Source organism: Luteitalea sp. TBR-22 (assembly GCF_016865485.1).
In the GTDB taxonomy this organism is placed as follows: Bacteria; Acidobacteriota; Vicinamibacteria; order Vicinamibacterales; family Vicinamibacteraceae; genus Luteitalea.
Genome location: NZ_AP024452.1, coordinates 2,771,901 through 3,233,273, shown reverse-complemented (window position 1 = coordinate 3,233,273; position 461,373 = coordinate 2,771,901). Strand labels below are relative to the sequence as shown.

General features: G+C 70.3%; 385 protein-coding genes, 2 tRNA genes and 1 other RNA gene (2 of these 388 running past the window's edge). 168 read left to right on the top strand and 220 right to left on the bottom strand.

Features of this window, described 5'->3' with window-relative positions; translation table 11 throughout:
- Positions 1 to 1,369: the 3' portion of a CocE/NonD family hydrolase gene (locus TBR22_RS13265; RefSeq protein WP_370651522.1), read on the top strand. It extends 497 nt beyond the left edge of the window; only the last 1,369 of its 1,866 coding nucleotides appear in the window; its start codon lies beyond the left edge, outside the window; it ends in the stop codon at positions 1,367 to 1,369.
- Positions 1,370 to 1,435: 66 nt separating this feature from the next.
- On the opposite strand, the gene TBR22_RS13260 is transcribed toward TBR22_RS13265, so the two are convergent.
- Positions 1,436 to 2,650 carry a ChaN family lipoprotein gene (locus tag TBR22_RS13260; protein WP_239493471.1) on the bottom strand — a complete coding sequence of 405 codons (1,215 nt, stop codon included), beginning with the start codon at positions 2,648 to 2,650 and terminating at the stop codon, positions 1,436 to 1,438.
- Positions 2,647 to 3,123, bottom strand: a complete 477-nt coding sequence (gene bcp, locus TBR22_RS13255) for a thioredoxin-dependent thiol peroxidase (RefSeq protein WP_239493470.1) — start codon at positions 3,121 to 3,123, stop codon at positions 2,647 to 2,649. Before bcp ends, TBR22_RS13260 begins: the two co-directional genes overlap by 4 nt.
- A 166-nt stretch (positions 3,124 to 3,289) precedes the next feature.
- Between bcp and TBR22_RS13250 the strand changes: the two genes are divergently transcribed.
- A complete protein-coding gene (locus tag TBR22_RS13250) occupies positions 3,290 to 4,111 on the top strand; it encodes an alpha/beta hydrolase (protein ID WP_239493469.1) in 822 nt (273 codons plus the stop codon).
- 3 nt (positions 4,112 to 4,114) lie between these two features.
- Here TBR22_RS13250 and TBR22_RS13245 read toward each other — a convergent pair whose 3' ends face one another.
- From TBR22_RS13245 to TBR22_RS13195, 11 genes are all read right to left on the bottom strand, one after another.
- Positions 4,115 to 4,585: a hypothetical protein gene (locus TBR22_RS13245; RefSeq protein WP_239493468.1), complete on the bottom strand. Its 471-nt coding sequence runs from the start codon at positions 4,583 to 4,585 to the stop codon at positions 4,115 to 4,117.
- A 149-nt stretch (positions 4,586 to 4,734) separates the two neighbouring features.
- Positions 4,735 to 5,994 (bottom strand): 2-oxoglutarate dehydrogenase complex dihydrolipoyllysine-residue succinyltransferase, encoded by a 1,260-nt coding sequence (gene odhB, locus TBR22_RS13240; RefSeq protein ID WP_239493467.1) that lies wholly within the window; start codon positions 5,992 to 5,994, stop codon positions 4,735 to 4,737.
- Positions 5,995 to 6,003: 9 nt separating this feature from the next.
- Positions 6,004 to 8,802, bottom strand: a complete 2,799-nt coding sequence (locus TBR22_RS13235) for a 2-oxoglutarate dehydrogenase E1 component (RefSeq protein ID WP_239493466.1) — start codon at positions 8,800 to 8,802, stop codon at positions 6,004 to 6,006.
- 14 nt (positions 8,803 to 8,816) lie between these two features.
- Entirely contained in the window at positions 8,817 to 9,062 is a 246-nt protein-coding gene (locus tag TBR22_RS13230; RefSeq protein WP_239493465.1) for a hypothetical protein, read from the bottom strand.
- A gap of 68 nt (positions 9,063 to 9,130) precedes the next feature.
- Positions 9,131 to 10,624: an MBOAT family protein gene (locus tag TBR22_RS13225; protein WP_239493464.1), complete on the bottom strand. Its 1,494-nt coding sequence runs from the start codon at positions 10,622 to 10,624 to the stop codon at positions 9,131 to 9,133.
- On the bottom strand, positions 10,621 to 11,679 hold the full coding sequence (locus TBR22_RS13220; protein WP_239493463.1) for a hypothetical protein: 1,059 nt from the start codon (positions 11,677 to 11,679) through the stop codon (positions 10,621 to 10,623). Before TBR22_RS13220 ends, TBR22_RS13225 begins: the two co-directional genes overlap by 4 nt.
- A gap of 160 nt (positions 11,680 to 11,839) precedes the next feature.
- Positions 11,840 to 14,380, bottom strand: a complete 2,541-nt coding sequence (locus tag TBR22_RS13215; protein WP_239493462.1) for a hypothetical protein — start codon at positions 14,378 to 14,380, stop codon at positions 11,840 to 11,842.
- Between the two features lie 372 nt (positions 14,381 to 14,752).
- A complete protein-coding gene (locus tag TBR22_RS13210) occupies positions 14,753 to 17,404 on the bottom strand; it encodes a hypothetical protein (RefSeq protein WP_239493461.1) in 2,652 nt (883 codons plus the stop codon).
- 173 nt (positions 17,405 to 17,577) lie between these two features.
- Complete coding sequence (locus TBR22_RS13205) at positions 17,578 to 19,785, bottom strand: TonB-dependent siderophore receptor (RefSeq protein ID WP_239493460.1); 2,208 nt, start codon at positions 19,783 to 19,785, stop codon at positions 17,578 to 17,580.
- 52 nt (positions 19,786 to 19,837) lie between these two features.
- A complete protein-coding gene (locus TBR22_RS13200; RefSeq protein WP_239493459.1) occupies positions 19,838 to 21,742 on the bottom strand; it encodes a type IIA DNA topoisomerase subunit B in 1,905 nt (634 codons plus the stop codon).
- Positions 21,743 to 21,950: 208 nt separating this feature from the next.
- Positions 21,951 to 24,128, bottom strand: a complete 2,178-nt coding sequence (locus TBR22_RS13195; RefSeq protein WP_239493458.1) for a glutamine synthetase III — start codon at positions 24,126 to 24,128, stop codon at positions 21,951 to 21,953.
- A 261-nt stretch (positions 24,129 to 24,389) separates the two neighbouring features.
- On the opposite strand from TBR22_RS13195, the gene TBR22_RS13190 reads away from it, so the two are divergent.
- Complete coding sequence (locus tag TBR22_RS13190; RefSeq protein ID WP_239493457.1) at positions 24,390 to 24,689, top strand: hypothetical protein; 300 nt, start codon at positions 24,390 to 24,392, stop codon at positions 24,687 to 24,689.
- 105 nt (positions 24,690 to 24,794) lie between these two features.
- Here TBR22_RS13190 and TBR22_RS13185 read toward each other — a convergent pair whose 3' ends face one another.
- The 4 genes from TBR22_RS13185 to TBR22_RS13170 all read right to left on the bottom strand — a co-directional run bounded on the left by TBR22_RS13185 (position 24,795) and on the right by TBR22_RS13170 (position 32,150).
- Positions 24,795 to 26,744 (bottom strand): hypothetical protein, encoded by a 1,950-nt coding sequence (locus TBR22_RS13185; protein ID WP_239493456.1) that lies wholly within the window; start codon positions 26,742 to 26,744, stop codon positions 24,795 to 24,797.
- Between the two features lie 60 nt (positions 26,745 to 26,804).
- Positions 26,805 to 29,183 carry a DNA topoisomerase (ATP-hydrolyzing) subunit A gene (locus TBR22_RS13180; RefSeq protein ID WP_239493455.1) on the bottom strand — a complete coding sequence of 793 codons (2,379 nt, stop codon included), beginning with the start codon at positions 29,181 to 29,183 and terminating at the stop codon, positions 26,805 to 26,807.
- 171 nt (positions 29,184 to 29,354) lie between these two features.
- A complete protein-coding gene (locus tag TBR22_RS13175; RefSeq protein WP_239493454.1) occupies positions 29,355 to 30,713 on the bottom strand; it encodes a hypothetical protein in 1,359 nt (452 codons plus the stop codon).
- 3 nt (positions 30,714 to 30,716) lie between these two features.
- Positions 30,717 to 32,150 carry an MATE family efflux transporter gene (locus TBR22_RS13170; protein ID WP_239493453.1) on the bottom strand — a complete coding sequence of 478 codons (1,434 nt, stop codon included), beginning with the start codon at positions 32,148 to 32,150 and terminating at the stop codon, positions 30,717 to 30,719.
- A 134-nt stretch (positions 32,151 to 32,284) separates the two neighbouring features.
- On the opposite strand from TBR22_RS13170, the gene TBR22_RS13165 reads away from it, so the two are divergent.
- Positions 32,285 to 35,173 carry a DUF349 domain-containing protein gene (locus TBR22_RS13165; protein ID WP_239493452.1) on the top strand — a complete coding sequence of 963 codons (2,889 nt, stop codon included), beginning with the start codon at positions 32,285 to 32,287 and terminating at the stop codon, positions 35,171 to 35,173.
- A 182-nt stretch (positions 35,174 to 35,355) separates the two neighbouring features.
- Here the strand turns inward: TBR22_RS13165 and speA are convergent, their stop codons facing one another.
- The 6 genes from speA to TBR22_RS13135 all read right to left on the bottom strand — a co-directional run bounded on the left by speA (position 35,356) and on the right by TBR22_RS13135 (position 42,667).
- Positions 35,356 to 37,302, bottom strand: coding sequence for a biosynthetic arginine decarboxylase (gene speA / locus TBR22_RS13160; RefSeq protein WP_239493451.1), 1,947 nt, complete (start codon positions 37,300 to 37,302; stop codon positions 35,356 to 35,358).
- A 166-nt stretch (positions 37,303 to 37,468) separates the two neighbouring features.
- Positions 37,469 to 37,861, bottom strand: a complete 393-nt coding sequence (locus tag TBR22_RS13155) for a polymer-forming cytoskeletal protein (protein ID WP_239493450.1) — start codon at positions 37,859 to 37,861, stop codon at positions 37,469 to 37,471.
- Positions 37,862 to 38,018: 157 nt separating this feature from the next.
- Positions 38,019 to 39,383 (bottom strand): amidohydrolase family protein, encoded by a 1,365-nt coding sequence (locus TBR22_RS13150; protein ID WP_239493449.1) that lies wholly within the window; start codon positions 39,381 to 39,383, stop codon positions 38,019 to 38,021.
- A complete protein-coding gene (locus tag TBR22_RS13145) occupies positions 39,380 to 40,789 on the bottom strand; it encodes an amidohydrolase (RefSeq protein WP_239493448.1) in 1,410 nt (469 codons plus the stop codon). Before TBR22_RS13145 ends, TBR22_RS13150 begins: the two co-directional genes overlap by 4 nt.
- Positions 40,786 to 42,168 (bottom strand): amidohydrolase family protein, encoded by a 1,383-nt coding sequence (locus TBR22_RS13140; RefSeq protein ID WP_239493447.1) that lies wholly within the window; start codon positions 42,166 to 42,168, stop codon positions 40,786 to 40,788. The genes TBR22_RS13145 and TBR22_RS13140 overlap by 4 nt, the downstream gene beginning before the upstream one ends.
- Positions 42,169 to 42,259: 91 nt before the next feature.
- The gene (locus TBR22_RS13135; protein ID WP_239493446.1) at positions 42,260 to 42,667 is read right to left on the bottom strand and encodes a hypothetical protein; all 408 of its coding nucleotides are present in this window, start codon (positions 42,665 to 42,667) and stop codon (positions 42,260 to 42,262) included.
- Between TBR22_RS13135 and TBR22_RS13130 the strand changes: the two genes are divergently transcribed.
- Positions 42,666 to 42,983: a hypothetical protein gene (locus TBR22_RS13130; protein WP_239493445.1), complete on the top strand. Its 318-nt coding sequence runs from the start codon at positions 42,666 to 42,668 to the stop codon at positions 42,981 to 42,983. The genes TBR22_RS13135 and TBR22_RS13130 overlap by 2 nt on opposite strands.
- Here the strand turns inward: TBR22_RS13130 and TBR22_RS13125 are convergent.
- The gene (locus TBR22_RS13125; RefSeq protein WP_239493444.1) at positions 42,964 to 45,534 is read right to left on the bottom strand and encodes a hypothetical protein; all 2,571 of its coding nucleotides are present in this window, start codon (positions 45,532 to 45,534) and stop codon (positions 42,964 to 42,966) included. The genes TBR22_RS13130 and TBR22_RS13125 overlap by 20 nt on opposite strands.
- A 62-nt stretch (positions 45,535 to 45,596) precedes the next feature.
- Between TBR22_RS13125 and TBR22_RS13120 the strand changes: the two genes are divergently transcribed.
- From TBR22_RS13120 to TBR22_RS13110, 3 genes are read left to right on the top strand one after another with little or no spacing between them, the layout of a single operon-like run.
- Positions 45,597 to 47,114 (top strand): hypothetical protein, encoded by a 1,518-nt coding sequence (locus TBR22_RS13120; protein ID WP_239493443.1) that lies wholly within the window; start codon positions 45,597 to 45,599, stop codon positions 47,112 to 47,114.
- 26 nt (positions 47,115 to 47,140) lie between these two features.
- Entirely contained in the window at positions 47,141 to 49,360 is a 2,220-nt protein-coding gene (locus TBR22_RS13115) for a UbiA family prenyltransferase (RefSeq protein ID WP_239493442.1), read from the top strand.
- A complete protein-coding gene (locus TBR22_RS13110; RefSeq protein ID WP_239493441.1) occupies positions 49,357 to 49,815 on the top strand; it encodes an FKBP-type peptidyl-prolyl cis-trans isomerase in 459 nt (152 codons plus the stop codon). The genes TBR22_RS13115 and TBR22_RS13110 overlap by 4 nt, the downstream gene beginning before the upstream one ends.
- Here the strand turns inward: TBR22_RS13110 and TBR22_RS13105 are convergent.
- Genes TBR22_RS13105 through TBR22_RS13095 form a run of 3 tightly spaced genes read right to left on the bottom strand, consistent with a single transcriptional unit; the run spans position 49,808 to position 53,165 of the window.
- On the bottom strand, positions 49,808 to 50,767 hold the full coding sequence (locus TBR22_RS13105; protein ID WP_239493440.1) for an amidohydrolase family protein: 960 nt from the start codon (positions 50,765 to 50,767) through the stop codon (positions 49,808 to 49,810). The two genes, TBR22_RS13110 and TBR22_RS13105, sit on opposite strands and share 8 nt — an antisense overlap.
- On the bottom strand, positions 50,764 to 51,798 hold the full coding sequence (locus tag TBR22_RS13100; protein ID WP_239493439.1) for a 1-aminocyclopropane-1-carboxylate deaminase/D-cysteine desulfhydrase: 1,035 nt from the start codon (positions 51,796 to 51,798) through the stop codon (positions 50,764 to 50,766). Before TBR22_RS13100 ends, TBR22_RS13105 begins: the two co-directional genes overlap by 4 nt.
- The gene (locus TBR22_RS13095; RefSeq protein WP_239493438.1) at positions 51,795 to 53,165 is read right to left on the bottom strand and encodes an MATE family efflux transporter; all 1,371 of its coding nucleotides are present in this window, start codon (positions 53,163 to 53,165) and stop codon (positions 51,795 to 51,797) included. Before TBR22_RS13095 ends, TBR22_RS13100 begins: the two co-directional genes overlap by 4 nt.
- A gap of 103 nt (positions 53,166 to 53,268) precedes the next feature.
- Between TBR22_RS13095 and TBR22_RS13090 the strand changes: the two genes are divergently transcribed.
- Entirely contained in the window at positions 53,269 to 54,246 is a 978-nt protein-coding gene (locus TBR22_RS13090; protein WP_370651520.1) for an NAD(P)H-quinone oxidoreductase, read from the top strand.
- Between the two features lie 2 nt (positions 54,247 to 54,248).
- On the opposite strand, the gene TBR22_RS26715 is transcribed toward TBR22_RS13090, so the two are convergent.
- Both TBR22_RS26715 and TBR22_RS13085 read right to left on the bottom strand, forming a co-directional pair.
- Complete coding sequence (locus TBR22_RS26715) at positions 54,249 to 54,374, bottom strand: hypothetical protein (RefSeq protein WP_255665374.1); 126 nt, start codon at positions 54,372 to 54,374, stop codon at positions 54,249 to 54,251.
- A 50-nt stretch (positions 54,375 to 54,424) separates the two neighbouring features.
- Positions 54,425 to 55,426 (bottom strand): DUF72 domain-containing protein, encoded by a 1,002-nt coding sequence (locus TBR22_RS13085; RefSeq protein WP_239493436.1) that lies wholly within the window; start codon positions 55,424 to 55,426, stop codon positions 54,425 to 54,427.
- Between the two features lie 114 nt (positions 55,427 to 55,540).
- On the opposite strand from TBR22_RS13085, the gene TBR22_RS13080 reads away from it, so the two are divergent.
- Complete coding sequence (locus tag TBR22_RS13080; RefSeq protein WP_239493435.1) at positions 55,541 to 56,371, top strand: alpha/beta fold hydrolase; 831 nt, start codon at positions 55,541 to 55,543, stop codon at positions 56,369 to 56,371.
- A gap of 101 nt (positions 56,372 to 56,472) precedes the next feature.
- Here the strand turns inward: TBR22_RS13080 and TBR22_RS13075 are convergent, their stop codons facing one another.
- Together TBR22_RS13075 and mutS are read right to left on the bottom strand one after the other, a co-directional pair.
- On the bottom strand, positions 56,473 to 58,044 hold the full coding sequence (locus TBR22_RS13075; protein WP_239493434.1) for an ABC transporter substrate-binding protein: 1,572 nt from the start codon (positions 58,042 to 58,044) through the stop codon (positions 56,473 to 56,475).
- A complete protein-coding gene (gene mutS, locus TBR22_RS13070; protein ID WP_370651519.1) occupies positions 58,041 to 60,641 on the bottom strand; it encodes a DNA mismatch repair protein MutS in 2,601 nt (866 codons plus the stop codon). Before mutS ends, TBR22_RS13075 begins: the two co-directional genes overlap by 4 nt.
- Positions 60,642 to 60,762: 121 nt before the next feature.
- Between mutS and tsaB the strand changes: the two genes are divergently transcribed.
- From tsaB to pssA, 5 genes are all read left to right on the top strand, one after another.
- Positions 60,763 to 61,482, top strand: coding sequence for a tRNA (adenosine(37)-N6)-threonylcarbamoyltransferase complex dimerization subunit type 1 TsaB (tsaB, locus tag TBR22_RS13065; RefSeq protein WP_239493432.1), 720 nt, complete (start codon positions 60,763 to 60,765; stop codon positions 61,480 to 61,482).
- Positions 61,479 to 62,000 (top strand): ribosomal protein S18-alanine N-acetyltransferase, encoded by a 522-nt coding sequence (rimI, locus tag TBR22_RS13060; RefSeq protein ID WP_239493431.1) that lies wholly within the window; start codon positions 61,479 to 61,481, stop codon positions 61,998 to 62,000. The genes tsaB and rimI overlap by 4 nt, the downstream gene beginning before the upstream one ends.
- A gap of 74 nt (positions 62,001 to 62,074) precedes the next feature.
- Complete coding sequence (locus TBR22_RS13055; protein WP_239493430.1) at positions 62,075 to 62,332, top strand: YdcH family protein; 258 nt, start codon at positions 62,075 to 62,077, stop codon at positions 62,330 to 62,332.
- A gap of 120 nt (positions 62,333 to 62,452) precedes the next feature.
- Positions 62,453 to 63,085 carry a phosphatidylserine decarboxylase gene (locus TBR22_RS13050; RefSeq protein WP_239493429.1) on the top strand — a complete coding sequence of 211 codons (633 nt, stop codon included), beginning with the start codon at positions 62,453 to 62,455 and terminating at the stop codon, positions 63,083 to 63,085.
- Between the two features lie 17 nt (positions 63,086 to 63,102).
- The gene (gene pssA, locus TBR22_RS13045) at positions 63,103 to 63,924 is read left to right on the top strand and encodes a CDP-diacylglycerol--serine O-phosphatidyltransferase (RefSeq protein ID WP_239493428.1); all 822 of its coding nucleotides are present in this window, start codon (positions 63,103 to 63,105) and stop codon (positions 63,922 to 63,924) included.
- On the opposite strand, the gene TBR22_RS13040 is transcribed toward pssA, so the two are convergent.
- The gene (locus TBR22_RS13040; protein WP_239493427.1) at positions 63,921 to 67,949 is read right to left on the bottom strand and encodes a HAMP domain-containing sensor histidine kinase; all 4,029 of its coding nucleotides are present in this window, start codon (positions 67,947 to 67,949) and stop codon (positions 63,921 to 63,923) included. The genes pssA and TBR22_RS13040 overlap by 4 nt on opposite strands.
- 94 nt (positions 67,950 to 68,043) lie before the next feature.
- Here TBR22_RS13040 and TBR22_RS13035 point away from each other — a divergent pair, with 94 nt between their 5' ends.
- Positions 68,044 to 69,048, top strand: a complete 1,005-nt coding sequence (locus TBR22_RS13035) for a hypothetical protein (RefSeq protein ID WP_239493426.1) — start codon at positions 68,044 to 68,046, stop codon at positions 69,046 to 69,048.
- Positions 69,045 to 70,262 (top strand): PLP-dependent aminotransferase family protein, encoded by a 1,218-nt coding sequence (locus TBR22_RS13030; RefSeq protein WP_239493425.1) that lies wholly within the window; start codon positions 69,045 to 69,047, stop codon positions 70,260 to 70,262. Before TBR22_RS13035 ends, TBR22_RS13030 begins: the two co-directional genes overlap by 4 nt.
- On the opposite strand, the gene TBR22_RS13025 is transcribed toward TBR22_RS13030, so the two are convergent.
- Positions 70,246 to 71,469: a PQQ-binding-like beta-propeller repeat protein gene (locus TBR22_RS13025; RefSeq protein WP_239493424.1), complete on the bottom strand. Its 1,224-nt coding sequence runs from the start codon at positions 71,467 to 71,469 to the stop codon at positions 70,246 to 70,248. The two genes, TBR22_RS13030 and TBR22_RS13025, sit on opposite strands and share 17 nt — an antisense overlap.
- 137 nt (positions 71,470 to 71,606) lie before the next feature.
- Between TBR22_RS13025 and guaA the strand changes: the two genes are divergently transcribed.
- The 15 genes from guaA to TBR22_RS12950 all read left to right on the top strand — a co-directional run bounded on the left by guaA (position 71,607) and on the right by TBR22_RS12950 (position 89,374).
- On the top strand, positions 71,607 to 73,193 hold the full coding sequence (gene guaA / locus TBR22_RS13020; protein ID WP_239493423.1) for a glutamine-hydrolyzing GMP synthase: 1,587 nt from the start codon (positions 71,607 to 71,609) through the stop codon (positions 73,191 to 73,193).
- Positions 73,194 to 73,200: 7 nt separating this feature from the next.
- Positions 73,201 to 76,692 carry a DNA polymerase III subunit alpha gene (locus TBR22_RS13015; protein WP_239493422.1) on the top strand — a complete coding sequence of 1,164 codons (3,492 nt, stop codon included), beginning with the start codon at positions 73,201 to 73,203 and terminating at the stop codon, positions 76,690 to 76,692.
- Positions 76,693 to 76,703: 11 nt separating this feature from the next.
- Positions 76,704 to 77,675, top strand: a complete 972-nt coding sequence (locus TBR22_RS13010; RefSeq protein WP_239493421.1) for an acetyl-CoA carboxylase carboxyltransferase subunit alpha — start codon at positions 76,704 to 76,706, stop codon at positions 77,673 to 77,675.
- A gap of 28 nt (positions 77,676 to 77,703) precedes the next feature.
- The gene (gene recJ / locus TBR22_RS13005; RefSeq protein ID WP_239493420.1) at positions 77,704 to 79,437 is read left to right on the top strand and encodes a single-stranded-DNA-specific exonuclease RecJ; all 1,734 of its coding nucleotides are present in this window, start codon (positions 77,704 to 77,706) and stop codon (positions 79,435 to 79,437) included.
- Positions 79,437 to 81,554, top strand: coding sequence for an LPS export ABC transporter periplasmic protein LptC (gene lptC, locus TBR22_RS13000; protein ID WP_239493419.1), 2,118 nt, complete (start codon positions 79,437 to 79,439; stop codon positions 81,552 to 81,554). Before recJ ends, lptC begins: the two co-directional genes overlap by 1 nt.
- Entirely contained in the window at positions 81,554 to 82,279 is a 726-nt protein-coding gene (gene lptB, locus TBR22_RS12995; RefSeq protein WP_239493418.1) for an LPS export ABC transporter ATP-binding protein, read from the top strand. Before lptC ends, lptB begins: the two co-directional genes overlap by 1 nt.
- A 27-nt stretch (positions 82,280 to 82,306) precedes the next feature.
- On the top strand, positions 82,307 to 83,752 hold the full coding sequence (gene rpoN, locus TBR22_RS12990; RefSeq protein WP_239493417.1) for an RNA polymerase factor sigma-54: 1,446 nt from the start codon (positions 82,307 to 82,309) through the stop codon (positions 83,750 to 83,752).
- A gap of 23 nt (positions 83,753 to 83,775) precedes the next feature.
- Positions 83,776 to 84,348, top strand: a complete 573-nt coding sequence (hpf, locus tag TBR22_RS12985) for a ribosome hibernation-promoting factor, HPF/YfiA family (RefSeq protein WP_239493416.1) — start codon at positions 83,776 to 83,778, stop codon at positions 84,346 to 84,348.
- A 16-nt stretch (positions 84,349 to 84,364) separates the two neighbouring features.
- Entirely contained in the window at positions 84,365 to 85,330 is a 966-nt protein-coding gene (gene hprK, locus TBR22_RS12980) for an HPr(Ser) kinase/phosphatase (RefSeq protein WP_239493415.1), read from the top strand.
- On the top strand, positions 85,327 to 86,193 hold the full coding sequence (gene rapZ / locus TBR22_RS12975) for an RNase adapter RapZ (RefSeq protein WP_239493414.1): 867 nt from the start codon (positions 85,327 to 85,329) through the stop codon (positions 86,191 to 86,193). The genes hprK and rapZ overlap by 4 nt, the downstream gene beginning before the upstream one ends.
- A gap of 95 nt (positions 86,194 to 86,288) precedes the next feature.
- On the top strand, positions 86,289 to 86,723 hold the full coding sequence (locus TBR22_RS12970) for a PTS sugar transporter subunit IIA (RefSeq protein WP_239493413.1): 435 nt from the start codon (positions 86,289 to 86,291) through the stop codon (positions 86,721 to 86,723).
- A 4-nt stretch (positions 86,724 to 86,727) separates the two neighbouring features.
- On the top strand, positions 86,728 to 86,994 hold the full coding sequence (locus tag TBR22_RS12965) for an HPr family phosphocarrier protein (RefSeq protein WP_239493412.1): 267 nt from the start codon (positions 86,728 to 86,730) through the stop codon (positions 86,992 to 86,994).
- 7 nt (positions 86,995 to 87,001) lie between these two features.
- Positions 87,002 to 88,693, top strand: coding sequence for a phosphoenolpyruvate--protein phosphotransferase (ptsP, locus tag TBR22_RS12960; RefSeq protein WP_239493491.1), 1,692 nt, complete (start codon positions 87,002 to 87,004; stop codon positions 88,691 to 88,693).
- 37 nt (positions 88,694 to 88,730) lie between these two features.
- Complete coding sequence (locus tag TBR22_RS12955; protein WP_239493411.1) at positions 88,731 to 88,985, top strand: type II toxin-antitoxin system VapB family antitoxin; 255 nt, start codon at positions 88,731 to 88,733, stop codon at positions 88,983 to 88,985.
- Positions 88,985 to 89,374 (top strand): type II toxin-antitoxin system VapC family toxin, encoded by a 390-nt coding sequence (locus TBR22_RS12950; protein ID WP_239493410.1) that lies wholly within the window; start codon positions 88,985 to 88,987, stop codon positions 89,372 to 89,374. The genes TBR22_RS12955 and TBR22_RS12950 overlap by 1 nt, the downstream gene beginning before the upstream one ends.
- 251 nt (positions 89,375 to 89,625) lie before the next feature.
- Here the strand turns inward: TBR22_RS12950 and TBR22_RS12945 are convergent, their stop codons facing one another.
- The 8 genes from TBR22_RS12945 to TBR22_RS12910 all read right to left on the bottom strand — a co-directional run bounded on the left by TBR22_RS12945 (position 89,626) and on the right by TBR22_RS12910 (position 96,509).
- Positions 89,626 to 90,606 (bottom strand): aldo/keto reductase, encoded by a 981-nt coding sequence (locus TBR22_RS12945; RefSeq protein ID WP_239493409.1) that lies wholly within the window; start codon positions 90,604 to 90,606, stop codon positions 89,626 to 89,628.
- Between the two features lie 105 nt (positions 90,607 to 90,711).
- Positions 90,712 to 91,203, bottom strand: a complete 492-nt coding sequence (locus tag TBR22_RS12940; protein ID WP_239493408.1) for a single-stranded DNA-binding protein — start codon at positions 91,201 to 91,203, stop codon at positions 90,712 to 90,714.
- A gap of 255 nt (positions 91,204 to 91,458) precedes the next feature.
- Positions 91,459 to 92,370, bottom strand: coding sequence for a tol-pal system protein YbgF (ybgF, locus tag TBR22_RS12935; protein WP_239493407.1), 912 nt, complete (start codon positions 92,368 to 92,370; stop codon positions 91,459 to 91,461).
- A 21-nt stretch (positions 92,371 to 92,391) separates the two neighbouring features.
- Complete coding sequence (locus tag TBR22_RS12930; RefSeq protein WP_239493406.1) at positions 92,392 to 92,994, bottom strand: OmpA family protein; 603 nt, start codon at positions 92,992 to 92,994, stop codon at positions 92,392 to 92,394.
- A 38-nt stretch (positions 92,995 to 93,032) separates the two neighbouring features.
- Positions 93,033 to 94,463, bottom strand: a complete 1,431-nt coding sequence (locus TBR22_RS12925; protein ID WP_239493405.1) for a hypothetical protein — start codon at positions 94,461 to 94,463, stop codon at positions 93,033 to 93,035.
- Positions 94,460 to 95,263 (bottom strand): TonB family protein, encoded by an 804-nt coding sequence (locus TBR22_RS12920; protein ID WP_239493404.1) that lies wholly within the window; start codon positions 95,261 to 95,263, stop codon positions 94,460 to 94,462. Before TBR22_RS12920 ends, TBR22_RS12925 begins: the two co-directional genes overlap by 4 nt.
- Before the next feature lie 7 nt (positions 95,264 to 95,270).
- Positions 95,271 to 95,735, bottom strand: a complete 465-nt coding sequence (locus TBR22_RS12915; RefSeq protein ID WP_239493403.1) for a biopolymer transporter ExbD — start codon at positions 95,733 to 95,735, stop codon at positions 95,271 to 95,273.
- 21 nt (positions 95,736 to 95,756) lie between these two features.
- Positions 95,757 to 96,509: a MotA/TolQ/ExbB proton channel family protein gene (locus tag TBR22_RS12910; protein ID WP_239493402.1), complete on the bottom strand. Its 753-nt coding sequence runs from the start codon at positions 96,507 to 96,509 to the stop codon at positions 95,757 to 95,759.
- A 158-nt stretch (positions 96,510 to 96,667) separates the two neighbouring features.
- Between TBR22_RS12910 and recN the strand changes: the two genes are divergently transcribed.
- The 7 genes from recN (at position 96,668) to TBR22_RS12875 (ending at position 106,692) form a co-directional block, all read left to right on the top strand.
- On the top strand, positions 96,668 to 98,401 hold the full coding sequence (gene recN / locus TBR22_RS12905) for a DNA repair protein RecN (RefSeq protein ID WP_239493401.1): 1,734 nt from the start codon (positions 96,668 to 96,670) through the stop codon (positions 98,399 to 98,401).
- Entirely contained in the window at positions 98,391 to 99,728 is a 1,338-nt protein-coding gene (miaB, locus tag TBR22_RS12900) for a tRNA (N6-isopentenyl adenosine(37)-C2)-methylthiotransferase MiaB (protein WP_239493400.1), read from the top strand. The genes recN and miaB overlap by 11 nt, the downstream gene beginning before the upstream one ends.
- Positions 99,725 to 100,207, top strand: coding sequence for a bifunctional nuclease family protein (locus TBR22_RS12895; protein WP_239493399.1), 483 nt, complete (start codon positions 99,725 to 99,727; stop codon positions 100,205 to 100,207). Before miaB ends, TBR22_RS12895 begins: the two co-directional genes overlap by 4 nt.
- Positions 100,208 to 100,293: 86 nt before the next feature.
- Positions 100,294 to 101,052 (top strand): ParA family protein, encoded by a 759-nt coding sequence (locus TBR22_RS12890; protein ID WP_239493398.1) that lies wholly within the window; start codon positions 100,294 to 100,296, stop codon positions 101,050 to 101,052.
- A gap of 25 nt (positions 101,053 to 101,077) precedes the next feature.
- Positions 101,078 to 101,941, top strand: coding sequence for a ParB/RepB/Spo0J family partition protein (locus tag TBR22_RS12885; protein WP_239493397.1), 864 nt, complete (start codon positions 101,078 to 101,080; stop codon positions 101,939 to 101,941).
- Positions 101,942 to 102,235: 294 nt separating this feature from the next.
- Complete coding sequence (locus TBR22_RS12880) at positions 102,236 to 104,200, top strand: cation:proton antiporter (RefSeq protein WP_239493396.1); 1,965 nt, start codon at positions 102,236 to 102,238, stop codon at positions 104,198 to 104,200.
- A gap of 83 nt (positions 104,201 to 104,283) precedes the next feature.
- The gene (locus TBR22_RS12875) at positions 104,284 to 106,692 is read left to right on the top strand and encodes an LptF/LptG family permease (RefSeq protein WP_239493395.1); all 2,409 of its coding nucleotides are present in this window, start codon (positions 104,284 to 104,286) and stop codon (positions 106,690 to 106,692) included.
- Between the two features lie 62 nt (positions 106,693 to 106,754).
- On the opposite strand, the gene xerD is transcribed toward TBR22_RS12875, so the two are convergent.
- Positions 106,755 to 107,666, bottom strand: a complete 912-nt coding sequence (gene xerD / locus TBR22_RS12870; protein ID WP_239493394.1) for a site-specific tyrosine recombinase XerD — start codon at positions 107,664 to 107,666, stop codon at positions 106,755 to 106,757.
- Between the two features lie 132 nt (positions 107,667 to 107,798).
- Between xerD and TBR22_RS12865 the strand changes: the two genes are divergently transcribed.
- From TBR22_RS12865 to TBR22_RS12845, 5 genes are all read left to right on the top strand, one after another.
- The gene (locus TBR22_RS12865; RefSeq protein ID WP_239493393.1) at positions 107,799 to 108,131 is read left to right on the top strand and encodes a PadR family transcriptional regulator; all 333 of its coding nucleotides are present in this window, start codon (positions 107,799 to 107,801) and stop codon (positions 108,129 to 108,131) included.
- Between the two features lie 4 nt (positions 108,132 to 108,135).
- Positions 108,136 to 110,736 carry an ABC transporter permease gene (locus TBR22_RS12860; protein WP_239493392.1) on the top strand — a complete coding sequence of 867 codons (2,601 nt, stop codon included), beginning with the start codon at positions 108,136 to 108,138 and terminating at the stop codon, positions 110,734 to 110,736.
- An 8-nt stretch (positions 110,737 to 110,744) separates the two neighbouring features.
- Positions 110,745 to 111,461, top strand: a complete 717-nt coding sequence (locus TBR22_RS12855; RefSeq protein WP_239493391.1) for an ABC transporter ATP-binding protein — start codon at positions 110,745 to 110,747, stop codon at positions 111,459 to 111,461.
- Positions 111,462 to 111,646: 185 nt separating this feature from the next.
- A complete protein-coding gene (locus TBR22_RS12850; RefSeq protein WP_239493390.1) occupies positions 111,647 to 112,003 on the top strand; it encodes a hypothetical protein in 357 nt (118 codons plus the stop codon).
- A 4-nt stretch (positions 112,004 to 112,007) separates the two neighbouring features.
- A complete protein-coding gene (locus tag TBR22_RS12845; RefSeq protein ID WP_239493389.1) occupies positions 112,008 to 113,282 on the top strand; it encodes a sensor domain-containing diguanylate cyclase in 1,275 nt (424 codons plus the stop codon).
- A gap of 23 nt (positions 113,283 to 113,305) precedes the next feature.
- On the opposite strand, the gene TBR22_RS12840 is transcribed toward TBR22_RS12845, so the two are convergent.
- The 8 genes from TBR22_RS12840 to TBR22_RS12805 form a co-directional block, all read right to left on the bottom strand.
- A complete protein-coding gene (locus tag TBR22_RS12840) occupies positions 113,306 to 114,919 on the bottom strand; it encodes a TldD/PmbA family protein (RefSeq protein ID WP_239493388.1) in 1,614 nt (537 codons plus the stop codon).
- A gap of 8 nt (positions 114,920 to 114,927) precedes the next feature.
- Positions 114,928 to 116,283 (bottom strand): TldD/PmbA family protein, encoded by a 1,356-nt coding sequence (locus TBR22_RS12835; protein WP_239493387.1) that lies wholly within the window; start codon positions 116,281 to 116,283, stop codon positions 114,928 to 114,930.
- Between the two features lie 143 nt (positions 116,284 to 116,426).
- On the bottom strand, positions 116,427 to 118,034 hold the full coding sequence (locus TBR22_RS12830) for a metallopeptidase TldD-related protein (protein WP_239493386.1): 1,608 nt from the start codon (positions 118,032 to 118,034) through the stop codon (positions 116,427 to 116,429).
- A 17-nt stretch (positions 118,035 to 118,051) separates the two neighbouring features.
- Positions 118,052 to 119,788, bottom strand: a complete 1,737-nt coding sequence (locus TBR22_RS12825) for a hypothetical protein (RefSeq protein ID WP_239493385.1) — start codon at positions 119,786 to 119,788, stop codon at positions 118,052 to 118,054.
- Complete coding sequence (locus tag TBR22_RS12820; protein WP_239493384.1) at positions 119,785 to 121,776, bottom strand: DUF4175 domain-containing protein; 1,992 nt, start codon at positions 121,774 to 121,776, stop codon at positions 119,785 to 119,787. Before TBR22_RS12820 ends, TBR22_RS12825 begins: the two co-directional genes overlap by 4 nt.
- Positions 121,766 to 122,947, bottom strand: coding sequence for a BatA domain-containing protein (locus TBR22_RS12815; RefSeq protein ID WP_239493383.1), 1,182 nt, complete (start codon positions 122,945 to 122,947; stop codon positions 121,766 to 121,768). Before TBR22_RS12815 ends, TBR22_RS12820 begins: the two co-directional genes overlap by 11 nt.
- Entirely contained in the window at positions 122,944 to 123,858 is a 915-nt protein-coding gene (locus tag TBR22_RS12810; RefSeq protein ID WP_239493382.1) for a DUF58 domain-containing protein, read from the bottom strand. The genes TBR22_RS12815 and TBR22_RS12810 overlap by 4 nt, the downstream gene beginning before the upstream one ends.
- Positions 123,855 to 124,847, bottom strand: a complete 993-nt coding sequence (locus tag TBR22_RS12805; RefSeq protein WP_239493381.1) for a MoxR family ATPase — start codon at positions 124,845 to 124,847, stop codon at positions 123,855 to 123,857. Before TBR22_RS12805 ends, TBR22_RS12810 begins: the two co-directional genes overlap by 4 nt.
- Before the next feature lie 133 nt (positions 124,848 to 124,980).
- Between TBR22_RS12805 and murQ the strand changes: the two genes are divergently transcribed.
- The gene (murQ, locus tag TBR22_RS12800; protein ID WP_239493380.1) at positions 124,981 to 125,931 is read left to right on the top strand and encodes an N-acetylmuramic acid 6-phosphate etherase; all 951 of its coding nucleotides are present in this window, start codon (positions 124,981 to 124,983) and stop codon (positions 125,929 to 125,931) included.
- A 128-nt stretch (positions 125,932 to 126,059) separates the two neighbouring features.
- On the opposite strand, the gene nagB is transcribed toward murQ, so the two are convergent.
- On the bottom strand, positions 126,060 to 126,791 hold the full coding sequence (nagB, locus tag TBR22_RS12795; RefSeq protein WP_239493379.1) for a glucosamine-6-phosphate deaminase: 732 nt from the start codon (positions 126,789 to 126,791) through the stop codon (positions 126,060 to 126,062).
- Positions 126,772 to 127,719 carry an N-acetylglucosamine kinase gene (locus TBR22_RS12790; protein ID WP_239493378.1) on the bottom strand — a complete coding sequence of 316 codons (948 nt, stop codon included), beginning with the start codon at positions 127,717 to 127,719 and terminating at the stop codon, positions 126,772 to 126,774. The genes nagB and TBR22_RS12790 overlap by 20 nt, the downstream gene beginning before the upstream one ends.
- Before the next feature lie 147 nt (positions 127,720 to 127,866).
- On the opposite strand from TBR22_RS12790, the gene TBR22_RS12785 reads away from it, so the two are divergent.
- Genes TBR22_RS12785 through TBR22_RS12775 form a run of 3 tightly spaced genes read left to right on the top strand, consistent with a single transcriptional unit; the run spans position 127,867 to position 131,274 of the window.
- The gene (locus tag TBR22_RS12785) at positions 127,867 to 129,081 is read left to right on the top strand and encodes a glycoside hydrolase family 10 protein (RefSeq protein ID WP_239493377.1); all 1,215 of its coding nucleotides are present in this window, start codon (positions 127,867 to 127,869) and stop codon (positions 129,079 to 129,081) included.
- Between the two features lies 1 nt (position 129,082).
- Complete coding sequence (locus tag TBR22_RS12780; protein ID WP_239493376.1) at positions 129,083 to 130,111, top strand: serine hydrolase; 1,029 nt, start codon at positions 129,083 to 129,085, stop codon at positions 130,109 to 130,111.
- The gene (locus TBR22_RS12775; RefSeq protein WP_239493375.1) at positions 130,108 to 131,274 is read left to right on the top strand and encodes a sugar MFS transporter; all 1,167 of its coding nucleotides are present in this window, start codon (positions 130,108 to 130,110) and stop codon (positions 131,272 to 131,274) included. The genes TBR22_RS12780 and TBR22_RS12775 overlap by 4 nt, the downstream gene beginning before the upstream one ends.
- A 27-nt stretch (positions 131,275 to 131,301) precedes the next feature.
- Here the strand turns inward: TBR22_RS12775 and TBR22_RS12770 are convergent, their stop codons facing one another.
- Positions 131,302 to 132,078, bottom strand: a complete 777-nt coding sequence (locus tag TBR22_RS12770; protein ID WP_239493374.1) for a type II secretion system protein — start codon at positions 132,076 to 132,078, stop codon at positions 131,302 to 131,304.
- A gap of 22 nt (positions 132,079 to 132,100) precedes the next feature.
- Between TBR22_RS12770 and TBR22_RS12765 the strand changes: the two genes are divergently transcribed.
- From TBR22_RS12765 to TBR22_RS12740, 5 genes are all read left to right on the top strand, one after another.
- A complete protein-coding gene (locus tag TBR22_RS12765; protein WP_239493373.1) occupies positions 132,101 to 133,306 on the top strand; it encodes a PKD domain-containing protein in 1,206 nt (401 codons plus the stop codon).
- Positions 133,307 to 133,611: 305 nt separating this feature from the next.
- Complete coding sequence (locus TBR22_RS12760; RefSeq protein ID WP_239493372.1) at positions 133,612 to 134,886, top strand: porin; 1,275 nt, start codon at positions 133,612 to 133,614, stop codon at positions 134,884 to 134,886.
- Between the two features lie 112 nt (positions 134,887 to 134,998).
- A complete protein-coding gene (locus tag TBR22_RS26790) occupies positions 134,999 to 136,555 on the top strand; it encodes a sigma-54-dependent Fis family transcriptional regulator (RefSeq protein ID WP_305068772.1) in 1,557 nt (518 codons plus the stop codon).
- Between the two features lie 231 nt (positions 136,556 to 136,786).
- Entirely contained in the window at positions 136,787 to 138,070 is a 1,284-nt protein-coding gene (locus tag TBR22_RS12745) for an ammonium transporter (protein WP_239493371.1), read from the top strand.
- A complete protein-coding gene (locus TBR22_RS12740; RefSeq protein ID WP_239493370.1) occupies positions 138,067 to 138,429 on the top strand; it encodes a P-II family nitrogen regulator in 363 nt (120 codons plus the stop codon). Before TBR22_RS12745 ends, TBR22_RS12740 begins: the two co-directional genes overlap by 4 nt.
- Positions 138,430 to 138,519: 90 nt before the next feature.
- Here the strand turns inward: TBR22_RS12740 and TBR22_RS12735 are convergent, their stop codons facing one another.
- From TBR22_RS12735 to TBR22_RS12685, 11 genes are all read right to left on the bottom strand, one after another.
- On the bottom strand, positions 138,520 to 138,969 hold the full coding sequence (locus TBR22_RS12735; protein ID WP_239493369.1) for a type IV pilin protein: 450 nt from the start codon (positions 138,967 to 138,969) through the stop codon (positions 138,520 to 138,522).
- Complete coding sequence (locus TBR22_RS12730; RefSeq protein ID WP_239493368.1) at positions 138,944 to 139,456, bottom strand: type II secretion system protein; 513 nt, start codon at positions 139,454 to 139,456, stop codon at positions 138,944 to 138,946. The genes TBR22_RS12735 and TBR22_RS12730 overlap by 26 nt, the downstream gene beginning before the upstream one ends.
- Positions 139,453 to 141,894: a secretin N-terminal domain-containing protein gene (locus TBR22_RS12725; protein ID WP_239493367.1), complete on the bottom strand. Its 2,442-nt coding sequence runs from the start codon at positions 141,892 to 141,894 to the stop codon at positions 139,453 to 139,455. Before TBR22_RS12725 ends, TBR22_RS12730 begins: the two co-directional genes overlap by 4 nt.
- A 44-nt stretch (positions 141,895 to 141,938) precedes the next feature.
- Positions 141,939 to 142,514 (bottom strand): hypothetical protein, encoded by a 576-nt coding sequence (locus tag TBR22_RS12720; protein ID WP_239493366.1) that lies wholly within the window; start codon positions 142,512 to 142,514, stop codon positions 141,939 to 141,941.
- Positions 142,504 to 143,079: a GspMb/PilO family protein gene (locus tag TBR22_RS12715; protein WP_239493365.1), complete on the bottom strand. Its 576-nt coding sequence runs from the start codon at positions 143,077 to 143,079 to the stop codon at positions 142,504 to 142,506. The genes TBR22_RS12720 and TBR22_RS12715 overlap by 11 nt, the downstream gene beginning before the upstream one ends.
- Before the next feature lies 1 nt (position 143,080).
- Positions 143,081 to 143,698 (bottom strand): hypothetical protein, encoded by a 618-nt coding sequence (locus TBR22_RS12710; RefSeq protein WP_239493364.1) that lies wholly within the window; start codon positions 143,696 to 143,698, stop codon positions 143,081 to 143,083.
- On the bottom strand, positions 143,695 to 144,654 hold the full coding sequence (pilM, locus tag TBR22_RS12705; RefSeq protein ID WP_239493363.1) for a type IV pilus biogenesis protein PilM: 960 nt from the start codon (positions 144,652 to 144,654) through the stop codon (positions 143,695 to 143,697). The genes TBR22_RS12710 and pilM overlap by 4 nt, the downstream gene beginning before the upstream one ends.
- 1 nt (position 144,655) lies before the next feature.
- Positions 144,656 to 146,275 (bottom strand): GspE/PulE family protein, encoded by a 1,620-nt coding sequence (locus TBR22_RS12700; protein WP_370651518.1) that lies wholly within the window; start codon positions 146,273 to 146,275, stop codon positions 144,656 to 144,658.
- Positions 146,276 to 146,344: 69 nt separating this feature from the next.
- The gene (locus TBR22_RS12695) at positions 146,345 to 147,553 is read right to left on the bottom strand and encodes a type II secretion system F family protein (RefSeq protein ID WP_239493361.1); all 1,209 of its coding nucleotides are present in this window, start codon (positions 147,551 to 147,553) and stop codon (positions 146,345 to 146,347) included.
- A 3-nt stretch (positions 147,554 to 147,556) separates the two neighbouring features.
- Positions 147,557 to 148,234, bottom strand: a complete 678-nt coding sequence (locus tag TBR22_RS12690) for a lytic transglycosylase domain-containing protein (RefSeq protein ID WP_239493360.1) — start codon at positions 148,232 to 148,234, stop codon at positions 147,557 to 147,559.
- A 129-nt stretch (positions 148,235 to 148,363) separates the two neighbouring features.
- Positions 148,364 to 149,278: a hypothetical protein gene (locus TBR22_RS12685; RefSeq protein WP_239493359.1), complete on the bottom strand. Its 915-nt coding sequence runs from the start codon at positions 149,276 to 149,278 to the stop codon at positions 148,364 to 148,366.
- Between the two features lie 85 nt (positions 149,279 to 149,363).
- Between TBR22_RS12685 and TBR22_RS12680 the strand changes: the two genes are divergently transcribed.
- The 9 genes from TBR22_RS12680 (at position 149,364) to TBR22_RS12640 (ending at position 162,982) form a co-directional block, all read left to right on the top strand.
- Positions 149,364 to 149,654: a BMC domain-containing protein gene (locus tag TBR22_RS12680; RefSeq protein WP_239493358.1), complete on the top strand. Its 291-nt coding sequence runs from the start codon at positions 149,364 to 149,366 to the stop codon at positions 149,652 to 149,654.
- Positions 149,655 to 149,675: 21 nt separating this feature from the next.
- Positions 149,676 to 151,469 (top strand): aldehyde dehydrogenase family protein, encoded by a 1,794-nt coding sequence (locus TBR22_RS12675; protein WP_239493357.1) that lies wholly within the window; start codon positions 149,676 to 149,678, stop codon positions 151,467 to 151,469.
- A gap of 245 nt (positions 151,470 to 151,714) precedes the next feature.
- Complete coding sequence (locus tag TBR22_RS12670; RefSeq protein ID WP_239493356.1) at positions 151,715 to 153,436, top strand: lytic transglycosylase domain-containing protein; 1,722 nt, start codon at positions 151,715 to 151,717, stop codon at positions 153,434 to 153,436.
- Between the two features lie 139 nt (positions 153,437 to 153,575).
- Positions 153,576 to 155,060 (top strand): YifB family Mg chelatase-like AAA ATPase, encoded by a 1,485-nt coding sequence (locus TBR22_RS12665; protein ID WP_239493355.1) that lies wholly within the window; start codon positions 153,576 to 153,578, stop codon positions 155,058 to 155,060.
- A 109-nt stretch (positions 155,061 to 155,169) separates the two neighbouring features.
- Positions 155,170 to 156,075, top strand: a complete 906-nt coding sequence (locus TBR22_RS12660) for a M23 family metallopeptidase (protein WP_239493354.1) — start codon at positions 155,170 to 155,172, stop codon at positions 156,073 to 156,075.
- Between the two features lie 112 nt (positions 156,076 to 156,187).
- Positions 156,188 to 159,307, top strand: coding sequence for a preprotein translocase subunit SecA (gene secA / locus TBR22_RS12655; protein ID WP_239493353.1), 3,120 nt, complete (start codon positions 156,188 to 156,190; stop codon positions 159,305 to 159,307).
- A 93-nt stretch (positions 159,308 to 159,400) separates the two neighbouring features.
- Positions 159,401 to 160,942 carry an IMP dehydrogenase gene (gene guaB, locus TBR22_RS12650; protein ID WP_239493352.1) on the top strand — a complete coding sequence of 514 codons (1,542 nt, stop codon included), beginning with the start codon at positions 159,401 to 159,403 and terminating at the stop codon, positions 160,940 to 160,942.
- 123 nt (positions 160,943 to 161,065) lie between these two features.
- Complete coding sequence (locus TBR22_RS12645; RefSeq protein ID WP_239493351.1) at positions 161,066 to 161,959, top strand: PIG-L deacetylase family protein; 894 nt, start codon at positions 161,066 to 161,068, stop codon at positions 161,957 to 161,959.
- A gap of 129 nt (positions 161,960 to 162,088) precedes the next feature.
- Positions 162,089 to 162,982 carry a PIG-L deacetylase family protein gene (locus TBR22_RS12640; protein WP_239493350.1) on the top strand — a complete coding sequence of 298 codons (894 nt, stop codon included), beginning with the start codon at positions 162,089 to 162,091 and terminating at the stop codon, positions 162,980 to 162,982.
- 69 nt (positions 162,983 to 163,051) lie between these two features.
- Here TBR22_RS12640 and TBR22_RS12635 read toward each other — a convergent pair whose 3' ends face one another.
- Positions 163,052 to 164,158 (bottom strand): substrate-binding domain-containing protein, encoded by a 1,107-nt coding sequence (locus TBR22_RS12635; RefSeq protein ID WP_239493349.1) that lies wholly within the window; start codon positions 164,156 to 164,158, stop codon positions 163,052 to 163,054.
- A 173-nt stretch (positions 164,159 to 164,331) separates the two neighbouring features.
- Between TBR22_RS12635 and TBR22_RS12630 the strand changes: the two genes are divergently transcribed.
- Both TBR22_RS12630 and TBR22_RS12625 read left to right on the top strand, forming a co-directional pair.
- Positions 164,332 to 165,156, top strand: coding sequence for an HAD-IB family phosphatase (locus TBR22_RS12630; protein WP_239493348.1), 825 nt, complete (start codon positions 164,332 to 164,334; stop codon positions 165,154 to 165,156).
- On the top strand, positions 165,153 to 165,461 hold the full coding sequence (locus TBR22_RS12625) for a hypothetical protein (RefSeq protein WP_239493347.1): 309 nt from the start codon (positions 165,153 to 165,155) through the stop codon (positions 165,459 to 165,461). Before TBR22_RS12630 ends, TBR22_RS12625 begins: the two co-directional genes overlap by 4 nt.
- An 18-nt stretch (positions 165,462 to 165,479) precedes the next feature.
- Here TBR22_RS12625 and tsaE read toward each other — a convergent pair whose 3' ends face one another.
- Both tsaE and TBR22_RS12615 read right to left on the bottom strand, forming a co-directional pair.
- Positions 165,480 to 165,899, bottom strand: coding sequence for a tRNA (adenosine(37)-N6)-threonylcarbamoyltransferase complex ATPase subunit type 1 TsaE (tsaE, locus tag TBR22_RS12620; RefSeq protein ID WP_239493346.1), 420 nt, complete (start codon positions 165,897 to 165,899; stop codon positions 165,480 to 165,482).
- Positions 165,896 to 167,479: an NAD(P)H-hydrate dehydratase gene (locus TBR22_RS12615; protein ID WP_239493345.1), complete on the bottom strand. Its 1,584-nt coding sequence runs from the start codon at positions 167,477 to 167,479 to the stop codon at positions 165,896 to 165,898. The genes tsaE and TBR22_RS12615 overlap by 4 nt, the downstream gene beginning before the upstream one ends.
- Positions 167,480 to 167,503: 24 nt before the next feature.
- Here TBR22_RS12615 and TBR22_RS12610 point away from each other — a divergent pair, with 24 nt between their 5' ends.
- Positions 167,504 to 168,373, top strand: a complete 870-nt coding sequence (locus TBR22_RS12610; protein ID WP_239493344.1) for an aminotransferase class IV — start codon at positions 167,504 to 167,506, stop codon at positions 168,371 to 168,373.
- Positions 168,374 to 168,475: 102 nt separating this feature from the next.
- Here the strand turns inward: TBR22_RS12610 and gcvP are convergent, their stop codons facing one another.
- The 19 genes from gcvP to radC all read right to left on the bottom strand — a co-directional run bounded on the left by gcvP (position 168,476) and on the right by radC (position 190,520).
- The gene (gene gcvP, locus TBR22_RS12605; protein WP_370651468.1) at positions 168,476 to 171,349 is read right to left on the bottom strand and encodes an aminomethyl-transferring glycine dehydrogenase; all 2,874 of its coding nucleotides are present in this window, start codon (positions 171,347 to 171,349) and stop codon (positions 168,476 to 168,478) included.
- A 121-nt stretch (positions 171,350 to 171,470) separates the two neighbouring features.
- Positions 171,471 to 171,842: a glycine cleavage system protein GcvH gene (gene gcvH, locus TBR22_RS12600; protein ID WP_239493342.1), complete on the bottom strand. Its 372-nt coding sequence runs from the start codon at positions 171,840 to 171,842 to the stop codon at positions 171,471 to 171,473.
- 8 nt (positions 171,843 to 171,850) lie between these two features.
- Complete coding sequence (gene gcvT, locus TBR22_RS12595; RefSeq protein WP_239493341.1) at positions 171,851 to 172,966, bottom strand: glycine cleavage system aminomethyltransferase GcvT; 1,116 nt, start codon at positions 172,964 to 172,966, stop codon at positions 171,851 to 171,853.
- A gap of 117 nt (positions 172,967 to 173,083) precedes the next feature.
- A complete protein-coding gene (locus tag TBR22_RS12590; RefSeq protein WP_239493340.1) occupies positions 173,084 to 173,902 on the bottom strand; it encodes a DUF1080 domain-containing protein in 819 nt (272 codons plus the stop codon).
- A gap of 69 nt (positions 173,903 to 173,971) precedes the next feature.
- The gene (locus TBR22_RS12585) at positions 173,972 to 175,414 is read right to left on the bottom strand and encodes a sigma 54-interacting transcriptional regulator (RefSeq protein ID WP_239493339.1); all 1,443 of its coding nucleotides are present in this window, start codon (positions 175,412 to 175,414) and stop codon (positions 173,972 to 173,974) included.
- Positions 175,415 to 175,576: 162 nt separating this feature from the next.
- The gene (locus tag TBR22_RS12580; RefSeq protein WP_239493338.1) at positions 175,577 to 175,885 is read right to left on the bottom strand and encodes a hypothetical protein; all 309 of its coding nucleotides are present in this window, start codon (positions 175,883 to 175,885) and stop codon (positions 175,577 to 175,579) included.
- A 1-nt stretch (position 175,886) separates the two neighbouring features.
- Complete coding sequence (locus TBR22_RS12575; RefSeq protein ID WP_239493337.1) at positions 175,887 to 176,492, bottom strand: Tfp pilus assembly protein FimT/FimU; 606 nt, start codon at positions 176,490 to 176,492, stop codon at positions 175,887 to 175,889.
- Positions 176,476 to 176,805 carry a helix-hairpin-helix domain-containing protein gene (locus TBR22_RS12570; RefSeq protein WP_239493336.1) on the bottom strand — a complete coding sequence of 110 codons (330 nt, stop codon included), beginning with the start codon at positions 176,803 to 176,805 and terminating at the stop codon, positions 176,476 to 176,478. Before TBR22_RS12570 ends, TBR22_RS12575 begins: the two co-directional genes overlap by 17 nt.
- A gap of 280 nt (positions 176,806 to 177,085) precedes the next feature.
- Positions 177,086 to 177,901: an ethanolamine ammonia-lyase subunit EutC gene (gene eutC / locus TBR22_RS12565; protein ID WP_239493335.1), complete on the bottom strand. Its 816-nt coding sequence runs from the start codon at positions 177,899 to 177,901 to the stop codon at positions 177,086 to 177,088.
- Positions 177,898 to 179,313 (bottom strand): ethanolamine ammonia-lyase subunit EutB, encoded by a 1,416-nt coding sequence (locus tag TBR22_RS12560; protein WP_239493334.1) that lies wholly within the window; start codon positions 179,311 to 179,313, stop codon positions 177,898 to 177,900. The genes eutC and TBR22_RS12560 overlap by 4 nt, the downstream gene beginning before the upstream one ends.
- A 3-nt stretch (positions 179,314 to 179,316) precedes the next feature.
- Entirely contained in the window at positions 179,317 to 180,675 is a 1,359-nt protein-coding gene (gene eat, locus TBR22_RS12555) for an ethanolamine permease (protein WP_239493333.1), read from the bottom strand.
- 13 nt (positions 180,676 to 180,688) lie between these two features.
- A complete protein-coding gene (locus tag TBR22_RS12550) occupies positions 180,689 to 181,633 on the bottom strand; it encodes an SDR family oxidoreductase (protein ID WP_239493332.1) in 945 nt (314 codons plus the stop codon).
- A 47-nt stretch (positions 181,634 to 181,680) separates the two neighbouring features.
- Positions 181,681 to 182,071, bottom strand: an RNA gene (gene rnpB / locus TBR22_RS12545) — RNase P RNA component class A.
- Between the two features lie 105 nt (positions 182,072 to 182,176).
- The gene (locus tag TBR22_RS12540) at positions 182,177 to 183,688 is read right to left on the bottom strand and encodes a sigma-54 dependent transcriptional regulator (protein ID WP_239493331.1); all 1,512 of its coding nucleotides are present in this window, start codon (positions 183,686 to 183,688) and stop codon (positions 182,177 to 182,179) included.
- A gap of 27 nt (positions 183,689 to 183,715) precedes the next feature.
- A complete protein-coding gene (gene ligA / locus TBR22_RS12535) occupies positions 183,716 to 185,827 on the bottom strand; it encodes an NAD-dependent DNA ligase LigA (RefSeq protein WP_239493330.1) in 2,112 nt (703 codons plus the stop codon).
- A 13-nt stretch (positions 185,828 to 185,840) separates the two neighbouring features.
- Positions 185,841 to 186,842: a polyprenyl synthetase family protein gene (locus TBR22_RS12530; RefSeq protein WP_239493329.1), complete on the bottom strand. Its 1,002-nt coding sequence runs from the start codon at positions 186,840 to 186,842 to the stop codon at positions 185,841 to 185,843.
- 41 nt (positions 186,843 to 186,883) lie between these two features.
- The gene (locus TBR22_RS12525) at positions 186,884 to 187,681 is read right to left on the bottom strand and encodes a TatD family hydrolase (protein ID WP_239493328.1); all 798 of its coding nucleotides are present in this window, start codon (positions 187,679 to 187,681) and stop codon (positions 186,884 to 186,886) included.
- A 135-nt stretch (positions 187,682 to 187,816) separates the two neighbouring features.
- On the bottom strand, positions 187,817 to 189,838 hold the full coding sequence (gene metG, locus TBR22_RS12520) for a methionine--tRNA ligase (RefSeq protein WP_239493327.1): 2,022 nt from the start codon (positions 189,836 to 189,838) through the stop codon (positions 187,817 to 187,819).
- A 10-nt stretch (positions 189,839 to 189,848) separates the two neighbouring features.
- A complete protein-coding gene (gene radC, locus TBR22_RS12515; RefSeq protein WP_239493326.1) occupies positions 189,849 to 190,520 on the bottom strand; it encodes a DNA repair protein RadC in 672 nt (223 codons plus the stop codon).
- An 81-nt stretch (positions 190,521 to 190,601) separates the two neighbouring features.
- On the opposite strand from radC, the gene TBR22_RS12510 reads away from it, so the two are divergent.
- Entirely contained in the window at positions 190,602 to 191,240 is a 639-nt protein-coding gene (locus TBR22_RS12510; protein WP_239493325.1) for a DUF4398 domain-containing protein, read from the top strand.
- A gap of 63 nt (positions 191,241 to 191,303) precedes the next feature.
- Here TBR22_RS12510 and TBR22_RS12505 read toward each other — a convergent pair whose 3' ends face one another.
- From TBR22_RS12505 to TBR22_RS12470, 8 genes are all read right to left on the bottom strand, one after another.
- A complete protein-coding gene (locus TBR22_RS12505) occupies positions 191,304 to 192,830 on the bottom strand; it encodes a DASS family sodium-coupled anion symporter (RefSeq protein WP_239493324.1) in 1,527 nt (508 codons plus the stop codon).
- Positions 192,827 to 193,618, bottom strand: coding sequence for a diaminopimelate epimerase (gene dapF / locus TBR22_RS12500; protein ID WP_239493323.1), 792 nt, complete (start codon positions 193,616 to 193,618; stop codon positions 192,827 to 192,829). The genes TBR22_RS12505 and dapF overlap by 4 nt, the downstream gene beginning before the upstream one ends.
- A gap of 111 nt (positions 193,619 to 193,729) precedes the next feature.
- Positions 193,730 to 194,179: a D-aminoacyl-tRNA deacylase gene (gene dtd, locus TBR22_RS12495; RefSeq protein WP_239493322.1), complete on the bottom strand. Its 450-nt coding sequence runs from the start codon at positions 194,177 to 194,179 to the stop codon at positions 193,730 to 193,732.
- The gene (gene ttcA, locus TBR22_RS12490) at positions 194,176 to 195,051 is read right to left on the bottom strand and encodes a tRNA 2-thiocytidine(32) synthetase TtcA (RefSeq protein WP_239493321.1); all 876 of its coding nucleotides are present in this window, start codon (positions 195,049 to 195,051) and stop codon (positions 194,176 to 194,178) included. Before ttcA ends, dtd begins: the two co-directional genes overlap by 4 nt.
- An 84-nt stretch (positions 195,052 to 195,135) precedes the next feature.
- On the bottom strand, positions 195,136 to 197,133 hold the full coding sequence (locus TBR22_RS12485) for a hypothetical protein (RefSeq protein ID WP_239493320.1): 1,998 nt from the start codon (positions 197,131 to 197,133) through the stop codon (positions 195,136 to 195,138).
- The gene (locus tag TBR22_RS12480) at positions 197,130 to 198,365 is read right to left on the bottom strand and encodes a glycosyltransferase family 4 protein (RefSeq protein ID WP_239493319.1); all 1,236 of its coding nucleotides are present in this window, start codon (positions 198,363 to 198,365) and stop codon (positions 197,130 to 197,132) included. Before TBR22_RS12480 ends, TBR22_RS12485 begins: the two co-directional genes overlap by 4 nt.
- Positions 198,362 to 199,354, bottom strand: coding sequence for an NAD(P)-dependent oxidoreductase (locus tag TBR22_RS12475; RefSeq protein ID WP_239493318.1), 993 nt, complete (start codon positions 199,352 to 199,354; stop codon positions 198,362 to 198,364). Before TBR22_RS12475 ends, TBR22_RS12480 begins: the two co-directional genes overlap by 4 nt.
- Positions 199,351 to 200,607: a glycosyltransferase gene (locus TBR22_RS12470; protein WP_239493317.1), complete on the bottom strand. Its 1,257-nt coding sequence runs from the start codon at positions 200,605 to 200,607 to the stop codon at positions 199,351 to 199,353. The genes TBR22_RS12475 and TBR22_RS12470 overlap by 4 nt, the downstream gene beginning before the upstream one ends.
- Before the next feature lie 235 nt (positions 200,608 to 200,842).
- Between TBR22_RS12470 and TBR22_RS12465 the strand changes: the two genes are divergently transcribed.
- From TBR22_RS12465 to TBR22_RS12450, 4 genes are all read left to right on the top strand, one after another.
- Positions 200,843 to 201,841: a lysylphosphatidylglycerol synthase transmembrane domain-containing protein gene (locus TBR22_RS12465; RefSeq protein ID WP_239493316.1), complete on the top strand. Its 999-nt coding sequence runs from the start codon at positions 200,843 to 200,845 to the stop codon at positions 201,839 to 201,841.
- Positions 201,842 to 201,890: 49 nt separating this feature from the next.
- Positions 201,891 to 203,162: a hypothetical protein gene (locus TBR22_RS12460; RefSeq protein ID WP_239493315.1), complete on the top strand. Its 1,272-nt coding sequence runs from the start codon at positions 201,891 to 201,893 to the stop codon at positions 203,160 to 203,162.
- A gap of 206 nt (positions 203,163 to 203,368) precedes the next feature.
- Complete coding sequence (locus tag TBR22_RS12455; protein ID WP_239493314.1) at positions 203,369 to 204,139, top strand: hypothetical protein; 771 nt, start codon at positions 203,369 to 203,371, stop codon at positions 204,137 to 204,139.
- A gap of 31 nt (positions 204,140 to 204,170) precedes the next feature.
- Positions 204,171 to 205,055, top strand: a complete 885-nt coding sequence (locus tag TBR22_RS12450; protein ID WP_239493313.1) for a hypothetical protein — start codon at positions 204,171 to 204,173, stop codon at positions 205,053 to 205,055.
- A 263-nt stretch (positions 205,056 to 205,318) separates the two neighbouring features.
- On the opposite strand, the gene TBR22_RS12445 is transcribed toward TBR22_RS12450, so the two are convergent.
- On the bottom strand, positions 205,319 to 207,412 hold the full coding sequence (locus tag TBR22_RS12445; RefSeq protein ID WP_239493312.1) for a hypothetical protein: 2,094 nt from the start codon (positions 207,410 to 207,412) through the stop codon (positions 205,319 to 205,321).
- A complete protein-coding gene (locus TBR22_RS12440; protein WP_239493311.1) occupies positions 207,409 to 207,918 on the bottom strand; it encodes a hypothetical protein in 510 nt (169 codons plus the stop codon). The genes TBR22_RS12445 and TBR22_RS12440 overlap by 4 nt, the downstream gene beginning before the upstream one ends.
- A gap of 163 nt (positions 207,919 to 208,081) precedes the next feature.
- On the opposite strand from TBR22_RS12440, the gene TBR22_RS12435 reads away from it, so the two are divergent.
- The 3 genes from TBR22_RS12435 to TBR22_RS12425 all read left to right on the top strand — a co-directional run bounded on the left by TBR22_RS12435 (position 208,082) and on the right by TBR22_RS12425 (position 211,043).
- Positions 208,082 to 208,801 (top strand): bifunctional 2-polyprenyl-6-hydroxyphenol methylase/3-demethylubiquinol 3-O-methyltransferase UbiG, encoded by a 720-nt coding sequence (locus TBR22_RS12435; protein WP_239493310.1) that lies wholly within the window; start codon positions 208,082 to 208,084, stop codon positions 208,799 to 208,801.
- Positions 208,798 to 209,727 (top strand): lysylphosphatidylglycerol synthase transmembrane domain-containing protein, encoded by a 930-nt coding sequence (locus TBR22_RS12430; RefSeq protein WP_239493309.1) that lies wholly within the window; start codon positions 208,798 to 208,800, stop codon positions 209,725 to 209,727. Before TBR22_RS12435 ends, TBR22_RS12430 begins: the two co-directional genes overlap by 4 nt.
- Before the next feature lie 164 nt (positions 209,728 to 209,891).
- Positions 209,892 to 211,043, top strand: a complete 1,152-nt coding sequence (locus TBR22_RS12425) for a radical SAM protein (protein ID WP_239493308.1) — start codon at positions 209,892 to 209,894, stop codon at positions 211,041 to 211,043.
- Positions 211,044 to 211,130: 87 nt separating this feature from the next.
- On the opposite strand, the gene TBR22_RS12420 is transcribed toward TBR22_RS12425, so the two are convergent.
- Genes TBR22_RS12420 through TBR22_RS12405 form a run of 4 tightly spaced genes read right to left on the bottom strand, consistent with a single transcriptional unit; the run spans position 211,131 to position 215,401 of the window.
- On the bottom strand, positions 211,131 to 212,075 hold the full coding sequence (locus tag TBR22_RS12420) for an NAD-dependent epimerase/dehydratase family protein (RefSeq protein ID WP_239493307.1): 945 nt from the start codon (positions 212,073 to 212,075) through the stop codon (positions 211,131 to 211,133).
- Positions 212,072 to 213,040, bottom strand: coding sequence for a sugar phosphate nucleotidyltransferase (locus tag TBR22_RS12415; RefSeq protein ID WP_239493306.1), 969 nt, complete (start codon positions 213,038 to 213,040; stop codon positions 212,072 to 212,074). Before TBR22_RS12415 ends, TBR22_RS12420 begins: the two co-directional genes overlap by 4 nt.
- The gene (locus TBR22_RS12410) at positions 213,033 to 213,749 is read right to left on the bottom strand and encodes a glycosyltransferase family 2 protein (protein ID WP_239493305.1); all 717 of its coding nucleotides are present in this window, start codon (positions 213,747 to 213,749) and stop codon (positions 213,033 to 213,035) included. Before TBR22_RS12410 ends, TBR22_RS12415 begins: the two co-directional genes overlap by 8 nt.
- Positions 213,746 to 215,401 (bottom strand): hypothetical protein, encoded by a 1,656-nt coding sequence (locus TBR22_RS12405; RefSeq protein ID WP_239493304.1) that lies wholly within the window; start codon positions 215,399 to 215,401, stop codon positions 213,746 to 213,748. Before TBR22_RS12405 ends, TBR22_RS12410 begins: the two co-directional genes overlap by 4 nt.
- Before the next feature lie 164 nt (positions 215,402 to 215,565).
- Between TBR22_RS12405 and TBR22_RS12400 the strand changes: the two genes are divergently transcribed.
- Positions 215,566 to 216,204, top strand: coding sequence for a hypothetical protein (locus tag TBR22_RS12400; protein ID WP_239493303.1), 639 nt, complete (start codon positions 215,566 to 215,568; stop codon positions 216,202 to 216,204).
- Positions 216,205 to 216,235: 31 nt separating this feature from the next.
- The gene (locus TBR22_RS12395; protein WP_239493302.1) at positions 216,236 to 218,284 is read left to right on the top strand and encodes a S9 family peptidase; all 2,049 of its coding nucleotides are present in this window, start codon (positions 216,236 to 216,238) and stop codon (positions 218,282 to 218,284) included.
- 42 nt (positions 218,285 to 218,326) lie between these two features.
- Here the strand turns inward: TBR22_RS12395 and TBR22_RS12390 are convergent, their stop codons facing one another.
- The 3 genes from TBR22_RS12390 to TBR22_RS12380 form a co-directional block, all read right to left on the bottom strand.
- Positions 218,327 to 218,830, bottom strand: a complete 504-nt coding sequence (locus TBR22_RS12390; RefSeq protein ID WP_239493301.1) for a DinB family protein — start codon at positions 218,828 to 218,830, stop codon at positions 218,327 to 218,329.
- 74 nt (positions 218,831 to 218,904) lie between these two features.
- A complete protein-coding gene (locus tag TBR22_RS12385) occupies positions 218,905 to 219,852 on the bottom strand; it encodes a hypothetical protein (RefSeq protein ID WP_239493300.1) in 948 nt (315 codons plus the stop codon).
- A gap of 92 nt (positions 219,853 to 219,944) precedes the next feature.
- Positions 219,945 to 220,736 (bottom strand): bifunctional 2-polyprenyl-6-hydroxyphenol methylase/3-demethylubiquinol 3-O-methyltransferase UbiG, encoded by a 792-nt coding sequence (locus TBR22_RS12380; RefSeq protein ID WP_239493299.1) that lies wholly within the window; start codon positions 220,734 to 220,736, stop codon positions 219,945 to 219,947.
- Positions 220,737 to 220,761: 25 nt separating this feature from the next.
- On the opposite strand from TBR22_RS12380, the gene TBR22_RS12375 reads away from it, so the two are divergent.
- On the top strand, positions 220,762 to 222,471 hold the full coding sequence (locus TBR22_RS12375; RefSeq protein WP_239493298.1) for a glycerol-3-phosphate dehydrogenase/oxidase: 1,710 nt from the start codon (positions 220,762 to 220,764) through the stop codon (positions 222,469 to 222,471).
- Here the strand turns inward: TBR22_RS12375 and asnB (TBR22_RS12370) are convergent.
- From asnB (TBR22_RS12370) to TBR22_RS12355, 4 genes are all read right to left on the bottom strand, one after another.
- Entirely contained in the window at positions 222,441 to 224,369 is a 1,929-nt protein-coding gene (asnB, locus tag TBR22_RS12370; RefSeq protein ID WP_239493297.1) for an asparagine synthase (glutamine-hydrolyzing), read from the bottom strand. The genes TBR22_RS12375 and asnB (TBR22_RS12370) overlap by 31 nt on opposite strands.
- A 139-nt stretch (positions 224,370 to 224,508) precedes the next feature.
- Positions 224,509 to 225,294, bottom strand: a complete 786-nt coding sequence (locus TBR22_RS12365; protein ID WP_239493296.1) for an acyltransferase — start codon at positions 225,292 to 225,294, stop codon at positions 224,509 to 224,511.
- Positions 225,291 to 226,310 carry a glycosyltransferase family 2 protein gene (locus tag TBR22_RS12360; RefSeq protein WP_239493295.1) on the bottom strand — a complete coding sequence of 340 codons (1,020 nt, stop codon included), beginning with the start codon at positions 226,308 to 226,310 and terminating at the stop codon, positions 225,291 to 225,293. The genes TBR22_RS12365 and TBR22_RS12360 overlap by 4 nt, the downstream gene beginning before the upstream one ends.
- 15 nt (positions 226,311 to 226,325) lie before the next feature.
- Positions 226,326 to 226,931: a YqaA family protein gene (locus tag TBR22_RS12355; protein ID WP_239493294.1), complete on the bottom strand. Its 606-nt coding sequence runs from the start codon at positions 226,929 to 226,931 to the stop codon at positions 226,326 to 226,328.
- 95 nt (positions 226,932 to 227,026) lie between these two features.
- Between TBR22_RS12355 and TBR22_RS12350 the strand changes: the two genes are divergently transcribed.
- Positions 227,027 to 228,517, top strand: a complete 1,491-nt coding sequence (locus TBR22_RS12350; RefSeq protein ID WP_239493293.1) for a hypothetical protein — start codon at positions 227,027 to 227,029, stop codon at positions 228,515 to 228,517.
- Positions 228,518 to 228,556: 39 nt separating this feature from the next.
- Here TBR22_RS12350 and TBR22_RS12345 read toward each other — a convergent pair whose 3' ends face one another.
- The 3 genes from TBR22_RS12345 to TBR22_RS12335 all read right to left on the bottom strand — a co-directional run bounded on the left by TBR22_RS12345 (position 228,557) and on the right by TBR22_RS12335 (position 230,698).
- Positions 228,557 to 229,252 carry a hypothetical protein gene (locus TBR22_RS12345; RefSeq protein ID WP_239493292.1) on the bottom strand — a complete coding sequence of 232 codons (696 nt, stop codon included), beginning with the start codon at positions 229,250 to 229,252 and terminating at the stop codon, positions 228,557 to 228,559.
- Between the two features lie 154 nt (positions 229,253 to 229,406).
- Positions 229,407 to 230,252 (bottom strand): inositol monophosphatase family protein, encoded by an 846-nt coding sequence (locus TBR22_RS12340; RefSeq protein WP_239493291.1) that lies wholly within the window; start codon positions 230,250 to 230,252, stop codon positions 229,407 to 229,409.
- Positions 230,249 to 230,698 (bottom strand): ATP-binding protein, encoded by a 450-nt coding sequence (locus TBR22_RS12335; protein WP_239493290.1) that lies wholly within the window; start codon positions 230,696 to 230,698, stop codon positions 230,249 to 230,251. The genes TBR22_RS12340 and TBR22_RS12335 overlap by 4 nt, the downstream gene beginning before the upstream one ends.
- A gap of 97 nt (positions 230,699 to 230,795) precedes the next feature.
- Between TBR22_RS12335 and aroA the strand changes: the two genes are divergently transcribed.
- The 3 genes from aroA to TBR22_RS12320 are packed head-to-tail and all read left to right on the top strand — an operon-like array spanning position 230,796 to position 233,404.
- On the top strand, positions 230,796 to 232,115 hold the full coding sequence (gene aroA / locus TBR22_RS12330; RefSeq protein WP_239493289.1) for a 3-phosphoshikimate 1-carboxyvinyltransferase: 1,320 nt from the start codon (positions 230,796 to 230,798) through the stop codon (positions 232,113 to 232,115).
- The gene (locus TBR22_RS12325; protein WP_239493288.1) at positions 232,112 to 232,618 is read left to right on the top strand and encodes a shikimate kinase; all 507 of its coding nucleotides are present in this window, start codon (positions 232,112 to 232,114) and stop codon (positions 232,616 to 232,618) included. The genes aroA and TBR22_RS12325 overlap by 4 nt, the downstream gene beginning before the upstream one ends.
- A gap of 42 nt (positions 232,619 to 232,660) precedes the next feature.
- Entirely contained in the window at positions 232,661 to 233,404 is a 744-nt protein-coding gene (locus TBR22_RS12320) for a metallophosphoesterase (RefSeq protein ID WP_239493287.1), read from the top strand.
- A gap of 8 nt (positions 233,405 to 233,412) precedes the next feature.
- On the opposite strand, the gene TBR22_RS12315 is transcribed toward TBR22_RS12320, so the two are convergent.
- The 10 genes from TBR22_RS12315 to TBR22_RS12270 are packed head-to-tail and all read right to left on the bottom strand — an operon-like array spanning position 233,413 to position 241,688.
- Positions 233,413 to 233,550 (bottom strand): hypothetical protein, encoded by a 138-nt coding sequence (locus TBR22_RS12315; RefSeq protein ID WP_239493286.1) that lies wholly within the window; start codon positions 233,548 to 233,550, stop codon positions 233,413 to 233,415.
- 6 nt (positions 233,551 to 233,556) lie between these two features.
- Positions 233,557 to 233,871, bottom strand: coding sequence for a CcmD family protein (locus TBR22_RS12310; protein WP_239493285.1), 315 nt, complete (start codon positions 233,869 to 233,871; stop codon positions 233,557 to 233,559).
- A gap of 2 nt (positions 233,872 to 233,873) precedes the next feature.
- Positions 233,874 to 234,533 (bottom strand): cytochrome c biogenesis protein, encoded by a 660-nt coding sequence (locus TBR22_RS12305; protein ID WP_239493284.1) that lies wholly within the window; start codon positions 234,531 to 234,533, stop codon positions 233,874 to 233,876.
- 1 nt (position 234,534) lies between these two features.
- A complete protein-coding gene (locus TBR22_RS12300; protein WP_239493283.1) occupies positions 234,535 to 236,058 on the bottom strand; it encodes a heme exporter protein CcmB in 1,524 nt (507 codons plus the stop codon).
- Complete coding sequence (locus TBR22_RS12295) at positions 236,059 to 237,315, bottom strand: hypothetical protein (RefSeq protein WP_239493282.1); 1,257 nt, start codon at positions 237,313 to 237,315, stop codon at positions 236,059 to 236,061. It lies immediately after the preceding gene.
- Entirely contained in the window at positions 237,315 to 237,863 is a 549-nt protein-coding gene (locus TBR22_RS12290) for a zinc ribbon domain-containing protein (RefSeq protein WP_239493281.1), read from the bottom strand. The genes TBR22_RS12295 and TBR22_RS12290 overlap by 1 nt, the downstream gene beginning before the upstream one ends.
- Positions 237,850 to 240,345, bottom strand: coding sequence for a cytochrome c-type biogenesis CcmF C-terminal domain-containing protein (locus TBR22_RS12285; protein ID WP_239493280.1), 2,496 nt, complete (start codon positions 240,343 to 240,345; stop codon positions 237,850 to 237,852). Before TBR22_RS12285 ends, TBR22_RS12290 begins: the two co-directional genes overlap by 14 nt.
- Before the next feature lie 6 nt (positions 240,346 to 240,351).
- On the bottom strand, positions 240,352 to 240,804 hold the full coding sequence (locus TBR22_RS12280) for a cytochrome c maturation protein CcmE (protein ID WP_239493279.1): 453 nt from the start codon (positions 240,802 to 240,804) through the stop codon (positions 240,352 to 240,354).
- 47 nt (positions 240,805 to 240,851) lie between these two features.
- Positions 240,852 to 241,415, bottom strand: coding sequence for a nucleoside triphosphate pyrophosphatase (locus TBR22_RS12275; RefSeq protein ID WP_239493278.1), 564 nt, complete (start codon positions 241,413 to 241,415; stop codon positions 240,852 to 240,854).
- On the bottom strand, positions 241,416 to 241,688 hold the full coding sequence (locus TBR22_RS12270) for a DciA family protein (protein WP_239493277.1): 273 nt from the start codon (positions 241,686 to 241,688) through the stop codon (positions 241,416 to 241,418).
- 139 nt (positions 241,689 to 241,827) lie between these two features.
- Here TBR22_RS12270 and TBR22_RS12265 point away from each other — a divergent pair, with 139 nt between their 5' ends.
- Complete coding sequence (locus TBR22_RS12265; RefSeq protein WP_239493276.1) at positions 241,828 to 243,015, top strand: acetyl-CoA C-acetyltransferase; 1,188 nt, start codon at positions 241,828 to 241,830, stop codon at positions 243,013 to 243,015.
- Between the two features lie 38 nt (positions 243,016 to 243,053).
- The gene (locus TBR22_RS12260; RefSeq protein WP_239493275.1) at positions 243,054 to 243,908 is read left to right on the top strand and encodes a 3-hydroxyacyl-CoA dehydrogenase family protein; all 855 of its coding nucleotides are present in this window, start codon (positions 243,054 to 243,056) and stop codon (positions 243,906 to 243,908) included.
- A gap of 200 nt (positions 243,909 to 244,108) precedes the next feature.
- On the opposite strand, the gene TBR22_RS12255 is transcribed toward TBR22_RS12260, so the two are convergent.
- The gene (locus TBR22_RS12255) at positions 244,109 to 244,651 is read right to left on the bottom strand and encodes a metal-dependent hydrolase (protein WP_239493274.1); all 543 of its coding nucleotides are present in this window, start codon (positions 244,649 to 244,651) and stop codon (positions 244,109 to 244,111) included.
- A 254-nt stretch (positions 244,652 to 244,905) separates the two neighbouring features.
- Between TBR22_RS12255 and recA the strand changes: the two genes are divergently transcribed.
- The 3 genes from recA (at position 244,906) to TBR22_RS12240 (ending at position 247,303) form a co-directional block, all read left to right on the top strand.
- The gene (gene recA / locus TBR22_RS12250) at positions 244,906 to 245,934 is read left to right on the top strand and encodes a recombinase RecA (protein ID WP_239493273.1); all 1,029 of its coding nucleotides are present in this window, start codon (positions 244,906 to 244,908) and stop codon (positions 245,932 to 245,934) included.
- A 218-nt stretch (positions 245,935 to 246,152) separates the two neighbouring features.
- A tRNA-Phe gene (locus TBR22_RS12245) sits at positions 246,153 to 246,228 on the top strand.
- Positions 246,229 to 246,385: 157 nt separating this feature from the next.
- Positions 246,386 to 247,303 (top strand): hypothetical protein, encoded by a 918-nt coding sequence (locus TBR22_RS12240; RefSeq protein ID WP_239493272.1) that lies wholly within the window; start codon positions 246,386 to 246,388, stop codon positions 247,301 to 247,303.
- Positions 247,304 to 247,330: 27 nt separating this feature from the next.
- Here the strand turns inward: TBR22_RS12240 and TBR22_RS12235 are convergent, their stop codons facing one another.
- The gene (locus TBR22_RS12235; RefSeq protein ID WP_239493271.1) at positions 247,331 to 249,307 is read right to left on the bottom strand and encodes a VWA domain-containing protein; all 1,977 of its coding nucleotides are present in this window, start codon (positions 249,305 to 249,307) and stop codon (positions 247,331 to 247,333) included.
- 320 nt (positions 249,308 to 249,627) lie between these two features.
- Here TBR22_RS12235 and TBR22_RS12230 point away from each other — a divergent pair, with 320 nt between their 5' ends.
- A complete protein-coding gene (locus TBR22_RS12230; RefSeq protein WP_239493270.1) occupies positions 249,628 to 250,068 on the top strand; it encodes a hypothetical protein in 441 nt (146 codons plus the stop codon).
- Positions 250,069 to 250,072: 4 nt separating this feature from the next.
- Positions 250,073 to 251,257 (top strand): VWA domain-containing protein, encoded by a 1,185-nt coding sequence (locus TBR22_RS12225; RefSeq protein ID WP_370651463.1) that lies wholly within the window; start codon positions 250,073 to 250,075, stop codon positions 251,255 to 251,257.
- 73 nt (positions 251,258 to 251,330) lie between these two features.
- On the opposite strand, the gene TBR22_RS12220 is transcribed toward TBR22_RS12225, so the two are convergent.
- The gene (locus tag TBR22_RS12220; RefSeq protein WP_239493268.1) at positions 251,331 to 251,549 is read right to left on the bottom strand and encodes a hypothetical protein; all 219 of its coding nucleotides are present in this window, start codon (positions 251,547 to 251,549) and stop codon (positions 251,331 to 251,333) included.
- Between the two features lie 123 nt (positions 251,550 to 251,672).
- On the opposite strand from TBR22_RS12220, the gene TBR22_RS12215 reads away from it, so the two are divergent.
- The 4 genes from TBR22_RS12215 to TBR22_RS12200 all read left to right on the top strand — a co-directional run bounded on the left by TBR22_RS12215 (position 251,673) and on the right by TBR22_RS12200 (position 254,449).
- Positions 251,673 to 251,951: a type II toxin-antitoxin system RelE/ParE family toxin gene (locus TBR22_RS12215; RefSeq protein ID WP_239493267.1), complete on the top strand. Its 279-nt coding sequence runs from the start codon at positions 251,673 to 251,675 to the stop codon at positions 251,949 to 251,951.
- 9 nt (positions 251,952 to 251,960) lie between these two features.
- Positions 251,961 to 252,263, top strand: coding sequence for a HigA family addiction module antitoxin (locus TBR22_RS12210; RefSeq protein WP_239493266.1), 303 nt, complete (start codon positions 251,961 to 251,963; stop codon positions 252,261 to 252,263).
- A gap of 309 nt (positions 252,264 to 252,572) precedes the next feature.
- Positions 252,573 to 254,018 carry a sulfatase gene (locus TBR22_RS12205; protein ID WP_239493265.1) on the top strand — a complete coding sequence of 482 codons (1,446 nt, stop codon included), beginning with the start codon at positions 252,573 to 252,575 and terminating at the stop codon, positions 254,016 to 254,018.
- Positions 254,019 to 254,041: 23 nt separating this feature from the next.
- Positions 254,042 to 254,449, top strand: a complete 408-nt coding sequence (locus TBR22_RS12200; protein WP_239493264.1) for a hypothetical protein — start codon at positions 254,042 to 254,044, stop codon at positions 254,447 to 254,449.
- A 130-nt stretch (positions 254,450 to 254,579) separates the two neighbouring features.
- Here the strand turns inward: TBR22_RS12200 and TBR22_RS12195 are convergent, their stop codons facing one another.
- The 6 genes from TBR22_RS12195 to TBR22_RS12170 form a co-directional block, all read right to left on the bottom strand.
- Positions 254,580 to 255,038: a hypothetical protein gene (locus TBR22_RS12195; RefSeq protein WP_239493263.1), complete on the bottom strand. Its 459-nt coding sequence runs from the start codon at positions 255,036 to 255,038 to the stop codon at positions 254,580 to 254,582.
- Between the two features lie 24 nt (positions 255,039 to 255,062).
- Positions 255,063 to 255,359 (bottom strand): hypothetical protein, encoded by a 297-nt coding sequence (locus tag TBR22_RS12190; protein ID WP_239493262.1) that lies wholly within the window; start codon positions 255,357 to 255,359, stop codon positions 255,063 to 255,065.
- Between the two features lie 100 nt (positions 255,360 to 255,459).
- Complete coding sequence (locus TBR22_RS12185) at positions 255,460 to 255,948, bottom strand: hypothetical protein (RefSeq protein WP_239493261.1); 489 nt, start codon at positions 255,946 to 255,948, stop codon at positions 255,460 to 255,462.
- A gap of 53 nt (positions 255,949 to 256,001) precedes the next feature.
- Complete coding sequence (locus tag TBR22_RS12180) at positions 256,002 to 256,799, bottom strand: DUF2490 domain-containing protein (RefSeq protein WP_239493260.1); 798 nt, start codon at positions 256,797 to 256,799, stop codon at positions 256,002 to 256,004.
- Between the two features lie 69 nt (positions 256,800 to 256,868).
- Positions 256,869 to 257,576 (bottom strand): DUF2490 domain-containing protein, encoded by a 708-nt coding sequence (locus TBR22_RS12175; protein ID WP_239493259.1) that lies wholly within the window; start codon positions 257,574 to 257,576, stop codon positions 256,869 to 256,871.
- The gene (locus tag TBR22_RS12170) at positions 257,540 to 259,318 is read right to left on the bottom strand and encodes a S9 family peptidase (protein WP_239493258.1); all 1,779 of its coding nucleotides are present in this window, start codon (positions 259,316 to 259,318) and stop codon (positions 257,540 to 257,542) included. Before TBR22_RS12170 ends, TBR22_RS12175 begins: the two co-directional genes overlap by 37 nt.
- Positions 259,319 to 259,648: 330 nt before the next feature.
- On the opposite strand from TBR22_RS12170, the gene TBR22_RS12165 reads away from it, so the two are divergent.
- Positions 259,649 to 260,047 carry an RNA-binding protein gene (locus TBR22_RS12165; protein WP_239493257.1) on the top strand — a complete coding sequence of 133 codons (399 nt, stop codon included), beginning with the start codon at positions 259,649 to 259,651 and terminating at the stop codon, positions 260,045 to 260,047.
- A gap of 109 nt (positions 260,048 to 260,156) precedes the next feature.
- Here TBR22_RS12165 and TBR22_RS12160 read toward each other — a convergent pair whose 3' ends face one another.
- Genes TBR22_RS12160 through TBR22_RS12125 form a run of 8 tightly spaced genes read right to left on the bottom strand, consistent with a single transcriptional unit; the run spans position 260,157 to position 273,131 of the window.
- Positions 260,157 to 261,611, bottom strand: coding sequence for an L-serine ammonia-lyase, iron-sulfur-dependent, subunit alpha (locus tag TBR22_RS12160; protein WP_239493490.1), 1,455 nt, complete (start codon positions 261,609 to 261,611; stop codon positions 260,157 to 260,159).
- Positions 261,612 to 261,616: 5 nt separating this feature from the next.
- Positions 261,617 to 262,594, bottom strand: coding sequence for an aldo/keto reductase (locus TBR22_RS12155; protein WP_239493256.1), 978 nt, complete (start codon positions 262,592 to 262,594; stop codon positions 261,617 to 261,619).
- A 46-nt stretch (positions 262,595 to 262,640) separates the two neighbouring features.
- Entirely contained in the window at positions 262,641 to 265,442 is a 2,802-nt protein-coding gene (locus TBR22_RS12150; protein WP_239493255.1) for a protein kinase, read from the bottom strand.
- A gap of 20 nt (positions 265,443 to 265,462) precedes the next feature.
- Positions 265,463 to 268,003 (bottom strand): protein kinase, encoded by a 2,541-nt coding sequence (locus TBR22_RS12145; RefSeq protein ID WP_239493254.1) that lies wholly within the window; start codon positions 268,001 to 268,003, stop codon positions 265,463 to 265,465.
- A 32-nt stretch (positions 268,004 to 268,035) separates the two neighbouring features.
- The gene (gene aat / locus TBR22_RS12140) at positions 268,036 to 268,635 is read right to left on the bottom strand and encodes a leucyl/phenylalanyl-tRNA--protein transferase (RefSeq protein WP_239493253.1); all 600 of its coding nucleotides are present in this window, start codon (positions 268,633 to 268,635) and stop codon (positions 268,036 to 268,038) included.
- Between the two features lie 52 nt (positions 268,636 to 268,687).
- Positions 268,688 to 269,827 carry a lipocalin-like domain-containing protein gene (locus tag TBR22_RS12135; protein ID WP_239493252.1) on the bottom strand — a complete coding sequence of 380 codons (1,140 nt, stop codon included), beginning with the start codon at positions 269,825 to 269,827 and terminating at the stop codon, positions 268,688 to 268,690.
- Positions 269,824 to 272,469: an ABC transporter permease gene (locus tag TBR22_RS12130; RefSeq protein WP_239493251.1), complete on the bottom strand. Its 2,646-nt coding sequence runs from the start codon at positions 272,467 to 272,469 to the stop codon at positions 269,824 to 269,826. The genes TBR22_RS12135 and TBR22_RS12130 overlap by 4 nt, the downstream gene beginning before the upstream one ends.
- Positions 272,469 to 273,131 (bottom strand): ABC transporter ATP-binding protein, encoded by a 663-nt coding sequence (locus TBR22_RS12125; RefSeq protein WP_239493250.1) that lies wholly within the window; start codon positions 273,129 to 273,131, stop codon positions 272,469 to 272,471. The genes TBR22_RS12130 and TBR22_RS12125 overlap by 1 nt, the downstream gene beginning before the upstream one ends.
- 363 nt (positions 273,132 to 273,494) lie before the next feature.
- On the opposite strand from TBR22_RS12125, the gene TBR22_RS12120 reads away from it, so the two are divergent.
- The 13 genes from TBR22_RS12120 to TBR22_RS12060 all read left to right on the top strand — a co-directional run bounded on the left by TBR22_RS12120 (position 273,495) and on the right by TBR22_RS12060 (position 290,617).
- A complete protein-coding gene (locus tag TBR22_RS12120) occupies positions 273,495 to 274,565 on the top strand; it encodes a sigma-54-dependent Fis family transcriptional regulator (protein WP_239493249.1) in 1,071 nt (356 codons plus the stop codon).
- A 5-nt stretch (positions 274,566 to 274,570) separates the two neighbouring features.
- The gene (locus TBR22_RS12115) at positions 274,571 to 275,176 is read left to right on the top strand and encodes a polysaccharide biosynthesis/export family protein (protein WP_239493248.1); all 606 of its coding nucleotides are present in this window, start codon (positions 274,571 to 274,573) and stop codon (positions 275,174 to 275,176) included.
- On the top strand, positions 275,173 to 276,570 hold the full coding sequence (locus TBR22_RS12110; protein WP_239493247.1) for a hypothetical protein: 1,398 nt from the start codon (positions 275,173 to 275,175) through the stop codon (positions 276,568 to 276,570). The genes TBR22_RS12115 and TBR22_RS12110 overlap by 4 nt, the downstream gene beginning before the upstream one ends.
- A 15-nt stretch (positions 276,571 to 276,585) precedes the next feature.
- Positions 276,586 to 278,169 carry a Wzz/FepE/Etk N-terminal domain-containing protein gene (locus tag TBR22_RS12105; protein ID WP_239493246.1) on the top strand — a complete coding sequence of 528 codons (1,584 nt, stop codon included), beginning with the start codon at positions 276,586 to 276,588 and terminating at the stop codon, positions 278,167 to 278,169.
- A gap of 8 nt (positions 278,170 to 278,177) precedes the next feature.
- The gene (locus tag TBR22_RS12100) at positions 278,178 to 279,278 is read left to right on the top strand and encodes an ExeA family protein (RefSeq protein WP_239493245.1); all 1,101 of its coding nucleotides are present in this window, start codon (positions 278,178 to 278,180) and stop codon (positions 279,276 to 279,278) included.
- A 167-nt stretch (positions 279,279 to 279,445) separates the two neighbouring features.
- Positions 279,446 to 280,237: a CpsD/CapB family tyrosine-protein kinase gene (locus TBR22_RS12095; protein ID WP_239493244.1), complete on the top strand. Its 792-nt coding sequence runs from the start codon at positions 279,446 to 279,448 to the stop codon at positions 280,235 to 280,237.
- A gap of 6 nt (positions 280,238 to 280,243) precedes the next feature.
- Entirely contained in the window at positions 280,244 to 281,629 is a 1,386-nt protein-coding gene (locus TBR22_RS12090; RefSeq protein WP_239493243.1) for a TIGR03013 family XrtA/PEP-CTERM system glycosyltransferase, read from the top strand.
- 52 nt (positions 281,630 to 281,681) lie between these two features.
- A complete protein-coding gene (locus TBR22_RS12085) occupies positions 281,682 to 282,503 on the top strand; it encodes a PHP domain-containing protein (RefSeq protein WP_239493242.1) in 822 nt (273 codons plus the stop codon).
- 99 nt (positions 282,504 to 282,602) lie between these two features.
- Complete coding sequence (locus TBR22_RS12080) at positions 282,603 to 285,017, top strand: glycosyltransferase family 2 protein (protein ID WP_239493241.1); 2,415 nt, start codon at positions 282,603 to 282,605, stop codon at positions 285,015 to 285,017.
- Positions 285,014 to 286,063, top strand: a complete 1,050-nt coding sequence (locus tag TBR22_RS12075) for a polysaccharide deacetylase family protein (RefSeq protein ID WP_239493240.1) — start codon at positions 285,014 to 285,016, stop codon at positions 286,061 to 286,063. Before TBR22_RS12080 ends, TBR22_RS12075 begins: the two co-directional genes overlap by 4 nt.
- Entirely contained in the window at positions 286,060 to 288,372 is a 2,313-nt protein-coding gene (locus TBR22_RS12070; protein WP_239493239.1) for an alginate lyase family protein, read from the top strand. Before TBR22_RS12075 ends, TBR22_RS12070 begins: the two co-directional genes overlap by 4 nt.
- The gene (locus TBR22_RS12065) at positions 288,369 to 289,460 is read left to right on the top strand and encodes a glycosyltransferase family 4 protein (RefSeq protein ID WP_239493238.1); all 1,092 of its coding nucleotides are present in this window, start codon (positions 288,369 to 288,371) and stop codon (positions 289,458 to 289,460) included. Before TBR22_RS12070 ends, TBR22_RS12065 begins: the two co-directional genes overlap by 4 nt.
- Positions 289,461 to 289,465: 5 nt before the next feature.
- A complete protein-coding gene (locus TBR22_RS12060) occupies positions 289,466 to 290,617 on the top strand; it encodes a glycosyltransferase family 4 protein (protein WP_239493237.1) in 1,152 nt (383 codons plus the stop codon).
- A gap of 23 nt (positions 290,618 to 290,640) precedes the next feature.
- Here TBR22_RS12060 and asnB (TBR22_RS12055) read toward each other — a convergent pair whose 3' ends face one another.
- From asnB (TBR22_RS12055) to TBR22_RS12035, 5 genes are read right to left on the bottom strand one after another with little or no spacing between them, the layout of a single operon-like run.
- The gene (gene asnB / locus TBR22_RS12055) at positions 290,641 to 292,551 is read right to left on the bottom strand and encodes an asparagine synthase (glutamine-hydrolyzing) (protein WP_239493236.1); all 1,911 of its coding nucleotides are present in this window, start codon (positions 292,549 to 292,551) and stop codon (positions 290,641 to 290,643) included.
- 27 nt (positions 292,552 to 292,578) lie between these two features.
- Positions 292,579 to 294,483, bottom strand: coding sequence for a sulfate adenylyltransferase subunit CysN (gene cysN / locus TBR22_RS12050; protein ID WP_239493235.1), 1,905 nt, complete (start codon positions 294,481 to 294,483; stop codon positions 292,579 to 292,581).
- Positions 294,483 to 295,478, bottom strand: coding sequence for a sulfate adenylyltransferase subunit CysD (gene cysD / locus TBR22_RS12045; protein WP_255665379.1), 996 nt, complete (start codon positions 295,476 to 295,478; stop codon positions 294,483 to 294,485). The genes cysN and cysD overlap by 1 nt, the downstream gene beginning before the upstream one ends.
- Positions 295,415 to 296,395: a glycosyltransferase gene (locus tag TBR22_RS12040; protein WP_239493233.1), complete on the bottom strand. Its 981-nt coding sequence runs from the start codon at positions 296,393 to 296,395 to the stop codon at positions 295,415 to 295,417. Before TBR22_RS12040 ends, cysD begins: the two co-directional genes overlap by 64 nt.
- A 35-nt stretch (positions 296,396 to 296,430) precedes the next feature.
- On the bottom strand, positions 296,431 to 297,765 hold the full coding sequence (locus TBR22_RS12035) for a nucleotide sugar dehydrogenase (RefSeq protein WP_239493232.1): 1,335 nt from the start codon (positions 297,763 to 297,765) through the stop codon (positions 296,431 to 296,433).
- A gap of 287 nt (positions 297,766 to 298,052) precedes the next feature.
- Between TBR22_RS12035 and TBR22_RS12030 the strand changes: the two genes are divergently transcribed.
- Positions 298,053 to 299,108, top strand: a complete 1,056-nt coding sequence (locus TBR22_RS12030; protein ID WP_239493231.1) for a phosphotransferase — start codon at positions 298,053 to 298,055, stop codon at positions 299,106 to 299,108.
- A 129-nt stretch (positions 299,109 to 299,237) separates the two neighbouring features.
- A complete protein-coding gene (locus TBR22_RS12025) occupies positions 299,238 to 300,545 on the top strand; it encodes an O-antigen ligase (RefSeq protein WP_239493230.1) in 1,308 nt (435 codons plus the stop codon).
- 33 nt (positions 300,546 to 300,578) lie between these two features.
- Here TBR22_RS12025 and TBR22_RS12020 read toward each other — a convergent pair whose 3' ends face one another.
- Both TBR22_RS12020 and TBR22_RS12015 read right to left on the bottom strand, forming a co-directional pair.
- Complete coding sequence (locus tag TBR22_RS12020) at positions 300,579 to 301,667, bottom strand: polysaccharide deacetylase family protein (RefSeq protein WP_239493229.1); 1,089 nt, start codon at positions 301,665 to 301,667, stop codon at positions 300,579 to 300,581.
- Between the two features lie 6 nt (positions 301,668 to 301,673).
- Entirely contained in the window at positions 301,674 to 302,543 is an 870-nt protein-coding gene (locus TBR22_RS12015; protein ID WP_239493228.1) for a sulfotransferase, read from the bottom strand.
- A 123-nt stretch (positions 302,544 to 302,666) separates the two neighbouring features.
- On the opposite strand from TBR22_RS12015, the gene TBR22_RS12010 reads away from it, so the two are divergent.
- The 5 genes from TBR22_RS12010 to TBR22_RS11990 all read left to right on the top strand — a co-directional run bounded on the left by TBR22_RS12010 (position 302,667) and on the right by TBR22_RS11990 (position 308,178).
- Positions 302,667 to 303,590, top strand: a complete 924-nt coding sequence (locus TBR22_RS12010) for a sulfotransferase (protein WP_239493227.1) — start codon at positions 302,667 to 302,669, stop codon at positions 303,588 to 303,590.
- A complete protein-coding gene (locus TBR22_RS12005) occupies positions 303,571 to 304,521 on the top strand; it encodes a sulfotransferase (protein ID WP_239493226.1) in 951 nt (316 codons plus the stop codon). The genes TBR22_RS12010 and TBR22_RS12005 overlap by 20 nt, the downstream gene beginning before the upstream one ends.
- 81 nt (positions 304,522 to 304,602) lie before the next feature.
- Positions 304,603 to 305,598: a sulfotransferase gene (locus tag TBR22_RS12000; RefSeq protein WP_239493225.1), complete on the top strand. Its 996-nt coding sequence runs from the start codon at positions 304,603 to 304,605 to the stop codon at positions 305,596 to 305,598.
- A gap of 253 nt (positions 305,599 to 305,851) precedes the next feature.
- Positions 305,852 to 306,820: a hypothetical protein gene (locus TBR22_RS11995; RefSeq protein WP_239493224.1), complete on the top strand. Its 969-nt coding sequence runs from the start codon at positions 305,852 to 305,854 to the stop codon at positions 306,818 to 306,820.
- A gap of 23 nt (positions 306,821 to 306,843) precedes the next feature.
- Complete coding sequence (locus TBR22_RS11990) at positions 306,844 to 308,178, top strand: hypothetical protein (protein WP_239493223.1); 1,335 nt, start codon at positions 306,844 to 306,846, stop codon at positions 308,176 to 308,178.
- A 12-nt stretch (positions 308,179 to 308,190) separates the two neighbouring features.
- Here the strand turns inward: TBR22_RS11990 and TBR22_RS11985 are convergent, their stop codons facing one another.
- The 15 genes from TBR22_RS11985 to TBR22_RS11915 form a co-directional block, all read right to left on the bottom strand.
- On the bottom strand, positions 308,191 to 309,108 hold the full coding sequence (locus tag TBR22_RS11985) for a sulfotransferase (protein ID WP_239493222.1): 918 nt from the start codon (positions 309,106 to 309,108) through the stop codon (positions 308,191 to 308,193).
- A 12-nt stretch (positions 309,109 to 309,120) separates the two neighbouring features.
- Complete coding sequence (locus tag TBR22_RS11980) at positions 309,121 to 310,311, bottom strand: glycosyltransferase (protein ID WP_239493221.1); 1,191 nt, start codon at positions 310,309 to 310,311, stop codon at positions 309,121 to 309,123.
- Complete coding sequence (locus tag TBR22_RS11975) at positions 310,308 to 311,882, bottom strand: lipopolysaccharide biosynthesis protein (RefSeq protein ID WP_239493220.1); 1,575 nt, start codon at positions 311,880 to 311,882, stop codon at positions 310,308 to 310,310. The genes TBR22_RS11980 and TBR22_RS11975 overlap by 4 nt, the downstream gene beginning before the upstream one ends.
- On the bottom strand, positions 311,867 to 312,661 hold the full coding sequence (locus TBR22_RS11970; RefSeq protein ID WP_239493219.1) for a sulfotransferase domain-containing protein: 795 nt from the start codon (positions 312,659 to 312,661) through the stop codon (positions 311,867 to 311,869). Before TBR22_RS11970 ends, TBR22_RS11975 begins: the two co-directional genes overlap by 16 nt.
- A gap of 113 nt (positions 312,662 to 312,774) precedes the next feature.
- Positions 312,775 to 313,983: a dienelactone hydrolase family protein gene (locus tag TBR22_RS11965; protein ID WP_239493218.1), complete on the bottom strand. Its 1,209-nt coding sequence runs from the start codon at positions 313,981 to 313,983 to the stop codon at positions 312,775 to 312,777.
- A gap of 10 nt (positions 313,984 to 313,993) precedes the next feature.
- Complete coding sequence (locus TBR22_RS11960) at positions 313,994 to 315,109, bottom strand: glycosyltransferase (RefSeq protein WP_239493217.1); 1,116 nt, start codon at positions 315,107 to 315,109, stop codon at positions 313,994 to 313,996.
- Complete coding sequence (locus tag TBR22_RS11955; RefSeq protein ID WP_239493216.1) at positions 315,106 to 317,088, bottom strand: sulfatase-like hydrolase/transferase; 1,983 nt, start codon at positions 317,086 to 317,088, stop codon at positions 315,106 to 315,108. The genes TBR22_RS11960 and TBR22_RS11955 overlap by 4 nt, the downstream gene beginning before the upstream one ends.
- The gene (locus TBR22_RS11950) at positions 317,085 to 318,476 is read right to left on the bottom strand and encodes a glycosyltransferase family 4 protein (RefSeq protein WP_239493215.1); all 1,392 of its coding nucleotides are present in this window, start codon (positions 318,474 to 318,476) and stop codon (positions 317,085 to 317,087) included. Before TBR22_RS11950 ends, TBR22_RS11955 begins: the two co-directional genes overlap by 4 nt.
- Positions 318,470 to 319,570: a GNAT family N-acetyltransferase gene (locus TBR22_RS11945; protein ID WP_239493214.1), complete on the bottom strand. Its 1,101-nt coding sequence runs from the start codon at positions 319,568 to 319,570 to the stop codon at positions 318,470 to 318,472. Before TBR22_RS11945 ends, TBR22_RS11950 begins: the two co-directional genes overlap by 7 nt.
- On the bottom strand, positions 319,554 to 320,309 hold the full coding sequence (locus TBR22_RS11940; protein ID WP_239493213.1) for an SDR family NAD(P)-dependent oxidoreductase: 756 nt from the start codon (positions 320,307 to 320,309) through the stop codon (positions 319,554 to 319,556). The genes TBR22_RS11945 and TBR22_RS11940 overlap by 17 nt, the downstream gene beginning before the upstream one ends.
- A complete protein-coding gene (locus TBR22_RS11935; protein ID WP_239493212.1) occupies positions 320,306 to 320,554 on the bottom strand; it encodes an acyl carrier protein in 249 nt (82 codons plus the stop codon). The genes TBR22_RS11940 and TBR22_RS11935 overlap by 4 nt, the downstream gene beginning before the upstream one ends.
- Positions 320,551 to 321,795 carry an acyl-CoA reductase gene (locus tag TBR22_RS11930; protein WP_239493211.1) on the bottom strand — a complete coding sequence of 415 codons (1,245 nt, stop codon included), beginning with the start codon at positions 321,793 to 321,795 and terminating at the stop codon, positions 320,551 to 320,553. Before TBR22_RS11930 ends, TBR22_RS11935 begins: the two co-directional genes overlap by 4 nt.
- Positions 321,792 to 322,877, bottom strand: a complete 1,086-nt coding sequence (locus TBR22_RS11925; RefSeq protein WP_239493210.1) for a hypothetical protein — start codon at positions 322,875 to 322,877, stop codon at positions 321,792 to 321,794. The genes TBR22_RS11930 and TBR22_RS11925 overlap by 4 nt, the downstream gene beginning before the upstream one ends.
- Positions 322,877 to 324,310 (bottom strand): class I adenylate-forming enzyme family protein, encoded by a 1,434-nt coding sequence (locus tag TBR22_RS11920; protein ID WP_239493209.1) that lies wholly within the window; start codon positions 324,308 to 324,310, stop codon positions 322,877 to 322,879. The genes TBR22_RS11925 and TBR22_RS11920 overlap by 1 nt, the downstream gene beginning before the upstream one ends.
- A complete protein-coding gene (locus TBR22_RS11915; protein ID WP_239493208.1) occupies positions 324,307 to 325,425 on the bottom strand; it encodes an iron-containing alcohol dehydrogenase in 1,119 nt (372 codons plus the stop codon). Before TBR22_RS11915 ends, TBR22_RS11920 begins: the two co-directional genes overlap by 4 nt.
- A 111-nt stretch (positions 325,426 to 325,536) precedes the next feature.
- Here TBR22_RS11915 and TBR22_RS11910 point away from each other — a divergent pair, with 111 nt between their 5' ends.
- Positions 325,537 to 326,877: a hypothetical protein gene (locus TBR22_RS11910; protein ID WP_239493207.1), complete on the top strand. Its 1,341-nt coding sequence runs from the start codon at positions 325,537 to 325,539 to the stop codon at positions 326,875 to 326,877.
- A gap of 9 nt (positions 326,878 to 326,886) precedes the next feature.
- On the opposite strand, the gene TBR22_RS11905 is transcribed toward TBR22_RS11910, so the two are convergent.
- The 6 genes from TBR22_RS11905 to TBR22_RS11880 form a co-directional block, all read right to left on the bottom strand.
- Positions 326,887 to 327,507: an exosortase-associated EpsI family protein gene (locus tag TBR22_RS11905; protein WP_370651517.1), complete on the bottom strand. Its 621-nt coding sequence runs from the start codon at positions 327,505 to 327,507 to the stop codon at positions 326,887 to 326,889.
- Positions 327,508 to 327,512: 5 nt separating this feature from the next.
- Positions 327,513 to 328,391 (bottom strand): exosortase/archaeosortase family protein, encoded by an 879-nt coding sequence (locus tag TBR22_RS11900; RefSeq protein ID WP_239493205.1) that lies wholly within the window; start codon positions 328,389 to 328,391, stop codon positions 327,513 to 327,515.
- A 1-nt stretch (position 328,392) separates the two neighbouring features.
- Positions 328,393 to 330,672 carry a tetratricopeptide repeat protein gene (locus tag TBR22_RS11895; RefSeq protein ID WP_239493489.1) on the bottom strand — a complete coding sequence of 760 codons (2,280 nt, stop codon included), beginning with the start codon at positions 330,670 to 330,672 and terminating at the stop codon, positions 328,393 to 328,395.
- Between the two features lie 39 nt (positions 330,673 to 330,711).
- Positions 330,712 to 331,356 carry a YdcF family protein gene (locus TBR22_RS11890; RefSeq protein WP_239493204.1) on the bottom strand — a complete coding sequence of 215 codons (645 nt, stop codon included), beginning with the start codon at positions 331,354 to 331,356 and terminating at the stop codon, positions 330,712 to 330,714.
- Positions 331,353 to 333,173: a TIGR03790 family protein gene (locus tag TBR22_RS11885; protein ID WP_239493203.1), complete on the bottom strand. Its 1,821-nt coding sequence runs from the start codon at positions 333,171 to 333,173 to the stop codon at positions 331,353 to 331,355. The genes TBR22_RS11890 and TBR22_RS11885 overlap by 4 nt, the downstream gene beginning before the upstream one ends.
- 64 nt (positions 333,174 to 333,237) lie before the next feature.
- Positions 333,238 to 333,456 carry a hypothetical protein gene (locus tag TBR22_RS11880; RefSeq protein ID WP_239493202.1) on the bottom strand — a complete coding sequence of 73 codons (219 nt, stop codon included), beginning with the start codon at positions 333,454 to 333,456 and terminating at the stop codon, positions 333,238 to 333,240.
- 210 nt (positions 333,457 to 333,666) lie between these two features.
- On the opposite strand from TBR22_RS11880, the gene rfbA reads away from it, so the two are divergent.
- From rfbA to TBR22_RS11865, 3 genes are all read left to right on the top strand, one after another.
- A complete protein-coding gene (gene rfbA, locus TBR22_RS11875) occupies positions 333,667 to 334,539 on the top strand; it encodes a glucose-1-phosphate thymidylyltransferase RfbA (RefSeq protein ID WP_239493488.1) in 873 nt (290 codons plus the stop codon).
- Between the two features lies 1 nt (position 334,540).
- The gene (rfbC, locus tag TBR22_RS11870) at positions 334,541 to 335,074 is read left to right on the top strand and encodes a dTDP-4-dehydrorhamnose 3,5-epimerase (protein WP_239493201.1); all 534 of its coding nucleotides are present in this window, start codon (positions 334,541 to 334,543) and stop codon (positions 335,072 to 335,074) included.
- A gap of 91 nt (positions 335,075 to 335,165) precedes the next feature.
- A complete protein-coding gene (locus TBR22_RS11865; protein ID WP_239493200.1) occupies positions 335,166 to 336,011 on the top strand; it encodes an XrtA system polysaccharide deacetylase in 846 nt (281 codons plus the stop codon).
- A gap of 22 nt (positions 336,012 to 336,033) precedes the next feature.
- Here the strand turns inward: TBR22_RS11865 and wecB are convergent, their stop codons facing one another.
- Positions 336,034 to 337,125 (bottom strand): non-hydrolyzing UDP-N-acetylglucosamine 2-epimerase, encoded by a 1,092-nt coding sequence (gene wecB / locus TBR22_RS11860; RefSeq protein ID WP_239493199.1) that lies wholly within the window; start codon positions 337,123 to 337,125, stop codon positions 336,034 to 336,036.
- A 217-nt stretch (positions 337,126 to 337,342) separates the two neighbouring features.
- Here wecB and TBR22_RS11855 point away from each other — a divergent pair, with 217 nt between their 5' ends.
- Entirely contained in the window at positions 337,343 to 338,659 is a 1,317-nt protein-coding gene (locus TBR22_RS11855; protein ID WP_239493198.1) for a nucleotide sugar dehydrogenase, read from the top strand.
- A gap of 42 nt (positions 338,660 to 338,701) precedes the next feature.
- On the opposite strand, the gene fahA is transcribed toward TBR22_RS11855, so the two are convergent.
- The 4 genes from fahA to TBR22_RS11835 form a co-directional block, all read right to left on the bottom strand.
- Complete coding sequence (gene fahA, locus TBR22_RS11850) at positions 338,702 to 339,997, bottom strand: fumarylacetoacetase (protein ID WP_239493197.1); 1,296 nt, start codon at positions 339,995 to 339,997, stop codon at positions 338,702 to 338,704.
- 79 nt (positions 339,998 to 340,076) lie between these two features.
- Entirely contained in the window at positions 340,077 to 341,009 is a 933-nt protein-coding gene (locus tag TBR22_RS11845; RefSeq protein WP_239493196.1) for a hypothetical protein, read from the bottom strand.
- Between the two features lie 10 nt (positions 341,010 to 341,019).
- Positions 341,020 to 342,108, bottom strand: a complete 1,089-nt coding sequence (gene hppD, locus TBR22_RS11840) for a 4-hydroxyphenylpyruvate dioxygenase (RefSeq protein ID WP_239493195.1) — start codon at positions 342,106 to 342,108, stop codon at positions 341,020 to 341,022.
- Between the two features lie 75 nt (positions 342,109 to 342,183).
- A complete protein-coding gene (locus TBR22_RS11835; protein ID WP_239493194.1) occupies positions 342,184 to 343,329 on the bottom strand; it encodes a glycosyltransferase in 1,146 nt (381 codons plus the stop codon).
- Between the two features lie 93 nt (positions 343,330 to 343,422).
- On the opposite strand from TBR22_RS11835, the gene TBR22_RS11830 reads away from it, so the two are divergent.
- Both TBR22_RS11830 and TBR22_RS11825 read left to right on the top strand, forming a co-directional pair.
- Positions 343,423 to 344,469, top strand: a complete 1,047-nt coding sequence (locus TBR22_RS11830; protein WP_239493193.1) for an HD domain-containing phosphohydrolase — start codon at positions 343,423 to 343,425, stop codon at positions 344,467 to 344,469.
- Positions 344,470 to 344,510: 41 nt separating this feature from the next.
- Positions 344,511 to 346,616 (top strand): acyltransferase family protein, encoded by a 2,106-nt coding sequence (locus TBR22_RS11825; protein ID WP_239493192.1) that lies wholly within the window; start codon positions 344,511 to 344,513, stop codon positions 346,614 to 346,616.
- Here TBR22_RS11825 and TBR22_RS11820 read toward each other — a convergent pair.
- The 4 genes from TBR22_RS11820 to TBR22_RS11805 are packed head-to-tail and all read right to left on the bottom strand — an operon-like array spanning position 346,613 to position 351,521.
- Complete coding sequence (locus TBR22_RS11820) at positions 346,613 to 348,001, bottom strand: sodium:solute symporter family protein (RefSeq protein WP_239493191.1); 1,389 nt, start codon at positions 347,999 to 348,001, stop codon at positions 346,613 to 346,615. The genes TBR22_RS11825 and TBR22_RS11820 overlap by 4 nt on opposite strands.
- A gap of 6 nt (positions 348,002 to 348,007) precedes the next feature.
- Positions 348,008 to 349,066 (bottom strand): P1 family peptidase, encoded by a 1,059-nt coding sequence (locus tag TBR22_RS11815; protein WP_239493190.1) that lies wholly within the window; start codon positions 349,064 to 349,066, stop codon positions 348,008 to 348,010.
- A gap of 4 nt (positions 349,067 to 349,070) precedes the next feature.
- Positions 349,071 to 350,048 (bottom strand): hypothetical protein, encoded by a 978-nt coding sequence (locus tag TBR22_RS11810; protein WP_239493189.1) that lies wholly within the window; start codon positions 350,046 to 350,048, stop codon positions 349,071 to 349,073.
- A gap of 57 nt (positions 350,049 to 350,105) precedes the next feature.
- The gene (locus TBR22_RS11805) at positions 350,106 to 351,521 is read right to left on the bottom strand and encodes an MBOAT family protein (protein ID WP_239493188.1); all 1,416 of its coding nucleotides are present in this window, start codon (positions 351,519 to 351,521) and stop codon (positions 350,106 to 350,108) included.
- A gap of 57 nt (positions 351,522 to 351,578) precedes the next feature.
- On the opposite strand from TBR22_RS11805, the gene TBR22_RS11800 reads away from it, so the two are divergent.
- The 3 genes from TBR22_RS11800 to TBR22_RS11790 are packed head-to-tail and all read left to right on the top strand — an operon-like array spanning position 351,579 to position 355,934.
- Positions 351,579 to 353,279, top strand: coding sequence for a glycoside hydrolase family 10 protein (locus tag TBR22_RS11800; RefSeq protein ID WP_239493187.1), 1,701 nt, complete (start codon positions 351,579 to 351,581; stop codon positions 353,277 to 353,279).
- The gene (gene choX, locus TBR22_RS11795) at positions 353,260 to 355,086 is read left to right on the top strand and encodes a choline ABC transporter substrate-binding protein (RefSeq protein ID WP_239493186.1); all 1,827 of its coding nucleotides are present in this window, start codon (positions 353,260 to 353,262) and stop codon (positions 355,084 to 355,086) included. Before TBR22_RS11800 ends, choX begins: the two co-directional genes overlap by 20 nt.
- Entirely contained in the window at positions 355,083 to 355,934 is an 852-nt protein-coding gene (locus tag TBR22_RS11790) for an ATP-binding cassette domain-containing protein (RefSeq protein WP_239493185.1), read from the top strand. Before choX ends, TBR22_RS11790 begins: the two co-directional genes overlap by 4 nt.
- 251 nt (positions 355,935 to 356,185) lie before the next feature.
- Here TBR22_RS11790 and TBR22_RS11785 read toward each other — a convergent pair whose 3' ends face one another.
- The gene (locus TBR22_RS11785) at positions 356,186 to 357,076 is read right to left on the bottom strand and encodes an ROK family protein (RefSeq protein ID WP_239493184.1); all 891 of its coding nucleotides are present in this window, start codon (positions 357,074 to 357,076) and stop codon (positions 356,186 to 356,188) included.
- A 111-nt stretch (positions 357,077 to 357,187) separates the two neighbouring features.
- On the opposite strand from TBR22_RS11785, the gene TBR22_RS11780 reads away from it, so the two are divergent.
- From TBR22_RS11780 to TBR22_RS11760, 5 genes are all read left to right on the top strand, one after another.
- Entirely contained in the window at positions 357,188 to 358,159 is a 972-nt protein-coding gene (locus tag TBR22_RS11780) for an RluA family pseudouridine synthase (protein WP_239493183.1), read from the top strand.
- Between the two features lie 9 nt (positions 358,160 to 358,168).
- Positions 358,169 to 359,254 (top strand): DUF5924 family protein, encoded by a 1,086-nt coding sequence (locus tag TBR22_RS11775; protein ID WP_239493182.1) that lies wholly within the window; start codon positions 358,169 to 358,171, stop codon positions 359,252 to 359,254.
- A gap of 2 nt (positions 359,255 to 359,256) precedes the next feature.
- Positions 359,257 to 360,039, top strand: coding sequence for a tRNA pseudouridine(38-40) synthase TruA (gene truA, locus TBR22_RS11770; protein ID WP_239493181.1), 783 nt, complete (start codon positions 359,257 to 359,259; stop codon positions 360,037 to 360,039).
- Positions 360,040 to 360,062: 23 nt separating this feature from the next.
- A complete protein-coding gene (locus TBR22_RS11765) occupies positions 360,063 to 360,455 on the top strand; it encodes a thiol-disulfide oxidoreductase DCC family protein (RefSeq protein WP_239493180.1) in 393 nt (130 codons plus the stop codon).
- Positions 360,456 to 360,640: 185 nt separating this feature from the next.
- A complete protein-coding gene (locus tag TBR22_RS11760; RefSeq protein ID WP_239493179.1) occupies positions 360,641 to 361,840 on the top strand; it encodes an acetyl-CoA carboxylase biotin carboxylase subunit family protein in 1,200 nt (399 codons plus the stop codon).
- A gap of 109 nt (positions 361,841 to 361,949) precedes the next feature.
- On the opposite strand, the gene TBR22_RS11755 is transcribed toward TBR22_RS11760, so the two are convergent.
- From TBR22_RS11755 to TBR22_RS11740, 4 genes are all read right to left on the bottom strand, one after another.
- Entirely contained in the window at positions 361,950 to 362,492 is a 543-nt protein-coding gene (locus TBR22_RS11755; protein WP_239493178.1) for an SRPBCC family protein, read from the bottom strand.
- Positions 362,493 to 362,539: 47 nt separating this feature from the next.
- Entirely contained in the window at positions 362,540 to 363,775 is a 1,236-nt protein-coding gene (locus tag TBR22_RS11750; RefSeq protein WP_239493177.1) for an MFS transporter, read from the bottom strand.
- Between the two features lie 113 nt (positions 363,776 to 363,888).
- On the bottom strand, positions 363,889 to 367,077 hold the full coding sequence (locus tag TBR22_RS11745; protein WP_239493176.1) for an efflux RND transporter permease subunit: 3,189 nt from the start codon (positions 367,075 to 367,077) through the stop codon (positions 363,889 to 363,891).
- A 70-nt stretch (positions 367,078 to 367,147) separates the two neighbouring features.
- Positions 367,148 to 368,416 carry an efflux RND transporter periplasmic adaptor subunit gene (locus TBR22_RS11740; RefSeq protein ID WP_239493175.1) on the bottom strand — a complete coding sequence of 423 codons (1,269 nt, stop codon included), beginning with the start codon at positions 368,414 to 368,416 and terminating at the stop codon, positions 367,148 to 367,150.
- Positions 368,417 to 368,746: 330 nt separating this feature from the next.
- Here TBR22_RS11740 and TBR22_RS11735 point away from each other — a divergent pair, with 330 nt between their 5' ends.
- Genes TBR22_RS11735 through hemQ form a run of 5 tightly spaced genes read left to right on the top strand, consistent with a single transcriptional unit; the run spans position 368,747 to position 375,454 of the window.
- On the top strand, positions 368,747 to 369,295 hold the full coding sequence (locus tag TBR22_RS11735) for an inorganic diphosphatase (RefSeq protein ID WP_239493174.1): 549 nt from the start codon (positions 368,747 to 368,749) through the stop codon (positions 369,293 to 369,295).
- A 58-nt stretch (positions 369,296 to 369,353) separates the two neighbouring features.
- Positions 369,354 to 370,475: a mechanosensitive ion channel family protein gene (locus TBR22_RS11730; protein WP_239493173.1), complete on the top strand. Its 1,122-nt coding sequence runs from the start codon at positions 369,354 to 369,356 to the stop codon at positions 370,473 to 370,475.
- Complete coding sequence (locus TBR22_RS11725) at positions 370,472 to 372,535, top strand: fused MFS/spermidine synthase (RefSeq protein WP_239493172.1); 2,064 nt, start codon at positions 370,472 to 370,474, stop codon at positions 372,533 to 372,535. The genes TBR22_RS11730 and TBR22_RS11725 overlap by 4 nt, the downstream gene beginning before the upstream one ends.
- Positions 372,536 to 372,539: 4 nt before the next feature.
- Positions 372,540 to 374,594, top strand: a complete 2,055-nt coding sequence (locus tag TBR22_RS11720; protein WP_239493171.1) for a spermidine synthase — start codon at positions 372,540 to 372,542, stop codon at positions 374,592 to 374,594.
- 35 nt (positions 374,595 to 374,629) lie between these two features.
- A complete protein-coding gene (gene hemQ / locus TBR22_RS11715; RefSeq protein WP_239493170.1) occupies positions 374,630 to 375,454 on the top strand; it encodes a hydrogen peroxide-dependent heme synthase in 825 nt (274 codons plus the stop codon).
- Positions 375,455 to 375,571: 117 nt separating this feature from the next.
- Here hemQ and deoC read toward each other — a convergent pair whose 3' ends face one another.
- Together deoC and TBR22_RS11705 are read right to left on the bottom strand one after the other, a co-directional pair.
- Positions 375,572 to 376,285: a deoxyribose-phosphate aldolase gene (gene deoC / locus TBR22_RS11710; RefSeq protein WP_370651515.1), complete on the bottom strand. Its 714-nt coding sequence runs from the start codon at positions 376,283 to 376,285 to the stop codon at positions 375,572 to 375,574.
- 249 nt (positions 376,286 to 376,534) lie between these two features.
- Positions 376,535 to 377,179 carry an RpiB/LacA/LacB family sugar-phosphate isomerase gene (locus TBR22_RS11705; RefSeq protein WP_239493168.1) on the bottom strand — a complete coding sequence of 215 codons (645 nt, stop codon included), beginning with the start codon at positions 377,177 to 377,179 and terminating at the stop codon, positions 376,535 to 376,537.
- 23 nt (positions 377,180 to 377,202) lie between these two features.
- On the opposite strand from TBR22_RS11705, the gene hpt reads away from it, so the two are divergent.
- Positions 377,203 to 377,751, top strand: coding sequence for a hypoxanthine phosphoribosyltransferase (gene hpt, locus TBR22_RS11700; protein WP_239493167.1), 549 nt, complete (start codon positions 377,203 to 377,205; stop codon positions 377,749 to 377,751).
- Positions 377,752 to 377,859: 108 nt separating this feature from the next.
- Here the strand turns inward: hpt and TBR22_RS11695 are convergent, their stop codons facing one another.
- A complete protein-coding gene (locus TBR22_RS11695; RefSeq protein WP_239493166.1) occupies positions 377,860 to 379,299 on the bottom strand; it encodes an amidohydrolase in 1,440 nt (479 codons plus the stop codon).
- A gap of 90 nt (positions 379,300 to 379,389) precedes the next feature.
- Between TBR22_RS11695 and TBR22_RS11690 the strand changes: the two genes are divergently transcribed.
- Complete coding sequence (locus TBR22_RS11690) at positions 379,390 to 380,868, top strand: ATP-binding protein (RefSeq protein WP_239493165.1); 1,479 nt, start codon at positions 379,390 to 379,392, stop codon at positions 380,866 to 380,868.
- Positions 380,869 to 380,885: 17 nt separating this feature from the next.
- Here TBR22_RS11690 and ychF read toward each other — a convergent pair whose 3' ends face one another.
- On the bottom strand, positions 380,886 to 381,983 hold the full coding sequence (ychF, locus tag TBR22_RS11685) for a redox-regulated ATPase YchF (protein ID WP_239493164.1): 1,098 nt from the start codon (positions 381,981 to 381,983) through the stop codon (positions 380,886 to 380,888).
- Between the two features lie 267 nt (positions 381,984 to 382,250).
- On the opposite strand from ychF, the gene TBR22_RS11680 reads away from it, so the two are divergent.
- From TBR22_RS11680 to upp, 5 genes are all read left to right on the top strand, one after another.
- On the top strand, positions 382,251 to 383,516 hold the full coding sequence (locus tag TBR22_RS11680; protein WP_239493163.1) for a Gfo/Idh/MocA family protein: 1,266 nt from the start codon (positions 382,251 to 382,253) through the stop codon (positions 383,514 to 383,516).
- 82 nt (positions 383,517 to 383,598) lie between these two features.
- Complete coding sequence (locus TBR22_RS11675; RefSeq protein WP_239493162.1) at positions 383,599 to 384,936, top strand: Gfo/Idh/MocA family protein; 1,338 nt, start codon at positions 383,599 to 383,601, stop codon at positions 384,934 to 384,936.
- Positions 384,937 to 385,184: 248 nt separating this feature from the next.
- Entirely contained in the window at positions 385,185 to 386,048 is an 864-nt protein-coding gene (locus TBR22_RS11670) for an FAD:protein FMN transferase (protein WP_239493161.1), read from the top strand.
- Positions 386,049 to 386,079: 31 nt separating this feature from the next.
- Entirely contained in the window at positions 386,080 to 386,778 is a 699-nt protein-coding gene (locus TBR22_RS11665) for an HAD family hydrolase (protein ID WP_239493160.1), read from the top strand.
- Positions 386,779 to 386,834: 56 nt separating this feature from the next.
- Entirely contained in the window at positions 386,835 to 387,458 is a 624-nt protein-coding gene (upp, locus tag TBR22_RS11660) for a uracil phosphoribosyltransferase (protein ID WP_239493159.1), read from the top strand.
- 47 nt (positions 387,459 to 387,505) lie between these two features.
- Here upp and TBR22_RS11655 read toward each other — a convergent pair whose 3' ends face one another.
- Entirely contained in the window at positions 387,506 to 388,891 is a 1,386-nt protein-coding gene (locus tag TBR22_RS11655) for an acetylxylan esterase (protein ID WP_239493158.1), read from the bottom strand.
- Positions 388,892 to 388,991: 100 nt separating this feature from the next.
- Positions 388,992 to 389,348: a hypothetical protein gene (locus TBR22_RS11650; protein ID WP_239493157.1), complete on the bottom strand. Its 357-nt coding sequence runs from the start codon at positions 389,346 to 389,348 to the stop codon at positions 388,992 to 388,994.
- 191 nt (positions 389,349 to 389,539) lie between these two features.
- Here TBR22_RS11650 and TBR22_RS11645 point away from each other — a divergent pair, with 191 nt between their 5' ends.
- The 4 genes from TBR22_RS11645 to TBR22_RS11630 all read left to right on the top strand — a co-directional run bounded on the left by TBR22_RS11645 (position 389,540) and on the right by TBR22_RS11630 (position 392,557).
- A complete protein-coding gene (locus tag TBR22_RS11645) occupies positions 389,540 to 390,358 on the top strand; it encodes a phosphatase PAP2 family protein (RefSeq protein WP_239493156.1) in 819 nt (272 codons plus the stop codon).
- Between the two features lie 106 nt (positions 390,359 to 390,464).
- Positions 390,465 to 390,539, top strand: a tRNA-Val gene (locus TBR22_RS11640).
- Positions 390,540 to 390,798: 259 nt separating this feature from the next.
- Complete coding sequence (locus TBR22_RS11635; protein WP_239493155.1) at positions 390,799 to 392,142, top strand: APC family permease; 1,344 nt, start codon at positions 390,799 to 390,801, stop codon at positions 392,140 to 392,142.
- Between the two features lie 169 nt (positions 392,143 to 392,311).
- The gene (locus TBR22_RS11630; RefSeq protein WP_239493154.1) at positions 392,312 to 392,557 is read left to right on the top strand and encodes a hypothetical protein; all 246 of its coding nucleotides are present in this window, start codon (positions 392,312 to 392,314) and stop codon (positions 392,555 to 392,557) included.
- A gap of 33 nt (positions 392,558 to 392,590) precedes the next feature.
- Here TBR22_RS11630 and TBR22_RS11625 read toward each other — a convergent pair whose 3' ends face one another.
- The 12 genes from TBR22_RS11625 to TBR22_RS11570 all read right to left on the bottom strand — a co-directional run bounded on the left by TBR22_RS11625 (position 392,591) and on the right by TBR22_RS11570 (position 406,014).
- Entirely contained in the window at positions 392,591 to 393,208 is a 618-nt protein-coding gene (locus TBR22_RS11625) for a hypothetical protein (protein WP_239493153.1), read from the bottom strand.
- A gap of 122 nt (positions 393,209 to 393,330) precedes the next feature.
- Complete coding sequence (locus TBR22_RS11620; protein ID WP_239493152.1) at positions 393,331 to 394,116, bottom strand: carbon-nitrogen hydrolase family protein; 786 nt, start codon at positions 394,114 to 394,116, stop codon at positions 393,331 to 393,333.
- Positions 394,117 to 394,147: 31 nt separating this feature from the next.
- Complete coding sequence (locus TBR22_RS11615) at positions 394,148 to 395,032, bottom strand: hypothetical protein (protein WP_239493151.1); 885 nt, start codon at positions 395,030 to 395,032, stop codon at positions 394,148 to 394,150.
- Between the two features lie 73 nt (positions 395,033 to 395,105).
- A complete protein-coding gene (locus TBR22_RS11610) occupies positions 395,106 to 395,477 on the bottom strand; it encodes a response regulator transcription factor (protein ID WP_239493150.1) in 372 nt (123 codons plus the stop codon).
- Positions 395,478 to 395,610: 133 nt separating this feature from the next.
- Positions 395,611 to 396,231: a response regulator transcription factor gene (locus tag TBR22_RS11605; protein ID WP_239493149.1), complete on the bottom strand. Its 621-nt coding sequence runs from the start codon at positions 396,229 to 396,231 to the stop codon at positions 395,611 to 395,613.
- Positions 396,228 to 398,108, bottom strand: a complete 1,881-nt coding sequence (locus TBR22_RS11600) for an ATP-binding protein (protein WP_239493148.1) — start codon at positions 398,106 to 398,108, stop codon at positions 396,228 to 396,230. The genes TBR22_RS11605 and TBR22_RS11600 overlap by 4 nt, the downstream gene beginning before the upstream one ends.
- Positions 398,109 to 398,155: 47 nt before the next feature.
- Entirely contained in the window at positions 398,156 to 400,525 is a 2,370-nt protein-coding gene (locus tag TBR22_RS11595) for a tetratricopeptide repeat protein (RefSeq protein WP_239493147.1), read from the bottom strand.
- A 43-nt stretch (positions 400,526 to 400,568) separates the two neighbouring features.
- Positions 400,569 to 401,600 carry a DUF481 domain-containing protein gene (locus tag TBR22_RS11590; protein ID WP_239493146.1) on the bottom strand — a complete coding sequence of 344 codons (1,032 nt, stop codon included), beginning with the start codon at positions 401,598 to 401,600 and terminating at the stop codon, positions 400,569 to 400,571.
- A gap of 315 nt (positions 401,601 to 401,915) precedes the next feature.
- Entirely contained in the window at positions 401,916 to 403,466 is a 1,551-nt protein-coding gene (locus TBR22_RS11585) for an arylsulfatase (protein ID WP_239493145.1), read from the bottom strand.
- Between the two features lie 240 nt (positions 403,467 to 403,706).
- A complete protein-coding gene (locus TBR22_RS11580; protein WP_239493144.1) occupies positions 403,707 to 404,564 on the bottom strand; it encodes a hypothetical protein in 858 nt (285 codons plus the stop codon).
- A 68-nt stretch (positions 404,565 to 404,632) separates the two neighbouring features.
- Positions 404,633 to 405,175, bottom strand: a complete 543-nt coding sequence (locus TBR22_RS11575; protein ID WP_239493143.1) for a YaeQ family protein — start codon at positions 405,173 to 405,175, stop codon at positions 404,633 to 404,635.
- A 29-nt stretch (positions 405,176 to 405,204) separates the two neighbouring features.
- Positions 405,205 to 406,014, bottom strand: coding sequence for a hypothetical protein (locus TBR22_RS11570; RefSeq protein ID WP_239493142.1), 810 nt, complete (start codon positions 406,012 to 406,014; stop codon positions 405,205 to 405,207).
- A gap of 94 nt (positions 406,015 to 406,108) precedes the next feature.
- On the opposite strand from TBR22_RS11570, the gene TBR22_RS11565 reads away from it, so the two are divergent.
- The 7 genes from TBR22_RS11565 (at position 406,109) to TBR22_RS11535 (ending at position 412,475) form a co-directional block, all read left to right on the top strand.
- A complete protein-coding gene (locus TBR22_RS11565; protein WP_239493141.1) occupies positions 406,109 to 408,256 on the top strand; it encodes a M3 family metallopeptidase in 2,148 nt (715 codons plus the stop codon).
- On the top strand, positions 408,222 to 409,028 hold the full coding sequence (locus TBR22_RS11560) for a hypothetical protein (protein ID WP_239493140.1): 807 nt from the start codon (positions 408,222 to 408,224) through the stop codon (positions 409,026 to 409,028). The genes TBR22_RS11565 and TBR22_RS11560 overlap by 35 nt, the downstream gene beginning before the upstream one ends.
- Positions 409,029 to 409,126: 98 nt before the next feature.
- Positions 409,127 to 409,963, top strand: coding sequence for a CHASE3 domain-containing protein (locus TBR22_RS11555; RefSeq protein ID WP_239493139.1), 837 nt, complete (start codon positions 409,127 to 409,129; stop codon positions 409,961 to 409,963).
- Between the two features lie 144 nt (positions 409,964 to 410,107).
- Positions 410,108 to 410,671 carry a c-type cytochrome gene (locus TBR22_RS11550; RefSeq protein ID WP_239493138.1) on the top strand — a complete coding sequence of 188 codons (564 nt, stop codon included), beginning with the start codon at positions 410,108 to 410,110 and terminating at the stop codon, positions 410,669 to 410,671.
- A 65-nt stretch (positions 410,672 to 410,736) separates the two neighbouring features.
- Entirely contained in the window at positions 410,737 to 411,243 is a 507-nt protein-coding gene (locus TBR22_RS11545; protein ID WP_239493137.1) for a c-type cytochrome, read from the top strand.
- A 132-nt stretch (positions 411,244 to 411,375) separates the two neighbouring features.
- Positions 411,376 to 411,852 (top strand): MarR family winged helix-turn-helix transcriptional regulator, encoded by a 477-nt coding sequence (locus TBR22_RS11540; RefSeq protein WP_239493136.1) that lies wholly within the window; start codon positions 411,376 to 411,378, stop codon positions 411,850 to 411,852.
- A 68-nt stretch (positions 411,853 to 411,920) separates the two neighbouring features.
- Positions 411,921 to 412,475 (top strand): YceI family protein, encoded by a 555-nt coding sequence (locus TBR22_RS11535; RefSeq protein ID WP_239493135.1) that lies wholly within the window; start codon positions 411,921 to 411,923, stop codon positions 412,473 to 412,475.
- Between the two features lie 37 nt (positions 412,476 to 412,512).
- Here the strand turns inward: TBR22_RS11535 and TBR22_RS11530 are convergent, their stop codons facing one another.
- The gene (locus TBR22_RS11530; protein WP_239493134.1) at positions 412,513 to 413,694 is read right to left on the bottom strand and encodes a DUF1624 domain-containing protein; all 1,182 of its coding nucleotides are present in this window, start codon (positions 413,692 to 413,694) and stop codon (positions 412,513 to 412,515) included.
- A 165-nt stretch (positions 413,695 to 413,859) separates the two neighbouring features.
- Here TBR22_RS11530 and TBR22_RS11525 point away from each other — a divergent pair, with 165 nt between their 5' ends.
- On the top strand, positions 413,860 to 414,774 hold the full coding sequence (locus TBR22_RS11525; protein ID WP_239493133.1) for an ABC transporter ATP-binding protein: 915 nt from the start codon (positions 413,860 to 413,862) through the stop codon (positions 414,772 to 414,774).
- 4 nt (positions 414,775 to 414,778) lie between these two features.
- Positions 414,779 to 415,519, top strand: a complete 741-nt coding sequence (locus TBR22_RS11520; RefSeq protein WP_239493132.1) for an ABC transporter permease — start codon at positions 414,779 to 414,781, stop codon at positions 415,517 to 415,519.
- 16 nt (positions 415,520 to 415,535) lie between these two features.
- On the opposite strand, the gene TBR22_RS11515 is transcribed toward TBR22_RS11520, so the two are convergent.
- The 7 genes from TBR22_RS11515 to TBR22_RS11485 all read right to left on the bottom strand — a co-directional run bounded on the left by TBR22_RS11515 (position 415,536) and on the right by TBR22_RS11485 (position 427,989).
- Entirely contained in the window at positions 415,536 to 417,974 is a 2,439-nt protein-coding gene (locus TBR22_RS11515) for a metallophosphoesterase (RefSeq protein ID WP_239493131.1), read from the bottom strand.
- A gap of 94 nt (positions 417,975 to 418,068) precedes the next feature.
- The gene (locus TBR22_RS11510; RefSeq protein ID WP_239493130.1) at positions 418,069 to 418,869 is read right to left on the bottom strand and encodes a DUF1080 domain-containing protein; all 801 of its coding nucleotides are present in this window, start codon (positions 418,867 to 418,869) and stop codon (positions 418,069 to 418,071) included.
- An 85-nt stretch (positions 418,870 to 418,954) separates the two neighbouring features.
- Complete coding sequence (locus TBR22_RS11505; RefSeq protein ID WP_239493129.1) at positions 418,955 to 420,100, bottom strand: glycosyl hydrolase family 8; 1,146 nt, start codon at positions 420,098 to 420,100, stop codon at positions 418,955 to 418,957.
- The gene (locus TBR22_RS11500; protein ID WP_239493128.1) at positions 420,097 to 423,510 is read right to left on the bottom strand and encodes a tetratricopeptide repeat protein; all 3,414 of its coding nucleotides are present in this window, start codon (positions 423,508 to 423,510) and stop codon (positions 420,097 to 420,099) included. The genes TBR22_RS11505 and TBR22_RS11500 overlap by 4 nt, the downstream gene beginning before the upstream one ends.
- 16 nt (positions 423,511 to 423,526) lie before the next feature.
- The gene (locus tag TBR22_RS11495) at positions 423,527 to 425,146 is read right to left on the bottom strand and encodes a glycosyltransferase (protein WP_239493127.1); all 1,620 of its coding nucleotides are present in this window, start codon (positions 425,144 to 425,146) and stop codon (positions 423,527 to 423,529) included.
- 48 nt (positions 425,147 to 425,194) lie between these two features.
- Positions 425,195 to 426,106 carry a response regulator gene (locus tag TBR22_RS11490; protein ID WP_239493487.1) on the bottom strand — a complete coding sequence of 304 codons (912 nt, stop codon included), beginning with the start codon at positions 426,104 to 426,106 and terminating at the stop codon, positions 425,195 to 425,197.
- Positions 426,106 to 427,989, bottom strand: coding sequence for an ATP-binding protein (locus tag TBR22_RS11485; protein WP_239493126.1), 1,884 nt, complete (start codon positions 427,987 to 427,989; stop codon positions 426,106 to 426,108). The genes TBR22_RS11490 and TBR22_RS11485 overlap by 1 nt, the downstream gene beginning before the upstream one ends.
- A gap of 226 nt (positions 427,990 to 428,215) precedes the next feature.
- Here TBR22_RS11485 and TBR22_RS11480 point away from each other — a divergent pair, with 226 nt between their 5' ends.
- From TBR22_RS11480 to TBR22_RS11470, 3 genes are read left to right on the top strand one after another with little or no spacing between them, the layout of a single operon-like run.
- Positions 428,216 to 428,608 carry a response regulator transcription factor gene (locus tag TBR22_RS11480; protein ID WP_239493125.1) on the top strand — a complete coding sequence of 131 codons (393 nt, stop codon included), beginning with the start codon at positions 428,216 to 428,218 and terminating at the stop codon, positions 428,606 to 428,608.
- 13 nt (positions 428,609 to 428,621) lie between these two features.
- Positions 428,622 to 430,199 (top strand): ATP-binding protein, encoded by a 1,578-nt coding sequence (locus tag TBR22_RS11475; RefSeq protein ID WP_239493124.1) that lies wholly within the window; start codon positions 428,622 to 428,624, stop codon positions 430,197 to 430,199.
- Positions 430,196 to 431,662, top strand: a complete 1,467-nt coding sequence (locus TBR22_RS11470; protein ID WP_239493123.1) for a sensor histidine kinase — start codon at positions 430,196 to 430,198, stop codon at positions 431,660 to 431,662. Before TBR22_RS11475 ends, TBR22_RS11470 begins: the two co-directional genes overlap by 4 nt.
- Before the next feature lie 24 nt (positions 431,663 to 431,686).
- Here the strand turns inward: TBR22_RS11470 and TBR22_RS11465 are convergent, their stop codons facing one another.
- Positions 431,687 to 432,334, bottom strand: a complete 648-nt coding sequence (locus TBR22_RS11465; RefSeq protein ID WP_239493122.1) for a response regulator transcription factor — start codon at positions 432,332 to 432,334, stop codon at positions 431,687 to 431,689.
- Between the two features lie 275 nt (positions 432,335 to 432,609).
- Entirely contained in the window at positions 432,610 to 433,413 is an 804-nt protein-coding gene (locus tag TBR22_RS11460; RefSeq protein ID WP_239493121.1) for a hypothetical protein, read from the bottom strand.
- Positions 433,414 to 433,628: 215 nt separating this feature from the next.
- Here TBR22_RS11460 and TBR22_RS11455 point away from each other — a divergent pair, with 215 nt between their 5' ends.
- The 4 genes from TBR22_RS11455 (at position 433,629) to TBR22_RS11440 (ending at position 436,044) form a co-directional block, all read left to right on the top strand.
- The gene (locus tag TBR22_RS11455; RefSeq protein ID WP_239493120.1) at positions 433,629 to 434,057 is read left to right on the top strand and encodes a hypothetical protein; all 429 of its coding nucleotides are present in this window, start codon (positions 433,629 to 433,631) and stop codon (positions 434,055 to 434,057) included.
- 43 nt (positions 434,058 to 434,100) lie between these two features.
- On the top strand, positions 434,101 to 434,625 hold the full coding sequence (locus tag TBR22_RS11450; protein ID WP_239493119.1) for a DUF4333 domain-containing protein: 525 nt from the start codon (positions 434,101 to 434,103) through the stop codon (positions 434,623 to 434,625).
- 134 nt (positions 434,626 to 434,759) lie between these two features.
- Positions 434,760 to 435,173 (top strand): hypothetical protein, encoded by a 414-nt coding sequence (locus TBR22_RS11445; RefSeq protein WP_239493118.1) that lies wholly within the window; start codon positions 434,760 to 434,762, stop codon positions 435,171 to 435,173.
- Positions 435,157 to 436,044 carry a hypothetical protein gene (locus tag TBR22_RS11440; RefSeq protein WP_239493117.1) on the top strand — a complete coding sequence of 296 codons (888 nt, stop codon included), beginning with the start codon at positions 435,157 to 435,159 and terminating at the stop codon, positions 436,042 to 436,044. Before TBR22_RS11445 ends, TBR22_RS11440 begins: the two co-directional genes overlap by 17 nt.
- An 83-nt stretch (positions 436,045 to 436,127) precedes the next feature.
- Here the strand turns inward: TBR22_RS11440 and TBR22_RS11435 are convergent, their stop codons facing one another.
- Positions 436,128 to 438,377, bottom strand: coding sequence for a carbohydrate binding family 9 domain-containing protein (locus TBR22_RS11435; RefSeq protein ID WP_239493116.1), 2,250 nt, complete (start codon positions 438,375 to 438,377; stop codon positions 436,128 to 436,130).
- Between the two features lie 140 nt (positions 438,378 to 438,517).
- Between TBR22_RS11435 and TBR22_RS11430 the strand changes: the two genes are divergently transcribed.
- The 3 genes from TBR22_RS11430 to TBR22_RS11420 all read left to right on the top strand — a co-directional run bounded on the left by TBR22_RS11430 (position 438,518) and on the right by TBR22_RS11420 (position 441,447).
- A complete protein-coding gene (locus TBR22_RS11430) occupies positions 438,518 to 439,471 on the top strand; it encodes a spermidine synthase (RefSeq protein WP_239493115.1) in 954 nt (317 codons plus the stop codon).
- Positions 439,472 to 439,633: 162 nt separating this feature from the next.
- Positions 439,634 to 440,374 carry a hypothetical protein gene (locus tag TBR22_RS11425; protein WP_239493114.1) on the top strand — a complete coding sequence of 247 codons (741 nt, stop codon included), beginning with the start codon at positions 439,634 to 439,636 and terminating at the stop codon, positions 440,372 to 440,374.
- Between the two features lie 47 nt (positions 440,375 to 440,421).
- Entirely contained in the window at positions 440,422 to 441,447 is a 1,026-nt protein-coding gene (locus TBR22_RS11420; RefSeq protein WP_239493113.1) for a hypothetical protein, read from the top strand.
- A 90-nt stretch (positions 441,448 to 441,537) separates the two neighbouring features.
- Here the strand turns inward: TBR22_RS11420 and serA are convergent, their stop codons facing one another.
- The 4 genes from serA to TBR22_RS11400 form a co-directional block, all read right to left on the bottom strand.
- The gene (serA, locus tag TBR22_RS11415) at positions 441,538 to 442,794 is read right to left on the bottom strand and encodes a phosphoglycerate dehydrogenase (protein ID WP_239493112.1); all 1,257 of its coding nucleotides are present in this window, start codon (positions 442,792 to 442,794) and stop codon (positions 441,538 to 441,540) included.
- A gap of 62 nt (positions 442,795 to 442,856) precedes the next feature.
- Positions 442,857 to 443,810 (bottom strand): hypothetical protein, encoded by a 954-nt coding sequence (locus TBR22_RS11410; RefSeq protein WP_239493111.1) that lies wholly within the window; start codon positions 443,808 to 443,810, stop codon positions 442,857 to 442,859.
- Positions 443,811 to 443,939: 129 nt separating this feature from the next.
- The gene (locus TBR22_RS11405; RefSeq protein ID WP_239493110.1) at positions 443,940 to 444,917 is read right to left on the bottom strand and encodes an SGNH/GDSL hydrolase family protein; all 978 of its coding nucleotides are present in this window, start codon (positions 444,915 to 444,917) and stop codon (positions 443,940 to 443,942) included.
- Between the two features lie 93 nt (positions 444,918 to 445,010).
- Positions 445,011 to 446,606, bottom strand: coding sequence for a peptide chain release factor 3 (locus TBR22_RS11400; RefSeq protein WP_239493109.1), 1,596 nt, complete (start codon positions 446,604 to 446,606; stop codon positions 445,011 to 445,013).
- 95 nt (positions 446,607 to 446,701) lie between these two features.
- On the opposite strand from TBR22_RS11400, the gene TBR22_RS11395 reads away from it, so the two are divergent.
- From TBR22_RS11395 to TBR22_RS11385, 3 genes are all read left to right on the top strand, one after another.
- Positions 446,702 to 448,333, top strand: a complete 1,632-nt coding sequence (locus tag TBR22_RS11395) for an amidohydrolase (RefSeq protein WP_239493108.1) — start codon at positions 446,702 to 446,704, stop codon at positions 448,331 to 448,333.
- On the top strand, positions 448,333 to 449,970 hold the full coding sequence (locus TBR22_RS11390; protein WP_239493107.1) for a peptidase dimerization domain-containing protein: 1,638 nt from the start codon (positions 448,333 to 448,335) through the stop codon (positions 449,968 to 449,970). The genes TBR22_RS11395 and TBR22_RS11390 overlap by 1 nt, the downstream gene beginning before the upstream one ends.
- Before the next feature lie 382 nt (positions 449,971 to 450,352).
- Positions 450,353 to 451,828, top strand: a complete 1,476-nt coding sequence (locus TBR22_RS11385; protein ID WP_239493106.1) for a hypothetical protein — start codon at positions 450,353 to 450,355, stop codon at positions 451,826 to 451,828.
- A 33-nt stretch (positions 451,829 to 451,861) separates the two neighbouring features.
- On the opposite strand, the gene TBR22_RS11380 is transcribed toward TBR22_RS11385, so the two are convergent.
- On the bottom strand, positions 451,862 to 452,500 hold the full coding sequence (locus TBR22_RS11380; protein WP_239493105.1) for an HAD hydrolase-like protein: 639 nt from the start codon (positions 452,498 to 452,500) through the stop codon (positions 451,862 to 451,864).
- 131 nt (positions 452,501 to 452,631) lie between these two features.
- On the opposite strand from TBR22_RS11380, the gene TBR22_RS11375 reads away from it, so the two are divergent.
- Complete coding sequence (locus TBR22_RS11375) at positions 452,632 to 453,390, top strand: hypothetical protein (protein WP_239493104.1); 759 nt, start codon at positions 452,632 to 452,634, stop codon at positions 453,388 to 453,390.
- A gap of 96 nt (positions 453,391 to 453,486) precedes the next feature.
- Positions 453,487 to 453,726, top strand: coding sequence for a hypothetical protein (locus TBR22_RS11370; RefSeq protein ID WP_239493103.1), 240 nt, complete (start codon positions 453,487 to 453,489; stop codon positions 453,724 to 453,726).
- A 34-nt stretch (positions 453,727 to 453,760) separates the two neighbouring features.
- On the opposite strand, the gene TBR22_RS11365 is transcribed toward TBR22_RS11370, so the two are convergent.
- From TBR22_RS11365 to TBR22_RS11335, 7 genes are all read right to left on the bottom strand, one after another.
- Positions 453,761 to 454,327 (bottom strand): hypothetical protein, encoded by a 567-nt coding sequence (locus tag TBR22_RS11365; protein ID WP_239493102.1) that lies wholly within the window; start codon positions 454,325 to 454,327, stop codon positions 453,761 to 453,763.
- 52 nt (positions 454,328 to 454,379) lie between these two features.
- Positions 454,380 to 454,820, bottom strand: a complete 441-nt coding sequence (locus TBR22_RS11360; RefSeq protein ID WP_239493101.1) for a hypothetical protein — start codon at positions 454,818 to 454,820, stop codon at positions 454,380 to 454,382.
- 91 nt (positions 454,821 to 454,911) lie between these two features.
- The gene (locus TBR22_RS11355) at positions 454,912 to 455,952 is read right to left on the bottom strand and encodes an MlaD family protein (RefSeq protein WP_239493100.1); all 1,041 of its coding nucleotides are present in this window, start codon (positions 455,950 to 455,952) and stop codon (positions 454,912 to 454,914) included.
- Between the two features lie 3 nt (positions 455,953 to 455,955).
- Complete coding sequence (locus TBR22_RS11350; protein WP_239493099.1) at positions 455,956 to 456,804, bottom strand: ABC transporter ATP-binding protein; 849 nt, start codon at positions 456,802 to 456,804, stop codon at positions 455,956 to 455,958.
- 2 nt (positions 456,805 to 456,806) lie between these two features.
- Positions 456,807 to 457,580, bottom strand: coding sequence for an ABC transporter permease (locus tag TBR22_RS11345; RefSeq protein WP_239493098.1), 774 nt, complete (start codon positions 457,578 to 457,580; stop codon positions 456,807 to 456,809).
- Positions 457,581 to 457,611: 31 nt separating this feature from the next.
- Positions 457,612 to 459,636 (bottom strand): excinuclease ABC subunit UvrB, encoded by a 2,025-nt coding sequence (gene uvrB / locus TBR22_RS11340; protein ID WP_239493097.1) that lies wholly within the window; start codon positions 459,634 to 459,636, stop codon positions 457,612 to 457,614.
- Between the two features lie 164 nt (positions 459,637 to 459,800).
- The gene (locus tag TBR22_RS11335; RefSeq protein ID WP_239493096.1) at positions 459,801 to 460,739 is read right to left on the bottom strand and encodes a VWA domain-containing protein; all 939 of its coding nucleotides are present in this window, start codon (positions 460,737 to 460,739) and stop codon (positions 459,801 to 459,803) included.
- Positions 460,740 to 460,902: 163 nt separating this feature from the next.
- Between TBR22_RS11335 and TBR22_RS11330 the strand changes: the two genes are divergently transcribed.
- Positions 460,903 to 461,373: the start of a bifunctional oligoribonuclease/PAP phosphatase NrnA gene (locus tag TBR22_RS11330; RefSeq protein WP_239493095.1), read on the top strand. Its footprint extends 936 nt past the window's final position; only the first 471 of its 1,407 coding nucleotides appear in the window; the start codon lies at positions 460,903 to 460,905; the stop codon falls past the right edge of the window.

The following is a 461,373-nucleotide window of genomic DNA, read 5'->3' as shown; positions in this document are numbered from 1 at the left end:
GCTCAAGGCGGCCTCGCCGCAGGCGCCGACGGCCGACTACTACATGGGCGACGACGTGTACCACAACGGCGCGTTCATGCTGGGGGCCAACTTCGGGTTCTATTCGCGCTTCGCGCCACGCGGCGACACCCCCGCGCCGCCGCGCCCGTCGATCGCCTTCGACCCCGGCACGCCCGACATGTACGACTTCTTCCTGCGCACGCCGGTGCCGCTCGCCCGCATGAACGCGGAGTTGTTCGGCGGCAAGGCCGACTACTGGCAGGAGATCGTCGACCACACCACCTACGACGCCTTCTGGAAGCAGCGCTCGCTGTGGCGCTTCATGGACAAGGTGAGGTGCGCCGTGCTGAACGTGGGCGGCTGGTTCGACGCCGAGGATCCCGTCGGGCCGTTCCACATCTACCGCGCCGTCGAGCAGAGGAACCCCGGCATCGTCAACAGCATCGTGATGGGCCCGTGGTCACATGGCGGGTGGTCGCGGGGGCCCGGGCAGACCCTCGGCAACCTCGACTTCGCGATCCGCACCGGCGAGTTCTATCGCGAGAAGATCGAGTTCCCGTTCTTCATGGCGCACCTGAAGGACGCGCCCGCGCAGTTGCCCGAGGCGTGGATGTTCCTGACGGGCCTCAACGAGTTCCGGCGGCTCGACACGTGGCCGCCGAAGGGCCTCGCGCCGAAGACCCTGTACCTGGGCGAGCGGGGGAGTCTCACCGACCGCAGGCCACAGGGAAGCGGGCAGTACGACGAGTACGTCAGTGACCCGTCGCGGCCTGTGCCGTACGTCGGCTACGTCGCCGGCGGCTTCACCTTCGACTACATGACCGAGGATCAGCGCTTCGCCAGCCGCCGGCCCGACGTGCTGGTGTACCAGACGCCGCCGCTCGAGGAGGACCTGGTGGTGGCCGGGCCGATCCAGGTGGCGCTGCAGGTGTCCACGTCGGGGACCGACGCCGACTTCGTGGTCAAGGTGATCGACGTGTATCCGGACGATTACCCGACACCTGAGCGGCCGGCCGGCGCACCGACGCGCAGCGACGCCGTGAAGATGGGCGGGTACCAGCAACTGGTGCGCGGCGAGCCGTTCCGCGCCAAGTTCCGCAAGGGATTCGAGACCCCCGTGCCGATGGTGCCGGGCGAGCCCACCGCCATCACCTACGACCTGCCCGACGTGTACCACGCGTTCAGGCGCGGCCACCGAATCATGGTGCAGGTGCAGAGCTCCTGGTTCCCGCTGGTGGATCGGAATCCCCAGGTGTTCATGGACATTCCGAAGGCCACGCCGGCCGACTTCCGCCCCGCCACCCAGCGTGTCTACCGCTCCGGCGCGCGCCCGTCCTCGATCACCGTGATGGCCGAAGACGCCAGGTGAGGCCGGGGTGCAGGAGTGGCGGCATGTGCCGTCCGAGCCTCGAGCCCTGGGGCTCGAACCCGTAGGCTACTGCCGCCGGAGCCGGCCCGTGAGCGTCAGCGTCTCGGTGCCGCGCGTCACCTTCGCCGTGACGGCGTCGCCCCACTGCTTGCGGTCGATGAAGGCCCGCACCTCGACGTCGCGCCTGATCGGCTGGTCGTCGAGCGCCATCAGCACGTCGCCCGCCTTGATGCCCATCGCGGCGGCCGTCGAGCCTGGCGACACCATCAGCACCGTGTTCGGCTGTTCGCCGCTGCTGCGGAACGAGACGCCGAACGTCGGGAAGAGCGGATAGGTCTCGGTCGGCACGCCCCACACGATGTCGGCCACCGACGCGCGGATCGTCTCGGGCTTGTCGGGGGCGGTGGCAATCGGCATCACCGTCGCGACGCGCTTGTCGGTGTAGGCCTTCGCCTGCCGGGCGATGCCGAGGTTGTACGCCACGTGGCCGCTGCCGACGAGCACGACGACGATGGCCTTGGGGTCGGGGTTGTCCTTGACCAACTGGGCGGCGTGGAACCCCATGGTGGCGTCCCAGGTGCTCTGGGCCTCGACCATCTTCTGCAGCACGTCGGCCGGCATCCCGGCGCCGTGCGTGTCGCTGCCGCCGCCGACGTAGGCGACAAACAGTTGCTTGTGCTCCTCGTTGGTCGTGTCGATCGTCGGCGCCAACTGTCCGCGCTCCATCCCGCCGATGCCCGCCAGGCCACGGCGACCGACCTGCGACACGATGGCCCGGGGCGCGTTGACGCCGCGGATTGGCAGCCGGTACTGCCTGGCCAACAGGAACACGTCGCGGTAGTAGCCCCAGGGATAGCCCCAGTAGTCGTACCAGCCCGACTCGCGCAGCAGCGTCGGCTCGTCGATGCCGCCGCGCAGCCAGCGGTCGAACGGCGCCGTCGGCGCCTCGGCCGGGAACATCTCGAGGCCGATGGTCACCCGTCGCCCGGCACGCTGCAGCGCCGCGATCACCTGGGCCTGCACGCGATGCGACTCGATGGACGTGTGCGACTCGCCGACGAGCACGATGGCGGCGTCGGCCAGCGACGCCGCGACCTCGTCGGGCGAGATGTCGACGCCCCTGCGGGTGTCGTGTATCTGGTCGACCACGAGCGCGATGGTCTTCGTGCGGCGCCCGGGATCGCCGAGCTCGAGGTTGAAGGGCTCCCGCTGCGCGAGCGCGGGCAGCGGCGCCAGTGACAGGAGCGCCGCGAGCAGGCGCGACAGGCGTCGGCCGCTCACTTGGCCCCCAGCGCCTGCACGGCCTCGAGCACTTCGGCGGCATGCTCCTCGACCTTGACGCCATCCCAGCGCCGCACGACCGTGCCGGCGCCGTCGATGAGGTAGCTGACGCGCGCGATCCCCATGTACTTGCGCCCGTACATGCTCTTCTCCTGCCACACCCCGTACTGCTCGCATACCGCGTGGTCCTCGTCGGCGAGCAGCGGGAACGTGAGGCCGTACTTGCTGGCGAACTTCGCCTTGCTCTTCGTGTCGAGGATGCTGATGCCGAAGACCCGGGCCTTCACCTTCGTGAAGTCGGGCAGCGCCTCCTGGAACCCGCACGCTTCCTTCGTGCAGCCCGAGGTGTCGTCCTTCGGGTAGAAGAACAGGACCACCGGGTGGCCCTTGTGATCGGCCAGCCTGTGGATGGTGCCGTCCTGGTCGGGGAGCGCGAATGCGGGAGCCTTCATGCCGGGGTCGATCAGTGCCATGTGCGGATGAGTCCTCGTGGTCATTATCAACGGTCGGGCCCGCCGGCCCAATCGCGCCGGGCGCCCCTGCCGGGGCGGGGAGCTCGGGAGGAGCGTGTCCGGCTCGTCCAGTACACTAGGGATAGATGTCCCGTCCGGTCCATCCGTCCCGGTGTCGCGCGTAGCCGTGCCTGCAGGCCCCATCAAGTGCGTGCACGCGCCGCGTGACGGGCGGAGCCTCACCGGCGACGTCCGGCTGCTCGAGGGATTCCACTCCGACGCCCTCGGCAACGACCGCGACGTCCTCGTGTGGTTGCCTCCCGGATACGACCACGATGAGGCTCGCCGCTTCCCGGTGTTGTACCTGCACGACGGGCAGAACCTCTTCGACACCAGCACGTCGTTTGCCGGCACCGAATGGGGGGTGGACGAGACCGCCGAGCGCCTCGTCCACCAAGGCCGCGTCGCGCCGCTCATCATCGTCGCCATCAACCACGCCGGGGCGCAGCGGGCCGACGAGTTCGCGCCGACCCGCGACGTCCACCGCCATGCCGGCGGGCAGGCCGGCGCGTACGCCCGCTTCCTTGTCGACGAACTGAAGCCGTGGGTGGATGGGGCGTTCAGGACCCGCACCGACGCCGCGCACACGGCGCTGGGCGGCTCGTCGCTGGGAGGGCTGGTGACGCTGCACATCGGGCTCGAGCACCCGACGACGTTCGGCGCCCTGGCGGTGATGTCGCCGTCGATCTGGTGGGACCGCCGCGCCGTGCTGACCCGCGTGGAGGGCCTGCCGGGTCGCCTGCCGTGGCGTATCTGGCTCGACGTCGGGACCGCCGAGGGACGCGACACGGTGCGCAACGCACGCGCGCTCAAGGGCGTGCTGGTGGCCAAGGGCTGGCGGGTCGGGACCGACCTGCACTATCTCGAGGCGCCGGACGCCCCGCACTCCGAGTCGGCGTGGGCCGAGCGCGTGGGGCCGCTGCTCGAGTTCCTGTTCCCGGTCGGATGACGGCTACTGTCCGGACTTCTTGATCGCCGCGACCTCGGCGGCGACCTCTTCCTTCGCCTTCCGCTCCTTGCGCTTCCTGAAGGCGTTCTTGATGGCGCCGACCGTGGCGCCGCTCACCGGCACGCCGGCCGGGTAGAGCTGCGCGCGATGCTCGGTGGGGATGGTCAGCGACTGCATCTGGTAGTGGTAGATGGGATACCAGGGGCGGACGTAACCGGGCGTCGCGGTGGTCTGGTCGTAGATCCAGCCGAAGTGGTAATCGAGGTCCTCCGGGGCTTCCTCGACGCGCACCGAGTAGTCGGCGCGGACCGGGCCGATGAACTTCGACTCGGTGGGCTGGGTGGCGAACGTGCGCCGAATGCGCTCGAGGTCGGCGGCCTGGCGAGCCGCCGGCTGCTGGGCGTGGACGGGGGAGGAGCCGATGCCAACTCCCAGCAGCAGGACCGTGGCGATGAACGGTCGTGTCGGCGGCATATTCATAGGACGCCCCATTCGAAGGGGCGGTCGGTGGTCGCCGGTGCGGCCACCAACCGCCGCGGGTACTGCCGAGAATGCCGGGAATGCCGAATGCCGGAACGTCAAGGGCCAGAGGCCGAAGGCCGTAGGCCGACCGACGAAGGCCGTCAGGATTCCAGCAACAGGTGCCCCGGATCCTCGATGTATTCCTTGATCTTCACCAGGAACTGCACCGCTTCGAGCCCGTCCACGATCCGGTGGTCGTAGGACAGGGCCAGATACATCATCGGTCGCACGACCACCTGGCCCTTGATGGCGACCGGACGGTCCTCGATCTTGTGCAACCCGAGGATGCCGACCTGCGGCGGGTTCAGGATCGGCGTGCTGAGCAGTGAGCCGAAGACGCCGCCGTTGGTGATCGTGAAGGAGCCGCCCTTCAGGTCCTCGAGCGTCAGCGTGTTGTTCTTGGCGCGCGCGGCGAAATCGCGGATGGCCAGCTCGATGCCCGCGAACGACAGCTGCTCGGCCGACCGGATCACGGGGACCACCAGCCCCTGCTCGGCGCCGACGGCGATGCCGACGTCGTAGTAGTGCTTGAGCACCATCTCCTCGCCCTGAATCTCGGCGTTGAGGCGGGGGAAGGCCTTCAGGGCGGCGACGGCGGCCTTGACGAAGAACGAGGCGATGCCGATCCCGACGCCGTGCCGCTTGGCGAACTGCTCCTTGCGGCGCTCGCGCAGGGCCATCAGCTCGGTCATGTCCACCTCGTTGAAGGTGGTGAGCATGGCCGCCGTGCGCTGCGCCTCGACGAGGTTGCGGGCAATCGTCAGCCGGCGCTTGGACATCCGCACCCGCTCCTCGGTGCGGCTGCCCGGCACGATCGCGGGGCGCGGGGGCGCCACCGGCGCGGGGGCCGGCTTTGCGGCCGGGGGCGGCGTCGCGGCGGCCGGCGCCTGGGCCTGGCCGGCGGCGGCCTGCACGTCGCGGCGCATCACGCGGCCGGCGTCGCCGGTGCCCTGCACCTGCGCCATGTCCACCTGATGGACCTCGGCCGCCTTGCGGGCGGCCGGCGTGGCGCGCGGCCCATCGGCGGCGCCCGCCGGCGCTGCGGCCACCGCGGGCGTCACGGCTTCGGGAGGCGCGGGGGTGGCCGACGCGGGGGCATCGGCGGCAGCGCTGGCACCCGCGGCGCCGACCTCGATCTCCGCCAACGGCTCGCCGACCTTCACGTCCTCGCCTTCCTGCCGGATGATCTTCGCCAGCACTCCGGCCTGATCGGCATTCACCTCGAGATCGATCTTCTCGGTCTCGAGTTCGACGAGCGCGTCACCGACGGCGACGGCCTCGCCTTCCTTCTTCAGCCAGCGCGCGACGCGCGCCTCGACCACCGACTCGCCGAGCTGCGGGACCACCACCTGTGCGGCCATGTGTGCTCTCTACGCCTTTGCCTTGACGCGGCCGCGCGAGGCGCGCGGCGCGGGAGCGGTGGGGGCGTACGCCTCGGCCACCAGCATCTTCTGGTTGATCATGTGCCACGCCAGCGAGCCCTCCGAGGGGCTGGCGCTGCGCGGGCGCCCGACGTACCGCAGGAAACGACGGTCGTCGAGCAGTTCCTCGAAACAGGGGCGGAAGAAGTCCCAGGCCCCCATGTTCAGCGGCTCTTCCTGCAGCCACACGACGTCGGCGGCGTTGGGGTAGCGGTCGAGCACCGCGGCGACGTCCTCGCTCGGGAACGGGTAGAGCTGCTCGATGCGGCAGATCGCCGTGGTGCGATCGGACTGGCGCTGCTCGGCCGACACGAGATCGACGTAGACCTTGCCGCTGCAGAACACGACGCGCGTCACCTCGCGCGCCCGCGCCTGCGCCTCGACGTCGTCGATGACCGGCCGCCAGGCCCCGTCCTCGAACTCACGCGGCGTCGAGGCCACCAGCGGGTGGCGCAACAGGCTCTTCGGCGTCAGCACGATGAGGGGGAGCGGGTCGGTGGTGAGCAGCAGCGCCTGCCGGCGCAACAGGTGGAAGTACTGCGCGGCCGTCGTGCAGTTGGCCATGCGCAGGTTGATGTCGGCCGCCGCGCCGAGGAACCGCTCGGGACGGGCGCTCGAGTGCTCGGGGCCCTGGCCTTCGTAGCCGTGCGGCAGCAGCAGCACCAGCGACGGCGTCTGCCCCCACTTGGCGCGCGCCGACGTCACGAACTGATCGAGCATCACCTGCGCGCCGTTGATGAAGTCGCCGTATTGCGCCTCCCAGATCACCATCCGATCGGGCGCCTGCACGTTGTACCCGTACTCGAAGCCGATCGTGGCGTTCTCGCTGAGCGGGCTGTTGTGGATCTCGAAGCTCGCGCGTGCCTGCGGCAGACGTTGCAGCGGGATGTCGATGGCGCCGGTCTGCACGTCGCGGAACGCCGCGTGGCGATGGCTGAACGTGCCGCGCTGGACGTCTTCGCCGGTGAGCCGGATCGGGATGCCGTCGGCGAGGATGCTGGCGTAGGCGAGTTCCTCGGCGGTGGCCCAGTCGATGGACCGCTCGTCGGGCGAGTCGAAGATCGCCTTGCGGCGCTCGCGGCCGCGATCGAGCTTGCGGTGACCCTCGAAGCCCGCCGGGCGGGTCAGCAGCGCCTCGTTCATGGCCCGCAGGTCGGTGAGGGGCACCGACGTCTTGACCTGGCGTGCAGCACCGGCCGGCGGCGCCTCGGGAATCGGGTTGACGATGGCTTCCTCGGGCTTGAGCTGCGCGTACACCTGCTCCAGCGCCGCCATGCGTCGCTCGACCATCGGTTGCGCCAGGCCCGTCTTGCCCGTGGCCTTCTCCACCCAGGCCGCCCATTGCTCGCGCACCGTCGGGTGATTGGCGATGCGCTGGTACATCAGCGGTTGCGTGAAGCCCGGCTCGTCGCCCTCGTTGTGCCCGTAGCGACGGTAGCCGACCAGATCGATCAGGAAGTCGCGCTGGAAGCGGGCGCGGTACGCCCAGGCCATGCGCGCCGCCGCGATGCAGGCGATCGGGTCGTCGGCGTTGACGTGGACGATCGGAATCTTGAAGCCGCGCGCCAGGCCGCTGGCGTACGAGGTCGAGTACGACTCGGACGGCACCGCCGTGAACCCGAGCTGGTTGTTGGCGATGATGTGGATCGTGCCGCCGGCCGTGTAGCCGTCGAGGCGACCGAGGTTGAGCGTCTCGGCCACGATGCCCTGGCCGGGGAACGCCGCGTCGCCGTGAATGAGCACCGGCAGCGTGCGGTCGGCGTCGAACACCGGGCGCCCCGGCTTGTCGGCATCGGTGCCTGCCGCGCGCGCCATGCCGGCGACCACCGGGTTGACGAACTCGAGGTGACTCGGGTTGGGGGCCATCGACACGTGCAGGTCGCTGCCCACCTTGCGGAGCGCGCCGGCGTGGTACTTCACGTCGCCGGTCCAGCCCAGATCGATGCGGTAGCCGGTGCGCGTCGTCGCCGGATCCTTGAACTCGGCGAGGATCTGCTCGTAGGGCTTGCCGAGGACGTGGGCGAGCACGTTGAGGCGGCCGCGATGGGCCATGCCGATGAGCACGTGCTGCAGTCCTGCATCCTCGGCGCCGTCGATGACGATGTCGAGGATGGGGATCAGCATGTCGAGCCCCTCGACCGAGAAGCGCGTCTTGCCGGGGAAGGTGCGGTGCAGGAACCGCTCGAACGTCTCCACCTCGGTGATGCGGTCGAGCAGGGCCTCGGCGTCGATCGGTGAGGACGGCGGCTGGAAGCGTCCGCTCTCGACCGCCAGCCGGAGCCACTCGCGCTCCTCGGGGATGAACACCTGCGCGAAGTCGTAGCCGGTGCGCGTGCAGTAGGCGCGGCGGAGCGCGTCCATGGCCGCCGCCGCGTTGGGTTGCCCCTCGGCCAGCGGCCCGCTCACGACGGCCGCCGGCAGGCGCCGCAGGTCGTCCTCGGTGATGCCGTGCGCCTGCGGATCCAGGGCCGGGTCGCCGGTCGGCCTCGACCCCAGCGGGTCGATCTGGGCCGCGAGGTGTCCGTAGCGGCGAATCGACTCGGCCAGCGTCGCGGCCCCGACGACGGCGCGCAGGTCGGCCGTGGAGGCCTGGCCCGTCGAGGCCGCCGAGGGAGGTTCAGGGGGCGTCCACTGCTCGAAGTAGGCGCGCGTCTGCGCGTCCACGGCGGTGGGGTCCTGCCGGTAGCGATCGTAGAGTTCGAGGACGTACCCGGCGTTCAGACCCTGGAACTCGTTCCATCCACCCATACAGATCCCGAATTCTATCGCACCCGCCACTGTTCCTTGGGCAACGACAGCAACAGGTAGCGCAGGCGGAGGGCGCGCACGGCATCGGCGTAACCGTCCTTCGGGATCTCGCCGGCCAGCAGGCGGCGGCGCAGCTGGCGGATTTCGTAGCGATACAGGTCGTTCACCTGGCCACGAAGCAGGTCGACGGTCGTATCGGGCCGGGGACGCAACCCATGGGAGGCCAGCGCGTCGAGGACGAGGGAGGAGAAGGCGGACAAGGCTACAGCCTACAGCCTGCCGGCCGACGGCGGCCGTCTGCGCCGACCGCCAACTGCCGACTGCCGCTCTAGAACGCGAAGTAGATGAAGTCCAGCGACGTGCGGCTGCGCAGCACCAGGATGGTGGCGAACATGACGCCGACGGCGACGGCCTGCCAGGCCACCGTGCTGGTCGGCACGTCGGCCTCGCGGACCGCCGGGCGGTCGCTGTACGACCGGCCCTGCCACAGCGTCCACAGGCTGTGTGCCCACAGCGGCAGCGAGAACGACAGCGCGATGAGCGCCAGGTAGTAGCCGGCCTGCCGTTCGGCCAGCGGCGCCGTGCCGGGCACGAGCGTGACGTCGCGCCACAGCATCGCCGCATCGCCCTCACGGAACAGCAGCCACCCGACGTGCACGAGCACGAACATCAGCGCCCACTGCGGCAGCGCGCGCCAGATGGGCAGGCGATGGCGGCCCGGATGCCTGCCGAGGCCGCGGATGGCACCCCACACGCGCTCGATGACCAGCAGCAGGCCGTGGTAGGCGCCCCACAACACGAAGTTCCACGCCGCCCCGTGCCACAGGCCCGACAGCAGGAACGTGATGAAGACGTTGGCGAGCGTGCGCGGCAGGCCGTGACGGGACCCGCCCAGCGGGATGTACAGGTAGTCGCGGAACCACGACGACAGCGAGATGTGCCACCGGCGCCAGAAGTCCGACGGCGAGACCGCCAGGTACGGGTGGTCGAAGTTCTTCATGAGGTCGAACCCGAGCCACCGGGCACTGCCTCGCGCGATGTCGGTGTAGGCCGAGAAGTCCGCGTAGATCTGCACGCCGAACGCGAAGACTCCCGCCCACAGCATCTCGAAGCCCGGATCCTTCATCGCGAACACCCGGTTGGCGATGATGCCGACGTTGTCGGCGATGACCAGCTTCTTGAAGAACCCCCAGGCCATCAGCACCAGGGCGTCGCGGGCCACCACCAGGTTGAACACGCGCGGCGCCAGCACGCGCGGCACCAGCGCCTCCGCGCGCTCGATCGGGCCGGCGACCAGTTGCGGGAAGAAGGACACGAACAACGCAAAGTCACGCAGCGATCGACAGGCCCGCAGGCGACCCCGATAGACGTCGATCGTGTAGCTCAGGCTCTGGAACGTGTAGAACGAGATGCCGACCGGCAGGGCCAGCTTCAGCAGCGGCAACGAGGCCTCGATGCCGAGCGCGCCAAGGCCCGACTGCACGCTGCCGACGAAGAAGTCGAAGTACTTGAACGTGCCGAGCACCGCAAGGTTGGACACCAGGCTGCCCAGCAGCCAGCGGCGCCGCGCCACCCGCTCGGACGGCGACGGATGGGCGAAGGCGTCGGCGCTCCGCGATGGGTCGGGATCCATGCGCAGGGCGACCCACCAGTCCACCAGCGTCGTGCCGCCGAGCAGGATGCAGAACCACGGCTCGAACCAGCCGTAGAAGACGTAGCTGGCCACCAGCAGCAGCCAGTTCTGGCCGCCGTGCGGCAGCCGCCAGTAGACGGCCGTGACCAGCAGGAAGAAGACGACGAAGTCCAGGCTGTGGAAGATCACCGGAACAGCCTGTTCAGGTTGGCGCGGAACTGCCGCGTGTAGCGCTGGCGATGGGCGCGCGCGATGTGGTCGCCGTCCTCGTACATCGCGAGCGTCTGCATCGGGTCGCCGGTGTCGTCGTGGAAGTACATGCCCTCGCGCTCGGCATAGGCGCGGAACTGCTTCATGTACTCCTGCATGCGGGGCGACTGCGGCGGCGCCTTGTTACCGACGGGGCGACGCTGGACGCGCACGAAGCACACCTTCATGCCGTGCTGCTTGGCCAGATCCACGATGAGGGGCAGCACCGACCGCGGCATGTTGCGCGCGAAGTCGGCTTCCTTGTCCTCGGCCGCCTGCAGGTCGGCCGCAGCCATCGGGCGCAGCCGGTCGAGACCCATGATCTCGAAATTGAGCTTGTCGAGAAAGGCGCGCCTCCCGGGCTCGTCGGCGGTCCAGAGGCGCGTCGGCCAGTCGTAGAACTGGCGCTCGACGTAGGCATTGGCCCGGTCGATGTCGTACGCGGTGTTGACCGCCTGGTGCACCCGGAACCATGCCCCCCGCATCCGCGCCGCGATGACGTCGTCGAGCGCCGGTTCCTGCTCGTGCGCGACCTCGTCGAGCGACCAGCGGAACGGTCCCGTGAGCCTGAACAGGGGGTCGGTCATGTTCAGATCCCGGAAGAAGAAGAACGTGACCTTCGGCCGCTCGCCGCTGGCGATCAGGTAGTTCTTGAAACTGAGGTACCAGTACGCCGGCCCGGTGCCGGCCCGCGCCAGCATCGCCACGTCCTGGCCGAGCAGGCCGGCGAGGTACCCGGCGTCGATCCGGGTGCCCAGCATCGAGTCGCCGATGAACACGTAGGACGGGTGCAGCCGCTTGAGGTCCTCGATCGGGCCCGGACGGAACGCGATGCGCTCGCGCGAGGCCTCGAGTGCCGGCAGGTAGCTCGGTTGCACCGCCCGCGTCGACAGCCGCGCCATCGCCGGTCGCCAGATCAACGGCACCACCAGGACGGCGGCCAGGATGGCGATCAGGCGGACCACGCCGGCACGCGACCATTCGGCCGGGGGCACACGGGGCAACGCGTGGGGATGGTGGGGAGGAAGGGGCGTTTCGGGCACGTACGGGCGGGGAAAGTATAGAACGCCGAACGCCGAACGCCGAACGGGGCGCGGGCCACAGTCGACAGGCCACACCCCGCCGCCGCGCCTCCACCGTCGGGCGCGCCTCGGCCTACTCGGGCAGTCGGGTGGCGAGCGAGACGCCGCCGGCCGCGAAATCGCCGCGGTAGGAGGCCACTTCCACGACGATGGGCACGCGCCGCCGGGGCACCTCGGGCGACAGCGTCACACGGTGCTCGAGCGAGGTCAGCGTGGCGCCGCACCGCTTGCCGACGATCTCGGGGAACTCCTGGCGCATCCAGAGCGTGGTGCGCTGGGGCAGCAGGTTCGGCGTGCGGCTCACGCGGGTGCCATCGCTGCAGGCGACGTCGACCCGCACCTGCGCGAGGTAGGGTTCGGTGGTGGCCACCAGGAGGAACGTGTCCCAGCCGCCCGCGGCGGCATCGACGGGGATGTCGGCCACGCCCCAGGCCAGGCCGCTGGCGGTCGCGCCGATCTCGGTGTGGTTCTCGCGCCAGGATGCCGCCGTCGGACCGGGCCACCACATCGTGCGCTCGGCGACGATGGGTGCGGTGGCGGTGAGACGGGCGCTGACCTGCGTGCTGGCCAGGGCGGGCGCTTCCTGCGCCACCCAGATGGTGCGGCGCGACTGCGGCGCCAGGGTGTAGGACCGGGCGATGGGCGTCGCCGCGCCCGAGGTGTCGGCCGGATCGATGGCCGGGTCGTACTCGACGCTCACCGTGACGGGTGTGGTGGCCGGATTGGACAGCAGCAGGTACGTGTCGAAGAAGGGGCCGGTGGCGCCCTCGGCGAAGAACCACGTGGTGGCCGGGGCGATCACGCCGCTGGCCACGCTGCCGGCCGCGAACGGCTCGCCGGGGGCGTCGCGGTACATCGCGCGCTCGGCCACGATCGGTTGCGAGCCGTCCACGGTGGTCGCGAACTCGGCCGCATTCAGGGGCGCGCCCTCCTGGTTGACCCACACGGTGGCGCGCGACCGCGCCGGCACCACGTGGGTCCGGGTCTCGACCACGCCGGTGGCGAGCAGGTAGCGCATCGTCACGGTGGCGGGCGTGTCGCCGGGGTTCTGGAGCAGGAAGAACGTCTGCAGGCCGGCAATCGTCGCCCCCTCGGCAAAGTGCCAGGTCGGGCCGGGCGATGCCACGCCCGTCCCCGAGTGACTTCCGTACTGGCCCGAGCGATCCCAGGTCATGCGTCGCTCGGCGACGAGCGGCACGGGGCTTTCGACGACAGTGGCGAATTCACTGAAGGGCAGTCCTAGTGACGACACCTCCACATATGCCGGCCCTTGCGCCGGCACGGTGACTGGCCTGGAGGCGGTGGCTCCGTCGGGGCCGAGGAACCGCAGGTTGGCCGTGACCGTCGTCGTGGAGGGGTTGTAGAGGGCGACACTGGTGGCGAAGAACGCGCCATCGGCGCCTTCCGCGAAATGGCGGACGGGTGTGCCGTAGGGGTGAGTGCCTGCGGCGTACTCCTGCAGGCTCGACGCGCCATCGCCGTCCGGGTCGAGCACGGCGTCGGCTGCATTCGAGGGGGCGAGGCCGAAGGTCGCCTCCCACACGTCATGCATGCCGTCGCGATCGGCGTCGAGGCGGGCGATGTAGGTGCGTTGCGGCGTGGGATCGGACGTCCCGCCGTCGCCGAGCGTCGCGACGAGGGTGCTGCCGTCACCACTCAGGTGGGTCGAGAGCACGCGGTAGCGACCAGCGGGTGTATCGAGGGGATCGAGCACAGGCGTCACCAGGCCCGTGAGGCGATCGACGACGCGCACCTGCTGGCCGGTGATGGAGGAGTACTCGCCGGTGAGCAGGACGAACCGCGCATCGTCGCTGACGTCGTGAAAATAGGTGCGGCCGAGCGCCGCCGCTACGAGGACTGTCTGGCCCGTGACACGGTGTACCAGTGCGGCACGTGGCTCGTCGCTGCCTCGGGTCCGACCCGTGAAGCCGACCCAATGGCCGTCGCCGCTCATCTTCACGTCCGGCCAGGGCAGCGGTGGGTGGGGTTCCGGTGCCAGCTCTGGATGGGTAATCGGAAGGATACGCGAACGCTGTTGCGGGACGTCGCCGACCATGAGTTCGTAGTGGGCGATGTTGTCGACGGCCAGGAACCAGCCTCGCTTGAATGCCACGTGCGTACCGTCGGCCGTCATCGTCAGCGGTTCCCGCGTGCAGCCCAGTCGCGGGAACGTACCTGTAGGACACGTCGCGCCAAATCGTTTCGGCGGTTGCCCGGCGCCGCCGACGGCGAAGGACGCGTATCCCGGGATCAGCGGGTCGTACGCGCCCACCAGGGCTCCGCCGTCGGACACGGCCTGAACCCGGATATCCGCTGTTGCTGTAGAGAAGATGTCCTGCTCCTCGCCGGTGACCAGATGACGAATGCGCACGGTGCTGCCTGCCGCGTACGCAGCGTAGGCGAGGAATGCACCGTCGGGCGAGAGGGTCGCCGTCACGAACTGCCGCTCGGCCGTCTGCATCGGCCGGCTGTCGAAGAGGACGGCGCCCGTGCCGGTCTCGAGCACGAGTACGTAGCCGCCAGAGCCCGGTGAGCCAACGTCGAGGAGGACGCGCGTGCCATCCCGCGTGATTTGCCGGATGGAGGCATTGGCGATGCCGTCGAGCCCAGGCACGGGTTGGGCGATGGGTGAGGATTGCCCGAGCGCCAGGGCGGCGCCGAGAGGCAAGCATGCGACGAGGGCTGCGCAGCACCGGAGGGTGGTGCCGCGGAATGTCCGGGTGCAGGACATGACCTCTCCTTACTGTGTCCTCTGGATGCCACGGCGCCGGCGACGTGCACTTGCCCGGCACCCGACCATCTGTAACACGCCGACGCGTCCTGCACATCCACGCCGCACATCACAAGACGTGCATCTCATGCTCCGGCAAGTGTCGATGCAAGGGGCCGCGCTCGCATGCGCACGTCCGGCCGACATGGCAGTGGCGGCTGCGCGACGCGACAGGCTGCGGGCCACCTGCGCAGCCCGGAGCCCGTCGCCCGTACGTCACTCGGGCAGGCGCGTGGCGAGCGAGACGCCGCCGGCCGCGAAGTCGCCGCGGTAGGTGGCCACTTCCACCACGATGGGCACGCGGCGCGGTGGCGCGGACGGCGCCGAGGCGACGACGTGCTCGAGCGAGGTCAGCGTGGCGCCGCACCGCTTGCCGACGATCTCCGGGAATTCCTGGCGCATCCAGAGCGTGGTGCGCTGGGGCAGCAGGTTGGGCGTCCGGCTGACGCGGGTGCCGTCGCTGCAGACGACATCGACCCGCACCTGCGCGAGGTAGGGTTCGGTGGTGGCCACCAGGAGGAACGTGTCCCAGCCGCCCGCGGCGGCCTCGACGGGGATGTCGGCCACGCCCCAGGCCAGGCCGCTGGCGGTCGCGCCGATCTCGGTGTGGTTCTCGCGCCAGGATGCCGCCGTCGGACCGGGCCACCACATCGTGCGCTCGGCGACGATGGGTGCGGTGGCGGTGAGACGGGCGCTGACCTGCGTGCTGGCCAGGGCGGGCGCTTCCTGCGCCACCCAGATGGTGCGGCGCGACTGCGGCGCCAGGGTGTAGGACCGGGCGATGGGGGTCGCCGCGCCCGAGGTGTCGGCCGGGTCGATGGCCGGGTCGTACTCGACGCTCACCGTGACGGGTGTGGTGGCCGGATTGGACAGCAGCAGGTACGTGTCGAAGAAGGGGCCGGTGGCGCCCTCGGCGAAGAACCACGTGGTGGCCGGAGCGCTCACGCCGCTGGCCACGCTGCCGGCCGCGAAGGTCTCGCCGGGGGCGTCGCGGTACATCGCGCGCTCGGCCACGATCGGTTGCGAGCCGTCCACGGTGGTCGCGAACTCGGCCGCATTCAGGGGCGCGCCCTCCTGGTTGACCCACACGGTGGCGCGCGACCGCGCCGGCACCACGTGGGTCCGGGTCTCGACCATGCCGGTGGCGAGCAGGTAGCGCATCGTCACGGTGGCGGGCGCGTCGCCGGGGTTCTGGAGGAGGAAGAACGTCTGCAAACCGGCAATCGTCGCCCCCTCGGCAAAGTGCCACTGGGCACGCGGTTGGTCGACACCCGTGCCACTGTGGCTGCCGTACTGCCGGGCACGGTCCCACGCCATCCGACGTTCGGCCACAAGCGTCGCCGGGCCCTCGACGACAATCGAGAACTCGGAGAACGGCAAGCCGAGCGTGTCGGGATCGAGGTACGCGGGACTGCCGGCGGCGAGTGAGACGGGTGTACTCGCCGTGGCGCCCTCGGGCCCCAGGAAGGTCACCACGGCGGTCACCGCCGACGCGGTGGGATTGAGCAGCGCCAGGCTGGTGGTGAAGAAACTGCCCGAGGCGCCCTCGGCGAAGTAGCGCACGGGGGCCGCCAGCGGGTGAGTGCCTGCGGCGTACTCCTGCGCGGTCGTCCGGCCGTCGTTGTCGGGGTCGAGCGCCCCGCTCGGCGTCGATGTGTCGAGACCGAAGAGCGTCTCCCACGCGTCGTGCAGGTTGTCGCCATCAGCGTCGAGCCTGGCCACGAAGGCCTCGGCCGACGCGGGCGTGACGGTGCCGCCCTGATCGATGGGCATCGTGGTGAACACCACGAGGCGTCCATCGGCACTGAGGGCCGCCGTCGCCACCACGCGCCCGGCAGACGGCACCAACTCCTGCGCGAGGCCGGACACGCGGTCAAGCACGAGCGTGCGAGGTCGATCCAGTTGCCGGCGCACCAGCAGCAGCCGCCCGTCGTCGGACATGCCCAGCACGGTGTCGCTGGCGAGCGACGGGGACGGCGACCGGACCTCGCGGGTCTGCGGCACCAGCAGGTTCCATCCCCCACGGGTGCCGACGTAGGCCTGCACGGCGGCCAGCGTGCCTGCGGAGTTCAGGTAGTACGGCGCGCTGAACAGGTCGATGGCCCTGCCGTCCTGGGTAGGGCCCGCGGTGACGCACGACGCCGAGCCACCAGCCAGCGGTGCGAGCACCAGGTCGCTGCCCGACGGCCGCGGCGTGGCACCGTCGCCCGCGGCAGACCAGAAGCGCACGTACGCCACCTGGCTGCCGTCGGTGGTGACCCTGGCCGGCCCGATGAGCACGTCGCTGACGGCCTCCGGGCGGGCGGGGCAGGGGTTGGTGAGCGCGCGGGTCGTGTCGTCGGTCAGCAGGTGCGTCGGCGCAGTCGCCTGGGTTCCGCTCACGTACACGATCACGCCGGCGTCGGTGATGTCCTCCACGCCCAGTGACGGGCCGCTGAGCCTGACCCGCTCGGTCGCCGCCACGATGTCGCGGACCCGCAGTTCGGTGGCGCCGCCGGCTGCGGCGACGAAGGCGAGCAGGCGCCCGTCGGGCGACAGTGCCACGTTGGGGGCGCTCGTGGTGCGCGCTAGCGTCGTGCCGGTGGCGACCTCCAGTCCCGTCGTGGTGTCCACGACGCGCCACGCCTGGGTGGTGGCGCCGGCTGCCGGCGTGTCGACCCACAGGACCAACCGACCGTCGCGGGACAGGTCGGGCGCATAGGGACTGGCCAGGCGCGCCGCCGCGTCGAGCGCCGGCAGGCGAACGACGGTGGCGACGGGGACGCCGGCGGGTTGTGCGGTGGCGGACGAGCCGGCGAGGGCAACGCAGGCGACGAGCCGCGCGGCCGACAGCCCGGCGCGGCGAACGTGAGGGGATCCGTGTGGCATCACGACGCGAGCGAGAGCACGTCGCGTGCCCGAATGCCGGGCCCGATCTCAGGGGCCGTTGCCGCTCGTCAGTGCCCCCGCGGGGCTGTCGAGCAACGCTGCGTCCGTATGAGGAATGAACAGTCGCCGTCCACCCGCACGAGGCGCGGGAGGACGGCCTGATCAGAATCTTCTTACGGCTTGGCGCCGACCCTCATGCGCAACTCCAGCACGCCCTGCCGGCGCATGACGTCGCCGAAGATGTGCTGCTGGATCTCCTGATCGAACAGGTTGATCACCTTCAACGAGACCGTGAAGGTGTCGGTGAGCCGGTAGCCGACCGTGCCGTTGACGAGCGTGAACGCGTCGGTGTAGCCGTGATACCGCGAGTCGAGGACGTCCTGCCAGTAGGCGTCGCTGGCGTAGCTCACCGACAGGTTGCCGAGCATGCGGACGCCCGTGTAGTTCCCACCGACATTCACGCGGTGCCGCGAGGGGAGGTTGAGCTCGGAGATGTCGAAGCCCGTCGGCACCGGCTTGGGCTGGTACGAGTAGTTGGCAAAGCCCGTCCACCCGCCGGCGAGGTCGGCATCGACGCCGAGTTCGAGCCCCTTCTGCCTCACCTTGCCGAAGTTCAGGTAGGTGAACGACGAGGGCAGCCCGTTGCCGGGGCCGAACCGGCCCGACAGGTAGATCAGCTCGAGGGCGGCGGGCGGCAGCGGCCACCCGGGTGGCGGGTTGGTGGCGCGGTACGACCCGTTCTGCGTGAAGAAGATCGAGTTCTTGCTGTCGTTGACGTAGAACGCCGCGCTCACCGTGGCGCGGTTGGCGATGACGCCCGAGTAGCCGAGTTCGTACGCGTCGAGCGACTCCTCCGACAGGTCGGGGTTGCCGACGGCGGCGACCGGGAAGTTGTACACGCGGCCGGCCAGGGCCGGATTCAGCGCTCCGAGATCGAGCTGGTTGATGATCGTCGTGTCGAGGAAGTTGTTGACCAGCGAGGGGGCACGGTACGCGCGGTTGTACGAGACACGCACGGTGTGGGCCGGGCCGGGCTTGAACATCAGCGTGGTGCGCGGCGAGAACACCACGTTGTCGAGCACGGAGAACCTGTCGAGGCGGCCGCCGACGACCCAGCGCCACATCGACGACAGGAAGATCTCGTCCTGCAGGTAGGCGCCGCCCTCGGTGCGCGAGTCCTCGCCGGGCGCCAACGACAGATCGAAGGCGTTGTAGCGGAAGTTGCCGCCCATGCTCAGGACGTGGCGCGTGCCGATGGTCGCCAGGTGCCCCGCCTCGACGTCGAAGGTCGTGTTCTTGAAGATGAACGGCAGCGGCTTGCCGTCGACCCCGACCGCGAGCAGGTTGGTGGCGCTGCCGTCGACGCGGTTGACGAAGGTGTTCAGCCGCGTCGCGCCGCGCGAGTAGTTCACCTTGCCGTAGGCGAGGTAGGTGCCGCGATCGATGTCGAACGGGCCGATGCCCGTGTGGATCATGCCCTCGGTGCCCGAGAAGCCGCCCTGCATCACGACCTTCTGCCGGCCGTCGGGATGGTCGTAGTCGAGGCGTGCGTCGAACTTCGGCTGGCGCGTGCCGCTGTTGCCGAAGTCGGGGTACCGGGTGCCGGTGCCGTTGTCGATGGTGCCCGACGGCCGGGCCATCGCGTCCTGCTGGTAGTAGCCCGTGGTGACCTTGTAGGCCCACCGCTCGTTGACCGCCGCGGCGTGGCTCGCACTGACCGAGAACAGGTTGCCGCGGCTGCGCTCCACGCCGTCGGCGTCGCGCCCGAACATGCCGGCGCTCAGCGAGAACGCCGTGCCCTGCAGGTCACGCGGGCTCTTGGTGATGATGTTGACGACGCCGGTCAGCGCATTGGCGCCCCACACGGCGGAGGCCGGGCCGCGGATCACCTCGATCTGCTTGATTTCCTGCGGGTCGATCGGCAGGAAGTCCCAGGCGATGAACCCGAAGAAGTCCTGGTAGATGCTGCGGCCATCGACGAGGGCGAGCTGCGAGGTGGCCAGGGTGCCTGTCGCGGCGCGGGAGGTGATGTTGATGTCGCGCGCGGAGGTCTGCGTGACGTTCAGGCCGGGAACCGCCCGGAGCAGGTCGGCGTAGTTGGTGGCCGGCGAATTCTGGATCACCGCCTCGTCGATCAGGGTGACGGTGGCGGGGGCGTTGACCAGCGCCTGCTCGGTGCGCGAGGCGCTGACGACGACTTCTTCCTCGTACTTCTGCTTCTCCTGGGCCTCAGCCTCCGGCGGCGGCTGAGGCGCCGGTTGGGACGGGGCCGGTGCGGGAGGTTGCGCCGAGGCCGGCGCCTGGGCGTGGACGGTCGAGGCGCACGGGCTCCATGCGAGGAGCAGCGCCGACGCAACGACGGACGCGAGGCAACGAGTCATGGATCGGAGCTCAACCTTACGCTTGTGAGGACCGCCCTGCAACCGTCCGCCGCTAGACGTCGAGCTCGTCGGCCTCCTCGGCGCGGTCCATGATGAACCGGAAGCGCGCCGAGGCGTCCTTGCCCATCAGCTCGTTGATCACCCGGTCGGTGGTCAACTGGTCGGCGATCGTCACCCGCAGCAACCGACGCGTCTTGGGGTTCAGCGTCGTCTCCCAGAGCACCTTGGGCATCATCTCGCCGAGACCCTTGAAGCGCGTGATGTCCGGCTTGGCGCGCCCCGTCACCTTCTTCACGATTGCATCGCGCTGCGCGTCGTCCTGCGCCCAGTAGGTCTCCTTGCCGACGTCGATGCGGAACAGGGGCGGCTGCGCCAGGTAGACCCGCCCGCCGGTGATCAGCTGCGGCATGTGCCGGTAGATGAACGTGAGCAGCAGCGTGGCGATGTGGTGGCCGTCGGAGTCGGCGTCGGCCAGGATGATGATGCGGCCGTAGCGCAGGCGCGCCAGGTCGAACTGCTTGCCGACCCCGCAGCCGAGCGCGGTCACCAGGTCGGCCAGCTCCTTGTTCTCGAGGACCTTGGCGGTCGAGGCGCTCTCGGTGTTGAGGACCTTGCCGCGCAGCGGCAGAATCGCCTGCCGCACCCGGTCGCGCCCCTGCTTGGCCGACCCGCCGGCCGAATCGCCTTCGACGATGAAGATCTCGCTGAGGCCGCGATTGGTGGTGGTGCAGTCGGAGAGCTTGCCGGGCAGCGTGAGGCGATGCGCCGTCGCGGACTTGCGGGTCACTTCCTGCTGCGCCGCGCGACTGGCCTCGCGGGCCCGGGCCGCCAGGATCACCCGGGCGACGATCGCCTCGGCAATCGAGATGTTCGAGTTGAGCCAGTGCTCGAGGGCCGGCCGCACCAGGCCGTCCACCGCCGACATCACCTCGGGATTGTTGAGCCGATCCTTGGTCTGCCCCTGGAACTGCGGTTCCTCGACGAACACGCTCAGGACGCCGACCAGCCCTTCGCGCAGGTCCTCGGCGGTGAGCGTGACGCCGCGCGGCGTGAGGTTGTGCGTCTCGATGAAGTTGCGCATCGCCTTGCCGAGGCCGGCGCGCAGGCCGTTCTCGTGCGTGCCGCCGGAGCCGGTCGGGATGCCGTTGACGTAACTGCGCAGGTGCTCGTCGGTGGACTCGGTCCACTGCAGGGCGAGGTCGAGGCGCAGGGCGCCGTCGCGCGACACGACGAACGCGGCGTCGTGGACCGGCCTGGCGCCACGCTCGGCGACCAGCTTCTTCAGGTAGTCGGCCAGGCCCTCGGCGTGGTTGTAGGTGACCTTCTGCCCGGTGACCTCGTTCTCGAAGGTGATCTTCAGGCCGCGGTGCAGGTAGCTGGCGATCTCGAGACGCTGCGCAATGGTCTCGGCATCGAACTCGATCCTGGGGAAGATCGTGGCATCGGGGTGGAAGAAGACGGTGGTGCCGGTGCCGCGGGCCGGGCCGAGCTTCTTCACCGTGCCCTGCGGCACGCCCTGCTTGAAGCGCTGCTCCCAGAGGAAGCCGTCGCGCTTGACGGTGGCGACCAGTTCCTTGGAGAGGGCGTTGACCACCGAGGCGCCGACGCCGTGCAGCCCGCCCGACGTCTTGTAGTTGCCCTGCTCGAACTTCCCGCCGGCATGCAGGACGGTGAAGATGACCTCGAGGGCGGTCTTCTTCGTCTTCGGGTGCTCGTCGACCGGGATGCCGCGCCCGTCGTCGACGACGGTGATCGAACTGCCGTCGGCGTGCAGCGTGACGCCGATCTGGCTGGCGTGGCCGTTCATCGCCTCGTCGATCGCGTTGTCGAGGATCTCCCAGACGAGGTGGTGCAGGCCGGCGGCCCCGACGCCGCCGATGTACATGCCGGGGCGCTTGCGGACCGGCTCGAGGCCCTCGAGGACGGTGATGTCTTTGGCGGTGTAGGACGTGCTCATTCAGCGGGAGTCGGGAATCGGGAATCGGGAGTGCCGGCCCGTCTCCCCACAGGATACGGCACAGGCGGATAAAAAGCGAAAGGCGGCCGACGCGAGCGCGTCGACCGCCTGACGAAGCAAGAAGCCAGAAGCGGGGCAGGGGCAGAAGAAGGGGGAAGGGATGCGCCGAGCGCATCCGACTCCCGATTCCCGACTCCCGATTCCCGTTCTACTTGATGAAGAGCATCTCCCGATAGGTCGGCAGCGGCCAGTCGTTGGACGGCACGATCTGCTCGATCGCGTCACCGGTCTCGCGCAGGGCGTTCATCGCCGGGACGATCTTGTCGCGCATGTACTTGGCGTGCTTGTGCGAGTCGCCGTTGCCCTCGTGGGCGAGCGCCTTCACCAGGGCGTCGGTGCGCTGCTTGAAGGTGTCGGTCAGCTTGGTCAGCTCGGTCAGGAGCTTCTTGGCTTCCTTGCTCTGCACGCCGGCGGCCTTGCCCGCCGCGACCGACTGCGCGACCTGGGTCAGGTACGCGAGGGCGGCCGGCAGGATGTACCGGTTGGCCATCAGCACCATGGTCTGCGCCTCGATGTTGATCGCCTTGTTGTAGGCCTCGAAGTTGATCTCGAGGCGCGCCTCGAGCTCGCGCTTGTTGAGGACCTTGTAGTCCTCGAACAGCTTGATGGCCTCGGGCGTGGTCAGCTGCGGCAGGGCATCGACCGTGTTGCGCAGGTTGAGCAGGCCGCGCTTGCCGGCCTCCTTCTGCCACGCCTCGGAATAGCCGTTGCCGTTGAAGATGATCCGCTTGTTCTCCTTGACCAGCTTGACCAGGAGCTTGCCGACCGCGTCCTCGAGCTCGGCGCCCTTCTCGACCGCCTTCTCGAGCTCGGTGGCGATGTAGTCGAGCGACTCGGCGACGGCGACGTTGAGCACGATGTTCGGGAACGCGATGCTCTGGTTGGAGGAGACCGCGCGGAACTCGAACTTGTTGCCGGTGAAGGCGAACGGGCTCGTGCGGTTGCGGTCGCCGGCGTCGCGCGGCAGCTTGGGCAGGACGTCCACGCCGGTCTCGAGCAGGCCGCCGTGCGTGGTGCTGCGCGTCGCGCCCTTCTCGATCTGCTCGAAGATGCTGGTGAGCATGTCGCCGAGGAAGATCGAGATGATCGCCGGCGGCGCCTCGTTGGCGCCGAGGCGGTGGTCGTTGCCGGCGCTGGCGACGCTCATGCGGAGCAGGCCCTGGTACTTGTTGACCGCGCGCATGACGGCGGCGCAGAAGACCAGGAACTGGATGTTGTCGTGCGGCGTGTCGCCCGGGTTCAGGAGGTTGTTGCCCTCGCTGTCGCCCATGCTCCAGTTGACGTGCTTGCCCGAGCCGTTGACGCCCGCAAACGGCTTCTCGTGGAGCAGGCAGGCCAGGCCGTGCTTGGGGGCGACGCGCTTGAGCGTCTCCATGACCATCATCTGGTGGTCGGTGGCGACGTTGGCCTGCTCGAAGATCGGCGCGATTTCGTACTGGCTCGGGGCGACCTCGTTGTGGCGCGTCTTGACCGGCACGCCGATGGCGTAGAGCTCGTCCTCGACCTCGCGCATGCAGGCCAGGACCCGCTCGGGGATCGAGCCGAAGTACTGGTCCTCGAGTTCCTGGCCCTTGGGCGGCTTGGCCCCGAACAACGTGCGGCCGGCGCCGATCAGGTCGGGACGCGAGTAGTAGAAGTTGGCGTCGATCAGGAAGTATTCCTGCTCGGGCCCGCAGGTGGTCATGACGCGATCGGCGGTCGAGCCGAACAGCTTCAGGATGCGCACGGCCTGCTTGGAGAGCGCCTCGATGGAGCGGAGCAGCGGCGTCTTCTTGTCGAGCGACTCACCGGTCCAGCTGACGAACGCGCTCGGGATCACCAGCGTGGTCCCGGAGGCGGTCTTGTAGATCCAGGGCGGGCTGGTCGGGTCCCACGCCGTGTAGCCACGCGCCTCGAACGTGGAGCGCATGCCCCCGGACGGGAACGAGGAGGCGTCGGGCTCGCCCTTGATCAGTTCCTTGCCGCTGAACTCGGTGACGGCCTTGCCCTCGGCGGTGGGCGAGAGGAAGGCGTCGTGCTTCTCGGCGGTGATGCCGGTGAGCGGCTGGAACCAGTGCGTGTAATGGGTGGCGCCGTGCTCGAGCGCCCAGTCCTTCACGGCGACCGCGACGGCATCGGCGACCGACACATCGAGGGCCTCGCCCCGGGTGATGGTGCGGCGCAGGGCCTTGTAGACCGGGCGCGGCAGCTTGATGCGCTGGACGGCGTCGCTGAAGACGAGCCGGCCGAAGTCGTCGGCGGAGCGGGGGGCGGTACGGGACGCTGGGCCCGTGATGGCCCACTCCCGGATGGCGCGAATGGCTTCGCGCGACGCAGCAGAACCCATGGTGATGTGTGCCTCGCGAGGAGAAAAAAGACGGCGCGGGCGCGGCATTGCACCCGACGCGAGTGGCGGCAGTATGCCGTATCCATCACGGTTCAGCAAGGGCGCTGACACGGTTTGTTGAAACGCTAACTTTAAGAGAACAAGTGGATAGAGCCGTCCGCGTCGGAGCGGAAGGGCGACGTGGCCGAGCCGCAGCCACGAGGACCGGGTCGACCTCCGCCAATGGGACGGAAAGTGGCTCCATGCCGCTAGAATGGGCCCGTGACGACCACCAGCCTCAGCCCCCGTGAACGGGCGGCCCAGGACGCGGCGGCCCTCGTGGCCCTGCTGCGGGCCACCCCCACCACCACCGTTTCCACCCAGCTGATCGAACTCGGCGAGCACCTCGAACGGGCGATCCAGGCCTTCCACATGGAGGCGATCCGCTTCCGCGCGTACACGATGAGCCGACTGATCAAGCAGCACGGCAGCGAGCTGCCGGCCGAGGTCGCGCCCCGCATGGAGGCGCTGCTGCACGATCTGGAAGCCGCGGGGTTCCAGACCAAGTCGGTCACGGCCTGAACACGACGGCCTTCGGCGTTCGGCCTTCGGCCTTGGTGGAATCTCGGCATCGCGGCATCGCGGCATTCCTGATCGCCGCCGAGGCCCTCAGGCCCGAGGCGACGGTCAGGGCCGAGGCGGCGGGAACCTGTGGTGGTAGCCCGCGAACTTCTCGTTCACCTGCGTGCGGTCGTCCTTGCCGGTGACCGCCGCGACCGCCGCGATCATGTCGGCAGCCGCATCCCAGCCCACCGAGTTGGTCTCCTCGTAGTGGCCCGCCGGACGGCCCATGGCCTGCCCGTAGCGGCACGATCCGAGGACGGCCTCGCGCGCGGCATCGGGCAGTGACGCCGCGGCGGCCGGATCCTCGACGAGCGCCTTGCAGCGCGCGCCAGCAACGGCATCGGGGAAGTCGATGAGGCCCGCTGCGTGCAAGCGCGCACACGTGCCCGGGCCCGCGAGCTTGTCGGCCACGCACAGCACGCGGTAGTTGTCGAGCGGCAGGATGTACCCGAGTTCGTCGTTGCCCAGCCCGACGGCCCACTTGTGCGTCCCCGGGAGCATGCGCTTGACGTACCCCGGGATGCCGATCCGGTCGGGCGCCACATGGTGCTCGGGCGTCTCGTCGGCCCAGCGTCGTGGGGTCGCCTTGATGGCGCGCGGCAGGCCCATCACCAGTTCCCCGGGCACCTCGCCCGGCAGGAACGCCATCGTGACCTCGCCGATGCGCAGCAGGCTGACGGCCGTGCGCGTGTGGTCGCCCTTGCGGATCGGGCCGACGACCGGGTCGGTCTCCACCGCCCGCTTGTCGTCGACGCACGTGGCGGCGGTCTTGGGCCCGGTCGCCGGGCACGAGAACAGTTCCCCCGGCTTGAAGCCGAGTGCGGCGCGGCCGGACTGCGGGTCGACCACCGCCAGCTTGCGGAAGCCGATGTTGGACATGCGGGTGAAGAACGCCTGGTGCGTCACCGTGAGCGGCCCCGGCGCGAGCGGCCCGGCATCGCGCAGCAGGCCTTCGACGGCGGCGCCCAGTTGCTCGCCGATCAGGATCGCCTTGCGGAAGTTGCGCACCTTGAAGTCCTTGCCGACGCTGCCGGGCGGGACCGCCGCCGGCGGCGGCGTGTAGCCGTCGCCGATCGGGGCCCGCTCGTTCACTTCCCAGACGGGCACGTCGAGTGGCGAGGCCATCGCGCCGACCGCGCCGTTGACGTACACGACTTCGCCGCCGACGCGCCGCCCCAGCCAGCGGGCGAGCGCCCCGGGGTAGTCGGCCGTGAGGTACCGCCCCTGTGCGTCGCAGGCCGCGTCGGCCCAGGCCAGCGTGCGGCACGCAGCGGCGATCCGCTCGCGCGGCGGCGACCAGTTCAGGGTGCTCTCGGGATGGTTGGCCCAGTTGACCAGCGTGGCGATGACGCGCCCGTCGGTGGCACGGGCCTGCAGTACCCCGAGCGTCGGGTCGTACACGCGCAGGCCGCCGAGGTCGCTGCCCCCGAAGTAGTGCACGCCCTCGGCGACCCGCAGGGTGGCCGGCTCGAGCCGCTCGATCGCCTCGCGCACGGCGTCGCGGGCCTGCTCCAGGAACAGGCGGTACCACTCCGGGTTCACGGCGAATGCGGTGTCGGGCCCATGGTGGTTGTGGGTGGCGTGCACCAGCACCTCGACCCGGTCCTTGCGCGCCTCGGGCAGCACTTCCCGGACCATGCGCCGTAGTTCCTCGGCGTCGGGGCGGAACACCATGTACACGTCGGCCGAGACGATCACCACGACACGATCGGCATCGCTGCGCTGCATCGCCAGCGCCCGGACGCGCAGGTCATCGCGCACCCAGTGGGCGTTGTCGCGCCCGTTGCCGACGGTCAGCGGCCCCTGGTCGAACTGCGCGGCGAACACGCCGGGATCGTCGGCGTCGGCATCGGGCGGGAGGCGCTCGGGGGACGCGTAGCCGGTGCCGCCGTCGACCGTCGGCAGGACCGAGCGGCTCGAGGCCCCGACGCGCCAGCCGGTGTCGGGCGGCGCCTCGGGGGCGGGACTACAGGCGGCGAGGATGAAGGCGCACAGGGCGACGACGCGAACCATGGCCCCGATCCTATCGCTCATCACCATGCGAGGCGCGGCGGGGCGGGATGCCCCGCCCGGCTATTCGGCGGGACCGACGACGACCGGCGGCGGCGGCACGATCCGCGTGAAGGTCCCGCGCTGCAGGAGCTCGCGTCCCTTGCCGCCGCGCGAGGTGACCTCGTACTTGGCGGTGCTCACCGTCTGCTCGGCGCCGCGCGAGGTCTCCACGACCATCAGGTCGCGGTCGCCGCGTGAGGCGATGAAGCCGAGCAGGCGATCGCGCGCCGCCTCGATCTTGATCAGGATCACGCCGCGGCCGGGGCCCGACAGCACGTTGACCTCCTCGACGGGGCACAGCATGGCGCGGGCCTCGCGGGTCGCGGCGATGATGGTCTCCTGGCCGGTCACCTGGACGACGCCGACGATCTCCGCGCCGTCCGGCAGCCGCGCGAACTTGCGGCCGGCGCGCGTGCTGGGCTCGAGGTAGGGCTCGAGGCTGAAGCGCAACGCGTAGCCGTCCGAGGTCGCCGCGAGCGCGTGGCGGGGCGGCGTGTCGCCCTCGGTCTTCGCCCGCAGGTCCGGGCTGACGCGCGGGTCGAGGCTCATCACCGCCACCACGCGCTCGCCGTCCTTGAACTTGAAGAGGCGCTGCACCGGCTCGCCGTAGCCGGTCGAGGCCGGCACGTCGACGAACCGGCAGGTGTAGGCGACCCCCAGGGTGGTGAACAGCACCAGCGTCGCGCGCGTGCTGCCGCCGACCGCGGCGAGCACTTCGTCGCCCTCGCGCAGCCGGGTCGTCGCCGGATCCTTGACCTCCTTCTGCCGCTTGATCCAGCCGTCGCGCGATACAACGACGACGTTGTCCTCCTCGATGATGAACGCGTCGGCGTCGTACTCGACGACGTCCTCGTCGCTGGCAAACGTCGTGCGACGGCGATCGGCGCGTGTGTCGCTGTACAGCTTCTGCACCTCGGCGATCTCGTTGCGGACCAGCGTCCAGCGGCCGGCCTCGTCGGCCAGCAAGGCGCGAATCTCGGCCAGCCGCTCGCGCTTGTCGGCCAGCTCGCGCTGCACCACGAGAATCTCGAGGCGCGCCAGGCGGTACACCTTCAGCTCGAGGATCGCGTCGGTCTGCTCCTCGTCAAGGCCGAAGCGCGTGATGATCTTGGCAGCCGCATCGGCCTTGCCGTCCGACTTGCGGACGATGTCCAGGATCTCGTCGAGCGCGTCGAAGACCTTCTCGAAGCCCTCGAGGATGTGCAGCCGCCGGACCAGGGTCGCGGCCTCGTGCTCGAGGCGACGCGCCACCACGTCCATCCGGAAGTGGAGGAAGTGCCAGAGCATCGCCTTGAGGTCGAGTCGCTCCGGACGGCCGATGTCGTCCTGCTCGGTGGGGATCAGGCAGGTGAGGTTGACCCCGAGGCTGATCTGCAGCGGCGTGTGCTTGCACAGGTACGCCATGACCAGCGCCTCGTCGGCGTCGCGCTTGATCTCGAGCTCGACGCGGATGTCGTCGGTGCTGACGTCGCGCACGTCGAGCAGGGGCGGCAGCTTCCGCGACACGACGAGGTCGGCGATGCGCGTGACCAGTTCCGACTTGTCGACCGTGTACGGGATGGCGGTGATCGTCACCACCTTGGTCGCGCGCCCGACCTCGCCCTGCTCCCACATGCCGCGCAGGCGGATCGCCCCGCTGCCGGTGCGGTAGATCTCCTTGAGTTCGTCTGGCGAGTTGAGGATCTGCCCGCCGGTGGGGAAGTCGGGCCCCTTCACGTAGCGGCACAACTGCAGCGTCGTCAGCTCGGGGTTGTCGATCAGGCGCAGCAACGCCGTGCAGACCTCGCCGAGGTGGTGCGGCGGGACGTTGGTCGCCATGCCGACGGCGATGCCCATCGCGCCGTTGATCAGCAGCGTCGGGACGCGCGAAGGCAGCACGACGGGCTCGCTGCGCGTGCCGTCGTAGTTGGGCCGGAACGGCACCGTGTCCTGGTCGAGCTCGGTGAGCAGTTCGTCGCTGATGCGGGCCAGGCGGCACTCGGTGTAACGCATGGCCGCGGCGCCGTCGCCGTCGAGCGAGCCGAAGTTGCCCGAGCCGTCGATCAGCGGGTAGCGCAGCGAGAAGGGCTGCGCCATGCGCACGAGGGTCTCGTACAGGGCGCTGTCGCCGTGCGGGTGGTAGTTGCCCATCACGTCGCCGACCACCTTGGCGCACTTGCGGTGCTTGGCGTCGGCGGTCAGGTTCTGCTGCCACATCGTGTAGAGGATGCGGCGCTGCACCGGCTTGAGGCCGTCGCGCACGTCGGGCAGGGCCCGCGAGGTGATGACCGACAGGGCGTAATTGAGGTAACGGGTCTGGGCGGCCTCGTGCAGCGGCACGACGGTCTCGCCCGGCCCGGAGGGCGGCGTGCCGCCGCCGTCAGGGGACTCGGGCAGGTCGAACAGGTTCGGTTCAGTCATTCAGGGGTTCACTGTCGGCCATCGGCCATCGGCCTTCGGGGCTGGCCGCTGCTTAGGCTACCTCAAGGCGAAGATCGTGCGAAAGCGATTTCATCCGACCGGTCGACGACCCCAAGCCCCAAGGCCCACGGCCCAAGGCCCACGGCCCAAAGCCCACGGCCGACTGTCGGCCTACTCGGCATCCGGCGGGGTGACCCTCGCCATCCAGGTGCGGTAGTCGTCGTAGCCCACGGCCGTCTGACGCTCGTGTGCCCGGGCGAGCAGGGCGTCGGCGGTCGCCGCGGCCAGCGGCCGCTTGCCGTCGAGGAACGTGGTCACCTGAGCGACCGCGGCCTCGGCTCGCGCCTCGGCGCCGGCGGCCACCCCTGACAGGTCGCGCGGGGTGTCCGGGTCCTGGATGCCGAGGTAGTGCTCGATGAGGTATCGCGCGACGTCCTTGGCGTGGAGTTCCGAGGCCTTGATGTTGCCGCGGCCGGTCACCACGTTGCCGACGCCGAAGACGCCGGGCACCGGCGCATACGCCCCGGTGTCCCAGTCGGCGTAGTCGTAGAAGGTGCCTTTCATGACGATGCCCGGCAGCGGCTCGGGAAGGCTGCCGATGGCGCTGACCACCAGCGGACTCCGCAACTCGAAGGTGCGCTCCGGCAGCGGCACGGCCTTGCCGTCGCGCATCTCGGTCTCGACGAACCTCGCGCCGACGACGTGCCCGTCCTCGACGAGCAGCGCCGTGGGCAGCGACATCGGGCGGACGCGGAACAGGAACTTCTCCTGCGCCTTGGCCAGCATCTTCTTGCGTACCGCCTCGATCTTGAGCACCTGGTCCGGCGTGGCGCCCTCGGGGGGCGTGGCCAGCGGCATGTCCTCGACGCGTCGTCGATAGAGCAGCCACGCGTCCTCGACGCCGAGCGCATGCGGGTCGGCGATGCCGTGGGCGGCGCAGGTGGCCGGGATGCCGGCGTGCTCGAGATCGTGCATGGAGACCTCGATGCCGCGCGCCGCCAGCGCCCGCCCGTAGGTCTCGAGCTGGAACACCTTGACGACGTCGATGGAGGCCAGGCCGCCGCCGATGCAGATGGCGCCCGGCGGCACGTCGTAGCGGCGACCGGCATAGCCGGCCTCGCAGGCGTGATTGAACCAGTAGATGAACGGGTTCTGGTAGACGAGCCCGCGGTCGATCCAGCGGTCGGCGTCGGGCACGTCGAGCGGGCGGTCGCGCCAGGCGCCGTTGGCCAGCAGCACCGCGCTGAAGCCCCAGGTGATCACGTCGTCGAAGGTCACGTCGGTGCCGAGGCGGGTGCGGGGCACGAAGTGGACGCCGGGCCTGTCGAGCCGGCCGTCGATGCGGCGGTACTCCATGCGGCGCTGGTCCCGGTGCCAGCGGGGCAGGCCATCCTCGATCTTGCCGTAGGGCCTGGCGTTCTGCTCGAAGACCACGACCTCGACGCCCCTGGCGGCGAGCATGTCGGCCGCCGTCGAGCCGGCGCATGCGCCGCCGAAGATCGCCACCACGTGCCTGTTCGTGTCGCCCATCGCTTACGTGACCTCCGGACGCGACTCGTCGGGCACCCGTTGCCCGAGGTCGACGACGATGCGTTGCCACTTGCCCTGGCGGAACCTGGCGATCGAGAGCAGGCACCGCGTCATGTGCCCGACGACGATGGCCCTCCAGATGTCCACCGGCTCGAACGTGCCGACGCGCTGCCAGAGCGCGCAGAGCCCGAGGGGGATGAGGACCTGCGAGACGATGGAGATGTAGAGCGGGCTGCGCGTGTCGCCGGAGCCCTGGAGCGCCCCGGTGTAGGCCAGCGCGACGGTCACGAACAGGCCCGACACGGCGAGGTGGCGGAGCAGGCTGCGTCCCAGCTCGTCGGTCACCGGATCGGTGACGCCGAAGATCGCCAGCAGCGGCCCCGGAATGGTGAGGAACAGCAAGCCCACCCCGACGGCCACCGCGAAGGCGAGCCGCGAACTGACGCCGACCGCCTGCCAGGCACGGTCGCCCTTGCCGGCGCCGAGGTTCTGGCCGACCACCGCGGCGGTGGCGCCCATCACCCCCACCGAGGTGAACGTGATGAGCGAGAACAGCTCCGTGTAGGAGATGGCGTAGGCGGCCTGGGCGTGGGCGCTCTGGGGCAGGGCGCCGATGTAGCGCAGCAGGAACACGCCGCCGACGTTCATGGCCACGCCCTGGAAGCCGGTCGGCAGGCCGAACTTGAACAGCTGCCGGATGATCGCCCAGTCGGGGCGTAACGCGGTGAGGCTGGGCAGGTGGATGGCGGCCGTGGGCGAGCGCATCGCCGCGAGCCCGAGCGCCGCGACGATGAGCGAAGCCGCGACGGTGCCCATGGCGGCCCCTGTCGCGCCGAAGGCCGGGATCGGCCCGGCGCCCCGGATCAGGACCACGTTGAAGAGCACGTTGAGCGTCGTGAGGATGATCCCGAGGCGCAGCGGCGTGCGCGGATCTCCGGCAGCGCGGAAGGCGCCCCCGAGCAGGAAGAACGTCAGCAGGCCGATGCCGCCGACGAACATGAGCCGCAGGAACGGCAGGGCGGCCTCCCGCACTTCAGGGGCGGCATTGATGAACAGGAGCAGGCGGGGGGAGAGCAGGTAGCCGACCGGCGCCATGATGCCGCCCGCCAGCACGAGCGACACCAGGAAGGCCTGGCCGACCGCATGATCGACGGCGTCGCGATCGCCGGCCCCGGCAAAGCGCGCCACGAGCACGCCCATCCCGGCGTACAACGAGCTGATGAAGACGATGACGACCAGGAAGATCTGCCAGCTGACGCCGATGGCGGCGTTGGCCGTGTAGCCGACGAAGTGGCCCACCAGGGCGTGATCGATGATGCCCTGCAGCCCCCCGATGGCGTTCTGCAGCATCGTCGGCCAGGCGATGCGCCAGACCGCCCGGCCGAGGGACCCCTCGATGATCGAGCGGTCGAAGTGCGTCGGGCGAGGTGGCGGCATGCGGGTACACGATAGCCCGACCGCCGCGACCGGTCGAGGCGTATGCTTCCAGAACGTCGGGATCAGCGGGTAGACTACCGGTTCTGTCGCGCGGCCGCCAGCCGCGCAGGATCCCTTCCGGAGAACGCGCAGCCATGTCCCTCTTCGATCGCTTCCGGCAGCCCAAGTGGAAGCATGCCGATGCGGCCGTCAGGCTCGAGGCAGTCAACGAGCTCGGTGACGACGCCCAGGACGTGCTGCGCACGCTGGCGCGCGAGGACGCCGACCCCGGCGTGCGGCGCCGGGCGGTCGCCCGCGTCGAGGACATCGCGACGCTGGCCAGCGTCGCCCGTGGCGACATGGACGAAGGCGTCCGGGCCGAGGCGCGCAAGCTGCTGATGGACCTGGCCACCGACGGGGGCGACGAGGCCGAGGGGCTGCAGGCGCTGGCCGGCCTGGACGACGAACGCGACCTGGCGGTGATTGCCCGCACGACGGAGGCCGAGGCAGTGGGGCTCGCCGCGCTGCGCCGGCTTTCGGCACCGCGCCTGGTGGGGAGCGTCGCCGGCCGGGCCGTTGCCAGCGGCATCCGTCTCGCGGCGCTGGCGCTGATTGCCGACCCGGCCGAGCGTCTCCTGGTGGCGCTCAACAGCGAGCACAAGGACGTGGCGCTCTCGGCGCTGGAGTCGCTGTCGGATGCCGACGCGCTCGAGCAGGTGGCCAACCGCGCCAAGAACAAACTGGTGGCGCGGCGGGCCCGGGCGCGACTGCGCGAGCAGCAGCCGGCGCCGGTCGAGGCGCCGGCCCCGGCGGGCGAGTTGAGCCGCGAACGCCTGTGCGACATGGTCGAGGGCCTGGTGCATGACGTGCGGCCCGAGGCGATCCAGGCGCCGCTGGATGCGGCCATCGAGGCGTGGCAGCAGTTGACGCCCGGCGACGGTGATGCGTCGCTGCTGCAGACCCGCTTCGACGCTGCCGTGGCGGCGGCGCGGGCACGGCTGGAACAGCTGCTGGCCGAAGCCGCGGCGGCGCGCGCCGAGGCGGAGGCACGCGCGGCGCAGGATGCGGGGCGCGTCGAGGTGTGCGCGACGCTGGAGGGGTACGCCGGCGACGACATCGAGGACGCCGTCACGGCGGCGCAGGCCGCATGGGGGGCGCTGGACGCCGAGCACGAGCCGGGCAGCGACGCCGTCAACCAGCGGTTCCTGGCGGCGATCGCGGCGCAGCGCGCACGCCTGGCGGCGCGGCTGGCCAACGCCGAACGTCATGCGCAACTGGCGGCGCTAGCCGAGGAGGCCGAGCAGCTGGCCTCCGACGACGATCTGGCGAGCGCGCACAAGCGCTGGGCCGACCTGCTGAAGCGCTGGACGTCGCTGGCGCAGGACGGCACGGCCGTCGATCCGGTGCTGGTGTCGCGCGTCAAGGCGGCCGAAGGCACGATCGCGACGCGCACCGCCGCAGTTCGCGAACAGGAGTCGGCCGCGCGGGCCGAGAATCTCAAGCGTGCCCTCGAGTCGGTCGAGCGCCTCGAGGCGGTGGCGGCCCGCGAGGACTTGCCCCTCAAGGACGCCGATCAGGCGTTGCGCGACGCTCGCACGACCGCCGAGCAGTTGGGCGCGTTGCCGTCGCGTGACGATCAGTCCGGTGTGGTCGAGCGACTGAAGAAGGTGCAGGCGCGGCTGATGGACGTGGTCCGCGACCTGCGCAGCGCCGACGACTGGAAGCGCTGGGCCAATGCCACCGTGCAGCAGGAGCTGTGCGAGAAGGTCGAAGCGCTCGCCCAGGTGGAGGCGCTGGCCGAGGTCGCCAGGCAACTCAAGGATCTGCGGGCCCATTGGAAACAGGCCAGTGCGGGCCCCCGCGGTGCGGAGGGCGACGCGCTGTGGCAGCGGTTCAAGGCCGGCGCCGACGCCGCGCAGGCCCGTGCCGACGCCTGGTTCGCGCAGCGGCAGGTCGAGGACGCGGCCGTGCTGCAGGAGAAGGCGCAGCTGGCCGAGCAGGCCGAAGCGCTGTCGGAGTCCTCCGACTGGCTCAAGACGGCCGATGCGCTCAAGGCGCTGCAGCAGCGCTGGAACAGCCTCGGGCATGCGCCCCGTGGCGAGGAAGGCAAGGCGCTGAACAACCGCTTCCGCGCCGCGTGCGACCGGTTCTTCACCCGCCGGAAGGAAGATCTGGCGCAGCGCAAGGACGTGTGGAGCGCCAACCAGGCAGTCAAGGAAGACCTGATCGCGCAGGCCGAGGCGATCGCCGACTCGACCGACTGGCAGGCCGGCGTCGAGAAGATCAAGGCGCTGCAGGCCTCGTGGAAGGCCAGCGGGCCGGTGAAGCGCCAGAAGTCCGAGCAGCTGTGGCTGAAGTTCCGGGCCGCGTGCGATCGCTTCTTCGAGCGCTACAAGAACCGCCATCAGGTGGAGTTCGACAGCCGGCGCGTCGGTCGCGAACAGGCGCTGGCCGATTTCGAGGCGCTTGCCGCTGCCGAGGGCGAGGCGCAGGACGGCGCCGCGGTGCTGGCCAGGGCCGAGCAGGCCTGGCACGCCTGGCGTTCGGGCCCGCCGCTGCCGCGCGACGTGGTGACTCCGATGCAGGACCGTTTCGCCGCGGCCGCCGCGACGCTGCTCGAACGCTATCCGGAGGCGTTCCGCCACTCGATCTTCGACCCGTCCACGACGCGGGGGCGCATGACCGAGCTGGTGCAGCAGGTCGAGCAGCTCGGCGTGCCGCAGCAGGCGCCGCAGGCGGCGGTGCAGGCCGCGCCTGCCGCGGCGCTGGCGACCATGCTCAAGGAAGCGCTGGCGTCCAACACCATCGGCGGTCGCGTCGACGACCAGACCAAGCGGCGCGCTGCCCAGGAGTCGGTGCGCGTGGCACGCAACGCCTGGAGCCGCCTCGGTCCGCTGGGCGGCCCCGAGGCCGCCGAGCTCGAACGCCGCTTCGCCGCCGCCTGCCGACGGTTCGACGACCCGCGAGAGGAGCGCGGCGAGCGCCGCGGCCCCAGACCGCCGCGCGGGCCGCGTGAAGAGAAGGGGAGAAGAGTAGAAGGGTAGAAGGAAAGAAGGCAGGGCGGGAAGGTCGAAGGCCTCGAAGGGCGAAGGAGGGAAGTCAGGACGGTCGAAGGGCGCGAGCCCTCCGCTCTGACTTTCCACCTTCGCCCTTCGTCTCTTGGTGGCCCTTCGTCCTTCCCGCTCTGTCTTCTTCCCTTCTACCCTTCTTTCCTTCTTACCTTGCTCTACCTGTCGTTCGGGTCTTCCAGGTACGTGTACCCGTGCAGACCCTCCTCGTAGAACCTGAGGAGGCGACCCGATTCGAGGTAGTCGAGGCGGCCGGCGCGGACCGCGGCCTCGACGTCCATCCGCATCTTGCCGAGCAGGTGCTCGACGTCGAACTCGACGTAATCGAGCACTTCCTTCACCGTGTCGCCCTTGATCACCGCGTCGAGGACGACCTCCTGCTTGTCGTTCAGCGTCACGTGCACCGCGTGCGTGTCGCCGAACAGGTTGTGCAGGTCGCCGAGGATCTCCTGGTAGGCGCCGACCATGAACACGCCGAGCAGGTAGGGCTCGTCCTTGATCGTGTGCAGCGGCAGCGTCTTCTTGACGTCGCGCCGATCGATGAACTGGTCGATCTTGCCGTCGGAGTCGCACGTGATGTCGCCGAGCACCGCATGCTGCGTCGGGCGCTCGTCGAGGCGGTGGATCGGCATCACCGGGAACAGCTGCCCGATCGCCCAGCTGTCGGGGATGGACTGGAACAGGGAGAAGTTGCAGAAGTACGTGTCCGACAGCATCTCGTCGAGCGACTGCAGGTCCTCGGGCACGTGGTCGAGGCCCGACACGAGCTTCTGCAGCTTGACGCAGATGTGCCAGTACAGGTTCTCGGCATGGCACCGCTGCTCGAGCGACAGGTAGCCGGCCGAGAACAGGTTCATCGCCATGTCGAGCGCCGCCTGCGCGTCGTGGTAGCTCTCGAGGGCATTGCGGCCGGTGAGGTTGCGCAGCGTCTCGATCAGGTCGGCCACCGGCTGCTCGAGATCGTCGGTGACGTCCTCGGGCACCCGCTCCTCGCCGAACTCCGAGACGCCCAGCACGTTGAACACCAGCAGGCTGTGGTACGCCGCGATGGCGCGGCCGCTCTCGGAGACGATCGTCGGGTGCGGCACCGACATCTCGTCGCAGATCTGCTGCAGGTGGTACACCACGTCGTTGGCGTACTCCTGCAGGGTGTAGTTCATGCTCGACTCGAAGTTGGTCTGCGAGCCGTCGTAGTCGACGCCGAGGCCGCCGCCCACGTCCATGTACTCGAGGCCGGCGCCGAGCTTGTGCAGCTCGCAGTAGATGCGCGCCGCCTCGACCAGCGCGCCCTTGACGATGCGGATGTTCGGGATCTGGCTGCCCAGGTGGAAGTGCAGCAGCTTGAAGCAGTCGCCCATGCCGCGTGACTTGAGCTCGTCCAGGCCGCGCATGATCTCGGTGACCGTCAGGCCGAACTTCGATCGATAGCCGCCCGAGCTCTGCCACCGGCCACTGCCGCGCGCGGCCAGCTTCACGCGGAAGCCGATCTGCGGGCGCACGCCGACCTTCTCGGCATAGTCGAGGATCAGCTGCAGCTCGGTGTACTTCTCGACGACGGGGATGATGTTGCGCCCGATCTTCTGGGCCAGCATCGCCATCTCGATGAACTCGGCGTCCTTGAAGCCGTTGCAGATGATCGGCGTGTCGTTGGAGGCCAGGGCTGCGACCGCCATCAGTTCGGGCTTGCTGCCCGCCTCGATGCCGAAGTTGTAGGGGCGCCCGAACTCGAGCACCTCCTCGACCACCTGCCGCTGCTGGTTCACCTTGATCGGGTACACGCACGTGTACTTGCCCGTGTACTGATGCTGCTGGATCGCGGCCTGGAAGGCCTCGTGGATGTCGCCCAGCCGGTGCTTCAGGATGTCGGGGAAGCGGACCAGGATGGGCAGGTTGATCCCACGCATCTGGAGCCGATCCATCAACTCCTTCAGGTCGATCGCCCGCGAGCGGTCCTTGGTCGGGTGCACCAGCACGTGGCCGTTCGCCCCGATCGAGAAATAGCCGTTGCCCCAGCGATCGATGTCGTACAACTCGGACGCGTCGACGGCGTTCCAGGAGTCGGTGGCGCTGGTGCCCGGCAGGGCGCGAGGCGAGACCGTGGTCATCCCGCCATCATAGGGCAATTGATCGGCAGTGGGCAGTCGGCGGGTCGGCAGTGGCTGTCACACGCGGCGTCCAGGGCGTAACCCGCGAGCCTCGCAGGCACCGCGGCCGTGGCATCCGATGCTCCGACTGCCCACCGCCGACTGCCGATTGCCGGCGGCGACGTCGTCACTTCTGCTTCCGGTACTGCGCGACGCGCACCGCGGCGTCGACGCTGCGCGTCTCGACCTTGGCGTTGACGATGCCGCCCTCCTCGAGCACCAGGCGGGGCGCGGCGATCTGGCCCTGCACGCGCGCGCCCTTGCGGATGTCGACGATCTCGGTCGCGGTGAACTTGCCGGAGGCCTCGCCGAGCACGGTCACGTCGCGCGCCAGCACGTCGGCCTCGACGTGCGCATCGGCCTCGAGGCGGACGCAGTGGTCGGGCGCGGCCAGGTGGCCGCGCAGGGTGCCGTGGATCGACAGGTCCTCCTCGGCGCTCACCGAGCCGGTGATCACGACGGTGGGACCGAGGACGGACGGACGGGAGTCGGGCGACGAGGGCGTGGGCTGCGTGGACATCTGGGTGTCGGGCGTCGATGCGAGGGTCGGGGCGTCACTCGGCACGCGAGCGACGCGCGACCCCGACACGGCATCGTAGCCGCTTGGCCGCCGGGAGGGAAGGGACGGCGCTGCGGCCGGGCCGGCGTCGCGGCGCCGACCCGAGCATGGGAGCGCCCTACCTGGTCATCGGACGCGGCCGGTTCCGGTACTTCTCGTAGAGCTCCGTGTGACGTGAGGTGAGTGGCACCGGCACGCCCTTGATGAACACGTGCGTGATCGCGCTGCGGATCTCGAGCGGATCGCCGCGGGTGACGACCAGGTTGGCCACCTTGCCGGGCTCGATGGATCCGACCTGGCCGTCGAGTCCGAGGATCGTCGCCGGCGCGAGCGTGATCGCCTTCAACGCCACGTCGCGCGGCAGGCCGAAGCCCACGGCCGTGCCGATCTCGTACGGCAGGTTCCGGGCGTCCGACGAGCTGTAGGTGGACAGGGCAAACGTCACGCCGGCCTTGTGCAGCAGGCCCGGCGCGCTCATCGTCGTGTCGTACGGATCGTCGTCGGAGGTCGGCAGGGCCTGTGTCGGGCCGAGGATGACCGGCACCTGCTTGTCGGCCAGCCACGCCGCGACCTTCCAGGCCTCGGCCGCGCCGACCAGCACCATCTTCTGCTTGTGCGTGTCGACGAAGAACGCGACCGCGTCGCGGATGTCGCGCTCGCGGTCGGCGCGCACGAGCCACGGCCGCTCACCGGCCACCACCGGCGCGAGCGCCTCGAGCTTCGAGTTGCGCTCGACCCGATCGCCGCCCGCGAGGCGGGCCGCGCGGTAGTCGCGCGCATCGGCGATCCAGCGCGCCAGCTCGCGCACCTGTCTGGCCTGCTCGTCGCGGGCCTCCCGGTACGGGCGCGTGCGCAGCGTGAACGTCGAGGTGTCGAACGTCCTGCCGCCGACGGTCGGCCAGCTCACCACCATCCCGACCGAGCGACGCAGCAGCATCTCCTCGATTGTCCAGCCGTCGAGATGGATCGCCGACGCCTGCCCGCCGATCACCGGGCCACCGCCGCCTGCGCCGGGCGCCGCCACGGCGTGCGTGATGCCGTTCACGCGCGCCACCGGGATGTGCTCGGTCGCCGGGTGAATCGCCGTCGCCGCGTCGATCTGCGGCGTGAACGCGCCGACTTCGGTGACGTCGTTGGTGGCCGACGCGGCGCCGATCTCGGTGAGGCCGATCTGGCTCATCGCATCGAAGAAGCCGGGCGAGACCTCGAGGCCCTTGCCGTCGATGATCTCGGCGCCGGCGGGCACCGGCGCGGTGGCGCCGACCGACAGGATGCGCCCGTCGGCGATGACCACGGTGGCGTTCTCGATGACGGGCCCCGACACGGTGTGCACGCGGGCACCGCGGATGGCCCAGGCGGTGGCCGGCGCCTGGGCGCGAGCCCCGACCACCACCACCACCGCCATCAGCGCCACGATCAACGCGGCGCGTGCGGGCCGGCGCAGCCTGGTGGTGCCGTGCCGCAGGTGGGTCGTGCGAGTCATCGGTGATCCTCCACGGCAGGAGTGGTTGCGGGCTTCGGGGTCGTGTCAGGGGCCGAGGGACGGGCGGGAGGCGCCGACGTCTTCTCCTTGTCCTTCAGCTCCTGCTTGCGTCGGGCGCGGACGTCGCGCTGCTGGAGATCCTTCTGGCGGTCGAAGTAGACGACGCCGTCGATGAAGACCTGCTGGGGCACGGCATACGTGCTGAGCGGGTGCGCGTCGTAGACGATCAGGTCGGCATCCTTGCCGACCTCGAGCGAGCCGACTCGCTTGTCGATGCCGAGCTGCCGGGCCGGGTTGATGGTGATCATCCGGAGGGCCTGCTCCTCGGTCATGCCGCCGTACTTGATGGTCTTGGCGGCCTCCTGGTTCAGGTGCCGGTGCTCCTCGGCGCTGTCGGAGTTGATCGACACCAGGACGCCGCGCTCGGTCATGATCGCCGCATTGTGCGGAATGGCATCGTAGGCCTCGAACTTGTAGGCCCACCAGTCGGAGAAGGTCGAGGCGCCAGCGCCGTGCCTCGCGATCTCGTCGGCCACCTTGTAGCCCTCGAGCACGTGCTGCAACGTCGCGATGCGGAACCCGAACTCCTCGGCCAGGCGCAGCAACTGCAGGATCTCGTCGGCGCGATACGAGTGCGCGTGGACGAGGCGCTTGCCCTCGAGGATCTCGACGAGCGGTTCGAGCTTCAGGTCGCGCCGCGGCGGCTGGGCGGTGCGGTCGCCGGCCTTGACCGCCGCCTCGTGCGCCTTCCACGCCGCCTGGTACGCACGCGCCTCGACGAATGCCTCGCGGATCACGTCGATCACGCCCATGCGCGTGGCGGGATAGCGTCGCTCCGATGACCCCGCGCCGCCGCCGCTGTTGGACCGCTTCGGGTTCTCGCCGAGCGCGAACTTGATCCCCGGCGGTGCGCCCTCGAACAGCAGCGCGCGGGCGTCCTTGCCCCACCGCAGCTTGATCACGGCGTTCTTGCCGCCGATCGCGTTGGCGCTCCCGTGCAGCACGTTGGCGGTCGTCACACCCCCCGCCAGGCCACGGTAGATGTCGATGTCGTCGGGATTGAGCACGTCCTCGGTGCCGACCATCGAGGTGACCGACAGGCTCGACTCGTTGACGGCGCCGTCGATCGCGATGTGGCTGTGCGCGTCGATGATCCCGGGCATCACGTACCGACCGGCGGCGTCGATCTCGGTGGCCCCGCGCGGCACGTCGACGTTGGCGCCGATCGCCGCGATCCGCCCGTTGCGGACCAGGATGGTGCCCTTCTCGATCGTCCCCTTGGTGATGGTGAGGATGGTCGCATTGCGGATGACCGTCACCTGCGACGAGGACTGCGCCGCCGCCGGCGAGGGCGCGAGCGCCACGGCCAGGGCTGCACAGAGCGCGAGGGTGGTCACGCGGATCATCGGTGGTCTCCTTCGCCCGGCCGCGGGGTGGCCTCGCGGGGGCCGCCGGCCGCGGGCGGCGTCTCGGCGGGCACGTCGAAGCGGCGACCGTCGACGAAGACGTGCCTGATCGCGGGCTTGTCGCCGAGCAGGTCGCCCTGCACCACCACGAGGTTGGCCACCTTGCCCGCCTCGAGGCTGCCGAGCCGATCCTGCACGCCGAAGATCTGCGCGGCATCGAGCGTGAGCGCCCGCAGGGCGGCGTCGGCCGACAGGCCGGCCTTCACGGCCTTGCGGATGTTGGCGAGGAACTCGCCGGGCGTCGCGAGCCCGTCGGAGTAGAAGGCGAACGGCACCTTCTGCTCGGCGAGCGCCCTCGGCGCGGCGGGTGCGCGGTCGCGCAATTCGAGCGCTTCCAGCAACTCGTCGGCGTCCGGATCGGCGTCGCGCGGCTTCTCCGGCCAGCGCGCGCTCACCAGCACCGGCACCCGGGCCTTCGCCAGCCGCGGCGCCGCCTCGGCGCCGCCATGGGCGCCGTAGATCACGGTCGGGACGTCGAGCTCCCGCCCCAGCGCCAGCGCCCGATCGATCTCCCGCGTGCGCACGGCAGGAAGCAGCACTGGCATCTTCGCCTGCAGGACTTGCTGGAGGGCGAGGGTGGCACGGTCGTGGTCGGGGCGTGCCTTGCCGCGCGGGTCCTGGTCGTACCGACGCTGCCGCTCCGCGCCGTCGCGCGTGTCGAGGAACAACTGCCGCACGTAGGCGATCACGCCCATCGGCGATCCCGGGAAGGTGAGTCCGCCGGCGGGAGGCGACAGCGAGACCGGCAGGGCGGCCGCGCTGCGGACGATGACGTCCTCACGGCGCTCGCCGCTCAGGTTCACGACCGCCGCCTGGCCGGGAAAGATGCCGCCCCGCGGCGCCGTCACCACCGTGGTCACGCCGCCGGTGCGCCACGTCTCGATGCGGCGGTCGTCGGCGCGGAACTCGTCGGCGGCCTGAATCCACGGGGTGGTGCCGGGACGATCCTCGGGACCGCGCACCGCGCGGGCCGGTGGGCGTGCTGCCGCGGGACCAGTCGTCGGCCCCGTGGCCGGCACGGCGCCGACCGCCGCGCCGACGCCGACGTCCGACAGGGCGTCGATCAGGCCCGGGTAGACCGTGAGCCCGGCGCCATCCATGACGATCGCCTCGGCGGGCACGTCCACGCGCGGGCCCACGGCCGTGATCACGCCGTTGGCCAGGACGATGGTGCCGCGCTCGATGGGCGCGCCCGACACGGGCACGATGCGGGCATTGCGGATGGCGATGGGCGCGACGGGCTGGGCCTGCGCGCCGGCCGACGCCAGCACGCACCACACCCCCGCCGCCGCGATGCGCAGGTGCGCAGCGATGACCAACGGAGCCTCCTGTGACGACAACGAAGGGCGCAGCGCCCGGGAAAGCGGGGATGCTACCGTGCAGGGCCGCACCGGGCAAGCTCGTTCCGTGTCAGTCGGGCGTCCCGCGCGCGTCATCCTGCGTCATCTGGGCGGCGACGATGACCACCAGCGCGGCGCCGGCATAGCCGAACCACGCGACGAGGCCGTCGCCGGGCGCGCGACTGTTCGGCAGCGCGCCGCTCGCCAGCACCAGCGCCAGCGTGACAAGATCGGCCGCAGCCCAGACCAGCGCCGGGCGGAGCACGTGCGCCGAGCGGTGCCACAGCTGGCGGCCGACGAGGATCCCGACCACGACGACCAGCACGCGCGCCGCGACCAGCCCGAGGGCCGCCGCACCCAGGCCGTCGGGCACGCGCGCCAGCAGTCGGGTGAGCGTGGATGCCAGTTCGAGGGGCGCGATCGCCACCAACCACGCCGTGGCGACGGCGCGCAGGGCGAGACGGAGCAGACTACCCATGTTGCGACTTGTGGAACGGCTGTTCGGCGAAGGGCGGCTGCACGACGCGCGGGCGGAGGCATCGCCGACGCCGGTGGCCTTCGAGCTCGACGTCTATCGCGACTGGTACGTCGAGGGAGCGGATCTCCTCCCGGGGGCGTGGGTGATCGAAGGTCATGTCCTCGCCGCTCCCGAGGTGCTGGCGGCCTGGACGGGCCGCGGCGATCCGTTCAGCCTGCACCTCGACGATGGCCGGCAACTCGCGGTCTTCATCCTCGACGGCGAGGGCCGCGTCGTCAACGTGGAGGGCACGAGCTTCACGACGTCGGCCCGATGAGACGCAACTGACGGATCAGGACACCCAGCGGACGACCGTCGGTGGCCGGACGGGCCACCTGCGGCACTTCGATCGACAGCACGTCGAGCTCGGGCGCGAGGAGCGCCGCAGGCACGGTGATGCGCCCGGCCCCTCGCCAGTCGTCCCGGAGCATCTGGCCGTTGACGCGGAGCGTGATCGGCTGCGCACCGCCACCGACGTCGGCGCCGATGGCGTCGAGGGCGAGCACGAGGTCGCGCGTCGCCCTGGCGCGGAAGGTCGCGGTGGCGACGGGGCGCGCGGTCCACTGGAACGTGACGCCCCGGTTGCGCTCGGCAGTATGCCACCCGTCGCGGGTCGCCACCGGCACTTCGAACGCCGTGTCGTCGTCGACGAGGCCGGACGGCCCGTCGAGCACCCGGGCCCCGTCGGGCATCGCGCAGACCTCGGCATGCTCGGGACGCGTGCTGGCGGAGGCGAGCCTGACCCACCAACGGGCCGGCGCGGTACCCGCACTGATCGCCGCGTGCCCCTGCAACTGCCGCGTGGAAGGGTGCAGGGCGATGCGCGTCATGTAGCGCTCCTGCCCGAGCGTGCCCTGCGGCACGGCATCGGCGCGCACGGCCTCGAGCAGGCGCGCCGCGTCGGCAGGCACCTGTCGGTCGAAAGTCGCGGACGACCACGCAGGACGCAGCGGCTCCAGCGGCAGTCCGCGTACCCCCGGTTCCGGCAGGTCCCGTGAGGCGACGTACAGCAGGGCAGGGGTCGCCGCCGATGCGCCGGCCAGCGGCACGCTCACGCGCGGGTGAGCGGTGAGCGTCGTCCAGGTCGCGCCTGCCGGGACGCAGACGGGGGTGCCCGTCACGCGGGCCTGTCGCCACATGGCGTGCGTGCCGAGTGCGATCGGCAGGCCGGCGCGCGGGGCGGCGGTCGTCCGCAACGCGACGTCCTGCGCGCGGTCGAGCACGACGAGGGCCGCGTGGCGGCTGCTGGCCAGGCGGGTGGGCGGGCTGTCGGCCGCGGCCTCGCCGCCGGTCGCGGTCGCCGACCAGGGGGCGAGGAGCGCCTGTCCGCCGACCAGCGTGCCCTCGACGAGCGAGAGGTCGACGCCGCCGTTGCCGTGCCGCGACTCGGCGCCGGCGCCGACCCGCGCGATGAGGCCGACGGCATCGCGCGCACCGATTGCGGCGCGCGGCAGGCCGACCCGTTCGAGGGCACGCAATCCCTGGGCGCCGGCATAGGGCAACGTGCCCGGCGAGATGCCGAACACGACCCACGCGCCATCCCGCGTGTCGGCGAGCAGGGCGGCGAGCGGCGCGTGCAGCGGCGCGTCGTCGGCCAGGAACCCGAGGCCCTGCACGCGCTCGATCAGCGAACCGCGCGCCAGCACCTCGCGACCGGAGGCCACGCACCGGGCCAGCGTATCGGGCGAGGCCGGGATCGTCTCGTCTCCGGAGAGCCGGGCGCGGCGCGTCATCGCCTCGTCGTCGGCGGCCACCAGGCCGCCGTGCGGCCGAGTCGCCAAGGCTCGCGCGATCGCCGGCGACGCCGAGCGCCAGGGCGCGGGCGCGACCACGGCGTGACGAAGCACCGGAATCGCGACCACCGCCAGCGCCAGGCACGCGGTCGCCGGGGCACGGTGGCGCGAGGCGCGCTGGGCCAGCCCGGACAGACCGAGGGCCAGCCAGGGCAGGGTCCAGGGCACGAGCAGCGCCGCCACCCTGGCCGGTGGGACCAGGCCGCTCATCGTGCAGCCGAGGCCGATGGCCAGCGCCACGACGGTCGCACGGCGCAGCCGTGGCGGGACGGAAGGACCGAACAGGCCGACGGCCGCCAGGGCGAGGCCGAACGCATGCAGGTCGTCGCGCCAGAGGCCGAGGGTGCGCTGCAGTGCCCACCACGCCGAGACGTCGACCAGTTCACCCGGACGGAGCACGTCGCCGAGCACGCGCCACGCCTGTCCGGCGGGAAGGCAGGAGACCGTGTCCCAGGCCTGGTGCAGTTGCCACGTGCGCAGAGCGGTGGCGGCCCCAGTCAGCACGACGGCCGCGACGAGGCGATGCCGCCATGGGGCCTCGGCCAGGAGGATCGCCGGCACGACGAGCCAGGCCGCCGATGGCGCCAGGGCGAGCGTCACGACGACCACGAGTCCGGGCAACCAGCGGCGGTCGGGGCGTGCCACCGACAGCACCGCCAGGCCGACCACGAGCACGGCCCGCGCGTCGAGTCCGGGTGCGGCCGTGCTCCAGGTCGAGCGGAGGAAGACCGCCGACGCAGCGACGGCCAGCGCGATGGCCACCGGCACGTCGAGGGTGCCGAGGGTCGCCAGCGCGACCAGTGCCACGCCCACGAGCAGGGCGAGCGAGGCGGCAGGCAGATCGGGCGAGATCGCCGACACGGCGTTCACGCGATCGATGGCGCGGGTGGCCAACGACAGGGCATCCACCTGAATGGACCACGGCCACTCCGCTTCCGGCCATGGCTGCGGTTGACGGCCGTCGAGGAGCCAGAGGGCCGCGATGACCAGGACGAGCAGGAGCAGGGAGACCCACGGGCGCGATCGCACCCGCATCAGAGGCGAGGAAGCGGACACTGGAAACCGTCGGTATAGTAGACCGGCCGCCCGGCGCTCGCATGTCCACCCGCCCCGAGACCACACCAGACACCCTGCGCCTGTCGACCGCGTGGCCATGGCTGGTGGCGGTGGTGGTGCTCGTGCTCGTCCGTTCGTGGCCCTACGCGTGGTGGCCCACCATCGCCTTCGATGCCGACCAGGCCGTCGTCGGCCTGATGGCCAAGCACATCGCCGAGTTCCGAGCCGCGCCGGTCTACCAGTACGCGCTGCCCTATGTGTTGATGGTCACCGCGTACGTCACGGCACCCTTCATGTGGGTGCTCGGCGCCACGCCGTTCGCGCTGAAGCTGCCGTTGGTCCTGATGAACGTGGCCGTCGCGCTGCTGCTCGTCGGCGCGATCATGCGGGCCGGCATCCGTCCGGGGTGGGCCGCGGTGCTGGCGACGCCGTCGATCGTGCCATCCGGCGTCGCGAGCGCCGGGTTGATGGACGCGCTCGGCATGACGGTCGAGCCGAACCTCTTCGTGCTGCTGTTGTGGTGGCTGCGGCCCGCGCCCATCGCCTTCGGCCTCGTCGCGGCCGTCGGCTTCCACGTGCGGGAGTTCGTGGCCTACGGCGTCGCCGCGGTGGTGGCCGTCGATCTCGTGAGGGGCGCCCTGCTGACCAGGGAAGGGCGAGCGCACTGGGTCGCGGTGGGACTGTCGGCGCTGGGCACGAGCGGGCTGATCGCGGGCTGGGCGCGCTTTGCCGCAACACGGGGCCCCGGCACCTGGCTGGGTGAGGACGGCGCGAGCAACCTCGGCACGCTCGGCAACGCGTTCTGCTTCGTGCCCGGCCAGGCGGTTCGCAACGTCGTCGAGCTCGGTGCGTCATACCTCGGCCTGCTGTGGGGCGCCGTCCCGGCGCCGTTGTCGGACGCCGCGGTCCACACGACGGTGCGACAGGGCCTGCCGTGGGCGTGGCTGGTCCTCGGGCTCCTGATGGTGGCGGCCTGCGCGCGCGTGGTGCTGGGGCTCGGCCGGCTGTGGGGCCGGCGAGACGAGGAACCGGTGACGCTCGGGCTGTTCCTGTGTCTCGTCGGCGCACAGGCCGTGCTGGTCTACGCGGTCAGCCGCTGCGGTTCCGTCACGGTGATCACGATCCGGTACGCCCTGCTCGGCGTCTTCCTGCCCACCGGGCTCGCGTTGTTGCTGTGGAGCTGCGGTGTCGGGCGCGCATGGCGTCAGGCGGCAGGCGCGACGTTGCTGGCGCTGGCCGCCCTCAACGTCTGGCCCCACGTGCAGCTCTGGCGAGAGCAGCTGCGGACCCCCTCGATTTCCAATCGGGAGTTGCTCGGGCCAGCCCTGGAGGCCCGCGGGCTGCGCTACGCCCGGTCGGATTACTGGACCGCCTACTACGTATCGTTCATCACGCAGGAACGCGTCATCGTCGGCGCCGACACGCTGTCGCGCATCGACGAGTACGAGCGCACGCTCGCCCGGCATGCGCCGGAGGTGGTACGCATCGGCACCAGGCCGTGCGGCGCGTCCGCGGCGATCGTCCCCGGCTACTTCGTCTGTCGCACCAACGTCCCGTGAACGAGCCACGACCTCCTGCATCGTCCGTGTCGGCCCGAGTGCGCGCCTACGTGGACATCGCGCGTCCCGACCACTGGTTCAAGAACGGCTTCATGCTGCTCGGCGTCGTGCTCGCGGTCTCGTACCAGCCGGGCGTCCTCGCTGGAGCCGCCTGGGGCCGGCTGGCGCTGGCCGTGCTCGCCACGTGCCTGGTGGCCTCGAGCAACTACGTCCTCAACGAGATCCTCGACGCCCCGAGCGACCGGCACCACCCCCTGAAGCGATCGCGGCCGATCCCGTCGGGGCGCGTGTGGCTGCCGATCGCGTGGGCGGAGTGGATCGGGTTGGCGGTGGTGGCCCTCTCGCTCGCCTGGAGCCTCAATCGCCCGTTCTTCTGGTCGGCGCTGTGGTTGTGGGTGATGGGCGTGCTCTACAACGTGCCGCCCATCCGCACGAAGGAGTGGCCGTACCTCGACGTCCTCAGCGAGTCGGTGAACAACCCGATCCGCCTGCTGCTCGGATGGTTCGCGCTCGTCGAGACGGTGGTGCCGCCCGTGTCGCTGGGCATCGCGTACTGGATGGCGGGAGCGTTCCTGATGGCGGTGAAGCGGTACGCCGAGTACCGGCACATCGGCAATCGGGAGGTGGCCGGCGCGTATCGCCGATCCTTCCGGCACTACACCGAGGAGCGGCTGCTGGTGTCGATCCTCTTCTACGCGGTCGTCGGCGCCGTCTTCGGCGGCGTGTTCCTCGTGCGTTACCACGTGGAACTGATCTTCACCACGCCGTTGATTGCCGGGCTGTTCGCGTACTACCTGCACCTCGGCACGCTTGCCGACAGCCCGGCGCAGCGCCCGGAGCGCCTGTACCGACACCGCGGGTTCATGGCCTACCTCGGGGTCAGCCTGGCGGCCTTCTGCCTGTTGCTGTTCACGAAGATGCCGGGGCTGTACACCTGGCTCGACGTGGAACCGTCGTCGATGCGGGCGCTCTGGCACCTGGGCGCGCACCCATCGCCGACCTACTCCGAGATGACCACCATGGACGAAGTCGCGCACGCCTACGTGCGCCTCGTACTGGCGCTCGGCGTCCACGACGCCGATGCCGTCGACGCGTACTACGGCCCCGCCGATCTGCAGGCGCAAGCCAGGACCGAGGCGCGGCCGCTCGACGCGATCGCGCGCGACGTCGCCGGACTGCGGGCGGCGCTGGACGCGCAGCCGCCGCCGGACCTCCCCGATGCCGCATGGCGACTCGGGATGCTCAAGGCGCAGGCGCGTGCGCTGGCCACGCGCGTCGCGATGACGGCCGGCCAGCGACTGCCCTTCGATCAGGAGTCGGCCGCGCTCTACGACGCCGTGGCGCCGACGCACGGCGCCGAGCACTTCGACGGGCTGATCGAGACCCTGGCTCGCGAACTCCCGGGTGAGGGCGACGTCCTGTCCCGGTACGAGTCGTTCAGGCGCGGCTTCGTCATCCCACCCGACAAGGTCGATGCCGTGTTCCGCGCGGCCATCGCCGCCTGCCGCGGCCGCACGCGGGCGCACGTCGCCTTGCCGGCCGGCGAGTCCTTCACCCTGGAGTACGTGAAGGGCAAGCCGTGGTCGGGCTACAACTGGTACAAGGGCGACTTCACGAGCGTGATCCAGGTGAACACCGACCTGCCGATCTTCATCGATCGCGCGCTCGACCTGGCGTGCCACGAGGGGTACCCGGGGCACCACGTGTACAACGTGCTCATCGAACAGCACCTCGTGCGGACGCGCGGCTGGATCGAGTGGTCGGTCTATCCGCTGTTCTCGCCGCAGAGCCTGATCGCGGAAGGCACCGCCAACTTCGGCATCGATGTGGCGTTCCCCGACGCCGAGCGGCTCGCCTTCGAGCGCGAAGTGCTGTTCCCGCTCGCGGGTCTCGACCCGGCGCAGGCGGCGCGCTACCACGAGGTGCAGCGTCTCGCCCGGCGCCTGTCGTACGCGGGCAACGAGGCGGCGCGGCGTTACCTCGACGGCACGATGACCCGCGAGCAGGCCGTCGCCTGGCTCCAACGCTATGCCCTCATGGGGCACGAGCGCGCCGAGCAGCGGATTCGCTTCTTCGACACGTACCGGAGCTACGTGATCAACTACAACCTCGGTCAGGACCTGGTCGAAGGGTACGTGACGGCGCAGGGCGGGGGCGCCGACGATCCGGCGCGACGGTGGAACGTGTTCCTCGACCTCTTGCGCCAGCCCCGGCTGCCGAGCGCCCTCGCGGGAGGCACGCGATGACTCGCCGTCATGCCCTGGCGTGCGCCGCGCTGGCCGCGTGGGTGTCGGGATGCGGCGCGCCGGCCGCGCAGTACACGCCGGAGCAGGCGGCGCGTGCCCGGACCACGCTGGAGACGGTGCAGGTGCGCGACGTGAAGGCGGGCACGGGCGAGCCCGCCGAGCAGGGCCGACGCCTGATCGTGCACTACGAAGGCTGGCTCTACGACAGCGCCACGGCCGACCACCGAGGGCAGCGCTTCGACGGCTCACGGCCATCGGGACGTCCGTTCGACTTCGTGCTCGGCGCCGGACAGGTCATCCCCGGATGGGAGCGCGGCGTGTCGGGCATGAAGGAAGGCGGCATCCGCCAGCTCGTCATCCCGTCGCGCCTGGCCTACGGCGCCGACGGATCGTCGCCGGTCATCCCGCCCGACGCCACGCTCGTGTTCGAGATCGAGCTGATCGACGTCAGGTAGTCCGCGTCCGCGGGAACAGCCGGTCGAAGTTGCCGCCGAAGATGGCCTGCCGGTCGGCATCGGCCACCGCCATGTCGTCGAGGACCCCGAGCTGCACGTCGCGGATCGCCGCGTGCCAGCCCCGCGGGAAGAAGGACGAGTCGGTGCCGAACAGCAGGCGTTCCGGTCCGAGGACGGCGAGCGCCTGCGTGAACACGTGCCGGAGCGTGAGGCCCGGGTTGTACTTCATCCAGGCGTTGGTCGACGAGGTGTCCACCAGCACGTTCGGGCACGTGTCGCCGAGCATCAGCAGCTCACGGAAGAACCCCGCGCCGAAGTGCGGCACGAGGATCGGCAGCGAGGGGTGCCGCAACGCGAGTCCCTGCAACTCCAGCGGATTGCCGAAACGCGCCTCGAAGGCGCTCGGCAGGCCCAGCTTCTTGCGGATGCCCACCGTCAGCACGCCGCAGTGCACGAACAGCGCCGCGCCGGGTGTCGCGGCGAGCTGGTCGACCAGCCCCAGCACCCGAGGATCGGACGGCAGGTAGCCGTGCATCGCGGGGAACAGGCACACGACGCGCATGCCGGGCTGCGAGAGGGCCCACGTCGCGCGCGTCAGGGCCCCCTCCTGCGTCGGGTCCAGCATGAAGGCGCCGACGAACCGGTCGGGATGCCGCGCCACCGCCCGCGCCACCTGCTCCTCCTCGCCGGGGACGCTGCCGATCAGCATCGCGCGCCCGACGCCCGCGGAGGTGAGCGCCTCCGCCCAGCGATCGGCCAGGGCCTCCGACGAGCCGGGGTGATCCCAGCCGACCAGCCGCGTCACCTCGAGGCCGGGCGCCTCGCCGGGCAGGGCCTTCTGGCGCCCGAGCACGTCGAAGAACCGCGGCGAGAAGAAGTGACAGTGGACGTCGTTGACGCGCAGCGGCACGTCGCCGGTGGCGCCCAGGCCGGGGGGCGGAAGCGTGGTCATGACGGGGACTCCTGGTGCGTCGCGGCCGCCGTCGTCGGCAGGCCGCCGGTGTGGATGAACAGGACGCGCGAGCCGCGGCGCAGGCGGCCGTCGCGGGCCATGGCGAACATCTCCGCCGCAGCCTTGGCCGTGTACGTCGGGTCGAGCAGGTAGCCCTCTTCGCGGGCCAGACGACGCAGCGCATCCTGGCTGGCGCCGGTGGGCAAGCCGTACCCCGGCTCGCGCTCGGGCCGGATCCACTCGCAGCGGGCCGGCGACGCGGCCAGCTCGATCGGCCAGCGGTACACGTCGATGGCCGCCTGCACGAGGTCGTTGGGGGAGGCGGCGTCGAAGCGCGCCATCGCGGCGCGCGACGACACGGCGACCGCGCGCACCGTGGCCCGGATGCCGGCCAGCGCGAGGCCCGCATACAGGCCCGCCGACGTCGAGCCGGTCCCGTAGGCGACCACCACCTCGTCGAACGGCCACTCGCCATCGAGCTGGTCGAGCAACTCGAGGATGGCCGAGGCGTACCCGGGCACCGAGGACGGCATGGTGGCCCCCGGCGGGATCCAGCAGCCCCCGGTCTCCGCCACCAGGCGCGCCGAGAGCTGCTGCGCCGCGGCCAGGTCGCCCCGGGACGGATCGGCCGTGTCCATCGGCGTGACGTGGACGTGCGCCCCGAACAGATGCGTCAGCGCAAGGTTGCCGGTCGGCGTGTCGGGCGCGCGGCCGCCGAGCACCACGTGGCAGTCGAGGCCGAGGCGACGCGCGGCCGCCGCCGTCATCATCGTGTGGTTCGAGGTGACCGGCCCGGCTGTGACCACCGAGCGGGCGCCCGCCGCCCGTGCGCTGCCCAGCACGAACTCCAGCTTGCGCGCCTTGTTGCCACCCATCGCGAGGCCGCTGCACTCGTCGCGCTTCATCCAGAGCTCGACACCCAGTGCCGCGCCCAGGCGTTCCAGGCGCACCAGTGGCGTCGGCCAGGTGCCGAGGGACACGCGGGGCAACGGCGCCAGGGCCGCGCGCAAGCGCTCGACATGGACCGTCATGAGGTGGCGTGCTCCGTCGCGGGAAATCGCCGCAGCATCTCCCCGATCCGCACGCGCCACAGCACCAGCAGCGCCGTGCCCACCATGAACAGCGAGACCGCCAGCCCCAGCCACAGGCCGATCACGCCCTGCCCGCCGCGGAAGCAGAGCCACCAGGCCAACGGCAACCCCGTGACCCAGTAGCCGACCAGGCTGACCAGCATCGGCACGCGCGTCTCGCCGAGGCCGCGCAGCGCCCCCGTCGTGGCCACCTGCAGGCCGTCGAACAACTGGAACGTCGCGGCCACGCCGAGCAGTTGCGAGCCGATCGCGATGACGGCGGCCTCGCGGGTGTACAGGCCGATGATCGCCGCCGGCGCCAGGAAGAACGCCGCCGCCGACGAGGTCATGAACGTCAGCACGAGGACGATCGCCGCCCATCCGGCGCGCCGCGCCGCAGGGCCGTCGCGCCGTCCCACGTGCTGCCCGACCAGCACGGCGGCGGCCGCCGACACGCCCAGCGGCACCATGAAGACGACGCTCGCGACGTTCAGGGCGATGTGGTGCGCCGCCTGCATCGGCGGCGTCAACTGCCCGGCCAGCGTCGTCACGGCGCTGAACACCCCGACCTCGAAGGTGAGGTGTGCGGCGGCCGGCAGGCCGAGGGCGAGCAGGCGCCGCAGGCGCGCGACCGGCAGCCGCCACGACACGTGCGTCGCGGCGGCGCCGCGATGCGCCTGCCACGTCACCCACGCGAGCACGGTGACCATGTACAGCCTGGAGACCACCGTCGCCCAGGCGGCGCCGCGGACCCCGAGCGCCGGCATCGGGCCGATGCCGTAGATCAGCAGCCAGTTCACCACCACGTTCACGAGGTTGGCCGTGGCCAGCGTGAAGGCGATCACGCCGACCCGCGAGAGGGCCTGCAGGTAGCGGCGGAGCGCTGCGTAGAGCAGCAACGGCGGCAGGCTCGTCGCCACGATGGGAAAGTAGGCGCGCACGTGCGGCAGCACGTCGGGGTGGAACCCCATGCGGGGCAAGGCCCACCACACCAGCCAGAGCAGCGCGGCCAGCGGTGGCGTCGACAGGACCGCCAGCCACACGCCCGACACCAGCCATCGGTCGCACTCCTGCCGGTCGCCGGCCCCGAACGCCTGCGACACCACCGTGTCGAGCCCGAGCAGCAGGCCCATCCCGAAGATGCCGATCGCGATGAACAGGGTGCTGCCGATCCCCGTCCCGCTGAGGGCTGCCGCCCCGAGCGGGCCGACCATCAGCGTGTCGACGACGCCCATTGCCATCCAGCCCAACTCGGCGGCGATGACCGGGACGGCCAGTCGGAACATCGGCTGTACCGCGTCCCGCAGGAAGGAGCCGCGCGGAGACATCCGCCCATCATAGCGGGCGACCGCTCGGCGCCGCTCGGCGGCCGGCAGGCTCGGCATCGGCGCGCGCCCGACATATGCTGCGGACATGTCCATCCCCGCCCGCATGCCAGCGGTCGAGATTCGCGAGTTCGGAGGTCCCGAGGTCCTCACGCTCGTCGACCGTCCCGTCCCGGTGCCCGGCCCGGGCGAAGTCCTCATCCACGTCGCCGCCGCCGGCGTCAACAGGCCGGACGTCTTCCAACGCAAGGGCGCCTATGCGCCGCCGCCCGGCACCTCGGACCTGCCGGGCCTCGAAGTGGCCGGCACCATCGTCGCCCGCGGCGCAGACGTGTCGCGGTGGCAGGACGGTGACCAGGTGTGCGCGCTCCTGGCTGGCGGTGGCTATGCGGGCTACGTCGTCGCTCCGGCCGGGCAGTGCCTGCCGCGGCCGGCCGGCCTTTCGATGGTCGAGGCAGCAGCGGTTCCGGAGACGTTCTTCACGGTCTGGACCAACGTGTTCGAACGCGGCGCCCTCCGACCGGGCGAGTCCTTGCTGGTGCATGGTGGGACGAGTGGCATCGGCACCACGGCCATCCAGTTGGCGGTCCGCCACGGGGCGACCGTGCTGGCCACCGCGGGCTCACCGGCCAAGTGCGCGGCCTGCGAGTCGCTCGGCGCGGCGCGCGCGTTCGACTATCGGCAGGTGGACTTCGTCGAGGCCGTCAGGGAGGCCACCGGCGGCCGCGGGGTCGACGTGATCCTCGACATGGTCGGCGGCGAGTACGTGGGGCGGAACCTGTCGGTGCTGGCCGACGATGGCCGTCTCGTGCAGATTGCCTTGCTGCAGGGCGCGAAGGCGACGATCGATGTCGGCGTGATCATGCGGCGCCGGCTGACGTTCACCGGGTCGACGTTGCGACCCCGTCCGGTCGCGGAGAAGGCCAGGTTGGCGGCGGCGCTCGAACAGCACGTGTGGCCGTGGCTGGAAGCGGGTGCCGTACGCCCGCAGATCTTCCGGACGTTCCCGCTGGCCGAGGCCGCCGCGGCGCACGCGCTGATGGAGTCGAGCGCGCACATCGGGAAGATCGTCCTGACGGCCTGATGTCAGCCCATCCCGCCGATGATGGCGCCGACCATGGCCGCCGCGGCCAGCAGGCGCGCGAGACGGTACCACGGCAGGGGGTCGGGAACGTCGGCGGTGAGCAGGGGCGCGGAACTCGGCAGCGGCATGACGAAGGCTCCTTCCCACGCTACGGAAGGACGCGCCCGGAGGTTCCCGCTCACAGTTCCAGCGCCGCCACGACCTGCTCGGCGATCGCCCGGATGGTGAGCGGGGCGGAACCCTCGGCCTTGTTGTTCACCAGCACGTAGACCGGCTGCTGGCGGCCGGCAGCGTCGGTGATCAGCCGGGTCACGTCGCGGCGCAACCTGTCGTCCTGCTCCACGACTCGGTTGAAGGGGCGGAAGGCGTCGCGCCGCGCCTCGTAGCGGGTGCCGGGGCGCAGGAGCAGCCGCACGACCATGAACGGGGCGGCGGCGACGTCCACCAGGCCCGCCTGCTCGCCGGGGAACGGCATCGCCGACCAGTAGTTGAGCACGTGCGCGGCGCCACACTGGCGCAGCACCGCGCCGTACTCGGGCGTCAGCAGGCGCCGATCGCGCAACTCCACCGACATCGGCAGGCTGCGGGGCAGCGCGTCGAGGAAGTGGCCGAGCTTGTCGGCGAAGGCGTGCGGCTCAAGGCGCGCATCGGGGGGGACGGGCGGGATCTCCAGCACGAACGGGCCGACGTGCCGCGCGAAGTGGAGCAACGCGGGCTCGACGACATCGGCCAGGAACCCTTCGGGGGACAGGAAGTCGGGATTGAGGACGGCGGCGCTGTCGTGACCGGTCCCGGGCAGGACCGGCGAGGCGTACATCGCCGGCACCTTCGCGCAGCAGGGGAAGCCTGGCGGCAACTGGCTCGCGTAGCGCCGCAGGTCCTCGGCCGTCAACGGCGCGTAGTAGCTGCGGTCGATGCCCACGGTGCCGAACAGCGGGTACCGCGCGTATTCGCGCAGGCCCTCGCGGGCGAGCTCGGCCTGCGTGCGCGGGCGGCGGTAGACGAGGCCCGCCCACCCGGGGAAGCTCCAACTGCTCGTGCCGAACCGGACGCCGGGAGGTATGCGGGCGCCGAGGTCCTTGATCTCGGCTGGCCAGTCAGCCTCCGACTCGGCACTGCCGTCGGCGCGGGACGGCGCGGGGGGCGTCAGGTCGAACAGGGAGAGTTGATCGTCGGGCACGGGGCAGGAGCGTTGGCGACGGGCTGAGGCGGCAGGCCACCGACCCCCGTCGGCCCGTCGGGGCAGGCGGGGCATGGACTCGTGCGGTGCGCCGTTCAAGGATACCGTGTAGCCATGAGTGTCGTGTCGCCCATGGTCGCGAAGCGGGTCGGGAGCGATGCCCCCGGCACCCGGCAACTGCTGATGCTCCACGGCATCTACGGACGCGGCCGGAACTGGCTGGCGGTCGCCCGGACGCTGGTCGAACGGCGTCCGGACTGGTGCTGCTGGCTGGCCGACATGCGGCATCACGGCGATGCCCATCCAGGACCGGAGTGCGGCACGCTCGACGCGCTGGCCGGCGACATCACCACGTGGGGAACGCCGCTGGGCGTCGTGCCCGACGCCGTGCTGGGACACTCCTTCGGCGGCAAGGTGGCGCTCGCGTACGCCGCCCGCGAGGCGCGTCGTCCGCTGCAGACCTGGGTCATCGACTCGACGCCCGAGGCCAAGCCGCCCTCGGGCAGTGCCTGGGACATGCTCGGGATCGTCAGGCGCCTGCCTCAGCAGTTCCGCTCACGGCAGGAGGCGATCGCGGGCATCGAGACTGGCGGCTTCAGCACCGAGGTCGCGCAGTGGATGTCGACGAACCTGGTGCACGAGGCCGACGCGTTCCGCTGGAAACTCGACTTCGACGTGATGGAGCAGTTGCTCCACGAGTTCTTCCGCACGTCGCTCTGGCCGGTGCTCGACCCCGGCGCGCCAGGGCACGACATCCACGTGCTCAAGGCCACGCAGTCGTCGGTGATCTCGGCCGAGGCCGTGGCGCGCATGGAGCGCCTGCAGGGGGCGGCGGCCGACGGGCGCGCCCGGGTCCACGTGCATCACCGCGAGGGCGGTCACTGGATCCACGCCGAGTCGCCCGGTGTCGTCGTCGATCTGCTGGCGGAGTGGTTGCCGCGCTGAGCGGATCGGCAGTCGGTCGACCTGAAGGTCGACCGCCACGAATCGATCAGTTCGTAGGCGTCGACATTCATGTCGACGCGCGAGGATGTCGGACGGACCGTTCAGCGCACCTTCTCGACGTTGCGCAGCGTCGCGAAGCTCGCCTGCGGCGTCAGGTGCACGCCGCGGACCCACGGCTGCGCCACCGCGACGTTCACCTTCGTCCACAGGCTCACGTACGGCGCCGCCGCGTGGATGCGGCGCTGCACCTCGAGGTACTGCGCCTTGCGCGTCACCGGGTCGGGGTTGGTGGTTGCCGTGTCGATCAGGGTGTCGACCGCGGGGTCGCTGAAGAAGCCGCGATTGAAGCCCGCCGGCGGCATCTGCGCCGAGTGGAACACGCGCCGCAGCATGTCCGGGTCGGTCACTCCCACCCACTGCAGCGTGAACAGCTGGAAACGCCCCTTCAGCACGTCGGCGTACAGCGTCGCGAACTCCTGCGTGCGGACGTCGACGGCGACGCCGACCCGGGCGAGGTCCTGCTGCAGGACGGCGGCCTGCAACCGCACGAACTCGGCGGTCGAGGTCTTGAGCGTCAGGCGCAGGCGCGGACGCGGACCCGGGCCGTCAGGGTCGGGGTAGCCAGCCGCGTCGAGCAGTCGGCCGGCCTCGGCCGGGTCATACGGCACCGGCCGCAGGTCGATCGGATGGGCCCACGACATCGGCGGGATGATGCCGGTCGCGGGGACGGCCAGGCCGCGCCGGAGGTGGGCGATGATGGCGTTCGTGTCGACGGCCAGGCCGAGGGCCCGTCGCACCCGCACGTCCTGCAGCACGGGGTCGCGGAGGTTCATGCCGACGTACGCGTAGTCGAGGCCGGGCGCGGTCACCACCTGCAGTCGGTCCTCGCGCTCGAGGGCCCGGGCGATGTCGGGGGCGATGTCGTTGACGACCAGGTCGATCGACCCGGTGCGCAGTTCGAGGCCGCGCATCGTGTCGTCGGGGATGACGCGCAGCACGATGCCGCCGTTGCGTGGCGCGCCCTCGAAGTACTCGCGGTACGGCGCTAGTTCCACGCGGTCTTCGGCCTGCATGCGCACGAAGCGGTACGGCCCCGCGCCGATCCGCGCCGGCGCGCCGGCGGGAGTGCCCTCCGGCACGATCCCCATCACGAGATTGACGGGGAACGACGCGAACGGCTCCTTCAGGCGGAACACCACCGTGCGCGGGTCCTCGACGTCCACCGCCTGCAGTTGCGCATAGGCGCCCTTGCGCGGCGAGAGGAAACCCTTGTCGAGGAAGCTGCGAAACGTGTAGGCGACGTCGGCGGCATCGAGCGCCGACCCGTCGTGGAAGCGCACGCCGTCGCGCAGGTGCGCCACGTAGGTGGTGGCGTCACGCATCTCGAGCCGCTCGGCGACCTCGGGCACCACCTGCAACTGGTCGTCGAGGCGCACCAGCGACGCGTAGACCAACTGGTGGACGCGCTGGCTCGCCTCGTCGCTGCCGACGCGTGGGTCGAGGTTGGTCGGGCCGACGGCGATGCCGACGATCACGGCATCGGTCTGACGGGCCGACCGGTCGCGGCATCCGGCGACGCCTGCCGCGAGCAGCGCCAGCAGCAGCGCCGCGTGAGCCGAGAGACGCCGTGCCGGTGCCCGGTGCCCGGAGCCCGGTGCCCGGCCCATCTTCATGCCTCCGCCTCGTCCTTCAACTCCGCCAACAGCGTCAGCGCCTGCAGCGGCGTCAGGGCGTTGACGTCGATCTCGCGCAGCCGGTCGCGCAGTCGATCGTCGGGCGGCGCCTGGAACAGCCCGAGCTGCTGCTGCGGGCCCTCGCGCGTCGCGGCCCCGGCGATGGTCGGTCGCCCGCCGCGCGCCAGTTCGTCCTGCTCGAGGCCGCTGAGAATCTCGCGGGCCCGGCGGATCACGCTGCCGGGGAGGCCGGCGAGGCGGGCGACCTGGATGCCGTAACTGCGATCGGAACGCCCCGGCACGACCTTGCGGAGGAACACGATCTGGTCCTGCCACTCGCGGACCAGCAGGTGGGCGTTGGCCACGCCCGGCAGCGCGTCGGCCAGGTCCGTCAGTTCGTGGTAGTGCGTGGCGAACAGGGTCTTCGGACGCGCCTTCGGGTTGGTCGCCAGGTGCTCGGCCACCGCCCAGGCGATGCTCAGGCCGTCGAAGGTGGACGTGCCCCGTCCGATCTCGTCGAGCACCACCAGGCTGCGCGAGGTCGCGGTGTTGAGGATGCTGGCCGTCTCCTGCATCTCCACCATGAACGTCGACTGGCCGCGGGCGATGTTGTCGGCGGCGCCGACCCGCGCGTAGATGCGGTCGACCACCGGCAGCTTGGCCTGTCGCGCCGGCACGAACGACCCGGCCTGCGCCATCAGGCAGAGCAGCGCGGTCTGCCGCAGGTAGGTGCTCTTGCCGCCCATGTTCGGGCCGGTGATGACCAGCAGCTGCTGCGTCGTGCCGTCGAGCGAGAGGTCGTTGGGCACGAACGCCTCGCGGGTCATCGTCTCGACCACCGGGTGCCGGCCCTCGACCACCGACAGGTCGTCGCCCTCGTGGAGGTGCGGCTTGGAGTAGTTCCGACGGGCCGCCACGTCGGCAAACGCCGCCAGCACGTCGAGCGTCGCCAGGGCGGTGGCGGTGGCCTGCAGGGCGGTGGCGTGGGCCGCCACCTCCTTGCGCAGCGACTCGAAGAGCGCCAGCTCGAGGGTGATCAGGTGCTCGTCGGCGTGCAGCACCTGCTCCTCGAACGCCTTCAGCCCGGGCGTGATGAAGCGCTCGCCACCGGCAATCGTCTGCTTGCGGATGTAGTCGGCCGGCACCGCGTGGAGGTTCGACTTGCTGACCTCGATGTAGTAGCCGAAGACGCGGTTGAAGCGGATCTTCAGCGACGCGATGCCCGTGCGCTGGCGCTCGGCCTCCTCCATCGCGGAGATGTCGCTCTTTCCGCTGCGGCTCAGGGAGCGCAGTCGGTCGATCTCGGGGTCGGCGCCGTCGCGGATCACGTCGCCGTCGCGGGCCAGCATCGGCGGCTCGTCGGCCAGCGTCGCGGCGATGCGTCCCCGCAACGCCGGCAGGTCGTCGAGTGCGGCCGACAGCTGCGCCAGCAGCGGTGCCTGCAGGCCGGCGAGGCCATCGCGCAGGCCCGGCACGGCGTCGAGCGAGCGGGCCAGGGCCACCAGGTCGCGCGGCCCGGCCGTGCCGAGCGCGGCGCGGGCGACCAGTCGCTGCACGTCGTACACCTGCCGCAGCGTCTCGCGGATCTGCCCGCGTTCCACCGCGCGAAAGGCCAGATCCTCCACGGCATCGAGCCGGTCGCGGATCGCGTCGAGCGCGACGAGCGGCTTGGTCAGCCAGGCGCGCAGCAGCCGCGCCCCCATCGCCGTGACCGTCTCGTCGAGCACGCCGAGCAGGGACACCTGCCGGTCGCCCTCGGTCGAGGCCAGCACCTCGAGGTGGCGCAGCGTCGTGGCGTCGATGATCAGCCCATCGCGCGTCTCGCGGTACGCCACGCTGCGGACGTGCGTGAGGTCGGCCTTCTGCGTGTCGCGCAGGTACTGCACGAGCGCGCCGGCGGCGCCGATCGCGCAGGGATGGCCGTCGAGACCGAAGCCGGTGAGCCCCGACGTCTGCAGCTGCTCGGTGAGGGCGCGCTGCGCGGCGTCGAGGCCGAACTGCCAGCCGTCGCGCCGGGTGATGGCCGGCAACGGCGTGCCGTCGGTGCGCAGCGGCTCGATGTCGGCCTCGCTGGGCAGCAGCAGCTCGCGCGGCGCCAGCACCCCGAGCTCCTCGCGCAGCAGGGCCGCCGCGTCGGGGCCGTCGAACTCGGTGGCCGCGAACTCGCCGGTCGACAACTCCGCCCAGGCGACGCCCCAGGTCGTGCCGCCCCGGGCCGGCGGCAGAATCGCCGCGAGCAGCGCCGGGGCGCGCGCGTCGAGGTACGCCGCGTCGGTCAGGGTGCCGGGCGTGACCACGCGGGTGACCTCGCGCTTGACCAGGCCCTTGGCGGTCTTCGGATCCTCGACCTGGTCGCAGATGGCGACGCTGAAGCCCTGGCGGATCAGCCGCGTGACGTAGCCGTCGGCCGCGTGGAAGGGCACGCCGCACATCGGGATGCCGGTGCCGGCGGCATCCTTGGAGCGCGAGGTGAGCGTCAGCTCGAGCGCCCGCGCGGCGACGACGGCGTCCTCGTAGAACACCTCGTAGAAGTCGCCCATGCGGAAGAACAGCAGGGCGTCGGGATGCTGGCGCTTGGCGTCCTGGTACTGGCGCATCGCCGGCGTCAGGGAGGCGGGCGGTGCTGTCAGGATGGAGTGGGACACGGAGGCGGAGGTCCGCTGCCCGGAGGCGCGGCCGTAGAATGAGCGGGGCCGTGAGGACCGCGGCCAGTCTAGCATGCTGGTTCTCGCCCTCGACTCCTCCACCCGCGCCGGCAGTCTCGCGCTCGCCAGGGACGGCCACCTCCTCGAGGCCCGCGCCGGTGACTCCGCCGTCCGGCACGCCGCGCGGTTGCCAGGCGACCTCACGGACCTCCTCGCCGACCACGGCTGCACCCTGGCCGATGTCGACCTGCTCGCGGTCGTCGTCGGACCGGGCGGCTTCACGGGACTGCGCGTCGGGCTGGCGACGGTGCAGGGTCTGGCCGTTGCGCTCGAGCGACCGGTGTTTGCCGCCACGAGCCTGGACCTGCTGGGCGAGGCCGGCGCCGCCCGGGCCGGCGGCGCCCCCTGGGTCGGCGCGTGGATGCACGGGATGCGCGGCGAGGTGTTCACGGCCCTGTACGCGATTGGCGACGACGGCCCACGCCCGGTGGTCGAGCCGTTCGTGGGCACCCCGGAGGAGGCCGCCGCCACCTGGCAGGTGGCCACCGACGGCGACATCGTCGTGCTGGGCGACGCCTGGCCGGCGATGGCGGCGCCGCTCGAGCTGGCGTTGGGCTCCCGCCTTCGTCCGGTCACCGCGCCCCTGCTGGCGGCCGTGCTCGCCGAGGCGGCCATGCGGCGGCCCGGTGAGGCCGTGGGTCCCGCCGCGCTCAGGCCCGCCTACGTGCGACGGCCCGACGCGGTGATCACGCGGGAGCGCGCCGGCCTGCCCGTCGGCGGTGACGTGACGTGATCGGCCTGGCCATCCACGAAGCCGGCCCGGAGGCCAGCACGGAGGTGGCGGCGCTCGAGGCCTCGAGTTTCGACGTGCCCTGGTCGGTCGATGCGGTGCGGGCGCTGCTGCAGGACGGGCTCACGCGGGCGTGGATCGCGGCGGCGGGCGGCCGGCCGCGCGGGGCGGCGATCCTGCGGGTGGTCGCAGGCGAGGGCGAGTTGCTGCGCATCGTCGTGCACCCCGACGACCGGCGTCACGGCGTCGGACGGGCGCTCTTGCGGGCCGTCCTGTCAGTGGCGGCTGACGCATGTCCGCTCGGCGTGCACCTCGAGGTCCGGGCCTCCAACGTCGCGGCCCGCCACCTGTACGCCCGTCAGGGGTTCGTCGATCACGGGCGTCGTCGCGACTACTATCAGGCGCCGCGCGAGGACGCCGTGTTGATGCATTGGCGCCCCGCCGCGAGGCCTTCTGGAGCGGATGGGCTGGACGGGGAAAACCTCACGCCCGGGGCCGAGAATTCCGCGTTGCGGGGCTGATCGGACGGTGGTAGAGTGCCCCTTGAACCCGGGGGAAGACCCTGAACGGTTCCCCCGCCAGCAAGGAGGCAGCAATGCCCGATGCGCAGGATCTGAAGGAGCAACTGCTCCGGACCGACGCGGAGTATCGCGAGCTCTACCGACTCCACCACGAGCTGGACGAGCAGATTCGGTCCATGTCCACCAACCCGCACCTGTCCGAGAGCGAGCAGCTCGAGGAAGTCCGCCTCAAGAAGCGCAAGCTCCAGCTCAAGGATCGGATGGAGGACATCGTCCGACGATACGAGGCCCCGCCGCCCACCGGTCCGGCCCCCAGCTTCGCCCACGCCTAGCGCGGGCGGACGATAGATTCGGTCCTCTCCGGGTGCCCGTCTCCACGGCGGGCACCGTGGTTCCCGCCCCGGGGCCACCTCGCGTGCCGCCGTCTCCCCGCGGCCGTGTACCCTGACAACATGAAGCTCGATCGCGCCGGATACCCCTTCATCGCCGGGTTCCTAGCTCCCGCAGCGTATCTCCTGCTCAAGAAGAAGCCCGCCGCCGGCTTGCCGCTGCTCGGCATGGCCGGCTTCATGGCGTACTTCTTCCGCGATCCCGAGCGCTACCCGCCCCAGCATCCCGACCTCGTCCTCTCGCCGGCCGACGGGCGGGTGATGGTGGCAGGGCCGGGTGAGCCGGGTGTCGCCCCGCCGGGGGAGTGGCAGCAGATCAGCATCTTCCTGTCGCCCATGGACGTGCACATCAACCGCGCGCCCTTCGGCGGCGAGATCACGCGGATTGCCTACACGCCCGGCAAGTTCCTGGCTGCCTACGACGAGCGGGCGGCGGCCGAGAACGAGCGCAACGAGGTGTGGATCAAGGATGGCGACCGCACCGTGGTCTTCCGGCAGGTGGTCGGCGTGCTGGCGCGCCGCGTCGTATGCCGGGTCCAGGTGGGCGACCAACTGCTGGCCGGGGAACGCTTCGGCCTGATGAAGTTCGGGTCGCGCATGGACGTGTTCGTCCCGCCGGGGTGCGTGCTCCAGGTCAAGCCCGGCGACGTCGTGCGAGGCGCCGAGAGCGTGATTGCACGCTGGCCGGAAGCCTGAGGGTAAGATCCCCGGTCATGATCAACGTGCTGCGGCGCCGCGACCCCGAGCAGCGCCGCCTCCGCCGCGGGATGTACCTGTTGCCCAGCCTGTTCACGCTGGCCAACATGTTCTGTGGCTACGCGTGCGTGATCTACGCCATGCGAGGCGAGTTCTCCACGGCGGCGCCGTTCATCGGCATCGCCGTGGTCCTCGACATGCTCGATGGGCGGATCGCCCGCATGACGGGCGCCACCAGTGACTTCGGCCGGGAGTTCGACTCGCTGGCCGACGTCATCTCCTTCGGGATCGCCCCGGCCGTGCTCGGGTACACCTGGGGGCTGTACACCTTCGGCCGGCTCGGCTGGGCGGTCGGCTTCCTGTACCTCTCGGCGGCCGCCATCCGCCTGGCGCGCTTCAACATCCAGTCCACCACCAACCCCGACAAGCGGTACTTCGTGGGCATGCCCAGTCCCGCGGCTGCCGGGGTTCCCGCCGCGACGGTCTTCTGGCTCCCGCAGGGGCTTCCGGCCGGGTGGATGGCCGCCCTGGCGTTGCCACTCCTGCTCGTGCCGGCGGCCCTGATGGTGAGCACCCTCCGGTATCGGTCCTTCAAGACCTTCAACCTCGGCAAGCGACGTCCGGCCAACGGCCTGATGGTGGTCGCCGTCGTGATCGCCGCGGTTGCGACCCACCCGCAGTGGGCGCTGGTGGCGATTGCCTACACCTACCTGGTGTCGGGATTCATCGGGTGGGCGCTCTCGCGGTGGCGCCCCCGCCCGGCCGATGAGGCCATGGCCGTCGCCACCCCGGTGGTCACGGCCCGCCAGGCGGCCGGTTCCGACGCGCACGACGCCTAGCCGGGCGTCTGGCGCGGCGTCCGTGCCTGGCCATCCGGGCCGGCCACGGGTACGTCGAGCGCGACGGTCGTACCGACGCCCTTCTGGCTCTGCACGTCGATGCGGCCCCCCATCAACTCCACATTGCGCCTGGCAATCGTGAGGCCGAGGCCGGTGCCCGCCGCCTTGGTCGAGAAGTAGGGCTCGAACAGGCGTGCGAGTGCCGCCGCGTCCATGCCCACGCCGGTGTCGGTGAGCGACACGCGCACCCAGTCGGGCGCCGGCCGCGACGCGCTCACCGTCACCGTGCCCCCCGACGGCATGGCGTGCAGCGCGTTCTCGATGATGTTGATCATCGCGCGACCGAGCAGGGCCCTGTCGATCAGCACGAGCGGCAGGTCGTCGGGCACGTGGGCCTCGACCCGCACGTTCGAGGGCAGCCCGATCCGGTAGCCGGACAGGACCTCCTCGACGAGGGTCGCCATCGGCGCCGGCTGCGGGCGCGCGGTGGGCGAGGAGGCGAAGCTGGCGAACTCGGACGAGATCTGCCGCAGCATGCGGACCTGCACGAGGATCGTGTCGACGCACTGCTCGAGCACCGGCGAGAGCGGCGTGCCGCGGTCGAGGTGCACGCGCCGCAGGTGCTCGGCCGAGAGCTGGATGGGCGTCAGCGGGTTCTTGATGTCGTGCGCGACCTGCCGTGCCATCTCGGCCCACGCCTCGAGCCGGTTGGTGCGCTGCAGCTGCTCGCGCTGCCGCGACAGCTCCGCGGCCATGCCGTTGAACGCCTCGACCAGCCCCTGCAGTTCGTCGGCCGTGCGGGCCACGACGTGCTGGTCGAGATCGCCTGCGGCGATGCGCCGGCTGGCGCGCGTCAGCCGTTGCACGGGGTCGCCGATGCGGCCCGAGATCGAGTAGCCGAGGAAGGCGCCCAGCAGGATGAAGACGACGGCGCCGAGGTTGACCGACCGATCGAGCTCGGCGATCTCGCGCTCGATCTCGCGCTGACGCAGGGTCATCGGCACGGTCAGGATGCCCTCGCGGGTGCCGATGCGGATCGGCGTGGCCGCCAGCTGGTAGGCGAGCGGGCCGATCTGATCCTCGCCGACGAAGGTCGGCAGCCGCTGCAGCATGATCGCCCGGTAGACCGTGTCGGGCGTGCGCTCGGGCAGCAGGCCCTGCGCGAACAGGTCGCGCTGGCTGGTGGCCAGCAGGGTCGGGCCGTCGAAGATGTTGACGTCCTGCTTGATCACCCGACTCATCCACACCATCACGTCGTCGGTGAGCGTGGTCGCGGTGACCAGCGCCGGTTGCTGCAGCGCGAGCGCCTCCTCGATGACCCGCTGCGCCACCGCCGCCGTGCGCGTCGCCTCGGCCTCGACGTCGGCGCGCAGCCGTGAGGCCACGAACGTCCGCACGACGAACGCCAGCGTCAGCACGGGAATCACCGACGTGGCCACGAAGGCCAGGAACAGCTTGCGCGTGAAGCTCGCCCGCACCTCGCGCACCAGCAGCGTCGCCGGCTGCGGCCCGCGGCGGTTGACGCGGTGCAGCACCGCATGGACCAGCAGCACCAGCACCAGGGCGACGCCGGCCAGCGTCGCGACCTCAGCGATGTGGACCAGGTGCTCGACCAGCGTCACCCGCGGCATGCTGATCACGTAGATGCCGGCGCGGTCGTTGGACACGTACAGGTCGTGCACGCGGGTGCCGCGCGTCTGCGTCGCCCAGAACGGCTCGCGTGTGCGGTAAGCCCGGTCGAACACGTCCGACGGCAGATCCCACACGCGCTCGCCCGAGCTGTAGATCGGCGTCCGCCCCCACCCGTAGACGATCAGGTCGATGCCGCGCGACGGCGCGCGGCGCGGCGACGTCCCGGCCCCCGACGCCGTCCCGCGCAGCAGGTCGTAGTACGGCCCCTGCGTCGACAGGAACGGCAGGGAACTGTAGTCCAGCATGACGTGGACGATGATGCCGCCCCGCACGCGGGTGTGACCGGTCGCGTCGCGCTCGCACACCGCGCGCTCGGCGTGGTACATGCTGCGCTCCTCGGAGCCGAACAGGCCGGCCTCGGCAAACACCGTCCAGGTGCATGCCTCGCTGCGCCACTGCGGCGGCACGGTCGCCTCGTACTCCGGGAAGTTGAAGCCGAACCGGCTCACCTGCGGACCTTCCGGCGCATAGATCTCGACGGCCGACGTCAACCCGCGATCGGCGAGGTCGGACTGCTGCCACAGGCCGTAGGCGGTGTCGGTGGGGACGCGGCCCGGCTCGCGCGGCAGTGCCGCAATCCGGTCGGCCAGGCCGCGCACCGCGTCGATCTGCGCCAGGGCGCGCGTGAGGTCTTCCCCGAGCGCCCGCCGATGGGTGATCACTTCGGGGGCGTACTGCGTGGCGACGAGGCTGCGTCGCGCGTGGTCGAGCGCGTGCAACAGCAGGGGGTACAGCAGGAGCGCGGGGAGCAGCAGCGCCGCGTAGGCCCAGAGCAGGCGACGCGCCTGTGTCCCGCGTCGGAACCACGACATGCCGCGGGCGCTGGCCAGGGCCGCTGCGCCGGCACACGACGCCATCGCGAGCAGCGCGAAGATCGGGAGGTCGAGGCCGCGCCAGCGCAGCACGACGAGCATCAGCACCAGCGGCGTCGTCCACAGAATCAGCGGCCACCAGAGGCGCCGCCACGGACCCAGGGTCGCCGTCCGCCAGCGGATGAGGCCGATGCGCAGCGCCAGCACGCTGCCCCAGAAGACCGACGCCCCGAGACCGAGCAGGCCGAGCAGCACCAGCAGGCGGCGCGGCTCGATCGGCGGCAGCAGCGCCAGCATCAACACGTCGAGCTCGGTGTGATCGACCGTGTCCTGCACGAGACGGGCGAGCAGGCCGAGCAGGCTGGCGATCACCAGCCCGGCCAGCAACTGGCCGCCGATGAACCGCAGCCGGCGGGGGAGCGGCCCGGTCGGCCGACGACGGACGCGTCGCATCGCCAGGCGCACGCGGCGGAGCGGGTCGACGGCCAGCATCACCGTGGCGAGTAGCAGGAACGCCGTGAGGCAGAGATCCAGCGGGGTCCGATGCAGCCAGGCGAGCCAGTCCCCCTGATAGACCGCGTCGGACCAACTGGGCAGCAGGTCCTGCAAGGGAATCCAGCCGTACCACCACAGGAGGCGGGCGACGACCAGGCTGAAGACGGCCAGGAACGTGAAGAGCCGATATCGTGGCGGTGGCAGCCAGCGACGCTCCCACGCGAGCACGCCAGCCAGCACCATCGCCACCGTTCCCAGGCAGGCCGCGCCGGCCCCCGCCAGACGTTGCCACCAGGCCCGCCGAAGGGCCCGGAGCGCGTCGTACGGCACCAGCACGTCGGCGAGCGGCTCGCCGGTGGGCGCCTGCAGGGTGAGCACGCGCGCCTCGCCGCGCGGGCTGGCATCGCCGAGGAACCTCGGGCGAAGCAGGACCGGCAGCAACGGGGTGTCGAGTTGGGCCTCGAGCGCGCCGCGTGCGTCCACGCGGGAACCGCCCGACAGGTTCTCCTCGGCCGCGAGCAGTCCGATGACGGGCACGGCGGCACCGGTGCCGCGCAGGGGCTCGATGTACACCAGTCGCAGGCCGAGCGCACCCGGCGCCACCACGAGCGACGGCCCCCGGTCGAGGCGCACCACCGGCAGGGCCTGGGGGCGTCCCGCCCAGGCAATCGCGGTGCCGTCGGCCGCGGCGATGGACAACGCGACGTCGGGGCCGCTCCGGCTGGTCACCTGGTCGAGGGCATCGAACAGCGGGCGCGGGTCGCGGCGCGGCGCGACCAGCGCCGGCACGATGGCCTGTTGGGCACGGAGGTCGTCGACGGCCCGGGCCAGGCGCTCGGCCTGCCGGGCGAACTGCGCGCGCACGTCGCGCTCGACGCGCGTCGCCGTGGCGTCCACGTCCGTGCCGAGACGCCACAGCAGCCACGCCGTGCCGACCAGCAGGAGCACGACCGTGCCCAGCGCGCCGGCGGCCAGCACGCGTGGGACGAGGCTGGGGGACCGGGGCGGCGTGGGCGCGTCGGGCATGAAGATGGGGGAATCTTACTCGGCCTTCTGACGTGCACGAGGGGCCGGCGGTCGTCGCTTCGTTATAGTGGAGGGGCGAGTCCGTCTCGCCGTCATGTCCATCCCGGCCCTCAAGCTCCCGATCAAGCGCGGCGCCTTGCTGGCGGCAGCCAACTGGCCGGTCGTCGTCGTCCAGTTCATCGCCGAGGCCACCTTCAAGATCCTGCTGGCGGTGCCAATCGTCGGTGGCACCTTCCTCGTGGCGCTGGCGCTGAATCAGGACGTCCAGGACGTGCTCGGCGACGACCTCGACCTGCGCCGCAGCGCGACGGGCGTCGCCACCTCGCTGCTCGAGCATCCGGTGGCGCTGGCCAGTTTCCTGGCGGCCCTGGCCGTGGTCGTGGCCGGAGGCTCGGCGCTGATGTTCATCCTCAAGGGCGGCACGCTCTCCGTGCTGGTCGAGGCGCAGCGGCACGCCGGGCCGGTCGAGCGCTATCCCGTGCGGCTCGCCCTGCTCCGGCGCGCGTCGCGCACCGACGTCGACGTGTTCCTGTCGGGCACGCGACGCCTCCGCCGGCGCTTCCTGCGCCTCGGCGCCTTCCTGTTGGCGACCTACGTCGTGTCGGGCGGCCTCTACCTCGCCGTGGTCGTGGCAGGGTACCGCGCGGTGGGCGAGGAAGGCTTCCTCGTCGGCTGGACCGTGATCGCGGCGATCTGCAGCGCGGCGCTGGTGGCCTGGCTGGCGATCGTCAACACCGGCTACCTGGTCCTGCAGATCATCATCGCGGCCAGCGACGTCTCGGTGCGGACGGCGGCGCGTGAGGCCGTGCGCCTTCTTCGTACCGACACCAACCGCACGCTCGGCGTCTTCCTCGTCACCGCCGGCCTGGTCGGCGTCGCCACCCTCGCCTCGCTCGTCGCGACCGCCGGGCTCGGCCTGATTTCGTTCGTGCCGTTCGTCGGCCTCACCGTGCTGCCGCTGCAACTGGTGGCCTGGTTGGTGCGCGGACTGGTCTTCCAGTACCTCGGGCTCGCGTCGGCAGGCGCCTACCTGTTCCTGTACGAGGTTCCCGCCGACGACGCGGCGGCGCCGGCGCTGTCCCAGGGAGTGCCCGCATGACGGCCATGGAGTCGCTGTTCTCGCGGATGGGCGCCCAGCTGACCGGGTCGGCCATCCGACAGATGGGGATCCTGGCCGCCGGTCGGCCCGACCTCATCTCGTTCGCCCCCGGCTATCCCGATCCCACGACGTTCGCCTGGGCGGCGTACCGCGACATCGCCGACGACCTGCTGCGCGCCGAGGACGGCGAGACCCTCCAGTACGGGCCGACGCGCGGCTTCACGCCGCTGATCGAGGCCCTCGTGCCCCGCCTGCGGGCCCGCGGCATCACCTGCACCGCCGACGAGATCCTGCTGACCACCGGGTCGCAGCAGGCCGTCGACCTGGTGACGCGCCTGTTTGTCGATCCCGGCGATGCCGTGCTCGTGGAACTGCCGACGTTCACCGGCGCCATCGCGGCGTTCCGCAGCGCGGGCGCACACCTGGCCGGCGTGCGGCAGGACGAGGAGGGACTCGACCTCGATCACCTCGATGCCGTGCTCGCCGAGCAGCGGGCCGCCGGCCGGCGCGTGAAGTTCCTGTACGTGATCCCGAACTTCCAGAATCCGACCGGCGGGCTGCTCTCGCTGTCGCGCCGCGCGGCGCTGCTGGCGTGGAGCCAGCGCACGGGTGTCCCCATCGTCGAAGACGACCCCTACGGCGACCTGTGGTTCCCGGACGTCACGCGTCCCGAGGACACCCGGCCGATGAAGGCCGACGACGAACACGGGCAGGTCATCTACCTGCAGAGCACGTCCAAGACGCTGGCGCCCACCTTCCGCACGGCCTGGATCGTCGCGCCGGCGGCAGTGATCGAGCGGCTCGACGTCGCCAAGCAGTCGGCCGACCTGTGTTCGAGTTCCCTCGACCAGCGCATCGTGCTCGAGGCGATCACGCGGGGCGTGCTCGATCGGCAGCTGCCGCGCCTGCGACAGGCCTACGCGGAGAAGCGCGACGCGATGAGTCGGGCGCTTGCCACCCACGTCGGCGATCTGGCGTCGTGGCGGCCGCCGCGCGGCGGATTCTTCCTGTGGGTGCAGTTGCCGGAGGGCGTCGACGCCCGCGCGCTGCTGCCGAGCGCCATCGAGGCGCAGGTGATCTACGTCGCCGGTGCGCCGTTCTTCGTCGATGGCACGGGCGCCAACGCCATGCGGTTGGCGTTCTCGGCCGCGACCGCGTCGCGGATCGAGGAGGGGATTGCCCGCCTCGCGCGGGTCATCAGGACGGCGGCGTGATGGCGATCTTCTCGCCGGGGATGTCGGTGAGTGGCTTGGCCGGCAGGCCGAACGCGTGCTCGAGCGCCACGAGCCGCCCGTCGGCAATCGCTGCGACCAGGTAGTCACCCGGCAGCGCGGCGCGCGTAATCACCACGGGCAGGCCCTCCAGCACCTCGAGGCGATTCTCGGTGAGCGCGAACTCGCCGACCGGCTTGCCGGTGTCCAGCGCATAACCGCGCAAATCGAGGGCGATACCGGCCGCCACCAGGGTATTGCCGACGCGGAGCGGGCCCGTGCGCGGCCGCCACGGCAGGGGCTGCCGCCACCGCTGCGCGCCGTGCCCGCGATCGAGGGCCCGCACCATGGTGTCCAGCGAACTGAAGAACACGCGATCGTCGTCGGCGATCGCGGCGCCCACCGGGTCGGCGCCCGCCCGCCACCTCCAGCGCACCCGTCCCTTGTCGTCGTCGAGGCAGTAGAAGAAGTTGTCGGTCGAGCCGACGTAGACGCGGGCGCCGAGCGGCGCGATGGTGACGATGCTGCCGCCAAGCGAGGTGGTCCAGATCGGCGCGCCGGTCTTGATCTGCAGCGCCCGCACCAGCCCGTCCGCTCCCGGCAGGTAGAGCCGCTCGCCGTTGATCGCCGGCGCGGCGACGACCGGAGCGCCGACCTTCTGCCGCCAGACCTCGGTCCCATCGTCGCCGCGCCAGGCCACGACCTCGCCGGTGTCGAGGGCGCCGATCACCCAGCCCGAGCGGGCAACGAGCGGGGCCGAGATGCCCGACGAGAGCGGCACCCGCCATGCGGCGCGCCCGGTAGCGGCCTCGAGGGCCTGCAAGGCGTCACCCCCGACGATGTAGACGTGGCCATCGGCGACGGCCGGGGCGACGGTGGTCGATACCTCGGCCTTCCACACCAGCGCCCCCGTCTCGGCGGTCACGCCGATCACGCCGCCGGTGGCCAGCGGCACGAACACCCGCGTGCCGTCGGTGGCTAGCGTGGCCGACGGTGGCCCGTCGAGCTCGGTACTCCAGCGCACGCGTAACGGGAACAGGGGCAGGGCGTGGGCGCCGGACGTGCCCTCGGCCTTCGCGGCCGTGGCGGGTGCCTTCGTCGGCGCCGCCGGGCCGGTCGCCTGGGCCGGTGCAGCGGGGCCTGGCGGCGGCGCTCCGCCGGCCTGCGCGACGGCAGGAGCGGCCGCGCCGGCGATCAGCGCCAGTGCCAAGGAAATGCGGTAAATGCCCGAAAGACCGCGAGATGTAGTGGTCTGGGTGCGAGGCACTTGGCTATAATAGCGGCTCCGCGCAGGCCGGTTCCCGAGATTCGGGCATCGGCATTCCGGCATCGGCATCCGTCAACCCCATGTCCCATCAGACGATCCTGATCCTCGACTTCGGATCGCAGGTGACGCAGCTCATCGCCCGTCGCGTGCGCGAGGCCCACGTCTACTGCGAGATCCACCCGCACGACGTGGCCGACGAGGTCATCCGACGCCTGGCGCCCATCGGGATCATCCTGTCGGGAAGCCACGGGAGTACCTACGAGGATCACCAACTCCGCGCGCCGGACCTGATCTGGGGCCTCGGCGTGCCCGTCCTCGGCATCTGTTACGGGATGCAGACCATGGCGGCGCAGCTCGGCGGACGGGTCGCCTGGAGTGATCACCGGGAGTTCGGGTACGCGGAGGTGCGGCCGCACGGGCACACGCGGCTGCTCGAGGATCTCGAGGACTTCCGCACGCCCGACGGGCACGCCATGCTCAAGGTGTGGATGAGCCACGGGGACTCGGTGGCCGACATGCCGCCGGGGTTCTCGCTGCTGGCCTCGACGCCGAGTTGCCCGATCGCGGGCATGGCCGACGAGGCGCGCGGGTATTACGCCGTGCAGTTCCACCCCGAGGTCACCCACACGCTGCAGGGCCAGGCGATCCTCACGCGGTTCGTGCGCGACATCTGTGGCGCGCGTGGCGACTGGCGGATGGGCGATTACGTGAGTGAAGCCGTGGCGCGCATCCGCGAGCAGGTGGGGCAGGACGAGGTCGTGCTCGGGCTCTCGGGCGGCGTCGACTCGAGCGTCGCGGCGGCGCTGATCCACAAGGCGATCGGCGATCAGCTCACGTGCGTGTTCGTCGATCACGGCCTGCTGCGGCTCAACGAGGCCGAACTGGTGATGCACATGTTCGCGGGCCGGTTGCACGCGAAGGTGCGGCACGTCGACGCGCGCGCCCAGTTCCTGGGGCACCTCGCCGGCGTGACCGACCCCGAGGCCAAGCGGAAGATCATCGGCCGCGAGTTCGTCGAGGTGTTCCAGCGGGAGGCCGCCGCGCTGACGCAGGCCAAGTGGCTGGCGCAGGGCACGATCTACCCCGACGTGGTCGAGTCGGGCGGGGCCAAGACGAAGAAGTCCAAGACCATCAAGAGCCACCACAACGTCGGCGGCCTGCCCGAGACGCTCGGCCTGCGGCTGCTGGAGCCGCTGCGCGAGTTGTTCAAGGACGAGGTGCGCGAGCTCGGGGTGGTGCTGGGCCTGCCACCGGAGATGGTCTATCGGCACCCGTTTCCGGGACCCGGCCTCGGGGTGCGGATCCTCGGCGAGGTGAAGGCCGAGTACGCCGACCTGTTGCGTCGCGCCGACGACATCTTCATCCACGAGTTGCGGCACACCATCGACGAGGCCACCGGCAGGACCTGGTACGACCTCACGAGCCAGGCCTTCGCCGTGTTCCTGCCGGTGCGCAGCGTCGGGGTGATGGGCGATGGGCGCACCTACGAGCACGTCGTCGCGCTGCGGGCCGTGCAGACCAGCGACTTCATGACCGCCGACTGGGCGCCGCTGCCGTACCCCTTGCTCAAGAAGGTGTCCAGCCGGATCATCAACGAGGTCCGCGGGATCAATCGCGTCGTGTACGACGTCAGCAGCAAGCCCCCGAGCACCATCGAGTGGGAGTGACGCGCGCGTGAAGGACTTCGTCCACCTCCACCTGCACACGGAGTACTCGTTGCTCGACGGCGCGTGCCGCGTCGACGAGCTGATGAAGGAAGCCGCGCGCCTCGGCATGCCGTCGCTGGCGGTGACCGAGCACGGCAACATGTTCTCGTCGGTGGTCTTCTACGACACCGCCAAGAAGCACGGCGTGCGGCCGATCCTCGGCTGCGAGGTCTACGTCGCGCCCGGCGACCGCCGCGACCGGAGCGGGGTGCCCGGCGAGACCCAGAACCATCTGGTGCTGCTGGCCGAGAACAACGTCGGCTACCACAACCTCATCAAGCTGGTGTCCTCGGGCTACACCGAGGGCTTCTACTACAAGCCCCGCATCGACAAGGAGTTGCTCCAGCAGCACAGCGCCGGCCTCATCGGCCTGAGCAGCTGCCTGAAGGGCGAGGTCGCCGAGGGCATCTACAAGGACAAGATCGACAAGGCGCGCACCGCTGCGGGGCAGTACGCCGAGATCCTCGGCAAGGGCAACTTCTTCCTCGAGATGCAGTACCAGGGGCTGCGCGAGCAGAAGATCGTCAACGACAGTCTGCCGTCGCTGGCCCGTGAGCTCGACCTGCCGATGGTCGTCACCAACGACGTGCACTACCTGCGGCACGGCGACCACAAGCCGCACGACATCCTGCTGTGCATCGGCACCGGGAAGTCCGTCAACGACGCACACCGCCTCAAGTACGGCTCCGACGAGTTCTACCTGAAGACCCCCGAGCAGATGTGGGAGCGGTTCGGTGAGTATCCGGACGCGCTGACCAACACCGCGCGCATCGCCGAGCGCTGCCACGTCGACCTCGACTCGAAGGTCTACCACCTCCCGAACTTCGACGTCCCGGAAGGGGAGACCCTCGACGATCACTTCGAGCGCATGACGCGCGAGGGCTTCGCCGCGCGCCTGCCGCGCCTGCGCGAGCTGATGTCGCGCGGCGCGCTGCGCCACACGCTCGAGGAGTACGAGACGCGACTCGACTACGAGATCGCGATGATCAAGAAGATGGGGTACACCGGGTACTTCCTCATCGTCTGGGACTTCATCCGGTACGCCCGCGAGCAGGGCATCCCCGTCGGGCCGGGCCGCGGCTCGGCGGCCGGCAGCGTCGTCGCCTGGTGCCTGCGCATCACCGACGTCGACCCGATCGAGTTCGACCTGATCTTCGAGCGCTTCCTGAACCCGGAACGCGTGTCGATGCCCGACATCGACATCGACTTCTGCGAGCGACGCCGCGGCGAGGTGATCGACTACGTCACGCGCAAGTACGGGCGCGAGAACGTCGCCCAGATCATCACGTTCGGGACGATGAAGGCCAAGGCCGTGGTGCGCGACGTCGGGCGCGTCATGGACATGACCTACGCCGAGGTCGACAAGGTCGCCAAGCTGATCCCGCCGGCCCTCGACATGACGCTCGAGAAGGCACTTGTCGAGAACCCGCTCCTCAAGCAGCTGCGCGACAGCGACCCGCGCGTCAAGGACCTGCTCGACATCGGCCAGCGCCTCGAGGGGATGACGCGGCACGCCTCGGTGCACGCCGCCGGCGTGGTGATCGCGCCGCGGGCGATCACCGACTTCGCGCCGCTGTACAAGGGGGCGCGCGACGAAATCGTCACGCAGTGGGCGATGAAGGAAATCGAGAGGATGGGGCTCCTCAAGATGGACTTCCTCGGCCTCAGCACGCTGACGCTGATCGACGACGCGCTCAAGGAGATCACGCGCACGACCGGGCAGGTCCTCGACATCGACGCGATCCCGATGGACGACGCCAGGACGTTCCAGCTGTTTGCCGAGGGGCAGACGGCCGGCGTGTTCCAGTTCGAGTCCTCGGGCATGCGCGAGGTGCTGCGCAAGGCCAAGCCGTCGCGCTTCGACGACCTCATCGCCCTCAATGCCCTGTACCGGCCCGGCCCGCTCGGCGCCGGCGTGGTCGACAGCTTCGTCAACCGTCGCCACGGGCGCGAGGAGATCACGTACATGGTCCCGCAGATGGAGCCCATCCTGCGCGACACGTACGGGGTCATCGCGTACCAGGAACAGGTCATGCGCGTGGCGCGCGACGTCGGCGGCTTCACGATGGGCGAGGCCGACCTGCTCCGCAAGGCCATGGGGAAGAAGGACCCCAAGGTCATGGCGGCGCAGCGCGACCGGTTCGTGGCGGGCGCCACCGCCAACGGCCTGTCGGAGAAGAAGGCCGGCGAGATCTTCGACCTGCTGGCGTACTTCGCCGGCTACGGCTTCAACAAGTCGCACTCGACCACCTACGCGCTGCTCGCGTACCAGACCGGCTACCTGAAGGCCAACTACCCGCGCTACTTCATGGCGGCGTTGCTGACCATCGAGGCGCAGAACACCGACAAGCTGTCGCAGTACCTCGGCGAGTGCCGCGACCTGGGCGTGCCGGTCCTGCCGCCCGACGTCAACCTCAGCCAGTTGCCCTTCACGGTCGAGCCTGAGGGCGTCCGCTTCGGGTTGACGGCCGTCAAGAACGTCGGCGAGGGGGCGATCCTGTCCATCCTCAGGGTCCGGCAGGAGCAGGGGGGACGCATCGAGTCGCTCGCCGCCCTGTGCGAGCACGCCGACCTGCGTCTGGTGAACAAGCGCGTGCTCGAGAGCCTGGCCAAGGCCGGGGCGCTCGACTCGCTCGCCCCGCCCCACGAGCCGATCGCCTCACGCCGGGCCCGCCTCTGCGCCGCGATCGACAGGGCCCTGGAGCAGGGCAACCGGCTGCAGAAGGACCGCGACCGGGGCCAGACGCAGTTGTTCGCCGCCCTGCTCGGGGGCGACGACGGCGACGAGACGCCGGCGGCCGACCTCGCCCTGCCCGATGCGGAGCCCTGGCCCTCGGCCCAGGTGCTCGCCTTCGAGAAGGAGGCCCTCGGCCTGTACCTCTCGGGGCACCCGCTGGCGGCGCACCAGGACGACCTGGCCAAGGCCGGCGCCCGGCCGATCGGCCAGTGCACCGAGGCGATGGCCGACGTGCTGGTGGGCGGCATCATCAGTGGCGTCCGGCAGGTGAAGACCAAGAAGGGCGACCGCATGGCGGCCTTCATGCTCGAAGACCTCGACGGTGCGCTCGAGGTGGTGGCCTTCCCCGAGACGTTCCGCCACCACGCCCCCCTGATCGAGAACGACCGCATGGTCCTGGTGCGGGGCAAGCTGGAGGCCGGCGACGACAGCGCGAAGATCCTGGCCAGCGAGATCAAGCCGCTTTCGTCGCTGAACGAGACGCTCTCGCGCGAGGTCGCCATCGCCCTGCGCACCCCCTCACGCCGGACCATCGAGGACGTGGCCGACATCCTGATGCGCCACCGCGGCGACAAGCGCGTGCGCCTCGATCTCGAGGTGCGCGACCTGCCGCGGCCGATGCGCGTCCGGCTGGACCTGCTGGCCGTGCAGGTGCGCGCCTCCGAGCAACTGGTGGCCGACCTCGAACGCGTGTGCGGCGTCGGGGCCGTCAAATTGCGGTAACCTGACTCGTCATGCCCGTGGACAGCCTCGAGTTCGAGGAGCCCGTCGCCGCCCTCCTGAAGGAGATCGATCACCTCACCGGCCAGCCCTCGACGCCGGAGCGCGCGGGCGAGATCGCCCGCCTGCAGGCGCGAGCCCGGCAGGTGCGCCAGGACATCTTCGCGCGGCTGACGCCGTGGCAGCGAGTGCTGGTGGCGCGCCACCCGCAGCGCCCCTACCTGCTCGACTACGCAGCCCGGCTCTGGCCCGGGTTCACCGAGATCCACGGCGACCGCCGCTTCGGTGACGACCAGGCCATCGTCGCCGGCTTTGCGCAGTACCACGACCAGCCGGTGCTGATCGTCGGCCACCAGAAGGGCCGCGACACGAAGCAGAAGATCGCCCGCAACTTCGGCTACGCGCGCCCCGAGGGCTATCGCAAGGCCCTCCGGGCGATGCAGATGGCCGCCAAGTTCAAGCGACCGATCATCTGCCTGGTGGACACCCCGGCCGCCTACCCCGGCATGGAGTCCGAAGAGCGGGGCATCGCCGAGGCGATCGCCCTGAACCTGCGCGAGATGGCCGTGCTCGACACGGCGATCGTCGTCGTGGTCACCGGCGAGGGCGGCAGCGGCGGCGCGCTCGGCATCGCGGTCGGCGACACCGTGCTGATGCAGGAGTACGCGGTCTACAGCGTGATTCCGCCCGAGGGCTGCGCGGCGATCCTGTGGCGCGACGCGGCCAAGAAGGTCGAGGCTGCCGACGCGCTGAAGATGACCGCCCCGGACCTGGTCGGGCGTGGCATCTGCGACGGCATCATCCCCGAGCCGCTCGGCGGCGCCCACCAGGACTACGACGAATCGGCACGCCGGCTCGACGAAGCCCTCTGGCCCGCCCTGCAGCAGGCGATGGGGTGGTCGTCGGCCGAGCGGCTCGACCGCCGCTACGAGAAGTTCCGCCGCATCGGCCGCGTCGGCGCCGAGATCGCCGGGTCGGCTTCCTGATCGGGTCCCCGCTCGGGACCCCCTGTCCATGCGCACGTTGATCTGGGACCCCGTCGTGTGTGACGAGACGGCCGCGCAGTCGCTGGCCGCGGCCCTCGACGTGTCTCCGGTCGTCGCCCGCCTGTTGTGCCATCGCGGCCACGGCGACCCCGAGGCAGCGCACCGGTTCCTCCACCCGGAACTGTCGCAGCTCTTCGATCCGTACCGGCTCGCCGACATGCGGCCGGCGGTCGAGCGCCTCTGCGCGGCGCTCGAGCGGCGCGAACGCATCGCCATCCACGGCGACTACGACGTGGACGGCGTCACCTCCACCGTGATCCTGCGCCGGGCCCTCGAACTGCTCGGCGGCGACGTCACGCACTTCATTCCCGAGCGGCTGCGCGACGGCTACGGGCTGCAGGTGCCCGCGGTGGAGCGCCTGCACGCCGAGGGGGTGCGCGTCATCGTGTCGGTGGACTGCGGCATCCGCAGCGCCGAGGCGGCCCGCCGCGCCCGGGAGCTCGGTGTCGACCTGATCATCACCGACCATCACGAGCCCGAGGCCGAGATCCCGGCGGCGCTGGCCGTGATCAATCCCAAGCGGCCCGACTGCACGTATCCGGACAAGCACCTGGCCGGCGTCGGTGTGGCGTTCAAGGTGGTGCAGGCGCTCTGCCAGCGCTTCGGGCGCGAGAAGTGGCTGCCGGCGTTCCTGAAGCTGGCCGCGATCGGCACGGTCGCCGACGTGGTGCCGCTGGTCGGCGAGAACCGCATCATCGCCAAGCTCGGTCTCGAGCGGCTCTCGCAGGGCCCGCACACCGTCGGCCTGCGGACGCTGCTGGAGTCGGCCGGCCTGCAGAACAAGGCCATCGACGGCTTCAACGTGTCGTTCGTGATCGCGCCGCGCATCAACGCCGCCGGCCGCATGAGTACGCCCGACCTCGCGACGCGCCTGTTGCTGGCCAGCGACGAGACGCAACTGGAGGAAGTGCGGCGGCTCGCCGAGCAGCTCGGCGAGGAGAACGCGCGGCGGCAGGCCTACGAGGCCGAGATCGTCGCCGAGGCGAGGAAGCAGGTGGAGACCGACATCCACGTCGGTGCCCACAACGTCCTGGTCGTCGCCGGCGAGGGCTGGCATCGCGGCGTCATCGGCATCGTCGCCTCCAAGCTGGTGGACGCGTTCTACAAGCCGACCATCGTGCTGTCGGTCGAGGACGGCCTCGCGCACGGGTCCTGCCGCTCCATCCCGGCCTTCGACATGCTCGGCGCGCTGGACACCTGCGCCGACCTGTTCCACAGGTACGGGGGACACAAGCAGGCGGCCGGCCTGACGATGGACGCCGGGCGCATCCCGGAGTTCCGCGAGCGCATCAACGCCCACGGACTCGAGCGCCTCGAGCCCACCGACCTGATGCCGCGGCTGCGCATCGACACGGCGCTCCGCTTCTCGGGCATCGACTCGCGGCTGATCGCCGGGCTCGAGCAGATGGCGCCCTTCGGGCTGGCCAACCCCAAGCCGGTGTTCGACGGCGCCGGCGTCGAGCTGGTGGGCGCCCCGCGGCGCATCAAGGAACGGCACCTGAAGATGCAGTTGCGGCAGGACGGGCGGATGTTCTCCGCCATGGCCTGGCGCGCCGCGGAGAAGGCCGGCCTCTGGGAGCAGCACCGGCAGGCACTGCAGTTGGCGTTCTCCCTCGACAAGCAGACGTTCCGGGGCGAGACGACCATCGAGCTCACCGTCGCCGATCTGCGCTGTCCGGACGCCGCGCCGGGAGTGTCCTGATGCGCGCGCGCCGCCTCCTGCGCTACCTGCTCGCGGCCTTCGCCCTCGGCTTTGCCACCTGGCTGGGCCTGCAGCTGCGCGGTCGCTCGATCACCACGGGCGAGGTGACCGACCCGCGGACCGACCCCAACGCGGTCGTGGAGTCGAGCGGCGGGTTGATCACGCGCACGAAGGGCGAAGCGCGCGACATGGACCTGCAGCACAAGGGGCTGCGCACGTATCCCGACGGCCGCACCGTGTTCCAGTCGGTCACCGTCACCGTGCCACCGCGCGACGATCGCCGCGGCTTCACGATCAGCGGCGACGAAGCCGAGGTGACCAAGGACAACGCGCAGGTCCGCCTGACCGGCAACCTGAAGCTGGTCACCACCGACAAGCTGACGATGACCGGGCCCGAGGCGACCTACGACTCCACCGACGGCATCATCCGCATCCCGGGCCAGGTGCAGTTCACGCGCGAGCGGATGACCGGGTCGTCGGTCGGCGCCACCTACGACAACGCGCGCGACGTCCTGTGGATGCTGGAGCAGGCACGCATCGACATCAGGCCGGACGGCAGGGGACAGGGCGAGACGCACATGCGCGCCGGGTCGGCGGGTTTCGCGCGCGCCGAACGCTACATCCGGCTCGACACGGCGGCCACGGTGAACCGCGAAGGGCAGGTCCTCTCGGGCGACAGCGTCACCGTGTTCATGCAACCGGCCGCCGACATCGTCGAGCTCGTCGAGTTGCGCGGGCAGTCGTCGGTGTCGTTGCCGGAGCCGCAGTCGCTGCAGCAACTGTCGGCCACCGACATCAACCTGGCGTACCAGCCCGACGGACGTTCGTTGCGGCAGGTCACGCTGGCCGAGCGGGCGACCGTGCAGTTCCGCGGGCAGGGCAAGGGCCCGGGGCGCAGCCTCGCGGCCTCGCTCATCGACATGCAACTCGACGCCGACGGCTCGACGATGACGGGACTGTCGGCGCAGGAGGCGGTGCAGTTGCGCGTCCCGCAGGATGGCGCGACGCCGGCCAGGAACATCAGCGGCGATACCCTCAACGGCATCGGCCAGCCGGGGCGCGGCCTGACGGGCGCGACGTTCAGCAAGAACGTGACCTTCAAGGAGACGCGCGCCGCCGGCCGCGGGCAGGCGGCCCTCGATCGGACGATCACGGCCACCGACACGCTGGACCTGCAGACCCGCGGTTCGCTCGAGTCGATCGACCGCGCGACGTTCGTGGGCGCGGTGGTGGTGAAGGACGAGAGCCGCACGGCAACGGCGCCGCGCCTGGTGTACCGCACCGAATCGGGCGACATCACGCTGAGCGCCGAGGGCACTGCGCTCACCGCCCGCATCGACGACACGCGCGGCTCGGTGCAGTCGCGCATCATCAACATCCTGGCCGGCGGCGACGACATCGTCGCGGAGACCGACGTGCGGTCGGTGCTGCAGGGCGGCGGCGACGGGCCGGCGCGGCCCGGCATGTTCAAGCAGGACCAACCGGTCAACGTCACGGCCAGCAAGCTGGAACGGCGCACCAAGAAGGCCGTCTACACCGGCGATGCCCAGATCTGGCAGGGGGCGACGTCCATCAAGGGCGACACCATCACGCTGGACGAGGAGTCGGGCAACCTCCTGGCGGTCGGCAAGGCGCGGACGGTGATGGAACTGGAAGAGAAGGACGCGGCGACCGGGAAGGTCGAGCGCAACGTGACGACGGGCACGGCCGGCGAACTGGAATACCAGGACAAGGAGCGCAAGGCGATCCTGCGCAACACGGCCCGCCTGGTGAGCACGCGTGACGGCGACCTGCGCGGCAACCGCATCGAGATGTACCTGCTCGAGGGCGGTCGCGAACTCGATCGCCTCGAGGCCTACGACGCGGTCACGCTGCAGACGGCGACCCGCCACGCCACGGGGGCGCGCCTGACCTACTTCACAAAGGACGGCCGCTACGTGATGGGCGGGACGCCGGTCGTCGTGCTGGAGCAGTTCCCCAACGAATGCCGCGAGACGACGGGCCGGCGCCTGACGTTCTACCGGACCTCGGACGTGATCTCGGTGGACGGCAACCAGTCCACCCGTACCCAGGGCCGCACCGCCGGCACGTGCCCCGCCCTGAGCAAGCCGGCCTGATGGCGATCCTGCAGACCGATCGACTCACGAAGGCCTACGGCGGGCGGACCGTCGTGGCTGGCGTCAGCCTCGAAGTGCAGTCGGGAGAGGTGGTAGGACTGCTCGGTCCCAACGGCGCCGGCAAGACCACCACCTTCTACATGTGTGTCGGCCTGACCCGGCCCGACTCCGGCACGGTCACCCTCGACGGCGCCGACGTGACGCAGGACCCGATTTACGTCCGCGCGAGGAAGGGCCTGGCCTACCTGCCGCAGGAGGCCTCGATCTTCCGCGGACTCACGGTCGAGCAGAACGTGCTGGCCATTCTCGAGACACTGCCGTTGGATGCTACACAGCGCCGGGCCCGGTGTCGGGAACTGCTGGCCGAGCTGTCGCTGTCGCACCTGGCGCGCGCCAAGGCCTACACGCTGTCGGGGGGGGAACGCCGGCGGGTAGAGATTACGCGGGCGCTCGTCAACAATCCCAAGTTCATCCTGCTGGACGAGCCGTTTGCCGGGATCGACCCGATTGCGGTGTCCGACATCCAGAAAATCATCTTCCACCTGAAAAATCGTGGCATCGGCGTGCTGATTACGGACCATAATGTGCGGGAGACCCTGAAGATCACCGATCGGGCGCACATTGTGCATGCGGGCACCATCTTCAAGAGCGGAACGCCGGGCGAACTGGCGGCCGACGAGGAGGTCAAACGTATTTACCTCGGGACCGATTTCCGGCTCGATTGAGACCTCCGTGTTCATGTAGCCCAGACCATGGCCATCACGCAGAAGCTCCAGACCCGCCTCTCGCAGAAGCTCGTCCTGACGCCCTCGTTGCAGCAGGCGATCAAGCTCCTGCCGATGACGACGCTCGAGCTGGCTGAGCTCCTGACTCAGGAAATCGTCGAGAATCCGATGCTCGAGGAGGTGCCCACCGAGGAGCTGCAGGCGGTGGAGCCCCAGGCACAGACCTCCGAGCCCGAGGCGCCGGAAGCGCCCAAGCCCGATCGGCCCGACGCCAACTGGGACGAGCAGGACTACGCCTACTTCTTCGGCGAGTACCTCGACGACGGCGGGTACCGATCGCGGATGCCGGTGGAGGTCAAGGAACTGCCGCCGATCGAGAACACGCTCTCGACCTCCGGCTCATTGGCCGATCATTTGCTCTGGCAGCTGTCGATGCGCCCCGACATCAGCGGGGTCCAGCGCGAGATCGGCGAGGCCATCATCGGCAACCTCAACGACGACGGGTATCTGATGGCGTCGGTGGACGAACTGGCGCAGATGGGCGGCTGGTCGGCGTCGCAGGTCGAGGCGGTCCTCTCCGTCCTCCAGCACCTGGATCCGGTCGGGGTCGCGGCGCGCGACCTGCAGGAGTGCCTGACCCTGCAGTTGCGCCACCTCGGGCACGCCGATACGCCAGCCGAGGTCATCGTCACCGAGCATCTGCGCCTGCTGCAGAACCACCAGGTGCCCGAGATCGCCAAGCGGATGGCGATGCCGATCGAGCAGCTCAAGGAGCACATCGAGATCATCAGGCATCTCGATCCCAAGCCCGGCAGCCGCTTCAACCCGGCCCCCTCGCAGTACGTGATGCCGGACGTCTACATCGTCAAGGTCGAGGACCAGTACGTCGCCGTGCTGAACGACGACGGGCTGCCGCAACTGCGGATCAGCCCCGTGTACAAGCGGCTCCTCGACAACAAGAACGACGAGTCGGCGGCCGAGACGCGCGCCTACGTGAAGGAGAAGTTCCGGTCGGCGCTGTGGCTGCTCAAGTCGGTGGACCAGCGGCAGAAGACCATCATCAAGGTCGCCAACTCGATCATCCAGTTCCAGAAGGAGTTCCTGGATCACGGGATCGAGCACCTGCGCCCGCTGGTGCTCCGCGACGTCGCCGAGGACATCGGCATGCACGAGAGCACGGTCAGCCGGGTGGTCAACAACAAGTACATGCACACGCCGCAGGGCGTGTTCGAGATGAAGTACTTCTTCCACAGCGGCATCAGCAGCTCGTTCGGCGAGAGCGTCTCGTCGGTGACGATCAAGCAGCGGATCCGCAAGATCATCGAGGCCGAGGACGGCCGCAAGCCGCTCAGCGACTCGAAGATCGTCAGCATCCTGCAGCGCGAGGGGCTCGTGCTCGCGCGCAGGACCATCGCGAAGTACCGCGAGGAACTTCGCATCCCGACGTCGAACCAGCGCAAGGTGCTGTACTAGCAACTCCGCGAAAGGACCGCAACATGCGGCTCGCGCTCACAGGGCGCAACCTCACCATCACCCCGGCCCTCCGACAAGCCGTCACCAGGCGGCTCGAGAAGCTGGATCGCCACCTCCACGACAGCATCACCACGGCGCAGGTCGCGCTCCAGGTCCAGAAGGACCGGGTGAAGGCCGACGTGCGCGTCCGCACGAGAGGCGACCACGACCTGAGCGGGCACGGCCTGGCGGCGACGGCGCAGGCCTCGGCCCTCGACGCCATCACGAAGATCGAGGCGCAGGCCAGCAAGGTGAAGGGGAAGTGGGAGGCGCGCCGGCGCGGTGCGGCGGCCAGGGCGGCGGCCCCCGAGCCGGTGGTCGTCGTCGAGGTCAAGGCGCCGAGGGCGCGCGTGGCCAGGGCGGTCGCCACCGCGGCGCCGAGGGTGGTCCGCGTGCGACGCTCGAGCCCCAAGCCGATGCGGCTCGAGGACGCGCTGTTGCGGGTCGACGCCCCGGCCGGCTCGGTGCTCGTCTTCCGTGACGCAGAGCTCGATCGCGTGCAGGTGCTCGTGCGTCGGGCCGACGGGCACGTCGGCCTCGTCGATCCCGACGCCTGATCCGGGCGGGCCGTCCATGGTCGCCATTCCCGAGTCCGGCCCGCAGAGCCTCACCGTCCGCGACCTCCTGGCGCGTTGCGCCGGGACGCCGCTCGGGGACCTGTCGGTGCGCGCCGGCGCGTCGGGCCTGGCGCGGCGCATCACGCGGGTCTCCCTCCAGAAGACGGGACTCGCCCTCACCGGCCAGCCCCAGTACCTGGAGGACGGCCGCGTGTTGCTGTTCGGCCGGTCAGAGGTCCAGTACCTGGCGAGCCTGGACGACGACGTACGCCGGCGCCGGCTCCGTGACGTGCTTCGTCCCGGCCTCCCCTGCATTGTCGTGACGGCCGGCTTGCCGGTCGACGCGGTGCTGATTGCCGAGGCCGACGCTCGGGGCGTGCCGGTGCTGTCCACCGACGTGCTCACGTCGGAGACGCTGGTGGCGCTGACCGGCGTGCTGGAAGAGGGGCTGGCGCCGGTCACCACGCTGCACGGCGTGCTCGTCGACATCCTCGGACTCGGGGTGCTGCTGCTCGGGGAGAGCGGCATCGGCAAGAGCGAGTGCGCGCTGGACCTGGTCGTGCGCGGTCACCGCCTGGTGGCCGACGACGCGGTCGAGATCACGCGGCGTGGGTCGGCGTTGATCGGCACGTCGCCACCGCTGACCCGGCACCACATGGAGGTGCGTGGGCTGGGCATCATGAACGTGCAGGACCTGTTCGGCGTGGCGTCGACGCGCCACAGCATGCAGGTCGAGTTCATCGTGCGGCTCGTCCGCTGGGACAGCCACACCGAGTACGAGCGGCTGGGCCTGGACGAGGCGACCGAGCCGCTGCTGGGCGTGCCGGTGCCGGTGGTGACGCTGCCGGTCGGCCCGGGGCGCAATATCGGGATCCTCGTCGAGGTGGCGGCGCGGCGCCACCTGCTGCTCGCGCGCGGGATCTCGGCCGCGCAACGTCTGGCCGCGCGCCTGGAGGCCGAGTTGCAGGCAGGAGAGTCATGAGCCGCTTCATCGTCCTCACGGGCTTGTCGGGGTCGGGCAAGACGCAGGCGATCCGCGCGCTGGAGGATCTGGGGTACTTCTGTGTCGACAACCTGCCTGTCGCGTTGATTCCGACCTTCGCCGAGCTCACGCAGCGGGCCGGCGGCGAGATCACCCGGGCGGCGGTCGTGGTCGACATCCGGGAGCGATCGCTGCTGCGTCACTTCCCGGAGGCGTACGAGAAGCTCCGGCAGATGCCGGGGCTCGAGCCGCGACTGATCTTCCTCGACGCCAGCGATGCGGCGCTGGTGCGCCGGTTCAGCGAGACGCGCCGCCCGCATCCGCTGGCCGAACACGAGTCGGTGAGCGAGGGCATCCGTCGGGAGCGCGAGCACCTGGCGGCCATCCGGGGGATGGCCGACCAGATCATCGACACCTCGGACATGACCGTGCACGAGTTGCGGCACGCCTTCATGGCGGCCTCGCGCGACACCGGCACGAGCGCGGGCCCCGTGGTGACGTTCCTGAGCTTCGGTTTCAAGCACGGCGTGCCGCTCGATGCCGACCTCGTGTTCGACGCGCGCTTCCTGCCCAACCCGCACTTCGTCCCGGAACTGCGCCCGCACACCGGGCGCGACGCCGAGGTGCGGGGCTTCCTCGAGCAGTACGAGGACTACGCCACGTTCCTGGCCAGGGTGGGCGACCTCCTCGAGTTCCTGCTGCCGCGCTACGCGACCGAGGGGAAGAGTTACGTCACGGTGGCGATCGGCTGCACGGGCGGCAAGCACCGCTCGGTGGCGATCGCCGAGGAGTTGAAGCGCCGCATGGGCAGCATCGAGGGCATCCGCCTGCGCGTGCGCCATCGCGACATCGCGCAGGAATAGCTGGGCGGCTGGCGTCACCGTCGCCCAAGGGCGACGGCTACCCGACCTCCGAGGTGTAGCTGCCGGCCCTGGCCGGCAGGCATGCGAGACGACGAATGGCAGATTCCGCACAGTCCCGACTCGGCGTGGTCGTGGTCACGCACGGGCAGCTCGCGCACGAACTGGTGAACGCCGCCGAGATGATCGCCGGTGAACTGGTGCGCTTCGAGGCCGTGTCGCTGGGGTGGCACGACGAGCCGAACGCGGCCAGCGACCAGATCGCGGCGGCCATCGCCCGCGTGCAGGGACCGTCGGGCGTGCTCGTGCTGACCGACATGTTCGGGGGGACGCCGAGCAACCTCGGCATCACCTTCCTGGAGGACGACAGGGTGGAGGTGATCACCGGCGTCAACCTGCCGATGCTGGTGAAGCTGGCCAACCTCGACCCGGCCAACCACGGGCTGCTCGGCATCGCGCGCCTGGTGCGCGAGCACGCGCGCGAGGCCATCCGCGTCGCGTCGGACCTGATGCGTCCCGACGCGGGATCGTAAGTCGATGGTGACGCGTGAAGTGGTCATCGTCAACCAGCTCGGGCTTCACGCCCGCGCCGCGGCGCGCTTCGTGCGCCTCGCGTCGCAGTACGCGGCGACGGTCCGTGTCGCGAAGGGATCGCGGGAACTCGACGGCAAGAGCATCCTGGGCCTGCTGCTGCTCGGGGCCGCCCGCGGCACGACCATCGTGATCCGCACCGAGGGCGGCGACGCGGAAGCGGCGGCCGACGCGCTGGCGGCGCTGGTGGCGGAAGGCTTCGGGGAGTCGTGACGTGCTGATGCTCACCGGCATCGCCGTCGCTCCCGGCGAGGCCATCGGCCCTGCCGTCGTCGCCCGCCTGCGCGCCCACGACGTCCGCTACCGGATCGCCGAGGAGGACGTCCCGTCGGAGCAGGCGCGGCTGGCGGCCGCGTCGGCACGGACGCGCACGCAGCTCGAGGACATCCGCGACCGCACCAGACACGTGCTGGGCAGCGAGCTCGCCGGGATGTTCGACGTGCAGATCCTGATGCTGTCCGACCCGCTGCTGCGAGAGCGGGCCGAGGCGCTGATCCGCGCCCGGCGCGTCAACGCCGAGTGGGCGGTCGTCGAGGCCGGCGAGGAGCTCGTGCAGCGCCTGCGCGCCATCGAGGATCCGTACCTGCAGGAGCGCCACGGCGACCTCACCGACGTGCTCGGCCGGATCCGCGCCAACCTGCAGAAGGTCGATGGCGACGCGAGCTGGCTCAACGCGCAGCTGGCCCGGTTCAACGAGCCCTGCGTGTTCGTCGCCGACGACCTGCCGGTGTCGGTCGCCGCGCAGCTGGACTGGTCCCGGCTCGCGGCGCTCGCCACCGACGCCGGGACGCGCACGGCACACACCGCCATCCTGGCCCGGTCGATGGGCGTGCCGGCGGTCGTCGGCCTGCAGGAGGCCACCCGGATGGTGCCTCCGGGGGCGACGCTGCTGGTGGACGGCACGACCGGCGTGATTGCCGTCGACCCGCCGCCATCGGTCGTCGAGGCGACGCGGCACCGGCTGCACGCCGTGGCGGTGCCTGCTGAATCGCTGTCGGGGCCGGCGCGCACCGCCGACGACGTGCCGGTCCTGCTGTTTGCCAACATCGAGCGGGCCGAGGACGTGCCGTTCGCGTGGCGGGAGGGCGCCGAGGGGCTCGGGCTCGTCCGCTCGGAGCTGCTGCTCGGCGGACAGCCGATCGGCCAGGTGAGCGAGCAGGCCCAGGTCGACGTGTACCGGGCCGTGCTCGACCACGCGGGCCCGCGCGAGGTCACCATCCGGACGTTCGACATCACGCCCGAGGAAGTCGGGTTGCCCGAGCAGATGGAGGTCGAGCCGCGCGAGCGGCTCGGGATGCGTGGCCTGCGCCTCGGCCTGGCGCGCCCCGAAGTCCTCGAGCGGCAGTTGCGCGCGCTGATCCGCGCCGGTGACGGCCGGCAACTGCGCATCATGTTCCCGTTCGTGACCAGCGCCGACGAGATGGCCCGCGCGGTGGCGATGCTGCACGCACAGGCCGAGCGACTCGGCCTGCCGGCCCCGCCGGCGGGCGCGATGGTCGAGGTGCCGGCGGCGGCGCTCGATGCGGGAGGGCTGGCGCGCCACGCCGCCTTCCTCAGCATCGGCACCAACGACCTGACGCAGTACACGCTGGCCGCCGACCGCAGCGACGTCCGCGTGCAGCACCTGTACGACCCGCGGCACCCGGCCGTGCTGCGCCTCATCCGGATGGTCGTGCGCGGGGCCCGACGTCATGGACGCCGCGTGGCGGTGTGCGGCGAGATGGCCTCCGACACCATCCTCGTGCAGGTGCTGCTCGGACTCGGCCTGCGCGAGTTCAGCATGGCCGCCACTTCGCTGCGCCAGGCACGCGAGGCCCTCGCCGGATGTTCGATCGCCGAAGCCCGCGACGCCGCACTCCGGGCGCTGTACGACGGCGACATCGCTGCGATCGACACCTCGCCGGCGGTCTGATGTTACAGTGTAGATGTCGATCTACACAGGTAACAACATGGCGCTGAACATCCGCAATGCCGAGGCCGAACGTCTGGCCGCGACCCTGGCCCGGCTCACCGGGGAGACCAAGACCGAGGCCGTGACCAGGGCGCTCGAGGACCGCATCGCTCGCGTGCGCGCGGAGCGGAGCGGCAGGCGGCTCGCCGACACCCTGGATGCGATCGCCGTGCGGTGCGCCAGCCTGCCGGTGCGCGACCGGCGGCCCGCCGACGAGATCCTGGGATACGACGACGCGGGGTTGCCGCGCTGATGGTGATCGACACCTCGGCGCTGCTCGCCATCCTGCAGGACGAACCGGAGCGGCGGGCGTTGAACGAGGCCATCGAAGCCGCCGCCGAGCGAGTCGTCTCGGTGGCGTCGTTCGTCGAGGCGTCCGTCGTCATCGAGGCGAGGTACGGGCTCGCCGGCGTCCGCGAACTCGACACGTTCATCGACAAGGCCGGCATCACCCTGGCTCCAGTGGATGTCGAACAGGCGCGCCTGGCGCGTGCGGCGTTCAGTCGCTTCGGACGGGGACGTCACAAGGCGGCGTTGAACTTCGGCGACTGCTTCACCTATGCGCTGGCTGCGAGCCGGGGAGAGTCGGTGCTCTTCAAGGGCGAGGACTTCGCGCACACCGACCTCACCCCGGCGCGCTGACCGTCGGCGCTCTGGGGATCGATGCCTGCCCGGCCAAGCCCGGCAGCTGCGCCTGCCTCAGGGGCAGCCGGATGGGCAGACCGCCGGACGGACCGCAGGGGTAGCCGGACAACAGGTCGCAGGACGGACACGCCGCAGGGGCAGCCGGACAACAGGCCGCAGGACGGACACGCCGCAGGGGTAGCCGTCGCCCTTGGGCGACGGACGGGGAGGCGCCGCGGTCGTTCGAGGCGCGAGGCGCCTCCGACGGCTCACACCGGCGCGTTGCCGTCAACGGTGGCGCGGGAGAAGTAGTAGAAGTTCTTCACCCAGACGTGCTCGCGGCACACGCGGTCGAACAGCGTCTCGGGAAGCGGCCCCCTGGCCGCCGCGGCCAGCGCCGCATCCACCTGCCCGGCGTCGGCGAGCGAGATGGCCAGGGTCGACACCCCGGGGTGAGTCAGCCCGAAGCGGATGGACAGTTCCACGAGGTCCATGCCGTGCTCGCGCGCGTCCTCGCGAAGGCGGTCGATGCGACGGAGATACTCGGCCACGACCTCGGGCGAGGCGTGCGCGAGCTTGACGTCGCGCGCCAGCGTCTCGCGCGTGGCCGCGCCGGCCAGCGCGCCCGAGTGGTCGAAGACGCATCGCGCGATGACGCCGACGCCGCGTTCGTCGGCCAGCGGCACGACGCTGACCAGGGGCCGCGACTCGAACGCGTTGAGCACCACCTGCACGGCGTCGACGCGGCAGTCGTCGACCAGCTTCAACACGCCGTCATGCTCGTGGTCCTGGGCGCTGACCCCGATGTGGCGCACCTTGCCGGCTTCGCGCAGGGCGTGCAGCGTCTCGAGCCACGCGGTCTCGTGGCTCCAGCGGTAGTACCACTGGTGCAACTGCACGAGGTCGAGGCAGTCGACGCCGAGCGTGCGGAGGCTCTCCTCGACCGAGGTGACGATGCTGCCTGGCGTGAACTGGACGTCCATGGGCACGTAGAAGCGCCAGTTCGAGATGTCGCGCGGCTTGACCTTGGTCGCGATGAGGGGCCGCGGCCCGCGCCACGCGCGCAGCGTGCGGGCGATCACCGCCTCGCTGTCACCGTAGTTGCGCGCCGTGTCGATCGACGTGATCCCGCGCTCGAGCGCCTGCAGCAGCGCCGACGACGCGCCGTCCGGGCGGTCGCCCGCGATGCGCATCGCGCCGAACGTGATGGGGGAGACGTGGAGGCCTGTGGCGCCGAGGGGGCGGGTCATGGAATGCCGGCAATGCCGCAGATGCACCGAATGCCGCAACACCTTAAGGCATTGCGGCATTCGGCATCGCGGCCTTCCGTCCAGGGTGCGAGCATCGCTCGCACGCTAGAAGGGAATGTCGTCGTCGCTGTCGCCGCCGACCGGCTCGAACCCGCCGGCGCTGCCACCCGGCGACGCGGTACCCGCGCCGGCCCCGCCACCGTAGCTGCCGCCGTAGTCGTAGTCGTCCTCGCTGCGGCCGCCGCCACCGCCGCGACCACCGCCGCCACCACCCAGCAACTGGATGCGGTCGGCCACGATCTCGGTCGTGTACCGCTTCTGCCCGTCCTTGTCGTCCCAGGAGCGGGTCTCGATGCGGCCCTCGACGTAGACCTGCTTGCCCTTCTTCAGGTAATCCTGCAGCGACTCGGCCTGCTTGCCGAGCAGCACGATGCGGTGCCACTCGGTCTTCTCGACCCAGTCGCCCGTCTTGCTGTCCTTGCGCCGATCCGTGGTCGCGATGCTGAAGCGCGCGATCGCGAAGCCGTTGCCGGTGAACTTGAGTTCCGCGTCCCGCCCGAGATTTCCGACCAGGATCGCCTTGTTGACGCTACCCATGCCTGCCTGCTCTCTCTCCACCCGGGCATCCCGGGTCCCTCACGCCCCCACGACCCCGTGGGGGTACCAGTTGTGCCTCCATGTCTCGATGGGCGCGAGAGTGACGACGTGCGCGCCCAGTCTCTGACACCGGCAATTCGAAATCTGAAATTCGAAATTCTCGGGGGGCGGGGCTTCGCCGCTGCCCCTCGCAACATCCCGAGCGGCAAGGCCGAGAGGCCGGCCGCCGATCAATTTCAAATTTCCAATTTCAAATTACTCCCGCGGGCGCCGGTTGAGGCCGTCGAGCACCTGCTTGGCCAGGACGGCGACCTCGCTCTGCGGGTAATTCCTGATCACCTGCTGGAACGACTCACGGGCGCGATCGTTGTCGCCGAGCAGGCTCAGTGCGACGCCGCGCTTGTACAGCGCCTGCGGCACACGGTCGCCGCTCGGGTAATCGGCGATCACCTTCTCGTAGGCGCCGACCGCCTCCTTGAACTTGCCATCGAGCTGGTACGACTCGCCGATGTAGAACTGCGCGTCGTCGGCCTTGTCGCTGGAGGGGAAGGAGCGGATGAACTGCTCGAAGCCCGAGATCGCCAGCGGCCACTGGCCGGCGGCGTAGTCGGCCTGCGCGGTGTCGAACATGCGCTGGGGAGAGAGGCCTCCGGCCGGGCCCGTCGGCACGACCGGCGCCGGCGCCGGCTGGGTGGGCGCGGCGCTCGGAGCGGTGGCCCCGGGGGCAGTCGTCGTCGGGGCCGGCGCGGGCACCATCGTGCCGTTCGGGCCGGGCACCATCGTGACGGGCGCGGGAACGATCTGCGCGGGCAGCGCGTTGACCGCATCCCGCAACGAGTTGAGTTCCTGCCCGAGCGTCCCGACCCGCGTGTTGTTCTCGTCGAGCCGCTCGCGCACGACGCGCAGGTCGCCACTCAGGTTGTCGATCAGCAGCTTCTGATCGGCGAACTGCTTGCGTGAGGTCGTGGCCTGATCGTCCAGTTTCGCGTTCAGCGCCTTGAGCGTGTCGCCGAGGGTCGCGAGCACGAGCTGCAGCTGCTGGTTCTGCTCCTGCAGCATGCGGATGTCGGCCATCAACTGCTGGTGCTCGCGGTTGGCGGCGTGGGCCGGCAGGGCCAGCCCCATGAGCAGGACGCCGGTCAGGGCGCCGATCACGATGCGCGTCATGATGCCTTCCTGGGTACGGCCTTACTTGCTGGTCACCACGAAATGCGCACGCCGGTTCTTCGCGTACGCCTCTTCGGTGGAGCCCGGGTCGAACGGGAACTCACTGCCGTAGGACACCGTCTTGAGGCGTTCGGCCGGGATCCCGAGCGAGATCAGATAGGCACGCGCCGCCTGCGCGCGCCGGTCACCCAGCGTGAGATTGTACTCGGCGGTCCCACGCTCGTCGCAGTGGCCCTCGATGGTCACCACCCAGCTCGGGTACTGCTTGAGGATGTCGGCGTTCTTCTGGAGGGTCGCCTGCATGTCGCCGGCGACGTCGGCGCTGTCGTAGCCGTAGAAGACGGGCTGCAGGGGCGACTCGCGATTCAGTTCGTCGAGCGACCGGGCGTTGTAGTCCACCACGTTGCTGCCGGCGATCGCCGGCTCGGCCGGCACCGAGGCCACTGGCGGCTCGGGCTCCGGCAGCGGGGCAGGGGGCGGCGGCGGGGCGTTGCCCACGGTGGTGCTGGCCGACGGCGGGGGCGGCGTCGGGCGCGCCACGGGCGGCTTCTTGCGACTGCAGGCCGTGGTGGTGGCGACCATCACCAGGCAGACGGCGATGAGGCGGACGAGGCGAACGGACATGCGGGACGTCTCCTTGTGGGCGTGGGGCCGCATCGGAATCAGCGGGACCAGCTGGGCTGCACGTTGTTGCCCGACTTGGTGACCTGGCGCAGGTCGTTGCCGTCGCGGGCGATGGTGAAAATCTGCGTCCGGCCGGCGCGCGTCGAGGCGAACGCGAGGTGCCGCCCGTTGGGCGCCCACGAGGGGCTCTCGTTGCTGCCGGTGCTGTCGGTGATCGTACGGATCTGGCCCTGCTCGAGGCCGAAGATCTTGATGTCGAATCCGGGGCCGTTGCGGCCGGCGTACGCGATCTCGTTGTAGGGGGCCGGCGACCAGGTGGCGCGGTCGGCCCACGATTCGTTGGTGATCCGGCGCGGCTGGCCGATGCCGTCGGCATCGACGATGTAGATCTGCGGCGATCCGGACCGGTCCGACGTGAAGGCGATCTGGTTGCCGGCCGGCGACCAGGTCGGCGTCGAGTCATTGCCGGGGTGACGGGTGACCCGGCGCAGGTTCGATCCGTCGCGGTTGACGACGTAGATCTCCATGTTGCCGTCGCGGTTGGTCATGAACGCGATCTTCGAGCCGTCGGGGGCGAACGCCGGGAGGAAGTTGTGCACCGTCTCGGTGCCGTTGGCCGGCTGGTCCATCTTGCCCTGGTAGATGTAGGACACGTAGATGTCCGGATAGCCGCGCCGGTACGACGTGTAGGCGATGGCTCGCCCGTCGGCCGACCAACTCGGGTTGATCGCGAGCGACCGGTTGACGGTCACCCGCCGCTGGCTCTCGCCGTCGTAGTCGGCGATGTAGATCTCCTTGATGCTGCGCTGCTCGACCGTGCCGCGCGCCGCCTCGCCATCGCGGTCGCTGGCGAAGGCCAGCTTGGTGCGCGCCACGCCGGCGAGCGAGCGCGTGTCCTTGTGCAGTTCGTCGGCGATGGTGTGGGCGAACGCACGCGGGTTGTTGGCCGACGCCGTGTACTCCTTGGCCCACATGCTGCGCTGCGACGACACGTCGAACAGGCGTGCCTGCACGGTCAGGCTCGAGGCATTCTGGCGCACCGTGCCGATCAGCACGTAGTTGGCGCCGAGTTCCTTCCACTGCGCGAAGGGCACCGTCTCCATCGACGTCGCGGGCGTGATCGGCGCGTAGGCGGCGCGAGGGATCAGGTCGAACTCGCGCTCGAACCGGAGATCGTCCCAGAGCACCTGCGCGATGGTCTCGGCCGGCCCTTTCAGGTCGGCGCCGGCGATGAACGACGGCACGGCGAGCCGTGGCGCGGCGCCGCCGCTCAGCGAGATCGCCGTGGAGATCTCGGTGGGCTGCTGCGTGGCCGGCGGCGTGCCCGCGGGTGGCGCCTGCGAGGCGGGCGGCTGCGCGGGCGGCGTCGTCGGGGCCTGCCGCACGTCCGGCGCGGCGAGCACCAGCACCGTGGAGGCGAGGGCCCCGAGGGCCGCGGTCAGGAGGAAGCGGGGAGCGGTCTTCGTCATGGGGTGAAGTTGAATTCCAGGTTCACCGTCAGCGTCGGGTTCGTGTACTCGCGCGGCAGTGGCGGCAGCTTGGTGAGCACCAGCGCTCGCTGGGCCGCCTGGTCGAGCAGGAAGTTGCGGCTGGTGCGCGCCACCGAGATCTCGCTGAGCGTGCCCTGGCGATCGATCACGAAGCGCATCACCGTCGAGCCGGTCGTGCCCTGCTGCTGTCGGAAGTTCCGCTGGATGATCTGCAGCATCTCGGACACGTAGCCCGGGCAGCAGAAGTTGCCCAGGTTGATCTGCCCGCCGGCACCACCACCGCCGGTCGAGAGGCCGATGCTGTCGCTCACGACGCCGGTGTCGGCCTTGGCCTGTCCCTCGCTGACGCGCGCGCCGGTGGTCGGCGTCCGGCCCCGGGCCTGCTCGGTCGTCGTCTGCGGGGGGGTGACCGGCTTCGGGGTGGCCTTCGGTGCCGTCCTGGTCGGCTCGGTCATCTCGGGCGGCTTGGCCGCGGGAGGAGTGACCGGGAGCGGTTTGGCCTCGGGCTTCGGCTCGACGGCCTGCTGCACGGGACGGCCCGACATCGTCGTCAACCCGCCGGCGCGCGGCCCGGGCGCGCCACCGAGGCTGATCGTCATCACGTTCTTCGGCTCGTCGCGATGGGTGCGCCACGAGGACGGCATCAGGGCCACCAGCAGGATCAGCGCGGCGTGCGCCGCCAGCGACAGCAGCACCATCCGCTTGAAGCCGTCGGGGCCGGAGGTCCGTCGCAGGGACGGCCCGCCGGCAAGCGCGAAGGAGGGCGTCGGGGCAGCCACGCGTCTGCTATCGCTCCCCGGGCAGGCGGGAAACCAGGCCGACCTTCTCGACGCCGGCGGCCTTGAGGGCGTCCATCACCGTCATCGTCTGCTGCACCGTGACGGCGCCGTCCGCGCGGAGGTAGACCGACTTGTCGGACTTGCCCTGCAGGGTCTGGCGCATCCGTTCCCCGAGCACGTCGACGCGGATGAACTCCTCGTTCAACTGCACGCGCCGGTCCTGCCCGAACGAGAGCGGGATCGTGACGAAGACGCGCTCGTTGCTCAGGTTCTGCGACCGACGCGCCACCGGGAGGTTGACGTCGAGGCCGCGCGTCATCATCGGCGCGGCGACCATGAAGATGATCAGCAGCACCAGCATGACGTCCACCAGCGGGACGACGTTGATCTCGGCCAGCGCGGTGGTGGCGACCATCCGCCCGCGCCGTCCCCGCCCCATCCCACCCCCGCCTGCCGCTTGTACCTTGGGCATGTGGTCTGTCCGGGACGGGGCCTAGGTGAAGTTGCGCTCGGAGATGTTGAGGAACTCCAGCGAGAAGTCCTCCATCGCCGATGCGAACCCGCGTACCTTGGCGGTGAAGTGGTTGTAGAAGTAGACGGCCGGGATGGCCGCGAACAGGCCGGCAGCCGTCGCGATCAGGGCCGAGGCAATGCCCGGCGCTACCACGGCCAGGTTGGAGGATCCCACCGCGCCAATCGCCTGGAACGCCGTCATGATCCCCCACACCGTCCCGAAGAGTCCGATGAAGGGCGTGATGCTCGCCGTCGTCGCCAGGAATCCCACGCGCTCCTCGAGCTTGGCCAACTCGGTGCCGCTGGCGCGCAGGAGCGCGCGGTCCACGGCCTCGAGACTCTTGAGCGTTGGACGAGGCACGCCCGCTGCCGGCTTGTCGCCCGTCCCACGCAACTGCGCGTTGAGCTCGCCGTAGCCGGCCTGGAACAGCCCCACGAGCGGGCTCTCGCCGAGCGACCGGCACACCGCCTGGACCTCGGAGAACTTGCTGCTGCGGCGGAAGACGTCCAGAAACTGGCGCGTCTGCGCGTCGGCCTTGCGGAACGCCCATGCCTTGTAGGCGACGATGCCCCAGGACACGACCGAAAAAAGGACGAGAAGGGCGAGGACGAGCTGCTCGATGAGCCCGGTCCGGGTGACGAGGGAAATGACGTCAGTCGCCGATTCCGCGGTCTCCGCCGCGGGCCCGGCCAGCTCCTGCAGGGCAAGAGCGCACACCCAGAGCGTCTGCAAACAGGCCTCCGCTATGCATGATGGATGCGCCGCTGGGAAGGCGCGAACATGCAAGCGTACCACGCCCCGAAAACAGGGGTCAACTCCATGATATCGTTGCAGTTCTGGTCATTCGGCGGGCCCGTCAGTCCCAGCGGTCGACCTGCGTCCCCTCGTCCATGATCCGGTTTCTCAGCATCCGTCACCTCGCGGTCATCGAGGCCCTCGACCTGTCGCTCGGCGACGGCCTGACCGTCCTCACCGGCGAGACCGGGGCCGGCAAGTCCGTCCTCGTGGAGGGCATCGGCCTGCTCCTCGGCGGCCGCGCGTCGGCCGACATGGTCCGTACGGGCGCGGCCGTGGCCTCCGTGCAGGCCATCATCGCCACGCCGGGCGGCGCCGAGGTCATCGTGCGGCGCGAGGTCTCGGCCGAGGGCCGGTCCCGCGCGTTCATCGACGACGTGCTGGTCACGGCGGGCACGATGCGCGAGCGCGTGTCCGGCTGGGTGGACCTGCACGGCCAGCACGAGCACCAGACCCTCCAACTGCCCGAGACGCACCTCGACCTGCTGGACCGGGTGGCAGGGCTGGCCGAGCCGCGGGCGGCGGTCGCCAGGGCGCACGGCGCGTGGGTCGCCGCCAGGGACGCCCTGGCGGCCACGCAGATGGATGCCCGCGAACGGTCCGCGCGAATCGACCTGCTGTCGTTCCAGTTGAGCGAAATCGACCGGGTGCAGCCGCTCGACGACGAGGATGAGCAGCTCGCGGCGACTCGTCTGGTGCTCTCCAATGCCGACCGCCTGCAGCGACTCGGGCGGGAGGCGTACGAGGCGCTCTACGAAGGAGAGCACTCGGCTCTGCAGAGCCTGGCCGTCGTGTGGAAGCGCGTCGACGAGCTCGCCCACCTCGACCCGGCCGCGCAGGCCTACGCCTCCCAGCGGGACGGCCTCAAGGCGCAACTCGACGACCTGGCGTTCTTCCTGCGGCAGTACGTCTCCGGCATCGACGCGTCTCCGGAGCGCCTGCAGGAAGTCGAGGATCGACTTGCCGCACTCGAGCGCCTGAAGCGCAAGTACGGGCCGAGCCTTGCCGATGTCCGGACGCGTCAGCGGACCTTGGGCGAGCAGTTGGCCGCCCTCCAGCAGCCGGAAGGGCAGCTGTCGGCCCTGCAGGCTGCGGCCGACGAGGCCGCCGCGACGTACCTGTCGCAGGCGCGCGAACTCTCGGCGGCGCGGCAGACAGCCGCGGGCCCCTTCACGGCGCACCTGCGTCGCGAACTGGCCGATCTCGCGATGCCTCACGCCGACGTGTCCTTCCGGTTCCAGGCGGCAACAGGGGAAGGCGAATGGCTGGTCACCGGCATCGACCGCGCGGAGTTGCTGCTCTCGGCCAACCCGGGCGAGGCGCCGCGGCCGCTGGCACGGGTGGCCTCCGGCGGTGAGCTGTCCCGGGTGATGCTCGCCGTCAAGGTCCTCGATGCGCCCGAGGCGACGGAGCGGACCCTGATTTTCGACGAGGTCGACGCCGGGATCGGTGGGCGCGTCGCCGACGCGGTTGGTGCCCGATTGCGAGCACTGTCGGGCCGGGCGCAGGTGCTGTGCGTGACGCATTTGCCGCAGGTGGCGGCATATGCCGACGCCCATATCCACATCGCCAAGCAGGTCGTGGCCGGCCGGACCCAGACGACGGCGACGCACCTGCACGGGGACGCGCGGGTGGAGGAGATTGCCCGGATGATGGCCGGCGACACCTCGGCCCCGATGCTCGAGGGGGCCAGGACGCTGCTGCACGCCAAGACGGTCGAGGCGAAGGTCCTCCCGGGGCGAAAGGCGAAAGGCGAAAGCGAAGCCGCAGCAAAAGGCGAAAGCGAAACTGCGGCGGCGAGTCGGAGGGGACGGGGACGTGGCGCGTAAGTACCTGGTCGAGGCCTACGGATGCCAGATGAACATGCACGACGGCGAACGGCTGGCCGGCCTGCTCGAGTCCGCGGGATTCGAGGCCACCGCCGATCCCGCAGACGCCGACGTGATCGTCATCAACACCTGCAGCGTGCGTGAGCGCGCGGAAGAGAAGCTGTTCACGCGCCTCGGCGAGTTCCGTGAGGCCGCGCAGGCCGTCGGCAACAGCCCGGTGATTGCCGTCACCGGCTGCGTCGCCCAACAGGAGGGGGCCGCGCTCCTGAAGCGGTCGCGTCTCATCGACGTGGTGGTCGGCACCCAACGCGTCAAGCAGCTCCCGATGCTCGTGACCCGCGCCCTCGAAGAGACGGTGGGGCCGCAGGTGGACATCAATCCCCACGAGGACGTCTCGTTCCCGCTGGGAATCGCGCGCCGCGCCGATTCGGTCAAGGCCTACGTGAACATCATCGAGGGCTGCAACGAGTTCTGCGCCTTCTGCGTCGTGCCTTACACGCGCGGTCACGAACGGATGCGGCCGTCGGCCGAGATCCTGGCCGAGGTGCGCGAAGCCGCCGCGCGCGGGCACCGCGAAATCCAGCTGCTGGGGCAGATCGTCAACCACTACCAGGCCCCAGACGATGCCGACTGCGATTTCGCGGGGCTGCTGGCGAAGGTCCACGACGTGCCCGGCGTGGAGCGCATCCGCTTTGCCAGTCCCCATCCGCGTCACGTGACCCCGCGCTTGCTCGAGGCGTACCGGACCCTGCCGAAGGTGTGTCGGCACCTGCATCTGCCGGTCCAGTCCGGCTCCACAAGGGTGCTGGCGGCCATGCGTCGGCGGTACTCGCGTGAGCGATACCTGGAGATCATCCAGGAGGTGCGCGAGGCGGTGCCCGGCATCTGTCTCAGCACCGACATGATCGTCGGCTTCCCGGGGGAGACCGCTGCCGACTTCGAGGACACCCTCAGCCTCACGGCGGCCGTCCGCTTCCACAGCATGTTCTCGTTCAAGTACTCGCCGCGGCCGCGAACGTTGGCCATCAAGCGGATGCCAGACGACGTGCCCGAGGACGAGAAGACGCGACGCATCGTCGAACTGCAGGCCTTGCAGCGCGCCATCCAGTCGGAGCTGCACCAGCAGTCGGTCGGCAAGGTCGAGACCGTGCTGGTCGATGCCACCAGTCGTCGCCGGGACCATGAGCTGTCGGGGCGGACGAGCGGGAACACGGTGGTCAACTTCCCTGGCGAGCCTGGGCTGCTGGGCCGGCTGGCTCGGGTTCGCATCACGGCCGCCGGTCCCAACAGCGTGCGCGGTGAACTGGTCGACGTGGAGGTCTCATGAGCGTGCGGATGCTGATCAAGGGACTGATGATGGACCCGGTGACCAACATGCCGATCCTCGTGCTGCGCGACGAGGATGGGGAGCGGACGCTCCCCATCTGGATCGGGATGTTCGAGGCCCATGCCGTGGCCCTTCAGCTGGAAAACAGCGCGTCGGCGCGGCCGATGACGCATGACCTGCTGAAGCACGTGATCGATGCGCTCGGCGGCACGGTGACGGAAGTGCACATCACGGACGTGCGCGAAGGCACGTTCTACGCGCTGGTCTCGCTCGCGGTGCAGGGCGAGGTCGTGGCCATCGACGCCCGGCCATCGGATGCCCTGGCGCTGGCCCTCCGCACGCGTGCGCCGGTGTACGTGTCCGAGCACGTCCTGTCGGACGCCCGGCCGCTCGAGGCGCCGACGCCGCAGGACACCGAGCGTCTGCAGCACTGGCTGGAGAGCCTCGATCCCGAGGACATGGGCAAGTACAAGATGTGAATGGGCGGGCATCCCGTAGAATGCGCGGGGGCGCTTCCGTTCGACCGCCGCCTCATTGCCGACCGTCGACGACCACTTGCCGCAAGATGATCCTGGCCATTGCCAACCAGAAGGGCGGCGTCGGAAAGACCACGACCGCCATCAACCTCGCTGCCGCCCTGGCCCTCCGGGGACGGCCGACGCTGCTCGTCGACCTCGATCCCCAGGCCAACAGCACGATGTCGTTCCTCGACATGGCGGCCGTGGGGCCGAACATGTTCGAGGCGTTGACGGGGGAGGGCGGGGCCACTCTGCCCTCGGTGATCCGGCCAACGAACCAGCCGCACCTGAGCATCGCTCCGGCTCGCATCGCGCTCGCGAAGCTCGAAGCCAAGCTCGTGGGAGAACTCGACGCGCATTTCCGGCTGAAGGAAAAGCTCGCCCCGCTCGAGGCGGAGTACCCCTACATCGTGATCGACTGCCCGCCGACGCTCGGGCTGTTGACGGTGAATGCCCTGGTGGCGGCGTCGCACCTCGTGGTGCCCATCCAGTCCTCCTACTTCGCCCTCGAAGGCACCGACGACCTGCTTGAAACCGTGAGCAAGGTCCAGGTGCGGGCGAACCCGTCGCTGCAGGTGCTGGGCGTGCTCATCACGATGCACGACAAGCGCACGAGCCTTGCGCGCGACATCCGTGACCAGATCCAGAAAGTGTTCGGCCCCAAGGTGTTCAAGACCGTGATCACGAAGAGCGTGCGGCTCGAGGAGAGCCCGGCGTACAAGGAAGCGATCTTCAGCTTCGCCCCGGAGTCGTCGGGCGCGTCGGAGTACTACAGCGTCAGCGAGGAGGTTCTCAGCCGTGTCTAAGCGCGGATTGCCGGAATCGGTGCGCATGCGCCATGACGCGCATTACGTCGAGACGCTCACGGCTTCGGCTGGTGCGCCCGTGGGCCGCATGATTCCGATCGAGCAGATCGACCCGAATCCCAACCAGCCTCGGCAAGTGATGGGGGACCTCACCGAGCTGATCTCGTCGGTGAAGGAACAGGGCCTCATCGAGCCGATCGTGGTCCGGCAGCGCGGGTCCCGCTTCCAGATCGTCGCCGGGGAGCGTCGCTACCAGGCGGCCGTCCGCGCCGGGATCGAGGAGTTGCCCGTGGTCATCCGCGATGTGGATGACGTGGGGATCCTCGAGATCGCGCTGGTCGAGAACATCCAGCGCAAGGACCTCACGCCGTTCGAGGAGGCCGAAGCACTCCACGCCCTGTGCCAGAAGGCCGGGTACACACACGAGACCCTCGCGCAGAAGCTTGGCAAGAGCCGCACGGTGATCACCGAGTCGCTCTCGCTGAACCAGATGCCCGAGCACATCAAGCAGCTTTGTCGGCTGGCCGACATTTCCTCCAAGTCGTTGCTTTTACAGGTAGTTAGGCAAGGCGAACCGGAGAAGATGGCAGCCCTGGTCGAGCAGATGTCGCGAAGCGGTGGCATGACGCGCCAGGAGCTCCGCGAGCAGGTCAAGAGCAAGACCGCCCGGCGTGGCGGGGCCCGGCCCAAGCCGTTCACGTTCAGCTACAAGGCGCCGACCAGGCAGTTCGCCTTCCAGCTCAGTTTCAAGAAGACCGACGTCGAGCCTGAAGAGGTCATCGAGACCCTCGAGCGCATCCTTGACGATCTGAAGGCGCAGCGATCACTCGCGGTCGAGCGCCCGGGTGAAGGGGCGGAGAGCGACGCGCCGTCGGCTCAGGACGAATAGGCCCCAGCCTTCAGATTCCAGTCGGCTCGAGCGTCAGTACGCCCTCGGTGGAGCGACAGGGCAGCCGGGGCACGCGGGGGCGGCATCCAACGAAACGACGCAACGCAGTACCCGGCTTCAATGGTTCAGACCCTGTAGTTAACATAATGTGTATTATCGGACTCATTGCATTTGCGTCCGACAATATCCCTGTTGAAGGTGTGTGTGGATGCTCTAAGGTGATTCGACCTAACGAATGACGGCCGCCGGTCGGCACGCCGCGCCCACCTCCGTTACCATGCTGCCCGAGCGCTCATGGGCATCGCCGCCGACCTCGCCATCGTCATCGTCGCCAGCCTCGCCGGCGGACTCGCTGCGCAGTTCCTCAAGCAGCCGCTGATCCTCGGCTACATCCTCGCGGGCGTGGTGATCGGCCCCCATTCCATCGGCCAGGCGATCACCAACACACACGACATCGAGCTGCTGGCCGAGGTCGGCGTCGCTTTGCTCCTGTTCGCGCTGGGCCTGGAGTTCTCGCTCAAGCAACTGCAGCCGGTGCGCGCCATCGCCCTGATCGGAACCCCGATCCAGATGGCATTGGTGATACTGCTCGGCTTCGGCGTCGGGTCCGTGCTCGGGTGGGACTGGCGGCCGTCCCTGTGGCTGGGGGCCGCCATCTCGCTGAGCAGCACCATGGTCATCCTGAAGACCCTGATGGCTCAGGGGCAGCTCGGCACCCTCTCGAGCCGCGTGATGGTGGGCATCCTGATCGCCCAGGACCTCCTGGTGGTGCCCCTGATGATCCTGCTGCCGACCCTCTCGCAGCCGGAAGCGGGTCTGCGAGCCGTTGCCGCGGCGGGCGTGAAGGCCGTGATCTTCCTCGCGCTGATGGTCGTGGTGGGCACCAGGTTCCTGCCGCGGCTGATGCAGTTCATCGCCGTCCGCCAGTCACGGGAGCTGTTCCTGCTCGCCATCACGGCGATCGGCCTCGGCATCGGCTACGTCACGTACCTGTTCGGCCTGTCCTTCGCCTTCGGCGCCTTCGTCGCCGGCCTGGTCCTCAGCGAATCCGATTACGCGCACCAGGCGCTGAGCGACATCATTCCGCTCCGCGACGTGTTCGGCATGCTGTTCTTCGCCTCGGTAGGCATGCTGATCGACCCGCGACAGTTGCTCACGATGGCCGGGCCGGTGGCGCTGTTGCTGATGGCGATCCTGATCGGAAAGGCGTTCATCCTGGGCGGCGTGTCGTACGCATTCGGCTACCGGAACGTCGTCCCGCTGGCCGTCGCGCTCGGCCTCTGGCAGATCGGCGAGTTCTCGTTCGTGCTCGGCAAGGTCGGCCTGGCCGCCGGGGGCCTCGATGCCTCGGCGTTCGCGCTGCTCCTGAACACGGCCGTCCTCAGCATGGTCCTGACGCCGCTGGTGTCCGGACTCACCTCGCCGGTCTACGCCTGGTGGCGACGGCGGTCCGACACCGAGCCGGTTCACACCATCAACATGCCAGCCGCCGGCGTGCGCGACCACGTGGTCATCGTGGGCGGCGGTCGCGTGGGCCGCTTCACGACGACCTTCCTGCGCCGCCTGCAGTTGCCTGCGGTACTGCTCGAGTTGGACTATCGCCGATTCGAACAGGCCCGGGAGGACGGGCTGACCGTGGTGTTCGGTGACGCGACTCAGGCGGTCGTGCTCGAGGCGGCACACGTCGCCCACGCGCGGCTCGTGCTGGTGACGGTGCCGGTCGTGAGCGTCACCGAAGCCATCATCGACGCGGTGCGGCGCCTCTCCCCCGTCGTCCGGATCGTCGCGCGGGCCGAGGGAGCCGAGCAGTTGAAGCAGTTGCAGGCACGGGGTATCACCGAGGTGGTCCAGCCGGAACTCGAGGCCGGGCTGGAGATGGTGCGCCAGTCGCTCCTGCATCTCGACTACGGTGTCGCCGAGGTGCACCGTGTGAGCACGCAACTCCGCCAGGAGATGTACGCGCCGCTGTTCGGCGACGACAGCGACTACCAGACGCTGGTGCAACTCGGGGCGGCAAGTCAGCTGTTCGATTTCGCGTGGGTCGAGGTCCACCCCGGCAGCCAGCTGGCGGGCGCGAGTCTCGGCGACCTGGGCATCCGGGCACGGACCGGGGCGACGGTCGTGGGCCTCATGCGCGACGGGCAGATGCAGCCCAACCCTGGCGCCGAGACGGCCCTCGAGCCGCACGACCTGCTGGCCATTGCCGGCACCCCGGACCAGCGCCGCGCGCTTTCGGCCCTCGCCAGCGCCGCGTCATGATGGTTGGAACCGACCGCGACTTCTGAAATGATCGTCTGATGAGCACGGCGCGGCATTCGCGCCCTGCCCCACGATCTCCCAGCATGCTCCGCACGCTCGACCGCTACATCATCCGCGAGACGCTCGCGCCGTTCGGGCTGACGCTCCTCATCCTGACGTTCCTGCTCCAGATCCCGACGATCATGGACGTCGCCGAGAAGCTGATCGCCAAGGGCGTGAACCTGCCGACGATCGGGCGCATCCTCCTGACGCTGCTCCCCTCGTCGTTGGCCTTGACCATCCCCATCAGTCTGCTCGTCGGTCTGCTGATGGCGCTGGGCCGGCTGTCAGCGGACCGCGAGGCGGTGGCCATGCAGGCCTGTGGCGTGAGCCTCTACCGGATCCTGAGGCCCGTCGGCCTGATGGCGGTGCTGGCGACCGCCGCCACCGCCTACACCATGATCGAGGCCATGCCGCGGGCCAACCAGACGTTCCGCGACATCACGTTCCGCATCATCCAGGCCAAGGCCGAGAGCGACGTCCGCCCTCGCGTGTTCTTCGAGGAGTTCCCGAACCTCGTCCTGTACGTGCGCGACGTGCCGGCCAACACCCGGGGCTGGAAGGGCGTCTTCCTCTCCGACACCCGGAACCCGGGCGAGCCGCAGTTGCTGACTGCCGACCGGGGGCACTTCGTGCTCGATCCGAAGACGCGCCGCGTGGATCTCATCCTCGAGGACGGGATCATGCACCGGTCGAAAGTCGACACCCCGGCGCAGTACGAGCTCCAGTCGTTCGAGTCGCTGACCGTGTCGCTCGATCCCGAGACGGTGTTCCCCCGACAGGGGCTGACACCCGGCGACAACGAGATGACCATCCCGCAGCTGCGGACAAAGGCCCGCCAGTTGCGAGAACAGGGCATGTCGCCGCACAACCCGATCATGGCCATCCAGCGCAAGTACACCATCCCGGTGGCCTGTCTGGTGTTCGGGCTCATCGCCCTCGGCCTGGGCGTGTCACACCGGAAGGATGGCAAGAACGCCGGTTTCGTGATCGGCATCGCCGTGGTGCTCGTGTACTACGTGCTGATGTACATGGGTGAGGCGTTGGCCAAGGGCCAGAAGGTGCCGGCGGAGTTCGCGCTCTGGATACCCAACGTGCTGCTGGGTGGGGCCGGGCTCGTCCTGCTGGTGATGAAGACGCGCGGCTACGAGTTCTCCCCCAGCCTCCGAATTCCCGTGCCGCAGGCTCTTGGCGGCCTGCTGCGCCGCGTCGGCGCCCCGTCGGTATCGTCCCGCGGGCGGGCGGTCACCGTCGAGGATGCCGCCCCCCGGCAGCCTGCGCAGGCGTCGGCGGCTGCCCCACGCCGAAGCGGCACGGTGGTCGTCATCAAGGTGCCTCAAGGCATCCTGCCGACGTTCAACATCCTGGATCGGTACCTGAGCCGCATCTACCTTCGGGTCTTCGGGGTCACCTTCCTGGGCATGCTGGCGGTGTTCTACATCGCCATCTTCACCGACTACAGCGAATACCTCTTCAAGGGCAAGACGACCGGGCAGACGCTGCTGAGTTTCTTCGCGTATTCGACACCGCAGTACACGTACTACATCACGGCCATGGCCGCACTTGTCGGCACGCTGGTCACCGTGGGCCTGCTCACCCGGACCAGTGAGCTGACAGTGATGCAGGCATGCGGGGTCTCGTTGTACCGCGCCGCGATTCCCATGCTGGCCTTCGGGTTGATGTGGAGCGGGGTGCTGTTCGGCATGGAGCAGAGCATCCTGGCAGCCTCCAACAGGCGTGCCGAGGAACTGCGCGACACCATCAGGAGCGGGACGCCGACCAGGAGCCGCTACGGCCTGGCTTCGCGGCAGTGGATGGCGGGCAGCAGCGGCGAGCTGTATCACTACGGGCGGTTCGATGCCCGCGCCGGCAGGCTCGAGGACCTCACCGTCTACACGTTCGGGACGCGCGGCTGGAACGTCACGGGGCGGACCTACGCCCGCGTGTCGACCAACATGAGCAGCACGACCTGGCGATCCGATCTCGGGTGGACCCGCACGTTCGGCGACCGCAACGCCGTGACCGACTTCGAGGTCTTCCCCACCCGCACCGTCACTCTCGAGACGGCCGACTATTTCGGCGTCGAGGAACCCGAAGCCGTGATGGCCGAGCGTCTCAAGCTCGGACAGCTTCGTGACCACATCGCCGAACTCGAGAAGGCCGGCTACAACACCGTGCCCTTGCAGGTGGCCATGCACCGGAAGATGGCCTTCCCGTTCATCACGCTGATCATGACGATGATTGCCATCCCGTTCGGCGTGACGACCGGGAGGAAGGGCACGCTGTTCGGGATCGGGATTGGCATCGTGCTCGCGATCCTCTACTGGACCACCCAGAGCCTGTTTGCCGCCGTGGGCAGCGCCGGTGTCCTGGCCCCGCCGATTGCGGCATGGGCGCCGAACATCCTCTTCGTCGCGGTGGCTGCCTATCTGGTCGTGTCGGCCCGCACCTGAGCACGTCTTGTCGGCCGGCCGACAAGAGCGCCAAACGGCTGTCTGCCAGGCATTTGCGTGGGCTATGCGCGCGGGTGGTGCGACTCGTACAAACGCTTCAGGCGCGCCTCGAGCACATGGGTGTAAATCTGCGTCGTCGACAGCGCGGCGTGCCCCAGCATCATCTGGATTGCCCTCAAGTCAGCCCCGCGATCCAGGAGGTGCGTGGCGAACGAGTGCCGCAGCACGTGCGGTGACACATCGCGCGTCACGCCCGCCTTCATCGCGTACGCCTTCAGGGCCTTCCAGAATCCCACCCGCGTGAGTGCCGCCGGTCCCCGCCCGCCTGGGAACAACCAGGGCGATCCCTGCCCCTTCAACAACCCTCGTCTTCCCTCTTCCAGGTAGGTCCGCAGCGAGCGGATCGCCTGCTCCCCCACCGGGACGATGCGCTGTTTGTCGCCCTTGCCGATACACGTCAGGAAGCCGACCTCCAGGTTCAGGTCGGAGGGGCGCAGCGTCACGAGTTCGGAGACGCGCAACCCCGTGGCGTACAGCAGATCCAGCATGGCTCGGTCGCGGAGGCCTCGAGGAGTGGAGAGATCGGGCGCCGCCAGCAGCGCGTCCACCTCGTCGAGTGACAGGTACCTTGGCAGCTCCCGCCAGGCACGCGGCGGACGCAGGTCGTCGGCCGGATTGGTGGCGATGACCCGCGACACCAGCAGGTGCTTGTAGAAGCCCCGCACGCCGGCCACCATGCGTGCCACGGAGCGCGGCGAGTAGCCCTCGGCCATCAGGCCGCGCACGAACGCTTCGAGGTCCTGAAGCGTCAGGGATTCGGGCGCCTTGCCGGTGCCGGCCGCATACCGCGCCAGCTGCACGAGGTCGCGGCTGTAGCTCTCCACCGACAGCGGCTGCAACCGCCGCACGACCCGCAGGTGATCGAGATACGCATCAATCCGGGCGTTGCTGGCGTGCTGTACGTCTCCATCCACATCGCCAGCATACCGGGGAAACCGCCGCAGGACGGGCGCGCACGACGGCCATGGAACTGCTGGTGACATCCCTGCGTCTCTAGGCATAGAATTCGAGGCATCGATGTCGATGTATCGAATTCGAGGTATCCGATGCCGCCACGCACCGACGCCCTTCAGGGCACGCTCACGCTGCTGATCCTCAAGACCCTCGACGCCGGGCCCCGCCATGGCTATGCGATCGCGCAGCACATCCAGAACACCTCCAATGCCCTGCTCCGAGTCGAGGAGGGCTCGCTCTATCCGGCCCTCCGCCGGCTGGAACAGGAGGGCTGGGTGAAGTCGTCCTGGAGCGTCACCGAGAGTCAGCGCAAGGCCCGGGTGTACGCCCTCACGCCGACCGGCCGGCGCCAGTTGGACGAGGAGGAAGCCAAGTGGCAGAAGCTCCTCCAGGGCGTGCGCCACGTCCTCAGGTTCGCCGAGTAAGGTCATGGGTTGGCTGAAGCGGCTCATCAACTCGACGACCCGGCGCGCCCGGATCGAGCAGGAACTGGTCGACGAGGTCACCTTCCACCGCGAGCAGCACGCGGCCGAGCTCGAGGCTGCCGGCTGGGCGCCTGAGGTCGCTCGGCGTGAGGCGCGCCGACGACTCGGTCTCCCAGGCCCGTGGGTGGCCGCCAGCGTCGAGCAGGACACTCTCCCCTGGCTGTCGACGTGGGCGCGCGAGACGCGACAGGCCGCCCGTGGGCTCCGCCGACGTCCCCTGCTGTTGGCCACCGCCGTGCTCACCCTCGCCCTCGGCGCCGGTGTGCTGCTGGCCACCTCCACGCTCGTCGATCGGGTGTTGCTGGCTCCCCTGCCCGTCCCGGGCGCCGACCGGCTCGTGGTGCTCGACGAGTCGCTCGCCGGGCAGAAGGTCGGCGGCAACCCGGCGCGCACGGCCGACTACGGGCGCGAGGTCGGCGGGCTGCGTGGCGTGATTGGGGTCTACGGCGAGCAGCTCGTGCTGGGGCGCGGCACCGAGGCGAGGTTCGTCCAGGCCATCCGCGCGGTGGGGCCCTTCCGCGACGTGCTGGGGATGACGGCCGCGAGGGGGCGGGTGTTCAGCGACGAGGAGCAGCGCGACGGGGCGTCCGTCCTGATGCTCAGCAACCGCGGCTGGCAGCGGCTCTTCGGCGGCAGCGAGTCGGTGGTCGGCGCCACCGTCACCCTGCGCGGTGCGCCGTACCAGATCGTCGGCATCCTCCCTCCGGAATTTGCCTACCCTGCCGACATCGACGTCTTCGCCCCGTCGGGTCCGGAGTACCAGCGCGCCCCGCGCGGCGGTAACTGGCTCATGGTCATCGGTCGCCTCGCGCCCGGCGCGACCCTTGCGAGCGTCGAGCAGGAGGCCCGTGCCGCGGCCCGCCGCTTCGGCGAGACGTACCCCACGCACGATCGGAACCTCGATGTGCGGCTCACCAGCCTCCAGTCCCATGAGGCGCGCGACGTGCGCTCCCCGCTGCTGATGGTCCTGGGCGCGGCGCTCGTGGTGTACCTGGTGGTCTGCGTCAACGTCGGCGGGCTGCTGTTCGTGCGGGCGATGGCCCGCGACCATGAGTCGTCGGTGCGGCTGGCCCTCGGCGCCGGGCCGTGGGCGATGTTGCGGTTGGCCTTCCACGAGGCGTTCCTGATCGCCGTCGCGGCCATGCCGCTGGCCTGGTACGTCGCCAGCCTCGTGCTGCGGTGGCTGGAGCGGGCACTGGCCGAGGACGTGACCGGCCTGACCGGCGTGACGATGGGGGCGCGCACGGTCGGGGCCGGACTGGGCGTGGTGCTGGTGACCACGCTCGTCCTCGCCGTGTGGCCGGCCTGGCACGTGCTCACGCGGCCCGCGCGCCCCGGAGCGGCGCTTCATGCCGCGACCGAGCCGCCGAGCCGCCGGCGCGTGCGGCGGCTGCTCGTCGGCACGCAGGTCGCCTGCAGTACGGTACTGCTCGTCCTCGCGCTGCTGTTCTCCGGGAGTCTGCAGGAGATGCTTCGTCGACCCCGCGGCTACGATGCCACGCACGTGGTCGCGATCCGTTACGACCTCGATTGGGAACAGCCCAAGGCCGAGATCGACGCCGTGGTGCGGCGCATCCTCGACGCGGTGAACGGCACGCCGGGCGTCGTGGCCGCCGGGGCGGTCGACCGCTTCCCCCTTCAGGGCGGCACCCAGTCCGGCTCGGTCCTCATCTACGGCGAGGCCGACGTCGCCCCCGGGCGGACCGACATCTCGGTGCGCTCGGCGACGCCCGACTATTTCCGCGCAATGGACATCCCGCTCGTGTCCGGTCGGGTGTTCGTCGACGAGGGGCCGGGAAGCGCGCGGTCGGAGGTAGTGGTGTCGTCGGCTTTTGCCCGCCGCCACTTCGGCAGCGTCGACCCGGTGGGACAGCGTCTCTGGCTCAGGTGGAAGGACGACACGCCGGCGTGGTCGGAGGTCGTCGGCGTCGTCGGTGACGTCCGGCAGACGTTCCGCGACGAGACGGCCGTCCCCGAGGTCTACCGGCCCTGGTCACGCGCCTACTGGCCGCTCGTGCACGTCGCAGCCCGCACCGACGGCACCCCGGACGCGGTGCGTCGCCTGCGCGCCTCCCTGCAGCGGGCGATCCCCGACCATCCCCTCGGCCTGCTCGCCCCGCTGGACGAGGCCGTGGATGCCGGGAGTCGGCAGGCGCGCGTGCTGACCCGCGTCATGGCCACCTGTGCGCTCGCTGCGGCGCTGCTGGCGGTCGTCGGCCTGTATGGCCTGCTCGCCAGCGAGATGGTGGCGCGTCGCCGGGAAGTCGGCATCCGCCTCGCCCTCGGCGCGCGGACGTGGTCGCTGCGCGCCTGGCTGTTGCGTCCCGGACTCTGGCTCACCACGGCCGGCGTCACCGTGGGGTTGCTCGCCAGCATCCCGGCGGCCCGCCTCCTCGAACAGCAGTTGTTCGGCATCCGCAGCGGCGATCTCTCCGTGCGCGCCATTGCCGCAGGCGTGCTCCTGTTTGCTGGCGTGGTGGCGGCGCTGGTACCGGCGTGCCGGATCGTGAGCGACCGTGCACTCAGCGGCTTGAGGTACGAGTGAGACACGCCGTGTCCCATCCCCTGATCCGGCTCGACGGCATCCGCAAGGTCTTCGCGGCCGACGATGTGGAGACGCATGCCCTCGACGGCATCGACCTCACGATCGATTTCGGCGAGTACGTCGCCATTGCCGGCCCGTCCGGCTGCGGCAAGTCCACGCTGCTCTCGATCCTCGGCCTGCTCGAGTCGCCCACCGAGGGACGCTACCTCCTCAACGGTCGCTCCGTGGACGGCCTGTCGACGGCCGAGCGGGCGCGCACGCGCAACCGCGAGATCGGCTTCGTCTTCCAGAGTTTCAACCTGATTGGCGACCTCACCGTCCACGAGAACGTCGAGCTGCCGTTGACCTACATGGGGATGTCGGCTGCCGATCGCCGCAAGCGCGTGAACGGGGCGCTCGAGCGGGTCGGCATGGCGCACCGGGCGCGCCACCTGCCGGCGCAGCTGTCCGGCGGTCAGCAGCAGCGCGTCGCCGTGGCACGCGCGGTGGTCACGCAGCCGTCCATCCTGCTGGCCGACGAGCCGACCGGCAACCTCGACTCGCGCAACGGCGAGGCCGTGATGCAGCTGCTGCGCGACCTGCATGGCGATGGCGCCACCATCTGCATGGTCACGCACGACCCGCGCTACGCTGCGCACGCGACACGGTCGGTGCACCTGTTCGACGGCCGGGTCGTCGTCGATGATCAGGTCAGGACGACCGCTGCTCCGCAGCCCCCAGGGTAGGCGCCGGCGCCGGTGGAACCGAGCGTTGATGGCGCGAGCGCGCCCCATGCCGCCACGGCCGGACGCGTGGCGCGCCCGCGTGACCGAGGCTGCGGTCACGCCGGTGCGGCTGGCTCTATTGCAGACTCATCAGTTGTAAACTGGGCGGACGCCGCGACCGACGCGGCAGACGAGAATCGAGCGCGATGAACTTCGATGACCCGAGTGTGTTGGCCCAACTTGACGCCCTGTCGGCGGAGGAACTCGATACGCTGGATTTCGGCGTCATCCGCATGCGCGAGGGCGGCGACGTCGAGGCCTACAATGCGTGCGAGTCGCGCATGGCCGGACTGTCCAGGGAGCGCGTGCTGGCACGCAACTTCTTCAGCGACGTTGCGCCATGCACGAACAACTACCTGATCGCCGAGCGCTTCCTGAGCGAGCCGGAACTGGACGCGACCCTCGACTATGTGTTCACGCTGCGCATGAAGCCCTCGCCGGTCACGCTGCGCCTGCTGCGATCGGCCGCCTCCCCTTACATGTACTTGCTGGTCAAGCGCTGACCTCGTGAGTCACGAATCCGCGTCCGGCGATCAGGAGTCGCTGCTCCAGTTCCTGTACCAGCTCCCCGTCGCCGTATGGCGCATGAGCGGCGCGGGCGAGATCGACCTGATGAACCCGCGCGCGGTCGCGCTGCTGGTGGCACTGGGCCTGCCCTCGCGCGCCGACCAGGGTTGGGCCATCCTGCAGGCGCTCGACCCGGCACTGGCCGACCTGTCGAGGGATCACCTCGGCGAGCCGGGGCTGGTGGCCGAGCAACGGCCGGTCGAGCGCCGCGATCCGCAGGGACAGGTGCGCCATCTGGCGCTGACGGCCATCATCGTGAACCCCGATTCGTGCATGGTCGCGATCGAGGACGTCACGAGCCGCGTCCTTCAGGAGCGGCAGTTGGCGCGGGAGCGGCAGAATCTGGCCGTCCTCCTGGAGGCATTGCAGGGGTACTTCGTGGTCATGCTCGGCCTCGACCTGCGCATCACGCAGTCCAATCGCTCCATCGAGCGCCTGCTCGGCCACGGGACGACGATCGTGGGGCGCCCCGGCGCCGAGTTGCTGCGCGCCGATTCCAGTGAACCGGTGGACCTGGCGGCGATGGCCGCACTCGCCGTCCGCCAGGGCTGGGCTTCGTTCGAGGCGGAGTACCAGTGCGCCGATGGCGGGGCGATCTGGGGCGACACGATCCTCTCGACCATCGTCGACGACGCAGGTGAGGCGGCCGCCTTCGTGATCGTGGCGCGGGACGTGAGCGAGCGGCGTCGGCGCGAGGTGACCTTGCTCGATGCGGCACTCACCGACCCCCTCACGCGGGCACTCAACCGCCGCGGCCTGGCCGCCCGCGTGGAGCCCTGGCTGGAGGACGCGCGGGCCGGCCGAGGCGAGACGATGACCGCCCTGGCCCTGGACATCGACTTCTTCAAGCGGGTCAACGACACCCATGGCCACGACGGCGGCGACGCGGTCCTGCGTCACGTCGGACAGCTGTTGGCCCAGCTGTTCCGGCGCGGCGACATTGTCGCTCGCCTCGGTGGCGAGGAGTTCGTGGTGCTGCTGAGGGACGTCCCGGAACACCAGGCCATGGCGATGGCCGAGCGGGTCCGCCGCGTGATCCAGGACACGCCGGTGCCCTTCAAGGAGGCGACGATCGCCATCACCACCTCCGTCGGCGTGGCCAGGGGCGACAACGTCACGGACGTCGCCAGGCTCCTGCACAGCGCCGACCTGGCGCTGTATCGCGCCAAGGCCGAGGGGCGCAACAGGGTGGTGGTCGCCGAGCCGCTCGACTGAACGGCCCGGTGCACCGCAGCGGCTCAGAGGTAGGCCGCGCCCACCATGATCTTGCGCACGCGCATGTACGGCGCGCCGTGCGAGATGTGGTTGATCTGGACCGGCTGGCCCTTGGCATCGCCTGTGGTGCCGTGCATCTCCCACGAGCCCTTGTTCGACACGGCGTCGAGGTTGCCGTAGAAGTCCGTCGTGATGGCGTTGTAGGTCACGTCGGCCACCATCCGCGTCTTCTTGCCGTTCTTGATCTCCCAGAACGCGTCGCCGCCGAACTGCCCGTTGTAGCGCTGCTGGTCGATCGAGTAGCTGCCGCGCCCGTCGATGAGCAGGCCATCCTTGGTGTCGGCGATGATCTCCTCGGCGCTCGGGGCCTTGTCGTCGCCGGGTTCGACGTGCACGTTGGGCATCCGCAGGAACGGGTAGTTGCGCCACGAGGTGGCGAACGTGCACCCGCGGCTCTCCTTCTCGCCCATGAAGTGCGCCGTCTCGCGGTTGGTCTGCAGGCCCACCAGGATGCCGTCGCGGATGATCGGCCACGACTGCGTCTTCACGCCGTCATCGTCGTAGCCCACGGTGCAGAGCGCGCCGGGCGTGGTGCGATCGGCGGTGACGTTGAACAGCTTGCTGCCGTACTTCAGCTTGCCGACGTCGGACAGCTTGATGAAGCTGGTGCCCGCGTAGTTGGCCTCGTAGCCCAGGATGCGATCGAGCTCGGTCGGGTGGCCGATGATCTCGTGGATCGTCAGCATCGAGTGCGAGGGCGTCATCACGATGTCCTTGAGCCCCGCGGTCACCGACGGCGCCATCGCGTGCTCGACCGCCTCGGCGGCGATGCGGTCGGCGTTCTCGAGCATGCCGCCGCCGGTCACCACCTCGTAGCCGCCCGTCCGGGCCTGCACGGTGTAGGTGCGGGTCTTGACCTTGCCACCGGCGCGCGCCGTCGCCGTGTAGCTCGGCGCCATGCGCCACGTCTCCTGCTCGATGTAGGAGCCCTCGCTCGAGGCGAAGTACTTCCACTCGTAGTCCTGGGCGATCGACGACTGCGTCCGGATGACGCCCTTGGTCTTCATCAACTGCTCGTTGATGCCGAGCAGGAAGGCGATCTTGTCGTCGAGCGACACGGTCGCCGGATCGACCTTGATCGGCGTGGCCCAGTACGTCTGGTAGCCCGGCGTCGGCGTCAGCTTGACGTCGAACCGCTTGGCCACGGCGCTCGCGCGCGCCACCTCCACGGCCTGGCGCGTGATGGCGCGCACCTGGTCCTCGGTGACGGTCGGGCTGCTGGCAAAGCCCCACACGCCGCTGTGCAGCACGCGGACACCGAAGCCGGCGCTCTCGTTGCGCCCGCCGCCCCCGCCGAATCCGCCGCCACCGCCGCCGCCACCGAACCCGCCGCCGCCGACGATGCGATCACGCACGGTGACCGAGTCGCTGACGTTGCGCGTGAAGCGGATGTCGCAGTACGTGGCGCCGAGGCGCCTGGCTTCGCCGAGCGCGACGTCGGACAGGCCCTTGAACTTCGACTCCAGCACCTTGCCCCTGGGCGACTGCGCGATCAGCGCGGCGACCAGGTCGCTGGAGGCGAGCGCCATCGAGGTGGCGCCCACGGTCTTGAGGAACTCTCGACGATTGCTGGACATGGCTGGCCTCAGACCGCGGGCGAGACGGACGTCATCGTGAAGTCCTCGATGCGCATCGCCGGAATCATCGCCGTGCCCGGCTGGTCGTAGGCCTCGCCGGTGTGCATCGGCTCGGGCGGGCCGAGCGCGCTGATGTTGTTGAGCCCGACCACCGGCGTCTCGTTCCAGCGGAAGTTCTGGACCGGCGCGGTGATCTCGCCGTTCTCGATGAGGAACAGGCCGTCGCGCGTCATGCCGGTGTAGAGGATGGACATCTGCTCCACCGGGCGCATGTACCAGAAGAACGAGACGAGCAGCCCGCGCTTGGTCGTCTTGATCATCTCCTCGACGGACGTGGTGCCGCCATCCATCACCAGGCTCAGCCCCGGCTGCGTCGCGGTCGGCTGCTTGCCGGTCTTCTGCGCCCAGTACCGGCTGTAGTACAGGTTCTTGACGACGCCCTTCTCGACCCAGGTGACGTCCTGCGCGGCGAGGCCGTCCTCGCCGATCGGCGACTGCCGCAGCACCGGGTGGTTGATCACCGACTTGATGGTGACGTTGTCGCCGAACAGCTTCTCGCCGACCTTGGTCTGCCCGCGTTCCTTGCCGCTCATGAAGCTGCGGCCTTCCTCGGCCGAACGCGCGTCCATCGACGTCAGCAGCAGCGACAGGAACCGGGCCGCCGGCCGCGGCTCGAGGATCACCGTGTAGTCACCGGGCTCGATGGCGCGCGGCTTCTGCGACTTCAGCGCCTTGTCGGCGGCCCGCTCGGTGATCGCCACCGGATCGATCTGGCTCACGTCCTTCAGCCCTGTCTGCCCCGCCCAGCCGGAGCCCGTCCCGTCGGGCGTGCGGCAGGTCAGGATGAGGCTCGCCTCGGCGTAGCGGAAGTACGAGAAGAGGCCCTCGCTGTTTGCGGTCGCCTGCGTCCAGTGCAGCTTCGGGATGTAGCCGGCGCCGACCACGCCCTTCTTCTCGCAGATGTCGAGGCTCTTCTTCACCATCGCGGCGCGCTCGGCCGGCCCGAAGTTGGCGGTGCGGTCGATCACGGCCTCGACGGGCACGTAGTTCTGCGGCGGCTTGACCAGCGGCATCGTCTCCGGGTTGTCCGGCTTGCGCCTGGCCAGCGCCTGCGCTTCCTCGATCGCCGTCTTCAGCGAGGCATCGTCGAACTGGTGCGTCACGGTACTGGCGCTCTTCTGCCCGTAGTAGACCGTGATGTTCACCTGCTGGTCGTGCTCGATCAGGTTCGCCGTGATGCTGGAATTGGCGTACCGCGTCGCCGACCGCTCCCCACCCTGGAAATCGACCTCGACCGCGTCGGCCTTGGCCATGTTCAGGATCTTGTCGGTGATCGCCTTCACTTCTTCGCGCGAATAACTCATCTCATCCCTCGAGAACACGGCCTGGGGCCCTCGGCCTTCGGCCTTCGTGAAGATCACGCACCTTCGAAGTCGCCCGACGCCGCTCATGGCCGGCCGCAACGACGAAGGCCGACGGCCGAATGAACGAAGTCCGTCGAGTGTCGTTACGAGAAGGCCGCGCCGACCATGACCTTGCGGATCAGGCAGGGCGACGAGCCGTGCGACGGGTAGTTGGACTGCACCGGCTGCCCCTTCGCGTCGCCGTCCATGCCGTGGTGCTCCCAGCTCTCGGGCGGTCCCACGGCGTCGAGGTTCGCCCAGAAGTCCGTGGTGATCGCGTTGTAGGTGAAGTCGGTCACCATCCGGGTGACCTTGCCGTTCTTGATCTCCCAGAAGGCGTTGCCGCCGAACTGCCCGTTGTAGCGCTGCTGGTCGATGCTGAAGCTGCCCGAGCCCTCGACGAGCACGCCGTCCTTCACGTCGGCGATCATCTGCTCGAGCGTCGGCGAGCCGGGCTTGCCCGGCTGCATCTGGATGTTGGGCATGCGCAGGAACGGGTAGTTGCGCCAGTGATTGGCGAACGTGCAGCCCCGGCTCTCGGTCTCGCCCATGTAGTGCGCGGTCTCGCGGTTGGTCTGCAGCCCCACCAGGATGCCGTCCTGGATGATCGGCCACCGCTGCGCCTTCACGCCGTCGTCATCGAAGCCCACCGTGCCGCACCCGCCGACGTGCGTGCGGTCGGCGTAGACGTTGAGCAGGGGGCTGCCGTACTTCAGCTTCTTGAGGTCCGACAGCTTCACGAAGCTCGTGCCGGCGTAGTTGGCCTCGTAGCCGACGATGCGGTCGAGCTCGGTGGGGTGGGCGATGATCTCGTGGATCGTCAGCGCGAGGTGCGACGGCTTGAGCACGAGATCCTTGAGGCCGGCCGACACGGGCGCCGCCATGCTGTGCTCGACGGCCTCGGCCGCGACACGCTCCGCATTGCCCTTCAGGTCCGCCTTCACGAGGAACTCGTATCCCGCGGTCGACGCGCCCGGCGTGTAGATACGCGTCTTGACCTGGCCCTTGGTGCGCGCTGTGGCCGACGTGCCGCACGAGCAGTAGTAGAGGCTCTGCTCGATGAACGAGCCCTCGCTGGTGACCAGGAACTTCCAGTCGTGCGAGAAGCTCACCTGCGCGGTGGCGAACAGGATCTGCTTGTTCTTCTGGATCTCGCTGGTCGCCTCGGTGAGGATCGCCAGCTTCTCCTCGAGCGGCACCTCGAACGGGTCGCGCTCGTGTGGCGTCTCGTAGAACTCGTCGTAGGCCGGCACGGGCGCCAGCTTCACGTCGAACCGCTTGGCCATCGCGCTCGCCCTGGCGATGTCGGTGGCCTGCTGCACCACGCGGCGGATCTCGTCCGGCGCGACGATCGGGCTGCTGGCAAAGCCCCACACGCCGGAGTGGATCACCCGCACACCGAACCCGTACGTGTCGGACACGCCGCCCCCCGGCGTCGCGCCGAAGCCGCCGAAGCTGAACCCGCCGGCGCTGGTCAGTTGCCCGTTCCGGACGTTCAGCGCCTGCGAACGCTTTCGTCCGAACCGGATGTCGGCGTAGGTGCAGCCCAGCGCCCTGGCCTGCTTCAGCGCGTCGGTGCCCCACGTGCGCCAGGGGCCCGACCGTGCCCGTGGTGATTGGGCCGAGGCGGGGGCCAGCCAGAGGTCCGACAGGGTGAGCGCCGCGCCGGCGACGCCGGCGGTCTTGAGGAAGTCTCGTCGATTCTGCGGCATGTCGTTTCGCGTCTGCCTTAGCGCTCGCGCTGCAGGCGGCGCAGGATCCACTCGAGGCCGAGGGCGGTGATGACGATCGCCGCGTACCACCAGGTCCGCGTCACGTACCGCCGCTCACCCGCCGGTGCGTCCAGCGCGGCCCGCAACGCCGAAAGGGCGCGCGGCGCCTCCGCCTCGCCGGCCGCCAGGGCACCCGATTCCGCCTGATGGCGCACCACGTCGGGCCAGCCGGCGACCAGTGCAGGTGGGCTTACCTGTATCACGGCTGCGTCCTCGGCCACCACTCGCCCGCCCCGCCGGGCACGAGCCGCGAGATGTATCCGTCGGTCCGCCGGCCAGGGGGCCGTGCCCCGCCACTGCCCCGGGCGCCCCGACCAGAGCGGGACCGAGGCAGGCCATCCCTCGACGGCCTCGACCGGCGTCACCTCCACCGCGTCGACGGCCACTCCCGGTGCGGCCGTGACCGCCAGCCCCACCACCTGGCCGTCCCCGGAGTGCCCCAGCCATGCCCGCAGCGACAATGGCGATGGCTGGTCGAGCGCCAGCGACGTCAGGAGCGCGCGCCATCCGCCCGCGAAGTCGGCGTCCTCATCGGCGCGCCAGCGCCAGGCATCGAGGGCGGTCACCATGACCACCCGTCCGGCGCCGATCGGCCGCCCCCACAGCACCGGCGTGCCTTCGTCGAAATACGCCAGGGGGCGGGCATCCGTTGCCGGTCGCGGCTCGATCCATTCACGGACGTGCCAGGCGTGTCGGCCGATGCGTGCGACCATCGTCGCACCGGATGTCCGGGTGGCGCCGAGCGGATGGGGCCACAGGCTCGTCCACGGTCCGGGCCCCGGCACCTCGTCGAGGATGAGGACCACGGTGTGACCGCGGTCCTGCACGGCGGTCTTCAGCCGGGCGACGTCGCGGGTGGTCAACGCATCGACGCCGCCGACCAGGGTGATCCCGGCGACATCGCGGCTGGTGGCCGGGCGAGGCTGCAGGTCGGTCCCGGTCACGAGTCCGGGCGCGACCCGCGTCTCGTTGCGAACGTCCACCCGCCGCGCCCCGTCGAGCGCGAGCCGTGCGAAGCGCGCTCCCCATGACGGCCGGGCCTCGAGGACGTCGACAGCCAGGGCGATGTCCCGCACGTGCACGTCGACGTCGGCCGGCGACGATGACCTGACCTGGCCGTCACCCATCCACTCGGCCACGGCACGAAGTCGGACTTGCCCTGGACGCGCCGGCACCCACGGCACCTCGATGCTGACCGCCGGGCGCAGCGGGTCGGCGTCGCCGGACTCCGCGACGGCGACGGCGGTGCCGGTCGCCCCATCGAGCAGCCGCACCCGCACGCGGCCGTGGCGTCGTGGCAGGTCGGTGACCATCGCGGTCACATCCACCCGCGCGCCAACGGCGGCCTGCACGGGGGCTCTCACGGACACGATCGACAGGGCCTCGCCAGCGGCGCGCAGCGCCAGCGCGGCGCCGCGGTCACGGAGGGAGGCCAGGACGGCGGCGGGATCCCCGAGCACGACACGGGCCGACGCGCGGCGCCCCCCGACGGCACCGGACTCGTCGGCGCGGCGCACGTCCGCCCAGGGCGAGGAGGCAGCCAGCCGCGCGACCCGCGCATCGGCGTCGGGAACACCCGGCATCACCTCGACGTCGAGCACGGGGCGCCGGGCCTGGGTGCAGCCCGGGTCCATCAGGCCACCGATGATGCCGGCGATGCCGGCCACCCGCAGCGCGGCGCGGACTGCCCTCACGGCCGACGCTCCCGGGCCGCGAGCCCGGCCTCGTCCGCCGAAGCCGCCAGGGGCACGACCAGGCGCGAAGGCGCCGCCGCGAGGAGGCGGGAGCGGAGCAGCCGCGCGATCCCGGCACGGTCGTCGCGGCCGGCGGCCTGCTGGACCTCCCTCACCCATGCGGCATCGGCACGGTCGAGCGCAATCAGACCCGGGAGCAGCACCGGCACCGAGGTGCCCGTCTGCTCGAGCCGCGCGAGCAGCGCGAGCGCGCGATCACGCTGCGTCTCGGGGAGCGGCCCGCGGGCCCACGTCGAGGGCGCCGCCTCGCTCCGGTCCCCCTGCAAGCGTCGCGCGCCATCGAGACGGACCGGTGCGGGCAAGGTCCGCATGAAATAGCGCGCCTTGCCGAATGCCGCCTGCAACGCCGACAACGCGTCGTACTCGTAAGGCAAGGCTTCCCTCAGGTCGGCGTCGGTGAGCCGGGCCTCGGCCTGCGCCATCTGGCGCACCGCCCTCGTGAGATCGCCCTGGCCGCGGTTGTCGAGGCGCCCCGCCTCCACCTCGTGCGAGTGCGCGGCCTCCTCGGCCTCGTCCTCCACTTCTCCGCCGAGCATGAAGACGAACTCGGCCCGCACCCGGCGCTGCGCGATGGCGAGCGCCTGCGCCTCGGCACGGTAGGCGTCAGGCGTCATCCGTGGGCGACGCTCGAGGAGCCGCTCGGTCAACAGGATCACCATGCGCTGGCTCAGGGCGAACTTCTCGTCCGGCTCGGGCAGGCTGAAGTCGCCGGCTGCCTGGGCGCCCTCCCGGGCGATCTCGATCAGGAAGCGCTCCGACTCCCCCGCGCCCTCGGCGCCCGGCCGCGCGTCGTGGGCCACCGCGTGGTACGCCACCGAGTCGCCGGGAGCGAGGCCGAGCCGCGAAAGATCCACGACATGCTCTGCTTCCCACGCAGTTGCGGAACGGCGCTCCAGCCGCACCGGCCATTCGCCGTCCTCGAACGTGAAGCTCTCGCCGCTGCCCGACACGCGCGTGTACAGCAGGCGCACCTCGCGCAGGCCGAGGTCGTCGCGCGCGGTGATGCGCACCCGTACCTGTCCGGTGGCGGTCGCACGCCGAAGGTCGGCGCCCGGGGCCGTGATCCGGACGTCCGGCGGGGCATCGGGGCGGACCATGACGACGATGGTGGCCAGCGGGGATCCGTGCGCGGTGCTGACGACGACGGCGTCCGACTGACGCAACTCCAGCGTGGCCTCGCGTGCGCCGCCACTCCCCGCGAGCGCGAGGACGTCGCTGCCGAGGCGCGCCGTCGCGCCGTCGGGCCAGCCCGTGAACCTCAGCTCAAGGCGCGAGCCTTCGAGGGCCTCCACTCGCGTCGCCCCGGACTGGGTTCGCGCAGGCTCGCCCGTGTAGGTTGGCGGCCGGACGGTGACCTGCCACTGGAGGGTCGCCGACGCGGTCCGCGTGGCGCTTCGTGGTTCGACTCTCGGATCGGAGCTCGATGGTGCCGTGCCGGCTCCGCGCCACAGCCACGGACCGGCCAGGGCCAGCGCCAGCGCCATCACTGCGCCCACCCATCGTCGTCTCGAGATGGGACGCGGCGGCACGGTCGTCGCCAGTGCCGTGCGCACCTGCCGCGCGAGGTGCGCCTCGACCATCGGTGCCAGCGCCGGCGACCGCTCGTGCCAGGCCTGCAGCGCATTGGCGAGGGCGGGCGTGGCCGCCTCGGCGGCGGTCACCAGCGGCGTCACCGATCGCAGCCCACGCGCCGACAGCAGTCCGGCGGCGGCGACGCTCAGGCCTGCGGCGGCGCCCGTGAGCAAGGCGTGTCCCCCGACAGCCCCCACCCACGCGTGCACGACCCTCGCGACCGCCATGCCGATCACCAGGTGCCAGCCGACAATGCCGACCCGCCAGCGCCGATGGGCGTCGCGCAACCAGGCCTCGATGACGCGATGGTCGGGCGCGCCATCGCGCATGCCGGCGTGTGGCTCGTCAGGCGGCATCGCGAACCTCCGGGCTGCCGTCGGCACGGCTGGCTCGCCGGCGCCACCACTCCTCCGTCAGAAGGAGCAGCAGCGCGAGTCCCCAGCACCAGCGCGTGTCCAGGCCGGCCGGGAGCGTCGTGACCGGCGGGGCCTGCGCCTGGCGGGTGGCGCGGGCGAGCGCCTCGGCCGGCCACATGACCGGCGCGAGGTCGATCTCCGGTCGTTCCAGGGCCTCGCGCCCCAGCGCCGTCGTCCAGAGCGCCAGCGGCGAGCCAGGCGTGGCGGCCAACGCCAGTTCGACGCGCGAGTCCGCGGCCCAGCCGGACAACAGTGGGCGCCCCACCGCGTCTGCCGCGAGGATGCGTACGCCCGGGGCAAGCTCGATGGCGCGCGCATCGCGTACCGACCGTTCGGCGGCCGCCCGCAGCCGCGGATCGCTCGCCAACGCGTCGAGGACGCCCACCGCCTCGCGCGTCGCCGCCTCGACGCGTGCCGCAGGCACCGCCGTGCCTGGCAGCCACAGGCGAAGGCGCACCGCACTGCGCACACGACTGGTCGAGGCGACCTCGCGCAGGCGCGCCGCTGCCGGGCCATCATCGGCTGCGGCTTCGATCGTCAGGCGCCCGCCCGAGGCCCGGGCGGGCGCGGCGGTGACGGGCGCGAGGCTGATGCCCACAGGCACGGGGATGTCGGCCAGGGCGCGGGGTGGCAGCGCCGTGGCGCGCCCGCTCCAGGCGATCGCGATCTCGGCGCGACCGGTGCGCGCCGCGCTGGTGGCGCGGGCGATGGCCTCCGGCAGTGCCTGCGTCGGGGCGGCAGCCGGGAGCAACTCGAACGACGCGGCGGTGCGCTGCCACTGCTCCACCGTCTCGGCGGCTGCGGGCGCGACCGATGCGTCGACCACGATCACGCGATGCAGGCGCGCGCGCCACGCCTCGAGGCGCGCCATCGTCATCAGTGTCGGGCCTGCCGCGGCCGCGGCAACGGCAGCGACGATCGCGGTGCGCAGCACCAGCAGTGGCCAGTCCTGCACGCGACGCAGGTGACGGGACACCGGGGAGGCGGCGCGGAGGAAGCGCAGCGTGGAGAACGGCCGGCGCGTCGGCTGCCTCCGGGACCACAGGTGAGCCACGAGCGGCAGGGCGACGCCGACCAGCAGCGCCCAGGCCCAGGGAGCTGCCCAGGTCACCGGGACCCGCCCGCGAGGGCCGCGCGCTGCTGCGAGAAGGCGCGCAGCACGGCGTCGAGTGGCGCGTCGGTGTGGGCATCGACGAACGTGATGCCTTCGCCCGCTGCGAACGACCGCCACCACCCGAGGAAGCGGCCGAGGCGTGCCACATAGGCGGCGCGGATGGCCGGCACACTGGTCACCACGCGCTCACCTGTTTCGAGATCCTCGAACGACACGTCACCGTCGTCGGGGAGCACCCGCTCCTCGGGCGTCAGCACATGGAACAGCACGACTTCGTGGCCCATCCGCCGCACTTCGCGCACGGCAGCCGTCGTGGCGTCGTCGTCGGCGAACAGGTCGGAAATCACTGCGACGATTCCCCGCCGGCCGAGTCGTGTCGCCGCCGTGCGGATGCCACGGGCCAGGGCCGTGCCGCCGCTGGGCTCGAGGCGGTCGAGTTGGCCGAGTACGCGCACCAGGTGCGGGCGCCCGGTGCGGGGCGGCAACTGCAGCCGCGGTTCGTCGCCATGCGCGATCAGGCCGACCGACTCGCCCTGCTGCACGAGCAGGTACGCCAGGGCCGCCGCCAGCACCGCGGCGACGCGCAGCTTGCTGACGCCGGGCGTCGACGACAGGGCCATCGATCGGCTCGCGTCGACCGCCAGCATCACCGGCCACTCCGTGGTCTCGCGGTAGACGCGCGTGAAAAGGCGATCCGTCCTCGCGTAGTGCTTCCAGTCGAGGTGCTTGAGATCGTCGCCCGGCAGGTAGGGGCGCATCTGCTGGAACTCGGCGCCAGAGCCGGTGAAGGGGCTGCGATGCGCCCCGAGTCGCGCCCCCTCCACGATGAGACGCGCGGCCAGTTCGAGGTCGGCGATGCGTGCCAGCAGCGCCGGGTCGAGTGCCAGCGTCGAGGGCGGCCCCGTCACGACCGCGCCGTCACCTCGTCGAGCAGGCGCGACACGAGCGCATCGGCGTCGACGCCTTCCGCTTCCGCCTGGAAGTTCACGAGGACGCGGTGGCGGAGCACCGGCAGGGCGAGTGCCCGGATGTCCTCGAGCGACACGGTCGCCCGGCCCTCGAGCAACGCGCGAGCCTTGCCGCACAGCAGTAACGCCTGACCGGCGCGCGGCCCGGCGCCCCAGCGGACGTAGGTGGTCACCGAGGCGGTGGCCTCCGGGGCGCCCGGGCGGGTGGCGCGCACCAGTCGCGCGGCGTAATCGATCACGTTGCTGGCGGCGGGGATTTCACGCACCAGCGCGTGCACGGCCGCGATGTCGGCGCCGGTCGCCACGACCTGCGCGGCGGCCTGAGGCGCCGCCGTCGTCTGCGCCAGCATCTGGCGCTCCTCGTCGGCGGTCGGGTATCCGATCACGACGTTGAGCAGGAAACGGTCGAGCTGGGCCTCGGGCAGGCTGTACGTGCCCTCCTGCTCGATGGGATTCTGGGTGGCCAGCACGAACTGGGGAGCGGGCAGATCGTACCGCACACCACCGACGGTGACCTGCCGTTCCTGCATCGCTTCGAGCAGCGCCGCCTGCGTGCGCGGCGGCGTGCGGTTGATCTCGTCGGCGAGCAGGATGTGCGCGAAGACGGGGCCGCGCATGAACCGCACTTCGCGGCGGCCGCTGCTGCGATCCTCCTCGATGACCTCTGCACCGACGATGTCGGACGGCATCAGGTCGGGGGTGAACTGGATGCGATTGAACGACAGGTCGACGGTGCGCGCCAGGGTCTTGATGATGAGCGTCTTGGCCAGGCCGGGCACGCCGCGCAGCAGGCAGTGTCCGCCGGCGAAGAAGCTGACAAGGATCTCGCGGAGCACGGCGCGCTGGCCGACGATCGTCCGTCCGAGCTCGGCCTCGAGGCGCTGGCCGAGCATGGCCGCCTCGTCGATCGGGAGCGCGCGGGTGGGCATGGGTGGCAGCGATTGTAGCAATCGGTCCTCGTGCCTCCCGACGACGGCGGGAGCCCAGGCGTTTCGTTGACAGCCTGGAAAGGCCCGCGCTACGCTTCAGCGGTTTTTCCGCGGTCGCCCCGAGTCACCCCTGATGCCGACGATGTCGAAGTGGGAAGCCCTCCCCACCGAAGCGATCAATCCCAACAGCCTCTCGCTCGACACCGCCTCGGTCGGCGACGTGATCGACCTGATGGTCAGCGAGGATCGCAAGGTGGTCGCCGCGGTCCATCGCGAGAAGGAACGCATCACCGCCGGCGTGCAGATGGTCACCGAGTCGTTCCGCAAGGGCGGGCGCGTGATCTTCGTGGGCGCCGGCACGAGCGGCCGCCTCGGCGTGGTCGAGGCGGCGGAGATGCCACCGACCTTCGGCGTGTCGACGACGCGCGTGCGCGCCCTCATGGCGGGCGGCAAGGACGCCGTGTTCCAGCCCAAGGAAGGCGTCGAGGACGACTACGAGGAAGGCGCGCGGGCCATCGCCCGGTTGCGTCCGCAGAAGCGCGACATCGTCATCGGCATCTCGGCCAGCGGCGTCACGCCCTTCGTGCGCGGGGCGCTCACCCGGGCCCGCAAGGCCGGCCTGCGCATCATCTTCGTGACCTGCTGGCCCGGCAGCGAGCTCCAGAACTTCGTCGACCTGATCATCGCGCCGGCCGTCGGCCCCGAGGTGCTCACCGGGTCCACCCGCCTGAAGGCCGGCACGGCTACCAAGATGGTGCTGAACATGCTCACGACCATCGCGATGGTCCGGAGCGGCAAGACGTACGGCAACCTGATGGTGGACGTCCAGGCGACCAACGACAAGCTGAAGGACCGGGCGCGGCGGATCATCACGATGGCCACGGGCGTCGACTACGAGACCGCCGGCAAGCTCCTCAAGTCGGCGCGCAACGACGTCAAGGCAGCCATCGTCATGCAGCGGACCGGCCTGCCGCTCTCCAAGGCCCTTGCCACGCTGCGCAAGTCGCACGACTCGGTGCGCGAGGCCGTGGGCGAGGACGTCGAGCCGCGCCTGCGCGCCCTCCTGGGCCTCGACAAGAAGTGACCCCAGCAATTTGAAATCGGACAATTTGAAATTGGTCGGCGGCCGGCCTGTCGGCCTTGCCGCTCGACACATCTCGTGGGGCGGCGGCGCAGCCGCGGCCCCGAGCATTTCAGATTTCAGATTTCGAATTACCTGATCTGCGCGGCGGCCTCGCTGTCGCAGATCAGCTCGACGTGTCCGTGCAGTTGCAGGAACGACGCGGGCATCTGCGTCGTCACCGGACCATTGATCATCGCCGCGACGGTGGCGGCCTTCCCGCTGCCGGTCACCAGCAGCATGATGCGGCGCGATTTCAGGATCGTCCCCATCCCCATCGTCATCGCCTCGGCAGGCACCTTCGCGGGATCGCCGTCGAAGAAGTCGGCGTTGGCCTTGCGCGACGGCTCGAGCAGCGTGACGCGATGCGTGCGCGCCTGCAGCGCGGCGTCGGGCTCGTTGAAGCCGATGTGCCCGTTGGCGCCGAGGCCGAGGATCATCAGGTCGATGCCACCGGCCGCTTCGATGGCTGCCTCGAAGCGCGCGCATTCGGCATCGGCGTCCGCGGCCAGGCCGTCGAGCACATGCCCCTGCCCGGCCGGCAGCCCGACGCGATCGAACAGGTGCTGCTTCATGTAGGCGCGGTAGCTGCCGGGGTGAGACTCGCCGATCCCGACGAACTCGTCGAGGTTGAAGCTGGTGACCTGCGAGAAATCGATCTCGCCGGCCGACGCGCGAGCCGCCAGTTCGTCGTACATGGCGATCGGGGTGCGGCCGGTCGGCAGGCCGAGCACGGCGCGAGGAGTGTCGAGGAGCAGGTCGGCGACGCGTTGGGCGGCGAGGTCGGCCACGTCCTGGGGCGAATCACAGAGCGAGATGATCACGAGTCTTGTACGAGGGAAGTGACGCGCCGCCCCGGGCTTCGGCCAGGGCCAGGCGCACGGCGCCAATCGCCGGGTCGGTAGTGAGCAGGCGGACCTCGCCGCCGGGGGCGGTCTCGGCCAGCCGGGCCCGCAGGGCGTCCTGCAGCCACGGCACCGCGAGGAACGCGCCGCCGGCCATCACCACCGGGAACGGTCCGGCGAGTTCCAGCTGGCGCACGACCGATCGCACGGCTGCCGCCAATTCGTCAGCGGCCACCGACGCGATGTTGGCGGCGACCTCGTCGCCGGCGTCGCGTGCCTGCTGCACGAGCGCTGCGCAGCGGGCGATGTCGCTCGGCTTGAGGTAGTGCCGGTAGACCTCGCGCACGAGCTGCTCGGGCCGGGTGACGCCGAAGAAGTCCAGGACCAGTGGCGTGAGGCTCGTGGCGGGTCCGCGCCCGTCGGCGGCGCGGACGACCGCGCGCAATGCCTGCCGACCGATCCAGAACCCGCTCCCCTCGTCGGCGAGGATGTATCCCCAGCCGCCGGCGCGAGCCGCCTCGCCGCGGTCGTTGCGTCCGTACGCGATCGATCCCGTGCCGGCGATCACGACGACGCCCGGGCCGACGCCGGCGCCGGCCACCAGGGCGATGAGCGCGTCGTTGGTGACGAGGATCCTGGCCCGCGCGCCGATGCGGCGCATGATGCCCTGGATGGTGGCGTTGTCCTCGGCACGATCGACGCCGGCGATCCCCAGACAGATCACGTCGGGGCGCAGGTGTCCCTCGCCGAGAGCTTCATCGATGACCTCGTGCAGGGTCTTCTCGACCGCCAGCTCGCCGTGAGCCGCCAGGTTCGCGCCGCCGCGTCGGGCCCGGGCGATCACCTCGCCGTGGCCATCGGCCAGCACGGCCTCGGTCTTGGTCCCCCCGGCGTCGATCCCGATCACGAGGGGTGGGGTGTGGCTGCCCGACATCACGCGAGGGCGAGTATATACTTCGCTTGCGCGTGCTCGTTCCTCGCGCGCGCCGGATCGATGCCCGTAGCCTCCCGCCGCGACCTCCTGCGGATCTCCCTCGCAACCCTGCTTCCTGCCGTGGCCTGGCCGCGCGATGGGGTCGCGCGTCCGCAGGCCGGTGGGGCGGAGATGCGGGGCATGTGGGTCACGCGGAGCTGGATGACCAGCCCCGCCCACGTGGCGCAGGTGGTCGACGACGCGGAACGGCACGGGCTCACGGCCGTGTTCGTGCAGGTCCGTGGCCGGGGCGACGCCTTCTACCTGGGCGGCCCCGACCCGCGCGCATCGCTGCTGGCCCGGCAACCGGCGAGCTTCGACCCGCTGGGGGAACTCGTCGGGCGGGCGCGGACCCGCGGCCTGCAGGTGCACGCGTGGCTGAACGTCAACCTGGTCGCCGGCGCCACCGCGATGCCGACCGCGACGCAGCACGTCGCCGTGCAGCATCCCGAGTGGCTCATGGTGCCGCGGCCGCTGGCCGACACGCTGTTGCCGATGTCGCCGCGTGATCCGCGCTACGCGGCGACGCTGGCCACGTGGAGCCGCAAGCAGTCGGCGACGATCGAGGGCGTGTTCGCCTCGCCGCTGCCCGAGGGCGCGCAGGACCGGCTCGAGGCCACCGTCGATCACCTCACCACGCGGTACGCCCTCGACGGCCTGCACCTCGATTACATCCGCTTCCCTTCACCGGAGTTCGACGTCAGCCGGGCGGCGCTGGCGGCCTTTCGCGCCTCGCTGGCTCTCGAGTTGACTCCCGCGGAACTGGCGACCCTCGACGGCCGCGCGGCGTCGCGACCGTTGGCCTTCATCGACACGTATGCCGCGCGCTGGGTCAGTTGGCGTCGCGAGCGGCTCACGCAGCTGGTGACGCGACTGGGCACCACCGCGCGCCGCAACCGCCCGGCGCTGAAGGTGACGGCCGCGGTCTGGCCCGACCCCGAGTACGCCCGCGACTACAAGCTGCAGGACTGGGCGCGCTGGCTGCGCGACGGCCTCATCGATGCCGCATGCCCGATGCTCTACATGTCGAGCGGGGCGACCTACGAGCGGCAACTGCAGGTGCTCGCCGATGGCGCCGCCGGCACGGTGTGGCCGGGCATCGGCGCCTACAAGATCGATCCGCTCGAGACTGCCCGGCGGGTGGCCGTGGCCCGGGCGCGCGGCTTCGGCGGCGTGCTGCTCTACTCGTACGACAGCATGTCGGCCGGCGTCGGCCGCCCGTCCACGTACCTGGCTGCCGTCCAGCGGCGGGCGTTCCCCGAGGGCGATTCGAGCCAGGCCGGTGCGGCCCGCTGACGTGCCACTCCTCGCGCCAGCCGCGGCGCTCCTCGCTGCCGCCGTCGACGACGGCCGACTGCCCGCGGCGGTGCTCGAAGTGGGCACTGTGTCGGGCGCGGCTGAACGTTTGGCCTTCGGCGCCCCCTCCGAGGCGGTCTTCGACCTCGCCTCGTTGACCAAGGTGCTCGGCACTGGCGTGCTGGCGACCCACCTGCTCGGGCGTCGGTTGCTCGACCCCGACGTGCCCGTCCGCGCCCTCGTGCCGGAATGGCGTGGCGCCGACCGCGGCAGCGTCCGGCTGCGCGATCTGCTGGCGCACGCCTCCGGACTGCCCGCGCACCTGCCGCTGTTCGAGCGCCACCGCGGCAGCGAGGCGATGGTGGCGGCCTGCGCGCGCGCGCCACTGGCCCATGCGCCCAGGACCGCCTCCACCTACAGCGACCTCGGATTCATCGTGCTGGGACGTGTGCTCGAGGCGATCACCGAGTCGCCCCTCGACGAGCAGGTGCACACCGTGCTGGATTGGCTGAGCGACGATGCGCCGCGGTTCGGGCCGCGGCCATGCACTCCCGAGGTCCAGGCGACCGGCCTCAGCCCCTGGCGCGGACGCCTCCTGTGTGGCGAGGTGCACGACGACAACGCGGCCGCGATGGGCGGCGTCGCCGGACACGCCGGGCTCTTCGGCACGGCGCGCGGCGTCGGCGACATCGCGAGAGCCGTGCTGCGGGGGTTGCAGGGCGGGGACTCGCCGCTTGCCCCGTCGTGGGCAGTGCGGGCATTCGCGCGTCGCTCACCGGTGCCGGGATCGTCGCGTGCCCTGGCCTGGGACACCGGGTTGCCGACCTCGTCGTGCGGGCCGTACCTGTCGCGGCAGGCGATCGGCCACACCGGATTCACGGGGACGTCGGTCTGGATCGATCCGACGCGGGACCTGTACGTCGTGCTGCTCACCAATCGCGTGGCGGGAAGAGCCACATCGAACGACATCGCGGACCTGCGACGCGCCGTCCACACCGCGATCGGCGCGGCATGGGCGGACCGGTCATGAGCCCGCGCGACAGCCAGGCGCCGCGCGCCCTGATGGCCTTGTTGAGCGCAGCGTTCGTCGCGCTCGGCGTCAGCATCGCGGCCATCGGCCCGGCCCTGCCCGAGTTTGCCGACGTCGCCGGACTGGCCGTGTCGGCGATGGGCGTGCTGTACAGCGCGCTGTTCGCGGGGTTCCTCGCCTCGCAGGTGTCGGCCGCCGTGCTGCTCGACCGTGTGGGTACCCGCCGCACCATCCTCACCGCAATCGCGGTCTTTGCGCTCGGCACCACGGGGCTGGCCCTGGCGCGCGACGGCGTCACGCTGCTGCTGGGGAGCGCGGTGCTCGGCGTCGGTTATGGCTTCGGCACCATTGCCATCAACCTGGTCGCCTCGCGATTGCTGACCCATCGCCCTGCGTTCGTGGTCAACCTGATCAACGCCCTCTACGGGGTGGGCACCGTGCTGGGCCCCTTGATCACGAGCGCCGTGCTCCGCAGCGGCGGCCAGGCCCGGTGGGTGCCCGCGGTGGGCGGCGCCTGCGCCATCCTGCTGCTGCCGTGGGCGTGGCGGGTGCTGCCCGACGACCCGCCCCCGCCGCACGTCGTGGCGGGCGGGCCCGCTCGCAAGACCGTCCCCACGGCCCTCGTGCTCATCGGCGTCCTCGTGTTCCTCTACGGCGGCGTCGAGTCGGGGTTCAGCGGCTGGGCGCCCACCTATCTCGAGCAGACGCTCGGGGTCACGCCGGCCGACGCCGCGCTCGCCATGTCGATCTACTGGCTGTCCTATCTTTCCGGCCGGGTGGTCTCCACGGTGATGGCCCTCCGGGTGGACCCGGCGACGGTGCTGTGGGGCGCCCTCGGCGTGCTGCTCGCGGGTGGCGTGTGCCTGGTGCTGGGCGTCGGGCAGCGCGTGCCGACGATGGCGGCGCTCGTCCTGCTCGGTGGCGCAACCGGACCGATCTACCCGTCGATGTTCGGTGTCGTGACCACGCGCTTCGCCGATCGCGCCGCGTTCGCCGTATCGACGGTGGCCGGCATCGGCTGCGTCGGGGCCATCCTGCTGCCCTGGGGGATGGGACTCACCCTGCCGCTGGCCGGCGGACGGGTGCTCGCCGCCATCCCGCTCCTGCTCTGCCTGGGCATGATCGCCGCCTTTCACGCCGCAGGGCCTCGTGCCCCCCGCTGACACGCCGGCGCCAGCGGCGAACGTGCGTCACTGACGACGAATCGTGTTGCCGTAGGGGTTGTTGGGCAGGCTGCCCGGCGACGGTGAGGACGGACCGGTCTGGCCACCCGGACGTCCCGGGCCCGGTCCGCCGGGTCGCTGGTTCTGGCCCGGCTGAGGCGACTGCACGCCGAAGAAGCGCGGCGTGATGTCCTCGATCGCGACCTCCCACTGGTCGTACTGCGTCCGTCCCTTCCAGGCGCGCAGCGACGTCTCCTTGCTGGTGCTGACCACGCCCCGGATGCCGCCGACCGCCCCGGAGGCGCCACCCATGCCCGGCTGAAGAACCTGTCCAGGCGCGCTCGACGTGCCACCGAAGGTCGTGCCGGGCGCCGTGGGTGAAGGCGATCCTCCAGCGGGCCGCCCCATCGAGGTGCCACTCCCCTGCGGCGCCGGCGCGCCGGGCCGCCCGCCGACCGGCAGCGTGGCGGTCATCCCCGGCGACACCTGCCCGACGCGCAGGATCGCGAAGTCCTTACCGGTCATCGGGTCCTTGTACTTCTTCCGCAGGTAGCGTTCCTTCACGAGGTCGTCGAGGTTGGCCGGCGAGGCTCCGGGGAGGCGACGCTGATACAGCGCCAATGCGTGCGCATATTGCTTGAGGCGGAACAGCAGTTCCTCCTCCTTCTCGCGCTTGGCCTGCTGCTTCCAGACCGGCATGGCCATGGTCATGAGGGTGAGCATGACCGCCAGCGCGACCAGCAGCACGGCCATCGCGTAGCCGCGCGCGTCTGACAAAGCCGGGGTCTGTTCGGGGGGCCTCATGCGTTTGGTATTCTTGCCAGTCATGCTAGCACCGCGTCATGCCGGCCGGCCGATGGCCTTGAGGGTCCTTCTCGGCATGGTGCCCCTGTCGGTCGCGTTGGTCGCCGGCGCCTGCAACAAGGCGCCGCTCACGGCCCCCACCGACTCGGCCGTCACGCTCTTCGCGGCCCAGACCGTCGTGGCGCTCAACGGCACCGTGGAGATCACGGCCAACGTCACCGAACCGGGTGGCGTTCCGGTGCAGAACGGCACCCAGGTCAACTTCACCACCACGCTGGGCACGATCGATCCGGCCGAAGCTCGTACCAGCGGCGGCAAGGCCACCGTACGGCTCAACGCCGGGGCGGCATCGGGGATCGCCCAGGTACGGGCCTTCTCCGGTGGTGCGCAGGCCGAGGCCATCGAGATTCGCGTCGGGGCAGCGGCGGCCTCGCAGCTCACCCTGACGGCCTCGCCCAGCGCGGTCGGGGCCAACGGCGGCACGGTCGATCTGGTGGCCGTCGCGACCGGCGAGAACAACCAGCGCCTGCCGGGCGTGCCGGTCACCTTCGGCACCAACGCGGGCAGCCTGCGCGACGCCACGGTCATCACCGACGGCAACGGCGAAGCGCGGACGCAGCTGACGACGACGCGGGAAGCGACCGTCACGGCGACGGTGGGGACGGTCCAGGCCACCACGACCGTGCGGGTGACCACGCGCCCCATCATCACGCTGACCGGGCCGTCGACCGCGGTGGGCGAAGGCGAGACGACGACCTTCACGGTCAACGTGCAGCCGCAGACCAACGGCGACCCGGTCCGCGACGTCGTCATCGACTTCGGCGACGGCGAGCGGCGCTCGCTTGGCGCCCTGACCGGCTCACGGACGGTCCAGAAGGTCTACGCGCGCAAGGGCACGTACCAGGTGACCGTGTCGGTGCTCGACACGGGCGGGGAGACGACCGCCGCGGTGACGACCGTGACGGTCGAGGAGCGGGCGATCAGCGTCACCTTGACGGCCTCGCCCTCGACCGCGGCCGCCAACACGGTGGTGCAGTTCACGGCAACCGCGTCGGGGACCAACATCGTCGCGTACAACTGGAACCTCGGCGACGGCGACACGCGCGTCACGACCGGCCCGACCACGAGCAAGGTCTACGGGACCGCGGGGCGTCGTCGGGTGTCGGTGGAAGTGGTCAATGCCGCGGGCCAGCGCGGCACTGCGACCATCGAGATCCTGATTCAGTAGCCTCGACGGGTGTGGGACTTGCCCCGTCGAGTCCAGAGAAGCGCCGGCGCGAGCGTCCGGCGCTTTTTCCGCGCGTCGGACGCGTTGAAACAAAGTGCTCTGATTGACGATGTGAAGGACAGTCGGTGCCGATCGAGCAACATGAATGTCGAAACGCCTCGATGTAGCTACAAAATTGTCTGATTCGCTCTCGCGACAGCATGCCGGCCAACTTCAAGTAACTGGCTGAAAATTAGACTCTTAGCTGTCCAGATCGAGACCCCGGGCCCAGCGACGGCACGCGGCTTGATAGAGAAAAGCGGTGCATGAACATTCCTGCACCACTCCTGTCTTCACGGACCTGCCGTTTCGGCGTCGTCCCGACCCTGTTCGCGGCCTGGCTGGTGTCGGCCGCTCCTGTCGCCGCCCAGACGACGGTTGCAGACGGCGCCGGCGCGGTCCCGGTCGGCACGTCGGCGGCGCTTGTCGAAAAAGTCACCCCCGTGGAGCAGGCGCAGGACGCCAGCGCCCCGCAGCCGACGACCCAGCCGGCCGAAGTCGCCACGCCGGGTCCCACCAATCCCTGGTTGCGGCTGTTCGGCCCGACGAAGGTGTCGACCACCGGCGACACGTACTACGCCTACAACGGCAACGAACCCTCCTCGGGCAAGAACGTGCTGCGCAACTTCGACGAGAACGACAACCAGTTCTCCGGCAGCTACTTCGAAGTCGCCTTCGAGCAGGTGCCGACCGAGAAGCGTCGCCTCGGGTTCCGGACCGACATCGGCTTCGGTCCCACCGCCACCTGGGTCAACTCCACCGATCCGGACGATGGCGCGCTGAAGTACCTCCAGCAGGCGTACGTCAGCGTGCTGGCGCCGGTCGGCCGTGGCCTGCAGTTCGACGTCGGCAAGTTCAACACCCCGATCGGCGCCGAACCGACCGAGACGGCATACAACTGGAACTACTCGCGGTCCCTGCTCTTCTCCTGGGCGGCGCCCTACTACCACCTCGGCGTGCGCGCATCGCTGCCGGTCAGCGACACGGTGTCGGTCTCGGGCTACCTCATCAACGGCTGGAACAACGCCCGCGACAACAACCGCGGCAAGACGATGGCGACCACGGTCAGCTGGAAGGTGACCCCGGCGCTGACCCTCTCGCAGGCCTGGATGGGCGGGCCTGAAGGGCCCAACGGCGCCGCCGGCTGGCGCAACCTGTACGACACGATCGCGACCTGGACGGTGAATCCCCGCCTCACCCTGATGACCAACATCGACATCGGCCGCGACACCGTGGGCGACGTCACCAACGCCTGGCAGGGCATCGCCGGCTACGGTCGGGTGACGGTCCTGCCGGCGTGGGCCCTGGCAACCCGCGTCGAGGTGTTCGAGGATCGTGATGGATACATGACGGGCACCGCCCAGACCATCAAGGAGCTCACCCTCACCAGCGAGCACACGCTGGTCAAGGGCCTCGCCCTGCGTGTCGAGTACCGGCGCGATTGGTCGGACGAAGACTTCTTCGAGTACCGCACCGACCAGTTCCGGCCCCAGCAGAACACCATCCTCTTCGGCTTCACGTACGCCGTGGCCACGCCCTGAGGGGACGGGCGGTCTGCGGTGCGGCGCCGCACCGGGCCGCACCAGCCGACTGCGTCATGCCGCGCGTATCGGGAGGCACATCCGGGCCGGATAGGCGTAGGCTTATGCCCGGATGTCGAGGCAACTGGTCGACCGGGTCGAGAGGGATCACCTCTCGGCCCTGCTGTCGCTCGGCCCGGTGTTGAGTGAGGCGCCCAACCTGAAGACGGCGCTGACGCGTGCCCTCGAACACGTGGCGGAGGCGGTGTCGGCCCGCAGCGGGCTGATCGCGCTCCGCGAGGGCGACGGGCGCGAACTCTCGGTGGCCGCGACCACCGGGATCAACTGGCAGACGGCGCAGCGGGTCAAGTATCGGGTCGGGGAAGGCATCATCGGGCGGGTCGTCGAGACCGGGCGCCCGGTGGTGGTCCCGAAAGCCAGCCAGGAGCCGCTGTTCCTGAACCGGACCGGCGTCCACACCAAGGCCGCCGCCGGCGGCGAGGACACCTCGTTCCTGTGCGTGCCCATCTGCGCTGCGGGCGCCTGCGTGGGTGCCGTCGGCCTGGCGCGCCCCCATCGGCCGGACGCCGACGTCGAGCGACTGATGCAGTTCCTCGGCGTCGTGGCCTCCCTCCTGGGGTACGCGGTGCGCGTCCACGCGCTGCAGCAGGCCGAACGGCAGCAACTGGTGGCCGAGAACGCCCAGCTCCGCGAGGAACTGCGGGCCCGCTACGATTTCCGCAACATCATCGGCAGCAGTCGCCCCATGCAGGCCCTGTTCGGGCAGGTCACGCAAGTGGCCCGCAGCCAGACCACCGCGCTGATCAGGGGGGAATCGGGGACCGGCAAGGAACTCATCGCCCACGCCATCCACTACCACTCGGCCCGCGCCAGCAAGCCGTTCGTGAAGGTCAACTGCGGCGCGCTGCCGGAGGGCCTCGTGGAGTCGGAGCTGTTCGGCCACGAGGCCGGCGCCTTCACCGACGCGCGGACCGCCAAGAAGGGCCGATTCGAGCTGGCGCACGGCGGCACGCTGTTCCTCGACGAGGTCGGTGAGTTGTCGCTGGGCACGCAGGTGAAGCTGCTGCGGGTGCTGCAGGAGCGCGAGTTCGAGCGGCTCGGCGGGACGCAGACCATTCGGGTCAACGTGCGGCTCATCGCCGCCACCAACCGCGACCTCGAGGAGGCGGTCAAGGCGCGGACCTTCCGTGAAGACCTGTACTACCGCCTCAATGTCTTCTCCCTGTTCCTCCCGCCCTTGCGCGACCGCAAGCCCGACATCCTGTTGCTGGCCGATCACTTCGTCGAGAAGTACGCCTCGGCGCACGGCAAGGACGTCCGCCGCCTCGCCACCACGGCCATCGACATGCTCATGAGCTATCACTGGCCCGGCAACGTCCGCGAACTGGAGAACTGCATCGAGCGGGCCGTCCTGGTCGCCGCCGGAGGCGTGATCCATGGACACGACCTGCCGCCGAGCCTGCAGACCGCCGAAGTCTCGGGCACCCTGCCGCGCGCGTCCCTGGCCGCTGCCACGGCCGCCCTGGAGACCGACCTCATCCAGGACGCGCTGAAGACGGCCGGTGGCAACCTCGCGCGGACGGCCCGCCTGCTGGACACCACCGAGCGCATCGTTGCCTACAAGGTGAAGAAGCTCGGGATCGACGTGGGTCGCTTCCGCCGCGAGTGAGGCGACACGAATGTCAGATCACACCTGATCGGGCGACAAAAATGTCGTAATCGTGCTGTAGGCATCTCCGGCAAATCGGCCGGAAGTCACACGCTGGCAACAGTTTGCAAAAGTCACAGCGTGGGTCACTGGTCGCGAGCATCGAAATTGCTACAGCAATCAGCCGAGTGGATGCGACCCGCGTGGGACACCGACGTCCCGCCCGGCAGGTCGCCTCCTTTCGGAGGATCGATGAACAACGCAGATGTGGCGTGGATGCTCGTGTCCACGGCCCTCGTGCTGCTGATGACCCCGGCCCTGGCCTTCTTCTACGGCGGGCTGGTCCGGTCCAAGAACGCGCTCAACACGATGATGATGTCGTTCATCTCGTTGGGCTTCGCGGGCGTGGCGTGGGCCCTGGTCGGCTACTCGCTCGCGTTCGCGCCCGGCACGGCCTGGATTGGCGGACTGAAGTTCGGCCTGCTCCGTGGCGTGACGCTGGACCCGCAGGGCACGATTCCCCATGTGCTGTTCATGGCATTCCAGGGGACGTTCGCGGTGATCACCGCCGCGCTCATCTCGGGCGCGATCGTCGAACGCATGCGCTTCGGCGCCTACATCGCGTTCATCAGCCTGTGGGTCGTGGCGGTGTACGCGCCGGTCGCGCACTGGGTGTGGGGCGGCGGTTGGCTGGCGACGATGGGCGCCCTGGACTTCGCTGGCGGCACGGTGGTGCATGTCAACGCGGCGGCCGCCGCCGCCGTGGCGGCGATCGTGGTCGGGCCACGGGCCGACCATGGCCGGCAGGCGATGCTGCCCCACAACGTGCCGTTCGTGCTGCTCGGCGCGGGACTGCTCTGGTTCGGCTGGTTCGGCTTCAATGCCGGCAGCGCGCTGTCGGCCAACGGCATCGCCGGCCTCGCCTTCACCAACACGATGCTGGCGCCGATGGCCACCCTGGTCGTCTGGACGCTCCTCGACGTGGTCCGCACGGGGCGGGTGACTGCCGTCGGCGGCGCCACCGGCATCGTCGTCGGGCTGGTCGCCATCACGCCGGCCGCCGGCTACATCAGCCCGGCCTCGTCGCTGGCGCTGGGCGCCCTGGCGGCGTTCCCGAGCTACTTCGCGATCATGTTGCGGGCGCGGACCCGTCTTGACGACTCGCTCGACGTGGTGGCCGCGCACGGCGTCGGCGGCACGGTGGGCGCGCTGCTCACCGGGGTGTTCGCCGACCAGGCGTGGAGCGGCGCCGCCAACGGGCTGCTCGGTGGCAATCCCGGCCAGATCGCGATCCAGGCGGCCGGCATCGGCGCGGCGCTCGCCTACAGCGTGGTGATGACCTTCGTGCTGCTCAAGCTGATCGGGCTCGTGCTGCCGCTGCGCGCCACGACGCGTGACGAGGCCCTTGGCCTCGACGTCAGCGACCATGGCGAAGAGGCGTACGCGCACGGGGACGGCGCCATCCTCATCGGCCCCGATCTCGCGCCCAGCGTGCTCGCGGGCGCGGCCGTATCGACCGAAGGAGGCCGGGCATGAAGATGATCGTCGCCATCGTGCGTCCCGAGCGCGTCAATGCCGTGCTCGAGGCCCTCTACCGCGTGCAGGTGCGCGGACTCACCATCAGCCGCGTGCAGGGGCACGGCGGCGAAACGGAACACGTCGAGAACTACCGCGGCACCACCGTCAAGATGTCGCTGGCCGAGAAGGTGCGCATCGAGATCGGCGTGAGCAACGGCTTCGTCGAGCCCACCATCGACGCAATCACGGAGGCTGCCCGCACCGGCGACGTCGGCGACGGGAAGATCTTCGTCCTGCCGGTCGAGCGCGTCGTGCGGATCCGTACCGGCGAGCAGGACCAGGACGCGGTCACGCCGGTGGCAGCGGTGACCCGCTAGCACTCGGCGCCACAGCGGATGATCGAGGTGCCCGGTTCGCACGCGGGCCCTCGACATCGCCCCACACCAGGGTGGTGAGCGCCCCGGCGCTCACCACTCGTTGTACGGCTGGCCGTTCATCGCGATGCGGTCCGAGCCGCTCTTGACGTTGTACACGCCGGGCTCGGCCGTCGGGTTGTTGGCGTCGGGCTCGGCGGGGATCTCCTGCCAGGTCGACGCCGACCTGGTGAAGGGGTCCTCGGGGAGGGCGCGGAGGTAGCCGTCGCTCACCAGGGCCTCGAGCGACGACGGGTACTTGTTCTTGTCGGCGTAGTACTGGTCGATCGCGTCGCGCATGCGGAACAGGTCCTCGCGCAGCACGGCCTCCTGCGCCAGGGTGACGGCGTTGCGGTAGCTGGCCATCGCCATGCCGGCGATGACGACGATCAGCGCCATCACCACCATCATCTCGAGGAGCGTGAAGCCCCGCCGTCGCCGCGCGCGCTCCACCGCCAGCTCGCGGATCACCATCGCCTCACCACTCGCTGTAGGGCGTGCCATCGAGTCCCGTCCCGCCTGCCTTGGAGTACACATCGAACACGTTCTGCCCGCCCCACGACGTCGAGTCGGGGCGATCCTGGTAGGAGCGCAGGCCCCACTCGGCGTCGCCCGTCAGCGGGTCGACGGGGATGCGCCTGAGGAAGCGCAGCTTGGTCTGCGTCGCGTCGCCGGCCTTGGTCACGCCCTTGACGAGCGTCTCGAGGTCCGGCGGGTAGCCCATGTCGTCGGGCTCGATCTCGAGGTTGGAGATCTGCTGCAGGTCGGCCGCGTCCTTGTAGCGATCGATGGCCGTGCGCAACTCCCGGAGGGTCCGCCGCAGTTCCACTTCCTTCTGCCGCTGGATGCCCACCTTGCTGAGCGGCAGCACCGCCGTGGCCATGATCAGGACGATGGCCGCGACCACCAGCAACTCAACGAACGTGTAGCCGTCCCGCGCGCCGCCAGCAGCGCGGCGCACCCGCCGCAGGCCGCCGAGGAGGATGTTCATCGCACGGTGACGGTCGCGGGCACCAGTTGCAGGCCCACGCTCGCCTGCTCGGGCGTGCTCGCCACGCCGGCCGGCGTGATGGAAGACTGTCCCGGCGCGATCGCCTCGAAGACGAGCGTGGCGATCAGCCCGGTGCCGGTGGCCCCGACCTGGTCACCGGGGCGGAGGGCGGTCAGGTCCACCCGGCCGACGCCGGGATCGACCTGCTGCGTGAAGGTCGGCGTGACTCCACCCTGCGCCAGGAAGGTGCCCGGCTGGACGGTCCGCACGCGCAAGACCGAAGGGTTGTAGGTCACCGACACGCTGATCGTCGAGACGCGCTGCGCGCCGGCAATCGTGATCGGCACCGTGTACGGTCCTCCGCCGACGGCAAACTGCGGCCCGGGCACGGTGATGGCGAGCCGCGCGGTCGGCGTCGGCGGCGCGGCAGCGGGCGGCGGCGGGGTCGCGGCCTGCGCTGCGCCGGCAGGCGCCTCCGGGACCGGCGTGATCGGCGTCGGCGGGGGCGCCGGCGTCGGCGCGGCCTGCGGCGACGGGGGCAGCACCGACGGCGTGGAGGTCACCTGCCCTGTCTGTGGCGTCACCACCGGCATCGTCGCCACTGGCTGCGGAACGGTGCCCGGCGCCGCGGCTGGTGCGGTGGCCGGGGCTGCCGGCGCGGCCTGCGCGTTCGGGTCGACGGCAATCAGCGGCGGCGCGCCCGTCAGGCCGAGGTTCTGCTGGCTGCCGATGTAGATCGGGTCGAGGTTCTCCTGCGTGATCTCCGACGATCGCACCAGGCGCGGCGTCATCAGGAACACGATGTCGGTCTGCGTGATCTGGTCGACGGTGTTGCCGAAGATGCGTCGCAGGATCGGGGTGTGCAGCAGCCCCGGGAAGCCGGTGAGCGCCCGCCGCTGGTCCTCGCGCAGCAGCCCCGCGAGCATCAGCGACTCGCCTTCCCGCATGCGGATGACCGAGGTCACCCGGCGGGTGCCGAAGGTCGGCAGGCTCTGGCCGGCGATGTCGATGTTGGCGCCGAGCGTGCTGCTCTCGACCTCGAGCTCCGACACGATCTCGCCTTCCAGCGTCACCCGCGGCGCGTTCAGCTTCACCTTGATGCCGACGGTGCGGTAGTTGAACTGGTTGATCGGGATGGTCGTCAGGCCGCCCCCGCCGAGGCCGCCGAACGTCGTGCTGGGCACCGGGATCTCGTCGCCGAGGTCCAGCGTGATCGTCTTGCCTTCCATGCCGCGCAGCTGCGGCTTGGCGATGATCTTGTTGTTGTTGTCGGTGGCCAGGAAGTTGACCACCGCCTGCGGCACGGTCAGGTAGAAGTCGGCCGCGCTGATCCCGCGGGTGATCGTGTTGAGGTTGAACGGCGGCTGGCCGCCCTCGCTGGCCGGAGGCGCCTCCGGCGAGAAGATCGCCCCCACCGCGTACTGCGACAGGTTCAGGCCCACTTCCTTGGCCCGCGCCCGGTTGACCTCGATGATCTCGACGTCGACGACGATCTCGGCGCGCGGCTTGTCGTTGTTGCGCACGACCTGGTCGATGATGTTCATCACCCGGTCGGAGGCGCGCACGGTGAGCGAGTTCTGCGTCTTGTTGGCGAGCACGCGCGGCTGCACGGGCAGGCCCGGCAGCTGCAGGATCTGCTGCACCGTCTGCACCAGCTCGGTCGCGTCGGCGTGCGACAGGTAGAAGGTGCGGATGACCTGCTCCTCGTACGCCGACCGTTTCGGCGGCGTGTCGGGGATGACCATGATCGTCCGCGGGTTGACGACCTTGTAGAAGTTGTTGGAGGCCGACATCACCTGGTTCAGTGCCTCCTCGAGCGACAGGCCGGTCAGGTCGACCGTGATCTGCGCCGGCCGGAAGGTCGACTCGAACATCACGTTGATGCCGGTGGCCTTGCCGATGAAGGTCAGCACGTCCTGCGACCCGGCCTGCGAGAACTTGATGTCCAGCGGATCGCGCGACGCCGGGTTGAGCAGCGGCGGCGCCGACCGCTGGCGCGCCGTCTCGCGCATCGCCTCGATGGCCGGCCGGGGGCGCGCGGCCTCGGCCCGCTCGCGCAGTTCCTTCTCGATTTCGGCGGCCCGCAGCATCGAGTTGCGGTTGGACGGGTCGTACTCGTAGACCTTGCGGTACTCCACGATCGCCAGTTCGAGGTCGCCCTTCTCGTCGGCCTCGCGTGCCACCTTGAGGTGCGCCATCGACGCCGTCTGCATTGCCTGCTGCAGCGCGCCCTTGTAGTCGGTGCGGTCGGGGTGTTCCTGGAGCGCCTCGCGGAAGTTGACCACCGCCTGGTCCCACTCCCCCTTGAGCCACGCCTCACGCCCGCGGTTGTACGCGCTCGACGAGGCGCACGCCGCCGCGCCGAGGCAGAGCCCCGCCAGCAGCACCCCCACGCCCGTCGCCCGCATCACCCGCTGCATCGTCACGCCTGTCTGCACGTTGCCTCGTCGTTGGTTGCCCACGCTCGCGCGCCCGGCCCGCCTCACCCGGTCAGGCGCACGGTCTGGCGCCCGCGGCCGTCGACGTACTCGATCTGGAGGGATTCCTCGCCGATCGACACGATCCGCCACCGGCCGTCGACGATCTCGCCCGCCCGGCCATAGTAGACGTTCTTGCCGTCGCTGAGGACGGCCACCTTGCCCACGTCGTGCCTCGACACGACACCGATGAACTTGACCGTGATCGGCGGCGGCGGAGGCGGCTGGGGTGGCCCCATCGGCACGACTGGCGGTGGCGGCGCCACCGGCGCGACCGGCTTGGCCGGCCCACTCGAGCCCGCGCCGGGCGGCGCCGGCTCGGCCGCACCGCCCCGGAACGGGTCGCGCCCCCCCTCCTGCGGGGCGGGTCGGTCCTCGCTCAACCGGTCGAGGCCGATGCCCTCGGCCAGCACGGCGGACGGCGTCTGCCCCGGCGCGGTGGGCGCGGACTGCGCCGGTGTCGGGGGCCGGACGGCTGCCGAGCCGGCCGGACTGCCGCCGAACTGCCACCACGCCACCAGGACCAGCACGGCCAGCAGGCCCAGGAGCAGCCGCACGCGCTGGCGCGACTCAGCGGCCATTGTCTGCCTTGAAGAAGGTCGAGAGCGTCAGGGCGGCTTCGAGTGGCTCGGCCTGGTCGTCCGACTGCACCACGCCGACCTCGCGCACGACGATGAAGTCGGGGCCGGTCTCGAGGCGGTACAGGAACTGCCGCAGGTTGCGGTAGGTGCCGTACACGTTCATCTTCAGCGTGGCGCGTACCAGCGTGCTGTCCTTGTCGACCTGATCCTGGTCGAAGCTGCGGTGGTCGTAGCTGAGGTCGGCCTCGCGCGCCAGCTGCGCGAGGCGCACGAAGGTGACCTGGCGGGCGGCGGCCTGGTTGGCCGGCAGCACCTGCGTGTAGAAGCGCTGCAGGTCGGTGGCGGCCTTCACGCTGCCGGCAGACGTCTGTCGGGCGTCGGCCAGCTCGCGCCCGGCAGTGGTGGCCGCCAGGCTGGCCGCGGTGGCGCGTTGGGTCAGGCCCTGCACGCGCGCCCGTAGCGGACCGACCACCAGCAGCAAGCCGACGAGGTTGGCGACGGCCAATACGCCCAGCCCGCCGACCAGAAGACGACGATCGGCAAGGATGCGAGCGGCGGGCACCATGTCAGTTCGCCCCCGCCGCAGCCGGTGCGGCCGCCGGTGCCGACTCGGGCGTCGGCGCGGGAGCGCCGGGGCCCAGGTATTCACCGATGCACACGACGTTGTACGTGCCGTCCTCGAGCAACTGCTCCTCGACCGACTGGAGACCGCGGAAGGCCCCGGCCGCCTCGAGGCGATCCATGAACGTGCCGACCGGCTCGACGCGCCGCGTGTTGACCACCAGCCGCACCATCAGGGCATCCCGCTCGAGCGACGGCGTCACCGCCTGCAGTCGGACGTCTGCCGGAATCGTGCGCTCGATGACGTTGAACAGCGCGGTCCAGGAGAAGGTGCGCGCATCGATCACCGCATTGGCCTCGCGGGCGGCCTTGATCGTCGCGTCGAGGCGGACGGCGTCGAGACGGCTCCGGACCTGTTGCGCCTCGCCGCGCAGGGCCGCTGCTCGACCCTCGTCGCGGGCGATGCGCGCCGCCAGCTCACGCTGCTGTCCGGTGAGCGACACGAGCTGCCAGACGGTCAGCAGGCTGAGGAGGCCGAGGCCGATGGCAAGCGTTGCCAGGACGGCCTGCACGGCGCGCTCGTTGTAGAACGGGCGCGTCGCGAGGTTGCCGCGCAGCATCATGCGCCGACTCCTTCGCGCAACACGAGGCCGGCCGGCGCCGCAATCTGGCCGACGAGGCCGTCGGTGGCGGTGACGCGATCGCCGAACGAGGCGACGCCCTGCAGCGACAACGGCGTGACGGCCGCGCCGAACAGCTCGCCGAGGTTGCGGGCGAGCGCCTCACGGTCCTCGACGTGCTGTCCGGCCACGAGGAGGACCCGCGCGAAGCCCTGCCCGCCGAGGCGGTCCTCGTAGAACATGCGGGTCTGGTGCACCACGTCGGCCACCGGTTCGGTGGCGTCGGCCGGACGGGTCCGGAAGAAGATGAGGGCGCCCTCTCGCAGGACGACCAGGGACGCGTACCCGGGCGTCACGTGCACGAGCAGGACGTCGCCGGCGCCGGAGGCCGCCGAGGTCCCGCCGAGCAGGGCGAGGTTGACGACGTTGAACGTGGCCAGGTCGACCGTCCCGGCATGCAGGCCGGCGGCGGCGCACGCCGCCTCGTACTCCTGCACGAGGTCGCGGCGCATGGCGGTGACCACCAGCGTGGTGGTCGGGCCGAGCGTCCCGCCGCGCGCCCACGCGACCTGGGCGTCCTCGACCGCGAACGGCATGGTCTTGCGCAACTGCAGGCGCACCAGTTGCTCGAGGTCGCGGGCGTTGGCCGGCAGCGTCTCGAACGGCAGCAACGACACCTTGCCGGCCGTGTCCGGCAGGGCGAGCGCAACGCGGCGGGCGCGGACGCCGGTCTGCTCCACCGCATCGCGGATGGCCGCCACGAGGGCGTCTCGCTGCACCACGTTGGTGGCGGTGAGCGAGGGCGTCACCGCGCCGGCCGGCAGTGCCGCGGTGCCGATCGCGCGGATGACCGGCGAGGCGCCGTCGCGCTCGACGTGGACGGCGGTGACGCGGCGCGTGTCGATGTACAGGCCGAGCGTCGGCGGGCGTGTCTGGAGCCAGGCAGGAAGCGACGGCATGTCAGTCGACGAAGGTGACCTTGTTGATCTCGCGCAGCGTCGTCTCGCCCGACAGGACACGCGAGACGGCCGACTCGCGCAGGAAGCGCATGCCTTCGTCGCGGACCGCGCGCTTGATCTCGGAGTTGGGGCGGCGCGCCAGAATCATGTCACGAATGGTGTCGGTGAGGTCGAGCAGCTCGCAGATGGCCATGCGCCCGCGATAGCCCGACCCGTTGCACTCCAGGCACCCGGTCCCCTCGTAGAACGTGTGGGTGTGCGCCAGCGACGGATCCATCCGCGCCTCGAGCAGCTGCGCCTCGGTGACCGTCGCCGGCCGCCGGCAGTCGTCGCAGATCTTGCGGACCAGCCGCTGCGCCAGCACGCAGTTCAGCGCCGACACGAACTGGTAGGCCTCGACGCCCATGTTCAGGAAGCGGCCCAGCACGTCGAGCACGTTGTTGGCGTGGACCGTCGTGAACACCAGGTGCCCGGTCAGCGCCGAGTTGATCGCGATCTGCGCCGTCTCGGCGTCGCGGATCTCGCCCACCATGATCTTGTCGGGATCGTGCCGCAGGATGCTGCGCAGCCCGCGCGCGAAGGTCAGGCCCTTCTTCTCGTTGATGGGAATCTGCACGATGCCCTTCAACTGGTACTCGACCGGATCCTCGATGGTGATGATCTTGTCCTCGACGGACTTGATCTCCGACAGCGCCGCATAGAGCGTCGTCGTCTTGCCCGAACCCGTCGGGCCGGTGACCAGCACCATCCCGTACGGCTCGCGGATGTACTTGCGGAAGCGGCGCAGCTCCTCCTCGGGGAAACCGAGGATGTCGAGCCGCAGTTCCCGGAACTGCTCGCTGATCGACTCCTTGTCGAGGATGCGGATCACCGCATCCTCGCCGTGCGCGCTCGGCATCACCGAGACGCGGAAGTCGATCGTCTTGCCGCGCATCCGCAGCTTGAAGCGGCCGTCCTGCGGCACGCGCTTCTCGGCGATGTCGAGCTCGGCCATCACCTTGATGCGCGAGATGATCGGGCCGGCGAAGCGCTTGTCGATCGGCCGCATGGCGGCCTGCAGCACGCCGTCGATGCGGTACTTGACGACCACCGCGTCGTCCTGCGTCTCGATGTGGATGTCGCTGGCGCGCCGCTGCAGCGCGGCGAAGACCGTCGAGTCGATCAGCTTGATGATCGGGCTGATGTCGCTGGTGAGCTTCTCGACCGAGAGCGACTCCTCGCCGCTCTCGTCTTCCTTGAGCAACTGCAGCTGGAAGCTCTCGGTCGCGTCCTCGAGCACCCGCTGGCTGCTCTCGGACTTCTTCAGCATCGCCTGGATGGCCGAGGCGGTGCCGACGGTCACCTTCAGGCGGGTGCCGAGCAACTGCTGCAGCTCGTCGATCATCAGCAGGTCGGTCGGGTCCGACACCACGATGACCAGCACGTCGCCCTCGCGCCGGTGCGGCACGAAGCCGTACCGGAGCATGACGTCGGCCGGGATCGACCGGAACAGGTCGTTGTCGAGATGGAACGCGTCCATGTCGACGAACTCGAGCCGATACCGCTCGGCCAGCCGCCGGGCCTCCTCGCGTTCGCGCGCCGCGCCGCCACGCCCGCCGTCAACGGCCGGCAACTCCGGCAACGGCAGGGCGGACGGGTCGGGCGGTCCGGGGGGAAGGGTCGATGTGCTCACGTTCACAGGCCTCCGCGGCTAGCTCAACGCCGACGACAGCTGGAAGACGGGCAGGTACAGCGCAATCAGCAGCGCGGCGATGACGATGCCCATGACGACCAGGAGGACCGGCTCGATCAGGAGCAGGAACCGCCCCAGCTTCGTCTCGATGTCCTCGTCGTAGAAGTCGGCGATGGCGTTCAGCATGTCCTGCAGGGCGCCGGTCGCCTCCCCCACCTCCACCATCTTCACTGAGACGTCCGGGAACTCGCCCTTGGCCGCCATCGCGGTCGACAGCGGCTGACCCTCCCGCACCTGGCGCGTGATGTCGGTCATCTGCGCCGCGATGTGGCGGTTGGACACCGACCGGCTGGCGACGTCGAGCGCGGTCACCAACGGGATGCCGCCCCCGAGGAGCGTGGCCAACGTGCGACTCAACTGCGAAGTCGCGAACTGGCGGGCAATCCCACCCAGCCCTGGCAACTGCAGGATGACCCGATCGAGGCGCTGCCGCTGCGCCGGTTGCTGCAGGAGCCAGCGGCCGCCGAAGACCGCGCCGACCGCCAGCAGGGCCAGCAGCGGCAACTGGCTGCGGATGCCGTTGGACAGGGCCACGATCATCCGCGTCGCCAGCGGCAGTTCCGCGCCGAACCCGGCATAGAAGTCGTTGAACTGCGGCACCACCCGCACCACGATGATCGCCACCACGCCGATGGAGAGCAGCGTCAGGACGGCCGGGTAGACCAGCGCGGAGACCACCTTGCGCCGGACCGCGCCGAGCACCTGCACGTAGGCCACGTACCGCCGCAGCACCTGCTCGAGGCTGCCGCTGCGCTCGCCGGCCATCAACGAGGCCGTGTAGATCGGCGTGACGTGGCGCGGGTGCGCCTCGAAGGCATCCGACAGCGCCGTGCCCGACCGCACCTTCTCGTACACGTCGTCGAGCACGCCCTTGAAGACCGGATTGGGGATGTTGCGGCGCAGGATGTCGAGCGACTGCACCAGCGGCATCCCGGCCTTCAGCAGGGTCGCCAGTTCCTGGTTGAAGACCAGGAACTCGTGCAGCTTGATGCGCCCGCCCGCCCCGGAGCGACGCAGGGCAGCCAGACCCGGGCGCGCCGACTTCAGGTCGAGGACGTAAAGGCCCTTCTCCTCGAGCTCACGCCGGAGCGCGGCCTCGCTCTCGGCCGTGAAGACGCCTTCGGAGATCTGTCCGGATGCGGTGGCCAGGCGGCAGCGGAACTCCATGCCTCAGGACACCCCGGCCAACTGCAGCACCTGGCGGACGTAGGCCTGCGTCTCCCGGAACGGCGGGATGCCCCCGAAGCGCTGCACCGCGCCGGCGCCCGCGTTGTAGGCGGCCACGGCGAGACGGACGTCGAACCGATCGAGGAGCTGGCGCAGGTGCCGCACGCCGGCGTCGATGTTGGACGCGGGATCGTAGGGGTTGCTGACCTGCAGTTCGCGCGCGGTGGCCGGCATCAGCTGCATCAGCCCCATGGCGCCCTTGCGAGAGCGGGCCCGCGCCTGGAAGCGCGATTCCACGGAGATGACCGCATGCACCAGGAGGGGGTCCACCTGATGGCGTTTCGCGGCCGCCTCGATCAGTGGCAGGTAGGGCCGGCTGCCCTCGTCGGCCAGGTCGCTGAGCGTTCGCCGGGTGACCGGCGGGGGCGCCGCCTCGGCCAGCTCGACTTCCGGCTCGGGGTACGGCACCTCGTCCGGGGCCACTCCCTTGATCAGGGCGACGTTGCAGGTCAGCTCTCCCCCGCCCCGCAACGCCAGCACCGCCGTGTCGCCGTCGACGCGCACGCTCCGGACCGAGACGGTGCGTCCGGTGCCGAGCGTGACGAGTTCTGCCGCGGCCAGGCCGGGCAGGAGGAGCACGAACGCCCCGCCGAGGACGGCCGCGAATGGACGGAGAAACACGGCTACAGAGTGTAGCAGGGGGTAGGTAGGGCGCGGTCTCCGACCGCGCCGTGCCTCGACTGCCGAGACCGGCCCAGAGTGGGAGGCGGCCGGGTGGGACACCCGGCCCTACCTGGGACGGCGGAACAGCTACTTCGGCTCGATGAAGGCGTGGAAGACGCGGATGCCGAGCTCGCGCGGGTCTGAGGACTTGGCGGCGGGGGTCTGCGCCGGCACGAACGCCTGGTTGACCTCGATGGTCACGTCGACGTTCTCGGCCTCGCCGAACTGCGCGGCCGTCACCGGGATGCGCCGGATGATCTCCTCGGTGGTGGTCAGGTTGTAGGTGTCGAGCACCGTGTCACCGATGCGCACCGTCACCACCTGGCCGGGCACCAGATCCGGACGGCCGTCGAAGTGCAGAAAGAAGGTGGCATCGCGGCGCGGGTTGCGAAGCGCGAGGGTGGCCGTCTTCTTGGTCCACTGCCACTCGACCTGTGCGTTCTCGGCCGCGACCTCGGCGTTATGCCAGCCGTCCTTGAACTGCACGAAGACGTTGTCGGAGGCCGGCAGCAGCTCGAGCGAGCCCGCCTTGTAGGCCCGCTGGCCGTCGTTCTCCCCACCCAGCGGCAGGCGCGCGCCGGTCTCGGGGTCGTACAGGCCGATGCGAATGGTCGCCTGGCCCATGTACGGATACTGCGGCACGAACATCGTGCGCACGTACTCGATCCGCTGCCCCGGCTTCCAGTCCTTGGTGGAGGTCGGCGGGAAGTGGTCGTCGGTCCACATCAGCTGGTCGTCGGAATCCAGGAAGTGGACAAGGACCCGGTACTCCTTGTCGAACGCGGGCGCATTGGCCGCCACGACGAATCGGTACGTCAGGTCGAGGGGGCTGCCGAGCGGCGCCTTGGCGCGGCTTGACGAGAACGTCGCGGTCGCGACGGGCGGCTGGGTGTCTTCCTTCTTCTTGCACCCGGCCACGGCAGAGAGGGCCATGGCCATGACGACGCAGGCGGCTAAGGGTTTCACGCCTCGGTACTCCTCGAAAACGAAGGGAACGGACATCACCAGGGTCCGGGAGCCCCCGGCAAACAGCCTAGGGTAAACCGTTGCGGCCTCAGGGGCAACATGCTAGAGTCCGCACGAATTCATGGGAGACGCCCTCGGACTCATCGAAACCCGTGGCCTCATCGGCGCCATCGAGGCGGCCGACGCGATGGTGAAGGCCGCGAACGTGCAGCTGATCGCCAAGGAATACATCGGGGCGGGGTACGTCACGGTGATGGCGCGCGGTGACGTCGGCGCCATCAAGGCGGCCACCGACGCCGGTGCCGCCGCGGCTCGCCGGGTCGGCGAGCTGATCTCGGTGCACGTGATTCCACGCCCCCACGCCGAAGTCGAGCGGATCCTCCCCAAGCCCGCCGCCCCGGCCGTCAAGTAGCCGCCTCCGGCCTCGCTGCGCATGGCCGACGTCTCAGCCGCGCCCCCGTCAGACAAGGACCTGGCCTCCATCGCCGAGGCCCGCGCCCTTGCGCGCGCCGCCCGCCTCGCGCAGGCCCAGTTGGCCGAACTGTCCCAGGCCCAGATTGACGCCATCGTCGATGGCATGGCGGCGGCCGTGCGTTCCGAAGTCGAGGCGCTGGCCCGGATGGCCCGCGAGGAGACCGGCTTCGGCGTCTACGAAGACAAGATCACCAAGAACCGCTTCGTGGCCGAGCAGGTGTACGAGTTCATCCGGCCGATGAAGACGGTCGGGGTGCTCCGCCGCGACGACACTCGCAAGATCATCGAGATCGCCGAGCCGTTCGGCGTGGTCGCCGGCATCGTCCCGACCACCAACCCGACCTCGACGGCGATGTACAAGATCCTCATCGCCCTCAAGGCCCGCTGCGCGATCGTCCTGAGCCCGCACCCGTCGGCGGCCCGTTGCATCAGTCGCACCGCCGAGATCATGGCGGCCGCCGCCGCCAGGGCTGGCGCCCCGGCCAACAGCATCGGCTGGATGCAGACGGTGACCCTCGAAGGCACGCAGGAGCTGATGCGGCAGCGTGAAGTCGCCGTCATCCTGGCGACCGGCGGCCTCGGCCTGGTGCGTGCCGCGTACTCGGCCGGCAAGCCGGCCTACGGCGTCGGCCCCGGCAACGCGCCGTGTTACGTCCACCAGAGCGCCGACGTGCCGAAGGCGGCGCGCGACATCATCCTCGGCAAGACCTTCGACAACGGCCTGCTCTGCTCGTCGCCGAACTCGATCGTCGCCGACAGGGCCATCGACCAACCCTTGAAGGCGGCCCTGGCCGCCAATGGCGGGCACTTCCTGTCGGCCGACGACGCCCAGAAGCTCGCGGGCGTCCTGGTGACGCCGCAGCGCCTGCCCAACCCTGCCCTCGTCGGTCGCACCGCCCTGGAGATCGCCCAGGCCGTCGGCCTGACCGTGCCGGCCGGGACCAGGGCGTTGATCGCCCAACTGGACGGCGTCGGGCGCGACTACCCGCTTTCGATCGAGAAGCTCTGCCCCGTGTTGTCGTACTACGTCGTCGACGACTGGAAGGCGGGCTGCGAGCGCTGCAAGGCGATCCTGCGCTACGGCGGGATGGGCCATACCATGTCGGTCCACGCCACCGACGACGACGTCGTCCTGCAGTTCGGCCTGCACAAGCCGGCCTTCCGGATCGTGGTGAACACGCCGACCACGCACGGGTCGGTGGGCCTGACGACCGGCCTCGATCCGGCCATGACGCTGGGGTGCGGCGGGTACGGCGGCAACATCACGTCCGACAACATCTCGCCGATGCACCTGCTGAACATCAAGCGGGTCGCCTACGAACTTCGTCCGGCGCCCGGCCCATCGCCGGCCGCCCGCCCGATGGCCATGGCTGCTGCCGATTCGAGCCTCCGCCCCGCCGTGCCCGAGCGCGTGCGCACACTGGACTCCTCTGCCCTGTCGGCCCGCATCGACGGGTTCCTGGCCAGCCGCGGAATCACGCCGGCCACCACGGTCGTCGTCGGCCCCGCCGAGGGCCACGTCGGTGGGGCCGCCACGTCTGCGCCAGCCCTGAACCCGGCCGCCGCCGCAGCGCCCCTGCCGCCGGCGCCGCTCGAGGTGCAGAACGTCGGGCCAGCCGTCGATTTCGTCTGTGAGGACGATGTCCGACAGGCCCTGCGGGCCGGTCAGCGCATCCGACTCGCCGCCCGGGCCATCGTCACTCCAGCGGCGCGGGAACTGGGCGACGCCAACGACGTGTTCGTGGACGCCTGAGTCCTGTCCGTCCGTCATACGGTTGTCTTGACCCCGGTCCCCGGGCGGTGCTACCTTCCGCGGGTCGCCGAACGGTCGGATCTCCGATCCAAGGCGTTGGATTCCTGTCCGACTTGATCGGACCCCAACTTCGTTCGCAGGTTTCGGCCTGCAGGGAACACCTGACCGGCTCCTCTCCCCCAGGAGCGAGCCACCCGCCGGTCGCACGCACGTTGTGCTGTTTGGTCCGGCAGGGGAGCGCCCAGATGCGACGAACGTTCGGGCTGCCGTTTGCAGTCCTCCTGGCGTCCGCGGCGTGCAGCCGCAATCCGGCACCGCAGGTGGCGGTGACGCCCCGTCCGCCCATGCCGGCCAACGAGGCCGCGGCTCCGGCCGCGCCGGCGCCGGTCGTCGACCCCGCCGCCGCGCTGATCGCGGAGGCCGACCGCCTGTACGCGCTCGGCGAACGCGAGTTGTCGCTGGGCCACCTCGAGCAGGCGCGTGCCGCCTTCGACAAGTCGCTCGACGTCCTGCTCGACGCGCCACAGGGAGCGCGGGTCGATCCGAAGCTGCGCCAGCACTTCGACCGGTTGGTCGACCGGATCGCCGCCCACGAGACGCTCGCCCTGCAGAAGGGCGACGGCTTCACGGAGAAGGCGTCCGAGCCGGCGGCCATCGATCAGTTGCTCGAGGTGGCGACCTTCGCACCGCCGGCCGCCCCGGCGCGGGTGGTCGAGCAGACGGTCCAGCTGGACCTCGCGCAGACCTCGCACGACATTCCCATCCCGCTGAACGATCGGGTGCTCGGCTACGTGGAGTTGTTCCAGGGCCGTCTCCGCGACTTCCTCGCCGGCGGGTTGCAGCGCGGCAGCAAGTACCTGCCGATGGTGCAGAGCGTGTTTCGGGCCGAGGGAGTGCCGCTCGACCTGGCCTACGTGCCGCTCATCGAGAGCGCGTTCAAGCCGACCGCCCTGTCCCGGGCCAGCGCCCGCGGCATGTGGCAGTTCATGCGCGGCACGGCCCTCGACCACGGCCTGAAGCAGGACTGGTACATCGACGAGCGGGCCGACCCGGAGAAGGCGACGCGCGCCGCGGCGAAGTACTTCAAGACGCTCTACAACATGTTCGACGACTGGCATCTCGCCATGGCGTCGTACAACGGCGGCCCCGGGCGCGTGCAGCGCGCCATGCGGGCCTCCGGCCTGAGCGACTTCTGGGAGCTCACCGCCGACGACCGGTACCTGCCGCGCGAGACCCGCGAGTACGTGCCGATGATCCTCGCGGCGGTGATCATCGCCAAGAACCCCACGCAGTACGGGTTCGAGGCGCCGGCCGTCGAGGCGCTCGAGTACGACAAGGTGCGGGTGGCCGGGGCGATCGACCTGCGGCGCGTCGCCGAGTGGACCGGCGCCTCGATCGACGAGATCCAGGCGCTCAACCCGGAACTGCGACGGTGGACCACGCCGTTGCGGTATCCCGAGTACGAGGTCAAGGTGCCGGCCGGAACCGGGCCGGCGCTGTCGGCTCGGCTGACGGCTGCGGATGCCTCGGAACTCTCGGCGTTGAAGTTCCACACGGTGCGTCGCCGCGAGTCGCTGGCCTCGATCGCCCGGACCCTCGGCGTGTCGAGGGGTGACCTGGCCGAAGCCAACGGCCTGGCCGTGAAGGCGTCCGTGCGCCCCGGCCAGCGCCTGCTGATTCCGCGGGCTCCGTCGGCGCCGTTGCTCGCGTCGGGGCCCCGGTCCGTGCCATCGCGTCCCGAGTCGGTGGCGGCCTCGCGCGCGGCGACCACGGAGGCCGACGAGGACGTGCGGGTGGTCACCCATCGCGTCAAGCGCGGCGAGACCCTGTACGCCATCGCCAGCAACTACGATGTCAGCGTGGCCGACCTGCGGACCTGGAACCGCATGAAGGGCAACCGCCTCGACATCGGCGACCGCCTGACCATCCGCGTCAATCGCGGGGGCGCCCGCGCCGCCGCCCAGTAGCGCGCAGTTCCTGCCGCAGCCGGCGCCGCCCGGCCGCGCAGTTGTTGCGTCCCGTCACCGTGAAACGCGTGAATTCCCGAGGGATGTCACGCGTTTTTCGTTTCACGCCGCGCGCACGCCGCTTGCACCCCGGGCGGCCATGCTCGCCTTCACCTACGCGGCGGCGCTGGTCGGTGTCGCCGCAGAACTGGTGCGCGTCGAAGCCGACGTCAGCTTCGGCCTGCCCGCCTTCACCGTCGTCGGCCTGCCCGATGCGAGCGTGCGCGAAAGCCGCGACCGGGTGCGCAGCGCCGTGCGGAGCGCCGGACTGGAGTTCCCGCCGCATCGCATCACGGTGAACCTCGCGCCCGCGGACCTGCGCAAAGCGGGAAGTAGTTTCGATCTGCCGATCGCCCTTGCCGTGCTGGCGGCGGCCGGTCAGGTGCCGGCCGAGGCGGTGGCCAGGGCGCTGGTACTCGGCGAGGTGGCCCTCGACGGCCGGGCGCTCCCTTGTCGCGGCGTGCTCCCGGCCACTCTCGCGGCACGCGCCGCTGGCCTCGACATGGTCGTCGTGCCACGCGCCAACGTCGCCGAGGCCCGCCTGGTGCCGGCCGTGGACGTCAGGGGCGCCGCGTCGCTCGGCGATGCGTTGCGGGCGCTGCGGGAGCCCGACCCGCCCACTCCCCTCCTCGTGCGCACCGGGCCGGTTTCGACGGTCGACCTCGCTGACGTGCACGGGCAGGCGCTGGCGCGGCGGGCGCTCGAAATCGCCGCGGCCGGAAACCACAACCTGCTGTTCTCGGGGCCGCCGGGCGCCGGGAAATCGATGCTGGCGCGGCGCCTTCCCGGCCTGCTCCCGCCGTGGTCCTTCGAGGAGGCGCTGGAGGCGACGGCGGTCCATTCGGCGGCCGGACTCGTGCCGCCCGATGGCGGGCTGCTGGGCGAGCGGCCGTTCCGGGCCCCACATCACACGGCCTCGACCGCGGCGCTCATCGGTGGCGGGCCGCAGCCGCGGCCGGGGGAGGTCAGCCTCGCCCATCACGGCGTGTTGTTGCTCGACGAACTCCCGGAGTTCGAGCGGCGCACGCTCGACGTGCTGCGGCAGCCCCTCGAAGAAGGCGTGGTCCATGTCGCGCGCGCCGCGCGAACGGTGACCTTCCCTGCCGGCTTCCTCCTGGTGGCGGCGATGAACCCGTGCCCGTGTGGCTACGCCGGCCATCCCCGCCGGGCGTGCCGATGCCGGCCGGGCGAGGCCGACCGCTACGCCTCCCGGGTGTCCGGGCCGCTGCTCGACCGCATCGACCTGGTCGTCCAGGTGCCACCCGTGGACCCGGGCGCCCTCACCAGTCGACTTCCGGACGCCGAGTCGACGGTGGTGGTCCGGAGCCGCGTGCTGGCCGCCAGGCAGCGCCAGCAGGCGCGACAGCGCGAGGTGAACAGTCGCCTGCAGGGGCGGCCGCTCGAGGCCCTGCGGCGCGACCCCGCCGTGTCCGACCTGCTCTCACAGGCGATGGCCCGGCTCGACCTGAGCGCGCGAGCCGCCGACCGACTGCTGCGGGTGGCGCGGACCATCGCCGATCTCGCCGGGACCGAGGGACTGCAGCGCAGCCATCTGGCAGAGGCGCTCCAGTACCGCCCATGCTAGACTGCCCGCCTGGTCGGTGCCTCCGCACCGCGCCTGCCCGTTCCTGCAAGCACCACGGTGGGAGAACCCGTCCGGAACGCGTCCGCGCGTCGCCGGTCGAGGAGACGTCATGCTGTCGACACGCTACAGCCTCATCATCGCCAATCGCCGCACGGGCGTGGTCCGTCGGCTGACGCTCTCGCTGCGTCCGGTGGTGGTGGTCGGTGTCGGGCTGTGCGTGCTCGTGATGCTGATGGTGCTCGGTGCGTCGCGCAAGGCGGCCTGGCAGCGGGCGTCGCTGGAGAGCGAACTGTCGGCCCTGCGCGCCGAGAACGAGACGATGCGCTCGGCGACCGGGGCGCTGACCTCCCAGATCACGTCGCTGCAGTCGGTCGTGGACGACATCTCGAAGCTGTCGCCGTCGGCCACCGAGCGGACGGCGATGGGACGGCTGCCCAAGGGCGTCCAGCAGTCGGCGCTCGGCGGCCTGTCGCCGGAAGCCGCGCGCATCGCCCTGACCGGGCCGACCGCGCAACCTGATGCCGTCGGGGTGGTGCGGCAGATGCTGTCGGCCCTCGAGTCGCGGCTGGAAACGGCCCGGCCCCGCCTCGAGCGCCGCGCCGCCCTGGCCCGCGCCACGCCGGCCATCTGGCCCGCCCTCGGCGCCCTGTCGTCGAGCTTCGGCACCCGCCGCGACCCCTTCACCGCGGCCGCGAGCATGCATCCGGGGCTCGACCTCGACGTCGACCTCGGTGATCCGGTCTTCGCCACGGCCGACGGCGTGGTGACCGACGCACGGTACCACCCCGAGTACGGCAACCTGGTGATCGTGTCGCACGGGTTCGGCATCGAGACCCGCTACGCCCACCTGTCCCGCTACCGGGTCCGCCCGGGGACCTCGGTGACGCGTGGGCAGGTCGTCGGCGAGGCGGGCTCGACCGGCCGCTCGACCGGTTCGCACCTCCACTACGAGGTGTGGATCGACGGTCGCCCCGTCAATCCGCTGCAGTACCTCGTGGCGCGCGACGCTCGTTAGCCGGCGCGGCAGGACCTGCGCTCCGGACGCGCAGGGTTGCCTCCCCTCCAGCCGTTCCCTACAATCGGAGGATCGCGGTGCCCGCTTCCGGGCCCGCCTCCTGGTAGACCCTTTGGTTCTCGATACCCTACTCGCCAAGGTCATCGGCACGCAGAACGAACGCGAGCTGAAGCGGATTCAGCCGCTCGTCGCTCGCATCAACGGGCTCGAGCCTGCCATGCAGCAGCTCACCGAGGCCCAGCTGCGTGGCAAGACCGCCGAGTTCAAGGAGCGCCTGGCGCGCGGCGAGTCGATCGACGACCTGCTGCCCGAGGCCTTCGCCGTCGTCCGGGAGGCCGGGCGTCGGGTGGTGCACATGCGCCACTACGACGTCCAGTTGATCGGCGGCATCGTCCTGCACCGCGGGCGCATCGCCGAGATGAAGACCGGCGAGGGCAAGACGCTGGTCGCGACGCTGCCGGCCTACCTCAACGCGCTGGCCGGCAAGGGCGTGCACGTCGTCACGGTGAACGACTACCTGGCCCGCCGCGACTCGGAGTGGATGGGCCGCATCTACCGCTACCTCGAGATGTCGGTCGGCGTCATCCAGCACGACCTGCGCGACGACGAGCGGCAGCGGCAGTACGCGGCCGACATCACCTACGGCACCAACAACGAGTTCGGGTTCGACTACCTGCGCGACAACATGAAGTTCGAGCTGTCGCAGATGGTGCAGCGGCCGCACTTCTACGCGATCGTCGACGAGGTGGACTCGATCCTCATCGACGAGGCGCGCACGCCGCTGATCATCTCGGGCCCGGCCGAGGAGTCCACCGACCTGTACTACGAGGTCGACCGCATCATCCCGAAGCTGAAGCCGGGCGCGGTGATCCAGGGACAGGTCAAGGCCGAGGAGCGCGAGGCGCTCGAGGCGACCGGCGACTACATCGTCGACGAGAAGCACAAGACGGCGACGCTGACCGAAGGCGGCATGGCGCACGCCGAGCAGCTGCTCGCGCACCGGCTGCAGCCCGGGGGGCTGTACGACCCGGCCAACATGCCCCTGCTCCACCACGTGCAGCAGGGCCTGCGGGCGCACACGCTGTTCCGTCGCGACGTCGACTACATGGTCAACGACGAGGGGCAGGTCGTCATCATCGACGAGTTCACCGGCCGCATCATGCCGGGGCGTCGCTGGAGCGACGGGTTGCACCAGGCCGTCGAGGCCAAGGAAGGCGTGAAGATCGAGCGCGAGAACCAGACGCTCGCGACCATCACCTTCCAGAACTACTTCCGCAAGTACGAGAAGCTCGCCGGCATGACCGGCACCGCCGACACCGAGGCGGAGGAGTTCAACAAGATCTACAAGCTCGACGTGATCTCGGTGCCGACCAACCGGCCGCTGATCCGCGTCGAGGAGCCCGACACCGTCTACCGCACGCAGCGCGAGAAGTACGACGCGATCGTCGAGGACATCGCGCAGCAGCAGGCCAAGGGGCGCCCGGTGCTGGTCGGCACGGTCTCGGTCGAGAAGTCCGAGCTGTTGTCGACGATGCTCAAGCGCAAGGGCGTCAAGCACGTGGTGCTCAACGCCAAGTACCACGCGCAGGAAGCCGAGATCGTCGCGCAGGCCGGTCGGCTGGGCAAGGTCACCGTGGCCACCAACATGGCCGGCCGCGGCACCGACATCCTGCTGGGCGGCAACGCCGAGCACATGGCCCGCCAGCAGTGCCTGGCCGAGGAAGTCGCCGAGAAGGTGCCGCGCGGCCAGGAGAAGTACGTCGACGACGAGGAGTTCGTCTACTTCCGCCACGTCGACAACTTCTACCGGGTGCCGACGCCGACCTGGAACGCGATCTTCAAGAGCTTCGACGACGAGTGTCGGGCCGAGCACGCGCAGGTGATCGCCCTCGGCGGCCTGCACATCGTCGGCACCGAGCGCCACGAGTCGCGGCGCATCGACAACCAGTTGCGCGGCCGGGCCGGTCGCCAGGGCGACCCGGGCTCCTCGCGCTTCTACCTGTCGCTCGAGGACGACCTGATGCGCATCTTCGGGTCGGCCAACATCTCGGGGCTGATGCAGCGCCTCGGGATGGAAGAAGGCGTGCCGATCGAGAGCCGGATGGTCACCCGGGCCATCCAGCGCGCGCAGAAGCAGGTCGAGGCCCAGAACTTCGGCATCCGCAAGCACCTGCTCGAGTACGACGACGTGATGAACAAGCAGCGCGAGAGCGTCTACGCGCTGCGTCGGCAGTTGCTCGAGGGCAGCATCCGCCTCGAGGACGGCGAGGTCGACTCGCGCGAGTACCTGATGGTGCTGGCCGAGGACCTGGTCGGCGCGCTGGTCAGCGAGTACGCCGGCGTGAAGGACCACCCCGAGCAGTGGGACCTGGCGCAGTTGCGCGAGGAGATCGAGCGGGTCTTCGGCGTCGACGAGCAGATCCTGCGTGACCTGCCGCTCGAGACGATGACCGCCGAGCAGATCCGCACCGAGCTCTGGGACGAGGTCGAGGACGCCTACGCGGAGAAGGAAGCGGCCGTCGGTCGCGACCTGCTGCAGCTGCCGGAGGAGGTCATCCCGCAGATCGCCGGACCCACCTTCTTCGAGCAGATGAAGACGGTGGAGGGTGACGCGCGCCTCTCGATGGCCGGTCGCAGCGTGCTGGCGCCGATCGAGCGCAACCTGATGCTGCAGGTGGTCGACGGGCAGTGGAAGGATCACCTCTACAGCCTCGATCACCTGAAGGAAGGCATCGGGCTGCGGGGCTACGGCCAGCGCGACCCGCTCGTCGAGTACAAGAAGGAGAGCTACGCGCTCTTCGAGGCGATGAAGCAGCGCGTCGACGAGGAGACCGTCCGCTACCTGTGGCGGCTGCGGCCGATGTTCGGCCGCTCGGAGCCCTCGCCCGCCGAGGCGCTCGAGGCCAGCGACGAGGCGACGGTGACCGCGCCCGCCGCGCCCGCGCCGCGCCAGGCCGCGCCGGTCCCGGCGGTGCAGCGGCCGCCGGCCACGCCCGACATCTTCCAGCGCCCGCAGCGCGTGCAGGAGAACCGGCCTGCGCCATCGTCGGCCGGCGCCCTGTTCGGCGCCCCCGCCGCCGCGGCAGCGGCGCCCCCCAGGCCGGCGCGCGTCGGCGGCGACGACGCCGGCGTGCGGACCGTGCGTCGCGACGTGCCGAAGGTCGGCCGCAACGACGACTGCCCCTGCGGCAGCGGCAAGAAGTACAAGAAGTGCCACGGGGCGGGCCTGTGACGCAGGCGATGGCGCGCGTCACCGCTCCCCGTCCGTTCGAACACCACGAGGCCGACGTCTGTCGGCCTTTCGTGTCTTCACGTGCCTGATCCCATGACGACCACGGACACCCTCGCCGCCCTCTCGCCCGCTGAACAAGTGGAGCGTGGCCTGCAGACCGCGCTCACCTTCGACGACATCCTCCTGGTGCCCCGCCGCTCGGAGATCCTGCCGACGCAGGTCGACGTGTCGTCCTGGTTCACGCGCAACATCCGCCTCAACGTGCCGCTGGCCAGCGCCGCGATGGACACGGTGACCGAGTCGTCGCTGGCCATCGCCGTCGCGCAGCAGGGCGGCATCGGCATCGTCCACAAGAACCTGCCGATCGAGGACCAGGCCAACGAGGTCGACCGGGTCAAGCGCTCCGAGAGCGGCATGATCGTCAACCCGATCACCCTGTCGCCCTCGCAGACGATCGCCGAGGCGCACCAGTTGATGCGCAAGTACCGCATCTCGGGCGTGCCGATCACCGAGGACGGCAGCAAGGAAGGCCGGCTGGTCGGCATCCTGACCAACCGCGACCTGCGGTTCGAGACGCGCCTGGAGCGGTCGATCCAGGAGATCATGACCCGTGAGAACCTGATTACGGTTCCAGTGGGCACGACGCTCGACCAGGCGCAGGACATCCTGCACCGCCACAAGGTCGAGAAGCTCCTGGTCGTCGACCACGAGTACCGGCTCAAGGGACTGATCACCGTCAAGGACATCCAGAAGGCGATCAAGTACCCGATGGCGTGCAAGGACCCGCTCGGCCGGCTGCGCGTCGGCGCGGCGGTCGGCATCGCCAAGGACACGATGGAGCGCGCCGCGGCGCTGGTCGCCGCGCACGTCGACGTGCTGGTCATCGACACGGCGCATGGCCATTCGGTCAACGTCCTCGAGATGGTCCGCAAGCTGCGGCACGCCTTCCCGAACGTCGACCTCGTGGCCGGCAACGTCGCCACCGGCGCGGCGACCGTCGACCTGATCAGGATCGGCGTCGACGCCGTGAAGGTGGGCATCGGCGCCGGCTCGATCTGCACCACCCGGGTGATCGCCGGCATCGGCGTGCCGATGGTCTCGGCGATCGCCGAGTGCGCGCGCGCCGCCCGGCCGCACGGCATTCCGGTGATCGCCGACGGCGGCATCCGGTATTCGGGCGACATCACCAAGGCAATCGCCGTCGGCGGCAGCACGGTGATGATCGGCAGCCTGTTTGCCGGCACCGACGAGAGCCCGGGCGAGGTCATCCTGTACCAGGGCCGCTCGTTCAAGGAGTACCGCGGCATGGGGTCGATCGGCGCGATGCGCAAGGGCTCGCGCGACCGCTACTTCCAGGACGAGTTCGAGCTGAACGCGATGACCGGCGAGGGCACCGACAAGCTCGTGCCCGAGGGCATCGAGGGGCGCGTGGCGCACAAGGGCTCGGTGTCTGCCATGGTCCACCAGCTGGTGGGCGGCCTGCGCGCCGGCATGGGCTACTGCGGCTGCGCCAACATCGAGGCGCTGCAGCGCGACGCCCAGTTGATCCGGATCACCCCGGCCGGGCAGCGCGAGAGCCACGTGCACGACGTGATCATCACCAAGGAAAGCCCGAACTACCGGATCGAACGGTAGCCTCCCGACGGGAGTCGGGAATCGGGAGTCGGGAGTCGCCGAGTACCCGGCAGGCACCACGGCTCCGAGGGCTGCCCGACTCCCCACTCCCGATTCCCGCGCGCAGCGAATAGAATGCGCGGCATGACTCGTCGTCTCCTCCCCTCCCTCGGGCTGTGCCTGCTCGCCCTCGGCGTCGCCGTGTCGGCGACGCAGCCCTCGGCCCCTCGTCAACTCCGCATCATCGCGTTCGGCGCGCACCCCGACGACGCCGAACTGAAGGCGGCAGGCGTCGCCTCGCTCTGGGCGGCCGCGGGCCACAAGGTGAAGTTCGTCGCCGCCACCAACGGCGACATCGGGCACTTCAGCGAGGCGGGCGGCCCACTGGCCCAGCGTCGCTACAAGGAAGTCCAGGAGTGTGCCCGGATCATGGGCATCACCACCGACGTGCTCGACATCCACGACGGTGAGCTCGAGCCGACGCTGGAGTACCGCCGCATGTTCGCGCGCAAGATCCGCGAGTGGCAGGCCGACATCGTGATGGGCCACCGTCCGTACGACTACCACCCGGACCACCGCTACGTCGGCGTCCTGCTCAACGACACCGCGGTCGTCGTCGGCGCGGCCTTCTTCGTGCAGGACACGCCGGCCACCACAGGCAATCCCATCTACCTGAACTACTCCGACAACTTCATCGACCCCAAGCCGTTCGAGCCGAGCGTCGTCGTGGACATCGACGCCGCCGCCGACAAGAAGTGGGCGTGCGTCAGCGCGATGCCCTCGCAGTTCGGCGACAAGGACTCCTGGCAGGGACGCACGCGGCCCGACGTGCCGGACGATCCGGTCAAGCGCCCGGCGTACCTCCTCGAACTGGCCAAGCAGCGCTCGGCCGCCGTCGCCGACCAGTACCGCGCCCAGCTCGTCGCGCGCTACGGCCAGGACCGCGGCTCCAAGGTGAAGTACGCCGAGGCGTTCCAGTTGAACCAGTACGGGCGCCAGGTGAAGCCGGCCGACCTCGACGGCATGTTCCCGAAGTAGGACGACGCAGCGGCCTCGGTCATTCGGCCTTCCGCCTGCGCCCTCCGGGCTACGGCGGACGGGTCGTAACGGCGTGTACTTGCCCGGCGCCCCTCGGCGCCGGGAGTCCTTCCCTCTCCGGGAGCTCTCATGAGAAGTCGTTCGTTCTCGGCCATCGCCTCCGCTGCGCTCGCCCTCGGCCTCGCTTCCTCGTCAACGTCGCTCACGGCGCAGCGTCCGCTCAACGTCATCGTCTTCGGGGCGCATCCCGACGATGCGGAGCTGCAGGCCGCGGGGGTGGCGGCGATGTGGGCCGCCAAGGGGCACCGCGTCAAGTTCGTCGCCGCGACCAATGGCGACATCGGCCACTTCTCGCAGGCCGGTGGCCCGCTGGCGCAGCGGCGCTACAGGGAGGTGCAGGAGTGCGCGCGGATCCTCGGCATCACCACCGACGTGCTCGACATCCACGACGGCGAACTGGTGCCCGATCTCGAGACGCGCCGCAAGTTCGCGCGCAAGATCCGGGAGTGGCAGGCCGACATCGTCATCGGCCACCGGCCCTACGACTATCACCCCGATCACCGCAACGTCGGCGTGCTCCTGAACGACACCGCGATCGTCGTGCAGGCGCCGTTCTTCGTGCCGGACACCCCCGCGACGCCGCGCAACCCGATCTACCTCAATTCCGCCGACGGCTTCGACGTGCCGAAGACGTTCGTGCCCGACGTCGTGGTCGACATCGACGCGGTCGCCGACAAGAAGTTCGCGTGCGTCGCGGCGATGCCCTCGCAGTTCGGCGACGCCGACTCCTGGCAGGGACGGACGCTCCCGAACATGCCGAAGGACGAGGCGGGCCGGAAGGCCTACATCGTCGAGACGGTGAAGGGCTGGCTCGCGGCGGGTGCCAACGAGTACCGCGCGCAGCTCATCGCCCGCTACGGGCAGGACCGCGGCTCGAAGGTGAAGTACGCGGAAGCCTTCCAGCTGAACCAGTACGGACGGCAGGTCAAGATCGCGGAACTCGACGCCTTGCTGCCGCGATAGATCGCGCGGCGAGACGCACCTCAGGACACGGCCGGCCGGCGCCGACGGCGCCGGCGCGGCGCGATGTCATCACGCGATCGCGCCGCAGGACGTGCGCACCACCAGCGTGCACTGCACGAAGATGTCGCGGGCGGGCCGTTCGGGGTGCGCCCGGCGCTCCAGCATCGCGGCAATCGCCGCTTCCCCGATCTGCCGGACCGGCTGCCGCACCGTGGTGAGCGGCACCGGCAGCCACGCCGCGTACTCCACGTCGTCCACCCCCGCCAGCCGGATGTCGCCCGGGATCGAGCAACCGAGGGCCAGCAACGTGTGCATCAGTTGCGCGGCCCCGCGATCGTGCGCGCAGACGATCGCGTCCGGACGGTGCGACTCGAGATACGCCCTCACCGCGTCACGGTCCCCGGGCGCGGGCAGCGGTCGTCGTGCGAGCGAGGCGTCGGCGTCGAGCGCGTCGAGCGCCTCGCGATAGCCGGCGCGCCGCCCATCGATGGTGGAGACGCCCGTCTCCCCGCCGAGGAAGGCGACGCGCCTGGCCCCGGCCCGCAGCAGGTGCTCGGTCACGGCATACCCGACGCGCCGGTTGTCGATGCCCACCAGATCGTACGGACCGCGCTTCGGATACGGGTACGCGGAACGGTCGAGGAGCACGAGCGGGATGCCCGCCGCGTCGAGTGCCTGCACGATCCGGACGTTCACGTCGTCGTCGGCCAGGCCCTCCATCGGCGCGAAGAACACGCCGTCGACGCGCCGGTTGATGTATTGCTGCACCCGCCCCCAGGCGGCCGAGGCCCGGTCGTGGGGGGCCGCCTCGCCGCCGCCCCAGAGGAATGCGTGGCCGCGCGATTCGGGCGCGGCGAGCAACCCCTGCACCAGCGGCTCGAAGATCTCGATGTCGGGCAAGTCGGGCACCAGCACGCCGAACGTGCAATCGACGGCAGCCGTCGCCGGAGGCCGCCGCACGAACGTGCCCGCCCCGACGCGCCGCTCCACGAGTCCCTGCAACTGCAGGTCGCGCACGGCCCGCCCCACCGTGATGCGCGAGGCACCGAACCGCTCGACCAGCTCGGCCTCGCTGGGAACCCGCCCGCCCGCTGGCAGTCGTCCGCTCTCGATGTCGCGCCGCAGGGCCTCGAAGACCACCTGGTACTTGGGAATGGCGAGGCCAGCGCGTTGCATGTCGAGATGTTATGACAACTCCAGGCGAAGCACCACCGTTCTTGTCAGTACGCCCAGTCGATACTCAAGCATTCATCGAATGTCGAAGTGTTTACGTAAACTTTACTGGTCAGACCACTATGCGATTGCTATGCTGTCTATCAGGAGGCCATGACGTGCTCCCGAGGAGTGATATGACAACCACGAACGAACCGGTGCACTTCCTGGTGGCCAGCGACTTCGACCAGACCCTCAGTTTCAACGACTCGGGGGTGGTGCTGAGCCAACTGATTGGCGCGTCGGGCTTCGAGGAAAAGGTTGCGGGGTTGGCGCGAAGCAACCTCGTGCACCAGGGGGGCGAGCTCGCCTACCTGCTCCGCCACGACCCCGAGTTCCGGGCCGTGCGTCGCGAGCACCTGGTCGAGGCCGGGCGCCGCGTCCGCCTGAAGCAGGACATCCCTCAGCTTGTCGACGTGCTGTCGCGCGGCATTCCGGGCTGCCGGTTCTCGTTCTACGTGATCTCGGCTGCGCCGCGCGAGGTGATCTGCGCCGCGCTGGACGGCGTGGTCCCGGCCGACCACATCCACGGCACCGAACTGGAGTTCGACGAGGTGTCCGGGGAGGTGACCGCCGTGAAGCACGTGCCGGCGGGCTACGGCAAGGTGGCCGTGCTCGAGCAGCTCGAGGCGCGCAGCAGCAGCCGTCCCGAGCACACCATCTACGTGGGCGACGGCAGTTCCGACGTCCACGTCATGCTCCACGTCAACAACCGCGACGGGTTCACGATCGCCGTCTCGGAGAACCGCCACCTCGCCCGCATCGCCCGCCGGACGCTCCTCAGCGACAGCGCCCTGAGCGTGATGGTGCCGATCCTCGGGCACGTGGCGGGCTGGAGTTCGACGCGCATCCGGGAGCTGTTTGCCGGCTACGGCCTCACGCTGCAGGACTGGGAGCGGGCCCGCACCGACCGCATCACCCTCGCCGAGATGCCGGCGCTGGTCCGGGCGGAATCGGCATGAGCACGCCCGATGCGATCGGTTGGGCGGCGACGGCCGTCTTCACGGCCTCCTACCTCACGCGTGGCCAGGAGCGGCTACGCCGTGTGCAGATGGCGGGGGCGACGCTCTGGCTGACCTACGGGCTGGTGATCGAGGCGCCGCCGGTGATCGGCTCGAACATCCTGGTGCTGAGCGCGGCGTGCTGGGCCGAGTACCGGCAGCGGCGTGAGGCGCGGGCCTCCCTCATCTCACCGTCAGCCACCGTCGTCGCGGACCGCGAGGCCCGCGACGGCGGCGGGGCGCAAGCCGAGGCCGAGGCCGCGTAGAGCCGGCGCGAGGTTGCCTCAGGAGCCGCCGATCGCGATGCGGCGCGCCGACTCGTCGACGATCGTGAATCTGACGTGGAGGGCGCCGGCAACGGGGCGCGCGAGCCGTTCCGGCCACTCGATCGCCAGCACGCCCTCCTCGGCCGTCTCGTCAAGGCCGAGCTCCTCGATCGACGCACTGCCCTGCGGCAAGCGGTAGAGATCCGCATGGTGGAGCGTGAGTCGCCCGCCCCGATATTCGTGGACCAGCGTGAAGGTGGGACTGCTGACCTGGTCGTCGGGGATGCCGAGACCTTCGGCGAGCCCGCGCACGAAGGCCGTCTTGCCGGCGCCGAGGTCGCCGTGCAGGAGCAGAACGGCGCCGGGCGCGAGCGTCGCCGCCAGGCGCTGCGCCAGCGCGCGCGTCCCGGCCTCCGAGGTGGTCGTCTCCTCGGTCACTCGTCCTCGTCGTCGCCGGGCTTGCGTTCGGCCGCGAGCTCGAGCACGGCGTCCCCGAGGTACGTCAGCAGATCCGAGGCCGTGAGCGCTGCCTCGCCGAGGTCGGCCATGGCCAGGTCGCCGGCGTGGCCGTGCAGGTACACGCCCAGACGCGCCGCCCCCTCCGCGTCGAGCAGTTGACCGAACCAGCCGGCGATCACGCCAGTGAGCACGTCCCCGGTGCCGCCGGTCGCCATCCCCGGATTGCCCGTCATGTTGATCGCCACGCTGCCTTCGGGGGCGGCCACGAGCGTGCGATGCCCCTTGAGCACGACATGCAACTGGTGCTGCTCGGCGAAGGTGCGGGCGGCCGTCAGGCGATCCTGCTGCACCTGCTCGGTGGAGATCCCGAGGAGCCGGGCCATCTCGCCCGGGTGCGGCGTGATGATCACGTCGTGCCCGTCGCGGCCCGCGAGTCGCTGCGCGTGCTCGCCCGCGAAGGCGTTCAGCGCGTCGGCGTCGAGCACGATGGGCACTCCGGCGCGCTCGACCACCCCGTGCACGAAGGCGCGGACGCCCTCGCCGGTGCCGAGTCCCGGTCCCATGGCGATCACGTCGGCCGAGGCGGCCAGCACCCGCTCGATGCCGTCGGGGATCACCTGGCCGTCGGCATCCTCGGGCAGGCCAATCGTCATGTACTCGGGCGCCATGGCCGCGAGGATCGGTTGCACCGACCTCGGCGTGGCGACGGTGACCAGCCCGGCGCCCGACCGGAGGGCTGCCATCGCGGCCAGGTGCGCGGCGCCGCTCTTGCCCATCGAGCCGGCGACGATCAGCACCCGCCCGAACTCGCCCTTGTGCGCCTCCGGGTCGCGTGGCTCGAGCACGCTGCGGATGGCGTCGCGCGTGATGACCTCCACGTGCGGGCCGTCGATCTGCTCGATCACCACGCCCGGGATGCCGATGTCGGCCACCACGAGATCGCCGCAGACGCGTTGGGCGGGCGGCAGGATGTGGCAGATCTTGGGGGCAGCGAGCGTCACGGTGACGGCAGCGCGGACGGCCTCCCCCTGCACCTCGTGCGTGTCGGCGAGCAGGCCGCTCGGCACGTCGACCGCGACCACCGGGATGCCGCTGCCGTTGAGGTCGCCGACGATGGTCGGGTACATGCCGTCGAGGGCCCGCTTGAGTCCCGTCCCGAAGATCGCGTCGACGATCAGGTCGCAGGTCGAGATCTCGGAGAAGTGCAGTTCCCACGCCTGCTCGTCGCCGATCTCGACGACCGACGCGCCGAGCCGCCCGAGCACCTCCAGGTTGTGCCGGGCGTCGCCGCGCACCTCGGCGAGCGGGCCGATCACGAACACCGACACGTCGAGCACCCGCTCGAGCAGCGTTCGGGCGATGACGAACCCGTCGCCGCCGTTGTTACCGTGGCCGGCGAGCACGGCGACGCGCCGCATGGCCAGGTTCGGGAACATCGCCTCGATGGCGGCCACGACCTGCCGGCCAGCGTTCTCCATCAGGACGAGCGACGGAATCCCGAGGTCCTGGATGGTGATCCGGTCCGCTTCACGCATCTGCGCCGCCGTCAGCACTCGCATGGATGCATGGTACCCTCCCCCGCTGTGCCAGTCGCGGTGAACATCGACGGCCGCCTGTACGGTCGTGACGAGGCGCGGGTGTCCGTGTTCGACCACGGGTTCCTGTTCGGCGAGGGCGTGTACGAGGTGCTCCGCACGTACGGCGGCCGCCCGTTCCTGTACCCGGAGCACATGCGACGGCTGCGGGCGTCGGCGGCGCGCATCGCGCTGGAGTGTCCCCTCGACGACGACCAGCTCCTTGTCCGTATCAGGGAGACCATGACGGCGGCGGCACTCGAGGGCGAGGCCTACGTGCGCATCCTGCTGACCCGCGGCGTCGGCGAGATCGTGTACGACCCGCAGGCCTGCCCGACACCGACGATCGTCATCATCGTCAAGCCGCACGTCGACCCGGCGCCCGACGCGCTCGCCCAGGGCGTGCGCATCGCCCTGGCATCGGTCGTCCGCAACCATCCCGGCAGCGTCGACCCCGCCATCAAGTCGAACAACCTGTTGAACAACGCGCTGGCCATGCAGCAGGCGCTGCGCGAGGGCGCTGCCGAGGCGCTGATGGAGAACCACCGCGGCGAGCTGTGCGAGTGCGCGCAGTCCAACATCTTCTTCGTCCGCGGCGGCGTGCTGCTCACGCCGCCCGTCGACGCGGGCCTGCTGGTCGGGGTGACGCGGCAGTTCGTACTCGAGGTCGCGGCCGCCGTCGGCGTGCCGGCCGAGGAGCGCACGCTGCGCCGCGAGGATCTCGCGACGGTGGACGAGGCATTCCTCACGAGCACGACCAAGGCGATCGTGCCGGTCGTGCAGGTGGGCGACGCCCGGATCGGGCCCGGCGTGCCCGGGCCGATCACGCGGCGGTTGATGGCAGGATTCGAGGCCGCGATTCCGGCGCGGCTTGCCTAGAAGAAATTTCAGAATCGCAGGATTTCAGAATTCATCACCACCGCCAACCTTCGACGCGCGGCGATGGTGATGAAATCGTGAACTCGGCAATTCTGAAATTTGCTACGCCGTGACCGGCTCTTCCGCGTACTCGGTCATCGGCGGGCACGCGCACACCAGGTGGCGGTCGCCGTACGGATTGTCGATACGGCCCACGGTCGGCCACACCTTGTGCGTGCGCAGCCACGGCAAGGGGAACGCCGCGGCGCTGCGGGGGTACGGCCGCGTCCACTCGTCGGCCATCACCACGGCCGCGGTGTGCGGCGCGTGCTTCAGCACGTTGTCCTTGGCGTCCACCTTGCCGTCGATCACCGCCTGGATCTCGGCGCGGATCGCCAGCATCGCGTCGCAGAAGCGATCGAGTTCGTCGCGCCCCTCGCTCTCGGTCGGCTCGATCATCAGCGTCCCGGGCACCGGGAACGACACGGTGGGCGCGTGGAAACCGAAGTCCATCAGGCGCTTGGCCACGTCCATCTCGTCGATGCCCGACGCCTGCTTGAGCGGCCGGAGGTCGAGGATCAGCTCGTGCGCCACGCGGCCCTCCCGGCCGGTGTACAGCACCTGGAACGGCCCCTCGAGGCGCGCCTTGATGTAGTTGGCGTTGAGGATCGCGTAGCGCGTCGCCTCGGTCATCCCCTCGCCCCCCAGCATCGACATGTACGCGTAGGAGATCAGCAGGATGAGCGCACTACCCCACGGCGCCGCCGAGATCGCGTGGATGCCGGTCGCGCCACCGCCGGTCGTCACCACCGGGTGCGAGGGCAGGTAGGGCGCGAGGTGACGCGCGACGCCAATCGGCCCCATGCCGGGACCGCCGCCGCCGTGCGGGATGGCGAACGTCTTGTGCAGGTTCAGGTGGCACACGTCGGCGCCGATGAGCGCCGGGCTGGTGAGCCCCACCTGCGCGTTCATGTTGGCGCCGTCCATGTACACCTGGCCGCCGTGCGCGTGCACGATCTCGCAGATCTCGCGGATGGCGTCCTCGTACACGCCATGGGTCGACGGGTAGGTGACCATGAGCGCCGCCAGCGTGTCCTTGTGCTGTTCGGCCTTGGCGCGCAGGTCGGCGAGATCGACGTTGCCGTTGGCGTCGCACGCCACCACGACGACCTTCATCCCCGCCATGACGGCGCTGGCCGGGTTGGTGCCGTGGGCCGACGAGGGAATCAGCGCCACGGTGCGGTGCGCATCGCCACGGGCGAGGTGGTAGGCGCGAATCACCATCAGGCCGGCCAGCTCGCCCTGCGCACCCGAGTTGGGCTGCAGCGACACGGCCGCGAAGCCGGTGATGTCGCACAGCATGCGCTCGAGGTCGCGGAAGATCTCCTGGTAGCCCGAGGCCTGCTCGACGGGCACGAACGGGTGCAGTCCCGCGAAGCCGGGCCAGGTGATCGGCAGCATCTCGGCGGCGGCGTTCAACTTCATCGTGCAGGAGCCGAGCGGGATCATCGACGTGTCCAGGCCGATGTCCTTGCGCTCGAGCCGCCGGATGAAGCGCGTGATCTGCAGTTCGGATCGGTGCTCGGTGAACACCGGGTGGGTGAGGAATGCCGAGGTCCGCTGCAGCGTCGCCGGGATCGCCGACCGCGCGCCATCAGCGACCTGCACACCGCGGCCGGTGGCCTTGGCGAACACGTTGGCCAGCAGCACCACGTCCTCGTCGGTGGTCGTCTCGTCGAGGCTGATGCCCACGGTGCCGTCGGCGAGGTAGCGGAGGTTCACCTGGTGCGCTTCCGCCGTGGCACGCAGCGTGGCGGCATCGACCCCCGACACGTGGAGGGTGTCGAAGTACACCGCGTTGTGCTGCGTGAGGCCCATCGCCGTGAGTGCGGCCGCCAGTTGCGCCGCCTGCCCGTGCACGCGCTCGCCGATCGCCCGCAGCCCTTCGGCGCCGTGGAAGACGGCGTAGAAGGCCGCGATGTTGGCCAGCAGCGCCTGCGCGGTGCAGATGTTGGAGGTCGCCTTCTCGCGGCGGATGTGCTGTTCGCGCGTCTGCAGCGCCATGCGGAACGCCGAGCCGCCCTGCGCGTCCACCGACACGCCGATGATGCGGCCGGGCGACTGGCGCACGTAGGCCTCGCGGGTGGCGAAGAACGCGGCGTGCGGGCCGCCGTAGCCGAGCGGCACGCCGAAGCGCTGGGCCGAGCCGTACACCACGTCGGCCCCCAGTTCCCCGGGCGGCACCAGCAGGGTCAGGGCGAGCAGGTCGGAGCCGACCGCCACCAGCGCGCCGGCGGCGTGCGCCGCCGCGATGAGCGGGGCGATGTCGGTGACCGCCCCGACGCCGTCCGGGTACTGCACGATCGCGCCGAACACGTCGTCTGCGAACGTCACCGCTCCGGCAGGCACGGTCTCGACCGTCAGGCCGAGCGGCTCGGCACGCGCGACCAGCAGTTCGAGGACCTGCGGGAAGACCTCGCCGATCACCAGGAAGCGCGTTGCCGCCGCCGGCTTCTTGCTCACGCGGCGCAACAGGGTCATCGCCTCGGCCGCGGCGGTGGCCTCGTCGAGCAGCGACGCGTTGGCCACGTCCATCCCCGTCAGGTCGCTGACGGCGGTCTGGAACGTCAGCAGGGCCTCGAGGCGGCCCTGGGCGATTTCGGCCTGGTAGGGCGTGTATGGCGTGTACCAGCCCGGGTTCTCGAGCACCATCCGCTGGATGACCGCGGGCGTGGCCGTCCCGTAGTATCCGGCGCCGATGAACGATCGGAAGCGCGCGTTCTTCGCCTCCAGCGTGCGCAACCGCGCCAGGAACGCCTGCTCGGTCTCGGCCGGCGGCTCGACGAGCGGCTCGGTGCGGCGGATGTGGGCCGGCACCACCTGATCGATCAGGGCGTCGAGGGAGGGCACGCCGAGGGCGTGCAGCATGCGGTCGCGGTCCTCGGGGCGGGGCCCGATGTGCCGAAGGGCAAACGCGTCAGTGGCCACTTGGGTCATGTGTGGGTACGGCGGGAACGGACGTGCGTGCCGGCGCTCGTGTGGCGCGCGGCTCTTCTTTGTGACGCCTCGGAGGCCGCGGCCGCCCCGTCGGAGCGGCCGCAGCTCGACGCGGCGGCGATCAGCCGACGTGCTGCGTGTACGCGGCGGCGTCGAGCAGGCTGTCCAGGTCGGAAGGATTGCTCGGGCGCACCCTGATGATCCACGCGCCGTGCGGGTCGCTGTTGACCTGCTCGGGTGCGCTGGTCAGCGCGTCGTTGACCGCGACGACCTCGCCGGCCACGGGCGAGAACAGCTCCGACACCGCCTTGACGGACTCGATCGTGCCGAACACCTCGCCCTGGGCGAGCACGCGGCCCACCTGCGGCAGTTCGACGAAGACGACGTCCCCGAGCTGCTGCTGGGCGTAGTCGGTGATGCCCACGTCGGCGGTGTCGGCCGTGGCGCGGATCCACTCGTGATCCTTGGTGTACTTCAGGTCGGCGGGATACATCGGCGTGCTCAGCTCCTCGGCCGCTTGTAGAACGGCATGGGGACGATGCGGGCGGCTGCGAGCCGGCCCCGCACTTCGACGTGCACCTGGCGATCGGGCTGCGCGACCGCCGTGGGCACGTAGGCCATCGCGATGGCCTTCTTGAGGAACGGCGTCTGCGTGCCGCTCGTGACGGTGCCCACCGCCTGCCCGTCGACGATGACGGGATAGCCGTGCCGCGCGATCGCGCGGTCGATCATCTCGAGGCCCACGAGCGTGCGCTCGACGCCACCGGCCTTCTGGGCGCGCAGCACGTCGGCGCCGTTGAAGGTCTCCTTCTTCCAGCCGACGATCCACCCGAGCCCGGCCTCGAGCACCGTGGTGGTCTCGTCCATGTCGTTGCCGAACAGGCGCATCGAGGCCTCGAGGCGGAGGGTGTCGCGGGCCCCGAGCCCGGCGGGCACGACGCCGGCCGACGCCCCGGCCTGCAGGATCGCCTGCCAGACGTGCGGCGCCTGTGCGGGGGGCACGAACACCTCGAAGCCGTCCTCGCCGGTATAGCCGGTGCGCGAGATCATGCCGCGCACGCCGGCGATCTCGCCGTTCTCGAACCAGTAGTACTTGATCGCCGCCAGGTCGACGGCGGTCAACGTCTGGAGCACCTCGGCGGCCAGCGGCCCCTGCAGCGCGAGCAGCGCGTACCGCTGGCTGTTGTTCACGGCCGGCGCGTCGGCGAACTCCTCGACCTGGCTGCGGATCCAGGCGTAGTCCTTCTCGATGTTCGAGGCGTTGACCACGAGCAGGAAGTGGTCGTCGGCCATGCGGTAGACGAGCAGGTCGTCGACGAACGTGCCCTGCGGCGTGGTCAGCGCGGAGTAGTGGATCTGGCCGACGGCGAGCCGCGAGGCATCGTTGGACGAGAACTTCTGGACCGCGGCGAGGGCGTCGGCGCCGGCGATCTCGATCTCGCCCATGTGGCTGACGTCGAACAGGCCCGCGCGAGTCCGCACGGCCATGTGTTCGTCGGTGATGCCGGAGTACTCGACGGGCATGTCCCAGCCGCCGAACGGCACCATCCGGGCCTTGTGGCCGAGGTGCGTCGCGTGCAGGGGCGTCTGCTTGAGAGGAGGCTGCGAGTGGGTCATGCCGCTGAAGGGGCGCGGCCCGGAGGGGCCGCAACCCTTCAACAATACAGGCTCAGGGGTGGGGGTTCAAGGAAGGCCGGCGGCCGTCGCCCGCGAGCGACGGCGCCAGGTCGGCTCCTAGGTGTTGGGGAGCGCCGTGCCCTTCACCTTGACATTGCGGAACGACACCGTGTTGCCGTGATCCTGCAGCAGGATGTGGCCGCTCTTGGCCTTGCCGAAGCCGGCGTAGTCCTTGTACTTGCTCGCGGCCACCAACTTGTCGAAGGCGGCGCTCGCGCGGTCGTACTCGATCAGCTTCGTGCCGTTCAGCCAGTGCTCCACCTTGGTGCCCCTGGAGACGATGTGCACGCTGTTCCACTCGCCGATTGGCTTGACCGGCTTGCTGGTCGGCGCGGCGATGAGGTCGTACAGCGACCCGAACGTCCGGTTGCCGTCGCGGCCCATCTTCGCGTCCGGATGCACCGCATCGTCGAGGAGCTGGTACTCGAGGCCGATGGCCGAGCCCTTGCCCGGCGTGCCGAGCTTCTCGGTGACGAAGTACTTGATGCCGCTGTTGGCGCCCTTGGACAGGCGCACGTCGGCCTTGAGCTCGAAATCGCCGTACTCGTCGACCGTGACGATGTCGCCGCCGTGTGCGGCTTCCCCTCCACCGGACTCGAGGACGGTGAGCAGGCCGTCCTTCACCTGCCACCCCTTCTGCGGGAAGGTGTCGGCGTGGGCGTTACGCCAGCCCTTGGTGGACGTGCCGTCGAAGAGCAGGCGCCAGCCGGCAGCCTTCTCCTCGGCCGTCAGCGTGTTGGCCGCCGCCTGCGCGGCGACCACGACCGCGCCGGTACCGGCCGGGGCCGTCGCCAGGACTGTCGCGCCGAGGCCTGCCGCGGTCGCCAGGCCGGCGAGCGGCAGGGACAAGCGGAACGAGGAACGCAAGTGCTTCATGGAATACTCCTGCGCCGCCCCGTGGCGACGCGATGGGAAGGATCCCCGTCACTGTAGTGCAGGCGTTCGTCATGTGTCGAGAGCCGGCGCCGGCCCATCATGGACCAGCGTGGCCAGCGGGCGTGTCGTCGGCGCGTATGCGGAAGAGCCCTGGCGCCGTGCCACCGACGCGGGCGCCGGCAGGTCCACCGGCGCCGCGCGTCGCGGCCGGCGCGGTTCCGACGAGGGCTGGTAGGCGAGGTAGGCGCACAGCGTGTGATAGCTGATGTCCAGCACGCGACAGGCCTCGCGCTTGTTCCCGTTGGCGCGCTCGAGCACGTAGCGTGCGTACCGGCTTCCCCACTCCCGCATGGTGTCGCCGGCCTGCTCTCCGGGCAGGAAGACCTCTCGGTACCGTCCCGTGACCGCGTCCGGCAGATCCTCGACCTTGATCAGGTGCGACTGGGCGAGCGTGACCGCTCGTTCGATGACGCGCTCGAGTTCGCGGACGTTGCCCGGCCATTCGTGCAAACGCAGCGCTTCCATGGCTTCGACCGACACCCGGTAGGGCTGCCCGTCTGCCGATCGCTGGAGGATGGCCTCGACCAGGTACGGGATGTCGTCGCGACGAGACCGCAGCGGCGGGACGCTGATCTCGATGGCGTTGAGCCGGTAGTACAGATCCCAGCGGAACTCGCCACGCCGGCAGAGGCTCTCGAGCGGTCGGTTCGTCGCCGCGATGACGCGCACGTCGACGCGCCTGCCTCCGTGGCCGCCGACGCGCTCGATGGTCGGCTCCTGGATGACGCGCAGCAACTTGGCCTGGGCCGACGACGAGAGGTCCGAGACCTCGTCGAGGAACAGCGTGCCTCCGTCGGCCAGTTCGAACTTGCCGCGGCGGCCACGCACGCCGGTGGCCGTTCGCTCCTCGATCCCGAACAGCTCCGCCTCGAGCAGTGACTCGACGATGGCCGCGCAGTTGAGGGGGACGAAGGGGCCTGACGCGCGATCGCTGAGGGCGTGGACGCGTCGGGCCACCAGTTCCTTCCCTGCGCCGCTCTCCCCCTGGACCAGCACGATGAACGGCTTGCGCGCCGCGCGGGCGATCCGCTCGTGCAGTTGACGCATCACTGGCGTCACCCCCAGCAGGCCCCCTTGCTCGGGCCCGAGAGTGCGGGTCACCGACCGGATGTCGGCCTTGCGCTCGAGATCGAGGATCAACGGCCCCAACGCCGCCAGGACGTCCACCAACGGCGCCGCGGCCCGCATTGCCTCGGCGGGACCCGCGGCCGTGACCCGCAAGGTGTCCGCTCCACCAGCGATGACGCCGCGACCACGCGAGAGATCGAGCGGTTCGCCGGCGAGATGGACGGTGGGATCGTTCAGCCCGACCGTCAATGTCAGCAGGCGCTCGAGCCCTTCGCGTACCTGCGTCTCCGCACGCAGGATCGTGACGGCTCGCTCGAGGAACACGGCGGGTTCGACGGACATGTCGTCAAGCGCGGCCGAGGCCGCAGCAGCTGGGTCGGTCATGATCTCTCTCGCTGGTGCCCCGTCGGGCACGATCAGGGGTGTCGCTCGGCACACCTTCAATCACTGCGCCATGGTCAGGTGGCTCGAGGTCGCCCCTGGCTGCCGTTGACGCCCCCACGGCGCAAGTGGGGCGAGAAGCCACGCCAGCCGGGTGTGTACCTGCTACTCATCTCGCCATGGCGTGTCGAAGCGCCACGCCGCTTCGTACTGCACGCCGTGGCGGGTGATGCGGCAGACCTCGCACCGCGCTACCCAGCCCTGTCGCAACACGAAGCCGGATTGTCCAGCCGGCACTCGTATCGCCATGGTGCGGCCCGGTCGCACGGGCTGCGCCAGTCGACACCGCAGCCCGTGCGCCGACCTGTCGAGCACCTCGAGGACCCGCGCACCGGGCACCTGCGGCGACTCGCCCGCCTCCCCCGGCGCCGTCCTCGGTTCACGGCGACGTTCGTTGATGACGAGCGTGCTCACCTCAACAGACCTCCCATGCGTCGCCGGCGCCCAGGCACGACAGCCTGACCCGTTGCGTGGTGCCGAGAACTCGCACCACGTAGATCGCCCCGGACGCCCCGACCACGTAGATCGAGGCCGAGGTTGCCGTGCCCCGCGCGGTGAAGGTCAGCCGTGGCGCCGCGCCGAGAACGACAGGATCGCTGCCGGCGGCGATCACGCCCGCGCCGTCGGCGGCAGGAAGGTCCCTGGGGACGTCAAGGGTCGCTCGTCCCTCCCGCACCACCATCGTCCATGGCCGGGCGATGTCGAGGCCGGCCAGGATGTCGGCGGCGGTGACGCCGTTGCCGTTGCCATCGACGACGACTCGCCAGAGCGCGCGGCCACGCAGGTCGAACTCCACCGCCAGCGTGCGGCGGGTCCGCCGCGCTTCCTGCGCCACGGCGCGCAGGTCGGCAGCGACCCCTCTCGCCGCCTCGCGCCCGGCGCGTTCCGCACGCATCCGGTCGAGCGCGTGCAGGCCATTGGCGCCGATCAGGCCGGTGAGGGCCACCACGATCAGCACCTCGGGGAGCGAGGCGCCCCGACGGGAGCGCCCCGCCTCGTCCTGGCTAGTCCTTGCTGGCACGGGCCTCGGCCGGCGCACCCACCGACAGGTACGGACGCAGCTTCAGGAACGACTTCTCGCCGATGCCCTGCACGTTCATCAGGTCTTCGAGCTTCTTGAACGGGCCGTTCTTCTCCCGGTACGAGACGATGCGCTGGGCCATGCTGGGGCCGATGCCGGGCAGGGCCTCGAACTGCGCGGCCGTGGCGGTGTTGACGTTGACCACCTGTGCGGGGGCCGCGGCGCGGGTCTCCTGCGCCCGGGCAGCGGCCGGGGCGACCGGCGCGAACAGGGCGACGAGTGCGAGGGCGGCGGGAAGCAGCGATCGGAACATGGGAACCTCCTGTGAGCGGCGCGCCACCATGGCGCGCGAGCGCACACGGCCGATGACGCGTCGCAGGGAGGTTGGCCCGCTGGATGTTCTCAGGCGACGACGACATGCGGCGCGTGTGCACGCAGTCCCATGGAGCAAGCCGCGGGCCAGGCCGCGCGCGGCGCCGACATTCGTCCGTAAGCCACAGCTCACGCAGGACTTCACGCCACGTCGGGCGGCAGGCGCCTGGTGAGCCGCTGGCCTCGGGACGCCAACTCGCGTTGTCGGATGGGTCCTGCAGTTACCCGGTCGACCGAGGGTCGCCGATGAGAAAGCCCGGCAACGTGCTCGCGGCGCGCGGCGCCTCTTCCCGGTCCTTCAGGGACACGCCGGTCAGGCGGCGGCGCCGCGCCTCGATCATCAGCGCCACCAGGCGACGGGCCGCCTCCGCAGGGGGCTGTCCTTGCGGCCGGATGTTCGAGATGCAGTTGCGCTCCGCGTCGGTGCGGCCTGGTCGCGGATCCCACGTCAGGTACGCGCCCAGGCTGTCGGGGGCGCTCAGGCCAGGACGCTCGCCGATCAGGACGACCACGAGCGGCACCCGCAGCGCTTCCCCGACGACGTCGCCGACCGCGACTCGCGCCTGCTCCACCACCGCGACCGGCGCGACCTGCCATCCACCTCCCTCGCGCAGGGCGCCGAGCACCTCACGCAGCATCGGCGCCGCGTGGGCCTGCGCCGCGCGCGACGACAGCCCGTCGCACACGACGAACGCCACGTCGTACGCATCGGCCCGGTACGGCAGGCCCAGCACGTCGAGCGCACGATGGCTGGCCTCGTCGAGCCGACGTCCGAGGTCGGGCCGCTGCAGGTAGGTCGCCCGGTCGGGCGCGGCGCTGTGCAGCGCCAGCGTGTCGAGGCCGAGCGCGCCAATCTCTGCCCGCACCCGCGGCACGTCCAGCGGATCGTGGACGGCATCCCGGGCCCTGGCGTGCGCCAGCGCGAACGCCAGCTGGGTCGCCGTCGGCAGGCTGACGCCGGCCCTGCCCAACCCGACGTGCGCCGGCGTGTACCTGCGCAAGGCGCTCCAGGGGTTGGTGACGACGGCGTCGCTCACGAGGGCTCTCCCAGCACGCGGGCGAAGGCCGGCGGCACCCCGGAACGATGCTCGCGCAACCGCGCCTCCCCACCGGGTGCGAGGATGGCCATGCGCTCGAGCCAGGCTTCGAACTCCGGCGCGGGGCGCAGGCCGAGCACGCGCCTCACGTACAGCGCGTCGTGGAACGAGGTGCTCTGATAGTTGAGCATCACGTCGTCGGCGCCAGGCACGCCCATCACGAAGGTGCAGCCGGCGGCGCCGAGCAGCGTGAGCAGCACGTCCATGTCGTCGGCGTCGGCCTCGGCGTGGTTGGTGTAGCAGACGTCGACGCCCATCGGCAGGCCGAGCAGCTTGCCGCAGCAATGATCCTCGAGGCCGGCGCGCGTGATCTGCTTGCCGTCGTAGAGGTATTCGGGGCCGATGAAGCCGACCACCGAGTTCACCAGCAGCGGCGAGAAGTGACGCGCCACCCCGTACGCGCGCGCCTCGAGGGTCTGCTGATCGCAGCCGTGGTGGGCGCCAGCCGAGAGGGCGCTGCCCTGCCCCGTCTCGAAGTACATCACGTTGGCGCCGAGGCCCGCATCGAAGGTGGCGCCCCGCTTCAGGGCCAGGGCCGCCTCGCGCGCCTCGACGAGGATGGACAGCGACACGCCGAAGCTCTCGTTGGTGCCTTGCGTGCCACCGATCGACTGGAACACCAGGTCGACGGGCGCGCCGCGTTCCATGGCCTGCAGCGTACTCGTCACGTGCGTGAGCACGCACGACTGCGTGGGGATCTCGTAGCGGCCGATCACCGCGTCGAGCATCTCGAGCAGGCGCACCACCTGCGCGACGTTGTCGAGCGCCGGGTTGATGCCGATCACGGCGTCGCCGGCCCCGTACAACAGGCCGTCGAGCACGCTGGCGGCGATACCGGCGAGATCGTCGGTCGGGTGGTTCGGCTGCAGGCGCGTGGCCATGCGACCGGGCAGGCCAATCGTGTTGCGCAAGCGGGTCACGACCCGCGCCTTGCGCGCCACCAGCACCAGATCCTGCACGCGCATGATCTTGGCCACGGCCGCCACCATCTCCGGCGTGAGCCCGCGTTGCACCGCCGACAGCGCCTCGGCGTCGACGTCGTCCGAGAGGAGCCACTCACGGAAGCTGCCGACCGTGTGATGCGAGACCGCCGCGAAGGCAGCCGCGTCGTGGGTGTCGACGATCAGGCGCGTCACATCGTCGGTCTCGTATGGGACGACGGCTTCGTGCAGGAACTGGCGCAGCGGCACGTCGGCCAGCGCCATCTGCGCCGCGGCCCGCTCCTCGGCCGAGCGCGCCGCCACGCCGGCGAGTTGGTCCCCCGAGCGCAGCGGCGTCGCGCGGGCGAGCAGCGTCCGCAGGTCGGCAAAGACGTGCCGCGTGCCGTCGACGACGTGCGCGAAGGTGCTCATGCGTCAGTGGTGGCCGGGCTCCTGCCCGTGCCTCACGAGCACGAACGACAGCAGTCCCAGGCCCATCATGCCGCCAAACCAGGCGGCGATCACCGGATTGAACCAGATCATCGTGACCAGGCACAGGCAGGCGGCGCCCAGCGCGAAGCCCGGCACCCAGGGGTAGCCTGGCGCCGTGAAGGGACGCGCGAGATCCGGCTGGAGGCGGCGGAGGCGGAACAGCGCGGCCATGCTCACGATGTACATCACGATCGCCCCGAACACCGACATGGTGACGATGGAGGCCGTCAGCGTCTGGCCGGCGATCGAGACGATGCCGTCGCTGAAGATGGCGGTGACGCCGACCAGGCCCCCGGCGAGGATGGCGACCCACGGGGTGTGCGTGCGCGGGTGGACACGCGCGAGCACGGCGGGCAGGTAGCCGGCGCGGGCCAGCGCGAACATCTGGCGCGAGTAGCCGATGATGATGCCGTGGAACGAGGCGACCAGCCCGAAGAGCCCGAGCCACAGCAGCATGTGCAGCCAGCCGCTCTGCGCCCCGACGACGCGCGCCATGGCCTGCGGGAGCGGGTCGTTGATGTTGGCCAGCTGCCGCCAGTCGCCGACCCCGCCGGCGGCCAGCATCACGCCCGCGGCGAGGGCCAGCAGCGTGACAATGCCGCCGATGTAGGCGCGCGGGATGGAGCGGTGCGGGTCGCGCACCTCCTCGGCGGCCATCGCCACCCCCTCGATGGCCAGGAAGAACCAGATCGCGAACGGCAGCGAGGCGACGATGCCCGCCAGGCTGCCGGGCGTGAAGGTGGCAGCCCCGCCCCATCCGCCCGCCAGGAAATGCTGCCACCGGAAGCCGGGCGCGACGACAGCCATGAACACGAGCAACTCGAAGATGGCCACCAGCGTGACCACCAGCTCGACGCTCGCGGCGATGGCCATCCCGGCGATGTTCAGCCCCATGAAGACGCCATACGCCGCGACGGCCACCCAGCGCGGCTCGAGCCACGCGTACTGCACGTGCATGTACGCGCCGATGGCCAGCGCGATCGCCGGCGGCGCGAACAGGAACTCGACGAGGGTGGCCATGCCGGCGATCACCGCGCCGACGGGACCGAAGGCCCGCCGCGCGTACTCGAAGGGGCCGCCGGCGTGCGGGATGGCGGTGGTGAGCTCGGTGAAGCTGAAGATGAACGTGGCGTACATCACCGCCACGAATGCCGACGCGACGAGGAAGCCCAGGGTGCCCGCTGAGGCCCAGCCGTAACTCCAGCCGAAGTACTCGCCCGAGATGACCAGGCCGACGGCGATGCCCCAGAGCTGGAACGTGCCGAGCGTGCGCTCGAGCGTCGGCGCCGACGACGAGGTCACCGGCCGCCGCCGATCAGGCGCCGACCCGGGTCGAGGCGAACCATTCGTAGGTGCGGCGCAGGCCTTCCTCGAGGTGCACGATCGGCGTGTAGCCGAGCAGGCGCGAGGCCTTGCTGATGTCGGCCAGCGAGTCGCGCACGTCGCCGACCCGTGGCGGGCCGTACACCGGGTCCACCGTGGCGCCGGTGATCCCCTTCAGCGTGCGGTAGACGTCGTTGAGGGAGATGCGACGGCCGGTGGCCACGTTGATCACCTGGCCGCTGGCCTCGTCGGGCGCGACGCTGGCGCGCAGCGCGCCGTCGACGACGTTGGCGACGTAGGTGAAGTCGCGCGTCTGCTCGCCGTCGCCGTGAATCGTCGGGCTGCGGCCCTCGACGAGGAACCGGATGAACAGCGACAGCACGCCCGAATACGCCGACGAGGGATCCTGGCGCGGGCCGAACACGTTGAAGTAGCGGATGGTCACCGTCGACAGCCCGTACAGCGTGGTGAACATCTGCATGTACTGTTCGCCCACGAGCTTCTGGAGCGCGTAGGGCGAGAGCGGGGCGGTCGGCATCTCCTCGTGCTTGGGCAGCGTGGCGGAGTTGCCGTACGCCGACGAGCTGCCGGCGTAGACGACGCGACGCACGCCGGCGTCACGCGCCGCCACGAGCAGGCTCAGCGTCGCATCGATGTTGGCCCGGTTGGAGGAGAGGGGATCCTCGACCGACCTGGGCACCGAGGGGATGGCCGCCTGGTGCAGCACGTACTCCACGCCCTCGACGGCCCGCCGGGCGAACGCCTCGTCGGCCAGGTCGCCCTGCAGGAACTCGACGTCATCGATGTGCGCCAGGTTCTCACGCTTGCCGGTGACGAGGCTGTCGGCCACGCGCACCCGGTCGCCCCGGGCGCGGAGCGCCTCCACCATGTGCGATCCGATGAAGCCTGCCCCGCCCGTCACCAGATAGAACGCCATCTCGTCCGCGTCTCCTCGCGCGCCTCGCGCGCACATCCAGACTCAAGTGCTGCAGTCGTCCGATAAGCCGAATTCTGTCGGCCCGCGCCCCCTTGCGGGCGCACGAGCGAGCGATCATTCCTCTGGGACCGGCATTGCTGACGGCCTCGAGCAACCTACCCGGAGGCTTCGGACGGGCCGTCCTCGAGCGCCTCCCTATTTGGTCTTGCTCCGTGCGGGGTTTTGCCTGCCACGTCCGTTGCCGGCCGCGCGGTGCGCTCTTACCGCACCTTTTCACCATTGCTTGCGCACCGAAGTGCGCGTCAGCTGTGTGTTTTCTGTGCCACTTTCCGTCGGGTTGCCCCGCCCGGGCGTTACCCGGCGCACTGCCCTGCGGAGTTCGGACTTTCCTCCAGCAACGGACTTGCGCCCATTGCCAGCGATCGCCTGGACGACTGCCGCAGAGGGATGATACCCGACGGCCTTCCCGGCGCGGACGGCCTTCGGATTCTCGCGCCCCCCGTCGTCACACGATGGCCGACCGCCGAATACCGACGGCCGGCTCTACCCGTCCTTCTCCTGGCTGATGTCGTACTGTTCGAGCTTCTTGTAGAGGTTGGAGCGCGGCGTGTCGATCACCTCGGCCGTCTTCGAGATGTTCCAGCCGTGCTCGCGCAGTTTCTCGACGAGGAACTCGCGCTCGACCTGCTCCTTGAATTCGCGCAGGGTCGTCGGCTTGGGCTGAGGTGGACGAGGCTCCGACACGCCGCCCGTCGGCGCCGACCCGGCCGACACCGGCACGCCGGCCGACCAGGGGTCGGGCACCAGCGGCGCCGCAACGCTGGGGGCCGACATCGCCATCGGGGCCGGTGATGGGGGCGCCGCAGGCGCGTGCACGGGCATGAAGGATGGGCCGTCGACGCGCAGGTACTGGCGCACGTCGGCGACGTCGATCACCTCGCCCCGCGCCATGATCAGGATGCGCTCGACGGTGTTCTTCAGCTCGCGGACGTTGCCGCGCCAGCGGTGCTGCTGCAACACGCCCAGCGCGTCGGGGGTGAAACGGCGGGCCCGCCCGCCCTCGGCCGCGAACAGCTCGGCGAAGTGCTTCACCAGCAGCGGGACGTCCTCGGGCCGCTCCCGCAGGGGCGGCACGTGCACCGGGATCACGCTGAGCCGGAAATAGAGGTCCTCGCGGAACGTGCCGTCGGCGATCGCCGCCTCGAGGTCCTTGTTGGTGGCGGCGATGACGCGCACGTCGACCTTGAGCGTGCGCTGCGAGCCGATGCGCTCGACCTCGCCCTCCTGCAGCACGCGCAGGACCTTGGCCTGCGTCTTCTGGCTCATGTCCCCGACCTCGTCGAGGAAGATCGTGCCGCGATCGGCCAGCTCGAACTTGCCGATCTGCTTGTCGGTGGCGCCGGTGAAGCTGCCCTTCTCGTGGCCGAACAGCTCGCTCTCGATCAACTCCTCGGGAATCGCCGCGCAGTTGACCTGCACGAAGCGCTCGCGCGACCGGAGGCTGTTGCGGTGGATCGCCCGGGCCACCAGTTCCTTGCCGACCCCGCTCTCGCCGAGCACCAGCACGGTGGCGTTGGTCGGCGCGGCGCGGCCGACGGCGTCCAGCACCTGCAGCAAGGCGGGACTCTGGCCCACCAGGTTGTAGCGCGCGTCCTCGGCGCCGCGGAGCCGACGGTTCTCCTGCTCGAGGCGACTCGCCTTGAGGCCGTTGCGCACGGTGAGCAGCACGCGCTCGGACGACAGCGGCTTCTCGATGAAGTCCATCGCGCCCAGGCGCGTGGCCTCCACGGCGGTGGCGACGGTGCCGTGCCCCGAGATCATGACGACGGGCAGCGACTCGTCCATCGCCTTGAGCCGCGCCAGCACTTCGAGCCCGTCGAGGCCGGGCATCTTGATGTCGGAGAAGACCAGGTCGGGCGCCTCGCTGCGTGCCATGGCGATGCCTTCCTCACCGGTGGCGGCCAGCAGGCACGCGTACCCCTCGTACTCGAGGATCATCCGCAGGCTCTCGCGGATCCCCGCTTCGTCGTCGATGACCAGGATGCGTCCGCTCATACAGGCTCAGGTCTCAAGGCTCAGGTCTCAGGCAGGCGGCCAGGTCGCCGGGTCGGCGAGCAGGCGCAGCAGGGTGGCTTCGTCGCCGATCGGCACGCCGAGGTCGCGCGCCTTGGCCAGCTTGCTACCGGCATCCTCGCCGGCGATGACCAGCGACGTCTTCTTGCTGACCGACCCGGCGACCTTGGCACCGAGCGCCGTGAGCCGTTCGGTCGCCTCGTCACGCGTCAGTGCCGCGAGCCCTCCGGTCAGGACGATGGTCCGCCCCTCCAGCGGCCCGGGGCCCTGCCCGTCGGCGACGGGGGCACCCATGTTCAGGCCGGCGGCCTCGAGCCGCGCCAGCAGGCGTGCCGTCTCCGGGGCATCGAAGAAGCGCCGCACGCTGGCGGCCACCACCGGGCCGATGTCGGGCACCGCCTGCAGCTGCGCCTCGCTGGCGCCCGCCAGGGCCGTCATCGTGCCGAACGCCGAGGCGAGGGCCTGCGCGCCGCGTTCGCCCACGTGGCGAATCCCGAGGCCGAAGATCAGGCGCCACAGGTCGTTGCGCCGACTGTTGTCGATCTGCGCGACCAGCGTCGTGGCCGACTTCTCGCCGAAGCGGCGCGGTGTGAGCGTGCGTGCCGGCGGCGTGGGCTCGTCGCCCTCGCCGCTCTTCCTGCGCGGCTGCGCCTCGAACTTCAGCTCCGCCAGGCCCTCGACCGTCAGGTGATAGAGGTCGGCGAAATCGCGCACGAGCTCCAGCGACACGAGCTTGTCGACGAGCGCCTCGCCGAGCCCGTCGATGTTCATCGCCCGTCGTCCCGCGAAGTGCTCGAGGCTCCGTCGCAGCCGGGCCGGGCAGCTCGGATTGGGGCAGCGCCACACGACCTCGTCCTCCGGCCGCTCGAGCGCACTGGCGCAGACCGGGCACCGGGTCGGCATCTCGAAGGGGGGCAACCCGGCCTGGCGACGCGAGACGATCGGCTTGACGATCTTCGGGATGACGTCGCCGCCCTTCTCGAGCAGCACCTCGTCGCCTGGCCTGATGTCCTTGCGGCGGATCTCCTCCTCGTTGTGGAGGGTCGCGTACTGGATCGTCGAACCGGCCAGCAGGACCGGTTCGAGCACGGCGAGCGGCGTGACCGCGCCGGTGCGCCCCACCTGCACGTCGATGCGGAGCAGCCGCGTGGTCGCCTGTTGCGCCGGGAACTTGTAGGCGGTGGCCCAGCGCGGGAACTTCGAGGTGAAGCCCAGGCGCTCGCGCTCGTCGCGGCGATCGACCTTGATGACGATGCCGTCGGTGTCGAACGGCAGCGACTGCCGGGTATCGGCCCAGGACGCGCAGAACGCCTTCACCGCATCGATGCCTTCGCAGCGCCGCCAGTGCTTCTCGACCGGCAGGCCCCACGTGCCGAGCGCGTGCATCAGCGCGGCCTGCGTCGCGGGCAACCCATCGTCGCCGGCCGCGTCCTCGGGCCGCACGGCATGGTAGAAGAAGGCGCGCAGCCCCCGCCTGGCAACCAGGGCGGGGTCGAGGTTGCGCAACGTGCCGGCGGCGGCGTTCCGGGGATTGGCGAAGAGCGGCTCGCCGTCGGCCTCGCGCTCCTCGTTCAGGCGCTCGAACGCCGGGCGGGGCAGGTAGATCTCGCCGCGCACCTCAAGGCGACCCGATGGCGCCTGCTTCAGGCGCAAGGGGATGGCCTGAATCGTGCGGACGTTGAGCGACACGTCCTCGCCCACCACGCCGTCGCCGCGGGTCACGCCGCGCACGAAGACGCCGTCCTCGTAGGTGACCGCGATGCTGAGGCCGTCGATCTTGAGCTCGGCGACGTAGGCGACCGCGTCCTCGCCACCGAGACCCTTGCGGACGCGCTCGTCGAAGGCCACGAGGTCCTCGTCGCTGTACGCGTTGTCGAGACTGAGCATCGGCCGCAGGTGCTCGGCCGTGGCGAAGCCCTCGGCAGGGCGTCCGCTCACCCGCTGCGTGGGCGAGTCGGGCGTGACCAGGTCGGGGTGGGCCGACTCGAGATCGCGCAACTGGCCGACGAGCGCGTCGTACTCGGCGTCCGAGATCTCCGGATCGTCGAGGACGTAGTACCGCTCCTCGTGGTGCCGGATGAGTGCGCGGAGCGCGTCGATGCGGTCGGCGGGCGCGGGCATGCGCCTAGGGTACCTAGCGATCGCGGGCGAGCACGTAGTCGGCCAGGCCGACCAACGCGTCGCGCTCCCGGCTCTCCGGGAACGAGGCGAGCTGCTCGCGGGCCTGCTCGGCGTACTCCCCGGCACGGCGGGTGACCTGCGGGATGATGTCGTACTCACGCAGCAGGCCGAGCAACTGCCGCCAGGCCTCTTCGCTGATGTCGGCGTCGCGAACGACCTGATCGATGATCGGCCGTGACTGCTCCGCGGCGCGATCGCGCAGCAGGATGATGGGCAGCGTCAGCTTGCCCTCGCGCAGGTCGCTGCCAATCGGCTTGCCGAGGGCGGCCTGGTCGGCGGTGTAGTCGAGCAGGTCGTCCACCAACTGGAACGCGATGCCGAGATTGAAGCCGTAATCCCAGAGCGCCTGTTCCTGCGCGGGCGTGATGTCGCCCACCATGCCGCCGATCTTCGAGGCGCCCGCGAACAGGTACGCCGTCTTGCGGCGGATGATGTCGAAGTGCTCGTCCTCGGTGATCTCGGTGTCGCCGTTCTTGGTGAGCTGGTAGAGCTCCCCCTCGATCATCTTCAGCGTGATGTCGCAGAGCACGCGGAGGACGTCGATGCGGTCGTACTGCAGGGCCATCCCGAGCGACTTGATGTAGAGGTAGTCGCCGAGCAGGACCGTGACGTCGTTGCCCCAGCGGGCATGCACCGCGAGGCGGCCGCGCCGCAGTTCCGAGTCGTCGATGATGTCGTCGTGGACCAGCGTCGCCGTGTGGATGAACTCGATGACCGAGGCATACAGCACGGCCATGTCGCTCTTGTCGTGCCCACCGGCCAGTCGGCTGGCCATCAGCATCACGGCCGGGCGCACGCGCTTGCCGCCGGTGTTCTGCAGGTACTTCCCGATCTCGGGGATCAGCTCGACGCGCGAGTCGATGTGGCGCAGGAAGGCCTGGTTGACGCGTTCCAGGTCGTCCCTGACGGGCTCGAACAACTGCGCAAGATCAGAGGGAGACGAGGAAGGCTGCACGTGCGGAACCTCAGGAATCTCAACACATTAGGGTAACGCTGTCAACGAGCGCTACCTGTTGGGCCCACCCCGTCGAACACGGCTTCGGCGTTGGCCTGCGCCTGCGCCCGCGCCTGAGCGAGCGACAGTCCTCGCACCTCCGCCAGGACCTCGAGCACCCTGGCCACGCGGGCCGGCTCGTTGCGGCCGCCGCGGTGCGGCGCCGGCGACAGGTACGGGCTGTCGGTTTCCACCAGCCACCGATCGGCGGGCACCCACGCCGCCACCTCCCGGAGCGCCCCGGCCCGTGGAAACGAGACGATGCCCGAGAAGGACAGGTGGAAGCCCCGGGCGATGGCCGCCTCGGCCAGCGCCTGGTCGCCCGTGAAGCAGTGGAACACGCCCCGCACGCGCCCCTGCCCCGACTCGTCGAGCACCGCGAGGGTATCGGCGTCGGCCTCCCGGGTGTGAATCACCACCGGCAGGTGGCGCTCCACCGCCAAGACCACCTGTGCCCCGAAGACCGCGCGCTGCGTCTCGCGCGGCGAGAAATCGTAGTGGTAGTCGAGGCCGATCTCACCGACCGCGACCGCACCCACCTCGTCAACGGCCGCCGCCACCACGTCGCGCACCCGGCCGGCGTCGACCTTGCCGGCATGGTGCGGATGCACGCCGGCCGCGAACCGCACCGCCGGCCAGGCCTCGCGCACTCGCGGCACCCTGTCGAATTCGACGCGGGTGGTCGCATCGAGGATGCAGATCGCACGCTCGACGCCTGCGGCGCGGGCCCGGTCCACGACGAGGTCGAGGTCCTCGGCGAACTCGTCGCCGGCGATGTGGCAGTGGGTGTCAATCAGCATCGAAACGGTTCACCTGTCAGCACTGTCGGAATTGCAGAATTGCAGGATTTCAGAATTTCACGAACGCTTCAGCACTTCGGAGCCTGACGTTGCTGTTGAATTTCCGAAATTCTGAGATTCTGCAATTCTGAAATCTCAGCGAATGCGGGTGCCGGGTGCGGGTGGCGTCTCGAACGAGATGAGTTGCGCCTTGCCGTCGGTGTCGGCGGCCAGGACCATCCCGTGCGACACGAGGCCCATCATCGGGCGGGGCGCCAAATTGGCCACGAACGCGATGGTGCGGCCGACGATCGCCTCGGGCGTGTACGACTCGGCAATGCCGGCCAGGATCGTGCGCTCCGACTCCGGGCCATCCTGCACGGTCAACTTGAGCAGCTTCTTCGACTTCGGCACGGCCTCGGCGGCCAGCACCTTGCCGACTCGCAACTCGACCTTCATGAAGTCGTCGATGGTGATGACCCCGCCCTCGGCTTCTGGTGCGGCGGCGACGGCCACCTGGACCGGCGTTGCGCCAGGAACGTGGGCGGTCGTGCCCGCGGGCGGTGCGGCGGAGGGGACGGGGGACGACTCTGGCTCGGACACGGAGGCAACTCCAGGCTTGGCGACGGTGACGGCCGGAGCCGTCACGGGAGGAACGACAGGGGCCGACTCGGCGCGCGGCCACAGCGCGTCGCCGGCCGCGACGGTGCGCGCGCCCTCGGCGCGCCACGTGCCGTCGGTGGCCAGGCGGCGTGTCGCCAGGGGCGACGGGTCGCCGAGGCGCGCGAGGATGGCCTGCGACGAGGCCGGCATGACGGGGCCGAGCAGCACGGCCGCCAGGCGCAGGCTCTCGGCCGCCGTGAAGAGCACCTCGTCGAGCGCCGCGGCGTTGGCGGGATCCTTGGCGAGGGTCCAGGGCGCCCGCTCGGCCAGGTACTCGTTGGTCGCATCCAGCAACCGGAACACCGACGCCACGCCCTGGTGCAGGGCGAAGGCGTCCATCGCTGCGCGGTACTCCCCCACCGTCGTCTCGGCGAGGTCACGCAGACGTGACGGCGAGGCGGTGGGCGTGAGGTGCCCCTGCCGGTACCGCGCACCCATCGCCGTGACGCGACTCACGAGGTTGCCGAGGTTGTTGGCCAGATCGGCGTTGTAGCGCTCCTCGAACCGCTCGAAGGTGAAGTCGCCGTCGGCGCCGTACGGAATCTCCTTGGTGAGGAACAGGCGCAGGGCATCGGCACCGAAGCGCTGCGCGGCCTCGAGCGGATCGACGGCGGTCCCGAGCGACTTGCTCATCTTCTCGCCCCGCAGGTGCACCCAGCCGTGGCCGAACACCTGCCGGGGCACCGGCAGCTTCGCGCTCATCAGCATCGCCGGCCAGATCACGCAGTGGAAGCGCGTGATGTCCTTGCCGACCACGTGCAGGTCGGCCGGCCACCACGTGTCGAACAGGGCCGGGTCGGTGCCCAGGCCGACCGCCGACGCGTAGTTGATCAAGGCGTCGAACCAGACGTACACCACCGAGCTCGGGTCGGTCGGGAGCGGGATGCCCCACGACTGCCCCGCCCGGCTGATCGAGATGTCCTCGAGGCCCGACTCGAGGAGACTCAGAATCTCGTTGCGACGGCTCTCCGGCTGCAGGAAGTCGGGGTGGTCGGCGAAGTGGGCGCGCAGGCGATCCCGGTAGGCCGACAGGCGGAAGAAGTGGTTGCGTTCCTTGATCCAGTCCGGCTTCGTGCGATGGATCGGGCAGAGTCCCTCGACCAGGTCCTTCTCCTGCTTGAAGGCCTCGCAGCCGACGCAGTACCACCCCTCGTAGTCGGCCTGGTACAGGTCGCCCGCGTCGGCAATCCGCCGGACGATGGTCTCGACCGCCGCCTTGTGGCGACCCTGCGTGGTGCGGATGAAGTCGTCGAACGACAGGTCGAGCGCCCGCCACACCTCGCGGAACTGGCCCTCCATGTCGTCGCAGTAGGCCAGGGGATCCTTGCCGAGCTCGCGGGCGCGACGGAACACGTTCTGCGAGTGCTCGTCGTTGCCCATCACGAAGTGCGTGTCGAGGCCGGCGAGGCGCTTGTACCGGGCGATGACGTCGGCCGTGATCTTCTCGTACGCGGTCCCGAGGTGGGGCCGGCTGTTGACGTAATCGATGGCGGTCGTGAGGTAGAAGCGAGGCATGGTCAGGTCGTCAGCGCGTCAGCTTGCCGAGGTCGCGAAGGCTGCAGTAGGTCGAGTCGCCGAGAATCACGTGGTCGACCACCGCGATTCCCATCACCTCGCCGGCCGCGACCATCCGCTGCGTGAGCGCCAGGTCCTCAGGGCTCGGCAGCGGATCGCCGGACGGGTGATTGTGGAACAGCACGAGTGCCGCGGCCCCGGCCAGCGCCGCCTCGCGGAACACGTCCCGCGGGTGCATCGTCGCCGCGTCGGCCGTGCCGCGGGTGAGCACGCGGGCGTGCAACACCCGATGCCGGGCGTCGAGCAACAACACCCCGCACTGCTCGACCTCAGCGCTCGCAAAGCGTGGCAGCAGGTATCGCGCCGCGTCCGCCGGCGCCGCCACCTGCAGCCGCGCCGGCGCGGCGCGCACCACGCTCCGGCGCCCCAGTTCCACCGCCGCGACGATGCGGCCGGCCGTCACCGGTCCGACACCACGGCGTCGGAGGGCGGCTGGCGAGACACGCGCCAGTCCCCGCAGTCCCCCGACCTCGCCCATGAGCCGATTGGCCAGGTCCAGCGCACTCGCCCCGCCATGGCCGTGTCCGACGACGATCGCGAGCAACTCGTTGTCGCCGAGGGCCGGAGCCCCGTGTTCGACCAGTTTCTCGCGCGGCCGGTCCTCGGGTGCCAGCGCCTTCATGGCCGGCGCGCCCCCGCTGACCCTGCCGGCCGCCGGGCCGAGCCCCACATGCTACTACGCCCTCTCGGTATACTCCTGCGCATGTTCGATCGTCCGGGCACGGGCCGACCCGTGCTGCGCGCCCTCGCCGCGGCGCTCGCTCTGGGGACCGTCGCCGCCTGCGCGGCGCCGCCGCAAAAGGAAATGGATCAAGCCGAAGGCGCCATCGCCACGGCGCGTGCCGCCGGCGCCCCGCAATACGCGACGGCGGAGTTCAGCGCCGCCGAGGACGCCCTGCGGCGTTCCCACGAGGCGGTCGGCCAGCGCGACTACCGTCAGGCCCTCAACCAGGCCCTCGACGCGCGCGAGCGGGCCCAGAATGCGGCCCGCGAGGCGGCAGACAAGAAGGCCGTCGCCCGCGGGCAGGCCGAGCGCGCCCTCACCGAAGCCGAACTCGCGCTTGCCACCGCCCAGCAGCGCCTCGGCTCCGCCGTCGCCGCCGGCCCGACCACCGGTCGGCGTGCCGTGTCGACCACCGCCGCGTTCAAGACCCTGCAGGAGACGATTGCCGCCGGCGAGAAAGGTCTGCAAGAAGCGCGCTCGCAGGTGCAAGCCCAGCGCTTTGCCGACGCCCTGGCGCTGGCCGCCCCCCTCACCGAGCGGATTCGGGCCGCAACCCGCACCTTCGACGAGGAGCGCGCGGCGGCGCCGGCGGCCCGAGGCGGCCGCCACGGGCGCTGAGGGGCAGGGTCGGCTGGCAGGAACTGCGAAGGACGCCGCTCGCGACCGGCGCAGCTTCCGCGATCAGAACAGGAGCGGGCCGATGAGCGCGAGCACGCCGACAATGGCCACGAAGCCGGCCACGTCCAGCCAGAAGCCGTAGCGGATCATCGCGCCGATCGGCACGTGCCCGCTGCTGTACACGATGGCGTTGGGCGCGGTCGAGATGGGCATCATGAAGCCCATCGAGGCGCCGAGGGTCGCCCCCAGCGCCGGCAGCATCGGGTCCACCTTCGAGGCCGTCGCCACCGCGATGGCGACCGGCACCACCATGTTGGCCGAGGCGGTGTTGGAGGTGGTCTCCGAGAGCAGGATCGCCACGCCCGTGAACACGGCCGTGAGCAGGACCACCCCGGCCCCCGGCAACCAGGCCGTCATCCCCTCGCCGATGGCGCGCGCCAGTCCCGTCGAGAACGCCAGGTCGCCCATCGCCAGGCCGCCGCCGTAGAGCAGCACGATTCCCCAGTCGATGCGGGCCGCCTCCTCCCAGGTGAGCGTGAAACGGCGAGCGTTCCAGTGCACCGGCAGCACGAACAGCAGCATCGCCCCGAGCATCGCGGCCACGCCTTCCGGTACCGAGGTCATGTAGCTGCGTGCCAGCGGCGAGTCGCCCTGCCCGAGCAAGGCCAGCACGCCGGGGAAGGTCCACAGCAGCACCGTGATGGCAAAGGCCAGCATCACGTTGCGTTGGGCACGCGTCACCGGACCGAGACGGGCCAGTTCCTCCCGGACGATCCGGGCGCTGGCCTCGCCGACTTCGATGCCGCGGGTGCTGGTGCGCGTGAAGTAGACCGCCAGGAACGCAAACAGGATCACGACCAACGGCACGCCGATGGCCATCCAGCGGAAGAAGCCGATGTGGGTGCCGGTGATGCGCTCGATGAGGCCGATGCCGATCAGGTTCGGCGGCGTCCCGACCGGGGTCGCCATCCCGCCCACCGAGGCGCCGAACGACGTGATGAGCATCATCGCCGTCGCGAAGCGGCGCAGGGCCTCGTCCTGGCCCGATACGCCGCGGCGCAGCTGCGCGACGATCGACACGCCGATCGGGAACAGCATCGCCGTCGTGGCGGTGTTGCTCATCCACATCGAGATCGTCGTGCCGACCAGCCCGTAGGTCACCAGGATGCGGGCGCCGCTGGTACCGACCCACGGCGAGGCCAGCGCGGTGAACGCGATGCGGCGGTCGAGGCCGTGCACGAACATGGCCTCGGCCAGGATGAAGCTGCCGATGAACAGGAAGATGATGGGGTCGGCAAACGGGGCCAACGCCGCCCGCGCGGGCGCCACCTGGCACACGATGGCGAGCACCGGGCCGAGGACCGCCGTCACCGCCATCGGCAGGGCCTCGGTAATCCAGAGGACCACCACCATCGCGAGGATGGCCGCCAGCCGGTGCGGCGCGGTATCGAGCGGCAGCGGCGAGACCCAGGCGAGGGCGAAGACGACTGGCCCGAGGAACAGGCCCCACGTGCGTCGGCGTCTGTTGAAGGCCTCCTCGGCCGGCGAGTAGGTCTCGACGGCGCCGATTGCCTCGTGCAACGTCCTCACGCCAGCCAGGTGCCTTCGCAGATCACTTCCGCCCACCCCGTCAGGAACACCCCATCGTCACGCCAGTCCACCCGTTGCCGGCCGCCCGGCGCCACGACCTCGACGCGCCGCTCGGCGCCCCCGTAGGCGGCCGCGGCCACGGCGGCCGCGCAGGAGCCGGTCCCCGAGGAGTGCGTGGGGCCGACGCCGCGCTCGTAGATGAGGATCTCGACTTCCGTCGGGCTCACCACGTGGGCCAGTTCGAGGTTGACGGCATCGGGAAACGCCGGGTGGCGCTGCAGGGCCGCGCCGATGCGGAGCATCTCGCGCGTGTCGAGGACGTCGACCAGCCAGACGGCCTGCGGATTGCCCATCCAGAGCGTGACGAGGGAGAGGGCGTCGCCATCGACCTCGATCTCCTGCCGCGTCAGGTGCTCGGGCGCGCCCATGGCTGCCCGGAAGACCGGCCGATGACGTTCGTCGCGCGACAGCAGTTCCAGCCGCTTGGGACCGGCATCGGTGTCGATGAGCAGCGTGTTGCCGGGGGCGATGCCCTGCTGCCGGGCCAACAGGGCGGCGAGCCCGCGGACGCCGTTGCCGGAGACCTCCGCGATGGACCCGTCGGCGTTGTACAACCGCATCCGCGCGCCGCTGCGCCGCTCCTCGAACAGGATCAGTCCGTCGGCGCCAACGCCCGTGGTCCGGCCGCACATCTGTCGTGCGAGTTCGGGCAGGTCGTCGCTGACGACGTCGGCAAACGTGGCGTAGAGGAAGTCGTTGCCGTAGGCGTGGGCTTTCCAGAAGTGCATGGGCCGGGAGTGGGGAGTCGGGAGTCGGGAGTCGGGCGGCCGAACACGTGGGTCGGGCGTCCCGCTCGCCGGCACCGGGCACCGGACGCGGATCGCCGCGGGCACAGGGTGTCAGAACTGCTTGCGGCTGTCGAGGAGCAACGTGACCGGGCCGTCGTTGACGAGGGCGACCTGCATGTCGGCCTGGAAGACCCCGGCCTCGACGGGCAGCCCGTGCGCCCGCCATGCCTCGAGCGCGCGCTCGTACCACGCGCGGGCCTCCTCCGGCCTGGCGGCCCCGTCCCACGACGGCCGTCGTCCCTTGCGGCAATCGCCGGCCAGGGTGAACTGCGACACCACGAGCAACGCCCCGCCGGCCTGCCGGATGTCGACGTTCATCCGGCCGTCGGCATCCGGGAACACGCGCAGCGCGGCGGTCTTGTCGACGATGTAGGCCAGGTCGGCCGCGGTGTCGCCCACCTCGACCCCGAGCAGCACCAGGAAGCCAGCCCCGATCTCGCCCGTCACCCGGCCCTCGACCGTGACCGACGCGGATCGGACGCGCTGGAGGACGGCCCTCACGAGACGCGCGGCGCCGCGGCGCGGCCGGTGCGACCGACGACCGGCAGCGGGTGCACCGAGGCACTTGCACGCCCCTCGTCATCGGCATCGACATGCCCGGCACGCGCCATCGCGTCCAGCGGGCTGAGCCGCCGATCGAGGAGGTGACGTGGATGGACGTTCTGCAGGGCCTTCAGCATCGACGCCTTGATCCCGGGATGCTCGCGCTCGAGGTCGCCGATCAGTCGCTTGAGGCGCTGCCGCTGCAGGCCGAGGTCGCCGCACGCCGGGCAGCAGCAGCCGACGATCGGCAGTTCCGAGGCGAGCGCGTAGTCGAGGGCGTCCTGTTCGGACACGTACACGAGCGGGCGGATCACCACGTGCCGCTCGTTGTCCGACACCAGCCGCGCCGGCATCGCCTTGAGCGCGCCGCCGAAGAACAGGTTCAGCAGCAGGGTCTCGATGAAGTCGTCGGCGTGATGGCCGAGCGCGATCTTGGTCGCCCCGACCTCGTCGGCGATGCGGTACAGCACGCCCCGGCGCAGCCGCGCGCACAGCGAGCACGGGGTGGCGTTGGCCTCGAGGAGGTCGTCCATGACCTCGCCGATCTCGGTGTGCTCGATGCGAATCTCCCAGCCGCGCTCCTCGCAGGTCTTCCGGATCACGTCGTGCTTGAAGTCCTTGTAGCCCGAGTCGACGTTGACGGCGACAAAGGAGAACGGGAACGGCGCCCGCCGGCGGATGACGTCGAGGATCTGCAGCAGGGCCCAGCTGTCCTTGCCACCCGAGAGGCCGACCATCACGCGGTCGTTCGGCTCGATGAGCCGGTGCTCGATCGACGCACGAGCGACGGCCTTGGCGATGCGGGATTCGAGCGAGGAAGCGTAGGACATATCAGCTCACTGACGATGGTAATGCCGGGAATGCTGCGATGCCGAATGCAGGAAGGTCGCAGGGCCGAGGCATCCCACCGCCGCTCATCTCGCAGGCGGCGGTGGCGCAGGCGGCGGCTGATACCGATCGTCGCGGTACAGCGGGCGAATCCGGATGCGCGCGCCGAGGAAGCGTCGGTCGTTCACGCCCTCGTCGAAGAGCGGGATGAAGCCTTCGCTTGCCGAGATGGAGATCGCGTACACGCGGTTGAGCGGCTGCCCGGGGATCGCCTTGTACGGGAACCCCTCGGGCATCCGGACCTTCACCACCTGGCCGCTCCTGGCGCCCGGGGCCACCTGCACCCGCTCCGCGCCCGTGTCGATGCGCACGACGGGCGCCGCCGCGCCGGTGGCGATCTCGATTTCGAGCGCGTCGATGGCCAACGACGTGAAGGCGCCGTCGGGATGCGGCCGGGCAGGCGCCCGCAGGATGATGTCGGCGCGCGACTCGCCGCGCACCCAGAACCACTCGCCCTCGCGGTTGTAGGCGTTGTCGTCGAGGAAGTAGGCCTGCACGGGCGGGTCGCCGGCCAGCGGCTGCTTGGCCCGCGACGGCGTCACGTTCACCGGGATGTCGTTGACGAGCGAGAGCTCGATCGGCAGCCACCGGAAGGCGCCGTACTTGGGGTGGGTCGCGGGGTTGAACGACGTGTAGAACGGGTTGGCGATCAACTGCGCGGTGAACAGCCCGCCCACCAGCGCCGCGGCGACGGCGGTGCGCACGGTGATGGCCGCCGGCACGAGGAAGAGGAACAGCGCGTAGTAGCCCAGGAAATAGCGGTTGCCGATCGGCCCGCCGCCGCCCGAGTACGTGAAGGGCATGTAGATCAGCAACGCCACGGACGCCAGGGCGAGCGCCAGGAGCACCAACCACTGGAACGGCTCGCGTCGATCGCGGCCGGCGAGCAGGAAGAGCCCGAGCGTCAGCATGCCCGGGAAGAAGTACGGCACCAGCCCGGTGTGACGCCCGAACAGGAAGTACACGACGTTGTGCCGCAGCACGGTGGTCAACGCGTCGCGGTTGAAGATGACGTCGGTGAGCAGCCCGTCGGTGGCCCGCACGATGCCGGTGGTGCCGAAGGTCGCTTCGGGCGACTGGAACGGGAAGCGTCCGTAGAACGTCGCCCGGTCGGCGCCGCCCCCCTGGTAGTTCATGTCGCCGCTGCTGATCCCGTTGACCAGGAACAGGCCGCCGGTCGCGGCCACGAAGGCGAGGCTGACGAGGGCGACGCGCCACCACTGCCGGCGCAGCAGCGCGAGCCACAGCACCGGCGCCGCGGCCAGCACGTTGAGGGGCTTGGAGAACGTGGCGATGCCGAGCAGGGCGCAGGCGATGACGTCGGACCACGGACCACGCAGCAGGCGTCCCCAGCCGTCCAGCCAGGTGCCGGTCGGCACGGCCGTCGGCGCGACTTCCTTGTAGGCCCAGAAGAAGAGCCCGAGCAGCACCAGCGCGAGGTTGAACAGCTCCGGCGTGAGCCACACGAAGTAGACCGGCGCGGCCGAGGCAAACAGGAACGCCACCGCGTAGGCGAGCGCCGCGGCCGATGACGACCGGGCGCGGACGAACGCATACACCGCGCCGAAGCACGCGGTGAGCAGCAGCGCGTGCAGCACGAGGAAGCCGTTGGTGCCGGCCAGCGCGATGAACGGCGCAGCGAAGAGCGGGTAGATGAACGACTTGCCGTAGTAGAGGCGATCGACGCGCGGGTCGGGCCCCTTCACCCACGCCACGAACGGCGGACGTGCCTGCAACTCGAGGTGCACGCTGCGTCCGCGCTTGAGGAAGATGCCCTCCGGGCCGCTGGGAAACTCGCGGTAGACCCGCACCAGGTCGCGGCGCTGGAACTGCAGGTCCCAGTCGCTGGCCAGGCTGTGGCCGATGCTGTAGTAGGTCGCCTCGTCGCTCTGGAATCCGAAGGCGACGACCGGGAACTTGACCGTCAGCGCGAAGCCGAGCAGCAGCACGCCGAGGATCAGCGTCGCAACGGCACCGGGATCGCTCCACACGCGCCCGAGCCGGGCGGCCCGGGGCACGTTCACGCCCGGCCCCCCGGGGCGCCGACGCCGATTGCCGGCGACGGCGGTCCGCTGTCGAGGAACGAGAGGTCCTCGCGCAACAGTCCCTGGCGCCTGGTCGGCCTCGACACCCGCGCCATCAACTCGTACAGGCGCTCCATCTTGCGAACGTAGGCCGCGATGTCGTAGCGGCGGCTGGTGCGCTGCGCCTCGGCGCCGAGGGCGGCGCGCCGCGCCGGGTCGCGTTCGAGGGCGACGACCGCATCGGCGATGGCCCGTCCGTCCTCCTTGGGCACGATGACCGCGTCGACCTGGTCACGCAGGATGTCGCGCAGCCCGTCGGCATCTGTCGAGACGATCGGCTTGCCCATCGCCAGCGCCTCGAACGAGGTGAGCGGCGTCCCTTCCCACAGCGACGGGAACACCACCAGGTCGTAGGCCGAGAGCACGGCCGCCACGTCGCGCTGGAAGCCGAGGAAGTGCAGACGATCGGTGATGCCGAGACTGCGCGCCTGCGCCTCGAGCTCGTCGCGCAACTCGCCTTCCCCGGCGATGTAGACGTGCGCCTCGGGGATCTGCTCGACGATCGGCCTGACGGCCTCCACCAGGTACCGGTTGCCCTTGGCCGGCATCAGCCGCGTGACCGTGCCGACGGCAAACGTTCCCGGCGCGATGCCGAGCGCGGCGCGTGCCGCCGCGATCTCCTGCGGACTGCGCGTGCGCCCGAACTCGTCGAGCGGCGCGCCGAGGTAGACGACCTTCATCTTCTCGGCCGGGATCTTGCGGGCCCGCACGGTGAACTCCGCGGTCGAGGCCGAGACCGCGATCGCCAGGTCCGTGTACGGGGCCAGGAGCGAGTCGGCCACCTGCTGGAACCACGGCGTCGTCGTGTGGTTGGCGTGCTCGTGCAGCAGCACCGCGGTGCCGCGCATCGCCGCGGCGATGCGGCCGAACGTCGTCGCGCCGTAGCCGTGCAGGTGCAGCACCTGCGTGCCCTTGCGATCCATGACCTTCAGGAGCGCGGTGAGCGTGGCGGGGTCGAACTTGCCCTTGTGCAGGTACGTGACGTCGATCCCGAACTGCTCGAGGGTGTCCTCGGAGGTGTCCTTCTTGCGCAGGCTCACCAACGACACGTCGAAGCGGCTGGCGTCGAAGCGCGGCAGCGTCCAGGCGAACAGGCGCTTGACGCCGTGCATCCGCGACCCGGTCCACCCGAGGTGGTCGCACACGTGCAGCACCGAAATCTTCTCGCTCACAACAGGCCCTGGGCGCGATACCACGCGATGGTGCGCCGGATGCCCTCCGGCAGGTCGACGGCCGGGGCGAAGCCCAGCTCCGTGCGGGCGCGCGTGATGTCGAAGGCGCGACTCTTCGTGTAGAAGTCCACCCGCCGACGGTACAGCGGCGGCTGCACCCGCAACGGGATGCACACGGCCTCGCAAGCCGCGCCGGCCAGCCAGAACGGCCACACCGGCAGGTGGAACGGCAGCGGCGCCACCTTCAGTTCGGCGGCGATCATCGCCACCAGCTCGTTCATCGTCGTGTAGCGCGGCCCGCCCAGGATGTACGTGCGGCCAGCCGCCGCCGGCACCTCGCCGCACAACCGGAATCCTTCACAGAGATCGTCGATGTAGGTGAGGTGATAGAAGACCTCGCCCGACCCCAGCACCGGGAACCGGCGGCGCGAGATGCCACGGAACATCTTGAGGAAGCGCAGGTCGCCGGGTCCGTAGATGCCGATCGGCCGCGCCACGACCACCTCGAGGCCGCCCTTGCGGCCCTCGAGCGTGGCCAGGCGCTCCCCTTCCAGCTTCGTTTCCTGGTAGACGTCGCCCGGGTTGAACGGCGCATCCTCGTTGGCCGGCGGGTTGGCCACGTGCCCGTGGACGCCGCCGGTGCTGCAGTGCACCACGCGGCGGGCGCCGGCCTGCCGCGCGCCGTCGATCACGTGCTGCACCCCCTGCACGTTGATGGCGCGATACGCGCTGTCGGGCTGGCCTGCTTCGCGGTACGTGGCGGCGATGTGGTAGACCACCTCGACCCCACGACACGCCGCGGCGACGGCCGCCGCATCGGTGAGATCGCCCTCGACGATCTCGACGCCAGCCTCCCGCAGCGACGCGACCTCCGGCCGCGCAAGGCTCTTCGCGCGCACGAACCCCCGCACCGCGACGCCGCGATGTCGCAGGTGGCGGGCCAGATGCCCGCCGGTGAACCCCGTGACGCCGGTGACCAGCGCCGTCACCGCGGCTCCTGTCCCGGCGCGGCCGGCGCACCGGTCACCGGGACCGTCCCGGCACCGCGCATCGAGGCCAGGAGCATCGCATAGGCGCGCCGCGTCCGGGTGAGGTACGACTCGCGGCTGTAGCGCTCGTCGGCGAGGCGCTGCGCCCCGGCGGCGACGCGCGCCGCCTCGGCCCGGTCGGCGAGCACCCGGGCGAGCCCGTCGGCCAGCGACGCGGCCGTCGGCTCCACGAGCACGGCCGACTCCGACGACAGCACCTGCGTGTGGGTGCGCAGGTTGGTGGCCACGATGGGGCGTCCCGATCGCAGGTACGAGTAGATCTTCAGCGGCGTGTTGGTGCCCGAGATCCGTGGGGACACCAGGACGTCGCAGGCGTCGACGAAGTGCGGGATCTCGGCGGGCGGCCGCTGGCCGGTCAGGACCAGCGGAGCGCCGACCGCCCTGGCCCGCGCCTCGAGCGCCGCGACCTGCTCGGGCGCGCCACCGACGACGAGCACGGCGGCGCCGGGGACGCGCGCCTTGAGGGCGACGCTCGCGTCGAGCAGGAGGTCGAGTCCCTGGTACTGCTCGAACGTGCCGGTGTACAACGCCACCGGTTGGCTGGCAGACAGGCCCCACCGGGCCCGTACGGCCTCCCGGCCGGGTCCCGGCGCCGGGTCGACGTCGCCCCCCATCACGTTCTCGATGAGCACGGCGCGGTCGCCGACGCCCATCTCGTGCACGGTGTCCTGCAACTCCTGGCAGATGGTGATCACCACCTGCGAGCCGCGGACCATGTAGTCCTCGGCCCGCTCGAACCCCCACCGCAACGCCTTCGACCGCGAATAGCGGAAGTTGTTGAGCTGCTGCGGCAGGCTCGAGTGCATGTCGTACAGGTGCGGCACCTTGAGCCGGCGCCCGAGCCACACGCCGAGCACGCCCATCTCCTCATGGGAGTGGATGGCGTCGTAGCGCTGCCCGCCGAAGAAGGCGACCCGCAGGATGGTGAGCGTGAGGCAGGCGTCGAGCACGATCTTGGTGAACGACGGCCCGATGGCCACCTTCCTGATGAACGGCGGCCGCCAGCACCTGATGATCCGGAGGTTGGGCAGGTCGACGTCGCGGCCGACCGGATAGGTGACCAGGTCGACGTGATGACCGTCCTCGACCAGGGCCTTGATGCGGTGGTACTCGCTGAACGGCGTGCCACGCGGCTCGAAGAACGGCTCCGGCGCGAGCATCAGGATTCGGAGCGGCGTGGCTGGGGGCGTCACGGTTCCAGGAAGGCGACCGGTCGCGGCGGTACCCCCGACGGGGGGCATCCGGCGCGGCCAAGCTCTCAAGTATAGACCAGCGGCTGACCTGCCGCGGCCGCCGCGGTCGTCGCGGCGCTCGGCCCGGCTGGCCCTCAGGAGGGTCGCGCGCGCCTGCGCCTAGACCCACTCCCGGGGCCATGGTACCGTCTCTCCCCTTGGGCCGCCGAAGCGGGGGCCCGGCCTGCCTCACTCCATGTCGCCCATCTCCGGTGGCGTGCGTCGCGCGTCCTCCTTCGCCCTCAAACTCAGCATCAGTGTCGGCTTGCTGGCGGTGTTGTTCCGCCAGACCGACGTGGGCGCCGTCGCCGCCCGGCTGCGGCAGGTCGAACCGGGCTGGATTGCGCTCGCCCTCCTCGTGCAGGCCGTGCTGCTGCTCGTGAGCGGATGGCGCTGGCGGCGGCTGCTGGTCACCCAGCACGTGGACGCGACGACCTGGCAGCTGACGCTCTCCTGCCTGGTGGCCAATTTCTTCAACAACTTCCTCCCCAGCAACATCGGCGGCGACTTCGTGCGGATCGCCGACACGGCCGGCGCGGCCGGGTCGCGGACCGTGGCGACGGCCGTCGTGCTGCTCGACCGCGTCCTCGGCCTGATCGCGCTGTTCGCCGTGGCGGCGTGCGGGTCCTTGCTCCTCCGTCACGCGCTGCCAGGTACCGGCTACCTCTGGATCCTGCTCATCGGCGGGGCCCTCGCGGCGGCCATCGTGGTGTCGCAACCGGCCCTGGTCACGCGTGGCCTGCGCCCACTCGCCCGCCTGCGGGAGGACTGGGTGACCGAGCGGCTGGGCCGGCTCGAGACAATGCTGGCCAAGGCGGGGGGCGACCGGGCCAGCCTGCTGCAGGCGTTCGGCGGCGCGCTCGTGGTCCAGGGGTTGGTCGTGGTGTTCTACGTGTGCGTGGCCCGCGGCCTGCACATCGACCTGCCGCTCCGCGACGCCATGGTCATCGTGCCGGTCAGCCTGGTGATCCAGCTCGCGCCGGTCTCCATCAACGGGTTCGGCGTGCGCGAAGCCGTCTTTTCCTACCTGTTCCGCATGCTGGGCCACCCGGTGGACGCCGGCCTCGCCCTGTCGATCGCCGGCGCGGCCCTGCTCATCCTCGCCTCGCTCCCCGGCGGCCTGATTTTTCTGCTGCGCAAGGAAGGACTGATGGTGCCCCCGCCATCGTCCGATATGCCTGAAGAGGAGGTGTAGTCCGCCGCACGGACGTGGCGGTCCTCCTTCGAACGAGCGAGGACGCTTCATGAGACCGACCCGAACCCTGATGCTCACGACGTGGATGGCCGCCGGCCTCGCGCTCGTGGGATGTGAATCGAGCAAGAGCCGCAATCCGCTCAGCCCGACGGTGGCCGGCCCGATCGCCGGCGTGACGATCACCGCCCCCAAGCCCCTCGAGCCGGTCAACAACCAGGAGTTGACGGCCGGCAGCACCCTGACCCTCCTCATCGAGAACGCCACCACGAGCGGTGAGCGCCCCATCTGGCTGCAGGTGGAGATCGCCACCGACACGGCGTTCCAGAACAAGGTCCACAGCGCCGACAAGGTCACGCCCGGCACCGGCGGCCGCACGACCTACACCGTGCCGGTCACGCTGCCAGCCGGCGGCGCCCGCTACTACTGGCGCGCCCGGGCACTCGACGGCGCCAACACCGGTGACTTCTCCGCCATCTCCACGTTCGTCCTGCAGGACGCCGTCGTGGTCGGCACACCGACCCCGGCCGGACCGACGGGAGGCACGACCCTGACCTCCAACGTGGCCTCGCTCACCGTCGCCAACGGCGCCGCGACCGGCCCGCTGGCCAGCCCGGTCTCCTATCGGTTCGAGCTGGCGACCGACGAGGCATTCGCCAACATGGTGGCGGTGTTGACGGTGGCGCGGACCTCCGGGACCACGACGACGGCCACGACCACGCCGCTGGCCTACAACACCGTCTACTTCTGGCGCGTGACCGCCAGCGACGGCGTGCGCACCAGCCCGGTGTCGCCGGTGGCGACCTTCCGGACGCCTGCGGCGCCCGTGGCGCCGACGCCCACGCCGAGCCCGACGCCGTCCCCGAGCCCGTCACCTTCCCCGGCGCCGTCTCCGTCTCCGTCGCCGAGCCCGTCGCCCGGTGGAGCCCGCACGCCCAATCCCGCCCCCGGCCAGCGCCTGCCGCTGCCCAACATGGCGTGGGTGGTCGAGGAGGTCGCGCGCCAGTACCCGTCGGCGCTGCGCAACTCCTGCCAGAGCAGCGGCGGCACCTGGGAGTTCATGGACCGAGTGGTCGATCGATTGCGCCAGTTCGACACGCGCTGGGGCTACAACGGCAAGCGCGGCAACACCAGCGACCCGTCGCAGGACGTCGTCGACTACAACTGGGGCTCCGAGCGCGACGAGGGGACGACCAACGTCTACATCATCGACATCATGGGCGGCCACTGCGGCTCCAACCCGACGCCGGCGTGGATCGACCAGACCGACGTGACCCTCCGCTCGGGCACGATCGGACGGTGGACCGGACGCGGCCGCTTCTGACGCACCACCGGCCGGGGGCGCCCGCCCCCGGCCATCCTTCCCGCACGGCCCGCTGAAGGTTGACAACGCTCAGCGGCTAACCAACAATCGAGTGTCCGACTCCCGGCGGACATCCTCGGCGTGGCGCCCTCGCGGGCCCGCGTCACACGTCAACACAACGGACGCCCACGAATCCGACCTGCCTTGCGGGAGATCGATACCTGTCCATGAATACACGAGCCCTCTTGATCCTCGGGCTGTTGCTGTCGCCCGCGGTGGCGTCGGCCCAGTCCTCGTCGTCTGCCGTCGAACAGCGGGTGTACATCCAGGTGGGAGGCGGCGCCCAGAGCGGGTCGCACAACCTCACCAACACTTCGACGTTCACGATTTACGGCGAGCAAGGCACCATCGCCGGCGCCCAGGAATACGGCGGCGGCGCCCTCTGGAACATCGGCGGTGGCTTCCGCGCGTGGCGCAACCTGCACCTCGCGCTGAACTTCACGCGCAACAGCGACACGATGGACACCGCCGTGACGGCGAGTGTGCCCCACCCGCTCTTCCTCAACCGGCCCCGCACCGCCAACCAGAGCATCGGCGGCCTGAAGCACGAAGAGAACGGCTTCCACCTCGCGGCGATGTGGGCGATCCCGGTCGGCGAGAACCTGCAGTTCGCCTTCGGCGGCGGCCCGTCGTTCGTGACGGTCAAGCACGACTTCGCCACCGATGCGCGCGTCGTCGAGCAGGACGCGGCGCCCAACTTCGCCACGGTGGCCATCCAGGACATCACGCTCTCGACGGCCGACAAGACGGCCGTCACGATCAACGTCGGCGCGGAACTGACGTACTTCCCGTTCGAACTCGGCGACTCGGGCAAGGTGGGAGCGACGGTGGGCTTCCGCTATGCCGGTGGCACGGTCGCCCTGCCCGGGTCGACCGGGGACGTGGACGTCAAGTACGGCGGTGCGCAGTTCTTCGGCGCCGTCCGTGTTTCCTTCTGATCCCGCGCGGACACCCAAGGACGGAACGCACATGAAGCACGCGATTCAACTCGGTCTCGTGGTCCTGCTCGCCGCCAGCGCGGCCTGCAGCAGCAACTCCAACCCCGTGTCGCCCAGCGGCACCCCCGGCTCTGGCGCCGTTGCCGCCGTGCCGGAAGGCACGCCCACGCTGAAGGCCAGCGTGCCGTCGTCGCCGGCGCCCGAGTCGGGCGCGACGACGACCCTCGGCCCGTCGAACACGATTCCCGTGACGCTGTCGGTGGCCAACGCCACGGCGACCCACGTGTCGACGGTGGCCGTGGCGCACCGCTTCCAGCTCTTCGAGGGCAGCACGCTCCTCGCCGAGCCTCTCGTGCCTGCCGGCAACGGTCGTACGAGCTGGACGGTGACCTCGCAGCTGAAGTTCGACACGACCTACACGTGGCGCGTCCGCGCCGAGTACGGCGACGCCTACGCGCAGTGGTCGCCGAACTGGACCTTCCGGACGCCGGCCGCGCCCGTGTCGGGCGCCAACCGCACGCCCGACCCGGCGCCGGGCACGCGCCTGCCGCTGCCCAACCGGTCGAACGTGGTCAACGCCGCCTTTGCGGCGCGCCCCGACCTCGTTCGCCGCTCGTGCCAGGAGCACGGTGGCACGTGGGAATTCATGGACTACCTCGTGGATGAACTCCGCAAGGAAGACAACCGCTGGGGCTACAACGGCAAGCGTGGCAACGCCAACGACCCGAGCCAGGACATCGTCGACTACCACTACGGCGCCGGGCCGAGCAACCTGAGCACGTCGGTCTACATCATCGACATCATGTTCGGCCACTGCGGCAACAGCCCGTCGCCGGCATGGATCGACCAGACGGCCGTGACCATCAACTCCGGCACCATCGGCCGCTGGATCGGCCGTGGCCGCTTCGTGAACTAGTCGTCGAACGACACACGCGCAGAAGGCAAGAGGCCGGTCGTCCCGAGTGGGGCGACCGGCCTCTTCGTGTCTGGCGGAGCGTCGGCCTTCGTCACTCGGCCGTCGGCCCTCGAGCCGCGAGCCCTGAGCCGTTCCCCTCGTTGCGGCATCACGGCATTGCGGCATTCATGAGAAGGAGTGGACCCAGCCCTCCCGGGGGCCAGGCCCACCCCTCCACGTGACCAGCGTTGCGAGGGCAACGCCGGCCCCGCCCTGCTGCGGCGCTAGCGGCGCGCCGCGACCTGCGCGCGCATCCGTCCGCTGATGGCGTACAGCGTGACGTTGCGCGTCCTGAACATGGGCACGAAGAGTTGGGGACGCGACGCCAGCAACGCCTCCAGTCGCGGATGCGCCTGCTTCTCGACGCCGCCCACCAACAACACGTCGATACGGAGGGCCTGCGCTTCCTGGAAGATCCCTTCCGGTGTCGTGCGGTCGAACATGCGCCTGATCCGCCCGCTGATCTCCTCGTAGGGGTGCAGCGGAATCATCGAGATCGGCAGCCCGCCCGACATTCGCCGCTCGGCGAAGGCCGGGATGTAGGCCCAGGTGGCCGGGTCGCGGGCGATCGGATCGACCTGCACGCGCGCGTCGAGCGGCGTCCGCTCGGCAATCCACCGCAACGCGTTCACCTCGTCGTGGCCGAGGACGAGCGTCCAGGGAAAACCCGCCGCCATCTGCCGGTTCGTGAGGTCCTGGCTGTTGTAGAGGTCGAGCACCACCGTCGGCAGCGTGGCCGTCACGAGCAGCGCGACGGTCGCAACGCCGATCGCGCTCCACCGACGCGCCGACGCGTGCAGCAGCCGCCATGCCGTCCAGCCGATCATCCCGCTCGAGAGAATCAGCAGCAGGTGGCCGGCGCGCCAGCCGACGTAGACGTCCTGGTGGTCGCGCACGTCGACGGCGTAGTAGTAGAACGCGCACACGACCAGGGCCACACCAGGGATCAGCACCCGGGTCTGACGCCTCCCGGTTCGCGCCAGCCACCATCCGCCCAAGGCCAGCAGCAGCAGGACCGGGCCGAGGCTCACCAGGGGGCCGATGAACGGATGCCGGGCCGCAATCGGATTGAGGCCGACAGTCACCAGCGGCGCGCCGTCGTCGCTCACCACATAGGACAGGGCCCGGCTCGCCCACACCGCAATGCCCAGCGGCACTGCCGCGACGGCGCCCTGCGCGATGCCGGTCGACCACGCACGGGCACGCACGATGACGACGCTGGCCACGAGCGCCAGCATCGTCGCCACCATCAGGGCCGAGAACGTGCTGATCAGCAGGCCGCACCCCAGCACGGTCGCGGCCATCGCGGCGGTGCGCACACGCGGCCGACTGCCCTGCTGCGCCATCAGCAGCAGCGCGGTGCAGGCCAGCGCGTAGCCGATCTGGTGCTGTGGCTGGTACAGCAAGAGGCGCTGCAGGCCGTCGATGGGCAAGGCCCCGAAGATCCACCGATCCACCGCATCGATGTTCAGGTAGCGCACGAGGTCCAGCGGGCGCGCCTGCCGCGCCAGGTCACTCAGTGCGATGAGTCCTTCCGGACTGGTACAGAGCACCACGGCCACGCAGCCGAGGGCAGATGGCACGGCCGCCCGCGCGAAGTGCTTGGCGAGTCCGTAGAGGAACCCGAGGAACATCGCCGCGGCGAACGCGGCATTGGCCAGCAGCAGGTGGTCGAGGCGCACCGCGCGACCGAGCGCGCGGTGTTCGAGCGCGGGAAACAGGTGCGCGAGCCAGTAGTAGTGCAGAGGCTGGTCGACGTGGTACGGGTTGCGCGGCAGCACGTCGCCCTTGCTGACCTCCGACACCACGGCCATGGCCCACACGAAATCCGCGGTGAAGTACGCGCGATAGGCGCGCCCTTCCGGCAGGTCGCGGCCGACCTGCGAGTAGGGGCGGGCGACGACCGCCGGCACCAGTAGCAGCACCAGCGCGACGGCAACGACGTCGCGGCGGTCAAACCGGGGCACCACCAGCCGCGTCCCCAGCGAGGGCGTCGCGGCGGCGAGCACGCACGCGACCAGTGGCGCGGCGACCAGCCACCATGCCGAGTGCCACCCGGGTAACCAGACCGCGAGCAGCACGAGGCTGCTCAGCGCAAAGCCGAGGGGCGGGCCGAGCAGCAGGGCCAACGGCCACGGCTGCCGCGTGTCGCGGTAGGCGCGGCGCAGGGCGATCACCCCGGGCGTGACCCACCAGAGGCCGACGGCCAGGAGCCAGAGCACCCGCCACGACGCGACGCACAGCCAGGCCGTGCCAAGCACCCCCACTGTTGCCGCGCCGATGGTGAGCCGGCGGGTGGCGGGCGACTGCGCGCTCACGCGCGACGCCTCCGGGTCGCACCGCCGTCGTTCCGTTCGACGACGACAATGGAGCGTTCGTGGAAGCGGAGTGTGCTGTCGCGCCGCCAGTCCCGGAGGACCGTCCGGAAGGCCCGATACCGGACGGCTTCGTCAGGCGTGAGCAGGCCGCTCTCGAGCCTGTCGAGCACCGCGAGTTCGAGCGTCTCGATGGTGCGGCCCGGGGCGAACGCAAGGAAGGCCCTGCCCTGGCCCAGCGGCACCAGAGACACGTGCGGCAGGCCGGCGAACACGTCCTGTCGGACGACGATCAGGAACTGCCGGGGGCCAATCGGCAACAGCTCGGCGTCGGGCGGGTCGGCTGGCGTTCCGCGTCGTCCCTCGGTGGCCAGGTCGAGCAGCTTGACGATGGCCCAGCCGAGGTCGGGATCGATCGCCTCGAGTTCGGCGATGGCGTCTTCGGGCAGCGTGAGTGCCACAAGACTGGCAGGCTTGCCGAACTTGGGGGGGCGACCCCGTGGAGGCATGCCGCATTTTCATCGACATAAACGCCGGTTTCAACCGAATTTTTTGTAGTTAATTCTCGGGATCCGAATCCCCTGTTCGTCGGGGACGGAAGCCCTCCCGAATCGCCGGGAGGGCGCGATCCCGGCCGGGGCGGCTGGCGGGCGCCTGCTATGATCCGGCGCCGTGGCCGAGGACACGTTCTACAAGTCGTTTTCCGAGAAGGAACTCACGGGGTTCGGCGCGGCGCGCCGGAGCCGCATCGAACGGACGCGCCTGGGTCTCCTCCATCAGGCGGTCCAGCCCCCGGGGCGGTTCGTCGAGATTGGCCCGGGCCATGGCACGCTCGGGGAACTCGCCCGTGCCGCGGGATGGGACTACACGGCGATCGAGGCGAGCGACCTGCTGATCGACGTCCTCACGAAGAAGGGCTTCAAGGTCGTGAAGGCCTTCACGCCGCCCATCCCGGGCGAGGATGCCTCGCTCGACGTCGTGTACGCCGACCAGGTGATGGAACACATGCCGGGCATCGACGCGGCCCGGGCCTTCACCGCCGACGCGCTTCGCCTGCTCAAGCCCGGCGGCGTCTTCTTCGTGGTGGTGCCCGACTACCTGAAGGAGCGCACGTTCTTCTGGGACGTCGACTACACGCACAACTTCGTGACCACCGAACGCCGGATGAAGCAGCTGTTCAACGACGGCGGCTTCGTGGTCGAGCGGGTGGTGCGGAGCATCGGCGTGGCCACGGGCCTGCGGCGCGACGCGCTGGCCGCCGCGGCCGTGTTGGCCAACGTCCCCGGGCTGAACACGCTGTCGCGCTGGACCGGCACCGAGGACCTGCTGTTCAAGGTGCGCAAGAACCTGTTCGAGACGCTGACGTTCGTGGCACGCAAGCCCCGCGCATGACGCGCTGGCTCGGCTCGGTGTGGGTGCGGGGCGCCATCACCGTCGCCATCCTCGCCTACCTGATGCGCCAGGTGGATGCCGGGGCCGCCCTCGGTGCGATGGTGCGCGCCGACCCCGTCGCGCTGCTCGTCGTGGCCGCCCTCGTGCTTCTGGACCGCGCGGTGATGATCTGGCGCTGGCTGCTGCTCCTGCGCGCCCAGGGCAGCCCCATCACGACGGGCACGGCGGCACGGATCTTCCTGGTCAGTTCATTCGTCGGCAGCTTCCTGCCCGCCGGGGTCGGGGGCGACGCGGCCCGAGCCTACGCGCTCGGGCAGCGCACCGCCCAGCGCGGCGCGGCGGTCGCCTCGGTCGCGGTGGATCGGATCCTGGGCGTGGTCGCCATCGCGCTGATGGGTGCACTCGGCGTGGCGGTGTACGCACGGACCCACCCCGATCCCCAGGTGCAGGCGGTCGCCGTGGCGAGCGCCGCCGCGGTGTTCGTGGGCTCCGGCGTCGCCGTATGGGCCGACCGATGGATCCGCTGGCTGCCCGCCTCCTGGCACGACTGGACCGCGGTCCGGCTGCCGCTCCGCATCGCCGACAGCGTCGCGGCCTATCGGGAGCAACCCCGCACCCTGGTCGCCGTCTTCGCGCTGTCGGTGCTGGTCCAACTGCTTCGTATCCTGCAGGCCTACGGGCTGGGCCTCGGCCTGAACCTTGCCGTGCCCTTCAGCTACTACCTCGTCTTCATGCCGGTGGGCCTGCTGATGCTGCTGCTGCCCATCTCGGTGAGCGGCTTCGGCCTGCCCCAGGTGTTCATGGTGTGGCTGCTCAGGCCGCAGGGTGTGCCCGACGAACTGTCCCTGGCCCTGTCGACCCTCATCGTGCTGTCGGGCCTGTTCGGCAACCTGCCGGGAGCGTGGCTCTACCTGAGGAACAGGTAATTTGAGATTGGAAATTTGAAATTCGGGGCGGCTTGGCCTGCGGCCTTCGCCGCGCGCGACGCAGTCGGCGCGCCACAATTTCGAATTTCAAATTTCGCATTGCTGGCGACCAGCTTGGTCCGACTTTGACTCCGGACCACAACAGGCTGTAGGATCAGGAACTTATGGCGCAAGTGTACGCGGCCAAGTATCTCGCCAAGGCCGCTCTCTCCGCTCCGCGGGACCTCGTCAACAGCTACATCGGCCGGGTGAAGGCGCTTCACCCGACCGTGTTGATTTTCCACGTCACCTTCGTGTGCGACGCCCGCTGCAACATGTGCAGCAACTGGACGCGTGGCAACCGCAAGGAGGACATGAGCCTGGAGCAGATCGAGAAGGTCTTCGACTCCCCGCTCTGGAAACACATCGAGAACGCCAGCATCTCGGGTGGGGAGCCGACGACCCGCAACGACCTGGTGGACATCGTCCGCGTGCTGATCGACAAGCTGCCCAAACTCCGGAAGCTGACGCTCAACACGACCGGCCTGACGCCGCATCGCGGCATCCCGATGCTCACCAAGATCGTGCAGATGTGCCACGAGCGGGGCGTCATCTTCAGCACCCGCGTGTCGATCGACGGCGTCGGCGACATGCACAACGAGGTGCGGCGCGTGAAGCGCGGCTTCGACAAGGCCGAGCAGACGATCGCGGCCATGAAGGAGCTCCAGAAGACGTACCCGTTCAACTTCGGGATCTCGACGACGATCTTCTCGATGAACCTCGACGATGCCGAGAACATCCTGGCGTGGGCGCGCCGGGAGAAGCTGGACATCGTGTTCAACATGGTCCGCTTCACCGAGGCCATGCTGGGCAACGCCGACCTGGCCAAGGACATCAAGCCGGTCAGCGAGGAGGAGCAGCGGATGCGCGAGTTCTTCATGGACCGCGTCCGCCACGACCCGCTGCTCGACGGGCAGAACTACATCTACCTGCACTACGCGGACATGATCGCCAACGGCTACCACCGCACGGCGCCCTGCCCGTTCCAGACGCAGGGGTTGATGCTGAACCCTGACGGCGGCATGTTCTTCTGCGAGAACAGCAACGTCGTCGGCAACGCCGTCACCGAGGATCCGGAGGCGGTCTACTTCGCCAAGGCCTCGCAGGCGCACCGCAACTACATCCGCGACGAGAAGTGCCCGACCTGCCTGAGCCCCTGCCAGATGAACGTGGCGGCCATCAAGCAGGTGGTGCCCTACGCGAAGTTCCTGGTGCGCGCCAGCGCCGAGAAGCGCAAGGCGGCGCGCCAGCCGATCGCCGCGACCGTCTGCCCCTGACCGCCACCGTCGCGTGGCACGACGAAGGCCGGGCACCCGCCCGGCCTTTCGTGTTCCTGCCCGTTGGCACGTCGGTCGAGGCCTCGCCTATGCCTGGCGCGACGACGCCAGGCGCGACGCGACGTCGGCCACGACCCGGGGCATCTCCTCGGCCAGCCTCCGCTCCGGGTGGTATCCCAACGCCCGGCGCGCGGCCGACACGTCGGCCACCGAGTGCCGGAGTTCCCCCGGCTGCGCGGCTTCGTACCGTGGCGAGACACCGCGCACACCTGCCGCGTCGATGGCCAGGCGCGCCAGCGCCGTGAGCGACGTGCCACGCCCGGTGCCGACGTTGTAGGTGCCCGGCGGCCGTCCGACCGCGGCGACCGTCGCCGCCGCCACGTCCTGCACGTGCACGAAGTCGCGTTGCTGCTCGCCGTCGCCGAAGATGACCGGCACTTCCCCACGCAGCAGCCGCGTCAGGAAGATGGTGATCACCCCGACGTAGGGGGTGTAGGCCTGGCCGGGACCGAAGGTGTTGAAGTAGCGCAGCACCGTGCACGGCACCCCGCGCATCGCCAGCACCTGTCGCGCCACGCCCTCGGCCGCCAGCTTGCCCACCCCGTACGGCGACTGCGGCGTCGTCGGGTGCGTCTCGGCCACCGGGTGGCCGTCGGGCGAGTCGGCATACACCGCCATCGACGAGGCCAGCGTGAACCACCGCACCCGCGACGGGTCGAGCGCGCGCACCAGGCAGGCGGTGCCCATCACGTTGGTGTCGAGGTCCTCGTAGAACCGCGCGAAGCTCCCGCGCACCGTGACCTGCGCCGCGAGGTGGAACACCACGTCGACGCCGTCGAGGGCGCGTCGCACGGCCGCCTCGTCGCGCACGTCGCCGTGGATGAACCGCGCAGCGGCGGGCACGGCCTCCCGGCGTCCCATCGACAGGTCGTCGAGGACGGTCACGGCCGCGCCGCCCGCCCTCAGGGCCGCGACGACGTGGGAGCCGATGAAGCCGGCGCCACCGGTCACCAGCGCATGACGGGGCGTCACGAGGTGACCTGCAGATCGAGGTCGGGGCAATAGACCAGGTGCTCGCCATCGGTCACCACCTGCGTCAGGTCGTGACGGGCCTCGACGTGCGCGCCGGGCATGATCACCGAGTCGACGATGCGGATCGGATGACGCACGATCACGTCGGGGCCGATGACGCTGTGCTCCACTACGGTGCCCGGCGCCAGCTGCGCCGAGGGCGACACCAACCGCGGCAGGCTCCGGCGCGCCAGTTCGGCCAGGTTGATCATCAGCAGGTCCTCGGCGCGCGTCAGGTTCAGGTCGCGGCTGACGATCGGATGGTGCCGCACCACCCAGCCGTCCTCGATCATGATCTGGATGCTGTCGGTGATCTCGTACTCGTCGCGCAGGGCGGTGCGGGGCGTCCGCCGGATGGCGTCGAAGATCCGCTCGTCGAACACGTAGAGCCCGCATCCCTTCAACCGCGTCGTCGAGAACCGGGGCTTCTCGATGACGCGACGCACGCGGCCCGCGTCGTCGGCGAGGATGGCGAAGTTGCGCCGCAGCATCTCGGGGTCGGGCTCTTCGCGACTCACCAGATTGGCATTGACTGCCCCGCACGACACCTCGTCCATCAGGGGCCGCAGCGGGCCGCACAGGTGGAACTGGATGTCGCCCAGCATGAGCACGAACGGGCCGTCGATGCGCGATTCCAGGGCCCCTACGGCGTGCGCCAGGCCGAGTGTCGTCTCCTGCTCGACGTACCGGATCCGCACCCCGAGGGTCGCGCCGTCGCCGAGCGCCGACGCCACCTGGTAGCCGCGATGCCCGACCACGATGTGGATGTCGGTAATCCCGGCCTCACGCATCACGTCGATCTGGTAGCCGAGCAACGGGCGGTTGAGGATGGGCAACACCGGCTTGGGCCGCTGCTCGGAGAAGGGGTACATGCGGGCACCCTTCCCCGCCGCGAGGATCACGCCGACCATCGGAGCGCTAGCCACGTGCGGCCTCCGTCACCTTGCAGCGCACCAGCTCGCGCATCACGCGCACCGCATCCACCGCGCGGATCTTCTTGCCCTCCTCGAACGTGCGCCCGGCGAAGCGGATGGGCACCTCCGTGAAGCGCGCCCCGCGCTGCGCCAGGCGCGCGGTGAACTCCGCCTCGAAGTCGAAGCCGTCGGCGTCGATGTGCAGGTCGGTCACCAGCGTCCTCCGGTAGGCCTTGTAGCAGGTCATGAGGTCGGAGACGCGCACGCCGTACAGCGCCCGCGTCGCGGCGCTCATCGTGTGGTTGCCCAGCCGGTTCAGCCAGCGCATCCCCGCGATGTGTCCCTTGAAGCGGCTCCCGTAGACGACGTCGGCCGACCCGAGCACCAGCGGCGCGAGCAGCGCCGGATAGTCGGCGGGGTCGTACTCGAGGTCGGCGTCCTGGTGCAGGAGCACGTCGCCGGTGGCCAGCGACCACAGGTGCTTGATGACGCCGCCGCGCCCGACGTTGCGGTCCATCAGCACGACGCGCAGCCCGGGCAGCCGCAATGCCTGCAGGATGTCGCGCGTGCCGTCGGTCGATCCGTCGTCGCCGGCGAGGATCTCGACCTCGAGGCCGGTGTCCACCGCCGCCACCGATCGCAGCAGGCGCTCCACGGTGTGGCGCTCGTTGTAGATGGGCACCAGGACGCTGAGCGTCCTGATCGCTCCGTTGCCGTTCATCGGTGCGTCTCCTGGACAGGGGCGGAGGGGCCCGGCACGCCGTCGGCGCCGTAGATGCCGATCAACAGGAAGGGCAGGTACCAGTTCACGTAGACCCCGGTGCCGTGGATCTTCCAGAGCTGGCTGGCGATGCCCATGGCGGCCATCAGCGCCGCCAGTTGTCGAGGGGTGCGGCCGCGCCCGAGCCACGCGCCGCTCACCATGAACGCCAGCGCCGCGGCGAACATGGGACTGCTCACCGACACGCCGGGCACCAGTTCGTTGCGCAGTCGCGCCCGCCAGCCATCGCGTCCCCCCCAGAACCCGAAGGGACTCTGGCCATACATGTCGGCGCCCTGGTGGTGCCCGACCGTGTCGTGCACCACCGTCGCGATCACGCTGCGCCCGGGTATCGGGCGCGTGCGCCACAGCACCGGGCCGCCGATGATCACCGCGGCCAGCGCCAGCCCTGCCACGAAGCGGGCGAGCGCCCGGCGGTCGTGTGCGTAGTAGCCGACCCAGGCCGGAACGAAGAACAACGGCGCGAAGACGGTGGCCACGCTGGCCGCCAGGGCAAACCCGGCCCACAGCGGGCGGGCCTCGAGAGCCAGGGCCAGCAGGGCGAGCGCCGTCGGCGCGACGTGGGAGATGAAGGTCACGCCACCGATGGACTCGTGCACGCCGCCGACGCCGAGCACGAAGGGACTCGCGAGGTAGAGAGCCAGCACGCCCCACGCGGCGGCGCTCCCGACCTGACGGCGCACGATCAGCCACAGCGCGCCCACGGCCAACAGATGCAGGCTCGCGGTGGCGAGTTGCGACGCCTGGGCCGGCGGCAGCAGGTAGTTATGACCGTACCGAATCTGCAGGTACTCGGGAGATGCGGGATTGGGGACCGTCGGGTCGAGCAGCGCCTGGAACGGCAGGTGGACCAGGAACAGCACCGGCCCGTAGCCGGCGGCGGCCGAGCCGCTCAGGACCGGGTCGCCGTACGGGAACCAGCCGCGCTCCCGCAGGCGCTGCGCCCCCAGGTTGGTGTAGAACCCCGCGTCGTCCGGAAAGCGGATCAGCGTGATGGCCAGGCTGAGCGCGAGGAGAGTCACGGCCGCGGCGCGCAGCGTGGGAGCCGTCACCGGTGGTCGCCAGAGGCCGGCCGCGTGTCGTCGACTCCGGAAGATGGCCGCCCCCGCCAGGGCGACGCTGAGCGCGACGATCGCGGTGAACGTCCAGTCCATCAACTGCCACGACACGGGGTCGTCGAGTCGGGACAGGTCGCTCGTGATGTCGAACAGGAGCAGGCCCAGCGCGAGCAGGCCGGCGAGTTCGGCGCGCCCTGGCGGGCCGGCAAAACCGATCAGGCACACGACCAGCGCAAAGAGCCAGAGCACACCCGCCTGGTCGGGCAGCACCGACTCGAGCAGCAGGGGCCCCTCGATGGATCGTAGCCGTTCGATCTGCGCCCGGGTCGTGCCCACCGGCCCGGGAAGCACCGGCTGTGGGCCGAAGACCGCGTTCTGGAGGTGCCGAACGGTGAGGATGTCGTGCGATCGATGTGCGGCCAGCACCCACACGACAGCCGTCAGGGCGATGGCCACCAGCATGAGACCCACGGCAAGGCCGCGCGCCTCACGCCGGCGCGGATCGTCGGTCCCCGGGGGCTCGGTGGTGGACACAAACCGAGGATAGGAGGCGATTTGAATTACGTCAAAAAAATTGCAAACTGATCAATTAAGCTCATGTAAATTCGGGAGCCGGGCCTCCCCAACCTTCGGGAGTCATGACGCGATCGATGGTCACCTCGCACCCGCGCGGGCACGCTCCCGAGGTATGCTCAACCATGCCCTCGTCGATCGCGTGGCAGTTCGCAGGACTGATGGCGCTCGTGCTCACGCTGGCCGGCTGGGACGTGCTGATGCCTCACGACGAACTCCTCCTCACTGCGAGCGGCGCGATGGCGCCGCTGCGCCGACGCCGCGGCCGCCCGCGCAAGTTCGACGAACCGTCACGGGTCGTGTCGCTCACGCTGCCCGAGTCGGTCATCGGCTCGCTCTCGCGCGTCAACGAGGACCTCGGCCACGCGGTGGCCGGACTGATCCAGGACCGCACCTCGCCGGCGCTGCGTGAGCCGGCCGAACTGGTCACGTTCGGCTCCCGCGCGGTGATCAGCGTCAGGCCCTCTCGCCTCCTCGAGCAGTACCTCGGCGTCTCCCTCGTGCCGTTGCCGGACGGTCGGGCCCTGATCGCACTCGACGAGCCGCGATCGGTCGCCGACCTCGAGCTGCGCATCCACGACCTGCTCGACGAGGGCGTCAGCAACGACGACGTGCGCGCGACGCTCGAAGGCCTGCGCAGCATCCTGCGCGAGGCGCGTCGGTCGGCCGACGTCGTCCTCGTCCCCCGCAACATCATCGTGCTGGAGACGCGCACCTCCGCCAGGCGCAGGCTGCCCGCCGACGAGGACGAAGCGGCCAGCTGACGGCCAGCCGCTTGCGATAGGCTTGCGCGTCATGGCTCCGGCGCGCCGCCTCCCTTCAGTCGTCCTCACCGTCCTCCTGGGGGCCGGCGTGCTGCTCGCACGCCAGCCCGCTCCCGCACCCGTTCCGGCTGTCGCGCCCGAACGGGTCACCTTCGACACGTGGCTCGATGGCCAGGCCAGGCAGGCTCTGGACGCGCGGCGTGCCCGCGTGGCGACGCTGGTCACGCGGGCCGACGTCGAGGCGCGGCAACGGGACGTCCGAACGGCGCTGCGCGCCTCGCTGGGGCTGCTCCCCGCCGTGTCCACGCCGCTCGGGGCGAGGGTCACCCGCACCACGGCGCGCCAGGGCTATCGCATCGAGCACGTGGTCTTCGAGAGCGCGCCGGGCTTCCGCGTGACGGCCAACGCCTACGTGCCCGAAGGGACCGGCCCCTTCCCGGCCGTCGTCGGCACCGCCGGGCACGCCGACGAGGGCAAGGCCTCGCCGGTCTATCAGCACGCCTGGGTGTCGCTGGCGCGGCGCGGCTTCCTCGTGCTGGCCATCGACCCCTTCGGACAGGGCGAGCGTCTCGAGTACCCCGACGCCGCCGGCACGGGTTCCCGGGTGGGCATCGGGACGCGTGAGCATTCGATGACGGGTCAGCAGGTGCTGCTGACCGGGCGCACGCTCGGCGCCTACATGGTGCGCGACATGCAGCGCGCGCTCGACTACCTGGCGAGCCGCCCTGACGTCGACGCGGCGCGGCTGGCGGTGGCCGGCAACTCGGGAGGCGGGACGCAGGCGGCGCTGCTGGGCGCGGTGGAGCCGCGGCTCGCTGCCGTGGTGGTCTCCTGCTACATGACCTCGTGGGCCGACATGTGGGACGTGCCGGGGCCACAGGACGCCGAGCAGATCCTGCCCGGCTTCGTCGGGCTGGGACTCGACTTCGCCGACTTCGCGCTCGCCGCCGCGCCGCGTGGCTTCCTGGTGAGCAGCGCGATCAAGGACTTCTTCCCGATCGCCGGCTCGAGGGCCGCCTCTGCCGAGCTGACCCGCCTGTACGACCTGCTCGGCGCCGGCGACCGGCTCGCGCGCGTGGAGAACGACGCGACCCACGGATGGACGCAGCCGTTGCGCGAGGGCGCATACCAGGCACTCGGGCGCTGGCTGGGGCGTCCGGGGCCGAGCGCCGAGGCGGCAGTGACCACCGAACCGGAGACCGCGCTCCGGGTCACCACGACCGGGCAGTTGGCGACCTCCGGCGGCAGCCACACCGTCCGTCAGTTGAACGCCGAAGAAGCTCGCACCCTCGCGAGGACTCGCCCGGCCGTGACCGACGACGCGCTGCGCCGCCTGCTACACCTCTACCGCACGGGTCCCCACGGCCGCATCGCCGAGCGCAGCGGCAGCGCGACGACGATGGCCGGTGAGCGCCTCGCCATCGAGCTGTACGACGGCCTGCGCCTGCCGGCGCGCTTCCGCGCCTCGACGACGCCGAGTCGCCGCGTGGTGCTGCTCCTCGACGATCGCGGGGCCATCCACCAGGATGCCGCCATCGACTCGCTCGCGCGCAGCGGGCAGCACGTGCTGGCGGTGGACGTGCGCGGCACGGGAGTCCTGGGGCCGCGCGCCGGCAGCAGCGGATACGGCGCCGACTACCAGTTCGCGGCGCGCGCCTGGCTGCTCGGCACCAGCGTGGTGACATGGCAGGTGCACGACATCCACGCGAGCCTCGCGGTGCTCGATGCCCTCGTGCCCGGCGGGGCTCCCGAGGTCACCATCCACGCGCGGGGCCAGACGGTGCCGGCCGCCGTGTTCGCGGCGCAGCACCTGCGCCCTGCAGGTCTGGTGCTCGAGGAGGGCCCGGTGAGCTACGAGGACGTCGCCAGCTCCGACACGCACGCGGGACTGACGCTGGCCGTGATGCCCGGCGTCCTGCAGGTCACCGACCTTCCCGAGCTGGTCGCGCGCCTGGCCCCCGTGCCGGTGAGGCTCGTGCGTCCGCGCGCCCCCGACGGAGGGGCGATCGCCGCTGCCGACGTCGGCCGCCGGTTCGGCAGCGCCATCCTCGGGAACGTGACCATCGACGCGCCGCGCTGAGCCTCGGCCCGCAGGGCAACCGGCAGCGCCACCGGCTACCGCCTAGGCGAACCCGCGGGTCTCGTCGGCCGACGGGCCATACGTACCGGGCAGCGGGATGTCGAGCAGCCGGAGGTACACGCCCAGCTGCGCGCGATGGTGGACCATGTGATTGAGCACCATGTTGCGGATCACGGCATGGCGCGGCAGCGACAGCACCACATGGCCGTTCCACCTGAAGGTCCAGGTGACGGCCAGGTCTTCGTCGGACGCCGTCGCGAGGAGCGCCCGCGCCGACGCGGCCCGGGAATCGAGCTCCGCGAGGATGGCCGGCAGCGACGACGCGTTGAAGGCCTTCATGTCCGGGCCGGGCTCGAAGACCTCGGTGGTCAGCGTCGTGGAGAGCCAGTGCGGCATCTCGGCCAGATGTGACGCGAGCCGACCGAGCGTCATCGACTTCTCGTGCGGCTTGAAGTCGAAGCGGTCCTCTGGCACCAACGCGATCATCTTGCGCGTCCTTGCGACTTCCTGGTCGAACTCGGGCACCAGCAGTTCAGCGATGGTCACGTGAACACCTCCGAGGCCGCATGTTCGCACGCGAGGCGGCGCCGCCGACCTCGTCCGGCAGCGGCGTTCGACTCCTACCTCGGCTTCCAATCCGCCAGGCGGTCGTTGCCCGGGCCCGTCGTGAGGGCGACGCGACGTCCCGGATCGCTGGTCGACACGAGCGCGAGATCCCAGTTCTCGCCGTCGTGGTGCTCGGGGCTGAGCGACACCACGAGCCACTGGCCATCAGGCGAGACGCGCGGGTAATAGCTCCAGAGGGTCGGGTTCGCGTGCGCGAGCGTCACCGCCCCGCTGGCGAGGTCACGCCGCTGGATGGCGGAGGGCTCGCGGTCGAGTTGCACGTTGAACAGGGCACGGCCGTCGGGCGTCCATGCGGGCCAGCAGGCGCCGCCGCTGGCCGGCACCGGTTCGGTCCGCCCCGTGGCGAGGTCGAGCAGGTGGACCTGGAAGTTCCAGAACGCGCCGACGCGCAGGGTCTGCGCGGCAAACGCGACCCGACGCCCGTCGGGCGACACGGCGGGCATGATGGCGCGACCGACGAAGTTGGTGGTCAGCCGCGTCGTCTGGCCGTCGGCCAACCGCACGCGATAGAGGTCACCGCGCGAGGCCCGGTCCGACGAGAACACCAGCGATTGCCCGTCGGGCAGCCAACTGGGATCGTGGTCGTTGCCGGGGTCGGTGGTCACGCGTCGCACCTGTGAGCCGTCGGCGCGCATCACGTAGACGTCGGTGTCGGGCGTCCCCGTCTCGGCGCCGGGTCCGTAGTGCGCGCGATTGGAGGTGAAGGCGATCCACTGCCCGTCCGGCGACCAGCGTGGGGCCTCGTCGCGCCAGTCGGCGCCACTGGTCAGCGCGCGCACCTGGCCGGTCGCCACGTCGAGCGTGAAGATCTTGGGTCGCCCCCGGACGTCGGACTGGAAGGCCAGCAGGCCGGCGGCCACGCCCCGGTACGGCTGCGCCGGCTGAGGCAGCGGTTCCGCGTCAGCGGCGACGGCGGCAGCGGGCCGGGCACTCACCGGCACGACGGCCGCCTCGCTGGCGCTCGGAGGCTCCGCTCCGGCACACGACGCGAGGACGACACCGAGGCCGATGATCGAGGGCCGCAGCGCCGACCTCAGGGCCGACAGAATGCCATCAGGTGCCAGCCGAAGCGCCGCACCCAGCCCCTCGGCAGGGCGTTGAAGGTGCCGACGAAGATCGAATTGTAGGCGGTCGCTTTCCATCCCTTGTGCAGCCTCGAGGCGACCGGGAACCGCTCGGGCACGATTTCCACGTCGCGGAACGGCGCCAGGAGCGCCTCGAACTCGGGGATGGAATAGAGCTTCAGGACCGGCGCGTCGCCGTGCTCGAGCCCCACCTTCATCACCTTCGACATCGCGTGCAGCCAGGACACGCGGTTGTAGACCATGAAGATGGCCACGCCCCCGGGCCGCAGCACGCGACGGGCCTCGGCCACCACGGCCGGCGCATCGGCGGCGTACTGCAGCACCCCATGGCAGTAGACGACGTCGAAGGACGCCTGGTCGAACGGCAGGGCTGCGCCATCGGCCACGCGCAGCTCGTCGGGCTGCAGGCCATGCAGGGCGAAGTTCTGCCGAGCCAGCTCGATCGAGGTCGACGCCAGGTCGACGCCGGTCACGCGTGCGCCGCCCCTGGCGAACCGCACCAGGTCGGTGCCGATGCCACAGCCGATCTCGAGCACCTGCTTGCCCGCGAAGCCGTTGAAGTCGACCAGGCGCGGCAGGTAATGGAGCTTGTCGAAGCGGTAGTCGTCGAGGTCGTCGAAGAACTCGCGCGTGCCCACCGGGTGGGTGGTCATCTCGAGGTCGTGAATGCGCGTGTTCCAGTAGGCGGCGACGTCGGCGGCGGTGACGGGGCCCTGCGGCCGGGCCGCGGTCGGGTGCATCCCGCTATCGTAGAATACGAGGCACGTGCGACGCGATCCGAGTCGACTCACCACCACCGAGTTCGACCTGCTCATCGTGGGCGCCGGCATCTACGGCGCGACGGTGGCCTGGGACGCCACCCAGCGCGGCCTGAAGGTCGCGCTGATCGACCGGGGCGACTTCGGCAGCGGCACGTCCTTCAACAACGCCAAGACGGTCCACGGTGGCGTCCGCTCGCTGCAGCGCGGCCACCTGGGCGAGATGCGGGAGTACCTGCGCGAGCGGCGCGCGCTCTCGCACATCCTCCCCCACCTGGTCCACCCGCTGCCCTTCCTGATGCCGACGAGCCGACGGCTCATGCGGCACAAGCTGGCGCTCGCCGCGTACTTCCGCCTCAACGACCTGCTGGCCCGCGATCGCAACGACCTGCCGGACCCGAGCAAGCACCTTCCCGCCAGCCGCGTCCTGTCACGCGACGAATGCCTGCGGCTCGCACCCTGGATCGATCCGCACGGCGTCACCGGCGGGATCGAGTGGCATGACGCCCAGTTCTCCAACAGCTCGCGTGCCGAACTGGCCTTCATCACCAGCGCCGTCCGCCAGGGCCTCGAGGCGGCCAATTACGTCCAGGCCGTGGGGCTGATCCGCCAGGACTCGGGACGGGTGGTCGGCGTGATGGCGCAGGAACACCTGCCGGACCCGGGGCCGCCCTTCCCCATCCGGGCGCGGGCCGTGCTGCTCGCCACGGGCGGCTGGACCGCTGACCTCGTGCGCGCCTGGGGCGCCGGCACGGCGCGCCGGGTGCCGCAGTGGTCGGTGGCGATGAACCTGGTCATCGAGGGCCTCGGCGGGACGCATGCCGTGGGGGGCAACGCGCGCGGCCGCCTCTTCTTCCTGGCCCCCTGGCGTGGCGCCACGATCGCCGGCACCAGCCACGACCCGTGGACCGCGACGGCCGAGCACCTGTCACCGCGACCGGAGTACGTGTCGCAGTTGCTCGCCGACCTGAACGTCGCCTTCCCGCGCGCCGGCATCACGGCTGCGGCGATCCGCCTGGTGCACCGCGGCCTGTTGCCGGCCTCCGAAGCCTCCGCCACCCGCGTCACGCTGCTGCGCGAGAGTCCCTTCATCGACCACGCGGAAGATGGCTGCCCGCAGCTCTACTCGCTGGTCGGCGTGCGATACACCACGGCGCGTCACTCGGCCGAGCGCGCCGTCGACACGCTCGTGCGCGCCCTCGATGCCAGCACGGCGCCCTGTGCGACGGCGACGACCAGGCTCGCCGGTGGCGAGATCGACCGCTTCGACGCGTTCCTCGCCGACGCCAGGCGCGCGGCCACCCCGGCGATCCCCGCCGCATTGATCGAGCGCCTCGTCTACAGCTACGGCACGGCGTGGCGCGACGTGGTGTCGTTGGCCGAGGGTCGCCCCGACCTGCTTCGTCCGCTCGGGAGCGTCGCTCGCGAAGGCGACGACGCGCCCGCGCCATCCAGGGCCGCCGCGCCCGGCGGGCCCGGGACCGACGTGACCGGCGCCGAGATCCTCTTTGCGGTGCGACAGGAGATGGCCGTGACGCTCGGTGATGCGCTGCTGCGACGCACCGAGGCCGGCTCGCGCGGCTACCCTGGCGCCGAGGCCACGGCCGCCGCGACCGACATCATGGGCGACGAACTGGGATGGTCGGCGACCCGCCGCGAGCGTGAACGGCAGGCGCTCGCGCGGACCTACGAGGCCGCGACGACGCGCGGCAACTGAACCGGGGCCTCGAGCGCATCCGCCCAGCGCTCGAACACCATCAGCGAGAACAACTGGTGCGCGTGATTGGCGCGCCCGTCGACGTGCTCGGCGATCAGCCGCGACACCTCGCGTGGCTCGAACAGGCCGCGGCGCACCAGGCGCGGCTCCGACAGCAGTTCCCGCATCAGCGGCTGCAGTTCCCGTCGCAGCCAGTTCTTCATCGGGATGCTGAAGCCCTCCTTCTTGCGGAAGAGGATGCTGTCGGGTAGCACGCCGCGGAGCGCCTGTTTCAGCACGATCTTCCGCTCGCTGCCGCGCACCTTGAGGTGGCCCGGCAAGGAGAACGCCAGTTCCATCACCTCGGGATCGAGGAACGGCGCGCGCGTCTCGAGCGACGTCGCCATGCTCATGCGATCGACCTTCACCAGGATGTCGTCGGCCAGGTAGACCCGCAGGTCCGCGTACAGCTCGCGATTGACGGCGTCGTCGGCGCGATACGCGCCGAGCGCCTCACGCACCTCGCGGTGCACGTCGCCGCCGAGCGCCGCCTCGCGCATCGCCGGCGTGTAGAGCCTGCGACGGGACGCCGGGTCCATGAACGTCATCCAGCGGTAGTGCCCGAGGTCATGGTCGGCGCTGGTGACGCCCTGCAGGAAGCGCTTGACCTTGTTCAGTGCGCCCTTCTTCTGCTCCGACGGGGGCACCAGTTGCGCGACGCGATCGGCGAGGCGCCAGGCGACGTCCGGGGTCACGCGCGTCAGGCGCGCCGCCAGCGCTTGCGCGGCGTAGGCGTCGTAGCCGCCGAACAACTCGTCGCCCCCGTCGCCGGCGAGCACGCCCTTGACGTGCTGACGCGCCAGGCGCGAGACCAGGTACGTCGGGAAGAACGAGACGTCGGCGAAGGGCTCGTCGAGGTGCGAGACCAGCGGATCGAACAGCGCCGCCACGTCGGCGGTGACCATGTCCTCGACGTGCGTGAGGCCGAACCGCTGCGCGATGGCCCGAGCGTACGGCAGCTCGTTGTAGCTCTGGTCACGGAAGCCCATGCTGAAGCTGGTCACCGTGACGCCGCGCCGCTTCGCCGACTCGGCCATGAACGCGGCGATCGCGCTCGAGTCGATGCCGCCCGACAGGAACACGCCCAGCGGTACGTCGGACATCATCTGGCGGTCCACCGCAGCCGACAGGGCCTCGCGGACCGCTACCGCCGCCTCCTCCGCGTCCCAGGCGCGCACCGGCGTCTCAGCGACGTCCCAGTACCGCGCCACGTGCACCTTGCCCTCGCGGTACACGAGGTAATGCGCCGCCGGCAGCTTGCGGATCGACGCAAACAGCGTGCGCGGCGCGATCACGTACTCGTAGGTGAGGAACTGGTCGAGCGAGGCGAGGTCGAAGGTGCGTGGCACCTCCGGACGCGCCAGCAGCGCCTTCACCTCCGAGCCGACGAACAGCCCCTGCGGCGTCGGCGCGTAGAACAACGGCTTCTCGCCCGCCCGGTCGCGCGCCGCCACCAGCGCCTGGGTGCGCTCGTCGTACAAGGCCACGGCGAACATGCCCCGCAGGCGCACGAACGCCTCGTAGCCCCACTCCTCGTACGCGTGGAGCACGGCCTCGATGTCGGACCCCGAGCGGAAGCGATGGCCCAGTCCGGTCAGTTGCGCCTTGAGCTCCGGGTAGTTGTAGATCTCCCCGTTGCCGACCACGTGGACGTTGCCGGCCTCGTTGGTGAAGGGCTGCTGCCCGCCGGGGATGTCCATGAAGGACAACCGGCGGAACCCGAGGCCGCCACCCGGGCGCGTGATCACGCCCTCGTCCTCGGGCCCGCGGTGCACGAGGGTGCGCGCCATGGCGCGCAGGGCTTCGGCGCTCACGAGCGCGCGGGGATCACGATCGGCGATGGCGACGATGCCGCACATGGGCTTACTTACGCTGGCAATTACGAATGCCGCGATGCCGGGATGGCGAAGTGCGGCGCGCCATCTCACGCGTCATTGGCACTCGCAGGTCGATACGTGATGGTGCCATGCCGGAATGCCCGGCGTCGGTCCCCCACACTCACGCATCCTCGGCTGTCGACGGACCGGTGGTCGCTCGTCGGTCACGGATCACCTTGGCCGGCGTGCCGACGGCGATCGCGTACTCCGGAATCTCGCCGACGACCACTGCGCCTGCCCCGATGATCGCATCCCTGCCGATCCGGGAACCGTCGGTCACCACCACGTGCGCGCCCAGCCACACGTGATCGCCGACGTCGATCCCCGCGGCCGTCCGGCCCTGATCGAGCACCGGCACGTCGACGCGATCGTAGAGGTGATCCCCACCGACGAGGTAGGTGTAGGCGGCGATGAGGACCTTCTTGCCGACCCGCACCCGCGAGGCCGAGAAGATCTCGGTGTTGAACCCGATGTTGGCCTCGTCCTCCACGACGATGTCGCCGTTCTTGCAGCTGAGGATGGCATTGCGGCCGAGGAAGACGCCGCGGCCGATCGTGATCCCGCGGTTGTCGCTGCCCTTGGCGTCCAGGCAGCATCCGTCGTCGACGACGACGTTGTCGGCGATGTGGATCTTGTGGGGATGCCGCAGGACGACGCCGGCGCCGAACGCCACGCCCCGACCGCACGAGCCGAGCAGGAGCGGATACAGCTTCGATCGGAGGAAGAGCCCCAGCGCGCCGGGGACACCCCAGCACAGCAACGTGATGAGCTCGTACCGAATCAGCGCCCAGCGGCCCGGCTTGCCGACGACGAGCTCGGCGTACCGCTGCGCCTTCGACTTGTTCTCGTCGAAGAGCTCGCGCTGGATCACGGTGATCCGCGCGTCGTGCTCGCGCGGGGCCTTCACCCCCGTGACAGCTCCCGCGGCCCGGTGCTGATGTCCACCGGCATGTGCGCCCCCTCGGGATGCTCCGGCGATGCCTCGACGATCTCGCGGATGGCGTAGGTGGGCTTGTCCTGCGATTCGTGATAGGTGCGCGCCTGCAGCTCTGCCAGCAGCCCCATCGTCAGCAGTTGCAGTCCCGACGAGACGAGAAGGATGCCGAACAGCAGCAGGGGCCGGTCGGCGATCGAGGTGTGCATGAACAGGCGCATGAACGCCAGGTACCCCATGATCAGCGCGCCCAGGCTGCCGAGGATGACGCCCACGAGCCCGAAGATCTGCAGCGGGCGCGTCGCGTAGTTCAGCAGGAACTTGACCGTGAGCAGGTCGAGGATCACCCGGATGGTCCGCGACAGGCCGTACTTCGAGCTGCCGGCACGCCGCGCCCGGTGATTGACCACGACCTCGGCGACCTTGACGCCGAACTCGCTGGCGATCGCCGGGATGAACCGGTGCATCTCGCCGTACAGCCGCAGCGGCTTGACCACCTCGGAGCGGAAAGCCTTGAGTGAGCAGCCGTAGTCGTGCAGGTCGACGCCGGTCGCGCGCGAGATCAGCCGGTTGGCGATCATCGACGGGATTCGCCGGGTGACCATCTTGTCCTTGCGGTCCTTGCGCCACCCGCAGACGATGTCGTGGCCCTGCTCGAGGCGGTCGACGAGCATCGGGATGTCCCTGGGGTCGTTCTGGAGGTCGCCGTCGGACGTGATGATGATCCGTCCGCGGGCATAGGCGAACCCTGCCGAGAAGGCGGGTGTCTGGCCGAAATTGCGCCGGAAGCGGATGATGCGGAAGCGCGCGTCCCGCGCCGGCAGCCTGGCCAGCAGGTCGGCGCTGCCATCGGTGCTGCCATCGTCGACCAGCAGCACCTCGTAGGTGCGGCCCCACGGATCGAGCGCCGCCGTGATCTCCTCGTACAGCGCCTCGATGTTGGGCGCCTCGTTGTAGATGGGGATGACGAGCGAGATCTCGGGCGGCATCAGGCGAACGCGGGATTATACCGCACCGACGTGCTGCGTCCGGCGCTGCCGGAGCAGGATCCAGCCCACCGCCGCCACCACCAGCACGAGCGCCAGGCCGAGCGAGATCTCGCGCATGTGCGCCTCGAGGAAGGCCATCGCCGCTTCGCCGTACCACCGGGCGAGGAGCGCCGTGAAGAAGTATCGGAATCCGCGCCCGAGGCCAATCGCGGTGACGAACTGCCAGAGGGGGATCTGGACGACGCCGGCGAGCAGGACGAAGACCTTGAAGGGCGCCGGCGGCGGCAGGATGGAGGGCACGAGCACCGCGAGCAGTCCCCACTTCTGGAAGGCGACGCGTCCCCGCTCCATCCGGTCGGCGCTGATCATCTTGCGCAGCACCCGCTCGCCCCCCTTGCGGGCCAGCAGGTACATCGACACGCACCCGAGCACCGAGCCCAGGGTCGTCATCAGCGCGTAGACGAACCACATCGACGGGTGCCGGGCCACCATCCAGATCAGCAACAGGTCGGGCACCTGGGGCAGCGACAGGGCGGACGAGTCGAGGAGGGCCACGAGGAACAGGCCCGGGGCGCCGAGACTCACGGCGAACGACTGGACGGTAGCGACGACTTTGGACATGCAGGAAAAAGCCGGAGACCGGGCCCCGACAGGCCCTCCGGGTGGCCGAGGTACTATGGCGGGATGGTCGGACCCCGGCCATCGTGATTATACCCGTGCCTGTTCCAGCCCCCGTCTCCGCCCGTCCCTGGTTCCTGCCGGTGCTCGGCGCCGCGGTCGCGCTCCTCGTCGGCAGCGTGGCCACGACCTATTACGCCGGCCAGGATCTCACCCTGAGCCACTACGATGCGAAGGCTCACCTGGTCGTGGCCCGGCGCATCTTCGACAGCCTGACGCCCGGCTGGCGGCAGATCGGGGCGGTGTGGCTCCCCCTGCCCCATGTGCTCAACGCCCTGCCCGTCCAGGTCGACGCCTGGTATCGGACCGGCCTGTCGGGGGTGGTCATCTCCATGCTGTCGTTTGCGGCAGCTGCTGCCGCCCTGTGCTGGCTGGTGGGCCGCCTCTCCGGATCCCGCTCGGCGGCCGTCGCGGCTCTGGCCGTCTTCGTCTACCAACCGGACCTGCTCTACCTGCAGTCCACCCCGATGACCGAGCCTCTGTTGCTGGGGCTGACCGTCTCGGGTATCGCCCTGCTCTATCACTGGACGACCTCTGGCGGCACCGCGCCGGCGTGGCCGGCCGGATTGGTGCTCGGCCTGGCCTGTCTGACCCGCTATGAGGCGTGGCCCATGACGGCCGCAGCCGGCCTGGTGGCGGTGCTGGTGCTCTGGCGGTCGGGCGTGCCCCTCGGCACGGCCGCGGCCCGCGCGTTGCGCGTCGGGGTCTGGCCACTCGGCGCCTTGCTTCTGTTCCTCGTCCTCAGCAAGGCGACGGTCGGCGCATGGCTGGTCACCGGGGGGTTCTACGAGCCGAACAACCCCGCGTACCGGAACCCGGCGAAGGCACTTGTCCAGGTCGGGTGGGGACTGGGCAAGGTGGGCGGCTGGCCCGTCGCGTGGACTGGCGCCGTCGCGGCCATCATCGTCTTCGTGCAGGGCCTGGCGCGACGCGACCGCCAGGCCTGGTGGTTCGCCCTCGCCCTGGCCGGATGTGCGGCACTGCCCTACTACGCGTTCGTCAGCGGCCACCCGTTCCGCATCCGGTACATGATCCTGCTGATCACCGCCGCCGCGGCCTGCATCGGCCTGCTGGTCTCGCTGGCGCCGAAGGCCTCGCGCGGCGTCGTGCTGTTGCTGGTGCTGGCCGGGCTCGGCTTCGACCGTCGACCGGTCGGCCTGACCTCGCCGATGGTGGCGGAGGCGCAGTGGGATCGCCCGCACCAGAAGGAGCGGCGCGCCGTCACGGCCTGCCTCATGGAGGCGTGGCGCGGCGAGCCCATCCTGGTGAGCATGGGGTCACTGGCGCACTACATGCAGGAGATGTCGGTGAACGGCCTCTCGCTGAAGCACTTCATCCACGAGGGGATCGGCGAGATCTGGTTCGAGGCGCTCAGGAGCCCGCGCCGCCACGCGGCCTTCATGCTCGTCGAGGAGAAGGCCGAAGGCGGCGACCAGTTGTTCCAGTTGGCTCAGAAGGACGCCGGCTTCCTCGACGGCTTCACGCGCACCTGTGAAGGCGGCGGCGTCGCGCTGTACGTGCGACGGTGAGGCGGGGCGCGGTGTGACACCGCGCCCTCCCCCGTGTCGTCACCGCAGCTTGAAGGCCACCGTGAAGAGGAACGCGTTGCCGCCCAGGTCGATCGTGTCGCCATAGAACCCGAGGTCCGGGTCCAGATCGGCCTTGGCCGTCGAGTAGCGCCACTCGCCACCCATCAGCACGCTGTTGCCGATCGGGAATCGCAGGCCGGCCAGGAACACCGGGCCGACCTCCATCCCGTCGTCGGTGAAGCTGTCGCGGAAGATCTCGCCGGTGCTGAAGTCCAGGAACTCGCCGACCTCGGTGTACTTCCACATGTTGAACTGCACGCCACCGCCCACGTAAGGCTGCACGCCCGCGTCGCGCGAGAGCGGGAACACCTTCGCCGTGACCGAGAACGGCACGTTGCGCAGCTTCATGTCCGACTCGATCTCGGTGCCGTCGCTGTCGACGAACCGCGAGTAGACCGTCGGCACGGTGCTGCCGTAGTAGTTCACGCCGGCGCCGACCTCGATGAACGACCCCAGGCTGATGGCGAAGTCGCCGCCGCCGGTGGCGCTGTCGAAGTCGTCGAGATTGAAGCTGAGGAAGGAGAGGTTCTGCCGGATGACGTCGTTCCGGTCGCGCGACTCCTCGCCCTTGACGAGGAAACCGCCGATGTTGCCGCCGATGACCACATCCTGCGCGGCCGCCGCGCCGCTGCACGCCAGCACCATCGCCCCGCTCGCCAACAACCGTCGCACCATGAGCTGTCTCCCCGCCTGAGTGGCGTTCCCGAAGGTCACGCCCCATGCGTGTCGCCTCCGGCTCTCGCGTCGCGGTGTCCCCGCGAGGGGAAGCGCACCCGACTGGACGGACTTCAAGCAAGGAGTGTGCCCTGGCTGATGTCCCCGGCAGGTGTCAGTCGGTCAGGCCGCCGCGCCGGCTGTAGAACTCGCCGAGCATGGCGAGCATCTCGTCATGGATCCGGCCGTTGGTGGCCAGCACCTGGGGCATCCGTGACTGGAACGGGATGCCCCGCCAATCGCTGACCCGCCCGCCGGCTTCCTCGACGATGAGCGCGCCCCCGCAGGAGTCCCAGGGCTTCAACGTGGCCTCGTAGAAGCCGTCCAGGCGACCGGCCGCGACGTAGCACAGGTCGAGTGCCGCCGACCCGAGGCGCCGCACCGCCCGGCTCCGTCCGAGGAAATGCCCGAACAGCGCCACCAGTTCCTCCCCGATCTCCGGCTGCTGCACGGTGTACGGGAAGCCGGTCACCAGCAGGCTCTCGATGACGGCGTCGGCGCCGCTGACGGCGATCCGCTCACCGTTGAGCCGCGCCCCCTGCCCGCGTTCGGCGGTGAACAGCTCGCGCCGCGTCGGGTCGTAGACCGCCGCGACGATCGCCTCGCCATCGAGTTCGAGGCCCAACGAGGCGCAGAAGATCGGCAGGCCGTGCGCGAAGTTGGTCGTGCCATCGATCGGGTCGAACACCCAGCAATATCCGGGCGCCGTGCGGGTGCGCAGATCGTCCTGCTGCAGTTCCTCGCCCAGGACCAGGTGATCCGGGAAGCGCTCGGCAATCAGGGCGCGGAACATGCGCTCGACGGCGACGTCGACCTCGGTGACCAGGTCGATCGTGCCCTTCTTGTCGATGCGCATCGGCCCGCCGAAGTGGGCCATCTGGATGGCGCCCGCCTTCTGGACGGCCTCGACCGCGGTGGCCAGGAGCAGGGGATCGGGAAGGTCGGACGGAACGTGGCTCATGCAGGAGGGGCCGACAGGCGCTTGCGCATGCGGACTTCCATGCCGCCTTCGGGCCGACGGCGCAACTGGACGTCGTCCATGAAGTTGCGCATGAAGAAGATACCGCGTCCGCTGGACTTGAGGAGGTTTTCCGGGGCCAGCGGGTCGGCTACTTCCTCCGGCTCGAACCCTTCCCCCTCGTCGGTGACCACGATCTCGAGGAAGTCCGGGCCATCGTCTGCCGGCAGGAAGGCGAAGTGCACGCCGACGTGCTTGGCCGGATCGAACTTGTTGCCGTGCCGAATCGCGTTGACCACCGACTCGCGCACCGAGACGCCGACCCAGTGGCCGGCATCTTCGTTGAGTTGCGCGCTGACGCACAGCTGGTCGCAGACCACCTGCACGTAGTCGAGGACATCGACGTGGCTGTTGAGCACCAGGGAGAGCGCTGCGCGGTCTGTGGGCATGCGGTCGGGTTTGGCGTGCATCATACACGGTCCCCTCTCATGAGGCCGCGCCACGGACCGCGGCGCGGGCGGGTGCGGATGCTACAGTGAAGCCCGCATGTCCGCCGAGTTCACCCGGACGGTCACCGTGCGGCCGGCGACCGCCCTCGAGGGCGTCGTCCGGGTACCGGGCGACACGTCCATCTCTCATCGATATGCGATGCTCGCGGCCCTGGCCGAGGGCGTCACGCGCATCAGCCGCTTCGCGCCGGCGCACGATTGCCAGAGCACGCTGCGCTGCCTCGAGCAACTGGGCACCGTCGTGTCGCGCCACGCGAGCTTCGACCGCGAGAGCGGCGCCGAGGTGCCGACTGTCCAGATAGTCGGCCGCGGGCTGCGCGGCCTGCAGTCCCCGTCCGGCGACCTCGACTGCGGCAACTCCGGCTCCACGCTGCGCATGCTCGCCGGCATCCTCGCGGCGCACCCGTTCACCAGCGTCCTGACCGGTGATGCCTCGCTGCGCCGGCGCCCGATGATGCCCGTGGTGACGCCCCTGCAGCAGATGGGCGCCGAGGTCACCTCGTTCAACGGTCGCCCACCGGTGAGCGTCACCGGCGGCCGCCTGGCGCCCATCACCTACCGGCCCGACACGGCGAGCGCGCAGGTCAAGACTGCCGTCCTGCTCGCGGGCCTGCAGACGCCGGGCACGACCACGGTCGAGGAGCCGGCCCGGACGCGCGATCACACGGAGCGCGCGCTCAGGGCCTTCGGCGCGACGCTCGACGTCCGCGGCAACGCGATCGCCATCAGTGGCGAGCAGGCGCTCGAGGGACGGGCGCTGGCCGTACCGGGCGATCCCTCCTCGGCGGCCTTCTGGGCCTGTGCCGCGGCGGCCCTGCCCGGCTCGTTCGTCGAACTGCGCGACGTCGGGCTGAACCCGAGCCGGACCGCCGTCTTCGACGTGCTGCGCCGGGTCGGCGCCGACGTCGACGTGCAGGTGGATCGCACCGACGCCGAGGAACCCGTCGGTCGGGTCCGCGTGCGTCACCGGGGACTGCGTGGCATCGAACTCACGGCTGCAGACGTCCCGGGGCTGATCGACGAACTGCCGGTCCTGGCCGCACTCGCCACCCACGGTGGCGAATTGCGCGTGACCGGCGCGGGTGAACTCCGGGCCAGGGAGAGCGACCGCATCACGGCGCTGGTCAACGGCCTGCGCGCGCTGGGCGCCGACGCCGACGAACTGCCCGACGGGTTCCACGTGCGCGGCTCCCGTCGGCTCCTCGGGGGCCAGGTGGACGCCGACGACCACCGCCTGGCCATGGCATTCGCCGTGGCCGGCCTCGGCGCGATGGAGCCGACGATCATCCGGGGCGCCGACGCCGTGACCGTGTCCTACCCCGGCTTCTTCGACGTCCTGGCCGCCCTGAGACGATGACCGCCGCTCCCACCGACAAGCTGTACCTGGTGGGCTTCATGGGCTCGGGCAAGACCACGGTGGCCCGTGCCCTCAGCCGTCGCCTCGGGTGGCGCGCCGTCGATCTCGACGAGGAGATCGAGCGACGCGAAGGCAGGACGGTGTCGCAGATCTTCGCCGAGCAGGGCGAGCCCTACTTCCGGAAGGTGGAGCGCGAGGTGCTGCTGGGGCTCCTGCCCGCCCGCCACGTGATCGTCGCCACCGGCGGGGGCACCTTCGTGCAGCCGGCCAACCGCGCCGACATCCTCGCCGATGGCGTTGCCGTGTGGCTCGACGCGCCGTTCTCGCGGATCGTCGACCGGGTGCCTTCCGATGGCCGTCGACCGTTGGCCGCCGACCGCGACGCGTTTGCCGCCCTGTTCGAGCAGCGCCGGGCGGCCTACCGTCTCGCCCACTTCCGCGTCGATGCGCAAGGTCGCGTCGACGCGCTGGTGGAGCGTATCCTCCACAGACTCGGGTGGTAGGCGTTCTATCTGGCCGCCCGCGACGTTTATAGACCGAAGAGCGTGCGCTACCTCGTCATCAGCGACATCCACGGCAACCTGCCGGCTTTGGCCGCGGTCCTGCGCGATTGCACGCCGGACCAGTACGATCGCGTGCTGGTGCTCGGCGATCTGGTCGGCTATGGCGCCGAGCCCGGCGATGTGATCGAGCGCATCCGGGCGCTCGCCCCGCACGTGGTGGTCCGGGGCAACCACGACAAGGCCGTGTGCGGCCTGATGGAACTGTACGGGTTCAACTCGCACGCCCGCGAGGCGGCGGAGTGGACCACGCGCACGCTCACGGAGGGACAGTTGGCCTACCTGCGGGACCTCCCGCCCGGCCCCCTCCTGGTCGACGATGTGCTGGAGGTGTGGCACGGGTCGCCCGCCGACGAGGACGCCTACCTGGTGTGGATCGACGACATCCGTGACGCTGCGGCACTGGGCCGTCGCCCGCTCTGCCTGTTCGGGCACACGCACGTGCAGGGCGCGTACGGATCCGGCGAGGGCCATCCCGTCGTCGAGAGCGGCGAGCACCGGACGCGGACCACGCTGTCCATCCGCCTCGAGGACCGGTGGCTGGTCAATCCCGGCTCGGTCGGCCAGCCGCGCGACGGCGATCCTCGCGCTGCCTACGCCATCGTCGACCTCGGGGCCCGCACCGTCACGCTCTGCCGCGTCGCCTACGACGTCGGGGCCGAGCAACAGGCCATCCGCGCCGCCGGACTGCCGGAACTGCTCGCCTCACGACTCGGCGAAGGCCGATAGGGCCGCGCTCACGCCTTGCGTTTTTCGTCCTGTCGCTTCTGCTGCGACCGCATCGCGTCCATGGCGGCCCGCGAGCCGAGAATCCAGCCAATCACGATGCCCACGAGCAAGGTCGCGGGGATGAAGATGAAGTGCCCGGCCGTCACGCGCGCCTACTTCCCCGCGGCGAGCCGCCGGGCGTCGTGCAGGTCGGCTTCGACGCGACCGAGCCGGCGCCACAGCATCAGCAGGTAGACGAGAATCGCCACCCACGCCACCGCGTAGGCCCCGATGACGAAGGGCGCCGCCGGCAGCTTCTCGTTGTCCGGAAGCTGGTCGATGGGGACGTACTCGTCCTGCGCCGCCGTGGTCGTCTTGCCGGGCTGCGTCTCGGGAGCCTGGGCCAGGGCCGGACGCACACCGACGGCGGCCAGCAGCGCGCACGCGAGTGCCAGGGAACGAGCGTAGCGGGTCACGAGGGTCGTCATGCTCAGCCTTCCGCGTCAGCGAGGAGGAGGTCCAGGGCGTCCTGCTGTTCGGCCAGCCGCACGCGCGTGCGCAGCAGCGCGAGGAACAGGAGCAGGAACGCCACCATGCACCAGTAGAACGGGAACTTCATGGCCGGTACCAGCGACGGCACCACCGTCGTCTTGGGATGCAGCGTCCGCCACACGTTGACCGACCAGTAGATGAACGGCACGTTGGCCATGCCGAAGAGCGCCACGCCGGCCGCCAGCTTCTCGGTGCCGGGCCCGCCGAAGCGGCGCAACAGCAGGTAGGCCGAGAACAGCAGCCAGAGGACGAGCGTCGAGGTGAGCCGCGCGTCCCACTGCCACCACACGCCCCACGCCTTGCGCGCCCACAGCGGCCCCGAGATCAGGACCACGATCCCGAACAGCACCGTCAGCTCGGCGGCGGCCTCGGCCAGGCGGTCGCTGCGCGCCCGTCCCCGCACCAGGTACGCGACGCTGGCGAACCCGCACGTGAACGTCGCCAGGAACATCATGATCGCCGCAGGCACGTGGAAGTAGAAGATCTTCTGGACGAGTCCCATCGTGGACTCGTAGGGGGCCTGCGCGATGAAGTACGGCGCGGCCAGGAACATGCCCATGGCGAGCACCAGCATCACGGGCACGCTGCGGTTCAGCATCTCAATTCTCCTTGGCGACCCTGGGCGCGGCTTCGGTCATCAGCGTGCCGAACGTCCACAGGGCGAGGATGGCGAACACCGCGTCAAAGCATACCAAGAGGGGCAGCCACAGCCCGACGATGCCGGGCACGTACGGATCGGCGAGAGCGGCAGCGGTGCCGCGCACGCCACCGATGATCACTGGCACGCTCATCGGATACAGCAGCAGCGGCAGCAGCACGTCGCGGGTCCGCGTCCGGGCCAGCATCGCGGCGAACAGCGTGCCGATGGCTGCATAGCCGGCCGTGCCGGTGGCCAGCAGGCCCGCCACCATCAACGGATGGCGGTCGAGCGGCATCTGGAAGAAGAGCGCCACCAGGGGCAGCAGCACCACCTCCACCGAGAACATCAGCGCCATCAGTCCCAGCCACTTGCCGAGGTACACGGCCGGCCGCGGCGTTGGCGATGCCAGCACCGCCATCAACGTGCCGGCCGACCGTTCCCGTTCGAACGTGCGCGCCATCGCCAGCGTGCCGGCCAGCGCCACCGTGACCCACAGCACGGCGGGACCGGCGTCGGGCACCGGCGTGCCCTCCCGCACGAGGCCGAACGAGAACACCAGCACGCACGCCAGCGCGAAGCACGCCGTGGTCAACAGCCCCTCACGCGAGCGCCATTCGATGCGCAGGTCCTTGGCCAGGAGCACGCCAGCCGCCCGCGCGATGTCGGCCAGCGATGCCTCAGCGGCGCCCGCGCCCACCGAATCGGACTGTCGCATCGTCCCTTCGGCGCTCGGCGTTCGTCGTCCGACGCTCTCCACGCCGGCGTTCCCCTGGACGGTCGGCGTACCGCGTTCCGCGTTCCCCGCATCCACCGCCGCCCGGTACGCGTCAGCGAGCGGCAACGAGCGATCGAGCGGCACGAGCACGCCCTGCCGGATGATCCCCGCCCGGTCGACCAGCGACTCGACGAGCAACAGGTCGTGCGTGGCCAGCACCACCAGTGTCCCGGCGTCGCGCAGCGCGGCGAGCCTGCCCACCATGCGACGCGCGCTCTCGTCGTCGAGGCCCGTGAACGGCTCGTCGAGCAGCAGGACGCGTGGCTGCGGCAACAGGACGCGCTCGAAGGCCAGGCGCTGACGCATGCCGCGCGAGAAGCGCTCCACGAAATCGTCGGCCCGATCGGCCAGGCGCGCCCGCTCGAGCGACGCGTCGACCAGCGCACCCACGTCGGAGAGGCCAGCGAGCCGCGCGAACAGTTCCAGGTTCTCGCGCGCCGTGAGCTCGCCATACAGCTGCGGTTCGTGGCCGAGCACGCCGATCAGGCGGCGGGGAGAGTCGAGGCCATCGGCCAGCGGATACCGTACGGTGCCACGCGACGGCTCGGCGAGCGTCGAAAGCACGCCGAGCAGGGTCGTCTTGCCCGAGCCGTTGGGCCCGAGCAAGCCGAACACCTCGCCCGGATAGCCTTCGAACGTGATGTCGCGCAGCACGCGGCGCCGTCCGAACTGGCGGGCGATCCGCGACGCGACCAGGAGTGGTTCCACCTACGACGCCTGGCGGATGGCTGGCGCTTGCCCCGCGCGGACGCGCTCGGCGTCCAGGAGCGCGTAGACGCCCTCGAGGTCGCGCAACACGGCATCGCGCTCGTCGCGGAGTTCCTCGGTGGCCGGCTCCCCGCCCTGCTCCAGTCGCTGAAGGCGGGCCAGAAGGGTGGTCCGCTGCGCTTCCAGGGCCTTGATCCGCGCGGTGGGGTCCACCGGCACGCGGAACATCACCCACAGCCCGGTGGCGACGACGAGCGCGGCGAGCGTGAGTGCCGTGTACCGCGGCCACACGGGATGGTGGGGCATGCCCTCGACGACCAGGGTCAGCGTCTCGCCAGCCTTCATGCCCGGGCCGGTCCCCGTCCAGTAGGCCTTGCCTTCGACGTCGGCCTGCTGCGACTGCGGCAGCGTCGGCGAGGCCAGCCGCGTGTCGCCGAGCCGGCGCAGGATCACGTTGGTGGCCATGCTCGCGACGGGCAACACGATCGACACCTCGCGACGACCGCCGGTGATCGGCAGTCGATAGGCGACCTGCGCGAGCGTGCGGCCTGGCGCAAACGGGCCTGCCACCACGAGCTTGCGTTCGAAGATGCGGGCGCTGGGTGCCGAGCCCTCGAGCAGGCTCGCCTGTTCGGCATCGGCGGGCAGCGTCACCTCGATCGGCTTGTCGACCGAGACCGGGGCGGCGCCGGCGTTGACGAACTCGAAGATGTGGAAGATCTCGAGCTTCTCCTCGGCGAAGTCGACGATGGTGCGCCACTGGGTGCCGAGCACCACGATGCCAGGGCGGGCAGGCAATGCCGGTGCTCCGGGAGGCGCCGCCGCCCCACTGGCGGGACCGCCAGCGGCGCCGCTCGCGGTGCCGTTGAGACCCGACACGAGAATCACGCGGAGGCCGCCCTTGGCCGGAACCTGGAAGGGCTGCGACGTCAGGGACTCGCCATCGACGGTGACCGTCGCCACCAGCGTCTTGCCGGCCCCGAGGCCAGCGAAGATGGCCCGCCCCGATTCGTCGGTCGGCGCCTTGTCGGTCACGCCATCGCCGCTGACCGAGACCTCCACGCCGACGGCGTTGTTCCCCATCGTCTGCCGCAACACGCGCACCGAGACGGAGCCGTCGGGCAGGTCCTGGCTCGGCAACGCCATGCCATTCATCTGCCGAAGATCTGGCATCTGCTGCGCAGCCGCCGGTCCACTGGCCGTCGACAGGATCAGCAGCGCCACCAACGCCCCCGCGAACACCATCCCTCGTGCCATCACAGCGTTGCTCCGCACGTCTTGCAGAACCGCGCGTCGGCGTCGTTGAGCGTCCGGCACTGCCCGCACTGCTGCGCGCTCACCTTCTTGCCGCCCTTCTGGGTCTTGAGGCCGGCCAGGTCGCTCGCGATGCGCTCGCGCAGTCCCGCCTCGCCAGCGTCGATGCGTTGCATCAGCCCCACGGCGCGCTGCCGCAGTCGGCCGACCATCTCGTCGAAGTCCGGCTCGGCGACCTTGCCCATCGCCTTGTCGAACTCCAGTTCCTTGATGCTGCGCAGCACGAGCTTCTTCTCGCGCTCGAGCGCGATGAGGTGCCGCGTCGATCGGCGGGCGTCGCCGACGACGCGCTCGGGCATCACCAGCGGCAGCAGCGTGCGGTGCAAGGCCGTGGCCGCCAGGGCGGCGGCGACGATGCCGATGCTGAGCAGGACGAGGTGTTCCGGGCGGGTGAAGCGCGGCTCCCGCCAGACGGCAGCCGTCGCCCCCACCAGCCCCAGGACGATGAAGAATTGCCAGGCGCGGGCGCCGCCGGAATCAGTCGAGGTCACGCAGTTCCTCGTCGAGCTTCTGCTGCCAGGCCTCGGCCTGCGTTGCCTCGACGGCGGGAGCCGCCTCCGGTCCATGCCGACGACGACTCCAGCGGAAGGCGGCTGCACCGGCGAAGATCGCGCCGGCCACGCCCACCGCGTAGGGGACCGCCCAGGCCAGGCGGTTGAACCCCTTGTCGATCGGCATGGCCAGGGGCTCCTGGCTGCCGTACTTCTGCACGTAGTAGTCGAGCACCTGCTCGCGCGTGTAGCCCTGCTTCACGAGGCCGGCCAGTTCGACGCGCATTTGCTCGGCGGTGCCGCACGTGCACTCCGAGAGGCGCTGGCGACCGCACGTGCCGCACATGCAGACGATCTGGCCCTGCATCTCGCGCTCGAACGGCGACATCGGCACGACCACCGTGCTCGCGCCCTCGACGTGCCCTTGCGCGTGCACGTGCACCGGGAACGCCGACGCCCCCAACAGCACCAGGAGCAGGAGGACCGTCGTGGACGAGCCCGTCGCGGCCCCCGCGGGCACCTTCACGGCGGCCGTCGCCAGCGCCCGCTCGGGCAGCAACGCGATGAGCGTGCCGATGGCGAGGATGCCGAAGCCGACCCAGATCCAGTTGACCAGCGGGTTGACCACGACGTGGAACGTCGCCGACTGCTGCTGTGCGTCGAAGCCGGCCAGCACGACGTAGAGGTCGTAGCCGATGGACCGCTGGATCGCCACCTCGGTGGTCGGCTCCTCGGTCCGCTTGTTGTAGAACCACTTGGCGGGAGCGATCGGGCCAATCTCCTTGCCGTCGCGGAACGCCACCATGCGCGCGGTGACCATCTGCTTCTGCGCGTCCTGCGTGATCGCAATCCCGTCGTGGCGCACCGAATACGGCCCGACCGTCACCGACTGCCCCGGCTTGAGGAGCAGCTGCTCCTCCTGCTTGAAGCCGTCGCCGGCAAAGCCCAGCGCCATCAGCACGATGCCGAGGTGGACGATGTAGCCGCCGTAGCGGCGCTGGTTGCGCGCCACCAGGCCGATCGCCGACGTGACCAGGTCCGAGCCCGAGTACTGCTGGCGCACCCGCGCGCCGCGCACGAACTCCTGCACGAGGGTCGCGGTCACGAACGCCGACAGCGCGAAGCACGTGCCCGACGACCACACACGGACGCCCAGCGCCACCAACCCGCCGCCGGTCACCACCGCCGCGACCACCGGCCAGAGGAACTGGTACCGGAGGTTGTCGATCGTCGACTTGCGCCAGGCCAGCAGCGGACCGATGCCCGTGAGGGCGAGCAGCGCCAGGCCGATGGGCAGCATCCACTTGTTGAAGAACGGCGGCCCGACCGTCAGCCGCTCGCCGGCCACCGCCTCGCTGAGCGTCGGGAACATCGTCGCGAACAGGACGAAGATGGCCGAGAACAGCAGGATCCAGTTGTTGGCCAGGAACGCCGCCTCACGCGAGATCCAGGAGTCGAGCTCGTGGCGGGCCCGCAGCAGCGGCAGGCGGTAGATCAGCAGGCCGAAGCTCACGACGAGCAGCACCGTCATGAACGCCGTGAACATGAAGGCCAGCTGCTTGTCCTCGCCGAACGCGTGCACCGACTGCACCACGCCGGAGCGGGTCATGAAGGTGCCGAAGATCGTCAGGAAGAACGTCGTGATCACCAGCGTCATGTTCCACACGCGGAGCATGCCGCGACGCTCCTGCACCATCACCGAATGCAGGAAGGCGGTCGCCGTGAACCACGGCAGCAGGCCGGCGTTCTCCACCGGATCCCAGCCCCAGTAGCCGCCCCAGCCGAGTTCCTCGTACGCCCAGATCATCCCGAGCGTGAGGCCGAGCGACAGGAACAGCCAGCTCACCATCGTCCAGCGCCGCACCGCGCGCAACCACGAGTCGTCGAGGTACCCGGTCGCCAGAGCCGCCATGCCGAACGCGAACGGGATCGTCATCCCGACGAAGCCGATGTACAGCGACGGCGGGTGGATGACCATGTAGACGTTCTGCAGGAGCGGGTTGAGCCCCTGCCCGTCCGGCGGGATGTCGGCCAGGTACGTCTCGAACGGGTTGTTGTGCACGACCATCAGGAAGAGGAAGAACATCTCCACGATGGCGATGACCGCCACGACGTACGGAATCAGCTCGCGGTGCGACTCGCGCGAGTTCCGGACCGCGATGGCCCCGAACACCGACAGCAGCAGCACCCAGAACATGATCGAGCCGTCGAGGCCGCCCCAGTACGCCGTCAGCTTGAACAACAGCGGCTGCGCGGCGTCGGAGTACCGATCGACGTACTTGATGGCGTAGCTGTCGGTGACGAAGGCGTACATGATGATCGCCGAGGCCACCGACATGAGGGCCGTCACGAGGTAGAAGGCCCCGATCCCGCTCTCGGTGAGGCGCGTCGACTGGCGCCGCGCGCCCGCGAGGCACGCCGTGGCGGCATAGGCCGCAACCACGAAGCAGGACAGGAGGAGGAACGTGCCGAGCGCTGGCATGGCGCGCTAGTTCGCGGCCGACGTCTGCTTGACGCCTGCGGGATGCGACGCGCCTCCCGGGTTGCCCGGGGAGCCGGCCTCGTACTTGGACGGACACTTCGCCATCACGCCATTGGGTTCCACGACGAACCCCTCCGGCCCGAGCGTCCCCTTCACCACCACCTCCGACCCGTCCTTGAACGTGTCGGGCACGATGCCGGTGTAGTTGGCCCTGACGACCTGTCCGCCGTACGCGACGTCGAAGCGGTAGTCCAGGGAGTCGGGCTTGCGCCGGATGTCGGACGCATGGCCGTGCAGCTGCAGGCGCTTGCCGTACCAGTTGGCCGGCTGGGTCATCACCTCGTTGACGTGCTTGTAGTACTGCGTATCCTCGCTGAGACTCGAGTACAGCATCGCGCTGAACGCCAGTCCCAGGACGAGGGTCGAGATCGCGATCTTGACGGTCTTGGATCCGCTCATGGTTTTGGGGAGGGGCGCGGGTGCACGAATGTCACCCCTCTGGCGGATTATGACGCCGGTTGGACGTACTTCGCCAGAAGTTTCGCCACCTGCGCCACCGGCAGGCCCACCACGTTCGGGTAGGAACCCTCGACACGGGTGACGAAGCGCGAGGCCCGTCCCTGGATGCCGTACGCACCGGCCTTGCCGAGCGGCTCGCCCGAGGCCACGTACCAGGCAATCTCCTCCTCGTCGAGCGGCGCGAACCACACCGTCGTCCGCTCCACGAAGGCCTCCTCACCATCGGCGTGGCGCAGGGTCACCCCGGTGTACACGTCGTGAGCCCGGCCCGAGAGCTGCCGCAGCATCGCCGCTGCCTCGGCGTCGTCTTCCGGCTTGTTCAGGATCACGCCCGCGCACACCACGGTGGTGTCGGCCGCGAGGACGATCTCCCCGGGCCCGCACGCCACGGCTCGCGCCTTTGCGTCCGCCAGCCTGCGGACCAGCGCTTCGCCGGTCTCGTCGGGCAGCGGCGTCTCGTCGACGTCGGTCGCCCGGACTTCGAAGGTGTAGCCGATCGCCGCCAGCAGCGCCGACCGGCGCGGCGACGAGGACGCGAGCACGAGCTTCATCTAGATCACCGAGAAGGTTCGTCCCGCATCGCCGAGCAGCTCGCGGAGCCGCCCCTCGATCACACGCCGATGCAGGTCGAGTTGTTCAGCCACCCGTCCGTCCTTGGCCCGCACGTAGATGACGCCATCGGCCTCACGGATGGGACTGCTCAGGCGCGCCATGGCCCCGCCCACGGCCAGATGCCACGACGCCTCGACCTTGCCCCAGCTGTGGGGTTGGGCGGCAATCAGTTTCATGATGGTGCCGGGCGCCAGTTCCTTGGAGGAGAACACGGCCGCAGCATAGCAGCCCCTGTCCGGGCGCCGTCGCGCCGGAGGCGCAGACCGGCGAGTCTACGAAAACCGACGCCTGCCCCCTCGGCATGGCGGTTCGGGTAGGCTGTACGGAGCCCCTCCCGGGGAGGTCCCCGCCATGCGCCAACGTCAGGCCGTCATCGTCTCCGCCGTTCGCACGCCCACCGGCAAGTTCCTCGGCGGGCTCAAGGATTTCACCGCGCCGCAACTCGGGGCCCTCGTGCTCCGGGAGGCCGTGACACGGGCGGGGCTGGCACCCGACGACATCGACGAGTGCATCCTCGGCAACGTCGTGTCGGCCGGGCTGGGCCAGCATCCGGCACGGCAGGCGGCCCTGACGGCTGGCCTGCCTGCCGAGGTGCCGGCGCTCAACGTGAACATGGTGTGCGGCTCGGGGCTACGTGCCGTCATGCTCGCCGCCCAGGGCATCGCCACAGGTGATCGCGACATCGTCGTTGCCGGCGGCATGGAGTCGATGAGCCAGGCGCCATACCTCCTCCCGCGGGCCCGCGAGGGGTTCCGCATGGGCCACGCGCAGGTGGTCGACAGCATGATCCAGGACGGCCTGTGGTGCGCGGTCGACAACTGGCACATGGGCATGACCGGCGAGGCCGTCGCCGGCAAGTACGGCATCGGCCGCGAGGCGCAGGACGCCTACGCGGTGCGCAGCCACCAGAAGGCGGCCCAGGCGCAGCGCGAGGGCGCCTTCTCGGCCGAGATCCTGCCGGTCACCATTCCGCAGAAGAAGGGTCCGGCCATCGTCGTCGACCGCGACGAGTCGGTGCGCGAGGACACGTCGGTCGAGGCGTTGGCGAAGTTGCGGCCGGCCTTCGATGCCAATGGCACCGTCACGGCCGGCAACGCGCCCGGGGTGAACGACGGCGCCGCCGCCCTGGTGATCGCGGCCGACGACGTGGCCGCCGAGCGCGGGCTCACGGTGCGGGCGCGCATCGTCGCGCAGGCGACCTCCGGCCTCGAGCCGAAGTGGGTGATGATGACCCCGGTGCCGGCCATCCGCACCGTCCTCGAGAAGGCCGACTGGACGATGGACTCGGTCGACCTGTTCGAGATCAACGAGGCGTTCTCGGTGCAGGCAATCGCCGTCACGGGAGAGTTGGGCATCCCCGAGGACAAGGTCAACGTCCACGGCGGCGCGGTGGCGCTCGGCCACCCGATCGGCGCCAGTGGCGCGCGCGTGCTCGTCACGCTGCTGCACGCGCTGGAACGCCGGAACCTCCGACGCGGCGTCGCCGCGTTGTGCCTCGGCGGCGGCAACGGCGTCGCCCTCGCGATCGAACGCCCCTGAGGACGCAGGCGTCGCCCCCGGCCGACGCCGTGACGCACATGACCAACATCCAACTGATAGGCGTGATCGGGTCGGGCACGATGGGCAACGGCATTGCGCAGACGTTCGCGCAGCGCGGGTTCGACGTGCGCCTCGTCGACGTGTCGGCGCCAGCGCTCGACAAGGCGAAGGCGACGATCAGCAAGAGCCTCGGCAAGTTCGTCGAGAAGGGCACGCTGAGCGCCGAGGATCGCGACGCGACGCTGGGGCGCCTCGCCTTCTTCGGCTCCATCGACCACCTCGCCGATGCCGACTACGTGGTCGAGGCGATCGTGGAGCAGCGCGACGCCAAGCGCGAGCTCTTCGCGAAGCTCGATGCGCTGGTGCGCGAAGACGTGGTGTTGGCGACCAACACGTCCTCGATCTCGATCACCGAGATCGCCGCGGCGACGCGTCGGCCCGAGCAGGTGCTCGGGATGCACTTCATGAACCCGGTGCCGTTGATGCAACTGGTCGAGTTGATCCGCGGCCAGGCGACGTCCGATGCGTCGATGGCGCTGGCCGAGGAGCTGTGCCGGCGCCTCGGGAAGACGGGCATCCCGGCGAGCGACTACCCCGGGTTCATCGCCAACCGGATCCTGATGCCGATGATCAACGAGGCGGTCTTCGCGCTGATGGAGGGCGTCGGCACGGCCGAGGCGATCGACTCGGTGATGAAGCTCGGGATGAACCACCCCATGGGGCCCCTCACGCTGGCCGACTTCATCGGCCTCGACGTGTGCGTCGCGATCCTCGACGTGCTGCACCAGGGGCTGGGCGATCCGAAGTACCGCGTCTGTCCCCTGCTCCGCCGGATGGTCGCGGCCGGCCACCTGGGGCGCAAGACGGGGCGCGGCTTCTACCACTACGCGTAGAGCGGGAATCGGGAGTCGGGAGTCGGGAGTCGGAGACAGGAGGTACGGACCGGCGCACGGCCGCTGTCAGAATCCCTCGGCCCTGCCGTCCACACAGCGTGATCACCTGCGCCGCAGGCCAGACGACGGGAGAAGCGCCCGCGGCCCGACGCGCCTCGATTCCCGACTCCCGTCTCCCGACTCCCGTCCGGATGCTCTGCTTACATCCGCTTGCCGGCCACGCGCGTGAGTCGCCAGTAGGCGAAGAAGGCGAGCGGGCCGATGCACAGGACTTCCCTGGCGACGGCGGTGAGGTTGTGCGCAAGGAAGCCCGGCACCCAGTACCGGCGGGAGATGGGCAGGAACAGGTGAAGGTCCGACTGGTAGAAGTCGGGCCGCAGCGGCCACAAGGCCATGACGCCGATCGGCGCCGTCGTGTCGTGGCCGAGCCAGTCGAGCAGGATGTGCGAGGCGTAGGCCAGGCTGGCGGCGATGGCCCAGCGCCACCCGCCGGTCAGGACGCGAGCGACCAGCAGCACCACGACCACGGCGCCGAGGCTGTGCGTGTACATGGAATGCACGCCGAACAGCAGGTCGATGTCGGGCAGCGCCCCGAGCGCGGCGAAGGGCAACATCGCCAGGACCGCGGTATCCACGGGACGCCGCGCGGCCGGCGGATCGAGGTGACGAACGAGGGTGCGGGGACCGGCGGCGAGCACGCCGACCGCCACACCGGCCAGCGCGTGCCCCAGGGGGCTGGGCATCCGGCGACAGTAGCAATCCTGCTCCACCCCGGCAACCTGAAGGGTGCAGATGCTGCGAGCCCTGTCCCCAGTGGCGAAAGTGCTCATCGCCCGCAAGTCACTAGGAACAGGACGCTTAATCACAATCTGTCGACAGACTTTCGCTTGACAGCCGGCTGGCACGCCCCTAGAATGACGAAGGCGTCAGCGAAGCGCCTGCCGCACGGCGGCACGGCTGGCCTGTCTGCCTTTTCCGACCGCAAGGAGTACGAGTGATGCCCGTTGACGACCTGAAGGAACGCGTGCGCGCCATCGAGATGGCCGTGGGCCAAATCGAGAAGCAGTTCGGCAAGGGCTCGATCATGCGGCTCGGGCAGAAGGATGCCGTGGCCATCCCGAGCATCTCGACCGGCTCGATCAGCCTCGATTACGCGCTCGGCGTCGGCGGCGTGCCTCGCGGCCGGGTGATCGAGGTGTTCGGGCCCGAGTCGTCGGGCAAGACGACACTGGCGCTGCAGGTGATTGCCCAGGCGCAGAAGCTGGGCGGCATGGCGGCGTTCGTCGACGCGGAGCATGCGCTCGACGCCTCCTACGCGCAGAAGCTCGGGGTGAACCTCGAGGACCTGCTGGTGTCGCAGCCCGACAACGGTGAGCAGGCCCTCGAGATCGTCGAGGTGCTGGTGCGCTCGGGCAGTGTCGACGTGGTGGTGGTCGACTCGGTGGCGGCGCTGGTGCCGCGCGCTGAGATCGAGGGCGAGATGGGCGACCAGCAGATGGGCTTGCAGGCGCGCCTCATGTCGCAGGCCTTGCGCAAGCTGACCGGCGTGGTGGCCAAGAGCAAGACCTGCCTCATCTTCATCAACCAGCTGCGCGAGAAGATCGGCGTGATGTTCGGCAACCCCGAAACGACGACCGGCGGGCGGGCGCTGAAGTTCTACTCGTCGGTCCGCATCGACATCCGCCGCATCGGCGCCATCAAGGACGGCGACCAGGTCACCGGTGGGCGCACGCGCGTCAAGATCGTGAAGAACAAGGTGGCGCCGCCGTTCCGCGAGGCCGAGTTCGACGTCATGTACGGCGAGGGCATCTCCAAGGAAGGCGACCTGCTCGACCTCGCCGTGGAGCGGAAGATCGTCGACAAGAGCGGCACGTGGTTCTCGTACAGCGGCGAGCGCCTCGGCCAGGGCCGCGAGAACGTGAAGCAGTTCCTGAAGGACAACCCGGCGACGTACCAGGCCATCGACGAGCGGCTCCGCAAGGAGTTGGGCCTCGCGCCGACGACTCCGGAGCCGGTCGCCGGCTGATCTCCGCGCCGCCCGTGCCCGCCCAGCGAAACGCCGGGCGGGGGCGGGGCGTTACAAGAAGTTGGTAGGGTTTGCGGAGGTCCGTCCCGGCGGATTTCCCTGGCCGCCTCCCCTGCCTCACACACTGCATGGAGAGATGGTCGGCTGCGCGCAGCCGACCCTACCCACTCACGCGAGGCTGTGCTATGCTTCGCGGGTTGTTCCGCCCGCTACTTCGTGCCGAGGTAGCTCAGTTGGTAGAGCATACGACTGAAAATCGTAGTGTCGCCAGTTCGATTCTGGCCCTCGGCACCATCTCCCCTCTCCAGTCAGTCACAAAGCCCTAGCGCGGCAGCTCGCCGCCTCCGGGTGTAGGCGTCGGCCTTGGCCGACGCGCGGACGTTCGCGCCGACAGCCTCACGGACGCGATCGGCTACGCTTGCCCTACCGGACGGTCGGCAGGCAGAACTCGATGCGGATCTTCGCCGTGATGTGCCTCGTTGCAGTCGCGGGCGGCACGAGCCTCGTGCCCGCACGCGACAATGCGCGCGCCTCGCAATCGGTCTCCAGCGCGCGTCCCACCACGACCGACCTGCTCCGACTCGCCGGCGAGCAGGTCGTCGCCTTTGGCCGGGATCTCGAGGGCATCGTGGCGCGCGAGGCGTACGTGCAGACGGTGCGGCAGTGGCCCGCCTCCGTTCCAAAGTCGCCTGGCAAGGGTCGCCTGATCGAGGAGCGGCACCTCCGGTCCGACCTGCTGCTGGTCCACGATCCGTCAGTGCCGTGGCAGATTCATCGCGACGTGCTCGCCGTCGACGGCCGCGACCTTGCGGGCCGGGAGGCACGCCTGCGTCAGCTGTTCTCGGCACCAGCGGCCGACGTGCGCGCACTGCTGCTGGCGATCGTCGAGGACAGCGCCCGCCACAACCTCGGACACATCGAGCGCAACATCAACATCCCGACGTTCCCGATGGTCGTCCTGCACCCTGAGAATCAGTGGCGGTTCGAGTTCCGCGACCGCGGCATGGTCGCCGAAAGTGGTCGCGCGGCTCGCCGGATCTCCTTCAGCGAGCGAGGGCGTCTGCGCGTCATCCGCGACCGCAACGGCCGGGATGTGCGGACCGAAGGCAGTTTCGTGCTGGACGGCGTCACCGGCGAGTTGCTGCGAGCCACCATGGAGCCGCGCGCCGCCGACCTCTATACCCATCTCGAGGTCACATTCGGCGCCGTCGATGGCGTGCCCCGCCGGGTGCCCGTGCAGATGTGGGAGTGGTACTGGCAGCAGGGCTCGCTGCGCGATCGGTATGTCGAGGGGCTGGCGACGTATGACTCATTCCGAAGGTTCACGACGGAAGTCGGTAGCCCTCGCGTTGTCGGCCCGCCTGACTGAGCAGCCCGAACCCGAGATCTACCAGCCTCAGGGTGCCACCGTCAGCCGAAGTTCCCGGAGCCAGCGGTTGCCCTGTGAATCGCCGCTCACCTGCAGCGTGTACGAGCCGTCCTGCAGCGATCCTGTCGGGATGCGAAATACCTGGGTACCAGGTCCGGCGCCCGCGTCGACCGGCATGGCCGCCTGGAGCGGCGCGTCACCGGCACGGCTCAGGCTGATTGTCAGCTGCCCCGGAGTCGCTTGACCGTCGAGAGGCACCGCGACGATGAGCTCCGGCTGCTGCGCTCGACTCACGCGAGTTCCGGCCAGGGGCTCGACGAGGTGCCCGCTGCGGGTCAGGAACGGATGGCCCTCTGCGACGTCCCCGCTCTTTATCGGAACCACCCTGCTGGCAAGGAACACGTCCCCGGCTGAGAACTTCGAAACGGCCGGCATGTCGAGGGACTTCACCCGCACGCTGCTGCGCCGGCCTGCTTCGTCATGGACGGCGCTCTCGACCGTGTACGGTCCCGGCGAAAGCACAGCCGCACACAGAAAGCGCAGTCGGGGTTGCTGCCCATTTCTGAGGGACAATGCCCCGTCCAGCACGTAGCGTTGCGCGAACGTCTGGATGACATCGCCGTTGAGCGCCCGCACGCGCGCCACCACGACGGCGACGCGTGAAGGTGTGGGTGCGCCAGCCGATGCCGTCAGGTGCTCGATGGGCACATCGACGACGATGGCAGCACGCCCGCCGTCATTCGACGGGACTCGAACAACATCCAGCATCGACGGAAACGCATTGGGAAGCGGTGACGCTTCCAAGGCCAGGACGGCCGGATCGCCGCGGGACAGCCACGGCTTCGAGGACTCGACGCGAGAAGCCACGAAGCCACGTCTGGCGGAAACCGACGTGCCGCGCCGGCGCACCTGTACCTTGAGTGGCCTGAATGTGCCATCCAGCGTCGGGTTCGTCGACGCGTACGTCAGGAGGTAATGATGACGGCGGTCGTCCTGCATCCGCCGGAGCACGACGTCGAAATCATTCCGATTTCGTACGAAGGTTCCGCCAGTGTCCTGAGCTAGCCGGCTCAATCCGGCGGTCTGGTCGAAGGACCGAGCATTCGTGTCCGGTCCTTCACCGCGGTCGAGTCCGCTTATCGCGGAGCACACGCTCACGCTCGGATCGCAATCGAGCATGGTCTTCGCCGCAGACTGAATCTGCTGGCTGGCGCGGTACTCATCACTGACAGTGGTCAGACCTGCACTGTTGATGATGTAGAAGCTGACGTTCGCCCGGTTCGCTTCGGCGATGAGTCGCTCGAAATCACCTTCGAGGTCCCGGGTCAGCAGCAGTCCTTCGGAGAAGAGCACCACGCTCTTTCGACCTGGCGGATCGGCCATTGCCTTGACCAGCAGCCTCAGGCCGCCAAGAGCCGCATAACCGGCTTGTACCCTCTCCAACTGCAGGAACTGCGTGGCGTCGTTGGCACCTGCGGGCGCAGGAAGGCCCGCCGCCTGGCGCAGCGCTCTCTCCGCGTCGTCCTCGGAACTCGCAACTCTGAAGCTGTACTCCCAGTTCGCACGCCTGCGCACGCTGTCGAGGGCTCGCACCAGAGACGGCTTCTGCCCCGTGAAGTCCTGGGCGACCTGCAACCGCGGGTCGAGCACGAAGATCCCCGTAGGTGGTAGGTCCGCGCCGAGAGCTTCGATGTGGGCGAGACTGGCGGCGTAGGCGAGCTGCCGAGGCTGAGGCGCGAGCCGATCGAACACAATGGCCGTGGGCAGTGCTCTGCGGTTGATTGCACCAGTGTTCGGACCGATCAACTGACTTGCAGACGCCGTAGTCGACACTGCGGCACTGTTCACACCCGCCTCGGGGAAACTCGCGCCCTGGCCAACCGCGGGCGCCTCGAAAGATAGGACCGACTGAAGCGCTCCATTCTCGCGAACCTCGAAATCCTGCCTTGCAAGGTCGAGGACAGGACGCCCTCGCGAATCACGGACGACGACGTCCACGGTCACCACAAGGGTTCCCTGCCGGAACGTTGGCTGGTCAGGTGCGGACTGCCCGTCACTGGCTGCAGGTTGCGCACAGAAACAGAGCAGAACAGCGACGGTCAGAACGCGAACGAATAACATCTGCGGCGCTCCTGGCCTCATCTCTGTGGCTGTTCGAGGAGTCTACCTTCTTCTGATGGCCGCGGTTCTACCGATATCTGCCTGACCTCGGCAGTAGCGAACATCGGCTGCATGCGCGTCCACGTCGAGAGCGCCTTGGATCCTCGGGCTACAATTGCCGGGAATTCCCAAGCTTCTTCGTCAGGTTCAGAGAGAGGTTCTGCATGATTGGCAGTCTCATGTACGGCTGCGTGATCGGCCTCGGTTTCTTTCTCGCGACGAAGGTGGCGCCCCAGCCGACCGGGTCGGTGATCTGGTGGAGCGCCCTGACGATTCAGCTCGGCATCGGCGCGAGGTTGTGCTGGCGGAGGACCGGCCTGCCGTTCGTCACTGCGGCCATGGCGATCGCCGCTGCCAGCTGTGCGCTCCTGGCAACGCTGGCCGCTGCCGGCATGGTCTACCCGGACCTCCCTGCCGCGTGGTGGCCTCTCATTGGTGCCAGCATGGTCGCCAGCCCTTCCTTGGCACTGGTCGAGTCACGAGTGAACCGAGCCAAGTGGGATCGATGGCGAGTGTCCTCGCAGCGGTGCAGCCTGTGGGACATCCTGCGGGGACGGCACATTCCGAATCTCCGTCAGGCGTCTGAGGTCGCGGCGAGGCGCTGAGGTCATGCCCAGGCCATGGCGCGCCCCCTGCTGGCGAGGAATGCGCTGCGAGGCCGTCCTCGCTGCCGCGCTCGTCGCCTCCGCTGCTGCCGAGCCTGCCATGCGGCGCCCTGCCGGCGTGGCGTTCATCCACCGGCATCCCTTCCGAGCGACTCAACCCACCTTCAATGCGAAGGTCACGAGGATCGTCCTCGACGTAGTCGTGCGCGGACGAGACCACAAACCGATCCCCGACCTGGAGGCGAAGGACTTCGAGGTACTCGAAGACGGGCGCGCTCGACCGCTGAGCAGCTTCGAGGAAGTGCGAATGCCTGCATCGATCGCGGGTCCGCGAACGAACGTGGGGCCGGAGCTGCAGGCAGGTGTTCCCGCGTCCGTCGACGTGCCGACGGTGGCCGTCATCTTCGAGGAACTTGGCCCCGAGGCACGACGGCTCGCCCGCCAGGCCGCTGTCTCGCTCGTCAACGGTGCGTCTCCAATCCGCGCCGGCGTCTTCGTGCTCCGGAATGGCCTGGAGCAGGTGCACCCCCTCACACTGGACCGTGACGCCCTGCGACGTGCGATCGATGCCGCCGCCGAGCGCCCGGGTTGCCCGGTGTTCGAGTCGCACCTGGGTCATCGTCAGGCACAGATGACGGCCTGCTCGCCGGCCGGCGAGTCACAGATGCATCGGCAACGTGGGGTCAACACCTTCGCGGGACTGACGGCCGTCGTCGACGCGCTCGCGGGCTTCCGCGGAAGAAAGTCGGTGGCGTTGTTCTCCGAGGGACTCGACCTGACCAGCGGCGCTCGGGGGCAGTTCGGCGATGACCGACGGAGCCGGTTCGAGGCCCTGATCGCCCGGGCCAGCGAAGCCAACGTGGCGTTCTACACGTTCGACGCGGCCGGTCTGCGCCTGCACACCACGGCGACTGGACAGCTGATGGAGGAGCCCCGCGCGGGCCTGTCCCTGTTGGCCCGAGAGACGGGTGGCGCCTTCGCCGACGGCAGCAACGGCCTGCGGCCCGCGGTCGCCCGGATGTGGGCCGACATGCAGCACTACTACCTGCTGTCGTTCGACTCCGATCGCGATGTCACCGGCAGTTCGGTACGGGTGCGGGTGCGCGTGAAGGTCCGTGGAGCCACCGTGCTCGTTCGTGATCGGTACGGCCGAGCCCCTGCCGGAGCCCAGCCCGGCTCCGTCCCGTAGCCCTTGCGGACCCCGGCGTCGCACGCCTAGGGTGTCCGGAGTCCCTTGGCCACCAGGGCGGCGACCACGACGATCACGAGATGAGCGCGAACACGTCCTCGTCCGTGTAGATGCCCTGGGCTCGCGCTTGCGGGACGAGTTCTGCCCGCGCGGCGGTAAGGCCGTCCAATGGTTCATCCTGATCCAAGGCCCGAAGGAACAACTCGCTCACCGTGAGGTGCTGGGCCTTCGCGCGTCGTTCCAAGCGCCGGCGCATGCCCCTCTGGACCCGAACGGTCAGCATTTCGTCCATGTGTGCGACCGTGCATACCGGGACGATCTGGGTCAATTGCCGGCGACACTCAGCGTGGCGGACCGCGTGTTGCGGGACGAGCATCAGCTTGACCCGTTACGTCACGCGTAATACCCTAACCCAGTGATTCGTTCCTTCCGGGACAAGGACGTGGAACTGCTGTTCAGCGACGTCCCGGTGAGGCGCTTCAGGGCCATCGAGCGACCTGCGCGGCGAAAGTTGTTGTACCTGCACCGCGCCCGCACCCTTGAAGACCTGAAGGTGCCGCCGGGGAACCATCTGGAGGCCCTCAAGGGAGACCACCGGGGGCAGCACAGCATCCGGATCAACGATCAGTGGCGCGTGTGCCTCACGTGGACGGACGGCGATGCACACGACGTCGAGATCGTGGATTACCACTGAGAGGCAGCCATGAAGACCACCAAGATGCTTGAACCGATTCCGCCGGGCGAGATTCTGATGGAAGAGTTCATGCGGCCGCTGGGCATCAGCATCAATGCGCTTGCCCGAGACCTGGCGGTACCGCCCAACCGCATCAGCGGCATCATCAACGGCACGCGGGCGATCACGGCGGACACGGCGCTCCGGCTCGGCAAGTACTTCGGCGTGTCTCCGGAGCTCTGGCTCGACCTGCAGTCGGACTTCGAGCTGCGCGTCGCGCGTCAGACCGTTTGGCCCATCGTGGCGGCGTCCGTGAAGACCAGGGTGGCGTGAGCCGAGCCGAGTGTCTGCTCCAATCGCGCTCTGAACCGACCCCGTGTCGAGACGGTCGTCTCGACAGTCGAAACGACAGTCATTCCGCACCGGTCGAAGCCGTATGTCGACAATGAATGACGCCTTTTCTTAGCCAGTTCGATTCTGGCCCTCGGCACCATTCCTTCCCCGTTCAATTCAGGCAGTTCAGGGTCCCCCTCCTGAGAGTCGGGTCCGCGCCGCGCGTGCGCGCCCCCGGCGCGCCGGGTTCATGGCGCGCATCCACGAATTGGCGCTTGGCGGCAGTCTCCGGCACAATCGCCCATCCCCATGACCGTCGGCCTTTCCCGCTTCGCGCTCACCTGCGCGGCCGCAGCGCTCGTCGTCGTGACCGCGCCAGGCACGCCGCACGCTGCCGCAACGCAATCCGCGCCACCGTGGAACGTGCTGCTGATCACCAATGACGAGCAGCGGCACGACGCGCTCGGCGCGGCCGGCAACCCGGTGATCAGGACGCCGAACATGGACCGCCTGGCACGCGAGGGCGTGCTGTTCGAGCGGAACTTCGTCCAGAGTCCGCAATGCGTGCCTTCGCGGTCCGCCATGCACACCGGTCGCTACCCGCATGTGACGCGCACGATGACCAACCAGCACGAGCTCCCCGAGGACGAGGAGACGCTGGCCGACATCCTCGACGCGCGCGGGTACGCCACGGCCGCGATCGGTGACGAACCCTTCGCGCCGACCAACGCCATGGGCGGCTTCCGGCAGTTCTACGCCACCGATCCGGACTGGCTGGCGTTGCTCGACGCCAAAGGCTGGGGACCGCGCGCCGCGGAGCACCGCGCTCGTGCACGCCGCGGTTTCCAGAACCTGCCCGCGCCATGGCCGGAGGAACTCGACGAGACGACCTACTTCGCGGGCAAGGCCATCGAGTACATCACCGGGCGCCGCGACCGCCCGTTCTTCCTGCACGTGAACTTCCGGCGGCCGCACTTCCCTTTCGACCCGCCCGCGCCATATGACCGCATGTACGCAGGCGCCTCGTTCCCGGCGTCGCACAGCCGCCCCGGCGAGATGGACGGCAAGCCGCCGTCGCACGCGCAGGCGCTGGCCGACACGGGCGGCGCGGACCTCCGCACGATGACCGCCGCCGATCTCGAGCAGATCAAGAGCTACTACTACGGGATGGTGTCGCTGAACGACACGCACATCGGGCGCATCCTGGACACGCTCGAGGCGCTCGGGCTCGCGTCACGAACCATCGTGATCGTGACGGCCGACCACGGCGAGATGCTCGGCGACCACGGCCTGCTGTTCAAGGCCGGGTACATGTACGACGAGGTGGTCCGCACGCCGCTGCTGATGCGCGCCCCCGGAAAGCTCCCCGCCGGGCGGCGCGTCACGACGCTGACCGAAGCCATCGACATCATGCCGACCGTCCTCGAGCTCCTGGAGATGGCGCCCTCGCCACGCATCCAGGGGCGCAGCCTGCTGCCGCAGGTTGCAGGAACGTCGGCCAGCCGCGACGCCGTCTACGCGGAGTTCCCCGCCACGAAGATGATCCGCACCGACGACTGGAAGCTGGTGCACTACGTCGGCCAGCCGCTCGGCGAACTGTACGACCTCCGGCAGGACCCGAACGAACTGCACAACCTGTTCGCCGACGAGGCGCACCGAGAGATCAAGGCGCAGCTGCTGGCGCGGCTCCTGGACTGGATGGTGCGCACTGCCGACCCGGCGTTGCCGCCGCGCCCGGGCACGAGGGCCGACTAGCCGGGTTCGATCGACAATTCCGCATGCCCATCCAGGCCTTCCTGGCTGCCGTGCTCGCGTTCCTGGCGTGCCTGTTCGCCGTGGTCGCGCCGATGGAACCGATGACCGGCCTCGACCTCTCCTCGGCCGACGGCGCGTTCCAGTGGGGACTGTTCTGGGTGATCCTCGCCGGCATCGGCGTGGGCCTCGGACGACAGCTCGACGAGCCGATCGCGCGGCTGCTCCCGTTCGCGCCCACCGGCCTCCTGCTGCTGGTGTTCCTCTCCAGCACGCAGCCCGGCACCACGCTGCACCTGGGACGCATGCGCGTGCCAGTGCCAGCCGTCCTCCTCGCGCTGGTGGGCGTCGGGCTCAGCGGCCTGGCCTGGTACGCCGGTACGTGGTACGCCTCGCGGGCCCACCGATACCTCGAAGACCAGTCCCGCGACTGACGACGAGGGAGGCCTCCCAGGTGCGCCGCCCGCGGCAGTCGTCGTGACCTCGCGCCAGCCGGGATGGAGCGTCATCGACCCGCGGCAGCGTCGGTCGCGCGACGGTGGTCAGGAGTTGGCCGAGCAGGGGCTACGTGACTGGCGGCGCGAAGCCTGCCGTCCCCTGCAGGCGCGCGGCGGCGGCGAGGCGCTGCTCGAGGGCGGCCTGCGCCGCGGCCAACGACCGGGCGTGCGCCTCGAGCACTGCCGCGAGATCACCGATGTGCGTCCCGGTGCCGGGCGACCGGTACGCCTGCACCGCCTGCAGTGCGGCCGCCGACGCGGCGTGATGCGCGATCGACTCCTGCCACTCCACCAAGCCCGGGACGCGCTGGGCCAGGAGCGCTCGCCCGCTGTGCAGGCCGATGACGACGTCCTGCGCGAGTTCGGCCAGCGGCCGCACCGAGGCGTCGCGCCCGGCCCGCAGCGCGAACTGCGCGAGCAGGGCGAGGCCGGCCACTTCGTCGCGCATGAGCGGCACCACGTCGCCGAGGCCAGGCACGTGGGTGATGTCGTCGATGGCCGGCAGCGCGGAGGGCCGTGCATCCATGGCCGACCCTTCTATCACGCGTCGTCACGAACTCGCGAGAAGGGCCCGCACGCGCTCGCGTTGGAGGCGCTCTGCCGGCGATCGCCCCGCCCCACTCGCCCACTGCCGGACCGCCTGTACCGTCACCCGATGTTCGACGACGGGCTGCCTGACCTCGACGGCGAGCGGCGCCGCCGGAGGCACCGGCGGCGTCCAGGCCTGGGCGCGAAACGCCTGCACGGCCAGGCCCACGGCCTCATAGAGACTCGACGCCATCACCGTCACGGCGTGGATGGTGCCGTCGGCGTCCTCGAACCGCACGGTGCAGAGCTTGGGTGGCACGAGGCGATCATAAGGCGAAACTTTCGCCCGCCCGCGACGGCGCCTGTGGTGGCGTCCGATGACGCCCCGTCATCGGGCCGTGCGCTCGGGATTCCAGGAATCAGCGGCGCGCCAGGCGGTCCGCGAGATCGGTGATCGTCCTGCGGTCTTCGGGCGCGAGGGATCGGAAGCAGGCCAGCAGGGCGTGCTCGGCAGTCCCGTCCACCGACGCGGCTGGAGGGACCAGCGGCACCGAGGCGGCAGGGGGGATCACGCTCGCGTCGGTGACACGGTGGATCAGGAGCTCACGCACCTGCCGCGCCAGTGCTTCGGCTCGATGCTGGTACAGCGCGGTGAGGTCGGTGTCGGCCCTGCGCGCCAGCTGGTAGAGATAATCCACTTCCTGCTGGTCGGGTGTCGGCAGTTCCCGCAATCGCTCCTGCAAGGTCCAGTGGGCCTCGCGCCAGGCGGCGATCAACTCGCGCTCGCGCACCCCAGCCGGCGCATCGCCGACGCCTCCGGACGACGGCGCCCGGAAGGGCACCACGGTGTGCGCGGACTCGCCGGAGTCTGCCGTGTGGTCGTCGCCGGGATGCCACGGGGGACGCATCACCCTTGGATAGACGCCGGGGACGGGCTGGTGGCCTCAGCCGAGGCTCCCGGCTACCACGTGCCGGTCGGCACGAGGGCGACCGGCAGGGCCGCCGCGGTCCGCGGCCCGGCATCGCGCCGCGGGCGGTACTGGAACTGGAACATCGCGATGTGGTTCTGGCGTTCTGGCCGCACGCCGAGGCGGAACACGTCCTGCCACATGTAGCCGGTCTCGATGGCCAGGTCGCGGGTCAGGGGATGCTGCACCCCGACGAACAGACGGTGCTGGTCCCACCCTGGTGAAGGTCCGAGCGTTGTGTGGTCCCAGTTGTAGAACAGTTCCTGGTGCAGCACGAGCGTCCACGACCGGGCGCCCGGCATGGGCCGCGTGACGCGTACCTGCTCGCGCACCCGGTGCGCCAGATCTCCCCACTGGGACAGGTAGCGCTGGTCCTCGCGCACCCGGACCTGCGGCGCCCATCGGCCGACGCGCGGCAGGGTGAAGGCGACCTGCTGGTACGCCTGGTGCTCGAACAGATTGCCCAGCGCCGTATGGCGGGGCACGAAGGCGTACGCCGCCCCGACCTGTACCTTCGGCGTGACGCGCTTGAGCACGCCTGCGCGCAGCACGATCTGGTCGAAGTGGTCGACGTTCTGGTTCCAGCGCGGCTGTGCCTCGAGCACCAGCGACCAGGTGCCCGCGACGGGGATCTGGCTGTTCCACTGCAGCCAGAGCTGCGCGTCCCAGTCATCGACGACGGCCTGCGCCTCCGCGCGACCGGCCCACAACGCGATCACCAGCACCGCTCGCAGCGCGGCGCGAGCGAGAGCAGGCGCGGGGTACATCACGGCGGACAGGCGATACGGCACGGCTGTATTACGCCTGATTATGCCCCAACACCTCGATCACGCGGACGGGCTGCGAAGGGTCCTGGCCACCTAGGTCTTCTTCTTCACGGGCGGTGCGTACGTGAACCAGGTGAAGAGCGTGTGCCCGTGGCGCTCGGCGCGTGCCGGCGTTCCCGGCACGTGCTGCCAGAGATAGCCGCCCTCGATGGTCAGCGACGGCGACATCTTCCGGAGTGCGGTCACGAAGAACCGGTTCTGGTCGTAGCCCTGCCGTGGTCCGCCGACGGTCTTGTCGAACGTGACGAACCACTCGTCCCACACCGCCACGGACCAGGGACTTGCGCCGATCGGGCGAACCAGTCGGCCGAGCGCGCGGAATCGGTGGGAAGTGTCGCCCCACTGCTCGAGGAACCGCTGCTCCTGCCGCAGGCGGATGGAGGGGGCCCACTTCCCTGCCTTGGGCAAGGTCGCACTCAGTTGTTCCCAGATCCGCTGCTCGTGGAAGACCGTGTCGCCGCTCCAGCGGGGGATGTACCCGTGCCCGGCCCACACCGTCACGCGGGGGCTGAGCCGGCGGCCCACCGCGGCCCGCAACAGCAACTGGTCCTTGTCCTGCATGTCGTTCTTCCAGCGCGGCTGCGCCTCGAGATGCACGACGTACTTCTCGCCGACCGGCACCTGCGCGAGCAGCAGCAACCAGAACTGCGTGTCGTGCACGGTATCGGGGGTCTGCGCTTGCGCAGCCCCCGTCGCCATCGCCATTACCGCCGCGATGAAGCCTGCCCTGAGGATGCCCACGACCTACTCCCGTTGACGAGGCGCTGGACGGCCCGCAGGCCCCCGGCCCGTTGCAGTGCGGGGATGAAGCACTGCGCCTGGAGGTCCTGGTCGTCCGCCGGGAGGCCCGCCACGTCGAACGCCAGCGCATCACGCGCCCCGGAAGCGGCCACGGCCACGGCCGCCCAGTAGCGAGCGGCGCCCACGGCAAGGACATCGGCATCGGCAGGCAGCCACGCCAATGCCGCCGCGATGTCGTGCACCCGCGCCTGGTCGTCGCTGACGTTGAAGGTGAGCCAGTGGTTGTGCGTGCGCTTCCGATCGGCCTTCGAGGTGCCCGTCTGGAACACCTGCAGCACGAGCACCGGCCGCCTGGCCTTCCTGGCGATCGCCACTTCCGGCAGCGCCGCCCCAGCGGGTGCCCCGTCGGGGTGGATGACGACGAGGGGGCGTCCCTTGCCTGGCGTCCAGAGGCTCGGCACGCGGTCGCCCTCGCCGCGCGTGATGGTGCCCGAGGCGTCACGGGTCACGCCGGCGAGACCGGGGAGCGCCACGGCGCGCGCCAGGCGGGCGCGAAGCTGGCCGAGATCGGTGGTGGCCTCCGCCTGTCGTGTGGCGGCGCGCCGCCAGTCGGTGAACAGGCCCTCGTAATCGAGCGCATGCGCCGGCAGCGTGCGCCCCATGAGCGCGAGCATGTCGCCGAGCCGCTCGACAGGCGCCGACCTCTCCTTGCCGTCGTCGCTGCGGCCGAACGCCTGCTGATCCATGAAGCGGTACACGTGCTCGCGCGTCTGCTGGTTGTAGTTGTGCGGCGCGTCGACCTGGTGCTGCGTCAGCTTGTCGCCGGCGCCGTACAGGTCGTAGATGCGCTTGATGGCCGGGTACTCCTCCTGCGGCACGTGCTTGGTCCAGTCGCCGGTGGCCGAGATCAGCAGCATCGGCTTGGGCGCGAACGTCGCGGCGATGTCGAGGTTGCTGATCCCCAGGCGCAGCCCGGGCGCGTTCTCGCAGGGGGAGCCTCCCTGCATGTAGGCCGACACCATGTTCACGGGTGCGGCGTAGGCGATGCGATCGTCGACCGCCGCCAGCAGGAACGTCTGCGTGCCGCCGCCGGAGGCGCCCGTGGCCCCGATGCGCGTGGCATCGACCTCGGGCAGCGCCGCCACGAAGTCGACCGCGCGGATGGAGTCCCACAGCTGCAGCCCGAGCGGGCCGAAGCCCCACAGCGTCTCGCGCGGCCCGCCGAAGGCATGGGGCACCTGCCGGGTGTCGTTGTAGCCGACCATGTCGTAGATGAAGACCACGTGGCCGCGGCGGGCGAGGTTGGCGGCGCGCATCGGCACCGACGCGAGCGGCTGGTGCTCGAGCCGCCCGTAGTTCCAGTGCCCATGCGGGGAGACGATCGCCGGGTGCTTGCCCGGGCTGGTCGGTACGTAGAGGTTGCCGCCGAGGAAGAAGCCCGGCCACGTCTCGAGCAGCACCTTCTCGATCGTGTAGCCGTCGCGCTCCAGCTTGCCGAAGCGCTGCGGGTTCAGCGGCGTCCTCTCGGGCATCGGGTCGAGACCGGCCGCCGTGAGGATGCGCGCCTTGACGCGGTCGCGGTGTGCCTCCCACGCCTCGCGCGTCGGAAAGGTGCCGAGCACCACGTGCGTGTCGGTGTCGGGCACCTCGACGTTGCGACGATCGGCGGGCGGCTGGACTGGCGCGGGCGCGGTGGGAACCGCGGGCGCCTGCAGCAGGAGGGCGATGAGCAGCGCGAGCATGGGCACAAAGAGTAGAAGAGTAGAAGAGCAGAAGGAAAGAAGGCAGGGCGGGAAGGGTGAAGGATTGAAGGGGGAAGGATCGAAGGGTGAAGGATGGAAGGGGGAAGGAGGCAGGGGTGAAGGGCTGAGCTTCCCTATGGCGTTGCGGGAGTCGCCCCACGGTGGTACCGTCTGCGGTGGAAGGACAGCCAGACTCAACGCCACGAGTTTCGAGCCCGCCTGACTCGATTCTGCTCGCGTGCCTGTGAGCGGGGACCCGCACGGTCTCCGGCATCTTCCGAGTGGCCTGTCTCACGGGCAGGCCGGCACGTCAGGCAAGGAGGAACGGCAGTGGCCAAGAGCCTGTTCGTCGGGAACATCCCCTATCAAATCAGCGAGCCCGAACTCGAGGAGATGTTCTCGCAGGCGGGAACAGTGGAAAGCGTCACCGTGATGCGTGATCGCATGACGGGTCGGCCACGCGGCTTCGCCTTCGTGTCGATGGCCAACGACGACGAGGCGCAGAAGGCGATCCAGCAGTTCGACGGTACCCAGCTGGGCGGCCGTGCCATTGCCGTCAACGAAGCGCGCCCGCGCCCCGAGCGCGGCCCGGGTGACTTCGGTGGTGGCGGTGGTGGATTCGGCGGCGGGGGCGGCGGGCGTCCCGGCGGCGGCGGTGGTCGTCGTCCCGGGGGCGGCGGTGGCCGCGGCGGCTACGGCGGCGGCAATCGTCGCGAGCCCCGCTGGTAACGGATTTCGCGAGACAGGCCGGCGGCACTCCCGCCGGCCTTCTGCATCTGTCCGCCCTGCCCTCGGCGGTCTCCTGTTGCCTCTCCGGCCATCGACGGCCCCGCGGCGTTCAGCACTCGCTGAGGCTCAGCGGGATGTGCACCGCCAGGCCGCCATCGGCGGTCTCCTTGTACTTGGCGCTCATGTCCAGCGCCGTCGTCCACATGGCGTGAATGACCGCGTCGAGCGGCACCTTGGCGTTGGCCGGATCGCTGGCCAGCGCGAGCTGTGACGCGGTAATCGCCTTGATCGCGCCCATCGTGTTGCGCTCGATGCAGGGGATTTGCACGAGGCCACCGACGGGATCGCACGTGAGCCCGAGGTGGTGCTCCATGGCGATTTCTGCCGCCATCAGCACCTGGCTCGGTGACCCTCCGCGCACCTCGGTGAGACCGGCCGCCGCCATCGCGGACGACACGCCAATCTCGGCCTGGCAGCCGCCCATCGCCGCAGAGATCGTCGCGCCCTTCTTGAAGAGGCAGCCGACCTCCGACGCCGTGAGCAGGAACCGCGCGATGCGATCGGGCGACCCTCCCTCCGGGCCGAACACGACGTCGTAGGCCAGCACCGCCGGCACGACGCCTGCCGCGCCATTGGTCGGCGCGGTGACCACGCGCCCGAAGCAGGCGTTCTCCTCGTTCACCGCCAGCGCGAACGCGGTCACCCAGTCGAGCGTCCAGGCGAAGTCGTCGCCGTGGGCGCGGATGGCCGCGAACCAGGCGTCCACGTCCGTGGTGGCAGGATGGCGGCCCGGCGCGGGACCGATCCCGGTCGGTGTGCTTCCCATCAACCGCGTGTTGATGTCGGCCGCACGCCGACGCACGTTGAGTCCACCGGGCAGCCGCCCCGGCGTGTGGCACCCACGGTGGATGCAGGCCCGCATCACGTCCCAGATGCGGGCGATGAACGCGCGCGTCTCGGCCTCCGGACGCCACGCCGCCTCGTTGGCCAGCACCACCGACGACACGGAGAGGCCGGCCTCCCCGCACCACCGCAACAGGTCCTCGGCGGTGTCGACCGGATAGGGCAACGTCACTGTCTCCCGCGACTGGCCCCGATCGTCCTCCCACACCACGAACCCGCCGCCCACGGAGAAGCAGGTGCGCTCGCGCACGGTGTCGCCGGACCACACCCCGGAGAAGCGGAGTCCGTTGGGGTGTTGCGGCAGCACTTCGTGAGTGTGGAAGTGCACCTGCAGCGCGACGACGTCGTGGCCGGGCAGCGCGACTGCCGCTTCGGCGAGCGCGCGGGTGACGCGGCCATGCACCTCGGTCATCTCGCATGTTTCGGGATCGGCCCCGATCAACCCGGCGACGACGGCGACGTCGGTGCCGTGGCCTCGGCCGGTCTTGGCCAGCGATCCGAAGAGGTGCACGTCGATGCGGCGCAGGCCGTCGAGGCCGGGCGACGCACCCCAGGCCGCGACGCACTGCTGGGCCGCGCGCCACGGTCCGAGCGTGTGGGAACTCGACGGGCCGACGCCGATCTTGAACATGTCGACGATCGAGAGTCGCTCGTCGGTCATGGCGGTCACGCCCGTGGCAGAGCCTCCTCGATGCGCGCGAGCTCCGCGTCCGACAGGCGGAAGTCCGCCGCGCCCACCACGCCATCGACCTGCGACGCCGACCGTCCGCCGACGATGGCTGCGGTCACCGCCGGATGGCGCAGCGTCCACGCGATGGCGACCTCGCCGGCCGACCTGCCGTGCGGCGCGCCGATGGTCTTGAGCACCTCGACCAGCGCCAGGTTGGCCGAGAGCTGTGGCTCCTGGTACTCCTTGTTGTTGCGTCGCCAGTCGCCAGCCGGCAGGTTCGCGACGCGCTCGCGTGTCATCGCGCCGGTCAACAGGCCCGACAACATGGGGCTGTACACGATGACGCCGATGCCGTGTTCGGCGCAGTACGGGAGGATCTCCGACTCGATGGCGCGCCTGAGCATCGAGTACGGGGGCTGCAGCGACGCGACGGGCGCAATCGCGCCGGCCGTCTTCAGGTCGTCGACCGTGAAGTTCGAGACGCCGATGTGCCGCACCTTCCCCTGCCGCTGCAGGTCCGCCAGCGTCTCCCAGGCCTCGGCGACGCTGCCCGGTGATGGCTCGGCCTGTGCCGCCCAGCGAGGCCAGTGCATCTGGTACAGGTCGATCGTCTCGACCTGGAGTCGGCGCAGGCTGTGCTCGACTTCCCGCCTGATCGACGGGCCCGACACGTCGTGGCGCACCACGCGGTCGTCGCCCCACACCAGGGTGCACTTGGTGAACACGTACGGGCGCTCGCGCCTCGGGATGTCGGCGAGGGCGCGCGCGACCACTTCTTCCGAGTGGCCGAGCCCGTACGCGGGGGCGGTGTCGATCCAGTTCATGCCGCGGGCGACCGCCTGCCGAATCGCCGCGATCGAGTCCGCATCGTCCTGCGGTCCCCAGCCGAAGCGCCACTCGCCGCCGATCGCCCAGGCGCCGAACCCGATGCTCGTGATGTGGAGGTCGGTGCGCCCGAGTTGTCGTGTCTGCATGCCCCGATCTTACGCGCTTCGACGTGGCGTCACGGTGCCCGCCTCGCTACGGCACCGGGGCGTTCAACACCACCGTGGCCGAGGCGGGTGGCAGCGAGTCGGGGGGCGCATTCACCACGAACCGGCTTCCGCCGGGCAGCGCGACGAAGTGACTGCGGACGTCGTAGCCGCGGAAGGGGATCGTGAACAGCGCCACAGGAGGCCGGATGACGGGCGTGGCCGTGTCGAAGTCGACCGCGGCACGCATGAGCGCCCGATTGAGCCCGTGGAAGTAGATGGTGCGGCCATCGGCGCTCCAGGCCGGCTCCCGTCCGTAGTCGCTCGACACGCGCCAGCGGCGGCCGTCGGCCGGCAGCGGCATCACCCAGACCTGCTGCCCCCCCGACTCGGGAGTCGAGTAGGCCAGGTAACGCCCGTCAGGGGACACCGCGGGGTGCTGGTCGTTGCTCGGCGACTGCACCAGCGGGATCTGGCCACCGCCGGCGAGCGCCCGTTGCCAGATGTCCCAGCCGCCCTGCTGGTCGAGGCGCTGGTAGATCAGCGAGCGACCGTCCGGCGTGATGTCGTAGGCGATCACCTGCGAATCGAACTCGACCAGCGACTGCTCCCGCTGGCCGCCGCCCGCCGACCTGCCGTACAGCGCGACCCGCTGATCGCGGTAGGAGATGAAGTAGACCGTGTGGCTGTCGGGCGACCACATCGGCGAGATGTCCTCCGCCGGATGCTGCGTGAGCCGGACCCGCGCCCGGCGCTCGAGGTCGTGCACCCAGATCTCGCGCGTGCCGGTCTCGGCGTCGATCTCTTCGTAGGCCAGCAGGCGCCCGTCGGGCGACAGCCGCATGTCGCGGGTTTCCGACGTGCCCAGCGTGTCGACCGTCGTGCCCGCGAGGTCAACGACCCGCATCGTGCGGGCGCCCTGCGCGCTGCCGACGAAGGCGACGATCGCCCGGGACGACTCGCTGCTGCCGACGCCGACACGGCCAGGCAGGGCCACCGAGAAATCGGCGTCCCCGGCCGCATAGGGATCGACGGCGACGCCGTCCACGACAGGCACCGGCTCGCCGATCAACGTTCCTGCGGCGACGTCGATCCGCAACGCCCGCACCTGCCCCTGCGTGACCAGGAACAGGCGCGTGCCGACCACCAGGGCGTTGGAGGGCGACTCGACGAGCGGGCGATCTTCGGCGTCCGGGCCATCGGAGGCGCGCGCCAGGAACAACGTCCGTCGCCCCGTACGCGCACTGATGGCCGAGTACACGAAGTGCGTGCCGTCGGGCAGCCATGACGGCCACGCGAGCGCGGTCCTCAGGCCCTGCCGCTGGGCGCGCACGACGCGCGGCGACCCGCCATTTGCCGGAACGATCATCAGCGAACTGCCATGGTCGACCGAGTACAGCAGGTTGCCGTCGGCGCTCCACGAGCCTGATGACGGGCGACGCGCCGGGGCGACCAGTTGCGGGTCGCCTCCGGAGGCGCGCATCTTCCACAGGGAGACACCGCGGAAGAAGGCAATCCACTGCCCGTCGGGCGACCAGAACGGATCGCGCGCCCCCTGGGTCTGCTCGAGTTCGACGGCGCCTACGTCGTTCATGCGCCGGAGGTGCAATCGCCCCGCGGAGGCGTACACCAGGCGGAGGCCATCGGGCGAGAGCGCGAGGTGCTGCACGTCCTCGCGCGGCCCCGGGGGCACCACCGCGAACCGGACCTCCTGTGGCACCGGCGGACGCGACGCCCACCACCATCCGCCCACCGACAGGCCGGCGACCAGCGCGCCGATCGTCGCCCCCACCGCGAGCAGGCGGCCGCTGCTGCGTGGGGGCGCCGCCTGCGGCTCCATCGGCACGAGCAAGCCCGAGAGCGCCATCTCGAACGCCCCGGCGCTCGGGTACCGGTCTGCGGCAGCGGTGGCCAGGGCACGCTCGACGACGCGGATGAACGCCACTGGCAGGTCGCTGCGGACGTCGGCCAGCGGCGTGCGGGCGCGCGCCTGGTGCGCCTCGCGCAGCGCCGTCGGCGAGTGTGCTTCCACCGGGACCGATCCCGTCACCAGCCGGTACAGCAGCACGCCCACGCTGTAGATGTCGCTCTGGATGCTGGCCTTGCCCCCCTCGAAGAGTTCGGGCGCCATGTACAGGGGCGTCCCCACCTCGTCGTGCACGAACGCGTCCTCGGCGGCGTCGAGATCGCGGCCGGTACCGAAGTCCATCAGCACGAGCCGCCCGTTGCGGTCGCGCATCACGTTCTGCGCCTTCACGTCGCGATGCAACAGGCCGGCGGCGTGCACCGCCGAGAGCGCCGAGCACACGTCGATGCCGATCAGCGCCACCTCGCGGGGATTGAACCGCCCGACGCGACCGAGCATGGCCTCCAGCGTCTCGCCCTCGACAAGTTCCATCCACAGGCCCACCAGCCCGTCGCGGCGCTCGGCGCCATAGATCGTGGCGACATGCGGGTGGCGGACGCGCGCCAGCAGCCGCGCCTCGCCGATCACGTCCTTGGCGGCGCGTTCGTCGCCACGTTCGCCCGTGAGCTTGAGGGCCACTTCGCGATCGAGTTGGGGATCCCACGCGCGGAAGACGTAGCCGCGCGCGCCCCGCCCGATCTCCGCGCGGATGGTGAGGTGTCCCCAGGGGTCGCCCGGGTGCACCGGGGGCGGCGGGAGGGCCGCCGGACCGGCCGGGTCGGGCAGCGTGTCGCGATGCAGGCGTGCGACCTCGGCCAGCACCTTCAGTTCCTCGACCACGCCACGCGTCTGCGTGTCGACGGCGAGCGCATTCCAGTCGATGGCCTCACCGTCGGCGACCTTGCGAGACACGAACTCGAAGAGCGCATCCGGATCGCGAATCATGCCGGGCGGTAGTGTACCGCTCAGGGCAGCGGTGCGTTCAGGATGACCGTGGCCGGCACCGAGGGGGCCTCGGCGGGCGGCACGTTGACGACCACGCGGCCCGGGCCCGCCAACCCGTAGTGGTACCGCACGTCGTAGCCGCGCAGCGGGAGCGTGAAGCGCAGGTCCGGCGGACCAAAGGCCGGCAAGTTGCCACCACCTTCAACGCGGACGCGCACCAGCTGGCGTTCATGCCCGTGGTAGTAGAGCCAGGCGCCATCGGCGCTCCACAGGGGCTGCCGGCCATGCTCCATCGAGACGCGCCAGCGCCGCCCATCGGTGGGCAACGGCTCGACGTACACCTGCCGCCCCTGTGATTCGGGCGACGAGTACGCCAGCCAGCGCCCGTCGGGCGAGAGCGCCGGCGTCTGCTCACTCGCCGGGCCGCCGACCAGCACCGTCGCGGCGCCACCATCGAGCGGCCGCATCCACACGTCCCATCCGCTCTGGACGCCCTCCTGCTGGTACAGCAGCCGCTTGCCATCGGGCGTCACCTGCGTCGGCAGTGCGGGCGCCTCGAAGATCCACAGGACGCGCTCGGGGCCGGTGCCGTCGGCCGGGGCCGACACGAGCGCCCCGGGAGGTGTCCGGTGGGAGAGGTAATACACGGTCAGGCCATCGGGCGACCACGTGGGCGCCACGTCGTGGGCGGGGTGTCTCGACAACCGCACCGGCGTCCCACCGTCGAGGCCCACCACCCAGATGTCACGCCCGCCCGTCTCCGGGTCGAGTCGCTCGTAGGCGACCCGCAGGCCATCCGGCGACACGGCGAGATCGCGCACGTCGCCGGCCACGAGGTCCCGCAACGCGTGCCCCGACTCGTCGAGGACGCGCACCGTGCGCTGCATCCGCAGCCCCCCGACGTACGCGATCGCGCCGGACTCGGAGACCGACAGCTCGACGCGGAACTCGTCGTAGGGGTCGGTGACGATCCCTCCGGCCAGCGGCCGGGGCGTCCCCACGAGGCGCGCCCGACCGGCGTCGAGCCGCTGTACCTGAAGGACGCCATCACGCACGAAGTACAGGTAGCCGCCCTGCGCCACCGCGTTGGACTCCAGCGCCATCACCTCGCGATCCGGAGTGTCGGCCGGCGCGGCGATCGGCCCGATGTAAAGCGCCCGTCGCCCGGTCCGCGCGTCGACGGCCGAGTACAGCACCTGCTCGCCGTCGGCCACGAAGGAAGGCCATCGCAGCGCCATGCGAAGGCCGGCCACCTGTGCGCGCACCACGCGTGACGTGCCGTCGGCGTTGAGGACCAGCAGCGAGGCGCCGTTCTCGACCGTGTACAGCAGCCGCCCATCGGGGAGCGCGGCACCAGACGAGGGCCGCCGCGCCGCCGCGACAAACTGCGGGCTGCCACCCGAGAACCGGACGCGCCACAGCGACGTACCGCCGAAGAAGTAGATCCACTGCCCGTCCTGCGAGAAGAACGGGTTGCGAGCCCCCAGCGGCGGCTCGAGCGCGGTCGAGGTCTCGTCATGCAGCGCCCGTACCCGCAGCCGACCGCCGGACGTGTAGGCGAGGCGCTGCCCATCGGGCGAGAACGCGACGCTCTCGACCTCGTCCCCTTCCGGCGTGACGTCGAACCGCACCTCGGGCGGCGGCGCCTGCCGCGTCATCCACGCCCCCAGCACCATCCCGATGCCGACGATGAGCGCGGCCAGCGCGGTGACGGCGCCAAGTCGCCCGAGTCGCCGGCGAGGCGGCGGCGGCGCTTCCGGCAGGGGCGTCCACAACGTGCCGAGCGCCGTGCCGAGGGCGCGCGCCGATGCGTGCCCCTGCCCCGGCGAGGGCGACAGCGCACGCTCGACGACCCTGATGTAGCCCAGCGGCAAGTCTGCCCGGACGTCGGCCAGCGGCCGCAGCGGTGTCCCCGGGTCGGTGCGCCCGGACACGAGCCGATGCAGCAGGAGCCCGACGCGCACCAGGTCGTCGGCGACGGCAGGACCGCTGCCGGAGCCGCCGTCCGGGCCGAGCAGTCCCCGGGCCGGGTCGTCGAGCGGCTGCGGCAGGTCGGGGAGCGCCTCCCGCGCCGCGTCGCGTCCGGCACCGAACGGGACGACGACGATGCGGCCGTTGCGATCGCGCACCACCTGCCGCGTGCTGAGGTCGCGATGCAGCACACCGGCCTCGTGCATCGCCTGCAACCCCTGACACACGTCGATGCCGATCAGGGCGGCCTCGCGGGCATTGAACCGGCCGACGTGCGCCAGCGTCGTCTCGAGCGTGTCGCCGTCGATCGTCTCGAGCCACACGCCAGTGGCGCCGCCACGGCGCTCGGCACCCAGCACCGCCGCGAGGTTGGGGTGGCGCACCTTGGCGAGCACCCGCGCCTCCCGCAGCAGGTCGCGTCGCGCCTCGGCGAGCGTGGCGCCACTCGCGATCGCGAGGATCACTTCCCTGCCGAGGCCAGGGTCCCACGCGCGGTAGACATGGCCGAGGGGCCCTGCTCCGAGTGCGCGGCGAATCGTGAGGTGTCCCCAGGCGTCGCCCGGAAACAGGGAGGACGTGTCTCGCACCATGCGGGCAGCGCCAGTCTAAACCTCGGTACACCTCACGCGTCACCGAATACGCACGAAAGCGGCAACGCCGCCTCGAGCCGCGCCAGGTACTCCGCCCGGCGAATCTCGGTGCCGCCGAACTGCGCCAGGTGCGGAGTCACCCACTGCGTGTCGAGCAGGACGAACCCCCGGGCCCGGAGTCGCTCCACCAGCGCGACGAGCGCGACCTTGGATGCGTCGGTGGCCGTGTGGAACATCGACTCGCCGAAGAAGGCGCCGCCCAGGGAGACGCCGTAGAGGCCACCGACGAGCTGGCCATCCTGCCAGGTCTCCACCGAATGCCCATGGCCGAGACGGAACAGCGCGAGGTAGCTCTGGAGGATGTCCTCGGTGATCCAGGTCTCCTCCCGATCGGCGCACGCCCGCATGACGGCTTCGTACGCGGTGTCGAACCGGACCTCGAACCGCGACTGCCGCACGACGCGGCGCAGCCGGGATGGCGCATGGAACGTGTCGAGCGGGATGATGCCGCGCGGATCGGGCGAGAACCACTCGATGCGGCCGCGACGTCCCGTCCCCATGGGGAACCAGCCCAGCGCGTAGGCGCGCAGGAGCAGGTCGGGGTCGAGGGTCTGCCGTGGGCGGGAACGCATGCGGCTGAAGGCTACGATAACCTGCCGATTCGGTCGGTGCGCGGAGGTCCCCTCAGCGCATGACGTCGCTCATCTTCGCGCCGCTGTAGCCGGTCATCTCGAGGTAGCCGACGCCGGCTACCGCCGACTGGCGACCGGCCTGCTCCTGGCGCCCCGACACGCGCACTGCGCCCTCCCAATACGTGACGTTGGTGGAGCGCCGCGTGCGCAGTTCCTGGGCATCGACGGCAGCCGACACCCGCAACGTCAGCCCGAGGCGCGGGATGGACACGTCCCACTCGACCGGGTACGAGGCGCCGCTCACGGGCGACCGCCACGAGCGCCGCGGCGTGAGCCGGAAGTCGGACACGGCCAGCGCCGTGGTGCGCCCGTCGCGCTCCACGAGGGTGCCGCTCGAGAAGGCGCTCGGGCGTCCGTCGTCGAGGCGCAGGGCGTACAGCATCAGCTCGCGACCGTCCTCGAGCTGGAGCGCGAACCAGTCCCAGCCCCGCGTGCCGGCGTCGAGGGCGCTCGTGCCGAACTCGTGATCCATCCAGCTCGAGCCCTCGACGGTGATCGTCCGCCCGTCGATGCGGACCGAACCGACCGTCGGCATGCGCGTGAGCGAATAGTAGTGCGAGGCGTTGCCGGGATCGACGCCCTTCCGGCTGTAGCCACGGTCTCCCTGCAGGACGGCGGGCTTGCCGGGCGAGAGCGTGAGATCGAGCGCGAAGCTTCCGGCGTCGGCCACGATACGGTGGCGTCCCTGGTCGTCGAGCGACGCGCGCCAGTCCTCGTTCCACACGTCGTAGCGGTCGGTGCGCGCGCCGGCCCAGTGGACGCCCGCCCGGTTGAGGCGATCGGCGAACCGGTGCTCGCGCCCCGAGGCGTCGGTCAGCGCCACGTGCGTCATGTAAAGGTCGCGCACCGCGAACGCCGACGGATTGGCCGGCGCAGCATCGACGCCGACGCGGAAGAAGGTGACCTGGTATCCGTACGCCCGCCCGGCGCCGTCGCGCACGTTCCCCGTGTAATACCACCACTCGATGCGGTACTCCGGGTGGGCCACGTGATCGGCGGGCACCCGCACCGGGCGGGCCGGTGTGGCACGCGCCCACGGGTCGTCGGCCGGTCGGCGCACGATCTCCGCCCCGGCCGTGCCCACCACCGCGATGACCATCGAGGTGACCACCGCCATCAGCACGCGCGTCATTCGTCCTCCTGCGGCGAGGCCGGCTCGCGCATCGCGCGTTGGGCGGGATACAGCCCGGCCAGCAGCGTGGTGATCACGACGAGCACCGACATCTGCGCGAGCGCTCCCCAGGGAATGGTCAGGTGGATGGTCCAGCCGAAACTCTGGAGGTTCACCACGTACACGAGGATCAGGGCGAGCAGTAGCCCCAGTGCCAGGCCGGCGACCTGGCTGATCGACCCGAGCATCGCCGCTTCGGCGATCACCATCGCCCGGACCTGCCCGCGACTCGCGCCGATCGCCCGCAGGATCCCGAGCTCGCGGCGCCTTTCGATCACCAGCGTCATGAGCGTGCCGATGATGCCCAGCAGCGCCACGACGATGGCGATTGCCTGCAGCGCATAAGTGATGGCGAACGTGCCGTCGAAGATGCGCAGCACCTCGGCCCGCAACGCCCGATTGGTATAGATGAACACGCCATCGGCGCCGTCGAGCCGCGACAGGAGGTCGTCGCGCACCGCGGCGGCGCGCTCGCCGTCGCGCAGGTACACCGTGAGTCCGGTGGGACGCTGCGCTCCGAAGTGCCTCGCCATGGTCGCCGTGTCCATCATGACCACGCCCCGGTCGGCCGAGTAGTCGAAGTACACGCCCGTCACGAGGAACTGCCCGGGCCCATGCGGCGTGGCCAGCGTGACGGTCTCCCCGGCCTGCACGCCGTAGCGGTTGGCGAACGGTTCCGAGACCACGACCGCGTCGCGCCCGCGGGCCGCCTCGAGTGCGACGGCCGCGGCTGGCCCGCTCGCCCGCCCCTGGCGACGCGAGTCCTCGCCCACCGCAGACTTGAACCGGAGTCCGCCGACGCGCGCCTGCAGCGCGAAATCTCCCGCGCCAAGATAGATGAGGCTGTTGCCGTACGGCATGGTGACGGTCACGAAGGCGTCGACGGCGACGACCTCGGGATGCGCGCGCACCACGTCCTCGACCGCACGCGAGATCGTCGGCGCGCGAGCGCCGCTGCGCCGCGACGCCGGCCCCACGAACAGGTCGGCCTTCAGGCTCTGCCCCACCCAGTCGACGACCGTCTGGCGAAAGCTGCCGACCATCACCGTGATGGCCACCATCATGGCCAGGCTCACGGCAAGGGCCGCGACGCTGACGGCGACGCGCGAGATCGCGCCCCCCAGCGCCGCGTGGGCGAGCCAGCCGCCGACCCCGAACAGCCGATACCAGGTGGCGCGGCCATGTCGCGCGGCAGACTGCAGCACCAGCGGCATCAGGAGCGCTGCGCCGAACACGAGCGCGAAGCTGGCGACGTACCCGGCCAGCGGGAGGCCGGCGATCGGTGGCGCCTGGCTGCAGAGCCCGGCCAGAACGAGCAAGGCCACGGCCGCCACGCGCGTGCCGCCCTGCCGGGCGGTCCGGGCCAGGGCGCGATCGGCGCCGCGCAGGACGGCGGTCGGCGGTACGGCGGCCGCCTCGCGCGCCGGCAGCCAGGCGGCCAGCAACGCCAGCGGCACACCGACCGCCACGGCCAGGGACAGGTCCACCCAGCCCAGGCGGGGAGGCGCGGCCCCGGCCTGTACGTACAGGGTGTTGACCGTCGCCGACGTGAGGCCGACGGTGGCGTCAGCCAGCAGGCGCGCCAGCGGGATGCCGAGCGAAACGCCGAGCACGCCGAACATCGCGCCCTCCCCGAGGAAGAGCGCCTGCACCTGCCGACGTGTGACGCCGAGCGCGCGCAGGGTCCCGATCTCCTGCCGTCGTGCCAGCACCGACACCGAGACGGCGTTGTAGACGAGGAAGAGCCCGACCAGCAGCGCGATCGACGACAGCGCGGTCAGGTTCAGGTGGAAGGCCGCCAGCATCTGCTCCACCTGCTGGCCACGTCGGGAGGGGCGCTGCACGACCAGCCCCACCGGCAACCGCGCGGCGATCGCGGCTTCGGCGACAGCGATGTCCACCCCGTCGTGCAGCTTCACGTCGAGGCGGTCGACGCGGCCGAGGCGCTCGAAGGCCCACTGCGCCGCCGCGATGTCCATCAACAGGAAGTTGCCGTCGAGCAGCCTGGCCGGCCCTTCGGCCTCCAGGAGTGCCCGGACGCGCAGGTCGCGGGGCCGATCGCTGACGATCACGCGCAGGGGATCCCCCACCTCGAGACCGTGCCGGTCGGCGAAGGCGCGGGTGATCACGGCGGCCGAGGGATCGGTCAGCAGGCCGAGGATGTCGGCAGCGGTCTGGGGGCGAGGCGCCGCGCCGGCGTCACCGACCTCGTAGTCGCGCACCGGGAAGTCGCGCAGGATGTCCACCCCGAGCACGCGCAGCAACTCGGTCCGAGGGGGGCTCCCCGGGGCGGCCTGCCCGCCGCCGACCACCGCCAGGATGTCGCCATCGATCACCGGCGACGTCACGCCGTACGCGCGCAGCCAATCCAACTGCGGAAGCACCTGCTCGTCGAGGCCGAATCCCGTCCCGGCGATCTCCAGCCCGGCCCGCCCCGAGGTCAGGTCCAGCGCCGTCTGGAAGCCGCGCACCGCGCTCGCGTTCGTCAGGCGGATCGCCAGGACGACGGCGATGCCCGCCGCGACGCCGACCACGGTGATGGCGGTCCGCAGTACCTCGGCACGGACGTGCCGGAGGATCAGTTGCCGGAACAGGCGCAGCATCACGCCGCCACGAAGACGCCATCCCGCATCTGCAGCGTCCGATGGGCGGCGGCGGCGATGTCGGGGGCGTGGGTCGCCAGGAGGATCGTCAGGCCGAGGGAGGCGTTGAGTTCCTGCAGGAGCGCCAGGACCCGACTGCCGTTGCCGGAGTCGAGGTTGCCGGTCGGCTCGTCGGCCACCAGAAGCGCCGGCGCGTGGATGATGGCGCGAGCGATGGCAGCCCGCTGCATCTCCCCGCCCGACACCTGGGCCGGATAGGCGTCGAGCCGGGCCGACAGGCCGACGCGGTCACCCAGGGCGCGGGCTCGGCTGGTCGCCTCGGTGGGCGACGTGCCGGCCAGCAGGAGCGGCAGGGCGACGTTCTCCACGAGGGTGAGGGTCGGCAGCAGGTTGAAGAACTGGAAGACGAACCCGACCCGGTCCCGCCGGACGCGGGTGAGGGTGTCGTCATCGAGGCGGGCCAGGTCGGTCTCGCCGAGCAGGATGCGGCCGGCGTCGGGCCGGTCCATCGCCCCGCAGAGGTGCAGCAGGGTGGACTTGCCGCACCCCGACGGCCCCATCAGGGCCACGAACTCGCCAGGCGCCACCGAGAACGACACGTCGGCCACGGCCGGTCGCTCCTGTCCCTCGTAGCGCTTGGTGACTGCCTCGACGCTCAACATCGCTCGTCCACCACTGCCGTCGCTCCTGCCCGATTCACCCAGCCACCCGACTGTATGACTGGTCACACCACCCGGGCGATTCGTCGCCATGCTCGACAGGCTCAAGCAGCGGCGTCCTCCTGCCGAAAGACAGGATCAGCCGCGGTTGGGGGAACTGCCGGGGTGCGCTTTAGAACAACGGCAGAAAAGTCGCCTGCATGGTAGCCTTTGTTTGCCCGGTCGTGCGCTTTCAACGCGACTTTCGTTGACCCGAGCAGTGCCAATGACAGCGATGGGCGCCGCCGTTGGCGAAATCCCGAGCTGGGCCGATTAAATCCGGGAGATCGGCAGCCGAACCGCGAGAGGGACGCGGGTCCACAACGCATGAAAAACCCAGAGACCGCCACGCTCATCGGCGTCAGCACCCAGATGGTGGAGCTGAAGCAGGAGATCCAGCGCATCGCCCGTTCCGATGCGAAGGTCCTGGTGACCGGAGAGAGCGGTGTGGGCAAGGAACTTGTCGCCCGCGCCATTCATTTCCACAGCCAGCGTGTCGACAAGCCCTTCGTCGCGATGAACTGCGCCGGCCTGCCGGAGACGCTGCTCGAGTCCGAGCTCTTCGGGCACGTCAAGGGGAGCTTCACGGGCGCCTATCGCGACAAGCCGGGCAAGCTCGAGTCGGCCGACACCGGCACCATGTTCCTCGACGAGGTCGGCGAGATGACCCTGCGCATGCAGGGCCTGCTGCTCCGTTTCCTCGAGACCGGCGAACTGCAGAAGGTCGGCGCCGACCACGGGGGCCGCAAGGTCAACGTCCGGATCGTCGCGGCGACCAATCGCAACCTGCAGGACCTCATCCAGAAGGAACAGTTCCGCGAGGACCTGTTCTACCGCCTCAACGTGATTCACTTCATGGTGCCGCCGCTGCGCGACCGGCGTGAAGACATCCCGTTGATGATCGAGCACTTCCTGCGCCGCTACACGGCGCTGGGCGGCCACAACCTGGTGCGCGGCTTCGAGCCGGAGGCGTTCCAGGCGCTGGTCGAGTACTCCTGGCCGGGAAACGTGCGCGAACTCGAGAACGTCATCGAGCGCCTCGTCGTGACGGGCCGACACGAACTCATCCGCATCGACGACCTGCCCCTGGAGATCAAGGCGCAGCGGGGCATGGCCCTGCGGCCCCGCCGGGAACGTCGTCGGACGGTGGCAGACGACTTGTATAGGAAGTTGGTCGAGGAGAAGCAGTCCTTCTGGACTGCTGTCTACCCGCTCTACATGGAGCGGGAGATCACCAAGCAGAACGTGCGCGACATCGTCCGCCGCGGCCTCGAGGAGGCCCGGGGGAATTACAAGATCGTGTGCAGGATGTTCAACATGGACCAAAACGACTACAAGCGGTTCCTGAACTTCCTCCGCAAGCACGACTGCCAGCTGCCATTCAAGGAGTTCCGCTGAAGGCCATGAGGATTCTGTCACCCACCCGAACCGTCGTCCTTGCGACCGCCGTGCTCTGCCCCACGCTCGCCCTGGCGCAGGCGCCGGCCGGGGTGCAGGCACCCGCGTCCGCCACGCCCGTCGTCGATGCCAACTACGTCATCGGCCCTGATGACGTGCTGGGCGTCGTGTTCTGGGAGCTCCCCACGCACGGCGGTGACGTGGTGGTCCGCCCCGACGGCAAGATCACCTTGCCGCTGATCAACGACATCCAGGCGGCCGGACTCACGCCGGACCAGCTGCGGACGTCGATCCGCACGGCCAGCGCCAAGTTCATCAAGGACCCTGACGTCACCATCATCGTCAAGCAGATCAACAGCAAGAAGGTCTTCGTGACGGGGCAGGTCGGCAAGCCCGGCCCGTATCCCATCACCCAGCCGACCACGGTGTTGCAGATGCTGGCCATCGCCGGCGGCCCCACCGACTTTGCCAAGAAGACCCGGATCTCGGTGATGCGCACCGTCAATGGCCAGACGACGAGCTTCAAGTTCAACTACAAGGACGTGATTCAAGGCAAGAAGCTCGAGCAGAACATCCTGCTGATGCCCGGAGACACGGTCGTCATCCCATGACCTTCCACCAGCGCGCGCGGCGACGGTTGGCGCACACCGCCCTCCCGGTGGCCTTCGCGTGTGTCCTGATGACCGCACAGGCACGGGCCCAGATGGTGGACACGAGTGCCTCGAGCCAGCGGCCCTACCGGGCGCTGTTCGGGGGCGCCGTCGAGGGCATCCGCGGCAATCAGTCGCTCATCGTCTCGGCCGCCGGTTTCGGCGGTTACGACGACGACATCTTCGCGCGGGGCAGCAATCCCAATGTCGGCCAGCCGCGTGTCGCGGGCACGTTCATCGGGTCCCAGGCGTCGATGGCCTACCAGCGGAAGTTCCAGTCGATGACGCTGGCAGCCAGTGGCGCGACGGCCAATCGGTACGTTACTGACAGCGGCGACTTCGTCACCACCTTCAGTGCGGCCAATGTGTCGCTAAGTGGCACCGCGTCGGCGCGCACGACCTGGCAGTTACAGCAGAGCGTCGGCTATCGCCCGTTCTTCACCCCGTCCGTGTACCCTCCGACCTCGGCGGTTGGACCGGCGGTTGGCGGCACGCCGGAGTTCAGCGGCGGCTTCGACGACCCCGACGTCGCGATCCCCGATGACTACACCATCGCCTCGGACCGTAACGGCATCCGGTTGATGACGCTGGGGCAACTGAACCGGCAGATCACCAAGCGCCAGCACCTCAATGTCCGCGGACGATACGGCAACACCGACTTCGGGTCGCAGGACCTCGACAGCGTCGAGAACAATCGCATGATGGCCGGCGTCGGCTACGCCTACGACGTGTCCAGATACCTGCAGGCCCAGGTGGGCTATGCGTATCGCACGTACAACACCACCGCCGAAGGCGTCTCGGCCATCCACAACATCAACATCGGCGTGAACTTCAACCGGCCGTTCGTCATGGGCGGCGGCCAGACGGTGCTGACCGTCACGCCCGGCACGGTGCTGGTGAATCGCGAACAGCTCAACGATGGCGACCAGGACGCAGGCAAGTTCCGCCTCCGTGTGGTCGGCACCGCGACGCTCACTCATACGTTCTCGCGGACCTGGCAGGGTTCGGTCTCGTACCTGCATTCGGTCGGCTTCATCGATGGCTTCGTGGAACCCGTCGAAGGCGACCGGGTGGTCGCAGCGCTGGGCGGTCTGCTGGCGCCGGCACTCGATCTGTCCATGACTGCCGGGTACACGAGCGGCGCCATCGGCATGCGCGAACGCAACTTCGACAGTGCCCTGGCCAGCGTGCGCCTCCGGCTCGCGCTGCACACCAACGCTGCGCTGTTCGCGCAGACCTTCTACTATCACTACTCCTACGATGAGGGCGTCGGCGACCAGGTACTCGCGGCGCCCGAGATGCGTCGTCTGGGTTTCAGGGCCGGCCTGAACATCTGGCTGCCCATCCTGCGCTAGGCGCGAGGAATCGACGTGCTTCCGACTCAGCAGATCTCGCCCGACTGGCTACTGGCCGTGCTTCGCCGACGGATGTGGCTCGTGATCCTTCCGTTGCTCTTCGGGGCGCTCGGAGGCGGGATCTACGCGAGCTTCCAGCCCAATCTCTATCGCTCCCAGGCGCTGGTCCTCGTCACCCCACCCCAACTGCCCACCAGCGTGGTGCGGCCCATGGTGACCATGTCGTTGCGAGAGCGCCTGCCGATGCTGGAGCAGGAAGTCCTCAGCCGGGCCCGTCTCGAGCGCATCATCCTCGACTTCGATCTCTACAAGTCCGAACGGGCCGAGCTGACGATGGAGGACGTGATCACGCGCATGCGGCGGGACATCAACGTCAACGTCGCCAAGGTCGCCACCCGGCGCCCCGACGGCCTGTCGTTCACCCTGTCGTACTCGTCGGAGGAGCCGCGCACGGCCTTTCGCGTCACCGAGCGGTTGGTGAGCCTGTTTGTCGACGAGAACGCCCGGCAGCGCGAGACGATCGCCGAGGGGACCGATCAGTTCCTCGAGGCCGAGGTGACGACGGCGCGGACGCGACTCGAGGAGACCGAGCGCCAGCTCGAGACCTACAAGAAACAGCACAGCGGCCAGCTGCCCGAGCAGCTGCAGGCCAATGTGACGGCCCTGCAGAACCTGCAGACGCAGATGCAGACACTGGGCGAGTCGATCACTCGCGACCGCACCGAGTTGTTGCTGGTCCAGCGCGAGCTGAACGACCTGACCGGCGCCAGTCCTGGCGGCGAGGAGTCGGGCGTCGTCGACCCGGGCCCCATCACCACGCCATATGACGAGGCGCTGGCCAAGGCGCGCACCCAGCTCGAGGCATTGGAGCTGCGGCTGACCTCGGACCACCCCGATGTCGTGCGCCAGCGCCGCACGGTGTCCGACCTCGAGGAGCGCGTCCAGGCGGCCCAGCTGCGTCGCCCCGTGACGCCGGGCGCGCCTGCGCCGGTGACGGGCCGGAACACGGCGGCCCTGCAGCGCAAGAATCGGCTGACCGAGCTCCGACAGCGCGAGGCGCTGCTGACACAGCAGGTGGCCAACAAGCAGAAGGACCTGCAGGCCCGTCAGGCGCAGTCGGCCGTGTACCAGTCGCGCGTCGACGCGGTCCCCTCGCGCGAGGCGGAGCTGGTGAGCCTGGTGCGAGATTACGAGACGCTCAAGGCGCGCTACAACACGCTGCTGGCCCGCAGCGAGGAAGCCAAGGTCGCTGCCAACATGGAGCGGCGACAGGTCAGCGAGCAGTTCCGGATCACCGAGCCGCCGCGGGTCCCCGAGAAGCCGTACAGCCCTGACCGGGTGCGGCTCACGATGCTGGCCGCAGCATCGGCACTGGCGGCCACGCTGCTGATCATCGGGATCCTGGAGTACCGCGACACGACCTTCCGGTCTGACGGGGACATCGTGCAGGCGTTGACGCTACCGGTGGTGGCCGTGGTGCCCAACCTCCTGACCGCCGACGAGCGGGTCGGGCGGCGCCGTCGCCGCTGGATGCTCGCTGCCAGTTGCGTGACCGCCCTGGTCATCGGGAGCGCGGTCCTGCTCTGGAAGCTGAGGTAGGCGTCGTCATGTACGAGCAGTTCTTCGGGCTGCGTGAGCGCCCATTCGACCTCACGCCGAACCCTCGCTACCTGTTCCTCACGAGCCGCTACAGGGAAGCCCTCGGCAACCTGGTGTATGGATTGGCCGGTCGGAAGGGGCTGACGGTCCTCACGGGCGAAGCGGGCACGGGCAAGACGACGCTGCTGACCGTGGCGCTCGCGCAGTGGCGCGAAGCCGGCCACCTCGTGGCGACGTTGCGCAACCCGACCATGGATCGGGCGGAGTTCCTGCAGTTCCTCGCGCAGGAATTCAGCCTGAGCCCCGAAGCCGCCGCGTCGAAGACCGTGATGCTGAAGGAGTTCGAGGGCCTTCTCCGGCAGCGCCATGAGGCCGGCCTGCTGACGGCCCTGGTCATCGATGAGGCCCACAGCCTGCCGACAGAGTTGCTGGAGGAGATCCGGCTTCTGGCCAACATCGAGACCCCGGACACCAAGCTCCTTCCGCTGATCCTCCTCGGGCAACCGGAGTTGGCCGACCGGCTCAACGACCCGAGCCTTCGCCAGTTGAAGCAGCGCGTCGCCTTGCGGTGCTCGCTCGTGCCCCTCGATCTGCGTGAGACCGCCGCCTACCTGGCCAAGCGCATTCAACTGGCCGGCGGTGACAGCCTCAACCTGTTCACGCGGGAAGCGGTGGGCGCCATCCACCACGGATCGGGCGGCATCCCCCGCCTCATCAACGTGATCGCGGACAACGCCCTCGTCAACGGCTTCGCGGCCGGGGTGCGCCCCGTCGGGCAGGACATCATCCGGGACGTGTGCGTCGACTTCGACCTCCCCGTGCAGGCAGCCGCGCCAGTCGTGGCGGTGCCGACGCCGGCCACGGTGGGCGCGCCCGCGGAGCCGGCGCCCACGCCGCCCGTAGCGAGCACTGCTCCGGTCACGCCCGCACCGGTGCGTATAGCGGCCGCCGAGACGCCCTCGCGCCCGCCCGGCATCCTGTCGGACGCGCGAGTGATCCCGATCGGGACGGCGGCGGCCGAGCACGACACCCCAAGCGCTGAAGCGACCTCATGGCTCTCGAGGTTGCTCCGGCCCTTCTCGTTCTTCAGCTTCAGAGGCCGATCATGAGCCGCATCGAACAGGCACTGTCCAGAGTCCAGCAGTCCGCACCGTCACCTGAGGACGCCACCCCGGACAGCACGCTCAGCGATCCATGGTCGGTGGAACCGCCGCTCCCCGGGCAGCCCCCCGTCGACGCGGCGCCCCCCGCATCTGCGGTCGAACCGGCGCCGTCCATGAGCGTGCCCGCCGTTGCGATCACGGCAGAGACGGCACCCGCTCGCGAGACCGCGCCTGATTTGTCGCCGGGCAGTGGCGACCGGCGCGTCGTGCCGGTCGGGCGGCTCTTCAAGGAAAAGGTGGTCGGGGGCCAGCTCCCCGCGCACGTGGTGGAGGAGTACCGCCGCCTCGGCGCCTTCGTCCATCACCTCCAGACCGAGCGAGGCGTCCGCGTCGTGATGGTCACCAGCGCGGTGGCCGGCGAAGGCAAGACGCTGACGGCGGCGAACCTCGGGGTCGTGCTGAGTGCGTCGTACGGCCGTTCGGTGCTCCTGGTGGATGCCGATCTTCGGCGTCCGTCCTTGCACCAGGTGTTCAACACCGTGTCGCTCAAGGGGCTCGGGGACATCCTCAGCGGGCGCGAAGCCCCGCCGCTCGTGCAGGTGAGCCCGCGCCTGACGCTGCTGACCGCCGGAGAACCCAACGCCGACCCACTGGGTGGCTTGACGTCGGATCGCATGCGCCAGGTGTTGAACGAGGCCCGCGACGCGTTCGACTTCGTGATTGTCGACACGCCCCCCGTCGGTCTGCTGACCGACGCCAACCTCCTGGCCGCCATGGTCGACGTGGCGCTGTTGGTGGTTCGCGCCATGTCGACGCCGTACGACCTCGTGAGGCGCGCCACCGAGGCGCTCGGGCGTCACCGGATTGCCGGCGTCGTCCTCAACCGCGCCGAGACCAGCGATCTGCACCAGTCCGACTACTACGACGACTACTACGCCGAGTCACGCTCGCGGCGTCAGGCCTGAGCTGACGTGGCCGCATTGCTCCAGCGGATCACCTGGCGAAACGCCGTCCTGATCCTGTTCGAAAGCGTGCTGCTGGTCGCGGCGCTCGCCGTGGCGACCTCGGTCCGTCTTGGCGTCGATGCCCTGCAGGGACCGCACGCCGTACAGACGCTGCTCAAGATCGGGTTGGTCGTCGGCGTGTGCCAGGTGTGCCTGTACTACGGCGAGCTGTACGACCTGCGCGTCGTCGCTGACCGGCGGGAACTGTTCGTCCGGGTACTCCAATCGCTCGGAGCCGCGTCGCTGGTCCTGGCAGCGCTCTATTACTGGTTCCCGGCTCTCGTCATCGGCCGCGGCGTCTTCCTGCTGGCGGCGGCCGCCGTGGTGAGTCTGGTCGCCGGCTGGCGCTTCGCCTTCGAGTGGGTCGCCGGCCGTGTCGGCCCGCGCGAGCGCCTGCTCGTCGTGGGCACCGGCGCGGCTGCGCTCACGCTGGCGGCGGAACTCCGCGGGCGACGCCGTGAACTGGGGGTGAAGATCATCGGCTTCGTCGACGCCGAAGGGATCCGCCCGCTCGGCGGCGAGGAGAAGGTGATCGGCAGCGTCGACGACATCCCCGCCATCGTCCGCGAGCACCAGGTGGACCGCGTCGTGGTGAGCCTGGCCGACGCGCGCGGCAAGCTGCCGATGGACAAGCTCCTCGACATGAAGCTGGCTGGCGTCGTGTTCGACCACCTGGCATCGGTGTACGAGGAGTACACGGGCAAGATCGCACTGGAGAACCTGCGACCGAGCTGGCTCATCTTCTCCGAAGGGTTCCGCAAGAGCGCCCTGTTGACGACGGCCAAGCGCGCGGCCGACATCCTGGCCGCGGTCCTGGGGCTGGTGATCGCCGCGCCGGTGATGGCAATCGTCGCCATTGCGGTGCGCATGACCTCCCACGGCCCCGCGCTCTATCACCAGGAACGGGTGGGCCAGCACGGGCGCACGTTCACGGTGCACAAGTTCCGCTCCATGCGCTCCGATGCCGAGGCCGCCACTGGCGCGGTGTGGGCGCAGCGCAACGACTCACGGGTCACCCCCGTGGGGGCCTTCCTCCGCAAGACGCGCCTCGACGAAATCCCGCAGTTGTGGAACGTGCTGAAGGGCGAGATGAGTCTCGTGGGCCCGCGCCCTGAGCGCCCGGAATTCGTGCGGATGCTCACCGAGCAGATCCCCTTCTACGGCCAGCGGCACAGCGTCAAGCCGGGCGTCACCGGTTGGGCGCAGGTGTCCTACACCTATGGCGCCTCGGTCGAGGACGCGATGGAGAAGCTGCAGTACGACCTCTACTACATCAAGAACCTGTCGATGAGCCTGGACCTGTTCGTGCTCTTCAAGACGGTGCAGACCGTCGTGCTCAAGCGCGGACAGTGAACACCGCCGGTCCGATGCCCCTTCACGTCACGCAAGCAACGAGGCCCCATTCGTGATCGACCTGCACATGCACACCACGGCGTCCGACGGACGCTGCACCCCGGAAGACCTCGTCCAGCGCTGCTGGGACAAGGGCATCAGGACGATGGCAGTGACCGACCACGACACGATGGCCGGCGTGGCGCCGACCCAGCGCGCGGCCGCGGCCAGGGGCATGACCTGCCTGCCGGGCATCGAGATCACCTCGGTGCACGGTGGCAAGGACGTCCACATGCTGGCGTACTTCCTCCCCGAGGACACGCCGGGCCTGCAGCCGATGCTCGCCGCCCAGCGCCAGCAGCGCGTCGACCGCGCCCTCGAGATCGCGAGTCGCCTCGAACGACTCGGCGCCCCGGTGGACAAGGACGCGATGATCGAGGCCGCGGCTGGCAGCGGCAAGTCGCTGGCCCGTCCCCAGATCGCACAGGCCCTCATCACCGCCGGGCACGTGGCGACGGTGGCCGAGGCATTCGACCGTTACCTCGGCGAGGACAGCCCGGCCTACGTCCCGCACACGGGCGTCTCTCCCGCCGAAGTCGTCGCCCTCGTGCTGTCCGGTGGCGGCATTCCGTCGATGGCGCACCCCGGGTATCGGCCGAAGGACGAGATCATCCCGGGGCTCGTCGAGGCCGGTCTCGTCGGTCTCGAGTGCTATCACAGCTCTCACGACGAGGCGGCCACGGCCCATTACCTCGCCATCGCGAAGCGCCACGGCCTGCTCGTGACCGGCGGCTCCGACTTCCACGGCCCCGGTACGCGGCGCGAGGAGTTCTTCGGCGTGGTCAACCTCCCGCAGGCGGATCTGGACGCCCTGCTCTCACGTGCCGGGCGGTGACCTCCGCAACCGCACCGGTCGACACCGGGGCACACGCGCGACAGGCATGACGCACTTCGGCCCGATACGACCCGCCCGCCCGGGTGACCCGACACGTCGATGACCATCGTCTGGCTCGTCGTCCTGGTGGCCTGTGTCGCCGTCCTCGGGTACGTCCTGGTGGGCTACCCGCTGCTGCTGCGTGCGATCGTCGGCGTGCGGGGGCCGCGACCCGTGGCCAGGGCGCCGATCACGCCACCGGTCAGCCTGATCATCTCGGCCTTCAACGAGGCAGATGTCATCGCCGCGAAGATCGAGAACGCGCTGGCGCTGGACTACCCCGCCGGCCTGTTGCAGATCGTGGTCATCTCCGACGCGTCCGACGACGGCACCGACGAGATCGTGGCCAGCTTCGCCGATCGCGGCGTCGTCCTGCGGCGGCAGGCGGAGCGGCGCGGCAAGACCGCAGGCCTCAATGCCACCGTGCCGTCGGTGTCGGGCGACATCGTCGTCTTCTCCGACGCCAACGCGATGTACCAGCCCGATGCGATACGCATGCTGGTGCGCAATTTCGCCGATCCCGCGGTGGGCTGCGTGACCGGCGAGGCGCGCTACCAGGGCGATGTCGACGGGGCCGCCGACGAGGGCGAGGGCGCCTACTGGAACTACGAGATCCAGTTGAAGCGCCTCGAGACGGCGGTCGGCTCGAGCGTCGGCGGCGACGGCGCCATCTACGCCATCCGGAAGCCGCTCTGGCAGACGCTGCCCGACGACGGCATCAACGACTTCCTCAATCCGCTGCAGATTGTCGCGGCCGGGTGGCGCGGCATCTACGAGCCCGACGCCATCTGCTACGAGGAGACCGCCGGCGACACGAGCAAGGAGTACCGCCGCCGCGTCCGTATCATCAGCCGGAGTTGGCGGGCGGTCTGGCTCGCCGCCGACGTGCTGAAGCCATGGAAGGTCGGCTTCTTCGCCGTTTCGATCGTCTCGCACAAGATCCTGCGGTGGTTCTCCGGCCTGTTCCTGCTCGGCATCGGCTTGTCCGCGATCGCCCTGCTCCTGCCGCTGGTCGTGGCCGCCGCCCCCTGGGTCTGGGCAGTGATGGCCCTCACCGTGCTGATCGTCATGGCGGTGCCCGAGAGCCGTCGCCTGTTGCAGGTGGCGTGGTACTTCGGCGTCCTGAACCTGGCGTCGGTCGTCGGCCTGGTCAAGGGGTCGTTCGGGAAGGTGTCGGGGGTGTGGAGCACGCCGCGACAGGCGTCCGCCGGCCCCCGAGGCAGCAGCGGCGTGGTCGATCTCTGGACCGGAAGTGCACTGCTGGCCTCGGTGCTGTTGCTGGCGTGGATCGGGGTGGAGTTCGAGGACCACCCGCGCCTGGTACGCGTCGTCTTCTGGAGTTCGCTCGCCCTCAGCTTCTACCTGTTTGCCGGGTACCCACTGGTGATCGCCGTGGCCCGCGTGTTCCGCCACCGCCCCGTCGTGAAGGAACCGCTGGCTACCCTGCCCTCCGTCTGCCTGCTCATCGCGGCTCACGACGAGGAGGACGTGATCGCCGGCAAGCTCGAGAACAGCCTCGCGCTCGATTACCCGCGCGAGCGCCTGCGCATCGTCGTCGCCTCCGACGGGTCACGCGATCGGACGAACGCGATCGCCCGTCGCTTCGCCGACCGCGGTGTCGAGTTGCTCCCCTTCCCCCAGCGCCGGGGCAAGATCGCGTCGATCGGCGCGGCCATGGAAGGCATCGACGAGGAGATCGTCGTCCTGACCGATGCCAACGCGTTCCTGCGCCCGGACGCCGTGAACGCCCTGGTGCGGAACTTCGCCAACCCGAACGTCGGCGCCGTCAGCGGCGACGTGATCCTGACCGGCGAGCGCGCGGCGCTGGCGCAACCGGAGGACCTCTACTACACGTACGAGCGTTGGTTGCAGCGGGTGGAGTCGGAACTCGGGTCGATGGTCGGCGTCGATGGCGCCCTCTACGCCGTGCGGCGCGATCTGTTCGTGACGCCGCCCGCCGACACGGTGCTCGACGACATGGCGGTGCCGATGGCCGTCATCCGCGCCGGGCGTCGCGTCGTGTTCGAGCCCGGCGCGATCGCCTTCGAGCACGGCTCGCGGTCGGCCTGGGAGGAATTCTCGCGCAAGACGCGCATCGTCGCCGGTGCGGTGCAGTTCCTGCAGCGCGGCCGCACCCAGATTCCCTGGCGGGCGCCGCAGGTCGTGTTCTCGTTGCTCTCGCACAAGGTGCTGCGCTGGCTGTCGCCGGTGCTGGGCGCCATCTTCTTCGTGTCGTGCTACGCGCTCCGCGACGAGGGACTCGCTTACGCATTCATCTGGTGGGGCGCGGTGGTCGCGATGGGCGTCGGCCTGCTCGGGTCCTTCCAGTCACTGCGCCGCCTGCTCCCGATCGGCGTTTGCTACTATTTCGGCATGGTCCACGTGGCCGCCGCGACCGGCATGCTGCGCGGCCTGATCGGCGGGCAGGCGGTGGCCTGGCGGCGGTTCCCGCGGACGCCGGTCAGCCCCGTATGAGTTCAGCCCTTTCCCGCGTGCGGCGGGCCCTCGCGCCGGCCGCCAAGACCCTCCTGCTCAGAACGGGAGGATTCCGCGCACTCCGGTCGCTGTCGCCCAGTCGCGGGGTCGCGATCCTGCGCTACCACGCCGTCTGCGGCCCCGAGGGGTACGCCTACGCCGACCCCGGCATCTGCGTGAGTCCGGAGGCCTTCGATGCGCACATCGCGTACCTGTCCGCGCAGTACGCGGTGCTGCCCCTTCCCGAAGCGGTCGCCCGCATCCGCGAGAAGCGGCCGCTGCCGCCCAACGCCGTCGCGATCACCTTCGATGACGGGTATGCCGACAACCTCGGCGCCGCCAGGACGCTGCACAAGTACGGCGTGGTCGGCACCTTCTACCTGACTGCCGATTGCCTCGCCGACGGACAACCCTTCTGGCCGACCGAGATCAAGACCCTCGTGGACCGGTTGCCCGGTCCCTCGGTCACGGTGCGCACGCCGCGTGAGCTGACCTTGCCGCTGGTCACCTCCGACGACCGCTACAGGGCCATCAAGGCATTCACGAAGCTGTGCAAGGGCAACCTGATTCCCGTGCGAGAGCAGCTTCGGACCGAACTCCGTGAACTGGCCGGGATGACGGCAGCGCCCACTCCCACCATGCTGACGTGGGAGCAGGTGCGGGAGATGGTGCGACTGGGCATGGACATGGGCGGACACACGCTCACGCACGCGAACCTGCCCAGTGCCGGCCCCGAGGCGGCGTGGCAGGAGATCGACGGGTGCCGTCGCGCGTTGCGCGAACGTCTGGGCGTGGAGGTCACACAGTTCTCCTACCCCAACGGCGGTGCCGAGCTGTACCACACCGAGCAGCTGCACCGGATGGTGGAGCGCGCCGGGTTCACTGGCGCGGCCACGTCGAGCAACGGGTTCGCCACGCTGGCCAGCGACCCCTACGCCATGGAACGTGTCGAGATCGAGGAGCGGCTCGAGGACCTGGTCTTCGCGCTCGAGGTCGAGCGATTCGCGTTCCGTCCCGCACCAAGGGCCGCGGCCCCGCAGACATGAGCGGCGCTCCTGACAGGCTGATCGGGCTGGGACGACGCCTGAGCAAGCTGCGCGCGATGTCGCCCACCGAACTCACCCACCGGCTGCGCTACAAGGCGGTGGTCACGCTCGAGCGGCGCGCGCACGCCCGCGGCAGGCTCGCGCCGGACAATCGACTCGCCGCCGCGCTGCGGCGCGATCTGCAAGGCGCTGGCTGGGAGTCGCGGCTGCTGCAGTCGCGGGCGGCGAGCGCGTCGCGATTCCTCCCCTCCATCGGCCAGCGTGGGGCGATGCGGACGTTGTTCGAGTCGCGCTACGCGGCCGAGCGTGACGACATGCGGCAGCGCGCCGCCGACACGCGTGCGCACCGCTTCTCGTTCTTCGGCGAGACGTTCGAGTACGGCCACGACATCGCCTGGCAGGACGACCCGGTGACGCGCAAGGCCTGGCCTGCCGCCTTCCACGCCGACGTGCCAGTGCACGGCGGCAACAAGGGCTACGGCGACGTCAAGCACGTCTGGGAACTGAGTCGACAGCAGTACCTGGTCGATCTCGGGCGCGCGGTCTTCCTCGATGACGACCGCGAGAGCCTGGCGTCGCTGCAGTTCCTGGTGCGGAGCTGGATGGCCGGCAACCCGTACGGGACCGGTGTCCACTGGTCCTGCGCCCTCGAGCCGGCGTTCCGGGCGTTCTCCTGGATCTGGTCGTACGCACTCACGTGGCACGCGCTCGAGGACGACTTCCACCTGGAGTGGCTGTGTGGCCTGTACGATGCCGCACGCTTCATCGAGCGACATCTCGAGCACTACTCGAGTCCGTACAACCATCTGGTCGGCGAGGCCGCCGCGCTCTACATGCTCGGTGCGACCTTCCCCGAATTCGCCGACGCGGAGCGCTGGCGCGCCACCGCACGCGCGGTCCTCGAAGGTCGCCTTGCCGAGCAGTTCTACGCCGACGGCGGCTCCGTCGAGCAGTCGACCTTCTATCACCACGCCAGCGTCGGTGACTACCTGCTGGCGGCACTGACGGCGCGCGCCATCGGCGAGGAATTCTCGCCGACCATCTGGCAGGCGATCGAACGCGGCATCGATTTCAGCGCGGCGCTCGTGCTACCCGACGGCCGCATCCCCGAGATCGGCGGCGCCGACGATGGCAAGCCGATCAGGATGGAGCACCTGACGCTCTGGGACTTCAGGCCCTACCAGGCGATGGGGGCCGTGCTGTTCCGTCGGGGCGACCTGAAGGCGATTGCCGGACGGTTCCACGAGGATGCGCTGTGGCTGCTCGGCACGGATGGCCTTGCGCAGTTCGACGCGCTGCCGGCCGCGTTGCCGGCGCGCACGTCGGTGGCGCTGCCGCACAGCGGCTACTACGTGCTGCGGAGCGACTGGTCGGCGACGGCCGACTACGTCTGCTTCGACTGCGGCGAGCAGGCTGCGGGCATGCGGCCCGATGGCATCCCGAACTCCATGCACGGCCACGCCGATTGCCTGTCGATCATCGTGAGCCTGCGGGGGCAGCGGGTCCTCATCGACTCGGGGTTCCACGCCTACAACTGCGGCGGCGCCTGGGAAGCGCACTTCCGGGAGACGGCCGCCCACAACACGGCGCGCATCGACGGACGCGACCAGGCGCTTCACCTGGGCAAGATGGCCTGGTCCAACAGCTACCGCGCCTTCCCGGAGGGCTGGCACGCCTCGGGACGCGAGGCGTGGACCGTCGGGGCGCACGATGGCTACGACCGGGCACCCGAGGGCGTCACCCATCGGCGGGCGGTCTGGTTGCGGGATGCCGGCTACGTGATCGTGTGTGACGAGTTCCTCGGGCAGGGCGAGCACGACATCGAGGTGAACTTCCAGTTCGCACCGGGACACGCGCTCGCTGCCGAGGGCGACAACTCGGTCCGCTTCGGCGACGTCGCCGCGCTGCACTGGGCCTCGCCGGTCGCCTGGACGTCCACGCTCGCCGACGGCGGCGACACCGGTCCGGACGCCGGGTGGATCGCGCCCAGCCTGGGCGTGAAGCAGGCCGCGCCGCGCCTGACCCTGCGGTGCCGCACGGCGGCGGCGCGCACCGTCCTGCTCACCGTGCTGGTGCCGGGCGGCGCGATCGACCAGCCGTGGACGGTCCACCGCGACGAAGATGGCCTGGTGGTGACTCGGGGCACGGCCATGACCGACCGCATCGGCGCTTCCCTTTCGAGTCGCGAGCCGCGCGATGCCGCATCCCTGGTGGAGATCACGCCCGCCAGTGGTGACCGCAGCATCGTGGTTGTCTCGGCGCCGCGCGGCCGGGTGGGTCCGACTCACCGTTCGACGGAGCAACGATGACAGACAGCACGACGCGCGGCCGCGTTCTCGAGGTCACGTCCTACCCCCCACCGCGGACGGGTTGGGCGGTGCGCACGGAGTTCGTGAAGCATCGACTCGACGCCGAGGGCCACCGCTGCGTGGTGCTCAACATCGGCCCGAGCCGCCACGTGCCGAGCGACGAGTACGAGACGATCGCCGGCGGCGGCGACCTGCTGCGCAAGGTGTGGCGCTACAGCCGCGACGGCTTCACGGTCCATGCCCACGCCAACGGTGATGCCTGGAAGGGCGCGTTGCTGGCCCTCGCGGTCCTGACCATCAGCCTGGTGCATGGCCGCCGCTCGGTGCTGACGTTCCACGCCGGCGCCATCCAGCGCTACTTCCCCGTGCACCGGTCGTGGGTACTGACGCCCTTGTACTGGCTGCTCTTCCTGCTGCCCCGCGACATCATCTGCAACAGCGACGCGGTCAAGGCCTGCATCCGCCAGTACGGCGTGCCGGCCAGCAAGATCACGCCGATCCCGGCCTTCAGCGCCCAGTACATGGAGTTCACGAAGGCCGACCTGCCTTCGTCACTGGAGACCTTCTTCGGGCGCTTCCCGCACGTCGTGTTCACCTACATCCGGCTGCGGACGCTGTTCTACCCGGTGACGTTGCTCGAGGCCGTCGCACGGATCGCCAGGCAGCGGCCGGACGTCGGCGTGGTGTTGTGTGGCGCGTCCGCCGGCCACTTCGATCCGGAGATCAAGGCAGCCTTCGAGCGGAAGTTCGCCGAGCTCGACATCGCCGATCGCGTCTGCATCCTCGAGGACCTCGGGCACGACGCCTTCCTCACCGCGCTGCAGCGGTCGGTGCTCTACCTGCGGACGCCGATCACCGACGGCGTGGCCTCGTCGGTCCTCGAGTCGATCGCGCTCGGCACGCCCGTCGTCGCCTGCGACAACGGGACGCGCCCGCCGGGCGTGGTCCTCTACCCCGCCGAGGACGCCGCGAAGATGGCCGAGGCGGTGCTGCACACGATCGACAACCGCGCCGAGGTGATGGCCAGGCAAGCCGGCGTCGAGGTGCGCGACACGGTGGCCGACGAGGTCGCCCTGCTCACGCGCTGACGCGCATGCGGATCCTCTATCACCACCGCACGCTCGGCGACGGCGCCGAGGGCATCCACATCGCCGAGATGGTGCGCGCGTTCCGGACCCTCGGGCACGAGGTGCGTGTGGTGGGTCCGGCCGCGGGCGACGGCGGTGCCCCTTCGCGGGCGTCACGGGTGAAGGACTGGCTGCCAGGGGTCGCCTTCGAGGCCGCATCGGCGGCCCTGAACGGCCCCGAGTACCTTTCGATGCGCCGTGAGATCCGTGAGTGGCGGCCCGACCTCGTGTACAAGCGACACGCCCGGTACGACATCGGACCTGCCATGGCGGCACGCACCGCGGGCGTCCCGATGGTCCTCGAAGTCAACGCCGTGTACTCGGCGCGGCCGTACCGCGACTTCGAGCCGCAGGCCCTGCAGCCCCTGGCCCGGCGGATGGAGCGAGCCGCCCTGCGCGCCGCGACCGTCGTGTATGCCGTGTCGTCGCCAATGGCGGCGCAGGTGGAGGCCCTGGCGGAGCGGGCATGCCTGACGCTCCCCAACGGCGCCGATCCGGATGCCTTCGATCCGGCACGTGTCGTCGCTGTCTCCGGGCCATGGTCGGCGTCCGGGAGAGTGATCGTGGGCTGGACCGGCGGCCTTCGTCCGTGGCACGGGCTCGACCTGCTGGTGGACGCGTTCGCGCAGTTGCCCTCACACGTCCGATTGCTGCTCGTGGGCGATGGCCCGGTGCGCGCTGACGTCGAACGCCAGGCCCGGACCTTGGGCGTCGCCGACCGCGTGTTCGTGACCGGGCGCGTCGGCCGCGACGCACTCCCAGGCTACGTGGCGGCCATGGACATCGGCGTGGTTGCCGACGAGCGCACCGCGGTGGCCTCGCCGATGAAGCTGCTGGAGTACATGGCCGCCGGCAAGGCTGTCGTTGCGCCCGACCTCCCGAACCTCCGGGACATCGTCACGCCCGGCCAGAACGGCGTGTTGTTCCCCCCTGGCGACATGATGGCTCTTCGCAGCGCGCTGGCGCGCCTGGCCGAGGACCGGGCCCTCAGGGCACGCCTCGGGATGGCCGCGCGCGCCCTGGTCGTGACCAGGCGCAACTGGGTCGCCATCGCTCACGACGTGCTCGCGGCCCTGGACTCGGCAGCCAGCCCGCCTCGCCGGCGCTCATCCGACTGAACCTGCGCCGCGCCGAGGGTGCGTCAGGCTGGCGATTGCTCGTCGCGAGACGGCCGCCGGTCGATGTAGGCACGGAACCAGTGCTCGAGCATGAGCAGGTTCCAGATCTGCCGGTGCGACTCGCGCACGCCTGCCGCGTGCTCGCGCAGCATGCGCTCGACGGCCTCACGCCTGAGGATGCCGCGCCGCACGGTGACCGGGTCGAGCAGGATCTCTCGCGCGAAGGACTGCAGGCTCGAGGCGAACCAGCGATCGAGCGGCACACCGAAGCCGGTCTTGGGCCGCTCCATGATCTCCGGCGGCAGCAGGCGCGCGGCGATCCGACGCAGCAGGTACTTCTTCGTGCCGCTGCGGATCTTGTAGTGGGACGGCAGGCTGGCAGCCAGTTCCATCAGTCGATGATCCAGCAGCGGCGACCGCGCCTCCAGCGAGTAGGCCATCGTGGCCACGTCCACCTTCACGAGCAGGTCGTCGACCAGGTACGAGCGGATGTCGACGTCCATCATCCGGTCGATCAGGTCGGGTCCCGTGCTCGACGCGAACAACGCGTCGAGCCGGGGGACCACGTCGACGTCCACCTGTGACAGGAACTCGGGCGTGCACATCTCGCGCTTGCGACGCGCATCGAAGTGCAGCATCGAGGCCGCATAGCGATGCTCCGGTGTCGCCCCGATGCGCTCGAGCACCCCGGCGGCACGACGGCCGAGTTCCCCGCCGACGGCCCGCGCGACCGGGGCCGCCACGGCCGCCGGCAGCCCGCGCAGCCCGCGCGGCACGGCATCGTACGGCGTGCCTTCGAGCGTCGCCGTGTACCGCCGGTACCCTGCGAAGCTCTCGTCGCCTCCGTCACCGTTCAGGGCCACGGTCACGTGCCGCCGGGTCATCTCCGCGAGGCAGAACGACGGCAACGCCGACGGGTCGGCATAGGGCTCGCCGTAGTGCCAGACGATCTTCGGGATGAGGCGTACCGCATCCGGCTCGACGATCAGTTCCTCGTGACGCGTCCCGTACTTCTGCGCCACCAGCCGGGCCGCGGGCAGTTCGTTGTACTGCTCCTCAGGGAAGCCGATCGAGAACGTCCGCACCGGTGATGACGAGTGCCGCGCCATCAGCGCGACGATGGTGCCCGAGTCGACGCCGCCGCTCAGGAAGGCGCCGAGCGGCACGTCGCTCACCATGCGGCAGGTCACCGCCCGCGTCAGCGACTCCTCCACCGCCTCGAGCGCCTCGTCTTCCGACAGGGTCGACTTCGGGACATAGGACAGCGACCAGTAGCGACGGATGTCGCACCGCCCGTCCTCGATCACCATCACATGCGCCGCCGGCAGCTTCTGCACGCCGGCGAACGCCGACCGTGGGGTCGGCACGTACTGGAAACTGAGGTAGTCGGCGATCGACTGCGGGTCCACCGACGCCGTGAACCCAGGGTCGCCGAAGAACGCGCGGACCTCGGAGGCGAAGGCCAGGCCGTCGGCGTCCTGACGATAGAACACGGGCTTCTTCCCGAGCCGGTCCCTGGCGATCAGGGCCCGCCGCGCGTCTGCGTCCCAGATCGCGAAGGCGAACATGCCCGCCAGGTGCTCCACGCACCCGTCGCCGTACTCGCGGTACGCCGCGAGGATGACCTCGGTATCGCTGTGCGACCGGAACCGGTGACCGCGCGCCTCGAGCCGGCCACGCAGTTCCTGGAAGTTGTAGATTTCGCCGTTGAAGGTGATGAACAGCCGGCCGTCCGCGCTGGCCATCGGCTGCGCGCCAGCCGGCGACAGGTCGATCACCGCGAGCCGGCGGTGGCCGAGGCCGACGGGGCCGTCGGACCACACGCCGCTGCCGTCGGGCCCGCGGTGACGCAGCAGGTCGCACATCGCCGTGACGTCGGCCGCCGAGACCGGCGCCGACGTCCTGTAGTTCACGCGTCCAGCGATGCCGCACATGCTGCGTCCCCTCCGGGGCCACGGGCGCTAGCCGTGGAGTCGACCTCGCGCTGCCAGTTCGGCGACCACGGCCTCGGCCGCCGCCTCGGGGGTCAAGGCCACCCCGTCGATGACGATCTCGGCGTGCTCGGGCGGCTCGTACGGCGAATCGATGCCCGTGAAGTGCTCGATCTGCCCGGCGCGGGCCTTGCGATAGAGTCCCTTGGAATCGCGCTGCTCGGCGACTTCGAGCGGCGTGTTGACGTAGACCTCCAGGAACTCGCCCTCCGCCATCCGGTCGCGCGCCAGCTGTCGTTCCGAGCGGAACGGCGAGATGAACGACACGAGGACGATCAGCCCCGCATCGGTCATCAGCCTGGCCACTTCGGCGACGCGCCTGATGTTCTCCACGCGGTCGGTGTCGGTGAACCCGAGGTCGCGATTGAGGCCATGCCGCACGTTGTCGCCGTCGAGCATGATGGTGTGGCGCCCGATGGCGTGCAGGCGCTTCTCGACGAGGTTGGCGATCGTCGACTTGCCGGCGCCAGAGAGGCCCGTGAACCACACGACGCAGGCCTTCTGGCCCTTCTGCCGGGCCCTCGCCTCGCGGTCGATCTCGAGCGCCTGCCAGTGCACGTTCTCGGCGCGCCGCAGCGCGAAGTGCATCAGGCCCGCGCCGACGGTGTCGTTGTTCAGCTTGTCGATGAACACGAACCCGCCGGTGTCGCGGTTCTCCGCGTACGGGTCGAACGCAATCGGCCGGTCGGTGCTCAGGTTGCACACGGCGATCTCGTTCAACTCGAGCTGCTTGCCCGGCTCGTGGACCAGCGTGTTGACGTTGACCTTGTACTTCAGCTCCGTGATGGTGCCCGTCACGGTGCTCGAGCCGATCTTCATCAGGTACGGACGCCCCGGGAGCATGGGCTCCTCGTGCATCCAGATCAACGTCACCTGGAACTGGTCGGCGACCGGTGGCGGCGCCGTCGCCGCGGCCAGCACGTCGCCCCGGCTCACGTCGATCTCGTCGGCCAGCGTGATGGTGATCGACTGCCCGGCCACCGCCTGCTCGAGGTCGCCGTCGTGGGTCACGATCCGCGCCACGGTGCTCTGCTTGCCGGAAGGCGACACGCGCAGCACGTCGCCCGGCCGCACGACGCCGGAGGCGATCTGGCCGGTGAAGCCGCGGAAGTCCTGGTTGGGCCGGTTGACCCACTGGACCGGCAGCCGGAACGGGGCCTTCTGCAGGTCCTCCTCCACCTCCACCGTCTCCAGGTGCGGCATCAGCGCCGGCCCCGTGTACCACGGCGTGTTCGGTGAAAGCTGGGTGATGTTGTCGCCCTCGAGCGCCGAAAGCGGGATCGGGACGATCTGGCGGAAGCCGAGTTGCTTGGAGAACTCCAGGTAGTCGGCGACGATGGCGTCGAACACGCCCTGGTCGTAGCCGACGGCGTCCATCTTGTTGACGGCGAGCACCACTTCCCGGATGCCGAGCAGCGACGTGATGAAGCTGTGGCGGCGCGTCTGCGTCAACACGCCCTTGCGCGCGTCGATCAGGATCACGGCCAGCGACGCCGTGGAGGCGCCGGTGACCATGTTCCGGGTGTACTGCTCGTGGCCCGGCGTGTCGGCGACGATGAACTTGCGACGATCGGTCGAGAAGAACCGGTAGGCGACGTCGATGGTGATGCCCTGCTCGCGCTCGGCGGCGAGGCCGTCGACCAGCAGCGCCAGGTCGATGCGATCGCCCTGGGTGCCGACCTTCTTGGAGTCGCGCTCCACGGCCGCGAGCTGATCCTCGAAGATCATCTGCGAGTCGTAGAGCAGGCGGCCGATCAACGTGCTCTTGCCGTCGTCGACGCTCCCGCAGGTGATGAAGCGCAGGAGGCTCTTGTGCTGGTGGGCGAGCAGGTAGGCGTCGATGTCCTGCGCGATGAGTTCGGACTTGTGGGCCATCAGAAGTAGCCCTCCTGCTTCTTCTTCTCCATCGAGGCGGCGGCGTCGTGGTCGATGACGCGGCCCTGGCGCTCTGAGGTCGTGGTGAGCAGCATCTCCTGGATGATCTCCGGCAAGGTGGCGGCCTCGCTCTCGATGCCGCCGGTGAGCGGGTAACAGCCCAGCGTGCGGAACCGGACCTTCTTCATCATCGGCACCTCGCCGGGATGCAGCGGCATGCGATCGTCGTCGACCATGATCAGCGTGCCGTCACGCTCCACGACGGGGCGCTCCTTGGCGAAGTAGAGGTCGGGCAGCGGGATGTTCTCGAGGTGGATGTACTGCCAGATGTCGAGCTCGGTCCAGTTCGACATCGGGAACACCCGGACGCTCTCGCCCTTCTGCTTGCGGGCGTTGTAGAGGCGCCACAGCTCCGGACGCTGGCGCTTGGGATCCCAGCGATGCTGCGCCGACCGGAACGAGAACACGCGCTCCTTGGCGCGCGACTTCTCCTCGTCGCGGCGCGCGCCGCCGAGCGCCATGTCGAACTTGTACATGTCGAGCGCCTGGCGCAGGGCCTGCGTCTTCATGACGTCGGTGTGGACCTGCGAGCCGGCCGAGAACGGGTTGATGCCGCGGGCGAGCCCTTCCTGGTTGGTGTGCACCAGCAGCTTGCACCCGAGGTTGGCCGTGTGTTCGTCGCGGAACCGGATCATCTCCCGGAACTTCCACTTCGTGTCGATGTGGAGCAACGGGAACGGCGGTGGGGCCGGGTAGAAGGCCTTCATCGCCACGTGGAGCATCGCGGCGCTGTCCTTGCCGACCGAGTAGAGCATCACCGGGTTCTCGGCCTCGGCGACGACCTCCCGCATGATGTGGATGCTTTCGGCTTCGAGCCGCTGCAGGTGCGTGAGCGTGGACATGGAAGTGTATGCGTCCGCCTTCGTGGTGGTTAACTGCCGTGATCGGCCCGGACGCCCAGCCGATCCAGGATCGCCTGGCGGGTGCTCGCCCAGGCCTCGAGTTTCCGCGCGCGCAACCGCTGCGCGCCGGCGCGAAACGCCGCCAGGTTGCCCTGCACCTCCCCGATGGCCGCGGCGATGGCCTCCGGGGTGTTGTCGACGTGGCACGCGCCTTCAGCGAAGAACTCCCGCAGGATCGGCCAGTCGGACACGATGACCGGCGTGCCCTGGTAGATCGCCTCGTACGCCCCCCGCAACATCGTGTGATCACGGGTCGTCAGCGTCATCACCACGTCGGCGCCGGTCAGCAACCCACCGAACGCCTCGGTAGTGACGAATCCGGTGAGCGTGACGTTGGCGGGCACGCGCGCCTTGAGGTCCGCCGACAGGTGCTTCGGGTTGCCCGTCATGAAGAACCGCACGTCCGGCAGCAGCGCCGCCGCCTGCAGCATCTCCGCGATGGGCTCGTCGTAGTTGAACGAGCACACCGCCACGACGGTGAAGGCCGCCGGCCGGGCGAACGGATCGATGGCCGGATAGACCACCGGCACGTCGGGCACCAGCGTGGCATGGGCGCCTGCCTCGCGCACGAGATCGGCGATGTGGGCGTTGTGCACCAGCGTCGTCGCCGCGCGACGGCAGAGCAACCGCTGCAGCCACTGCAGGTGGCGCCACCGCGGATGCATGAACGCGGCGGAGTGGGCGTCGAGGACGACCCGCGCGCCACGTCGCCAGGCATACAGGAACGCCGGCAGTGACGCAAACAGCGGCGGCGTCATCACGAACACCGCTTCGGGCCGCTCTCGTCGGAGCACCGCGGCCGTCTCGCGCCACTGCCCGAGATACTTCAGCAGGATGGTCGAGGCCCGGCTGCCGTATTCGGGGCGATAGATCATGAACGACCGGCCGCCGAGTTCGCGCGCCGTGTGATCGCTGCGGCTGCACGACTCCGCCCAGGACACGTAGGTCACGCGTCCCCCGCTCGCCCCAACCGCCCCGGAGTCCGTCATGCGCCCGAAGCGGCCACCATCGACGCGGAGGCGGATGCCCACGGGCGCAGTGCCCCGGCCAGTTCCGGGACGCCCACCAGATCGATCACCGTCCGACCGGCGGCGGCCGCCTGCAGCGTTGCGCCGTCGACGACCTTCTTGCCAACCACGATGATCTCGGCGTCGGCAATGGCCTCGTCGATCGTCGCCGCGGCCAGTTGGGCCACGTGCGGCAGGTGGTCTTCGATGTAGGCACGATTGCGGCCGAACACGCTGGTCAGTTCGACGTCCGGATCGAAGATGCGCAGCGGGACGCCCTTGCCGATCAGTGCCTCGGCCAGGCGAACGAACGGGCTCTCGCGCAGGTCGTCGCTGCCGTTCTTGAAGCTGAGCCCGAGCAGAGCGACCTTGCGCTTGCGCTTCTCGAGGATCGCATCGACCACTCGCTTGATGTGCGCGTCGTTGCTGGGAATGACGCTGTCGAGCAGGGGCGTGTGCAGGTCCCGGTCCTTGGCCACGTAGACCAGGGCGCGCAGGTCCTTCGGCAGGCACGAGCCGCCGAACCCGAAGCCCGGCCGCAGGTACTTCGGGGAGATGTTGAGGTCGTGGTCCTCACAGAAGATGCGCATCACCGTGTGGCCGTCGGCGCCGAGTTGCGAACACACCGCCCCGATCTCGTTGGCAAACGCCACCTTGATCGCGTGGTAGTTGTTGCTGGCGTACTTGACCATCGACGCTTCGTCGGGCCGGACGCGATGCACCGGAGCCCCGAGGTGAGCGTAGGCCTGCAACAGCACCTCACCCGCTTTCGGATGCGTCTCGCCGACGATCGTGAACGGCGGCTGCTCGAAGTCGGCCAGCGCGCTGCCCTCGCGAAGGAACTCGGGATTGACGCACACCCCGACCTCCTCCGGCACGCGACGTCCACTCGACTCCTGCAGGATCGGCACGAGGTGGCCTTCGACGACACCGGGCAGCACCGTACTCCGCACGGCGACCACATGGTAGGCAGATTGCCCCGCCAGCGCCTTGCCGATCTGCGCCATCACCCGCTCGAGATACGTGGTGTCGAGGCTGCCGTTGGGACGGCTCGGCGTCGCCACGCACACGAGGGACAGGTCGGAGGCCTGCACGGCCGCCGTCGCGTCGTCGGTGACCGACACGCGGTCCTCGGCGATCATCCGCCCAAGCAACTCGTCCAGGCCCGGCTCGCTGACCGGGGCCCTGCCGCTGCGGAGCAACGCGAGCTTGTTCGGGTCGAGGTCCACCCCGATCACGCGATGACCGGCAGCGGCCAGACAAGCCGCCGACACCGAACCGACGTATCCGAGGCCAAAGATGGCAATGTTCATGCAGGCTCCCACAGGCGACCACCGGCAACCGCGCGCCGACGCATCCCGACCGTCCGGAGACGGCTCACGGGACTCGGCATCGGTCGCCTCCCGATTGTGCCATGAGACTCACCGTCGAGCCGGACCGCTCCAACGGTCGCTGGACGAGTCACTGGTACACTCTGGCCGATCACTGCTGTACTCCTGACCGATGAGCGCACCATTCGTGAACCACCAATCGGCAATCCGGCTCGAAAGCACAGAAGGCCAGGCACGCCGGGCGCCAGGCCTCCGCGACTGAAGTCGGCATGCAGCCCCTAGCGCCCGGCGCGCCCGCGCCTGCCGTGTTCGCGCCCGTCCTGGACCGCCTCCGCACAGAAACGCCCGCCTTGTTCGGTGACGACGCGCGGCTGGTGCCCGTCGCGTACGAGGCGCGGCCCTTCTCGCACATCCTCCGTCTCGGACTTCATCGGGGGGCGCTCGACCACCCGTCGTCCTACTGCTTCCTGAAGATCTTCAAGCCCAAGCCGGTACCCGACGGCGAGGTGTTGATGCGGCAGCGTGTGGTGCACGACTTCGAGACCACCCGGCGAATCCATCAGGCGCTCTCGGCCGTCCCTGGCTGCGGGGCCGTCCGGCCGATCGTCTGCTATCCGGATCTGCTGGCCAGCATGACCGAAGAGGCGAGCGGCCAGACGCTACTGGCCGTGCTGGAGTCCGAGGCTGCCTGGTTCCCGGGCGTCGAGCGGTTGGCAGCCATGCGCGAGACGATGGCACGGACGGGGCGCTGGCTTCGCGCCTTCCAGACCATCGACCCCGGCGACGATCACGCCACGGTCGGCGAACTCCGCGACTACATCGACATCCGACTGACGCGCCTGGTCGAGGCCGGCAGCCGCATCGTGACCGGCCAGCGCCGCCATGCCCTGCTCCGCCGCATCGAAGAGCTCGGAGCCCGCCTCCCCCCCTCCGCGCTCCGCCGGGTGCCCATCCACGCCGACCTGGCTCCGGGAAACGTCCTCGTCGATGGCGACCGCATCGTGGTCCTCGATTTCGCCATGGCCTCGCGAGGGACGACGATGCACGATCTGGCCCGCCTCTATGTCCAGACGGACTTGCTGCGGGCCAAGCCGCAGTTCCGCAGGACCATCGTGGAAGCCCTCCTGCAGGCTCTGCTCGAAGGGTTCGCGCCGGGGCTCACCAATGCCGACCCGCTGTTCCGGCTGCTCTCGCTCCAGCACCGGATCAACCACCTCGGCACCCTGACCCTGCAACAGGCGCGCTTCCCGACCAACCTGTACAACCGGCGCTTGCGCGGTTTCCACGCGCGCTGGCTCGAGCGCGAACTGCAGATCGGCGCCTGATCGCCGATTGGTCGCACAGTACAATGCGGTCCCGGAGCCACGCCACGGCGTGGGTGGCGCACCCCGGAGAGAGCCCGTGCCCCAGCGATCCCCCCTGCCCCCGTTTGCGACCCCTGCGGAGCCCCTCGCGTGAGCGCCACCGCGGCCCTGTGGTTCCTGATCCTCGGCCTCACGGGCCTCATGTCCATCGCGCGTCCGACGTGGGCCATCGCGTTGTACATGGCGACCTTCTTCGCCGCCCCACAGAACTGGTGGTGGGGGGACGAGGTGCCGAACCTCCGTTACGCGCTGGTGGCCGGCTTCGTCCTCATCGTCACGGTGGTACTCAACAGGCCCCAGCCCCGCGAGGGACACCGATTCACGTTTTCGCACGCCGCAGCCCTGTTGATGACCGTCAACGCGACGTTCGTCCACTTCTTCCTGGCGCCCAAGCCGGCCATCAGCGTCGGCAACTACTCGGAACTGCTCAAGTACGTCCTGCTCGTGTTCCTGATGTGGCAGGCGATCCGCGACAAGCGCGACCTCCGCCTCGCGATCATGGCGATCGCTTTCGGCGCCGCCTACATCGGCTACGAGGTCACGATCAACGACCGGGGCTATTTCTCGGGCGGCCGACTCGAGGGCGTCGGCGCGCCTGGCGCCGATTCGGCCAACAGCCTGGCCTGCCTCCTCCTCACGACACTGCCGCTCACCGGCAGCCTGTTCGTCGACAGCCGCCTCTTCCACAAGCTGACGGTCCTGTTCTCGGCGCCGCTGTCGCTCAACGTCGTGCTGCTGTGCAACAGTCGCGGAGGCTTCCTCGGACTGATCGGCGCCGCGGCGTCGTTCCCGCTCCTCGCGCGCGGTGCGAGCCGCAAGCGCGCCCTCCAGACGCTGGCGCTCGGAAGCATCGCCCTCTTCTTCCTGCTCGGCAACCCGAAGATCTTCGACCGGTTCATGACGACGTTCGTCGGGTCCGAAGACCGTGACCAGTCAGCCGCCAGTCGCCTCGAATTCTGGGGCGCCGGCCTCGCGATGCTGCAGGATTACCCGTTGGGTGCAGGCGGTGGTGCCTTCAAGTACGTGCTGGGCGGCCGGTACCTGCGCGATGTCGGCGTGGAGGAAGATCGGTCGCTCCACAACGGATACCTCACCGAGGCCACGAGTTGGGGCGTGCAGGGCCTGGCCCTCCACCTGACGATGATTCTGGGGGCCGCGGTGCTGGCCTACCGAACCAGCAACAAGGCGCGCCTCGCCGGGAACCCCGACGGCGCGTTGACGGGTGTGTGCTTCGTGGTCGCCACCGCTGGCTACCTGATCCACTGCATGTTCGGGTCGTTCCTCGGCAACGAGTGGGGATTCTGGCTGGTGGCGTTGCTGTTGCGCTACTCGGAGCTCTACGACCCGGCCGTGGAAGCCCTCGCCTCGGCCCCGCCCGACCAGGCGATCGCGGCCTAGGACCTTCGAGGCCAGCGCGCAACCCGAACGGCTTCAGTAGAGCTGGGGTTGTTCCTTGTACCGCAGCCGCTTCTCGGACGCCTCGAAGCGCGTGCCTGGCCGCTGGAGCGCGTGGCCCAACCACCGAAGGCCACTCAGGCCGACCTCGAACTCGAGGTCGGTCATCGCCTCGCCCGTCAGGTAGCGGCGCAGAGCCAGCACCGGGGTCTGCGGGTAGTTGGGCCCGTTCCGGGTCGTGACGGCGCTGCGGACGCCCTCGGCGCGCAGGTCGGGCCACACGTCCTTGTCCCAGAGGCCAAGGGGGTAGCAGAAGTCGGTCACGGTCCGTCTGGTGAGCCGTTCGAGGACGGCCCGATTGCGCCGGACCTCCTCACGGACGACCTCACGGTTCTCGACGACGTTCCGGTGCGAGTGCGTGTGCAACTGGACGTCGAATCCCTGGGCCACCACGTCGCGAACTTCAGCGGCATTCAACCGATCCCAGTAGCGCGCCCGGATCTTCTCGTCCATGTCGACGCGGAGGGCCGCGGCGGCCGTTCGACAGTAGGTCCAGCGTGCCTCGCTGTCGAGGCAGCGCGCGTAGAAGGCCGACAGGACGTCACTGACGACACGCTCCCGCGCTGGCAAGGAGGTCAGGTCACAGGTGGCCGCCGGGTCGTGCGGCAGCCCCGTTGCCGTCGGTCCGGGCGCGTGCAGCACCATGTCGCGCAGCAACAGGTTGAACATCGGGTCGGCGGTCTCGATGTCGTTGGACACGGTGTAGACCGTGGCCGGCGCACCGTACTTCTTCAGGAGTGGAATGGCCGCGCCGAGGAAGTTGTAGAAGCCATCGTCGAACGTGAGCACGACCTGCCTGGGACCGATCCGTCCGGCCGCGTGCTGGGCGAGCGCCTCCTCGAGGGACACGATCCGGTACTGGCGCGCGAGGAAGGCCAGGCGCCGCTCGAACGTCGCCGGCGAGATGAACAGGGTCGGGAAGCGCCGGTGTTCGTCGGCCAGGCTGACCCCGTGGAAGCCGATCACGTTGAAGCCGTGCCGGGTCGCCACGCGCGCGGCCGCCACCAGGCCCGTGGCCCGGCTCGCCTGCAAGAGCACCTGCTTGACTGCCTGCTTGTCGGCCATCGGTGGTCACGCCCGTCCGGCGGATGACGCCTGCGCCAGGTACCGGCGCTCGATGGCGGTGTGCAATTGGTTGCACGCCGCCACCACCTCGGCAGGCACGTCGTCGAGCGTCGCGCGTCGGACCGATCGGTCGTGGATGCCGGCCAGATACGACTCGCGGCACGGTTGGCCGACAAAGTCGAAGACCCGGGGAAAGTGTGCGGCTGGGGCGCTCGACAGGTCCTCGTAGCGCACCACGAGCACGCGGGGGTGGTCGAAGAGGCCGAGATCGAGCACCAATCGGCTCCGAAGGTACCAGAGGATGGCGTTGGCGTGCTGCAGGGAGAGGCCGGGACGGTAGAGGGCGCGCGCCTCGGCCATCGCCTCGGCAGTCACGCCACCGCGACGCCAGTCGTCGTCGGGCAGCGTGCCGTCCATCAGCCCGCTGACGGCGACCCCGCCGCTGTCCCACTTGATCGAGGCGGAGCGAATCGTGTCCTCGGGGCGCCTGAAGATCCAGAGGACGCGCGAGGTCGGGAAGCGCGCGAGCAACTCCTGCGCCCGATGCGACTCGCTGAGCGGCTTGATCACGAGGACGGGAAACTGGCACGCCGCGAACAGGCGATCGAGCTCGGCGTCTGGCTGCAGGCGCCCATTCCGGAAGTAGGGCCGGGCTCCTTCGCGGTAGGTCAGGATGCCGGGGGCGCTCTCCAGGGCCACCAGAGGCACGCGCGTCCCGGAGCGCTGCGCGCCCATGATGAAGACAACGCGCGTGTCGGGCGCCCCGCCCTGCGTCAGGTTGAGCAGTCGGCGCCGGGCTTCCTTGGCGACGCGCCGGCTCTTGCGGACGAGGCGCTCAGGCAGGCTTTCGGCGGGGGCGTGGGATTCTCGCGACATTCGGCAGTCGAGACGGCCCGACGCCGACGGCACGTCGTGCGGAGCATTGGAGCGGTCGGGCCGGTTTGAGTATAGTCGCAGCGCTGACGTGCGCGCGCGCCCGTGGCCCGGCCCATCGACTTCATGCCTACTGACGCCACACCGGTCGTGTACATCGCGGGCTGCGGCCACAGCGGTTCCACCCTGCTCGCCTTGCTGCTCGACAGCCATCCCGAAATCGCCTGTGTCGGCGAGACGGCGGTCAAGCCCAAGATCCGGCGGCGGGGCGACAGCGCTTCCGCCACCTGCTCCTGCGGCCGCACCATCGGCGAGTGTCCGTTCTGGACGGCGGTCTTCGCGCAGGCCCGGGTGCTCGGCGAGGACCTCGGCCCCGAGCGGTGGGCCAATGACTACCGCTTCGAACAGCCGTTGGCGCAACGGGCGCTCAATCGCCTCTGCAACACGACGCGCGGCCGCGACCTGGTCCGGTGGGCCGCCGACCACGTACCCGGGTACCGCGGCCGTGTCGCCGCCATCGACACGGCCAACGTCGCCTTCATCAGGGCCATCCTGCACGCGCAGGGGGCCCGCGTGTTTGCCGACACCTCCAAGCGGACCCCACGCCTGGTCCACATGCTGCGCGTGCCTGAGCTCGACATGAAGCTGCTCCACCTCGTGCGCGACGTGCGGGGGTACGCCGCGTCGGCCAAGAAGCGTGGCATGTCGCCGGTCGATGCCGCTCGCACCTGGTACCGGGACCAGACGACGATTGCCGATGTGGCGCGCGCCTACCCTCAGGTCCCGTTCCACCGCGTCCGATACGAGGAGATGTGCGCCGACCCGGTCACGACCCTCCGGAACGTGTACGCGTTCTGCGGGGTCTCGCGCATCGACCCGCCGACCGCTGTCGATGCAACGGCGCACCACGTCCTGGGCAACAACATGCGCATGGGCGGAGCCATCCGCGTCCGCGTCGACGACAGCTGGAAGACCCGCCTCGACGCCGAGGAACTGCGGCAGGTCCTGGCCATCGCCGGTAGCCTGAATCGTGAGCTCGGGTTCGGCTGATCCGGCGGGCCCGGCCACGCGCCTGCCCGTCGTCTATGTCGTGGGGTCGAGCCACAGCGGCTCGACACTGCTCGCGCTGCTGGCGAGCCGGCACCCCGAGATGGCCAGCGTCGGCGAGGCGCACGTCAAGCCTTCCATTCGGCGCGAGGGCCGGGCGGCCGAGCAGCGCTGTTCCTGCGGCGAGACCATCGCCGCCTGCCCGTTCTGGAAGGCCGTGTTCGCGCGTGTCGCCCGTGCCGGCCTGGTGCTCGACGCCCGACACTGGGGAAACGACTACCGCTTCGAATCTCCCCTGCTGGACCGGCTGTTCACGAGAGAGACCTCCTCCATCCCGTTGCGGCGGCTTCGCCGATGGGCCTCGCGCCACCTCCCGATCCATCGCGCGCGCATGCGACGGGTCGATGCCGTCAACGTGGCGTTCCTGCAGGCGATCCTCGACGAGTCGGGCGGCCGCGTGGTGCTGGACTGCACCAAGCTGCCGACGCGCCTGACGCACCTGCTCGAGGTGCCGGAGATCGACGTCCGCGTGGTGTGGCTCACCCGCGATCCCCGGGGCGTGGCCTATTCGGCCCGGCGACGAGGTGAAGCCTTCGACGCCGCCGCGACCGTCTGGAGCCATGACCAGGCGGCGGCGGCCCATCTGCTGGCACCCCTGCCGGCCGACCGCCGCCTGCACTTGCGGTACGAGGACCTGTGCGTCGATCCGTTGGGCTCGCTCGGGCGCCTCTGGTCTTTTGCGGGTCTGGCGCCGATTGCACCATTGCCTGAGGTGGAGCCCGCCAGCCAGCACGTGCTGGGCAACCGGATGCGCATCACGGCTCGCCTGGAACTTCGTCAGGACGAGGCGTGGCGGAACGGGCTCACGACGGCGGAACAGGAACGCGTGCTCGCCATCACCGCACCCTGGGCCGCAAGGCTGGGGTATGGGTGATGCTGTAATAGGGCTCGCCCGGCAGCAGCCGGGCCGGGCGCCGCCACGACCGGCTCGCCAGAGAGACGAGGCACAGACAGGATGTCGCAGACGCCAACCGAAGGACGCACGCACGCTCCGCTGCTGATCATGGGGAGTCCGCGCTCCGGGACCACCTTCCTGTCGCAGATGGTCAACCGGTTCCTCGACATCCACATCTGCCGCGACAACGGGACGCTGCTCCGCTTCCACCGGAACCTGGCGCATTACCAGCCGCTGAGTGACGACGCCAATCTCCGGCGGCTGATCGCGCACCTGTTCGCCGACCGGTACTTCACCGAGCGACTGCGGCACCGTGGCATGTCGCTGAGCGAAGAGGAGCTGTTCGCGCGCGTGCCGCGCCGTACCTACGGCGGCGTCATCGAGGCCGTGTTCTCGGCGACCGCCGCCACGCACGGCAAGAGCAACTGGGGCTACAAGCGGGCGTCGTTCGCGCGCGTCACGGGCCACCAGATCGATGACCTGTTCCCGTCGGCGCGGTTCGTCCACTGCATCCGCGATGCCCGGGACGTGGTCCTGTCGATGCGCACGTCGACGGACCTCCTGCTCGAACGCAGCTGGCATTTCGGCGCTGTGGACTGGGTGTCACACCTGACGACCGGCCGCCAGCTCGGCGCCAGGCTCGGGCCGTCCCGCTACATGGAAGTCCGCTACGAGCAGTTCATGGCGACACCGGCCAAGGTGCTCACCGACATCATCGACTTCACCGGCGGCGACGCCGGGGCCGAGCGCCTCGATCGGATCTCGTCCGAGATCGGGGCGCTGCTCAAGGCCGACAACACGGAGAAGTGGCGGAAGAAGGTTCCACCCGACGCCATCCGCACGATCGAGCGCGTGGCCGGGGCCCTGCTGGCGGATCTGGGCTATCCGGTCATCAACCCGGGCGTGGTCGGACAGCCGGTTGGACTCGGTGAGCACCTGGCCCTGCACGCGGACCGCATCGCCAGCAACCTGTTCCGCACCCAGTTCGGCGTCATGGCCCGCTACCGTTGGGAAGTCGTGAAAGGCCACGCGCGCGCACGCCTCGGACGTCGTTGACCGACGTGGTACCCGGCACAACATCGGCAGTTTTGTAATCTCAGCGGCAAAATGGAAGCCGGCGCAGCCGCGCGCGCCGGCCCCGAAGTGGCGTCGCACCGGCCAAAACATCCCATCCGGTGTCGTAATCGCTACACGGGCGGCTCGCTTCATCGGCCGCCCTCACCTTTTCGTCGCCGGCGCCTTGGTCCCTTCTTTGCAACCTCGGATTGCCGTGGCGGCCTCCTGCCGCCACGGCGCGTGAGCACGCCACATGCCTCGTCTAACCTTCGTCAGTTGTTGCGTTCTCGCTCTCGGCTCGGCCGGACTGCTGCTCGGCCAAGGGAGACAAGCGTCGCCGGCCACGGGCAGCGCAGACGAGCATGCATACTTCGCCAGCCTGGTTGGCAGCAAGGACCACGTCGCGTCCTACAGCCTCCGCGATCCGGCCCAGCTCAAGCCCCGTCAGGACGGGGGCTACGCGCAGAGCGCCAAGCGTCCGCTGGCCGTCACGTACGCGCCCGGCGCCGACACGTACCCGCTCAAGCAGGACGCCGCCAAGATCCTGATCAGTCAGCGGGCCAACAGCCTTCCCAATCAGGTGCGGTTGCCGCTCCGACATGACCCGACGGGCTTCGTGGTCACGTGGGATGCCTGGTGGGGGGAGGAGTTCCAGTACGCCATCTCGGGCATCGAGGACTACAAGGCCTTCCAGTTGGAGTCGGGCGGCCGCATCTGGACCGAGGTCCGGGCGCGCTTCAGGCGTGCACAGCGGTTCCCTCGGGCGGTGGCCGTGATCGACGTCCGTCAGTACGGCGGCGCAGGCGACCGCAAGGGTTCCAAGGCGGGCGGCGTGAAGTTCGGCAGCGGCGGGCTCGGCGGCATCAAGGAAGCGTTCGCCATCGCCCCCGCCACCTGGACCCGGTACTGGGTGCGGCTCACGCCTCGCCCGGGCGGCGACGGCCGTTGGGACTTCTCGCTCTGGGTCGCCGACGAGACGCGCGACCCCGTCCTGCTCTACGACAAGGAAGGCGTACGGCCGAACGAGAAGTCGCAGCAGTGGGAGCGCTTCTGGCTCGAGTACAACACCTCCACCAAGGACATCAAGCCCGGGCGCCCCGAGTTGGTCGCGTACGCGCGCAACGTCGTCGTGCTCAGGCCCACGGTCGACATGAAGGACATTCTCCGACGGCCGATTGCCAAGGGCGACGGCCGCGGTTCGACAAGACGCGCGACCCCGTGAAGGGGGCGCGAGGAGCACCACACGTGAACGGCTCGCACCACTCCACACCGACATCGTCCCGCCACGGTCGCTGGCAAGGCACGGGACGCGCGCTTGTCCTGGCAGCCGGCCTGGTGGCCACGGTCGTGGCGACCCTGCCGGCGCAGAGCACGTCGCCGCACGCCTACTTCGATGCCCTCGTGGCCCGTCCCGATCACTGGAAGAGCTACAGCCTCCGCAGCCCCGGCCAGCTCGCTCGGCCCAAGGATGGCGGCTTTGCGGCCTCCAATTCCGACCCGCTCTCGGTGACCTACGACCCGGGCAACGACCTGGACCCCCACGCGCAGGACGCAGCCAAGGTGGTCATTCCCCCGTTCAACCTGCAGAGCGGCACGCAGCTGGTCAAGCCCATCAACGCCACCAGCCTGACGCTGGATCTCGCGGACCTCGACGGTGACGTGACCAAGGTGACCACCGCCCTGAACGCCAAGGGCGACCAGATTCGTGTGGGCAGCGAGATCATGGTGACGGCCACCGACGTGACGCCGCTGGACCGTGCCACCGGCATCGTGAAGCTCAGCAGGCGCGGCGCGTACGGGACGCAGGCCATGCCGCACCAGCCGGGCGAACGCGTGCACCTGTCAGGCAACAGCCTGGCCAACCAGATTCGCGTGCCGTTCGAGTCGTTCGACGGCGCCACCTGGTTCATCACCTGGGATGCCTACTTCACCGACAGTTTCCTGAACAACGGGATCGGCAACTTCAAGGCGTTCCAGCTGTCGTCCGACCAGTCCATCTGGCTGGAGCCACAGACCCACTTCGATGGCGCTCCCCTGGAGAAGCCGCCGTTCGACCCGGCGCGCCACGTGGCGGCTGCGGGACGACTGCGGTCCTACAACAACATCGGCGGCCCGGCCGACTGGCTGCTGTCGACCGGGAATCAGCTCGGACCCGGGATCACCGACAACAATCCCGTGATGCCGACGGTCAACGACTTCTTCATCGTGTACCCGAATCGGTGGACGCGATGGTGGATCCGCATCGAGCAGCGCGCCAACGACTACGACTACGTCGACCTGTGGATGGCAGATGAGCAGGTGGGGCCCGTACAGATCTACGACCGCGTACCGGTGAGTGTGCGGGGAGGACGCATCGACAAGTTCTACGTCGAGTTCAACACCTCGACGGCGCAGTTGCCCGACGGACGCCTGACCGACCTGCGCGACCTGGTCGCCTACGTCCGCAACATCGTGATCCTGCGCGACCCTCCGAAGGAGATCGGAGCGTTCCTGAGCCGACCCGGAGCTGGCCCGGCCGTGCTGCCGACGGCGCGTCCGCAGGCGCCGCGCAACCTCCGCATCAGTTCGCCCGTCGACTGATCGCCGCGACGATCAGTCGCGCGAGTAGCCGAGCGCGGTCGCGATGTCTGCGGTGTACTTCCACACGCGCTCGCGCTCTTCCTCCGCCCAGGCCCCGGCCTCGGGGAAGTTCCCGTGCTGCTGGGCATTGAGCTTGGCGCCGAGGACTTCCTGCACCCGCTCTCGCGGCGGCACCTCGACACCGCAGAATCCGAACACCGCCTGAAGCGTTTCGGGCCGGCCCTCGAACAGGTCCTCGGCACGCAGCGACAGCCGCCGCTCCGGCGGCAGGGTCGACATCCACGCGTGGGCGTCCGAGTTGGTCCGCGCCCACAGCCACGCGCAGCACTCGATCCGCGGCAGCGTGTTCCATGTCGCGGCCAGCGGTTCATCAGGACGCGGCCGCACGCGCGCGAAATCCCAGTCGTGCCCGGCGAAATAGCGCCGACGCATCGCGCTCCTGACGAACGCGAACGGGTCGCGATAGACGTGGATGAAGCGGCTGGCGGGAAAGGCCGTCGCGAGTGCGGGTGCGAGATACGTCAGGCGGTTGTTGGTCTCGACGTAGACCTTGCCCTTCTGGACAGCGCCGCGGACGAGGTCGTCCCGGGAGGCGAGCACCAGGTCGATCCAGTGGCGATCGGTGGCTACGCTCGCCCCGGCAAGGTAGGCGTCGTAGGAGGCCTTGATCAGGCGCGGGAACGGCTCGTGACTGGCCACGAGTCCCGGGGAAAGACCGGCCAGCGCCGTGAGCGTTTCGGTGCCGCCTCGTCCGGTCGACAGGACGAACACGCATGGATAGTCGGCCCAGCCGGTGGCATAGGCATGCTGCAACGAGAAGCCGGGCCGTCGCTGCGGGGCCGGGCCGGGCGCGAGGTTTCGCTCGACGCGGGAGAGGGCGCTGGCCAACCCGCGTTGGCACACCTGCAGGAACACTCGACGAGCCGACACGATTGCGCTCCTTCAGCGGGCGGACGAGGAGGTCTCGGTCCGCCGTCCCATGACATCGTCTATCCATGCGCCGAGTTGCGCCGCGCGCGCATCCCAGCTGTTGTCGCGAGCCCGAGCGCGCCGGGCTTCCGGCGTGCCCGTGCCCCCGTCGCGCAGCGCCTCGTTCAGTGCCGACGCCCAATCGTCGGGCGAGGTCGCGATGCGAATCACGTCCGCGAACGGGCGCACGGTCGGCAGGTCGGTCGAAATCACCGGCCGCCCGACCGCCAGGTACTCGTGCAGTTTCAACGGGTAGATGCCGGCGGTCCACGCCTCGCCGCTCGCCCGGTAACACATCAGGTTGGCGTCCATCGCGCCCATGTATCCGGGCAACGCCGCTGGCGACTTGAAGCCGAGCCAATGAACGTTGGTCCGCTGGCGCAAGCTGGCGGCGGCGGACTCGCCAACCGCATCGAGCCGACCCATCTGCCCGATCAGGACGAACTGCACGTCGGGGCGGCGCGCCGACAGGTCGGCCAGGAGTTCGAAGTCGACCTTCCGGTTGAGGGCGCCAGTGTACCCGACGCGCGGCCGCGGCAGCGCGGCCACGTCGGGCGGCCCCTCGGCCCACGAGAGCGGCGGTGCCGAGAACGCCGCATAGTCGGCGGCGTTGTCCAGCGTCTCGACGTGGCGCCCACTGATGGTCCGCAAGTACTCCGCGATGGGCGTGGAGGATCCGATCACGAGATCGGCGGCCCTGGCCAGTGCCTGCTCCTCGCGGTCGTACGTATGGGTCTGCTTCCCCTGCAGGTGATAGAGGTCGTACGCGTGAAAGACGAGTCGATCGCCCCCGATGCGACGCGCCAGCGGCCAGAACTTCGGGTGGAAGACGTAGGTGAGCACTGGCCCTGTCCCCAGCTCGCGGGCCAGGCGACGCAACCGACGCGCGGCAATGGCGTCGACCAGCTCCCCTGCCACGGCCGGGCGGTTCGGCCGCAGCAGCCACGAGGGCGGCGCATCGAGGTAGACATGGTCGGCCCGCACCACACGGCCACCCACCCCACCAGCGGGCCCCTTGCGGCGCCCGCGCTGCGGCACGCCGGTCGAGTACAGGATCGTGCGGCCGACGCCAAGGCGCGAGAGCAGTTGCTGACGATTCATCCACGGCCCCTCCCACGGGTTGGGCGCGAGTGCCAGGATGACCCCGGGCGTCGGTGCCGTCACTGCCCGCCTCCCGGAGAAGGCACGACCCGGCCGACGATGAGGGCGAGGCGCCCAGGCAGGAGATCCTCGGCGGTTTCGCGGACCAGCGCTCGCAGGCTGCCATAGGGACTGCCGATGATGAAGAGCACGAAGACCCCGGCCGCCAACGCCAGCGTGATCGCGAGCACCAGGAGCGACGAGGCGTGCGGCACCACGCGGGCCAGGCCACGGAGCGCAAGCATCAACACCGCGGCAAGCACGAGGGAGCACATCACCGCGGGCACTTGCGGGCGCAACAGCTCGCGCCACGACAGCCCGAGGGCGCGGCGTACCAGTGCCTGCATGCTCAACGTGAGCACCGCCGTCGCCACCGTCACCCCGAGCGCGGCCCCCGCGATGCCGCCGGCGCGGGTCCCGACATAGGCGCCGACCACGACCAGAACCGTCCCGATCGCCTGCCGACTCGCCTGCCGCCAGATTCCCCCAAGCGCTTCGTTGGCCTGGCTCCCGTAGTTGTTCAGCAATTTCAGTGCGCCGCCGACACACAGAATCTGGAAGGGCAACACGGCGGCGGCCCATCGCCGACCGTAGAGCACGTCGAACAGCGGGCCGGCGACGACGATGCACACGGTGAGGGCCGGGTAGCCCAGCATGGTCACGCTCAGGATCAACCGCTCGTAGGCACGCTGGAAGCGCTCGCGATCCTCGTTGATGATCGAGAAGATCCGGAAGGGAGCCTGTCCGAGCGTCAGGCGATTGACCAGCCGCCCCATCGTGCTGAAGGCCTTGTCGTAGAAGCCGAGCGACGCCATGTCCATCAGGCGGCCGACGACGAGGTTGTCGAGGTTGGCCGCCGCGTACTCGAGCAACCGCTTGGTCTGGACACCCAGGCCGTACGACAGCAGTTCACGCAGGGCGGCCCGTGAGAAACGCAGCGACGGTCGCCACCGGGCCAGGTACATCTGCAACAGGACGCGCAGTCCGGTGGCCGCGACCTGCCCGTACACGATGCTCCAGTAGCTCCACCCGGCCAGCGCGAGGGCGATCGTGGTCACCGAGCCCACCAGGCTGTCGGTCCAGTCCGCGAGCGCGATCGCCCGGAACTCCATGCGACGGGTGAGCATGGAGCTGGCCACGCTGCCAAACGGGCTGAGCACGAAACTCAGCGCCGCCACGCGCACGAGTTCTCCCGACTGTGGACTCTGGAAGAAGCGCCCGATGGCCGGGGCGCACAGGAACAGGACGCCATAGCTGACCAGGCCGGTTCCCAGGCTCACCAGGAACACCGACGACGTGTGCTCCTCTCGCACCTCCTTCACCCGCACGAGGGCGGCCCCGAACCCGAACTGCATCAGGCGCGCCGACAGCAGGACGAAGAACGACGCGGCAACGGCGACGCCGAACTCCTTCGGCGTGAGCAGGCGTGCCATGACCATCGAGAACGGCACGGCCATCAGTTCGTGGCCGCCCTGGCGAATGGCCGACCACGCCGCGCCCTTCTTGGCAACCTTGCCGTACGTCTCCCGCTGCTTCTTCTTTCCCCTGCCCTTCCCCTGGCCGGGGCCGCCTGCCTGCGTCACGGTGCCGTCCACCCGAGATTGCGCTCCAGCATCGACTCCAGCCGCACGTTGTGCGGCGCGTACGTCGCGGCAAGCCAGGCCCGTGTCGCCGCTTCGTCGGGCTCGACGCGCAGTGCCTGGCTGCGCGCCACATTGTACGGAGTGAACGCCGACGGCGCCCAGGGCCGCAGCCCGAGGAACTCGACGACCCGGGCGTACACCGACGCCGTCTCGCGAAAGAAGTCCTCGCTGCGCAGCACCAGAATCTGCTCCCGCGGGTAGACGGCAAACCAGCGCTCCAGTTGGTCGGCGTAGAAGCCGCGCGAGACGTAGGAGAAGTGCCGGTGCGCCTCGCCCTTGTACAACGGGTCGGCCTCGAGGCGCGCCACCTCGCCCGCCAGCGTCGCGTGCTCTTCGGTCATCGCCTGCAGGAGCGGACGCGTCTCGCGTCCCTGCCGCACCTGGTGACGATAGGACGACAACGCCCGGCTCACGGGATCACGCAGCAGCACCAGCACCCTCGCCTCGGGCACCAGCGCATGCATGCGGCCGGGCACGTGTGGATGGAACAGGTAGTACGGCGTCGCCTCGCCCGTCACCGCCGGAGTGCCCAACCGTCGCGCGTGCGCGTCGCGCGCCCACGCCAGCGGGAAATGCGCTCGATACCAGCGTGGGCCGCGGGCATACTCCCAGCCGAAGTAGTGCACTTCCTTCTTGAACGCCGGCAGGACATCGGGGTGCATGGCCAGGTACTGGTACAGGGAACTCGTACCGCCCTTCTGTGTCCCGATGATCACGAAGTCCGGCAGCACGCGCAGGGATGCGGTCGCCCTGCGCCAAGGGCCCGGAGACGGGTTGGCGGCCATTCAGGGATCCCCCGCGGCCGGGGCGGGACAGGGGGTGCGTCCGGATTCGGGTGTCCTCATCACAACCACCGCTCGAAGAAGGCCGCGACCGGCTCCACGAAGAACTCGTGCCCGCCCGGCTCGACGGCGAACGTGAATCGATCCGCCTGCCCGACGTCGGCGTACGCCCGGCCGACGATCACCTTGAAGGCGTCGGCCTTGCGCGGCGTGTTCGTGCGTCCGCGGCTCACCAGCACTGCTCGCGGAGCCAGGAGCCGGAACCAATCCTCCTGCCACAAGAGCGTGTTGATGCCCGGGAACGTGTGGCAGCCGTGAGGTGTCTGCTCCGCCTCGTCGTCATCGTTGCCGGCCACCCGCGCCGGACCGGTGTCACCACCGTAGCTCTGGCTCGCCACGACGCGCACCCGGTCGTCGACCACCGCGAGCATCACGGCAATCTCGCCGCCGAGCGATGCACCAGCAACGCCGAGCCTGGCCGGGTCGACGCCTTGCCATCGCGACAGGACCGTCAACGCGCGCCCCAGATCGTCCACCACGACGGCCTTGTAGAACGTGCCACTCTGCAGCGCCGTGGCCGCCACCGCCCGGTGCATCGGCGCGCCGGTGGATGACAGAAGACCGAACCCCCGCAGTTCCGGGGTGATCGTCACAAAGCCCCGCCGGGCCAGTTCCAGGGCAGCGCCGTGCTGGTAGTCCTTGCCCACCATCCCGGCGGTCGCTCGGGCGCCGCGGCCGTGCCCGGGCACGACGAGAATGCCTGCCCGCCGGCCACCGCGGGTCGGTTCGTGCACGAAGGCGGGCAGCGGCGTGCCATCAGCGGCCCGGAAGGTCACCAGTGTGCGCGTCACGTCCCCCACCGCCTCACGCGAGACGACGGTCACCTCGCTGGGTTGGTCGGCGGCCACGGCGAACCGGGCGCGAGCGCGCACGGCATCGCGCGTCTCCCGCTGCCAGGCCTCGATGGCTTCGCGACCACGTCCTTCCGGATAGGGGTGCACCGGCACCTGCGCCTCGGCCTGCCTGACGAGGAAAGGGTCGCCCGTGCCATCGAGCACGGGGCTGCGCGTCTCCCGTTCCCGGGACACCAGGTGCCCGAGGCGCGCCTGCAGGCCGGCACGGTCGGCGCCAATCGCGGTCACCACCAGCAACAGCAACAGGACCCCGCGGCGCGCCCAGCGCCAGGCGCCGCCCCCGCGACCGCTGCCACGCGCCAGGAATTCGTGCGCGGCCAGCAACCCCGCCGCCGATGCGGCCAGCGCTGTCAGCATGCCTGCCGCCTCATCGCGTCGCCCCCGCGTACACCGCCTCGTATCCCGCAATCATGGTCGGCAATCCGAAAGTCGTCGTGGCGCGCTGCCGCCCCATCCTGCCCATGCGCTCTCGCGCCGAAGCATCGCTCACCAGCCGGCCGATGGCGTCGGCCAGGGCCGCCGGTTGCGCCGGCGGTACCAGGCAGCCGGTCTCGCCATCCACCACGAGTTCGTCGGCCCCGCCAACCCTGGTGGACACGACGGCCACGCCGCTGGCCATCGCCTCGAGGATCGTATTCGGCATGCCCTCCGAGCGGGAGCACAGCACGTACACGTCGAGCGCGGCGAACAACCGCTCGACGTCTGCCTGGTGCCCGAGCAGGTGCACGCACTCACCGACCTCCAGCGCCGCAATCTGCGCCTCCAGGTCGGGACGCAGCGGTCCGTCGCCCGCGATCACGACCCGGAAGGCAAGCCCCTGCGCCTTCAGTCGTGCCGCAGCCTCGACCAGCCCCGCCTGATCCTTCACCGGCACGAGCCGTCCGGCGTGGCCGATCAGCACGAGATCGTCGGGCACGCCGAGGGCGTGCCGGGCCGCCGCGCGCGGCGTGGTGCCAAACCGCGACAAATCGACGCCGTTGCGCACCACCGTCACCCGCTCCAGGGGGATGCCGACCGTGGCCGCCATCCGCTCGGCCAGTCGCGAGGAGACCGACAGCAGCACGTCGACGCGGGGCCAGATCCAGCGCTGCACCCGCACCTGCGACGCCCCGAGCTGCAGCGTGCCGTGCTCGCCGTGCATGACCACCGGGACGCGAGCGAGGCGGGCGGCGACGAACCCCTCGACCAGGGTGCCCCACGCGTGCGTATGCACGATGTCCGGTCGCTCCCGCCGGAACGTCCGGTACAACTGCCACACCAGCCGCGGGTCGTTGCCGGGCCGGCGAGTCAGCTCGATCAGGCCAACGGAAGGATGCAGCAGCGCGCGCATCGTCGGGTTCGCGGTGGTCGTGCTGCAGATCGTGCTTTCGACCCCGCTGCCCACCAGTCCGTTCACGATCTTGATGAGCCCGTATTCCATTCCTCCGGGCTGGAGGTGATGGATCACGTGCAGGACGCGAATCGGCGGCCGGGTCGCGCTCACGACTCCCCTCCGTCGGCGGGCACGCCGGCGACGCGGAGCCGCTCCCAGTACTGCACGAGCGCCAGCCACTCGGCGCGCGCCTCCCCCGTGAGGGCGTCCACGCGGGTCCAGGCGCCCTCGTCACGGCGCACCTGCTGCTCGCGGATGTCATACACGATGCGTCCGCCGGCACGCGCGAACCCGATCTGGCGAGGGCGGCCGATCGTCCCGAGGTACTGGAAGACCGCGTGCCCCGGGCAGGCGCGGAACGCCGGCCTGACGGCCGACGCCGGCGCGGCCGCGAGCGCCTCGAGGATGGCGCCCCTCAGGTCGGCCTGCCCGACCGGTTCGCACGCCGCGAGGGCCAGGCCCGACACGATCAGGGGAATGCGGGTCTGCTGATCGTTGAGCACATAGCCATGCCCGAGGTACCCGTCCTCGAAGAGACTCTCGCCGTGGTCGGCCAGCACCACGATCGCTGGTTCCTCGCCGGCGTGGACGCGCACCAGATCGCGGAGGCGACCGATCGCGGCGTCGACGTTGGCCGCGGTGTTCCGGTACATCCGTCGCACGTCGTCTGCGCGCGCGTCGACGATGTCGCCCTGGGCGACGCGCACGTCGGACAGCAGCGGCCGCAGGCCGTCGTGCCAGTACGGATAGTGCGTGTCGTAGAAGTTCACGTACAGGAACAGGGGCCGAGTCCGCGCGCGGGTGCCGAGATACGTCGTCACGCGTTCGAGCACCACCTCGGTCGAGACGCCAAGGCTGCCGGCGGTCGCGAACCTGGTGTAACGCCGCGCCTTGTCCTGGCGGGCATCGTAGAAATGCGTCGCGCGAGAGGCGCCGATGTCGTACGCCCGGCCGCCGAACGACTCGTCCTGAGCCGAGAAATAGGCCGTGTCGTACCCGCGCCGCGCGAAGTCGTCGAGCAGCGTCCCGTCCGGCACGCGCCCCGCCAGCGCGCCCGTGAACAGGTGGTAGCGCGACTGCACCGTGTAGCCGTTGTGGGAGAAGGCCTGTACGGTGGACGCCCCGGCAGCGGCGAGGGCGTTGAGCACCGGCGTGACCTCTCGCGCACCCTCGCGTGCCCCGAGCAGGTCGGCGCGGAACGTCTCGAGGAACACGACCAGGACGGGCGGCGTGCGCGTGAACGTCACCGCCGGCGGCGAAGTGCTGCCGGCGCGCGCCATGACGGGCAGGTCGCCGCCGATCCCGTCCTCGTCGATCCCGTTACCGGGGATGTCGATGGCGTACGGGTAGATCCGCGCGTCGAAGGGCGCCGGATCGGCCGGTCGGGCCAGCAGGCCGTGCCCGTCGCGATCGACGTCGCTGGCCCACGTCACCAGGGTGCCGACGACCTGCCCGGCGGGCTTGCGGCGCAGCCCGTTGTCCTGCACGTCGCTGCTGACGCGCAACCACGTGCTCCCCGCCACCAGCAGCACGCCGCACGCCAGGGCGCCCACCAGCAGCTGCCAACCCGGCGCGGCCAGGACGCCGCCTGGCCAGCGCCTGTTCAGGACGCGCAGCAGCAAGCCGCACCCGGCGACCAGCGCGATCCCGAGGGCGACGGGCAGGAGCAACTGGGCCGACGACACCGCGAGGAGTTCCGAGGGCTTGCGCCCGACCAGATCGAACATCAGCCCGATGTCGAACGCGTCGCCGAGACGGGCCAGGATCTGGTACTGGACCAGGCTCGCCAGGACGAGCGGGCCGGCGGCCAACCCGACGGCGAGCAGGCGGCGCGCCAGGGCACCCCAGCGCATCCGCCCAGCCAGCCACAGGGCGAGCCCGACGCCGAAACCGGCGCATGTCGCATCGACGGCCAGTGAGCCGACGAGGAAGCACGCGCGATCAGCCCAGGTGGTCGCGACGTCGCGGGCCAGAAAGCCGCCCGAGAAGAATCCACGCTGCAGTTCGAGCAGCACGCCGTCGACCCCGGACGCGAGGACGGCGCCCGTCGCCGTCAGCCACACGGCCTCGCGCGCGCCCGGCCTCCTCATGCGGTGAGGTCCATCAGCACGTCGTGCAACCGTCGGGTCAACGTCGTGCCCTCGAGCTGCTCCAGGAAGGCAGCCGGCGCCACGTAGTCGGCCCCCAGCGTCGCGCGGCGACGCTGGAATTCGCGGAGCGCCTCCGCAATCGCGCGATCGTCGTCGGCGGCGACGACGATGCCGACCTTCCCGTCGGTGACGAGGTCGGCGACGGCGCCGGCTGAGGCCATCGCGAGAATCGGCTTGCGGGCCCACAGATACTCGTAAAGCTTCACCGGCACCTGCACGGCCGTGTCGGGCTGCACGACGAGCAGGACGTCGGCGGCCCGGAGGTATCCGAGGCTCTCGCCGTGCGACACGGGCGGCACGAACTCCACGGCGTGCGCGATGCCGAGCCGCGCCACCTCGTTGGCCGTATCGAACTCGCCGCCGGCGCCGCCGACCAACTGCAGGCGGAAGGCATCGGCGGGCATCGAGCCGTCGGTCAGCACCGTGGCCAGGGCCCGCAACAACGGCCGGGGATCGCGCGCCTGGTACAGATTGCCGGTGTGGCACAGGACCAGCGTCGAGGCCGGAGCCGTCCGCGCCACGGGCCGCAGCCCACGCTCGAGGGCCTCGCTGTCGAAGCCGTTCGGAATCGTGAGGAACTTGGACGCCATGGCCGGCGGATAGTGCGCCATGAAGTCCTGTTGCATGGGCCGCGTGTTGAGCACCACGCGCGACGCGCGGCCGATGGTCATGCGCTCGAGCCGCTGGTGGACCCACCCGGTCCACCCGCGGGTGCGCTGGTCGAGCACCCATGGCGCGCGTGACCACGGGTCCCGGAAGTCGGCGACCCAGGGCAGCTTCGTGCGCCGCGCGATCTCCGCAGCCGCCAGGTGCGGGGTGAACGGCGGCGCCGACGACAGGATCACGTCGAGGCGGTGTGCCCGAGCGAGCGCCGCGCCCTCAGGCACCGTGGGCAGCCACCAGGCCAGCTCCGGGTCGGGCGTGGTGGTCAGGTCCTGCCAGAACTTGCGGATGGTGCGCTCGACCCTCCCGCGCGGCCGAGACGCCCTCGCCGGCGCGGTGGTCGGGGCGCCCGCCGCCGTGCCTGCGGACGGCGCGGGAGGCGCCTCGGCGCGCCACGGCACGCGCGTGCGTCCCACCACGACCGATGCGGGGATCTCCCGCAGCAGGCGGTCGTCCACGGGCACTCCGGGGCGATACGACCGCGGATCCATCGTGAGGACCACGACGCGCCAGCCGAGTGCGTCGAGGTTCCGCGCGAAGCGCAGGAGGCGGTGAGTGCCCGCGCGTCGATCGGGGGGGAAGTTCGTCGTGACGATCAGGACACCGCGGCCGCCGGCCGGTGTCCCCGCCCGCGCCACTCGCTGGTCCATGGGCGCGGCTACCATGGGCGGTCGATGTCCGAGTCGCTGGTGCTCAGGAACCACGCGTCGGGCGCGTCCAGCCACTGGCGCACCGGATGTCCCTCGGGCCCGGCCACCAGGAACACTCTCTGCGGCGGGCGCGTGAGATAGCCCTGCCGCCGCAACTCCGCCTCGATCACCGGCTGGCGCAGGCCGACCGACACCAGGTCGACGCCGTCCTCGCGCGCCACGTCGTGCAACGCCCGGACGCACGCCCGGACCGACGCCGGCTCGCTCGGCGGGACGAGGATGTCGGTGACCACCGCGCGGCGGTAGCGGTACGCGCTGTCGGGCTCGCGCACGACGTACGCCACCGTCCCGAGCAGCCGCGCGCCCTGTCGCACGTCGAACGTCACCGATCGCTGGCCGGGCTGGCTGCGGTACTTCCATGTCAGGAAGGAGGCGTCGCGGACGACCGCCACCGGCACCGCCGCCGCCACTCGCTCCCACAACGCGTCGTGCTCGGCTCCAAAGGCGCCATCACGGACCACGTCCACGCCGCGCAGCGTTCCACCGCGCAACATCCCCAGGCGACGACGCGCGTCCAGGACCAGCGACGCGAGCGGACGCGTGGCCGGGTGGCCCTTGCCCGTCAGGACCCTCGCTCCGCGTACGGCGAGCGCGGCCAGCGGGAGCGGCGCGACCTCGACCCAGCCGAGGGCGAACTGCATCTCGCGCATCTGCGTCGTCTGTCCCAGCGACAGATTGAAGGGCACGTCCTCGAGCGCCTTCTTCACCAGCATCGGCCCCACGGCGCGGCCCCGGTACTTCTCGTGCACCATCGTCTCGACGAACCAGCCGGTGGTGAGCGTCTGGTCACCGACCTTGCACCGGACCGCGATCGCGCCGTGGTGCGCGACGACCCCGCTGGACGCGCGGTACACCCACACCATCGGCGCAACGCCGACGCGCCGCGCCGACTCCTCGAACATCCATCGCCAGCGGGGCTCGATGAGGCCCCACTCGCGCTGCGGGAACATCTCGTATTGCAGCGCGACAATCTCGTCGATCAGCTCCGGCGCGTAGCCGATCAGCCCGCGCGGGCGCGGGGTCGCAGTGGGCTCAGAAACGGAGTCCACCATCGACCTCGAGGATCTTGCCGTTCAGGTAATCGTTGACGATCACGAACTCGAGCGTCTCCTTGAACTCCTCCAGCGTGCCGAACCGCTTCTGCGGCGTGCGCTCCCGCAACTGCTCGAGGAACAGCGGGGGGATGGCGCGGGTCATCGGCGTCTCCACGAACCCCGGCGCGATGCCCACGACCCGGATGCCGTAGGGAGCCAGTTCCTGCGACCAGGTGACGGTCATGGCTGCGACGGCCGCCTTGCTGGCCGCGTAGGCCGTCTGCCCCGCGTTACCGAGGCGCGAGATCGACGAGATGTTCACGATGAGTCCCCCGCGCCGGCGGCGCAACATGCTCTCGCCGACCTGCCGGCTCATGAGGAACACGCTCGTGAGGTTGCTGTGCAGCGTCTCGTGCCAGTCGGCGGTCGAGTGCTGTCGTATGTGCCGCCCCAGGCGCGACACCAGCGCCTGATCGCGGAGCACGGCCGCGTTGTTGACCAGGATGTCCACGCCGCCGGATTGCTCGTCGATCTCGCGCACTGCCTGCACGACGGCCGCCTCGTCGCCCACGTCACAGCGGATGTGCCGCAGGTCGCCGTCGGGCTGCAGTTCGGCAACGGCCTGCGCCAGCGCCGCCTGGTCGCGATCGAGGATCCACACGGTGGCGCCCCTCGCGAGCAGGCGCTGCGCGAAGGCCTTGCCGATGCCCGACGCGCCGCCCGTGACGACCGCGATCGTCCCGGCAATCTTCACGCAGCAGACCCCTCGCGCTCGAGCAGCCTGACGATGTCGGCGATCGACTCGACCTCGATCGCGTCCTCGACCGGGATGTGCGTGCCGAACTGCTTCTGGATCTCCACCATCAGCGTCACGTGGCCGAGCGAGTCCCAGCCGGACACGTCGCCCGGGCCGACCTCGTCGGACAGTTCGTCCACCGACACCTTGAACAGGTGGGCGATCAGCTGCTTCAACTTCGTGGACACGTCGGTGTCGGTCATTGCTCTCCTCTTGCGTGCGCGTCGGTGCGCAGCACCCAGCGCGTGAGTCGCGATACCAGCGGGATGCCATCCCACGGCGTTTCGAAATGGCTTCCCTCGCCAGGGCGGGGGAAGCGACAGACGCCGCGCCGCGCGGCGCCCTCGGTGAACGTCTCGGTGTCCTCGGGGCCGAGCAGCGTGACGGCCGTCTGCACGTTCTCCGGGATGAGCGCGTGGACCTGCGCGAAGTCGTCGAACGGCATCACCTGCAGGAACCGGTTCGCGCACGTGACCAGGTCCTGCGGTCGATCGACGACCGACACGGTCCAACGCGTCTGCTCGTCGCGGAACAGCGTGCCGCCGTCGAGCAGGACCCGCGTGCGATCCAGGTGGATGCGGTAGGTCTCGCCGTAATCGAGCACGTGTCTCGGGATGGCCCGGGTCTGCTTGTCGAACTCGACGGCGAGCCGCTCGGTGAAGTGCTCCGCCTCGGCCCTCGTGCCCCTCACGAACAGCCATTGGGGCGACGAGCACGCCAGCTGATCGAAGTAGATGACGTCGATCGCCAGGCGTGTCAGCAATCGATCGGTGACCTCCCGCGGATCGACCACCGCCAGGCTGACGCGAGGGCCCAGGACGATGGTCTCCGTCTCCCAGCGGGCCGGCAGATCGCGGATGGCCTCGACCGCCTCGAGGCCGCCCCACGCCACGCGCACGTCGGCGGCGCGGCTCATGGCGACGTGCGCCTCGAGGTCCTCGCGCTCGAAGCTCACCACCAGCGTCTCGCGCGCCATCTCGGCGCCGGCCTCCGACAGGGCGGCGAGCCTGGCCAGCAACGGGGTGACGAAGTCGTCCTGCCGCGTACTCAGGCGGAGGATGCTGCGGTTGCCGGTCACCGACGCCAGGGCCCACGAGAACATCGCCAGCAGCGGCACGTTGCCCGCAATCCACTGCGCGACGGTACCGCGCGGAAGAATCCGGATGCTCTTGCGCCCGCCCACCGGCACGAACCGGTCGAGGGCCTCGGCCGAGGGCAACTCACGGGCCAGCGCCGCCTCGATGGACGAGTGGCGGAGGAACGTGGCAAGGAACGCGACGCCTGCCGCGGCCAGCGCCGGCGGGATGCCTGCCCGGTTCACGAGCAGATCGTCCGACAGCTGGTTCAGCGCCTCGCGCCGATCGGCACTGCTCGCTCGACTGGGACCGAGCGCCTGCGTCCATTCACGGATCTGCGCCGCGGCGCCCTGCTGCACGACGCTCATGCGACATCCCGGCGGGGCGTCATCGTGTCGCTGCAGCCCCGGACCTCGGCGCGCGGGGCCCGCCCGCGGAACGCGAACGCCCGGCCTCGCCGCCCGCATGCGCACCCGTCCTCCAACACGATCTCACCCAGGTCCTCGGTCAGCACGCTGTGGTTGGGCGCGCCGAGCGGCAGGCAGTTCACCAGTTGCAGCAACCCGGTCTCCCCCACGCCGGCCGGGTCCAGCGTATCGGCGCGGCGGACGACCACGTCAGCCCAGTAGGGGACGTGCTTCAGTCCCGCACGGCAGTCGGGATAGGGCACGCCCACCTGTTCCACCAGCCCGTAGAAGTCGATCACCCGGTGCGGTTCGAGCTGCCAGACGCCCGAAACCGTGGCATCGAACGCCTCGCGCGACACGGCCTCGCTGGTCAGCCGCTTCCAGCCACCACTGTGCAGCAGCACGCTGTCGGCGTGCATGGACCGACCGCCGCCTGCCGCCGCAATCGCCGCGTGGGCCTGGTACAGCAGGTAGGTGAAGCCGTAGCCGACGAACGGACGGTCGCCGATCGCCTCCAGGGCACGCGCGAGTGCCTCCGGGTCGAGCACCGGCTGGCCGCCCTCCAGACGCATCACGAAATGGAAGGTCTCGGCGAAATGCGCCAGGCTCAGGACGGCCGCCGCCCGCGCGCTGAGCGCCCCGCCTCGCACGGCCTCCTCGGCGTCGAACACCAGGTACGGCCTGGCGCCCTCGCCGATGAAGTCGGCCAGGATCGCCCGCGCCGACAACGAGGTCCGGCCGCGCGTGACCTTGTCCATGAAGATCCGCGACGGCTGCTGGCCGGTCGTCGACGACGAACGCACCGACACGGCCGAGGCCGCCGACTGCAGGTCGTACTCCTTGAAGGCGGTGACGGGCAGGAACGGCAGCTGCTCGACCGAGGTCACCTCGTCGTGCATGTGCCGCCGCCAGTCTCCCACGAGCAGTCGATACGGTGCGCACTGCTGCTCGTGGTGCGAGACCAGTTCCGTGAGCCGCGGCACGAGGTACGCCGCCTTCTCGGCCGGCGCGAGGCCGTACGGCGGCACGTTCGACAGAAACATCACTCGATCTCCCTGATGACCCACTCCGGATCATCGGCAGTGAGCAGCCGCCGCTGCACTTTACCGTTCGACGTCATCGGGAATCCGCGGACCTCCAGGAACCGCGTCGGGATGCGGATCGGGGTCACGTGCTCCCTCGCCGATGCCATCAGTTCCCGGCGCGTCACCGGCGCGCGCAGGCGGACGAAGGCCACCGGGACCGCCCCCCGCTGCGCGTCGGCAACCCCGCGCACGACCACCTGCTCGACCGCAGGATGCTGGGCGACCGCGTGCTCGACTTCGAGCGGCGACACCTTCTCCCCGCCCACGTTGAACACGTCGTCGTACCGGCCGCTGATGTAGATGTAGCCGTCACGCAGCGCCGCCATGTCGCCCGAGATCAGGAACCCGTCCGGCGTGAAGGCGGCAGCCGTCAACTCGGGATCGTTCAGGTAGCCGGCGGTGACATTCGGGCCGCGCACGACCAACATGCCCGCCTCGCCGTCCGGCAGGGGCTGCCAGGTCGCGGGATCGACCACCCGCACCTCCACACCCCGCATCGGCTTGCCGCAGGTCGCTTCCCCGAAGCGCGGATCGTCGTCGCGAATGTAGGCAATCCGGGGGGCCGCCTCGGTCATCCCGTAGTTGTTGAAGATCACCGCCGACGGGAAGATGTCACGCATCACCCCGAGCCGCGTCCGATCCAGCGCGGCGCCAGCCGAGCACACCACCCGCACCGACGGCATCGCGATCGGCGTCATCCCGTGGATCGTGCCCAACGCATGGAATGTCGAGGGCACGCCGCAGAACGAGGCCAGACCGAGCGACTCCACTCGCCGCGCCACCTTCACGGGATTGCGCATGGTCGGGAAGACGACGACCCGCCCCCCGACCGAGAGCTGGCAGAGGACCTGCGACACCAGGCCGTAGCTGTAGTGCAGCGGTAGCACCACGGCCGCGGAGTTCCACTGCGGGTAGTCGAGGTACTCGCTGATCGCGCTGCAGGAGTGCTCGAGATTCGCGTGCGACACCACGACGCCCTTCGGGTGTCCGGTCGTGCCTGACGTGAACAGGACCAGGGCAGGCATGTCGCTGCGGCCGGCCAGGTCGACCGAGGGGCCGTCCTCCCACAGGTCCGGGCGGGCAGGATCGACGATGCCCACCGCCCCGCTCTTCTCGACGATGTACTGCAGCGCCGCCGGTGGCAGTTCGGGATCCACCGGCACGGGCGTGCAGCCGGCGTACATGACCCCGAGCAGGAGCGCCACCGAGGGCGCCCCGGGCCGCATCGGGATCACGATGTATCGCCCGGGTCCGTATTGCCGGACCAGGACACCGCCGGCCGTGCGCGCGCGGTCCTTCAGTTGTCCGTACGTCCAACTCACATCGTCGTCTTCGAGCGCGAGCCGCGCCGGGTCGACGTACTCGAGTCGGTCCAGAAGCCAGACGTTCAACACTGGGCCGGAGCGCGGTCGCGAATCTCGCCGAGCCACGCCTCCATGTCCAGGTCTTCGGCGGTCACCGCGGAGGTGCGCATGCACGGGTCGGCGACGATGACCTCGCCCAGTTGCTGCCGATCGCGCGCATCGGCGAGCACCGCGGCGGCAGGCGACGGCAGTTCTCGCTGGAGCGCCGGCCGAATCAGGTCGCTGACCCGTGACAGCAGGCCGTCTGGCGTCATGCCGATCGCCGCCAGCAACTCCGGGGCGTTGGGCCTTGCCAGCATCCTCCGGAGTCCGGGCAGCAGCGCGACCGCATTGGCGTGGCCGTGTCCGACGCCGAATCGCGCGATCGAGTGCGCGAACGCGTGCACCAGGCCGACCGAGCAATGGGCGGCCGCCAGGCCGCCCAGGAAGCCGGCATCCATCAGGCGTGCGTGACGGTCGTACGCCTGGCCGTCGGAGAGGATGAGACGGAGACAGGAGATCGCCGCTTCCTTGGCCAGCCGCCCAGGCACGATGGACATCCACGCCTCGAACGCATGTGACAGGGCATCGGCCAGCGAGCACGCGAGCGTGAACTCGTCAACGCTCGACAGGAAGCGGCTGTCGAGGACGACCTCGTCGGCCAACAGGGCGGGCGAGACGACCGGCACCTTGCGTCCGTCCAGGGAGAGCACGGCGATCGTCGCCGCTTCGGCGCCGGACCCACACGTGGTCGGCACCAGGACGAGTTCGAGGTGGCGACGACGCTCCTGCCACTGCTCGGTGAGCCGCCCGTTGGCGTCCAGCGCGTCGACGGCGATGAGCCAGGCCAGCCGCGCTCCGTCCAGGACGGCTCCCCCACCCACTGCGACAATCCGACGCGGACGGGCGTTGCGGAGGACGTCCGCCGCTGCCAGACACATCTCCCAGGAGGGTTCCCCGGCAGGCTTGATGACCGTCCGGATCGAATCGAGGGCCGGTCCGGCCTTGGCCCATGCCTGGCCCAGATACGCGTGCACCGGGGCGGCACCCGAGACGAACAACACCGTGTCGGGCCACCTGTCGCCACCAGCCAGCGACTTGATGGCGCCGGTGCCATGGGTGACCAGCGGTGGGTGCCTGAATGTTGGGAACGCGAACGGCATCGTGAGGTAGGCGGAGGGTCTGACGAAAGTCTGATTATAGGCGGTCACGCCACGCGGCGGCGGTGATGCGGGGCCACGATAGGATACCGGCATGACTGGGGCCAAAGGCTCGTGAGCGCCATTGGGCGGGCATCAATCCTCCTGGTCGCCGCGTGCCTGACGGGCTGCGGCCCCGAAGCGCGGGCCGCCCGCGACGGCCGCGCCTGGCATGTCGATGTCTCCGCCTCGACCGCCGGCACCGGCGACCCGACTCATCCCTTTGGCACCATCGCTCAGGCGCTCGACGCTGCCGGGCCGGGCGACACGGTCGTCATCGCGACCGGCACGTATCACGAGACCCTGCGCCCACGCCGGGGCGGCGAGCCGACACGGCCGCTGGTGATACGCGGTGCAGACCCGGCACACCGTCCCATCGTCACGGCCCCCGGTCGCGTTGCCACGCTCGAGCATCCGTACCTTGTCCTCGACAACCTCGTCCTCGACGGCGAGTACGGACCGGACGACGCGGTGCGCGTCGCCGACCCTGCAGCCCATCTCGTGATGCGCCGCGTCGAGGTCAGGCGTGCAGGGCGCGATTGCGTCGACATGGCAGCGCCGTCGGACGTGCAGTTGGATGAGGTCCTGATCCATCACTGCCTCGATGCCCGTCACGGCCGGACCGACGCCCATGGTCTGGTGGCCGGCGCCGTGGAGCGCCTCACCGTCCGCCGCAGCGAGATCCACACGTTCTCCGGCGACGGCATCCAGCTCGATCCGGGGCGCACCGCCCCCGGATGGACCGAGGTGACGATCGAGTCGTCACGCATCTGGCTGGCACCGCTCGACGCGCCGGCCAACGGGTTCGCCGCCGGGGTGGTGCCGGGCGAGAACGCCATCGACACCAAGACCATCCGCCACGGCCGACGGGCGAAGCTCGACGTGAGGGACGTCGAGGCCTGGGGATTCGAGGGCGGCCTGATTCCGAACATGGCCGCCTTCAACATCAAGGAACGCGTCGATGCGACCTTCGACGGCGTCACCGTGCACCACAGCACGATCGGCTTCAGGCTACGGGGCCCCGGAGATCGCGGCGCCCGCGTCACGGTGCGCAACGCGGTGCTCCACCACCTGCGCACCGGCATCCGGCACGAGGACGACATCGCGCTGCTGCGCGTCGAACACGCCACGTTCGGTCGGGCCGTGGAGGTGCCGGTGGCTGCCGTGCAGGCGCCCAACGCGGAGGTGCAGTTGGCCAACCTGCTGCAGCTCCGGTCGTCGGCGTCGTCCGGCTTGGGGGACGAGATGATCGCCGTGGACGCGACAGCGTTCATCGACGCATCGCGCGACGACTACCGACTCGTGCCCACACGCCCGGCGCTCCGTGCGCCGGCGCGGGAGGCCGTCACCGTCGATCGCTCCGGACGAGCGCGGCCCTCCGGCGGGCCTCACGCCGTGGGCGCCTACGAGCCGTGACGGGGCCGGTCAGGAGGGCGAGGACTGCAGCGCCGTCACGGCCGAGACGAGCCGCGAGATCGCCGGCGTCGCCACGCCTTCACTCCGCGACCCGGCCGGCGCCTCGACGAACACCAGCGTGAGCGGTCGCTGGCCGAGCAGCAGCAACTCGGGCGCCTTGGTCAACTGGAAGAGGTACGGATTGCCGATCGTGCGGCCCTTGAAGAGCAAGGCGTACGCCGCCACGGTGCTGCCGCCGCCGGACCGCAGGACGTGCACGTCCAGGGGCCCGTGCTTGCCGTCCACCCGCTCCACCGACTCCCGTTCGTAGTCGGTCTCCGACACCGCGAGTTCCGGATGGTGATAGAGGCGCTTCATGTCGTACGAGCGCACCGCCAGCACCACGCTGCGGCTGCCACGTGCGTCGACGAACTCGCGCTCGACCCAGTCCTCGCTGTCGAACTCCTTCTTGATCGTCGTCGCGCGCCGGTCGGTCGGCATGGAAGCCGTGCCGTCGAGCACCTCCGGCAGCGCGTCACGCAGCGCCGGCGACTCGACGATCTTGCGCCCGACGTACGAGTTGACCACCGTCGGCACCAGCGCCAGCGCGAGCAGGACGAGGACCGGTGTCGCGTACCGCGCCGAGAGCATGCGGGTCACCCCTGCGTGGCCGGCTCCTTGGCCACGGATTGGGGCGGCGTCCCCAGCCAGAAGATCAGGGGCAGCGCGAGGACGAAGGTGAGGATGCCGGAGCCCTCGTGCATCCACGTCTCCAGCACCCCATTGCCGTAGGTCCTGACCAGCAGCACCAACAGCGACACCCGCAGGATGTTGGCGCCGATGGCAATCGGGGCGGCGGCGACGACCACGAGGACCCGGCGCCACGCGACCGGACAGAAGTACGCCGTCAGCAAGGCCACCGTCATCGCCGCATAGAGGGTGGAAAAGCCGCTGCACGCGTCGGCGACCAGCAGGCGCGACTCGCCGCTCAGCAGCGTGAGCCCGTCGCGGAACAGCGGCACGCCGAACATCGGCACGAGGTGCTCCACCCCGCCGGCCGTGAGGTGACGGAGCGCAAGGTGCAGCCGTTCGGTCACGCCGAGCGGGATCGGCAGCATGAACGCGAGGAACAGCAAGGGGAAGAGGATGGCTCGCGAGCGCGACGGCCCGAGGAACAGCCACGACAACCCCGGCGCCGCGACGACCATCGAGGCTGCCGAGAGCAGTTGCGTGTGCATGGCGCCATCGAGCACGTGCATGGCCAGCGCCGGCACGAGCCAGGCAAAGCCCCAGGCGCTGCCCTCCTCGACCGGCCCGTCGTAGCGTTCCAGCTCGTCGCGCACGAAGTACGCGACCACGAACGGGATCAGCATCCCGTGCGCGTTGTGCCAGACGCTCATCGTCCAGCGCTCCCAGAGCCACGACACGGTCGGCGCGTACAACGCCACGAGCGCCGCGAGCACCAGCCAGAGGCGAACGTCGGCCAGCGGACGCACCCGCGCGGTCGTCGTCGGGAGTGTCAGCGTGCTTGCCATGTCAGTTGCCGGACGCCGGAAGGGACGCCAGAGCCTTTCGAGCCGCATCACTGGCCGCGAACGGCCGCGCGACGGCCTTCTGCAGCGCCGCCCGCGCCTTCGGGATGTCGCCGCTGCCCTTGTACGCCTCGCCGAGGTGGTACTGGTACTCGGGATTGTCGGGATCCTTGGCCACCGCCTCGGTCAGCTCGCGCACCGCCTGCGGATACTGCTGCTTCTTGACGTAGATCCAGCCGAGCGTGTCGGCGACCGCGGCTTCGTTGGGCAGACGCCGCCTGGCCGTCTGCGCCAGTTGCAGCGCGACGTCGATGTTCCCGCGCCCCTCGGCATACATCCACGCCAGGTTGTTGGCTGCCACCGGCGCCTCGCGATCGATCTCGATGACGCGCTCGTATCGCTTCTGCGCCTCGTCGAGCCGGTTCATGCTCTGCAGCAGCATCGCGACCACCGTGTGCGGCCCGACCGCGCTGGGCTGCTGCCGGCTCAGTGCCTCGTACTCCTTCAGCGCCTGATCCGCCTTGTTCTGCATGAGGTACAGCTGGCCGAGCAGGCCGTACGTCTCGAGGTTGTTGGTGTCCAGCGCGAGTACCCGTCGCAGGGCCTTCTCGGCCTTGTCGAAGTTGCGCGTCGTCATGTAGGAACGCGCCGCGAGCTGCAGGTAACGGACGTTGTCGGGGTCCTTGGCCAGCAAGGCTTCCAGGCGGGCGACGGCCTGTTCCGGCTTGCGCTCGGCAACGTCGATGAGCGACAGGCCCTGCACGGCGTCCACCTGCCCCGGCTCGAGCTGCAACGCGCGCTCGAACGCCTGCCGCGCCCCGGCGACGTCACGCTGCAGCAGCCGCAGCGACCCGAGTTGACTCGACACGATGGCGACGTCGGGGAACTGCTTCTGCAACGGCGCCAGCGTCGCGGCTGCCGCCTTCAGATCGCCGGCCGCCATCTGGGCGCGTGCCACCATCAGGTGCGCCGTCGCATCCTGCGGCGCATTGCGCAGCGCGTCCTCGGCCGCCACCAGCGCCGCGCCGAACTCGCGCTGCCGGAGCAGCGCATTGGCCAGTTGCAGGTGGATGGCGGCCGCCTTCGGATTGAGTCGCACGGCCTCGCGCAGGCTCTTGACGCCTTCGGTGAGCATCGAGAGGTCCAGTTCGGCCAGACCCCGTTCGTAGTGGGCCGCCACCGACTCCGGTTGTGCTGCCGTCGCGGCCGTCGCCGCCGCGAGGGCTTCCTTGGCCTTGCCCTCGGCACGCAGCATGCGCGACTTGACCAGCAAGGCGTCGACGGACTTGGGGCTCTGTTTCAGGACCTCGTCGACGAGGCGGTACGCTTCGGTGGGATTCTTCTCGGCAAACGCCAGGCCGGCCAGCTTCAGCCGCGCCGGGCCGAAGCCCTCCTTCTCCTTGGCGAGGGCGTTCAAGAGTTCACGGGCTTCCTTCAGCTTGTTCAGCCGCAGGTAGTAGTCACCGAGGGCGATGCGCGAGGCGACGTCCTTCGGGTCGGCCGCGAGGGCCTTCAGGTACGGCTCGGCCGCGGCCGCGTTGCCGGTGGCCAGGTTGAACGTCACCAGGGCGCGATTGACCAGCTTGTTGTTGGGCTCCAGCCTGGACGCCTGTTGCAGTTCCGCCAGGGCCTCGTCGCGTCGATTGGTGCTCCAGAGGAAGTTGGCCAGCGCCAGCCGGGCAGGCACGGCCGACGGTTGCACCTCGACCGCCTTGCGGAAGGTCGCTTCGGCGACGTCAGCCTGTCCCTTGGCCAACTGCGCCGCGCCGAGGGCGGTGTAGCCACGGCTCTCCGACGGCGACAGCGCGACCGCCTCCTCGAGTTCCTTCAGGGCGCCGTCGATGTCCTTGGAGCCGGCGATGGCGTTGCCGAGCAGGATGCGCGCGTCGAGGCTCTTGGGGTCGGCCTGCAGCGCCTTCTCGGCGCGGCTGCGCGCCTCCTCGAACCGCCCCGACAGCAACATCACGCTGCCGGCCTTGATCTGGGCGTCGGCATTGCCCGGCAGCAGGTCGGCCGCGCGGATGTACTCCTGCACGGCGCGCCGGGTGTCCCCGGTCTCGGCGTACGCCTCGGCGAGCTTCAGGCGCGCCTCGCCGAACTTCGGGTCGGCCTTCAGCGCGTTCCGCAGCTGGACGATGGCGTCGTCGTACTTCTTGTCCGCCATCAACTTGGTTGCGCTGTCGTAGTACTGCTGGCGAACCACCGCGGGATCCTTGGAACACCCCACGGACATCGACAGCACGAGCACGACGCACCCGAGCCCTGCGGTCATCTTCGACATCATCTGCACCTGCGACTCCTCCGGGCTGACCCTGTCAGCCCACTATAGCGTGGCTGCTGCACCACGATCGGCCGCCAGCCAGTGGCGAGGCGCGATGCCGTGCCGCCACGAGTTCTCGGCCAGCGCGGCCACCTCGTACACGACATATCGGCGGTCGTAGCGCCGACTCCACCAGGGCCACGCGAGGCCCGACGGCGTGGGACAGGGCTCGACGCCGACGCTGGCGAGCCATCCTGCCGCCGACACCAGCCCGATCACCCGCCGCGTATGGTAGGGCGAGGTAACGACCAGGATCCGCCGGACGCCCTCCGCTGCCGCGAGGCGCCGGGCCGCCGCCAGCTCGTCGAACGTGTTCCGCACGCGCGGCGCGATCAGGCGGACACGGGGCGGGTCCACGCCGAGGCGACCGAGGACGTCGATCCGGTGGGCGCAGTCCTCGCAGTTGTGCAGGGTGACGACGACGGGCTGAGTCAGCCAGATGCGTGCGGTGGGCCACTGGCGTGCCAGACGGGCGGCATGGGGCAACCGCTCGGACTCATGGCTGCCGAGCACGAGGATGACCTCGGGGGAGGCGACGGGACGGCTCCGCACCAGCCACGGCCCGAGGGGCAGGGTGCCCACCAACAGCACCGCGACGACGCCGGCCAGCCACGCCGTCCACCGGCGTGGCGAGTGGCGACCATTCACCGGCGCACGTCAGGCGGGACTGCCGGACCGAAGGCCGCCAGGAGCGGCGCCGCCTCCGGGCGTTGGCCGACCTGTGGGTCGATCTTTCCCGCCTCCAGCCACTGCTGTCGCCCGCGATCGCCCGTGTCCTGTTTCAGCTGCACCAGCGCGAGATGCAGGCGGGCGTCCACCAGGCGCGGCGCGCGTCGGACGGCCTCCTGCAGCACACGGCCGGCCTCGTCGAGTTCGCCGGTGTGATAGAGCACCCACCCCAGCGTGTCGGCCACCGACGGCTCTCCGCGGCTCTGCTCGTAGGCCCGACGGGCCAGGCGGAGCGCCTCTGCGCGACCGTCGGGCTCGGTGGCGAGCACGTACGCGAGGTTGTTCTGCATCACCGTGTCGTCGGGCCGCACCGCCAGGACGGACCGATAGGCCTCGATGGCTTCCGCCCGTTCGGTGACGGGATTCAACGTGAGGCCGAGCAGCTGGCGGGCCGCCAGGTCGTCGGGGTGCGCGGCAATCCAGCTGCGCAGCAGTTCGAGGGCGCGCGGACGCTGCTCCTGGCCGAGACGCGCGCCAACGGCGACCTGCAGGGCGGCGGCCTCGACGGAGGGCGGCCGTTCCTGGCGACGCGCCTGGTCGACGCGGCGATCGAACATGGGCCGGGTCAGGCCCGACATCTCCTCACGCTCGTAGTCGGCAGGCGCGGGCTCGCTGCCGAACGGCCGACACAGGGGATCGCCGAGCACGACCGTTCGCCAGCCGAGGTATCGCGTCGCGAGCCCGAAGGCCTCCCCGAGCGAGCGCCCCGACAGGTACGCCGGGAGGAAGACGTGCGGCCGGGTGACGCCATCGACGTAGGGATCGGCCACGGCGCCGGCCCAGCCGGTGATGCCGGCCCTGACCCAGTCGCCGGCCAACCAGTCGGAGGACCCCTCGTGCCGTGCGTCCGGCCCCGGCGTCCCGGGCCGCCAGGCCGCGGGCGGCTCCTTGAACGTGCGCACGTCGCTGCTCGACATGCTGGCCCCGACGGCCCCCGGCACGAAGGACACCAGCGGTGCGCGCATCCTGAGCGACGGGTCGGCCGTGCCCCATGCGAAGTAGCCCAGCGCCGGAGCGCCACCGCTGATCGCCTGCGCCGTCTGGTCGAGGTCGACGACCGGGGTGGGCTGGCGTTCCCGGAGACGCTGCGCCGCAACCGGCAGCCACTGGTGCTCGGGCCCGGAGCCTGGGGACCGTCCGTCAAGCACGATGCGCACCTGCGCCGGTGGAGGGCCACACCGGGTCGCAAGGGCTTGGGCGTCCTCGCGGGTGAAGCCGTCGAGGCGGCTCACCAGATAGATGTCGTGGAGCCGACGGTCGAAGGCCGGCCACTGACCATCCGCCGCCGGACGCTCGGTGAACAAGGGATTGGGCAGCGGGCCAGGCCCGACCGGGGCGCCGGTCAGACGCCGATAGAGCAGCGCGAGGTTGGAGTCGACGCTCCCGAGGGGCATGCGTCCCCCGGCCTCGGCGAGCACCTTCAGCGGCACGCCGCGAGTGAGGACGATGTGGACGATGTCGTCGTGGGCGGCCCGGGTGTTCAGCCAGGCGGCGATGGGGCCCTCGATGCGCGCCAGGTACTCGGCGCGGGTGATCGATTCGGCAGCCGGGAGGTCGACCGCCACCACATGGTCGGCAGGGATGTCGCGCGCGGCGCGGTAGGCATCGGCCACCGCCGCCCCGTCGGCCACCTGTCGATTGACCACCACCAGCACGTCGCGGCGGGCCGCAACGGCCGTGCCGGGCGCCAGGGACAGGCCCACGAGCGCCAGGCCACACAGAATACGCAGGGACATGAGCCTCCAGGGCTGGCCTGCCCGGCCCGCCTCCGCCTACGATAGCGCAGCCAGGCGGTGAGCCTCAGCCGCTGGTTTGCACACCACCGAGGCCGTCCGAGGCGGCCTCGGCCGGCTCGAGCTCGGTTCTGGTGTGCTGGTAGACTGTGTTGCTGGCAGTCTTGATGCGGATGGTGTAGGCGATGGGCATCAAACCGAGCATCGGCTTCAGCGCCTCCAGCAGCGCCGGAGCGAGGCGGTCCTCATCGTCGGGGGTGAGCGAGGAAATGAAGTGGATGTCCATGCGTCTGTCGCCGCGGATATGCGACTAGCAAGGCTCGTACCGTAACGGTGGCAGACCTGCCCCGGTCCACATTCACTGGCATTTTTGTGCGCCTCTCGATGCCCAACGGCAGCTGTGTCTCGCCCAGAAACAACTAAAGTCAACATGGCAACCACCTTCCGCTCGGAAGCGTCGGATGACGGTGTCCGGCACGTGGCTCCGGCGGCCGGCTTGTCCGGGATCATCCTGGCGGGCGGGTCCGGCACGCGGCTGTATCCCGTGACCCGAGGCGTGTGCAAGCAGTTGGTGCCCGTCTACAACAAGCCGATGATCTACTACCCGCTGGCCACCCTGATGCTGGCGGGCATCCGCGACATCCTGATCATCACGACGCCCGAGGACGCCGACAGCTTCAAGCGGCTGCTCGGCGATGGCGCCGACCTGGGCCTGACCCTGTCCTACGCCGTGCAGCCGAGTCCCGATGGGCTCGCACAGGCCTTCGTCATCGGGCGCGACTTCGTGGGCGCGCGTCGGGTGGCGCTCGCGCTCGGCGACAACATCTTCTACGGGCACGGCCTGCCGGAGGTGCTGCAGGCCGCGGCGGCTCGCGCCGAAGGCGCCACGGTCTTCGGCTACGAGGTGCGCGACCCCGAGCGGTATGGCGTCGTGGAGTTCGGCCCGGACGGACGGGCGCTGAGCCTGGAGGAGAAGCCGGCCGCGCCGCGCTCGACCTGGGCGGTGACGGGGCTGTACTTCTACGACAATGCCGTCCTCGACATCGCGGCAGGCCTCGAGCCGTCGCCGCGGGGCGAGCTGGAGATCACCGACGTCAATCGCGTCTACCTGCAGCGCGGCAGCCTCCACGTCGAACGGTTCGGGCGGGGTTACGCCTGGCTCGACACGGGCACCCACGAATCGTTGCTGCAGGCCTCCCTCTTCGTGCAGACCATCGAGGAACGGCAAGGCCTGATGCTCGCATGCGTGGAGGAAATCGCCTGGCGCATGGGATACATCGACGCGGCCCAGGTCGAACGCATTGCGACGCCGATGCGGAAGAACTCCTACGGCCAGTACCTGCTGCGCCTCGTGGCCCAGGGGCGCTGACGTGCGCGTGCTGAAGACGGCGCTGCCAGGGGTCGTCATCATCGAGCCCCGGGTCTTCCGCGACGAGCGCGGCTTCTTCCTCGAGACCTACCACGCGACGCGGTACGCCGAGGCCGGCCTCGACGTCGCGTTCGTGCAGGATAACCACTCGCGTTCACGCAAGGGCACCCTGCGCGGCCTGCACTTCCAGCGCACCCGGCCGCAGGGCAAGCTGGTGCGGGTGGTCGAGGGCGAGATCTACGACGTGGCCGCCGACATCGACCCGTCGTCGCCGACCTACGGCCAGTGGGTCGGCGTCGCGCTGTCGGCCGACAACTTCCACCAGATCTACGTGCCGCCCGGCTATGCGCACGGCTTCTGCGTGGTCAGCGAGGTCGCGCAGGTCGAGTACAAGTGCACGGAGTTCTACGACCCGGCCGACGAGGGCGGGGTCATGTGGAACGACCCGGTGCTGGGCGTCAGCTGGCCGGTGGAGACGCCGGTGCTGTCGGAGCGCGACACGCGGCATCCGCCGCTCGCCCCCCCACGCTCCTGAGCCGACCGCGGGCATTTCGTTTGCCTGGCCGGATCCCTTCCGACGACAATTGCCCGCAGCCGTGGCCGACCGCCCTCTTCCGCTGAATGCGATGTCCATCGACGTGGAGGAGTACTTCCACGCCAGTGCCCTCGAGGCCGTCGCCCCGCGTCACCAGTGGGAGACGCTGCCGTCGCGCGTGGTGCCGACCACGCAGATGCTGCTCGAGTTGTTCGCGTCCCGACGCGTCAGGGCGACGTTCTTCGTGCTCGGCTGGGTGGCCGACCGGTATCCCGCCCTGGTGAGGGAAATTGCCGCGGCCGGTCACGAGATCGCCTCACACGGCTACTGGCACGAGATCGTCTACACCCTGACGCCCGACGCCTTCCGCGAGGACGTGCGACGCAGCAAGCAGTTGCTCGAGGACCTGGCCGGAACGGCCGTGCGCGGCTATCGCGCGCCGAGTTTCAGCATCACCAGGCGATCGCTGTGGGCCCTCGACGTGCTGCTCGAGGAAGGCTATGCCTACGACGCGAGCGTCTTCCCCGTCCATCACGATCGCTACGGCATCCCCGACGCGCCGCGGCACTCGTACACCGTCTCGAGGCCGGCCGGCACGCTGCAGGAAGTGCCTCCGTCCACCGTGCATGTCGCGGGACAGAACCTCGCGGTCGCCGGCGGCGGCTACTTCCGCCTCCTGCCCTACGGCTGGACGCGGGCTGGCATCAGTCGCCTGAACCGGCGCGAGGGCCGGTCGGCCATCTTCTACCTGCACCCCTGGGAGATCGACACCGAGCAGCCCCGGCTGCCGGTCGGCATGGCGACGCGACTGCGCCATTACGGCAACCTCGGGCGCACGATGGGCCGCCTCACTCGCCTCATCGACGAGTTCCGGTTCGCCCCGGTGGTCGACGTGGTCGCCGCGATGGGCCCCTTGCCCGCGCACACTCTGGACTGACCGGCAGCGCCCGGCGCCGGGCCTAGGACGACGCGCGGCTCAACACGGCGACGATGCGCTCGGCGGCCTTGCCGTCCCAGTACTCCGGCACGCGCGCGCCACGCCGCCCCTTCAACGCCTCCTCCACCGCGTCGGGCACCGACGCCGCATCGGTCCCCAGCAGCACGTTGGTGCCCTCGGTGACGGTGATGGGCCGCTCGGTGGAGTCGCGGAACGTGAGGCACGGCACGCCGAGCGCCGTCGTCTCCTCCTGGATGCCGCCCGAATCGGTGAAGACCAGCGCCGCGTTGTCCATGAGGCACAGGAAGTCGAGGTACCCCTGCGGCTCGACCACGCGCACCCCGGGCAGCGACGTGACGCGGTCCAGCAAGCCGAACTGCTGCAGCTTGCCCGACGTTCGGGGGTGGAACGGGATGATCGTCGGCAGCCGCGCCGCCACGGCTTCGACGGCACGCACGGTGTTGGCGGCCGCCTCGGGGGTGTCGACGTTGCTCGGCCGGTGCAGCGTGATGATCGCGTAGCCTTTCGGCGTACAGCCCAGGTCGGCGAGCACGGGACGGCGCGCAGCGGCCGCGCGATGCGTGACCAGGGTGTCGATCATCACGTTGCCCACGAAATGCACGCGCGCCGGGTCGATGCCCTCGGCCACGAGGTTGTCCAGGGCAGAGCGCTCGCTCGTGAACAGCCAGTCGGAGATCTGATCGGTGAGCACCCGGTTGATCTCCTCGGGCATCTGCCGGTCGCGGCTGCGCAGGCCGGCCTCCACGTGCGCCACGCCGACGCCGCGCTTGGCGGCCACCAGGGCGCAGGCAATCGTCGAGTTGACGTCGCCCACCACGAGCACGACGTCCGCGGGATGCTGGTCGAGGTCGGCGTCGAACAACTCCATCACCCGCGCGGTCTGCACGGCATGCGACCCGGAGCCCACGCCCAGATAGGCATCGGGTTGCGGCAGGCCCAGCTCGCGGAAGAAGAGCGTCGACATCCGTTCGTCGTAGTGCTGGCCGGTGTGCACCAGCCGGGGCTCGATCGCGTCGAGCGGACGCATGGCCGCGAGGATCGGGGCGACCTTCATGAAGTTGGGCCGGGCGCCCACGATGCATGTCACGCGCATTGGCAGGTCTGTCCTGGGCCGAGGCGGTAGGGGCCCGGCGCGGGACCACTGTAACCCAGCACGCCGCTGCGAGCGGGCCGCGCGGCGTCGGTCGCCCCCTCCTCGTCTCCGGCCGTTGGGCGCCGCCGAGCCTCCGCGGGCAGGCTGACCTCTGGTACCCTTTGGGGCGCGGTACGGCTCTCGCACCCCGAGTCGACCACGAGGCGCCAATCGTCCAATGAATCAGCAACTGCTTTCGCGCATCAGCGACCGGTCGGCGGTCGTCGGCATCATCGGCCAGGGCTACGTCGGGCTGCCCCTCGCGCTCGTGTTCGAGGAAGCGGGCTTCACGGTCCGCGGCTTCGATCTCGACCCCAAGAAGGTCGACGCCCTCAACCGCGGCGAGTCCTACATCCGCCACATCGGCGGCGACCGCGTGAAGGCCTCCATCGCGCGCGGGCGGTTCGTCGCCACGACCGACTTCGACCAGCTGCGCGAGTGCGACGCCATCCTCATCTGCGTGCCGACGCCGCTCGGCACGCACCGGGAACCGGACCTCTCCTACATCCACAACACCGCCAAGGCGATCGCCCCGCGGCTGCGCAAGGGACAGCTGGTGGTCCTCGAGTCCACCACCTATCCCGGCACGACCGACGAGGAAGTGCTGCCGATCCTCGAGACGACGGGCCTGCGCTGCCCCGACGACTTCCTGCTGGCGTTCTCGCCGGAGCGCGAGGACCCGGGCAACGCCCACTTCAACACCAAGACGATCCCCAAGGTCGTCGGCGGCGTGAACGACGCGTCGACCGAGGCCGCCGTGGCCCTCTATGCCGCCGGTGTGGACAAGGTGGTCCCGGTGTCGTCGGCGCGCGTCGCCGAGTCGTCCAAGCTGCTCGAGAACGTCTTCCGGTCGATCAACATCGCGCTGGTCAACGAGCTGAAGATCACCTTCGACCGCATGGGCATCAACGTGTGGGAAGTGATCGAGGCAGCGAAGACCAAGCCGTTCGGCTTCACCCCGTTCTATCCGGGCCCCGGGCTCGGCGGCCACTGCATCCCGCTCGATCCCTTCTACCTGTCCTGGAAGGCATCCGAGTTCGGCATGTGGACGCGGTTCATCGAGCTGGCCGGCGAGGTGAACACCTCGATGCCGCGCTACGTGGTGGGCAAGGTCGCCGACGCGCTCAACGACGCGCAGAAGAGCGTCAAGGGCTCGCGCATCCTGGTGCTGGGCCTGAGCTACAAGGAGAACATCGACGACGACCGCGAGTCGCCGTCGTACGAGCTCATCGAGTACCTGCAGGACAAGGGCGCGCACGTCGACTACTGCGACCCGTACTTCCCGCACGCGCGCCACGGCCGGCGGCACTCGCTCAACCTGTCGTCGGTGCCGTGCGACAACGCCACGTTCCGGAACTACGACGCGCTGCTGGTGTCCACGGCGCACGCCCAGTTCAAGGACGCCTCGCTGTATGCCGGCGTGCCCCTGGTGATCGACACCCGCAACATCGTGAAGGCATCGCCCGCCGGCCCGGTGACGGTGGTCCGGGCCTAGAGGCTTCCCATCGGGGGCAGGGCCGGGTCTCCGGCCCGGCCCTCAGCCGGCCGTCGCGCGGACCTCACCCACGCAGGTCATCCCGGCAAGGCCGCGGAACTCGACGCGATCCCCGTCCTCGAGGAATCGTCGCGTCTCCCCCGACGACAACGCCAGCGGCTCGGTGCCGCGCCACGTGCGCTCGAACAGGCAGCCGCGTGCCCCCGGCCGCGGGCCCGACACCGTGCCGGTACCCAGCAGATCCCCGGGGCGGAGGTTGCAGCCGTTGCTGGTGTGGTGCGCCACCAGTTGCGCGGGCGTCCACATGAGGTCACGCAGGTTGCTCGCGCTTACATGCTCGGGCGGGTGCTCCAGGTCGCGCATGCGCGCCGTCTGCAGGGTCACCTCGAGGTCCAGGTCGATCGCACCACGCGCCTGATCCTCCTCGTCCCACAGGTACGGCAACACCGGCGGGTCGTCGGCCTCCCGGCTCGCCGCCGCGACGCGGCGCGGCGCCAGCGCTTCCAGCGGCACCACCCAGGCCGAGATCGACGTCGCGAAGCTCTTGGACAGGAACGGGCCGAGCGGCTGGTACTCCCAGGCCTGGATGTCGCGCGCCGACCAGTCGTTCAGCAGCACCAGGCCGAACACCCGCTCGCGCGCCCGGGCGATCGGCACGGGCTCGCCGAGCGCGTTCTCCCCGCCGATCACCAGCCCTGCCTCGAGCTCGTAGTCGAGGCGCTGCGACGGGCCGAACACGGGCGCCGAAGCGCCCTGCGGCAGCGACTGCCCCACCGGCCGGGTCACCGGGGTGCCACTGACGACGATCGAGGAGGCGCGACCGTGATACCCGATCGGGACGTGCACGTAGTTGGGGTGCAGCGGCTGGTCGGGACGCAGCATCGTGCCGACGTTGAAGGCGTGGTGGCGCGAGGCGTAGAAGTCCGTGTAGTCGCCGACCGCCACCGGCAGGTGCATCGACACCGCCGCCAGCGGCACGATGCATTCGCGCACCAGGTCCCGCGCCGCCCGCCACCCCCCGGCATCGTCGACCAGCAACGCGTACAGGCGGTGTCGGAGCGACGTCCACGACGCCGGAGGCAAGGCCAGCAGCGGGTTCAGCGTCGAGGCGCGCAGCGCCGGCCTGAGGGCGCCATCGAGGTCGTCCACCAGGCCCGCATGCAGCGCGGCGAACAGATCCAGCACGTGGCCGCCGATCGCGACGCCGAGGCGAGGCACGTCCTGCCCGGTCGTCGTGAACGCCCCATACGGCAGGATCTGCAGGGCGAAGGACTGTGCCGGCGGGGCCACCTCGTCGAGCCAGGTGCGCGCGAGCGGATCGTGCGTGTGGTCGATCACCGCGAGGCTCCGGCGGTCGACAGCCGGCAGTCGGCGGTCCGGCGCGACCTGCAACGGACGCGGCCCGGGGGCCGAGGATTCATTGCAGCAGCCCGATGCCTCGGGCCTCGGTGACGGGTTCCTCGAACGAGCAGGTACCGATGCTGCGCACCAGGGCGCGGCCCGCGACGGCGAACTGGTCGAGCGGTCCCTCGATCACCGCGCCGTGGTCCCCCCTCCACTCGACCACGGAGTGACCGAGCCAGGACGGGGCACTGGAGACGCCGAGCAGGTGCGACACGGTGGCGCACACCTCCGGGCTCTGCGCCGCCGCACGGCCGGCTCCTTCCGCGATGCCGGCAGCCAGGACCAGGTTGAGGAAGCCGATCATCGGCCCGTGCTCGCCGCCCGGCCAGGATGCGTGCATGCCGCTGACGGCGTGGTGCAGGCCGGCGGTCGCCTTCGACACGACGCCACGGGCGACGCAGCCGCACAGGAACTCGGCGACCAGGTCGGCGCTCGGCACGCTGCCGATCGTCGTCCCGCCGGTGCGGACCTTGGCGTGCAGGCCAGCGTGCGCCACGGCATCGAGCAGGCGCTCGGTGTCGCCGCCGAGCGGCACCTCGCAGTACACCTCGAACCCGCGGCTCGCCCAGGCGCGCGCCGCCCGCACGTCCTCCACGCTGGTGACCTTCACTTCGAACGTGTCGACGATCGCGGCGCCGGCCAGGGCGTCGGCGTGGCGGCCGTTGAAGGCGCTCACGTGGGCCACGTCCGCCTGGGGGTCGGGTCCCCCCAGCGCGCTGAAGCGCCAGGAAACGGAGGCGTCGCCCGTCGGCAGGTACCGGAGGGCCGCCGCGCTCACCGCCTCGAGTTGCGAGGCGGGGACCACGAACCGGCCCAGCATCCAGCCGTCGCGCGACGCACGGTAGCGCGCGTAGCTGGCCAGGGCCTCTTCGAGGGGCTGACCGGCGGGCGGGAAGAGCCCCGCGTAGTCGAACAGCCCGGCGAGCAACGCGTGGGAGCGAGGCACCGGCGTGATTCTACAGGTTTCCACGCACGGCCTGTTCGCGCTCGATCGCCTCGAACAGCGCGCGGAAATTGCCCTTCCCGAACCCACGGCTGCCCTTGCGCTGGATGATCTCGTAGAACACCGTCGGGCGGTCCTCCACCGGCCGCGAGAACAACTGCAGGAGATAGCCTTCCTCGTCGCGGTCGACCAGGATCCCCAGCGAGCGGATCATGGCCAGTTCCTCGTCGATGGCGCCGACCCGCGCGGGCAGCAGGTCGTAATAGGAATCGGGCACGCTCAGGAACTCGACGCCGTTGGCACGCAGCGCCGACACGGTGCGGGCGATGTCCTGCGTGAGGAGCGCCACGTGCTGCACGCCAGGACCGCCGTAGAAGTCGAGGTATTCGTCGATCTGGCTCTTGCGCCGGCCCGGCGCCGGCTCGTTGAGCGGGAACTTGATCGCGTGCGAGTCGTCGCTCATCACGATGCTCATGAGCGCGCTGTACTCGGTGGAGATGTCCTTGTCGTCGAAGGAGATGAACCGCTCGAAGCCGAGCACATCGGAATACCAGCGCGCCCAGTGCTCCATCCGGCCGAGTTCGACGTTGCCGACCATGTGATCGATGCGCAGGATGCCGACGTCCTCGCCGGCGACGGGCCGCGACGCGTATCCGGGCAGGAACGGGCCGCTGTAATCGCGCAGCCCATAGAACGAATGGATGGTGTCGCCGTAGGTCCGGATGGCGGCATGCCGCACGCGGCCGTGCTCGTCGCTGAGCGTGCGGGGCTCGACCGCGGGCTCGGCCCCGCGACGGACCGCCTCGTGAAACGCCGCATCGGCGTCGTCGACGTGGAAGGCGATGTCCACGATGCCATCGCCATGGGCGTGGAGGTGCTCGGCCTCCGGCGAGTTGGCGCGATAGGGCGTGACGAGGACGAGGCGCGCCCGGCCCTGCTCGAGGGCATAGCAGGCGAGGTCGCGGTTGCCGGTCTCGAGGCCTGCGTAGGCCAACTGCGAGAACCCGAAGGCTTTCCGGTAGTAGAAGGCGGCTTGCTTGGCGTTGCCGACCACGTACTTGACGTGGTGGATGCTCCTGAGGCGCAGGGGGTTGCTGGGCACGTGAGGCCTCTCGCTACTCAAAAGTTGAGTTAATCAAGTCATAAGCATAATACCCTGACATACGAGGACAACCGGTCACCGAAGGCGCGCCGCGCGGATACGGTCCAGGGGGTACCGCCGCCCGCGCCACTCGATGCCGCCGGTCCCCAGGGCCATCCACGCTGCGCGCACCAGGATCCAGCAGAAGAGCAGCGTGGCCAGTGGATACATCACCACTTCCCCGCCCCGCCCCCCGTGCATGCGCGTGTGCGTCACGAACAACGTCACGGCCGCAGTGGCGACCGCGAGGTTCAGCCACCAGGTCGGGCCTGACGCGGTGAGGAGGGCCACGAAGGGCCAGACGTTGATGACCAGCAGCGCGACGACCGAGCCGGCGACGAGCGACACCCGGTAGTCGAGCCCCGCGAAGGCGTTCTTCATCAACCCGGCGACCAGCTCGCGCACGCTGGCGTACCACTCCACCGACACCAGGGCCCCCGAGAGCGCCAGGGCTTGCCGATGGCCATCCCCCTTGATCGCCCGACCGAGTTGCAGGTCGTCGTCGGGCGCCATCCTGACGCGGGCGTGCGTGCCGATCGCCTCGTACGTGCGTCGCCGCACGAGGTTGAATGCGCCGATGCCGATGGACTCGCGCGCGCCCGGCGTCGAGGCCCGCCAGGGCCGCATGAACAGCGTGAAATACAGGCCGAACGTCGCCACCATGCAGCGGAGCGCGAACGAGCGCGCCACGATGCGCGGGGCGACCGCCAGGTGATCGAGCCCGTCGGCCTCGAGGATGGCGACGGCACGCCGCACCGCGTCGGGTGCCATCACCACGTCGGCGTCGGTGAACAGGAGCAGCTCGCCCTCCGTCAGGCCGGCGCCGACCGACAGCGCGTGGTTCTTCCCCATCCACCCGTCGGGCAGGTCGGTGACGGTGGTCACACGGAGGGTCGGATGACGGCGGGCCAGTTCCTCGAGAATCTGCGGGGTGGCGTCGGTGGATCGGTCGTCGACGACGAGGATCTCGAGGGCTGGATAGTCCAGGGCGAGCACCGATTGCAGGGCCTCGGCGAGGTGACGTGCCTCGTTGCGCGCCGGAATCACCACCGAGAGGGACGGCCATCGGCCGGGGGGCGGCGCCGGCGGTCCGTCGAGGCGCCGCAGCCTGCGCATGCCGACGCCCACGTCGACCAGGGCGCCGAGGAACAACAGGAGGGTGACCGCGGCCAGCCAGGACATGCCCATCGGACGCGCCGACGCGCGGCGCAGTCTCGCCGGAGGCGGTGGGGCCGGCGCGGGCCGGCCCGGGAGTGGCCGCTATAATTCCGGGCAGTGCCGACGCTCACCGAGCCGATCACGCGCGCCCGCATCCTGATCGTCGACGACCAGGCGCCGAACATCCGCCTGCTCGAGCGCCTGCTGACGTCCGCGGGCTACCACCGGCTGTACTCGACGACGGCGCCCGAGCAGGTGGCGGCCCTGGTGCAGCAGGTCAGCCCCGACCTGATCCTGCTCGACCTGCACATGCCGGGCCTGGACGGCTTCGGGGTGATGCAGTTGCTGCAGGACCGCCTGAACGCCGAGCGATACCTCCCGATTCTGGTCGTCACCGCCGACCTGAGCGTCGAGGTGCGGCAGCGGGCCCTCGGGGCGGGTGCACGCGACTTCCTCAACAAGCCGTTCGACGCCGTCGAGGCCCTGCTCCGGATCCGCAACCTGCTGACCACCCGCTTCCTGTACCTGCAGTTGGACAAGCACAATCGCGGGCTCGAAGCGACGGTGCAGGAACGCACCCGGAAGCTCGAGATCGCCCGCGTCGAGATCCTCGAGCGTCTCGCGTTGGCCGCCGAGTTCCGCGACGACAACACGGGCGAGCACACGCGGCGCGTCGGTCGGGTGTCGGGCGCCATCGCGCGCGAACTCGGGCTGGCCGGCGACACGGTCCTGACCATCGAACGCGCAGCGCCGCTGCACGACGTGGGCAAGATCGGCATCCGCGACGCGATCCTCCTGAAGCCCGGGCCACTGACGCCCGCGGAGTTCGAGGAGATGAAGCGTCACACGGTGATCGGAGCCGACATCCTGTCGGGCAGCCAGGGCGCCCTGCTGCGGACCGCCGAGGACATCGCCCTCACGCACCACGAGCGCTGGGACGGCGCCGGCTACCCGTCTGGCCTTGCCGGGGCCGACATCCCGCTGGCCGGCCGCATCACCCACGTCGCCGACGTCTTCGACGCGATGACGCACCCGCGCGGCGCGCCGGCGCACGACCGATGCGACGAGGCCATCGGGCACATCAGGGACGAGGCCGGCTTCGCCTTCGACCCCGACGTGGTCGCCGCCTTCGCGGCCGTCGCCCGGCGCGACCGGCTGTTCTGATGGGACTGAAGGTCCGCGCCGGCTCACCGAGTACCTGAAGGATGACTGCCCCACCGCGAAGCGTCGAAGAGGCGTTCCGGCCCGAGATCCAGGGACTGCGCACCGTAGCCGCCCTCCTCGTGGCGGCCTACCACATCTGGTTTCGCCGCGTGTCAGGTGGGGTCGACGTGTTCTTCGTGGTGTCCGGGTTCCTGATCATCGGCTCGCTGGTGAGACAGATCGAGCGTTCCGGGCGCGTCGACTTCGGCAGCTACTCGGCGCGGCTGCTCGGGCGCTTGCTGCCGGCGGCTCTCACGGTGATCGCGGTGACGAGCCTGGCCGTGTACCTCCTGCTGCCTCGGGTCCTATGGGCTGACGCCATACGTGAGGCCCTGGCGTCGGCGGTGTATCTCGAGAACTGGCAACTCGCCCTCAACGCCGTCGACTATCTGGCCCGAGAAGAGACGCCCAGTCCCTTCATGCATTTCTGGGCGCTGTCGACCCAAGGCCAGTTCTACGTCCTCTGGCCGATCCTGTTGGTGGCGGCCGCACGCCTGGCCCACGCGAGTGGCCGGCCGGCGCGCGCAGGACTGCAGACGGCACTGGTCGTCGTTGGAGGCGTGTCGCTCGCGTTCTCCATCGTGGCCACGCGCCTCAATCAGCCGTTCACCTACTTCAACACCTTCGCCCGCCTGTGGGAGTTCGCACTCGGGGGGATGGTGTCGTTGTTCTTCGCGGGTCGGCCGCTGTCAACGATGGTCCGCACGCTCCTGGGATGGACGGGCCTGCTGGCGGTGGTCAGCTGCGGAGCCCTGCTGCCGGTCTCCCGCCTCTTCCCCGGGTATGCCGCGCTGTGGCCCACGCTCGCTGCGGCGCTGGTGCTCGTCGCCGGCACGAGTGGGTCCCGGTTCGGCGCAGACCGACTCCTGGCCGCGACGCCGCTGGTCGTCGTCGGCGACATCTCGTACGCGTTCTACCTGTGGCACTGGCCCTTGCTGGTGTTCTACCTCGCGTACTCGCAGCATCCGGAGGTCTCGCTGCTCGCCGGCCTCGGCATCATCGCCGTCGCCGGCGTCCTCGCCTGGCTCACGACGACCTTCATCGAGTCCCCGGTCCGGAAGGCCGCCGCGGGCCTATCGCCCGCCCGTACCCTGGCCGTGGCGGCAGTCTGCGGTGGGGTGCTCGTAGGGAGCCTTGCCGGATGGCAGGAGTACACCGCTCGGATCCGACGGGCGGCGCAACGCGCTGGCGCGCGCCACGACGGCGCCGCCTATCCCGGAGCTCGGGTCCTCATGGAACCCACCCTCGGGGCCGCGTTGGCGCCTCGGGCGCCGATACCCGAGCCTTTCGCGGTCAAGGGAGACCTGCCTGTCTCCTATCGCGACGGGTGCCACCAGGACGACAAGAGTGAAGTCGCGAAGGTCTGCCAGTACGGCCGCGCTGACGCCCGGCACACGATTGCGCTCGTCGGCGGGTCACACTCTGCCCAGTGGCTGCCTGCGCTGCAGGATCTTGCCGAGCGGCACGGCGTCAGGATCCTGAACCTGACCAAGAGTGCCTGTTGGTTCAGCGACGACCCGCGCACCGACAAGACACCAGGCCCTGCCGTGGCGTCATGTCTCCGCTGGAACCGCAAGGTGATCGAGGTCCTGCGCAACGCACGCCCCGATGCCGTGTTCACGATCCTCACCCGTGCCGTTCGAGACGTCGACTCGACGGCCGGCGAACGCAACCTGATCGAGTACGTGCCAGAGGGCTATGTGGCGAAGTTCCGCGAGCTCAGCGCGATGGGCATTGCGATCGTCGCCGTACGCGACAACCCCTGGAGCCGCCTCGACCCTGCGCAGTGCATCGACATGTTCGGGGCCTCGAGTCCTCGATGCCGCATGCGCCGGGACGACGTGCTGGGCCGCACCAATCCTGCCGACGGCAGGGATGACCTGCCGGCCGGCATGACCACCATCGACCTGTCACGGTACTTCTGCGACAGCATCGAATGTCGACCAGTCGTCGGCAACGTGCTCGTGTATCGAGACAAGCACCACATCACTGCCACATACATGCGCACGCTCTCGGCAGCCCTCGCACCGCATCTGGCGCCCTGGCTGGACTCGCCACCACTGTCACCCACCGTGGTCGCGGCTGGATCGGCCTCGGACGACCGCTAGCCTTCCGCTGGCCGGGCCGGCGCGGCCAGCAGCAACGAGACGCCCAGCGCCGCGCAGGAGGCGACCAGCCCCCACACCACTGGCGCCAGGCCGGCGACGCCGACGCCGCCCGTCGCCACGTGCAGCACCGCGGTCGTGATGATCCCTGCTAGCATCGACGTCAGCGCATCGGCGCGGCCGGCGCGGCGGACGAACAGGCCGGCCATCACCGGCACGAACAGGCCGGCGCTGAGCACGCTGTAGAACAGTTTCAGCGAGGTGACGATGCTGCCGGCCCAGATGGCGACGCCGACGCCGAGTGCGCCGCTCACCACCGAGGCGATGCGCACCACGCGCAGTTGATCGGCCTGGCTGGCCCCGGGCCGGAGATGGCCGGCGTACAGGTCGCGCGCCAACGACGTCGAGAGCATGAACAGCACCGCGTCGGCCGTGCTCACCTCGGCCGAGAACAGCGCCGCGAGCGCGAGCGCCCCGAGCCACGTCGGCAGGTCGTCGCGCAGCATCACCGGCAACGCGAGTTCGTGGTTGGCCAGGTCGGGGTGACCGACCCGGGCGAGCATGCCGAGCAGCGGCGGGATGGCGGCAAACACCAGCAGGACGACCGCGTTGGCCATGACGCCCAGCCGCACGGCCCGCTCGTCGCGGGCGCCGTAGACCTTCTGGACGAGACCCGGCGACACGACGAACGACGGGCCGAGGAGCGCGAGATACACGATGCCGCTCGGTCCATCCGACAGCGGGTGCCAATAGCCAGACGGGACCGTGGCTGGCAGGGACGCCGCGAGCCCCGCGGCAGGCCACGTCCACGGAATGGCCAGCGTCAAGCCGACCACCAGCACCACCACCTGCACCGCGTTCACGGTCGCCGAGGACAGCAGCCCGCCCGTCGCGAAGTACAGCGTGCTCACGAGGCCGCCGATCACGCACCCCCACGCGCGCGGCACGCCGGCAACCGTCTCGAGCAGGCCGGCCAGCGCGATCAACTGCGCCGCGAGGATCGCCAGGGAGCCGACCCACAGCAACGCCGCCATCAGGCCGCGGACCTCCGCGCCAAAACGCGCGTGGAGGTAATCGCCCAGGGTGCGATGGTCGCCGGCAACCGCTGCCCGCCAGATGCGCGGTCCCACCCAGAGCGCGAGCGCGACCGAGCCCACGCCCGCCGAGCCGACCCACCACCAGGCGGCGATCCCGTCGCGATACCCCAGCCCGGCCGCCCCGACCGTCGAGCCCGCCCCGATGTTGGCGGCGATGAGCGTCCCCGCGAGGAGGGTCGGCGAGAGCCGACGACCGGCGACGAAGAAGTCGGACGCCGTCGCATGCCGCGACGACCACCACCCGAGGAGGATGAGGCCTGCGGCGTACGCGAGCAGCGATGCGATCAGCATGCGGCGCTACCGCGCGCCCAGGCTGCGCGCCGACGGCAGGCCCGGCAGCGGCTCGGCGTGGCGTACGGCATTGACGATGGCCCGGGCCATGACGTCGGCGGCGAGCGCGCCGATCAGCCCGACGTCGGCCTGGCCGACGCGGCGTCCCGTCGCGAGCGCGAAGATGGTGTCGCCGTCCATCGGGGTGTGCACGGGCGCAATCGCGCGAGCGAAGCCATCGTGCGCCATGCGCGCCATGAGGTTGGCCTGCGTCTTGGTCAGCGACGCGTTGGTCGCGACGACGCCGATCGTCGTGTTCTCGGCGGCCGCGCCCGGCGCCGGAAGCCCTCGTCGCAGGAGGGCGCGCGCGTCGGCCAGGCCGCGGCCGTCCTCGGTCCGCACGCCGGCCACCACGGCGCCCGAGTCCGGATCGATCACGTCGCCGCGCGCGTTGACGGCCACCAGCGCCGCCACGACCGTGCCATCGGGCAAGCGGATGGAGGCACTCCCGACGCCGCCCTTCATGGCGCGCGCCAGGCCGTACATCTTCCCCACCGTGGCGCCCGCGCCGGCGCCGACGTTGCCCTGCGCCACCGGCGCGCTCGAAGCCGATGCCGCGGCCGAGCGACCGCAGGAGGCGTCCGGTCGAATCCGGCCATCGCCCACGCCGAGGTCGAAGAGGATGGCGGCAGGCACGATGGGAACGCGCAGGCCGCCCACCGGGAACCCGATGCCCTGGCCCTCGAGCCACGCCATCACGCCACTGGCCACGTCGAGGCCGAACGCGCTGCCACCAGCCAGCACGACCGCGTGCACCTGTTCCACGGTGTTCAGGGGATCGAGCAGATCGGTCTCGCGGGTGCCGGGGGCAGCCCCCCGGACATCCACGCCGCCAGTGGCGCCATCTCGCGCGACGATGACGGTGCATCCGGTGGGACGTTCGCTGCGCACCGCGTGACCGACGAGCAGACCTTCGACGTCGGTGAGCGTGCCGTTCATCGGGGGCGTGGCGTCCTGCCCGGGGGCGGCGAGCAGGGTCGTCGTCGCCAACACGGCCGCGACGAGAACCCGGCCTGGGGTGCGCATCCGCTCATGGTAATCGCAACACCTCGTCCAGCACGGGATCGAGGTACCGGAAGAACACCGAGGCGTACCGCTCGGCGCTCTCGTCGGTGAGATGCGAGCCGTCCATCGTCCGCAGGCCCTCGACCTCCGGGGCGACGAGCGGCACGCCGGTCATGTCGGCCAGCTGCCGCGCATGAGTCAGCGAGACGTCCGGCCCCGGCACCAGCACGAACACCAGCCGGGCACCGGCGGCCTCGACAGACTCCTTGAATGCCCTGGCCAGCGCCAGGTTGTGCGGGCGGACGACATCGCGCCCACTGTAGAAGCCGCGCAATCGGGCGCTCGCGCCGAACTCGGTGGCGATGAACCAGCTGCCGTCGCGCTCGGCGCGGTAGATGACGAACTCACGTTCGCCGTCGACCAGGTCGGGGACGTGGGGCACGACGCGGTGCAGGACCCGGCGCACCACGTGCGAGGCGTTGGCCTCGAACTCCGCCTTGCGCGCATCGAAGGCGGTGTCGGCCAGGACACGCTCGCCCCACGGCGAGGTGACGCCACCGAAGAAGTTGTCGACGTTGGCCAGGACCACCTTCGGCCGCAACCCGTGCCGCGTCATCACTTCCTGCGGAAAACGGTGCTGCTCCTGATGTCCGAAGCCGAGAGCGAACGGCCGGAGCCCGCGCGCCGTGAAGTAGCGGCGCAGGGCGTCGCCGCGCAGGGCGAACATCAGTCGGGAGTTGCCCATCAGGAGGACGTCGGCGCGACGCAGGTGCTGCAGCGACGCCTCGTCGAGCCCGTGGAACAGCACGTGATGGTCGACGTGACCGCCGCGATCGTGCGCGAGGTAATGGTCCGGCGGCGCCGGCTTCGCCGTCGCGATGTCGAGGTCGAAGCGGCGGAGCGCCGAGAACTTCCAGATGCCCCAGCCCTCGACCGCGCAGAAGACGAACGTCGCCAGCGCCAGCAGGACGGCACGCGCGGCCTTCCGGTCTCGCTTGGTCATCACTTGCAGGATACCCGCCTCCCGGCCGACTGCCGACTGCCGACTGCCGACTGCCGGTCAGAACTGGAAGTAGATGAAGGCGTTCGAGCTGCCGTAGGCGGTCAGGATGCCGTAGAGCAACGCGCCGGTCAGCGCCGCGCGTCGCATGGGCGTGAGGGGCGCCACCCACCCGTGCTCGACCAGCCAGGTCCAGGCGTGCGCGACGACAATCGGCAGCAGGAACGCCAGCCCGGTCCACATCTCCATGTTCAGCGTCGCCGGCTCCAGGCGTGCCACGTTGCGCAGGAACTGCAGGGCTCCCGGGAACGACTCGCTGCGGAAGAACACCCAGGCCACCAACACCACGACCTGCACGACCACGCCCCAGCCGGCGCGCAGCCACCACGCCCGCTGTTCGAGGCCGCGATGCAGGCCGAGCCAGCGCTCGATGGCCAGCGCCGACCCGTGCAGCCCGCCCCACACCACGTAGGTCCAGGCCGCCCCGTGCCACAGCCCGCCGAGCAGCATCACCACCAGCAGGTTGACGTACGTACGGCGCGGCGACACCCGGTTGCCGCCCAGCGGGACGTACAGGTAGTCGCGCAGCCAGCGCGACAGCGTGATGTGCCAGCGCTCCCAGAAGTTCTTGAAGGACCCGGCGATGTACGGACTGCGGAAGTTGACCGGCAACCGGTATCCGAGCAGGTAGGCACAGCCACGGGCGATCTGCGAGTACCCGGCGAAGTCACAGAAGATCTGGCCGCTGAACAGCAGGGCCAGCCAGACCATCACGACGCTGTTGCCATCCACCCGGTAGCCCTGGGCCCAGTACTTGTCCACGTAGCCGGCCAGGTTGTCGGCGCACACCATCTTGAGGAAGTAGCCCTCGACGATGAGCGCCAGTCCCGAAGCGACCACCGGCCAGTGGAGGCGCCGCACCCGCGGCATCTGTGGCAGGAACTCCGAGGCGCGGACGATCGGCCCCGCGACCAGCTGCGGAAAGAAGGCGATGAACAGGAGGAAGTCGCGGAAGCTCGCCAGCGCCCGCAGCTCCCGTCGGTAGACGTCGATCGTGTAGCTCATCGACTGGAACGTGTAGAAGCTGATGCCCATCGGGAGGACCACCGACCAGGTCGGCCGATCGAAGGGCAGGCCGACCCGCTCCGACGCCCACTGCAGGTTGTCGAGCGCGAACCCGAAATACTTGAAGAAGGCCAGCAGGCCCAGATTCGTGCCCAGGGACACGGCGAGGATGGCCTTGCGAGCACGCTCCGACCTGCCGGGCCGCTCCAGGGCCATGGCGGCCTGGTAGTCGATGGCGGCCGACAGCAGCAGGACCCACAGGTAGGCGGGAATGTGCCAGCCATAGAACACGAGGCTGGCTACCAGCAGGACCCAGACGTAGGGGCGCTCGACCTTGCGCCTGCCCACGGTGACGCGAGCGAGCCAGACGATCAGCAGAAGCGCCGCGAAGGCCCAGGAGACGAAATTCACGCCGGACCAGCGGGACGACCGCGACTCATCCCGACTGAAGCGTGGACAAACGGACGCATGGCTCATTACCATCGCATCAGCGTGCGTGGCCGTTCAACCCTGTCCGGGCTCTTGAACGACCGCCTGCCCCGGTGGTTGACCGGCCTCCTGGCCGTCACGCTGGCGGTATGTGCGGTCAGTGCGCCTTCCTACGCCCAGGACGCGGTCCCCCGCTGGCGGGCGGCCTTCGTCGACACCTTCAACAGCCGGGTCGGATCGCCTGAGGACGTCTCGCTGGTGGTCTCGCGCGCCGCCGCCATGCACGCCAACGTGCTGTACGTGCAGGTGCGACGGCGTGGCGACGCGTTCTACCTCGATTCGGGCGAGCCGGCCCCCGAGAACGTCGCCATCGATCCCGGTTTCGACCCGCTCGGGGACATCATCGCGAAGGCCCGTACGGCCGGCATCGAGGTGCATGCGCTGGTCACCCTCGGCCCGGTCTGGCACCTCTCGACCGCACCGTCCGACCCGCGCCACGTCTTCATCCGCCACGGTTTCAACGGCGGCCGCCTGGTCGAGGGCGCCGAGAACTGGCTGACCCGCACGCTGCAGCCCGACGGCAATGGCACCTCCATGGAGGGCTACCGGTTCGGCAACGACTACTGGCTCGACTTCGGCCACCCGGCCGCGGCGACCTACGTCGTCGACCTGGTGACGGCACTGGTGCAGCGCTACCCGGTCGACGGGTTGCGCATCGACGCCCTGCACTACCCCGAAGCTCCGTCGGGCAGCGCCAGCATCGGCTACAACGCCGTGTCGGTGGCACGCTTCCGGGCCCGCACCGGCCAGACGGGGCTGCCGGGCCAGGACGACGCCGCCTGGAGCGACTGGCGTCGCGAGCAGATTTCGGCCCTTACCCGTCGCGTGGCGCTCGCCGCGCTCGCCGTGCGCCCCTCGCTCGTGGTGAGTGTGTCGGCCAACGCCAGCGGCGCGCCCCCGCAAGGTGATTCGCGCGGCACCGTCGCGTACGGGCGCGTGTTCCAGGACTGGTTCCGATGGGCGGCCGACGGCTCGGTCGACGTCATCGTGCCGCAGGTCTACCGGCAGGAACACGTGACGTCCGGTGCTGACGAGTTCACCGGCTGGCTCACGTGGCTCGCCACGGCGCAGCCGGCGCGTCCCTTCGTGATCGGGCTCGGCGCCTACCAGAACTCCCTCGAGGGGACGATGCGGCAGGCCCGCGGCGCCCTCGATGCCGCAGGCCCGAGCGGCGGCATCACGTTCTTCTCCCTCGCAGCCAACAACGCCCCCGTCGTCAACAACCCGCTGTCGCAGCCGGTCGGTCGCGACACGCCGCAGCGGCCGGTCGAGGACTTCGCCTCCGCCCTGCGCACGGGACGCACCACCAGCGGTCAGGTGGTCGATCCCGGACAGCCGCCCCTGTTCCTCGTGCCCGTCCCGCGCCCGGCGACCCCCTGGAAGGACACCGTGGGCCACGTCCTCGGGACGCTCGAGGACGGCACGGGCGCCCCAGTGGACGGCGCGCAGGTTCGCCTCGATGCCGCGGGACGGACATCGGGCCCCTCCGACGTGGTGAGCGATGGTTCCGGTGTCTTCGCGGCGCCCGCGGTGGCCCCCGGCGCCTACCGGCTTCAGGTCGTGACCGCCAGCGGCAGCGCCTTCACGAGCGACTGCACCATCGAGGTCGGGGCGCGGAACGTGACGCGCATCACGCTGGCCGTCGACGCGGCGCGCCCCGGTGTCGCAATCTGTCGCTGACCGGCGAGGCTGGCTCGTCGCGGCTGCGCTGCTGGCCCTGACGAGCCCGACGTTCGCGCAGGCGCCTGCGCCCCCTGACCCCGACGCCTGCCGGGTCGTTCGTCTCTCGGACGTCGGCTGGACCGACGTCAGCGCGACCACGGCCGTGCTGGCCGACCTCCTCACCTCCCTCGGGTACGAGCCCCGCACCACGGTGCTGTCGGTGCCGGTGACGTTCGCCTCGCTCCGCAACGCCGACGTCGACGTCTTCCTCGGCAACTGGATGCCGTCGCAGCAGGAGATGCTGGCGCCCTACCTCGCCGATCACGCCGTGGACGTCGTGGCGACCAACCTGCGAGGCGCGCGCTACACGCTGGCGGTGCCCGCCTACCTCTGGGACGAAGGCCTGCGCGACTTCGCCGACATCGGGCGCTTCCGCCAGGCGCTGGGAGGGCGCATCCACGGCATCGAGCCCGGCAACGAGGCCAACGAGACCCTGCTGGCGATGATCAGGACGGGCGCGGCAGGCCTGCGGGGCTTCACCCTGGTGGAATCGAGCGAGCAGGGCATGCTGGCCGAGGTGGACCGCGCGGTGCGTGCACGTCGGCCCATCGTGTTCCTGGGATGGGCGCCCCATCCGATGAACACGCGCATCGCACTGCGGTACCTGTCGGGTGGCGACGCCTGGTTCGGGCCCGACTACGGCGGCGCCACCGTGCACACGCTGACGCGGCGCGGGTACGCGGCCGCCTGCCCCAACGTGGGTCGCCTCCTCCGCAACCTCGTCTTCACCGTCGACGAGGAGAACGCGTGGATGGACGCCATCCTGACGCAGCGTCGTTCGCCGGCCGAGGCCGCCCGCTCGTGGATCGCCTCCCACCCGGCGCGTCGCGAGGCGTGGCTGACGGGCGTGACGGCCCGCGTGCCGGTGTCCCCGCCCGGAGCCACCGGTGCCTTCGAGGGCGATCGCCGCGGATCGTTCGAGCGGCTGATCACCGCCCACAAGCTGCCTCTCGGCCGGGCGGCGACCACCCTGGTCGACGTCGCGCGAGGCCACGCGCGCGGCGGCTTCGACCTCGTGTCGCGCATCGTGGCGGCCGTGGTCGGCGGCGCGCACGCCGCGCTGACCCGCACGCCGGCCCCGCTCCTGATGGCGCTCCTGGTCGCCGCGGCGTGGTGGCGGCGACGCTCCCTCGCGCTTGCGGTCTTCGTGCTCGCGGCGCTGCTGCTGATCATGAATCTCGGGTACTGGGCCGCGACGCTGGAGACGCTCGCCCTCGTGCTCGTGGCGGCCGGTGTGAGCACCGCCATCGGCGTGCCCGTCGGCGTCCTGGCGGCTCGCGTGCCGGCGGTCGACGCGGCGCTGCGACCGGTGCTCGACCTGATGCAGACGCTGCCGACCTTCGTCTACCTCACGCCGACGCTCGTGCTCTTCGGCCTCGGTGTGGTGCCAGGCCTGCTGTCGACGGTGGTCTTCGCGCTGCCCGCGCCGATTCGCCTCACGCAGCTCGGCATCGCCTCGGTGCCGCGGCCGCTCGTCGAGGCCGGACAGGCCTTCGGCGCGACGCCATGGCAGCTGCTCACCAAGATCGAGTTGCCGAGCGCGGCGTCGGCCATCCTCACCGGCATCAGCCAGTGCATCATGCTCAGCCTCTCCATGGTCGTGATCGCCGCGCTGGTCGGGGCGGGCGGGCTCGGCGTCCCGGTGGTCCGCGCCCTGAACACGGTGCAGGTGGGGATGGGCATCGAGGCCGGCGTGGCGATCGTACTGGTCGCCATCATCCTCGATCGGCTCGCCCGCCCCAGCGATCGGAACGACCGCCGGTGAGCGACGTGCTCCGCTTCGACGCCGTGGACGTGCTCTTCCCACGCGGCCCGGCGCGCTCGCGGGCGCGACGGCTGGCCGCCGCGCTGGCCGACTGCGATGCCGGCGCGACGCGGACGGAGGTTGCCGAGCGCCACGACGTGCTGGTCGCGGTGCGCGCGGCCTCGCTCGGGGTCAGGCGTGGCGAGCTCTCGGTGCTGGTCGGCCCCTCCGGATCCGGCAAGTCGACGCTGCTGCGGACGGCCAACCGGCTCACCGCCGTGACGCGGGGGCACGTGTGGATCACCGACGGCGACAGCGACGTCGACGTCGCCACCTGCGACCAGGAGCGCCTCCGGCAGGTCCGACGGCGGCGCGTCGCCATGGTCTTCCAGCAGTTCGCGCTGCTGCCGACGCGCACGGTGGCCGAGAACGTCGCGCTCGGCCTCGAGTTGCGCGGCGATCCCCCGGCGACGCGTCGGGCCATCGTCGAGGAGAAGCTCGCGCTGGTCGGCCTGGCCGGTTGGGGCGACCGCGACGTGCGCGAGTTGTCGGGCGGCATGCAGCAGCGTGTCGGCATCGCGCGCGCGCTCGCCACCGACGCCGACGTGCTGTTGATGGACGAGCCGTTCTCGGCCGTCGATGCCCTGATGCGCCGGAAGCTGCAGGAGGAGCTACGCGCACTGCAGCAACGGGTGCGCAAGACCATCCTGTTCGTGACCCACGACCTCGAGGAGGCCGCGCTGCTCGGCGACCGGCTGTCGGTGATGCACGATGGCCGCCTCGTGCAGTCCGGGACGCTCGACGAGGTGCGCGCGGCGCCCGCCGACCCGGAGGTCGCGGCGTTCGTCGCGCAATTGCGGGGCGTCTAGGCGTCGCGCCTGCCCCGGTGCAGGCGTCGGGCTCGACCCGGGGCTGAAGGCGCCCGGCTTGCCTCGATGTGTAGGCGTCGGGCTCGCCTCGATGTGTAGGCGTCGGGCTTGCCCGACGCGCAGCGCGGCAGCACTGACTGACCGTCGCCCAAGGGCGACGGCTACGGTGTGAGCAGGGCGGCGGCTACGGTGTGAGCAGGGCGACGGCGACGACGATCGCGCCGGGCGCCAGCCCGTCACGACATGGCGCGTCACCACAGCCAGGCCGCGCCGCGCACGCCGCTCGAGTCCCCGTACATGGCCGGCACGAACCTCGTGTCGACGCGGTCGGAGAACACCCACTGCTCCCACAACGCAGGAACGTTGGTGAACAGGCGCCCGACGTTGGACAGGCCGCCGCCGGCCACGATGACGTCGGGATCGACGATGTTGATCAGGCTGGCGAGGGCGCGGGCCAGGCGCCGCTCGTAGCGCCGCCACGCGGCCTCGGCCTCGGCGTCGCCGCCCTCGGCCATCGTGAGCACCTGCGCCGCCGTCGCTTCGCGTCCGGCATGGTGCAGGAAGTCGCGGGCGAAGGCCGGACCCGACAGCCACGTCTCGATGCAGCCCGTCAGGCCGCAGTAGCAGGCGGGACCGGGATATTCGTCGTCCTCCGGCCAGGGCAGCATGTTGTGACCCCACTCCCCGCCCACGGCATTGGCGCCAATCACCGCGTTGCCGTTGACCACGAGTCCGCCACCGACCCCGGTGCCGAGAATCACGCCGAACACGACCGGCGCGCCCGCCGCCGCGCCGTCGGTGGCCTCCGACAGGGCGAGGCAGTTGGCGTCGTTGGCGAACCGGACCTGACGCCCGAGCACCCGCTGCAGATCCTCGGCGAAGGGCTGGCGGTTCAACCAGGTGGAGTTGGCGTTCTTGACCAGGCCGGTCGCCGGCGAGATCGCCCCGGGCATGCCGACGCCGACCGTGCCCGTCCTGCCCGTGGCGCTCTCGCAGCGGCGCACCAGTTCGCCGATCGCCGCCAGCGTGCCCTCGTAGTCGTGCCGCGGCGTCGGCAGCCGCTCGCGATGGAGCGATTCGCCGTGGTCGCCGAGTGCCAGAGCCTCGATCTTGGTGCCGCCCAGGTCGATTCCGATGCGCATGGCCGGCCGGCAGGGTAGCACGAGGCGCGGCCCCGACCCGACCATGCGCCGCCCCTGCCCCACAGGGCCATGCACCGACGCCCGACGACGCCGAAGCGGTACGCTTGTCGAGTGAAGAGTGACCAGACCTGGGAGGTCCAGGACGCCGATGCCGGGCAGCGCCTCGACAAGTTCCTGGCGGTCCCGGGCCGTGCCGCGTCTCGCAGCCGCGCCGCCGACGCGCTGGCGCGCGGCCGCGTCTTCGTCAACGACGAGGAGGTCGGCCTGCCGGCAGCGTCGAGGGAACTGGCCGTCGGCGACCGTATTCGCCTCTGGATGGACCGTCCGGGCTCGGCGGCGAAGGCCCCACGGCCTGCCGCACGTGACGGGCTCGACATCCTGCACGAGGACGAGTCGCTGGTCGTGGTCAACAAGCCTGCCGGCCTGCTCACCGTGCCGCTCGACGGCGAGAGCGCCACGCCATCCGTCTTGGCACTGCTCCACGACCGATACCGCTCGCACCGCACCCGGGCGCCGCTGGTCGTGCACCGGATCGACAAGGACACCTCGGGGCTCGTGCTCTTCGCCCTCACGGAACGGGCGCGGATGACCCTCGTGCACCAGTTCGCACGCCGCACGCCGACCCGCATCTACCTGGCGCTGGTCAACGGCCACCCGTCGCCCGCCGAGGGCATCTGGGAAGATCGGCTGAGCTGGGACGAGGAGGCCTTCGTGCAGCGACCGGCGCGCGAGGGCGATCCCGAGGCACGCGACGCGTCGTGCGCCTATCGCGTGGTGAGTCGGTTTGCCGAGACGACGCTCCTCGAGATCACCTTGCACACGGGCCGGCAAGGCCAGATTCGGGCACAGGCGCACTTGCGGGGCCACTCCCTGGTCGGCGATCGCCGCTACCGTCCACGCGAGGGAGCGCCGGGCCACGGCGTGCGGTTCCCGAGGCAGGCGTTGCACGCGCAACGCCTGGCCTTCGCGCATCCGGTCACCGGCGCGCAGGTCGAACTGACGGCGCCGCTGCCCGACGACCTGCGCGACCTGATCGATCGCCTGCGCAAGCAGGCCCGGCAGCAAGGGGGACGCGTCCCGTAGAATTGGGGAGTGGAGGTCCTCGACGAACCCCGTGAGCGCCCCGCCCTGCGCTGGTTGCCGCGCGCGGCCTGGGAAGGCGCGACCGGTTGGCTCGAGGCCCACGAGACGCAGCTCTGGTGGCTCCACAGCCTCTGGGCGCTCGCCTTCGGCATCGGCGTGATGTGGCTCGGCTCGCGCAACGTCGCGTACCTGCGCATCGCGGTGATCCACGTGGGGTTCATCTGGGTGACCAGCATGGCGCTGCCCTTCATCGTGCGGGGCGGCGGGTTGTCGCGCACGTGGCGGCTGCGCGCGCAACTGGTCATCAACTACTTGAACAAGAACTTCTACCAGCAGCTGCTGTTCTTCATCCTGCCCGTGTACTGGCTGAGCACGACGACGGGCAGCCGCAACGTGCTGTTCGTCGTGCTGCTGGCCACCGCGGCACTGCTCTCCACGATGGACCTGGTCTACGACCGGCACGTCGCGATGCGGCGCGTGCTGACCGCCCTGTTCTTCGCCTTCTCGGTGTTCGCCGGCGCGGCGGCGGCGCTGCCGATCCTCTGGCAGATCCGGTCGGCGCAGGCGCTGTGGATGGCGGCCGGGATCGCGGCCCTCGGCGCGACCACGCTGATCATGAGCGAGAAGCGGATCGACTGGCAGCGCACGTGGTTCGCCGGCGGGCTCATCGTGCTCGGCCTGTTCCTCATCGTCGAGTACGGCCGGCCGTTCATCCCGCCGGCGCCGCTGCGGATCCAGGCGGCAGCGTTCGGCACGCAGGTGGACATGCGCAACGGGCCGCAGATCCGCAAGGTGATCGCCGCGACGCCCAGCGACCCGCGTGGCCAGGTGTACGTGGTGACGGCGATCCACGCGCCGAGCGGGCTGCACGATCGGGTGCGGCACGTGTGGTACCTGGGGGACCAGGCGATCAAGCGTTCGCGGTGGTACGACGTCGATGGCGGCCGCAAGGAAGGCTACCGACTCTGGACGCCGCTGTCGCTGTCGCCAGACCTGGCCGGCAAGGCGCTGCACGTCGACGTCGAGACCGAAGGCGGCCAGCTCATCGGCCGGGCCTCGCTGCCCGCTGCCCCGACCATCGGGCCGGGGCAGTAGCCGTGCCCCGCTTTCGCCTCCTCGTCGAGTACAACGGCACCCGGTATTCCGGCTGGCAGGTGCAGCGCAACGCCCGCACCGTGCAGGGCGACCTGCTCGAGGCCGTCCAGAAGGTCACCGGCCGCCGGGACCGGGTCGAGGTCTACGGCGCGGGTCGCACCGACGCCGGCGTGCATGCATTGGGTCAGGTGGCGCACCTCGACGTCGCCACCACCCTGCCACCTGCGACGCTGCTGGCACGCCTCAACGAGGCGCTGCCCTCCGACATCTGCGTGCGCGACCTGCGCACGGTGCCGCACCGCTTCCACGCCAGGCACGATGCCGTGGCGCGCCGCTACGTGTACCAGGTGAGCCGGCGGCGCACGGCGTTCGCCAAGCCCTTCGTGTGGTGGGTGCGCGACCCGCTCGACGTCGAGGCCATGCGGCGTGGCGCGGCGCGACTGGTGGGTCGGCTCGACTACGAGGCGTTCACCGACGACGACGCCGACGAGAAGAGCACCATCGTGCAGGTCGATGCGGTGGAGATCGTCGAAGACGACGCGCTGGTCCTGATCAGGGTGACCGGCTCGCACTTCCTCTGGCGGATGGTGCGGCGCATGGTGGGCGTGCTCGTGCGAGTGGGCACGGGCGAGTTGCGCGAGGCCGACGTGACCCGGTTGCTGCGCGGCGACGGGGCCGAGGTGGCGCGCCTGACCGCGCCGGCCGCCGGGCTCTTCCTCGAGCAGGTGCTCTACCCGGGCGAGACGTTCGACGACCGGCCGCGGGGGCCGATGCGCATCGGCTGACGTCTCACCTCTGGAGGTTGCGCGTGCCCGCCACCGTGGTGTTCGACGGCGACTGCCTGTTCTGCCAGCGCTCCGTGCGCTTCATCCATCGTCACGACCGGCGCGACCGCTTCCGCTTCGCGGCGCGACAGGCCGCCGCGGGGACCCGCCTGCTGGCCGAGGCGGGCGTCGGCCTGGCCCCCAATTCGATGGTCCTGCTGGACGAGGAAGGGACCTGGCTGCGGTCCGACGCCGTCCTCCGCATCGCCGTCCAGTTGGGCCGCCCGTGGTCGGCCGCCGGTGTCCTCCTGCTGGTGCCGAGGCCGTTGCGGGATGCGGCCTACCGCGTGGTGGCCGCCATCCGGCACCGGATCTCCGGGATGCTGCCCGCCTGCGAACTGCCCGACGCGGCGCTGCGCGCCAAGATCCTGGAGTGAGACCGGAACGGCAGCGACGCCATTGCGTCAATTTGCGATTGCAGGTTCCGGCGAATTCGTTCAGATTGTGAAGGATTGGTCCTGGCAGGACGCCCGGCGGTCTCCGTCGCCCCCCACCCTCGCTCCCCGCGCGTCGCGTCGGTGCCCTGCGTCCCTGCCGTCCTGAACACTCCCATGGTGCGTCGATGACCGTCGTCTGTCTTGCGAGCTACTTCAAGGGCAACGAGTTCCTGCGCCAGCTGCGGCGCCGCGGCTGCCGCGTCGTGCTGGTGATCAAGGAGAAGCTCCGGGACGAGGACTGGGCGCGCGACAGCATCGACGAGACGCTCACGGTGCCCAATGCGGCCGGCGCGGACGTCTTCGTGGAGGTCGTCTCGGAGTTCGCCCGTCACAACCGCGTGGACCGCATCGTCGCCCTCGAGGAGTACGACGTCATGCACGCGGCGATGATCCGCGAGCACCTGCGCATCCCGGGCATGGGCACCACCACGGCGCGCCTGTTCCGCGACAAGCTGGCCATGCGCGTCAAGGCCTTCGAGGCCGGCATCCGCGTGCCCGACTTCGTCCACGTGCTCAACTACGACGAGATCCGCGGGTACATGCAGGCGGTGCCTGGCCCCTGGGTGCTCAAGCCCCGGTCGGACGTGTCGGCGGTCGGCATCCAGAAGCTGCACGACCCCGAGCTGGTCTGGCGCGCCATCGACGCCCTCGACGCGCGTCCGGTGGTGACCGAGCGATCCACGCACTACCTGCTCGAGAAGTTCGTCCCCGGGGACGTGTTCCACGTCGACTCCCTCGTGGAGGGCGGCGAGGTGATCTTCGCCGGGGTCAACCGGTACTGGCGACCACCGATGGAAGTGGCCCACTCGGGCGGCGTCTTCCTCACCAACACCGTGCGTCGCGGCTCGGACGAGGAGCGGGCGCTGCTGGAGATGAACCGGGCGCTGCTGACGACGCTGGGCTTCAAGCGCGGCGCCACGCACGCCGAGTTCATCCGCTCGGCCGACGGCGAGTTCTACTTCCTCGAAGTGGCCGGGCGCGTCGGCGGCGCGTTCATCGCCGACTCGCTCGAGGCAGCCACCGGCGTCAACGTCTGGCGCGAGTGGGCGAACCTGGAAATCGCCAGGGGCGAGGAGCCGTATGCGCTGCCGCCGCAGCGGGGCGACTACGCGGGGGTCGTGCTCGCCCTCGCCCGCCAGGAGTGGCCCGACACGGGCGCGTACACCGATCCGGAGATCGTGCTGCGCCCCGCCAAGCGCCATCACGTCGCGCTCATCGTCGGATCGCCCGACTACGATCGCGTGCAGCACCTGCTGGGCGAGTATGCGCGGCGATTCGAGCAGGACTTCCTGGCGGTCCTTCCCCCGATGGAGCGGCCTCAGTAATTCGAAATCTGAGATTTGCAATTCTCGCGCGCCGGCTGCGCCTGGCGCCAAGGCGGCCGAAGGCCAGGCCGCCGTCGAATTTCAAGTTTCAAATTTCACATCGCCACAATCACCGCAGCCGCCGCACGGCCACGTCGCGGTCGTGCGGGCTCGGGCCGCAGCCGAAGTGCCTGCGGAGCGCCTCGAGGCGATAGCGGAAGATCCGCTCCACGTCGTGCTGCACGAAGAAGCGGTTGACCAGTCCGCCCCCTGGCACCCGATACCGCACCGTGTCCTTCATCAACGTGCCCCCGTCGAGCGGCTCGAAGGTGTGGGTGTGGATCCACTCGAGGTACGGCCCGCGCAACTGCTCGTCCACGAAGCGACGGTTCGGTTCCCAGAGGCTGATGCGGGTGCGCCAACGCATCGGGAGGCCGCGCAGGCTGATGCGGTAGTCGATCAACGTACCTGCGTGCATCGGAATCGGCTTCGGGGTGAGGATCGCGAAGCGGAGCCAGGGCGGCGTCAGGATGTCCAGGTTGTGGGCGTCGCCGAAGAACGGGAAGACCTCGTCCACCGACTGCGGCAGCCACGCCGTGGTGGACAGTTCGAAGGTGGCCCGCTTCAGGGGACGATGGAGATCGATGGTGGCTGGCAACACGTCGGTGGTCATGCCATTCCGGAAGGACGCTCCCGGCGCGCCCGCGGTTTCCCCGCCCTCTACTCCTCCACGTAATCGAGGTCCTTCCCGAAGGTCTCCTCGAGGCCCCACAGGGCGACGTAGCTGATGGCCAGCGCCACCATGCCGACGATGATGGCGCTGCGCACGACGCCGACCTGCGGGCGCAGCCACGCCACCGACGAGGTCAGGAGCACCACCGATCCGCGCACCACGTTGGGCACCGTGGTCGTGGCCGTCGCCCGGATGTTCGTGCCGAACTGTTCCGAGGCGACCGTGACGAACACCGCCCAGTAGCCGACGCTGAACCCGAGCGCGACGCACAGCGCGTAGAAGCCGGTCAACGTGAAGGGCGCGAGGAAGAAGTAGGTGGCGACAAACACCGTCGTCAGCAGCTGGAAGAGCAGCACCACGCGGCGACGACTGCCGATGAACTGCGAGAAGAACCCGCTCGCGAAGTCGCCGCCCGCCAACCCGAGATAGGCGAACATCACCGCCCGCCCCGCCGCGGGGACTTCGGTCATGCCGAGCGCCTTGCCCAGTTCCGGCGAGAAGGTGATGAGGATGCCGATCACGTACCAGATCGGCACGCCGATCAGGATCACCGCGAAGTACTTGCGGGCTCGATCCCACCGGTTGAACAGCTGCAGCACGTTGCCCCGGCTGCTGCCGATCTGCTTGACGGCCTCGAACATGCCCGACTCGTACACGCCGATGCGCAGCGCCAGCAACGCGAAGCCCATCACGCCGCCGACGATGTAGGAGACGCGCCAGTCGAACATGTCGCCGACCAGCGCCGCGAAGACGGCGCCCAGGATGCCCGTCGCGGCGACGATGGTCGTGCCGTAGCCACGGGTCTCCTTCGGCATGATCTCGCTGACCAGCGTGATGCCGGCGCCCAGTTCACCGGCCAGGCCGATGCCGGCGATGAACCGCAGCCAGGCGTACGCCTCGACGCTCTGCACCCACGCGTTGGCGATGTTGGCCGCCGAGTACATGAAGATCGACCCGAACAGCACGCTGAGGCGGCCCTTGCGGTCCCCGAGCACGCCCCACAACAGCCCGCCGAGCAACATGCCGGTCATCTGCATGTTGAGCAGCCGCTCCCCGGCCCGCAGCAGCTCGTCGCCCTCGATGCCCAGGCTGCGCAGGCTGGGGACGCGGACGATGCTGAACAGGAGCAGGTCGTAGATGTCGACGAAGTAGCCGAGCGCCGCGACCATCACCGACAGGGTGATGGCGCGCTGGCTGTCGCGCGTGGCTGAGGGCTGAGCCATGGGTGGACGGGATACTTGCACAAGTTCAGGAATTTCAGAATTTCATGACCACCGCCAACCTTCGAGACGCTTCGGCGGTGGTGACATTCTGAAATTCTGCAATCCTGAAATGCCTACGCGGCGGTCCTTGGCGTCGGCTTCCACCCGGTCAGCCTGGAGCGCAGGCGGTTCCAGCCCTCGGTCGCCGCGAGGTCCTCGAAGACCGAGTAGGCCACCGGCGTGACCAGCAGCGTGAGCAGCAGCGACAGCGTCTGGCCGCCGATGACGACGACGGCAATCGTCCGGCGCTCCTCGGCGCCTGGGCCGGTGCCCAGCGCCAGCGGCAGCATGCCCCCGACCAGGGCGAGGGTCGTCATCAGGATCGGGCGCAGACGGTCACGGTTGGCCTGGATGATCGCCTCGCCGCGCGGCATGCCGTGCGCCCGCAGGTTGTTCATGTGGTCGATCTGCAGGATCGAGTTCTTCTTCACGACGCCGAACAGCACCAGGAGGCCGAGCGCCGAGAACAGGTTGAGCGTGTTGCCCGTCGCCCACAGCGACAGCAGCGCGAACGGCACCGAGAGCGGCAGCGACAACAGGATCGTGAACGGGTGGATGACGCTCTCGAACTGCGCGGCCAGGATCATGTACATGAAGATGACCGACAGCGAGAACGCCCAGAGGAACTCGACGAACGTCTTCTCGAGTTCCTTGCCGCGTCCGCCGATCGTGAAGACGTAGCCGGACGGCAGCTTCATGTCGTCGGCGGCCTGCCGCAGCACCGCGAGGCGGTCGGCGAGCGCGTAGCCCTGGGCGACGTTGCCGCGGACGCGCGCGTCGCGCTGGCGGTCGAGGCGGTCGACGCGCGACGGGCTGGTGGACTGCTCGATCGTCACGAGGTTGTCGAGGCGGATCAGCTTGCCATCGCGCGACGGCACGAGCAGGCGGCCGATGGTGGCGACGTCGCGGCGGTCGGCGTCGGTCAGGCGCAACTGCACGTCGTAGTCGTCGTTGATGGCCACGTCGCGATAGCGGGTCACCTCGTCGTCGCCGCCCACCAGGAGGCGCAGGGCCGAGGCGACGTCCTGGGTGTCGACGTCGAGGTCGGCCGACCGGGCCCGATCGATCTGCACGCGCAGCTCGGGACGATCGAGCTTGAGCGTGGTATCGGCATCGACGACGCCGAGTTCCGGCGCCTTCTTGCGGAGCTGCTCGGTGAAGCGCGCGAGGTCCTCGAGCACGGGCCCCTGCAACGACACGTCGATCTCGAACGGCCCGCCGCCGAAGTTGAACGACTGGACGTTGCGCGGGCCGCCGCGCAGGTCCGGGTACTTGCGGATCACGGCCCGGACGCGCCCCATCACCTCGCGCTGCGTGTAGTTGCCCTCGAAGGCCTTCCAGGGCTGCAGGCGGAGGGTCTCCTTCAGCAGCCGGCTGATGGAGAACAACCGCTCCTCGTGCGGCGCGATGCGGATGTACAGCTGCGCCTGGTTGACCGCACCGAGGAAGCTGCCACCGACCGTGGCCAGCACCGTCCGCACGCCCGGGATCCGCCGGACCTCCGACTCGATGCGACGCATGGCCTCGTCCATGGCCGCGACGCTGGTGCCCTCGGGCGCGTTCACGTTGCCCTCGAACTCGGCCTCGTCGACGTCGCTCGGCACGTACTCCTGCCGCACGAGGCCGTATAGCGGAATCGACGACAGCGCGACCACCAGTCCGATGGCCATCACGAGCGCGCGGTGCCGCATCGACCAGCCGAGGGCGCGCGTGTAGAACCCGTCGATGTGGCGGTAGAAGCCGGCGCGGGAACTGGCGCCGTGGCTCCCCTGGTGCTTGGCGACCTCGCCCTTGAGCAGCCTGGCGCTCATCATCGGCGTCAGCGTGAAGCTCACCAGCAGGCTGACCAGGATCGCCACCGCCGCCGTGATGCCGAACTGGTAGAGGAAACGTCCCGAGATGCTCGACATGAACGAGACCGGGATGAAGATCACGGCCAGGCTCAACGTGGTCGCCATCACCGGCAGCGCGATCTCCGCGGTCGCCGCCTTGGCCGCCGCGAAGCTGTCCATCTTCTTCTCTTCCACCCACCGGAAGATGTTCTCCAGCACCACGATCGCATCGTCGATGACGATGCCGACCATCAGCACCAGGGCGAGCATGGTGACGCTGTTCAGCGTGAAGTCGAGCGCGCGCATCACGCCGAACGTCGAGATCACCGAGGCGGGGATGGCGATGCCGGCGATGATCGTCGAGCGCCAGCTGCGCATGAAGAGCATCACCACCAGGCACGCCAGCACGCTGCCCAGCACGAGGTGGGTGTTGATCTCGTGCAGCGCGTTGTAGATGTAGGTCGACTGGTCGCGGATGACGTCGAGCTTCACGTCGGCAGGCAGCTGCGCCTGCACGCGCGGCATGACGTCCTTGATCCCCTCGATCACGGCCACCGTGTTGGCACCAGACTGGCGCCGCACCTCCATGATCACGGTGGGCTTGCCGTCGAGGCGCGCCAGGCTGCGCTGCTCCTTGGTGCCGTCCTCGACCCGACCGACGTCGCTGATCCGCAGCGGCACGCCGCCGCGGTTGGTGATCACGATGTTGGCGAAGTCGGCCGGCGTGGTGACGCGCCCCATCGTCCGGAGCACGCGCTCCTGCACGTCGGTCGTCACGTTGCCGCCCGGCAGGTCGGCGTTCTGGCGCACGAGGGCATCGCGCACGGCGCTCACCGGGATTCCGTAGGCGGCGAGGCGGTTGGCGTCGAGCCACACGCTGATGGCCCGCTCCTGGCCCCCGACGATGAGCACCTCGCCGACCCCCGGCCGACGCTCGAGCTGCACCTTGGCGACCTTGTCGGCCAGCTCGGTGAGCTCGCGCACCGACCGGTTGCCCGACAGCGCGATCGACATGACCGGCGTCGAGTCGTTGTCGAACTTGGCGATCACCGGCGGGCGGGCGTCGCGCGGCAGGCGACTGAGCACGGTCGCGACGCGGTCACGCACGTCCTGCGCCGCGACGTCGACGTCGCGGTTGAGGTCGAAGGTGACCAGCACCAGGGAAATGCCCTGGCCGGAGATGCTGCGGAGCTCGGAGATCCCCTCGACCGTGTTGATGACCTCCTCGAGCCGCTGGCTGACCAGCACCTCGACTTCCTCCGGCGAGGCGCCTGGCAGCACGGTCTGGACGCGCACGGTCGGCAGGTCGACCGACGGGAAGCGGTCGACCCCGAGCCCCAGGTAGGCGGCCGCGCCGACCACCACCAGCGACAGCACGATCATGCTGGCGAAGACCGGGCGGCGAATGCAGATGTCTGCGAGTTGGTGCATGGATTACTCGGCCTTCGTCATGCGGCCCTCGGCCTTCGGGCCCACGTCCGGCGTTCGGCGGTCGGCGTTGCTATGGATTCACCTTCACGGCCTCGCCGTCGACCAGGTTGCCCGGCTCGACGATGACGCGTTCGCCAGCCGTGAGGCCCTTCAACACCTCCACGGCCTTGCCCTCGCGACGGCCGAGCTCGATCCGACGCTCGACCACCTTGCCGTCCGCCACGGTCAGGACCTTCTCCACGCCGGCAAAGGAGACGATGGCGCTGGCCGGGACGACAATGGCCGGCGACGCCGAGGCAATGACGATGTCGGCGGTGGCAAACGAGCCAGGACGAATCGTGCCGGCCTGATTGCCCACCTCGGCCTCGATACGGAGCGACCGGCTCTGCTCGTCGATGGCGGGGCTGACGCGGACCACGCGTCCCTCGTAGCTGGTGGCGTCCCCTTCGACCCGCACCTTCACGGCCTGGCCGACCTTCACGCTGCTGGCGTCGCGCTCCGGCACGTCGGCCTGCAGGCGCAGCGGGTGCATCCGGACCAGCGTGGCGATGGGGGCGCCGGCGTTCACGTACTGCCCCGGCGACACCGTGCGCTCGCGGATGATGCCGTCGAAGGGCGCGATGAGCGTCGAGTCGCTCAGCTGCTGGCGCGCCAGGTCGAGCTCCGTCTTGCGCTGGGTCAGCAGCGCCTGTCGATTGCGGACCTCCTCGACGGCATCTTCGTAGCGCCCGTCGGCCACCTTGAGCGCCGCGTCGGCCGAGTCGAGCTCGGCGCGTGATGAGATGCCGCGGTCGACGAACGTCTTCACGCGGCTGTAGTTCAGCTTCGCCTCGTCCAGGACGGCCCGGGCCTGCCGCACGACGGCGGTCCGGTCAGGGTCGACCTCCTCGCTGGCGCCCTTCGGATCGAGTCCGAGGCGCGCGCGCGCCTGCTGCAGGGCCGCCTCGGCCTGCTCGACGCGCAGCTGGAAGTCGACGGGAGCAAGCCGGGCGATGGTCTGGCCGCGCTGGACGCGGCTGCCGAGGTCGACCGCAATGGTCTCGATCCGCCCTGCCACCTTGAACCCCAACGCAACCTGATCCTCGGCCGCCAGGGTCCCGCTCACCGTGACTGCCCGCTCGAGCGAGGCTTCCTGCGCCGGCCGGACGTTGACCGGCACCGGCGCGCCCTTGGGGGCGATGCCACGCCCGTCGCCCTTGGCGGCGGGGCTGCCCTGCCCGCCACCGCAGGCGGCCAGCCCGGCCGTGGCGGCCAGGACGAGCGACGTCAGCGCCGGCGAGCGGCGCGGGCGGATGGAGGACGCGACGACAGCGGACAGGTGGTGGGCAACGCGAGACATTTAACCGTCCTAGAGTACGACAGCGACGCCGCCGGCGCTTATCGCGGTCGGGCCATGCATAAGGGAGGGTACCGGGCGGGCGAGGGACGAGGGACGGGTACGCAGTCACAAGGAAGACAAGGCAGGAGGGACAGGAACAAGGGACCGAGGACCAGCCACGGGGGTCACGGCACGAGCGTCCCAAGCTCGCGTTTCCGCCGTTCCGACCGGCCGCTGCCGCACACCCAGCCTCGTCCCTCGTCCCCTGTGCCTCTCCCCTTGTCCCTTGTCTCCCTCGTGTCTTGCGTCCTCGTCCCTTGTCCCTGGCCGGAACGGTACAATTGCCCCGGCATGCATCCCTGGCACGACATCTACGTCGACGACCACCTCATCGCGAAGACCTTCCCCGTCGTCATCGAGGTGCCGATGGGGAGCAAGAACAAGTACGAGCTCGACAAGGAGTCGGGCCTGATGCGGCTGGACCGGGTGCTCTACAGCGCGGTCTACTACCCGGCCAACTACGGGTTCATCCCCCGGTCGTTCTGTGACGATGGCGACCCGCTCGACGCCCTGGTGCTCGGGCAGGAGCCGGTGCACCCCCTGACCGTGGTGCAGGCCCGGGCCATCGGCGTGATGCGGATGCGCGACGAGAAGGGGCTGGACGACAAGATCATCGCCGTCAGCACCCTCGACCCGGCGTTCAACGACTACATGGACCACACCCAGCTGCCGGGGCACACCCTTCGCGAGATCAAGCGCTTCTTCGAGGACTACAAGACCCTGGAGAACAAGGCCGTCGAGGTCACCGACTTCCTCGGTCCCGACGAAGCGGTGACGATCCTCCACGACGCGCTGGACATGTACCGGCGCCTGCGGCGGGGCGAGCTCTACGGCAAGTAGCTTCCCGGCCATCGGCCTTTCCATGTTGCAGGGACTCTTCGAAGGCTACCCATACTGGGTGCGTGCCACGCTGGCCGGGGTCATCGTGCTGGCACTCGCCTACCTGGTGGCCGAGCTGGTGTCGCGCGTGCTGGCGGCCCTGGTCGAACGCATCAACCGGCACGTCCCTGGTGACTTGAGCCAGCGCAAGTCCACCCGGGCGGCCCTGCGCCTGGTGCGCTTCATCATCACGCTGCTCGTCGCGGCGGTCCTGATCTTCCCTGCCATGTCGATGGTGGGGATCGAGTCGCGCATCGGCCTCTCGCCGGAGCACCTGGCGACCTGGCTGACGGGCTCGGGGTTGCGGATCGCCCTGATCGCCCTGCTGGCGTGGCTGGTGGTCCACGTGACCGGGCTCGTGGTGCGGCGGCTCGAAGGCGAGATCGGCACCTCGGCGACCGTCGACGTCATCGAGCGCGCCAAGCGGGCCCGGACCCTCGGCACCCTGATCCAGAACACCATCTACGTGCTGGTGTCGACCATCTCGCTGTTGATGATCCTGCGCGAGTTGAACGTCGACATCACGCCCATCCTGACCGGCGCCGGCATCGTCGGCCTGGCGGTCGGCTTCGGGGCCCAGTCGCTGGTCAAGGACATCATCAGCGGCTTCTTCCTGATCCTCGAGGACCAGATCCGGGTCGGCGACGTGGCCAACATCGACGGGACCGGCGGGCTGGTCGAGCGCATCACGCTGCGCACCATCATCCTGCGCGACGAGACGGGCACGGTCCACGTGATTCCCAACGGCAGCATCCAGCGGCTGTCGAACCAGACCAAGGACTTCTCGTTCTACGTGACCTCGGTGAGCGTCAACATCCGCGAGGACACCGACCGCGTCACGCAGGTGCTCACCCGGGTCGCCGACGGCATGCAGCAGGACGTCGAGTTCGCGCCGTTCATGCTCGGTCCGCTGGAGGTGCTGGGCGTCGACCGGTTCAACGATGCGGCCGTCGACGTGAAGATGCGGCTGAAGACGGTCCCCAGCAAGCAGTGGGTGATCGGCCGTGAGTTCCTGCGCCGCGTCAAGCGCAGCTTCGAGGACGAAGGCATCGAGCTGCCCGTCGCCCATCGCACGCTGTTGGTGAGCCAGGCGCCGATGGTGCCCCCCGACCCCGGCCCGGACACCCCGCCGCCGTCATGAGGTTTGCCGCCGCAGCGTTCGGCATGGCCGTCGCCCTGGGCGCCTGCCTGCTCTTCCAGGTCCAGTTCCTGCTGGCCAAGCTGGTGCTGCCCTGGTTCGGCGGAGCGCCCGCGGTGTGGTCGACGGCTCTGGTGATTTACCAGGCGCTGCTCCTGGCCGGCTACGCCTATGCGCACGGCATCGCGACGCGCGGCTCCCGCCGCCGGCAGCTGGCCACGCACGCCGCCCTGCTGGCCTCGGTGCTCGTGCTGCTCGGCCTTCGTGCGTTCGCGTGGCCGTCGCCGATCACTCCCGGCGAGGACTGGAAGCCGTCGCCTGCCGGCTCGCCGGTGTGGCAGATCACCGCGCTGATCGGCACGGCCGTGGGCCTGCCGTTCATGGTGCTGGCCAGCACCAGCCCACTCGTCCAGCGGTGGTACGCCGACCTGTTCCCCGACGATTCGCCGTACCGGTTGTACGCCCTGTCCAACGTCGGCTCGCTCCTCGGCCTGGTCACCTACCCGTTCCTGGTCGAGCCATATCTCGACGTGCGGCAGCAGGGCACGGCCTGGTCGGTGGGGTTCGCCGCTTACACCCTCGTCATGCTGGGCATCGTCGCCCGCATGCGACGGGTGCCGCCGGTCGCCGCGCCACGCCGCGCCGAAGCGTCGGCGCCGGCCGCCGCGCCGGCCCTCTCCACGCAGGCGTTGTGGCTGCTGCTGTCGGCCGTCCCTGCGGCGCTGCTGCAGGCCACGACGACCCGCCTGACGCAGGACATCGCCGCGATGCCCTTCCTCTGGATGGTGCCCCTGGCCCTGTACCTGCTGACCTTCATCGTGGCCTTCGAGATTCGCCGCGTGCCCGCGCGCACCACGCTGAGCGCCCTGACGACGCTGTGCCTCGTGCTGGCGCTGCCCGAGTGGCCGGTGGCCATCGGCATCGCCGTGACGCTCACGATGCTCTCGCTCGGCTGCCTGACCTTGCACGCCCACCTGGCCGTGCGCGCTCCGGCGCCGTCTGCCCTCACTCGCTACTACCTGCTGGTGTCGAGCGGTGGCGTGCTCGGGAGCGCCGTGGTCGGCCTCGGCGCGCCACTGCTCTTCACGAGCACCATCGAGTACCCGATCACGCTGATCGCGGTGCTGCTGGCGCTGGCCACCGTCAGGGCCATCGACGGACAGGCGACGCCGGGACCGGCGGGGGCCCGCCACCGCGCGATCGCGATGGCCCTCGCGTGGGTCGCCGGCATGGTCGGCGCCGGCCTCGTGCTGGCCACCTTCACCAGTGGCGCCGACGTGGTGCACGCCTCCCGCAGCTTCTTCGGTCCGGTGCGCGTGCGCGACGAAGTGCACCCCTCGGGCGCCCGCGTGCGCCTGTTGCAGCACGGCACCACGCTGCATGGGCAGCAGTTCCTCGACGAGGCGCGCAGGCGGGAGCCGATGGCCTATTACGCCCACGACAGCGGCATCGGTCGCGCCTTCGCCGCCGTGCATGCCTCCGCCACTCCGGTGCGCGTCGGCGTCGTCGGCCTCGGCACCGGCACGCTGGCCGTGTACGGTCGCCCCGGCGATGCCTTCACCTTCTTCGAGATCGACCGCCGCATCGTCGAGCTCTCCACCACCGAGACGCCAGTATTCCGGTACCTGCGCGACTCGCACGCCGAGGTGTCGGTGGTCGAGGGCGACGCCCGCCTCGCGCTCGAACGCGCGCCCGGGTCGGCGTTCGACATCCTGGTCATCGACGCGTTCTGCGGCGACGCCGTGCCGGCACACCTGGTGACGCGCGAGGCCTTCACGTTGTACGCCCGGCACCTGCGGCGCCGGGACAGCATCCTCGCGGTACACGTCTCGAGCCGCTACCTCGACCTTGAAGACATCGTGCAGGCCGGGGGCGCGGCGGCCGGGTTCAGCGCGGTGAGCGTCGAGCACGAGCCCGACGCGGGCCACGCCGTGAAGACCTCCTGGATGCTGCTGTCACGCGACCCCGCGCGCCTGTCCGGACTCGGTACGCCGCGTGCCGCGGGACCCGCCGAGGCCTGGACCGACGCCTCGAGCCACCTGCTCGACGCCCTCCGTTGGTGAACGCGTGAGCGCCGCGCTGCTGGGAACTGCCATCGCGATCGGCGCCTGCCTGCTGTTCCAGATCCAGTTCCTGCTGGCCAAGCTGGTGCTGCCGTGGTTCGGTGGCGCAGCGGCCGTCTGGTCCACCTGCCTGGTCGCGTTCCAGGTGCTGCTGCTGGCCGGCTACGGGTACGCGCACGCGCTGGCGCGCCGGCCACGTCACGTGCAGGTGCGCGTCCACGTCGGGCTGATCCTCACCACCCTGGCGTTGCTGGCCTGGCGGGCCATCAGGTGGCCGTCGCCGGTCACGCCCGGCGACACCTGGGCGCCCGGGCCGGGCGGATCGCCCGAGTGGCAGATCGGCCTGTTGCTGCTCACGGCGATCGGCTTGCCGTTCCTCGTGCTCGCCAGCACCAGTCCGCTCGTCCAGCACTGGTTCGCCGAGCGCTACCCGGGTCGATCCCCGTACCGCCTGTACGCCCTGTCGAATCTCGGGTCGCTGTTCGGACTGATCTCCTATCCGCTGCTGGTCGAACCCGCGCTCGACGTCCACGCCCAGGGTCGAGCATGGACGTGGCTCTTCGCGCTGTGCGCAGCGGCCCTGCTGGCGTGTGCGTTGGGGATGCGCGGCGTCGCGGTGCCGCGGCCATCGGTCGATGCGCCCACGGGCGAGGACGACGCACCCGGGCGCGACGCCCAGATCCTCTGGGTGGCGCTGGCCGCGGTTCCCGCCGCGCTGCTGCAGGCCACCACGACGCGAATCACGCAGGACATCGCCGCCGTGCCCTTCCTGTGGATGGTGCCGCTGGCCGTCTACCTGGTGACCTTCATCGTCGCCTTCGAGCGGCCGCGGTGGTACCACCGCACGCTGTTGACGCTGCTGGTGTCGCTTGGCGCGGCCGCGGCGCTCGTCGAGTGGTCGACGCGCGTCATGCTCGCGGTGACGGTGGCCGAACTGGCCGCCGTCGGGTGGTGCTTCCATGGCGAGCTGGCACTGCGGGCGCCGGCGCCAGCGTGGCTCACGCGCTTCTACCTGCTGGTCGCCGCGGGCGGTGCGCTGGGCAGCGGCCTGGTGGCGCTGGGCGCGCCGGTGGCCTTCGACGGCATCTACGAGTACCCGCTCGCCCTGGCCGCCGCCGCCTTCCTGCTGGCGCTGGTGCACGGCCTCGCGTCCGGAAGCGCCACATCCGCGCCCGGACGTCGCATCGGCGTCGCGGCGAGCCTCCTCCTGTCGATTCTCGGCGGGGTGCTGGCCGGCAAGACGTTCGTGGACTGGAAGACGTTCACCAGCGACGCGGTCTTCACGTCGCGCAGCTTCTACGGCGCGCTGCGAGTGCGCGAGACCGCCTTCGACAACGGCGATCGCTACCGCATCCTGCAGCACGGCACGACCATGCACGGACACCAGTACCTGGCATCGGACAAGGCCATGCGCCCGACGACCTACTACACGCCGACCAGCGGCGTCGGGCTGGCACTCGGCGCGCTCTCGACCCTGTCGCGGCCGGCGCGCGTCGGCGTGATCGGGCTGGGCACCGGCACGCTCGCCGCCTACGGGCGGTCCGGTGACGCATTCGTGTACTTCGAGATCGACCCGGACGTCGTCGCGTTGAGCATGGGGGACCGGCCGTGGTTCACGTACCTGCGCGACACGCCGGCCAGCGTCGAGATCGTGGACGGCGACGCGCGGCTCTCGCTGGCCGCCTCGGCTCCCCGCCGCTTCGACGTGTTCGCGGTCGATGCGTTCAGCGGCGACGCGGTGCCGGTGCACCTGCTCACGCAAGAGGCGTTCGCCATCTATGCCCGCCACCTGGCCGGCCCGCGGAGCGTGTTGGCGGTCCACGTGTCGAACCGGTACCTCGACCTCGAAGGCATTGTCGAGGCAGGGGGAGCCACGGCCGGGCTCGCCTCGGTGATCGTTCAGGACGACCTGGTCGACAACGACACCTCTCGCAGCACCTGGGTCCTGCTGGCCCGCGACCCCGGCGCGCTCACGACGTTCGGGGACGTCCGGCAGGCCCCGCGCGGCCGCCCCTGGACCGACACCTCCAGCCACCTGCTGGGGATCCTGCGCCGCTGACGCGCCGAGCCGGCGGCGTGTTGTAGCCTGTCGGTGTGCTGACCGTACCTGAAACCCTCGAAGGCTGGTGCCTGCTGCACCAGATGTTCCGTGTCTCCTGGCCGACGCTCGTGCAGGCCACCAACGACGAGCGCGCCGAACTGGCCGACGGCTTGCGTGGCTTCCTCGAGCAGAGCGTCGCCGGCGACGGCGCCACCATCGCCGTGGCGATGCTGGGCCACAAGGCCGACCTGATGCTGGTCCACGCGCGCCGCACGTTCGACGCGCTGGTGCAGGCACAACTGGACGTGAGCCGGTTGCCCATCGCCGAGGCGTTCGAGTCGACGACCTCCTATGTGTCGATCGTCGAGCTGGGCATGTACGAGATGACGGCCAAGATCCACGAGCAGCTCACCGAGCGTGGACTCGCGCACGGCACCGACGAGTACCGCGCCGCGCAGAAGGAGGCCATGCAGGCGCAGCAGGGACGCGTCAGCAGCCGCCTGTTCACGGCGTTCCCGTCTCGCCGCTACGTGTGCTTCTACCCGATGGACAAGCGGCGCGGCGAGATCAAGAACTGGTACAGCACGCCGTTCGACAAGCGCGCCGCCATGATGCGCGAGCACGGCCACATCGGCCGCCTCTACGCTGGCGAGGTCACGCAGATCATCTCGGGCTCGATCGGCTTCGACGACTGGGAGTGGGGCGTCGACCTGTTCGCCGACGACCCGGTGGTCTTCAAGAAGCTGATCTACGAGATGCGCTTCGACGAGGCGAGTGCCGACTACGGCGAGTTCGGCCCGTTCTACACCGGCGTCCAGTTCTCGCCCTCGCAGGTCGCCGAGTGGGTGGAAGGCCGCACGCCGACCCTCACAATTTGAAAGTCGAAACTTGAAATTCACGGGGGGCGGGGCTTCGCCGCCGCCCCTCGAGATGCTGCGCGCGGCAAGGCCGACAGGCCGGCCGCCGATCAATTTCAAATTTCACATTTCGAATTATCAGTAGCCACCACCAGGGCCGGACGCGACGGCGCCGCCCTTGGCTTCCTGCACGATCCTGACGCCGGCGCTCGCCCCGATCCGGGTGGCGCCGGCCTTGACCATCTCCTGCGCGCCGCTCAGGTCGCGCACACCACCCGCCGCCTTCACGCCCATCTCGGCGCCGACCACGCGACGCATCAGGGCCACGTCGGCAGGCGTGGCGCCGTGCTTGGCAAAGCCCGTCGACGTCTTCACGAACGTCGCGCCTGCCGCCTTGGACAGGGTGCAGGCCGTCACCTTCTCCTCGTCGGTCAGCAACGCCGTCTCGATGATCACCTTGCTGACGATGCCGGCGGCGCGACACACGTCGACCACGGCCTCGATGTCGAGCTGCACGGTGCGTACGTCGCCCGACTTGAGCGCGCCGATGTTGATCACCATGTCCACCTCGGTGGCGCCGTCGAAGATCACCCGCCGCGTCTCGTACTGCTTCACGTCGGCCGTCGTCGCCCCGAGGGGAAAGCCGACCACCGTACACACGCCCACGGCGCTGCCGCGCAGCAGGCGCGCGCACGAGGGGACCCACGTCGGGTTGACGCACACGGTGGCGAACGAGTACTGGCGCGCCTCGGCGCACAGCGTCTCGATCTCGGCGCGCGTCGCGTCGGGCTTGAGCAGGGTGTGGTCGATGAGGCCGGCCACCGACCCGGTCGGCGCCCCCGAGGCCTGCAGCCCGAGCCGCGACGCACCGGCGTCGAGCACCCCGCGTAGCCGGTCGGGACAGCACTCCGCGTGCAGGTCGTGGCACGGACAACGGCCGACGGGTCCGGCCACGCCGGTGGCGCGCAGGACTTCCTCGGTGATGATGGCGACGAGTCGATCGACGTCGAGGGCGGTGAAGGACACGGGAGTCGGGAGTCGGGAATCGGGAGTCGGGAATCGGGAGTCGGGAGTCGGGAGTCGGGAATCGGGAGTCGGGGGCTACCCGCGTGTCTTGTCGAGGCGCTGCAGCTTCAGCAATCTCCGGATGTAGCGCGGCTCGGTCATCGGCGTGGCCAGGAACGTGTCGACGATGGTCAGGGCGTCGGTGGTCGACAGCAGCGAAGCCCCGAGGGCCAGGACGTTGGCGCCGTTGTGCTGCCGTGCATAGCGCGCCAACGTCTCGTTCAGGCAGAGCGCCGCACGCACCCCCGCGACCTTGTTGGCCGCCATGGTGGAGCCCAGTCCCGCGCCGTCGATGACGATGCCGGCGTCGGCTTCCTTGCGCACCACGGCCAGCCCCACCTGCTCGGCGATGTCCGGGTAGTCGGCGGGCGCGGGCGCCGCCCCTTCCGGCCCCACCGCCGCCACGGCCAGTCCGCGTCCGCGCAGGGCCGACACGAGGAAGGCCTTGAGCGCCACGCCCGTGTGGTCGCTGCCGACGACGATTCGCCGCACCGGGGCGACCGGTACGAGGTCGGCGCCATCCCCCTCCACCGCCTGATCGGCACGGATGACGGTGATGCGCCGATCGCGGAGGGTGTCGGCGGCCAGCGGGGTGATGTGCCCCCTGGGCAACAGCTCCACCGTGCTGCCCTCGGGCAGCATGCGGGCGTCGGCCTCCGTGATCATCGCGAAACGTGCCATGTGTGCTAGCCTGCGCCGGTCGAATGGCCCTCGATCCCGAGTCCCTCCCCGACCACCCCACCCCGCTGCTGACGCAGGAGGCGATTACCGCCCGGGTGGCCGACCTCGCCGCACAGATCCGCGCTGATTATGCCAGCACCCGCGACCTGCACATGGTCTGCGTGCTGAAAGGCGCCTTCGTCTTCTTCTCGGACCTGGTCCGGGCGCTCGATCGGCGGGTGACCCTGGACTTCATCGTCGTCTCGAGCTACCAGAAGGCGACGCGGTCGTCGGGCGAGGTCCGCCTGGTCAAGGACCTCGACACCGGCATCGAAGGCCGCGACGTCATCATCGTCGAGGACATCGTCGACACCGGGCTCACGCTGACGTACCTGCAGGAGATCCTGCGGGCCCGCGGGCCGAGATCGCTGAAGACAGCCTGCCTGTTGAGCAAGCCCTCACGGCGCAAGGTGGAGGTCCCCGTGGACTACGTGGGTTTCACCATCGAGGACCGCTTCGTGATCGGCTACGGCCTCGACTACGCCGAGATCTACCGGAACCTGCCCTACATCGGCGTGCTCGACGAGGGATAGGTGGCAATTTGAAATTTGAAATTTGAAATTCCCGGCGGCTCGGCCTATCGGCCCTCGCCGCGCCAGGCGTAGCCGGCGCGCGAAGAATTTCGAATTTCCAATTTCAAATTACCTCGGCAGCGCCGCCTTCACGCGCTCGGCCATCTTCGCTGCCTCCGCGAGCACCTCGCCTGACGGCAGCGTCCTGACCACCCGGTCGTGCATCAGGACGCGGCCGTTGACGATCGTCGTCCGCACGTCGCTGCCCTTCGCGGCGTAGACGACCTGCGCGACGGGATCGAACATCGGCTGCAGGTGCGGCGCGCGCGTGTCGACGATGATCACGTCGGCGCGTCGTCCCGGCGTCAACTGGCCGATGCGATCGGCCATCCCGATCGCGGCCGCGCCCCGTCGCGTCGCCATCTCCAGCACGAGGGACGCCGGGGCTGCAGTGGGATCGTTGCGGACCACCTTCTGCAGGAAGGCCGCCTGGCGCATCGCCTCGAACATGTCCAGATCGTTGTTGCTCGCCGCGCCGTCGGTACCGAGGCCGAGCGGCACGCCCGCGGCCACGTAGGCGGCTACCGGCGCCGTGCCGCTGGCCAGCTTCATGTTGCTCTCCGGGTTGTGCGAGATGCCCATGCCGGCCCTCGCCGCCGTCGCGATGTCGTCGGGGCCGAGCCACACGCCGTGCGCGCCGAGGACGTGCGGGCCGAGCACCCCCAGCTTCGACAGATAGGCGGTCGGCGTCAGGCCGTGCGCCTTCAGCGAGTCGTCGCGCTCGGTCTTCGTCTCCTCGAGGTGGATCAGCAGCGGGATGCGCAGTTCGCGCGCCAGGCGGTCGGCCGCCTGCAACGTCTCGGCGCTGAGCGTGTACATCGAGTGCGGGGCCACCGCCGGCGTGACCAGCGGGTCGCCACGGAAGGCCGTGGCAAAGGCACGCGTGCGCGCCAGCGCCTCCTCGGGTGTCTTCGCGTCGCCGACGGGAAACTGGATGACGGTCTGCCCGAGCACGCCCCGCAGGCCCGCCTCGCGCGCGACCTTGGCCACTTCTTCCTCGAAGTAGTACATGTCGACGAAGGTCGTCGTCCCGCCGAGGATCATCTCCAGCGCCGCCAGCCGGGTGCCCGCCCGCACGAAGTCGGCGGCCACGGTCTTGCCCTCTGCCGGAAAGATGTACTTCGTCAGCCAGTCCTGCAGGTTGAGATCGTTGCCGAGCCCGCGGAACAGCACCATCGCGGCATGCGTGTGGGTGTTCACGAGGCCCGGCATCACGACCTGCCCGGTCGCATCGATCGTCTCGCTGGCGACGAAGCGAGCGGCAATCTCCTCGGGCGTGCCCACGCCGACGATGTCGGTGCCGGCGATGGCGATGGCGCCGGGCGCGAGAATGCGTCGTTGGTCGTCGACGGTGACGACCGTACCGCCGGTGATGACGATCGAGGCCGCCTGGCGGCCCTGCCCCGTCGGCCGCGCCGAGGAGGCGCCGGGGCCGGCGACGGCCAGCGCGGTGATGACGAGGAGGCGCAGGGCGCGCGCCACGGATGGCGTGAGGCGACGGAGACTCATCGGCGCGATCGTACAGGACTAATCAGCCGCGTTGACGCGCCGCCGCGCACTCCCTACGATGAGCCCGGATCCCTGACCGACATGCCTGGCTTGCGACGCCCCGTTGCAGGACCGGCGCGGTACGCCCTTGCCGCGGCGCTGACGCTCGCCCTGGGCACGGCCCAGGTGGCCCTGACGCCGCTGATCGGCCCTCGCTTCCCGTTCCTGCTGTTCTACGGCGCGGTCATCCTCTCGAGCCTGGCCGGCGGCCTCAGCGCCGGGCTGTTGTCGTTGGCCATCTCCTTGCTGTTCGTCAGCTATGCGCTGCTGGAGCCCGTGCGGCGCTGGGCGATCGACGACCCGGCGACGCTGGTGGCCCTGGGGATCTTCGCAACGATCGGCGTGTTGACGGCGGTGGGCGCGGAGCGACTCCAGCGAGCCCGGCGCGAGGCAGAAGACGCCCGCATGGCGCTGGAAGCGGAGGTGCGGGAGCGCACGGCTGCCCGCGATGCGCTCGCGGCGAGCGAGGCACGCTTCAGGGCCGCGCAGGACGCCTCGCTGCAGCCGTTCACCGTGCTCGAAGCCGTCCGCGACCAGGCCGGGGCCATCGTCGACTTCCGCTGGCTGTACGCCAATGCCGCCGCCGAACGCGCCCTGCACGCCTCGCTCACCGAGCTCACCGGCCGGCGGCTGCTGGACGTCGTGCCTGGAAACCGCGACACGCTGTTCCCGCTGTACTGCAGCGTGGTGACGACGCGCCAGCCGCATGACACGACGCTCCACTACCGGGCCGATGGCATCGACGGCTGGTACCGCAACATCGCCGTGCCGCTTGGCGATGGCGTCGCCGTCGCCTTCCTCGACATCACCGCCGAGAAGCAACTCGAGGCAGAACTGGCCTCCCGCGACGCCTACAAGGACCACTTCCTCGCCGTCCTCGCGCATGAACTGCGGCAACCGCTGCAGGCCATCACCGTGGCGGCGCGGGCGCTGCGCGACCCGGCGGCGGACCGCGGGCACGTCGCGCGCATCGTCGACCGCCAGGTGGCGCAGTTGTCGCGCCTCATCAGCGACCTGAACGACCTGACGCGCATCAAGCAGGGCCGACTCCAGTTCGAGACCGGCCCGTGCGATCTCTGCGACGTCATCACCGGCGCGGTCGACGGCCACAGGGAATGGCTCGCCGAGCACGGCGTCCGCCTGGAGGTGAAGGTGCCCGAAGCGCCGCTCGAGGTCTCGGCCGATGCCGCGCGACTGCAGCAGGCCCTGGCCAACCTCCTGCACAATGCCGCGCGCGCCACGCCCCCCGGCGGGACCGTGTCGATCGCGGCGACGCGGGACGGCGACGACGCCGTGGTGCGCGTGGTGGACACGGGCACCGGCATCGACCTCGAGTTGTTGCCGCAGATCTTCTCGTTGTTCCTGCAGGACGACCGGGCCGGGGCGGCGCGGCTGGGCGTTGGACTCGCCCTGGTCCACTCCATCGTCCTGCGGCACGGTGGCGCCGTGCACGTGCACAGCGACGGACCCGGCACTGGCGCCGCCTTCGAGATCCGTCTCCCGATGGCGACCCAGCTGGCGTCGCGCTAGATCGGCGCTGGCACGGCTCAGACGTTGAACCGGAACAGCAGCACGTCGCCGTCCTGCACGACGTACTCCTTGCCTTCCGAGCGGACGAGTCCCTGCTCGCGCGCCGGCTTCCAGCCGCCGACGCGGACGAAGTCGTCGAACGCCACCGTCTCGGCCCGGATGAAGCCCTTCTCGAAGTCGGTGTGGATGACGCCCGCGGCGGCCGGCGCCTTGTCGCCGGCATGAATGGTCCACGCGCGGACCTCCTTCTCGCCGGCAGTGAAGTAGCTGCGCAGGCCGAGCAGGTGGTACGCGGCGCGCGCCAGACGATCGAGCCCGGATTCGGTGAGCCCCAGCGACCCGAGGAACTCGGCGCGCTCCTCGGGCTCGAGTTCGGCCAGTTCGGCCTCCACCTTGGCGGAGAACACCACGACCTCCGCCGTCTCGTGCTCCTCGTCGATGCGCGCCTTCAGGGCCTCGACGAAGGCATTGCCGTCGGCCGCTTCGTCCTCGCGCACGTTCGCGGCGTACAGCACCGGCTTGGACGTGAGGAGGTTCAGCCCCTTGAAGGCGGGCCGCATCTCGTCGGTCGGCTCGTACAGGCGCGCCGGCTTGCCGGCTTCGAGGAGCGCCTTGACGGCCTCCACCATCGCGACTTCGGCCTTGGCTGCGGCGTCGCCGGAACGGGCCATCTTCACGGACTTCTCGAGGCGCTTCTCCACCGTCGACAGGTCGGCCAGGCCCAGCTCGATGTTGATGATCTCGCGGTCGCGCGACGGATCGGGCGCGCCCATCACGTGCTGGATGTTCTCGTCCTCGAAGCAGCGGATCACGTGGACGATGGCATCGACTTCGCGGATGTTGTGGAGGAACTGGTTGCCGAGGCCCTCGCCCTGGCTCGCGCCCTTCACCAGGCCGGCGATGTCGACGAACTCCACCGACGCGGGCACCGTGCGCTCGGGCGACACGAGTTCGGCCAGCGTGCCCAGGCGGTGATCGGGCACCGTGACGATCCCGGTGTTGGGCTCGATGGTGGCAAACGGGTAGTTGGCCACGAGGGCCCCGGCCGACGTGAGCGCGTTGAAGAGCGTGGACTTGCCGACGTTCGGGAGTCCGACGATGCCGAGTCGAAGCATGGGAAGAAGGGTCGCGGCCACGGACGGTCCATCCGCCCGGTCGCGAACTGCCCATTGTAGCGTGCCGCCCGCCGACCTGAAGGTCGGCGGCTACGTACCCACAGCCCGGCGACCTGGGACGGCGGCCATGACGCCGGCGGCAGGCGGGGTCCTGCCACTCCTGCTGATGGGAACGCTGTAGGCCGAATCCGACACGAATATCAGGCGGAAAACCGGCGGTTTCAGAGGGATACTGCGTCGACCGCCGGATTTCCGGCAGGAGCCCGCATGGCAGATCCTCTCGACCGTCGCTTGTTCCTCGCAGGCGCGGCAGCCACCCTCGGCGCCCTCCTCGGTGAGCGCGGCCTGTCGGCCGCTCACCTTCCGCCCCAGGACGAGCCCGTCTGGGAGGGGCCGCCCGTCAAGGTCGCCCTGATCGGCGTCGGCCCGTGGGGGCGCGAACTGCTCACCCACCTCTCCCGCGTCAACGCCCTGGCGCTGGTCGCCGTGTGCGACAGCTACGCGCCGTTCCTCAAGCGCGCGCAGGAGGCCGCCCCGAAAGCGCAGGCCGTGGCCGACTACAAGGCCGTGCTGGCGATGGCCGACGTCGAGGGCGTGATCATCGCGACGCCGACGCACACACACAAGGAAATCGTGCTGGCGGCGCTGCAGGCCGGCAAGCACGTCTACTGCGAGGCGCCGCTGGCTTCGACCGTCGACGACACGCGCGCCATCGCGCAGGCGGCCAAGGGCGCTGGCACGCTGGTCTTCGCGAGCGGGCTCCAGGGCCGCTCCAACGCGCTCCAGAAGCACGTATGGAACTTCGTGAAGTCCGGGGTGCTCGGCGAGACGGCCCTGGTGAAGGCGCAGTGGAACAAGAAGGACAGCTGGCGCCGCGCCGCGCCCACCCCGGAGCGCGAGAAAGTGGTCAACTGGCGGCTCGCCAGGGCGACGTCGGCGGGCCTGCCCGGCGAGATCGGCATCCACCACTTCGACCTCGCCACCAGCTACCTCGACAAGCTGCCCACCGCCGTGAGCGGCTCGAGCGCCCTCGTCGCCTGGAACGACGGCCGCGAGATCCCCGACTCGGTCACGTGCCTGTTCGAGTACGGCAAGGCGATCCGCGCGACGTACGCGGCGACCCTCACCAGTTCGTTCGGCGGCAGTTACGCGACCTTCCAGGGCAACAACAGCAGTCTGCTGGTGCGCGAGAAGCGCGCCTGGCTGTTCAAGGAAGCGGACTCGGCCCTGCTCGGGTGGGAAGTCTACGCCCGCAAGGAGCCGGTGCACGACGACGTCGGCATCGCCCTCGTGGCCGACGCCACCAAGATCCTCGCGGCCGGCAAGGAGCCGGGCAAGGATGGACCGGTCGAGCCCGAGCAGGAGGCGCTGTACCTTGCGCTCGACAACTTCGCCTGGGCGATGCGCGGCAAGGCCCCGGTGAACGCAGGCGCCCTCGAGGGCCTGCAAGCCACCGTGACGGCGATCAAGGCCCACGAGGCCTCGCTCACCGGCACGCGCATCGAGCTCGCACCCGAGTCGTTCACGCTGTAGCCAGACGGTCGGCGCCCGGGGCCGGCACGTGCGCCGGCCCGGACGGGCCGGCCGCGTCCACCACCAGAAGGAGCCGACACCCATGGCCACCGAGCACACCCCGGGCTTGTCCCGCCGGGACTTCATCCGCACCACCGCCGGCACGACCGCCGGCGCCGTCGCCGCGTCGATCGTCGCCGCCAGGCCCGCGAGCGCGCTGCCGCAGACCGCGAAGTCGGCGGGCCGCGTCCTTGGCGCCAACGACCGCATCAACTTCGCGGTGGTGGGGGTGAAGGGCATGGGCGGCGGCCACCTGCGCAACCTGGCGGGCGAGCTGACGCAGAACGACAACGTGCAGGTCGTCGCCATCTGCGACGTGTGGTCGAAGGCACGCGCCAAGGCCTGTGAGCTGAACAAGCTGCAGGAGTCGATCGCCTACCCGCACTACGACAAGATGATGGCCGCGGTCGGCAAGGACATCGACGCCGTCGTCGTCGCGACGCCGGACCACTGGCACGCCGCGCTGACGATCGCGTCGCTCAACGCCGGCAAGCACGTGTACGTCGAGAAGCCGATGACGCACACGCTCGAGGAGGCCTTCAAGGTGCAGGCCGCCGCGAAGGCGTCGGGCAAGCTGGTGCAGGTCGGCTCGCAAGGCTGCTCCGACCCGAAGTGGCTGAAGGCCCGCGAGGTCGTCAAGGCCGGCAAGCTCGGCAAGGTGTTGTGGGCCACCGGCAGCTACTGCCGCAACAACCCGAAGGGTGAGTGGAACTACGAGATCGATCCCGAGGGCACGCCCGAGACGATCGACTGGCAGACGTGGCTGGGCCCCGCCCCCAAGCGCGCCTTCAGCGCCGAGCGCTACTTCCGGTGGCGCAAGTACTGGGACTACGGCAACGGCATCATCGGCGACCTGTGGCCGCACCGACTGCACCCGTTGATGCTCGCGATGGACATCAAGGACTACCCGAGCCGCGTCGCCTGCATGGGCGGCGATCTGGTCGGCACCGACAAGGGACCGGGGCCGGACGGCAAGCCGTGGGGCGACCCGCGGGAAGTGGCCGACACCACCCTGATGATGGTCGAGTTCCCGTCGGGCCAGATGATCTTCCTGGCCGGGGCGACGACCAACGAGCGCGGCGTCGACGACGTGATCCGCGGCAACAAGGCGAACCTGCTGGCCGGCGGCACCAAGCTGCTCCTCCAGCCGGAGCGCCCCTACACCGACGAGATCGAGGCCAGCGACGAGTCCGTGCCCGATTCCGGTGAGTCGCACCTCAAGCACATGCGCAACTTCATCCAGTCGATGCGCACCAACACGCCACCCAACTGCGACATCGAACTCGGCGTGCGCGTGCAGACCATCGTCTCGATGGCCGAGACCGCGTATCGCCAGAAGCGCCAGGTCAGCTTCGACGAAACGAAGAAGCGCCTCACTTAGCGTCGATTCCCGAGCCGGCGAGCCCTGCCTCCCTCGCCGGTTCCTGGTGACGCCGGGCGCGGCATGTCCCTCCCTGCCGCTTCCGGCGTCGCCGCCCTGTCCGGAGGGCCGCGCCCGGCCACGCACCCGCGCGCGGCCGGACTTCCCGTGCGGCCCTCCGACTTCCCCCACCCAACCGCTCGCCGATTCGCGATCCCCGATCCGCGTTCCCCGATCCGCGTTCCGCCATACCCGTCTACCCTGTCCCCGTGCCTGCCCCCGTTCTCCTCGCCGTGCACGCCATGGCGACACGGTTCGAGCTCGTGCTGCACGGCGACGACGCCATGCGGCTCCGCGCGGCCGGCGAGGAGGCGCTCGCCGAGATCACGCGCGCCGAGCAGCTGCTCTCGGCTTACGCCCCGGCGAGCGACATCGGCCGCATCAACCGCGACGGCGCGGCCGGGCCGGTACGCGTCATGGCGGAGACCTGCCGCGTGCTGCGACAGTGCCTTGGACTGGCGCGGGCCACTCATGGGGCCTTCGACGTCACGGTGGGGCCGCTCGTCCGCCTGTGGCGAGCGGCTGGCGAGGTCGGCGTCGTGCCCGACGCCGCAGCCATTGCGGAGGCGCGGTTGCTCGTCGGCGCCGACCAGGTGATCGTCGACGAGGACGCGCTCACCGTCGCGCTCGCGCGCCCGGGCGTGGCCATCGACCTCGGCGCGGCCGGCAAGGGCTACGCCATCGATCTCGCGATCGGCGTGCTGCGCGAGCACGGCGTCACGTCGGCGCTGCTGCACGGGGGGACGAGCAGCGTGCACGTGATCGGGCACCCGCCTGGCGACGACGCCTGGCCCATCGGCTGGGACGGTCCGAATGGGGGCATCCGGCTGCGTGACGGCGCGCTGGCGGTCTCGGCCCCGCACGGTCGCGCCTTCGAGGTCGATGGCGTGTCGTACGGTCACGTGCTCGACCCGGCCACGGGCGAACCGGTCCAGCAGGCGCGGGGCGCCGGGGTGACCGGCCCCTCGTCGCTCGTGTGCGACGCCTGCTCCACGGCTCTGCTCGTGCGCGGCCCATCGTGGCTGCCGGAGTTCCGGCAGCGCTGGCCCGGGTACGACGGATGGACGAGATAACATCGGGCGCCTGCCCGGACAGAATGGAGCCATGTCCCCGCGTGCCGGTCAGCCGCAGCCCGTTCACGGCGCGATCCTGTTCGATCTCGACGGCACGCTGATTCGTGGCGACCTCGCCCGCTGGTATCTGCTCGACGCGATGCGGCGGCGGCCGGTCCGCATGCTGCCTGCGCTCCTGGTCGCCCCTCTCGTGCTGCCGCTCTTCCTCTCGCCGCGATGGCGGCGCCACGCCACGACCACGTTCTTCTGGATCGCGACGGTGGGGCGACGTCCGCGGGAGGTCTTCCGTGAGTTCCGCCGCTTCGCGCGCAGCTTCGTTGCGCCCCGGCCACCGTCGCGCACCAAGCTGCGTGGGCCGGCCATCGAGCGCCTGCGCGCCGAGAGCGAGCGCGGCGTGCCGGTCGCCGTGGTCACCGGCTGCGCGGCGCCTCTCGCGCACGCGTTCGTGCTGGCCCTCGGGCTGCCACGGGTGCGCGTGGTGGGATCGGTGGCCCGGTGGCGCGTCGGCGGACTCGTGATCGCCGTGCACTGCTACGGCGAGCGCAAGGTGCCTCTTGCCGAGGCCGCCGGCGTGCCGCCGCCCTGGCGTGCGTGCTACACCGACAGCGCCCGCGACGTGCCGCTGCTGCGTGCGTCTGCGGTCCGCGTGCTGGTCTGCCCGTCGGCGCAGACGCGTCGCGCCGTCGAGGCCGCGCTCGGCGGCCCCGTCCGGGTCGAGACCTGGTCCTGACGCGCGACGACGCGTCGCCGATTGCGTACCGGTTGGTGTGCGGGTAGAGTCGGGGCGTGCCGGTCCACCTCATCTCCCATCCCGTGGCCCGCGCGCTGCTGACGCAGCTGCGCGACAAGCAGACGCCCTCGCCCCTCTTCCGCCAGTACGCGCAGCGGTTGAGCGTGCTGATTGCGACCGAGGCGATGCGCGATCTCCCGACCGAGGTCATCACGGTCGAGACGCCGCTCGGACCCGCCGAGGGCGCGCGCATCGCGACCGACGTGGTGGTCGTCCCCGTCCTGCGCGCGGGACTGGGCATGCTGGAGGCGGTGTTGTCGGTGGTGCCGCACGCTCGCGTCGGGCACATCGGGCTGCAGCGCGACGAGGCGACCGCCGTCGCCTCGCAGTACTACGCGAAGTTCCCGGTGGGACTCGACGCCAGCGAAGTCCTGCTGATCGATCCCATGCTGGCCACCGGTGGCAGCGCCGTCGCCTCGCTCGAACTCCTCGCCTCGCGTGGCGCGCGTCGCCTGCGCCTGCTGTGCATCGTCGCGGCGCCCGAGGGCATCGCCGAGGTCGAGCGGCACTTCCCCGACGTGCAGGTCTACACCGCCGCCATCGACAGCCACCTGAACGCGCAGAAGTTCATCGTGCCCGGCCTCGGCGACTTCGGCGACCGCCTGTTCGGCACGGTGTAGCGACGGCCGGCGTCCGGTGTTGAAGGTGTAGCGGTCGACGCCTGCACCTACGGCAGGGTCGGGGGCGGCGGCATCGGAATCGCTGCGGGGCGGCGGCCCGTCCTGAGCAACTCCTCCATCCAGGCCTCCATGCGACCGTTCTGCTCCGGCGTCGTGTTGTGCCCTGTCGTCAGCGCCAGCATCCAGTGCTTCGGCGCCGTGATCACGTTGAACGCCGAGAAGATCGAGGTCGGCGGCACGGTCTCGTCGTTGTAGCCCCACGTGTAGATGCCGGGCGCCTTGACGCGGCGCGCGAAGTTGACCACGTCGTAGTACGGCAGCGTGCGGAGCGCCTCGGGCGTGGGCTTCGGGCCCGGCCGCGTCGGATGGAAGAAGTGCGGCCAGCCACCGGCACGCCCGTTCAGATAGCCGGTGAGATCGGCGAGCGCAGGGTACGTGGAGGAGAGGCCCTTGACGCGCGCGTCGAGGGCAGCGGTGACGATCGCGAGGGCGCCGCCCTGGCTGCCGCCGACGACGCCGAGGTTCGTGCCGTCGTAGTTGGGCAGGCTGGCGAGCACGTCGTTGGCGCGGACCGTCGAGAGGTACACGCGACGGTAGAAGAATCGATCGCGGTCCTCGACGTTGTTCATGAAGTAGCGATTCAGGCTGCCGGCGCCCAGCCCCGTGTACACCGCGGGGTCGAGCGTGACCGGCAGGCCGTGGATGCCGATCTGGAGCGTGATGATGCCGCGCTGGCACGGCGCGATGAGTCCGCGGTACGGCCGCACGCCCGCACCGGGCACCGACAGCAGCGCCGGGTACCGTCCGGGCGCTGACGGCTCGCACAGGATGCCGTAGATCCGGCTCGTGCCGGTGCCGTTGGGATCGAGTCCGACGGTCTGGAAGCTCACGTGCGACACCGTGATGCCCGGACCGCCATACGACGGCAGCAGCTCACGCGTCAGGTCGATGGGAATCCTTGCCAGCGCCGCCTTGCCGGCGTCCCAGAAGGCATCGAAGTCGGCCGGATCGGTGACGGTGGGCGCGAGCTTCTGCGGGTCGAAGCCGGCCGTGCCGAGGCCGCGATAGCTGCGGCCCTCGTGTTGCGCCGTACCGATGCACCGCAGGAAACCCGGAGTGCTCATCGTGCCGGCGTCGATGGTCACCGGCGCGGTGCCGCTGGTGATCTCCCTGGTCAGCGTCGGCGGCAGCATCTCCGGACCGCATCGCACCGTGACGGCGACGCCAGGGAGCGGATGCCCGTCGCGTCGCACCTCGACGCGGAACGACGCCGGCGCGCCGACGGGATAGGTCCACGATGGAACGGTCGGCGTGACGACGATCTCGGGAGTCCCCGTCACCACGTCCTGCGCGGCAACGGGAAGCGCGAGCCCCGTGGCTACGAGCGCACACGACAGGGCCAGGCGAACGTCAGGAAGATGGAGGAGTCGCATCGGTGGCGACATCGTACTCCGGTCGACGGCCGGCCTTCGTCATTCGGCCTTCGGCCTTCGTGGTCTGGCGTCCGACGTTCTGCGTTTGCCCGTTCGGCGTTCAGCCCTTGACGATGTAACCCCTGGCGAGGAGGTGCGGCCGAAGGCGATCGCGCAGGTCGCCCTGAAGCTCGATGGCGCCGTCGGCGACGGCGCCGCCCGTGCCGCACAGGCGCTTCAACTCGGCGCAAAGGTCCTTCAGGAAGGCGTCGTTGCGCGGCAGGCCGTCGACGACGGTCATGGTCTTGCCGCCGCGGCCCTTCTTCTCCATGCGGAGCCTGGCGGTGATGCGCGTCGGGAGGGGCTCCTGCGCTGCCCGCTGCGTGGAGCACTGGCAGTTGGTGGCGGGCCAGCCGCACTTCGGGCAGGTCTTCCCACCGTCGGACGAGTAGACGAGGCGCGAGCCGCGATCGGTCACGAGGCGATGATCACACGGCTCAGGGCTCAGGGCTCGAGGGGCATCGGTCCGAGCTCGAGGGGCAAGGCTTCCGGCTCAAGGCTCAGGGCTCAGGGCTCAGGGCTCAGGGCTCAGGGCTCAGAAAGCACGGTGAGGGGACATGGACGTATGCCCATGAGCCGTTTGGGGCACACTCCACACACTCCGTGATGATGCCAGCGCTGCGTGGGTCCGAGTTGCTCGTGTTGGCGTGGTGCGCCGTGGCGCTGCTGGTGTCGATGCGTCGACGCGTTCCGTCCACGGCGCGCATGCGCGTGGTGACGGGGATCCTCGGGCTTGGCGCGGTCGTGCGGTTGGTGGCGCTCCTCCCGGACACGGGCGTGGCAGTCGCCGTCCGCAACCTCGTGCCGGCCCTGTACGTGCTCGCGGCATACCGGATCTGCGGGGCATTCTTCCTCGCCCCCGACACGCGCCTGGAGGCGTGGCTGGTCGAGGTCGACCGCCGCGCGATGGGCGCTGCGCATCCCGAGCACTGGCTTCGGGATCAGCCGTGGCTGCTCGGCCTGCTGGAGGCGGCATACCTCGCGGTGTACGCGATGCTGCCGCTCGGCGCGTGGTCGGCGTGGGCTGCGGGCGGGGTCGACGCCGTGGACCAGTACTGGCGCGTGGTGTTTCCGGCCGAGGCGACGTGTTACCTGGCGCTCGCCTGGCTGCCCACGCGGCCGCCACGCACCCTCGAGGCGTGGACGACGGAGCTGCGGACGCGTTCTGCGCTGCGCGGCGCGAACGAATTCGTGCTGGCGCGCGGCAGTCACCTGATGAACACGATTCCGAGCGGTCACGCAGCCGGCGCCGCGGCGGTGGCCATGGCGCTCGTCGGGCTCGGGGCGCCCTGGGCGGCAGTCTTCGGGGCGACTGCCGCTGCCATCTGCGTGGCGACCGTAGTGGGTCGCTACCACTTCCTGGTCGACACGATCCTGGGCGTTGGCGTGGCGGCCGCGTGGTGGCTCGCGGTGCACGCCTGGGGGTGATGCGGAGCGCCCCGAGGACTTGCCTCACCCTGGCAGCTGCGCTATAGTCCGAGGTTCGTGCTGGTCGCGAGTGTGCGACCTGTCCGAAGCACTCCCCACCTCGAGTGCGCAGTTGGCTCAGCGGTAGAGCACCGCCTTCACACGGCGGGGGTCACTGGTTCGAATCCAGTACTGCGCACCATCCTCGCAGGGTCGATTCCGGTCACAACCGTGCTTCCTTTCCGGAAGCGTGCGCTGCCGCGCGTGGCGGTGTCTCCGACGCGCTGGCGAAGGGCCACCACGGGCCGGCTCTGCTATACTCCGCCGCCTCGAGCTCGAGTGCATGGCGGTCGGCGTCCTGAGGTCTCGGTCAGGAACCGGATCGCCCCGACTGTCCGGCCCACAGTGAATCGAATCGTGGGCGGGCGGACAGGTCACCGCAGGCAACTGCCGGAGTCGCCGTGTCAGCCAAGTCATTGGGATTCTGGCAGTGCTGGAGCCTCGTCGTCGGCGGCGCGATCGGCAGTGCCGTCTTCATGATGCCGGCCGTGATGGCACCGTACGGCCGCACCGGCCTCGTCGGCCTGGCCGCGGCCACCGCCGGGGCCCTGGCCATCGCGCTCACCCTCGGGCACCTGGCGCGCCGGATCACGTCCAGTGGCGGCTGCTACGCGTACACGCGCGCCGCATTCGGCGACTTCCCCGCCTTCCTCGTCGCCTGGGGATTCTGGATCAGCCTGTGGGTGTCGGTGGCCGCCATGGCGCTGGCGTGCGCGTCCTACGTCGGCGCGCTGGTGCCGGCCATCGCGGCGAGCCGCAGCGTGACGGTGGCCTGCGGCCTGGCGGCCGTCTGGCTCACCGTCGGCGTGAACTGCATCGGGGTGCGCGAGTCAGGGCTGGTGTCGCTGGTGACCACGGTGCTGAAGATCGCGCCGCTCCTGGTGGTGGGCCTCGGTGGCCTCTGGATCGGCGAGGCGGCGCCCCTGCCGGCCGCGACGGTGCCCGGCTCGCCGGTCATGCTCCTCGGCTCCGTGTTCGCGCTCGCGTTCTGGAACTTCGTGGGGATCGAGGCGGCGACCGTGCCCTCCGAGCACGTGACCAACTCGGCGCGTACCGTGCCGCGCGCGCTGCTGTGGGGCACGCTGACCGTCGGCGCGATCTACCTGCTCGTGTCGTACGTGTCGCTCACGCGCGTCGCGCCCGATGCGCTCCTCGCCTCTCGGGCGCCACTGGCCGACGTCGGACGCCAGGTGCTCGGCCCGCTCGCCGCCACGGTCATCACGCTCGGGGCCATCGTCTCGGTGGCAGGCTGCCTGAACGTCACGATGCTCGAGGCCGGCCAGACGGCGATGGCCGCTGCCCGCGACGGGTTGTTCCCCTCGCCGTTCGCCCGCCTGTCGCCGCAGGGCGTCCCGGCGCAGTCCTACATCGTCGCCGGCGGCCTCGCGAGCGGGCTGCTGCTCCTGAACGCCGCCGACGGCCTGGTGCACGCGTTCACGTTCATGGGCCTGCTCGCGACGCTCACCACCGTGGTGCCCTACGCCGCCGCGGCGCTGGCCAGCCTCGTGCTCGGACGCACGGGCCGCACCGATCCGGCCCGCAGCCGCCATGTCGCGGTCGCGATGTGCGCGCTGCTGGCGTGCGCCTGGGTGATCGCCAGCGTGGGTTGGTCGACGGCCGCCTGGGGCCTCGCATTGCTGGTCCTCGGCGTCCCCGTGTACGTCGGCCTCACCTTACGCGGCCCCGGACGCACCGTCGCGGCTCCTGCCCCCGGCGCACCGCCCTCGGGGGTCGTGGCCGACTGACGCGCCGGGCTCACGAACGCCGGTCGTCGGGCCGATGTGCAACATGAGGGCCGCCGCACGCGTCTAAGGAGTCGCCCGCACGCGCGGCACCGGACGCTCGCCGCGGCCCAGGCACTGTCGCCGGGGCCATGAGGCGCCTCGCCCGGTATGCCGCGTGGCCGGGGAATGCATGCGAAAACTCGCCCACATCTTCACCGACCTGCTCCTCGGCCCCGCGCCGACGCAAACGGGTACCGGGTCGCCAGGGCACCCCCATCCGGCCTCGCCCCGACGCCACGAGCGGGTCGCCGAGGTCGTGGTCGTCGATCACCCCGACGACCACCTGCACGACGTCCTCGCCAGGTTCCCGGCGGAGGGCGCCACCCTGCCCGCCGGACAGGCACCTCCCCGGCCGCGGCGTTCCGTGAAGCGGTAGCCGCCCGGCGTCCGGCCCCGGGCCCCGGGGCGACTAGCGCACCGCGAGCCCCTGCTTCTTCATCTCCTTGGCCGCCTCCTTCACGAGGTCCGCCAGGAGCTTGCGCGAGTCCTTCGGATTGCTGCTCTCGCTCGATCCGGCCCACAGCAACTTGTTCATCGGCACGCTGAACACCAGCGACTCGATCGAGACCACGTGGTCCTGGCGTGTGTACCCGGGGTCGTACATCGCGCCCCACCCGTAGCCGTAGTACCCCCACAGCGAGGTGTAGTACCCCTCCGTCCACGACGGCGGAACGTATGTGGTGCGCCGATCGTTGCCCACCAGCCGCAGCACCACCACCCCCTCCACGCCGGCCCGCTCGAACCAGCCGCGTGCCTGCTCGGTGTCCTTCAGGACCTCCTTCGGGATGGTCCGGTATGCGGCCACCGCCTCGATGCCGCGCGGCTTCAGTTGGTCGACCATGCCCTCCTCGCCCGACATGCGCAGGCTGTCGTCGGGCGACATCACCAGGACGACGACCTTCTTGCCGGTCAGCTGGACGCCGCGTGCTTCGGGCGCGGCCCACGTGGAGGTGAACTTCGTGCCGGCGAGCAGCACGACGGGCAGCGCCGCCGCGAGCACGACCGCGCGCATGAAGGTGCGAATCATCAGGACTCCTTGCGCCGAGCGCCGCCCGGCAGAACGACCATTGTACGGGGGCGTCAGGCCGCCGCGTGGGTCGTCCGCGAGGGCCACGCGACGCGTCCCGGAAGCGACGCGCGCCGCCGCGGTCAGTAGCGACAGCGCTGCGCGAGCAGGCCCGTGGCCTGCGACAGGTCGAGGTCGGCGACCAGCAGGCCGGCGACGCCGTACGGCTGCCAGGCCTGCACCGTCCCGTCCGGACGCGCGATGGCCGACGTGGTGGGCGACCCCTCGCTGGCGTAATTCACGGTCGCGACAAAGCAGGTGTTCTCGGCGGCGCGACACAGGACCGCCTTCTCGTGGAACGTGTTGCGCGGGTCGGCGAAGGTCGAGGGGCGGAACCCACCGGACTCCGCCTCGTGGAAGGCCTGGTGGAACACGATCTGCGCCCCGCGCCGGGCGGCCCACCGCACGGTCTCCGGGTAACGCCAGCCCTCGTGGCAAATGGTCACGCCGACCGTCACGCCCGCGACGACGCAGAGCACACGCCCGCCGCCGGGCGCGTAGAGGCCCTCCTCGGACGGATCGATCTGCACCTTGTCCTGCACCCCCACCACGGTGCCCGCCTCGTCGACCACCACGGCGCAGGCCCGCAGCGCCCCGTCCACCACCCGCTCGGTGCCGAGCACGACGCCGACCCGGTTGGCGGCGGCCAGCTGCGCCACTTCCGTGACGGCGCGGCCGAGGAAGGCGGGATCGGGCGGAGCCACGTGCTTGCCCGGCGCGCGATAGCCCGGCACGTAGCACTCCGGGAAGCACACGACTGCCGCACCGGCTGCGGCGGCCTCGACGATCGCCGCGCGAACCCGGTCGACGGCGTCGTCCGGGCCCGTGGGAAACGGCAGGTTGGCAAGGGCGACACGGCAGGTGCTCACGCGTCCAGTATGCGGCCCGCCCGGACCCGGCCTAGAAGTAGAGGCCGAGGCCGAGCGTCGGACCGGCGACGTGCTGCCGTGCCGTGAAGTCGAACGGTCCCAGCTCCTTGGTGAACCGGAACTGGAAGAAGCTGTAGCCGGCCGTGAAGCCGACGTGCGACCAGGGCTTCCAGTCGAGCCGTACGGCCGCTCCGAAGTCGGAGTCGGCGCCGACACCGAAGCCACCGTACTCGGCAATCGCGTGCAGTTCGAGGGTGTCGCCCACCTTGTGGTACCCCACGCCGACCAGCGGATCCCAGATCCCCGGCTTGCTCTCGAAGTCGTACCGGTCGAGCACGCGGGCCTCGTACTTGGTGGCCAGGCGGCGCACGCCACCCGACACGAAGAGGTCGCCGAACAGCTTGCGGCTCACGGTTGCGTGACCGTAGATGAGCGTGGCGTCGAGCTGGATGGACGGCAGGTCGATGTCGCCACCGACGGCCGCGTAGACGCCGTCGAAGTCGAACCGCCACGTGCCGTTGGTGGCCGCAAAGCCCACCAGGGCCGCACCGTCGAACCGCGTGTCCACGAGATCGACGCGCCCCGAACTGCCGCTGCCGACCCCACCGCCGCCGCCGCTGCCGCCACCGACGTCGAAGGGCAAGTCGACCTCCAGGCCCACGTTGATCGGCACCCACACCAGGATCGGATACACGGTGAACTTCCAGTCGCCCGATGACGACGTGCTCACCTGCTTTGTCGAGGCCGTGCCCTCTCGCGCCGCCGCGACCGATTCGGGTGCCGGCAGCACGCCGGGGAGGGTGAGCGAGAGCCGCGCGGGCACGTCGGTCGTGTCGGGCGCTTGCGCGGACGCAGGCGCCGCGAGCGCCAGCGTGCACGCCGAGGCGGTCAGGACGCGAAGCAGGACTGAGGACATCAGGACTCCAGGGATGGGGGATGAAACCGTCGCGGTCCACCGCCGCGCTCGGGTGATGCCGGCGCCCACCGGGCTAGGCCCGAACGAGTACCGACGTGATTACCTGCAGCAGCGCGGTACCGCGAAACGGCTTGGCGATGTACGCCGACGCGCCGTGCTGCAGGGCGTGCTCACGGGTCGCCGGGTCGTCGTGCGCGGTGATGAGCACGACGGGCAACCCCGGCCGGAGCGTCTTGAGGCGGGCGAGCAGGTCGAGCCCGGTCATGCCCGGCAGCTTCAGATCGGTGACGACGCACGCGGCCTCGGGAGTCACTCCCTCGGCGATGAGCGCCTCGCCACAAGGATACGCCATGGGCGTGAACCCGGCCGCCTCGAGCAGTCGACGCATCGCGTCCCGCAGGCTGTCGTCGTCGTCCACCACGATGACCACCGGACTGCCGGTCATCGGGTAACCATTCCCGACACACGGGGCACGCAAGGTCGACTCGAACGGAACGGCACAGTCGATGATCCGATGTCGGCGCGTCTGCGCCCAACCGAACGAGGGGCAAGGATCCTGCCCCAAGGGGCAACCGTCCTCATTGGCCGCCCGCCTGTGCCAGCCGCTCTGCCAGGCGCCCGAGTGCCGCCGCCGAGTCGACACCCAGCTTCTCCATCAGTCGGGCTCGATGCAGCTTGACGGTTCGTTCAGCGATGCGCAGGTCGTCGGCGATCTGCTTGTTCAAGCGACCCATCACGATGCCGTCGAAGACGTTCCGCTCGATTGGGGAGAGCCCTTCGAACAGGCGCTTGAGCGCCGCGGCGGCGCCGGCAGCGGCGCGCCGTTCCGTGTCCCGTCTCAGGGCATGCCCGACGGCCTCGACCAACGCGGCCCTGTCGATCGGCTTGGTCAGGAAGTCGACGGCCCCCGCCTTCATCGCCGCGACGCTCGCCGCCACGTCCGGGTGACCGGTCATCACGATCACCGGCAGGGCGACGCCCTTGCCGTGCAGCCCCGCCTGCAACTCCAGTCCGGACGGGCCGGGCAACTGCACGTCGAGCAGCACGCAGCCGTGGCGGTCCTCCGGCAAGTGCAACAGGAAGTCCCCGGTCGTCGCGTAGCCGCGCGCCTCGTGCCCCAGCGCCTCGAGGAGGCGCACCAGCGCCATCCGCAGCGACTCGTCGTCGTCGACCACGTGGATCACGGCCACCTCGCTCATGCCGCCCTCCCCACACCCGGATCGACGACCGCGTACGGCAGCACCATCGTGAAGACCGCGCCGCCGCCGTCGACGTTGGCCGCGCCGATACGGCCGCGATGGGCCTCGACGATGCTGCGGGCGATGGAAAGACCCAGGCCCATACCGGTCCGCTTCGTGGTGAAGAACGAGTCGAAGACCTTGTCCACCGGGACGGCCGTGATGCCCGGCCCCAGGTCGCGCACCGAGACGCTGACGTCGGCGGCGTGCCGCTGCACGCTGATCGTCACCGTCCGGCGTGCTTCCGGCAGGTCGGCCGTGGCGTCGAAGGCGTTGAGCACGAGGTTGATGAGCACCTGCTGGATCTGGATGCGGTCGGCCAGCACCGTGGAGCGCTCGACCGGCGTGGTGACGGTGAGGGCGGCACCTCGCCGCCGCGCCTCCGAGCGCAGCACCAATTCGCAGTCGGCGACGATCTCGTCGAGCACGACCGGCAGGCGCTCGACCTCGTTCTTCCGCAGCAGGGTTCGCAAGCGCTTGATCACCTCGCTGGCCCGTACATCGTCGCGTCGGATATCGGCCAGGATCTGCCGCAGCAGTTCCGGCTTCCCTGCACCCGACTCCAGGATCAGTTCCGCCGTGTCGGCGTTGCTCAGGATGGCGCCGAGGGGCTGGTTGATCTCGTGGGCCAGCGCCGCGGCGAGTTCGCCGGCCACGGCCAGCCGCGAGGCGTGCGCCAGTTCCAGGCGCGACTGCGCGACGCTGCTCTCGGCCTCGCGACGACGGCGACGCTCCCACAGCAGGCCGGCGATGAGCACCGTCTGCACGGCGATCACGCCCAGCGCGCCCAACACCTGGTTCCGGTCGCGCTCCCACAGGGACGGCTCACGGAAGTGCACCACCGTTGCTGCCGGCACCGCCCCGTCGCGGATGCCGAACCGACGCAACTCCCGCCAGTTGGCGTGCATCACTGCCGGCACGGTCGAGGGGACTCGGAGGGCCGAGGCGGCCGTACCGGCCAGCAACTGCGAGACCGCACGCCCCGCCTCGCGTCCCTGCGACTCGAAATCGGCCCAGTAGCCTCCGGTGATTCCCGCCTCGAGGAATGTGCTGGAGGCGCCGTAGACGGGGGCGCGCGTCGCCGCACGCATCGCCTTCACCGACTCGAAGGGGGTCATGAACACGCCGGCCCCATCCTGCTGGAAGCCGGGCGTGAACACCACGGCGTCATCGCCAAGAGCGCCGAGGCGCGCGACGACCTCGGCGGTCGGCAGGTCGGCCAGCACCTCGACCTTCGCGCGGGGGGGCAGGCGAGCCTGCTCGGCCAGGACGCGCTCGTACCAGATCCGGTCGCGCAGCACGCGCCGGCCGACGACGACCACCACGCGCGTCGCCTGCGGATGCCAGCGGAGTGCCTGCGCCACGGTCCTGGCGAACACGTCCTCGGTCGGCACGCCGACGACGCCTGGCGGCAGGGGGCCGAGTCGCACGAGATCCTCTCGGGTGGTCACGGCGTGCACCACGGCGACGCCCGGCGGCAACTGGTCGCGCCTCCGGAGCACGAAGGCGAGGGCCTCGCGCGCCGCCGCCACGACGACATCGGGCCGGAGGTGGCGATACTTGCGTATGAGGTGATCGGCGAGCGCGTCGTCGTACTCGGCGCCGTTGAAGCGCGCGGCGTCGAGGAACTCCTCGTAGATCTCGACCTCCTGCCCGGGCGGGTGCGGGAGTTCTGCACGGAAGCCCCGATCGAACTCGAGGACCGCCGGCAGCAGTCGGCCCACGGAGTAGAGGACAAGGACCCGCTTGGCCGCCTCGGCGTGCGCGGTCCCCGCGACGATCCACGACAGGGACACGGCAAGCAGGCCGAACAGGCGCGCGAGGCGCGTGGGTGACATCGCGAGGCAGCCGATGCGGCATGAGCGCCACACCGGGCTGTCTCAGATCACCGCACCCCGAGGGTCCTTGCCAACTGGACCAAGGCAGGGTCGCCGGGGACGACCAGCAGCAGCCGGCGCACGTACCCGCGCGCGCGGTTCACGTCGGAGGCCTTCTGGGCGATCCCCAGGCCCGCGTCGAGCAGGTCACGGTTGTCGGGATGACGCACCAGGGCGGCGTCGATCACCGCGAGCGCCTCGTCGTACTTGCGCTGGGATTCCAGGGCCAACGCGTAAGCGAAGGGATACCGCGGCACCTCCGGCCCGCGCGCCGCGGCCTGCTTCAGGAGGTCGACCGCCTCGAGGGCTCGCTGCTGGCGATACACCGAGAGGCCGAGGGCGTAGAGGACACCGGGATCGCCGGGAACGGCGACCAGCGCCCGGCGAAGCGTGGCCTCCGCCTTGACCTCGTCGCCGCCCTGCCGCTGCAGCTCCGCGAGGTTGACGTAGGCCGGGAGGAACCAGGGGGCGTATCTGGTGGCCGCCTCGTACTCGGCGATGGCACCCGCCACGTTGCCGCGGCGCTCCTCCATGAGCGCCAGGTTGACGTACGACTCCGGCCGATCGCCGTTGAAGACCTCCGACGTCCGCAGGTCCGCCATCGCGCGTTCGAGCGCCGCCCGCTGGCCGGCCGGCAGCCACTGTGCCGGCTCCCCGGCCAGCGCCGAGGCTGCATCGAGGCGGATGACCCGCATCGGGTCCTCGAGCAGGGCGCCGCCGACGCGGGCCCGCGCCGCCGGCTCGAGGCGGGACAGGCCCTGTGCCACCGACAGCCGCACGAGCGGCTGTGGATCGCGGGCCAGGGCATCGAGGGCCTGCTCGGCCTGTTCGGGCGCGGTGGCCGAGAGCCACTCGAGCGCGGTGGCTCTCGTGATGGCCGGCTGGGTGGCGTCCGACGCGATGGCCCTGAGCGGCCCGGCTGCATCGACACGGCCCTGCGCCGCCGCCGCGAACGCGGGGGCGAAGTGCGGGCGCTGCCGCCAGGCGGGTGTGCGCCACCGGTCGAGCGCCGCTGCCGCCCAGGCCGGCGTCTTGCCCTTGTGGCACGAGGTGCAGGTGTCGGGCGTGCCGAAGCGCTCCGAGAAATCGGGGCGCGGTACGCGGAAGCTGTGGTCGTGCCGCGCGTCGACGCCCATGTAGGTGACCGTGGGCATGTGGCAGGCCACGCACGACGCGCCCGGCGTGCCCGGCTCGTGCCCGTGATGGCTCCTGACATCGAAGGTCGTCGGCAGGTGGCACTGCGCGCACACCCCGTTGCCCTCCCCCTTCTGCTTCAGGCTGTGCGGATCGTGGCAGTCCGAGCAGGTCACGCCGGCGGCGTGCATCCGGCTCTGGAGGAACGAGCCGTAGTTGTAGACCTCGTCCTCCATCTGCCCGTCGGGCCGGTACAACCCCGCGGAGAGGAACGTCGGTCGATAGGACATCAGGAGGGGCTGCCCCGGCACGTGGGCGTCGACGCGCTCGGCGCGGCGCGCGTGGCACGGCGCACAGATCTCCACCTCGGCGCGCGTCGCACCGGGCGCCGGCGTCCGCGCCGCGATGCCCCTGGTGCCCTGCATGGTCCACGTCGCGCCGCGACGCTCCCGCAGGGACACCGTCAATCCCAGGTCGGTCGCCGACAGCGACGGATCGGCCTTGCCCGGGCCGTGCCGCTCGGCCCAGGCTACGTGCGCCGAGGCCGGACCGTGACACGACTCGCACGACACGTCGAGCTCCGACCACGTCGTCTTGTACGTGTCGGTGGCGCGGTCGTACGCCTTGCGGAGGTTGGTCGAGTGGCACGTCGCGCACTGCGCGTTCCAGTTCTGACTGAACCTGGTCCAGTGAAGGACGTCGGTGTGCGTCACCTTCTCGTCCGGGTACAGGTGGTACCAGCGCTGCCCGCCCTGTGCCTTCGGCCGCGCGTCCCAGGCGATGCTGAGCGCCTGGTATCGCCCGTCGGGGAAGCCGATCAGGTACTGCTGCAGCGGATAGACACCGAAGACGTAGGCCACCTCGAAGTCGCGCACCCGCCCGTCGGGCCCGTCCGTGGTGACGATGTACTTGCCGTCGCGGGTGGTGAACCGGCTGACCGTGCCGGCATAGGAGAACGTGGCATCCGAGAAGTCGCCCAGCACGGTGGCCGGCGTCGCCTCCTGCATCGCCAGATCATGGTGCGAGCCCTGATAGCGGGCGTTCTCCTCCTGGTGACACGTGACGCACCTGCCCCGTCCGACGTAGGTCGCCGAGGCGGCAAGCATCGCCGGGGCCGTCCCGCCGCCGGCCACGCTGGCCGGCTCACGCGAGGAGGAACAGCCGGTGGCCGTCAGCACGGCGACGAGGGCGGCGCCCACGAAGGCGCCGCGGATGCGGGACATCAGGCGGGCGGAATCGGGCACGACGGTCACACGAGTATCACAGCACGGCGGCCGGCAGGTGGCACTAGTACGACCAGCCGAGCGAGACGCTGATGCCGCCGTCCACCTTCTCGCGTCCGGAAGGCGGGTGCGTGTCGTAGCTGGTGTAGCCGTTCACGCTCGCGTAGAAATCGCCCCAGAACTCGAAGCGGACCGCGCTCTGGGTCTCGAGGCGCGTGCGTCGATCGCTGTTCAGCGCGTAGTAGGTGATCACCGATGACGTGAGGTCGACGCTCTTGTCGCGCGGGCTGAACCAGTCGAAGTTCGCGCCGAGCACGGCTTCGGGCCGGTCCGTGCCGGGCTGGCCGGTGAACCGTTCGCGGGTCCAGCCGACGCCCCCGTAGGCCTGCAGCATGGTGCTGTTGGACTGGGCCAGGTACCGGCCGATGCCGCCGCCCAGCACCGTGCGTCCTTCGAGGTCGAGTTCATCGTTGGCCTGGTACTGGCCCAGGGCCAGCGCCGACCAGCGAGGCCCGATGAACCGGTTGCCGTTGAGGGACGCCGACAGCCGCTGCACCCGGTCGGCGTCGTCGCGCAGCGTGGTCTGGCCGTTGAGCGACATCCGGCTCTCGTACCGCGTGTTCCGGAAGGTGTTGCTCGCGTTGAGCGTGTAGCGCGTCTCACGATTGGCCTTGGCGAAGCTGAACCCGAGGTCGATCGAACCATCGAACTGGTGCCAGATTCCCGCCTCCACCGGCGTGATCCGGACGATGTCGCCGAGCGCGACGTCGAGCCGGTCGGCGCCCGGCCGGATCAGCCCGGCACGACGTTCGCCGACCGCCACGATGGTGGCGAAGTACCGCTGCCCGCCCGCCATCTCGATCTGCAGTGGTCGTCCGCTGCCAATCCGCGTGACCCGGCTCCAGTAGACCTTGATCGTGTCGAACGCGTCGGTGTTGACACTCAGGCGGCCACGCGAGAGGCCCTTGATCTCGCACACGATGCCGTCGCCGTTCTCGAAGACGACGTAATCCAGCTTCGGCCCCGCGTCGGCCCTCGAGGCGACGACGAGCAGACACGCCACGACGCCGCAGACGAACCGGATCAGGCCGCGCACGCCCACAGCATCCACGGATGTGCGCCCCGCGTCCAGCGCGAAAGGCCCTGGAGCACCGCGGGTCGACCCAGGTCTCGTCCTGCGCGACGACCGTGCAGAGTGGCCCTTGAAGGAGATCTCGGCCTGCAGCGCGTCGACGACACGCCATCTCTCGGGGGGCGAGTCGACCGGCCAGGACGGCCAGCGGTGCCGCGCCAGCATCATGGAGGGTCGCGGCGGCTGGCCGCCGCGACCGCTGCCAACGGCCCGTCCCGCTTCGCCACTCCCGACGCCAACGCCCGGGCTCCCGCCCCGCGTTGCGACGGGAGTGCAGCGCTACTGCTTGCTGCTGCCCATGACCGATTCCATCACGCGATCGAGGTTGAAGCTGCCCGGCTTCTGGCGCGGCGGGTAGTCCTTGAAGGACTGCAGCCACCTGGCCACGTAGCCGCCGGCCGGCGCGATGGCGAACATGTGATCGAGGTACCAGCGCTGGTAGCCGATCGCGTGCTCGTCCTTGGCGCGCTCGAACGGATCCATCAGGAGGTTGGTGATGATCGGCGCGCGCAGCGGCGTGAAGGGCTGCAGCCACACGTCCATGCCGTGCGATTGCTGGGCGAGGAAGGTGATCTTCCAGGCCTCGTAGCGGAGCGCAGCCACGCTGCCGTCGTCGGTCCAGTAGATGAACTCCTTGCGCGGCCACTCGGCCTGGCCGCGCAGGGCAGGGCCGAGGTCGTAGCCGTCGATGTGCACCTTGTACGAGCGATCGCCGATCTTCATGCCGGTCAGCAGGCTGTTGACCGACGTCGTGTCACCGGCCGCGGCGAGCAGCGTCGGGAGCATGTCCTCGTGGGCGCCGATGTTGTTGACGATCGTGCCCGGCTTGATCGTGCCCGGCCACCTGATGAACGTGGGCACGCGGTAGCCGCCCTCCCAGTTCGTGTTCTTCTCGCCCTTGAACATCGTGGTGCCGCCGTCGGGCCACGTGAAGGTCTCGGCGCCGTTGTCGCTCGAGTACATCACGATGGTGTCGTCCTCGAAGCCGAGTTCCTTCAGCTTGTCGAGCAGGATGCCGACGTGGCCGTCGTGCTCCACCATCCCGTCGGCGTAGATGCCGAGGCCGGTCTTGCCCACCGAGCCGGGCTTGAGGTGCGTGAAGATGTGCATGCGGGTGGAGTTCCACCACATGAAGAACGGCTTGCCCGCGGCCTTGGCGCGGGTCATGAAGTCGATCGCCCTGGCGTTGACCTCCTCGTCGATCGTCTCCATGCGCTTCTTCGTGAGCGGACCGGTGTCGGTCATCCGTCCGTCGGCAAAGCTGTGGATGACGCCGCGCGGCCCGAACTTCTTCTTGAAGGCAGGATCCTTCGGGTAGTCGGGATTCTCGGGCTCCTCCTCGGCGTTGAGGTGGTACAGGTTGCCGAAGAACTCGTCGAAGCCGTGGTTGGTCGGCAGCGTCTCGTTGGAGTCGCCGAGGTGGTTCTTGCCGAACTGGCCCGTCATGTAGCCCTGCGCCTTGAGCAGGGTGGCGATGGTCGGGTCTTCCTTCTTCATGCCTTCGGGGGCACCCGGCAGGCCGACCTTGGTCAGGCCCGTGCGGATCGGCGACTGGCCCGTGATGAACGCGGCGCGGCCCGCCGTGCAGGACTGCTGCCCGTACCAGTCGGTGAACGTCGCGCCCTCGTTGGCGATGCGGTCGATGTTCGGGGTCCGGTACCCCATCATCCCGCGGTTGTTCGCGCTGATGTTGAACTGGCCGATGTCGTCGCCCCAGATGATCAGGATGTTCGGCTTCCTGGCCGCCTGCGCCGCCGCCGTACCGGCCCCGAGGGCGAGCACGCCGGCGCACGCGAGGACGACGGCCGTGAGCTTGTTGGTCGACTGCATGCGTTCTGTCTCCTCCGCGTCAGGTGAACCGGCCCGAGTCGGGACGGCCAGGGCTGTGGGCGTCATCGGCGGCTTGCGGGTCGGCGGTGTCGCGGCCCGACGCGCCGGCGGGCGCGACGTGGCTGCCGACCGGCAGACCCGGCCCCCGCCGGCATCATCACGCCCGGGCGAGGCCCTGCAAAGGCGAACGAGGGGCAGCGCCGTTGCCCCAAAGGGCATGGGCGCCGCGGCGCGGAAGGGTCAGGCCGACGAGAGGCGGGCGCGGACGGCCGCCGCGACGGAGAGCAGGGGGATCTGGACGAGCAGGTAGACGAAGGCGACCCACAGGAACTCCGCCTGTCGCCCGAGCGCCAGCGCCACGGCGAGCGCCGCAGCCACATTGCGTGTCGCGAACACGGCCCCGAGCACGAACCTGTCGTCGGCCGGTGCTGCGAGCAGGCGCGCGCAGGCGATACCGATCACGAACGACAGCGACACGAACGCCGCCATCGTCGTGATGGCGGCCCGCCACGGCACGGCGGGACGGCTCGCGGCGTCGGCGAGCACGAGCGCCATGAGCACCGCGAGGAGGGCGAACCCGGCGCGCTGCACGACCGGCAGCAGGCGCACCGCCTCCACCGGCCACCGCGCGCGAAGGGCCATCCCGAGGACGATGGGCGGCGCGAACACGAGCAGGACCTGGCGCACGAGCGTGCCGACTGGCGCCGGCACGGGCCCACCGTCCCCGGTCAGCAGTTCGAGGCCCGCCGATGCCAGCGGGATCGAGACGATGGCCGCGACGCAGGCGACGGCGGCGAGCGTCACGGCCAGCGCCGCGTTGGCGCGCGCCAGCAGGCTGTAGGTGGTCGACAGCCCTCCGGTCGGGCAGATCGACAGCAGGAGCAGGCCCCCTGCCACTGCCGCTCCCGGGTTCAGCAGCCGCGTCAGCCCCCACGCGAGCAATGGCATCGCCAGCACCGGCAGGGCGAGGCCGGAGACCACCAGAAGCGGCCGCTGCCGGATGGCCGCCAGGTCGGCCACGCGCACATCGAGGCCGACCGCGGCCAGCAGCAGCAGCGTGATCACCGGCGTGGCGAGGGCAACGACGCTGGCAAGCATGTGGAGCCCGAATGCTGCGCGACTACGGGGAAGAAGGCAAGGCGCGGCGCGGTGAGGGCCGACGCGAGCTATCGGAGGGTGGTCACCGACATCCCTCCCGACAGCGTCGCCTCCCCCACCGACACGAACACCTCCTGCCCGGACACAGCGACGCTCCAGGCCGTACGCCGGTCGAGCCGCGCCACCAGCGCCTCGATCAACGCCAGGTCGATGCTGCGCACCTCGATCGCCGCCCCCCGATGAATCGCCGCCCCCGCGAGCCGGCGCAGCCACTGCGCCGGATCCTTGTGGGGGTACACGACGACGCGCGCCGCGGCCTTGGCCGCCTTGTGCAAGCGGTCGGCGTCGGGCCAGCCGACCTCGATCCAGGTGCGAAGGGCGCCGGTGAGGTCTCGGACCGCCAGGGCCGGCTCCTCGGGCGACGACAGCCCGCCGGACGAGAACGCCAGGCCCTCGACGTACTCGAGCGCGTACGCCAGGACGCGCGTCACCAGGTACTCGTCCGATTCCGAAGGATGGCGGGCCACCCGCAGGGCCAGCGAGTCGTACACACCGCGGTCGTGGTCGGTGATGTCGAGGTCGATCGTGTAGACGGTTGCGGTGAGCGCCACCCCACGATTAGGCCACACGCGGGGACGCGCTAGAACCTCTTCTCGTTCCAGGCCGCCAGTTGGTCGAGCGTGCCGCCGGCAGGCCGGTAGCGTCGCGCCGTTGCGTCCCAGGCAAAGGTGCCCTCGTACCGTGTCCGGCGTTCGGGGGGATGGGGAGGCTCGCAATCGGTCTGCGCGTCGGCCGGCGCGCGCACCAGGTCGACGCGCGCCACCACCGTGGCCCACGGTCCCTTGCCCGGCCGGGCGTGCCAGGTCAGCGTCTCGGTGAATGCGTTGCCGCAGCCGCTCGATTCGCCCAACGTCTGCACCTCCGCAATGCGGCGGATGCGGCCGCCGACGACGTGGAACAGGGCCTCGATCAGGTAGGGCTGGCCGGCATTGTGATGCGTATTGCGAATGGCGAAGGCATCGCCCGTGCCGATCGACAGCCACGGCAGCTCGCCGAAGGCCGTGAACCGATCGAGCTTGACCTCCACGACGTCGGTAGGCGCCTCCTGCCCGGCCGGGAAGGCGGCGAGCACGGCCACCTCGTCGCCGAAGCCCCCGGCGGCCTCCTCCCCACGACGCACCGACCAGAGGAGCAGGTCCACCGGGCCGTCCGGCGAGCGCACGGTCGTCCGCTGCAGGTCCTCGAGTCGGGACCCGGCTGGCGCCAGGGCCCGTTCGCGTGACGTCCCGGGCAGACGGAGCACGGCGTCGTGTGCGAGGACCAGTGGATCACCGATGGTCGCCAGGCGGAAGACGCGACGGGCTCGCGCGTCGGCCTGGGGTGGATCGGCCGACACCGGCACCCCTGACAGCAGGGCGCCGATGAGCACGCAGGCGATCGGGAAGCGCACGCCCGGACCAACGTCGCCGGACGCATGGCCGAACAGGTCGGCGCGACTTGACTCCGCCGCCCGGCCGGCGCAACGTGATCGGTCTGGAGGACGTGTGCCACTGAAGCCTTTCCTGCCCGCCGGCCTCGCCGCGCTGGGCCTCCTGACGACCGCCGTGCCCACCCCCGCCCAGCCCGCCACCACCGCCGCCAGCAACCCGCTCCTGCAGGAGTGGACGGGCCCCTACGGCGGCGTGCCGCCCTGGGACAAGGTCGATCCGGCGCTGTTCAAGCCCGCCTTCCTGGCCGCCATCGACCTGCAGCGCAAGGAGATCGACGCGATCACGAGCAACCCGGCCCCACCCTCGTTCGCCAACACGATCGAGGCGCTGCAGCGCGCCGGGCGGGCCCTCGGGCGCATCGACGTGCTGTTCGGCGTGATGACCAACAACCGCAACGCTCCCGAGTACCAGGCGCTGGACCGCGAGCTGTCGCCGGTGTTCGCCGCTGCCGACGACGAGACCACCTTCAACGAGAAGCTGTTCGCGCGCGTCGCCGCCGTGCAGGCATCGATGGCCACGGCCGGCCTGACGCCGGAGCAGCAGCGCCTGACCCAGCGAACCTACGACGGCTTCGTGCGCCAGGGCGCGAAGCTGGGCGCCGCCCAGAAGAAGGAGCTCTCGCGGATCAACCAGGACCTGGCCAGCGCCTTTTCCGACTTCGCGACGAAGGTCCTCGCCGACGAGGACACCTGGACGACGCTCGACAGCGAGGCCGACCTCGCCGGACTGCCGCCCGCCCTCGTGTCCGCGTACAAGGCCGCCGCGGAGGAGCGCAAGCTGCCCGGCAAGTGGGCGGTCGTCAACACCCGTTCCTCGGTCGACCCGTTCCTGACCTTCTCCTCTCGCCGTGACCTGCGCGAGAAGGTGTGGAAGACCTTCAAGAGCCGCGGCGACAACGGCAACGCCAACGACACCAACGCGGTGATCGCCCGCATCGTCAAGCTGCGCGCCGAGCGCGCCGCGCTGCTCGGCTACCCCACCCATGCGCACTGGCGCATGGACGACACCATGGCCCGCGATCCGCAGAAGGCGATGGACCTCATGCTGCGCGTGTGGGCCCCGGCCGTGGCCCGCGTCAAGGAGGAGGTCGCCGACATGCAGGCGGTCGCCGCCAAGGAGGGCCAGGCGATCACCATCGAGCCCTGGGACTACCTGTACTACGCCGAGAAGGTGCGCAAGGCGAAGTACGCGCTCGACACCAACGAACTGAAGCCCTACTTCGAGCTGAACAACGTCATCGCGGCGTCGTACGCGATGGCCGAAAAGCTGTACGGCCTGACGTTCACCGAGATCACCGGCACCGTGCCCGTGTTCCATCCCGACGTGCGCGTGTACGAGGTCAAGGACAAGGCCACCGGCAGGCACGTCGGCGTCTACTACCGCGACGACTTCGCGCGCCAGTACAAGCGTTCCGGCGCGTGGGCGTCGGGCTACCGGGGGCAGCGCACCTTCGACGGCCCGGTCACCCCGATCACGTCCAACAACAACAACTTCGTCAAGGGCGCCGCCGGTGAACCGGTGCTCATCAGCCTCGACGACGCCAGGACGCTGTTCCACGAGTTCGGGCATGCCCTGCACGGGCTGTTGATGAACGTGACGTACCCGGGCCTGGCGGGCACGCCGCGCGACTTCGTGGAGTTCCCCAGCCAGGTGCACGAGAACTGGGTGCTCACGCGCGACCTGCTCGACACCTACTTCCGTCACTACAAGACCAGGGCCCCGATGCCGCAGGCACTGGTCGACAAGGTGAAGAACGCCGCGAAGTTCAACCAGGGCTACGCCACCGTCGAGTACCTCGCCTCGGCCATCGTCGACATGCGCCTGCACCTGCTGCCGGGGGGCGTCGTCGACGCGGACGCCTTCGAACGCGACACGCTGACGGCGATCGGCGCCCCGAAGGAAGTGGCCATGCGGCACCGCCTGCCGCAGTTCAACCACCTGTTCACCTCCGACTCGTACTCGGCGGGCTACTACAGCTACCTGTGGTCGGACGTGATGGCCTCCGACGCGTGGGCGGCGTTCGAGGAAGCGGGAAGTCCGTGGGATCCCGCCGTGGCAGGCAAGTTCAAGGACATCATCCTGGCGACCGGCAACCGCATCGACCGGGCGGAGGCGTACCGCCAGTTCCGCGGTCGTGAACCGGACGTCAACGCGCTGCTGGCCAACCGTGGCTTCCCGACGACCGCGCCCGCCAAGCGGTAAGCCGGCCCTGACGCCGCGCGGCGAGCGCGAGGCCCTCATCAGCGACCTCGAGGCCACGACGGTCTCGAGGCGCTTTCCCCGTCTCCAGCTCTCGCTGATCGTCGTCGGCGCGGGGCTTGGCGGATTCCTGACGTCGGTCGGCTTGCTGCACGCCGGGGTCGACGTGATGTGGCTCCGCTACGCCGTGGCGGTGGCGAGTGGCTACCTCGCGTTCCTCGCCCTGCTGCAGGTCTGGATCGCGCTGCACCGCTGGGAGCGGGCCGGAGACGGCGCCGATGGCGTGATCCATGACGGCGCCGATGGCGACACGTGGTCGTCGTCCTTCGCGGGCGGACGCAGCGGAGGCGGCGGGGGCGGCGCCCGGTGGGGCGACGGCGACGCGCGCGGGGTGGTCGCCCCGTCACACGCTCGCGCATCAACGGGGGGCACCGGCAGCGACTGGTTCGGCGGGTTGAGCGTCGACGCCGACGATGCCGCCTGGCTCGTCGTGGCTGGCGCGCTGGTGTGCGCGGGCGCCATCGCCGTCGGCTACGTGATCTGGATTGCGCCGGCGCTGCTCGCCGAAGTCATGCTCGATGCGGCGCTGGTCACCACCATGTACCGGCGACTCCGTCCGCACGACGTGCAGCACTGGAGCGTCGGCGTGATGCGTCGCACGTGGCTGCCCGCGCTCGTGGTGGCGTTGTGCCTGTCGGGCGCCGGGTACGCACTGCAGCGCGTCGCACCCGACGCACGCTCGATCGGCGGCGTGCTGGCGCACCTGTCGGAGTGACGCGCCGACGAACGACACCTCGATCGCATTGCTGTGGCGCGCTGGTGTTGACAGGCGTAAAGTCAGCAATGGCGGCGCTCCCCGGCGGCCGCGTGCCCATGATTGGTCTTCGTTCGCTCCTCGGTCGCGTCTCTCCCCTCGTCCTGACCGCGCTGATCGTCGGGCTTCCGGTGGCCGTCGCGGCCGCTGCGACCTGGGCGGCACTGCTGGCGCATCGCCGGGTGGTCGAGGCGATCGCGATGTCGGCAAGATCGACGGACCTGCAGCGCAGCGCGCGCGACGTGCTGTCGGCGGTGACCGATGCCGAGACCGGCACGCGAGGCTACCTCGTCACCGAGAATCCGCAGTTCCTCGACGCCTACGGCGCATCGGCCCCGCGCATCCCGGCACTGCTCGCCAGGCTGGAGACGGTGGCCGGCGCCGACGAGCGGGACCACGCCACCGAGGTGCGCCGCCTCGCGGAGAGCCGGATGCGGCTGATGGAGGCGCGACTGGCCCTGGCCCGGGCGGGCCGGTTCGCCGAGGCGCGCGCTGCCGTCGCCGATGGCGAGGGCAAGCGCGTCATGGACCGGCTGCGGGCGGCCGTGGCGCGGGTCGATGCCGATCAATCGACCCTGCAGGTCGCGAGGTCGGACGCGCTACGCCGGGCCTTGCGCGCCCAGTCGCTGACGCTGTGGACGATGCTGGCGGTGCTCGGCCTGACGCTGCTGGCCGGCGTCCGCGAACTGCTCCGACGCCTCCACCAGCACGAGCAGATCGTCACCATGTGCGCCTGGTCACATACCGTGCACGACGGGGACGCGTGGATCTCCATCGAGGACTACCTCCACCGTCACTACGGCGTGACGATCTCGCACGGCATCTCGCCGGAGCAGTTCGCCATCGCATCGCGGGCGATCGACGCCGTGCGCAAGCAACGCCAGCCGACGGCCTGACGATCGCCGCCTGCCGCAGTGACCGGCGATCCCGGCGGTCGGTCGGCAGGGGCAATTTTCCACGGATCTGCCACAACTTCCGATAGGGCATCGCCTAGGATGTGGCGCACCAGCAGCGCAGCTGGCCCCTTCCAGGAGAGTCAGATGTCCCGAGGCCTCGCCTCAGTCGCCGCCCTCGTGTGGCTCGGCGTGTCGGCCACCGTCGCCGCCCAGGCTCCCCAGGCCCCTCCGCCGGGCGGTCCCCAGGGCGGCCCGCCGGGCGGCCGCCCTCCCATGAACTTCCCCACGCCGAAGAACCTCCAGGTGCTCCCCAAGGAGATGGACGGGCGCGCGGTGGCCGGCGTGATGCGCGGCTTCACGCAGGCACTCGGCGTGCGCTGCGTGTACTGCCACGTCCCGGGCGCCAACGAGCAGGACCTCGGCACCTACGACTTCGCCAGCGACGAGAAGGCGAACAAGAAGGAGGCGCGGTCGATGCTGAAGTTCACCATGGCACTCAATCGCGACTTCCCCACCGACGTCGGTGATCCGCCGGCCGAGGGCGAGCGGCGCGTGACCTGCTGGACGTGCCATCGCGGCGAGAAGGAACCGCAGACGCGTCGGCCGGAGCAGCCTGGTGGTCCGGGCGCCCCGGGTGCGCCGGGCGGCCCTGGCGGGGCGCTGCCGCCGGGTCAGCCGGGACCGCCACCGCGGCCGCCGGCCATCTAGCGCGCAACTGCGGTAGCATGCGGCAGTCCACCCGATCGCCATCGCTTTTCCGGGAGAACGTACCGATGCGCCGTTTCGTGTCCCTCGCCGCGCTCCTGCTCTGCGGCACCGTCGTCATGGTGGCGGGCCAGGCGCAGCCTCCGGCCCCTGCCGCTCCACAGGCACCCGCGCCGGCGGGCGGCCCACCTGCCGACTGGCTGCCGCCGACACCGAAGAACCTCAAGCTCCTGCCCAAGGACACCGACCCGAAGCAGCTCATGGAGATCATGCGCGGCTTCAATGCGGCGATGGGCGTGCGCTGTGTCTACTGCCACGTCGCCGGCCCCGATCCGAACGACATGAGCGCGTACAACTTCGAGAGTGATCGCAAGGAGCACAAGGAAGCCACGCGGGCGATGATGAAGTACACCGACGCGGTGAACCAGGCGTTCCCGAAGGAGGTCGGCGAGGCTCCCAAGCCGGGCGAATCGTACGTGACGTGCTACACGTGCCACCAGGGCCAGCGGCACCCGCCCGTCAAGGCCAAGGCGCCGGCGACCCCCGGCGCGCCTGCCGCTCCGCCTCGGCCGTAGCAGCGTCGTGACCGCCCACGGGCGGATTGGCGCGACGCGGCGCACTGCCGCTCGTGAAGGACGAGTGGGCGTTCGGGACCGACGCCCACTTTTCTCGTTGACAATGTGTGTTCAAACATCTATTGTCATCACATGCAGACCGACCTGCAGGCGGAACTCAAGCAGACTCGCCCCTTCCGATCCCCCATCGAGGAAGCCTTCGTGGGCCTCCAGCGCACCGCGGCCGTGCTGGAGCACGCGCTGGAGACGGCGCTCAAGCCCTCGGGCATCACCAGCACCCAGTACAACGTGCTGCGGATCCTGCGCGGTGCCGGCGAACAGGGCCTGTGCCGGACCGAGGTCGGCGAGCGCATGGTGCGCCGTGTTCCGGACGTGACCCGCCTGCTGGACCGACTCGAGGAAGCCGGCTACATCGGCCGCACTCGCGGCGGCGACGACCGCCGCTACGTGACCACGCGCATCACCCCCGCAGGCCTCGCTGCCCTCGCGGACCTCGACACCATCGTCGGCAACTTCCTCGGCCGGTACGCCGGGGTGCTCGATGCCGACCAGTTGCAGGCACTCATCGGCGCGCTCACCGCGCTGCGCCGCGCCACCGACGACGCCTGACACGTCAACACCCGCTGCCCACGACCAACTGCCGGCCACCGGCTTCGATTCCAGGAGGAGACCACGCCATGACCACCGCCACCGACACCACCACGCTCGCCACCTACGCCGTCGACGCCGCGCACTCGGAGGCGGCCTTCACGGTCCGCCACCTCATCACCAAGGTGCGGGGCCGCTTCGCCGAGTTCGAGGGAACGATCCACTTCGATGCCGCCGACCCGACGCGGTCCGACGTGGCCTTCACGATCAAGGCCGCGAGCATCGACACCAACCAGAAGGACCGCGACGCGCACCTGCGCTCGGCCGACTTCTTCGAGGTCGAGAAGTACCCGACGATCACGTTCCGCAGCACGAGGATCGAGGCCGCTGGCGGCGAGGCCTACGCGGTGACCGGCGACTTCACCATCCGGGACGTCACGCGCAGCATCACGCTGCCGGTGACCTTCCTCGGCAAGGCCAAGGACCCGTGGGGCAACGAGCGCATCGCGTTCGAGGCCGAGTACACGGTCAACCGCAAGGATTACGGCCTGATGTGGAACGCCGCGCTCGAGACGGGCGGCTTCCTGGTGGGTGACGAGGTGAAGATCTCCCTGTCGGTGCAGGCCGTGCCCGCCCAGCAGTAACGGTCACGGACCGCGGGTCGCGGGGCTCCGCTCGAGGTCAGCCCCGCGTCCGCGGCACGTCCCGGCGTCCCCACCAGCGGCATGCCGGATACAGCAGCCCCACCACGGCGGCCCAGGCGACGTACGTGATCGGAAGCGCGTAGCCGAACCCCGGCGGAAAGGCGGCCGCAGGGCCGCCCATCGACGGCAGTGGCATCCAGGCGAACGACCAGGCCGCGCCTCCGTAGGTCCACCACGCCGCCGCCACCGCGAGCGCGTGCAGCAGGAAGAAGTGCGTGACGTAGAAGAACAGCGGCACCCGCCCGAAGACCAGGAACGGGTGGGACGGCCGTAGCGCGCGGCGGTCGAGCCAGGCCAGCAGCCACGCCGCCGGCCCCAGCGTCATCAGCAGGAACGCCAGCGACGGCGGGTACTTCGTCGTGTTCAGGAACGACACGAGGGTCATCACCGCCGACGGCTGCCGCGCCCAGGGCGACGGATCGCCGTACACGTTCAGGGTCCGGAGCACCACGAAGCCCAGCACGCCGATCAGGCCACCGGCCAGCAGCCACCGCCGCCTGACCTCGGGCGCCCAGGTGAAAATCGGCGCCATCGCGAACCCGGCCGCCATCACGGCCACCCACGGCACCAGCGGGTAGCCGACCACGGCCACCACGCCACCTGGCGTGATGACGCCCGGCACGTGCAGCACGCGCCACAGACCGGCCCACGCCCCGAGCGCTTCCGGGCGGATGCCGTCGGCGAGGTGGTGCAGCGCGATCACTGCCAGGCTCCCCCACAGCAGCAGGCGCAACGGCAGGTACTGCAGGGCGGCGAGCGCCATCATCGACACCCCGAGCATCCACAGTACCAGCAGCAGGACCGGCCAGGTCGGCGACAACGAGAACGTCATCGCTACGCGCATCACGGTGACCTCGAGGACGATCAGGCCGAGGCCCCGCCAGACCAGGTAGCGTGCGAGCGCGCCCGGCGACTGACCGGGACGCTGCAGGCGGAGCCACGCACCGGCCCCTGCAGCCCAGGCAAACACCGGCGCGCACAGATGGGTGATCCAGCGCGTGGCGAACAGCAGCGGCGTGGTCGTGGCAAGGTCGGTGGGCACGCCGGTCATCGCGCCCGCGTGGAAGAAGTCGCGGGCGTGGTCGATCGCCATCAGCACGATGACCAGGCCGCGCAGGGCGTCGAGGGCGGCGAGTCGCGAGGAGGATGCGGAAGACAACCTGACGCTCCGTGGGAGCGGCGATTCTACTGCCACTTCCGCGGGAACCATCCCGGCCGCACGCAGCGGATCACGCCAACCCGACCGTCGTGGCACATGCCCGGCAAGGCGGCTGACCGGCCGCACCCCGGTCGTGACGCGGCCGGTTCGGCGTAGTCTAGCGGCGTGTCGCTCGTCATCGAAGTCGCGTCCTTGCGCAAGGCGTACGGAAAGGTCCGGGCCGTGGAGGACGTGTCGTTCGACGTCCACGCCGGCGAGATCTTCGGCCTGATCGGGCCCAACGGCGCGGGCAAGACGACCACGCTCGAGTGCGTCGAGGGCCTGCGCCGCCCCGATGCCGGGCGTATCCGCGTGCTGGCGCGCGATCCGGCGCGCGAAGCCCGCGCACTGCACCCGCGGATCGGCGTGCAACTGCAGGAGGCTCACCTGCAGAAGCGCATCACGGTGCGTGAGGCCGTCACGCTCTGGAGCCGCCTGTACGCGCACACGGTCGATCCGGAGTTGCTCCTGCAGCAGTTGGGGCTGCAGGACAAGCGCGACAGCTGGTTCATGACGCTGTCGGGCGGACAGAAGCAGCGGCTGTTCATCGCGCTCGCGCTCATCCACGATCCCGAGGTCGTGTTCCTCGACGAGCTGACGACCGGACTCGACCCCCAGGCCCGGCGCGCCATCTGGGACCTGGTGCGAGGCATCAGGTCACGTGGCAAGACGGTGGTGCTCACCACCCACCTGATGGAAGAGGCCGAGCGCCTCTGCGACCGGGTGGCCATCATCGACCACGGGCGGATCATCGACGTCGGGGCGCCCGCCGATCTCGTGCGCCGCCACTGCCCCGAACAGGCCGTCAGGATCACGACCGACGACCACCGGATGCCTGCGCTGCTGGCCGCCTGCCGCTCGGTCACGCGCGTCGAGCCGGTGGCCGGCGGCTGCACCGCGCACGGCGCCTCATCGGACTTCCTCGATGACGTGCTGGCGTGCCTGTCGACCAACGGCGTGCACGTCGTGGCGCTCCAGTCACAGGTCGCCACCCTCGAGGACGTCTTCCTCCGACTCACCGGTCACTCCATTCGAGACTGACGGCATGCTGCGTGGACTCTGGACGCTCACCTGGATCGAGACCAAGATCTTCCTCCGCGAACCGCTCGGGGTCGTCGGCACGGTGGGCTTCCCCATCCTGCTCTTCCTGCTGATGCGACGGATGGGGCGTGGCGTCGCGCCGAGCGCGCTGCCACCGCTGCTCTCCAACGACCTGCCGATCTTCGCGGCGGTGATGTCGGCGGTGGGCGCGGTGATCTCGCTGGTGGCCATCGTCGCCATCTATCGCGAGGGCGGCATCCTCAAGCGCCTGCGCGCGACGCCGTTGCACCCGGTGACCATCCTGCTCTCGCACGTGATCGTCAAGCTCGGCTTCACCGCGGTGTCGCTCGCGGCGCTCGTGCTGGCCGGCGCGCGCAGCTTCGGCCCGGCTGCCGGCGTGCCGTTGGCGTCGTTCGCGCTGGCGCTCCTGTTCACGACGCTGTGCCTGCTCTCGATCGCGTTCATCATCGCGAGTCTCGTGCCCACGGCGCGATTCGCGCAGCCGCTCAGCACGCTGGTCGTCTACGCGATGCTCGGACTCTCGGGCCTGTTCGTCAGCATCGAGCGACTGCCGCCCGCGCTGCAGGCCGTGGCTCACCTATTGCCGCTGTCCTACGCGGTCTCGCTGCTGCGGGGCGTGTGGCGCGGCGACGGCTGGACGGCGCACCTCACCGAGATTACGGTGCTCACCGCGATGTTCCTCGCGGGCACCGCGATTGCCGCCCGCGTGTTCCGGTGGGAATAGCGCCAGCGATTGCCGATCACGACCCGGAGCCGTGGGTGTCGGTCGGCCGGGCTGCGGCTGGCCCGTCGGGCCACGGCACCAGCCATTCGATCGGCGCGTCAGTGGCGACGCCGGCCGGGCGCAATCCTGGCGAGGCCTGCAGGTCGCTCCATCGCAGCCGGCCGTGCACGCCCCACGGCAGCACACGCACGCGCCGCGCCGACGGCTCGACGCGCACCTCGACGAAACTCTGGAAGAACGGCGCCTCGTTGGAGTCGAACAACGCCGAGAGCCACTCGGCCGAGAACGGCCAGGCACCGAGGTCGCGCGTCCACCACCACGCGGGACGCCGCCACCACGGCGTCGAGGCCTCGATCTTGTCGGCCACGTCCTGACGCCGCGGATAGTGCGCCCACTCGCGTGTCGCTGGCGTGTCGGGCCACGCGAGTGCCGTGCCGAAGCTGAGATACGCCCCGCCGCCGCCGTTCACCCAGTGGTACATCGGCCTCGGCGCGGCGCCCGCGGCCGGCGGTTCGACGTAGTACTCGAGATCGTGGGTGTCGCCGGCCATGACGATGGCTGCGCCGTGCCGGCGCAGCAGGGCGTGGATGGCGGCAAACCCGGTCGGATCGTCGTCTTCACGATCGACCAGGTAGTGACCACCGGCGTAGAGCGGATGGCCGAGCACCGCCATGATGAACTTGCCCTGCGCAGCCTGCAGCGCCGACTGCAACCACGCCCACTGCTCGGCATCGACGCGGCGCGCGACGCCGGTGTCGACGGCGATGAGCGCGAACTCCTCGGTCTGCACCTGGAAGAACGACGCCCGCTGCCCCGCCACGCGCACGCCGTACTCGCGGCCGAGGCGGGCCGCGGTCGCGATCAGCGCCTCGATGTCGTGGTCGGTGGTGGTGGTGAGTCGCTCGTCGGCCTCGATGCGCGCCCGCATCGCCAGGCGGGCCGCCGAGGGTTCGAGGAAGGTCGCCGCGAAGCCCTCGAGCGCGTCGTACCAGTCGTGGTTGCCGGGAATGGCGTAGACGGGCACGCGCACCCCCTTGAACGGCAGCCAGAAGTTGGCCTCGTAGTTGCGCATCGCCCCCGTCGGGTAGACGACATCGGAGGAGAGCACGACGAAGCGCACGTCGGGCTGGGCCGCCGCCTGCCACAGCGAGTCGCGCAGCACGTGCTGTGACGCGTCGCCCTCGCCGGTGTCGCCGATCACGATGAACGAGAAGTCGCCGCGGGCCGGCAGGTGCGCCGGCGTCACGGCGAACGCCTGCGCCCCCGCGGCCGGCGGCCCGCTGGCCCGCACGCGCTGCACCATGGCCTCGCGCCACGTGTCGGTACGGGCCTCCGCCCACGAGTTCCAGACGCCCGCGGCCCAGTTCTCCGTGTCGAAGTACCAGCTCATGCCCCACACCGGCACCGTCGCCGCAATCACCGCCGACACCGGCAGCCCGATGCGCAGGCCGCGGCGCAGCGCCGTGCGCGGCGAGTATCTCGCCAGTCGCAGCCTGATCGCGAACCGCAGGCGTGCCTCGAGCCAGAACCTGGTCGCGCGCTGGCCGATGCGGACGAGGCGCGACGGCCACCCGCCGAGCGCGAGCGACCACGCCGCGCGCTCGAAGGGGCGCGTCAGCTTGCGGACGCCGAGCCGCGCCGGCACGACCACGAAGGCCGCCACCAGCAGCGCGATGCACCAATCGCCCAGCACCGCGACCGACGGCGACAACAGCCCGACGAGGGTGCGGTCGAAGCCCATGCGACCGGCGTGCAGCGCGAAGAGCGTCGCCGTGAAGCCGACGATCCACTCGCGATCGAACGGGCCGCGCGCGACTTCTTCGTCCTCGATGCGGTTGGCGATGACGATCAGCTCGGGGTGCTCGGCGAGTCCGAGGTCGACGAGCGCGCTGTCGCCCGCGTCGGTCGGCGCGAGGATCGGCGAGGCCAGGACGTTCCACGCCGAGCCCAGGATGCGCAGGAAGGCGGTGACGGCGATGGTGACCGGCTGCAGGTGCTCGCGCAGGATCAGGATCGCCAGACCTAGCACCAGGTTGCCGAGCAGCGGCAGGATCCAGACGCGAAGATCGGCGCCCTCGCGCCCTGCCCTGACGGCGGCCACGCCGCGCGACGCGTAGCGCAGCGCATCGATCAGGAACCACGCGCCCAGCACCACCATGAAGGCGCCCGCCACCAGCGAGCCGCCGTTGAGCACGAGCAACCCGATGAGGGCGGTGCTCGCGCCGTTGGACCAGGCCGCGCGCGCGTCGGCGTCGCGCGCCCGCCGCGACCCGTCGTACACCTCGAGCAGCCCGGCCAGCACGAGGAAGAAGCCGATGCGGTGCATCGTCGTGCCGCTGGCCAGCGGCGCGATCAACGAGAGCCCGGCCAGGACGAACAGCGCGAGCCCCACGCCACGCACGTGGGTGTCGGGGGGCCTCTGGTCGGGCAACGCGGGCTCGGGGAGTGGTGACACGATCGACGACGTGGGCGCGGGCGCGGTCGCCGACCGCGTGTCACGGGAGGCCGCCGGGGATCCCGCCCGTACCGCGCCGGCGCGGCGCGCCGGCCTAGTTCAGCTCACGCACCCAGATGTTGCGGAAGCTCAGGGGCTCGCTCGGATCGCCGTGGGCCTGCAGCTTGATCGGCGACTTGCCGTGCGCCTTGTACGACGGCTTGCCGATGTAGAGCGTTTCGCCCGTGAGCTCGTAGGCGTTCTGGACGAGCACGCCGTTGTGCAGCACCGTCACGCGGGCCGGCGACTTCAGCGTGCCGTCGGCGTTGAAGGCGGGCGCCGTCCACACCACGTCGTAGGCGTTCCACTCACCCGGCTTGCGCATCGCGTTGACCAGGGGCATCGCCTGCTTGTAGATGCTCGCGGCCTGCCCGTTGGCATAGGTGCGGTTCTGGTACGAGTCGAGGATCTGCAGTTCGTACCCCGCGTCGCCGCCGCCCGTGGAGGCCAGGAACAGGCCGCTGTTGCCGCGGCCCTGGTCCTTGCCGGTGATCGAGGCCGGGACGCGCCACTCGATGTGCAGCTGGTAGCTGCCGAAGGCCCGCCGCGTCTGGATGTTGCCCACCGGCTTGTTCACGGTGAACGTGCCGTCGGCGACCGTCCAGCCGGCGGGGCCGCCGCCCTTCACGTTCACCCACTCGTCGAGGTTCCTGCCGTCGAACAGCACGATCGCGTCCGACGGCGCCTGGGCGTCGGTCGCTCCCGGCGTGACCACCCGGGGCTCGGGATCCCAGACCTCGGTGTCCTTCGGGCTCGGCTTGGGTGCGGTCGGCGCCGACGGCTGTTGCGCGGCGAGGGTGGCAGCAAGCAGCGTGGCGAACAGGCACGCCGCAGACAGGGAGAGTCGGGTCGTCATGGCTGTGCGGCGACTATACCGCACGTGGACCGGACGCTGGCCACAGGGCCCGGGCCACGAGTCGGGGGCCGCGCGGGGGGCGCGGTCAGCGTGCCGGAGCACGCAGCGCGCCGAGGGCGGGCGTGCGTCGCTCGATGAAGCCGTCGGCGGCGGCCAAGCCGAACCAGGCCCAGTTGGCGTCGTAGTAGCGATCGTCGGCGCGCATCAACACGTCGAGCGCGTCGTCGCCCAGGTCGGTGTCCCTCCACTGGCGGGCACGCTCGGGCACCACCCGGGTCATGGCCGGCAGGAACGCCGCCGGGAAGCTGAGCGACGTCTCGCGGGTCAGCGGCCGGCCCGACGCGTCGTAGCTGGTCACGAAGCGACCATCGCGCGCGAGGATGCCGTCGAGGCGCCGGGCGAGGGTCGCTGCAAGCTCGCAGGCGCGCCGGTCGGCCTGCAGCCGGCAGGCCAGGTCGACGCGCCACACGATGCGGATGCTGTCGAACGAGAAGGTGCGCCCGAGCATGTGCCCCTCGGGCAGCGCCGACAGTTCCCCGTCGGGCGAGACGATGTTGAAGTCGACGGGCAGGGCTCCCGGGTCCGACGCCAGCGATCGCGCCAGCAGGCGGTAGCCGACGGCCGTGGCCTCCTCCCACCTGCCCTGCGGGTCGAGGCGGGCGAACCAGGCGAACGCGTAAGGATAGAAGTACGAGAGGTTGACGATGCGCTCGCGGCGCGCCCAGTTGCCGGCCGAGGGGAACCAGGCATCGCCGACCGGGATGCCGGTCTGCGTGCGAATCGCCCGCACCAGCGTCGCGGCCCGCGTGGCGTACGCCGGCTCGTCGAACACGATGGAAGCCAGGGCCAGCGCCCACGCGATCTCGATGTCGCCGTCGGTGGCGGTGTTGGCGTCGCGCACCCGCCCCGTGGCCGGGTCCCACAGCCACGAACGCAGTCCGTCCGGCCGATCGAGATGCGCCTCGGTCCACGCCAGCACGCGCCTGAACGTCGCCCGATCCCGCATCCACACGGCGCGCACGAGCGCGTAGGACTGCGCCTCGGAGGACACCTGGCCATCGCGCAGCGGATCGACCACCGCGCCGGACGGGCGCACGTATCGGCCGAGGAAACTGGACCACAGTGCCCCGAGCCGCGCGTCCGGCGTGCGCGGGGGGCCACCCGGGCGACACCCCGCTGCCGTCGCGATCACGAGGATCAGGAGGACCGCGGCCGGGCGGGCGAGCGTCATCGTCCGATCGGCACCTGCACGTCGAGCGTGATCCGCTGCACCCGATAGGCCATCTTGCGGTCGTCGAACACCATGCCGGACACGCCGACCGACACCGGGCCGGCATCGCGGCGCAGGCTGCCGACCGCCGAGTAGCCGAAGCCGCGGCGGCTCTCGCTCTCGAGGTACTGCGGCGTGGCCGACATGTCGATCTGCCACGGCCCACGCGTGACGATGGCCCGCAGCGTCGCACCCGCCGTGACCTGCTGCTCGGGGCTGAAGTATCGCGGGTCGGGGCGGGCCCACTGCTCGACGTAGCCGTAGGGCTGCAGGGCGACCCACGTGTCACGTCGGCTCGACAACGGCAGCTGGTACTGCAGGTAGGCCTGCGACTGCCGGTTCCCGTCGCTGAAGTCGCGCATCGCCACGTTGCCCTGCAGTTCCTGGTGGTCGGTGATCGGCAGCACGCCACCGACGCGCACGCCCGTCGCGTGGAAGTCGCCCGGGATGCTGGCCAGGTCCGTGATCCGGTTGTAGCGCATGCGGGCGTCCCACGTCTCGGCACGCCAGGGCGACTCGCGGAACGCTTCCACCTGGACGGCCTGGCCGCCCGTCTGGTGCCACGCACCGTCGACCCGCCACAGGGGCTGCGTCCTGCCGCGTGCCTGCTCGACGCCCACCTGCCCGCCGAGCGTCGTCCGTGCCGTCGGATACAGCCTGTCGATCAGGATCGTGCCGGCCGACCGGTCGAACTCCGTCGCGCCCTGGCTCACGCGTCCGGTCGCCCACTCGCCCGTGACTCGCGCCCGGTCGGTCGGCCACAGCGAGAAGCGCCCCGCCGCACTTGCATGACGGAAGTCGTTGGTGTCCCAGAAGACTTCGGTCGGCAGCCCGATCAGCGGCCGCCGCTCGGGGGCGAGTCCTTCGAGTCGCGAGGCGGCCTCCTCCGCGCCGGTGCGTGACGCCTCGGTGTAGTCCTGCCGCGCCCGCCAGAGGTCGCCGCGGTCGTGCGCGAGGTCGCCGCGCGCGAGCCAGAACTCCGAGGCCGGCGCGGCGCCGCGGGCGAGCGCCTCGCCGAACCGCACGTAGGCCTCCAGCGTCCGGCCACGCGCCTGCGCCGTGCGCGCCAGCCAGGCCAGCCACTCGCCCGTCACCGGCGCCGGCGCTTTGGTGTCGCGCAGCAGCTCCTCGAGAATCGCCGCCGCCTCGCGCGGTTCGCCGGCCAGGTGACGTGCCTGCGCCTCGACGTACAGCGCGTCGGTGCGCGCGCTCGCGTCGGCCCGCGCCCGCGACGCCCAGCGCGCCGCGTCGGCAGGATGGCCGGCGCCCAGATGCGCCCGCGCCAGTTCGAGTTCCAGACCCGCCGACGTCGAACCCGGCGCGGCAAGGTGGCGCTCGTACCACGCCAGCGCGTCGAGCGGCTGGTTGGCGGCCGCGTGCAGCCGCGCCGCCTCGAGGCACTGGGCGGCATCGGCGTGCCCGCTGCTCCAGGCTTCGTCGTACGCCGCCATCGCCGCTTCACCGCCGACCCGCGCCGCCGCCCAGGTGTACTGGCGCCAGTACGTCTCGCCACGCGCTGCGGCCGGCACCTGTCGCCAGGCGTCGAGCGCCGCACCGTGGCGTCCGCGCTGCGTCTCGAGCTCGGCGATCTTGATCCACAGGCCTGCCGTCGAGGGCGAGGCCGCCAGCAGGCGGTCGTACTCGGCGAGGGCGACGTCGGGGCGCTGGGCCGCCTCGGCCTGCCCGGCGAGCCAGCGACGCTCGTCGGGGGTAAGGCTCCGGTGCCGCGACAACGCCAGCAAGTGATCGACGGCCCGGCCGGCTTGCCCGCGATGGGTCTCGACGTCGGCCGCCACGCGAAGGAGGTCCGGATCGACCGGGCCGCGAAGCGCGACCGGCAACGCCTTCGCCGCGGCATCCCACGACGCGGCGTCGGCGTGAGCACGGACGATCTCGGCCTGGGTGGCCGGATCGTCGGCCCACGACGGCCTGGCGGCCACCGCGCGCGTCCACGCGTCGACGGCCGCACGAGGATCTCCCGCGCGCCGCCAGAGTCGGGCCTCCCGCGCCAGGCGCTCGGCGCTCGGCCCTTCGGCCCGATCGAGGCGCTGCAGGACGTCGATCGCCGCCCGGGTGCGGCCCTGCTGCTCGAGCAACACGCTCAGGTGGTCGAGCACCTCGGGCGACTTCTCGCCCGCGTGCACCGCCCGCTCGTAGGCGGCGATGGCGGCATGCGTCTGGCCGGAGGCCGACAGGTGTCTGGCCAGTGCCAGGAGCGCCGGGCCGCTTCCGCCCTCGACGGCCGCCAGTTGCGCAAGCGCCCGCGTCCGCGTCGCGTCGTCGCCGCGGCGGCGCGCCACCTCGGCGAGCAATGCCCATGCTGCTGCGTCGCGCGGGTGCGCCTCGAGCCACGCCGGCAGCAGCGTCGCGGCCCTGGCGTCGTCGCCGGCCCAGGCCGACGTGAAGGTGATCAGTTCACGGGAGGCGGGCGTGATCGGGAGCACCGCGGCGACGCGGGCCGCCTCGTCTCGCCTGCCACGCTCGGCCAAGGACCAGGCGTACCGGATGCGTGCCTCGGGTGTCAGCGCGCCCTGCGCGAGCAGGACGCGATAGTCGGCGTCGGCGTCGGCGGCACGACCGGCCTGCTGCATCGCCCAGGCACGCGCAGCACGCTCCTCCGCCGTCGGCGTCTCGCCCGGATGCTGCTCCCACAGGACGATCACGTCGTGCGTGCGCCCGAGTGCTGCCGCGACGCGCGCCTGCGAGCGCCATGACGCACGGTCGCCGAGCCCACGCCACGTCTCGTACGCTCCGGTGAGATCGCCCGACGCCTCCTGGGCCGTCGCGACGGCGTTGAGCGCCGCCTCGCGTCCGGCCGGGTCGACCGACGCGAGCCGCGTCCCGAGCTCGATGGCGCGAGGCCACTGGTGCGCCTGCATCGCAGCCTCGAGCGCGCGACCGAGCGCCACCACGTCGCGGGGATCGCGCGACAGGGTGCGGGCGGCCGCCTCGGCAAGGGCAGCGGGATCGCCCGACTGCGCCACCAGCGACAGCCAGCGGTGGCGGATCGGCAACGAGTCCGGGACCTCGACCGCCGCGAGCACGGGCAGCGCCTCTCGGCTCGCGCCACGACCGAGCAGTGCCGTCGCCAGGCCCAGGCGCGCTTCCGTGCGCGACGGGTCGAGCCGGAGCGCGGTGACGAAGGCCGCCTCGGCCTCGCGCCGACGCCCGCGCTCCTGCTCCACGCCACCGAGCAGTTCGAGGACGGCCGGGTCGCGCAGGTCCGCGGGCGAGAGCCCGCGCAACAGCGCCGCGGCTTGCTCGACACGACCAGCGCGCTGGAGCCTGGCCGCCTCGACGACCACCGACGGCGACTGTCGCGGCGCCATCCACCAGGCGGCCGCCAGGGCCGCGAGGAGCCACAGCGCCACCACCGCGACGCGAAGCTTACGAGTGCCGGGCCGGGAGGGCATAGAAGGTCACCGGGTCCCGCTCGCGCTGCCAGCTGTGCCGGTCGAGCGCGGCGATGCAGACGTGCGAGAGCGACCAGATCGCCATCGCCGACACGCAGGCGTTGGCTGCGACGATGCGGGGCGAGGTCGTGTGCATGAACAGGGCGTAGAAGGGGCCGATGGCGTTGGCCAGCAGCAACGCCAGCTGCGGCGTCAGCGCCACGACGGGCGGCCAGGCGCGCTTGCGGCGCGCCGGCTTCTGGTTGTTCACCGTGTAGCCCGGCTTGCTGCGCGGGTAGAACAGCGCGCGGATCGTGTTGGCGGCGTAGATCGGGAACAGCCCGACGAGCATCTGGAACTGCTTGCCCGGCTCGTGGTGACGGAACAGCCACCGCATCGCCAGGGTCATCGTGAGGAAGTACAGCGTGCGCCAGAGCGCGAAGTCGATCTCGCGCCCGGTGAGCACCGTGTGCCCGGTCACGTACGTCCAGATCGGGATCAGGTAGAAGAGCGGCGCGATGAATCCCGCGGTGATGTACGAGTACCCGATGATGAAGTAGTTGATGCGCTTCTGCCACGCGAGGCCGTGCTGCACCAGCGGATTGCGCCAGAAGAACAGGCGCATGGTGTCGAAGGCCCACTGGCCGCGCTGCTTGTACACCCCCCACACGGTGTCCGGCGCCAGGCCGGCCGCCAGCGGGTAGGGGTAGTAGATCGACTTCCAGCCCCGCGAGTGGAGCTCGTAGGACGTCGTCAGGTCCTCGACGAGGTTCCACGTGGCGAAGCCGCCGTTCTCGTCGAGCGCTTCCCGGCGGTACAGCACACCCGACCCGCACGACAGCACCATGTCGTGCGCGTCGAAGGCCGGCTGCAGCGTGTTGTAGAAGACCAGGTCCTGGCAGTAGAACGGGTCGCCCTCGGGCACCAGGAACGACTGCCGCGACTGCACGAACGCGGTCCGCGGGATCGTCAGGTAGGGTGCCATGCGCTCCAGGATGTCGGGCTCGGGCACCTGATCGGCGTCGAGGGTCATCACGTACTCGCCGCGTGCCCGCGCCAGCCCGTAGTTCAGGTTGCCGGCCTTGTAGTCCTTGTTGCCGGCGCCGTCCTTGGCGCGCGACACGTACACCGCGCCGAGCCGCGCCGAGAGCGCCTCGACCTCGTCGCTCCCCTTGTCGTCGAGCACGTAGACGGTCTTGATGCCGGGCCACCTCACGGCGAGCGCGGCCTCCAGCGTCCGCGTCACCACCGACAGCGGTTCGCCGCAGACCGTGATCAGGATGTCGGTGGGCACGGCCTTCAGGGCCATCGGTGCCACCACCGGCTTGAAGCGCATCCGCCATGCACCGGTGGACGCGAGCACGAACAACCCCAGGCAGCCGATCTCGGCGCCAAGGAAGGCGCCGCCGATCAGCGGATGGTTCCAGTCGATCACGCCCACCAGCCACAGCAGGTACGCCAGGCCAGTGACGATGGTGAGCATCGCCAGCCCCTGCGCACGCAGGCGGCGCACACGGTCCTCACGGTCGCCGTGACGCCGGTAGACGACGGTGTGGGGAGCGAGCAGTTCGACGAGGAACGGCCCGAGGACGGGAATACGCCCGAGCAGCCTCATGTCCTGCCTATCGGCATGAGGCGACCCTGCATGAATGCGGCGGCGCCTTCAGGGCAGCCTGGCGGCACGCACGCCGCGGCAGGGCCGCGCCCGCACGAGCACCGTGCAACGCACGTCGCCGCAGCTGCTCACCAGGTCCACCTCCGCCAGCGTGGCGCCGTCCCGAGCCGGATCGACGTGCGTCCAGCGCGTCGAGGCCGGTGCCTCGAGCTCACCCACCTCGCCGGCGCCTCGCAGCGACGTCAGCAGGCGCGCTCCCAGCATCCAGGCGAGGTCCTGCATGGTCGAGGCGATCGCCACGTCGTCGACGGCCCCGTGAGGACGCGCCATCGACGCGAGGACGCGGGCCACGTCGGGCGAGGCACGCAGCAGGAGGCGGTACTCGGCATCGGGACGGGTCATCGCGAGGGCAACCAGGGCGACCTCGTCGCCCACGGCCGCCGGTGGCGGGTCGGCGTCGACGTCGACCTGACGTCCGAGCTGCATGCCGAACACCTGCACGGCCGCGGCCTCGACGTGCGACCGCAGCGCACCCGCACCCGTCCCGGCCGGCAGGTCGGCGCACGGGTGCACGCCCGGCCGAGACGGCCTGGCGTGCCGCGACAGGAATCGCGTCAGTCGCTCGGTCACCTCGCCCGGGCGCAGCGGCTTGGTGACGTAGGTGCCCACGCCGAGCCCGATGGCTTCGCGAACCCGCGCTTCCTCGCGCACCGTCGACATGACCATCACGGGCAGGTCACGCAGCGTGTCGTCATGCCGGATGGCGTGCAGGGTCTCGAAGCCGTTCATCACCGGCATCAGCAGGTCGAGCAGCATGAAGTCGTACCCGCCACGCGCCAGCAGGTCGAGTGCCTCGACGCCGTTGCTGGCGTTGGCAGCCTGGCAGTCGAAGTCCCGCGCCAGGATGCGCGACAGGAGCAGGCGCACGGCCGGTTCGTCGTCGACGATCAGGGCGCGCATCACCACGGGGCCTCCGGCGCGGGCCTCGCGAGCCGCGCCAGCGCGTGGCGACCGTCGAGCACCTCCTGCTCGAGGGCGCGCGCCAGGGTCAGGGCCCTGGATGAACGGCGCTGCCCGCAGGCCAGCTCCAGTTGCGACGCCAGGTCGGCAGCCCGGGTCCAGCCGACGTTGCCGAGCGACGTGGTGAACCGATGCGCGAGAGCGGCCAGGTGATCGAGGTCGGCCGACGCGATGGCGCTGCGCAGCCCGGCCAGGCGCTCGGCGATGTCGCGCGACGCCGCCCCCGCCATGTCGCCGAGCACGCCGAGGCGGCGGAGTTCCACGAGCGCACCCGGGTCGAGCCCGCCTGCGCTGGACGGCAGTGGCGCTGCCGGCGCAGTCGCCGCCACCCCGAGCGGCCTGGCCACGTGGGCGGCGGGCAGCCATCGACGCAACGCGTCGAGCAACGCCGACGGGCGCGCCGGCTTGGCGAGGAAGTCGTTCATGCCGGCCGCCAGGCACGCCTGCCGCATGCCGGCCTGCACGCTGGCGCTCAGGCCGATGATCGGCAGGTCCGCGGCCGCGTGTTCGGCGCGCATCACGCGCGTCGCCTCGAGACCGTCCATGCCGGGCAGGCGGCAGTCCATGAACACCAGGTCGTAGTGGCGCGCACGGATCGCCGCGCATGCCTCCTCGCCCGTGGCGACGAGATCGGCAGTGACGCCGACGCTGTCGAGCACGCGTTCCACGAGCTGCTGGTTGGGGTCGTTGTCCTCCACCACCAACACGTGCCGCCCGGGCAGGGGCAACGTCGTCCCCTGCCGGAAGGGGGCCTGCGGTTGCAGCGTCGCCAGGACGTGGGCCAGCGCCGACAGCCGTACGGGCAGTCGAAGGTGCAGGCGTGCCCCCGCCGGGAATGCCGTGCCAGGCGGCAGCAGTTCCACGACCGGCGTGCCGGCGCGGGCGGCGACCTCCCGATGGCGGTCCGCCTGCGGGCTGCGCGGGTCGAGCAACAACGCGACGTGGTCTGCCGGCAGCGCTGCGCCGGGGACAACGAGCTTCGTGAGGCGGACGCCGAGTCGGGTGGCTTGCGCGTCGATGGACTCGGCAAGCAGCGCGTCCGGCGAAGCGAGGGCGACGCGCCCGGCGCACGCTGGCAGGGCGAGCCCGTCACGCCGCGTGCCACGCTCGAGGCGCAGGTCGATGCGGAAGCGACTGCCCCGGCCGGGCGCGGTCTCCACCTCGATCCGACTGCCCATCGCCGCCACGAGGCGCGACGCGATGGACAGGCCCAGCCCCGTCCCGCCGAACCGCCGGGCCGTCGCCTGGTCGGCCTGCATGAACGGCTCGAACAGCCGCGGCACGTCGTGCTGCGCCATGCCGATGCCGGTGTCCTCCACGTCGAGCCGACACACGACGTGCCGGCCCTCCTCCGCGAGGCACCGCAGCCGCAAGACCACGTGACCGGCCGGCGTGAACTTCACGGCGTTGCCGAGGAGATTGGCGAGCACCTGCCCGAGGCGCCGCGGATCGCCGCGCAGCACGTCGGGCAGCCGCGGATCGACGACCGCGGCGATCGACAGGCGGCGCGCGCCGGTCGTCGCGGCCGCGATGGCGACGGCTTCCTCGACGATGTCGCGCAGGAGGAAGTCGACGTGCTCGAACTCGAGGCGCCCCGACTCGAGGCGCGCCGAGTCGAGCAGGTCGTTGACGAGGGCGAGCAGGTGCTCGCCGCTCATGTGAATGGTCTCCACCAGGCTCGCTGCCTCGGGAGGCAGCGCCATCCGCCGCAGCAGCTCCGTCATCCCGATCACCGCGTTCAGCGGCGTCCGCACTTCGTGAGTGACGGTGGCCAGGAACTCTGGCCCGGTCGCATGGCCGGCGGCAGCGTGGGGAGCAGTCAACAGCCGAACACATCGGCGCGGCTCGTCACATCTTTAGATAGTCCGGCAGACATGCACGACGAATGAAGGATCCTCGCGAGTGATCGAGCCGCGTGTGCACCGCGGCCGCGGTCGAACGGCAGCTCGGCCATGGGTTCGTGTGTGATGAACGTGTTGCCCTTCACGCCCTGACCTTGGGATAGTTGTCGGGTTGCACATGCCCTCCTATCGTGGAACCGAGACGGCAATGAACGCTCCCGCGCGCATCGCGCTCGTCGATGACGACCCCTCGATTCGCCGGGGCGTGGCGCGCATGCTCGAGTTGAGCGGACTGCACGTGACGACGTTTCCGTCGGCCGAAGCCCTGCTCGCCCTCGACGCGGCCGCCGCGTTCGACTGCCTCGTGCTCGACATCCACCTGCCGGGCCTGAGCGGCCCCGACTGCTACGGCGACCTGCGGGCCCGCGGCGACGCGCCGCCGGCCGTGTTCATCACGGCGCACGACGCCAACGAGACCCAGGACATGCTGCAGCGCGTGGCGCCAGCCGCCTGCCTTCGCAAGCCGTTCCGCAGTCAGCAGCTGCTCCAGGCCATCCGCGACGCACTGCAGGCGCCGTCGGCCACGGCCGTGCACGGGTAGGTCGCTGCCGCCAGTGCCGCGCCGTCTCCTGCCATCGGGCACGGCCTCGCCAGCCGGCGTCGGTCTGGTACTGGCCGCCCTGGCGTTCCTGGCAACGCTCATCCCCGTCATGCCCGGCGGCATGAGCCAACGCCTGCTCGCCGTGCCCAGCCCGGGGGGGTCGCGCGAGGCCACGTCGCACTCGGCGCCGAGCGGCACGCAGGCCGGGATCGGGCAGGGCCGGCTCTGGGACAGTCACCGGCAGTGGATCCTCGCCGGCGGCACTGTGCTGGTGCTGCAATCGATCCTCATCGGTGGCCTGCTCTCCGAGCGGTGGCGACGCCGACGGTCGCAAGACGAACTGGCCCAGCGGCTGCGCATGCAGGCGCTGGTGGCGACCATCTCTTCCTCGTTCGCCGGCGCCTCGCCCGACCGCGTCGAGGCGCCGATGCTCGCGAGCCTCGAGGAGATCGGCCGGGTGCTCGGGACCAACGACTGCGCCCTCTGGGCCTGGCAGACGCCAGACCCCGCACCGCGGCTGCTCTGTCGCTGGGTGAACGAGCCCGGCGCCCTGCCCGTGCCGACGGTGCTCGACCAGGTGCTCTTGACGTGGGCGCGTCCCCGGCTCGAACGCGGCAAGGAAGTGCACGTATCGGACATCTCCGAGGTCGTCGCACCGGAGCGTCGGCACGGGGCGGGCCACGTGGTCTCCATGCTGCTGCTGCCGCTGCGCGTCGATGGGCGGGTGGTCGGCGTGCTGACCCTGGCGCACCCGCGCTCGCAGGACTGGACGCGACAGGTCATCGGTGACCTGCGTACCATCGGCGGCATCGTCGCCACGGCGGTCGTGCGAGCCCGGGCAGCCGCGTCGAGCCGCGCCCAGCTCGAGACGCTGGCGCAGGTCGACCGCATCGCCGGACTCGGGGAAGCCGCCGCCTCCATCGCGCACGAGCTCAGCCAGCCCCTTGCCGCCATCCTGAGCAACGCCGAGGTGGCGCATCACCTGCTCGGGCGCCCTGATCCGCCGCTGCACGAGGTGCGCGACATCCTGGCCGACGTGCTCGCCGACGACGAGCGCGCCGGCGGCATCATCCGCAACATGCGGACGACACTGCGCAAGCACCGGGTCGAGGCGATGCCGGTCCACGTCAACGTCGTGGCCACGGAGATCCGCCGACTCGTCGCCCACGACGCGCGCATGCGCCGCGCCAACATCGAGCTCCATCTCGGGCAGGGTGTGCCACTGGTGCACATCGACGAGACGCAATTGAAGCAGGTCCTCCTGAACCTGGTCGTCAACGCCGTCGATGCGATGGGCCACCTGCCGGTGCGGCAACCGGTGCAGCTGCGCACCGCGGCACGTGACGGCGGCGCGCTGGTGGAGGTGCGCGACTTCGGGCCGGGCATTCCGCCCGACGTCCTTCCGCGACTGTTCGACCCGTTCTTCACCACCAAGCCCGACGGGCTCGGCGTGGGCCTGGCCATCTCCCGCTCGATCATCGAGGCGGTCGGCGGACGCATCTCGGCGGCGCCAGCCGAAGGGGTCGGGGCCGTCTTCCGCGTCTGGCTGCCGGCGCACGCCGACGTCGGGACGGCGCGGGGACCGGCGTGACGCGGCGCATCCTGTCGTGCGTCCTGTGCCTGCTCACCTCCAGCGGTGCGCTGGGCGCGACCACCACTCGGCCGCTGGCCGACGTCACTCCCGAGGGGCTCGTGCACGGGGAGCCGTCCCTGTGGGAGACCTCGCAACCGTGGGTGGTCGTCGGGCTGTCGGCGCTCGCGCTGCAGACGGCCTTGATCTTCGGCCTGGTCGCCGAGCGGCGACGGCGGCGCGATTCGGAGGAACGCCTGGCCGCACGCCTGCGACAGCAGGCGCTGGTGGCCGACGTGTCGACCGACTTCGCCAACCTGCCCGACGGCGATCTGGCGCCGCACATCACGGCCGGCCTGGCGCACGTCGGGGTCGCACTGCAGGTGGCCGAGTGCGCGATGTGGACCGTCGACGATCCCGCCCGGCCCTCGCTCATCGCGCGGTGGCGCCTCGAGCCGGGCGCCACGAGCGCCTCGATGCTCGACGACGCCCTGCTCTGCTGGGCTGCGCCGCTGCTGCTGCACGGGGAGGTGGTGCACGTCGACGACGTGTCCGAGGTCCTCGAGGTCTCGATGGCCCGCGGCGAGGCACAGGGCACGGCGGCCCTGCTGGTGCCCCTGCTCGTCGACGGACGCGTCATGGCGGTGCTCTCGGTACGACACCGGGGCACGCGCCTCTCGTCGGAACGCATCACCGACGACCTGCGGACGGTCGGCGAGATGATGGCGGCGGCTCTCGTCCGGCGACGGATCGACGCGTCGATCCGTCATCAGCTCGACGCGCTGGCGCACGTCGACCGGGTCGCCGGACTCGGCGAGTTGGCCGCGTCGCTGTCACACGAGCTCAACCAGCCGCTGACGGCGATTCTGAGCAACGTCGAGGCCGCCATGACGATCCTGGAGCGGCCCGACCCGTCGGTCGCCGAGGTTCGGGCCATCCTGGCCGACGTGATTGCCGACACCGAACGGGCGAGCGGCATCATCAGGCACCTGCGCGCCATGCTCAGGAAGCAACACGTCGACGCGCAGCGAGTGGACGTCAATGCGGTGGTCACCGAGGTCGTGCAACTGGTGGAGCACGACACGCGCCTGCGCGGCAGCTCGCTCGACGTGTCGGTGCACGACCCACTGCCGGCCGTGCGGATCGACCCGACGCAGCTGAAGCAGGTGCTGTTGAATCTGGTGGTCAACGCTACCGACGCGATGGCGGCCCGCACGTCGAGGGAGGCCGTGCAACTGCGCACCTTCGTGCGCGACGGCGGCGTGGTGATCGAGGTCCGCGACCATGGGCCGGGTATCGCTGCCGGCGCGTTGCAGCGATTGTTCGACCCCTTCTTCACCACCAAGCCCAATGGCCTCGGGGTGGGGCTGGCCATCACCCGCTCGATCGTCGAAGCGGCGGGCGGGCTGATCACTGCGGAGAACGTCGCTGCCGGAGGAGCAGTCTTCCGCGTCTGGTTGCCGACCGCGCCTGCCGAGGGATGAGCCCGTGCGGCGCGCCGGGGCGGCCTACCGCTGCGCGACGGGACCGATGGGGGCCTCGAGCACGCCGATCCTGTCGAGGAGCAGCACGAGCTCGGGCACCGAGTTGACCCCCAGCTTGATGAGGCCCCTCGCGCGGTGGAACTTGATGGTGGCCAGCGTCAGGTTGAGGTCGTAGGCGATCTGCTTGTTCAGCTGGCCACGAGCGACCCCGAGGCACACTTCACGTTCGCGCGGCGTGAGTGATTCGTACCGGGCCCGCAGCCCGGCGAGTTCCTCGGCGCTGGCGAGCAGACTCCTGTGACGCTCGACCGCCTCCTCGACCGCGCGCAGGAGATCCTCGGATCGCACCGGCTTGGTGAGGAAGTCCATCGCACCGCCCTTGAGCGCCTGCGTGGTGGCCGGGATCGTGCCCTGCCCGCTCAGGAAGACGACCGGCTGCGTCCATCCGGCGGCCCGCAACCGCTGCTGGAACTCGAGGCCGGTCATGTCGGGCATCTGCAGGTCGACGAGCACACAGCCGAGCACCTGGGACGGCGGGCGCTCGAGGAACGCGAGGGGGCTCGGCACCGGATCCACCGTGTAACCGCCGAGGCGCAGCACGCGGCCGAGTGCAGTCAGGAAGCTCTCGTCATCGTCTACCGCGAAGACGGTGGCCGCCAGTGGCTGGGTCATGATTGGTCATGAATGCTAGCGCAAGGGCGTGGGCCTTGTGTAGGCAAATCGCCCCGGTGTCACGTTCCTGACACCTCCCCTCGCGGGCCGGGACGACGGCTCCGCCGTGTACCATCCGGGGCGCCGCGGCGACCTCGCCCGGGGGCCGATCGGGCGCACCGGGGGGCATGCGTAACGGCCCGAGGCATCGGGCCAGGCGCGCACGCCTCCGGACGGGTCCGGCCAGAGACCCGTCAGGAGATGCGTACGCGTTTTCGGGGGGCGGGCGGAGCGACTCAGCGCGCCGGCGGCGACGACATCCCGAAGGCCTGCGCGACAAGGCTGGCCTTGCCACCGAGGACTCCCAGGATCGGCGAGGCGGCGGGCACGGGCGTCCTGCCAAGCGACTCCTCGACTTTGGCCACGCGACCGAGCAGCTGCGTGGCCGTCGCGGTGGCGGGCTTGCCGTCAGCCACGGCCGACTTCAGGGCCCTGGCATCGTTCTTCAGCAGGTCGATGTCGCGCACGGACGCCTCGCGCGTCGTCTTGTCGATGGACTTGTCCTGCTTCAGGCCGGTGTCGACGGCCTTCTTCAGGCGATCGGCGTCGCGCGCCAGGCCTTCGGCTGCAGCCACGAGTTCCTTGTCGCCGATGCGACGGACCGGCGCGCCGGCGGGCATCGGGAACGCGGTGCCGTAGGCTGCGGCCAGGACCTTCAGGTTCTCGGCAAACCGGTTCCACTCGCTCTCGCCCCTGGTCGCTGCCTGGTCGCGCTTGAAGTAGGCGTCGATGGCAGTGGCCTTGCGCAGGAAGTCGGCGGCTTCCGTGCTCGCCGAGTAGTCCTTCTTGTACCGGTCCTCGAGCTTCTCGGCGGCATCGCTGAAGTCCTCGAGCGCGCGCTCGACGTTCACCTCGCCGGTCGGGCCGCGATAGATCGCCTTCTTCATCTGTGGATCGAGGGCGTCACGGAACCGGTCCTCCTCCGACGCAATCCTGGAGATCAGCTTCTCGAGTTCCTTGTCGGTGAGGCGTTCGGCCCGGGCCAGCGCCGGCACGAGGCACAGGACGGCAGCGGCGAGCGCCAGCAGGGTCTTCTTCATCGCACGTCTCTCCAGTAGGTCGGCCAGCACATGGGCGTGCGCGAGTCGCTCAGCGGAGGCGCGACACCCGTTGATGGATTGTCGTGACGCGGGCGCGTCCCTGCCAGTTGGACCTTGGCGCAGGCCCGGCGCCGCCCGTGACGCCCGTCACGTTTTCCCCGTTCTCGCCCACTCCGTTGCTGAGGTAGTGTGTGTCACGTCTTCGGAGGGCACGGATGGCCAGCGGGCGGTCGTGGGTGAAGTGGGTGGGCATCGGGTGTGGTGGAGCGCTCCTGCTCCTCGGCGGGTTCATCGCGGCGATCTTCTTCGTCGTCGGCCAGGCCACCGCCGAGCCCGAGAAGGTCGCGCGCGCCTTCGTCGAGGCGACGTCGCGCGCCGACTTTGCCGCCGCCCACGCGCTGTACTCGGCGCCGCTCAAGGAGCGCCAGTCGCTGCAGCAGTTGCAGGAGGCCGCCGCGGCCACCCCGTCGCTGTACAAGGTGACGGACCTGTCCTTCTCGTCGCGATCGGTCGACCAGACCGGCGCCGAGTTCAAGGGCACCGCCACGCTCGCCTCGGGGACGACGGTGCCGTGCCGTTTCAAGCTGGTCCGCGAGAAGGACGCGTGGCGCCTGATCGCGTACAACCTCGGTGGCGACGACTGACCGCGCCGCCTGTCCACGCCCCATGCGTCACGAAAGGCTCTTCATGCGTCCAATGGTCCTGCTGTCGTCGCTCCGCCTGCCTTCCCTCGTCCTGGTCGCGTCGCTGCCGATGCTGGCCGGCTGCACCCAGAACCTCAACGTCGAGTCGATCGGGCCCTCGATCACGCAGGGCGTGTCCGACCAGGTGGGCCTGAAACTGGCCAAGGTCTCCTGCCCGAGCGAGCCGCGGCCGCTCAAGAAGGACGACGTCTTCGAGTGCGTCGGCGACGTCGAGGGCGGCGGCACGCTGCGCATCGCCGTGACGCAGACCGACGACACGGGCAACATCACGTGGAAGGTCGCCAGAACGGAGGGCCTGCTCGACCTCTCCAAGGTGGAGGCCTCCATCGTCACCGGCCTCAAGCAGCAGGCGCAGGTCGACGCCAAGGCGACCTGCGGCGGCAAGTGGAAGGCCGCCAAGAAGGGCGACGCCTTCGACTGCAACGCCACCGCCCCCGACGGTACGCCCATCCCGATTGCCGTCACCGTGACCGACGACCAGGGCAACGTGAGCTGGGAGACCAAGTGATCGGCTAGCGGGTCGTCGTGATCGATTGAGCGACGACCACGCTCGTCGCGAAGGGCCGGCCCCGGTGCCGGCCTTTCGCGTTTCCGGTCGACGGCATGCCCATGCCCCCCCCGAGTTGGTCCATCATGACGGCCATGCGCCACTGGCGTCCGATGTTGCCCGCGCTGGTGCTCGTCCTGGTCGCAGGTCGCCAGATCCAGCTCGCGAAGGTGTCGGCACTCTCGGCCTGGAAGGGCGGCGGCTTCGGCATGTTCTCGACGGTCGATGACGCCCCCCATCGCACCCTGCGGGTGATCGTGGAGGCGGCGAACCGATCCGAGGAAGTCGCGATCGCGCCCTCGCTCGAGGACGACGTGGCGCGGGCGCTCACGCTGCCCGACCCGACACGCCTGCGTCGGCTGGCCGAGGCCGTGATCGCGCGCGAGCGACGGTACGCCCGTCCCGTCTCGCGCGTCCGCATCACCGTGTGGCGGCACGAGGTCGATCGCACGACGCTGGCCATGACCCCTGTGGTGCTCCGCGACTTCGGCCATGACGCGCCTCCGTGACTGGTGGCGCCCCGCGCACGCACCTGGCGTGCAGATGGCGCTCACGCTCGCCGCCATCGTCCTGCTGCTGCGGCCCATGGGCCCGTGGTACGTGCAGGCGCCGCTCCTGTTCATCGGCGCACTCGCCATCGTGCGGCCCGAGACGGCGCGCGTGCCGGGACTGTGGCTGGCCGCCGCCCTCGCCATCGGCGCACGGCTGGTGGTCGAGTGGCCGCTGCCCGACAACCACATCTACCTCACCGCGTACTGGTGCCTCGCCGCGGCCCTGGCCCTGCACGGCCAGGAGCCGGAGGCACACCTGGCCACGGCGTCGCGCCTCCTGCTGGCGCTGGCGATGACGCTCGCCGTGCTCTGGAAGGCGTTGCTCTCTCCCGACTACCTCGACCAGCGGTTCTTCCGCGTCACGCTCATCGAGGATCCACGCTTCGCGTCCGTGTCGATGCTGGCCGGCGGCCTGACCGATGCACAACTCGAGGAGAATCGCGCCGCGCTCGCGCCGCTGCCGGCAGGTGCCGAACTGCTCGACCCGCCGATCCTGCGCGAGCCGCGGCGGCTGCGCGTGCTGGCCGCGGGACTCACGTGGGGCGGCGTCGGCCTCGAGGCGCTGCTCGCGCTGGTGCTGTGGGTACCCGGCCGCCGCGCCCGACCCTGGCAGCACGCCCTGCTGCTGATCTTCTGCCTGGTGACGTACGCGGTCGCGCCGGTCGCGGGCTTCGGCTGGCTGCTGCTGATCATGGGCCTGTGCCTGTGCCGTCCCGATCAGCACGCGCTGCGCGCCACGTATGTCGCGACGTTCTTCGTGGTGCTGCTGGTGACCGAGATCCCATGGGCCACCGTGCTGCTGCACGCCTGGCGCACCGTCGCGGGCTGAGCGCGCTGCGCCGCCCCCGCCTCCCGACTCCCGACTCCCAGTCCCGACTCCCGACTCCCGCCTCCCGATTCCCGGTCCCCCGCCTACTTCAGCACGTCGAACATGTGGCTGTACTTGATGACCAGGCTGCGGTCGGTGCGCTCGGGACGCTGCACCAGGTCGTACAGGTACCGCGTGTCGTTGTACACGATGAACAGGCCGGTGTTGGCCGCCTGCAGCCATCCGAAGCGGATGTTCATCGACCACAGGTCGGCGCGGTCGTTGTACTGCAGCAGCGACTGGACGAACGTGCGGGGCGTGAACGAGTAGTTGACGCGCGAGCGCACCAGGTTGGTGCGGAAGTGGCCGCCCGGCAGGTCGACGTCGTTGAGGCTGTACGAGGTCTCGGTGGTGAACGCCTCGCCGACGCGCAACCGGAACGTGTGATTGGTGGTGACGCGGCTGCCGCCGAAGAAGCCGCCGATGTAGGTCTGCAGGTAGTAGCTGACCGGTGCGCCCAGGTTGGTCTGGAACACGAACTGGCCCTCGGCGTGGTCGTACGTCCCCGGTGGCACGAAGATCCCCGGGTAGATCTGGAACGGGGTGCGCACGCCCTCGGTGGTGAGGTTCATGCCGGTGTGCACCTCGTAGGCGTTGCGGAACTGCCAGTGGTTGTCGATGTGCGTGTACATCGTCTCCTGGAAGCCGTCGAAGCCCCAGAAGCTCCGGTACGAGGCGTGCGGCCGCACTTCCTGCAAGCCGAGGAAGTTGCTCGGGCGGAAGCGCGTCATGACGCGCACGTCAGGCTTGCGATAGCCGGCACGGGTGAGGAAGCCGACCTCCGGGTTGAAGTCGTTGCCCACCTGCTGGTAGCCGAGGTCGAGATCCCAGCGGCGCGTGTTGGTGCGCGAGCGCATGTTGAAGGCCGTGTCGGTCGGCTTGCCGTCGCCTTCGGTCGCGGAGACGAAGCCGGACAGGAAGGTCTGGAGGCCGATGCCGAGGCGGCCGTCGACGGCGTAGGTCCGCCCCGAGTCGTTCGGCCTGGCGTAGTCGCCCGAACCGGCGCGATTGGTGAAGAGCACGCCCAGCTGCGACCGGTTCGGCAATTCGCGATTGAGACGAATCACCGCGAAGTTGTTGCTCGGCACTGCCGCCGCGCCGGGGGCGGGGTCGAGGCTGTCGGTCTGCATGTCGAGCAGGCCGACGTTCCAGGCGCCGACCTTGCCCGACGCGCGACCGCCGCCGAGGATCGGGATGGGCCGCCCCGCGGGCGAGATGCCGATCGCCCGACTGAAGAAGAGATCGACCTCGCCGGGGTTGCCCACCGCGAAGAAGCCGGCGTTCTCGAGGAAGAACGGCCGCTTCTCCGGAAAGAACAGGTTGAAGCGATCGAGGTTGACCTGCTGGTCGTCGACCTCCACCTGCGCGAAGTCGGTGTTGATCGTCGCGTCGAGCGTCAGGCTCGGCGTGAGGTTGTACTTCAGGTCGCCGCCGACGTCGCCGAGCCAGTTGGTCTTCGCAGGGTTGACGCCGCTGGTCAGCACGTTGCCGAGCACGTACGGCATCAGCTTCAGGTTGCGGAACACCGGCACGGCGACGTCCTCGACCGTGCCCGCCAACGACACGCGGGTGATGGTGAACTGTCGCGGGATCGGCGCCCAGTACGACCGCTCGTTGCGCCGACGGATGTTGCGCTGGAAGTTGACGCCCCAGGTCTGCGCCCGGCCGGCCGGATACCGCAACGTCTTGAACGGGATGGCGAACTCGGCCGACCATCCGATGTCGGAGATGCGGGCGCGCACCTCCCACGCACCGTCCCAGTTCAGGTTGAAGCCGCTCCCCGACCCGCCCATCTGCATCTGGGCGTTGCTCAGCCCGCCTCCGCCCTGGCCCTCGTTGGTGACCTGGCCGTCGTACTCGATGCCTGCGGGGTTGGTGCCGAACACGAACCCGTTCTGCCGGTCCCGGTACGTGTCGAGGATCAGGCGGAACGAGTCGGTCTCCTCGAGGGGCGCATCGCGCCTTGCGTCGGAGACGATGATCCCCGACGGATCGGAGTCGTAGCACACGACGCCCACGTAGAGCCGGTCGGCGGTGACCCGGAACCGTACTTCGGTCCGCTCGGTCGAGGGCTGGCCTTCGAAGGGCTGCTCCTGCACGAAGCCGGACATCGGCACGACGTCCTTCCACGCCGGATCACCCAGTACGTCCCCGTCGAGGGTCGGGGCCGGTCCGGTCGATGCCCGGCCGGACGGACGCGGCATCAGCAGCGGCGAGGTCGCCTCGGCGGTGACCGGCTGCGCGGTGACGGGCGCCGCCGGCAGCAGGGCCAGCGCCGCCACGGCGAGCCACAAGAGCCACGGCCTGGGAGCGACGGAGTAACGGCGGGCGACCGACGAAGACGCGGGTTCTGGGGTCCGGTGAACGCGAGCGGAGGGCACGGGCTCGACCATCGTAAGTCGTGGGTTCGTCGGGAGCAATGCGAGAGCGCGACATGCGTGTCGACCTGAAGGTCGACACCCACGCCTACGGCGCGGTCGACACCCACGCCTACGGCGCGGTCGGCACCCACGCCTACGGCGCGGTCGGCACCCACGACTACGGCGCGGTCGGCACCCACGACTACGGCGCGGTCGGCACCCACGACTTCGGCGCGGTCGGCACCCACGACTACGGCGCGGTCGGCACCCACGACTGCGGCTCGGTCGACACCCAGGATCGGCCGGCGACGTACACTGGAGGCGCCGCACGCCCGAGGGGGCGCGGCCTCCCCACGATGATCCCCTGGCAGACCCTGGGCGAGGCGCTCACGCCCGATGGCACCCGCATCACGCTCCGCCAGCGGGGACACGAGTTCCTCCTGCTCGCCGACGGACGCAGCCTGATGCCGAGCACGATCACCGGTTCGGAGCAGGCCCTGGCGCTCGTCGGGTGCCGGCACCTGGCGAGCACGCCCCGCCCACGCGTGCTCATCGGCGGCCTCGGACTCGGCTTCACGGCGCGCGCCGCCCTCGACCTCCTGCCGGCCGACGCCTCGCTGGTGATCGCCGAACTGGTCCCCGAGGTGCGGGCGTGGAACGAGCAGTTGGTCGGTCACCTCGCCGGCCATCCGCTCGCCGACCCGCGGGTCACCGTGACGATCGGCGACGCGCTCGCGGTCATCAGGGCCGAGCGCGACGGGTTGGACGCCATACTCCTCGACGTCGACAATGGCCCCGCCGAGTTCGCGGCCCGCGGCAACGACGCGCTCTACGGCGCGGCGGGACTGGCGTCGATGCGCCAGCGACTGCGCCCCGGCGGGGTGCTCGCCGTCTGGTCGGCCTGGGAGGATCACCGCTTCGCCCGGCGCCTCACCTCGGCGGGCTTCGCCGTGACGCTGGAGCGCGTGCGCGGCCACGGTCGGCGCGGCGCCCGGCACCTGATCTACCGCGCCCTGCCGCGACGTTGACCCTGCGGACAATTCCGCGCGCGCCGGGGAATATGTCGCCGGCCGCGGGGTGGCCTGCCTGACCGACAGCGGAGAATGGCCGGATTCCCGGCGGTTCGCCCCGCCGGCGACGCCGGAACCTCGGCACATGGCCTGCAACGCATCGGGACAGGAGGCGAACGAATGCGCCACGTCATCACCAGCCAGCGACTCCGCACGCTGGCGGCCCTCGCCGCGTTGCTGCTCGCGAGCGTGACCGGCCTGCGGTTGCAGGCCCAGACCACCGACCGACACAATCCCGTCCGCGCCGCCTACATGCGGGCCCACTTCAGCCAGGTGCTCGAGATGCACGACGCCATCGCCCGCGGCAACCTCGCGGACGCGAAGGCCCGGGCCGCGTCGGTGGCGGAGGCATCGTTCAACACGCCCATGCCCGCCGGCAGCAAGGCCTTCGAGGGCACCCTCACGCAGGCCGCCAAGGAGGTCGCGACAGCCGCCACGCTCGCCGTCGCGGCACAGGCGACCGCGAAGATGCTCGGCACCTGCGGCCAGTGCCACAAGGCCAACAACGTCCGGGCGACCGTCCCGCCGGCCGCCGCCGCCGACGTCGGCGGCGTCGTGGGCCACATGCTCCTCCACCAGCACGGCCTCGACGCCCTGCTGGAGGGCATCGTCGCGCCGTCGGAATCGCAGTGGGTCGAGGGTGTGCGCACCTTCGCCAGCCCCAAGCTGGAGTCGGACACGGTGCCCAGCAAGATGCGCAAGAAGATGGAGCACGGCGAGACGGACCTCGCCGTGCTCGCCGGCCACGCCGCGCAGGCGCAGCGCACCCACGAGCGCGAGGAGTTCTACGGGCAGTTCCTGACCACGTGCGGCACCTGCCATGCCACGCAGGCCCGCTTCGCCGGCCCGTCCCGCAAGTGACCGAGGCGCGGGCGTTCGGAAGGCCGGACGCCCGCGTTGCTCTCCATGTGCGCCTGACCTGCCCGCGTCTCACGGCGCTCCTCTGCGCCCTGACGCTAGGCGGTGGTGTTTCCGTCGCGGCGGCCCCGCTCGACGCCTCTCGCCTCGATCCCTCGGGCTCCGGCCCGCGTGAGGGCCGACCGTTCAGCTACCAACTCACGCTCGTCGCCGCCTCCGACACCACGGCGGACGTCGAGGTGCACATTCCGAGCGGTGCCCTCCTGGTCGAGGCCACTGGCGCGAGCGGCGTGGTCCTCGACGCCGACGCGCGCCTGCTGCGATGGCAGGCGCGAGTGCCGGGCGGGGCGCCCGTCGTGGTCCGCCTGACGTTCCTCGCCGGTCTCGACGCCGGCGGACACACGCAGACCACCCGCGTGACACTGCGGCCCTGGCAGGGCGAGCCCACGTATCTCGCGCATCAGGCGGAGGTGGAGTCGCTGCCGACATCGCCGGCGCTGACACTGGGCGGCATCGGCGTGACGCCGGCCGGGGTGGCCGTACTCGCCTGGCTCGGCGTGATGGGACTGATGTGGGCCGTGCTGAGCGTGGCGCGTCCCCGCGCCGCCGCCTGGGCCACCATCGCAGTCATGGTGCCGGCGGGGTTCCTGGCCTACTTCGTGGCGCTGGCGCGCGAGGATCGGCGCATCGGCGCCTTGCCACCGACGACGTGCGTGGTCACCGATCGGGTGCTCGACAGCCGCACCGGCTCGTCGAGCACGTCTCGTGCCTCGGGCCAGACCACCGTGTACGCACCACGCCTCGGGCTGTCGTGGACCGACGGTCACGCCCGTCACGTCGCGCAGGGCTTCGGCACCGACAGTCGCCTCTCGCGAGGCAGCGCCGCCACCGCGGAGGCCGTCCTCACCCGCTATGCCCTTGGCGCCTCGGTGCCGTGCGCGATCGACGATCGCGATGCGCGACGCGCCTATGTGGAGCGCGGCTACGGCGGCGCGTACTTCTTCGCGCTCATCCCGCTGCCGCTCCTGCTCCTCGGGGTGTGGGGGCTGACCCGCGAGCGCACCCACCGCTGGTGAAGCGGCGACGTCCCACAGGGCGAGAACGCCGAAGGCACGACGCCAACGGCGACGACGCCCGAAGGCCGACGGCCGAATGACGAAGGCCGACTAGTACAGGAGTCGCGCCTTGATCGTGCCGTCGAGGGCCGCGATTTCCCGCCGCAGCGACGGCGTATCGGCGTCGGGATCGGCGTCGACGTCGATCACCACGTAGCCGATCCGCGCACTGGTCTGCAGGTACTGCGCGGCGACGTTGACGCGCGCCGCCGAGAAGACGTCGTTGACCCGTGACAGCACGCCCGGCCGGTTGTGGTGGATGTGCAGCACCCGGTGCTTGCCCGGATGCCCGGGCAGGGCGACCTCCGGGAAGTTCACCGCCGAGAGGGTCGAGCCGTTGTTGCTGTAGGTGAGCAGCTTCTCTGCCACCTCGACGCCGATCGCCTCCTGCGCCTCCGCGGTGCTGCCACCGATGTGGGGCGTGAGGATGACGTTGTCGAGACCGCGCAGCGGCGACTCGAACTGCTCCGAGTTGGACTCGGGCTCGTGCGGGAACACGTCGAGCGCGGCGCCCCCCAGGTGCCCCTCGCGCAGCGCCGCCGCGAGGGCGTCGATGTCGACGACCGTGCCGCGGGAGGCGTTGATCAGGTGCGCGCCCCGGCGCATCTGCTGCAGTTGTGCCGCACCGATCAGCCCCTGCGTCTGCGGCGTCTCCGGCACGTGCAGCGTCACCACGTCGGCCGCCGCGAGCAGCGCCTCCATCGACCGCACGGCCTGCGCGTTGCCGAGCGCGAGCTTGGCCACGATGTCGTAGAACAGCACGCGCATGCCGAGCGCCTCGGCCAGCACGCCCACCTGCGTCCCGATGTGCCCGTAGCCGACGATGCCGAGCGTCTTGCCGCGCACCTCGTGCGCGCCCGAGGGCGACTTGTCCCAGCCACCGCGATGCGCGCTGGCGTTGCGCCGGGGCACGTCGCGCAGCAGCAGCACGACTTCGGCAATCACCAGCTCCGCGACGCTGCGGGTGTTGGAGAACGGCGCGTTGAACACGGGCACGCCCAGCGTCTCGGCCGCCCGCAGGTCGATCTGGTTGGTGCCGATGCAGAACGCGCCGACGGCGATCAGCTTGGGCGCCGCCGCCAGCACCTCGGCCGTCAGCTGCGTCCGCGACCGGATCCCGAGCACGTGGGCGTCGGCAATCGCCTCGCGCAGCGCCGCGCCCTCGAGCGCCCGCCCGTGCTGGTGGATGTTGGAGTACCCGTCGGCACGGAACGCCTCCACGGCACTCTGGTGGACGTTCTCGAGCAGGACGACCTTGATCAGCGACTTGTCGAAGGAGACGGGCGAAGAGGCGGGAGCCACGGCCATACGCGAGGATCGTCGCCCGGCCTGCAAGGGGTTGTCAAAGCGCATGACACGGCCGGCCTCGCCTACCGCAGCCGCTCGTATGACACGAAGGCAAGCCGCGTGCTGTCGGGCGACCACGACGGCACGTTGATGGTGCCCTGGCCCCCGAAGAGCGGGAACAGCGTGCGCGGCGTGGCCTTCGGGTCGTCGATCGCCAGCAGCCGCAAGTGCACGTCCTTGTACGGGGGGTGCCCTTCCACGCTGGCCTCGAACGACACGAAGACGATCCAGCGGCCGTCCGGCGAGGGGTGGGGGAACCAGTCGCCGAACTGCTCGTCGAAGGTGACCTGCTGCTGCTCGCTGCCGTCGGGACGCATCCGCCAGATCCGCATGTGCCCGGTGCGCACGGAGTTGAAGTAGATCCAGCGGCCATCCGGCGTGTAATCCGGCCCATCGTCGAGTCCCTTGGCGGTGGTCAGGCGGGTCTCGGGGCCGCCGTCGACGGGCATCGTGTAGATGTCGAACTCGCCGTCGCGCTGGCCGACGTACGCGAGCGTCTTGCCGTCGGGCGACCAGCCATGCCAGTACGAGGGGGTCTTCGAGGTCAGCAGGCGCGGCGTCCCACCGCCGGCTGGCACCACGTACACGGACGAGGACGGGCGACAGCTCACGGCCAGCCAGGCGCCGTCGGGCGAGAACCCGTGGTCGTTGTTGCAGCCCTCGACGCCGCCGAGGTCGATCCTGCTGGGCGCGCCGCCCCCGACAGGGAGGCGATAGAGGCTGCCCTGCTGGTTGAAGACGAGGAAACGGCCATCGCGCGACCAGTTCGGCGCTTCGAAGCGCGTCTCGCTCCGGTGCACCACCTTGCGGGCGCCGGTACGAATGTCGAGGATCTCGAGGCGGCTCTCGTAGCGAGCCGCAGGGGCCTGGGGTGCGGCGGCCGGGGCGGCAGCCGGCGGCCCGGGCGCCGGCGGGGGCTGTGCGCTGGCGAGAGATGGCAGCGCGAGGGCGACTGTCAGCAGGAAGCGGACACGCATGGCCCGAATCCTACTCCCGAACGGTTACCGTAGCGGCCCCGAGCAGCCACACCCCGAACGTGCTCTGCACGTGGGTGAAGCCACCCGACGCCGCCCCGGGGGTGACGGCGCCGGGCGTGTGTGCGCGCCTCAGGCGGCGCGACGACGGCGGTACGCGACGCCGGCCAGCCCGATGGCTCCGAGGAGCATCGTCGCCGGTTCGGGCACGTCGTGGTCCGGCAGTGCCTCGAGGAAGTCGGCCGCCAGCAGTTCGTGCACCCGCGTCGTCGGGTGCGACGAATCCCACAGGATGCTTGCCAGCTCATCGTCAGCCGAGCAGACGTTGGTGCCGGGGCTGACGGGATTGCCCGACAGGCACGGCGTGAAGCCGCGGGTGAACCCGTACGTGGGATCGACGGCGAACTGCGTGAGCCGCGTCGAGACGTCCACGGTGGTGAGGCCGATGCCGGCCAGGTTCTGGCGCAGGCCCATCTGCTGGGCAAGCGTGTCGTTGAACGTCAGGGCGGCGGGATTGAAGACGGGCAGGTTCGGCACCAGGAAGTGACGCGCCCCTTTGGCATAGAGCAGGTCGACGGCAGAGGCCACGTTGAGGGCGGCGTTGGCGGCGGCCGCTTGCGCCTGCGCGGGGCCGAGCGTCGACCCGAGGAGGATGTCGTTGCCGCCCGCCCACAGGAAGTACAGGGCATTGGCATCGGCCGCGCCGGGATTCTGCAGGCCGTACAGCGGCAACTGCCCGGTCAGGACGCCGGTCGCGGGCCCGCTCAGCCCGTACAGCGCTGCGGTGTTGTCTGCCAGTCCCACCGCCGAGGGGACCAGGCTCGTGGCCGCACCGATGACGGCGTAGTTGGTCCCGCCTCCGGGCGCCAGCGCGGGGCTGAGCGGCGCCAGGCCCAACGATTGCGCCAGATAGTCGACCGCGACCGGGCCGTTGCTGGCCCGCCCCGGCGCGTACGGGGGCGGCGGAATGGTGCCCCCCGACAGCAGGGTGGCGTTGCCGACGTCCGACAGGCTGTCGCCGAAGACGTAGAGGGCAGTGAAGGGCGCGGCGGCGGCCGGGGCCGCGGCCATGGCCAGGGCAGACGCGAGGACGAAGCTCTTGAGTCGCATGCGGGTCTTTGGGAGCGCGGGAGCGCGCGTTCCTTGGACGCGGCGGCGCTCCCCCAGGATCCCGACCTTCGATAGCGGCCGAGGTGGCGCTCGTCAGGCCATGGCGAGGAACCGCACGTTCGGGTTCTCGCGCTCGCAGAACTGCAGGTCCCACTCCGAGGGGAACAGCAGCACGCGCCGCTCCTGCCGGTCGGTCGTCGAGAGCACGTTGTTCGGGAGCGTGAGGCGCACCCCGGCCTCGGCCTCCACCCACCGGGCGGCGACGTAGGAGAGCTTCTCGACCCGGCAGGCCACTCCGTACTCCTCCTTCATCCGCGCCTCGATGATGTCGAACTGCAGCGCGCCGACGACGCCGAGGATCGGATAGCGGGCGCCATGGATCGGGAAGACCACCTGCATCAGGCCTTCCTCCTCGAGCTGGCGCACCCCGTCGTCGAACTGCTTGAAGCGCACGTCCTGCAGGCGCAGCGCGCCGAAGTGCTCGGCCGGGAAGTGCGGAATCGGCGGGTAGACCACCGGCTGGCCCGCGTAGAGCGTGTCGCCGATGCCGAACCGGCCAGGGTTGACCAGGCCGACGACGTCGCCCGGGAACGCCTCCTCGATCGTCTCGCGATCGCGCCCGAAGAAGCGGCTCGGCCGCGAGAGCCGGACGTTCTGCTGCAGGCGGGTGTTGACCACCTGCATGTCCTTGGTCAGCGTGCCCGTGCACACGCGGACGAACGCCACCCGGTCGCGGTGCCTCGGGTTCATGTTCGCCTGGATCTTGAACACGAAGCCGCTGAAGTCCTGCCGCATCGGGTCGACGAGGTTCCCCTCGGCGTCCTCGCGCAGGCCGGGACACGGCGCGTACTGCACCAGCGCCTCGAGGAACGACTCGAGGCCGAAGTTGGTCAGGGCGCTGCCGAAGAACACGGCCGTCTGCCGACCGGCGCGATACGCGTCGAGGTCGAATGCCGTGCCGGCCGCCTCGAGCAGGTGCACGCCCTCGAGCAGTTCGTCGCGCGCCTGCTCGCCGAGCAGGTCCACCAGCGCCGGGTCGTCGGCGCCGGTCACGGTCACCGGCGCGCGGCGGGCGCTGCGCGCGATGCGCTCGTAGAACAGCACCTCCTGCCGGCGCAGGTCGAACACCCCCTTGAACCGGTCGCCGGTGCCGATCGGCCAGTTCATCGGCGCCGCCGACACCCCGAGCACGCGCTCGATCTCGTCGAGCAGGTCGAGCGGGTCGCGGCCCGGCAGGTCGAGCTTGTTGACGAACGTGAGCATCGGCAGCTTGCGCCGGCTCGCCACCTCGAACAGCTTGCGCGTCTGCGTCTCGATGCCCTTGGCCGCGTCGATCACCATCACCACGCTGTCGGCCGCCAACAGCGTGCGATAGGTGTCCTCGCTGAAGTCCTTGTGGCCCGGCGTGTCGAGCAGCGTGACGCGGCACCCGTGGAGTTCGAACTCCAGGGCCGCCGAGGTAATCGAGATGCCGCGCTCCCGCTCGATGTCCATCCAGTCGGACACCACGGCGCGCTGCGACGCCCGCCCCTTGACCGCGCCGGCCAGTTCGATGGCGCCGGCATAGAGCAGGGTCTTCTCGGTGAGCGTCGTCTTGCCCGCGTCCGGGTGGGAGATGATGGCGAACGTCCGGCGGCGCTCGACTTCGCGTCGGAAGCTCTCGGACACGGCAGGGGCCGGGACGGACATCCGATGATTGTCGCGCACTCCGGCCCGTCGCCGGAACCCCGTCCGGCGCGAGGCTCCGGTATGCTCTCGGCGGGCCTCCCCCACCCCTGACCGACATGAAGACACCGACGATCCTGTTGTCGCTCCTCCTCCTGGCCCGACCGGCCGCGCCCCAGACCGCGCTCCCCGCGCCCGTCCCGCCGAGCACCGACCCACGCGTCGCGCGGGTCAAGGCGGCCGTCCAGGCCGACGTGAAGTCGCAGGCCCTGTTCGACCTCGGCCAGCAGATGAACGACATGGTGTTCAGCTTCGCGGAACTCGGTTTCCAGGAGTTCGAGACCCAGAAGTACCTCACCGGCATCCTCGAGAAGGAGGGCTTCACGGTCGAGCGCGGCGTGGCCGGCATCCCGACGATGTGGGTGGCGCGCTGGGGATCCGGGTCGCCGGTGATCGCCCTCGGGTCCGACGTGGACTGCATCCCGCAGGCCTCGCAGAAGCCCGGCGTGGCCTATCGCGACCCGATCGTCGACGGCGCGCCGGGGCATGGCGAGGGTCACAACTCCGGGACGCCGCTCAACATCGTCGCCGCGCTTGCGGTCAAGCGCATGATGGCGCGCGAGAAGATTCCCGGCACGCTGGTCATCTGGCCGGGCATCGCCGAGGAACAGCTCGGCGCCAAGGCCTACTACGTGCGCGCCGGCCTGCTGAAGGACGTCGACGCGGTGCTCTACACGCACGTCGGCACCAACCTCGCCGCCGCCTGGGGCGACAGCGGCCTCAACGGCCTCGTGTCGGTGGAATACACGTTTGCCGGCGAGTCGGCGCACTCGGCGAGCGCGCCCTGGCGCGGCAAGTCGGCCCTCGACGCGGTGGAGCTGATGAACGCCGGCTGGAACGCCCGCCGCGAGCACCTGCGGCTGCAGCAGCGGTCCCATTACGTGATCACCAATGGCGGTGACCAACCCAACGTCGTGCCGCGCAACGCCAGCGTCTGGTACTTCTTCCGGGAGACCGACGAGGCCGGCATCCGCCGGATGTGGGCGATCGGCGACAGGATGGCCGAGGGCGCGGCGCTGATGACCGACACGAGCTGGTCGTCACGGGTGCTCGGGTCGGCGTGGCCCATCCACACCAACAAGGCCCTGGCCGAGGCGATGTACGCCAACATCGTCACCGTGGGCCTGCCGGCGTGGAGCGAGGCCGACATCACCCTGGCCAAGGCCACGCAGGCCGAACTCGGCGTGCCGGTCGTCGGCCTGGCGACGACGATCCCGGAGTTGAAGGGACGCGCCGAGATCCCCGACGACGAGAAGCGAGGCGGCGGCACCGACGACATCGGCGACATCTCGTGGACGGTGCCGACCCTCATGCTGAACTACCCGGCCAACTTCCAGGCCGGTCCGGGGCACAACTGGGCCAACGCCATCCCGATGGCCACGCCCATCGCCCACAAGGGCATCAACGTCGGCGCGCAGGCGCAGGCCATGACCATCGTCGACCTGCTGCTGCGGCCCGAGGTGCTCCGGGCAGCGAAGGACTACTTCGCCAACGTCCAGACGAAGGGCCAGACGTACACGCCCCTGATTCGACCGACCGACACGCCCGCGACGCACCTGAACAAGGGCATCCAGGACAAGTACCGACCGGCGCTCCAGAAGCTGTACTTCGACCCCACGAAGTACAAGACCTACCTCGAACAGCTCGGCATCACCTACCCGACCGTGCGCTCGACTTCCTCCGCCCGCTGATGACCCACACACGCCTCGCGCTCGTCCTCGCACTCACGCTGCTCTCCCCCACCGGTGTCCTCGCCCAGGCCAGGCCGACGCCGTCGCCGGCCGTCGACCCGCGGCTGGCGGCGCTCAAGACCGCCGTGCAGGCCGACGTCAGATCGCCGGCCCTGTTCGACCTCGGCCAGCAGATGACCGACATGGTCTTCAGCTTCGCCGAGCTGGGGTTCCAGGAGGTCGAGACACAGAAGTACCTGACCGGCATCCTCGAGAAGGAGGGCTTCCGCATCGAGCGGGGCTACGCCGGCATCCCGACGATGTGGGTGGCGCGTTGGGGTGCGGGTGCGCCGGTCATCGCGCTCGGGTCCGACGTCGACTGCATCCCGCAGGCCTCGCAGAAGCCCGGCGTCGCCTACCGTGACCCGATCGTCGATGGCGCCCCCGGGCACGGCGAGGGCCACAACTCGGGAACGCCGCTGAACATCGTGGCGGCCATCGCCGCCAAGCGGCAGATGGAGAAGGCGAAGTTGCCGGGCACGCTGGTGATCTGGCCCGGCATCGCCGAGGAACTCGTCGGCACCAAGGCGTACTACGTGCGGGCCGGCCTGTTCAAGGACGTGGACATCGTCCTCTACAACCACGTCGGCACCGACCTGGTCACCTCGTGGGGCGAGGCCCAGGGCAACGGGCTCGTCTCGGTGGAGTACACCTTCCAGGGCGAGTCGGCGCACTCGGCGGGCGCCCCCTGGCGCGGCAAGTCGGCGCTCGACGCCGTCGAGCTGATGAACGCCGGCTGGAACGCTCGCCGCGAGCACCTGCGGCTGCAGCAGCGATCGCACTACGTGATCACCAACGGCGGCGACCAGCCCAACGTCGTCCCGCGCAACGCCAGCGTCTGGTACTACTTCCGTGACACGACCTACGAATACATCAAGCGGCTGTGGGAGATCGGCGACCGGATGGCGCAGGGCGCCGCGCTGATGACCGACACCACGTGGACCTCGCGCGTCCTCGGCTCGGCATGGCCGCAGCACTACAACAAGCCGCTCGCCCTCACCATGCACGAGAACATCAAGGCGGTGGGCCTGCCCGCGTGGACGGAGGCCGACCTCACCCTCGCCAAGGCGACGCAGCGGGAGCTCGGCGTGCCGGTCGTCGGTCTCACCACGAAGGTGTCGGAGTTGAAGGGCCAGCAGGAGATCCCGGACGACGAGAAGCGCGGCGGCGGGTCGGACGACATCGGCGACATCTCGTGGACGGTGCCCACCGTGTCACTCCGCTTCCCTGCCAACTTCCAGGCCGGCCCGGGGCACAACTGGGCCAATGCCATCCCGATGGCGACGCCGATCGCGCACAAGGGTGTCAACCACGGCGCGCAGGTCGTCGCGATGACCGTGATCGACGTGCTGCTGCGCCCCGACATCGTCAAGGACGCCAGGGCCTACTTCACCGACGTGCAGACGAAGGATCGCAAGTACGTTCCGCTGATCCGGCACGGCGACCAGCCCGCCACGCACCTCAATACGGCCATCCAGGAGAAGTACCGACCAGCGCTGTCGAAGTACTACTACGACCCCTCGAAGTACAGGACGTACCTCGAGCAGCTGGGCATCACGTACCCGACGGTGCGGACGCCGACTGGCCCAACGCCATAGATGCAGGGCGCGGTGTCCCCACCGCGCCGTTCGTTCGCGTGTCGATGCGGTAGACCGACCGCCTCGCCGACGCGGCAATCACGCCCTCGGTGGGCGGTCGCGGGGGCCGTACTTCAACGCCTCGCCGAGTCCGTCATCGGGCCCTTCAAGACGGAGGTGATCCAGTCACGCGGCCCATGGCTCATGGTCGAGGCCGTGGAGTCTGCCACCTTGGCGTGGGTCCACTGGTTCAACAATCAGCGTCTGCCGGGGCTGCTGCGGTACGGCCCCCCCGGCGGAGTATGAAGCGCAGTACTATGCCGGTCAGGCGTCGGCGGCCTGACTCACACCAATAGCTCTCCAGTCATCCCGGGGCGGTTCAGCGGCAGGCCGCGAGTCGATCGTGACGAGACCTGATCTTCTACCTGGCGGCACACACGACAGGCCCCGCACGCGCACTGCGTCAATCCTGATTCTGCTGGGGGTCCTGGCGGTTGCCTTTGCCGCGTTCTGGCCCTCATTGCAGGGCGGCCTGGTCTCCGACGATTTCCAGTTCACGCGTCGCCCGTGGGGACTGAACTTTCTGGGTCACCTCGCAAGCGGCTGGGAACACCAACTCGGGCGTGCGACGGCGTACCGCCCGTTCACGGTGTTTACCTACGGACTCAACCAGTGGCTCTGGAGTAGCCCGGTCGGTTTTCACGCCGGCAACATCCTCATTCACGCGGTGGCGTCCGGCTTCGCGACCCTGCTGGCGCGACGGCTCGGGCTCGGTGCGACAGCCGCCGGTGTTTGCGGGGTACTGTTCGCCCTGCATCCTGTGCACGGCGAAGCCGTCAGCTGGATCTCGGGGCGAACGGCGACGCTGGCAGGTGCGCTGTCACTCGGGGCCATGTGGCTCGCCACGTTTCCCGGCGGCTACCACGCGGCGGCGGCGACCACGCTGGCCGCTCTCGCGATTCTCAGCTACGAGGGCGCGTTTCTGCTGCCCGCCATGCTGGTCGCGGTAGTGTGGTACCTGCAGCCGGCGCACGCCCCTGCCCCTCCCTGGCGCCGGGTCGCCCGCACGCTCGCACCATTGGCCGCGGTATGGCTGTTCTACGTCTTCATGCGATGGTTCGTGATCTCGGGACTGGAGCGCGATACCTGGGCGCTCTCGTCGGCGGTCACACGCGACGGATTCGCGTTGCCCGTGTCAGAGCGGGCATGGCGGAACACGCTCCAGTTGCTCACGCGAGTGCTCGGAGCCGGTTACGGCCTCCTCGCGTGGCAGAGTCGAACGTTCTTGCTGACCTCGATCTTGGTCGTGGTCGCTGCAATTCTTGCGTGGCGTCATTCTCGATCGTCGCGCCGACTGATTGCGCTCGCGATCGTCGTAAGCGCACTGGCGTTCGCCCCGTACGTGACCTACACGGGGTATGCCGACCGTTTCGCGTACCTGCCCTCGATCGGCGTGTGTGTGATCCTCGCTGCCGGTGTGCAGGCGGTCCTTGATCGAGACCGCTTCCTGGAAAGGGCGTGTGTCTCTGTCGCAGCCGTGGCGTTGGGCGCGCTGTGGGTACGGCAACTGGTGCTGTCCGAACGCGACTGGAATGAGGCGGGGGTAATCGCCGAGGCGATCACGACTCAAGCCGCCGCCTTGGGCTCGCCGCTGCCGCAGGGATCCAGCCTCCATGTGATCGGCGTGCCGTTGAATCTCCGCGGTGCCTACGTCTTCATCACCTACTTCGATCTCGCGGTGAGCCAGGCGCTGGCGCGATCCGATGTGAAGATATCCATGGACCCTGACCCCGCCGGCGCGTGCCCGACTGCTCCAGCGACGTCCTCGCTGTGCCTTCGTTGGGACGCTCAGCAACGCACGTTGTCAGTCGCGAGGTAGACGTAGTGGCGACGGAGAAAGAACCAGAGGCTGCTAGGGGCCGACGAGCATCGTCGTGAGCTCGTGGACGCTGTCGACGATGTGCGTGGGCGACTTGCTGGCCAGCAGGTCGCGGGTGGCGTAGCCCCACGTGACGGCGACCGACGCGATGGCCGCCGCACTGGCGGCCTCGATGTCCCGGCCCTCGTCGCCGACGCCCACCGCACGCGCCGGATCGATGCCGGCGCGACGGACGACCCGCCTGAACTTGCTCGCCTTGCCGAACAACGCGGCGCCGCACGCGAAGTCGTCGACCAGCCCGGAGAGCTCGGGGCCGAGCACCTGCCGGATCACGGCCTCGCCATTGGAGCTGACGACGGCGATCCGCACTCCCGCGCCGCGCAGCCGGCGCAGCAGGTCGTCGACGCCAGCGAAGAGCGCGATCTGGTCAGCCCGCTCCATCGCGACCCGCCGCATGTGCTGCACGATGCGCGGCAACTGCCACATCTTCACGCCCAGCGCCGCCATGACGACGCGGTTGTCCTGCCCGCGCAGCGCCGCGACGTCGACCTCCTCGAGCCGCCGGTAGCCGAACTGATCGGCCGCCTCCGCCATGGCGCGGCCCATCATGCGCCAGCTGTCGGCCAGGGTGCCGTCGAAGTCGAAGATGACGAGCGCGTACGGTGGCGTCATCGATCGGCGCGCCCGGCGCGCGAGGCTGCCCGGCCGCCGACGTTTGGCAACCCTCCGCCGGACTTTCCTGAGGTCTGGTCAATCATCGCCTGACATCCGGGAGGGATCGAGCTTTGCTCTGCCCATGCTCGATGCCTCCTCGTTTCTCGCACTCGATCCTCGCCACGGCGCTCGTCGCGCTCGTAGCCGCGCCCACTCAGGCCGCGACGCTGACGGCCGGCGTCGTCTTCGGCGCCGACAGCACCGGCAACACGTATCCCGGCTGGACATGGAACACGCTGGGCCAGCAGGACGACCCGCCGGTGCCCGCGTCGTCGCCGTACGATACCCGCAACGTCTGGAACCTGTACCTGTCGGGCACCGTGGCGCCCGCGCCACCCGCCTTCATCAACGGCTACAACGACGCACGCACCAACATCAGCGTCGACCTCGCGCCCGGCACGTACACCTTCGGGCTGTATGGCGATTCCACCGGGGCCGACATCCATCCGGCGCAGCACTTCGGGCTGAGCCTCTACTTCGGCGGCGACACGACCACCCCGGGCATCTCCGGCCTGACCGGCCCGAGCTGCGCGCTGTGTCCAGCAGGAAACGCCAACGCCACCAACCTGTTTGGCGACACGGGGAGTCAGGGCGCCAACTCCCTCACCTGGACCGACGGCCTGGTGCGCGTGACGCTGACCGATTTCTCCTGGGCGCTGTCGCGACAGGACACCGTGTGGGCGCACTATCACAACACGCCGCAGTACCCGAACGGCAACGGTCGGCTCGACTTCGTCGGGGCCCTGACGCTGAACGTCGAGGCCATCAGGGACGTGCCGGAGCCCGCGGCGCTGACGCTGCTCGGGCTGGCACTCCTGCCGGCGGTGCGGCGGCACACTCGTCGCTGAGACCTCGCACCTGTCGGGAGAGGGGGCGCCGGGCATGGCTGGCGCTCGCGTGACGGCCGGGTTGGAGCCGCTCGGCGTGGCGCCGATTGCGGGAACGTGGGCACGATCCTTCACGACCGCTCGCTGTTGCCCGAGGGCGACAGCGACCTGCTCGACATGGTCCAGGACACCTACGACCGGGCGCGGCGCGTGCTCGGCCCGACCGACGCGCGGCGCTACATCCGGCTGCGCGAGGACGACCTGTATCGGCACCTCGAGGCCCTCGGGCTCGAGGATGGCGTGCCGCGCGTGAAGGCGGTGTACGCCGCCTTCTGGCGCCTGCACGCCGGCATGTGACGTCGGGTCCCCCCGGGCGACGGCTGGCCGCCCGTCACTTCACCTTCGCCTGGGCCACCAGCAGTCCGAGCAGGCGTGTGTACTCCTGTTCCGCGCTCGCGAAGGCCGCCGTGTACTCGGCCTCCGGGATCCTGGCCTTCCGCCACTGCCCGTCGAAGCTCACCGTGCGGCCGCCGATCGTCGCCACGTCCGGCGCCTGGTTCCTGGCCGGCTTGACCGCCAGTCCGTTGGCCAGCAGGTCCTCGATCACGACCTTGCCTTCGGGGACCGAGGCGGCGTGCAGGTCCTGGTACGCCTCCTGGTACTTCCTGGTGAGCACGCGCTCACGCAACAGCACGGGCGCCTTGTAGGCGGCCGACACCACCATCAGCTGCAGGTCGGGCAACAGCATCGCGGCGACGAAGCGGGTGGGGTCCTTGGGATCCTCGGCCGCGATGAAGCGTGGCGCGCCCGGGGCCCCCTGCGAGGCCAGCGCCGCCGACAGCTCCCTGGCGATGGCCGCCGTCCCGCCCCCGGCCGCCGGCTGCGCGGTCGCGCCTGCCGCGACCATGAGCCCCGAGCCGAGAAGCGCCATCGCCACTCGAGTTCCCCACTGGATCATCGCCATCTGCCTCCGAAGCCGGGTACGCGCGAGGCGCCCGGGAATGCCTTGATCAGCCGATGAAGAGCGCGTCGTCATCGTCGCCGGCTCCGGAGGAGGGCCGGCGCCGTGGGGCGCCCTTCCTGATCGATCCGACCGCGGCCCGCAGGGCCGAGGCCAGCGCCATCCCCTCACGAGCTGGCGCGACGACGGCATTCTGTACCACGGCGAGCGTCTGATCCATACGTCGGGCCGCGGAGGTCAGCGCGACGTCGGCCTTCTCGGCCTGCTGGACGGCGAGCGCCGAGAGGCGCGCGGCGTCGGCGCTGATGACCGTGAGCCGCTCCATCAGCGGCTGCATGCCCTGCTCGACGCGCTGCTCGAGGCGAGCGACACGCGCCTGCAGCTGCCGGGCCGCGATGGCCCCGGCGATGATGGCGCCGACCTGCACGATCGCCATCACGAGGCAGGAGATGGCGATGATGGCGAGCCAGAGACTTGACGAATCGTTCATAAGGTTCCCGGCCGTCGGCATTCGGCCGGCGGCCTTCGCGGCGCCCACTGCATCCCGAAGGCCGAAGACCGACCGACGAAGGCCCCCTGCGTCAGAAGATGCTGACCTTCACGTTGAGGTACTTCTTCGGGTCCTTCTTGATCTCGGCCAGCAGGCCACGCAGCTCGCTGACCGCGCCGTTCATGTTGTCGTACAGCTGCTTGTCCTGCAGCAGCTTGCCCGCCGTGCCCTCACCCTTGTTCAGGCTCGTGACCAGCGCGTCGAGCCGGTTGACGACGGAGTCGAGGCGATTATAGAGCGCGTTGTCGGTGAGCAGCTTGCCGGCCGTCCCCTCGCCGTTCTTGAGGCCGGCGGTCACCGCGCGCAGGTTCTCGGTCGTCGAGGTCAGCGACCGGGCCAGCGCGTCGTCCTTGAGCAGCGTGCCGAGCGTGCCGCGGCCCTCCGCGATGCCGGTGGTCACCTGATCGAGGTTGGCCAGCGCCCGCTCCAGGTTCTTGGCGGCGGCCTGGTTGGAGATGAGCGTCCCGGCCGGCCCCTTGCCATTCTTGATGGCCGACACCACGTCGTCGGTGGCCTTCACGACGGCGTTCAGCTGCAGGTACAGCTCGTCCTGCGTGAACAGCTTGCCGACGGTGCCCTTGCCAGCCCGGATGTCCTCGATGAGCGCCGTCGCCTGCGCCAGTGTCTGCGTGGCGTTCTCGGCGACGTCGGCGATCTGCCCGGGTGTCTTGGAGGAGCGGATGTAGGCCCAGTCCTTCAGCGGCACGCCTTCGCTCGACGCCGAGATGTCCACCGCGCCCTCGCCCAGCAGGCTCACCGACCCGATCTGCGCCACCGAGCGGTCGGTGATCTTGTTGGCGACCTCCGGCCTGATCCGCAGCACCACTTCGACCACCGCGCCGTCGAAGTACACGTCGTCGACCGCGCCGACGTTGACGCCGGCGAGCCGGACCACCGATCCCGAGGCCAGGCCGCCCGCGTTCGGGAAGCGCGTCTTGAGGTGGAACTTGCCGGAGAAGATGCCGGCGTCACCGCCGACGGCGAAGATCAGCATCGTCGCGAGGACGAACGCCGCGACGGCGAGGATGCCGATCTTCAGCTGGGACCAGGCGAGGGTACGTGTGCGTGGCATGTGTCAGCTCAGGAAAAGCTCGAGGTAGGGATCGCCCGTGGCGCGCAGTTCGCTCGCCGTGCCCTCGAAGTGGATCAGCCCCTCGCGGAGCATCACGAACTCGGTCTGGGCCAGCTTCTCGGGCGTGGCCGGCACGATCTGGACCTTGCCGTCGGGGCCGCGGACCGCCATCTTCTCGGCCACCCAGAACGCGTCGCGCAACTGGTGGGTCACCACCAGCGAACTCACGCCCTCGATGTCGCGCAGCTTGACGATCTCGTCGTCGATCGTGATGGAGGTGATCGGGTCGAGGCCCGTGGTGGGCTCGTCGTACAGCAGGATGCGCGGCTGGAACGTCATCGCCCGGGCGATGGCCACGCGCCGGCGCTGCCCGCCGGAGAGCTGCGAGGGCATCTTGTCGATGTGCTCCTCGAGCTCGACCCAGCCGAGCACCTCCTCGACGCGTCGGTGCACCTGATCGAGGGGCATGTCGCTCTCCTCGTACAGCTTGTAGCCGACGTTCTCGCGCACCGACAGGGAGTCGAACAGGGCCCCTTCCTGGAACACCATCCCGACGTCGTCGCGCACCTTCATCATGTCGGACTCGCTGAGCGTGTCGACGCGGACGCCGTTGACCCAGATCTTGCCGGCCTGCGGCTTGAGCAGGCCGAGGATCAGCTTGAGGATGGTGCTCTTGCCGGCGCCGCTGGCGCCCAGGAAGATCTTCGAGTACCCGGCGCGCAGCTCGAAGCTGATGTCCTTCAGGATGACGTTGTCGCCGAACGCGAGGAAGACGCGTTCGAAGACGATGACCGGTTCACCGGGCGTCTTGACCCGCGACAGGCGCGTTTCGAGGGGGGTCGGCGTGCCCATGATCAGTAGAGGGTCGAGATGAGGAACTTGGTGATGATGAAGTCGAGCACCAGCACGGCGACCGACCCGGCGACCACCGCCTGCGTGGTGCTGCGCCCGACGCCCTGCGTGCCGCCCGTCGTGCGCATGCCGACGAAGCAGGCGATGCTCACCAGCGCGAAGCCGAGGAACACCGGCTTGATGAGCCCCATCCAGATGTCCTCGATGTAGAGGGCGACCACGACGGAGTTCCAGTACACGCTGGAGGCGACCCGCAGCTGCGTCACCGTGATGATCCACGCGCCGACGATGCCGACGAAGTCCGAGATCACCGTCAGGATCGGCACCATCACGACGCCGGCCAGCACGCGTGGCAGCGCCAGCTTGCGCACCGGGTCGGTGCCCAGCGCGCGCAGGGCGTTCAACTGGTCGGTCACCGCCATCGAGCCGAGTTCGGCGGCGATGCCCGAGCCGACGCGTCCGGTGACCATCAGCGCCGTCAGCACCGGGCCGAGTTCCTTGATCATCGACGCGCTGATCAGCCGCCCGACCACCGAGCGGGCGCCGAACTGGTCGAGGGTCATGCCCGACTGGAGGGCCAGGACCGCCCCGGTGAAGCCACCGGTCAGCAGCACGACGGTGAGCGACCCGACGCCGATCGCGTCGAGTTGCTCCACCACGTCCCGCCAGTAGAAGGGTCGGCTGGTCGCCGCTCGCGCCAGCGCCACGCACAGCTTGACGTACTCCTGGACCTCCAGGACGGCCTTCTTGGCCCAGCCGGTGAGGATCAATTGCATCGGTGAGTCGTGGCAGGGCGTCGCGCGACGCTCAGGCCCCGGGCGCCTCCACGCCGGCCAGCGCCAACCCGGGCTGGCGCAGGGTCTTGATCTGGTCGCGGAGCGCAGCGGCCTTCTCGAACTCCAGGTTCGCGGCGGCGGCCCGCATCTCGGCCTCGAGCCGCGCGAGGTGCGACGCCAGCTCGCCCTCGGACCTGAACGCCAGCGCCGGCGACGGCGCCACCGGCACGGTCAGGTAGTCGTGCTCCTCCACCGCGCCCATGCCCTCGTCGATGGCCCGGCGCACGCTGGTCGGCGTGATGCCGTGCTGCTCGTTGTAGGCCTGCTGCACCTCGCGGCGACGGCCCGTCTCCTCGATGCAGCGCTTCATCGAGTCGGTCATCGCGTCGGCGTAGAAGATGGCGCGTCCCTTGACGTTGCGGGCGGCGCGGCCGACGGTCTGGATCAGCGAGCCGCTCGAGCGCAGGAAGCCTTCCTTGTCGGCGTCGAGCACCGCCACCAGCGACACCTCGGGGAGGTCGAGGCCCTCGCGCAGCAGGTTGATGCCCACCAGCACGTCGAAGGTGCCACGGCGCAGGTCGCGCAGGATCTCGATGCGCTCGAGCGTGTCGATGTCGCTGTGCAGGTAGCGCACGCGGACCCCGAGCTCGTGGTAGTACTGCGTCAGGTCCTCGGCCATCCGCTTGGTGAGCGTGGTCACCAGCACGCGCTCGCCCTGCTCGACCCGCGCGCGGATCTCGCCGAGCAGGTCGTCCACCTGCCCGCGCACCGGACGGATGTCGATCTCGGGATCGAGCAGCCCCGTCGGCCGCACGATCTGCTCCACCACCACGCCGCCCGACATCGTGAGCTCGTAGGCGCCCGGCGTCGCGCTCACGAACAGCTGCTGGCCGACCCGCGCCTTCCACTCGTCGAAGTTGAGGGGACGGTTGTCCATCGCCGACGGCAACCGGAACCCGTACTCGACGAGCACTTCCTTGCGCGAGCGGTCACCGGCGTACATGCCGCGGATCTGCGGGATCGTCTGGTGGCTCTCGTCGATGATCGTCAGCGCGTCGGGCGGCAGGTAGTCGAGCAGCGTCGGCGGCGGCGCGCCGGGCGGGCGACCGGTCAGGTGCCGGGCGTAGTTCTCGATGCCGTGGCAGTAGCCGATCTCCTGCATCATCGCCAGGTCGAACATCGTCCGCTGGTGCAGCCGCTGCGCCTCGAGCAGGCGGCCTTCCTGCTCGAGCTGCGTCCGGCGCTCGACCAGTTCGGCCTTGATCGTCTCGATCGCCGTCTTGGTGCGGTCGCGCGACGTCACGAAGTGGCTCTTGGGGTAGATGGCCACCTTGTCGTGACGACGGAGCGTGCCGCCGGTGAGCGGGTCGATGGTCGAGAGCTCGTCGATCTCGTCGCCGAACAGCTCGATGCGGACCGCCTGCTCCTCGTACGAGGGGTACACCTCGATGACGTCGCCGCGGACGCGGAAGGTGCCGCGCGCGAAGTCGGCGTCGTTGCGCTCGTACTGGATCTCGACCAGCTTGCGCAGGATCTGGTCGCGGCCGATCGCCTGCCCGCGCTCGAGGGGCAGCATCAGCCCGTAATACGCCTCCGGCGAGCCGAGGCCGTAGATGCACGACACGCTGGACACGATGATGACGTCGCGTCGCTCGAACAGCGACCGCGTCGCCGAGAGCCGCATGCGGTCGATCTCGTCGTTGATGATCGCTTCCTTCTCGATGTACGAGTCCGTGGCCGGCATGTAGGCCTCGGGCTGGTAGTAGTCGTAGTAGGAGACGAAGTACTCGACGGCGTTGTGCGGGAAGAAGCGCTTGAACTCCTGATAGAGCTGCGCCGCCAGGGTCTTGTTGTGCACCATGACCAGCGCCGGGCGGTTCACCCGGGCGATCGCATGGGCCATGGTGAACGTCTTGCCCGACCCGGTGACCCCCAGCAGCGTCTGGCAGGGGTCGCCGCGTTCCAGCCCCGCCACCAGCTCGTCGATTGCCCGCGGCTGGTCGCCCCGGAGTTCGAAGGACGAGACCAGCTGGAATCGATCGTACGTGGAGGGCATGGGTGCAGGACGGATGCGTATCCCGCGGATCGTACCATCCCCACCGACTTTCGTCGGTAACATCCGACGCAAGTGACGCTTACGAGACACGCGGCGCAGCCGCAGGGCTCGCCCTGAGCGAGCAGGAGGCAGGGCTTCGGGCCTGCCTCCTGCGAGTCGAAGCGCTACGGCCGCGCCGCCTGCGCCTCTTCCGGGCGCAGCACCGCGAAGTAGCCCTTCCGGGAGCGGATCTTGGCCGCCTTGAGGTCGGTGCGGTTCAAGCGCACCTCGAGCTTGCGCCAACGCCCGTCGTTGGCCTGGTTGCTCGAGACGTAGCCAAGCAGGTAGCGGCCGTTGACGTCGGCGAGCACCTGTTCGTAGGCCACGTCGATGTCCTTCTTGGTCCCGGGGAAGAAGGCCAGCCCGCCGGTCGCCTCGGCCAGCGCCTGCAACCGCATCCGCTGCTCGAGCTTCTCGCGCGCACCCTGGTTCTCCAGGAAACCGACCACGTAGACCGTGACGTCGGCAGCCTTGAGCGCGGTCAGGGCGTCGGAATAGGACATGACGCTGCGCGTGTCACCGCCATCGGTGAAGGCGACCAGCACCTTCTCGCCGGCCTGGAACGAGGTGCCGTCGAGGTAGACGCCGAGCGCATCGTACAAGGCGGTCCAGCCGTCAGGCTTGCGGTTGCGCAACCGCTCCACGAAGCGCGGGAAATCGGCCTGGCCGAAGCGCGCCACGCGCACCTCGGTGTCGAAGTCCACCAGGGTGATGTCCTCGGCGCGCGGCAGCATGTTGCAGAACCTGACGGCCGCGGTCCGGGCCATCGACAGGTCGGCCGACATGCTGCCGGAGGTGTCGAACAGCAGCCCGATGTGCAGCGGGGGACGCTCGGTGTCGGCCGCCCCGGCAGGCGTGAACAGCTGGAGATCCTGGGGCCGACCATCCTCGAGGATGGAGAAATCGGCCCGGTCCAGCGTCGCCACGGCCTGGCCGGCCTTGTCGACCACCGCCACGCCGAGCCGGACCGTGTCCACGCCGGACCGGAATGCCGGCTGGGCGCGGCAGGGAACCGCGAGCGCCCAGAGCGAGAGAGCTGCCGCCGTGACGAAACGTGTCGTCATGCCAACCTCCGTGGGGGTGCCGGTCAGTGTACTTCAAGAACCGGGAGCCTCCTGCCGATCGTCGGAAGAGTATAATCGTGGTTTGGCTCGTGGGGGCTGCCCCGAGGCAGGCCCCCACCCACGTCAAATGAAGGCCCTGGCCGTCTGTCAGAACGAGCTCGTGATGCGCACCCTGCATGGGGTGCTCAGTCCGACCTTCGACCTCGAGTTCCTGGTCGAGAGCCGCCCACTGGCGCGGCGCCTCGCCGAGGAGGGGCTGAAGGTGACGGTGACCGACTGCAGTCGGTGCGACTCCTACGTCAAGGTCGACCTCAGCCCGAGCACCTGCGTCATCGTCGAGGACACGGGGCGCAAGAGCCTCAAGCGGCTGATCGGGGCCGTGCGGGATGCGGGGGGCACGCTCACCTACGTGGTGTCGACCGGGCCCTCGACCAGGCGGGCCGACGAGGCCAAGGCCGCCTTCCCCGACATCTTCACCCTCACGCTCGCCGAACTGCTCGCCCCGCAACTGCACGCCGAGCTCGAACGCAGCGTCACCCGCGCCAGGGTCCTGCAGTACCAACGCTACTTCGCCGACGCCGACCGCGTCCTGATCCTCCTGCACAACGAGCCGGACCCCGACGCCATGGCCAGC

Excerpts from the sequence above, each read along its gene's own strand:
- TBR22_RS12735 (WP_239493369.1), bottom strand. The coding sequence starts at position 138,969 with ATGGCACGCCCTACAGCGAGTGGTGAGGCGATGGTGATCCGCGAGCTG.
- TBR22_RS12240 (WP_239493272.1), top strand. The coding sequence starts at position 246,386 with ATGCGGATCTTCGCCGTGATGTGCCTCGTTGCAGTCGCGGGCGGCACG.
- TBR22_RS13195 (WP_239493458.1), bottom strand. The coding sequence starts at position 24,128 with ATGGGTTCTGCTGCGTCGCGCGAAGCCATTCGCGCCATCCGGGAGTGG.
- TBR22_RS12660 (WP_239493354.1), top strand. The coding sequence starts at position 155,170 with ATGCTGTCGACACGCTACAGCCTCATCATCGCCAATCGCCGCACGGGC.
- murQ (WP_239493380.1), top strand. The coding sequence starts at position 124,981 with ATGCCGACGATGTCGAAGTGGGAAGCCCTCCCCACCGAAGCGATCAAT.
- TBR22_RS12745 (WP_239493371.1), top strand. The coding sequence starts at position 136,787 with ATGAACAACGCAGATGTGGCGTGGATGCTCGTGTCCACGGCCCTCGTG.
- TBR22_RS12455 (WP_239493314.1), top strand. The coding sequence starts at position 203,369 with ATGAATACACGAGCCCTCTTGATCCTCGGGCTGTTGCTGTCGCCCGCG.
- TBR22_RS12395 (WP_239493302.1), top strand. The coding sequence starts at position 216,236 with ATGGCTCCGGCGCGCCGCCTCCCTTCAGTCGTCCTCACCGTCCTCCTG.
- TBR22_RS12070 (WP_239493239.1), top strand. The coding sequence starts at position 286,060 with ATGAGCGGCGCTCCTGACAGGCTGATCGGGCTGGGACGACGCCTGAGC.
- TBR22_RS12430 (WP_239493309.1), top strand. The coding sequence starts at position 208,798 with ATGACGCGCTGGCTCGGCTCGGTGTGGGTGCGGGGCGCCATCACCGTC.
- TBR22_RS11505 (WP_239493129.1), bottom strand. The coding sequence starts at position 420,100 with ATGACGCTCGCCCGCCCGGCCGCGGTCCTCCTGATCCTCGTGATCGCG.
- TBR22_RS11855 (WP_239493198.1), top strand. The coding sequence starts at position 337,343 with ATGAATCAGCAACTGCTTTCGCGCATCAGCGACCGGTCGGCGGTCGTC.
- aat (WP_239493253.1), bottom strand. The coding sequence starts at position 268,635 with ATGCGTTCCCGCCCACGGCAGACCCTCGACCCCGACCTGCTCCTGCGC.
- TBR22_RS13185 (WP_239493456.1), bottom strand. The coding sequence starts at position 26,744 with ATGGTTCGCGTCGTCGCCCTGTGCGCCTTCATCCTCGCCGCCTGTAGT.
- TBR22_RS13235 (WP_239493466.1), bottom strand. The coding sequence starts at position 8,802 with ATGGGTGGATGGAACGAGTTCCAGGGTCTGAACGCCGGGTACGTCCTC.
- TBR22_RS12185 (WP_239493261.1), bottom strand. The coding sequence starts at position 255,948 with ATGCGTCCCCCGTGGCATCCCGGCGACGACCACACGGCAGACTCCGGC.
- TBR22_RS12220 (WP_239493268.1), bottom strand. The coding sequence starts at position 251,549 with ATGGACGAAATGCTGACCGTTCGGGTCCAGAGGGGCATGCGCCGGCGC.
- TBR22_RS11665 (WP_239493160.1), top strand. The coding sequence starts at position 386,080 with ATGTCCCCGCGTGCCGGTCAGCCGCAGCCCGTTCACGGCGCGATCCTG.
- asnB (WP_239493297.1), bottom strand. The coding sequence starts at position 224,369 with ATGTGCGGCATCGTCGCCATCGCCGATCGTGATCCCCGCGCGCTCGTG.
- TBR22_RS12740 (WP_239493370.1), top strand. The coding sequence starts at position 138,067 with ATGAAGATGATCGTCGCCATCGTGCGTCCCGAGCGCGTCAATGCCGTG.
- TBR22_RS11905 (WP_370651517.1), bottom strand. The coding sequence starts at position 327,507 with ATGCTCTCGGCGCGGTACGCGACACCGGTCCTCGTCCTGCTCGCGCTG.
- TBR22_RS12850 (WP_239493390.1), top strand. The coding sequence starts at position 111,647 with ATGAACTTCGATGACCCGAGTGTGTTGGCCCAACTTGACGCCCTGTCG.
- TBR22_RS12635 (WP_239493349.1), bottom strand. The coding sequence starts at position 164,158 with ATGCAACGCGCTGGCCTCGCCATTCCCAAGTACCAGGTGGTCTTCGAG.
- TBR22_RS12265 (WP_239493276.1), top strand. The coding sequence starts at position 241,828 with ATGCGCCAACGTCAGGCCGTCATCGTCTCCGCCGTTCGCACGCCCACC.
- TBR22_RS12335 (WP_239493290.1), bottom strand. The coding sequence starts at position 230,698 with ATGCCCACAGACCGCGCAGCGCTCTCCCTGGTGCTCAACAGCCACGTC.
- TBR22_RS12880 (WP_239493396.1), top strand. The coding sequence starts at position 102,236 with ATGGGCATCGCCGCCGACCTCGCCATCGTCATCGTCGCCAGCCTCGCC.
- TBR22_RS11610 (WP_239493150.1), bottom strand. The coding sequence starts at position 395,477 with ATGACCGGCAGTCCGGTGGTCATCGTGGTGGACGACGACGACAGCCTG.
- TBR22_RS12380 (WP_239493299.1), bottom strand. The coding sequence starts at position 220,736 with ATGCACCCGACCGCGGCCCGGCCGCAGGGCCCCGTCACCGCCGCCGAC.
- TBR22_RS12440 (WP_239493311.1), bottom strand. The coding sequence starts at position 207,918 with ATGCCTCCACGGGGTCGCCCCCCCAAGTTCGGCAAGCCTGCCAGTCTT.
- TBR22_RS12675 (WP_239493357.1), top strand. The coding sequence starts at position 149,676 with ATGGCCGACGTCTCAGCCGCGCCCCCGTCAGACAAGGACCTGGCCTCC.
- TBR22_RS11680 (WP_239493163.1), top strand. The coding sequence starts at position 382,251 with ATGGCAGATCCTCTCGACCGTCGCTTGTTCCTCGCAGGCGCGGCAGCC.
- TBR22_RS12585 (WP_239493339.1), bottom strand. The coding sequence starts at position 175,414 with ATGACCGACCCAGCTGCTGCGGCCTCGGCCGCGCTTGACGACATGTCC.
- TBR22_RS12060 (WP_239493237.1), top strand. The coding sequence starts at position 289,466 with ATGCGGATCCTCTATCACCACCGCACGCTCGGCGACGGCGCCGAGGGC.
- metG (WP_239493327.1), bottom strand. The coding sequence starts at position 189,838 with ATGCCTCGCTTCTACCTCACGACCGCCATCGATTACGTCAACAGCCGG.
- speA (WP_239493451.1), bottom strand. The coding sequence starts at position 37,302 with ATGACCACGGTCTCGCCTCGCGCCCTGCCGGGCACCAGCGCCACCGAC.
- TBR22_RS12275 (WP_239493278.1), bottom strand. The coding sequence starts at position 241,415 with ATGAAGCTCGTGCTCGCGTCCTCGTCGCCGCGCCGGTCGGCGCTGCTG.
- TBR22_RS11915 (WP_239493208.1), bottom strand. The coding sequence starts at position 325,425 with ATGCCGTTCGCGTTCCCAACATTCAGGCACCCACCGCTGGTCACCCAT.
- TBR22_RS12840 (WP_239493388.1), bottom strand. The coding sequence starts at position 114,919 with ATGTCCAGCAATCGTCGAGAGTTCCTCAAGACCGTGGGCGCCACCTCG.
- TBR22_RS12970 (WP_239493413.1), top strand. The coding sequence starts at position 86,289 with ATGGCAGATTCCGCACAGTCCCGACTCGGCGTGGTCGTGGTCACGCAC.
- TBR22_RS13105 (WP_239493440.1), bottom strand. The coding sequence starts at position 50,767 with ATGACCACGCTTCCGCCCCCCGGCCTGGGCGCCACCGGCGACGTGCCG.
- TBR22_RS13075 (WP_239493434.1), bottom strand. The coding sequence starts at position 58,044 with ATGAAGATGGGCCGGGCACCGGGCTCCGGGCACCGGGCACCGGCACGG.
- TBR22_RS12860 (WP_239493392.1), top strand. The coding sequence starts at position 108,136 with ATGGGTTGGCTGAAGCGGCTCATCAACTCGACGACCCGGCGCGCCCGG.
- TBR22_RS11375 (WP_239493104.1), top strand. The coding sequence starts at position 452,632 with ATGCCTCCTCGTTTCTCGCACTCGATCCTCGCCACGGCGCTCGTCGCG.
- TBR22_RS12765 (WP_239493373.1), top strand. The coding sequence starts at position 132,101 with ATGCTAGCACCGCGTCATGCCGGCCGGCCGATGGCCTTGAGGGTCCTT.
- TBR22_RS12230 (WP_239493270.1), top strand. The coding sequence starts at position 249,628 with ATGATTGGCAGTCTCATGTACGGCTGCGTGATCGGCCTCGGTTTCTTT.
- TBR22_RS12325 (WP_239493288.1), top strand. The coding sequence starts at position 232,112 with ATGACCGCCGCTCCCACCGACAAGCTGTACCTGGTGGGCTTCATGGGC.
- TBR22_RS11395 (WP_239493108.1), top strand. The coding sequence starts at position 446,702 with ATGAAGACACCGACGATCCTGTTGTCGCTCCTCCTCCTGGCCCGACCG.
- TBR22_RS12210 (WP_239493266.1), top strand. The coding sequence starts at position 251,961 with ATGAAGACCACCAAGATGCTTGAACCGATTCCGCCGGGCGAGATTCTG.
- TBR22_RS11365 (WP_239493102.1), bottom strand. The coding sequence starts at position 454,327 with ATGATCCAGTGGGGAACTCGAGTGGCGATGGCGCTTCTCGGCTCGGGG.
- TBR22_RS11335 (WP_239493096.1), bottom strand. The coding sequence starts at position 460,739 with ATGACGACACGTTTCGTCACGGCGGCAGCTCTCTCGCTCTGGGCGCTC.
- TBR22_RS11445 (WP_239493118.1), top strand. The coding sequence starts at position 434,760 with ATGCGCCACTGGCGTCCGATGTTGCCCGCGCTGGTGCTCGTCCTGGTC.
- TBR22_RS11815 (WP_239493190.1), bottom strand. The coding sequence starts at position 349,066 with ATGCGCACCCCAGGCCGGGTTCTCGTCGCGGCCGTGTTGGCGACGACG.
- TBR22_RS13210 (WP_239493461.1), bottom strand. The coding sequence starts at position 17,404 with ATGCCACACGGATCCCCTCACGTTCGCCGCGCCGGGCTGTCGGCCGCG.
- TBR22_RS11550 (WP_239493138.1), top strand. The coding sequence starts at position 410,108 with ATGTCCCGAGGCCTCGCCTCAGTCGCCGCCCTCGTGTGGCTCGGCGTG.
- TBR22_RS11510 (WP_239493130.1), bottom strand. The coding sequence starts at position 418,869 with ATGACGACCCGACTCTCCCTGTCTGCGGCGTGCCTGTTCGCCACGCTG.
- TBR22_RS13150 (WP_239493449.1), bottom strand. The coding sequence starts at position 39,383 with ATGACTCGCACGACCCACCTGCGGCACGGCACCACCAGGCTGCGCCGG.
- TBR22_RS12510 (WP_239493325.1), top strand. The coding sequence starts at position 190,602 with ATGTTCGATCGTCCGGGCACGGGCCGACCCGTGCTGCGCGCCCTCGCC.
- TBR22_RS12360 (WP_239493295.1), bottom strand. The coding sequence starts at position 226,310 with ATGCCGCCCGAGATCTCGCTCGTCATCCCCATCTACAACGAGGCGCCC.
- TBR22_RS12715 (WP_239493365.1), bottom strand. The coding sequence starts at position 143,079 with ATGGTGCCCGCCGCTCGCATCCTTGCCGATCGTCGTCTTCTGGTCGGC.
- TBR22_RS12160 (WP_239493490.1), bottom strand. The coding sequence starts at position 261,611 with ATGACCGACGAGCGACTCTCGATCGTCGACATGTTCAAGATCGGCGTC.
- TBR22_RS11405 (WP_239493110.1), bottom strand. The coding sequence starts at position 444,917 with ATGCGACTCAAGAGCTTCGTCCTCGCGTCTGCCCTGGCCATGGCCGCG.
- TBR22_RS12890 (WP_239493398.1), top strand. The coding sequence starts at position 100,294 with ATGATCCTGGCCATTGCCAACCAGAAGGGCGGCGTCGGAAAGACCACG.
- TBR22_RS11935 (WP_239493212.1), bottom strand. The coding sequence starts at position 320,554 with ATGACCGACACCGACGTGTCCACGAAGTTGAAGCAGCTGATCGCCCAC.
- TBR22_RS12125 (WP_239493250.1), bottom strand. The coding sequence starts at position 273,131 with ATGTTGAGCGTCGAGGCAGTCACCAAGCGCTACGAGGGACAGGAGCGA.
- TBR22_RS13165 (WP_239493452.1), top strand. The coding sequence starts at position 32,285 with ATGTCCCTCTTCGATCGCTTCCGGCAGCCCAAGTGGAAGCATGCCGAT.
- TBR22_RS12200 (WP_239493264.1), top strand. The coding sequence starts at position 254,042 with ATGCCCATCCAGGCCTTCCTGGCTGCCGTGCTCGCGTTCCTGGCGTGC.
- TBR22_RS11455 (WP_239493120.1), top strand. The coding sequence starts at position 433,629 with ATGGCCAGCGGGCGGTCGTGGGTGAAGTGGGTGGGCATCGGGTGTGGT.
- TBR22_RS12875 (WP_239493395.1), top strand. The coding sequence starts at position 104,284 with ATGCTCCGCACGCTCGACCGCTACATCATCCGCGAGACGCTCGCGCCG.
- TBR22_RS12945 (WP_239493409.1), bottom strand. The coding sequence starts at position 90,606 with ATGACCCGCCCCCTCGGCGCCACAGGCCTCCACGTCTCCCCCATCACG.
- TBR22_RS11465 (WP_239493122.1), bottom strand. The coding sequence starts at position 432,334 with ATGACCCAGCCACTGGCGGCCACCGTCTTCGCGGTAGACGATGACGAG.
- TBR22_RS11480 (WP_239493125.1), top strand. The coding sequence starts at position 428,216 with ATGAACGCTCCCGCGCGCATCGCGCTCGTCGATGACGACCCCTCGATT.
- rpoN (WP_239493417.1), top strand. The coding sequence starts at position 82,307 with ATGGCCATCACGCAGAAGCTCCAGACCCGCCTCTCGCAGAAGCTCGTC.
- TBR22_RS12895 (WP_239493399.1), top strand. The coding sequence starts at position 99,725 with ATGAGCGTGCGGATGCTGATCAAGGGACTGATGATGGACCCGGTGACC.
- wecB (WP_239493199.1), bottom strand. The coding sequence starts at position 337,125 with ATGCGCGTGACATGCATCGTGGGCGCCCGGCCCAACTTCATGAAGGTC.
- TBR22_RS12730 (WP_239493368.1), bottom strand. The coding sequence starts at position 139,456 with ATGAACATCCTCCTCGGCGGCCTGCGGCGGGTGCGCCGCGCTGCTGGC.
- TBR22_RS12645 (WP_239493351.1), top strand. The coding sequence starts at position 161,066 with ATGACTCGTCGTCTCCTCCCCTCCCTCGGGCTGTGCCTGCTCGCCCTC.
- TBR22_RS12340 (WP_239493291.1), bottom strand. The coding sequence starts at position 230,252 with ATGAGCCACGTTCCGTCCGACCTTCCCGATCCCCTGCTCCTGGCCACC.
- TBR22_RS11705 (WP_239493168.1), bottom strand. The coding sequence starts at position 377,179 with ATGGCACGTTTCGCGATGATCACGGAGGCCGACGCCCGCATGCTGCCC.
- TBR22_RS11450 (WP_239493119.1), top strand. The coding sequence starts at position 434,101 with ATGCGTCCAATGGTCCTGCTGTCGTCGCTCCGCCTGCCTTCCCTCGTC.
- TBR22_RS12550 (WP_239493332.1), bottom strand. The coding sequence starts at position 181,633 with ATGGCGTTCTATCTGGTGACGGGCGGGGCAGGCTTCATCGGATCGCAC.
- TBR22_RS12925 (WP_239493405.1), bottom strand. The coding sequence starts at position 94,463 with ATGACGAAGACCGCTCCCCGCTTCCTCCTGACCGCGGCCCTCGGGGCC.
- TBR22_RS12100 (WP_239493245.1), top strand. The coding sequence starts at position 278,178 with ATGTACGAGCAGTTCTTCGGGCTGCGTGAGCGCCCATTCGACCTCACG.
- TBR22_RS11605 (WP_239493149.1), bottom strand. The coding sequence starts at position 396,231 with ATGAGCGAGGTGGCCGTGATCCACGTGGTCGACGACGACGAGTCGCTG.
- TBR22_RS12010 (WP_239493227.1), top strand. The coding sequence starts at position 302,667 with ATGCCTACTGACGCCACACCGGTCGTGTACATCGCGGGCTGCGGCCAC.
- TBR22_RS13050 (WP_239493429.1), top strand. The coding sequence starts at position 62,453 with ATGAAGCTCGATCGCGCCGGATACCCCTTCATCGCCGGGTTCCTAGCT.
- TBR22_RS12805 (WP_239493381.1), bottom strand. The coding sequence starts at position 124,847 with ATGCCCACCCGCGCGCTCCCGATCGACGAGGCGGCCATGCTCGGCCAG.
- TBR22_RS12950 (WP_239493410.1), top strand. The coding sequence starts at position 88,985 with ATGGTGATCGACACCTCGGCGCTGCTCGCCATCCTGCAGGACGAACCG.
- hpf (WP_239493416.1), top strand. The coding sequence starts at position 83,776 with ATGCGGCTCGCGCTCACAGGGCGCAACCTCACCATCACCCCGGCCCTC.
- TBR22_RS13200 (WP_239493459.1), bottom strand. The coding sequence starts at position 21,742 with ATGAGCACGTCCTACACCGCCAAAGACATCACCGTCCTCGAGGGCCTC.
- TBR22_RS11755 (WP_239493178.1), bottom strand. The coding sequence starts at position 362,492 with ATGACCACCGACGTGTTGCCAGCCACCATCGATCTCCATCGTCCCCTG.
- TBR22_RS12115 (WP_239493248.1), top strand. The coding sequence starts at position 274,571 with ATGAGGATTCTGTCACCCACCCGAACCGTCGTCCTTGCGACCGCCGTG.
- TBR22_RS11355 (WP_239493100.1), bottom strand. The coding sequence starts at position 455,952 with ATGCCACGCACACGTACCCTCGCCTGGTCCCAGCTGAAGATCGGCATC.
- hpt (WP_239493167.1), top strand. The coding sequence starts at position 377,203 with ATGGCCCTCGATCCCGAGTCCCTCCCCGACCACCCCACCCCGCTGCTG.
- TBR22_RS11835 (WP_239493194.1), bottom strand. The coding sequence starts at position 343,329 with ATGTCCTGGCTGGCCGCGGTCACCCTCCTGTTGTTCCTCGGCGCCCTG.
- TBR22_RS13055 (WP_239493430.1), top strand. The coding sequence starts at position 62,075 with ATGCCCGATGCGCAGGATCTGAAGGAGCAACTGCTCCGGACCGACGCG.
- TBR22_RS12965 (WP_239493412.1), top strand. The coding sequence starts at position 86,728 with ATGGTGACGCGTGAAGTGGTCATCGTCAACCAGCTCGGGCTTCACGCC.
- TBR22_RS11950 (WP_239493215.1), bottom strand. The coding sequence starts at position 318,476 with ATGGTAGCCGCGCCCATGGACCAGCGAGTGGCGCGGGCGGGGACACCG.
- TBR22_RS12015 (WP_239493228.1), bottom strand. The coding sequence starts at position 302,543 with ATGTCGCGAGAATCCCACGCCCCCGCCGAAAGCCTGCCTGAGCGCCTC.
- TBR22_RS12425 (WP_239493308.1), top strand. The coding sequence starts at position 209,892 with ATGGCGCAAGTGTACGCGGCCAAGTATCTCGCCAAGGCCGCTCTCTCC.
- TBR22_RS12670 (WP_239493356.1), top strand. The coding sequence starts at position 151,715 with ATGCGACGAACGTTCGGGCTGCCGTTTGCAGTCCTCCTGGCGTCCGCG.
- TBR22_RS11785 (WP_239493184.1), bottom strand. The coding sequence starts at position 357,076 with ATGCGCATCGGAATCGACCTGGGCGGCACCAAGATCGAGGCTCTGGCA.
- TBR22_RS12205 (WP_239493265.1), top strand. The coding sequence starts at position 252,573 with ATGACCGTCGGCCTTTCCCGCTTCGCGCTCACCTGCGCGGCCGCAGCG.
- TBR22_RS12155 (WP_239493256.1), bottom strand. The coding sequence starts at position 262,594 with ATGCAGACACGACAACTCGGGCGCACCGACCTCCACATCACGAGCATC.
- TBR22_RS12020 (WP_239493229.1), bottom strand. The coding sequence starts at position 301,667 with ATGGCCGACAAGCAGGCAGTCAAGCAGGTGCTCTTGCAGGCGAGCCGG.
- TBR22_RS26790 (WP_305068772.1), top strand. The coding sequence starts at position 134,999 with ATGTCGAGGCAACTGGTCGACCGGGTCGAGAGGGATCACCTCTCGGCC.
- TBR22_RS13245 (WP_239493468.1), bottom strand. The coding sequence starts at position 4,585 with ATGCCGCCGACACGACCGTTCATCGCCACGGTCCTGCTGCTGGGAGTT.
- TBR22_RS12615 (WP_239493345.1), bottom strand. The coding sequence starts at position 167,479 with ATGCGAGTGCTGACGGCGGCGCAGATGCGTGAAGCGGACCGGATCACC.
- TBR22_RS13205 (WP_239493460.1), bottom strand. The coding sequence starts at position 19,785 with ATGACTCGTTGCCTCGCGTCCGTCGTTGCGTCGGCGCTGCTCCTCGCA.
- TBR22_RS12080 (WP_239493241.1), top strand. The coding sequence starts at position 282,603 with ATGACCATCGTCTGGCTCGTCGTCCTGGTGGCCTGTGTCGCCGTCCTC.
- TBR22_RS12835 (WP_239493387.1), bottom strand. The coding sequence starts at position 116,283 with ATGAGTTATTCGCGCGAAGAAGTGAAGGCGATCACCGACAAGATCCTG.
- TBR22_RS11825 (WP_239493192.1), top strand. The coding sequence starts at position 344,511 with ATGACTGCCCCACCGCGAAGCGTCGAAGAGGCGTTCCGGCCCGAGATC.
- TBR22_RS12195 (WP_239493263.1), bottom strand. The coding sequence starts at position 255,038 with ATGGATGCACGGCCCTCCGCGCTGCCGGCCATCGACGACATCACCCAC.
- TBR22_RS12775 (WP_239493375.1), top strand. The coding sequence starts at position 130,108 with ATGAGCCCGCGCGACAGCCAGGCGCCGCGCGCCCTGATGGCCTTGTTG.
- aroA (WP_239493289.1), top strand. The coding sequence starts at position 230,796 with ATGTCCGCCGAGTTCACCCGGACGGTCACCGTGCGGCCGGCGACCGCC.
- TBR22_RS13130 (WP_239493445.1), top strand. The coding sequence starts at position 42,666 with ATGTTGCGACTTGTGGAACGGCTGTTCGGCGAAGGGCGGCTGCACGAC.
- TBR22_RS11955 (WP_239493216.1), bottom strand. The coding sequence starts at position 317,088 with ATGAGGAGGCCGGGCGCGCGCGAGGCCGTGTGGCTGACGGCGACGGGC.
- TBR22_RS12150 (WP_239493255.1), bottom strand. The coding sequence starts at position 265,442 with ATGATTCGCGATCCGGATGCGCTCTTCGAGTTCGTGTCTCGCAAGGTC.
- TBR22_RS11930 (WP_239493211.1), bottom strand. The coding sequence starts at position 321,795 with ATGAGCGTCGTGCAGCAGGGCGCCGCGGCGCAGATCCGTGAATGGACG.
- TBR22_RS11540 (WP_239493136.1), top strand. The coding sequence starts at position 411,376 with ATGCAGACCGACCTGCAGGCGGAACTCAAGCAGACTCGCCCCTTCCGA.
- TBR22_RS11425 (WP_239493114.1), top strand. The coding sequence starts at position 439,634 with ATGCGCCACGTCATCACCAGCCAGCGACTCCGCACGCTGGCGGCCCTC.
- TBR22_RS11900 (WP_239493205.1), bottom strand. The coding sequence starts at position 328,391 with ATGGCAAGCACGCTGACACTCCCGACGACGACCGCGCGGGTGCGTCCG.
- lptC (WP_239493419.1), top strand. The coding sequence starts at position 79,437 with ATGCGCGCGCGCCGCCTCCTGCGCTACCTGCTCGCGGCCTTCGCCCTC.
- TBR22_RS12885 (WP_239493397.1), top strand. The coding sequence starts at position 101,078 with ATGCGCCATGACGCGCATTACGTCGAGACGCTCACGGCTTCGGCTGGT.
- mutS (WP_370651519.1), bottom strand. The coding sequence starts at position 60,641 with ATGCGCCAGTACCAGGACGCCAAGCGCCAGCATCCCGACGCCCTGCTG.
- TBR22_RS13110 (WP_239493441.1), top strand. The coding sequence starts at position 49,357 with ATGACTCGCCGTCATGCCCTGGCGTGCGCCGCGCTGGCCGCGTGGGTG.
- TBR22_RS11430 (WP_239493115.1), top strand. The coding sequence starts at position 438,518 with ATGCGTGTCGACCTGAAGGTCGACACCCACGCCTACGGCGCGGTCGAC.
- TBR22_RS12110 (WP_239493247.1), top strand. The coding sequence starts at position 275,173 with ATGACCTTCCACCAGCGCGCGCGGCGACGGTTGGCGCACACCGCCCTC.
- TBR22_RS12260 (WP_239493275.1), top strand. The coding sequence starts at position 243,054 with ATGACCAACATCCAACTGATAGGCGTGATCGGGTCGGGCACGATGGGC.
- lptB (WP_239493418.1), top strand. The coding sequence starts at position 81,554 with ATGGCGATCCTGCAGACCGATCGACTCACGAAGGCCTACGGCGGGCGG.
- TBR22_RS11820 (WP_239493191.1), bottom strand. The coding sequence starts at position 348,001 with ATGCTGATCGCATCGCTGCTCGCGTACGCCGCAGGCCTCATCCTCCTC.
- TBR22_RS13095 (WP_239493438.1), bottom strand. The coding sequence starts at position 53,165 with ATGTCTCCGCGCGGCTCCTTCCTGCGGGACGCGGTACAGCCGATGTTC.
- TBR22_RS12460 (WP_239493315.1), top strand. The coding sequence starts at position 201,891 with ATGAGACCGACCCGAACCCTGATGCTCACGACGTGGATGGCCGCCGGC.
- TBR22_RS12130 (WP_239493251.1), bottom strand. The coding sequence starts at position 272,469 with ATGCTGCGCCTGTTCCGGCAACTGATCCTCCGGCACGTCCGTGCCGAG.
- TBR22_RS11350 (WP_239493099.1), bottom strand. The coding sequence starts at position 456,804 with ATGGGCACGCCGACCCCCCTCGAAACGCGCCTGTCGCGGGTCAAGACG.
- rapZ (WP_239493414.1), top strand. The coding sequence starts at position 85,327 with ATGAGCCGCTTCATCGTCCTCACGGGCTTGTCGGGGTCGGGCAAGACG.
- TBR22_RS12820 (WP_239493384.1), bottom strand. The coding sequence starts at position 121,776 with ATGCCGCCTGACGAGCCACACGCCGGCATGCGCGATGGCGCGCCCGAC.
- TBR22_RS13080 (WP_239493435.1), top strand. The coding sequence starts at position 55,541 with ATGAGTGTCGTGTCGCCCATGGTCGCGAAGCGGGTCGGGAGCGATGCC.
- TBR22_RS11740 (WP_239493175.1), bottom strand. The coding sequence starts at position 368,416 with ATGTCTCGCGTTGCCCACCACCTGTCCGCTGTCGTCGCGTCCTCCATC.
- TBR22_RS13175 (WP_239493454.1), bottom strand. The coding sequence starts at position 30,713 with ATGGGCGACACGAACAGGCACGTGGTGGCGATCTTCGGCGGCGCATGC.
- TBR22_RS12170 (WP_239493258.1), bottom strand. The coding sequence starts at position 259,318 with ATGCTCGCGCTGCTCATCGCCCTCCTGCTGCAGGCGCCCGCGGTTCCC.
- cysN (WP_239493235.1), bottom strand. The coding sequence starts at position 294,483 with ATGGCCCACAAGTCCGAACTCATCGCGCAGGACATCGACGCCTACCTG.
- TBR22_RS11750 (WP_239493177.1), bottom strand. The coding sequence starts at position 363,775 with ATGGCTCAGCCCTCAGCCACGCGCGACAGCCAGCGCGCCATCACCCTG.
- TBR22_RS12665 (WP_239493355.1), top strand. The coding sequence starts at position 153,576 with ATGCTCGCCTTCACCTACGCGGCGGCGCTGGTCGGTGTCGCCGCAGAA.
- TBR22_RS12625 (WP_239493347.1), top strand. The coding sequence starts at position 165,153 with ATGAGCACGCCCGATGCGATCGGTTGGGCGGCGACGGCCGTCTTCACG.
- TBR22_RS12630 (WP_239493348.1), top strand. The coding sequence starts at position 164,332 with ATGACAACCACGAACGAACCGGTGCACTTCCTGGTGGCCAGCGACTTC.
- TBR22_RS11885 (WP_239493203.1), bottom strand. The coding sequence starts at position 333,173 with ATGTCCCTGCGTATTCTGTGTGGCCTGGCGCTCGTGGGCCTGTCCCTG.
- TBR22_RS11810 (WP_239493189.1), bottom strand. The coding sequence starts at position 350,048 with ATGACCAAGCGAGACCGGAAGGCCGCGCGTGCCGTCCTGCTGGCGCTG.
- TBR22_RS11645 (WP_239493156.1), top strand. The coding sequence starts at position 389,540 with ATGCCAGCGCTGCGTGGGTCCGAGTTGCTCGTGTTGGCGTGGTGCGCC.
- pssA (WP_239493428.1), top strand. The coding sequence starts at position 63,103 with ATGATCAACGTGCTGCGGCGCCGCGACCCCGAGCAGCGCCGCCTCCGC.
- TBR22_RS11360 (WP_239493101.1), bottom strand. The coding sequence starts at position 454,820 with ATGAACGATTCGTCAAGTCTCTGGCTCGCCATCATCGCCATCTCCTGC.
- TBR22_RS12570 (WP_239493336.1), bottom strand. The coding sequence starts at position 176,805 with ATGTTCCGATCGCTGCTTCCCGCCGCCCTCGCACTCGTCGCCCTGTTC.
- hprK (WP_239493415.1), top strand. The coding sequence starts at position 84,365 with ATGGTCGCCATTCCCGAGTCCGGCCCGCAGAGCCTCACCGTCCGCGAC.
- TBR22_RS11995 (WP_239493224.1), top strand. The coding sequence starts at position 305,852 with ATGCCTCGTCTAACCTTCGTCAGTTGTTGCGTTCTCGCTCTCGGCTCG.
- TBR22_RS12465 (WP_239493316.1), top strand. The coding sequence starts at position 200,843 with ATGTCGCCCATCTCCGGTGGCGTGCGTCGCGCGTCCTCCTTCGCCCTC.
- TBR22_RS11865 (WP_239493200.1), top strand. The coding sequence starts at position 335,166 with ATGTCCATCGACGTGGAGGAGTACTTCCACGCCAGTGCCCTCGAGGCC.
- TBR22_RS12915 (WP_239493403.1), bottom strand. The coding sequence starts at position 95,735 with ATGCCCAAGGTACAAGCGGCAGGCGGGGGTGGGATGGGGCGGGGACGG.
- asnB (WP_239493236.1), bottom strand. The coding sequence starts at position 292,551 with ATGTGCGGCATCGCTGGACGCGTGAACTACAGGACGTCGGCGCCGGTC.
- recN (WP_239493401.1), top strand. The coding sequence starts at position 96,668 with ATGATCCGGTTTCTCAGCATCCGTCACCTCGCGGTCATCGAGGCCCTC.
- TBR22_RS12285 (WP_239493280.1), bottom strand. The coding sequence starts at position 240,345 with ATGCCAGCGCTCGGCACGTTCCTCCTCCTGTCCTGCTTCGTGGTTGCG.
- TBR22_RS12095 (WP_239493244.1), top strand. The coding sequence starts at position 279,446 with ATGAGCGTGCCCGCCGTTGCGATCACGGCAGAGACGGCACCCGCTCGC.
- TBR22_RS12400 (WP_239493303.1), top strand. The coding sequence starts at position 215,566 with ATGCCCTCGTCGATCGCGTGGCAGTTCGCAGGACTGATGGCGCTCGTG.
- TBR22_RS12065 (WP_239493238.1), top strand. The coding sequence starts at position 288,369 with ATGACAGACAGCACGACGCGCGGCCGCGTTCTCGAGGTCACGTCCTAC.
- TBR22_RS11535 (WP_239493135.1), top strand. The coding sequence starts at position 411,921 with ATGACCACCGCCACCGACACCACCACGCTCGCCACCTACGCCGTCGAC.
- TBR22_RS12930 (WP_239493406.1), bottom strand. The coding sequence starts at position 92,994 with ATGTCCGTTCGCCTCGTCCGCCTCATCGCCGTCTGCCTGGTGATGGTC.
- TBR22_RS12760 (WP_239493372.1), top strand. The coding sequence starts at position 133,612 with ATGAACATTCCTGCACCACTCCTGTCTTCACGGACCTGCCGTTTCGGC.
- ttcA (WP_239493321.1), bottom strand. The coding sequence starts at position 195,051 with ATGTCCTACGCTTCCTCGCTCGAATCCCGCATCGCCAAGGCCGTCGCT.
- TBR22_RS11630 (WP_239493154.1), top strand. The coding sequence starts at position 392,312 with ATGCGAAAACTCGCCCACATCTTCACCGACCTGCTCCTCGGCCCCGCG.
- TBR22_RS11490 (WP_239493487.1), bottom strand. The coding sequence starts at position 426,106 with ATGCGCGCCCTGATCGTCGACGACGAACCGGCCGTGCGCCTGCTCCTG.
- TBR22_RS12295 (WP_239493282.1), bottom strand. The coding sequence starts at position 237,315 with ATGGCACGAGGGATGGTGTTCGCGGGGGCGTTGGTGGCGCTGCTGATC.
- TBR22_RS12830 (WP_239493386.1), bottom strand. The coding sequence starts at position 118,034 with ATGCCGCAGAATCGACGAGACTTCCTCAAGACCGCCGGCGTCGCCGGC.
- TBR22_RS26715 (WP_255665374.1), bottom strand. The coding sequence starts at position 54,374 with ATGCCGCTGCCGAGTTCCGCGCCCCTGCTCACCGCCGACGTTCCCGAC.
- TBR22_RS11695 (WP_239493166.1), bottom strand. The coding sequence starts at position 379,299 with ATGAGTCTCCGTCGCCTCACGCCATCCGTGGCGCGCGCCCTGCGCCTC.
- bcp (WP_239493470.1), bottom strand. The coding sequence starts at position 3,123 with ATGGCACTGATCGACCCCGGCATGAAGGCTCCCGCATTCGCGCTCCCC.
- TBR22_RS12030 (WP_239493231.1), top strand. The coding sequence starts at position 298,053 with ATGCAGCCCCTAGCGCCCGGCGCGCCCGCGCCTGCCGTGTTCGCGCCC.
- TBR22_RS12710 (WP_239493364.1), bottom strand. The coding sequence starts at position 143,698 with ATGATGCTGCGCGGCAACCTCGCGACGCGCCCGTTCTACAACGAGCGC.
- recJ (WP_239493420.1), top strand. The coding sequence starts at position 77,704 with ATGCGCACGTTGATCTGGGACCCCGTCGTGTGTGACGAGACGGCCGCG.
- recA (WP_239493273.1), top strand. The coding sequence starts at position 244,906 with ATGCCCGTTGACGACCTGAAGGAACGCGTGCGCGCCATCGAGATGGCC.
- pilM (WP_239493363.1), bottom strand. The coding sequence starts at position 144,654 with ATGCCGTCGCTTCCTGCCTGGCTCCAGACACGCCCGCCGACGCTCGGC.
- TBR22_RS11380 (WP_239493105.1), bottom strand. The coding sequence starts at position 452,500 with ATGACGCCACCGTACGCGCTCGTCATCTTCGACTTCGACGGCACCCTG.
- TBR22_RS12525 (WP_239493328.1), bottom strand. The coding sequence starts at position 187,681 with ATGCTGATTGACACCCACTGCCACATCGCCGGCGACGAGTTCGCCGAG.
- TBR22_RS13040 (WP_239493427.1), bottom strand. The coding sequence starts at position 67,949 with ATGCCCGACGCGCCCACGCCGCCCCGGTCCCCCAGCCTCGTCCCACGC.
- ptsP (WP_239493491.1), top strand. The coding sequence starts at position 87,002 with ATGCTCACCGGCATCGCCGTCGCTCCCGGCGAGGCCATCGGCCCTGCC.
- TBR22_RS12685 (WP_239493359.1), bottom strand. The coding sequence starts at position 149,278 with ATGTCCGTTCCCTTCGTTTTCGAGGAGTACCGAGGCGTGAAACCCTTA.
- TBR22_RS12590 (WP_239493340.1), bottom strand. The coding sequence starts at position 173,902 with ATGAAGCACTTGCGTTCCTCGTTCCGCTTGTCCCTGCCGCTCGCCGGC.
- TBR22_RS12695 (WP_239493361.1), bottom strand. The coding sequence starts at position 147,553 with ATGGAGTTCCGCTGCCGCCTGGCCACCGCATCCGGACAGATCTCCGAA.
- TBR22_RS12865 (WP_239493393.1), top strand. The coding sequence starts at position 107,799 with ATGCCGCCACGCACCGACGCCCTTCAGGGCACGCTCACGCTGCTGATC.
- serA (WP_239493112.1), bottom strand. The coding sequence starts at position 442,794 with ATGGCCGTGGCTCCCGCCTCTTCGCCCGTCTCCTTCGACAAGTCGCTG.
- TBR22_RS11555 (WP_239493139.1), top strand. The coding sequence starts at position 409,127 with ATGATTGGTCTTCGTTCGCTCCTCGGTCGCGTCTCTCCCCTCGTCCTG.
- TBR22_RS11800 (WP_239493187.1), top strand. The coding sequence starts at position 351,579 with ATGGCTCATTACCATCGCATCAGCGTGCGTGGCCGTTCAACCCTGTCC.
- TBR22_RS12355 (WP_239493294.1), bottom strand. The coding sequence starts at position 226,931 with ATGTCCAAAGTCGTCGCTACCGTCCAGTCGTTCGCCGTGAGTCTCGGC.
- TBR22_RS12035 (WP_239493232.1), bottom strand. The coding sequence starts at position 297,765 with ATGAACATTGCCATCTTTGGCCTCGGATACGTCGGTTCGGTGTCGGCG.
- TBR22_RS11400 (WP_239493109.1), bottom strand. The coding sequence starts at position 446,606 with ATGTCCGTCCCGGCCCCTGCCGTGTCCGAGAGCTTCCGACGCGAAGTC.
- TBR22_RS13030 (WP_239493425.1), top strand. The coding sequence starts at position 69,045 with ATGACGGCCATGGAGTCGCTGTTCTCGCGGATGGGCGCCCAGCTGACC.
- TBR22_RS11410 (WP_239493111.1), bottom strand. The coding sequence starts at position 443,810 with ATGCGTGTCCGCTTCCTGCTGACAGTCGCCCTCGCGCTGCCATCTCTC.
- TBR22_RS13010 (WP_239493421.1), top strand. The coding sequence starts at position 76,704 with ATGCCCGTGGACAGCCTCGAGTTCGAGGAGCCCGTCGCCGCCCTCCTG.
- odhB (WP_239493467.1), bottom strand. The coding sequence starts at position 5,994 with ATGGCCGCACAGGTGGTGGTCCCGCAGCTCGGCGAGTCGGTGGTCGAG.
- TBR22_RS11675 (WP_239493162.1), top strand. The coding sequence starts at position 383,599 with ATGGCCACCGAGCACACCCCGGGCTTGTCCCGCCGGGACTTCATCCGC.
- TBR22_RS11495 (WP_239493127.1), bottom strand. The coding sequence starts at position 425,146 with ATGAGGCTGCTCGGGCGTATTCCCGTCCTCGGGCCGTTCCTCGTCGAA.
- TBR22_RS11760 (WP_239493179.1), top strand. The coding sequence starts at position 360,641 with ATGACCGTCGTCTGTCTTGCGAGCTACTTCAAGGGCAACGAGTTCCTG.
- TBR22_RS12000 (WP_239493225.1), top strand. The coding sequence starts at position 304,603 with ATGTCGCAGACGCCAACCGAAGGACGCACGCACGCTCCGCTGCTGATC.
- TBR22_RS12640 (WP_239493350.1), top strand. The coding sequence starts at position 162,089 with ATGAGAAGTCGTTCGTTCTCGGCCATCGCCTCCGCTGCGCTCGCCCTC.
- TBR22_RS11345 (WP_239493098.1), bottom strand. The coding sequence starts at position 457,580 with ATGCAATTGATCCTCACCGGCTGGGCCAAGAAGGCCGTCCTGGAGGTC.
- TBR22_RS13145 (WP_239493448.1), bottom strand. The coding sequence starts at position 40,789 with ATGATCCGCGTGACCACCCTCGCGCTCTGTGCAGCCCTGGCCGTGGCG.
- TBR22_RS12225 (WP_370651463.1), top strand. The coding sequence starts at position 250,073 with ATGCCCAGGCCATGGCGCGCCCCCTGCTGGCGAGGAATGCGCTGCGAG.
- TBR22_RS13125 (WP_239493444.1), bottom strand. The coding sequence starts at position 45,534 with ATGCGGGTGCGATCGCGCCCGTGGGTCTCCCTGCTCCTGCTCGTCCTG.
- TBR22_RS12940 (WP_239493408.1), bottom strand. The coding sequence starts at position 91,203 with ATGGGTAGCGTCAACAAGGCGATCCTGGTCGGAAATCTCGGGCGGGAC.
- TBR22_RS11390 (WP_239493107.1), top strand. The coding sequence starts at position 448,333 with ATGACCCACACACGCCTCGCGCTCGTCCTCGCACTCACGCTGCTCTCC.
- TBR22_RS12075 (WP_239493240.1), top strand. The coding sequence starts at position 285,014 with ATGAGTTCAGCCCTTTCCCGCGTGCGGCGGGCCCTCGCGCCGGCCGCC.
- guaB (WP_239493352.1), top strand. The coding sequence starts at position 159,401 with ATGACGACCACGGACACCCTCGCCGCCCTCTCGCCCGCTGAACAAGTG.
- TBR22_RS12955 (WP_239493411.1), top strand. The coding sequence starts at position 88,731 with ATGGCGCTGAACATCCGCAATGCCGAGGCCGAACGTCTGGCCGCGACC.
- gcvH (WP_239493342.1), bottom strand. The coding sequence starts at position 171,842 with ATGTATCCCGCCGACCTGAAGTACACCAAGGATCACGAGTGGATCCGC.
- TBR22_RS12120 (WP_239493249.1), top strand. The coding sequence starts at position 273,495 with ATGAAAAACCCAGAGACCGCCACGCTCATCGGCGTCAGCACCCAGATG.
- TBR22_RS12305 (WP_239493284.1), bottom strand. The coding sequence starts at position 234,533 with ATGCTGAACCGCAGCGTGCCCGTGATGCTGGTGCTCGCCATGGGCATG.
- TBR22_RS11520 (WP_239493132.1), top strand. The coding sequence starts at position 414,779 with ATGCTGCGTGGACTCTGGACGCTCACCTGGATCGAGACCAAGATCTTC.
- TBR22_RS11580 (WP_239493144.1), bottom strand. The coding sequence starts at position 404,564 with ATGCTTGCCAGCGTCGTTGCCCTCGCCACGCCGGTGATCACGCTGCTG.
- TBR22_RS12450 (WP_239493313.1), top strand. The coding sequence starts at position 204,171 with ATGAAGCACGCGATTCAACTCGGTCTCGTGGTCCTGCTCGCCGCCAGC.
- TBR22_RS11725 (WP_239493172.1), top strand. The coding sequence starts at position 370,472 with ATGAGGTTTGCCGCCGCAGCGTTCGGCATGGCCGTCGCCCTGGGCGCC.
- TBR22_RS12345 (WP_239493292.1), bottom strand. The coding sequence starts at position 229,252 with ATGGTGCGACGGTTGTTGGCGAGCGGGGCGATGGTGCTGGCGTGCAGC.
- ligA (WP_239493330.1), bottom strand. The coding sequence starts at position 185,827 with ATGCCCGCGCCCGCCGACCGCATCGACGCGCTCCGCGCACTCATCCGG.
- tsaB (WP_239493432.1), top strand. The coding sequence starts at position 60,763 with ATGCTGGTTCTCGCCCTCGACTCCTCCACCCGCGCCGGCAGTCTCGCG.
- TBR22_RS12680 (WP_239493358.1), top strand. The coding sequence starts at position 149,364 with ATGGGAGACGCCCTCGGACTCATCGAAACCCGTGGCCTCATCGGCGCC.
- TBR22_RS13035 (WP_239493426.1), top strand. The coding sequence starts at position 68,044 with ATGTCCATCCCGGCCCTCAAGCTCCCGATCAAGCGCGGCGCCTTGCTG.
- TBR22_RS13100 (WP_239493439.1), bottom strand. The coding sequence starts at position 51,798 with ATGACGGTCCATGTCGAGCGCTTGCGCGCGGCCCTGGCGCCGTTGCCC.
- TBR22_RS12255 (WP_239493274.1), bottom strand. The coding sequence starts at position 244,651 with ATGCCCAGCCCCCTGGGGCACGCGCTGGCCGGTGTGGCGGTCGGCGTG.
- TBR22_RS13170 (WP_239493453.1), bottom strand. The coding sequence starts at position 32,150 with ATGCCGCCACCTCGCCCGACGCACTTCGACCGCTCGATCATCGAGGGG.
- TBR22_RS12410 (WP_239493305.1), bottom strand. The coding sequence starts at position 213,749 with ATGAACGGCAACGGAGCGATCAGGACGCTCAGCGTCCTGGTGCCCATC.
- TBR22_RS11545 (WP_239493137.1), top strand. The coding sequence starts at position 410,737 with ATGCGCCGTTTCGTGTCCCTCGCCGCGCTCCTGCTCTGCGGCACCGTC.
- TBR22_RS13155 (WP_239493450.1), bottom strand. The coding sequence starts at position 37,861 with ATGTCCACGCAGCCCACGCCCTCGTCGCCCGACTCCCGTCCGTCCGTC.
- TBR22_RS12310 (WP_239493285.1), bottom strand. The coding sequence starts at position 233,871 with ATGACGACCCTCGTGACCCGCTACGCTCGTTCCCTGGCACTCGCGTGC.
- TBR22_RS11460 (WP_239493121.1), bottom strand. The coding sequence starts at position 433,413 with ATGAAGAAGACCCTGCTGGCGCTCGCCGCTGCCGTCCTGTGCCTCGTG.
- TBR22_RS11600 (WP_239493148.1), bottom strand. The coding sequence starts at position 398,108 with ATGTCACCCACGCGCCTCGCGCGCCTGTTCGGCCTGCTTGCCGTGTCC.
- TBR22_RS11735 (WP_239493174.1), top strand. The coding sequence starts at position 368,747 with ATGCATCCCTGGCACGACATCTACGTCGACGACCACCTCATCGCGAAG.
- TBR22_RS11615 (WP_239493151.1), bottom strand. The coding sequence starts at position 395,032 with ATGTCCTCAGTCCTGCTTCGCGTCCTGACCGCCTCGGCGTGCACGCTG.
- uvrB (WP_239493097.1), bottom strand. The coding sequence starts at position 459,636 with ATGCCCTCCACGTACGATCGATTCCAGCTGGTCTCGTCCTTCGAACTC.
- TBR22_RS12145 (WP_239493254.1), bottom strand. The coding sequence starts at position 268,003 with ATGGTGCGAGACACGTCCTCCCTGTTTCCGGGCGACGCCTGGGGACAC.
- TBR22_RS12770 (WP_239493374.1), bottom strand. The coding sequence starts at position 132,078 with ATGAGGCCCCCCGAACAGACCCCGGCTTTGTCAGACGCGCGCGGCTAC.
- TBR22_RS11585 (WP_239493145.1), bottom strand. The coding sequence starts at position 403,466 with ATGCAGTCGACCAACAAGCTCACGGCCGTCGTCCTCGCGTGCGCCGGC.
- TBR22_RS11440 (WP_239493117.1), top strand. The coding sequence starts at position 435,157 with ATGACGCGCCTCCGTGACTGGTGGCGCCCCGCGCACGCACCTGGCGTG.
- dapF (WP_239493323.1), bottom strand. The coding sequence starts at position 193,618 with ATGCACTTCTGGAAAGCCCACGCCTACGGCAACGACTTCCTCTACGCC.
- TBR22_RS11745 (WP_239493176.1), bottom strand. The coding sequence starts at position 367,077 with ATGCACCAACTCGCAGACATCTGCATTCGCCGCCCGGTCTTCGCCAGC.
- TBR22_RS11625 (WP_239493153.1), bottom strand. The coding sequence starts at position 393,208 with ATGATTCGCACCTTCATGCGCGCGGTCGTGCTCGCGGCGGCGCTGCCC.
- TBR22_RS12560 (WP_239493334.1), bottom strand. The coding sequence starts at position 179,313 with ATGAGCACCTTCGCGCACGTCGTCGACGGCACGCGGCACGTCTTTGCC.
- TBR22_RS12720 (WP_239493366.1), bottom strand. The coding sequence starts at position 142,514 with ATGGCCGCTGAGTCGCGCCAGCGCGTGCGGCTGCTCCTGGGCCTGCTG.
- TBR22_RS11925 (WP_239493210.1), bottom strand. The coding sequence starts at position 322,877 with ATGTTTCTGTCGAACGTGCCGCCGTACGGCCTCGCGCCGGCCGAGAAG.
- TBR22_RS12280 (WP_239493279.1), bottom strand. The coding sequence starts at position 240,804 with ATGAGCGGATCCAAGACCGTCAAGATCGCGATCTCGACCCTCGTCCTG.
- guaA (WP_239493423.1), top strand. The coding sequence starts at position 71,607 with ATGTCCCATCAGACGATCCTGATCCTCGACTTCGGATCGCAGGTGACG.
- TBR22_RS11965 (WP_239493218.1), bottom strand. The coding sequence starts at position 313,983 with ATGCTGACAGCGCTGGCCGCATCGGCGGCGGGGTTGCTGGCCGCGCAC.
- TBR22_RS12540 (WP_239493331.1), bottom strand. The coding sequence starts at position 183,688 with ATGAGCGGACGCATCCTGGTCATCGACGACGAAGCGGGGATCCGCGAG.
- gcvP (WP_370651468.1), bottom strand. The coding sequence starts at position 171,349 with ATGACCCAAGTGGCCACTGACGCGTTTGCCCTTCGGCACATCGGGCCC.
- TBR22_RS11880 (WP_239493202.1), bottom strand. The coding sequence starts at position 333,456 with ATGGACATCCACTTCATTTCCTCGCTCACCCCCGACGATGAGGACCGC.
- radC (WP_239493326.1), bottom strand. The coding sequence starts at position 190,520 with ATGAAGGCGCTGGCACCCGAGGACCGGCCGCGCGAGAAACTGGTCGAA.
- TBR22_RS11655 (WP_239493158.1), bottom strand. The coding sequence starts at position 388,891 with ATGCGACTCCTCCATCTTCCTGACGTTCGCCTGGCCCTGTCGTGTGCG.
- TBR22_RS12135 (WP_239493252.1), bottom strand. The coding sequence starts at position 269,827 with ATGACGCGCGTGCTGATGGCGGTGGTCACCTCGATGGTCATCGCGGTG.
- ybgF (WP_239493407.1), bottom strand. The coding sequence starts at position 92,370 with ATGACGCGCATCGTGATCGGCGCCCTGACCGGCGTCCTGCTCATGGGG.
- TBR22_RS13180 (WP_239493455.1), bottom strand. The coding sequence starts at position 29,183 with ATGACTGAACCGAACCTGTTCGACCTGCCCGAGTCCCCTGACGGCGGC.
- TBR22_RS13120 (WP_239493443.1), top strand. The coding sequence starts at position 45,597 with ATGTCCACCCGCCCCGAGACCACACCAGACACCCTGCGCCTGTCGACC.
- ychF (WP_239493164.1), bottom strand. The coding sequence starts at position 381,983 with ATGCTTCGACTCGGCATCGTCGGACTCCCGAACGTCGGCAAGTCCACG.
- TBR22_RS13090 (WP_370651520.1), top strand. The coding sequence starts at position 53,269 with ATGCCAGCGGTCGAGATTCGCGAGTTCGGAGGTCCCGAGGTCCTCACG.
- TBR22_RS13135 (WP_239493446.1), bottom strand. The coding sequence starts at position 42,667 with ATGGGTAGTCTGCTCCGTCTCGCCCTGCGCGCCGTCGCCACGGCGTGG.
- TBR22_RS11895 (WP_239493489.1), bottom strand. The coding sequence starts at position 330,672 with ATGATGTCGAAGATGACCGCAGGGCTCGGGTGCGTCGTGCTCGTGCTG.
- gcvT (WP_239493341.1), bottom strand. The coding sequence starts at position 172,966 with ATGACCCACTCGCAGCCTCCTCTCAAGCAGACGCCCCTGCACGCGACG.